At 59.8% G+C, this 456,746-nt stretch carries 407 protein-coding genes, 7 tRNA genes, 3 rRNA genes, 1 other RNA gene and 23 pseudogenes (2 of these 441 cut by a window edge); 241 read left to right on the top strand and 200 right to left on the bottom strand.

Annotated elements, in window-relative coordinates:
• The 6 genes and pseudogenes from PSH87_RS26380 to betI all read right to left on the bottom strand — a co-directional run.
• Positions 1–352: the beginning of a TldD/PmbA family protein gene (locus PSH87_RS26380; protein WP_305431658.1), read on the bottom strand. It extends 965 nt beyond the left edge of the window; 352 of the gene's 1,317 nt are visible here — the first part of the coding sequence; its start codon is at positions 350–352; its stop codon lies off the left edge, out of view.
• Positions 352–1,794 carry a TldD/PmbA family protein gene (locus PSH87_RS26375; protein WP_305431656.1) on the bottom strand — a complete coding sequence of 481 codons (1,443 nt, stop codon included), beginning with the start codon at positions 1,792–1,794 and terminating at the stop codon, positions 352–354. The genes PSH87_RS26380 and PSH87_RS26375 overlap by 1 nt, the downstream gene beginning before the upstream one ends.
• 189 nt (positions 1,795–1,983) lie before the next feature.
• Positions 1,984–3,381, bottom strand: coding sequence for a choline dehydrogenase (locus PSH87_RS26370; RefSeq protein ID WP_370695285.1), 1,398 nt, complete (start codon positions 3,379–3,381; stop codon positions 1,984–1,986).
• A 229-nt stretch (positions 3,382–3,610) separates the two neighbouring features.
• Positions 3,611–3,679 (bottom strand): annotated as a pseudogene (locus PSH87_RS28945) (hypothetical protein); the annotation flags it as partial.
• A 135-nt stretch (positions 3,680–3,814) separates the two neighbouring features.
• On the bottom strand, positions 3,815–5,287 hold the full coding sequence (betB, locus tag PSH87_RS26365; RefSeq protein ID WP_305431654.1) for a betaine-aldehyde dehydrogenase: 1,473 nt from the start codon (positions 5,285–5,287) through the stop codon (positions 3,815–3,817).
• A gap of 92 nt (positions 5,288–5,379) precedes the next feature.
• Positions 5,380–5,973, bottom strand: coding sequence for a transcriptional regulator BetI (gene betI, locus PSH87_RS26360; protein ID WP_017735982.1), 594 nt, complete (start codon positions 5,971–5,973; stop codon positions 5,380–5,382).
• Positions 5,974–6,353: 380 nt separating this feature from the next.
• Between betI and PSH87_RS26355 the strand changes: the two are divergent.
• Positions 6,354–8,289: pseudogene (locus PSH87_RS26355) on the top strand (BCCT family transporter).
• A gap of 164 nt (positions 8,290–8,453) precedes the next feature.
• Here PSH87_RS26355 and choV read toward each other — a convergent pair.
• The 3 genes from choV to PSH87_RS26340 all read right to left on the bottom strand — a co-directional run bounded on the left by choV (position 8,454) and on the right by PSH87_RS26340 (position 11,491).
• The gene (gene choV / locus PSH87_RS26350; RefSeq protein WP_017735984.1) at positions 8,454–9,632 is read right to left on the bottom strand and encodes a choline ABC transporter ATP-binding protein; all 1,179 of its coding nucleotides are present in this window, start codon (positions 9,630–9,632) and stop codon (positions 8,454–8,456) included.
• A complete protein-coding gene (choW, locus tag PSH87_RS26345) occupies positions 9,629–10,474 on the bottom strand; it encodes a choline ABC transporter permease subunit (protein ID WP_305431651.1) in 846 nt (281 codons plus the stop codon). The genes choV and choW overlap by 4 nt, the downstream gene beginning before the upstream one ends.
• 69 nt (positions 10,475–10,543) lie before the next feature.
• Complete coding sequence (locus tag PSH87_RS26340) at positions 10,544–11,491, bottom strand: choline ABC transporter substrate-binding protein (RefSeq protein WP_017735986.1); 948 nt, start codon at positions 11,489–11,491, stop codon at positions 10,544–10,546.
• A gap of 416 nt (positions 11,492–11,907) precedes the next feature.
• Between PSH87_RS26340 and PSH87_RS26335 the strand changes: the two are divergent.
• Both PSH87_RS26335 and PSH87_RS26330 read left to right on the top strand, forming a co-directional pair.
• Positions 11,908–13,285 (top strand): annotated as a pseudogene (locus PSH87_RS26335) (L-serine ammonia-lyase).
• 534 nt (positions 13,286–13,819) lie between these two features.
• Positions 13,820–14,923 carry a GlxA family transcriptional regulator gene (locus tag PSH87_RS26330; protein WP_003216915.1) on the top strand — a complete coding sequence of 368 codons (1,104 nt, stop codon included), beginning with the start codon at positions 13,820–13,822 and terminating at the stop codon, positions 14,921–14,923.
• 105 nt (positions 14,924–15,028) lie between these two features.
• On the opposite strand, the gene PSH87_RS26325 is transcribed toward PSH87_RS26330, so the two are convergent.
• The 5 genes from PSH87_RS26325 to PSH87_RS26305 form a co-directional block, all read right to left on the bottom strand.
• Complete coding sequence (locus PSH87_RS26325) at positions 15,029–15,292, bottom strand: hypothetical protein (RefSeq protein WP_257783927.1); 264 nt, start codon at positions 15,290–15,292, stop codon at positions 15,029–15,031.
• A 225-nt stretch (positions 15,293–15,517) separates the two neighbouring features.
• Positions 15,518–16,003, bottom strand: coding sequence for a thioesterase family protein (locus tag PSH87_RS26320; RefSeq protein ID WP_017735990.1), 486 nt, complete (start codon positions 16,001–16,003; stop codon positions 15,518–15,520).
• 110 nt (positions 16,004–16,113) lie between these two features.
• Positions 16,114–17,079, bottom strand: a complete 966-nt coding sequence (locus PSH87_RS26315) for an L-carnitine dehydrogenase (protein WP_305431644.1) — start codon at positions 17,077–17,079, stop codon at positions 16,114–16,116.
• A gap of 125 nt (positions 17,080–17,204) precedes the next feature.
• A complete protein-coding gene (locus tag PSH87_RS26310) occupies positions 17,205–18,092 on the bottom strand; it encodes a 3-keto-5-aminohexanoate cleavage protein (RefSeq protein WP_124527212.1) in 888 nt (295 codons plus the stop codon).
• 73 nt (positions 18,093–18,165) lie between these two features.
• A complete protein-coding gene (locus PSH87_RS26305; protein WP_017738416.1) occupies positions 18,166–19,098 on the bottom strand; it encodes a choline ABC transporter substrate-binding protein in 933 nt (310 codons plus the stop codon).
• Between the two features lie 193 nt (positions 19,099–19,291).
• Between PSH87_RS26305 and PSH87_RS26300 the strand changes: the two genes are divergently transcribed.
• Both PSH87_RS26300 and PSH87_RS26295 read left to right on the top strand, forming a co-directional pair.
• Entirely contained in the window at positions 19,292–20,236 is a 945-nt protein-coding gene (locus PSH87_RS26300) for a GlxA family transcriptional regulator (RefSeq protein WP_017738417.1), read from the top strand.
• Positions 20,237–20,304: 68 nt separating this feature from the next.
• Entirely contained in the window at positions 20,305–21,483 is a 1,179-nt protein-coding gene (locus PSH87_RS26295; protein WP_305431640.1) for an AAA family ATPase, read from the top strand.
• Positions 21,484–21,607: 124 nt separating this feature from the next.
• Here PSH87_RS26295 and PSH87_RS26290 read toward each other — a convergent pair whose 3' ends face one another.
• Together PSH87_RS26290 and PSH87_RS26285 are read right to left on the bottom strand one after the other, a co-directional pair.
• Entirely contained in the window at positions 21,608–22,024 is a 417-nt protein-coding gene (locus PSH87_RS26290) for a DUF3010 family protein (protein WP_017738419.1), read from the bottom strand.
• A gap of 41 nt (positions 22,025–22,065) precedes the next feature.
• A complete protein-coding gene (locus PSH87_RS26285; protein ID WP_017738420.1) occupies positions 22,066–22,467 on the bottom strand; it encodes a lysozyme inhibitor LprI family protein in 402 nt (133 codons plus the stop codon).
• Positions 22,468–22,686: 219 nt separating this feature from the next.
• Here PSH87_RS26285 and PSH87_RS26280 point away from each other — a divergent pair, with 219 nt between their 5' ends.
• The 6 genes from PSH87_RS26280 to PSH87_RS26255 all read left to right on the top strand — a co-directional run bounded on the left by PSH87_RS26280 (position 22,687) and on the right by PSH87_RS26255 (position 30,434).
• Positions 22,687–23,664 (top strand): dipeptidase, encoded by a 978-nt coding sequence (locus PSH87_RS26280; RefSeq protein ID WP_003176573.1) that lies wholly within the window; start codon positions 22,687–22,689, stop codon positions 23,662–23,664.
• Between the two features lie 55 nt (positions 23,665–23,719).
• Entirely contained in the window at positions 23,720–24,250 is a 531-nt protein-coding gene (locus PSH87_RS26275) for a DUF5943 domain-containing protein (RefSeq protein WP_257783305.1), read from the top strand.
• Between the two features lie 15 nt (positions 24,251–24,265).
• A complete protein-coding gene (gene dgcA / locus PSH87_RS26270) occupies positions 24,266–26,326 on the top strand; it encodes a dimethylglycine demethylation protein DgcA (RefSeq protein ID WP_257783304.1) in 2,061 nt (686 codons plus the stop codon).
• 163 nt (positions 26,327–26,489) lie between these two features.
• Positions 26,490–28,433, top strand: a complete 1,944-nt coding sequence (gene dgcB, locus PSH87_RS26265; RefSeq protein WP_305431638.1) for a dimethylglycine demethylation protein DgcB — start codon at positions 26,490–26,492, stop codon at positions 28,431–28,433.
• Positions 28,433–29,653 (top strand): electron transfer flavoprotein subunit alpha/FixB family protein, encoded by a 1,221-nt coding sequence (locus PSH87_RS26260; protein WP_017738424.1) that lies wholly within the window; start codon positions 28,433–28,435, stop codon positions 29,651–29,653. The genes dgcB and PSH87_RS26260 overlap by 1 nt, the downstream gene beginning before the upstream one ends.
• Positions 29,654–29,663: 10 nt before the next feature.
• Entirely contained in the window at positions 29,664–30,434 is a 771-nt protein-coding gene (locus PSH87_RS26255; RefSeq protein WP_305431637.1) for an electron transfer flavoprotein subunit beta, read from the top strand.
• A 132-nt stretch (positions 30,435–30,566) separates the two neighbouring features.
• Here PSH87_RS26255 and PSH87_RS26250 read toward each other — a convergent pair whose 3' ends face one another.
• The 14 genes from PSH87_RS26250 to gbcA form a co-directional block, all read right to left on the bottom strand.
• Positions 30,567–32,501 (bottom strand): secretin N-terminal domain-containing protein, encoded by a 1,935-nt coding sequence (locus PSH87_RS26250; RefSeq protein ID WP_305431635.1) that lies wholly within the window; start codon positions 32,499–32,501, stop codon positions 30,567–30,569.
• Between the two features lie 18 nt (positions 32,502–32,519).
• Complete coding sequence (locus tag PSH87_RS26245; RefSeq protein ID WP_017738427.1) at positions 32,520–33,005, bottom strand: hypothetical protein; 486 nt, start codon at positions 33,003–33,005, stop codon at positions 32,520–32,522.
• The gene (locus PSH87_RS26240) at positions 33,002–33,538 is read right to left on the bottom strand and encodes a hypothetical protein (protein ID WP_305431633.1); all 537 of its coding nucleotides are present in this window, start codon (positions 33,536–33,538) and stop codon (positions 33,002–33,004) included. The genes PSH87_RS26245 and PSH87_RS26240 overlap by 4 nt, the downstream gene beginning before the upstream one ends.
• Before the next feature lie 7 nt (positions 33,539–33,545).
• Complete coding sequence (locus tag PSH87_RS26235) at positions 33,546–34,100, bottom strand: hypothetical protein (protein ID WP_305431631.1); 555 nt, start codon at positions 34,098–34,100, stop codon at positions 33,546–33,548.
• A complete protein-coding gene (locus PSH87_RS26230) occupies positions 34,097–34,822 on the bottom strand; it encodes a hypothetical protein (protein ID WP_157356550.1) in 726 nt (241 codons plus the stop codon). The genes PSH87_RS26235 and PSH87_RS26230 overlap by 4 nt, the downstream gene beginning before the upstream one ends.
• Positions 34,803–36,440 carry a GspE/PulE family protein gene (locus PSH87_RS26225; protein ID WP_305431628.1) on the bottom strand — a complete coding sequence of 546 codons (1,638 nt, stop codon included), beginning with the start codon at positions 36,438–36,440 and terminating at the stop codon, positions 34,803–34,805. The genes PSH87_RS26230 and PSH87_RS26225 overlap by 20 nt, the downstream gene beginning before the upstream one ends.
• 4 nt (positions 36,441–36,444) lie before the next feature.
• Positions 36,445–37,629, bottom strand: coding sequence for a type II secretion system F family protein (locus tag PSH87_RS26220; protein ID WP_017738432.1), 1,185 nt, complete (start codon positions 37,627–37,629; stop codon positions 36,445–36,447).
• Positions 37,626–38,090: a transglycosylase SLT domain-containing protein gene (locus PSH87_RS26215; protein ID WP_305431625.1), complete on the bottom strand. Its 465-nt coding sequence runs from the start codon at positions 38,088–38,090 to the stop codon at positions 37,626–37,628. The genes PSH87_RS26220 and PSH87_RS26215 overlap by 4 nt, the downstream gene beginning before the upstream one ends.
• Before the next feature lies 1 nt (position 38,091).
• Positions 38,092–38,523: a type II secretion system major pseudopilin GspG gene (gspG, locus tag PSH87_RS26210; protein ID WP_305431623.1), complete on the bottom strand. Its 432-nt coding sequence runs from the start codon at positions 38,521–38,523 to the stop codon at positions 38,092–38,094.
• 239 nt (positions 38,524–38,762) lie between these two features.
• Complete coding sequence (locus tag PSH87_RS26205; RefSeq protein WP_305431622.1) at positions 38,763–40,223, bottom strand: lytic polysaccharide monooxygenase; 1,461 nt, start codon at positions 40,221–40,223, stop codon at positions 38,763–38,765.
• 64 nt (positions 40,224–40,287) lie between these two features.
• Positions 40,288–40,803 carry a hypothetical protein gene (locus tag PSH87_RS26200; protein ID WP_017738436.1) on the bottom strand — a complete coding sequence of 172 codons (516 nt, stop codon included), beginning with the start codon at positions 40,801–40,803 and terminating at the stop codon, positions 40,288–40,290.
• Positions 40,790–41,170, bottom strand: a complete 381-nt coding sequence (locus PSH87_RS26195) for a type II secretion system protein (protein ID WP_017738437.1) — start codon at positions 41,168–41,170, stop codon at positions 40,790–40,792. The genes PSH87_RS26200 and PSH87_RS26195 overlap by 14 nt, the downstream gene beginning before the upstream one ends.
• Positions 41,145–41,639 carry a prepilin-type N-terminal cleavage/methylation domain-containing protein gene (locus PSH87_RS26190; RefSeq protein WP_017738438.1) on the bottom strand — a complete coding sequence of 165 codons (495 nt, stop codon included), beginning with the start codon at positions 41,637–41,639 and terminating at the stop codon, positions 41,145–41,147. Before PSH87_RS26190 ends, PSH87_RS26195 begins: the two co-directional genes overlap by 26 nt.
• An 853-nt stretch (positions 41,640–42,492) precedes the next feature.
• Positions 42,493–43,788 (bottom strand): glycine-betaine demethylase subunit GbcA, encoded by a 1,296-nt coding sequence (gene gbcA / locus PSH87_RS26185; protein WP_017738439.1) that lies wholly within the window; start codon positions 43,786–43,788, stop codon positions 42,493–42,495.
• Positions 43,789–44,072: 284 nt separating this feature from the next.
• Between gbcA and gbcB the strand changes: the two genes are divergently transcribed.
• On the top strand, positions 44,073–45,173 hold the full coding sequence (gene gbcB, locus PSH87_RS26180) for a glycine-betaine demethylase subunit GbcB (RefSeq protein WP_017738440.1): 1,101 nt from the start codon (positions 44,073–44,075) through the stop codon (positions 45,171–45,173).
• Positions 45,174–45,290: 117 nt separating this feature from the next.
• Here the strand turns inward: gbcB and PSH87_RS26175 are convergent, their stop codons facing one another.
• Positions 45,291–45,491, bottom strand: coding sequence for a hypothetical protein (locus PSH87_RS26175; protein WP_017738441.1), 201 nt, complete (start codon positions 45,489–45,491; stop codon positions 45,291–45,293).
• A 173-nt stretch (positions 45,492–45,664) separates the two neighbouring features.
• Complete coding sequence (locus PSH87_RS26170; RefSeq protein ID WP_017738442.1) at positions 45,665–46,705, bottom strand: low specificity L-threonine aldolase; 1,041 nt, start codon at positions 46,703–46,705, stop codon at positions 45,665–45,667.
• A gap of 90 nt (positions 46,706–46,795) precedes the next feature.
• On the opposite strand from PSH87_RS26170, the gene PSH87_RS26165 reads away from it, so the two are divergent.
• From PSH87_RS26165 to fdhA, 8 genes are all read left to right on the top strand, one after another.
• Entirely contained in the window at positions 46,796–47,518 is a 723-nt protein-coding gene (locus PSH87_RS26165; protein WP_305431620.1) for a TraX family protein, read from the top strand.
• A gap of 251 nt (positions 47,519–47,769) precedes the next feature.
• Entirely contained in the window at positions 47,770–49,023 is a 1,254-nt protein-coding gene (gene glyA, locus PSH87_RS26160; protein ID WP_017738444.1) for a serine hydroxymethyltransferase, read from the top strand.
• Positions 49,024–49,045: 22 nt separating this feature from the next.
• Positions 49,046–50,296 (top strand): sarcosine oxidase subunit beta, encoded by a 1,251-nt coding sequence (locus PSH87_RS26155; protein WP_010207084.1) that lies wholly within the window; start codon positions 49,046–49,048, stop codon positions 50,294–50,296.
• Between the two features lie 15 nt (positions 50,297–50,311).
• Positions 50,312–50,614, top strand: coding sequence for a sarcosine oxidase subunit delta (locus PSH87_RS26150; RefSeq protein ID WP_017738445.1), 303 nt, complete (start codon positions 50,312–50,314; stop codon positions 50,612–50,614).
• Positions 50,611–53,628 (top strand): sarcosine oxidase subunit alpha, encoded by a 3,018-nt coding sequence (locus tag PSH87_RS26145; protein ID WP_305431619.1) that lies wholly within the window; start codon positions 50,611–50,613, stop codon positions 53,626–53,628. The genes PSH87_RS26150 and PSH87_RS26145 overlap by 4 nt, the downstream gene beginning before the upstream one ends.
• Positions 53,629–53,752: 124 nt before the next feature.
• Entirely contained in the window at positions 53,753–54,385 is a 633-nt protein-coding gene (locus PSH87_RS26140; RefSeq protein ID WP_017738447.1) for a sarcosine oxidase subunit gamma, read from the top strand.
• 10 nt (positions 54,386–54,395) lie between these two features.
• On the top strand, positions 54,396–55,253 hold the full coding sequence (purU, locus tag PSH87_RS26135; RefSeq protein ID WP_016977808.1) for a formyltetrahydrofolate deformylase: 858 nt from the start codon (positions 54,396–54,398) through the stop codon (positions 55,251–55,253).
• 179 nt (positions 55,254–55,432) lie between these two features.
• Positions 55,433–56,632, top strand: coding sequence for a formaldehyde dehydrogenase, glutathione-independent (gene fdhA / locus PSH87_RS26130; RefSeq protein WP_026137006.1), 1,200 nt, complete (start codon positions 55,433–55,435; stop codon positions 56,630–56,632).
• A gap of 75 nt (positions 56,633–56,707) precedes the next feature.
• Here fdhA and PSH87_RS26125 read toward each other — a convergent pair whose 3' ends face one another.
• Both PSH87_RS26125 and PSH87_RS26120 read right to left on the bottom strand, forming a co-directional pair.
• On the bottom strand, positions 56,708–57,385 hold the full coding sequence (locus PSH87_RS26125) for an anti-sigma factor domain-containing protein (protein ID WP_017738450.1): 678 nt from the start codon (positions 57,383–57,385) through the stop codon (positions 56,708–56,710).
• Positions 57,382–58,008: a sigma-70 family RNA polymerase sigma factor gene (locus PSH87_RS26120; protein ID WP_305431617.1), complete on the bottom strand. Its 627-nt coding sequence runs from the start codon at positions 58,006–58,008 to the stop codon at positions 57,382–57,384. Before PSH87_RS26120 ends, PSH87_RS26125 begins: the two co-directional genes overlap by 4 nt.
• Before the next feature lie 151 nt (positions 58,009–58,159).
• Here PSH87_RS26120 and PSH87_RS26115 point away from each other — a divergent pair, with 151 nt between their 5' ends.
• On the top strand, positions 58,160–58,732 hold the full coding sequence (locus PSH87_RS26115; RefSeq protein WP_305431616.1) for a DUF2780 domain-containing protein: 573 nt from the start codon (positions 58,160–58,162) through the stop codon (positions 58,730–58,732).
• A gap of 186 nt (positions 58,733–58,918) precedes the next feature.
• A complete protein-coding gene (locus PSH87_RS26110) occupies positions 58,919–59,836 on the top strand; it encodes a hypothetical protein (RefSeq protein WP_305431614.1) in 918 nt (305 codons plus the stop codon).
• A gap of 44 nt (positions 59,837–59,880) precedes the next feature.
• Here the strand turns inward: PSH87_RS26110 and PSH87_RS26105 are convergent, their stop codons facing one another.
• Positions 59,881–60,759, bottom strand: a complete 879-nt coding sequence (locus tag PSH87_RS26105) for an acyltransferase (protein ID WP_305431612.1) — start codon at positions 60,757–60,759, stop codon at positions 59,881–59,883.
• 174 nt (positions 60,760–60,933) lie between these two features.
• Between PSH87_RS26105 and PSH87_RS26100 the strand changes: the two genes are divergently transcribed.
• Genes PSH87_RS26100 through creD form a run of 4 tightly spaced genes read left to right on the top strand, consistent with a single transcriptional unit; the run spans position 60,934 to position 64,976 of the window.
• A complete protein-coding gene (locus tag PSH87_RS26100; protein ID WP_017738455.1) occupies positions 60,934–61,434 on the top strand; it encodes an ATP-dependent zinc protease in 501 nt (166 codons plus the stop codon).
• Positions 61,435–61,443: 9 nt separating this feature from the next.
• Positions 61,444–62,112: a two-component system response regulator CreB gene (creB, locus tag PSH87_RS26095; RefSeq protein ID WP_257781218.1), complete on the top strand. Its 669-nt coding sequence runs from the start codon at positions 61,444–61,446 to the stop codon at positions 62,110–62,112.
• Entirely contained in the window at positions 62,112–63,551 is a 1,440-nt protein-coding gene (gene creC / locus PSH87_RS26090) for a two-component system sensor histidine kinase CreC (RefSeq protein WP_305431611.1), read from the top strand. The genes creB and creC overlap by 1 nt, the downstream gene beginning before the upstream one ends.
• 51 nt (positions 63,552–63,602) lie before the next feature.
• Entirely contained in the window at positions 63,603–64,976 is a 1,374-nt protein-coding gene (creD, locus tag PSH87_RS26085) for a cell envelope integrity protein CreD (RefSeq protein ID WP_305431610.1), read from the top strand.
• Positions 64,977–65,150: 174 nt separating this feature from the next.
• On the opposite strand, the gene PSH87_RS26080 is transcribed toward creD, so the two are convergent.
• The 8 genes from PSH87_RS26080 to PSH87_RS26045 all read right to left on the bottom strand — a co-directional run bounded on the left by PSH87_RS26080 (position 65,151) and on the right by PSH87_RS26045 (position 74,093).
• Entirely contained in the window at positions 65,151–65,780 is a 630-nt protein-coding gene (locus tag PSH87_RS26080) for a glutathione S-transferase N-terminal domain-containing protein (RefSeq protein WP_305431609.1), read from the bottom strand.
• Positions 65,781–65,914: 134 nt separating this feature from the next.
• A complete protein-coding gene (locus tag PSH87_RS26075; RefSeq protein ID WP_017738460.1) occupies positions 65,915–66,097 on the bottom strand; it encodes a hypothetical protein in 183 nt (60 codons plus the stop codon).
• Positions 66,094–67,188 (bottom strand): PepSY domain-containing protein, encoded by a 1,095-nt coding sequence (locus PSH87_RS26070; protein ID WP_305431607.1) that lies wholly within the window; start codon positions 67,186–67,188, stop codon positions 66,094–66,096. Before PSH87_RS26070 ends, PSH87_RS26075 begins: the two co-directional genes overlap by 4 nt.
• A 61-nt stretch (positions 67,189–67,249) precedes the next feature.
• Positions 67,250–69,679 (bottom strand): TonB-dependent siderophore receptor, encoded by a 2,430-nt coding sequence (locus PSH87_RS26065; protein WP_305431606.1) that lies wholly within the window; start codon positions 69,677–69,679, stop codon positions 67,250–67,252.
• Positions 69,680–69,882: 203 nt separating this feature from the next.
• Positions 69,883–70,851: a FecR domain-containing protein gene (locus tag PSH87_RS26060; protein WP_017738463.1), complete on the bottom strand. Its 969-nt coding sequence runs from the start codon at positions 70,849–70,851 to the stop codon at positions 69,883–69,885.
• Complete coding sequence (locus PSH87_RS26055) at positions 70,848–71,366, bottom strand: RNA polymerase sigma factor (RefSeq protein WP_305431605.1); 519 nt, start codon at positions 71,364–71,366, stop codon at positions 70,848–70,850. Before PSH87_RS26055 ends, PSH87_RS26060 begins: the two co-directional genes overlap by 4 nt.
• A 100-nt stretch (positions 71,367–71,466) precedes the next feature.
• Positions 71,467–72,174: a PolC-type DNA polymerase III gene (locus PSH87_RS26050; protein WP_305431604.1), complete on the bottom strand. Its 708-nt coding sequence runs from the start codon at positions 72,172–72,174 to the stop codon at positions 71,467–71,469.
• Complete coding sequence (locus PSH87_RS26045) at positions 72,171–74,093, bottom strand: putative nucleotidyltransferase substrate binding domain-containing protein (protein WP_305431603.1); 1,923 nt, start codon at positions 74,091–74,093, stop codon at positions 72,171–72,173. The genes PSH87_RS26050 and PSH87_RS26045 overlap by 4 nt, the downstream gene beginning before the upstream one ends.
• A 246-nt stretch (positions 74,094–74,339) precedes the next feature.
• On the opposite strand from PSH87_RS26045, the gene PSH87_RS26040 reads away from it, so the two are divergent.
• Positions 74,340–74,786: a response regulator gene (locus tag PSH87_RS26040; protein WP_017738467.1), complete on the top strand. Its 447-nt coding sequence runs from the start codon at positions 74,340–74,342 to the stop codon at positions 74,784–74,786.
• A 176-nt stretch (positions 74,787–74,962) separates the two neighbouring features.
• On the opposite strand, the gene PSH87_RS26035 is transcribed toward PSH87_RS26040, so the two are convergent.
• Positions 74,963–77,140, bottom strand: a complete 2,178-nt coding sequence (locus PSH87_RS26035; RefSeq protein ID WP_305431602.1) for a malate synthase G — start codon at positions 77,138–77,140, stop codon at positions 74,963–74,965.
• 266 nt (positions 77,141–77,406) lie between these two features.
• Between PSH87_RS26035 and PSH87_RS26030 the strand changes: the two genes are divergently transcribed.
• Positions 77,407–77,919: a glycine cleavage system protein R gene (locus tag PSH87_RS26030; RefSeq protein WP_305431601.1), complete on the top strand. Its 513-nt coding sequence runs from the start codon at positions 77,407–77,409 to the stop codon at positions 77,917–77,919.
• Positions 77,920–78,142: 223 nt separating this feature from the next.
• On the opposite strand, the gene rarD is transcribed toward PSH87_RS26030, so the two are convergent.
• The 5 genes from rarD to PSH87_RS26005 all read right to left on the bottom strand — a co-directional run bounded on the left by rarD (position 78,143) and on the right by PSH87_RS26005 (position 83,880).
• Positions 78,143–79,027, bottom strand: a complete 885-nt coding sequence (gene rarD / locus PSH87_RS26025) for an EamA family transporter RarD (protein WP_017738471.1) — start codon at positions 79,025–79,027, stop codon at positions 78,143–78,145.
• 178 nt (positions 79,028–79,205) lie between these two features.
• Complete coding sequence (locus tag PSH87_RS26020) at positions 79,206–80,180, bottom strand: serine/threonine protein kinase (protein WP_305431600.1); 975 nt, start codon at positions 80,178–80,180, stop codon at positions 79,206–79,208.
• 161 nt (positions 80,181–80,341) lie between these two features.
• Entirely contained in the window at positions 80,342–82,240 is a 1,899-nt protein-coding gene (locus PSH87_RS26015) for a PhoX family phosphatase (protein WP_305431598.1), read from the bottom strand.
• Positions 82,241–82,319: 79 nt separating this feature from the next.
• Positions 82,320–83,084 (bottom strand): TOBE domain-containing protein, encoded by a 765-nt coding sequence (locus PSH87_RS26010; RefSeq protein WP_017739542.1) that lies wholly within the window; start codon positions 83,082–83,084, stop codon positions 82,320–82,322.
• A 58-nt stretch (positions 83,085–83,142) separates the two neighbouring features.
• Positions 83,143–83,880, bottom strand: coding sequence for a ComF family protein (locus PSH87_RS26005; RefSeq protein WP_305431597.1), 738 nt, complete (start codon positions 83,878–83,880; stop codon positions 83,143–83,145).
• 92 nt (positions 83,881–83,972) lie between these two features.
• On the opposite strand from PSH87_RS26005, the gene bioB reads away from it, so the two are divergent.
• The 10 genes and pseudogenes from bioB (at position 83,973) to PSH87_RS25955 (ending at position 96,357) form a co-directional block, all read left to right on the top strand.
• Positions 83,973–85,028, top strand: a complete 1,056-nt coding sequence (gene bioB, locus PSH87_RS26000) for a biotin synthase BioB (protein ID WP_017739540.1) — start codon at positions 83,973–83,975, stop codon at positions 85,026–85,028.
• Between the two features lie 140 nt (positions 85,029–85,168).
• Positions 85,169–86,350, top strand: coding sequence for an 8-amino-7-oxononanoate synthase (gene bioF, locus PSH87_RS25995; protein ID WP_305431596.1), 1,182 nt, complete (start codon positions 85,169–85,171; stop codon positions 86,348–86,350).
• Positions 86,343–87,074, top strand: a complete 732-nt coding sequence (locus PSH87_RS25990) for an alpha/beta fold hydrolase (RefSeq protein WP_305431595.1) — start codon at positions 86,343–86,345, stop codon at positions 87,072–87,074. The genes bioF and PSH87_RS25990 overlap by 8 nt, the downstream gene beginning before the upstream one ends.
• Entirely contained in the window at positions 87,067–87,879 is an 813-nt protein-coding gene (gene bioC / locus PSH87_RS25985) for a malonyl-ACP O-methyltransferase BioC (RefSeq protein ID WP_017739537.1), read from the top strand. The genes PSH87_RS25990 and bioC overlap by 8 nt, the downstream gene beginning before the upstream one ends.
• Positions 87,876–88,556: a dethiobiotin synthase gene (gene bioD / locus PSH87_RS25980; protein WP_017739536.1), complete on the top strand. Its 681-nt coding sequence runs from the start codon at positions 87,876–87,878 to the stop codon at positions 88,554–88,556. Before bioC ends, bioD begins: the two co-directional genes overlap by 4 nt.
• Before the next feature lie 106 nt (positions 88,557–88,662).
• Positions 88,663–88,944, top strand: a complete 282-nt coding sequence (locus tag PSH87_RS25975; protein ID WP_017739535.1) for a hypothetical protein — start codon at positions 88,663–88,665, stop codon at positions 88,942–88,944.
• A gap of 342 nt (positions 88,945–89,286) precedes the next feature.
• Positions 89,287–91,096 (top strand): annotated as a pseudogene (locus PSH87_RS25970) (phenylacyl-CoA dehydrogenase).
• A 208-nt stretch (positions 91,097–91,304) separates the two neighbouring features.
• Positions 91,305–92,594 (top strand): diguanylate cyclase, encoded by a 1,290-nt coding sequence (locus PSH87_RS25965; RefSeq protein WP_305431594.1) that lies wholly within the window; start codon positions 91,305–91,307, stop codon positions 92,592–92,594.
• 90 nt (positions 92,595–92,684) lie between these two features.
• Positions 92,685–94,454, top strand: a complete 1,770-nt coding sequence (locus PSH87_RS25960; RefSeq protein WP_305431592.1) for an acyl-CoA dehydrogenase C-terminal domain-containing protein — start codon at positions 92,685–92,687, stop codon at positions 94,452–94,454.
• Positions 94,455–94,577: 123 nt separating this feature from the next.
• A pseudogene (locus PSH87_RS25955) lies at positions 94,578–96,357 on the top strand (acyl-CoA dehydrogenase C-terminal domain-containing protein).
• Positions 96,358–96,583: 226 nt separating this feature from the next.
• Here the strand turns inward: PSH87_RS25955 and PSH87_RS25950 are convergent.
• A pseudogene (locus PSH87_RS25950) lies at positions 96,584–97,484 on the bottom strand (LysR family transcriptional regulator).
• A 209-nt stretch (positions 97,485–97,693) separates the two neighbouring features.
• On the opposite strand from PSH87_RS25950, the gene PSH87_RS25945 reads away from it, so the two are divergent.
• The 4 genes from PSH87_RS25945 to PSH87_RS25930 all read left to right on the top strand — a co-directional run bounded on the left by PSH87_RS25945 (position 97,694) and on the right by PSH87_RS25930 (position 100,112).
• A complete protein-coding gene (locus tag PSH87_RS25945; protein ID WP_305431591.1) occupies positions 97,694–98,953 on the top strand; it encodes an aspartate aminotransferase family protein in 1,260 nt (419 codons plus the stop codon).
• 235 nt (positions 98,954–99,188) lie between these two features.
• A complete protein-coding gene (locus tag PSH87_RS25940) occupies positions 99,189–99,554 on the top strand; it encodes a type II toxin-antitoxin system RelE/ParE family toxin (RefSeq protein ID WP_305431590.1) in 366 nt (121 codons plus the stop codon).
• Positions 99,538–99,858, top strand: a complete 321-nt coding sequence (locus tag PSH87_RS25935; protein ID WP_017739527.1) for a DNA-binding transcriptional regulator — start codon at positions 99,538–99,540, stop codon at positions 99,856–99,858. Before PSH87_RS25940 ends, PSH87_RS25935 begins: the two co-directional genes overlap by 17 nt.
• Positions 99,859–99,953: 95 nt before the next feature.
• Entirely contained in the window at positions 99,954–100,112 is a 159-nt protein-coding gene (locus PSH87_RS25930; protein ID WP_010207008.1) for a YqaE/Pmp3 family membrane protein, read from the top strand.
• 5 nt (positions 100,113–100,117) lie between these two features.
• Here PSH87_RS25930 and pqqE read toward each other — a convergent pair whose 3' ends face one another.
• From pqqE to rpsU, 14 genes and pseudogenes are all read right to left on the bottom strand, one after another.
• Positions 100,118–101,248 carry a pyrroloquinoline quinone biosynthesis protein PqqE gene (gene pqqE / locus PSH87_RS25925; RefSeq protein ID WP_017739526.1) on the bottom strand — a complete coding sequence of 377 codons (1,131 nt, stop codon included), beginning with the start codon at positions 101,246–101,248 and terminating at the stop codon, positions 100,118–100,120.
• Complete coding sequence (pqqD, locus tag PSH87_RS25920) at positions 101,241–101,516, bottom strand: pyrroloquinoline quinone biosynthesis peptide chaperone PqqD (protein ID WP_305431589.1); 276 nt, start codon at positions 101,514–101,516, stop codon at positions 101,241–101,243. Before pqqD ends, pqqE begins: the two co-directional genes overlap by 8 nt.
• Positions 101,513–102,265, bottom strand: a complete 753-nt coding sequence (gene pqqC / locus PSH87_RS25915) for a pyrroloquinoline-quinone synthase PqqC (protein ID WP_017739525.1) — start codon at positions 102,263–102,265, stop codon at positions 101,513–101,515. Before pqqC ends, pqqD begins: the two co-directional genes overlap by 4 nt.
• 11 nt (positions 102,266–102,276) lie before the next feature.
• Positions 102,277–103,188: a pyrroloquinoline quinone biosynthesis protein PqqB gene (gene pqqB / locus PSH87_RS25910; protein WP_305431587.1), complete on the bottom strand. Its 912-nt coding sequence runs from the start codon at positions 103,186–103,188 to the stop codon at positions 102,277–102,279.
• Between the two features lie 69 nt (positions 103,189–103,257).
• On the bottom strand, positions 103,258–103,332 hold the full coding sequence (gene pqqA / locus PSH87_RS25905) for a pyrroloquinoline quinone precursor peptide PqqA (protein ID WP_003194766.1): 75 nt from the start codon (positions 103,330–103,332) through the stop codon (positions 103,258–103,260).
• 159 nt (positions 103,333–103,491) lie between these two features.
• Complete coding sequence (gene pqqF, locus PSH87_RS25900) at positions 103,492–105,846, bottom strand: pyrroloquinoline quinone biosynthesis protein PqqF (RefSeq protein ID WP_305431586.1); 2,355 nt, start codon at positions 105,844–105,846, stop codon at positions 103,492–103,494.
• A gap of 48 nt (positions 105,847–105,894) precedes the next feature.
• Positions 105,895–106,691: pseudogene (locus PSH87_RS25895) on the bottom strand (carbon-nitrogen hydrolase family protein).
• Positions 106,692–106,702: 11 nt separating this feature from the next.
• Positions 106,703–108,394: an NAD(P)/FAD-dependent oxidoreductase gene (locus PSH87_RS25890; protein ID WP_017739521.1), complete on the bottom strand. Its 1,692-nt coding sequence runs from the start codon at positions 108,392–108,394 to the stop codon at positions 106,703–106,705.
• A gap of 146 nt (positions 108,395–108,540) precedes the next feature.
• Complete coding sequence (locus tag PSH87_RS25885) at positions 108,541–108,987, bottom strand: Lrp/AsnC family transcriptional regulator (protein WP_017739520.1); 447 nt, start codon at positions 108,985–108,987, stop codon at positions 108,541–108,543.
• A gap of 132 nt (positions 108,988–109,119) precedes the next feature.
• Positions 109,120–109,196: transfer RNA gene (locus PSH87_RS25880), tRNA-Ile, on the bottom strand.
• A gap of 15 nt (positions 109,197–109,211) precedes the next feature.
• Positions 109,212–112,955 (bottom strand): EAL domain-containing protein, encoded by a 3,744-nt coding sequence (locus PSH87_RS25875; protein ID WP_305431585.1) that lies wholly within the window; start codon positions 112,953–112,955, stop codon positions 109,212–109,214.
• 121 nt (positions 112,956–113,076) lie between these two features.
• Positions 113,077–114,927, bottom strand: coding sequence for an RNA polymerase sigma factor RpoD (gene rpoD, locus PSH87_RS25870; protein ID WP_017739518.1), 1,851 nt, complete (start codon positions 114,925–114,927; stop codon positions 113,077–113,079).
• A gap of 67 nt (positions 114,928–114,994) precedes the next feature.
• The gene (gene dnaG / locus PSH87_RS25865; RefSeq protein ID WP_305431583.1) at positions 114,995–116,965 is read right to left on the bottom strand and encodes a DNA primase; all 1,971 of its coding nucleotides are present in this window, start codon (positions 116,963–116,965) and stop codon (positions 114,995–114,997) included.
• 442 nt (positions 116,966–117,407) lie between these two features.
• Positions 117,408–117,623: a 30S ribosomal protein S21 gene (gene rpsU / locus PSH87_RS25860; RefSeq protein WP_002551877.1), complete on the bottom strand. Its 216-nt coding sequence runs from the start codon at positions 117,621–117,623 to the stop codon at positions 117,408–117,410.
• Between the two features lie 202 nt (positions 117,624–117,825).
• Here rpsU and tsaD point away from each other — a divergent pair, with 202 nt between their 5' ends.
• The gene (gene tsaD / locus PSH87_RS25855) at positions 117,826–118,851 is read left to right on the top strand and encodes a tRNA (adenosine(37)-N6)-threonylcarbamoyltransferase complex transferase subunit TsaD (RefSeq protein WP_017739515.1); all 1,026 of its coding nucleotides are present in this window, start codon (positions 117,826–117,828) and stop codon (positions 118,849–118,851) included.
• A gap of 32 nt (positions 118,852–118,883) precedes the next feature.
• Here tsaD and plsY read toward each other — a convergent pair whose 3' ends face one another.
• The gene (gene plsY / locus PSH87_RS25850; RefSeq protein WP_017739514.1) at positions 118,884–119,453 is read right to left on the bottom strand and encodes a glycerol-3-phosphate 1-O-acyltransferase PlsY; all 570 of its coding nucleotides are present in this window, start codon (positions 119,451–119,453) and stop codon (positions 118,884–118,886) included.
• A 74-nt stretch (positions 119,454–119,527) separates the two neighbouring features.
• On the opposite strand from plsY, the gene folB reads away from it, so the two are divergent.
• The gene (folB, locus tag PSH87_RS25845) at positions 119,528–119,881 is read left to right on the top strand and encodes a dihydroneopterin aldolase (protein ID WP_015886183.1); all 354 of its coding nucleotides are present in this window, start codon (positions 119,528–119,530) and stop codon (positions 119,879–119,881) included.
• A complete protein-coding gene (gene folK / locus PSH87_RS25840; RefSeq protein WP_017739512.1) occupies positions 119,872–120,390 on the top strand; it encodes a 2-amino-4-hydroxy-6-hydroxymethyldihydropteridine diphosphokinase in 519 nt (172 codons plus the stop codon). Before folB ends, folK begins: the two co-directional genes overlap by 10 nt.
• A 112-nt stretch (positions 120,391–120,502) precedes the next feature.
• Here folK and PSH87_RS25835 read toward each other — a convergent pair whose 3' ends face one another.
• From PSH87_RS25835 to PSH87_RS25785, 11 genes and pseudogenes are all read right to left on the bottom strand, one after another.
• Positions 120,503–121,732, bottom strand: a complete 1,230-nt coding sequence (locus PSH87_RS25835; protein ID WP_305431582.1) for a multifunctional CCA addition/repair protein — start codon at positions 121,730–121,732, stop codon at positions 120,503–120,505.
• Between the two features lie 63 nt (positions 121,733–121,795).
• A complete protein-coding gene (locus tag PSH87_RS25830) occupies positions 121,796–123,361 on the bottom strand; it encodes a SpoVR family protein (protein ID WP_017739510.1) in 1,566 nt (521 codons plus the stop codon).
• Positions 123,358–124,629 carry a YeaH/YhbH family protein gene (locus PSH87_RS25825; RefSeq protein ID WP_017739509.1) on the bottom strand — a complete coding sequence of 424 codons (1,272 nt, stop codon included), beginning with the start codon at positions 124,627–124,629 and terminating at the stop codon, positions 123,358–123,360. The genes PSH87_RS25830 and PSH87_RS25825 overlap by 4 nt, the downstream gene beginning before the upstream one ends.
• Before the next feature lie 113 nt (positions 124,630–124,742).
• A pseudogene (locus tag PSH87_RS25820) lies at positions 124,743–126,666 on the bottom strand (PrkA family serine protein kinase).
• 285 nt (positions 126,667–126,951) lie between these two features.
• The gene (gene glpE, locus PSH87_RS25815) at positions 126,952–127,281 is read right to left on the bottom strand and encodes a thiosulfate sulfurtransferase GlpE (RefSeq protein ID WP_017739507.1); all 330 of its coding nucleotides are present in this window, start codon (positions 127,279–127,281) and stop codon (positions 126,952–126,954) included.
• 8 nt (positions 127,282–127,289) lie between these two features.
• Positions 127,290–128,138, bottom strand: a complete 849-nt coding sequence (locus PSH87_RS25810; protein ID WP_017739506.1) for a symmetrical bis(5'-nucleosyl)-tetraphosphatase — start codon at positions 128,136–128,138, stop codon at positions 127,290–127,292.
• Positions 128,138–128,518 carry a Co2+/Mg2+ efflux protein ApaG gene (apaG, locus tag PSH87_RS25805; protein WP_017739505.1) on the bottom strand — a complete coding sequence of 127 codons (381 nt, stop codon included), beginning with the start codon at positions 128,516–128,518 and terminating at the stop codon, positions 128,138–128,140. The genes PSH87_RS25810 and apaG overlap by 1 nt, the downstream gene beginning before the upstream one ends.
• Before the next feature lie 107 nt (positions 128,519–128,625).
• The gene (rsmA, locus tag PSH87_RS25800; protein ID WP_017739504.1) at positions 128,626–129,438 is read right to left on the bottom strand and encodes a 16S rRNA (adenine(1518)-N(6)/adenine(1519)-N(6))-dimethyltransferase RsmA; all 813 of its coding nucleotides are present in this window, start codon (positions 129,436–129,438) and stop codon (positions 128,626–128,628) included.
• Positions 129,435–130,424 (bottom strand): 4-hydroxythreonine-4-phosphate dehydrogenase PdxA, encoded by a 990-nt coding sequence (gene pdxA / locus PSH87_RS25795; RefSeq protein WP_017739503.1) that lies wholly within the window; start codon positions 130,422–130,424, stop codon positions 129,435–129,437. The genes rsmA and pdxA overlap by 4 nt, the downstream gene beginning before the upstream one ends.
• The gene (locus tag PSH87_RS25790; protein WP_032865261.1) at positions 130,421–131,755 is read right to left on the bottom strand and encodes a peptidylprolyl isomerase; all 1,335 of its coding nucleotides are present in this window, start codon (positions 131,753–131,755) and stop codon (positions 130,421–130,423) included. The genes pdxA and PSH87_RS25790 overlap by 4 nt, the downstream gene beginning before the upstream one ends.
• Positions 131,736–134,547, bottom strand: a pseudogene (locus PSH87_RS25785) (LPS-assembly protein LptD). Before PSH87_RS25785 ends, PSH87_RS25790 begins: the two are co-directional and overlap by 20 nt.
• 130 nt (positions 134,548–134,677) lie before the next feature.
• On the opposite strand from PSH87_RS25785, the gene PSH87_RS25780 reads away from it, so the two are divergent.
• Genes PSH87_RS25780 through PSH87_RS25770 form a run of 3 tightly spaced genes read left to right on the top strand, consistent with a single transcriptional unit; the run spans position 134,678 to position 137,143 of the window.
• Positions 134,678–135,703 (top strand): aminoglycoside phosphotransferase family protein, encoded by a 1,026-nt coding sequence (locus tag PSH87_RS25780; protein ID WP_017739500.1) that lies wholly within the window; start codon positions 134,678–134,680, stop codon positions 135,701–135,703.
• The gene (gene murU / locus PSH87_RS25775; RefSeq protein WP_305431579.1) at positions 135,700–136,374 is read left to right on the top strand and encodes an N-acetylmuramate alpha-1-phosphate uridylyltransferase MurU; all 675 of its coding nucleotides are present in this window, start codon (positions 135,700–135,702) and stop codon (positions 136,372–136,374) included. Before PSH87_RS25780 ends, murU begins: the two co-directional genes overlap by 4 nt.
• A 1-nt stretch (position 136,375) precedes the next feature.
• Positions 136,376–137,143 carry a TerB family tellurite resistance protein gene (locus tag PSH87_RS25770; protein ID WP_305431577.1) on the top strand — a complete coding sequence of 256 codons (768 nt, stop codon included), beginning with the start codon at positions 136,376–136,378 and terminating at the stop codon, positions 137,141–137,143.
• A gap of 147 nt (positions 137,144–137,290) precedes the next feature.
• Here PSH87_RS25770 and PSH87_RS25765 read toward each other — a convergent pair whose 3' ends face one another.
• Positions 137,291–138,265 (bottom strand): alpha/beta hydrolase family protein, encoded by a 975-nt coding sequence (locus PSH87_RS25765; protein WP_305431576.1) that lies wholly within the window; start codon positions 138,263–138,265, stop codon positions 137,291–137,293.
• A gap of 77 nt (positions 138,266–138,342) precedes the next feature.
• Here PSH87_RS25765 and PSH87_RS25760 point away from each other — a divergent pair, with 77 nt between their 5' ends.
• The 6 genes from PSH87_RS25760 to PSH87_RS25735 all read left to right on the top strand — a co-directional run bounded on the left by PSH87_RS25760 (position 138,343) and on the right by PSH87_RS25735 (position 145,660).
• Positions 138,343–140,337: a sensor histidine kinase gene (locus PSH87_RS25760; protein WP_305431574.1), complete on the top strand. Its 1,995-nt coding sequence runs from the start codon at positions 138,343–138,345 to the stop codon at positions 140,335–140,337.
• 18 nt (positions 140,338–140,355) lie between these two features.
• Positions 140,356–140,985, top strand: a complete 630-nt coding sequence (locus PSH87_RS25755; protein ID WP_017739608.1) for a response regulator transcription factor — start codon at positions 140,356–140,358, stop codon at positions 140,983–140,985.
• 225 nt (positions 140,986–141,210) lie between these two features.
• Positions 141,211–142,323, top strand: coding sequence for an ABC transporter ATP-binding protein (locus tag PSH87_RS25750; protein WP_017739609.1), 1,113 nt, complete (start codon positions 141,211–141,213; stop codon positions 142,321–142,323).
• 44 nt (positions 142,324–142,367) lie between these two features.
• Positions 142,368–143,408, top strand: a complete 1,041-nt coding sequence (locus PSH87_RS25745) for an ABC transporter substrate-binding protein (RefSeq protein ID WP_017739610.1) — start codon at positions 142,368–142,370, stop codon at positions 143,406–143,408.
• Positions 143,409–143,575: 167 nt separating this feature from the next.
• Positions 143,576–144,823 carry an ABC transporter permease gene (locus PSH87_RS25740; protein WP_017739611.1) on the top strand — a complete coding sequence of 416 codons (1,248 nt, stop codon included), beginning with the start codon at positions 143,576–143,578 and terminating at the stop codon, positions 144,821–144,823.
• Positions 144,824–144,835: 12 nt separating this feature from the next.
• A complete protein-coding gene (locus PSH87_RS25735) occupies positions 144,836–145,660 on the top strand; it encodes an ABC transporter permease (protein ID WP_017739612.1) in 825 nt (274 codons plus the stop codon).
• Between the two features lie 127 nt (positions 145,661–145,787).
• Here the strand turns inward: PSH87_RS25735 and PSH87_RS25730 are convergent, their stop codons facing one another.
• Positions 145,788–146,108 (bottom strand): transposase, encoded by a 321-nt coding sequence (locus PSH87_RS25730; protein ID WP_305430859.1) that lies wholly within the window; start codon positions 146,106–146,108, stop codon positions 145,788–145,790.
• Positions 146,109–146,131: 23 nt separating this feature from the next.
• Entirely contained in the window at positions 146,132–146,710 is a 579-nt protein-coding gene (locus tag PSH87_RS25725) for a transposase (protein WP_305431571.1), read from the bottom strand.
• A 386-nt stretch (positions 146,711–147,096) separates the two neighbouring features.
• Here PSH87_RS25725 and PSH87_RS25720 point away from each other — a divergent pair, with 386 nt between their 5' ends.
• The 8 genes and pseudogenes from PSH87_RS25720 to PSH87_RS25685 all read left to right on the top strand — a co-directional run bounded on the left by PSH87_RS25720 (position 147,097) and on the right by PSH87_RS25685 (position 154,727).
• Positions 147,097–148,245, top strand: a complete 1,149-nt coding sequence (locus PSH87_RS25720; protein WP_017739613.1) for an iron-containing alcohol dehydrogenase — start codon at positions 147,097–147,099, stop codon at positions 148,243–148,245.
• Positions 148,246–148,329: 84 nt separating this feature from the next.
• A complete protein-coding gene (rpe, locus tag PSH87_RS25715) occupies positions 148,330–149,004 on the top strand; it encodes a ribulose-phosphate 3-epimerase (RefSeq protein ID WP_017739614.1) in 675 nt (224 codons plus the stop codon).
• On the top strand, positions 149,001–149,819 hold the full coding sequence (locus PSH87_RS25710) for a phosphoglycolate phosphatase (RefSeq protein WP_305431569.1): 819 nt from the start codon (positions 149,001–149,003) through the stop codon (positions 149,817–149,819). The genes rpe and PSH87_RS25710 overlap by 4 nt, the downstream gene beginning before the upstream one ends.
• 69 nt (positions 149,820–149,888) lie before the next feature.
• Positions 149,889–151,375 (top strand): annotated as a pseudogene (gene trpE / locus PSH87_RS25705) (anthranilate synthase component I).
• 10 nt (positions 151,376–151,385) lie between these two features.
• Positions 151,386–151,979: an aminodeoxychorismate/anthranilate synthase component II gene (locus PSH87_RS25700; RefSeq protein ID WP_305431568.1), complete on the top strand. Its 594-nt coding sequence runs from the start codon at positions 151,386–151,388 to the stop codon at positions 151,977–151,979.
• Positions 151,980–151,988: 9 nt separating this feature from the next.
• Positions 151,989–153,038, top strand: a complete 1,050-nt coding sequence (gene trpD, locus PSH87_RS25695) for an anthranilate phosphoribosyltransferase (RefSeq protein WP_017739618.1) — start codon at positions 151,989–151,991, stop codon at positions 153,036–153,038.
• Positions 153,035–153,871, top strand: a complete 837-nt coding sequence (gene trpC, locus PSH87_RS25690) for an indole-3-glycerol phosphate synthase TrpC (RefSeq protein ID WP_017739619.1) — start codon at positions 153,035–153,037, stop codon at positions 153,869–153,871. The genes trpD and trpC overlap by 4 nt, the downstream gene beginning before the upstream one ends.
• A gap of 160 nt (positions 153,872–154,031) precedes the next feature.
• Positions 154,032–154,727, top strand: coding sequence for a lipoate--protein ligase family protein (locus tag PSH87_RS25685; RefSeq protein ID WP_305431567.1), 696 nt, complete (start codon positions 154,032–154,034; stop codon positions 154,725–154,727).
• On the opposite strand, the gene crp is transcribed toward PSH87_RS25685, so the two are convergent.
• Entirely contained in the window at positions 154,724–155,368 is a 645-nt protein-coding gene (gene crp / locus PSH87_RS25680) for a cAMP-activated global transcriptional regulator CRP (RefSeq protein ID WP_026137165.1), read from the bottom strand. The genes PSH87_RS25685 and crp overlap by 4 nt on opposite strands.
• A 236-nt stretch (positions 155,369–155,604) precedes the next feature.
• On the opposite strand from crp, the gene PSH87_RS25675 reads away from it, so the two are divergent.
• The gene (locus PSH87_RS25675; RefSeq protein WP_305431564.1) at positions 155,605–156,027 is read left to right on the top strand and encodes an OsmC family protein; all 423 of its coding nucleotides are present in this window, start codon (positions 155,605–155,607) and stop codon (positions 156,025–156,027) included.
• Between the two features lie 52 nt (positions 156,028–156,079).
• Here the strand turns inward: PSH87_RS25675 and coq7 are convergent, their stop codons facing one another.
• The 6 genes from coq7 to hemJ all read right to left on the bottom strand — a co-directional run bounded on the left by coq7 (position 156,080) and on the right by hemJ (position 160,533).
• The gene (gene coq7 / locus PSH87_RS25670; protein ID WP_017739622.1) at positions 156,080–156,727 is read right to left on the bottom strand and encodes a 2-polyprenyl-3-methyl-6-methoxy-1,4-benzoquinone monooxygenase; all 648 of its coding nucleotides are present in this window, start codon (positions 156,725–156,727) and stop codon (positions 156,080–156,082) included.
• A gap of 137 nt (positions 156,728–156,864) precedes the next feature.
• Entirely contained in the window at positions 156,865–157,203 is a 339-nt protein-coding gene (locus PSH87_RS25665; protein ID WP_017739623.1) for a histidine triad nucleotide-binding protein, read from the bottom strand.
• Positions 157,204–157,249: 46 nt separating this feature from the next.
• Entirely contained in the window at positions 157,250–158,038 is a 789-nt protein-coding gene (locus PSH87_RS25660) for an SDR family oxidoreductase (protein WP_305431562.1), read from the bottom strand.
• Between the two features lie 62 nt (positions 158,039–158,100).
• Positions 158,101–159,048, bottom strand: a complete 948-nt coding sequence (locus tag PSH87_RS25655; protein ID WP_017739625.1) for a DUF805 domain-containing protein — start codon at positions 159,046–159,048, stop codon at positions 158,101–158,103.
• Between the two features lie 69 nt (positions 159,049–159,117).
• Complete coding sequence (locus PSH87_RS25650) at positions 159,118–160,080, bottom strand: nitronate monooxygenase family protein (protein WP_305431559.1); 963 nt, start codon at positions 160,078–160,080, stop codon at positions 159,118–159,120.
• A 24-nt stretch (positions 160,081–160,104) separates the two neighbouring features.
• On the bottom strand, positions 160,105–160,533 hold the full coding sequence (hemJ, locus tag PSH87_RS25645; protein ID WP_017739627.1) for a protoporphyrinogen oxidase HemJ: 429 nt from the start codon (positions 160,531–160,533) through the stop codon (positions 160,105–160,107).
• A gap of 135 nt (positions 160,534–160,668) precedes the next feature.
• On the opposite strand from hemJ, the gene argC reads away from it, so the two are divergent.
• Together argC and erpA are read left to right on the top strand one after the other, a co-directional pair.
• The gene (argC, locus tag PSH87_RS25640; protein WP_017739628.1) at positions 160,669–161,703 is read left to right on the top strand and encodes an N-acetyl-gamma-glutamyl-phosphate reductase; all 1,035 of its coding nucleotides are present in this window, start codon (positions 160,669–160,671) and stop codon (positions 161,701–161,703) included.
• A 165-nt stretch (positions 161,704–161,868) separates the two neighbouring features.
• On the top strand, positions 161,869–162,219 hold the full coding sequence (erpA, locus tag PSH87_RS25635; protein ID WP_003176443.1) for an iron-sulfur cluster insertion protein ErpA: 351 nt from the start codon (positions 161,869–161,871) through the stop codon (positions 162,217–162,219).
• Between the two features lie 65 nt (positions 162,220–162,284).
• Here erpA and PSH87_RS25630 read toward each other — a convergent pair whose 3' ends face one another.
• Both PSH87_RS25630 and PSH87_RS25625 read right to left on the bottom strand, forming a co-directional pair.
• Positions 162,285–163,376 carry an anhydro-N-acetylmuramic acid kinase gene (locus tag PSH87_RS25630; RefSeq protein WP_305431557.1) on the bottom strand — a complete coding sequence of 364 codons (1,092 nt, stop codon included), beginning with the start codon at positions 163,374–163,376 and terminating at the stop codon, positions 162,285–162,287.
• Between the two features lie 3 nt (positions 163,377–163,379).
• On the bottom strand, positions 163,380–164,798 hold the full coding sequence (locus PSH87_RS25625; protein WP_305431555.1) for a peptidoglycan DD-metalloendopeptidase family protein: 1,419 nt from the start codon (positions 164,796–164,798) through the stop codon (positions 163,380–163,382).
• 209 nt (positions 164,799–165,007) lie between these two features.
• Between PSH87_RS25625 and tyrS the strand changes: the two genes are divergently transcribed.
• The 55 genes and pseudogenes from tyrS to bfr all read left to right on the top strand — a co-directional run bounded on the left by tyrS (position 165,008) and on the right by bfr (position 207,508).
• Positions 165,008–166,207, top strand: a complete 1,200-nt coding sequence (gene tyrS / locus PSH87_RS25620) for a tyrosine--tRNA ligase (protein ID WP_305431554.1) — start codon at positions 165,008–165,010, stop codon at positions 166,205–166,207.
• Positions 166,208–166,701: 494 nt separating this feature from the next.
• Positions 166,702–168,238, top strand: a 16S ribosomal RNA gene (locus PSH87_RS25615).
• Positions 168,239–168,321: 83 nt separating this feature from the next.
• Positions 168,322–168,398 (top strand) — tRNA-Ile (locus PSH87_RS25610).
• A gap of 29 nt (positions 168,399–168,427) precedes the next feature.
• Positions 168,428–168,503, top strand: a tRNA-Ala gene (locus PSH87_RS25605).
• A gap of 248 nt (positions 168,504–168,751) precedes the next feature.
• Positions 168,752–171,641 (top strand): 23S ribosomal RNA (locus PSH87_RS25600).
• A 156-nt stretch (positions 171,642–171,797) separates the two neighbouring features.
• A 5S ribosomal RNA gene (rrf, locus tag PSH87_RS25595) occupies positions 171,798–171,913 on the top strand.
• Together the 16S, 23S and 5S rRNA genes with 2 tRNA genes alongside form the textbook arrangement of a ribosomal RNA operon.
• A 170-nt stretch (positions 171,914–172,083) precedes the next feature.
• On the top strand, positions 172,084–173,043 hold the full coding sequence (birA, locus tag PSH87_RS25590) for a bifunctional biotin--[acetyl-CoA-carboxylase] ligase/biotin operon repressor BirA (protein ID WP_305431552.1): 960 nt from the start codon (positions 172,084–172,086) through the stop codon (positions 173,041–173,043).
• A complete protein-coding gene (locus PSH87_RS25585; protein WP_305431551.1) occupies positions 173,033–173,782 on the top strand; it encodes a pantothenate kinase in 750 nt (249 codons plus the stop codon). Before birA ends, PSH87_RS25585 begins: the two co-directional genes overlap by 11 nt.
• Before the next feature lie 7 nt (positions 173,783–173,789).
• A complete protein-coding gene (locus PSH87_RS25580; protein WP_017736674.1) occupies positions 173,790–174,236 on the top strand; it encodes a hypothetical protein in 447 nt (148 codons plus the stop codon).
• 143 nt (positions 174,237–174,379) lie between these two features.
• Positions 174,380–174,464: transfer RNA gene (locus PSH87_RS25575), tRNA-Tyr, on the top strand.
• 24 nt (positions 174,465–174,488) lie between these two features.
• Positions 174,489–174,562 (top strand) — tRNA-Gly (locus PSH87_RS25570).
• Positions 174,563–174,588: 26 nt separating this feature from the next.
• Positions 174,589–174,664 (top strand) — tRNA-Thr (locus tag PSH87_RS25565).
• Between the two features lie 161 nt (positions 174,665–174,825).
• A tRNA-Trp gene (locus PSH87_RS25560) sits at positions 174,826–174,901 on the top strand.
• A 45-nt stretch (positions 174,902–174,946) separates the two neighbouring features.
• Entirely contained in the window at positions 174,947–175,315 is a 369-nt protein-coding gene (gene secE, locus PSH87_RS25555) for a preprotein translocase subunit SecE (RefSeq protein ID WP_003194658.1), read from the top strand.
• A gap of 9 nt (positions 175,316–175,324) precedes the next feature.
• Entirely contained in the window at positions 175,325–175,858 is a 534-nt protein-coding gene (nusG, locus tag PSH87_RS25550; protein ID WP_003176436.1) for a transcription termination/antitermination protein NusG, read from the top strand.
• A 117-nt stretch (positions 175,859–175,975) separates the two neighbouring features.
• Positions 175,976–176,407 carry a 50S ribosomal protein L11 gene (gene rplK, locus PSH87_RS25545; protein ID WP_003210097.1) on the top strand — a complete coding sequence of 144 codons (432 nt, stop codon included), beginning with the start codon at positions 175,976–175,978 and terminating at the stop codon, positions 176,405–176,407.
• Positions 176,407–177,102 (top strand): 50S ribosomal protein L1, encoded by a 696-nt coding sequence (gene rplA, locus PSH87_RS25540; protein WP_003176434.1) that lies wholly within the window; start codon positions 176,407–176,409, stop codon positions 177,100–177,102. Before rplK ends, rplA begins: the two co-directional genes overlap by 1 nt.
• A gap of 199 nt (positions 177,103–177,301) precedes the next feature.
• Positions 177,302–177,802: a 50S ribosomal protein L10 gene (gene rplJ / locus PSH87_RS25535; protein ID WP_003232405.1), complete on the top strand. Its 501-nt coding sequence runs from the start codon at positions 177,302–177,304 to the stop codon at positions 177,800–177,802.
• A 78-nt stretch (positions 177,803–177,880) separates the two neighbouring features.
• Positions 177,881–178,246: a 50S ribosomal protein L7/L12 gene (rplL, locus tag PSH87_RS25530; protein ID WP_017736673.1), complete on the top strand. Its 366-nt coding sequence runs from the start codon at positions 177,881–177,883 to the stop codon at positions 178,244–178,246.
• A gap of 219 nt (positions 178,247–178,465) precedes the next feature.
• Positions 178,466–182,540, top strand: a pseudogene (rpoB, locus tag PSH87_RS25525) (DNA-directed RNA polymerase subunit beta).
• Positions 182,541–182,604: 64 nt separating this feature from the next.
• Positions 182,605–186,804 carry a DNA-directed RNA polymerase subunit beta' gene (gene rpoC / locus PSH87_RS25520; RefSeq protein WP_305431549.1) on the top strand — a complete coding sequence of 1,400 codons (4,200 nt, stop codon included), beginning with the start codon at positions 182,605–182,607 and terminating at the stop codon, positions 186,802–186,804.
• Positions 186,805–187,020: 216 nt separating this feature from the next.
• Positions 187,021–187,392: a 30S ribosomal protein S12 gene (rpsL, locus tag PSH87_RS25515; protein ID WP_002555494.1), complete on the top strand. Its 372-nt coding sequence runs from the start codon at positions 187,021–187,023 to the stop codon at positions 187,390–187,392.
• Between the two features lie 118 nt (positions 187,393–187,510).
• Positions 187,511–187,981: a 30S ribosomal protein S7 gene (rpsG, locus tag PSH87_RS25510; RefSeq protein WP_002555493.1), complete on the top strand. Its 471-nt coding sequence runs from the start codon at positions 187,511–187,513 to the stop codon at positions 187,979–187,981.
• Between the two features lie 30 nt (positions 187,982–188,011).
• Positions 188,012–190,117, top strand: coding sequence for an elongation factor G (gene fusA / locus PSH87_RS25505; RefSeq protein ID WP_017736670.1), 2,106 nt, complete (start codon positions 188,012–188,014; stop codon positions 190,115–190,117).
• A gap of 31 nt (positions 190,118–190,148) precedes the next feature.
• Entirely contained in the window at positions 190,149–191,342 is a 1,194-nt protein-coding gene (gene tuf / locus PSH87_RS25500; RefSeq protein ID WP_017736669.1) for an elongation factor Tu, read from the top strand.
• A gap of 158 nt (positions 191,343–191,500) precedes the next feature.
• Positions 191,501–191,812: a 30S ribosomal protein S10 gene (rpsJ, locus tag PSH87_RS25495; protein ID WP_003186070.1), complete on the top strand. Its 312-nt coding sequence runs from the start codon at positions 191,501–191,503 to the stop codon at positions 191,810–191,812.
• Between the two features lie 81 nt (positions 191,813–191,893).
• The gene (rplC, locus tag PSH87_RS25490; RefSeq protein WP_003194649.1) at positions 191,894–192,529 is read left to right on the top strand and encodes a 50S ribosomal protein L3; all 636 of its coding nucleotides are present in this window, start codon (positions 191,894–191,896) and stop codon (positions 192,527–192,529) included.
• A 12-nt stretch (positions 192,530–192,541) separates the two neighbouring features.
• The gene (gene rplD, locus PSH87_RS25485; RefSeq protein WP_003176424.1) at positions 192,542–193,144 is read left to right on the top strand and encodes a 50S ribosomal protein L4; all 603 of its coding nucleotides are present in this window, start codon (positions 192,542–192,544) and stop codon (positions 193,142–193,144) included.
• Positions 193,141–193,440, top strand: coding sequence for a 50S ribosomal protein L23 (gene rplW / locus PSH87_RS25480; RefSeq protein ID WP_002555488.1), 300 nt, complete (start codon positions 193,141–193,143; stop codon positions 193,438–193,440). Before rplD ends, rplW begins: the two co-directional genes overlap by 4 nt.
• 14 nt (positions 193,441–193,454) lie before the next feature.
• The gene (gene rplB, locus PSH87_RS25475) at positions 193,455–194,279 is read left to right on the top strand and encodes a 50S ribosomal protein L2 (protein ID WP_003176423.1); all 825 of its coding nucleotides are present in this window, start codon (positions 193,455–193,457) and stop codon (positions 194,277–194,279) included.
• 16 nt (positions 194,280–194,295) lie between these two features.
• Positions 194,296–194,571, top strand: coding sequence for a 30S ribosomal protein S19 (gene rpsS, locus PSH87_RS25470; RefSeq protein WP_002555486.1), 276 nt, complete (start codon positions 194,296–194,298; stop codon positions 194,569–194,571).
• Between the two features lie 11 nt (positions 194,572–194,582).
• Positions 194,583–194,915: a 50S ribosomal protein L22 gene (gene rplV / locus PSH87_RS25465; RefSeq protein ID WP_003103908.1), complete on the top strand. Its 333-nt coding sequence runs from the start codon at positions 194,583–194,585 to the stop codon at positions 194,913–194,915.
• Between the two features lie 13 nt (positions 194,916–194,928).
• Positions 194,929–195,615 (top strand): 30S ribosomal protein S3, encoded by a 687-nt coding sequence (gene rpsC, locus PSH87_RS25460; RefSeq protein WP_003176422.1) that lies wholly within the window; start codon positions 194,929–194,931, stop codon positions 195,613–195,615.
• Positions 195,616–195,627: 12 nt separating this feature from the next.
• Positions 195,628–196,041 carry a 50S ribosomal protein L16 gene (gene rplP, locus PSH87_RS25455; RefSeq protein WP_017736665.1) on the top strand — a complete coding sequence of 138 codons (414 nt, stop codon included), beginning with the start codon at positions 195,628–195,630 and terminating at the stop codon, positions 196,039–196,041.
• Positions 196,041–196,232 carry a 50S ribosomal protein L29 gene (gene rpmC / locus PSH87_RS25450; RefSeq protein ID WP_002555481.1) on the top strand — a complete coding sequence of 64 codons (192 nt, stop codon included), beginning with the start codon at positions 196,041–196,043 and terminating at the stop codon, positions 196,230–196,232. The genes rplP and rpmC overlap by 1 nt, the downstream gene beginning before the upstream one ends.
• Before the next feature lie 2 nt (positions 196,233–196,234).
• Positions 196,235–196,501 (top strand): 30S ribosomal protein S17, encoded by a 267-nt coding sequence (gene rpsQ, locus PSH87_RS25445; protein ID WP_003176419.1) that lies wholly within the window; start codon positions 196,235–196,237, stop codon positions 196,499–196,501.
• A 23-nt stretch (positions 196,502–196,524) separates the two neighbouring features.
• Positions 196,525–196,893, top strand: coding sequence for a 50S ribosomal protein L14 (gene rplN, locus PSH87_RS25440; RefSeq protein WP_002555479.1), 369 nt, complete (start codon positions 196,525–196,527; stop codon positions 196,891–196,893).
• Positions 196,894–196,904: 11 nt separating this feature from the next.
• The gene (gene rplX, locus PSH87_RS25435) at positions 196,905–197,219 is read left to right on the top strand and encodes a 50S ribosomal protein L24 (RefSeq protein ID WP_003176416.1); all 315 of its coding nucleotides are present in this window, start codon (positions 196,905–196,907) and stop codon (positions 197,217–197,219) included.
• A gap of 22 nt (positions 197,220–197,241) precedes the next feature.
• Positions 197,242–197,781, top strand: a complete 540-nt coding sequence (rplE, locus tag PSH87_RS25430) for a 50S ribosomal protein L5 (protein ID WP_003194642.1) — start codon at positions 197,242–197,244, stop codon at positions 197,779–197,781.
• Between the two features lie 13 nt (positions 197,782–197,794).
• A complete protein-coding gene (gene rpsN / locus PSH87_RS25425; RefSeq protein WP_003176414.1) occupies positions 197,795–198,100 on the top strand; it encodes a 30S ribosomal protein S14 in 306 nt (101 codons plus the stop codon).
• Positions 198,101–198,306: 206 nt separating this feature from the next.
• Positions 198,307–198,699 carry a 30S ribosomal protein S8 gene (gene rpsH, locus PSH87_RS25420; RefSeq protein ID WP_003176413.1) on the top strand — a complete coding sequence of 131 codons (393 nt, stop codon included), beginning with the start codon at positions 198,307–198,309 and terminating at the stop codon, positions 198,697–198,699.
• A 12-nt stretch (positions 198,700–198,711) separates the two neighbouring features.
• A complete protein-coding gene (gene rplF / locus PSH87_RS25415; RefSeq protein ID WP_003176412.1) occupies positions 198,712–199,245 on the top strand; it encodes a 50S ribosomal protein L6 in 534 nt (177 codons plus the stop codon).
• Positions 199,246–199,255: 10 nt separating this feature from the next.
• Positions 199,256–199,606 carry a 50S ribosomal protein L18 gene (gene rplR / locus PSH87_RS25410; RefSeq protein WP_017736664.1) on the top strand — a complete coding sequence of 117 codons (351 nt, stop codon included), beginning with the start codon at positions 199,256–199,258 and terminating at the stop codon, positions 199,604–199,606.
• A 3-nt stretch (positions 199,607–199,609) separates the two neighbouring features.
• Positions 199,610–200,110 (top strand): 30S ribosomal protein S5, encoded by a 501-nt coding sequence (gene rpsE / locus PSH87_RS25405; RefSeq protein ID WP_003176409.1) that lies wholly within the window; start codon positions 199,610–199,612, stop codon positions 200,108–200,110.
• 2 nt (positions 200,111–200,112) lie between these two features.
• A complete protein-coding gene (gene rpmD, locus PSH87_RS25400; RefSeq protein ID WP_003186033.1) occupies positions 200,113–200,289 on the top strand; it encodes a 50S ribosomal protein L30 in 177 nt (58 codons plus the stop codon).
• A 3-nt stretch (positions 200,290–200,292) separates the two neighbouring features.
• The gene (gene rplO / locus PSH87_RS25395) at positions 200,293–200,730 is read left to right on the top strand and encodes a 50S ribosomal protein L15 (RefSeq protein WP_003176407.1); all 438 of its coding nucleotides are present in this window, start codon (positions 200,293–200,295) and stop codon (positions 200,728–200,730) included.
• Positions 200,731–202,060 (top strand): annotated as a pseudogene (secY, locus tag PSH87_RS25390) (preprotein translocase subunit SecY).
• A gap of 27 nt (positions 202,061–202,087) precedes the next feature.
• On the top strand, positions 202,088–202,204 hold the full coding sequence (rpmJ, locus tag PSH87_RS25385; protein ID WP_002555468.1) for a 50S ribosomal protein L36: 117 nt from the start codon (positions 202,088–202,090) through the stop codon (positions 202,202–202,204).
• A 129-nt stretch (positions 202,205–202,333) separates the two neighbouring features.
• Positions 202,334–202,690, top strand: a complete 357-nt coding sequence (rpsM, locus tag PSH87_RS25380) for a 30S ribosomal protein S13 (protein ID WP_003194635.1) — start codon at positions 202,334–202,336, stop codon at positions 202,688–202,690.
• 30 nt (positions 202,691–202,720) lie between these two features.
• Positions 202,721–203,110, top strand: a complete 390-nt coding sequence (gene rpsK / locus PSH87_RS25375) for a 30S ribosomal protein S11 (RefSeq protein WP_002555466.1) — start codon at positions 202,721–202,723, stop codon at positions 203,108–203,110.
• Between the two features lie 18 nt (positions 203,111–203,128).
• Positions 203,129–203,749, top strand: coding sequence for a 30S ribosomal protein S4 (rpsD, locus tag PSH87_RS25370; protein WP_003210056.1), 621 nt, complete (start codon positions 203,129–203,131; stop codon positions 203,747–203,749).
• A gap of 22 nt (positions 203,750–203,771) precedes the next feature.
• The gene (gene rpoA, locus PSH87_RS25365; RefSeq protein WP_003176403.1) at positions 203,772–204,773 is read left to right on the top strand and encodes a DNA-directed RNA polymerase subunit alpha; all 1,002 of its coding nucleotides are present in this window, start codon (positions 203,772–203,774) and stop codon (positions 204,771–204,773) included.
• 41 nt (positions 204,774–204,814) lie between these two features.
• A complete protein-coding gene (rplQ, locus tag PSH87_RS25360; protein WP_003176402.1) occupies positions 204,815–205,201 on the top strand; it encodes a 50S ribosomal protein L17 in 387 nt (128 codons plus the stop codon).
• 238 nt (positions 205,202–205,439) lie between these two features.
• Complete coding sequence (locus tag PSH87_RS25355; protein ID WP_305431545.1) at positions 205,440–206,888, top strand: catalase; 1,449 nt, start codon at positions 205,440–205,442, stop codon at positions 206,886–206,888.
• Between the two features lie 155 nt (positions 206,889–207,043).
• Positions 207,044–207,508: a bacterioferritin gene (gene bfr, locus PSH87_RS25350; protein WP_305431544.1), complete on the top strand. Its 465-nt coding sequence runs from the start codon at positions 207,044–207,046 to the stop codon at positions 207,506–207,508.
• Positions 207,509–207,574: 66 nt separating this feature from the next.
• On the opposite strand, the gene uvrA is transcribed toward bfr, so the two are convergent.
• Positions 207,575–210,409, bottom strand: coding sequence for an excinuclease ABC subunit UvrA (gene uvrA, locus PSH87_RS25345; protein WP_305431543.1), 2,835 nt, complete (start codon positions 210,407–210,409; stop codon positions 207,575–207,577).
• 178 nt (positions 210,410–210,587) lie between these two features.
• On the opposite strand from uvrA, the gene PSH87_RS25340 reads away from it, so the two are divergent.
• The 3 genes from PSH87_RS25340 to tam all read left to right on the top strand — a co-directional run bounded on the left by PSH87_RS25340 (position 210,588) and on the right by tam (position 213,407).
• Complete coding sequence (locus tag PSH87_RS25340) at positions 210,588–211,982, top strand: MFS transporter (RefSeq protein WP_305431542.1); 1,395 nt, start codon at positions 210,588–210,590, stop codon at positions 211,980–211,982.
• 9 nt (positions 211,983–211,991) lie between these two features.
• Positions 211,992–212,507 (top strand): single-stranded DNA-binding protein, encoded by a 516-nt coding sequence (locus PSH87_RS25335; RefSeq protein ID WP_003232445.1) that lies wholly within the window; start codon positions 211,992–211,994, stop codon positions 212,505–212,507.
• Between the two features lie 138 nt (positions 212,508–212,645).
• Positions 212,646–213,407: a trans-aconitate 2-methyltransferase gene (gene tam / locus PSH87_RS25330; protein ID WP_305431541.1), complete on the top strand. Its 762-nt coding sequence runs from the start codon at positions 212,646–212,648 to the stop codon at positions 213,405–213,407.
• 21 nt (positions 213,408–213,428) lie between these two features.
• Here the strand turns inward: tam and PSH87_RS25325 are convergent, their stop codons facing one another.
• The gene (locus PSH87_RS25325; protein ID WP_305431540.1) at positions 213,429–213,992 is read right to left on the bottom strand and encodes a cysteine hydrolase family protein; all 564 of its coding nucleotides are present in this window, start codon (positions 213,990–213,992) and stop codon (positions 213,429–213,431) included.
• Between the two features lie 96 nt (positions 213,993–214,088).
• Here PSH87_RS25325 and PSH87_RS25320 point away from each other — a divergent pair, with 96 nt between their 5' ends.
• Positions 214,089–215,048: a GlxA family transcriptional regulator gene (locus PSH87_RS25320; protein ID WP_305431539.1), complete on the top strand. Its 960-nt coding sequence runs from the start codon at positions 214,089–214,091 to the stop codon at positions 215,046–215,048.
• 113 nt (positions 215,049–215,161) lie between these two features.
• Here the strand turns inward: PSH87_RS25320 and PSH87_RS25315 are convergent, their stop codons facing one another.
• The 3 genes and pseudogenes from PSH87_RS25315 to PSH87_RS25305 form a co-directional block, all read right to left on the bottom strand.
• On the bottom strand, positions 215,162–216,109 hold the full coding sequence (locus PSH87_RS25315) for a lysylphosphatidylglycerol synthase domain-containing protein (RefSeq protein ID WP_305431538.1): 948 nt from the start codon (positions 216,107–216,109) through the stop codon (positions 215,162–215,164).
• A pseudogene (gene clsB / locus PSH87_RS25310) lies at positions 216,099–217,364 on the bottom strand (cardiolipin synthase ClsB). Before clsB ends, PSH87_RS25315 begins: the two are co-directional and overlap by 11 nt.
• Positions 217,361–218,140, bottom strand: a complete 780-nt coding sequence (locus tag PSH87_RS25305) for an endonuclease/exonuclease/phosphatase family protein (protein WP_305431537.1) — start codon at positions 218,138–218,140, stop codon at positions 217,361–217,363. Before PSH87_RS25305 ends, clsB begins: the two are co-directional and overlap by 4 nt.
• A 168-nt stretch (positions 218,141–218,308) precedes the next feature.
• On the opposite strand from PSH87_RS25305, the gene PSH87_RS25300 reads away from it, so the two are divergent.
• On the top strand, positions 218,309–220,387 hold the full coding sequence (locus PSH87_RS25300) for a mechanosensitive ion channel family protein (RefSeq protein WP_305431535.1): 2,079 nt from the start codon (positions 218,309–218,311) through the stop codon (positions 220,385–220,387).
• Positions 220,388–220,474: 87 nt separating this feature from the next.
• On the top strand, positions 220,475–221,359 hold the full coding sequence (locus tag PSH87_RS25295) for a sugar nucleotide-binding protein (RefSeq protein WP_026136777.1): 885 nt from the start codon (positions 220,475–220,477) through the stop codon (positions 221,357–221,359).
• A gap of 140 nt (positions 221,360–221,499) precedes the next feature.
• On the opposite strand, the gene PSH87_RS25290 is transcribed toward PSH87_RS25295, so the two are convergent.
• From PSH87_RS25290 to PSH87_RS25270, 5 genes are all read right to left on the bottom strand, one after another.
• Positions 221,500–222,198 carry an OmpW family protein gene (locus tag PSH87_RS25290; protein ID WP_017736650.1) on the bottom strand — a complete coding sequence of 233 codons (699 nt, stop codon included), beginning with the start codon at positions 222,196–222,198 and terminating at the stop codon, positions 221,500–221,502.
• A gap of 94 nt (positions 222,199–222,292) precedes the next feature.
• Entirely contained in the window at positions 222,293–222,814 is a 522-nt protein-coding gene (locus tag PSH87_RS25285) for a DUF3299 domain-containing protein (protein WP_305431531.1), read from the bottom strand.
• 11 nt (positions 222,815–222,825) lie between these two features.
• Entirely contained in the window at positions 222,826–224,091 is a 1,266-nt protein-coding gene (locus PSH87_RS25280; protein ID WP_026136776.1) for an ABC transporter permease, read from the bottom strand.
• Position 224,092: 1 nt separating this feature from the next.
• Positions 224,093–224,803 carry an ABC transporter ATP-binding protein gene (locus PSH87_RS25275; RefSeq protein WP_017736647.1) on the bottom strand — a complete coding sequence of 237 codons (711 nt, stop codon included), beginning with the start codon at positions 224,801–224,803 and terminating at the stop codon, positions 224,093–224,095.
• Positions 224,804–224,974: 171 nt separating this feature from the next.
• On the bottom strand, positions 224,975–225,568 hold the full coding sequence (locus PSH87_RS25270; protein ID WP_305431530.1) for a DUF2796 domain-containing protein: 594 nt from the start codon (positions 225,566–225,568) through the stop codon (positions 224,975–224,977).
• 131 nt (positions 225,569–225,699) lie between these two features.
• Between PSH87_RS25270 and PSH87_RS25265 the strand changes: the two genes are divergently transcribed.
• On the top strand, positions 225,700–226,041 hold the full coding sequence (locus PSH87_RS25265; RefSeq protein ID WP_305431528.1) for a hypothetical protein: 342 nt from the start codon (positions 225,700–225,702) through the stop codon (positions 226,039–226,041).
• Here the strand turns inward: PSH87_RS25265 and trxA are convergent.
• The 4 genes and pseudogenes from trxA to PSH87_RS25245 form a co-directional block, all read right to left on the bottom strand.
• Positions 226,038–226,906, bottom strand: a pseudogene (gene trxA / locus PSH87_RS25260) (thioredoxin). The gene PSH87_RS25265 and the pseudogene trxA overlap by 4 nt on opposite strands.
• Before the next feature lie 72 nt (positions 226,907–226,978).
• Positions 226,979–227,980: an Abi family protein gene (locus PSH87_RS25255; RefSeq protein ID WP_305431526.1), complete on the bottom strand. Its 1,002-nt coding sequence runs from the start codon at positions 227,978–227,980 to the stop codon at positions 226,979–226,981.
• Positions 227,981–228,231: 251 nt separating this feature from the next.
• Complete coding sequence (locus PSH87_RS25250; RefSeq protein WP_017736642.1) at positions 228,232–228,885, bottom strand: methyltransferase; 654 nt, start codon at positions 228,883–228,885, stop codon at positions 228,232–228,234.
• Positions 228,882–229,337: a YbaY family lipoprotein gene (locus tag PSH87_RS25245; protein ID WP_026136774.1), complete on the bottom strand. Its 456-nt coding sequence runs from the start codon at positions 229,335–229,337 to the stop codon at positions 228,882–228,884. The genes PSH87_RS25250 and PSH87_RS25245 overlap by 4 nt, the downstream gene beginning before the upstream one ends.
• Positions 229,338–229,476: 139 nt before the next feature.
• Here PSH87_RS25245 and nrdR point away from each other — a divergent pair, with 139 nt between their 5' ends.
• The 11 genes from nrdR (at position 229,477) to PSH87_RS25190 (ending at position 237,660) form a co-directional block, all read left to right on the top strand.
• Complete coding sequence (gene nrdR / locus PSH87_RS25240) at positions 229,477–229,941, top strand: transcriptional regulator NrdR (protein WP_017736640.1); 465 nt, start codon at positions 229,477–229,479, stop codon at positions 229,939–229,941.
• A complete protein-coding gene (gene ribD, locus PSH87_RS25235; protein ID WP_017736639.1) occupies positions 229,938–231,074 on the top strand; it encodes a bifunctional diaminohydroxyphosphoribosylaminopyrimidine deaminase/5-amino-6-(5-phosphoribosylamino)uracil reductase RibD in 1,137 nt (378 codons plus the stop codon). The genes nrdR and ribD overlap by 4 nt, the downstream gene beginning before the upstream one ends.
• Before the next feature lie 48 nt (positions 231,075–231,122).
• Positions 231,123–231,785 (top strand): riboflavin synthase, encoded by a 663-nt coding sequence (locus PSH87_RS25230; RefSeq protein ID WP_017736638.1) that lies wholly within the window; start codon positions 231,123–231,125, stop codon positions 231,783–231,785.
• 15 nt (positions 231,786–231,800) lie between these two features.
• A complete protein-coding gene (gene ribBA / locus PSH87_RS25225) occupies positions 231,801–232,892 on the top strand; it encodes a bifunctional 3,4-dihydroxy-2-butanone-4-phosphate synthase/GTP cyclohydrolase II (protein ID WP_017736637.1) in 1,092 nt (363 codons plus the stop codon).
• Positions 232,893–232,980: 88 nt separating this feature from the next.
• On the top strand, positions 232,981–233,457 hold the full coding sequence (ribE, locus tag PSH87_RS25220) for a 6,7-dimethyl-8-ribityllumazine synthase (RefSeq protein WP_003176356.1): 477 nt from the start codon (positions 232,981–232,983) through the stop codon (positions 233,455–233,457).
• Complete coding sequence (gene nusB / locus PSH87_RS25215; RefSeq protein WP_017736636.1) at positions 233,454–233,954, top strand: transcription antitermination factor NusB; 501 nt, start codon at positions 233,454–233,456, stop codon at positions 233,952–233,954. Before ribE ends, nusB begins: the two co-directional genes overlap by 4 nt.
• A gap of 17 nt (positions 233,955–233,971) precedes the next feature.
• Positions 233,972–234,937, top strand: coding sequence for a thiamine-phosphate kinase (thiL, locus tag PSH87_RS25210; RefSeq protein ID WP_305431523.1), 966 nt, complete (start codon positions 233,972–233,974; stop codon positions 234,935–234,937).
• A 55-nt stretch (positions 234,938–234,992) separates the two neighbouring features.
• Positions 234,993–235,712 carry an ABC transporter substrate-binding protein gene (locus tag PSH87_RS25205; protein ID WP_017736634.1) on the top strand — a complete coding sequence of 240 codons (720 nt, stop codon included), beginning with the start codon at positions 234,993–234,995 and terminating at the stop codon, positions 235,710–235,712.
• A gap of 129 nt (positions 235,713–235,841) precedes the next feature.
• Entirely contained in the window at positions 235,842–236,459 is a 618-nt protein-coding gene (ribA, locus tag PSH87_RS25200) for a GTP cyclohydrolase II (protein WP_016978544.1), read from the top strand.
• Positions 236,456–236,875: a nuclear FMR1 interacting 1 family protein gene (locus PSH87_RS25195; RefSeq protein ID WP_017736633.1), complete on the top strand. Its 420-nt coding sequence runs from the start codon at positions 236,456–236,458 to the stop codon at positions 236,873–236,875. The genes ribA and PSH87_RS25195 overlap by 4 nt, the downstream gene beginning before the upstream one ends.
• Entirely contained in the window at positions 236,872–237,660 is a 789-nt protein-coding gene (locus PSH87_RS25190) for a cobalamin-binding protein (protein WP_305431522.1), read from the top strand. The genes PSH87_RS25195 and PSH87_RS25190 overlap by 4 nt, the downstream gene beginning before the upstream one ends.
• Before the next feature lie 101 nt (positions 237,661–237,761).
• On the opposite strand, the gene PSH87_RS25185 is transcribed toward PSH87_RS25190, so the two are convergent.
• The 8 genes from PSH87_RS25185 to PSH87_RS25150 all read right to left on the bottom strand — a co-directional run bounded on the left by PSH87_RS25185 (position 237,762) and on the right by PSH87_RS25150 (position 248,236).
• Positions 237,762–239,651 (bottom strand): TonB-dependent receptor domain-containing protein, encoded by a 1,890-nt coding sequence (locus tag PSH87_RS25185; RefSeq protein WP_305434366.1) that lies wholly within the window; start codon positions 239,649–239,651, stop codon positions 237,762–237,764.
• Positions 239,652–239,807: 156 nt separating this feature from the next.
• Entirely contained in the window at positions 239,808–241,706 is a 1,899-nt protein-coding gene (gene dxs / locus PSH87_RS25180) for a 1-deoxy-D-xylulose-5-phosphate synthase (protein ID WP_305431521.1), read from the bottom strand.
• Between the two features lie 111 nt (positions 241,707–241,817).
• Entirely contained in the window at positions 241,818–242,705 is an 888-nt protein-coding gene (ispA, locus tag PSH87_RS25175; RefSeq protein WP_305431519.1) for a (2E,6E)-farnesyl diphosphate synthase, read from the bottom strand.
• A complete protein-coding gene (locus PSH87_RS25170) occupies positions 242,702–242,944 on the bottom strand; it encodes an exodeoxyribonuclease VII small subunit (RefSeq protein WP_003176346.1) in 243 nt (80 codons plus the stop codon). The genes ispA and PSH87_RS25170 overlap by 4 nt, the downstream gene beginning before the upstream one ends.
• Positions 242,945–243,032: 88 nt before the next feature.
• Positions 243,033–244,172: a Fic family protein gene (locus PSH87_RS25165; RefSeq protein WP_305431517.1), complete on the bottom strand. Its 1,140-nt coding sequence runs from the start codon at positions 244,170–244,172 to the stop codon at positions 243,033–243,035.
• A gap of 92 nt (positions 244,173–244,264) precedes the next feature.
• On the bottom strand, positions 244,265–246,694 hold the full coding sequence (locus PSH87_RS25160; protein ID WP_305431516.1) for a TonB-dependent siderophore receptor: 2,430 nt from the start codon (positions 246,692–246,694) through the stop codon (positions 244,265–244,267).
• A gap of 103 nt (positions 246,695–246,797) precedes the next feature.
• Positions 246,798–247,730, bottom strand: a complete 933-nt coding sequence (locus tag PSH87_RS25155) for a FecR family protein (protein ID WP_305431515.1) — start codon at positions 247,728–247,730, stop codon at positions 246,798–246,800.
• Positions 247,727–248,236, bottom strand: a complete 510-nt coding sequence (locus PSH87_RS25150) for an RNA polymerase sigma factor (RefSeq protein ID WP_017736625.1) — start codon at positions 248,234–248,236, stop codon at positions 247,727–247,729. Before PSH87_RS25150 ends, PSH87_RS25155 begins: the two co-directional genes overlap by 4 nt.
• A 196-nt stretch (positions 248,237–248,432) precedes the next feature.
• On the opposite strand from PSH87_RS25150, the gene PSH87_RS25145 reads away from it, so the two are divergent.
• From PSH87_RS25145 to PSH87_RS25135, 3 genes are read left to right on the top strand one after another with little or no spacing between them, the layout of a single operon-like run.
• On the top strand, positions 248,433–249,116 hold the full coding sequence (locus PSH87_RS25145; RefSeq protein WP_305431514.1) for a hypothetical protein: 684 nt from the start codon (positions 248,433–248,435) through the stop codon (positions 249,114–249,116).
• Positions 249,106–249,294: a hypothetical protein gene (locus PSH87_RS25140; protein WP_305431513.1), complete on the top strand. Its 189-nt coding sequence runs from the start codon at positions 249,106–249,108 to the stop codon at positions 249,292–249,294. The genes PSH87_RS25145 and PSH87_RS25140 overlap by 11 nt, the downstream gene beginning before the upstream one ends.
• Positions 249,266–250,348 carry a hypothetical protein gene (locus PSH87_RS25135; RefSeq protein WP_305431511.1) on the top strand — a complete coding sequence of 361 codons (1,083 nt, stop codon included), beginning with the start codon at positions 249,266–249,268 and terminating at the stop codon, positions 250,346–250,348. The genes PSH87_RS25140 and PSH87_RS25135 overlap by 29 nt, the downstream gene beginning before the upstream one ends.
• On the opposite strand, the gene PSH87_RS25130 is transcribed toward PSH87_RS25135, so the two are convergent.
• Both PSH87_RS25130 and PSH87_RS25125 read right to left on the bottom strand, forming a co-directional pair.
• Complete coding sequence (locus PSH87_RS25130; protein WP_017736623.1) at positions 250,345–250,743, bottom strand: MerR family transcriptional regulator; 399 nt, start codon at positions 250,741–250,743, stop codon at positions 250,345–250,347. The two genes, PSH87_RS25135 and PSH87_RS25130, sit on opposite strands and share 4 nt — an antisense overlap.
• The gene (locus tag PSH87_RS25125) at positions 250,682–251,326 is read right to left on the bottom strand and encodes an NAD(P)H-dependent oxidoreductase (RefSeq protein WP_305431510.1); all 645 of its coding nucleotides are present in this window, start codon (positions 251,324–251,326) and stop codon (positions 250,682–250,684) included. Before PSH87_RS25125 ends, PSH87_RS25130 begins: the two co-directional genes overlap by 62 nt.
• A 243-nt stretch (positions 251,327–251,569) precedes the next feature.
• On the opposite strand from PSH87_RS25125, the gene PSH87_RS25120 reads away from it, so the two are divergent.
• Both PSH87_RS25120 and PSH87_RS25115 read left to right on the top strand, forming a co-directional pair.
• Positions 251,570–252,334 carry a type IV toxin-antitoxin system AbiEi family antitoxin gene (locus tag PSH87_RS25120; protein WP_017736620.1) on the top strand — a complete coding sequence of 255 codons (765 nt, stop codon included), beginning with the start codon at positions 251,570–251,572 and terminating at the stop codon, positions 252,332–252,334.
• Positions 252,324–253,256 carry a nucleotidyl transferase AbiEii/AbiGii toxin family protein gene (locus tag PSH87_RS25115; RefSeq protein ID WP_305431509.1) on the top strand — a complete coding sequence of 311 codons (933 nt, stop codon included), beginning with the start codon at positions 252,324–252,326 and terminating at the stop codon, positions 253,254–253,256. The genes PSH87_RS25120 and PSH87_RS25115 overlap by 11 nt, the downstream gene beginning before the upstream one ends.
• 109 nt (positions 253,257–253,365) lie before the next feature.
• Here PSH87_RS25115 and ycaC read toward each other — a convergent pair whose 3' ends face one another.
• A complete protein-coding gene (gene ycaC / locus PSH87_RS25110; RefSeq protein ID WP_017736618.1) occupies positions 253,366–253,998 on the bottom strand; it encodes an isochorismate family cysteine hydrolase YcaC in 633 nt (210 codons plus the stop codon).
• A gap of 686 nt (positions 253,999–254,684) precedes the next feature.
• On the opposite strand from ycaC, the gene PSH87_RS25105 reads away from it, so the two are divergent.
• The 6 genes from PSH87_RS25105 (at position 254,685) to PSH87_RS25080 (ending at position 264,617) form a co-directional block, all read left to right on the top strand.
• Positions 254,685–254,984, top strand: a complete 300-nt coding sequence (locus PSH87_RS25105) for a HigA family addiction module antitoxin (protein ID WP_305377903.1) — start codon at positions 254,685–254,687, stop codon at positions 254,982–254,984.
• Between the two features lie 20 nt (positions 254,985–255,004).
• A complete protein-coding gene (locus PSH87_RS25100; RefSeq protein WP_305431507.1) occupies positions 255,005–256,726 on the top strand; it encodes an Eco57I restriction-modification methylase domain-containing protein in 1,722 nt (573 codons plus the stop codon).
• 2 nt (positions 256,727–256,728) lie between these two features.
• A complete protein-coding gene (locus tag PSH87_RS25095) occupies positions 256,729–257,469 on the top strand; it encodes a PaeR7I family type II restriction endonuclease (RefSeq protein ID WP_305377900.1) in 741 nt (246 codons plus the stop codon).
• Between the two features lie 129 nt (positions 257,470–257,598).
• The gene (locus PSH87_RS25090) at positions 257,599–258,612 is read left to right on the top strand and encodes an SIR2 family protein (protein ID WP_305377899.1); all 1,014 of its coding nucleotides are present in this window, start codon (positions 257,599–257,601) and stop codon (positions 258,610–258,612) included.
• Positions 258,613–258,621: 9 nt separating this feature from the next.
• Positions 258,622–260,355: an ATP-binding protein gene (locus PSH87_RS25085; protein ID WP_305377898.1), complete on the top strand. Its 1,734-nt coding sequence runs from the start codon at positions 258,622–258,624 to the stop codon at positions 260,353–260,355.
• 446 nt (positions 260,356–260,801) lie between these two features.
• Positions 260,802–264,617 carry a hypothetical protein gene (locus PSH87_RS25080; RefSeq protein WP_305431505.1) on the top strand — a complete coding sequence of 1,272 codons (3,816 nt, stop codon included), beginning with the start codon at positions 260,802–260,804 and terminating at the stop codon, positions 264,615–264,617.
• A gap of 327 nt (positions 264,618–264,944) precedes the next feature.
• Here PSH87_RS25080 and PSH87_RS25075 read toward each other — a convergent pair whose 3' ends face one another.
• Positions 264,945–265,637 (bottom strand): hypothetical protein, encoded by a 693-nt coding sequence (locus PSH87_RS25075; RefSeq protein WP_305431504.1) that lies wholly within the window; start codon positions 265,635–265,637, stop codon positions 264,945–264,947.
• A 174-nt stretch (positions 265,638–265,811) separates the two neighbouring features.
• Positions 265,812–266,171 (bottom strand): hypothetical protein, encoded by a 360-nt coding sequence (locus PSH87_RS25070; protein WP_065942786.1) that lies wholly within the window; start codon positions 266,169–266,171, stop codon positions 265,812–265,814.
• A 125-nt stretch (positions 266,172–266,296) separates the two neighbouring features.
• On the opposite strand from PSH87_RS25070, the gene PSH87_RS25065 reads away from it, so the two are divergent.
• Positions 266,297–266,542 (top strand): helix-turn-helix domain-containing protein, encoded by a 246-nt coding sequence (locus PSH87_RS25065; protein ID WP_083221202.1) that lies wholly within the window; start codon positions 266,297–266,299, stop codon positions 266,540–266,542.
• Between the two features lie 168 nt (positions 266,543–266,710).
• On the opposite strand, the gene PSH87_RS25060 is transcribed toward PSH87_RS25065, so the two are convergent.
• On the bottom strand, positions 266,711–267,679 hold the full coding sequence (locus PSH87_RS25060; protein ID WP_305431502.1) for a DUF932 domain-containing protein: 969 nt from the start codon (positions 267,677–267,679) through the stop codon (positions 266,711–266,713).
• A gap of 807 nt (positions 267,680–268,486) precedes the next feature.
• Between PSH87_RS25060 and PSH87_RS25055 the strand changes: the two genes are divergently transcribed.
• A complete protein-coding gene (locus PSH87_RS25055) occupies positions 268,487–268,738 on the top strand; it encodes an AlpA family transcriptional regulator (RefSeq protein WP_083204809.1) in 252 nt (83 codons plus the stop codon).
• Positions 268,739–269,039: 301 nt separating this feature from the next.
• Entirely contained in the window at positions 269,040–270,125 is a 1,086-nt protein-coding gene (locus tag PSH87_RS25050; protein ID WP_305431500.1) for an inovirus-type Gp2 protein, read from the top strand.
• Position 270,126: 1 nt separating this feature from the next.
• Here the strand turns inward: PSH87_RS25050 and PSH87_RS25045 are convergent, their stop codons facing one another.
• The 11 genes and pseudogenes from PSH87_RS25045 to PSH87_RS24995 form a co-directional block, all read right to left on the bottom strand.
• The gene (locus tag PSH87_RS25045) at positions 270,127–270,786 is read right to left on the bottom strand and encodes a hypothetical protein (RefSeq protein WP_305431499.1); all 660 of its coding nucleotides are present in this window, start codon (positions 270,784–270,786) and stop codon (positions 270,127–270,129) included.
• Between the two features lie 38 nt (positions 270,787–270,824).
• Positions 270,825–272,042, bottom strand: a complete 1,218-nt coding sequence (locus tag PSH87_RS25040; protein WP_305431498.1) for an integrase arm-type DNA-binding domain-containing protein — start codon at positions 272,040–272,042, stop codon at positions 270,825–270,827.
• A 370-nt stretch (positions 272,043–272,412) separates the two neighbouring features.
• Positions 272,413–273,186 carry a S24 family peptidase gene (locus PSH87_RS25035; RefSeq protein WP_026136772.1) on the bottom strand — a complete coding sequence of 258 codons (774 nt, stop codon included), beginning with the start codon at positions 273,184–273,186 and terminating at the stop codon, positions 272,413–272,415.
• Between the two features lie 213 nt (positions 273,187–273,399).
• Positions 273,400–273,927 (bottom strand): inorganic diphosphatase, encoded by a 528-nt coding sequence (gene ppa, locus PSH87_RS25030; protein ID WP_003176323.1) that lies wholly within the window; start codon positions 273,925–273,927, stop codon positions 273,400–273,402.
• Positions 273,928–274,036: 109 nt separating this feature from the next.
• Positions 274,037–274,852 (bottom strand): zinc-dependent peptidase, encoded by an 816-nt coding sequence (locus PSH87_RS25025; RefSeq protein ID WP_017736570.1) that lies wholly within the window; start codon positions 274,850–274,852, stop codon positions 274,037–274,039.
• 6 nt (positions 274,853–274,858) lie between these two features.
• Positions 274,859–275,515, bottom strand: coding sequence for a DedA family protein (locus PSH87_RS25020; RefSeq protein WP_017736569.1), 657 nt, complete (start codon positions 275,513–275,515; stop codon positions 274,859–274,861).
• A 300-nt stretch (positions 275,516–275,815) separates the two neighbouring features.
• Positions 275,816–276,274 carry an N-acetyltransferase gene (locus tag PSH87_RS25015; RefSeq protein ID WP_017735604.1) on the bottom strand — a complete coding sequence of 153 codons (459 nt, stop codon included), beginning with the start codon at positions 276,272–276,274 and terminating at the stop codon, positions 275,816–275,818.
• Positions 276,275–276,366: 92 nt separating this feature from the next.
• On the bottom strand, positions 276,367–277,200 hold the full coding sequence (gene eutC / locus PSH87_RS25010; RefSeq protein ID WP_305431495.1) for an ethanolamine ammonia-lyase subunit EutC: 834 nt from the start codon (positions 277,198–277,200) through the stop codon (positions 276,367–276,369).
• Positions 277,197–278,593 (bottom strand): annotated as a pseudogene (locus PSH87_RS25005) (ethanolamine ammonia-lyase subunit EutB). Before PSH87_RS25005 ends, eutC begins: the two are co-directional and overlap by 4 nt.
• Before the next feature lie 52 nt (positions 278,594–278,645).
• The gene (gene eat / locus PSH87_RS25000; protein ID WP_017735607.1) at positions 278,646–280,079 is read right to left on the bottom strand and encodes an ethanolamine permease; all 1,434 of its coding nucleotides are present in this window, start codon (positions 280,077–280,079) and stop codon (positions 278,646–278,648) included.
• 210 nt (positions 280,080–280,289) lie between these two features.
• A complete protein-coding gene (locus PSH87_RS24995) occupies positions 280,290–281,810 on the bottom strand; it encodes an aldehyde dehydrogenase family protein (RefSeq protein ID WP_017735608.1) in 1,521 nt (506 codons plus the stop codon).
• A gap of 271 nt (positions 281,811–282,081) precedes the next feature.
• Here PSH87_RS24995 and PSH87_RS24990 point away from each other — a divergent pair, with 271 nt between their 5' ends.
• The 8 genes from PSH87_RS24990 to PSH87_RS24955 all read left to right on the top strand — a co-directional run bounded on the left by PSH87_RS24990 (position 282,082) and on the right by PSH87_RS24955 (position 291,313).
• Positions 282,082–283,989, top strand: coding sequence for a sigma-54-dependent Fis family transcriptional regulator (locus tag PSH87_RS24990; RefSeq protein ID WP_305431493.1), 1,908 nt, complete (start codon positions 282,082–282,084; stop codon positions 283,987–283,989).
• Between the two features lie 527 nt (positions 283,990–284,516).
• Positions 284,517–284,768, top strand: a complete 252-nt coding sequence (locus PSH87_RS24985) for a hypothetical protein (RefSeq protein WP_305431492.1) — start codon at positions 284,517–284,519, stop codon at positions 284,766–284,768.
• Between the two features lie 220 nt (positions 284,769–284,988).
• On the top strand, positions 284,989–286,887 hold the full coding sequence (locus tag PSH87_RS24980; RefSeq protein WP_305431491.1) for a hypothetical protein: 1,899 nt from the start codon (positions 284,989–284,991) through the stop codon (positions 286,885–286,887).
• A gap of 226 nt (positions 286,888–287,113) precedes the next feature.
• Positions 287,114–287,626: a hypothetical protein gene (locus PSH87_RS24975; RefSeq protein WP_305431489.1), complete on the top strand. Its 513-nt coding sequence runs from the start codon at positions 287,114–287,116 to the stop codon at positions 287,624–287,626.
• Between the two features lie 247 nt (positions 287,627–287,873).
• A complete protein-coding gene (locus PSH87_RS24970; RefSeq protein WP_305431487.1) occupies positions 287,874–288,944 on the top strand; it encodes a hypothetical protein in 1,071 nt (356 codons plus the stop codon).
• Positions 288,945–289,060: 116 nt separating this feature from the next.
• Positions 289,061–290,410 (top strand): UDP-N-acetylmuramate:L-alanyl-gamma-D-glutamyl-meso-diaminopimelate ligase, encoded by a 1,350-nt coding sequence (gene mpl, locus PSH87_RS24965; RefSeq protein WP_026136654.1) that lies wholly within the window; start codon positions 289,061–289,063, stop codon positions 290,408–290,410.
• On the top strand, positions 290,407–291,036 hold the full coding sequence (gene ubiX, locus PSH87_RS24960; RefSeq protein WP_017735613.1) for a flavin prenyltransferase UbiX: 630 nt from the start codon (positions 290,407–290,409) through the stop codon (positions 291,034–291,036). The genes mpl and ubiX overlap by 4 nt, the downstream gene beginning before the upstream one ends.
• Positions 291,029–291,313, top strand: a complete 285-nt coding sequence (locus PSH87_RS24955; protein ID WP_017735614.1) for a YceK/YidQ family lipoprotein — start codon at positions 291,029–291,031, stop codon at positions 291,311–291,313. The genes ubiX and PSH87_RS24955 overlap by 8 nt, the downstream gene beginning before the upstream one ends.
• A gap of 139 nt (positions 291,314–291,452) precedes the next feature.
• Here the strand turns inward: PSH87_RS24955 and PSH87_RS24950 are convergent, their stop codons facing one another.
• The 3 genes from PSH87_RS24950 to PSH87_RS24940 all read right to left on the bottom strand — a co-directional run bounded on the left by PSH87_RS24950 (position 291,453) and on the right by PSH87_RS24940 (position 294,403).
• A complete protein-coding gene (locus PSH87_RS24950) occupies positions 291,453–292,094 on the bottom strand; it encodes an oxidoreductase (protein ID WP_305431486.1) in 642 nt (213 codons plus the stop codon).
• Positions 292,095–292,123: 29 nt separating this feature from the next.
• Positions 292,124–293,842, bottom strand: coding sequence for a C13 family peptidase (locus tag PSH87_RS24945; protein WP_305431485.1), 1,719 nt, complete (start codon positions 293,840–293,842; stop codon positions 292,124–292,126).
• A gap of 105 nt (positions 293,843–293,947) precedes the next feature.
• Positions 293,948–294,403, bottom strand: coding sequence for a MaoC family dehydratase (locus PSH87_RS24940; RefSeq protein WP_003194496.1), 456 nt, complete (start codon positions 294,401–294,403; stop codon positions 293,948–293,950).
• Positions 294,404–294,563: 160 nt separating this feature from the next.
• Here PSH87_RS24940 and PSH87_RS24935 point away from each other — a divergent pair, with 160 nt between their 5' ends.
• From PSH87_RS24935 to PSH87_RS24925, 3 genes are read left to right on the top strand one after another with little or no spacing between them, the layout of a single operon-like run.
• Positions 294,564–294,917 carry a CidA/LrgA family protein gene (locus PSH87_RS24935; protein WP_257782163.1) on the top strand — a complete coding sequence of 118 codons (354 nt, stop codon included), beginning with the start codon at positions 294,564–294,566 and terminating at the stop codon, positions 294,915–294,917.
• Positions 294,914–295,630, top strand: coding sequence for an LrgB family protein (locus PSH87_RS24930; protein ID WP_305431484.1), 717 nt, complete (start codon positions 294,914–294,916; stop codon positions 295,628–295,630). Before PSH87_RS24935 ends, PSH87_RS24930 begins: the two co-directional genes overlap by 4 nt.
• 21 nt (positions 295,631–295,651) lie before the next feature.
• Positions 295,652–296,242 (top strand): LON peptidase substrate-binding domain-containing protein, encoded by a 591-nt coding sequence (locus PSH87_RS24925; RefSeq protein WP_017735620.1) that lies wholly within the window; start codon positions 295,652–295,654, stop codon positions 296,240–296,242.
• Here the strand turns inward: PSH87_RS24925 and PSH87_RS24920 are convergent.
• Positions 296,239–297,555 (bottom strand): bifunctional DedA family/phosphatase PAP2 family protein, encoded by a 1,317-nt coding sequence (locus PSH87_RS24920; protein ID WP_305431482.1) that lies wholly within the window; start codon positions 297,553–297,555, stop codon positions 296,239–296,241. The two genes, PSH87_RS24925 and PSH87_RS24920, sit on opposite strands and share 4 nt — an antisense overlap.
• Positions 297,556–297,725: 170 nt before the next feature.
• Positions 297,726–298,409: a DNA-3-methyladenine glycosylase gene (locus PSH87_RS24915; RefSeq protein WP_305431480.1), complete on the bottom strand. Its 684-nt coding sequence runs from the start codon at positions 298,407–298,409 to the stop codon at positions 297,726–297,728.
• A gap of 175 nt (positions 298,410–298,584) precedes the next feature.
• Here PSH87_RS24915 and PSH87_RS24910 point away from each other — a divergent pair, with 175 nt between their 5' ends.
• The 13 genes from PSH87_RS24910 to PSH87_RS24850 all read left to right on the top strand — a co-directional run bounded on the left by PSH87_RS24910 (position 298,585) and on the right by PSH87_RS24850 (position 311,051).
• Positions 298,585–299,850, top strand: coding sequence for a glutamate-5-semialdehyde dehydrogenase (locus PSH87_RS24910; RefSeq protein ID WP_026136655.1), 1,266 nt, complete (start codon positions 298,585–298,587; stop codon positions 299,848–299,850).
• Positions 299,850–300,494, top strand: a complete 645-nt coding sequence (gene nadD / locus PSH87_RS24905) for a nicotinate-nucleotide adenylyltransferase (protein ID WP_017735624.1) — start codon at positions 299,850–299,852, stop codon at positions 300,492–300,494. Before PSH87_RS24910 ends, nadD begins: the two co-directional genes overlap by 1 nt.
• A gap of 69 nt (positions 300,495–300,563) precedes the next feature.
• Entirely contained in the window at positions 300,564–301,058 is a 495-nt protein-coding gene (gene rsfS / locus PSH87_RS24900; protein ID WP_003176298.1) for a ribosome silencing factor, read from the top strand.
• Between the two features lie 9 nt (positions 301,059–301,067).
• The gene (gene rlmH, locus PSH87_RS24895; protein WP_003176297.1) at positions 301,068–301,535 is read left to right on the top strand and encodes a 23S rRNA (pseudouridine(1915)-N(3))-methyltransferase RlmH; all 468 of its coding nucleotides are present in this window, start codon (positions 301,068–301,070) and stop codon (positions 301,533–301,535) included.
• A gap of 15 nt (positions 301,536–301,550) precedes the next feature.
• Positions 301,551–303,449, top strand: a complete 1,899-nt coding sequence (mrdA, locus tag PSH87_RS24890; protein ID WP_017735625.1) for a penicillin-binding protein 2 — start codon at positions 301,551–301,553, stop codon at positions 303,447–303,449.
• Between the two features lie 31 nt (positions 303,450–303,480).
• On the top strand, positions 303,481–304,584 hold the full coding sequence (gene rodA, locus PSH87_RS24885; RefSeq protein WP_017735626.1) for a rod shape-determining protein RodA: 1,104 nt from the start codon (positions 303,481–303,483) through the stop codon (positions 304,582–304,584).
• 17 nt (positions 304,585–304,601) lie between these two features.
• On the top strand, positions 304,602–305,612 hold the full coding sequence (mltB, locus tag PSH87_RS24880; protein ID WP_026136657.1) for a lytic murein transglycosylase B: 1,011 nt from the start codon (positions 304,602–304,604) through the stop codon (positions 305,610–305,612).
• Positions 305,612–306,610, top strand: coding sequence for a septal ring lytic transglycosylase RlpA family protein (locus PSH87_RS24875; protein ID WP_305431478.1), 999 nt, complete (start codon positions 305,612–305,614; stop codon positions 306,608–306,610). The genes mltB and PSH87_RS24875 overlap by 1 nt, the downstream gene beginning before the upstream one ends.
• 179 nt (positions 306,611–306,789) lie before the next feature.
• Positions 306,790–307,947, top strand: a complete 1,158-nt coding sequence (locus PSH87_RS24870; RefSeq protein ID WP_017735629.1) for a D-alanyl-D-alanine carboxypeptidase family protein — start codon at positions 306,790–306,792, stop codon at positions 307,945–307,947.
• 85 nt (positions 307,948–308,032) lie between these two features.
• A complete protein-coding gene (locus PSH87_RS24865; RefSeq protein ID WP_017735630.1) occupies positions 308,033–308,308 on the top strand; it encodes a DUF493 domain-containing protein in 276 nt (91 codons plus the stop codon).
• Positions 308,308–308,955: a lipoyl(octanoyl) transferase LipB gene (gene lipB / locus PSH87_RS24860; protein ID WP_017735631.1), complete on the top strand. Its 648-nt coding sequence runs from the start codon at positions 308,308–308,310 to the stop codon at positions 308,953–308,955. Before PSH87_RS24865 ends, lipB begins: the two co-directional genes overlap by 1 nt.
• 26 nt (positions 308,956–308,981) lie before the next feature.
• Entirely contained in the window at positions 308,982–309,983 is a 1,002-nt protein-coding gene (gene lipA / locus PSH87_RS24855; protein ID WP_017735632.1) for a lipoyl synthase, read from the top strand.
• Positions 309,984–310,133: 150 nt separating this feature from the next.
• Positions 310,134–311,051, top strand: a complete 918-nt coding sequence (locus tag PSH87_RS24850) for an LD-carboxypeptidase (RefSeq protein WP_017735633.1) — start codon at positions 310,134–310,136, stop codon at positions 311,049–311,051.
• Positions 311,052–311,176: 125 nt separating this feature from the next.
• Here PSH87_RS24850 and PSH87_RS24845 read toward each other — a convergent pair whose 3' ends face one another.
• The 5 genes and pseudogenes from PSH87_RS24845 to leuS all read right to left on the bottom strand — a co-directional run bounded on the left by PSH87_RS24845 (position 311,177) and on the right by leuS (position 317,323).
• Positions 311,177–312,502 carry a lytic murein transglycosylase gene (locus PSH87_RS24845; RefSeq protein WP_026136658.1) on the bottom strand — a complete coding sequence of 442 codons (1,326 nt, stop codon included), beginning with the start codon at positions 312,500–312,502 and terminating at the stop codon, positions 311,177–311,179.
• 61 nt (positions 312,503–312,563) lie between these two features.
• Positions 312,564–312,728 (bottom strand): alternative ribosome rescue factor ArfA, encoded by a 165-nt coding sequence (gene arfA / locus PSH87_RS24840; protein ID WP_003176285.1) that lies wholly within the window; start codon positions 312,726–312,728, stop codon positions 312,564–312,566.
• Between the two features lie 215 nt (positions 312,729–312,943).
• On the bottom strand, positions 312,944–313,981 hold the full coding sequence (gene holA, locus PSH87_RS24835; protein WP_033896443.1) for a DNA polymerase III subunit delta: 1,038 nt from the start codon (positions 313,979–313,981) through the stop codon (positions 312,944–312,946).
• A gap of 39 nt (positions 313,982–314,020) precedes the next feature.
• Complete coding sequence (lptE, locus tag PSH87_RS24830) at positions 314,021–314,626, bottom strand: LPS assembly lipoprotein LptE (RefSeq protein WP_305431475.1); 606 nt, start codon at positions 314,624–314,626, stop codon at positions 314,021–314,023.
• 89 nt (positions 314,627–314,715) lie between these two features.
• Positions 314,716–317,323: pseudogene (gene leuS / locus PSH87_RS24825) on the bottom strand (leucine--tRNA ligase).
• A 262-nt stretch (positions 317,324–317,585) separates the two neighbouring features.
• Here leuS and PSH87_RS24820 point away from each other — a divergent pair.
• Both PSH87_RS24820 and PSH87_RS24815 read left to right on the top strand, forming a co-directional pair.
• Positions 317,586–317,903, top strand: a complete 318-nt coding sequence (locus PSH87_RS24820) for a hypothetical protein (RefSeq protein ID WP_017735638.1) — start codon at positions 317,586–317,588, stop codon at positions 317,901–317,903.
• 96 nt (positions 317,904–317,999) lie between these two features.
• Complete coding sequence (locus PSH87_RS24815; protein WP_305431473.1) at positions 318,000–318,761, top strand: YdcF family protein; 762 nt, start codon at positions 318,000–318,002, stop codon at positions 318,759–318,761.
• 140 nt (positions 318,762–318,901) lie between these two features.
• On the opposite strand, the pseudogene lnt reads toward PSH87_RS24815, so the two are convergent.
• The 5 genes and pseudogenes from lnt to miaB form a co-directional block, all read right to left on the bottom strand.
• A pseudogene (gene lnt / locus PSH87_RS24810) lies at positions 318,902–320,426 on the bottom strand (apolipoprotein N-acyltransferase).
• Between the two features lie 8 nt (positions 320,427–320,434).
• Complete coding sequence (locus PSH87_RS24805; protein ID WP_017735641.1) at positions 320,435–321,274, bottom strand: HlyC/CorC family transporter; 840 nt, start codon at positions 321,272–321,274, stop codon at positions 320,435–320,437.
• A 40-nt stretch (positions 321,275–321,314) separates the two neighbouring features.
• On the bottom strand, positions 321,315–321,773 hold the full coding sequence (ybeY, locus tag PSH87_RS24800; RefSeq protein ID WP_017735642.1) for an rRNA maturation RNase YbeY: 459 nt from the start codon (positions 321,771–321,773) through the stop codon (positions 321,315–321,317).
• Positions 321,766–322,770 carry a PhoH family protein gene (locus PSH87_RS24795; RefSeq protein WP_017735643.1) on the bottom strand — a complete coding sequence of 335 codons (1,005 nt, stop codon included), beginning with the start codon at positions 322,768–322,770 and terminating at the stop codon, positions 321,766–321,768. Before PSH87_RS24795 ends, ybeY begins: the two co-directional genes overlap by 8 nt.
• A gap of 237 nt (positions 322,771–323,007) precedes the next feature.
• On the bottom strand, positions 323,008–324,336 hold the full coding sequence (gene miaB, locus PSH87_RS24790) for a tRNA (N6-isopentenyl adenosine(37)-C2)-methylthiotransferase MiaB (RefSeq protein ID WP_305431471.1): 1,329 nt from the start codon (positions 324,334–324,336) through the stop codon (positions 323,008–323,010).
• A 131-nt stretch (positions 324,337–324,467) separates the two neighbouring features.
• Here miaB and PSH87_RS24785 point away from each other — a divergent pair, with 131 nt between their 5' ends.
• On the top strand, positions 324,468–324,794 hold the full coding sequence (locus tag PSH87_RS24785) for a DUF1820 family protein (RefSeq protein ID WP_017735645.1): 327 nt from the start codon (positions 324,468–324,470) through the stop codon (positions 324,792–324,794).
• A gap of 118 nt (positions 324,795–324,912) precedes the next feature.
• Here PSH87_RS24785 and PSH87_RS24780 read toward each other — a convergent pair whose 3' ends face one another.
• The 4 genes from PSH87_RS24780 to PSH87_RS24765 all read right to left on the bottom strand — a co-directional run bounded on the left by PSH87_RS24780 (position 324,913) and on the right by PSH87_RS24765 (position 328,432).
• Complete coding sequence (locus tag PSH87_RS24780; RefSeq protein WP_017735646.1) at positions 324,913–325,467, bottom strand: tetratricopeptide repeat protein; 555 nt, start codon at positions 325,465–325,467, stop codon at positions 324,913–324,915.
• A gap of 224 nt (positions 325,468–325,691) precedes the next feature.
• Positions 325,692–326,975, bottom strand: coding sequence for a glutamate-1-semialdehyde 2,1-aminomutase (gene hemL / locus PSH87_RS24775; RefSeq protein ID WP_207043175.1), 1,284 nt, complete (start codon positions 326,973–326,975; stop codon positions 325,692–325,694).
• A gap of 17 nt (positions 326,976–326,992) precedes the next feature.
• On the bottom strand, positions 326,993–327,616 hold the full coding sequence (thiE, locus tag PSH87_RS24770; RefSeq protein WP_207043178.1) for a thiamine phosphate synthase: 624 nt from the start codon (positions 327,614–327,616) through the stop codon (positions 326,993–326,995).
• A gap of 18 nt (positions 327,617–327,634) precedes the next feature.
• Entirely contained in the window at positions 327,635–328,432 is a 798-nt protein-coding gene (locus PSH87_RS24765; protein WP_017735649.1) for a hydroxymethylpyrimidine/phosphomethylpyrimidine kinase, read from the bottom strand.
• Positions 328,433–328,708: 276 nt separating this feature from the next.
• Here PSH87_RS24765 and PSH87_RS24760 point away from each other — a divergent pair.
• The 4 genes and pseudogenes from PSH87_RS24760 to PSH87_RS24745 all read left to right on the top strand — a co-directional run bounded on the left by PSH87_RS24760 (position 328,709) and on the right by PSH87_RS24745 (position 335,201).
• Positions 328,709–331,083, top strand: a pseudogene (locus PSH87_RS24760) (7TM diverse intracellular signaling domain-containing protein).
• Positions 331,084–331,173: 90 nt separating this feature from the next.
• Positions 331,174–332,823: an acyl-CoA dehydrogenase family protein gene (locus PSH87_RS24755; protein WP_305431469.1), complete on the top strand. Its 1,650-nt coding sequence runs from the start codon at positions 331,174–331,176 to the stop codon at positions 332,821–332,823.
• A 198-nt stretch (positions 332,824–333,021) separates the two neighbouring features.
• Complete coding sequence (amn, locus tag PSH87_RS24750) at positions 333,022–334,494, top strand: AMP nucleosidase (protein ID WP_177325320.1); 1,473 nt, start codon at positions 333,022–333,024, stop codon at positions 334,492–334,494.
• Between the two features lie 71 nt (positions 334,495–334,565).
• Entirely contained in the window at positions 334,566–335,201 is a 636-nt protein-coding gene (locus tag PSH87_RS24745; protein WP_242551609.1) for a pseudouridine synthase, read from the top strand.
• On the opposite strand, the gene PSH87_RS24740 is transcribed toward PSH87_RS24745, so the two are convergent.
• Entirely contained in the window at positions 335,196–335,405 is a 210-nt protein-coding gene (locus PSH87_RS24740) for a DUF2788 domain-containing protein (protein WP_025858220.1), read from the bottom strand. The genes PSH87_RS24745 and PSH87_RS24740 overlap by 6 nt on opposite strands.
• A 213-nt stretch (positions 335,406–335,618) precedes the next feature.
• Positions 335,619–336,098, bottom strand: coding sequence for an Lrp/AsnC family transcriptional regulator (locus tag PSH87_RS24735; protein ID WP_017735654.1), 480 nt, complete (start codon positions 336,096–336,098; stop codon positions 335,619–335,621).
• Positions 336,099–336,514: 416 nt separating this feature from the next.
• Between PSH87_RS24735 and PSH87_RS24730 the strand changes: the two genes are divergently transcribed.
• The gene (locus PSH87_RS24730) at positions 336,515–337,591 is read left to right on the top strand and encodes a DUF6515 family protein (RefSeq protein ID WP_305431465.1); all 1,077 of its coding nucleotides are present in this window, start codon (positions 336,515–336,517) and stop codon (positions 337,589–337,591) included.
• Here PSH87_RS24730 and PSH87_RS24725 read toward each other — a convergent pair.
• Positions 337,588–338,481: a cation diffusion facilitator family transporter gene (locus PSH87_RS24725; protein WP_017735656.1), complete on the bottom strand. Its 894-nt coding sequence runs from the start codon at positions 338,479–338,481 to the stop codon at positions 337,588–337,590. The genes PSH87_RS24730 and PSH87_RS24725 overlap by 4 nt on opposite strands.
• Before the next feature lie 15 nt (positions 338,482–338,496).
• Entirely contained in the window at positions 338,497–338,916 is a 420-nt protein-coding gene (locus PSH87_RS24720) for a polyribonucleotide nucleotidyltransferase (RefSeq protein ID WP_305431462.1), read from the bottom strand.
• Between the two features lie 254 nt (positions 338,917–339,170).
• Here PSH87_RS24720 and hrpB point away from each other — a divergent pair.
• Positions 339,171–341,683, top strand: a pseudogene (hrpB, locus tag PSH87_RS24715) (ATP-dependent helicase HrpB).
• 126 nt (positions 341,684–341,809) lie between these two features.
• On the opposite strand, the gene PSH87_RS24710 reads toward hrpB, so the two are convergent.
• Positions 341,810–342,898 carry an endonuclease/exonuclease/phosphatase family protein gene (locus PSH87_RS24710; RefSeq protein WP_305431460.1) on the bottom strand — a complete coding sequence of 363 codons (1,089 nt, stop codon included), beginning with the start codon at positions 342,896–342,898 and terminating at the stop codon, positions 341,810–341,812.
• Positions 342,899–342,938: 40 nt separating this feature from the next.
• Positions 342,939–343,598 (bottom strand): YciC family protein, encoded by a 660-nt coding sequence (locus PSH87_RS24705; RefSeq protein WP_017737380.1) that lies wholly within the window; start codon positions 343,596–343,598, stop codon positions 342,939–342,941.
• Between the two features lie 180 nt (positions 343,599–343,778).
• Between PSH87_RS24705 and PSH87_RS24700 the strand changes: the two genes are divergently transcribed.
• The 4 genes from PSH87_RS24700 to PSH87_RS24685 all read left to right on the top strand — a co-directional run bounded on the left by PSH87_RS24700 (position 343,779) and on the right by PSH87_RS24685 (position 346,236).
• Positions 343,779–344,516, top strand: a complete 738-nt coding sequence (locus PSH87_RS24700; protein ID WP_305431459.1) for a DUF2076 domain-containing protein — start codon at positions 343,779–343,781, stop codon at positions 344,514–344,516.
• 128 nt (positions 344,517–344,644) lie between these two features.
• On the top strand, positions 344,645–345,121 hold the full coding sequence (locus PSH87_RS24695; RefSeq protein ID WP_026136858.1) for an NYN domain-containing protein: 477 nt from the start codon (positions 344,645–344,647) through the stop codon (positions 345,119–345,121).
• Positions 345,122–345,146: 25 nt separating this feature from the next.
• The gene (locus PSH87_RS24690; protein ID WP_017737383.1) at positions 345,147–345,758 is read left to right on the top strand and encodes a PolC-type DNA polymerase III; all 612 of its coding nucleotides are present in this window, start codon (positions 345,147–345,149) and stop codon (positions 345,756–345,758) included.
• A 229-nt stretch (positions 345,759–345,987) separates the two neighbouring features.
• On the top strand, positions 345,988–346,236 hold the full coding sequence (locus PSH87_RS24685; protein WP_305431458.1) for an acyl carrier protein: 249 nt from the start codon (positions 345,988–345,990) through the stop codon (positions 346,234–346,236).
• A gap of 88 nt (positions 346,237–346,324) precedes the next feature.
• Here PSH87_RS24685 and PSH87_RS24680 read toward each other — a convergent pair whose 3' ends face one another.
• Complete coding sequence (locus PSH87_RS24680) at positions 346,325–346,786, bottom strand: Lrp/AsnC family transcriptional regulator (RefSeq protein ID WP_305431457.1); 462 nt, start codon at positions 346,784–346,786, stop codon at positions 346,325–346,327.
• Positions 346,787–346,946: 160 nt separating this feature from the next.
• Here PSH87_RS24680 and yedA point away from each other — a divergent pair, with 160 nt between their 5' ends.
• Positions 346,947–347,843 carry a drug/metabolite exporter YedA gene (gene yedA, locus PSH87_RS24675; RefSeq protein WP_017737386.1) on the top strand — a complete coding sequence of 299 codons (897 nt, stop codon included), beginning with the start codon at positions 346,947–346,949 and terminating at the stop codon, positions 347,841–347,843.
• A gap of 47 nt (positions 347,844–347,890) precedes the next feature.
• On the top strand, positions 347,891–349,225 hold the full coding sequence (locus PSH87_RS24670; protein WP_017737387.1) for a DEAD/DEAH box helicase: 1,335 nt from the start codon (positions 347,891–347,893) through the stop codon (positions 349,223–349,225).
• A 121-nt stretch (positions 349,226–349,346) separates the two neighbouring features.
• Here PSH87_RS24670 and PSH87_RS24665 read toward each other — a convergent pair whose 3' ends face one another.
• Both PSH87_RS24665 and PSH87_RS24660 read right to left on the bottom strand, forming a co-directional pair.
• Entirely contained in the window at positions 349,347–350,573 is a 1,227-nt protein-coding gene (locus PSH87_RS24665; protein WP_305431456.1) for a TIGR03862 family flavoprotein, read from the bottom strand.
• Between the two features lie 171 nt (positions 350,574–350,744).
• Positions 350,745–351,665, bottom strand: coding sequence for a histone deacetylase (locus PSH87_RS24660; protein WP_017737389.1), 921 nt, complete (start codon positions 351,663–351,665; stop codon positions 350,745–350,747).
• Between the two features lie 75 nt (positions 351,666–351,740).
• Between PSH87_RS24660 and PSH87_RS24655 the strand changes: the two genes are divergently transcribed.
• Genes PSH87_RS24655 through PSH87_RS24645 form a run of 3 tightly spaced genes read left to right on the top strand, consistent with a single transcriptional unit; the run spans position 351,741 to position 353,802 of the window.
• The gene (locus PSH87_RS24655) at positions 351,741–352,310 is read left to right on the top strand and encodes a GNAT family N-acetyltransferase (RefSeq protein WP_017737390.1); all 570 of its coding nucleotides are present in this window, start codon (positions 351,741–351,743) and stop codon (positions 352,308–352,310) included.
• A 38-nt stretch (positions 352,311–352,348) separates the two neighbouring features.
• Positions 352,349–353,218, top strand: a complete 870-nt coding sequence (gene tesB, locus PSH87_RS24650) for an acyl-CoA thioesterase II (protein WP_017737391.1) — start codon at positions 352,349–352,351, stop codon at positions 353,216–353,218.
• On the top strand, positions 353,215–353,802 hold the full coding sequence (locus tag PSH87_RS24645) for an HAD family hydrolase (protein ID WP_305431454.1): 588 nt from the start codon (positions 353,215–353,217) through the stop codon (positions 353,800–353,802). The genes tesB and PSH87_RS24645 overlap by 4 nt, the downstream gene beginning before the upstream one ends.
• A 133-nt stretch (positions 353,803–353,935) precedes the next feature.
• Here the strand turns inward: PSH87_RS24645 and PSH87_RS24640 are convergent, their stop codons facing one another.
• Genes PSH87_RS24640 through PSH87_RS24630 form a run of 3 tightly spaced genes read right to left on the bottom strand, consistent with a single transcriptional unit; the run spans position 353,936 to position 356,269 of the window.
• Positions 353,936–354,910 (bottom strand): alpha/beta hydrolase, encoded by a 975-nt coding sequence (locus tag PSH87_RS24640; protein WP_305431452.1) that lies wholly within the window; start codon positions 354,908–354,910, stop codon positions 353,936–353,938.
• Positions 354,911–355,798, bottom strand: a complete 888-nt coding sequence (locus PSH87_RS24635; protein ID WP_207043215.1) for a neutral zinc metallopeptidase — start codon at positions 355,796–355,798, stop codon at positions 354,911–354,913.
• Between the two features lie 57 nt (positions 355,799–355,855).
• Positions 355,856–356,269 carry a lipoprotein gene (locus PSH87_RS24630; protein WP_017737395.1) on the bottom strand — a complete coding sequence of 138 codons (414 nt, stop codon included), beginning with the start codon at positions 356,267–356,269 and terminating at the stop codon, positions 355,856–355,858.
• A 183-nt stretch (positions 356,270–356,452) separates the two neighbouring features.
• Between PSH87_RS24630 and PSH87_RS24625 the strand changes: the two genes are divergently transcribed.
• Positions 356,453–357,331 carry a DMT family transporter gene (locus PSH87_RS24625; RefSeq protein WP_017737396.1) on the top strand — a complete coding sequence of 293 codons (879 nt, stop codon included), beginning with the start codon at positions 356,453–356,455 and terminating at the stop codon, positions 357,329–357,331.
• A 1-nt stretch (position 357,332) separates the two neighbouring features.
• Here PSH87_RS24625 and PSH87_RS24620 read toward each other — a convergent pair whose 3' ends face one another.
• Positions 357,333–358,667 carry an MFS transporter gene (locus PSH87_RS24620; protein WP_017737397.1) on the bottom strand — a complete coding sequence of 445 codons (1,335 nt, stop codon included), beginning with the start codon at positions 358,665–358,667 and terminating at the stop codon, positions 357,333–357,335.
• Positions 358,668–358,879: 212 nt separating this feature from the next.
• On the opposite strand from PSH87_RS24620, the gene quiC reads away from it, so the two are divergent.
• Both quiC and PSH87_RS24610 read left to right on the top strand, forming a co-directional pair.
• Complete coding sequence (gene quiC, locus PSH87_RS24615) at positions 358,880–360,781, top strand: 3-dehydroshikimate dehydratase QuiC (RefSeq protein WP_305431450.1); 1,902 nt, start codon at positions 358,880–358,882, stop codon at positions 360,779–360,781.
• Between the two features lie 80 nt (positions 360,782–360,861).
• Positions 360,862–361,527 carry a TetR/AcrR family transcriptional regulator gene (locus PSH87_RS24610; protein ID WP_305431449.1) on the top strand — a complete coding sequence of 222 codons (666 nt, stop codon included), beginning with the start codon at positions 360,862–360,864 and terminating at the stop codon, positions 361,525–361,527.
• Positions 361,528–361,660: 133 nt separating this feature from the next.
• On the opposite strand, the gene PSH87_RS24605 is transcribed toward PSH87_RS24610, so the two are convergent.
• Both PSH87_RS24605 and aroQ read right to left on the bottom strand, forming a co-directional pair.
• Positions 361,661–362,509: a shikimate dehydrogenase gene (locus PSH87_RS24605; protein WP_305431448.1), complete on the bottom strand. Its 849-nt coding sequence runs from the start codon at positions 362,507–362,509 to the stop codon at positions 361,661–361,663.
• Positions 362,506–362,946, bottom strand: coding sequence for a type II 3-dehydroquinate dehydratase (gene aroQ / locus PSH87_RS24600; protein WP_017737401.1), 441 nt, complete (start codon positions 362,944–362,946; stop codon positions 362,506–362,508). The genes PSH87_RS24605 and aroQ overlap by 4 nt, the downstream gene beginning before the upstream one ends.
• A gap of 240 nt (positions 362,947–363,186) precedes the next feature.
• On the opposite strand from aroQ, the pseudogene PSH87_RS24595 reads away from it, so the two are divergent.
• Positions 363,187–363,616, top strand: a pseudogene (locus PSH87_RS24595) (DUF4160 domain-containing protein).
• Positions 363,613–364,077 carry a DUF2442 domain-containing protein gene (locus tag PSH87_RS24590; protein ID WP_026136859.1) on the top strand — a complete coding sequence of 155 codons (465 nt, stop codon included), beginning with the start codon at positions 363,613–363,615 and terminating at the stop codon, positions 364,075–364,077. Before PSH87_RS24595 ends, PSH87_RS24590 begins: the two are co-directional and overlap by 4 nt.
• Positions 364,078–364,215: 138 nt before the next feature.
• Here the strand turns inward: PSH87_RS24590 and trmA are convergent, their stop codons facing one another.
• Together trmA and PSH87_RS24580 are read right to left on the bottom strand one after the other, a co-directional pair.
• Positions 364,216–365,295 carry a tRNA (uridine(54)-C5)-methyltransferase TrmA gene (gene trmA / locus PSH87_RS24585; protein WP_305431447.1) on the bottom strand — a complete coding sequence of 360 codons (1,080 nt, stop codon included), beginning with the start codon at positions 365,293–365,295 and terminating at the stop codon, positions 364,216–364,218.
• On the bottom strand, positions 365,292–366,587 hold the full coding sequence (locus PSH87_RS24580) for an NCS2 family permease (RefSeq protein WP_017737405.1): 1,296 nt from the start codon (positions 366,585–366,587) through the stop codon (positions 365,292–365,294). Before PSH87_RS24580 ends, trmA begins: the two co-directional genes overlap by 4 nt.
• A 222-nt stretch (positions 366,588–366,809) precedes the next feature.
• Here PSH87_RS24580 and PSH87_RS24575 point away from each other — a divergent pair, with 222 nt between their 5' ends.
• Positions 366,810–367,256 (top strand): DUF4879 domain-containing protein, encoded by a 447-nt coding sequence (locus PSH87_RS24575; protein ID WP_026136860.1) that lies wholly within the window; start codon positions 366,810–366,812, stop codon positions 367,254–367,256.
• Here PSH87_RS24575 and PSH87_RS24570 read toward each other — a convergent pair whose 3' ends face one another.
• Positions 367,257–368,498, bottom strand: coding sequence for an MFS transporter (locus tag PSH87_RS24570; protein WP_017737407.1), 1,242 nt, complete (start codon positions 368,496–368,498; stop codon positions 367,257–367,259).
• A 317-nt stretch (positions 368,499–368,815) separates the two neighbouring features.
• Here PSH87_RS24570 and PSH87_RS24565 point away from each other — a divergent pair, with 317 nt between their 5' ends.
• From PSH87_RS24565 to PSH87_RS24555, 3 genes are read left to right on the top strand one after another with little or no spacing between them, the layout of a single operon-like run.
• On the top strand, positions 368,816–370,255 hold the full coding sequence (locus tag PSH87_RS24565; RefSeq protein ID WP_305431445.1) for a cytochrome ubiquinol oxidase subunit I: 1,440 nt from the start codon (positions 368,816–368,818) through the stop codon (positions 370,253–370,255).
• Position 370,256: 1 nt separating this feature from the next.
• Entirely contained in the window at positions 370,257–371,264 is a 1,008-nt protein-coding gene (gene cydB, locus PSH87_RS24560) for a cytochrome d ubiquinol oxidase subunit II (RefSeq protein WP_017737409.1), read from the top strand.
• A gap of 12 nt (positions 371,265–371,276) precedes the next feature.
• Entirely contained in the window at positions 371,277–371,444 is a 168-nt protein-coding gene (locus tag PSH87_RS24555; RefSeq protein ID WP_017737410.1) for a DUF2474 domain-containing protein, read from the top strand.
• Between the two features lie 65 nt (positions 371,445–371,509).
• On the opposite strand, the gene PSH87_RS24550 is transcribed toward PSH87_RS24555, so the two are convergent.
• Together PSH87_RS24550 and PSH87_RS24545 are read right to left on the bottom strand one after the other, a co-directional pair.
• On the bottom strand, positions 371,510–372,634 hold the full coding sequence (locus PSH87_RS24550; protein ID WP_305431442.1) for a methyltransferase: 1,125 nt from the start codon (positions 372,632–372,634) through the stop codon (positions 371,510–371,512).
• A 159-nt stretch (positions 372,635–372,793) separates the two neighbouring features.
• Positions 372,794–373,504, bottom strand: a complete 711-nt coding sequence (locus tag PSH87_RS24545; RefSeq protein WP_017737412.1) for a LuxR family transcriptional regulator — start codon at positions 373,502–373,504, stop codon at positions 372,794–372,796.
• Between the two features lie 459 nt (positions 373,505–373,963).
• Here PSH87_RS24545 and PSH87_RS24540 point away from each other — a divergent pair, with 459 nt between their 5' ends.
• A complete protein-coding gene (locus PSH87_RS24540; protein ID WP_305431441.1) occupies positions 373,964–374,740 on the top strand; it encodes a ferredoxin--NADP reductase in 777 nt (258 codons plus the stop codon).
• Between the two features lie 43 nt (positions 374,741–374,783).
• On the opposite strand, the gene mscL is transcribed toward PSH87_RS24540, so the two are convergent.
• Positions 374,784–375,200, bottom strand: a complete 417-nt coding sequence (mscL, locus tag PSH87_RS24535; RefSeq protein ID WP_017737414.1) for a large-conductance mechanosensitive channel protein MscL — start codon at positions 375,198–375,200, stop codon at positions 374,784–374,786.
• 287 nt (positions 375,201–375,487) lie between these two features.
• On the opposite strand from mscL, the pseudogene katB reads away from it, so the two are divergent.
• From katB to radA, 3 genes and pseudogenes are all read left to right on the top strand, one after another.
• Positions 375,488–377,022: pseudogene (katB, locus tag PSH87_RS24530) on the top strand (catalase KatB).
• A 90-nt stretch (positions 377,023–377,112) separates the two neighbouring features.
• Complete coding sequence (locus PSH87_RS24525; protein WP_305431440.1) at positions 377,113–377,622, top strand: ankyrin repeat domain-containing protein; 510 nt, start codon at positions 377,113–377,115, stop codon at positions 377,620–377,622.
• 35 nt (positions 377,623–377,657) lie between these two features.
• Positions 377,658–379,025 (top strand): DNA repair protein RadA, encoded by a 1,368-nt coding sequence (gene radA / locus PSH87_RS24520; protein ID WP_017737417.1) that lies wholly within the window; start codon positions 377,658–377,660, stop codon positions 379,023–379,025.
• A 137-nt stretch (positions 379,026–379,162) separates the two neighbouring features.
• Here the strand turns inward: radA and PSH87_RS24515 are convergent.
• Positions 379,163–379,532 (bottom strand): annotated as a pseudogene (locus PSH87_RS24515) (PilZ domain-containing protein).
• Between the two features lie 174 nt (positions 379,533–379,706).
• On the opposite strand from PSH87_RS24515, the gene PSH87_RS24510 reads away from it, so the two are divergent.
• From PSH87_RS24510 to yjiA, 3 genes are all read left to right on the top strand, one after another.
• Complete coding sequence (locus tag PSH87_RS24510; RefSeq protein WP_026136862.1) at positions 379,707–381,773, top strand: carbon starvation CstA family protein; 2,067 nt, start codon at positions 379,707–379,709, stop codon at positions 381,771–381,773.
• Positions 381,774–381,788: 15 nt separating this feature from the next.
• Complete coding sequence (locus PSH87_RS24505) at positions 381,789–381,986, top strand: YbdD/YjiX family protein (RefSeq protein WP_017737420.1); 198 nt, start codon at positions 381,789–381,791, stop codon at positions 381,984–381,986.
• Positions 381,987–382,154: 168 nt separating this feature from the next.
• The gene (yjiA, locus tag PSH87_RS24500) at positions 382,155–383,114 is read left to right on the top strand and encodes a GTPase (protein ID WP_305431438.1); all 960 of its coding nucleotides are present in this window, start codon (positions 382,155–382,157) and stop codon (positions 383,112–383,114) included.
• Between the two features lie 184 nt (positions 383,115–383,298).
• Here yjiA and glyA (PSH87_RS24495) read toward each other — a convergent pair whose 3' ends face one another.
• Both glyA (PSH87_RS24495) and PSH87_RS24490 read right to left on the bottom strand, forming a co-directional pair.
• Entirely contained in the window at positions 383,299–384,552 is a 1,254-nt protein-coding gene (gene glyA, locus PSH87_RS24495) for a serine hydroxymethyltransferase (protein WP_017737423.1), read from the bottom strand.
• A 231-nt stretch (positions 384,553–384,783) separates the two neighbouring features.
• A complete protein-coding gene (locus tag PSH87_RS24490; RefSeq protein ID WP_305431437.1) occupies positions 384,784–388,635 on the bottom strand; it encodes a bifunctional diguanylate cyclase/phosphodiesterase in 3,852 nt (1,283 codons plus the stop codon).
• Positions 388,636–388,920: 285 nt separating this feature from the next.
• On the opposite strand from PSH87_RS24490, the gene ettA reads away from it, so the two are divergent.
• The 3 genes from ettA (at position 388,921) to gdhA (ending at position 392,883) form a co-directional block, all read left to right on the top strand.
• Positions 388,921–390,585, top strand: a complete 1,665-nt coding sequence (ettA, locus tag PSH87_RS24485; RefSeq protein ID WP_017737425.1) for an energy-dependent translational throttle protein EttA — start codon at positions 388,921–388,923, stop codon at positions 390,583–390,585.
• A 179-nt stretch (positions 390,586–390,764) separates the two neighbouring features.
• On the top strand, positions 390,765–391,322 hold the full coding sequence (locus PSH87_RS24480) for a hypothetical protein (protein ID WP_305431436.1): 558 nt from the start codon (positions 390,765–390,767) through the stop codon (positions 391,320–391,322).
• A gap of 223 nt (positions 391,323–391,545) precedes the next feature.
• Entirely contained in the window at positions 391,546–392,883 is a 1,338-nt protein-coding gene (gdhA, locus tag PSH87_RS24475; protein WP_257783141.1) for an NADP-specific glutamate dehydrogenase, read from the top strand.
• On the opposite strand, the gene PSH87_RS24470 is transcribed toward gdhA, so the two are convergent.
• From PSH87_RS24470 to PSH87_RS24450, 5 genes are all read right to left on the bottom strand, one after another.
• Complete coding sequence (locus PSH87_RS24470; protein ID WP_017737428.1) at positions 392,880–393,368, bottom strand: GreA/GreB family elongation factor; 489 nt, start codon at positions 393,366–393,368, stop codon at positions 392,880–392,882. The genes gdhA and PSH87_RS24470 overlap by 4 nt on opposite strands.
• A gap of 70 nt (positions 393,369–393,438) precedes the next feature.
• On the bottom strand, positions 393,439–393,795 hold the full coding sequence (locus tag PSH87_RS24465; protein ID WP_017737429.1) for a hypothetical protein: 357 nt from the start codon (positions 393,793–393,795) through the stop codon (positions 393,439–393,441).
• Positions 393,796–393,883: 88 nt separating this feature from the next.
• Positions 393,884–394,177: a chorismate mutase gene (locus PSH87_RS24460; RefSeq protein ID WP_207043242.1), complete on the bottom strand. Its 294-nt coding sequence runs from the start codon at positions 394,175–394,177 to the stop codon at positions 393,884–393,886.
• 164 nt (positions 394,178–394,341) lie between these two features.
• Positions 394,342–396,195 (bottom strand): DUF4105 domain-containing protein, encoded by a 1,854-nt coding sequence (locus tag PSH87_RS24455; RefSeq protein WP_305431432.1) that lies wholly within the window; start codon positions 396,193–396,195, stop codon positions 394,342–394,344.
• A 90-nt stretch (positions 396,196–396,285) separates the two neighbouring features.
• Positions 396,286–396,774, bottom strand: a complete 489-nt coding sequence (locus tag PSH87_RS24450) for a DUF3015 domain-containing protein (RefSeq protein ID WP_026137099.1) — start codon at positions 396,772–396,774, stop codon at positions 396,286–396,288.
• 268 nt (positions 396,775–397,042) lie between these two features.
• Here PSH87_RS24450 and PSH87_RS24445 point away from each other — a divergent pair, with 268 nt between their 5' ends.
• Both PSH87_RS24445 and PSH87_RS24440 read left to right on the top strand, forming a co-directional pair.
• Complete coding sequence (locus PSH87_RS24445) at positions 397,043–399,481, top strand: Lon protease family protein (protein ID WP_305431431.1); 2,439 nt, start codon at positions 397,043–397,045, stop codon at positions 399,479–399,481.
• Positions 399,482–399,785: 304 nt separating this feature from the next.
• A complete protein-coding gene (locus PSH87_RS24440; RefSeq protein ID WP_017739156.1) occupies positions 399,786–400,094 on the top strand; it encodes a hypothetical protein in 309 nt (102 codons plus the stop codon).
• 3 nt (positions 400,095–400,097) lie between these two features.
• Here the strand turns inward: PSH87_RS24440 and PSH87_RS24435 are convergent, their stop codons facing one another.
• Positions 400,098–401,921, bottom strand: coding sequence for a hypothetical protein (locus PSH87_RS24435; protein ID WP_305431429.1), 1,824 nt, complete (start codon positions 401,919–401,921; stop codon positions 400,098–400,100).
• 161 nt (positions 401,922–402,082) lie between these two features.
• Between PSH87_RS24435 and PSH87_RS24430 the strand changes: the two genes are divergently transcribed.
• Positions 402,083–402,571 carry a TIGR00645 family protein gene (locus PSH87_RS24430; protein WP_017739158.1) on the top strand — a complete coding sequence of 163 codons (489 nt, stop codon included), beginning with the start codon at positions 402,083–402,085 and terminating at the stop codon, positions 402,569–402,571.
• A gap of 15 nt (positions 402,572–402,586) precedes the next feature.
• Here the strand turns inward: PSH87_RS24430 and PSH87_RS24425 are convergent.
• Together PSH87_RS24425 and PSH87_RS24420 are read right to left on the bottom strand one after the other, a co-directional pair.
• A pseudogene (locus PSH87_RS24425) lies at positions 402,587–404,021 on the bottom strand (ArnT family glycosyltransferase).
• A 144-nt stretch (positions 404,022–404,165) separates the two neighbouring features.
• The gene (locus PSH87_RS24420; RefSeq protein ID WP_305431427.1) at positions 404,166–404,675 is read right to left on the bottom strand and encodes a hypothetical protein; all 510 of its coding nucleotides are present in this window, start codon (positions 404,673–404,675) and stop codon (positions 404,166–404,168) included.
• 162 nt (positions 404,676–404,837) lie between these two features.
• Between PSH87_RS24420 and PSH87_RS24415 the strand changes: the two genes are divergently transcribed.
• The 3 genes from PSH87_RS24415 (at position 404,838) to PSH87_RS24405 (ending at position 408,859) form a co-directional block, all read left to right on the top strand.
• Positions 404,838–405,374 (top strand): sigma-70 family RNA polymerase sigma factor, encoded by a 537-nt coding sequence (locus PSH87_RS24415; RefSeq protein WP_026137100.1) that lies wholly within the window; start codon positions 404,838–404,840, stop codon positions 405,372–405,374.
• Positions 405,371–406,318: a FecR domain-containing protein gene (locus PSH87_RS24410; protein ID WP_305431425.1), complete on the top strand. Its 948-nt coding sequence runs from the start codon at positions 405,371–405,373 to the stop codon at positions 406,316–406,318. The genes PSH87_RS24415 and PSH87_RS24410 overlap by 4 nt, the downstream gene beginning before the upstream one ends.
• Before the next feature lie 96 nt (positions 406,319–406,414).
• Positions 406,415–408,859 (top strand): TonB-dependent siderophore receptor, encoded by a 2,445-nt coding sequence (locus PSH87_RS24405; RefSeq protein ID WP_305431424.1) that lies wholly within the window; start codon positions 406,415–406,417, stop codon positions 408,857–408,859.
• Positions 408,860–409,049: 190 nt separating this feature from the next.
• On the opposite strand, the gene PSH87_RS24400 is transcribed toward PSH87_RS24405, so the two are convergent.
• From PSH87_RS24400 to PSH87_RS24385, 4 genes are all read right to left on the bottom strand, one after another.
• Positions 409,050–409,310: a DUF6124 family protein gene (locus PSH87_RS24400; RefSeq protein ID WP_305431423.1), complete on the bottom strand. Its 261-nt coding sequence runs from the start codon at positions 409,308–409,310 to the stop codon at positions 409,050–409,052.
• A 1,237-nt stretch (positions 409,311–410,547) separates the two neighbouring features.
• Complete coding sequence (locus tag PSH87_RS24395) at positions 410,548–411,453, bottom strand: plasmid partitioning protein RepB C-terminal domain-containing protein (RefSeq protein ID WP_305431421.1); 906 nt, start codon at positions 411,451–411,453, stop codon at positions 410,548–410,550.
• Position 411,454: 1 nt separating this feature from the next.
• A complete protein-coding gene (locus PSH87_RS24390) occupies positions 411,455–412,369 on the bottom strand; it encodes a plasmid partitioning protein RepB C-terminal domain-containing protein (protein WP_305431420.1) in 915 nt (304 codons plus the stop codon).
• Positions 412,366–413,931, bottom strand: a complete 1,566-nt coding sequence (locus PSH87_RS24385) for a recombinase family protein (protein WP_305431419.1) — start codon at positions 413,929–413,931, stop codon at positions 412,366–412,368. The genes PSH87_RS24390 and PSH87_RS24385 overlap by 4 nt, the downstream gene beginning before the upstream one ends.
• A 114-nt stretch (positions 413,932–414,045) precedes the next feature.
• Between PSH87_RS24385 and PSH87_RS24380 the strand changes: the two genes are divergently transcribed.
• The 5 genes from PSH87_RS24380 (at position 414,046) to mobI (ending at position 419,492) form a co-directional block, all read left to right on the top strand.
• Positions 414,046–414,399 carry a hypothetical protein gene (locus PSH87_RS24380; protein WP_236295553.1) on the top strand — a complete coding sequence of 118 codons (354 nt, stop codon included), beginning with the start codon at positions 414,046–414,048 and terminating at the stop codon, positions 414,397–414,399.
• A gap of 362 nt (positions 414,400–414,761) precedes the next feature.
• Entirely contained in the window at positions 414,762–415,895 is a 1,134-nt protein-coding gene (locus tag PSH87_RS24375; RefSeq protein WP_305431417.1) for a nucleoid-associated protein, read from the top strand.
• 2 nt (positions 415,896–415,897) lie between these two features.
• On the top strand, positions 415,898–417,160 hold the full coding sequence (locus PSH87_RS24370; RefSeq protein WP_305431415.1) for a hypothetical protein: 1,263 nt from the start codon (positions 415,898–415,900) through the stop codon (positions 417,158–417,160).
• Positions 417,161–417,482: 322 nt separating this feature from the next.
• On the top strand, positions 417,483–418,376 hold the full coding sequence (locus PSH87_RS24365; protein ID WP_305431414.1) for a hypothetical protein: 894 nt from the start codon (positions 417,483–417,485) through the stop codon (positions 418,374–418,376).
• Positions 418,377–419,030: 654 nt separating this feature from the next.
• Positions 419,031–419,492, top strand: a complete 462-nt coding sequence (mobI, locus tag PSH87_RS24360) for a conjugative transfer protein MobI(A/C) (protein WP_220075012.1) — start codon at positions 419,031–419,033, stop codon at positions 419,490–419,492.
• A 379-nt stretch (positions 419,493–419,871) separates the two neighbouring features.
• Here the strand turns inward: mobI and PSH87_RS24355 are convergent, their stop codons facing one another.
• Positions 419,872–420,237 carry a hypothetical protein gene (locus PSH87_RS24355; protein ID WP_305431411.1) on the bottom strand — a complete coding sequence of 122 codons (366 nt, stop codon included), beginning with the start codon at positions 420,235–420,237 and terminating at the stop codon, positions 419,872–419,874.
• Between the two features lie 540 nt (positions 420,238–420,777).
• A complete protein-coding gene (locus tag PSH87_RS24350; protein WP_236295561.1) occupies positions 420,778–421,746 on the bottom strand; it encodes an integrase in 969 nt (322 codons plus the stop codon).
• Between the two features lie 226 nt (positions 421,747–421,972).
• On the opposite strand from PSH87_RS24350, the gene PSH87_RS24345 reads away from it, so the two are divergent.
• On the top strand, positions 421,973–422,581 hold the full coding sequence (locus PSH87_RS24345) for a recombinase family protein (protein ID WP_305431409.1): 609 nt from the start codon (positions 421,973–421,975) through the stop codon (positions 422,579–422,581).
• A 153-nt stretch (positions 422,582–422,734) separates the two neighbouring features.
• On the opposite strand, the gene PSH87_RS24340 is transcribed toward PSH87_RS24345, so the two are convergent.
• From PSH87_RS24340 to PSH87_RS24285, 12 genes are all read right to left on the bottom strand, one after another.
• A complete protein-coding gene (locus PSH87_RS24340) occupies positions 422,735–423,220 on the bottom strand; it encodes a hypothetical protein (RefSeq protein WP_213632521.1) in 486 nt (161 codons plus the stop codon).
• The gene (locus PSH87_RS24335; protein ID WP_213632520.1) at positions 423,217–423,924 is read right to left on the bottom strand and encodes a DUF3800 domain-containing protein; all 708 of its coding nucleotides are present in this window, start codon (positions 423,922–423,924) and stop codon (positions 423,217–423,219) included. The genes PSH87_RS24340 and PSH87_RS24335 overlap by 4 nt, the downstream gene beginning before the upstream one ends.
• Positions 423,921–425,582, bottom strand: a complete 1,662-nt coding sequence (locus tag PSH87_RS24330; RefSeq protein ID WP_213632519.1) for a hypothetical protein — start codon at positions 425,580–425,582, stop codon at positions 423,921–423,923. The genes PSH87_RS24335 and PSH87_RS24330 overlap by 4 nt, the downstream gene beginning before the upstream one ends.
• A complete protein-coding gene (locus PSH87_RS24325; protein ID WP_213632518.1) occupies positions 425,575–427,782 on the bottom strand; it encodes an RNA-directed DNA polymerase in 2,208 nt (735 codons plus the stop codon). The genes PSH87_RS24330 and PSH87_RS24325 overlap by 8 nt, the downstream gene beginning before the upstream one ends.
• Entirely contained in the window at positions 427,779–427,934 is a 156-nt protein-coding gene (locus PSH87_RS24320) for a hypothetical protein (protein ID WP_213632517.1), read from the bottom strand. Before PSH87_RS24320 ends, PSH87_RS24325 begins: the two co-directional genes overlap by 4 nt.
• Positions 427,935–428,223: 289 nt before the next feature.
• Positions 428,224–428,814 carry a helix-turn-helix domain-containing protein gene (locus PSH87_RS24315; protein ID WP_249746326.1) on the bottom strand — a complete coding sequence of 197 codons (591 nt, stop codon included), beginning with the start codon at positions 428,812–428,814 and terminating at the stop codon, positions 428,224–428,226.
• Positions 428,807–429,046: an AlpA family transcriptional regulator gene (locus PSH87_RS24310; protein ID WP_213632516.1), complete on the bottom strand. Its 240-nt coding sequence runs from the start codon at positions 429,044–429,046 to the stop codon at positions 428,807–428,809. Before PSH87_RS24310 ends, PSH87_RS24315 begins: the two co-directional genes overlap by 8 nt.
• Before the next feature lie 460 nt (positions 429,047–429,506).
• Positions 429,507–430,712: an integrase arm-type DNA-binding domain-containing protein gene (locus PSH87_RS24305; RefSeq protein ID WP_213632515.1), complete on the bottom strand. Its 1,206-nt coding sequence runs from the start codon at positions 430,710–430,712 to the stop codon at positions 429,507–429,509.
• A 173-nt stretch (positions 430,713–430,885) separates the two neighbouring features.
• Positions 430,886–431,282, bottom strand: a transfer-messenger RNA (tmRNA) gene (gene ssrA / locus PSH87_RS24300).
• Positions 431,283–431,386: 104 nt separating this feature from the next.
• The gene (locus PSH87_RS24295) at positions 431,387–431,665 is read right to left on the bottom strand and encodes a hypothetical protein (protein ID WP_017735529.1); all 279 of its coding nucleotides are present in this window, start codon (positions 431,663–431,665) and stop codon (positions 431,387–431,389) included.
• A gap of 136 nt (positions 431,666–431,801) precedes the next feature.
• On the bottom strand, positions 431,802–434,612 hold the full coding sequence (locus PSH87_RS24290; RefSeq protein WP_305431406.1) for an FAD-binding and (Fe-S)-binding domain-containing protein: 2,811 nt from the start codon (positions 434,610–434,612) through the stop codon (positions 431,802–431,804).
• 70 nt (positions 434,613–434,682) lie between these two features.
• Entirely contained in the window at positions 434,683–436,377 is a 1,695-nt protein-coding gene (locus tag PSH87_RS24285) for a lactate permease LctP family transporter (protein ID WP_017735531.1), read from the bottom strand.
• A 261-nt stretch (positions 436,378–436,638) separates the two neighbouring features.
• Between PSH87_RS24285 and PSH87_RS24280 the strand changes: the two genes are divergently transcribed.
• Complete coding sequence (locus tag PSH87_RS24280; RefSeq protein WP_017735532.1) at positions 436,639–437,406, top strand: GntR family transcriptional regulator; 768 nt, start codon at positions 436,639–436,641, stop codon at positions 437,404–437,406.
• Between the two features lie 38 nt (positions 437,407–437,444).
• Here PSH87_RS24280 and smpB read toward each other — a convergent pair whose 3' ends face one another.
• Positions 437,445–437,927, bottom strand: a complete 483-nt coding sequence (gene smpB, locus PSH87_RS24275; protein WP_014719962.1) for an SsrA-binding protein SmpB — start codon at positions 437,925–437,927, stop codon at positions 437,445–437,447.
• 166 nt (positions 437,928–438,093) lie between these two features.
• On the opposite strand from smpB, the gene PSH87_RS24270 reads away from it, so the two are divergent.
• A complete protein-coding gene (locus PSH87_RS24270; RefSeq protein WP_017735533.1) occupies positions 438,094–438,528 on the top strand; it encodes a type II toxin-antitoxin system RatA family toxin in 435 nt (144 codons plus the stop codon).
• Positions 438,521–438,823, top strand: a complete 303-nt coding sequence (locus PSH87_RS24265) for an RnfH family protein (RefSeq protein ID WP_305431405.1) — start codon at positions 438,521–438,523, stop codon at positions 438,821–438,823. Before PSH87_RS24270 ends, PSH87_RS24265 begins: the two co-directional genes overlap by 8 nt.
• Positions 438,824–438,886: 63 nt before the next feature.
• Here PSH87_RS24265 and PSH87_RS24260 read toward each other — a convergent pair whose 3' ends face one another.
• Positions 438,887–439,414, bottom strand: a complete 528-nt coding sequence (locus PSH87_RS24260; RefSeq protein WP_017735535.1) for an outer membrane protein assembly factor BamE — start codon at positions 439,412–439,414, stop codon at positions 438,887–438,889.
• 98 nt (positions 439,415–439,512) lie between these two features.
• Between PSH87_RS24260 and fur the strand changes: the two genes are divergently transcribed.
• Positions 439,513–439,917, top strand: coding sequence for a ferric iron uptake transcriptional regulator (gene fur, locus PSH87_RS24255; protein ID WP_026136635.1), 405 nt, complete (start codon positions 439,513–439,515; stop codon positions 439,915–439,917).
• Positions 439,918–440,002: 85 nt separating this feature from the next.
• Here fur and recN read toward each other — a convergent pair whose 3' ends face one another.
• Positions 440,003–441,676, bottom strand: a complete 1,674-nt coding sequence (gene recN / locus PSH87_RS24250) for a DNA repair protein RecN (RefSeq protein ID WP_017735537.1) — start codon at positions 441,674–441,676, stop codon at positions 440,003–440,005.
• A 254-nt stretch (positions 441,677–441,930) separates the two neighbouring features.
• Here recN and grpE point away from each other — a divergent pair, with 254 nt between their 5' ends.
• The 8 genes from grpE to PSH87_RS24210 all read left to right on the top strand — a co-directional run bounded on the left by grpE (position 441,931) and on the right by PSH87_RS24210 (position 452,396).
• Positions 441,931–442,491, top strand: coding sequence for a nucleotide exchange factor GrpE (gene grpE / locus PSH87_RS24245; RefSeq protein WP_017735538.1), 561 nt, complete (start codon positions 441,931–441,933; stop codon positions 442,489–442,491).
• A 102-nt stretch (positions 442,492–442,593) separates the two neighbouring features.
• A complete protein-coding gene (gene dnaK, locus PSH87_RS24240) occupies positions 442,594–444,510 on the top strand; it encodes a molecular chaperone DnaK (RefSeq protein ID WP_017735539.1) in 1,917 nt (638 codons plus the stop codon).
• A 316-nt stretch (positions 444,511–444,826) separates the two neighbouring features.
• Positions 444,827–445,951 (top strand): molecular chaperone DnaJ, encoded by a 1,125-nt coding sequence (gene dnaJ, locus PSH87_RS24235; protein ID WP_017735540.1) that lies wholly within the window; start codon positions 444,827–444,829, stop codon positions 445,949–445,951.
• A gap of 9 nt (positions 445,952–445,960) precedes the next feature.
• Entirely contained in the window at positions 445,961–446,767 is an 807-nt protein-coding gene (gene dapB, locus PSH87_RS24230) for a 4-hydroxy-tetrahydrodipicolinate reductase (protein ID WP_026136636.1), read from the top strand.
• Between the two features lie 259 nt (positions 446,768–447,026).
• Positions 447,027–448,163, top strand: coding sequence for a glutamine-hydrolyzing carbamoyl-phosphate synthase small subunit (gene carA / locus PSH87_RS24225; protein ID WP_305431400.1), 1,137 nt, complete (start codon positions 447,027–447,029; stop codon positions 448,161–448,163).
• A 105-nt stretch (positions 448,164–448,268) separates the two neighbouring features.
• Entirely contained in the window at positions 448,269–451,490 is a 3,222-nt protein-coding gene (gene carB, locus PSH87_RS24220) for a carbamoyl-phosphate synthase large subunit (RefSeq protein WP_124527761.1), read from the top strand.
• Positions 451,487–451,963 carry a transcription elongation factor GreA gene (gene greA / locus PSH87_RS24215; RefSeq protein ID WP_003235048.1) on the top strand — a complete coding sequence of 159 codons (477 nt, stop codon included), beginning with the start codon at positions 451,487–451,489 and terminating at the stop codon, positions 451,961–451,963. The genes carB and greA overlap by 4 nt, the downstream gene beginning before the upstream one ends.
• A 28-nt stretch (positions 451,964–451,991) precedes the next feature.
• Positions 451,992–452,396, top strand: a complete 405-nt coding sequence (locus PSH87_RS24210; protein WP_305431399.1) for an MFS transporter — start codon at positions 451,992–451,994, stop codon at positions 452,394–452,396.
• 9 nt (positions 452,397–452,405) lie between these two features.
• Here the strand turns inward: PSH87_RS24210 and PSH87_RS24205 are convergent, their stop codons facing one another.
• The gene (locus tag PSH87_RS24205; protein ID WP_017139256.1) at positions 452,406–452,714 is read right to left on the bottom strand and encodes a YhbY family RNA-binding protein; all 309 of its coding nucleotides are present in this window, start codon (positions 452,712–452,714) and stop codon (positions 452,406–452,408) included.
• 105 nt (positions 452,715–452,819) lie between these two features.
• On the opposite strand from PSH87_RS24205, the gene rlmE reads away from it, so the two are divergent.
• The 4 genes from rlmE to glmM all read left to right on the top strand — a co-directional run.
• Positions 452,820–453,470 (top strand): 23S rRNA (uridine(2552)-2'-O)-methyltransferase RlmE, encoded by a 651-nt coding sequence (rlmE, locus tag PSH87_RS24200; RefSeq protein WP_017735545.1) that lies wholly within the window; start codon positions 452,820–452,822, stop codon positions 453,468–453,470.
• Between the two features lie 200 nt (positions 453,471–453,670).
• Entirely contained in the window at positions 453,671–455,581 is a 1,911-nt protein-coding gene (gene ftsH, locus PSH87_RS24195) for an ATP-dependent zinc metalloprotease FtsH (protein WP_017735546.1), read from the top strand.
• 8 nt (positions 455,582–455,589) lie between these two features.
• On the top strand, positions 455,590–456,441 hold the full coding sequence (folP, locus tag PSH87_RS24190; protein WP_305431398.1) for a dihydropteroate synthase: 852 nt from the start codon (positions 455,590–455,592) through the stop codon (positions 456,439–456,441).
• Positions 456,442–456,457: 16 nt separating this feature from the next.
• Positions 456,458–456,746, top strand: partial view of a phosphoglucosamine mutase gene (gene glmM, locus PSH87_RS24185; protein ID WP_017735548.1) — the 5' end (the start) only. It continues 1,049 nt past the right edge of the window; 289 of the gene's 1,338 nt are visible here — the first part of the coding sequence; the start codon lies at positions 456,458–456,460; its stop codon lies beyond the right edge, outside the window.

Raw genomic sequence — 456,746 nt, 5'->3', positions numbered from 1 at the left:
CCGGCAGCGGCTGGGCCTGTTCGTTGCTGCTTTGCCAGGCGTTGTGGTTGAGCAGCAGGTACGGGTCTTGTGGCAACAGCGGCAAGGTCTCGCGCAACTGTTGCAGGCCATCGGCGAGGCGCTGGCGATCCAGTGCCGGTTCGCCGGCCAGGGTGATGCCGAGGTCGGCGTGGCGCCCGTCGTTGATCAGCTTGAGGTGGACGCTGGCTTGTTGCACCTGCCCGGCCTGACGCACCTTGGCGTGGTTGAAGCGCACGAACTCGGACGCTTCATCGGCGTAGCCCAGCTGAAATTGCTCGTTGTCGGTGATGGCCTGCTTGAGCCATTCCACCAGTGCCTTGAAGTTGTCCATCAGGCATCTCCCCCAAATACATCGACATTGCTGAATACACACGCGGGCGACGCATGGCCGACGCGGATCACCTGGTTGGGTTCGCCCTTGCCGCAGTTCGGCGTGCCCAATACCTTGAAGGTGCTGGCATCGCCGACGGCGCTGAGGTTGCGCCAGAACTGCGCGGAAATCGCCCGGTAGTTGGGGTTTTTCACCACGCCTTTCAGTTCGCCGTTTTCGATCAACTGGCCCCACTCGCAGCCGAACTGGAATTTATTGCGCGCGTCATCAATGGACCACGAACGGTTGGTGGACATCAGGATGCCGTTTTCAATCCCGCCCACCAGCTGTTCGAAACTCTGGTCGCCGGCCTCGATATTCAGGTTGGCCATGCGGTCGATGGGCGCGCGGTTCCAGCTGCTGGCGCGGCTGTTGGCGACGCCGCCCATGCCCGCACGGAATTGCGACAACGCGCCGCCCAACGGCTTGAGCAACAGCCCGTCGCGGATCAGGAATTGTTTGCTGGCGGCAGTGCCGTCGTCGTCATGGCCGTAGCTGGCGAGCTGTTCGGGGATCTCCGGGTCGAAGGTCACGTTGAGCAGCGCTGAGCCGTATTGCAGCTGGCCGAAGTCGCTGGCTTTGACAAAGCTGGTGCCGGCGTAATTGCGCTCATCGCCCAAGATGCGGTCCAGCTCCAGCGGATGGCCGATGGATTCGTGGATCTGCAGGATCATCTGGTCGGGCATCAGCAGCAGGTCGCGCGGGCCGTTGGGGGTGTTCGGCGCCAGCAGCAGTTGCAGGGCTTCGTCGGCAATGCGCGGCGCGGCGCCGGCCAGGCCGAAGCGGCTGATCACGCCAAAGCCGCCTTGCTGGCCGAAGTTGCTGCCGCCGAGGGTGCGGGTCTGGCTGTCATGGCCGTCGTAGGCGGTGACGTTGACGCCGGGGAACACAAAACGCTGGGCCTGGCGCAGTTCGGCGCCGGCACTGTTGAGGTAGATCTGTTCGACGTGGGTCAGGCCCAGGCTGACTTCCCAGTTCACCAGGCGCTCGTCCGCTGGCACGGCGGCAGACTCATCGCCCAGCAGCTGGTAGCAGTCGCTCAAGGACGGGAAGGCTTGCTCGAGGTCGGGGGACAGGTAATCAGCCACATCGCTGGACACCGGCTGGTCGCGCAGGTCGAGCAGGGCGTGAGGTTTGATCAATCGGGCTTGTTGCTCGGCGCGCTCAAGGGCGGCTTGCAGGCCAACGAGGGAAATATCGTTGGTGGCGGCATAGGCTTCCACACCGTTGAGACGCACGGTGAGCATGGCGCCTTCGTCGTGGTTCAGGTGCGGCGGTTCGGCGACATTCTTGCGCACGGCCAGGTAGTGGCCGGATTCGCGCACGTAGCGCAGGGAGAAGAATTCGGCGCGGGTGCGCAGGGCAGCGAAGTGTTTTTTGAGTGTGGCGTGGTGATCGAACATGGGGCCTTCCTTGTGGGCGGCTCGTCGCGGGCAGGCGGACAGAGTAGCCGATCAAGGAGGGGTTTTGCATTGGCGGGTCGGGCCTCATCGCGGGCAAGCCCGCTCCCACAGGTTGACCGAGTTGTTCAGGCGAACTCGGTCAGGTGTGGGAGCTGGCTTGCCTGCGATACAGGCAGCGCGGTGTCTCAGTTACTGCGCAATTTCACGCATCGGCTTGCCACGCACCGGCGCATCGCCCGCTACGTAGTAGTCGGCGGTGCTGCGCGGCAGCGGCTGGCGGCCACGGATCTTGTCGGCGATTTTCTCGGCGATCATGATCGTCGGCGCGTTCAGGTTGCCGGTGGTGATGATCGGCATGATCGACGCATCCACAACGCGCAGGCCTTGCATGCCGTGCACGCGGCCTTCACCGTCCACTACCGCCATGTCGTCGGTGCCCATCTTGCACGAGCAGGACGGGTGGAACGCGGTCTCGGCGTGTTCACGGATGAACTTGTCGAGTTGCTCGTCGGTTTGCACGTCGATGCCCGGGCTGATTTCGCGGCCACGGTATTGGTCCAGCGCCGGCTGTTGCATGATTTCCCGGGTCAGGCGGATGCCGTCGCGGAATTCCTGCCAGTCCTGTTCGGTGGCCATGTAGTTGAAGAGGATGCTCGGGTAGTCCCGTGGGTTCTTCGACTTCAATTGGATGCGACCACGGCTTGGCGAACGCATGGAGCCCATGTGCGCCTGGAAACCGTGCTCTTTCACACCGTTGCTGCCGTTGTAGTTAATCGCTACCGGCAGGAAGTGGTACTGGATGTTCGGCCACTCGAATTCTTCACGGGTACGGATAAAACCGCCCGCTTCGAACTGGTTGCTGGCGCCGATGCCGGTGCCGTTGAACAGCCACTCGGCACCGATGGCCGGCTGGTTGTACCAGAGCAGCGACGGGTACAGCGACACCGGTTGGGTGCACGCATATTGCAGGTACAACTCAAGGTGGTCCTGCAGGTTTTCGCCGACGCCGGGCAGGTCGTGGACCACCGGGATGTCGAGGTTGTTCAGCAGTTCGGCCGGGCCGACGCCGGAGCGTTGCAGCAGTTGCGGCGAACCGATGGCGCCACTGCACACGATCACTTCTTTGCGTGCACGGGCTTCCACGCGCTCTTCAGCCGCGCCGATCAGGTAGCGCACGCCAACGGCACGCTTGCCTTCAAACAGCACTTTGTCGCTGAGGGCGTGGGTGACGATGGTCAGTGTGGAACGCTTCTTGGCGGTGTCCAGGTAACCGCGAGCGGTGCTGGCGCGACGGCCTTTCGGCGTGACGGTACGGTCCATCGGGCCGAAGCCTTCTTGCTGGTAACCGTTCAAGTCCACGGTGCGCGGGTAACCGGCCTGTACGCCGGCTTCAACCATGGCGTGGAACAGCGGGTTGTTGCCGGCTTTTGGCGTGGTCACGCTGACCGGGCCATCGCCGCCGTGCCAATCGTTTGGGGCCGATGTCGCGGGTTTCGGCTTTGCGGAAGTACGGCAGGCAGTCGAGGTAGGTCCAGTTTTCCAGGCCTGGCAGTTTCGCCCAGCCGTCGTAGTCCATCGCGTTGCCACGGATGTAGCACATGCCGTTGATCAGCGAGGAACCGCCGAGGCCCTTGCCGCGCCCGCATTCCATACGGCGGCCGTCCATGTGTGGCTCTGGATCGGTCTCGTAGGCCCAGTTGTAGCGACGGCCTTGCAGCGGGAACGCCAGCGCCGCTGGCATTTGCGTGCGGAAGTCGAAGCGGTAGTCGGGGCCGCCGGCTTCCAGCAGCAGGACGGTGACGCCTTCGTCTTCGGTAAGACGGGTCGCCAGGGTGTTACCGGCGGAGCCGGCACCCACGATGATGTAGTCGTATTCTTGGGACATTGGATGCACCCTCTTTTGAGATGGTCAGGTCGGGCCTCATCGCGGGCAAGCCCGCTCCCACAGGGGAATGCATTCCAACTGTGGGAGCTGGCTTGCCTGCGATAGGGCACTCACAGGCAATACAAGGCTCGGGTCTTAGAACACCGAGACGTAATCGCCCAGCTCAACCTGTACCGATTTGATGCGGGTGAAGTTGTTCAGCGAGCTGATGCCGTTCTCACGGCCCACACCGGATTGCTTGTAGCCGCCCACCGGCATCTTCGCGTCGGACTCGCCCCAGGCGTTGATCCAGCAGATACCCGCTTCCAGCTGATGAATCACGCGGTGCGCGCGGTTCAGGTCCTTGGTCACCAGGCCGGCAGCCAGGCCGAAGTCGGTGTCGTTGGCGCGGCGGATCACTTCTTCTTCGGTTTCGTAGGTCAGGATCGCCATGACTGGGCCGAAGATTTCTTCACGCACGATGACCATGTCGTCGGTGCAGTCGGTGAACACGGTCGGGGCCACGAAGGCGCCTTTGGCGAAGTCGCCGTCGGTCAGGCGATCGCCGCCGCACAGCAGGCGTGCGCCTTGCTCTTTGCCCTTGGCGATGTAGCCCAGCACGCTTTCCATGTGTTGGAAGCTGACCAGCGGGCCGAAGTTGGTGTTTTCGTCTTCCGGGTTGCCGACGCGAATGCGTGCAACACGCTCGACGATCTTGGCTTCAAACGCCTCTTGCAGGTGCTTGGGTACGAACACGCGAGTGCCGTTGGTGCAGACCTGGCCGGAGCTGTAGAAGTTGGCCATCATCGCGGTGTCGGCGGCGCGGTCGAGGTCGGCGTCGTCGAAGATGATCAGCGGGGACTTGCCGCCCAGTTCCATGGTCACGTCTTTCAGCGAAGAGCTGGAAGCGCTGGCCATGACCTTCTTGCCGGTGTCGGTGCCGCCGGTGAAGGAGATTTTTTCGATGCGCGGGTGCTCGGTCAGCCAGGTGCCGACTTCACGGCCGCTGCCGGTCAATACGTTGAAGACGCCTGCTGGAACGCCGGCTTCGGTGTAGATCTCGGCCAGTTTCAGGGTGGTCAGCGAGGTGACTTCGCTTGGCTTGAAGATCATTGCGTTACCGGCGGCCAGGGCTGGCGCGGATTTCCACAGGGCGATCTGGATCGGGTAGTTCCACGCGCCGATACCGGCGACCACGCCCAGCGGCTCGCGGCGGGTGTAGACGAAGGCGGTGTCGCGCAACGGGATCTGCTCGCCTTCGATCGCTGGCACCAGGCCTGCGTAGTATTCCAGTACGTCGGCGCCGGTGACGATGTCGACGTACTTGGTTTCGGAGAAGGCTTTACCGGTGTCCAGGGTTTCCAGGGCGGCCAGTTCGTCGTTGCGCTCGCGCAGGATGTCGACGGCACGACGCAGAATGCGCGAACGCTCCATGGCGGTCATGGCTGCCCAGATTTTCTGGCCTTTTTCAGCGCTGACCACGGCACGTTCAACGTCTTCCTTGGTAGCGCGTTGCACTTGGGCGAGAACTTCACCGTTAGCCGGGTTGATGGCTTCGAAGGTGGCATCGCTGCCAGCGTCGCTGTAGCCGCCGTCAATGTAGAGTTTTTGCAGTTCGAAACGGGCCATAAAGTCCTCGCAAGTGCATAAGTGGTTGGCGTTGACCACCGCACCGTAGGCCGGTGCGGCAGCGTTCAGGGGTTGAGCGGTTTATGTGTGCTCTAACTCACCTGCTTGGCCAATTGGAAATCCATGTATTCGTAAGCGATCCGTTGCGCCTGCGCCGTGTCGAAAGCGTCTCCCGACAGGGCGCCGCGCAACCACAAACCGTCGATCAGGGCCGCCAGCCCGCGGGCTGCTTTGCGTGCATGCGGCAACGGCAGCACTCGGCGGAACTGGCAGCACAGGTTGGAGTACAGACGTTGATCGTTGATCCGCTGCAACCGGTGCAATGACGGGTGGTGCATGCTGGTGGCCCAGAAGGCCAGCCAGGTTTTCATTGCCGGGCCGTTGACCTGGCTGGCGTCGAAGTTGCCCTCGATGATCACCTGAAGGTGCGCCCGTGGGCTGTCGTCCGTCAGGGCCTGTCGGCGTTCGTGGACGTTATCGATCAGCGCGTTCATCAAGTAGCGCATCGTCGCTGCAATAAGGCCGTTCTTGTCCTTGAAGTAGTGACTGATGATGCCGTTCGAGACGCCGGCCAAACGGGCGATCAGCGCAATGCTGGCATCTCCCATCCCGACCTGATCGATGGCCGTCAAGGTGGCTTCGATCAATTGCTGGCGGCGTATGGGTTGCATACCGACCTTGGGCATGTAGCACCTCTCCTTAGGCCTGCCGACTGGCGATAAACGTCCTTCGGCTTGATGGCCAGTCTATTTTGTTTTGATTGAACGTTCAATCAACAAAGAATAAGATCTGCGACAAATGGTCGCTGCCTACAGAAGTTTCCTACCTGGGAGCCGCGACAAATGACACCTGCAAAAACCCTTGAAACGCCCTGTCTACCGGTCCGGTAGGGGACCAAGGATTTTCGGGGTGTCTTTATAACACCCGTCCGTCGCCTGCCCATAAAGCGATGTCCCGGGATAACCGCTGCCTTGTGTTTCTCTTTCGCACTGCCCGGAGCATCTGCGCCATGAGTTCTGCCTCTCTTATAAAGACCCCGCCAGAAAAGGTGCGGGTCAACGGTTGGGTGTTCTACACCTCCACCGCGTTGATTCTGTTGTTGACGGCCATCCTGATCATCGCCCCGCAGGAGGCCGGGCGCATGCTCGGCGTCGCGCAAGCGTGGCTGTCGAAAAGCTTTGGCTGGTACTACATGGTGGTCATCGCCGCCTACCTCGTGTTCGTGGTCGGCCTGGCGTTTTCGTCCTACGGCAAATTGAAACTGGGCAGCAAGGACGACACCCCGGACTTCAGCTACGGCGCCTGGGCCGGCATGTTGTTCTCGTCGGGTATCGGCATCTCGCTGCTGTACTTCGGCGGCCTCGGAGCCGTTGGATCACTACTTCAACCCGCCCGAAGGCGCGGCCGCCAGCAACACGGCTGCACGCCAGGCGCTGCAACTGACCTTCCTGCACTGGGGCCTGCACGGCTGGGCGATCTACGCCCTGGTCGGCCTGGCCGTGGCCTACTTTGCCTACCGTCATAACCAGCCGCTGGCCTTGCGTTCGGCGCTGTACCCGCTGGTGGGCGAGCGTTGGGTGAAGGGCGCGGCCGGCCACGCGGTAGACGGTTTCGGCATGTTCGTGACCCTGCTGGGCCTGGTGACCAACCTGGGGATTGGCGCGATGCAAGTGTCGTCCGGGTTGGAAAACCTGTTCGGCATGGAGCACAACAACACCAACCTGCTGATCGTGATCATCGTGATGAGCACCGTGGCGACCATCGCCGCCGTGTCGGGTGTGGAGAACGGCATTCGCCGCCTGTCCAACCTCAACATCGTGCTGTTCAGCGGCCTGCTGATCTTTGTGCTGTTGTTTGGCCCGACCCTGCACCTGCTCAACGGCTTGGTGCAGAACACCGGTGATTACCTCAACGGTATCGTGCTGAAAACCTTCGACCTCTATGTGTACGAAGGCGACGCGGCGAAGACCGAAGGCTGGATGGGCCTGTGGACCCTGTTCTACTGGGCGTGGTGGATTTCCTGGGCGCCATTCGTCGGCATGTTTATCGCGCGGATTTCCCGTGGTCGCTCGGTGCGTGAACTGGTGGCTGGCGTGCTGCTGATCCCGCTGGGCTTCACCCTGGCGTGGCTGTCGATCTTTGGTAACTCGGCGCTGGATCTGGTGCTCAACCATGGTGCGGTGGAGTTGGGCAAGACGGCGCTGGAACAGCCGTCGATGGCCATCTACCAACTGCTGGAGCATTACCCGGCGTCGAAAATCGTCATCGGCGTGTCGATCTTTGTCGGCTTTGTGCTGTTCCTGACCCCGGCGGATTCCGGCGCGGTGATGATGGCCAACCTGTCGTGCAAAGGCGGCAATGTGGACGAAGACGCGCCGCATTGGTTGCGGATCTTCTGGTCGGCGGTGATCACCCTGGTGACCATCGGCTTGCTGTTTGCCGGCAACTTCCAGGCCATGCAGACCATGGTGGTGCTGGCGGGGCTGCCGTTCTCGGTGGTGCTGGTGTTCTTTATGTTCGGTTTGCACAAGGCGATGCGCCAGGACGTGGCCATCGAACAAGAGCAGGCGCAATTGGCCGAGCGTGGCCGTCGTGGTTTCAGCGAGCGCCTGACTGCGCTGGACCTGCAGCCGAGCCAGGGCACGGTGCAGCGTTTCATGGACAAGCACGTAACGCCGGCGTTGGAAGAAGCCGCTGTTGCGCTGCGTGAGCAAGGGTTGGAAGTGCAGACGCTGCTGGGCAAATCCAAGCGCTGCATCGGTGTGCGCATCGAGATGGAAGAGGGCAACCCGTTTGTCTACGAAGTGAGCCTGGATGCTTACTCGTCGGCTTCCACTGACCTGCCTGAAGAAGAGCGCACCCGCTACTACCGTGCCGAGGTGTACCTGCACAACGGGCCTCAGGAATACGACCTGATGGGCTTTGCCCAGGAACAGATCACCCGGGACGTGCTCGATCAGTTTGAAAGCCATCGGCAGCTCCTTGGCCGGGTCTATAGCTGATAGTTGAAGTGAGCGGCGCCGTCACTGGCGCCGCTTTCTCAAGGTTGAAATGAGTTCAACTGTGGGAGCTGGCTTGCCTGCGATAGCTGTAGTGAATTCACCAAAGCTATCGCAGGCAAGCCAGCTCCCACATTGACCCAGTGTCTTCAGGTGGGTTTGGGGTGTTAGCCCAGGTTCTTGCCTAGCAGGGCATGGTACAGCTCGCTATCCCCCAAGATCCCCACCACCTGGTTGTTGTTATGCAGCACCAGCTTGTTCCCGGTGTGATAGCGAATCTGCAACGCATCACGCATGCCGATATTCGAATCCACCAGCGTCGGCAACCGACCCAGCCCTTCCACCGCTTGCCCCGGCGCCCAGTTCTGCAGATTCATCACTGCGCCATTCTGGCGAGCACCCTTGATGGTGTTGCCTTCGGCCAGGTCCAGCCACGAATCGCCACCCGGATCGAGACAGACCGAACCATTGACGCGCTTGCAGTTGTCCAGGGTGCGCATCAGGCTGCGCCCGCACAACACGTTCAGCGGGTTGGTATGGGCGACGAAGGTGCGCACATAGTCGTCCGCCGGGTTCAGCACGATTTCTTCCGGCACGCTGTACTGGATGATCTTGCCGTCTTTCATGATCGCGATGCGGCTGCCCAATTTGAGCGCCTCGTCGAGGTCGTGGCTCACAAACACGATGGTCTTGCTCAGCTTGCGTTGCAGCTCTAGCAGTTCATCCTGCAAGCCTTGGCGGATCAGTGGGTCGAGGGCGGAGAAGGGTTCGTCCATCAGCAAAATGTCGGCGTCCATCGCCAACGCACGGGCCAGGCCGACGCGCTGCTGCATGCCGCCGGACAGCTCATCCGGCTTCTTGTTGCGCCATTGGGTCAGGCCCACCAGTTCGAGCTTTTCATCCACCAGCTTGCGCCGGTCTTTCTCCGGGCGGCCTTGCATCTCCAGGCCGAAGCTGATGTTTTCGCGCACTGTCAGCCAGGGCATCAGGGCGAACTTCTGGAACACCATGGCGATGCGTTTGGTGCGCATCATTTTCAGTTCGGCCGGGGTGCACGAAGCGATGTCGATCTGGCGACCTTCATGCTCGACGAACAACTGGCCACGGCTCACGGTGTTGAGGCCATTGATACAGCGCAGCAGACTGGACTTGCCCGAGCCCGACAGGCCCATCAGCACGCAGATCTCGCCTTTCTCGATATCCAGGCTGGCTTTTTCCACGCCGACAATCTGCCCGGTCTTTTTCAGGATCTCGTTACGGCTCATGCCCTGGTCCAGCAGCTTGAGCGCTTCGCGTGGGTCTTTGGAGAAGATCACGTCGACATTGTCGAATCGGATAATGCTCATGCATCACCCCCTACTTTGGCGTCGGGTTGTTTGCAGATGCGGTCGAGCATGATGGCCAGCAGGACAATTGCCAGGCCGGCTTCAAAGCCCAGGGCGATGTCGGCGGTGTTGAGTGCGTTGACCACTGGCTTGCCGAGGCCGTCGGCGCCCACCAGGGCCGCGATCACCACCATCGACAACGACAGCATGATGCATTGGGTAATGCCGGCAGCGATGCTCGGCATGGCGTGGGGCAGTTCAATGCGTGAGAGCAGTTGACGGCGTGAGCAGCCAAAGGCCTTGCCGGCGTCGAGCAGCTCTTGGGGAACGTCGCGGATACCCAGGTAGGTCAGGCGGATCGGCGCGGCAATCGCGAACACCACCGTGGAAATCAGGCCGGGCACCACACCCAGCCCGAAGAGGGTCAGGGTAGGGATGAGGTAGACGAAGGTCGGTACGGTCTGCATCAGGTCGAGCACCGGCCGCATCATCGTGTAGAACAACGGTTTGTGCGCGGCAACAATGCCCAGCGGCACACCGATGACCACGCAGACCAGGGTGGCGAACAGCACTTGCGCCAGGGTCTCCATGGTTTCCTGCCAGTACCCCAGGTTGAGGATCAGCAGGAAGGAGGCGATGACAAAGACGGTCAGGCCCCATTTGCGTTGAATGAAGTGAGCCAGCAGCGCAATCAGACCGATCAATGCCAGCGAATTGAACCAGGTCAGCGCAAATGTCACGCCGTGGATCATCGTTTCCAGGGTCGATGCGATTGCGTCGAAGTAGTTGGCGCCGTGTTGGGTCAACCATTCAACGAAGGCAGCGATGTACTGGCCTAGTGGGATTTTCTGTTCAGTCAGCATGGTAGTGAATGTCCACATGCGAAGAGGGAAAACATCCCGGGGCAGCGTACCGCCCCGGGGACAACGGTGTTACTTGGCGAGGTAGGCTTTAACGGCGTCCAATCCAGGTTTGCCATCCACAGTGGTAACACCGGCGAGCCAGGTGTCGAGGACTTGCGGGTTAGCTTTGAGCCACGCTTTGGCGGCTGCGTCGGGCTTTTGTTTGTCGTCCAGGACTTTGCCCATCAGGGTGCTTTCCATGTCCAGGGTGAACACCAGGTTTTTCAGGAGCTGGCCAACGTTGCTGCATTCCTCGGAGTAGCCCTTGCGGGTGTTGGTGTAGATGGTCGCCTGGCCGTAGTTGGGGCCGAACGAGTCGTCACCACCGGTCAGGTACTTCATCTTGAAGCGGGTGTTCATCGGGTGCGGTTCCCAGCCGAGGAACACGATGGCCTGGTCACGCTTGGAGGCGCGCTCGACCTGGGAGAGCATGCCGGCTTCGCTGGATTCGACCACCTTGAAACCGGCGGTTTTCAGGCCGAAGGCGTCTTTGTCGATCAGCGTCTGGATGGTGCGGTTGCCGTCGTTACCCGGCTCGATGCCGTAGATCTTGCCGCCCAGCTCGTCCTTGAATTTGGCGATATCGGCGAAGTCCTTCAGGCCTTTGTTGTACAGCGCCTCGGGGACCGCCAGGGTGTACTTGGCGTTCTCCAGGTTGGCGCGCACGGTTTCCACGGTGCCGGCATCACGGTACTGCTTGATGTCGTTTTCCATGGTCGGCATCCAGTTGCCGAGGAAGATGTCCATGTTCTTGCCGTCGGCCAGGGACTTGTAGGTCACCGGTACCGAAATCATCGTGGTGCGCGGCTTGTAGCCCAGGCCCTTGAGGACTTCGCTGGTGGTCGCGGTGGTGACGGTGATGTCGGTCCAGCCGACATCGGAGAAGTTGACGGTCTGACATTGTGCCGGTTCTGCAGCGTGCGCCAGGACTGGCAGACTCAACATGGCGGCCAACAACAACTGGGGTGAACCTTTCATAGGGCTAGACTCCTGTGTTTTTTCTGGCGGCCTTGGCCGCGCTTTATAGGTGTTGCGGTTGGTACGTGCGACAACAGCTCTGGCACGGTGCCTTGCAAACGAGTCGAGACTGATCATGTACCAGTGAAAATCTGACGCCTACAGGGGGCGTCGTATCCAGTACAGGGATGGTCGTATCCAGTGTCGGTGACGTCGCTTACAGATTTTTCCAAAGGTAAAACTGCTGTTTTTACCCATCTGCACCGCAAAAAACGGCCAAAACCAGGGATCGCACGGCAGCGACGCTGGTGAGCATGGTCACGTCGGTGTGAGACGCCGTGATGACGAACAAAAGGCTGATGATGCCGCCATCTGGGCGATCTGAGCGTAGCACCTCGTTCATGCCTGGCCCGTGCTTATCGAGGAGTTCCACGGCAATGGCTATCAGCGTTTTCGACCTGTTCAAGATCGGCATCGGGCCTTCGAGTTCTCACACCGTCGGCCCCATGCGCGCCGCGGCGTTGTTTGTGCAAGGCTTGCGCGAACGCGAGTGGCTGGAGCAAGTACGCCGCGTCGAAGTGCAGCTGTATGGCTCGCTGTCCGCCACCGGCATCGGCCATGGCAGCGACACCGCCACCATCATGGGCCTGATGGGCGAGTGGCCCGACGCTATCGACCCGTCGCAAATCGGCATTCGCATCGCCACACTGCGCGAAACCGACACCCTGCTGCTGGACGGGCGCCTGCCAGTGCCTTTTGTGTGGGCGCGCGACATGCAACTGCTCGACGAAAACCTGCCGTTCCACCCCAATGCCATGACCCTCGTGGTGCACGGCGACAACGGCGAGTTGCACCGCGACACCTACTATTCGGTGGGCGGCGGTTTTGTGGTGGATGAAGCCCAGGCGCAAAGCGGCGTGGCCGACATGGACCGCACCGAGCTGCCCTACGATTTTTCCAGCGCGGCAGAGCTGTTGCAGCTGTGCAAGACCCACAACCTGCGCGTCGCCGAGCTGATGCTGGCGAACGAAAAGGTCTGGCGCAGCGAAGAAGAAATCCGCAGCGGCCTGATGAAGCTCTGGCGCGCCATGCAAGATTGCGTGGAGCAGGGCCTCAAGCACGAAGGCATCCTGCCCGGCGGCCTCAACGTACGTCGCCGCGCCGCCAAGTTGCACCGCAGCTTGCAGGAGCTGGGCAAGCCCAACGTGATCGGCTCGACCTTGAGCGCGATGGAATGGGTCAACCTGTTCGCCCTCGCGGTGAACGAGGAAAACGCCGCCGGCGGGCGCATGGTCACCGCCCCCACCAACGGCGCGGCGGGGATCATCCCGGCGGGTGCTGCACTACTTCATGAAGTTCAGCGAAGAAGTCACCGAAGCCAATGTCGTGGACTACATGCTCGGCGCGGCGGCGGTGGGCATCCTGTGCAAGAAAAACGCGTCGATCTCCGGCGCCGAAGTGGGCTGCCAGGGCGAAGTCGGTTCGGCCTGCGCCATGGCCGCTGCCGGGCTGGCGGAAATCCTCGGCGCCACACCTGAGCAACTGTGCAACGCCGCCGAAATCGGCCTGGAACACAACCTCGGCCTGACCTGTGATCCGGTAGGCGGGCTGGTGCAAGTGCCGTGCATCGAGCGCAATGCGATTGCGGCGGTGAAGGCGATCAACGCGGCGCAGATGGCCCTACGTGGGGATGGCCAGCACTTTATCTCGCTGGACCGGGTGATCCGCACCATGCGCGATACCGGGGCGGATATGCATGACAAGTACAAGGAGACATCGCGGGGTGGGTTGGCGGTGAGTGCTGTGGAGTGTTGAGTCAGTGATGCCGCCATCGCAGCGATGCGGCGACCCGACAAGCCAGCTCCCACAGTCGACCGTGTTCCTTCAGGTTAAACGCGGTCAAGTGTGGGAGCTGGCTTGCCTGCGATAGCGGTAGCCCAGACAACACTGCTCACAAAGTGAACGCCCAGACCAAAAGCGCCACCTTTTAGCGCGTCGCAAACAGATAAGTAGCTCCCAAACGATTTTCCCCCTCACCCCCCATCCCATGTGCTTGGGGTGACAGACTTTCCCCACGCCCGCAAAGCGCCTTCCCACAAGTGCTACCGATCTGCTCACACCCCTTGAGCGGGCCCGTTCCTACGTCCTTTTCCGCTCATACCCCCACTTGCGACACGGGCTTATATAGACGCGTCAAAACGTCGTTTTTAGGAGTTATTGGACGGCCATTCAATTTTAGGCATGGCAATTGCTCTATCAATTCAAAGCCTCTCACCTCGCTGGTTGAAGAGTGCAATAACAAGAGCCTCGCCTGAGGCCATCACCCGCTTTGTGTGAGGAGATACTGTGATGACGTCGTTCAACTCCGGGGCTCAACCCCAGAACCGTGCGCCTCAATCCATCGGCTTTTTGCTGCTGGACAATTTCACGCTGATTTCCCTGGCGTCCGCAGTCGAACCCCTGCGCATGGCCAACCAGCTGTCCGGCCGCGAGCTGTATCGCTGGACAACCCTGAGTGTCGATGGCAACCAGGTGTGGGCCAGCGACGGCCTGCAAATCACCCCCGATGCCTCCATGCACAAAGCCCCGGCGCTGGACACCGTGATCGTCTGCGGCGGCGTGGGCATCCAGCGCACCGTTACCCGTGAACACGTGTCGTGGCTGCAAAGCCAGGCGCGCCAGTCGCGCCGCTTGGGCGCGGTGTGCACCGGCAGCTGGGCCCTGGCCTGCGCCGGTCTGCTCGACGGTTTTGATTGCAGCGTGCACTGGGAATGCCTGGCGTCGATGCAGGAAGCCTTCCCCCGCGTGGCCATGAGCACACGCCTGTTCACCCTCGACCGCAATCGCTTCACCAGCTCGGGCGGCACCGCGCCGCTGGACATGATGCTGCACCTGATCAGCCGCGATCACGGGCGTGAACTGTCCGCCGCGATCTCCGAGATGTTTGTGTACGAGCGCATCCGCAATGAACAGGATCACCAGCGTGTGCCGCTCAAGCACATGCTCGGCACCAACCAGCCGAAGCTGCAGGAAATCGTCGCGCTGATGGAAGCCAACCTGGAAGAGCCAATCGACCTGGACGAGTTGGCGGTGTACGTCGCCGTGTCGCGGCGCCAGCTGGAGCGGCTGTTCCAGAAGTACCTGCACTGCTCGCCGTCGCGCTACTACCTCAAACTGCGCCTGATCCGTGCACGGCAGTTGCTCAAGCAAACGCCGATGTCGATCATCGAAGTGGCGTCGGTGTGCGGGTTTGTCTCCACACCGCACTTCTCCAAGTGCTACCGCGAATACTTCGGCATTCCGCCGCGGGATGAGCGCGTGGGCTCCAACACCACCCAGCAGGTGGCGATGATGCCGATTCCGCAGGCACTGGTGTTGTCACCGTTGTCGGGGCCGTTGTCGGCGTTGAGTCAGGCCAGGAACGAGTCGACTTTCGCCAGCGTTCGGCTCTAGACCGAGTCGGCTGCATCGCAGGCAAGCCAGCTCCCACAGGGGAATGCATTCCAAATATGAATACATTCCAACTGTGGGAGCTGGCTTGCCTGCGATAGCTATCTATCAGGCCCCAGAGTTCTGCCTGAACTGCACCAACGCCGGCAACAACTGCTTATCAATCGCCTGGCGCACAGCCGGCAAAATCGTCGCACTGCCGGTGTACATCTGCTCGACCATGCCTTTCAGCGCCTTGGCCCGCGCTTCGCTCAAACCGCGCACCGCACACTCGCACGCCTGCTCGGCGGTGGAGCCGCTGGAAACCTCAAAACCCAGTGAGCGCAGTTGGCCCAGCAGGTCATCCTGGTCAATCAAATCCGCATGCATCATGACGTTTTATCCTGGTGAAGGGAGCGGGGTTCGACCTGGATTCTGGTAGCCGCTCAACCGGTCGGCAAGGGCAGATTGCACGAATGCCTCAGATGGCTATGGGCATGTCGTTTTCGGGCCATTTGCCGACAGAACTAATAGGCACACTGGGCGCAAGCAAGCAGCTTGACGGTTTGGTCACCCTCGGGATGTACGGCTCACACAACACATTCTGCCTCGATCTTGTCACGGCTTGATCGGGGCTTTTTTTATGCCGATGACCCGGCCGAGCAGGGCAGGGCGCGGCAGGTCGGCCTGCTCCTGGCTGATCGTCGACAGGCGTTGCAATGACGCCTCGGTAAACGGCGCCGCGTGTGGCCCGGCGAGGTCGACGTGCAGCAGCATCTGCTCGTTGCCGGCCAGCTCCTTTTCATCCCCCACCAGATGCAGGCTGTGGTAGAGGTGCAGGCGCTTGGCGTCATGGTCGATCAGTTGGGTATGCACCTCGACCTCGGCCCCGAGTTTCACTTCGTGCAGGTAGTTCAGGTGCAGCTCCAGGGTGAACAGCGAATGGCCGCTGGCTTCGCGGTTTTCGCTGTCGAGGCCGAGCGTGTCCATGAGGGCGTCGGTGGCGTAGCTGAAGATCAGCAGGTAGAACGCGTCGCGCAGGTGGCCGTTGTAGTCGACCCAGTCGGGGTGGATGCTGGTGGTGTAAGTCGTCAGTGCAGGCATGGCATTAATCCTGGATCAGAAACTCGGTCAAAAATGTGGGAGCTGGCTTGCCTGCGATAGCGGTGGTGAATCTTGCACCGCTATCGCAGGCAAGCCAGCTCCCACATTAGTCATTCGGCGAAGCTCATGCCGTGTTTGGCCTTGGTGGTTTTCACCGCCTCCAGCACCGCCAGCAGGCAATCATCACGATAGCGCTCCAGCGCGGAAATGCTGTGTTTGCCTAGCTGATCGCTGGTGCCGTCGACCACATCGTCAATCAACTTGTCGGTCAATTCCGGCGCTGGCAAATACGTCCACGGCAACTGCAACGCCGGGCCGAACTGTGCCATGAAGTGGCGCATGCCGGCATCGCCACCGGCGAGCGTGTAGGTCAGGAATGTACCCATGAACGACCAGCGCAGCCCGGCGCCAAAGCGGATCGCGTCGTCGATTTCGCCGGTGGTCGCCACGCCGTCGTTCACCAGGTGCAGCGCCTCGCGCCAGAGGGCTTCGAGCAGGCGGTCGGCGATAAAGCCAGGGACTTCCTTGCGCACATGCAGCGGGCGCATGCCGAGGGATTCGTACACCTTGATCGCCGCCTGAACGGCTTCTGGCGCGGTGTTTTTACCGCCCACCACTTCCACCAGCGGCAGCAGGTAGACCGGGTTGAACGGGTGACCGACCACGCAGCGTTCCGGATGGGTCGAGCCCTCGTAGAATTCACTCGGCAACAGGCCGGAGGTGCTGGAGCCGATCAGAGCATTTGGCTTGGCCGCCGCGCTGATCTTGCTGTGCAAATCCAGCTTCAACTCCAGGCGTTCCGGGGCGCTTTCCTGGATGAAGTCGGCGTCTTTCACGCACGCCTCGATGGTGGCGACGAAGCGCAAGCGGTCTTGCGATGCACCGGGGGCCAGCCCTTGTTTTTCCAGGGCGCCCCAGGCGTTGGCGACACGTTTGCGCAGCGCGGTCTCGGCGCCGGGCGCGGGGTCCCAGGCGACGACATCCAGGCCGTGAGCGAGGGCGCGGGAGACCCAGCCGCTGCCGATGACACCGCTGCCGAGGGCGGCGAAGGTTTTGATTTCGGTGATAAAGCTCATGACGATGTTCCTAAAGAGTTCGGTGGTCCCTTGTGGGAGCGGGCTTGCCCGCGATAGCGGTGTGTCAGTTGATGCAGCCATCGCGGGCAAGCCCGCTCCCACAGGGTTTTGTGGTGTTTGGGGGGTTAGCGGCGTTGGGTCAGGCCCATCTTGATGCGGCCTTCGGCTGGGGTCAGCACTCGCGCACCCAAGCGGCTGAGGATTTCACTGGCGCGTTCCACCAGTTGCCCATTGGTCGCCAGCACGCCCTTGTCCAACCACAGGTTGTCTTCCAACCCCACCCGCACGTTGCCGCCCAGCAGCACCGCTTGCGCGGCCATCGGCATTTGCATGCGGCCGATGCCAAAGCCGGCCCACACGGCGTCGGCGGGCAGGTTGTCGACCATGGCTTTCATGGTGGTGGTGTCGGCCGGCGCGCCCCACGGGATGCCCAGGCACAGTTGGAACAGCGGGTTGTCGAGCAGGCCTTCCTTGATCAGCTGCTTGGCAAACCACAGGTGGCCGGTGTCGAAAATTTCCAGCTCGGCCTTCACGCCCAGCTCCTGGATGCGTTTGGCGCCGGCCCGCAGTTGGGCCGGGGTGGACACGTAGATGGTGTCGCCATCGCCGAAGTTGAGGGTGCCGCAGTCCAAGGTGCAGATTTCCGGCAGCAGCGCTTCGACGTGGGCCAGGCGCGTCAGCGGGCCGACCAGGTCGGTGTTGGGGCCGAATTCCATGGGGTTTTCACCGGCGCCGATTTCCAGGTCGCCGCCCATGCCGGCGGTGAGGTTGACGATGATGTCGATGTCGGCCTCGCGGATGCGCTCCATCACTTCGCGGTACAGGGCGACGTCGCGGCTGAACTTGCCGGTCTCGGGGTCGCGCACGTGGCAATGCACGACGGTGGCGCCGGCCTTGGCGGCTTCCACCGCCGCAGCGGCAATTTGCTTGGGAGTGACCGGCACGTGGGGGCTGCGGCTGGTCGTGTCGCCAGCACCGGTGAGTGCGCAGGTGATGATGACGTCGTGGTTCATGGGGCGGTTCCTTACAGGCGTGGTGGTGCCGTTCGCAGCCGGATCTGGCTGCGAAGCGGTGATTGAAGGTGAGTTACTTGCTGGTCAGTTGCAGGTTGGCCGCAGCCGGCTTGCCGTCGAAAGTGGTCACGCCTTCAAGCCAGCGCTGCTGGTCTTGCGGGTGGTCCTTGAGCCACTGCCTGGCGGACTCGATGGCGTCCTTGTGGTCCAGCAACGGCTGCATCATCCGGCTCTCGTCGGCGGCGGTGAAGGTCAGGTTGGTCAGCAGCTTGTGCACGTTGGGGCACTGTTCGGCGTAGGTCGGCGACGTCACGCTCCACACGGTGGCCATGCCTTCGTTCGGGCCCAGGGCGTCGTCGCTGCCGCTGAGGTAGGTCATGGCGACGTTGACGTTCATCGGGTGCGGCGCCCAGCCGAAGAACACCACGGCTTCCTTGCGCCGCACCGCGCGGTCCACGGCGGCGAGCATGCCGGCCTCGCTGGACTCCACCAGTTGGAATTTGCCCAGGCCGAACTGGTTCTTGGCGATCATCGCCTTGATCTGGGTGTTGGCGCCCGAGCCGGGCTCGATGCCGTAGATCTTGCCGCCCAGTTCTTTGTCGAACTTGGCGATGTCAGCGAAGGTTTTCAGGCCCTTGTCTGCCAGGTACGTCGGCACGGCGAGGGTGGCGCGGGCGTCTTCCAGGCTCGGTTTGTCCAGGACCTTGACCTGCTTGGCGTCGACGAACGGCGTGATGGTCTGGGTCATCAGCGGGTTCCAGTAGCCGAGGAACAGGTCCAGGCGCTGGTCGCGGATACCGGCGAAGATGATTTGCTGGGAGGCGCTGGTCTGTTTGGTCTTGTAGCCGAGGCCGTCGAGCAACACTTGGGTCATGGCGCTGGTGGCGATCACGTCCGTCCAGTTCACCACGCCCATGCGCACGTTCTGGCACGAAGCCGCGTCGGCTGCCATGACGTTGGTACTGAAAATGGCGCTGGCGCTGAGTGCGAGTAACAGTCGGTTCATGGTGGGTCCCTCGGCAGGTCGTTATTGTGGGGGCCGGTGTCTTTGTGCACCGTGACGCCACGTTACGCAGCTTGCGGGGCGGCAAAACGCACGGCGGCGACCGACTCTTGCACTGCAGCGACCTGTCCCCTTGAAACCCGCCGCGAACGGGAGTATCACAGGGCCACGCTGCCCGCCCGACGAGAGCGCCACCATGTCCCAGGATTTCTACTTTCTGCTGATGCCGGGCTTCTCGGCCATCGGTTTTATCTCCGCCCTTGAGCCGCTGCGGGTGGCCAATCGTTTTCGCGGCGAGCTGTACCGCTGGCACGTGCTGAGCGCCGATGGCGGCGCGGTATTGGCGAGCAATGGCATGTCGGTCAACGCCGATGCGGCGCTGGAACCGCTGAAAAAGGGCGCGACCTTGCTGGTGGTCGCCGGCTTTGAACCGTTGAAGTTCGCCACGCCGGCGCTGGAGCACTGGCTGCGCCGCCTCGACCACGACGGCGTAACCCTTGGCGCCATCGACACCGGCGCCTGCGTCCTCGCCGAAGCGGGCCTGCTCGACGGCTACCGCCTGACCCTGCACTGGGAAGCCATCGACGCCTTCAAGGAATCCTATCCGCACCTCAGCGTGACCCAGGAACTGTTCGAGATCGACCGCCGCCGCATCACCTGCGCCGGCGGCACCGCGTCCATCGACCTGCTGCTCGACCTGATCGCCCAGGCCCACGGCCCGGAGCTGGCGATCCAGGTGTCTGAACAGTTTGTGCTCGGGCGCATCCGCCCGCGCAAAGACCACCAGCGCATGCAGATCGCCACGCGCTACGGCATCAACAACAAGAAACTGGTGCAGGTGATCGGCGAGATGGAACAGCACAGCGAACCGCCGCTGACCACCCTGGCGTTGGCCGACGCGATCAAGGTCACGCGGCGCCAGTTGGAGCGCCTGTTTCGCCTGCACCTGAACGACACACCGAGCAACTTCTACCTCGGCCTGCGCCTGGAAAAAGCCCGGCAGCTGTTGCGCCAGAGCGACATGAGTGTGCTGGAGGTGAGTATTGCGTGCGGGTTTGAATCGCCGTCGTATTTCACCCGCAGTTACCGGGCGCGGTTTGCGAAGTGTCCGCGGGAGGATCGGCGACGGGAGGTGGTTTGACGAGCAATTATAGTCAATTATACTCGCGACTATAATTTATAGTCCTTCCAATAATTGGGTATAAAAGCATGTCCAAGAACAACGGCTTCGTGTTCCGCCGTCCCACCCTGGCCAGCAGCATTGCCGACGGCTTGGTGGGGGCTGGCATTCAGGATTTCACGTCTGGCCTGTTTCTCGCGGCGCCACGTCGTACCGGCAAAAGCACCTTTTTGCGGGAGGACTTGATCCCGGAGTGCCAGCTCAGGGGCTGGCTGACCGTGTACGTCGACCTGTGGGCGGACAAAGAAAAAGACCCCGCAGAGCTGATTGCCAGCGCGATTGCCGCAGCGCTGGTTCCCTATGAAAAGGGCATTCGCAAGCTGGCGAAGAACATGGGAATCGAGAAGCTAAGCTTTCTGCGTACCCTGTCCTGGGACTTTACCAAACCACAATTACCGGTCGGCGCAACGCTGACCCAGGCGTTGGAACTGCTCCACAGCGCGGCAGAAAAAACCGTCGTGCTGGTGATAGATGAAGCGCAGCACGCACTTACCAGCGAGTCTGGTATCAACGCGATGTTTGCGCTGAAGGCTGCCCGGGACCAGCTCAACCAAGGCCGCGACGAGGAAGGCAACGGCTTGTATCTGGTGTTCACCGGCTCCAATCGCGACAAGCTGGCCCATTTGGTCTTAGGCAAAAGCCAGCCATTCTTCGGTTCCAGCATCACACCTTTTCCGCTGCTGGGCAGGGAGTTTACCCAAGCGTATACCCTGCATATCAACGCCCTTTTGGCCGAGACCAACCAGTTCAACGCTGCTGACATTGATGAAGTCTTTGAGCGGGTGGGCCGTCGCCCGGAGATGTTGCGCACCATCCTGGGTGAAGTGGCGCTTGAGTTGGGTGAGGCGAGTAACCTGGGTCAATTACTGCACAGTCGTGCCGAGTCGCTGCGTGCTGGCGTGTGGACCGAATTCGAAAGTGCCTGGAATGCCCTGACCATCCCTCAGCGTGCGGTGCTGGAAGTGATGGTGGAGCGTTCACAGAGCAACGAACCCTTCGCACCGTTTACCGACAGTACTGTCACGGCGGTGAGCAAGGCGCTGGAAGACATGGGCAGTGACGTGGTGCCGGGCACTCAGACTATTCAGGCCTGTATCGATGCCTTGCGCGACAAGGAGCTGGTCTGGAAGTCGAGTCGGGGAGGCTATGCCCTGGAAGACAAGTCGTTCGGCGAGTGGCTGCTGCACAAGCGCCAGACATCCCTCTAAAAGACAACGCAGGACAAATGTGGGAGCTGGCTTGCCTGCGATGGCGGTGGGTCAGCACCACAAATGCCATTTGATACATCGCTATCGCAGGCAAGCCAGCTCCCACAGGGATACTCTGTGTGGCTTATTTCTTCAGCAGCGCCGAGCAGGCAGCTTTGTAGGCTTCATGCTGGTATTTGTTCAGGCTCGCCGGCAGCTCAAAGCTGTGCTTCTTGTTCTGCGCATTGATGGTCTGTGGCGACAACAACGTCACCTCCACACCGTCCAGCAATTGAAATACACCCTCGATCTTGAACGTAGTCGGCCCACCGGCAAACTCACCTTTCTTGCTGCGCTTCTTGATCGCAATCCGCTCGATGCCGTTGGCCTGCACAAACGCCTTCACCTGGGCGGCGAAGGCTTTGACGTTGGCCGCTTCATCATCGTCTTCGAGGGCGATTTTCTTGGTGGCCAGGGCGACATGGGTCAGCGCCTGGTTGTCCAGGGAGGCGACGGCGATGATGGCTTCGCTGCCTTTGATTTCGATGCCGCAGATAGTCATGAGTGGCCTTGGTTCAGAAAGAAAGTGCCGGGGATTGTCGCTTATTCCTGCCCAATCGACTCCAGAAACTCCGACCGCTCATCACTCATGCGCGCCAAACAGTCATTCACCGCAATCGCATACGCCTTGGTGCCATTCACCGCCGGAAAGGTGTCCACCGCACAATCGGCATCCCGCAGTTTTTCCCACTTCTGCTGGGCATCCTTCAGACGAGCGGTAATGTCCGCCAGCTTGGTCTTGTCGCTGCCGTAGGTCGCAGCCATGCGTTCCAGCAGGCCTTGGTAGTTATCCTTGAGCAGTTGTTCGGCGGTGGTTTTGTTGTAGGTGGCGCATTCCAGGGTTTGCTTGTCGTTTTCGATGCCATCGCAGGGCGTGCTGTCGGTGTCTTCGGCCGCGTGGGCGGTGGTTGCGATGAGTGCCAAAGCCAGGAAAATCGATTTCATTGCGCCGTCTCATATCAGGTGATGCGGGAATTCTGGCCCAAGAGTAGGACAAAGAACAGCCGCCAGTCAGAGCTGTCATAGCAGCCTTTGTCGTGGATTGACGCTTTCGGCAATTCCCCTGTCGTTTTTGCACCCGGCTCGGGTTGCCCCTGGGCATATGCTGGCCCCAAAGCGCCGGCAGACGATTCGGCGCATGAATCGCCAATAAGGGGACGCCTGATGAGCCCAGCCGAATTGCACGCCGACAGCATCGTTATCGACGGGCTGATTATTGCCAAGTGGAACCGCGACCTGTTCGAGGACATGCGCAAAGGTGGCCTCACCGCCGCCAACTGCACCGTGTCGGTGTGGGAAGGGTTCCAGGCCACCATCAATAACATCGTGGCCAGCCAGACCCTGATCCGTGAGAACAGCGACCTGGTGATCCCGGTGAAAACCACCGCCGACATCCGCCGAGCCAAGGAACTGGGCAAGACCGGCATCATCTTCGGCTTCCAGAACGCCCATGCCTTCGAAGACCAACTCGGCTACGTCGAGATCTTCAAGCAGCTCGGCGTGGGCGTGGTGCAGATGTGCTACAACACCCAGAACCTGGTGGGCACCGGTTGCTACGAGCGCGACGGCGGCCTGTCGGGTTTTGGCCGTGAGATCGTCGGCGAGATGAACCGTGTCGGCATCATGTGCGACCTGTCCCACGTCGGTTCCAAAACCTCCGAAGAAGTCATCCTCGAATCGAAAAAACCGGTGTGCTACTCCCACTGCCTGCCGTCCGGGCTCAAGGAGCACCCGCGCAACAAGTCCGATGAAGAGCTTAAGTTTATTGCGGACCACGGCGGTTTTGTTGGTGTGACCATGTTCGCGCCGTTCCTGGCCAAGGGCATCGATTCGACCATCGACGACTACGCCGAAGCCATCGAATACACCATGAACATCGTCGGCGAAGACGCCATCGGCATCGGCACCGACTTCACCCAGGGCCATGGCCAGGATTTCTTTGAAATGCTGACCCATGACAAGGGTTACGCCCGCCGCCTGACCAGCTTCGGCAAGATCATCAACCCACTGGGCATCCGCACCGTGGGCGAGTTCCCCAACCTCACCGAAACCCTGCTCAAGCGCGGCCACAGCGAACGCGTGGTGCGCAAGATCATGGGCGAGAACTGGGTCAACGTCCTCAAGGACGTCTGGGGCGAATAAGCCAGCGCATCACTGCGCAACACACCTACAACAAATTTTCTGGAGTTAAGTTTCCATGGCCAAGATCGCCCCGCAATTACCTATCGAAGTCGACAGCGAGACCGGTGTCTGGACCTCCGACGCCCTGCCCATGCTCTACGTACCGCGCCACTTTTTCGTCAATAACCACATCGGTATCGAAGAAGTCCTGGGCGCCGACGCCTACGCCGAGATCCTCTACAAGGCCGGCTACAAATCCGCCTGGCACTGGTGCGAGAAAGAAGCCGAATGCCACGGCCTGGAAGGCGTCGCGGTGTTCGAGCACTACATGAAGCGCCTGTCGCAACGCGGCTGGGGCCTGTTCAAGATCCAGGACATCGACCTCGACAAGGGCACCTGCAGCGTCAAGCTGGAACACTCGGCATTCGTCTACGTGTACGGCAAGGTCGGGCGCAAGGTGGACTACATGTTCACCGGCTGGTTTGCCGGTGCCATGGACCAGATTCTCCAGGCGCGCGGCAGCAACCTCCGCACCGTCGCAGAGCAAGTCTACGGAGGCTCCGAAGAGGGCCACGATGACGGCCTGTTCACCGTCAAGCCGTTGTAAGCCGAGGACCGTGCCATGGCTTTCGAAGCAATGTTTGCGCCGATCCAGATCGGCAAACTGACCATCCGCAACCGCGTGCTCAGTACCGCCCACGCCGAGGTGTATGCCACCGACGGCGGCATGACCACCGAGCGCTACATCCGTTATTACGAAGAGAAAGCCAAGGGCGGCATCGGCCTGGCGATCTGCGGCGGCTCGTCCGTCGTGGCCATCGACAGCCCGCAGGAATGGTGGAGTTCGGTCAACCTGTCCACCGACCGCATCATCCCGCACTTCCAGAACCTGGCCGACGCCATGCACAAGCATGGCGCCAAGATCATGATCCAGATTACCCACATGGGCCGGCGCTCGCGGTGGGACGGCTTCAACTGGCCGACCCTGATGTCGCCGTCCGGCGTGCGTGAGCCGGTGCACCGTGCCACCTGCAAGACCATCGAGCCGGAAGAAATCTGGCGGGTGATCGGCAACTACGCCGCCGCCGCTGGCCGCGCGAAAGCTGGTGGCCTCGACGGCGTGGAACTGTCGGCGGTGCACCAGCACATGATCGACCAGTTCTGGAGCCCACGGGTCAACAAGCGTACCGACGAATGGGGCGGCAGCTTCGAAAACCGCATGCGTTTCGGCCTGGAAGTATTGAAAGCCGTGCGCAAGGAAGTCGGCCCGGATTTCTGCGTGGGCATCCGCCTGTGCGGTGACGAGTTCCACCCGGACGGCTTGTCCCACGAGGACATGAAACAGATCGCCAAGTATTACGACGACACCGGCATGCTCGATTTCATCGGCGTCGTGGGCTCGGGTTGCGACACCCACAACACCCTGGCCAACGTTATCCCCAACATGAGTTATCCACCGGAGCCATTCCTGCACTTGGCCGCCGGGATCAAGGAAGTGGTCAAGGCGCCGGTGCTGCACGCGCAGAACATCAAGGACCCGAACCAGGCCACCCGTATTCTGGAAGGCGGCTACGTGGACATGGTCGGCATGACCCGTGCACACATGGCCGACCCGCACCTGATCGCCAAGATCAAGATGGGCCAGATCGACCAGATCAAACAGTGCGTCGGCGCCAACTACTGCATCGACCGCCAGTACCAGGGCCTGGATGTGTTGTGCATCCAGAACGCCGCGACGTCCCGTGAGTACATGGGCGTGCCGCACATCATCGAGAAAACCACCGGGGTCAAGCGCAAGGTCGTGGTGGTCGGTGCCGGCCCGGCCGGGATGGAAGCTGCACGCGTCGCCGCCGAGCGTGGCCATGACGTGACGCTGTTCGAGAAGAAAGAATTTATCGGTGGGCAAATCACCACCGCGTCCAAGGCGCCGCAGCGCGACCAGATTGCCGGGATCACCCGCTGGTTCCAGTTGGAGCTGGCGCGCTTGAATGTCGACCTGCGCCTGGGCGTGGCCGCCGATGCGGCGACTATCTTGGACCTGCGCCCGGACGTCGTGGTGCTGGCCGTGGGCGGGCATCCGTTCATCGAACAGAACGAACACTGGGGCGCGGCTGAAGGCCTGATCGTCAGCAGCTGGGACGTGCTCGACGGCAAAGTCGCGCCGGGTAAAAACGTGCTGGTGTACGACACCATCTGCGAATTCACCGGCATGTCGGTGGCGGATTTCCTTGCGGACAAAGGCAGCCAGGTGGAGATCGTCACCGACGACATCAAGCCCGGCGTGGCCATCGGCGGTACGTCGTTCCCGACCTACTACCGCAGCATGTACCCCAAGGAAGTGATCATGACCGGCGACATGATGCTGGAAAAGGTCTACCGCGAAGGCGACAAGCTGGTGGCGGTGCTGGAGAACGAATACACCGGCGCCAAAGAGGAACGGGTGGTGGACCAGGTGGTCGTCGAAAACGGCGTGCGCCCGGACGAAGCGATCTACTACGCCCTCAAGGAAGGCTCGCGCAACAAGGGCCAGATGGACGTCGAGGCGCTGTTCGCGATCAAGCCGCAGCCGTGCCTGAGCGAGGCGGGTGACGGCTACTTGCTGTTCCGCATCGGCGACTGCGTGGCGCAGCGCAACACCCACGCTGCGATCTATGACGCCCTGCGCTTGTGCAAGGATTTCTGACGGCTTGTGGAGAACCCTGTGGGAGCGGGCTTGCCCGCGATAGCGGTGGTTCAGTAAACATCTTTGTTGACTGACACACTGCAATCGCGGGCAAGCCCGCTCCCACAGGAATTGAGCAAGGCATCTCGACCTGCAAGACCCCGAGGTCTTTGGGAGCTTCACCATGCTGAACACCCTTCTTCCCATCCTGCTCTTCGCCGCCCTGGGCCTTGCCGTCCTCGGCGCCCTGCGCCGGGTAAACATGTGGCGCCGTGGCCGTGCCTCCAAAGTCGACCTGCTGGGCGGCCTGCTGGCCATGCCCAAGCGCTACATGGTCGACCTGCACCATGTGGTCGCCCGCGACAAATACATCGCCAACACCCACGTCGCCACGGCGCTGGGCTTTGTGCTGTCGGCATTGCTGGCCATCCTGGTGCACGGCTTCGGCCTGCACAACCGCCTCCTCGGGTACGCCTTGCTGCTGGCTTCGGTGCTGATGTTTGTCGGCGCGACCTTCGTCTACCTGCGTCGGCGCAACCCGCCGGCGCGCCTGTCGAAAGGCCCGTGGATGCGCCTGCCGAAAAGCCTGATGGCGTTCTCGGTGAGCTTCTTCCTGGTGACCTTGCCGGTGGCCGGGATCCTGCCGGCGGACTTCGGCGGCTGGCTGCTCGCGGCGCTGCTCGGCGTGGGTGTGTTGTGGGGCGTCAGCGAGATGTTCTTCGGCATGACCTGGGGCGGCCCGATGAAACACGCCTTCGCCGGTGCCCTGCACCTGGCCTGGCACCGTCGCGCCGAGCGCTTTGGCGGTGGCCGCTCCACCGGTTTGAAACCGCTGGACCTGAGCGACAAGACCGCGCCCCTGGGCGTGGAAAAACCCAAGGATTTCACCTGGAACCAACTGCTCGGTTTCGACGCCTGCGTGCAGTGCGGCAAGTGCGAAGCCGCGTGCCCGGCCTTTGCTGCCGGCCAGCCGCTGAACCCGAAAAAGCTGATCCAGGACATGGTCGTCGGCCTGGCCGGTGGCACCGATGCCAAGTTCGCCGGCAGCCCGTATCCGGGCAAAGCCATTGGCGAACACAGCGGCAACCCGCATCAGCCGATCGTCAACGGTCTGGTGGACGCCGAGACCCTGTGGTCCTGCACCACCTGCCGCGCCTGCGTGGAAGAGTGCCCGATGATGATCGAGCACGTGGACGCCATCGTCGACATGCGCCGCCATCTCACCCTGGAAAAAGGCGCCACGCCGAACAAAGGCGCCGAAGTCCTCGAAAACCTTATCGCCACCGACAACCCGGGCGGTTTTGCTCCGGGCGGTCGCTTGAACTGGGCAGCGGATTTGAACCTGCCGTTGCTCAGCGAAAAGGGCAGCGCCGACGTGCTGTTCTGGGTCGGCGACGGTGCCTTCGACATGCGCAACCAACGCACCCTGCGCGCCTTCGTCAAAGTGCTCAAGGCGGCGAATGTCGACTTCGCCGTGCTCGGCCTGGAAGAACGCGACAGCGGCGACGTGGCCCGCCGCCTGGGCGACGAAGCCACCTTCCAGTTGCTGGCGTCGCGCAATATCCAGACCCTGGCCAAGTACAGTTTCAAGCGCATCGTCACCTGCGACCCCCACAGTTTCCATGTGCTGAAAAACGAGTACGGCGCCTTCAACGGCAACTACGTTGTGCACCACCACAGCACCTTCATGGCCGAGCTGATCGGCGAGGGCGCGCTGAACCTGGGCCAGCACAAGGGCAACAGCGTGACCTATCACGACCCGTGCTACCTGGGCCGCTACAACGGCGAATACGAGGCGCCGCGCCAGGTGCTGCGCGCGCTGGGGATCGAGGTCAAGGAGATGCAACGCTCGGGCTTCCGTTCACGCTGCTGCGGCGGCGGTGGCGGGGCGCCGATTACCGACATTCCTGGCAAGCAACGCATTCCCGATATGCGCATGGAAGATATCCGCGAAACCGGTGCCGAAGTGGTAGCGGTGGGTTGCCCGCAGTGCACGGCGATGCTTGAGGGCGTGGTCGAACCGCGTCCATTGATCAAGGACATCGCGGAACTGGTGGCCGATGCGTTGCTAGAAGACGCTGCGCCCGCCAAAGCCCCCCTAAAGCGTGAACCTGCGGAGGTGCACTGATGAGCGACATTATCCGCCGCGACCCACGCGCTGAGTGGATCGCCCGCAACCGCCTGCACCCGCTGCATGCGGCGATGCAACCGGTGCAACACAGCTGGATGGGGCCTAACGGCGTCATCCGCAAGAACGTACATGGCGTCGGTTTTATCGGCCCCAACGGGATCAAGCGCATCGACCGCAGCGGCGCCCAGCAGGGCGGCGCGGCCAAGCGCACGGCGGCGGTGGAAGTGCAGTTGCCGCTGCATCAGGTTGCCGCGCCGGCGTTCTATATCAACGTGGTGCCGGACATGGTCGGTGGCCGCCTGAGCAGCCACGACCGCGACTTGCTCGGCCTCGCCCGCCAACTCGCCGGCAGCGACGGCGCAGTGCTGGCCGTGGTGTTTGGCGAGCACAAGGAAAACGCGTTTGCCACGGCTGGTGTCGATCGCCTGCTGGTGCTCGATGGCCCTGAGTTCGACGGTTATGCACCGGAACAACGAGTACAGGGTTTGCGCGCTGTGGATAACCAGTTCAACCCACGCCACTGGCTGCTGCCGGACAGCCGCAGCGGTGGCGGCGAATTGGGTCGGCGCTTTGCCGCCAGCCTCAAGGAACGCCCGGCGACGCGCGTATGGCAGATCAAGGGTGACGAATGCATCGGCCGTGCTGGCGCCGGCCAGGAAGACTTGGCCCGACCACTGCCGCGCCTGATCCTCGCCGCCGTCGAGTGCGCGGAACCGGTCAGCGAAACCCGTCACGAAGTGTTGCCCGTGGAGTTATCCACAGGCCTGGCGCGCAGCCTGCCGCGTATCGAAGACCTCGGCGCGGTGGCGGTGGATCCGGCGGCCATTCCGATGGCCGAAGCGGAGTTCATTTTCTCCGGCGGCAATGGCGTGAAGGACTGGGCGCTGTTCCACCAGACCGCCGCCGCCCTCGGCGCCACCGAAGGCGCGTCACGGGTGGCCGTGGACGACGGTTTCATGGCCCGCGACCGCCAGGTCGGCGCCAGTGGTATCTGGGTCACTGCAAGGGTGTACGTGGCGGTGGGTATTTCCGGGGCGATCCAGCACCTGCAAGGCATCGGTGCCTGCGACAAGGTGGTGGCGATCAACCTCGACCCGAGTTGCGACATGATCAAGCGTGCCGACCTGTCGGTGATCGGCGACAGCGCCGCAATCCTGCACGCCTTGATCGCGGCGGTAGAAACCTACCGCAACGGCGCCAAGCGCGATGCGGCTTAAGGAGTTGGCCATGACCACGAATGTAATCAGCCTGGTGTCCATCGGCGCACACCCGACGTCCGGGCGCCCGCGCCGTGCCGAGCAAGACGCCCGCGCCGTCGAGTTGGGTTTGCAGATGGCGGGGGATCAGTTGCAGGTGCTGCACGCCGGCAATATCAACGAGCCGACCCTGCGCAGTTACCTGGGCATGGGCCTGCCGCAATTGCATGTGCTGGAACAACCGGCGGGCAGCGATGCGTTGCCGGTGCTCAGCGAGTACCTGCGCGATGCCGGTGCCCACGTGGTGCTCGCCGGCAGCCAGGCGGAAACCGGCGAAGGCTCGGGCATGTTGCCGTTTTTGCTCGCCGAACAATTGGGCTGGCCGCTGATCGTCGGGCTGGCGCAAGTGGAGTCCATCGACGGCGGCGTGGCGCATGTGCTGCAAGCGTTGCCGCGCGGGCAGCGGCGACGGTTGAAGGTGCGCTTGCCGTTTTTGGCCACGGTGGACAACGCCGCGCCCAAGCCACGGCAAAGTGCCTACGGCCCGGCGCAACGGGGTGAGTTGACGGCCCATGAGGTCGAGGTGGAAGAGGACGGGTTGTTCACCGACGCCGTGCTGCAACCGGCCAAGCCTCGGCCCAAGCGCTTGAAGGTGATCAAGGCCAAGAGCGGTGCGGACCGGATGAAGGCCGCGACGGCCAAGGCCAGTGGCGGTGGCGGGCAAGTGCTCAAGGGCGTGAGCGCGGAAGAAGGCGCCCAGGCGATCCTCAAGCTGTTGGTGGAAGAGGGCGTCGTACGCTAACCCGAAAACACGACAAAACCCTGTGGGAGCTGGCGTGTGTGGGAGCTGGCTTGCCTGCGATAGCATCGCCTCGGTCTGGCTGATAGACCGAGGTGCCTGTATCGCAGGCAAGCCAGCTCCCACAGTTGATCTTCATTGTGCCTGGGGTTGCGGCGCTGGTACTGGCACAGGCTTGGGCGCCAAATCCGGCAACGGTGGCGGCAGCGGTGCCCAGTTGGCATCCGGCTGCTGCATGGGGGGCGGCAGCGCAGGCGTCGGATCGCCGCCGGTGGGCTTGAGAATCATCTTCTCGGTGGTATCGCGCAGGATCATGCCCTCCGTCGAACTGCGCGCCTCGGTGCCGCTGTGAAAGGTACTGATCTGCGAGATCGGCAAATCCAGGTTGCGCTCGATCCGTGGCGTCAGCAGCAAGATGATCTCGGTTTTCTGTTGGGTGCTCTGGTTGGTGCCAAACAGCTTCTTGCCGATCCACGGGATCTGGCTCAACCACGGCAACCCCGAGCCTTCGTCAACGTCCGCCGTGCGGATCAGCCCCGAGACGATCTGGGTTTCATTGTTGCGCGCGGTCAGCAGCGTCTTGGTGGCGCGCGAACCCAGTTCAAACGTGGCGGGCACGTTTTCCGAGCCGGGGATGCGCTTGGTGATATGGCTCATCTCCACATTCAACTCCAGGTTTACCTCATCGCTCAGGCTGATGATCGGCTTGACCGTGATCTGCAGCCCCACGTCCTGGTAGGACACCGACGAGGTGGTGATCTGGTTGGCCGTGGTGGTGGTCACCACCGGGATCTTGTCACCGATGTTCACCGCCGCTTCTTCCCGGTTACGCACGCGCACCCGTGGGTTGGCCAGGGTCACCGTGTTGCCGCTGCGTTGCAGCATGTTGATGCGTGCCGAGGTGCTGCCGGCGTCCAGCAGGATGTTGTCGCCATTGATGCCGCGCAATGCACTGAGGGGAATCCCGGCGAGCCCGGCGGGCACATTGGCCAGGTTGCCCACTGACACCCCCACGCTTTCCGGGTACTTGATGCCCAGGTTCAATTCATCGGTGAGGCTGACTTCCAGCACCTGGATATCAATGGTCACTTCGGACTGCGCGATATCAATGGCCTCGACCATTTTTTCCACGGCGCTGAGGGTGTCCAGGCCATCGCGCACAATCACCGCGTTCAATCGCTCGTCCACCAGCACTTCCCTGGGCTTGAGTACCTGCTTGATCTCGGCGGCGACGATCTTGGCGTCGCCATGGCTGAGGTAAAACGTGCGCACCGCCAACTCGCGGTATTCACGTTCCTTGTCGGGGCGTCGGGGGTAGATCAGGATGGTGTTGCGGTTGAGGATTTTCTTCTCCAGGCCCTGGGTGGTCAGCAACAGGTTCAACGCGTCTTCGGCCGTGGTGCGGCTGGCCGTCATACTGGCGGCGGCGCTGGGGTTGACGTCCTTGTCGATGACAAAGTTGACCCCCGACAGGCGCGCGATGGTCTCGAAAATCGTGCTCAGGCTCTGGGCGCTGAACTCCAGGCTCAGGGGTTTGCGCATGGCGTCGGACAGGTCGGCGCTGAGGTAGTCGGCGCTCACCAGTTCGCGGGTCAGGGCGTTGCGAAAGTCCAGGGCCTCTCGGTAGTTGGGCTTTTGCGCGATGATCTGGCGCACCAGGTTGAGCGCCTCCACCGGGTTGGCGCGTTTCATCTCATAGGCCCGCGCCAGTTGCGGACGCAGTTGTTTCATGGCCTGGATGCTCTGGATTTCCTGGCGCGCGCCGAGGTTGCCGGGGTCGTATTTGAGGATGGTTTCCAGGGCGCGGATGGCCGCCGCGTCGTCGCCGCGCACCAGCGCGGTGCTGGCCTCGCGGCTGTATTGGGCAACCAGCAGTTCCAGCGTGCCGAATTGCGCCGTGCGCAATTGCACGTCGTCAGGTGATTGCTTGGCTTCGGCTTGCAGCACTTCGACTGACCTGACGATATCGCCCTGTTGGCGTAACTCGTCGCTGTGCTTGATCGCCCGCTGGGTCTCACAGCCATGGAGCAGCAGCGCCAGGCTCAGGGGAATCCACGTACGTCTCGTCATGATCGTATCCTTGCCCGGTCAGTGGTGGTCCAGGCGCAGGGTGCTGACATGCTTGAGTGGCAGGTAGGTCAGCACCACGGCGGTATCGGTGAGTTTGTCCAGCCGGTAGTGGGCGTCGAGCATCGTGCCCGGCACGATGCGCCCGGGCACCGCGCAGCGGTTGCACAGGGTGTACTGGGTGCCGTTGCCGCGCAGTACGACGATTTTTCCTTGGTGCTCGTAACGCCATTGCGCGCTGACGGTGAAGGGCAGCGGCGGTGGTTTGGGCGGCGCGTTATCCACGGCGGCCGGCGGCGGTGGTGGGATCCAGGACTGGGCTGGGAACAGGTCGATCACTGCTCCCGGTTGGGGCACGGGCGTTGGGGCCGGCGCAGGTTCGGCGGGTTTGACCACGGCCGCGCTGGGCTGGGGGGCGGGGTTTTCCGGGGTGTCCTGCCAGAACAGCCAGCCGCAGCCGACCAGGGTCAGCAGCAACAGCACGCGCAAATACAGCGGCAGTTTCATTGCGCCACCCCCAGTAGGCTGACTTTGAGGTTGATACTCAGCAAGCCGCTGACGATTTCCTTGCGCTCCAGGGTCAGGCTTTCGATGCGCACCGCCGGTTCTTGCGCCGCATCTGCCAAGGCTTCGCGCAACAGGCTGTAGGGGCCGCTGAGGGGGATCTCCACGTCCAGGCGTTGCAGGCCGATATCGCCGGGAACGGAGTAGGCGAGGGTGGTTCGGTCGATGATGAAACCGCGTCGGCCGAGGGTATCCAGCAGTTTTTCCAGGCGAGGGGCGAAGTCGGCGGCGCCGGGCATCTCTTCCACCACCGCAGGTTCGGTGACTTGTACATCCTGGGGTTGTTCGGCGATACCGGCTTCCAGCTCCTGGCGTCGCTGGCTGTCGGCGATGCGCGCCGGGTGCACCACCGTGGCATCGATCACCAGTGCTGTGGCCATCAAGGTCAGCGCCAGCAGGCCCCAGAAGCCCAGGCTCTGCTGCCATTGCAGCAGGTACCAGCGCAAGCGCGGCAGGTGACGGGTCAGCGTGTCCATCGCTGGCTTACTCCGCGCCAACGGCAAGCTTGACCTGCACCGGGTGCTGCGGGTCGTTGGCCTTGCGCGCGCTCTGTTGCACGTTCACATGGACCCCGGGTTGGGCCTTGAGCCGTTCGACAAAGCGGAACGCATCGCCCAGCGCCTTGGCTTCAAGTTCCAACAGCAACATCTGGTTCTGGGTGTTGACCTCCACCCGCGTCAAGGCGATATCTGCGGACCAGGCCCGGGCTACGGCGTCCATCAGCGGGAAGGGCGTGATTGCTTGCCGGGAAAACGCGGCCAGTTGCTGTTTTTGTTGCGGAGACAGGCGAATCGCGGCCTGGATCAACTGCTCTTGGCGGCGCGTCAGCTGGATAAACTGCTGCTCCAATTCATCGGTGTGCAGTTGCTGTTGCTCCATGCGCTGCCAGTGCTGCCAGGTGTTGAACAGGAGCAGGAGCGCCACCAGCCACAACACTCCGATCAGTGGCCGAAGGGGGGCGTTGGCGTGTTGGAAATCAACCGCGGGCGCAGGGGGCGTGCGCAGCAGCTGCCAGGCACTGGCGAGCCAGGATTTCATGCGGGCGCGTCCTCCAGCCAGGGATGCAACGGCCCCAGCCATGGCGTGACAGGGCGGTTGGCGACAATCAGCGTGGCCGGCGCGCTGCGTTGAGCGAGCAGGTCGGCGGTGAACAGGTTGTCGCTCAATTGGCTGTCGGGTGGGGTGGGCAGCACGCACACCTGGGCCGGCGCGCCCCGTTGCCGATAGAGGCAGCTGAGGGCGTCGGATTCGGCGACCGCCAGCACGCAGTCTTCGGGCAGGTATCGCCAGTAGCGCTGGGCCACGGCCGTGAGCAGTGGGGTGCAGGTCAGCAGGGGCAAGCGCGCCAGCTTGAACAGATCGCGCAGGTCTTGCAGCAAATCCCGTTGGATTGCCACCGCGAGGCGGTCATGGCCGAAGGCACTGTTGGCGACCTGCACCTGCCAGCCCTCGGCACTCATCCCGGCCTGCTGGTTGAACGCGGCTGCGGCGAACCCTTGCCAGTCAGCCCTGCGGTGCAGGCCGGTTTGCCATGGGAGCATCAGGTACTGCACATGGGGAAAGCCCAGCAGCACGCTGGCCCGGTCCAGAAACCGCACGCGCCCGCGCGGTGCCTGCTCCAGCAACTGCGCGCAGGCCGCCAACGGCTCGCCGGCCCGCTCCGCGCGCCAGACGGTCGCACCCCGCCAGCGCGGGCGGGCGGCCCACGTGGCGCCGCTGCTGTGTAACCACACCACGTGCTCAGTAAAGGGAAATGACACGGTGGATCTCCTTGAGCGTGGTCTCGCCCCGGGCCGCATGGGCCAGGGCGATATCGCGAATGAACACATGGCCGGCTTCGCGCGCCAGTTCGCGCAAGGTGGATGCGGAGCTGCGGTTGAGCAGGCCTTGTTTGATGCTGTCGGTCATGGCGAGGACTTCCGCCAGGGCGATCCGCCCGCGATAGCCGGTGTGGCGACAGGCTTCGCAGCCTTTGCCGATGCGGTAGTGGCCCTGCTTGAGCTGGGCGCTGGTCAAGTGGGCGAGCCGGGCGATTTCTGCATCCGGTTTGGTACTGGTCCCACAGTCCGGGCAGATGCGTCGCACCAGGCGTTGGGCAACCACGCCGTTGAGAGCTTCCACCACGCTGTGGGCATCGACGTCCATGTAGTTGAAACGCTCCAGGACGCTGAAGGCGCTGTTGGCGTGCAACGAGGTCAGCACGCGGTGCCCGGTCAACGCGGCTTGCACGGCGATGCCAGCGGTGTCGCCATCACGGATTTCCCCCACCAGAATCGTGTCGGGGTCGTGGCGCAGGATCGAGCGCAGGCCACGGGCGAACGTCAGCCCCTTCTTGTCGTTGACCGGGATCTGCGTCACCCCGGCCAGGTGATATTCGACCGGGTCCTCGATGGTAATGATCTTCTGCTCGCCCGTGTTGATCTCCGTGAGTGCGGCATACAGGGTGGTGGATTTGCCACTGCCCGTAGGCCCGGTGATGATCAACATGCCGTAGGGCTCGCGGGCCAACACGCGAATGCGTGCGATGGTGTCAGCGGCCAGGCCGAGGCTTTCCAGGGTCAGGGATTCGCCGCGCTGGGACTTGTCGAGGATGCGCAGCACCGCGTCTTCGCCATGGATGCTGGGCATGATCGACACGCGAAAATCCACCTCGCGGCCCTGGATTTTCATCTTGAACCGCCCGTCCTGGGGCACCCGGCGTTCGCCGATATCCAGTTCCGACAGCACCTTGATCCGTGACAGCGCCTGTTCGGCCATGTCCAGGCCGCTGGCGTTGCCCATCTTTTGCAACACGCCGTCGATGCGGTATTTGATCTCCAGGCCTTCGGGGTTGGTTTCCACATGAATATCGCTGGCGCGGCTTTGCAAGGCGTCGAACAGCATCGAATTGACTAAACGCACCACCGGGTTGTCGTCGCGGGCAATGCTGGTCAGGGAAATTTCCTCGGCGGCCTGGCCGACGCGGGCGTTTTCGTCGCCTGCGCCGAAGGGTTGCATGACGCGCTGGCTGGTTTCGGCGAGTTTCAGTTGGGCCTTGACCGCGTCCGGCAGGCTCATGGCCAGCGGCAGTTGGCGCAGGTCAGGGGTGGCCTGGATCCAGTGCCGGCAGGCCTGGGCAAAGGGCTCGCCCAGCACCAGGCAGGTGCGGCCCTGATAGTCCAGGGGCAGCACGTTGTGGAGCAATGCCTGGGGCAGGGGCAGCACGTCGAAACGCCAATGGTTTCCCAACTGGCCGGGCTCGATGGCGATCAAGCCCAGCGGCGCGGCGATGCTGCCCAATTGGTCGGGGCTGTTGTGCAGCACTTCCAGCAGGTAGTTGGCCAAGGACATTGACCGTTGCTCTGCCAGTGCTTGCCATTGGCGTGTCTGTTCGCTCATGGCACTACCCCTGTATGGACCCGGCCAGTTCGAAAATCGGCATGTACAGCATGAACACGATCAGGCCGATCAGCCCGCCCACCACCAACATCAGCAACGGTTCGAAAACCTTGCTGAACAGCTCGATGGCGCGTTCCAGCGCTTCGTCGTGAAACTGCGCAATGCGCTCGCACATGGCCGCCAATTCACCGCTTTGCTCGCCGACGCGCAGCAGGCGTTCGGCGACAGCAGTGGTCAGTTGATGGCGCGCCAGGGACGTGGACAGCGGCTGGCCGGCCTGGATATCGCTGATGGCGTGGCGCAGGTCAGCCTGGCGCTCGATGGGCAGCAGTGCGCCGGACATTTCCACCGCCGTGACCACGGGCATCCCGCCCATCAGCAACATGCCGGCGGTGCGATAAAAGCGCGCGAGGATAAACAGCGTGCGCTGGGCGCCGAGGCGGGGGATTTTCCATAACAGGTTGGCGACCCGGCGCTTGAACGCAGCGCTGCGAAACAGCACCAGCAGCGCGCCAATCGCCAGCGCCAGGCCGATCAACAACTCGGTGCCGCGCGTCTCCACCAGCGCACCCCACCCCACCATAAAGCGCGCGGTGGCGGGCAGATCGGCCACCGCGTCGAACACGGAGGCGAAGCGCGGAATCACGAAAAACAACAGAAACAGCAAGATTAACGCCCCAACGCCGAGCACCACCAAGGGGTACATCAGCGCGCCGCTCACGCGCTTTTTCACGGTCTCCAGATGCGCTTCGAAATGGTGATAACGACGCAGCGCCACGGCCAGTTGGCCGCTGTGCTCGGATGAGGCCACGGTGGCGATCAACAGCGCAGGGAATACCTGGGGCTTGAGTTGCATTGCCCTGGACAATGAATTGCCTTCGTACATTGACGCGAGCAGATCACTCATGACCTGCCGGTTGATCCCGGGTGGCGCCTTGTCGCGCAGGGTTTCCACGGCTTCCACCAGCACCAGGCCGGCGTCCAGCAGCACCACCAGTTCCTGGATAAACAGGCCCAGGGCGAATTTGGCGCGACGGCTGGGCAAGGTGAGTGGGCGCCGGGCCTTGAGCGAGATGACATGGGCTCCCCCGGCTTGCAGTTGCTGGCGGGCCTGGGTCACGTCGACAGCTTGCAGGCGCAGGGTCTGCAAATGGCCGTCGCGGATGATGCGGGCGTCGATGTCGATCATGGGCCGTGCCTCGCCAATTGCTGGCGTTGTTGCAGCAACTCGCCGTAGTAGCGCCACACCGCCAGGGCATAACGCGTCCGGTGCGCCTCGCGATCCGGCCGGGCGCCCGCGTTATAGGCGCCGACGGCCTGCCAGCCGTAGCCCTTTTCTTGAATGAACGCGGCCAGGATCCACGCGCCGACCATCACGCTGGTACAGGGCTGGCTGATCAATTGCTGTTCGGTGATACCGAAGCGGGCGAGGGCGGGCAAGTGGCGGCTGTTGATCTGCATCAGGCCGATGTCCTGGCTGCCATCGCCGTTGATATTGCGCGCGCGGGGATTGAGGTTGGATTCGACCTTGGCGATGGCGTACAGCAACAGCGGATCGACGTGGTAGCGGCTGGCTGCCAGCTGCCAGCAATTGGCCTGGGCAGTGCCTGCCAGGCACAGCAGGGTCAGGGCAAACGGCAGCCTGCGCATGTCACAGGCCGTACACGATATCGGCGTAGGTGTTCTCCCCGCCGGCCTTGCCGTCTCGGCCGAGCGAAATGATCTCTGCGTCGTTGGGCGGTGAACCGGGGTTCTTGAACAGGTACGGGTTGCCCCACGGGTCGGGGGGCAAGGTTTTCAAATAGGGCCCCTGCCAGTTGTTCGCGTTCGCAGGGCGGGTGGTGAGTGCATTCAGGCCCAGGGTCTCGTCGGGGTAGTTGCCCGTGTCGAGGCGGTATTGGTTCAAGGCATCCGCCAGGGACTTCATCTGGCCTTGGGCGGTCTGGACTTTGGCCAGTTCGAGGCGATCGAACATCTTCGGGCCGACGTAGCCGGCGAGGAGGGCGATGATGAGGAGGACGACCAGCAGCTCCAGCAGGGTGAAGCCGTGTTGGGGGCTGTGGATAAAGGAGCGTTCGCGCATGGTAATACCCGGCGGTTGTGTGGAACTCTCCCGGCCCGCATTAAGGCGGGCACCGCCGGTAGAACTGCGTTTGAACGAGTACATATTCAACTGTAGCGTCGCTCGATATATGGCGACGTTGTGCGCCCTATAACGATTGGCACTTTTCTATAGCGTTTTTGTGAATAACGGTCTTTTGGGAAGAGCGTCGCGTGATGAGTGCGACGCTCAAATTGCCCCGTTGCTGTCTTTGTCGGCCGTTACTTGAGGAACCACGCGTCAGTCCAATTGGACCCCACATCGGGTTCGTATTGGTTCGCATGCTGCGTCCAGATCGTGCACCAACCTGCGACGCTTCCTGGCTTGCATTCGTAGACCTTTCCGTTTTTTGGTTGAAGCACACGGGTTCCCGCCTTGTATTCTTTCAGCCCGTTGGGGAATACAAAATCATATTCCTGCGATCCACCGGAACCGGTGATATTGGCGCTTTGCGAATCCTGGCGTGAAGTCCTGTCATCTTTCGTTGTGCCCGTCATGATCAGTGTGTGCGGCCCTGGCGTACTGGTTACATCCATCTCAAGCCAGTGAGTGCCGCTTTGGACGTCAGCTGCAACGGAGCCGACGGCTTTGTTCTTTTGATCAAGCAAAGTGGCTTCGACGTTCATCGGGTGGGTGAGCAGTATTGGAAAGCGCATACGCCCTTTTCCATCTACCAGAGGGTATTCCGAAGCCAGCGCCGAAATAGCCATACGTACGCTTGGGTCATCTTTAACGTTTACCTCAATTTCATAGTGGGTCACGCCACTCTCCGGCTTCGCGTATATCTCATTGGGGCCTTTCACGGGAGTGATGTTATCGCTTGCGTCGCGAACACCTGCCTTGATCAGGCTTTGGGTGTCGTTAAGCTTTTTGGCAAGTGCGTGGGACCATTCTGCAGGCTGGCCCTCGGTTGCGCTGTTAATCGCAATATCGGCGCTGTAGTTGAAGCTTTCGCCGGTGTTGCTGAACGCGCGTGCCTTGACCGTGTCACCGGGCAGCAGGGAGACAGACGGTCTGATACTGCCCACGCTTTTCCAGCCGCCTGGTAAACCTGGTTGGATATTGATCATCACATCGACGGGGTCATGAAACGCCATTTTCGTGTCGCGAACGCCCCAAATTCCCAGAATCACGTGGTAGCCATCCTTCCCTGGCGGAATCACACAGGCATGCTTTGTGTCGGGTACTGGCATGACACCGGAGCCTGGGAATATACAGAATGGCGTACTTTCAAACGATGCGCGTGTCAGGGGTTTGTTGTGATCCCAGTTGTTCTTCGTGATGAAGTATTTGTGAAAGTCTACCGGGTGCGGCGCCAAGTATTTCCAGACAAAAACAATGTTTTGATCGGTTATTTCTATTTTTTTCCAGCGTGTCTCTGTCTGAGCATCCAGCGCCGAAAAAAGACTGTTCCCACCGCTGGCTATCTGGCCGTCCTTTGGCCCTTGGCCGGCTGACCCTCCAGAGCCTCCAGGAAAGCCTTGGAACGTTTCACCGGTACTTTGCGGCTCATACTGCGCGCCGCCGCAGTTAGTGTTGACGCCGGTTTGGCACAGGCGCGCACGTGAAGATAAATCGCCGTCCAAGTACCCGTGTGCAAGCGCGTGCAGTGTCGGCAATAGAAGTAACGCTGGCAGCACCAGTTTGATTAAGCTCTTCGTAAATCGCTGTGAGTTTCTCATGCTCTAGTCCACCTTCAATTCAGATAAACAAGTTCCGAACTGCTGGAACGATCAGGGTGATTATTCAATTGGTATCATGGGTCAGCTGATCTCCCACGGGAGTGGTGCGGGTTGCAGGATTACTCTGCACAGAGCCATACAGAAACACCCACCCTTGATAACTACCTTGCCCTGTAAAACGTTGATTGATGACTGAGAAGTTGCCTTGTTTGAACGGCGTGCCCTTGGCCTTGCTGAACACACCCATGATGGTTTCACCCGGCCCCTCGACCACACCCCATTCAGAGCTGCCGGTCAGCGGGTCGTCGTAGACCCGGCGCAGGTAGCGTTTGACGGTGGGCTGGCGGCGGTCGAGCACCAGGTCTTCGAGGGTTTTCGGAAAGCTGTTGCCCTCGCGGTAATACAGCCCAATCGCCCGGCGAATCTCATTGCCCCGCGCCAGCAATTCCAGCTCGCGCTCGCGCTGCAACACGCTGGACCACAGCGTGCCGACTTCCATCAGCATCACGGCGACCACGGCCACCGTCACCAACATGCCCATGAACACCGAGCCCTGTTGGCGCTGTTTACCAGTCGGCATAGGCGCTCCCGTCGTTGGCCGTGCCGGGCGCACCGCTGCGCACGTCGCCCAGGCCTTGTTCGTCCGAGGGTTGCAGTTGCCAGGTGTCGCGGCTGCCGGTCACCGGGTCCTTGGGCACCTCGCGCAAGTAGCGTTTTTCCACCAGGGCTTGCAGGGATTCGGGGTTGGCGCCGTGGTCTTCGCGGTATTGGTCCAGGGCCTGGCGGATGGACGACAGGTTGTGGCGCAGCACGGTTTCCTGGGCCTTGGCGTGCTGGCGGAAATACTGGGGCGTCACCAGGGTCATGAGGGTGGCGATTATGGCCATGACCACGAGCAACTCGATCAGGGTAAAGCCCCGTTTACCACTGGCTGTATAACGTTCCATTCAAACTCTCCCGGGTGTTGCGGGATGAAACGTCGAATACATCCTCTCCCTCTTGTGGGTTGTCGGCGGTGCTTTTGTAGCTGCGCAGTCGCCAGGTTTTTTCAGGCGCAAGGTCGGGGCACTCGCACATCGGGTCGCGTGGAATGCGTCGCAGGAAGTAGAGTCTGTTGCCTTGCAGGTTGGTTTTATCCGTGACGCCTTCAACCAGTACGTGCAGGGTCGGTGGATAACCACTGGCGGTCACGCTTTTTTCGATGCGGCCGTCGTCGGTGGCCTCTTTGTAGGAATCGATGGCGCGGCGGATCTCCCGCAACGAACGTTGCAAGTCCAGTTCCCGGTCGCGTTTACCCATCAATGCCGTCAGCGGATAAGCCACTGTCGCGAGCGTGGCCAGCAGGGCCAGCGTCAGTAGCAATTCAATCAGCGTAAAACCTGTGGCGCAGTGATGGCTGGTTTTACCCTGCCGCATCACCGTCGTGTCTCCTGTTATCCCGCCAAGGACTTCCGCGTTAACCCAGGCTTGTGAAATGAACTGCAAGGGAAAGTGTAGATGCCGTGTGTTTTTTGTACAGTTGCCGCGGTTACCCACAATCGCTGTGTGCGTGGCTGTGGATAAGGTGTTCGTGGTTGTCCACAGGCCACGTGAATCAACGGCTACAGGCGCTTGTACGAAAAATAACCAGGCTAAGTAACGGTTTTTAGGGCAGTTTTCGTGTGGATAAGGACACCTGGGGATCTGGACTTGCCCCCAAAGTCTGTTGGCGCTTCTGTGGATAAGATGTTCGCTATTGGCTACAGGCCTTATGGATAAAGGCTTTCGTCGACATGATTAAAAAGTGATCAATTTGCCTGCAAATGCGAATGAAAGCTCTGAAAGCCTCGGTTTATGAAGCTTTGGCGTGGTTTTCCACAGCGCAGCCAAAGTTACACCCAAAGTCTGTTGGCGGATCTGTGGATAAGGTGTTTGCGTACCGCTACAGGCCACGGTTTACGCAGCTTGCAGAGTTATGGTTAAAAATTGATCAGTGGCTGCCTAAAACCGTCTGCTTGAATAAGTCACGGATTTTCTTCAGTTATTTGTGGGTGACAAGCACAGTTGCCCACAATTGCTGTGGGTGTCTTTGTGGATAAGTTGTTGGGTAAAGGCTGGAGGGCAGGGGGTTGGCGGGCTGGAGGCTGTCTGGCTAGATTTTGAACAGTGTGCGGACCCAAATGTGGGAGCGGGCTTGCCCGCGAAGGCGGTGTGTCAGCCGCTGCATGTGCAAGCTGATCCCGCGCATTCGCGGGCAAGCCCGCTCCCACATAAGCCACTACTCACCTGTTTACTCGTGTACGGCAACACCCTTGAGGTACGGCGCTGGCGCCGCGCCCAGGTTGCTGAGCATGCGCTCGCTGTACCAATCCACAAAGTTCACCACGCCGAACTCATAGGTCTTGGAGTACGGGCCAGGCTGGTAGGCCGTGGAGTTGATACCGCGCTGGTTCTCCTCGGCCAGGCGCCGGTCCTGGTCGTTGGTGGCGTCCCACACCTGGCGCATGCGCTCCACGTCGTAGTCCACGCCTTCGACAGCGTCCTTGTGCACGATCCACTTGGTGGTGACCATGGTTTCCTGGGCGCTGATCGGCCACACGGTGAACACGATGATGTGGTCGCCCATGCAGTGGTTCCACGAATGGGGCAGGTGCAGGATGCGCATCGAGCCCAGGTCCGGGTTCTGGATACGGCCCATCAACTTCTTGCAGCCCTGCTTGCCGTCGAGGGTCATCGACACAGTGCCCTTGAGCAGCGGCATGCGCACGATACGGTTACGCAGGCCGAAGCTGGCGTGGGCGTAAGGGATCTTCTCGGCGTCCCAGGCAGCAGCGGAGGCGGCGACGTGGTCCTTGAAGGCCTGGTCGGCACGCGGGTCGGTGACGTCGTCCCATTCCAGCAGGGTTTTCAGCAATTCAGGGTGCGACGCGTTGCAGTGGTAGCACTCGCGGTTGTTTTCCAGCACCAGTTTCCAGTTGGCTTTTTCGAACAAGGTGGTCTGGATCGCCACCTTGGTGTTCTCCATGTCGTACGGTTCCATGTAGTGGTTCAGTGTCGACAGGAAGTCATCGATGGCCGGCGGGTTCTCGGCCAGGCTGATAAAGATGTAGCCGCCAGCGGTCTTCACGTTCACCGGTTTCAAACCGTATTGCTTCATGTCGAAGTCGGCGCCCATCTCGGTGCCGGCGAACAGCAGGCGGCCGTCCAGCTCGTAGGTCCACTGGTGGTAGTGGCAGACCAGTTTGGCGACCTTGCCCTTGTCGCTGGTGCACAAGCGCGAACCGCGGTGGCGGCACACGTTGTGGAACGCATGCACCACGCCTTCGGCGCCACGGATCACGATGATCGGGTTCTTGCCCACTTGCAGGGTCAGGTAGTTGCCCTTGGCGGGGATCTCGCAAGTCATGCCGGCGATCAACCACTCTTTCTGGAAGATCTCCTGCATGTCGATATCGAACAGCCGCTCATCAGAGTAAAACGGCTGGGGCAGCGAGAAGGTGCGCTCGCGCTCTTGCAGCATTTGCGCGGTGGCCTTGCGTGCGGGTTCCAGCGGATCGCCCAAGCTTAAGGTTGCGGTGACGTCCATCGTGTGTGTCCTCATGGCCATTCTGTGTGGCCGGCGAATAGTGGCTACGGTTGGTGCAGTGCAAGGCGTAAAGAAAGCGTCGTTGTTGGGAGCGAGTGTGGGGCCGCGGATGCGTCGAACCTTATCCATGGGCGACATGGCCCAATCTGTTCCCGACGCGCAACCCCCGGTCGTTGGGGGCTGGTCGCGATAAGTATGTGAATGTCGCAGATAGGTAAATGGGCGTTTGCGCCGTTACGCAGAATCGCCACCATAAAGCCGAACATCGGCAGTGGAGAATAAGCATGTCCAACAGCTTCCTGAATCCGGTAACCACCCAGACCTGGGCCAATGGTCGGCACATCGTCCGTTGCGTCAAAGTCATCCAGGAAACCTGGGACGTGCGCACCTTTTGTTTCATGGCCGACCAGCCGATCCTGTTCTTTTTCAAGCCGGGGCAGTTCGTCACCCTGGAGCTGGAAATCGAAGGTCAGCCGATCATGCGGTCCTACACCATTTCCAGTTCGCCGTCGGTGCCGTATAGCTTCTCGGTGACGATCAAGCGTGTGCCGGGTGGCAAGGTCTCCAACTGGTTGCACGACACCTTGCACGAAGGCCAGGAACTGGCAGTGCACGGGCCGGTGGGGTTGTTCAACGCCATCGACTTCCCCAGCCCCAAAGTGCTGTACCTCAGCGGCGGCGTGGGGATCACCCCGGTGATGTCCATGGCGCGCTGGTTCTACGACACCAACGCCAACGTCGACATGACGTTTATCCACAGCGCCCGCTCGCCCAAGGACATCATCTACCACCGTGAGCTGGAACACATGGCGTCGCGGATCGACAACTTCAGCCTGCACCTGATCTGCGAAAAACACGGCCTGGGCGAGCCATGGGCCGGTTATCGCGGGTACCTGAACCACAAGATGCTGGAACTCATGGTGCCGGACTTCCTCGAGCGCGAAGTGTTCTGCTGCGGGCCGACGCCCTACATGAACGCGGTGAAGCGCCTGCTGGAAGTCGCCGGTTTCGACATGGCGCGTTATCACGAAGAATCCTTCGGCGCGACGCCGCCGGAAGCCCGCGCCGATGCGGTGGAGCAAGCCGAACAGGCCGCCGATGCGCCGGAAGTCGATCTGGCGGATCTGCACCAGGTGGAATTCATTGCCTCGGGCAAGAGCATCCGCGTGGCCCCGGGCGAAACTGTGCACGCCGCAGCGGCCAAGCTCGGCCTGTTGATCCCGAAAGCCTGCGGCATGGGGATCTGCGGGACGTGCAAGGTGATGAAGCTGGGCGGCGAAGTCGAGATGGAGCACAACGGCGGGATCACCGAGGAAGACGAAGCCGAGGGTTACATCCTGTCGTGCTGCAGCGTGCCGAAAGGCGATGTGCGCATCGAGTTCTGACAGCGAGCGCAGTTCAATGTGGGAGCTGGCTTGCCTGCGATAGCGGTGTGTCAGCTACCTATAAGGTTCTGATGCTCCGCTATCGCAGGCAAGCCAGCTCCCACATGGGTGGGGTGGTTACTGGGCGTAGATGTGTACGACGAAGTGCTGGCCTGATGCTGTCAGTTCATAGACTTTGTCGTAGATCCGCAATGTCCTGGATGGCTCGCGGATGGTGTCGCCGACTTTGGCGGATGTCCTGAACTCATCCCAGTCAATCACGGTGGTGCTGACGCCGTCGTCGCTTTGCAGGGTAGTGCCGTTGCTTTGATATTCCATGGTTTAGCTCTCTGCTGGATTTCCGTTTCCGGCCGATGATTCGGCAGGCAGTTGGGCCCGGAAGGTGGCCGCTGCAGCGGCCTTTTCCTTGCGGGTTCCAAGAGGCTAGTCAATGAAAATGCAGTGCGCTGCTGTCAGAAATATCAAATAACAGACTCGGCATTGCGCCAGTATCAGGCGCCCATTACTTCGCGAATATCCGCTGCCAATTCTCTTACGCGCTCTTCCTCGGTATCCCACGCACACATGAAGCGCGCGCCGCCTTTGCCGATGAAGGTGTAGAAGCGCCAGCCCTTGGCCGTCAACGCAGCGATAGCCGGTTCCGAGAGTTGCAGGAACACGCCGTTGGCCTGCACCGGGAACATCAGCTCCACGCCCGGAATGTCCGCCACCAGGCTGCTCAGCAATTGCGCGCAATGGTTGGCGTGGCGTGCGTGTTTGAGCCAGGCGTCGTTTTCCAGCAGGCCCACCCACGGGGCAGACAAAAAGCGCATTTTCGACGCCAGTTGGCCGGCCTGTTTGCAGCGGTAGTCGAAGTCTTCGGCCAGCTTGTGGTTGAAGAACAGGATCGCCTCACCCACGGCCATGCCGTTCTTGGTGCCGCCAAAGCACAGCACGTCCACGCCGGCTTTCCAGGTCAGGTCGGCGGGTGAGCAGCCGAGGAATGCGCAGGCGTTGGAGAAGCGCGCGCCGTCCATGTGCAGGTTCAGGCCCAGTTCCTTGCAGGTGGCGCTGATGGCGCGGATTTCTTCCGGGGTGTACACGCTGCCGACTTCGGTGGCCTGGGTCAGGGTGACTACGCGGGGTTTGGGGTAGTGGATGTCCTGACGCTTGAGCGCGATCTCGCGGATCGACTCCGGGGTCAGCTTGCCGTTTTCGGTGCGGGCGGTGAGCAGCTTGGAGCCGTTGGAGAAAAACTCCGGCGCGCCGCATTCGTCGGTTTCGACGTGGGCCGTTTCCGAGCAAATCACGCTATGGTAGCTCTGGCACAGCGAGGACAGCGCCAGGGAGTTGGCCGCGGTGCCGTTGAAGGCGAAGAACACTTCGCAATCGGTTTCGAACAGGTTGCGGAAACCGTCGGCGGCGCGGTGGGTCCATTCATCATCGCCGTAGGCACGTTGATGGCCCTGGTTGGCTTGTTCCATGGCGGCCCAGGCTTCCGGGCAGATGCCGGAATAGTTGTCACTGGCAAATTGTTGGCTCTTGTCGGTCATGGCCCATTCCTGTGGTCGATGTTGGTGCGCACTGTAACCAAGATTGTCGCGGGTGCGCACGCACTGTAAATGCAAAGTCGTTGGGGAATTATGCACGGCACTCACACCTTGCCTGTCGGACCTGTCCGAGATGGCGCTTTGGACTTGCTCAAATGGCTGGCGCTGCTGTGCATGGTGCTCGATCACCTGCGGTACGTCGGCTTGAGCCTGGATGGCTTGTATGTGCCGGGGCGCCTGGCGTTCCCGTGGTTTTGCCTGGCGATTGCGGCGAACCTGCACCGGGTGCAAGGCGCGCCCGTCAGCGGTCGTTATCTGGGCTGGCTGCTGCTGTTCAGTGTGATCAGCGAAGTGCCGTATCGCATGTTCATCGACGATGCCGATACGTTGAACGTATTGCCGACCTTGGCGTTGGGTTTGCTGGTTGCGCGAGGATGGCAGCAGAAGGCGCTTTTTGATCGAGGATTGGCGCTGATTGCCGTCACGATAGCGGGCATTTTTTCTGCGCACCTGATGTTCGGTTTTTTTGGTGTGTTGTTGCCGTTGGCGATGCTGCTGGTGTTCAGCCGTCCTTGGTATTTCAGCGTATTGCCGGGGTTGGTTTGCGTGGCCGCCAATCAATGGCAGGTTTTGCTCGATAGCGACACGCTGGTGGCGAGGTTGGGGTTGGCGGCATGCCTGATTGCGCCATTGGCGGGGCTGTTCTTGTTGCGACGTGCCAAGTACGTCTCGCCACCGGCGATGCGGCGTTGGGCCTATGCCCTGTATCCCTTGCATTTCCTGCTGTTGCTATTCGTCCGTCAGATCATCGCCTAACCCCTGTGGGAGCTGGCTTGCCTGCGATGCAGACACCTCGGTCTATCAGCAAAACAGTGGTGATGCCATCGCAGGCAAGCCAGCTCCCACAAGAGCCCATTCCCACATTTGTTTCGGTGTTGTTCGCGCCATGTCGTAAACGCACCTTTGCGTGGCGTGCGTAGGCATTTGATCTACCAGCGCCAGCCCTACCATCGCATCAAAGGGCCCTGCACCGGGCCTCAACAATACGAAAGGCTGGGAGAGACGCGATGTTCAGCAAACAAGACCAGATCCAGGGATATGACGACGCACTGCTGGCGGCCATGAACGCCGAGGAGCAGCGCCAGGAAGATCATATCGAGCTGATCGCGTCAGAGAACTACACCAGCAAACGTGTGATGGAAGCGCAAGGCAGCGGCCTCACCAACAAATACGCCGAAGGCTACCCGGGCAAGCGCTACTACGGTGGCTGCGAGCATGTGGATAAAGTCGAGGCCCTGGCCATCGAGCGCGCCAAGCAGCTGTTCGGCGCCGATTATGCCAACGTGCAGCCGCACTCCGGTTCGTCCGCCAACAGCGCCGTGTACCTGGCGCTGATCAATGCCGGCGACACTATCCTCGGCATGAGCCTGGCCCACGGCGGTCACCTGACCCACGGCGCCAAGGTGTCGTCCTCGGGCAAGCTGTACAACGCGGTGCAATATGGGATCAACACCGACACCGGCCTGATCGACTACGACGAAGTCGAGCGCCTGGCGGTCGAGCACAAGCCGAAAATGGTCGTGGCCGGTTTCTCTGCCTACTCCAAGACCCTGGATTTCCCACGCTTCCGTCAGATCGCCGATAAGGTGGGTGCGCTGCTGTTCGTCGACATGGCCCACGTCGCCGGCCTGGTTGCCGCTGGCCTGTACCCGAACCCGCTGCCGTACGCCGATGTGGTCACCACTACCACCCACAAGACCCTGCGCGGTCCACGGGGCGGCCTGATCCTGGCCAAGGCCAACGAAGAAATTGAAAAGAAACTCAACGCTGCCGTGTTCCCCGGTGCCCAGGGCGGCCCGCTGATGCATGTCATCGCCGGCAAGGCCGTGTGCTTCAAGGAAGCGCTGGAGCCAGGCTTCAAGGCGTACCAGCAGCAAGTGATCGACAACGCCCAGGCCATGGCCGAGGTGTTCATCAAGCGCGGGTATGACGTGGTGTCCGGCGGTACCGATAACCACCTGTTCCTGGTCAGCCTGATCCGTCAGGGCCTCACCGGCAAAGAGGCCGACGCTGCCCTCGGTCGCGCCCACATCACCGTCAACAAGAACGCCGTGCCGAATGACCCGCAGTCGCCGTTCGTGACCTCGGGCCTGCGTATCGGCACCCCGGCGGTGACCACCCGTGGTTTCAAAGTGCCGCAGTGCATCGAACTGGCTGGCTGGATCTGCGACATCCTCGACAACCTCGGCGACGCCGATGTCGAGGCCAACGTGGCCAAGCACGTGTCTGCCCTGTGCGCTGATTTCCCGGTTTATCGCTGAGCGCGGTTTTGGAGTAATGACTATGCAACGCTACTCGGGCTTCGGCCTCTTCAAGCACTCCCTCAGCCACCACGAAAACTGGCAGAAGATGTGGCGCACGCCGACCCCCAAGAAGGTCTACGACGTGGTCATCGTCGGCGGCGGCGGGCATGGTCTGGCGACCGCCTACTACCTGGCCAAGGAGCACGGCATCACCAACGTGGCCGTGGTCGAGAAAGGCTGGCTGGGCGGCGGTAACACCGCGCGCAACACCACCATCGTGCGTTCCAACTACCTGTGGGACGAGTCGGCGCACCTGTACGAACACGCGATGAAACTGTGGGAAGGCCTGTCCCAGGACCTGAACTACAACGTGATGTTCTCCCAGCGTGGCGTGTACAACCTGTGCCACACCCTGCAAGACATCCGTGATTCCGAGCGCCGCGTGAGTGCCAACCGCCTCAACGGCGTGGACGGTGAGCTGCTCAACGCCAAGCAGGTGGCGGACGAGATCCCGTACCTGGATTGCTCGAAAAACACCCGCTACCCAGTGCTCGGCGCCACCGTGCAACGCCGCGGCGGCGTGGCCCGTCACGATGCCGTGGCGTGGGGCTTTGCCCGTGCTGCCGACGCCCTCGGCGTGGACTTGATCCAGCAGACCGAAGTGATCGGCTTCCGCAAGGAAAACGGTGTGTGCATCGGCGTGGAAACCAACAAGGGCTTTATCGGCGCCAAGCGCGTCGGTGTGGTCACCGCCGGTAACTCCGGGCACATGGCCTCGCTGGCGGGCTTCCGCCTGCCGATCGAATCCCACCCGCTGCAAGCGTTGGTGTCGGAGCCGATCAAGCCGATTATCGACAGCGTAATCATGTCCAACGCCGTACACGGTTACATCAGCCAGTCCGACAAGGGCGACCTGGTGATCGGCGCCGGTATCGACGGCTACAACGGCTACGGCCAGCGTGGTTCGTACCCGGTGATCGAACACACCATCCAGGCCATCGTCGAGATGTTCCCGGTGCTGTCCCGCGTGCGCATGAACCGGCAGTGGGGCGGCATCGTCGACACCACGCCGGACGCGTGCCCGATCATCTCCAAGACCCCGGTACCGAACATGTTCTTCAACTGCGGTTGGGGTACCGGTGGCTTCAAGGCCACCCCGGGCTCAGGCAACGTGTTTGCCGCCAGCCTGGCCAAGGGTGAAATGCACCCGTTGGCCGCACCTTTCTCCATCGACCGTTTCCACAACGGTGCGTTGATCGACGAACACGGCGCTGCGGCCGTCGCCCACTAACAGGAGAAATTTCCTATGTTGCATATCTTCTGTCCTCACTGTGGCGAACTGCGCTCCGAAGAGGAATTCCACGCGTCCGGCCAAGCGCACATCCCGCGCCCGCTGGACCCGAATACCTGCACCGATGAACAGTGGGGCGACTACATGTTCTTCCGCGACAACCCGCGCGGCCTGCACCACGAACTGTGGATTCACGCCGCCGGTTGCCGCCAGTACTTCAACGCGACCCGCGACACCCTGACCTACGAAATTCTTGAAACCTACAAGATCGGTGAGAAGCCACAATTCACCGCCAAGGCCTCTGGAGAGAAGGTATGAGCCAGACCAATCGCCTGTCCAACGGTGGCCGGATCGACCGTAACAAAGTCCTGACGTTTACCTTCAACGGCCAGACCTACAAGGGCTTTGAAGGCGACACCCTCGCCGCAGCCCTGCTGGCCAACGGCGTCGATATCATCGGCCGCAGCTTCAAGTATTCGCGCCCGCGCGGCATCTTTGCCGCCGGCGCCGAAGAGCCGAACGCGGTGCTGCAGATCGGCGCCACCGAAGCCACCCAGATCCCCAACGTGCGCGCCACGCAACAGGCGCTGTACCAGGGCCTGGTCGCCACCAGCACCAACGGCTGGCCGAACGTCAACACCGACGTGATGGGCATTCTTGGCAAGGTCGGCGGCAAGCTGATGCCGCCGGGTTTCTACTACAAAACCTTCATGTACCCGCAATCGTTCTGGATGACGTACGAGAAGTACATCCGCAAGGCTGCCGGCCTTGGCCGCTCGCCGACCGAGAACGACCCGGACACCTACGACAACTTCAACCGTCACTGCGACGTGCTGGTGGTCGGCGCAGGCCCTGCAGGTTTGGCGGCTGCCCTGGCGGCTGCACGTAGCGGTGCCCGCGTGATCATCGCCGACGAGCAGGAAGAGTTCGGCGGCTCGCTGCTGGATTCCCGTGAAAGCCTCGACGGCAAGCCGGCCACTGAGTGGGTCGCCAGCGTCATTGCTGAATTGAAAGCCCTGCCCGACGTGGTGCTGCTGCCCCGCGCCACCGTCAACGGCTACCACGACCATAACTTCCTGACCATCCACGAACGCCTCACCGACCACCTCGGTGACCGTGCGCCGATTGGTGTGGTGCGCCAGCGTATCCACCGTGTTCGCGCCAAGCGTGTGGTGCTGGCGACGGGTGCGTGCGAACGTCCACTGGTGTACGGCAACAACGACGTGCCGGGCAACATGCTGGCCGGCGCGGTTTCGACCTACGTGCGTCGCTACGGCGTGGCACCGGGCAAGAAGCTGGTGCTGTCGACCAACAACGACCATGCCTACCGTGTTGCGCTGGATTGGCTCGACGCCGGCCTGCAAGTGGTCGCCGTGGCCGATGTGCGTCACAACCCACGCGGCGCATTGGTTGAAGAAGCCCGCGCCAAAGGTATTCGCATCCTCACCGGCAGCGCCGTGGTCGAAGCCCGTGGCACCAAGCGCGTGACCGCTGCTCGCGTCGCTGCGATTGACGTCAAGGCCCACAAAGTCACCAGCCCCGGCGAGTGGCTGGACTGCGACCTGGTAGCCAGCTCCGGCGGCTACAGCCCGGTGGTCCACTTGGCTTCGCACCTGGGCGGCAAGCCGACCTGGCGTGAAGACATCCTCGGTTTTGTACCGGGCGAGGCACCGCAGAAACGCGTGTGTGTCGGTGGTATCAACGGCGTCTACGGTCTCGGTGATTCCCTGGCCGATGGTTTTGAAGGCGGCGTGCGCGCAGCCAGCGAAGCTGGTTTTGCGCCGGTCGAAGGCACCTTGCCAAAAGCCCTGAGCCGCTTGGAAGAGCCGACCCTGGCGATCTACCAAGTGCCCCACGACAAACCAACCGCACGGGCACCGAAGCAATTCGTCGACCTGCAAAACGACGTGACCGCCGCCGCCATCGAACTGGCGACCCGCGAAGGTTTCGAGTCGGTGGAGCACGTCAAGCGCTACACCGCGCTGGGCTTTGGTACCGACCAGGGCAAGCTGGGCAACGTCAACGGCCTGGCGATTGCTGCGCGTTCGTTGAACGTGGCCATCCCGCAGATGGGCACCACCATGTTCCGCCCGAACTACACGCCGGTGACGTTTGGCGCGGTAGCCGGTCGTCACTGTGGGCACATCTTCGAACCCGTCCGTTACACCGCCCTGCAAGCCTGGCACGTGAAGAACGGCGCCGAGTTTGAAGACGTCGGCCAGTGGAAACGCCCGTGGTACTTCCCGCGCAACGGTGAAGACCTGCACGCTGCGGTGAAACGCGAATGCCTGGCCGTGCGCGACAGCGTTGGTCTGCTGGATGCGTCCACCCTCGGCAAGATCGACATCCAGGGCCCGGATGCCCGCGAGTTCCTCAACCGCATCTACACCAACGCCTGGACCAAGCTCGACGTGGGCAAGGCGCGCTACGGCCTGATGTGCAAGGAAGACGGCATGGTCTTCGATGACGGCGTCACCGCCTGCCTCGCCGACAACCACTTCCTGATGACCACCACCACCGGCGGCGCGGCCCGCGTACTGCAGTGGCTGGAAATCTATCAACAGACCGAGTGGCCAGACCTCAAGGTGTACTTCACCTCGGTCACCGACCACTGGGCCACCATGACCCTGTCCGGCCCCAATAGCCGCAAGCTGCTGGCCGAAGTCACCGACATCGACCTGGACAAGGACGGCTTCCCGTTCATGACCTGGAAAGAAGGCCTGGTGGGTGGCGTGCCGGCGCGGGTGTTCCGGATCTCGTTTACCGGTGAGCTGTCGTACGAAGTCAACGTGCAGGCCGACTACGCCATGGGCGTGCTGGAAAAAATCGTCGACGCCGGCAAGAAGTACAACCTGACCCCGTACGGCACCGAAACCATGCACGTATTGCGGGCCGAGAAGGGCTTCATCATCGTCGGCCAGGACACCGACGGCTCGATGACTCCGGACGACCTGAACATGGGGTGGTGCGTGGGGCGTACCAAGCCGTTCTCGTGGATCGGCTGGCGCGGCATGAACCGTGAAGACTGCGTGCGTGAAGAGCGCAAGCAACTGGTGGGCTTGAAGCCGGTGGATCCGAAAGTGTGGCTGCCGGAAGGCGCGCAGTTGGTGTTCGATCCGAAGCAGTCGATCCCGATGAAGATGGTCGGTCACGTGACCTCAAGTTATGCCCACAACTCCCTCGGCTATTCGTTCGCGATGGGCGTGGTGAAGGGCGGCTTGAAGCGCATTGGCGAGCGGGTGTTCTCACCGCAGGCGGATGGCAGCGTGATCGAGGCGGAGATTGTGTCTTCGGTGTTCTTTGACCCGAAAGGCGATCGCCAGAACATCTGATGGACCGAGTCGCCTGCATCGCAGGCAAGCCAGCTCCCACACTTGGAATGCATTCCCTTGTGGGAGCCGGGCTTGCCCGCGATGAGGCCAGAACAGACACCACAGCATTCAGAACAGGTGCTTTATGACAGCAGCCAATGTTTACCAACAACGCCCAACCACCGGGGCCAAGGCCGAGTCGTCGCTGCACCATGCCGACCTCGCCAGCCTGGTCGGCAAGGGCCGCAAGAACGCCGGCGTGACCGTGCGCGAAAAGAAACTCCTGGGCCACCTGACCATTCGTGGTGATGGCCATGACGCGGCCTTTGCCGCCGGTGTGCACAAGGCACTGGGCATCGAACTGCCAAGCGCGTTGACCGTGATCGTCAAGGGCGACACCAGCCTGCAATGGCTCGGCCCGGATGAGTGGTTGCTCATCGTGCCCAGCGGTGAAGAATTCGCCGCCGAACAAAAGCTGCGTGACGCCCTGGGTGAGTTGCATATCCAGATCGTCAACGTCAGCGGCGGCCAGCAGATCCTTGAACTGAGCGGCCCGAACGTACGCGATGTGCTGATGAAGTCCACCAGCTACGACGTGCACCCCGACAACTTTCCGGTGGGCAAGGCCGTGGGCACGGTGTTCGCCAAGTCGCAACTGGTGATCCGCCACACGGCCGAAGACACCTGGGAACTGTTGATTCGCCGTAGCTTCTCGGACTACTGGTGGTTGTGGTTGCAGGACGCGTCCGCCGAGTTCGGCCTGAGTGTCCAAGCCTGAGGAATACCTTATGAGCCGCGCCCCTGATACATGGATTTTGACCGCCGACTGCCCCAGCGTGCTCGGCACGGTGGACGCGGTCACCCGCTACCTGTTCGAGCAGGGTTGCTACGTCACTGAGCACCATTCGTTCGATGACCGGCTTTCGGGCCGGTTCTTCATCCGCGTGGAGTTCCGCCAGCCGGACGGTTTTGACGAACAAGGTTTCCGCGACGGCCTGGCCACGCGCGGTGAAGCCTTCGGCATGATCTTCGAGCTAACGGCGCCGAACTACCGGCCAAAAGTGGTGATCATGGTCTCCAAGGCCGATCACTGCCTCAACGACCTGTTGTACCGCCAGCGCATCGGCCAACTGTCGATGGACGTGGTCGCAGTGGTGTCCAACCACCCCGATCTGAAGCCGTTGGCCGACTGGCACCAGATTCCCTACTACCATTTCCCCCTCGACCCCAACGACAAGCCATCGCAGGAACGTCAGGTGTGGCAGGTGGTGGAAGACACCGGTGCGGAACTGGTGATTCTTGCGCGCTACATGCAAGTGCTGTCGCCGGAGCTGTGCCGCAAGCTGGATGGCAAGGCGATCAATATCCACCACTCGTTGTTGCCAGGGTTCAAGGGCGCCAAGCCCTATCATCAGGCGTACAACAAGGGTGTGAAACTGGTCGGCGCGACGGCGCACTACATCAACAACGATCTGGACGAAGGCCCGATCATCGCCCAGGGCGTGGAGGTGGTGGACCACAGTCACTATCCCGAGGATTTGATTGCCAAGGGGCGCGATATTGAAGGGCTGACGTTGGCCCGGGCCGTTGGGTATCACATTGAGCGGCGGGTTTTCTTGAACGCCAATCGGACGGTGGTGCTCTGACTGACGCTATCGCGGGCAAGCCCGCTCCCACATTTGGAATGCGTACGCCTGTGGGAGCTGGCTTGCCTGCGATGAGGCCCCAACAAACAACCCAAGAAACAGCATCTGTACCCGAGCATTTAACGCGCTGCCCACCCAAGGGCAACGCAGTTCCATAAAAACAACAGCGAGGTGAAAGCATGTCTGGTAATCGTGGTGTCGTGTATCTCGGCAACGGCCAAGTCGAAGTACAGAAAATCGACTATCCCAAAATGCAGGACCCCCGTGGCAGGAAGATTGAGCACGGCGTCATCCTGCGCGTGGTCTCCACCAATATCTGCGGCTCCGACCAACACATGGTGCGCGGCCGCACCACTGCGCAGGTCGGCCTGGTGCTCGGTCACGAGATCACGGGCGAAGTGATCGAGATGGGCAGCGGCGTCGAAAACCTGAAAATCGGCGATCTGGTCTCGGTACCGTTCAACGTTGCCTGCGGTCTGTGCCGCTCCTGCAAAGAACAACACACCGGCGTGTGCCTGAGCGTCAACCCGGCCCGCCCGGGCGGTGCCTACGGCTACGTGGACATGGGCGACTGGACCGGTGGCCAAGCCGAATACGTGCTGGTGCCGTACGCCGATTTCAACTTGCTGAAACTGCCGGACCGCGACAAGGCCATGGAAAAAATCCGTGACCTGACGTGCCTCTCCGACATTCTCCCAACGGGCTACCACGGCGCCGTAACTGCCGGCGTTGGCCCGGGCAGTACCGTCTACATTGCCGGTGCGGGACCGGTCGGCCTGGCCGCTGCCGCCTCTGCGCGCCTGTTGGGTGCGGCCGTGGTGATTATCGGCGACGTCAACCCGATCCGCCTGGCCCACGCCAAGGCCCAGGGTTTCGAGATTGCCGACCTGTCCACCGACACCCCGCTGCACGAACAGATCGCCGCGCTGCTGGGCGAGCCGGAAGTGGACTGCGCGGTGGATTGCGTGGGCTTCGAAGCGCGTGGCCACGGGCATGACGGCGTCAAGGCCGAAGCGCCGGCCACCGTGCTCAACTCGCTGATGGGCGTGGTGCGCGTGGCGGGCAAGATTGGTATCCCGGGCCTGTACGTCACCGAAGACCCGGGTGCCGTGGATGCCGCCGCGAAGATGGGCAGCCTGAGCATTCGCTTCGGTCTGGGCTGGGCCAAGTCCCACAGCTTCCACACCGGGCAGACGCCGGTGATGAAGTACAACCGCCAACTGATGCAGGCGATCATGTGGGACCGGCTCAACATCGCCGACATCGTTGGCGTGGAGGTGATCAGCCTGGATCAAGCGCCACGTGGCTACGGTGAGTTTGACGCGGGCGTGCCGAAGAAGTTTGTGATTGATCCGCACAAGCTGTTCAGTGCGGCGTAACCCCTAGAGCCTGGAAAAAGCGACCGATAGGTCGCTTTTTTTTGCCGGGCTGGATGTGTAAACGCCAGTCGTTTATCAGCGAGTTGCCAGTGCGCCCTGGTACAGCACGGGACCCGTAGGCTGGCCGGTCGGTGAGCCGCCGCGTGGCTCCAGGCTGACCGCCAGGGTCAGCGGTTGGGTGAGCAAGGCTTGCTGCGCCCGATTGAGCGGGATCCGACCTTTGCCGCTGCCAGGCACCAGGCCTAGGGAGATCGGCTTGCCGCCGCCTGGAATCGCCCACAGCTCCAGGTCTCGCGCCGGTTCCACGGCGGCCAGGGTCAGCGCCTCGACTTGCAGATGATCGCCCACCGCCTGGACCCGCAACGCCGGTTCCTGGCTGGCGTTGACCAGCGTGGCGTTGTACGTCACGCCCGGATCGCGCGGGTACAGCACGCCTACCAGCAACGCCACGCCCACTGCGCATGCGGCCGCCAGCAAGCGTACATTCCTCCACATCGGCTTCCTCACCGGCAGATGCAGCACCTGCGGTTCGATGCGCGCCTGGATGCCTGCCCATACGTGGTCAGGTAGCGGATGTTCAGGCAGCGTGCCGGTCAGGCTGGCCAGGGCATCCTGCCAGTGGCCGAGTTCGACTCGCAGTGCTGGATCTTCCAGCAACAAGCGGTCGAATCGACGACGAGCGGTAGCCGGCATCAGCCCGATGGCGTAGTCGGCGGCGAGCGCCCGGCGCAGTGGTGTGGTTTGGTAGTTCATGATTCAAGGCACCTGCGCAGGCGCTCCATGCCGCGACGGATCCAGGATTTGACCGAGCCCAGGGGCGCGGCCATATGCTCGGCCAGCTCCGCGCACGACAGGCCCTTGAAGTAAGCCACGCTGATGGACTGGCGTTGCAGGCCGTCGAGGCTATCGAGGCAGCGGTTCAGGGCATGGGCATCGCGTTCGCGGTCGAGTTGTTCGTGGGCGCTGGGGCTGTCGTCGAGCATCGCATCCTGCTGACCGTCGGCCAGGGGCTGTTCGCGGCGTTTGCGCAGTTGGTCGATGGCCAGGTTGCGGGTGATGTTGACCATCCAGGTCATCGGCGCCGCCAGGTGGGCCTCGTAGCGCGAGGCGTTGTACCAGATGCGCACGAAAGCCTCTTGCAGCACTTCTTCAGCCAGGTCCGAGCGCCCCATGAACCGCAAGGCAACACCGTGCAGACGCGGTGAAACACTGCGGTACAGGGTTTCGAACGCCTGGCGGTTGCCCAGGGCGCATTGGGCCAGTAAAGGCCGCAATGGGTCAGCATCGTTGATGGAAATAGGGCTTCTCCAAGCACTCGGACGAGAGCGACGGAACTGCGCACGGTAGGCAGAGGGTAGTTCAGCTCTTGCATTCATTCCATCCGACTCCGGGCGGTGCATACCCGATATACGCAGGGGCAGGCCATTCGGATGCAGCTTTTTCTGAACTAATCTTGAAGTGGGAACATTCCTTCGGGAGTGTCAGTCAAACGCCTGCTTTTAGCTCCTACATCCAGAGGTTGTTTCAATGAAGATTTCACGCGGTTTTGCCCTTTCCTGCCTGATGACCGTGGCCGCCAGCCCGGTATTTGCCGCAGGTTTCAGCCTCGGCGATGTGGCCAACGCCGTTTCCGGTGCCCAGGGCGGCAACAATAAGGCGGCTGCCGCAGCGCCAAGCTCCCAGACCGCTGGCCTGCTGAGCGCACTGACCTCGCAGCTGAATGTCACCCCTGAGCAAGCCGTCGGCGGCACCGGCGCCATGTTGGGCCTGGCCAAGAACCAACTGAGCAGCAGCGATTACTCGCAACTGGGCAAAAGCGTACCGGGCCTGGATCAACTCTCGGGGAGCAATTCCCTGGGCAGCCTTGGTGCCTTGAGCGGCATGCTCGGGCAGAGCGGCGGCAGCAAGACCAGCGGCCTGGACGGCCTGCTGGGTAACGTGAAGAGCACCAACGACCTGAACACCGCATTCAGCGCCTTGGGCATGGACAGCGGCATGATCGGCCAGTTTGCGCCGGTGATCCTGCAATACCTGGGTGGCCAGGGTGCCAGCAGTTCTGTCTTGGGCAAATTGGCCCAGGCATGGGGTACGGGCGGTTGATCTTGAGGAATGTGCTTTCTAGCGCTGATGTGATTGTTCATTGTGAACAGTGATTGTCACCGCAATCAGTTGTAGCAAAGCACGAGGAACGGTAGGAGAACTGCCGGCCACCAAGCAGTACCTTTCGCAGGCCACGTTTTACGTCGCTTGCGTGAGGGATAACTCAACTGACTTAGTGGTGATCTGATGACTTCTATTAACAACTCGCTGCAAACAGCACTTCAGAGTCTATATGCTCAGCTCGGCAGTAATATGCAGAGCAACACCCAGTCTATGAAGGCTGACCCCAATGTGTTGCATAACCTGGGATTGAGCGCGGATCTCGTAGCAAACCTACGACAGGATCTGAATGCTGTGACGCATGGGTCGAATCCTGATCGGGCACTCAATAACCTGCTGACTGGGCTGCAACACCTCTCTCGTTCTACCGGCGCATCCGCCAAAGAGTGGCCCGCTGACAAAGAACTCCCAGCCGGTACCAAGGGTATGAGTTTCGTGAAGGGTGAAGAGGGCAAGCCTTTTGTCGTGGGTGAAGACGGCAAGCCTGTTTACGTGGGTAAGGACGGCAAGCCGGTTACCGACGCCAAAGAGTGGCCCGCTGACAAAGAACTCCCAGCCGGTACCAAGGGTATGAGTTTCGTGAAGGGTGAAGAGGGCAGGCCTTTTGTCGTGGGTGAAGACGGCGAGCCTGTTTACGTGGGTAAGGACGGCAAGCCGGTTACCGACGCCCAAGAGTGGCCCGCTGACAAAGCACTCCCAGCCGGTACCAAGGGTATGAGTTTCGTGAAGGGTGAAGAGGGCAGGCCTTTTGTCGTGGGTGAAGACGGCGAGCCTGTTTACGAGAGTGAAGACGGCAATTCATCCGAAGTGCCTTTCGGAGTGAACAAGGGATCGAACCTGCCTTTGGGTACTGCCGCTGGCCATGTGATTTCGGATCTCAAGACACTACTGGACGCTGAGGCTGCTGGAAACGATATCTCGTCGTCATTGGCAAACTTGCGCTCGTCCTTAAAGCAGCTTCTTGATAATCCCACTCTGACTAACGACCCTGAGCAGGTGCGCAATGCTTTGCGCAAAAGCATTGAGGCGCACGCTAATCAATAGTTTCGAGGCGATAGGGGTCAATAGCCCTGCCGGCTTTGGCGCTTTCATTTGAGAAGTTCTTGAATGCGTCGATCCTTCTCCCTCCAGAGCTGGTTTACCCAGCTCTGGACGGTCTGGCGAAACGCCGGATCATTTTCGTAATCCCCTTGCCACAACGCCGGGTCCAGTTCACGGGTCTGGATATCAATGATCACTTTCGGCACCGCGCCGCTGATCAAGTCCCAGAACCCCGGAATCTTCGCCTCTGGATAAACCACGGTGACGTCAAGGATCGCATCCAGCTGTTCACCCATCGCCGCCAGGACAAACGCCACGCCGCCCGCCTTGGGCTTGAGCAAACGCGTGAACGGCGAGTTCTGCTGCGCCCGCTTGGCATCTGTGAATCGCGTCCCCTCCAGATAATTGACCACCGTCACCGGCTGGCGCTTGAACAGCTCGCACGCCTGCTTGGTGATCTGCAAATCCTGCCCCGCCAGCTCCGGGTGCTTGGCCAGGAATGCCTTGCTGTAGCGCTTCATGAACGGGTAATCCAGCGCCCACCACGCCAGGCCGAGGAAGGGCACCCAGATCAGTTCTTTTTTCAGGAAGAATTTGAAGAACGGCGTGCGCCGGTTCAGGGCCTGGATCAGCGCCGGGATATCCACCCAGGATTGGTGATTGCTGATGACCAGGTAGGACGTGTCGGTGCGCAAGTCGCCGCCGCCGCGAATGTCCCATTGGGTGGGGATGCAGCGGGCGAAGATCAGCTTGTCGATCTCGGCCCAGGTCTCGGCGATCCACATCACCGCCCACGACATGGCGTCGCGCGAGCGGCCGGGGGCGACCAGTTTGAGCAGGGCAAACACCATCAACGGACCGATCAGGACCAGGGTGTTGAGCAACAGCAGCAGGGTGACCAAACAGCCGGTGAGCAGGCGGCGCATAAGCAACTCTTGGATTCTTGTGGGCGGGCCATGATAAGCAAGGTGAGTCTAGAGGCCAAATCGCAAAGCACCGGACGAATGTTTCACAATGCGGCCGGTATGGTTGAAGCGAGCTAACTAACCCGCGCTTTTGCGGTCTAGAATCCGCCTACTTCTTTCCGAGGATATCCCTTCGTGAAATTGTTACTTGCTGCGTTCGCCCTGGTTGCCGTGCCCGTCATGGCCGCCGAACCGACCCTCTACGGTCGTTACGAATACATCCAACTGCCGGAGATCGGCCAGACCTTCAAGGCCAAGATGGACACCGGCGCCCTGACCGCCTCGCTCTCTGCGCGCAACATCGAAACCTTCCAGCGTGACGGCGACGATTGGGTACGCTTCCGCCTCGGTGGCAAGGACGCGTCCGATAAGGTCTTCGAACACAAAGTCTCGCGCATCAGCAAGATCAAGAGCCGCGCCGACGAAGACGACGACAAGGACGAGGCCACAGTGGCCAAGCGCCCGGTGATCGACCTGGAAATGTGCCTGGGCAACGTCAAGCGCACCGTCGAGGTCAACCTCACCGATCGCAGCAGCTTCAACTACCCGCTGCTGATCGGCGCCAAGGCCCTGCGTGAATTTGGCGCAGCGGTAAACCCGGCCCGTCGTTACACTGCGGACAAACCGGACTGCTGACAGACCCCCATGCCCCACATCCTGATTGTCGAAGACGAAGCGGCCATAGCCGATACGCTGATATTCGCCCTGCAAGGCGAGGGCTTCACCACCACCTGGCTGAGTCTCGGCCAGGAGGCGCTGGCCCATCAGCGCCAGACCCCGGCCGACCTGATTATCCTCGACATCGGCCTGCCCGATATCAGCGGCTTTGAAACCTGCAAGCAACTGCGCCGTTTCAGCGAAGTGCCGGTGATGTTCCTCAGTGCCCGCGACGGTGAAATCGACCGCGTGGTGGGCCTGGAAATCGGCGCCGACGACTATGTGGTCAAGCCGTTCAGCCCACGGGAAGTGGCGGCACGGGTCAAGGCGATCCTCAAGCGCGTCGGCCCCGGTGTGGCACCGGCGCTGTTCCAGGTCGACCTGGAACGCATGCAGATTACCTATCGCGGCCAGCCGCTGAGCCTGACCCGCCACGAATTCCGCCTGCTGCAAAGCCTGCTGGAGCAGCCTGAGCGCGTGTTCAGCCGCGAGCAATTGCTGGACGCGGTCGGCGTGGCGGCGGATGCCGGCTATGAGCGCAATATCGACAGCCATATCAAAAGCCTGCGCAGCAAGCTACGCAGCGTGGCGGCCGACGCCGAGCCGATCCAGACCCATCGCGGCCTCGGCTACAGCTACAGCCCGAGCCACAGCTGATGCGCCTGGGGCTGCGGATCTTCCTGGTGTATGCGCTGTTTATCGGCTTCACCGGCTACTTTGTGCTGAGCACGGTGATGAAGGAAATCCGCCCCGGCGTGCGCCAGTCCACCGAAGAAACCCTGGTGGACACCGCCAACCTGCTCGCCGAGATCCTGCGCGATGACGTGAAGAACGGCACCCTCGGCCAAAGCCACTGGCCCGAATGGCTCAAGGCCTACGGCAATCGCCAGCCGGGGGCGACCATCTGGGGGTTGCCGAAAAACCAGGTCAACCACCGCATCTACGTGACCGACGCCAAGGGCATCGTGCTGCTCGACTCCACGGGCGAGGCGGTGGGCCAGGACTATTCCAAGTGGAACGACGTGTACCTGACCCTGCGCGGCGAATACGGTGCGCGTTCCACCCGCAGTGCGGAGGACGACGCCACGTCGTCGGTGATGCACGTCGGCGCGCCGATCCGCGACAACGGCGAGATCATCGGCGTGGTCACCGTGGCCAAGCCCAACAGTTCGTTGCAGCCCTATGTGGACCGCACCGAGCGGCGCCTGCTGTGGTACGGCGCCGGGCTGGTGGTGCTGGGCCTGTTGCTCGGGGCGTTGTTGTCGTGGTGGCTGACGGTCGCGTTGCGTCGCCTCACGGCGTATGCCGAAGCCGTCAGCGAAGGCCGCCGTGCCGAGTTGCCGCATTACCGTGGCGGTGAGTTGAAGCAGTTGTCCACCGCCGTGGAGCACATGCGCACGCAGCTGGAAGGCAAGGCCTACGTCGAACATTACGTGCACACCCTGACCCATGAATTGAAAAGCCCGCTGGCGGCGATTCGCGGCGCGGCGGAGCTGTTGCAGGGTGATATGAGCCGTGAGCAGCAGCAGCGGTTTGTCGGCAATATCGACAGCGAAAGCGCGCGCTTGCAGCAGTTGATCGAACGCCTGTTGAACCTGGCGCAGGTGGAGCAGCGCCAGGGCCTGGAAGAACAGTCGAGCATCCCGCTGGCGGCGATGGTCGAGGACATGCTCGCGGCGCAATGTGCGCGGATCGAGCGAGCAGGTTTGCAGGTGGAACAGTTGATTGCTGCCGATGTGAAGGTCTACGGCGAGCCGTTCCTGTTGCGCCAGGCCCTGGGCAATCTGCTGGACAATGCGTTGGATTTCACGCCTGCGGGCGGCACCTTGACGTTCAGCGCGCACGCGCAGCACAACGACGTGCACATCCGCGTGTTCAACCAGGCGGCGCCGATTCCCGACTACGCCCTGCCACGCCTGAGCGAGCGCTTCTACTCGCTGCCACGCCCGGCCAGCGGGCGCAAAAGCACGGGCCTGGGCCTCAACTTTGTCGAAGAAGTGGTGAAGCTGCACGGCGGCACCTTGCAGATCGGCAACGTACCCGGCGGCGTGCAAGTGGTGCTGCATCTCCACACAGTCTCCACATTGCCCACATAAACCCCCCACACAGGCTGCCCAGACTCGCCCCATCAAAACAGGGAGAGTCCCATGAACCGCAGTCTGCTTTTCAAACTCGGCGCGATTGCGCTGCTGATGCTGGTATTGCTGATTCCATTGCTGATGATCAACGGCATCATCGGCGATCGCCAATACACTCGCGACACCGTGCTGGAGGATATTGCCCGCAGTTCCAGCTACAGCCAGCGCCTCACCGGCCCGGTGATGGTGGTGCCTTACCGCAAGACCGTGCGCGAGTGGAAGCTCAATGAAAAGCTCAACAAACGCTACGAAGTCACCCGTGAAGAGCGGGGTCGTCTGTATTTCCTGCCGGACCGTTTTGAGCTCGACGGCAAGGTGCAGACCGAACTGCGCGCGCGGGGCATCTACCAGGCGCGGCTGTTCCATGCCGACAACCGCATCAGTGGGCGCTTCGAGTTGCCTGCGCAGTTGGGCATCACTGAAGACTTCGCCGATTACCGCTTTGAGCCGGCGTTTCTGGCGGTGGGTATCAGCGATATTCGCGGCATTGAAAACGCGCTGAAACTGGAGCTGGGCAGCCAGCAGCTGGACTTCGAACCCGGCTCTCAAGTGGACTGGCTGGGGGAAGGCGTACATGTGGCGTTGCCGCAACAGGACAGCAAAAAGCCCTACGTCGTGGACTTCGCCTTTGACCTGCGCCTGCAAGGCACCGAGCAGTTGCAAGTGGTGCCGGTGGGCAAGATCAGCCAGGTGGCGCTGGCCTCCAACTGGCCGCACCCGAGCTTTATCGGCAATTTCCTGCCAGCCCAGCGGGACGTTACCGACACAGGCTTTACCGCCAACTGGCAGACCACCTTCTTTTCCACCAACCTCGAACAGGCGCTGCAAAGTTGCCTGGACGGCCAGGGCTGCAAGGACTTCACCAACCGCAGCTTCGGCGTGAACTTCATCGACCCGGTGGACCAGTACCTCAAGAGTGACCGTGCGATCAAATACGCGCTGCTGTTTATCGCCCTGACCTTTGCCGGCTTCTTCCTGTTCGAAGTGCTGAAGAACCTGGCAGTGCACCCGATCCAATACGCGTTGGTGGGCTTTGCGCTGGCGTTTTTTTACCTGCTGCTGTTGTCGTTGTCCGAGCACATCGGCTTCGCCCTGGCTTACCTCATCTCCGCCAGTGCCTGTGTGTTGTTGATCGGCTTCTACGTCTGCCATGTGCTGCGCAGCATCAGCCATGGGCTGGGCTTTTCGGCGGGGTTGGCGGCGTTGTATGGCTTGCTCTACGGGCTGTTGAGTGCCGAGGATTACGCGCTGCTGATGGGCTCGCTGCTGTTGTTTGGTTTGTTGGGCACGGTGATGGTGCTGACGCGCAAGCTGGATTGGTATGGGGTGGGCAAGCGCAAGGCGGTGGAGCCGTTGCAGTTTGATCTGGAGGGGGGGCAATGATTGGGTTAAGGGAAGATCAGCAGATGAAGGCGCGGATGATCGACTACCTCAACCACGCCACGGGACTATGTGGGAGCTGGCTTGCCTGCGATGGCGGGCTGTCAGTTTGCACCTGCTTGGCTGACCCACCGCTATCGCAGGCAAGCCAGCTCCCACAGTGGGCAGCGGTGAGCTTCAGGCAGGCGGCTGGGTCTGCTGCATCGAAGGGCGCTGGCTGACCTCGGCGTACCACGCGGCAAGCTTCGGGTTATCGAGGCGCCATTGCAGGTCCGGATGGCGGAAATCCAGGTAACCCAAGGCACACGCCACACTGATCGCAGCAATATCGAAATGGCTGGCCAACTCCGCAATCGCGTCCGCTTCCAACTCGGCGACACTGCGACGGATCTTGTTGCGTTGCTCATCCAGCCACTGGTCCCAATGTTTCTCCACCGGGCGCATGGCGGTCTCGTAGCGCACCAGCACGGCGGCATCCATGATGCCGTCGGCCATCGACGCCAGGGTCAGGCGGCGCCAGCGCGCCGAGCCGTCGCGGGGGATCAGCGGGTTGCCGACGTGCTGGTGATCAAGGTAATCGAGGATCACCCGGCTGTCGTGCAACACCGAACCGTCGGCCAGGCGCAGGGCCGGGATCTTGCCCACCGGGTTGCCTTGCAGCACGTGCTGGTCGGGCTGGATCGGCGTCGGCAGTGTCGCTTGCAGGGCCACGCGGTCCTGCTGGCCGGTTTCGAGCAGCAGCACGCGGACTTTGCGCACGAAGGGGGAGGCGGGGTTGTGGAACAGGGTCATGGTGGGCATGGGCATTCCTCAAGATGGCAGCGGCTAGCCTAGAGGCATTGGTGGTGTTTTTGAAGGCCTCATCGCGGGCAAGCCCGCTCCCACAGTTGACCGTGTTCACACATCAACCTGTGGGAGCTGGCTTGCCTGCGATAACGCCCTCAGCCCCGCCGCTTAAACAACCCCCAAACACCAATCACCGCCGGCACCCCCAACCCCACCCAACTCAACGAATCCCACCACCCGTCCCCCAGCAACGCCGCAAACAAACCGGCGGCACTGAGCAAACCAATCCCCAGCGGAATCGCAAACACCTTCCAGAAACTCGATTGCCTTGGCTTCATGTCTTACGCCTGACGATCCACAGATAAACCCCACTGCCCAACACGATGATGGTCAGCACATCCAACACCGCCCACAAGATCTTCATCGGCATGCCGCCATAGTCGCCAAAGTGCAGGGGCTGGGACATGCCCATGGCGTCCATGTACCACGGCCGTTCGGCGATGGCGGTGACGGCCAGGGTGCTGGCGTCGATCAGCACCGGCGTGAGCAGGTGCGAGGTCAGGTGGGTGCTGCCTTTCATGAACACCGCATAGTGATGCTCGCTGGAAAACCGCGTGCCGGGGAAGGCGATAAAGTCCGGCCGCATGCCGGGCGCAGCCTTGGCGGCGATGGTCAGCAGTTCGCTGGCCGGCGCGCGTTGGGTCAGCGGCGGCGCGTGTTCGTACGGTTCGATCATGGCGCTGAGGCTGTCCTGGCGCCAGGCGGCGATGATCAGGTCGGCGCAGGCGCTGATCACACCCGTGACGCCCACCACCAGCGCCCAGGTCAGGGTGACCACGCCGAGCAGGTTGTGCAGGTCGAGCCAGCGCAGGCGCGTGGATTTGTCCTGGCGCACGGTGGCGAACTTCAAGCGCCGCATGAACGGCAGGTACAACACCGTGCCCGAAATGATCGCCAGCACAAACAAGATGCCCATGAACGCCAGCAGCAACTTGCCCGGCAACCCGGCGAACATATCCACATGCAGGCGCAGCAGGAACAGGGTGAAACCGCCATTCGCCGACGGCATCTCCACCGCATCCCCGGTACGCGCATCCAGCATGAAGGTGTGGGACGCGTTGGGCTCGGTGCCGGCGGTAGCCGCCATGATTGCAATCACGCCGTTTGCGTCGTCTTCGTCCCAGGCCAGGTATTGCATGGCTTCGCCGGGGCGATGGGCCTGGGCCTTGGCCACCAGTTGCTCGAGGTTGAGCTGCGGCGTGTCGGCAGGCATGTGCGCCAGCTGCGGCTCGTTGCCCAGCAGGTGGTCGATCTCGTGGTGAAACACCAGCGGCAGGCCGGTGAGGGCGAGCAGCAGCAGGAACACCGTGCAGATCAGGCTGGTCCAGGTGTGGACGAAGGACCAGCGGCGGATGGTTTTGCTTTTCATTTTCCAGCCTTCAGACATGCCAAGGCCGCCCATTGGGCGGCCCGGTTGTTAACTCAGCCGATTACCACTGGTAGGTGGCACTGGCGACGACGCTGCGTTGGTCGCCGAAGTAGCAGTAGTTGGCGTCACAGGTCGACAAGTAGTCCTTGTTGAACAGGTTGGTGGCGTTGAGCTTCACCGATGCGCCCTTGAGGCTGGTGTCCAGGCGGCCGAGGTCGTAATGCACCGAGCCGTCGAACACGGTATAGGCGTTGGCCTTGCCCAGCCAGGTGTTGGCCTGGTCGCCGTAGGTGTTGCCGGTGTAGCGCGCGCCGAAGCCGATGCCGAAACCATCGAGCGGGCCGGTGTGCCAGGTGTAGTCAGTCCACAGCGAGGCTTGCTGGTTGGGCATCAAGGTCAGGCGGTTGCCTTTGTAGATGCCTTTTTGCACTTCGGACTTGGCCAGGGTGTAGGCGGCGATGACCTTGAGGTTCTCGGTCACGTCAGACACGGCTTCCAGCTCCAGGCCCTTGACCTTCACTTCGCCGGTCTGGCTGTTGATTTGCTGGTTGCCGGCGCCGAGGGTAGTGACTTGCACATTCTTCTGGGTCAGGTCGTAGACCGCTGCCGTCAACAACGTGTTGGAGCCGGGCGGCTGATACTTGACGCCCATTTCCCACTGTTTGCCTTCGGTCGGTTTAAACGTCTTGGACGCACTGGTATCGGCGTTGCTCGCTGGCTGGAACGATTCGGCGTAGGACAAGTACGGTACGAAGCCCGAATCAAACACATAGCTCAGCGCCGCGTTGCCGCTGAAGTGTTTGACGCGGTCGGTGTTGGTTGCATCGCTGTCGTTGAAGTAAGTGGTGGCCTGATGCACCCAGTCTTCACGCCCGCCCAGGGTCAGGCGCCATTTGTCCAGGGCCATCTGGTCTTGTACGTAGAGGCCGGTCTGCACGGTTTTCTGGTTGTAGTCGTAGAACGGCCGGACGTCGGTCGGGCGTACTGTCGGCGTAGTATTGATCGGGTTGAAGATGTTGGTCCCCGAGGCGGTGCCGTAGATCGCACGGTAGGACGTATCGGTACGCTGGTGATCCAGGCCCAGCAGCAGGGTGTGGATCACGTCGCCGGTGACGAAGTCGGCCTGGAAGTTGTTGTCCACGGCGAACTGGCCGATGTTTTCGTCCACGTTGGTGGTGGAACGGCTGACGTTGCCCGCCGCATCGGCTGGCGAGTAAGCGTAGGAACCCACGGTCAGTTGCTGGAACGACAGCTCCGACTTGGTGTAGCGCAGGTTCTGCTTGAACTGCCACGTGTCGTTGAAACGGTGCTCGAACGCGTAGCCCAGCGCGTAGTAGGTACGGTCGTAGAACTCGTAGTCCGGGTCGCCGAGGTTCTTGTGATGGGACACTTCGCCCAGCGGCGATTTGATCTTGGTGCCCTGGATCGGCATGAACTGGCTGGTGGTGCCGGTATCGTCGCGGGTGAACTGCGAGAGGAAGGTCAGCTTGGTGTCGGGATCCATGTTCCAGGTCAGGCTGGGGGCGATGTTGTAGCGCTTGTTGTCGATATGATCGACCTGGGTGCCGGCATCGCGTACCACGCCGCTGAGGCCGTAGAGGAACTGGCCTTCATCATCGATCTTGCCGGTGCTGGCGAAGTTGATCTGGCGGTAGTTGTCGCTGCCGTATTGCACTTGGACGGCATGGCTCGACTCTTCGCTGGGACGGCGGCTGACCATGTCCAGGAGGCCGCCCGGTGGCGTTTGGCCGTACACCGACGACGCCGGGCCGCGCAGCAGGGCGAGGCGGTCGAGGTTCCAGGTCTCGGCCTTCGGGTTGGCGTACACGCCGCGTGGCAGTGGCAGGCCGTCGAGGAACTGGGTCGGTTCGAAACCGCGCACCCGCATCCAGTCGTAGCGGGTGTCGCTGCCGTAGCTGGCGGAGACGATGCCGGGCATGTATTTGACCGCGTCATCCAGGTTCTGCACGTTGCGGTCTTGCATCTGCTGGCGGGTGGCGACGGAAATCGAGCGCGGCGCCTCGACCAGGGCGGTGTCGGTCTTGGTGCCGGCGGCGGTGCGCGTTGCGACATAACCGTCCACCGGGCCCCAGGCGCTTTCAGTGCTGCCTTGGCCAATGATATTGGTCTCCGGCAACGCCACCACACCTTCCGGGATCGCCACCAGCGTGTACGTCCCGGCGCTGCTCTGCTCCAGCTGCAAGCCCGTGCCACGCAACGCCTCGCGCAGTGCGCCTTGTGCATCGAACTGGCCTTTGACCGGAGCCGAGGTTTTACCCGCAGCGAGCGCCGGGTTGAGGGTCAGCGCCAGGCCCGCCTGGCTGGCGATCTGGTTCAAGGTACTTGCCAGGGGAGCCGCCGGCAGGTTGTAGGCGCGCACGCTGGAGGCCTGTTCGGCGGCGATCAGCAACGGGCTGGCCAGCGGGGCGCTGAGGGCGATGGCCACGGCTAACAGGCTGGGGCGCAACAGGGTGTCTAGCGTGCGGGACATGGGGCGGCTCCTGAATGGAAATATTTCTCAATTGCCTAGGTGCCGAACGAGAATCGAAAAGTGATAGGGCTGGGTGAAAATATTTTTTGGGTGTTCTTGAGGGCCTCATCGCAGGCAAGCCAGCTCCCACATTTGATTTGTGAACACAGTCGAGTGTGGGAGCTGGCTTGCCTGCGATAGCAATCGCCCAGGCACCCCAGAACCTAAGGCTTGGCGCCGACAGTCACCCACCACGGCGTATGCTGCTCGATCTGCACCGGCAATGTCGGCAGCAGCGCATTCAGCGCCAGGGTCGTGTCATGCAGCGGGAAGCTGCCGGTAATGCGCAGGTCCGCCACATTCTTATCCACACCCAGGTGCCCGGTGCGGTAGCGCGCCAGTTCCGCCACCACATCCCCCAGGCGCGCGTTGTCCACCACCAGCATGCCGCGCGTCCACGCGTCGGTGGCGGGCGTCACGGCCAGCGTCGGGCCCAGGCCATCGCTGCGCATCAGCACCTGCTGGCCTTCCTTGAAGATCTGTTCCTGCGGCAACGCCTCGGGCTGGGCGCCGACCGCCGATTGCAGCACGCTCAAGCGCGTGGCGTCGTCTTCGCGCCTGACGATAAACCGCGTGCCCAGCGCCCGCAGGCTGCCGTCGCGGGTCTGCACATAGAACGGCCGCGCGTCGTTGTGGCCGGTCTCGACGAGGATTTCGCCCTCCTGCAACACGATCAGCCGGCGTTTTTCATCGAAGCGCACGTCGATGGCGCTGTGGGTGTTGAGGTTGATCAGGGTGCCGTCCGCCAGTTTCAGCGTGCGCTGCTCGCCGGTGGCGGTGCGTTGGTCGGCCAGCCAGTAGTGGATCGGCACATAGCGTTCCCCGGCAAACAACGCGAGGCCAATCACCACGGCGATGCTCGCCAAGCCACTACCAAGCTTGCGCACCCGCTGGCGAATGCCCTCGCGGGACTGCAACAACGCCGCCCGTGCCGGGCCCGAAGCCGCGCTGAAACGCTGGTCGAGCATGCCCAGTTGGCGCCAGGCGCGGGCGTGTTCTTCGTCGCTGGCCAGCCATTTGTCGAACTCTTCGCGCTCCACCGGGCTGCCATCCCCGGAATCGAGGGACAGTTGCCAGGCAATCGCCGCATCCAGCACCCGGGCCGACACCGGTTTGGAGCTGATCACGCTCACAGCGGCTCGCCATACAGGGCGATGTAGCACTGGCGAATGCCCTGGGCCAGATACTGGCGCACACGCGGCACCGACACACCGAGGCGCTGGGCGATTTCGGCGTGGCCCAGGCCGTCGAGGCGGTTATAGAGGAAGGCGGCGCGGGCCTTGCTCGACAGCTTGCCCAGCAGGCGGTCGATGGCCTTGAGGTCTTCGAGGATCAGTTGCTGGTCTTCCGGTGATGGGTGTTCGCTTTCCGGGATCAGCATCAGTTCGGTGAGATAGGCCTGTTCCAGGGCGGCGCGGCGGAAATAGTCGAACAGCAGGCCCTTGGCGATGGCCACCAGGAACGCCCGGGGTTCGCGGGGTTCGCGCAGCTCGTCACGGCCCAGCAGGCGCATGAAGGTGTCCTGGCTCAGGTCTTCGGCGCGGCTCGGGCACGCCACGTTGCGTCGTAGCCAGGCCAACAGCCAGCCACGATGGTCGCGGTACAACGCGCCAACAAGCTCACTGTGTGGGTTCTGGATCGACGACAAGGCATCACCTGGCAAACAAAACGTTTAAACTAACGAGAATTATTCGCGATTGTGTCAGAGGCGTCGGGTGGGCGCAATTGGCGTCTGTCGGGTGATGCTATTAAAACGATGGCGTCTGTTTACGCCGTTTCCATTGGCTCAAACGCTCGTGCAGCGCTTGCGGCGTGTCGATGTGCTGCTGGCGCGCGCGGCTGAACAGGATCAGCATCAGCTCGGCCGTGGCCAGGGCGTCGGCGCTGGCGTGATGGCGTTCGCCCACGTGCAGGTTGAAATGGTTGATCCAGTCATCCAGCCCGGCTTCGCGGATATGCGCCTCGGGGCACAGCAGCGGGGCGATATCGGCCACATCCAGGAACGGGTGGGCCAGGCGATAACCGAGGCTATCCTTGAGCGCCCGGCTCAGCATGTGTTGATCGAACGGCGCATGAAACGCCAGCAGCGGGCTGTCGCCGACAAACGCCATGAAGTCCAGCAGCGCTTCCACCGGATCGCTGCCGGCCGCAATCGCGCTGGGGCCGAGGCCGTGGATCAATACGCTGGGGCCAGGCTTGGTTTCGGCCCGTTGCAAGGTGCGCTCGAACATCTGCGAGAAATCCACCGCGCCGTCTTCGATCACCACCGCGCCGATAGACAGCACCTGGTCGCGGTTGAGGTTCAGGCCGCTGGTTTCCAGGTCCAGGACCACCCAGCGCTGGCTGCGCAAGGTGCCAGTTCCTAGTGCGGCAGGCGTGGGCAACTGCGCCAGACGTTGCTGTTGCGGGGTGTCGAGCCGTGGTTTTTTCGCACGCAACCAGCTGAATAGGCTCACAGCTGATACCGCAACGTCAGGCTGCTTTGCAGGCGCTGGGCCTGGCGCAGGGATTCGCGCAGGATGCGCCGGTCGAGGTGGTTGAGGCTGTCGGGATCGACGCGGTTGGAGTAGGGCTGGTTTTCCCGGGTCTGCAACTGATGCTGTTGCATGCGGGTTTGCTGGATAAAGTGATACGCCTCTTCATAGGCGGCGCCGTCCAGCGGCTCGATGACTTCCTTGACCACCAACTGGCGCAGGCGCTCCAGGGTGTTGTTGGTGTGGATGCCATTGGCCAGCGCCAGCAGGCGTGCACCGTCGACGAAAGGCGTGAGGCCCTGCACCTTGAGGTCCAGCGTGGCCTTTTCGCTGCCTTTACGCGACAGCACAAACTCGCGGAAACGTCCTACGGGCGGGCGCTGGCGCAAGGCGTTCTCTGCGAGCATGCGCTGGAACAGCCGGTTATCCGCGACCTGATCAAGAATGCCCTGGCGCAGCTGCTCACAGCCGCGTTCATCGCCCCACACCACGCGCAGGTCGAAATAGATGCTCGAACCCAGCAGATTCTCCGGCGTGGCCTCGCGGATAAACGCTGCAAAACGCCGCGCCCATTCGGCCCGCGACAGGCACAGCTCGGGGTTGCCGGCCATGATATTGCCCTTGCACAGGCTGAACCCGCACAGCGCCAGGCTTTGGTTGATCTGCTGCGCCAAGGGCAACAGCAGGGCGCGGATAGACGCGGCTTCGGCGGCGTCCTTGGCGTCGAACAGGATGCCGTTGTCCTGGTCGGTGTACAGCGTCTGTTCGCGGCGGCCTTCGCTGCCGAAACACAGCCAGCTGAACGGCACGCCGGGGTCGCCTTTTTCCGCGAGGGTCAGCTCGATGACCCGGCACACGGTGTGATCGTTGAGCAGGGTAATGATGTGGGTGATCTGGGTGGACGACGCGCCATGGGCGAGCATGCGCTCGACCAACTGGCCGATTTCGCCGCGGATCGCCACCAGGTTGTCCACCCGGGGCGCGTTGCGGATGGTGCGGGCCAGGTGCACCAGGTCCACCCGTTGCAGGGAAAACAGGTCGCGCTCGGACACCACGCCACACAATCGCTGATCCTTGACCAGGCAGACGTGGGCGATATGCCGCTCGGTCATGGCGATGGCTGCGTCGAAGGCGCTGTGGTCCGGGGTCAGGTAGAACGGTGCCTGGGTCATGTGGCCGGCGATGGCCTGGCTGAAATCGCTGACACCGTCCGCGACCACGTGCCGTAGGTCGCGCAGGGTGAAAATCCCCAGGGGCGCCTTGTGCTCGTCAACGATCACAATGCTGCCGACCTGTTGCTCATGCATCAGCGTCACCGCCTCGCGCAGCGGTGTGGCTGGGCTGCACGTCACCGGGTGGCGCATGGCCAACTCGCCGAGGCGGGTGTTCAGGGAGTATTGGGTGCCGAGGGTCTCCACGGCTTTTTGCTGGACCTGCTGGTTGACCTGGTCCAGCAGGCTGCTCACGCCGCGTAGGGCAAAGTCTCGGAACGGGCTGGAAAGGGCAAACAGTTTGATAAACGCCGGCTTGTTCAGCTGCAGGCAGAAAGTGTCCTCAGCGGCTTTATGTTCGGTGCGGGTGGCGCGCTCGCCCAACAGCGCGGCGAGGGGGAAACATTCGCCGGTGGCGATTTCGAAGGTGGTCTCGGCCGAGTCCGGCCGTTCGCCGACCACACGGCCCTGCTTGACGATATAAAAGTGTTCGACGGGCCCGCCCGACGGCTTGAGGATGCTCTCGCCGGGGCCAAAGAAGCGCAATTGGCACTGTTCCACCAGAAACGCCACATGCGCGTTTTCCATCTGGTTGAACGGCGGGAAGCGCTGCAGGAACTGCAAGGTGCCGTGAATGTTCTGCAACACAGCAGTTTTCCCCGCCTGGGCGAAGGCATCAGCTTTACTCATAACAGTGACCGCAATTTTATTGTCGTTATCGTCCTGCATGGTCGGCTCCTGCGGGGCGGGTGCCCATTGGACGTAAGTCTAGGTCCCGGGAGCCGGCGTAAACCTAGGGAAAAACCTTACATGAAGATTGTGCAAAACCCGTAGAACGCCCACTAGGCAAACTTTCCGACGAAGTGCACATTGTTCGCCCTTCCGCAGATGTCTGACGAGTGTGCTGGGAGATTGATGAGAACTGCTGAGAACCGTATGTCCGACCACGATATTTTGAGTGATGCCGAGCGCGAGGCGCTGAGCGCCGTGATGCTGGAGCCTGATTTACCGCCGCAACGGGTGTTGATCGTCGATGACGACAAGGACGCCCGTGAACTGCTGGCGGAAATCCTCGGGCTGGACGGTATTCGCTGCATGACCGCCGAGAGTGGCGAGGCGGCGTGGGCATTGTTGCAGTCCAGCGGTTCCATTGGTCTGCTCATCACCGACCTGCGCATGGCGCCCAGCAACGGTTTGGAGCTGATCCGCAAGGTGCGCGAGTCCACACGGGCGGCGTTGCCGATCATCATCATGTCGGGGGACGCCGAAGCATTGGATGTGATCGATGCGATGCATCTGAGCGTGGTGGACTTTTTGCTCAAGCCGATTGATAGCGTGAAGTTGGCGAAGATGGTCAAGCGGGAGTTGGGGATGGCGGCCTGATTTTTGGGGTGACTGGGCGGGCCCCATCGCAGGCAAGCCAGCTCCCACAGTTGACCGCGTACATCCTGTAGGAACTCGGTCAACTGTGGGAGCTGGCTTGCCTGCGATGGGGCCGCCACATTCACCACAACTCCCCAAAGAAAAAGCCCCGGTCTCTCAACCAGGGCTTTTTTCATTTACAGGCCGTTTTTAGCCTTGAACTCCCGACGCCGACGGTGCAACACCGGCTCGGTATAGCCATTCGGCTGCTTGGTGCCTTCAATCACCAACTCCACCGCCGCCTGGAACGCGATGTTGCTGTCGAAATCCGGTGCCAGTGGGCGGTACAACTTATCCCCAGCGTTCTGACGGTCCACCACCGGCGCCATGCGCTTGAGGCTTTCCAGCACCTGGGCTTCGTTGACGATGCCGTGGCGCAGCCAGTTGGCGATGTGCTGGCTGGAGATGCGCAGGGTGGCGCGGTCTTCCATCAGGCCGACATCGTTGATGTCCGGCACTTTCGAGCAGCCGACGCCCTGGTCGATCCAGCGCACCACATAACCGAGGATGCCCTGGGCGTTGTTGTCCAGCTCATTGCGGATTTCTTCGTCGGACCAATCGGTGTTGGTCGCCAGAGGAATGGTCAGGATGTCGTCCACCGAGGCGCGTTCGCGCGTGGCCAGTTCGGCCTGGCGGGCGAAGACGTCGACCTTGTGGTAATGCAGCGCGTGCAGCGCAGCGGCGGTCGGCGACGGTACCCAGGCGGTGTTGGCACCGGCCAGTGGGTGGGCGATTTTCTGTTCGAGCATCGCCGCCATCAGGTCGGGCATCGCCCACATGCCTTTACCGATCTGCGCACGGCCTTGCAGGCCGGTGCTCAGGCCGATGTCGACGTTCCAGTTTTCGTAGGCGCCGATCCATTTTTCCGCTTTCATTGCCGCCTTGCGCACCATCGCGCCGGCTTCCATGGATGTGTGGATTTCGTCGCCGGTGCGGTCGAGGAAGCCGGTGTTGATAAACACCACGCGCTCGCTGGCCGCCTTGATACAGGCCTTGAGGTTGACCGTGGTGCGGCGTTCCTCGTCCATGATCCCGACTTTGAGGGTGTTGCGCGGCAGCTTCAGCACGTCTTCGATGCGACCGAACAGCTCGTTGGTGAACGCGGCTTCTTCCGGGCCGTGCATCTTCGGTTTGACGATGTACACGGAGCCGGTGCGGCTGTTCTTGCGGCTGCTGTTGCCGTTGAGGCTGTGGGTCGCCGCCAGGCTGGTGACCAGGCCGTCGAGGATGCCTTCCGGCACTTCGTTGCCGTCTTTGTCGAGGATCGCATCGATGGTCATCAGGTGACCGACGTTGCGCACGAACAGCAGCGAACGGCCGTGCAAGGTCACGTCCTGGCCATTTACGCCGGTATACACGCGGTCGGCGTTCATGGTGCGGGTGAAGGTCTTGCCGCCCTTGGCCACTTCTTCGGCCAGGTCGCCCTTCATCAGGCCGAGCCAGTTGCGGTAGATCACCACTTTGTCATCGGCATCGACGGCGGCGACGGAGTCTTCGCAGTCCATGATGGTGGTCAGCGCGGCTTCCATCAGCACATCTTTGACGCCGGCGGCGTCGGTCTGGCCGACCGGGGTGCTGGCGTCGATCTGGATTTCGAAGTGCAGGCCATTGTGTTTCAGCAGCACGGCGGTGGGTTGTGCCGCGTCGCCGTGGAAGCCGATCAGTTGCGCGTCGTCGCGCAGGCCGCTGTTGCTGCCGCCCTTGAGGCTGACGATCAGCTTGCCGTCGACGATCTTGTAACCGGTGGAGTCGACGTGGCTGCCGGCGCTGAGCGGCGCGGCTTCGTCAAGGAAGGCGCGGGCGAAGGCAATCACTTTGTCGCCACGCACTTTGTTGTAGCCCTGGCCCTTTTCGGCGCCGTCGGCTTCGCTGATGGCATCGGTGCCATACAGCGCGTCATACAGCGAGCCCCAACGGGCATTGGAGGCGTTGAGGGCGAAGCGCGCATTCATCACCGGCACCACCAGCTGCGGGCCGGCCATGCGGGCGATCTCGTCGTCGACGTTTTGGGTCGTGGCCTGGAAGTCTGCGGCTTCTGGCAGCAGGTATCCGATGTCTTGCAGGAAGGCTTTGTAGGCCACCGCATCGTAGGCCTGGCCGGCGTGGGTCTGGTGCCAGGTGTCGATGCGCGCCTGGAAATCGTCGCGTTTGGCGAGTAGGGCTTTGTTCTTCGGTGCCAGGTCATGGATGACCTTGTCGGCACCGGCCCAGAACTGGTCGGCAGTAATGCCGGTGCCGGGAATGGCTTCGTTGTTCACGAAGTCGAACAGGACTTTGGCGACCTGCAGGCCACCGACTTGAACGTGTTCAGTCATTGCTTGCCTCACTCTGCACAGCTTAAGCGCTTTTTAGATTTTCATTATGTAGTGCCAGGTTGCGCATACTACATGATGACTTGCGGTTGTGAAAATTAGACTAAATACGTCGTTTAGCGACCCACTTTGGTCGTACGGTCACAGCGGAGAACGGGATGTTCTCAAAAAACTATTGGATTGTTCCAGATAAATCTAAAAATGGTACACGATTTGTTTTCGGTGGCCGTCGAGTCCACCTTGTAGATTGAATTCCAGAGGGCATCGCCATGGACCATCTTGTACTCACAATTATCGCCGCCGACAAACCCGGCCTGGTTGAACGTATTGCGCAGAACATCGCCGCCCACGGCGGCAACTGGCTGGAAAGCCGCATGGCCCACATGGCGGGGCAATTTGCCGGGATCTTGCGGGTCAGTGTTCCTACAGAAAACCGTCAGGCATTGGTGGGCGCGCTGGACGACTTATCCACACACGGCATTCGCGTGCTGGTGGGCGAGGGCAGCAGTGGGCAGGCTAGCGCGTCCAGATCCATCATGATGACGCTGGTGGGCAATGACCGTTCAGGCATCGTGCGCGAGATCACCGCGCTGCTGAGCAAGCAGGGGGTGAACCTGGAGAGCCTGAGCACCGATGTACGCCCGGCGCCGATGAGCGGCGACCCGCTGTTCACCGCCGAGGCGCTGTTGCAGGTGCCCGCGGCGCTGTCCCTGGATACCTTGCAGCTATCCCTGGAAACCCTGGCCGACGACCTGATGGTGGAACTGCATCACGAGGAATAATCTGCCCACAAGGTTATGCATGAAAATCTTGCATGGGCCTGTGGATAACCTGTAGAGACCCGGCGCCAGGCCACGCCGGCCGGGCGTCTTCACTGTTTGAGCAAAAAACGAGCAATTTCAAAAGCTTGTGCACAAATGGCGGGGATCAGGCTGTGGATAACCTTGGGGTGGATGTCTGCAAGCCACGCCGGCTGTGGCTTGCAGAGGTTTGTACGTTATTTGATCAGCGTTTGCGCACGCTCAGCCACGCATCCACGCTGTAGACCACCAGGCCGGCCCAGATAAACGCGAAGGCAATCAACGTGCTCGGTGCCAGGTGTTCACCGAAGAGCAGCACGGCTTCCAGCAGCACCAGGGTCGGCGCGACGTACTGCAAAAAGCCCAATGCGGTGTAGGGCAAATGCCGTGCGGCGGCGTTGAAACACACCAGCGGGATCAGCGTCACCGGGCCTGCGGCCACCAGCCACCAGGCTTCGGACGTGCTCCAGAACGCCAGTTGTGCACTGTGGGCGGTGGGGTTGAACAACAACCACGCCACGGCAATCGGCACCAGCATCCACGTTTCCACGACCAGCCCCGGCAGTGCCTTGACCGGCGCCTGTTTGCGGATCAAACCGTAGAAACCAAAGGTCAGCGCCAGCACCAGCGACACCCACGGCAAACTGCCCACCTGCCACACCTGCTGCGCCACACCCACCGCTGCCAGCGCGACCGCGGCCCACTGCAAGCGCCGCAGGCGTTCGCCGAGGAGCAGCATGCCCAGCAGCACATTCACCAACGGGTTGATGTAGTAACCCAGACTCGCTTCGAGCATGCGCCCGCTGTTCACCGACCACACGTAGGTCAGCCAGTTACCCGCAATCAACGACCCGCTGAGGGCCAGGATCGCCAGGCGCTTGGGGTTGTCGCGCAGTTCACGGAACCAGCCGGGGTGCTTCCACACCATCAGCAACAAACCGCCGAACAGCGCGGACCACAACACGCGGTGCACGATGATTTCGGCGGCCGGGACGCTGGCGATGGCTTTGAAGTAGAGCGGGAACAGGCCCCAGATGACATAGGCGCTCAGGCCCAGGATGTAACCCTTGCGGGGGTTGGCGGCGTGCATTGCAGAATCCTTGCTTAGGCAGCTAACAAAGCGCGATTGTAAGGATATTTATCGGGTCATGGGTGGCGCTTTTCTGTGGGAGCTGGCTTGCCTGCGATAGCGGTCGTTCAGACACATTCATGCTGAATGTGCAGCCGTCATCGCAGGCAAGCCAGCTCCCACAGGGGAGAGGGTTGGGTCAGAAGAGTTTCAGGGGTTCTTCGTTGAGGGCCGACAGCTGTTCGCGCAACGCCAACACCTGGTCGCCCCAATAACGTTCGCTGCCAAACCACGGGAAGCTATGGGGAAACGCCGGGTCATCCCAGCGCCGCGCGAGCCAGGCGCTGTAATGCATCAGACGCAAGGCGCGCAGCGGTTCGATCAGGGCCAGTTCGCGCGGGTCGAAGTCGTGGAATTCCTGGTAGCCGTCCATCAATTCCGACAACTGTCCCAGACATTCCTGACGATCACCGGCGAGCATCATCCACAGGTCCTGCACCGCCGGGCCCATGCGACAGTCATCCAGATCGACGATGTGGAACATCTCGTCGCGGCACATCATGTTGCCGGGGTGGCAATCGCCGTGCATGCGGATGTTCTTGTGGGGCGTGGCCTTGTACACCTCTTCCACGCGCGTGAGCAGGTCGCGGGCCACGGACTCGTAGGCCGGCAGCAGGCTCTTGGGGATAAAGTTGCCTTCGAGCAGGGTGTTGAGGGAATCGTGACCGAAGTTTTTCACACCCAGGGCTTCACGGTGTTCGAACGGGCGGGTGGCACCCACCGCATGCAAACGGCCCAGCAGTTGCCCGAGGCGATAGAGCTGGTCGAGATTGCCCGGCTCCGGCGCACGGCCGCCGCGGCGGGGGAACAGGGCGAAACGGAAACCGGCGTGTTCGAACAGGCTTTCACCGTTGTGGATCAGCGGCGCGACCACCGGCACTTCGCATTCCGCCAGCTCAAAGGTGAAGCGGTGTTCTTCGAGGATCGCTTCGTTGGTCCAGCGCTGCGGGCGGTAGAACTTGGCGATCAGCGGCTCGGCGTCGTCGATGCCCACCTGATAGACGCGGTTTTCGTAGCTGTTGAGCGCCAGGACGCGCGCATCGCTGAGGAAACCGATGCTTTCGACCGCGTCGAGGACCAGATCGGGGGTGAGTGTTTCAAACGGGTGGGCCATGCGAACTCCTGCGCGCAGCAGGGCGCCGCGTCCGGCCGGGTATGGTAACAGCATAGATAGGCGGTGGCTGTGGGGACGCCTTCGCGGGCAAGCCAGCTCCCACAGTTGGAGTTGTGAATACCTTCAACTGTGGGAGCTGGCTTGCCTGCGATAAGGCCCTGTCAGGCGCCGACTATCCCACCATCATCCCGCCGAATCGCCATCACCGACGAGCGCGGCTTGCCGTTCGGCAGATGCTCCGGCCAGGTCGAGCCGCCGGTTTCCCCCGGGTGCTGGATCCCCACAAACAGCGTCTTCTGATCCGGCGAGAAGCTGATGCCCGTCACCTCACATGCCACCGGTCCGACCATGAACCGGCGGATTTCCCCAGTGGCCGGGTCGGCACACAGCATCTGGTTATTGCCCATCCCGGCGAAGTCGCCTGCGTTGCTGTAGTCGCCGTCGGTAAGAATCCACAGGCGCCCGGCCTTGTCGAAACCCAGGCCATCGGGGCTGTTGAACATGTTTTGCGGGTTGATATTCGATGAGCCACCTTTCGGCGTTCCGGCATGCACGCCCGGATTGCCGGCCACCACAAACAGGTCCCAGGTGAACGTGTGGCCGCCGTGGTTATCGGCGTCGGCCTTCCAGCGCAGGATCTGGCCGTAGACGTTTTTCTCCCTAGGGTTGGGGCCGCCCACCGGCTGGCCGTCTTCGCCGCGCTTGGCGTTGTTGGTCAGGGTGCAATAGACCTGGCCGTCGGTGGGGCTGACCACGATCCATTCCGGGCGGTCCATGCGCGTGGCTTTCACCACACTGGCGGCGAGGCGCGCGTGGATCAGCACCTCGGCCTGGCTGGCGAAACCGCTGCTGGCGTCGATGCCGTTCTTGCCGTGGGTCAGCTCGACCCATTGACCGGTGCCCTTGGGATGGTCGGCGTTGCCGTCGCCCGCGTCGAAGATCGCCACATACAAGGTGCCGTGGTCCAGCAGGTCTTTGTTGGCCTTGGGGTTCTTGTGGTTGATCTTGTCGCGGCTGACGAACTTGTAGATGAATTCACCGCGTTCATCGTCGCCCATGTACACCACGGCGCGGCCGTCGCGGGTTTCGGCCAGCGCTGCGTTTTCGTGCTTGAAGCGGCCGAGGGCGGTGCGCTTGACCGGGGTGGATTTGGGATCGAACGGATCGATTTCCACCACCCAGCCGTGGCGATTGAGCTCGTTGGGATTTTTAGCAAGGTCAAAGCGCGGGTCGTGCTGGTGCCAGTTGATCTCTTTGCTGGCGGCCACGGCGCCGTAGCGCTTTTGCCCGGCATTGAAGGTTTGTTGTGGGTTGCTGCTGCCGAAGCAGTCGGTGAAGTTCTCTTCACAGGTCAGATAAGTGCCCCATGGCGTCTTGCCGTTGGCGCAGTTCTGGAAGGTGCCGAGGGCTTTGGTGCCGGTTTTGTCGGCGCCGGTTTTCAGCCAGGCGTGGCCGGCAGCGGGGCCGCCCAGGCGGATCGGCGAGTTGCCGTGGATGCGCCGGTTGTAGCGCGAGTCCTGGACGAATTGCCAAGTGTCGCCCTTGCGCCGTACTTCAATCACCGAGACACCCTCGCTGGCCAGGGCCTTGCGCACTTCTTCGGCCGATTGTGGCGCGCCGCCGTGGGCGAAGAGGTAGCGGTAGTTGGTGTATTCGTTGTTGATCGCCATGAGCGCGCGGTTGTCTTCGCCGGGGAAGGCGAACAGGCTCATGCCGTCGTTGTGGTCGCCGAATTGCTGTTCCTGGGCCTCGGCGGTGCCGTTGCCGGACGGGTCGAAGGCCGGTGCAGTCTTGCTCAGCGGTTGGCCCCAGCTGATCAGCACCGAAGCGCTGTAGCCCGGTGGCAAGGTAATGGCGTCGCTGGTGGCGGCGGCGATGCTGGTGAAACCCAGCAACGGGCTGGCGGAGGCGGCGTTGACGGCCATGGCGCTGCGGCTCAGCAGGTTGCCGCCGAGGAACATGGCCGCGCCGCACAGGGCACCGGCGCCGATAAAGCGGCGGCGGGTGAGGCCGACCATCTGTTCAAGGTCGGTGGCTTGGTTTTCTTCTAATAGGCTCATCTCAGGCTCCCTGCGGTTTTTGCAGACACCTTAAGGAGCGCGCGTGACGAAATTGTTGCAGTTTGACGGCGAGCGTTGCCTACACCGGTGTGCCGAGCAACACATTGCTCGGCGCGAATTGCACCTGGATCGCCTCGCCCTCGGCGGCGCCCAGGGCCTTGAGTGCGTCGGGCTGGGCTAGGGCACACAGAACCTGGCCGTTCGGCAGGGCGATGCGCACTTCGCTGGGGCCGTCGTCGGCGGCGAGAACCATCTCGATCATGCCGCCCATGCAATTGTGTCCAGGTGTTGCAGCAGCACCGGGAGCCAACAATTCCAGCCAGCCAGCCTTGATCAACGCGACCACTTCCACGCCGGTCTCCAGTTCCAGGCGCTGGGTGCTGTCGTGGGTGATCTGCGCTTGCAACGTCAGGCCGCCCGCCAGTTGCAGGCGGATCAGGTCGTTGCGGCCATGGCTTTCAATCGCCATGACTTGGCCGTGCAACTGGTTGCGCGCGCTGGTGCGCAGCATCAGGCGGCCGAGCAGGTTGAAGTCGCTGGCGGCCTCATCCGAACCCAGCAGTTCGGCCTGCAACACTTGCAGGCGCTGGTAGAGACGCAACACCCGCTCACCCTCGGCGGTCAGCTTGGCGCCGCCACCGCCCTTGCCGCCGACGCTGCGTTCCACCAGGGGCTTTTGCGCGAGGTTGTTCAGCTCGTCGATGGCGTCCCAGGCGGCCTTGTAGCTCAAGCCGGCGCTTTTTGCCGCGCGGGTGATCGAGCCCTGTTCGGCGATATGCCCCAGCAAGGCAATGCGCTGGGGGCGGCGGATGATGTGTTGGCTGAGGGAGGCTGGCAGAGACATGGCGACACGCTTGGATGAGATAAACCGAACGTTGCGGGCAAGGCGCGGCGGCGTCAAGTCATGCGCCCGGTTTGGGGGTGCGGGCCAGGCAATACACGTCGACGCGGCGTGCGCCGGCATTGATCAACAGGCGGGCGAGGCTGTGGGCGGTGGCGCCGGTGGTGAGCACATCGTCCACCAGGGCGAAGTGGCGGCCCGTCACGTCGGCGCTGGTAGCCAGGGCGAAGGCCGTGAGCAGGTTGCGCTGGCGGCTTTTGGCGTCGAGGGCCTGTTGCGCGACGGTGTCTTGCGGACGTAACAGCAGGTGTTCATCCACGGCGATGTCGAGGTCTTGGCTGAGCCAGCGCGCGATCATGAGTGCCTGGTTAAAGCCGCGCTCACGCAGGCGTTTGCGCGCCATGGGCACCGGCAGCAGGCAGTCGGGGCGGGTCAGTCCGCTGTTGTCGAAGCGATGTTGCAGGTGCTGGCCCAACAGTCGCGCAAGCATGTGCCCGAGGGGCCAGCGTGCCTGGTGCTTGAAGCGGCTGATCAGGCTGTCGATGGGGAAGCTGTAGGTCCAGGGGGCGATCACCTGTTTAAAGGCGGACGGTTTTTTCAGGCACGGGCCGCATATCAGGCCCTCCATCGGCAAGGGCAGGGCACATATGGCGCACTGTTCCATTAACCACGGCAGCTCGGTTTCGCAGACGTTGCATACACAATGGCTGGCGTGTGTCGCTTCATCGCAGATTAAACAGGTGTGTGCGTTTTTTAACCAGATGTAAACCTGGTGTTTGTGCTCAGGTTGACAGTGCATGAATCTTCCTTAAATATGCCGAGCATCCGTGTCGTGTCTGTGGGTATTGCCCGTCCCGCAGCGCTTGCCCAAGCATAATCAAGGAATCGCCCATGAGCGCCAGCACCACCGCCACCTTGCGTCACGATTGGTCCCTCGCCGAAGTCAAAGCGCTGTTTGTGCAGCCGTTCAATGACTTGCTGTTCCAGGCGCAGACCGTGCACCGCGCGCATTTCGACGCCAACCGTGTGCAAGTGTCGACCCTGCTGTCGATCAAGACGGGCGCCTGCCCGGAAGATTGCAAATATTGTCCGCAGTCGGGCCACTACAACACCGGCCTGGAAAAAGAAAAGCTGATGGAAGTGCAGAAGGTCCTCGAAGAGGCTGCGCGCGCCAAGGCCATCGGTTCGACGCGCTTCTGCATGGGCGCCGCGTGGAAGCACCCGTCGGCCAAGGACATGCCCTACGTGTTGCAGATGGTCCAGGGCGTGAAGGCCATGGGCCTGGAAACCTGCATGACCCTCGGTCGCCTCGACCAGGAGCAGACCGAAGCCCTGGCCCAGGCCGGTCTCGATTACTACAACCACAACCTTGATACGTCGCCGGAGTTCTACGGTTCGATCATCACCACTCGCACTTACAGCGAGCGCCTGCAAACCCTGGCGTATGTGCGTGATTCGGGGATGAAGATCTGCTCCGGCGGCATCCTCGGCATGGGCGAGTCCCTCGACGACCGCGCCAACCTGCTGATCCAACTGGCCAACCTGCCGGAGCATCCGGAGTCGGTGCCGATCAACATGCTGGTGAAGGTGGCCGGTACGCCGCTGGAGAACGCCGAGGACATCGACCCGTTCGACTTTATCCGCATGCTCGCTGTAGCGCGCATCCTCATGCCGCAGTCCCATGTACGCCTGTCGGCCGGCCGTGAAGCGATGAACGAGCAGATGCAGGCCCTGGCGTTTTTTGCCGGTGCCAACTCGATCTTCTACGGCGACAAGTTGCTGACCACCGCCAACCCGCAGGCGGATAAGGACATGCAGCTGTTCTCGCGTTTGGGGATCTTGCCGGAGGCGCGTGAAGAGCACGCCGATGAGGTGCATCAGGCGGCGATCGAGCAGGCGTTGGTGGAGCAGAAGAGCAGCGAGCAGTTCTACAACGCCGCTGTTTGATTGAAATGCAATCCAACTGTGGGAGCTGGCTTGCCTGCGATGACGGCGGCACATTCAACATAAATGTGTCAGACAGACCGCTATCGCAGGCAAGCCAGCTCCCACATTGGATCGAGTTCACCTGATCTACCGAGGCCAGCATGTCTTTCGATCTCTCCGCGCGCCTCGCTGCCCGCCGTGCCGAACACCTTTATCGCCAACGTCCGCTGCTGCAAAGCCCTCAAGGCCCGCAAGTGGTGGTGGACGGCCAGCCGTTGCTGGCGTTCTGCAACAACGATTACCTGGGCCTGGCCAATCACCCACATGTGATCGAAGCCTGGCGCGCCGGTGCGTCCCGCTGGGGGGTGGGCGGTGGGGCTTCGCACTTGGTGGTGGGGCATGCCACGCCACACCATGAACTGGAAGAAGCCCTGGCCGACCTCACCGGTCGCGCGCGCGCGCTGCTGTTCACCACCGGCTACATGGCCAACCTCGGCGCGGTCACGGCGCTGGTGGGGCAGGGCGATACGGTGCTGGAGGACCGGCTTAACCACGCCTCGCTGCTGGATGCCGGTTTGCTGTCCGGTGCGCGCTTCAATCGCTACCTGCACAACGACGCCGCCAGCCTGGCCAAGCGTTTGGAAAAGGCCACCGGCAACACCTTGGTGGTCACCGACGGCGTGTTCAGCATGGACGGCGACCTGGCCGACCTGCCTGCACTGGCCCGTGAAACGCGGGCAAAAGGCGCGTGGCTGATGGTGGATGACGCCCACGGGTTTGGTCCGCTGGGCGCCACCGGCGCTGGGATCGTCGAGCACTTCGGCTTGAGCCAGGAGGACGTGCCGGTGTTGGTCGGCACCCTCGGCAAGGCGTTTGGCACGGCGGGCGCTTTTGTGGCCGGCAGTGAAGAGCTGATCGAAAGCCTGATCCAGTTCGCCCGGCCGTATATCTACACCACCAGCCAACCGCCGGCGCTGGCCTGCGCCACGTTGAAAAGCCTGGAGCTTTTGCGCACCGAGCATTGGCGGCGCGCGCACCTCAACGGCCTGATCCGCCAGTTCCGCCAGGGCGCCGAGCAGTTGGGCCTGGATCTGATGGCGAGCTTTACGCCGATCCAGCCGATCCTGATCGGCGACAGCGCCAAGGCCGTGCGCCTGTCGCAGATGCTGCGCGAGCGTGGCCTGATGGTTACCGCGATCCGCCCGCCCACCGTGCCGGCCGGCAGCGCGCGTTTGCGCGTGACCTTGACGGCGGCCCACACCGAGGCGCAGGTGCAGCTATTGTTAAACGCATTGGAAGAGTGTTTCCGCTTGTTAGGCGCCACGGAGCCCGACCATGCGTGATCGACTGATCTTGTTGCCCGGCTGGGGCCTCGGCGTATCGCCGCTGGAACCCTTGGCCGCCGCCTTGCAGGGCCTCGACGAACACCTGCGGGTGCAGATCGAGCCGTTGCCGGCGCTGGCGTCCAGCGACCTCGACGAATGGCTGGATGAACTCGACGCCACCTTGCCGGACAACGCCTGGCTGGGCGGCTGGTCCCTCGGCGGCATGCTCGCCACGGAACTGGCGGCGCGGCGCGGCGAACGCTGCTGCGGCCTGCTGACCCTGGCGAGCAACCCGTGTTTCGTCGCCCATGACGGTTGGCCGAGTGCGATGCCCGCCGAGACCTTCGACGCCTTCCTCGCCGGTTGCCATGCAGATTCCCAAGTCACCCTCAAACGCTTCGGCCTGTTGTGCGCCAAGGGCGCCGCGGACCCGCGTGGGTTGGCGCGTTTGCTGGTCAGCGGAGCACCGAATACGCAGTCCCGCGTGTTGATGGGCGGTCTTGAACTGCTCGCCCAACTCGACACCCGCGACGCCTTGCTGGCGTATCGCGGCCCGCAGATGCACCTGTTCGCCGGGCTGGATGAACTGGTGCCCGCCGAGGCGGCCAGCGCCCTGCTGAGCGTGCTGCCCGATGTTGAAATCGGCCTGATTGAACAGGCCGGTCACGCTTTTCTTCTGGAAGACCCCCACGGTGTCGCGGGGGCCATCCAGGCTTTTTTGCATGAGTGCGTCGATGACTGATCTATCCCACCCCCAACTGCCGGGCGCCTTGCCGGACAAGCGCCAGGTCGCGGCGTCGTTTTCCCGTGCGGCGGCCAGCTATGACAGCGTGGCTGCGTTGCAACGGGCCGTCGGCAGCGAGTTGCTGGCACGTTTGCCGTCCGGTTTTGCGCCACCGCGCTGGCTGGACATGGGCTGTGGCACGGGATACTTCAGCCGTGTGCTGGGCGAACGTTTGCCCGCCAGCCAAGGCGTGGCGCTGGACATTGCCGAGGGCATGCTCAACCACGCCCGGCCTCTGGGCGGCGCACACCACTTCATCGCAGGCGACGCCGAACGCTTGCCGCTTAAAGCTCAAAGCTTGCAGCTGATCTTCTCCTCCCTCGCCGTGCAATGGTGTGCGAATTTCGAGGCGGTGCTCAGCGAGGCCTATCGCGTGCTGCAACCCGGTGGTGTGCTGGCGTTCGCCAGCCTGTGCGTGGGCACGCTGGATGAGTTGCGTGAAAGCTGGCGGGCGGCGGACGGCCTGGTGCACGTCAACCGCTTCCGTACCTTCGAGGCGTATCAGCAGTTGTGCGCGGCCAGCGGTTTGCGTGTGGTCAGCCTGGCGCGCCAGCCCCATGTGCTGCATTACCCGGACGTGCGCAGCCTGACCCATGAATTGAAGGCGTTGGGCGCGCATAACCTCAACCCGGGCCGGCCGGGAGGGTTGACGGGGCGCGCGCGGATTGTTGCACTGGTGGACGCTTACGAGCAGTTCCGTCAGGCCCAGGGCCTGCCGGCGACTTATCAGGTGGTCTACGCAGTACTGGAGAAACCGTTATGAGCGCCGCTTATTTCATTACGGGCACCGACACCGACGTCGGCAAGACCACCGTCGCCGCCGGGCTGTTGCACGCGGCGCGACAAGCCGGCAAAAGTACCGCCGCAGGCAAGCCGGTGGCATCCGGTTGTCAGGTCACGCCCAAGGGCCTGCGCAATGCCGATGCACTGGCGTTGTTGGCCGAGTGTTCATTGCCGCTGAGTTACGCCGAGGTGAATCCGGTGGCATTCGAGCCGGCCATCGCGCCCCATCTGGCGGCACGGGAAGCCGGCGTTGCGCTCACGGTGCAATCGCTGCTCAAGCCCATGCAGCAGGTGTTGGCGCGGGACGCGGATTTCACCCTGATCGAAGGCGCGGGCGGCTGGCGCGTACCCTTGGCCGACCAGGCCAACCTGTCGGACCTGGCCATCGCGTTGAAGCTGCCGGTGATCCTGGTGGTGGGCGTGCGCCTGGGTTGCATCAGCCATGCATTGCTCACCGCCGAAGCCATTGCGCGGGATGGTTTGCCGCTGGCGGGCTGGGTGGCGAATATCATCGACCCCAAGACCTCTCGTCTGGAAGAAAACCTCGCCACCCTGGCCGAACGCCTGCCGGCGCCCTGCCTGGGCCGTGTGCCGAAACTCAAGCACGCCGGGGCCGAGGCGGTGGCGGAATACTTGCAACTGGACCTGCTTGACTGATTTTGGCTATCACTAAGGCATTGTGCCATTAGTGTTTTTGACGGGTGTTTTGCCGGTTTCTCTGCTTCAATCAGCGTTCACGATTCTCTAAAGGCAGGCTTACGCCATGGACATCTCTGGAAGCAGCGCGTTTTATTCGGGCCTGAGCACCATTCAGACCGGGCAGAACCGTGTCGACCAGGCCGCCGGCAAAATTGCCAGCGCCGCGACGACCCAGCCCTCGGATGCGCAGGTAGATCGTTTGCGCGCCAATGACCGTGCCCAGCCTTCCAACTCGGCGAGCAATATGGTCGAGATGGCGCAAGGCAAGTTTCAAGTGGAGCTGGGCGCGAAGGTTGCCAAGGCTTCGGATGAAATGCTCGGCACCTTGATCGACACTTACGCTTAATCCCCTCTCTTCAGGCTTGCTGGCTCTTTCTGTGGGAGCTGGCTTGCCTGCGATGGCCTCAACTCGGTCTTCCTGATGCACCGCGGCGCCTGCATCGCAGGCAAGCCAGCTCCCACACAAGCCAGCTCCCACATTTGACCTCTGCTGTTCTGATGAACTTCTACACTCGATCTGCTGTGGTAACCCGCCGCAAGCATCGCCGTGCGCGTCATTGATTCGCGTCATGACAAACGGCGTCTTGACATCCCCAGGTCGTAAACGTATGTTTCAAACACCTGTTTGACCGCCACAACAAATCCACGCGGTTGTTCATTCCAGATACATCAGCAGAGGTTTATCGCTATGCCTGACTACAAGGCCCCCCTTGCGTGATATTCGCTTCGTTCGTGACGAACTGCTTGGCTATGAAGCGCACTATCAAAGCCTGCCGGCTTGCCAGGACGCTACCCCGGACATGGTGGTTGACGCCATTCTCGAAGAAGGCGCCAAGTTCTGTGAGCAAGTACTGGCACCGTTGAACCGCGTGGGCGACATCGAAGGGTGTACCTGGAGTGAGTCAGGCGTTAAAACCCCTACGGGTTTCAAAGAAGCCTACAAACAATTCGTCGAAGGCGGCTGGCCAAGCCTGGCCCACGACGTGGAGCACGGCGGCCAAGGCCTGCCGGAATCCCTGGGCCTGGCGGTGAGCGAGATGGTCGGTGCGGCCAACTGGTCGTGGGGCATGTACCCGGGCCTGTCCCACGGTGCGATGAACACCATTTCCGAGCACGGCACCCCTGAGCAACAAGACGCTTACCTGACCAAGCTGGTGTCGGGCGAATGGACCGGCACCATGTGCCTGACCGAGCCACACTGCGGCACCGACCTGGGCATGCTGCGCACCAAGGCCGAGCCTCAGGCTGACGGTTCCTACAAAGTCTCCGGCACCAAGATCTTCATCTCGGCCGGTGAACACGACATGGCCGACAACATCGTCCACATCGTCCTGGCCCGCCTGCCGGACGCACCGGCTGGCACCAAAGGCATCTCGCTGTTTATCGTGCCGAAGTTCCTGCCGAATGCAGACGGTTCGATTGGCGCGCGCAACGCGGTGACCTGTGGTTCCCTGGAACACAAGATGGGCATCCACGGCAACGCCACCTGCGTGATGAACTTCGACGCGGCCACCGGTTTCCTGATCGGCCCGGCGAACAAAGGCCTGAACTGCATGTTCACCTTTATGAACACCGCGCGCCTGGGCACTGCGCTGCAAGGCCTGTCCCACGCCGAGATCGGCTTCCAGGGCGGCCTGAAATATGCCCGCGACCGCCTGCAAATGCGTTCCCTGACTGGCCCGAAAGCGCCGGACAAAGCCGCTGACCCGATCATCGTGCACCCCGACGTGCGCCGCATGCTGCTGACCATGAAAGCCTTCGCCGAAGGCAATCGTGCGATGGTGTACTTCACCGCCAAGCAAGTGGACATCGTCAAGTACGGCACCGACGACGAAGCCAAGAAGCAAGCCGACGGCCTGCTGGCGTTCATGACCCCGATCGCCAAGGCGTTCATGACCGAAGTCGGTTTTGAATCCGCCAACCACGGCGTACAGATCTACGGCGGCCACGGCTTCATCGCCGAGTGGGGCATGGAGCAGAACGTGCGCGACAGCCGCATTTCGATGCTGTACGAAGGCACCACCGGCATCCAGGCACTCGACCTGCTGGGCCGCAAAGTGCTGATGACCCAGGGCGAAGCGCTCAAGGGCTTCACCAAGATCGTGCACAAGTTCTGCCAGGCCAACGAAGGTAACGAAGCCGTCAAGGAATTCGTTGCACCGCTGGTGGCACTGAACAAAGAGTGGGGCGAGTTGACCATGAAGGTCGGCATGGCCGCGATGAAAGACCGCGAAGAAGTCGGTGCCGCCTCGGTGGATTACCTGATGTACTCCGGTTACGCGTGCCTGGCTTACTTCTGGGCCGACATGGCGCGCCTGGCCGCCGAGAAACTGGCTGCCGGCACCACAGAAGAGGCGTTCTACACCGCCAAGCTGCAGACCGCGCGCTTCTACTTCCAGCGCATCCTGCCGCGGACCCTGGCCCATAAAGCCACCATGCTGTCGGGTGCCAACAACCTGATGGACATGAAAGAAGAAGACTTCGGCCTGGCTTACTAAGCCTTACCGGGTTCACTTCCAGAGCCGCCGTTCCTTCACGGGAGCGGCGGCTTTTTTGTGGGCGATAAAAAACCCCAGTGCAGCACTCAGGGATTGCGACCGGCTGCCGTTACAGTGATGGCAATGTGATACATGCGTGCCAGGTTGTGCTTAACTGTCTGCATACAGGCACAGTGCCATCATTCATTTGCGGGTCGGAGTTTTACCCTTGTCACGCGTGTCCGCTGTACGGTTCAGTCATTTCCTCCCTTCGTTGCTGCTGTTGCTGGCCGGGCTCTCGGCTGCGTACGTCAAGGACCTCAACGTCTTCTTCACCTCGCTGTTCAACGTGCTGCCGACCCTGGTGCTGTTGCTCGGCGGTGCGTATTGCGCGGTGTATCGTCGCCAGCGCGAACTGTTCCTGATGATCACGGTGTATATCGCCTACTTCCTGCTGGATACCCAGACCGATTACTACCGCGACAACGGCCGCGTGCGCGAAGACGCCGCCGTGGTGTTCCACCTGTGTTGCCTGCTGTTGCCGCTGTTGTTCAGCATCTACGCACTGTGGCAGGAAAAGACCCACCTGTTTCGTGACTTCGTCGCACGCTGTGCGGTGCTGTTTGCCGTCGGCAGCGTGGCGTTGGCGCTGGAGCAAAGTTATCCCCAGGCGCTGCTGAACTGGCTGGCCGAGATTCGCTGGCCGGCGCTGCACGGCAGTTGGATGAGCCTGATCCAGCTGTCGTACCCGATGTTCCTGATCGGCTTCCTGACCCTCGCGGCGCAGTACTGGTATCAGCCACGCCCGCTGCACGCGGCGCAACTGGTGGGGTTTGTCGGGTTGTTCTGGATGTTGCCGCAAACCTTCATCCTGCCGTTCACCCTCAACATCATGTGCAGCCAGGTGATGCTGATGATCGCCGCCGGTGTGGCCCACGAGGCCTATCAAATGGCCTTCCGCGACGAGCTGACCGGCTTGCCGGGGCGACGTGCGCTGAACGAACGCATGCAGCGCCTGGGGCGCAACTACGTACTGGCCATGACCGACGTCGATCACTTCAAGCGCTTCAACGACACCCATGGCCACGACGTGGGCGACCAGGTGCTGCGCCTGGTGGCGAGCAAGTTGGCCAAGGTCAACGGTGGCGGGCGCGCGTATCGGTATGGCGGGGAAGAGTTCGCCGTGGTGTTCGCCGGCAAGACCCTGGACGAATGCATGCCGCACCTGGAAGAGATCCGCGAGATCATCGCCAACTACGACATCAAGCTGCGCAACCCGGACCGCCCGCAGGACGATCAGCAAGGTCGCCAGCGGCGCGTGGGCAGCGGTGCAACCAGTGTGTCGGTGACCGTGAGTATCGGCGTGGCCGAGCGCCAGGCTGAGCAGCGCACCAGCGAAGAAGTGCTCAAGTCCGCCGACCAGGCGCTGTACGCCGCCAAGGGGGCGGGGCGCAATTGCGTGATCGCGGCCGGGCAAACCCGGCGTGGCGCGGTGCGCATGGAAAGCGCTGCCGGTTGAGTAATGGCGCTGTATTCAGCAGCGCTACAGTGATTGTCCGGGCGTGTTGCCAGCAGTAGGTTGAAGCCATCTGCTGCCGGAGACATTGCCATGCCTGACTACAAAGCTCCCCTGCGCGACATGCGCTTTCTGATCGACAACGTGTTTGATTTCCACGGCCACTACGCTGCGCTGGGGGCGACCGACGCCAGCCCGGACATGGTCAGCGCGATCCTCGAAGAAGGCGCGAAATTCTGCGAAAACGTGCTCGCCCCGCTGAACCGCAGTGGCGATGAAGAAGGCTGCCATTTCGATAATGGCGTGGTCACCACGCCCAAGGGCTTCAAGGAAGCCTTCGCCCAATATGTGGAAGGCGGCTGGCACGGCGTGGCGGCAGATCCGGCCTACGGCGGCCAAGGCTTGCCGCAATCCCTGGGCCTGGTGCTCAGCGAGATGATCGGCTCCAGCAATACCTCTTGGGGCATGTATCCAGGGCTGACCCACGGCGCCATGTCGGCGATCCACGCCCACGGCAGCGCTGAGCAGAAAGACACGTTCCTGAGCAAACTCACTGCCGGCGAGTGGACTGGCACCATGTGCCTCACCGAAGCCCACTGCGGCACCGACCTGGGCCTGATCAAGACCCGCGCCGTGCCCCAGGCGGACGGCAGTTATGCGCTCACCGGCAGCAAGATCTTCATCTCGGCCGGCGAGCACGACATGAGCGCGAACATCATCCACCTGGTGCTGGCCAAGCTGCCGGACGCGCCGGCGGGCACCAAGGGCATCTCGTTGTTTATCGTGCCCAAGTTCCATGCCGACTCCGGCGCGCGCAACGCGGTGCACTGTGGCTCCATCGAACACAAGATGGGCATCAAGGCGTCGGCCACCTGCGTGCTGAACTTCGACGGAGCCAAGGGCTTCCTGATCGGCGAGGCGAACAAAGGCCTCAATTGCATGTTCACCATGATGAACCACGCGCGCCTGGGCACCGGCATGCAGGGCTTGTGCAACGGCGAGGCGAGCTTCCAGGGCGCGATCAAGTACGCCAACGACCGCCTGCAAATGCGCGCGCTGACCGGCGCCAAGGCCCCGGACAAAGCCGCCGACCCGATCATCGTGCACCCCGACGTGCGGCGCATGTTGCTGACCATGAAAGCCTTCAACGAAGGCAACCGCGCCCTGACCTATTTCACCGCGCAGTTGCTCGACACCGCGCACCTGAGCAGCGACGCGGCGCAGCGCCAGGAGGCCGAAGACCTGTTGGCGTTCCTCACCCCGATCTGCAAGGCCTTTATGACTGACACGGGCCTTGAGGTGACTAACCACGGCATGCAGATATTCGGCGGCCACGGCTACATTCGCGAATGGGGCATGGAGCAACTGGCGCGTGATGCGCGGATTGCGCCGATCTATGAGGGCACCAACGGCATCCAGGCCCTCGACTTGCTCGGGCGCAAGGTGCTCGGCAGCCAAGGCAAGTTGCTGCGCGGGTTTACCAAAATTGTGCATAAGTTCTGCGGGGCAAACGCCGAGCATCCTCAGCTCAAGGCTTATGTGGCGCAACTCAATCAACTGAATGGGGAATGGGGCGAGCTGACCACCAAGGTCGGTATGGCCGCCATGAAGAACCCCGATGAGGTCGGCGCGGCGGCGGTGGATTACTTGATGTACAGCGGCTACGTGGTACTCGCCTACCTGTGGTTGCGCATGGCGATCGCTGCCCTTGAGCAGGATGATGCCGACTTCGCCAAGGCCAAGCTGGCCACTTGCGAGTTCTACTTCAAACGCTTGTTGCCACGTACCGCTACGCACCGCGCCGCGGTAGAGGCGGGCAGCGAATGCCTGATGAGTCTGCCGGCGGAGGCATTTGCGCTCTGATGACTTAAAAATACCAATCAGTCACAAGTGGACCCTATGTGTCTGAAAAGTTGTTCGGGTACACTCGGAGCCTGTAAAACCGACACTTACCGAATTACTTTTCACGTTCTCACGAGGTTTGCCATGGCTGATTACAAAGCGCCGCTGCGTGATATGCGCTTCGTCCTCAATGAAGTCTTCGAGGTCGCCACCACTTGGGCCCAATTGCCGGCATTGGCAGACACCGTTGACGCCGAAACCGTAGAGGCCATCCTCGAAGAAGCCGGCAAAGTCACCGCCAAATCCATCGCCCCCCTCAGCCGTGGCGGCGATGAGCAGGGTTGCCGTTGGGAAGACACGGCGGTGTTTACCCCGGATGGCTATCCACAGGCCTACAAAACCTACGCTGAAGGCGGTTGGGTCGGTGTAGGCGGTGATCCGGTGTTCGGCGGCATGGGCATGCCCAAGGCGGTCTCGGCTCAGGTCGAGGAGATGATCAACTCGTCGAGCCTGGCGTTCGGCCTGTACCCGATGCTGACCTCCGGCGCCTGTGTGTCGATCAACACCCATGCCAGTGAAGAGCTTAAGGCCATCTACCTGCCGAAGATGTACTCCGGTGAGTGGGCTGGCTCCATGTGCCTGACCGAAGCCCATGCCGGTACGGACCTGGGGATTATTCGCACCAAGGCCGAGCCGCAGGCGGACGGTTCCTACACCATCAGCGGCACCAAGATCTTTATCACCGGTGGCGAGCACGACCTGACCGACAACATCATCCATCTGGTGCTGGCCAAGCTGCCGGATGCGCCGGCCGGTCCCAAGGGCATTTCGTTGTTTCTCGTGCCGAAGTTCATGGTCAATGCCGATGGCAGCCTGGGCGCGCGTAACCTGGTGAGCTGTGGTTCGATCGAGCACAAGATGGGCATCCAGGCGTCCGCGACCTGTGTGATGAACTTCGATGGCGCCGTGGGTTACCTGGTGGGCGAGCCGAACCGCGGTTTGGCGGCGATGTTCACCATGATGAACTATGAGCGTCTGGGCGTTGGCATCCAGGGCCTGGCGTCGGGTGAGCGCTCGTACCAGAACGCGATTGAATACGCGCGTGACCGTCTGCAAAGCCGTGCGCCGACCGGTGCCCAGGCCAAGGACAAAGTGGCCGACCCGATCATCGTCCATCCGGACGTGCGGCGCATGCTACTGACCATGAAGGCGGCGAACGAAGGCGGCCGCGCATTCTCCACCTACGTCGCGACGCAGCTGGACATCGCCAAGTTCAGCGAAGACCCGGCGGCTCGCGAGCGTGCGGATAACCTGGTGGCGCTGCTGACACCCGTCGCCAAGGCATTCTTGAGCGACCTCGGCCTGGAAACCACCGTGCTCGGCCAGCAAGTGTTTGGCGGCCACGGCTACATTCGTGAATGGGGCCAGGAGCAACTGGTGCGTGACGTGCGCATCACCCAGATCTACGAAGGCACCAACGGCATCCAGGCGCTGGACTTGATGGGCCGCAAGATCGTCGGCAGCGGCGGGGCGTTCTACACCTTGTTCGCCGACGAGATCCGCCAATTCATCGCGTCGACAGGCGCCGAGTTGGCCGAATTCACCAAGCCGCTGAGTGCGGCGGTGGATAACCTCGATGAATTGACCGCCTGGGTGCTGGACCGCGCGAAGACCAAACCCGAATGAAATCGGCGCGGCCTCCGTGGAGTATTTGCATGCATTTGGATACATGGCCTACGCCTACATGTGGGCACGCATGGCCAAGGCGGCGCTGGGCAAAGAGGCCGAGGAAGACTTCTACGCCAGCAAACTGGGCACGGCGCGCTTCTACTTTGCGCGTCTGCTGCCGCGTATCCAGTCGCTGAGCGCGTCGGTAAAAGCTGGTAGCGAATCGCTGTTTTTGCTGGATGAGGCACTGTTCTAAGGGCTTGGAGGGCGTGTAAGCATTCTCTTACATGACGTGCTGCTATTCGTCCTCTATCGCCAAATTGGATCCACAGATAATCTACTTCACATGGACGTCGCGCAGGAAGCGCAAAGCAACAACACGGACACGTAGGATTCTGCCAGGACGGCGGAGTGAAATGGATGTCAGGGAAACAGTCTGCAAAGCCCCGCTTCGGCGGGGTTTTCTTTTGCCCGCGAAAAAGTCAGGCGCCTGCCTGCGGGGCATTCATCACGTCTTCGAGCAAGGTGCGCAACAGCGCTACTGTCGCCTGCTGGCGCTGCGCATCGCGGCACACCAAGCCCACTTTCAACGGCACCCTGGGTTCGCTCAAGGGTTTCCACAGCAGTGACTGGCTGTTGTGTTCGTCCTGGGAACGCCCCGGCAAAACCGTCGCCAGTTGGGTGTGGGGCAGGCTGTCGAGAATCCCCACCATGGTGTTCAACTCGGCCTGCACCTGCGGGCGCCGCCCAAGGTTGGCCAACTGGCCTTGCCAGATCTGCCGCACCTGAAACTCTTCCCCCAGTAGCAACATTGGCAATTCGGCCGCCTGTTTCAGCGAGACTTTCTTGAATTCCCGCAGCGGGTGATCTTCGGGGATGACGACCTTCAACTCATCTTCGTACAGCAGTGCACCGTGCAGTCCGGGCTGGCGTGGCGGCAGGTAGCTGATGCCGATGTCCAGCGAGCCGTTCAGCAGTCGCCGTTCAATCTCCAAACCGGTCAATTCGTAGATCTGCACCACCAGATGGGGCTGGGCCTTGCGCACTCGTTCAAGCATTTGCGGGACCAGGCTGGTGTGCACGGTTTGCAGCACGCCGATGGCCAAGGTGCCGCATGGCCTGGCCCTTGAAGTTGCGCAAGGCTTCGACGGCTTGCTGCATGCCATCGATCAGCGGCAACGCGTGGTTGTACAGCGTGTGGGCCGCCAGGGTCGGCAACAGGCGTTTGCTGCTGCGTTCGAACAGGCTCACATCGAGGTTCTGCTCCAGCTGGCGAATCTGCTGGGACAGCGCCGGTTGGGAGATCGACAGACGCTCGGCGGCACGGCCGACGTGGCCTTCCTCATACACCGCGACGAAATAACGCAGTTGCTTGAAATCCATAAGGCTTACTTATCGAAAAAGCTGGAAAATCGAAATGGCCGTTGGCCCCCGAGGCGCCTAGTCTAGCGCCTATTCGCAGGGCTTACAGGGCCAGATCGGGCAATGAACAGCGTTTCTTCAGACAGCGTTTACATAGGCAAGGCAAAAAACCTCATGGCCGTAGTGGCCGGGTGGACCGACCAAGGTCCGGTTGCTATCGGGGGTGATCTGTGAACCTGTTCAACATGCGTCGCCCTGCGCCGAGCCTGGATGACCTGATTCTGGAGGAAGCGCCGTCGGGAGATGCCCTGATGCCCAGCGTGGCGCGGCCGCCGCAAGTTTTCGTACGCGGCCAGGGCTCCTGGCTGTGGGACAGTGAGGACCGTGCCTACCTGGATTTCAGCCAGGGCAACGCCGCCAACAGCCTCGGCCATAGCCCGCAAGTGTTGATCAAAGCCCTGGCCGACCAGACCCAGGCACTGATCAACCCGGGGAACGGCCTGTTTAACCGCGCCCAACTCAACCTGGCCGAGCGCCTGTGCCACCGCACCGGCAGCGACCAGGCTTACCTGCTCAACAGCGGCGCGGAAGCCTGCGAAGCGGCGATCAAGCTGGCGCGTAAATGGGGTCAGCTGCATCGCGGCGGCGCCTATCGGATCATCAGCGCCAGCGCCGGTTGCCATGGGCGCAGCTTCGCGGCGATGGCCGCTTCGGCGGGCGCCGCTGGCAACCGCTTCGAACCGCAATTGCCGGGCTTCAGCCACGTGCCCTTCAACGATTTGCCGGCGCTGCATGCCGCTGTGGATGCGCAAACCGTCGCGATCATGCTTGAACCGATCCAGGGCGAAGCCGGCGTGATTCCCGCGACCGAGCACTATCTCAAAGGTGTCGAGCGCCTGTGCCGCGAGCTGGGCATCCTGCTGATCCTCGACGAAGTGCAAACCGGCCTCGGCCGCTGCGGCACCTTGCTCGCCGAACAGCAATACGGTGTGCGCGCCGACATCATTACCCTCGGCAAAGGCCTCGGCGGCGGCGTGCCCCTGGCGGCGCTGCTGGCGCGGGGCAACGCCTGTTGCTTCGAAGTGGGCGAGCTGGAAGGCACCCACCACGGCAATGCGCTGATGGCGTCGGCCGGCGTGGCGGTTCTCGATACCGTGCTGGAACACGGCTTTCTAGAGCATGTGCGCGAAGCCGGCCTGCACCTGGGCGAAGGCCTCGCCCGCCTGGCTTACCGCTACGACCACGGCCAACTGCGCGGCCACGGCCTGATGTGGGGCCTGACCTTGTCGGATGATTCTGCGGATGCGGTGGTAAAAGCGGCGCTGCACGAAGGCCTGATCCTCAACGCCCCGCAATCCAACTGCCTGCGCCTTACCCCGGCGCTGACGGTGAGCAAAAGCAACATCGACGAAATGCTCCTGCGCCTGGCACGCGCCTTCTCCCGCGTGCGCACCGCGCAACTGCAATGCCGCAGGGGCATCGCGGTTTAACCCCTATTTCCTGAACCGTCTCGCGGTATACGCGGCGCCTCCGGCCTGATTCTTTTGGCTGGGGGCGTTTTTTTGTCTGTGAAATTTTTGGATTGAAAATGTTGATTGAGCGCTTGTGAAAACAATGACTTTTTAGCGGACGTCGGCAAGGACTGCCGATGGGGTGTGGAGCTTTGTGGTGTGCTCCATTTCTAATCTGTACCACTGGGTGGTATGTTTGCTGGAAGGGATATCCATGAAGCTCAGGTTATTCAAGACCCGGAAATTTGCTGATGCAGCCAGCAAGGCCTGGATCTGTGATTCGCAATTGAGGGAGGCGTTTGGCCAATTGTTGAAGGGGCAGGCAGATAATCTGGGAGGTGGTGTTTGGAAAAAGCGCCTCAACCAGAACAGACATCGTTCCATCGTATTGGCCAAGGGGCGGCACTACTCGGTATATCAATTGCTGTTCGCCAAGCAAGACCAAAGCAATATCAGTCAGAGCGAACTGGTTTGGCTTAGGTCAGTGGCTACGACGTATGAACGTTTCAATGAAGAACAGATTCAGCGGATGCTGGAACTCAAGGAGTTTGTGGAGATACATCATGACCAAGAAGTATAAAAGCGAGGTGTTTGAGTCCATTCACCATTCTGCTGAAGCGCTTTACGCTATCGGCGCCATCACTAAGACCACCCTTCGTGAATATGACGAAGCATGCTTGTCTGCTGTGCCGGAACAAATCCCGGCAGAAAAAATTAAAGAGCTACGCGAAAACAGCCACGTCAGCCAACCTGTTTTCGCACGCTACCTCAACACCAGCGCCTCCACGGTGAAACAGTGGGAATCCGGCGAGAAACGCCCTAGCGGCATGGCACTCAAGCTACTGAGCATCGTGCAGAAGCACGGCCTGGAAATTCTGGCCTGACGGTGGCGCTATGCCAGATCCCACTGAACCCTCACGAACCCCCAAGGTCGATTAGCTACACGGCTCACACGAGCCGATTTTCTGGAGCTGAACCCATGGACATCATTCGTATCATCATCGCCATTCTGCTGCCGCCACTGGGTGTGTTCCTGCAAGTGGGTTTCGCCGGTGCGTTCTGGCTGAATATTCTGCTGACCTTGTGCGGTTATTTCCCGGGCATCATTCACGCGGTGTACATCATCGCCAAGCGCTGAGGCCGTCAGCCTTTGGCGATGAGCCGTGAGTTGCGCTCATTGCGAAAGGCCAGTTGCTCGATGGTCTGAGTGGCGTGTTCGGCCTCTTCCCGCGCCTTGAGGATGATGCCGTGCTGCTCGGACTTGCTGCACACCGGGTCGGCATTGCTCGCGTCCCCCGTGAGCATGAAGGCCTGGCAGCGGCAGCCGCCGAAGTCTTTTTCCTTTTCATCGCATGAACGGCACGGCTCGGGCATCCAGTCGTAGCCGCGAAAGCGGTTGAAGCCGAACGAGTCGTACCAGATGTGTTGCATGCTGTGCTCGCGCACATTGGGAAATTGCACCGGCATCTGTCGGGCGCCGTGACAGGGCAGGGCAGTGCCGTCCGGCGTGACGGTCAGAAAGATACTGCCCCAACCATTCATGCAGGCTTTCGGGCGTTCCTCGTAGTAGTCCGGGGTCACGAAGATCAGCTTGCACGGGTGGCCTTCGGCTTCCAGTTTGGCGCGGTATTCGTTGGTGATGCGTTCGGCGCGCACCAGCTGTTCCTGGGTTGGCAATAACCCGACACGGTTGAGCTGCGCCCAGCCGTAGAACTGGCAGGTGGCGAGTTCGACAAAGTCCGCTTCCAGCGCGATGCACAGCTCGATGATGCGGTCGATCTTGTCGATATTGTGCCGATGGGTGACGAAGTTCAGCACCATCGGATAGCCGTGGGCTTTTACCGCGCGGGCCATTTCGAGTTTTTGCGCGAAGGCTTTTTTCGAGCCGGCCAGCAGGTTGTTCACTTGCTCGTCGCTGGCCTGGAAGCTGATCTGGATATGGTCCAGGCCGGCCTTCTTGAAGTCGCTGATCTTCTGCTCGGTGAGGCCGATGCCGGAGGTGATCAGGTTGGTGTAGAACCCCAGTTTGCGCGCCTCGGCGATCAGTTCGGCGAGGTCCTGGCGCACCAGCGGTTCACCGCCGGAAAAACCCAGCTGCGCGGCGCCCATTTCCCGCGCTTCGCGAAACACCTTGAACCACTGCTCGGTGCTCAGTTCCTTGCCCTGTTCGGCAAAATCCAGCGGATTGGAGCAATACGGGCACTGCAACGGGCAGCGGTAGGTCAGCTCGGCGAGCAGCCACAACGGCAGGCCAATCGGCGGTTTTTCAGGCAAGGGTGATCCAGTGCTCAGCACGGGCGACCTCCATGAAATCCTCGATATCTTTACCGAGCTCAGCCACGCCGGGAAACTGCTTATCCAGCTCGGCGATGATCGCCGCCACGTCGCGCTCGCCGTCGATCAAGCCGCCGATCAGCGCGGCGCTGTCGTTGAGCTTGATCATGCCTTCGGGGTAGAGCAGCACATGGCCCTTTTGCGCGGGTTCGTACTGGTAGCGATAGCCTTGGCGCCAGGTCGGTTTCTTGCTGCGATCAAAGCTCATAGGGCGATCCCCTTATGCCATACCCGTTGGTCGGTCACGCTGTGATACGGCGGGCGTTTCAGTTCGTAGGCCATGCTCATGGCGTCCAGCATGCTCCACAAGATATCCAGTTTGAACTGGAGAATTTCCAGCATGCGTTCCTGGCCTTCGCGGGTGGTGTAGTGCTGCAGGGTGATCGCCAAACCGTGCTCCACGTCGCGCCGTGCCTGGCCCAGGCGGGTGCGGAAATATTCGTAGCCGGTGGGGTCGATCCACGGGTAATGCTGCGGCCAGCTGTCGAGGCGCGACTGGTGGATTTGCGGCGCGAACAGTTCGGTCAGCGAGCTGCTGGCGGCTTCCTGCCAGCTGGCGCGACGGGCGAAGTTGACGTAGGCATCTACCGCAAATCGTACGCCGGGCAGGACCAATTCCTGCGAACGCAGTTGATCCGGGTCGAGGCCGACGGCCTGGCCCAGGCGCAGCCAGGCTTCGATGCCGCCGTCTTCACCCGGTGCGCCGTCGTGGTCGAGCAGGCGCTGGATCCACTCGCGGCGGATCTCGCGGTCCGGGCAATTGGCCAGGATCGCCGCGTCTTTGAGCGGGATGTTCACCTGGTAGTAGAAACGGTTGGCGACCCAGCCCTGGATCTGCTCGCGGCTGGCGCGGCCTTCATACATCGCCACGTGGTACGGGTGATGGATGTGGTAGAAGGCGCCTTTGGCCCGCAGGGCGGCTTCGAATTCAGCGGTGGTCAACGGCGTGTCAGTCATATCGTCTGCTCCTACAATTCAATGCTCATGCCGTCGTAAGCCACTTCGACATTGCGCCGTACCAGTTCCGCTCGCTCGGGGGAGTCTTCATCGAGGATCGGGTTGGTGTTGTTGATGTGGATAAGTACTTTGCGCTGCTCGGGCAACTGTTCCAGCACTTCGAGCATGCCGCCGGGGCCGTTTTGCGCCAGGTGGCCCATCTCGCGCCCGGTGCGGGTGCCGACGCCACGGCGCTGCATTTCGTCGTCATCCCACATCGTGCCGTCCACCAGCAGGCAGTCGCTGCTGGCCATGATCTCCAGCAGCGGCGCGTCGACTTTGCCCAGGCCTGGAGCGTAGAACAGCTTGCCGCCGGTGCGCAGGTCTTCGACGATCAAGCCGATGTTGTCGCCCGGGTGCGGGTCGAAGCGGTGCGGCGAGTAGGGCGGTGCGGCGCTGCGCAGTGGCAGCGGGGTGAAACGCAGGTTGGGGCAGGCCGGGACAGTGAAGCTGGCGTCCAGCTCGATGCGGTTCCAGGCCAGGCCGCCGTTCCAGTGGGTGAGCATGGTGAACAGCGGGAAGCCGGTGCTGAGGTCTTCATGGACCATGTCAGTGCACCACACCTGGTGCGGGCAACCTTCGCGCAGGCTCAGCAGGCCGGTGGTGTGGTCGATCTGGCTGTCCATCAGGATGATCGCGCTGATGCCGGTGTCGCGCAGGGCGCGGCCCGGTTGCATCGGCGCAAAGCTTTGCAGTTGTGCACGAATATCCGGCGAGGCGTTGCACAGCACCCAGTTCACGCCATCGTCGGAGAGGGCGATGGACGACTGCGTACGCGCCTGGGCCCGCAGGCTGCCATCCCGAAAACCTGCGCAGTTCACGCAGTTGCAGTTCCACTGGGGGAAACCACCGCCGGCGGCGGAACCTAGAATCTGGACAAACATGGTAGCTCCCAAGCAAAGCTCAAAACAAAAACGCCCCGGGCGGGCCGAGGCGTTGTATTACCCAGCAGATTAACGGCTGGCGAAGTACATGGTGACTTCGAAACCGATACGCAGATCAGTGTAAGCAGGTTTGGACCAGGTCATATTCTTACTCCTACCAAGGGATGGGACTTTCACTACCAAGTAATACATATAGTCCACCTCCAATCGGAGATGTTCAGCTGTGTGCGTAGGAATAATACTCAGATCTGTTCAAGTTAGCGCTGTCTCGGAGGAAAAAGCCTGTTGCAGGGTTGGCAATGATCAGCCTGGAGACTGCCATTGACCCTGGATGATTGGGCCGTTGGCGATACAGCGCCAGCCGCCTGTGGCGTCGATCAATTGTTCGGCGGCGTGCTGCATCTGTTCAGGTGTGAGGCCCTGGATTGATTGTTGAAGGCGCTCCAGATAGTCCGCCGGGTGCCGCGCCAAACGCGCGTGCCAGAGCAGCTCGGCGGCCTGGGCAAGCGGTAGCGTCTCGGCTGAGAACTGTCGGGCCAGCGTCAGGTTGCCGAGGTCCTCGCTGCTGCTGATACGTGCCGGTAACTGCGTGAGGAAGGTGTGCAGGTGTTCGACGATCCCCTCGAGGGGCACGCTGGGGGATTGCACACCAAACAGCAGACCGGTTTGCCCGTTGATCTGTCGGACGCCGCTGAACACGGCGTAGCCGATTTGCAGTTCTACCCGCAGGCGTTGGTAAAACGGGCCCTGGAGCACATGCCCGAGCAGGCGCCAGGCAGCCTCATCCGCCAGGGATTGGCTGGGCGTCGGGCAAAACAGCAGCAGGGCGGCTTCGTTGGAGTCAGTTTGCACCTCATGCCAGACACGCTGGCCGCCGAGGGTTGGCAGGACCTGATCGAGATTGGCCGGGTGCCCGGGCAGGCGGGCCGCTGCGGCTTTGATCGCTGCCTCAGACACGGTGGAAAACCCCAGCCCCAGGCCTTGCCACTGTGCGCTGGCCCAGGTTGTCTCGGCGTTTTCGGGCGTGATGGCGGTGCAGAAAGCAGGCAACGCCTTGAGTAATTCGCGGATGGCGAACATCGGCGTGGGGGCGCAGGGTGCCTGTTGCGTCTGATTCAGGCTGTGCGCCAATGCGTCCAGCACTGCTGGCATGGGTTCGGTTAGCCCGACCAGTTTCACCAGCCAGTCATTGCCGACGGTTTCAAACGACACTTCGACGCCCGCCTGGCGAGCATTCTCACGCAATGGCTGCAAGGCGCTTTCCAGACCCGAGGGAGCAAAGCGCCAGCGCAGGTACAGCGCGGCTTCATCGGTATCGTCCGCCAGCGCTTGGCTGAACGTCAGTGCCGATACTTCTCGGCGCCCCCGTGAACGGTCCTGGGCGAACGTGCGTAAACCACGATGGGCGCTGGTCTGTCCGCGAATCAGGCCGGCGCGTTCTTCCTTGAGCGGCGGGCGCAGGAAGGGATTGTTGGGTGGCAGTTGCCATGTGTGTCGGGAGGCTGGCAGGTGCAGGGCGTCGAGCATGGCTTTGAGGGCGGCGATGGCCTGCTCCGACAAGTCTTCGTTGGCGTATTGAACCAGGGCCAGGGCGCCTCGGGTCTGTTGCTGGCGAGTGGCGAGCAGGGCGAACTCTTCTTGCAGTGCAGTCCAATCGCTATGTGCGAAAAAGCTCAGCCAGTCGTACAGCAAGGATTCAATCAGTGTCGCCTGTTCACCTTGTGCGCCGAGCGTAAAGTCCATATCGAGCAGCGCTTGTCCGGCGAAGTGATACAGCACCGTCGCCTGTAAGTCAGTGGCCAGTTGCCGGGTTTGCAGTTCAGCCAACAGCCCGCCCGGTGCCGAGGCGTTGAGCCAGGTGCAAAGGAACTCCAGCGCCGCGCGGGGCGCATGGCATGTGATGACCTGATGCAGGTGATTTCCGGCTATGTGCTGATAGCCCTGGGCATGGCCGGGCATCAATGCGAGTGGCGCGACTTGAGGGTGCAGCGGACCTGTAGCCAGCTGCTGGCCGAACCGCTGGGCCAGGGCCTCCAGTTCGTCCAAAGGCTGCGGCCCGGCAAGGCGCAGGCTCATCTGTCCGCTCTGGTAAAACTGCTGATGAAATTCCCGCAAGGCCTGCTGAAAAGCCTCACGCTCCACCGGCAGACTGTCGCGGTTGCCCGCATGAAAGCCGCGCAGTGGATGATCTGCCGCCAGGCCTTCGAGCAACGCCACCTGCTGCTGTGCCTTGGCATCCTGGGACCAGGCGACACACTCCGCGTGCAGCACTTCGCGCTCGCGCAGTTGGTCGTTCAGCGCCAGACGCGGGTGGGCCAGCATGTCCGCCAAGCGTTTCAGTCCATCGGCAAAGGTGGCAACCGGCAGTTCAAAGAAGAACTCGGTGGTGCGCTCACGGGTGCTGGCATTGACCTGGCCACCGTAGCGTTGCACGTAAGCCATCAACCCTTCGCTGGTAGGAAAGCGCTCGGTGCCGAGAAACAACAGGTGTTCAAGAAAATGCGCCAGTCCCGGCCAAGCCAGCGGCACGTCATGGCTGCCGGCAGCCACCTGTAAGGCCGCGGCGCAGCGCTTCAAGCGTGGCGCATGGAGCAGGGTAACCCGCAGGCCATTGGCGAGGGTCAGTTGGCGATCAAGGGGGTGGGCCGGCGCAGGCATGGGCACTTCCGAAACGTAGGAAGTGCCTATGCTAGCAAACCCAATGGTTCAGGGCTTGTGCAGCGCGCCGTACAGTTCAGGGCGGCGGTCGTGCAGGTAGTGGTTGGCGGCGCGGGCATCGAGGATCGACTGGCGCTCCAGGGTGCCGATGATCAAGGCTTCATCCAGCCCCGCCTGGGCAATGCGCTGGCCATCCGGCGCGGCGATGCTGCTTTGCCCGCAGTAGTGGATCTCGCCTTCATGCCCGCAGTAGTTGGCGTAGGCCACGTAGCACTGGTTCTCGAAGGCCCGCGCCCGCACGGTGACATCGGCGACGAAGTCGAACGGCACCATGTTCGCCGTGGGCACCAGGATCAGTTCGGCGCCGGCCAGGGCCAGGCGCCGGGTGTTTTTCCGGGAACTCCAGGTCGTAGCAGATCAGCATGCCCAGCTTCCAGCCGTTGAGCTCCACCAGCGGGAAGTCGTCGCCTCCGGCGCTGAACATCGAGTGATCAAGGTCACCAAACAGATGGGTCTTGCGGTAGTTGCACAGGCGCTGGCCGTGGGCGTCGATCAACTGCACGGCGTTGTAGATCTGCCCGTCTTCAGCGCGCTCCGGGTAGCCATACACAATCGCCAGGCCCGCGCTTTGCGCCAGAGCGGCAATCGTCTGTGCGGACGGGCCATCTGCCGCCTCGGCCAAGGCGCCAACGGCTTCGGCGCCGATGTTGTAGCCGCCTGAGGAACATCTCCGGCAGCACCAGCACATCGGCGCCGGACGCCTCATGCGCCAACTGGTGCAGGCGCTTGAGGTTGCCGGCCACGTCCAGCGGTAACGGCGGGCATTGGTACAGGGCGACACGCATGGTTCGGCTCCTTATTCAGCCAGGGCGATCGGGCCGATTTCATCGAACACATCGCCCGGCCCCGGGTTCTCGGGGTGAGTGCTGCCGCCGAAGTGGGTCATGATGCCCCATACCGCGTTCAGCGACGTTTGCACGGCGCCTTCCACCCAGGCCGGGGTCCAGGAAACGTCGTCACCGGCGATAAAAATCCCACGCTGTTCGGCGGGCATGTCCTTCTGCATGAAGTGCGCATACATACGCTGGTTGTAGCGATAGTGACCGGGCAGCGCACCTTTGAAGGCCCCGAGGAAGTGCGGGTCGGCTTCCCAGGACACGGTAATCGGGTCGCCGATGATGCGCGCCTTGATATCGACTTTCGGGTAGATCTTCTTCAGGGCGTCGAGGGCCAGCTTCACGCGCTTGTCGATGGGCTGCGGGAGCATTTTCAGCGCGTCGCTCATCCATGAGTAAGACAGGCAGATCACGCCTGGCTTGTCGTCGCCGTTGTCGAACAGGTAGGTGCCACGGGTCAGGCGGTCGGTGAGGGTCATGCTCATCAGGTCGCGGCCGGTTTCCGGGTCTTTGTCTTTCCAGAACGGGCGATCGACCATCACGAAGGTCTTCGACGATTGCATGTAGCGGGTGCGGTCCAGGGCCATCCACATTTTTTGCGAGAACAGGCTTTCGTCGCATTCGATCTGGGTGGTCAGCAGCCAGCTCTGGCAGGTGGTCAGCACGGCGGCGTATTCGCGGGTGTCGCCATAGTTGTCGGTGACGGCGAAACGGCCACCGTCAGCGTGGGCAATGCGCTTCACCCCGGCCCGTGGCGCGCCACGGTGCAACGAGCTGAGGCTGGTGCCGGCCGGCCAGTGGGCGCAACGCTCCGGCACATGACGCCAGATGCCCATGGGCACTTGCGCCACGCCGCCGACGACGAGGTGCTGGTGGTCGTCGCAGTTGGTCATGACCACGCGGAAAATTTCCAACATGGAGTTGGGGAAGTCCGAGTCCCAGCCGCCGGTGCCGAAGCCGACCTGGCCGAAGACTTCGCGGTGCAGGAACGACAGCTTGGCAAACGCCTTGGAGGTGGCGACGAAGTCGTAGAAGGTGCGGTCGTCCCACAGCGGCACGAGCTTGTTCCACAGTTCCTTGAGGCGCGGTACGTCACGGTCGCGGATAGCTTGCTGGATGTCACCGAACTGCGAGCCGGCTTCCAGGGCGTCGGCCCAGGCGTCGGCTACTTCCTGGAACAGCACCGGCAAATCCGCCAGCTTTTGTGCGTAATGGGTCTGGCCTTCCAGGTCGATCACGGTACTGCCGGAGGCTGGGGTCAACGGGTTGGGGAATGGTTTGGTTTCCAGGCCGAGCTTGTCCACGTAGTGGTAGAACGCGGTGGACGACACAGGGAAGCGCATTCCACCCAGCTCGGCGATGATGCCTTCGGCGCCTTCAAATGCCTGGGAGCGCAAGCGGCCACCCATTTTCGAGGCTTCGTACACCACGGGCTTGAGGCCCAGCTTCATCAGCTCGTAGGCGGCCACCAGGCCGGCGATGCCCGCGCCGACAATCGCCACTTCGGCGCCATGGTGGGCGGCGGGGATACTGCCCAGGCCGGCGGGGTGCTCGATCCAGTCATCAAAGGCAAACGGAAAGTCCGGGCCAAAGATGGTGATGGGTTTTTTACCGTCTGCAGGGTGGCGATTGTTTTTGTTGAATGGGTTCATGGCTGACCTGGCTGGCGACTCGGCGGGGCACGTCCCGCTGAGTATAGGAAAAGATGGCAGCCAGTTTAGGGAGCGTAGCGTGCGTTAATAAGACGCAATGTGTCGTCGTATTGAACTGTTTTTAGTCATAGTGACGAAGTTGGTGGTCAGACTGGCTGTCCGCGATCCAATTTGTTGCTGAGGATGATCGAGGTGGTGGTTTTCTCCACGCCATCGACGCTGCCGATCTGGTCCAGCAACTGGTCAAGCTGTTCCGGCGAATCGGTGCGCAGCCAAGCCACGTAATCGAACTCGCCACTCACGGCGCACAACTGCTGGACCTGGGCCATCGCACTCAGGCGGCGCAGGACTTCCTTGCCTGAGCGCGGTTGCACCGTGATCCCCACATACGCTTGCAAACCGCCATCGGCCACCCGCTGGCCCAAACGCACACCGTAGCCGGTGATGACCTGGGTCTTTTCCAGGCGTGCCAGGCGCGAGGTCACCGTGGTGCGTGCGATGCCCAACTGCCGGGCCAGCATGGCCACGCTTTCGCGCGCGTTGATCTGCAGGGCGGCGATCAGTTGGCGGTCGATTTCATCTAGGGCGGACAAGGGAGGGCTCCAGTGGGTTGGCGCTGAGAGTGTGGACGTTTTTTGGACACTTTCGTCGTTTTATTCGCCTGGGCAGGCTGAGAAACTATTCCGCCAGAAACGCGAAAGCCGCGCAATGCGCGGCTTTGGAGTTGGTGGGCCCACACGGACTTGAACCGTGGACCAAAGGATTATGAGTCCTCTGCTCTGACCAACTGAGCTATAGGCCCTTAACAGGTCGCGGATTATAGCGATGGTTTCTCTGCTGTGCTATCCGAAAAATCCTCAAGGCGCATACGAAGAAAGCTCGCGGCAAAAAGCTCCGGCGGCAGGGGCAGGCTTACGATGTAGCCTTGCATCTGTTCGCAGCCTTCTGCGGCAAGAAACGCCTGCTGCGCGGGGTTTTCCACGCCTTCGGCAATGATGGTGAATTGCATGCTGTGGCCCAGGGCGATGATGGCACGGACGATGGCGGCGTCGTGGGGGTCGTCGGGCAGGCCGCGGACGAAGGATTGGTCGATTTTCAGGAAGTCCAGCGGCAGGCGCTTGAGGTAGCTGAGGGAGGAATAGCCGGTGCCAAAGTCGTCAATCGCCAGTTGTACGCCCAGGCGCTTGAGTTGGTGCAGGACTGCCAGCGCTTCTTCGGCCTGGCTCATGATGAAGTTTTCGGTGATCTCCAATTGCAGGCAGCCGGGTTCGAGGTGGTAGTCGCGCAGCAGTTGTTCGATGCGTGACAGCAGGTTGGGGTGGCGCAGTTGCGCGCCGGCGAGGTTGACCGAGAGGGTGCCGAAATCGTCGAAGGTGCCTTGCCAGGCGTGCAGTTGTCGGCAGGCCTGTTCGAGTACCCAGTCGCCAATCTGCAGGATCATGCCGTTTTCTTCGGCCAGGGCAATGAAGTGCTCGGGGGGCACGTCGCCGAAGGTTGGGTGGTGCCAGCGGATGAGGGCTTCTGCGCCGATCAGTTCTTGTGTCACCAGGCTGAGTTTCGGCTGGTAGTACAGGCTCAGTTCGTCGCGTTCGATGGCGCGGCGCAGTTCGTGCTCCAGGGCCACGCGTTCGTTAGCTTGGGCGGTGAGGTCTCGGGTGTAGCTCTCGACCCGGTTGCGGCCCTTGGCCTTGGAGCGGTACATCGCGGCGTCGGCGTTCTTCACCAGGGTGGCCACGTCGGTGCCGTCCTGGGGGTAGAGGCTGGTGCCGATACTGGCGCTGATAAAAAACTCGTGTTCGCCGGCCTGGAACGGTGGGGTGAAGCACGCCAGCAGTTTGTTCGCGAGGTAGTCGGCGTCGGTGGCGTGTTGCAGGCCTGGCAGCAGGATGATGAATTCATCGCCGCCGAGGCGGGCGACGGTGTCGATATCGCGCAGTTGTTCCTTGAGGCGCACGGCGATGTCTTTGAGCAAGAGGTCGCCAATGGGGTGGCCGAGGCTGTCGTTGATGTGTTTGAAGCGGTCGAGGTCGAGAAACAGCACGGCGCCTTGCTTGCCGGTTTCCTGATGGCCGTTGAGGGCGGCCTGCAACCGGTTTTCGAACAGGGTGCGGTTGGGCAGGCCGGTCAGGGGGTCGTGGTGAGCCTGGTAGTCGAGGCGCGCCTGGGCCAGTTTGAGGCTGGAGATGTCGGCGAACACGGCGACGAAGTGCGTGATCAACTGCTCGCGGTTGCGTACGGCGCTGATCGTCAGCCAGCTGGGATAAACCTCGCCATTCTTGCGGCGGTTGGAAATCTCGCCCTGCCAATGCCCTTGGGCCGTCAGTTGGTGCCACATCGCCGCATAGAAGGCGCTGTCGTGCAGCCCGGAGGCGAGCAGGCGCGGGGTGTGGCCCAAGGCCTCGGCCTCGCTGTAGCCGGTGATCTCGCTGAAGGCGCGGTTGACTGCGCTGATGTTCTGCCGGGTGTCGGTGATCAGCACGCCTTCGGCGGTGCTTTCGAAGACCGTGGCGGCTTGTTGCAGCTTCTCCTGCATCAGTTGGCGCTCGGTGATGTCGCGGGCGATGGTGAGCATGCAGTCGTCATCGCCAATGGGCAGTGGCCGGCTGGACAACTCGCAGAGCCGGATCTGCCCGTCGCTGCGACGGATATGGCAGATGAAGTCGCGGACAAAACCGTCGCGTTGCATCAGTTCCAGCATGTGCTTGCGTTCGTTGAGGTCGACCCAGATGCCCAGGTCCAGGGCTGACTGGTCGAGGGATGCCGCGCTGTTGAAACCGGTGATACGGCTGAAGCCATCGTTTACTTCGATCAACAGGCCGTCACTCTGGCGGCTCAACAGCAAGCCGTCGGGGGAGGCGTGGAACGCCTTGGCGAATTTTTCTTCGGAGGTTTGCAGTTGCTGCTGGGTTTCCTTGAGCTGGGAGATATCGCGCACCACCACCACAATGGCTTCGATGGTATCGAGCTGGAACGGTTCGGCGGAAATCAGGCCGGTAAAGGCTTGGCCGTTGCTGCGCCGAAAGGGCATCTCCAGGTTGCGGATACTGGCGGTCTGCACTCGTTGCAGCAGATCCGGGCCGGTACCCTCGGTCCCCCAGATATTCAACTGTGTGCCGGTTTTACCCACCACCTCTTCAGCGTTCAGGCCAACCTGGTCCTCGAACGCCTTGTTCACCTCCAGCAGGCAGCCGTCGGACAGGCGGGCGATGATCAAGATGTCCGGACATTGCTGAAACACCGAGGCAAACTTTTGCTCCGATAGCTGCAAGGCTTCTTCGGTGCGTTTGGCCTCGCTGATGTCGATCATCAAACCGCGCAGCACCGGCTCATGGCCGTGTTCTATCAGGCTGACAATGTCCCGCACCCACAGACAGCAGCCATCGGCGGTGATGACGCGGTAATCAATGCTGTGGTCGCGGTTGGCGCGGGTTTCGCGGTGGCAGTAGGTTTCGGCGCGTGTCAGGTCGGCCGGGTGAATGATGTTGCGCCAGAAGCCCGGGATCAGCCAGTGGGCGCGGGGGTAACCGAGCAAGTCTTCGGCGTGAGGTGATACGTAGCTGTAGGTGAAATCGACAACGCTGGCTTCCCAGGCGATGGCGGACAGGCTCTCCACCAGGCCGCGGTAGTGGTATTCGCTGCTGCGCAGTTCCTGCTCTAGCGCGACGCGGCGGGATATTTCCGAGCTGAGCCGGCGATTTATCCGAATGACGACGGCCAATACGGTGCTCAGGAGTAATACCGTCGGCAAGCCGTAGGTCAGCAGGTCGGTCCAAAAAGCGCGATGATCGGTGATGCTGCCGACCCAATGTTGCTGGATGGCGTCGGTTTCTTGCGGGCTAAGGTCGGCGAGGACTTTATCGAGGATGCCGACCAGCATTTTGTTGTCCCGGGGCACGCCCATCGCCAGTTGATAGCGATAGGGCGTTTCGCCGCTCACGTACAAGCCATCGAGCTTCAGTTGGCGCAGGCTCCAGACGCTGGAGGCGAGGTCACCGACCACGGCATCCACTTCGTCGGTGGCCAGTGCTTGCAGGGTTGAACTGACATTTGGCATGGCCACCAGGTTGAGATCGGGGTGGTGGGTGCGCAGCAGTTCATGGGGCGCGTAGTTTTCCACCACCGCAATTTTCAGTCCGTAGAGGTCCTTGAGGGTGTGTGGCTTGGCGCCGCCTTCATGGGCCAGGATTACGATGGGAAAGTCCAGGTAGGGGCGCGTGAACGCCATGTAGCTCTGGCGTTCCGGGGTGGACATGATGCCGGGCAGCAAATCGAGCTGGTTGTTCCGGGCTTGTTCGAGCACAGCGCTCCAGCTCGCCGGTTCGATCAGCTTGACCCTCACGCCCAGGCGGTCCTGGATCAGGCGCACGTAATCTGCGGCCAGGCCTTGGTAGTGGCCATTTTCATCGCGGTATTCGAAGGGTGGCCATGACGCATCCACCCCCAGCCGCAGCTCCTGATGGTCCGCCAGCCAGCCACGCTCATCGTCGGTAAGAGTCAACGCGCCAGCCGTTGCGGTCCAGGTCAGCAGCGACAGCAGTAACACGGTCGGCAATCTGGGCATAACGGTCTCGTTATGGCACGGGGAATGGTTCGAGTGTAGACGGGCATTGCGGGGGAGGGGTGTTGCGCGGGATTTTTTGCTGTAGAAAACAAAACCCCCGGCCTGGGCCGGGGGTTTGGTATCACTCGTCGAGGAAGGAGCGCAGATGCTCGCTTCGCGTCGGGTGGCGCAACTTGCGCAGCGCCTTGGCTTCGATCTGACGGATCCGCTCGCGGGTCACGTCAAACTGCTTACCGACTTCCTCAAGGGTGTGGTCGGTATTCATGTCGATGCCGAAACGCATGCGCAGTACCTTGGCTTCACGGGCAGTGAGGCCGGAGAGTACGTCGCGAGTCGCTTCTTTGAGGCTCTCAACGGTGGCGACATCGATTGGCGACTGCATGGTCGAGTCTTCGATGAAGTCACCCAGATGGGAGTCTTCGTCATCACCAATCGGGGTTTCCATGGAGATCGGCTCTTTAGCGATCTTCAATACCTTGCGGATTTTATCCTCAGGCATTTCCATGCGTTCGCCCAGCTCTTCCGGGGTCGGTTCGCGACCCATTTCCTGCAGCATCTGCCGGGAAATACGGTTGAGCTTGTTGATCGTCTCGATCATGTGCACCGGAATACGGATGGTGCGGGCCTGGTCGGCGATCGAGCGAGTGATCGCCTGACGGATCCACCAGGTGGCATAAGTCGAGAACTTGTAGCCGCGACGGTATTCGAACTTGTCCACAGCCTTCATCAAGCCGATGTTGCCTTCCTGGATCAGATCGAGGAATTGCAGGCCACGGTTGGTGTACTTCTTGGCGATGGAGATCACCAGACGCAAGTTCGCTTCAACCATCTCTTTCTTCGCGCGGCGGGCCTTGGCCTCACCGATCGACATGCGACGGTTGATGTCCTTGATCTCGGCAATTGTCAGGCCGGTCTCGGTTTCAAGCGCAGTCAGCTTTTGCTGGCAACGGATGATGTCCGGTTGCAGGCGACCGATGGCTTCAGCGTATTTCGCCTTGCCTTTGGCCAGTGCGTCGGACCAGCTTTCGTCAACTTCGTTGCCCGGGAACTGGCGCAGGAAGTCGGTACGCGGCATGCGCGCATCGCGGACACAGAGCTGCATGATCGCACGCTCTTGTGCACGCAGACGCTCAAGGGCGCTACGAACGCGCTCAACCAGGCCTTCGAATTGCTTCGGGACCAGCTTGATCGGCATGAACAGCTCAGCCAGGGCCAGCAGCTCGGCGATTGCCTGCTTGTTGGCGCGACCGTGCTTCTTCAAGGCCTTGCGGGTGATTTCCATTTGATCGGAAACCGCACCGAAACGCTGGGCAGCGATGATCGGGTCTGGACCGCTTTCGACTTCTTCTTCGTCGTCGGTGCTGGCTTCAGCCTCGTCGTCGTCGGTGTCATCGTCCGCTTTCGCGGCTTTGGCATCGACGGGCGGCGGTACTTCGGCAGCAGGCGGCGCGATGCCGTCGTCCGGGTCGATATAACCGCTCAGGACGTCGGACAGGCGGCCACCTTCGGTGGTGACGCGAGTGTACTCGGAGAGAATGTGGTCAACCGTGCCAGGGAAGTGCGCGATTGCGCCCATCACTTCACGGATGCCCTCTTCAATACGCTTGGCGATTTCGATTTCGCCTTCGCGTGTCAGCAACTCGACGGTACCCATTTCACGCATATACATGCGCACAGGGTCAGTCGTGCGACCGATGTCGGTCTCCACCGCGGCCAACGCAGCAGCGGCTTCTTCAGCGGCTGCCTCGTCGGTATCGGCGTCGGCCAACATAAGGGCGTCCGCATCCGGAGCACTCTCGTGTACGGGGATCCCCATGTCATTAATCATGCGGATGATGTCTTCCACCTGCTCTGGATCTGAAATATCCTCAGGCAGGTGATCGTTGACCTCTGCGTAAGTCAGATACTTCTGCTCACGACCAAGGGTGATCAACTCTTTGATACGAGACTGCTGTTGCGCTTTTCCGGACATAACACCCTATCCACTGAAGGTCTTGGCGGGCAAAAAACAAGCCGAGGATTATACCCGAGCTATGACCTCACACGCCAGCTGAGGTCGGGTTTGATGCGGAAACATTCTGTTTTAAGAGGTCGCGCATCTGTTTTGCTATCTGAATTTGCTCTTCAGCCGATAATCCTGGCTGCCTTGCTCTCTTGATGAGTTCGTCGAGGGTCTGCGTGTGCTGGCCCTCGGATAACCTAGTAATGGTGTCTAAAAACTGTTGTTCAAGGTTATCGCCGTCAATTAGCCACTCCTTTTCCGCGAGTGCCTTCAACAAGCGACCTTGTTCGGTGCCGTGCCAGCGAGCCATCAGCTGAATTGAGTTTAGCTTAGGATTTTTCTGTACCGCTTCAATCAGTGCGATTAACACCTGAGCGTAGGTGTTGCTGGCGTTGGCAAAATGATCGGCGCTTTCAACCTTGCCCGCCAATTGCGGGTGATGGATGAGGGTGCGCAGGGCAATCAAGGTTGGCGCTTCTACGGCGACCGGGGTGCGTGGGGTGTAGGCTTCGTCACGATCGCCGCGCTTGCCGTTCTTGCTCCAGGGTTTCTTCTCCCACTGCTTGCCGCCAGCGCCGGGTTTTTTCGGTGTCCACTCCTGCTGGGGCGCGTAGGCCTCGTGGGGTTGGTGGAAGTCGGCATAGTCCGGCATGGCGTCGTAATCCATGCCTGGGTCGTAGGCTGGCGGCGCCTCTTGTGGTGCGCTGTGGGCCAGCTGGCTGACCGCTTCGCCGCTTAAACCGGTGATTTCTTGCAGGCGCTGACGCATCAGGGTGCGCAGGTTGGCGCCCGGCACCTTGTCGATCAGCGGCGCGGCGAGGGTGGCCATGTGGGCCTTGCCTTCGAGGGAGCGCGGATCGGCTTCTTCGGTCAGTTGCTGGAAGAAGTAGTCCGCCAGCGGCTGCGCATGTTGATTGATGCGGGCGCGGAATGCGTCGGTGCCTTCGGAGCGGACCAGGGTGTCCGGGTCTTCACCCTCGGGCAGGAACAAAAAGCGTGCGCGGCGCCCGTCTTGCAGGCTCGACAGCGTGGCTTCGAGGGCGCGCCAGGCGGCGTTGCGGCCGGCCTGGTCGCCGTCGAAGCAAAACAGGACGCTGGGCACGACGCGAAACAGGCGCTTCAAGTGTTCTTCGCTGGTGGCGGTACCCAGCGTTGCCACCGCGTTGCGCAGGCCCTGCTGGGCGAGTGCGATCACATCCATATAGCCTTCAACCACGATGATTTCATCGAGGTTGCGGTTGTTCTTGCGCGCTTCGAACAGCCCGTAGAGTTCCTGGCCCTTGTGGAATACCGGGGTTTCCGGGGAGTTCAGGTACTTGGGCTTGTCGTCCCCGAGCACGCGGCCGCCGAAGGCGATGATGCGGCCACGGCTGTCGCGGATCGGGAACATCACGCGGTCGCGGAAGCGGTCATAGCGCTTGCCGGTCTCGGCGTTCTCCACCAAGAGGCCGGCGTCGATCATGGCCTTTTGCTGCAGGGTGTCGCTGCTCAGGTGCTTGTACAGGTTGTCCCAGCCGGGTGGGGCAAAACCCAGGCCGAAATCGCGGGCGATTTCACCGGTGAGGCCGCGACCCTTGAGGTAGTCGACGGCGGCCTTGCGCTGCGGATGGCTTTTAAGCGCCTGGCGATAAAAGTCGGCAGCGGCCGTCAGCAGTGGGTAAAGCGGCGAATCGGTGGGTTGGCGCGGTTTGTGCGGGCGGCCACTTTCTTCGCGCGGGACTTCCATGCCGGCGGCTTTCGCCAGGTCCTCGATGGCCTGGGGGAAATCCAGGTTGTCGTGGTCCATGAGAAAGCCGAGGGCGTTGCCGCCCGCGCCGCAGCCGAAGCAGTAGTAGAACTGCTTGTCGGGGCTGACGCTGAACGACGGGGTTTTCTCTTTGTGAAACGGGCAACAGGCAGTGTAGTTCTTGCCGGCTTTTTTCAGTTGCACGCGCGAGCTGACAACATCGACGATGTCGGTGCGGTTCAGAAGGTCGTCAATAAAGCTCTGGGGAATCAGCCCGGCCATGGCGTTCTCGTCATCACTGCGTGTAAATGAGGGCCCGTGATGTGCTCGGGCGCACGTATCGTGGCTCGATCATCAACTGTCTGCTTGGGCTTTCAGGAAGTGTATCTGCCGTTCATTCACTGACGTTAATTTCAATCAGCTTTTCGGCATGGAAATGTTGCCCCGGCATCCGGTGTTGGCCAGTGGTGGGCCTCGGAAGCTCGTGCAGGCACAGCCGACACAGTTGATCGCCTGTTTGTAGGATAAGTGTGCTCGTCAGTAGCCTTGTTAGACTCGTCAGAAGAGACGTGCACCGCTGGCAGAAGAGCCAGTCCTGACGTGTGAAGCAGTTGTTTCGGTCGCGTGTGCGGCGTCAACAGTGAAGCATCAAGCGATATCCGCAAATGCCAGCAGCCCGGCTGAGGGCCGGGCTTGGCAGAAGCTTGCTACGAACGTCTGTGTATTAGTACAGACGAACGGCGCGGCGCTGTTCGCGCTGAACTTTCTTAGCGTGACGCTTAACAGCGGCTGCTGCTTTGCGCTTACGCTCAGAAGTTGGCTTCTCGTAAAATTCGCGGCTACGAACTTCAGCCAGTACACCGGCTTTTTCGCAGGAGCGCTTGAAACGACGCAGAGCTACGTCGAAGGGTTCGTTCTCTTTAACTTTGACGGCTGGCATCCAGAGCTACCTTCTTTCATTACCGGGATCAACGTTCTCGTCGCAAGAAATTCGCGGCTGAGGTCGTCGGTTTTTAAGGGTTGCGGATGTTAACCCCTCATTGCCCGGAATGCAAAGCCTCTGATCGAAAACCGCTAGTCGGGAGGGGGAGTGGCGACTATTATGCGCGCCTTCGAATTCAGCCTCTACAAGGCGCAAACCCATGCTAGTACTGGGACTTGAAACCTCCTGCGACGAAACCGGTGTCGCACTTTACGACAGTGAACGCGGGCTTTTGGCCGATGCACTGTTCAGTCAGATCGACCTGCACCGTGCCTATGGCGGCGTGGTGCCGGAGCTTGCCAGCCGCGATCACGTCAAGCGCATGCTGCCGTTGATTCGCCAGGTGCTGGACGAGGCCGGCTGCGTGCCGACCGAGATCGACGCGATTGCCTACACCGCAGGCCCCGGATTGGTCGGAGCCCTGCTGGTTGGGGCTTCTTGCGCCCAGGCGCTGGCGTTTGCCTGGGGCATTCCGGCCCTCGGCGTGCACCACATGGAAGGCCATTTACTGGCACCGATGCTGGAAAAAACACCGCCCGAGTTCCCGTTCGTCGCTTTGTTGGTTTCCGGCGGCCACACGCAGCTGGTTCAGGTGGACGGCATCGGCCAATACACCCTGCTGGGCGAATCCCTGGATGACGCTGCCGGCGAAGCCTTCGACAAGACCGCGAAGATGATGGGCCTCAATTATCCAGGTGGCCCGGAAATCGCCCGTCTCGCCGAAAAAGGCGTGGCCGGCCGCTACACCTTCCCGCGACCGATGTGTGATCGCCCGGGCCTGATGTTCAGCTTCAGCGGCCTGAAAACCTCTGCGCTGAATACCTGGCAGCACAGCGTCAGCGCCGGGGACGACAGTGAGCAAGCCCGTTGCGACATCGCGCTGGCGTTCCAGCAGGCCGTGGTGGAGACTTTGACCATCAAGTGCAAGCGCGCCCTCAAGCAGGCCGGCATGAAGCGCCTGGTGATCGCTGGCGGCGTGAGCGCCAACAAGGCCTTGCGCACGTCGTTGGAAAAAATGCTCGGCGACATGAAAGGGGACGTGTTCTACGCACGCCCCGAGTTCTGCACCGATAACGGCGCGATGATCGCCTATGCCGGCTGCCAGCGCTTGCAGGCCGGCCAGCATGAGAGCCTGGCGATCAGCGTGCAGGCGCGCTGGCCGATGGAGCAGTTGTCACCGCTGTAGCGCGTAACGTGAGCCGGGCTCATCGCGGGTATTTAAAAATGCCGTTCGCGCCCGGCAAACAGGTCGCGTAGATTGCCGCGGTGGCGCCAGACGATCAGCAGTGTCAGTACGCTCATCGGCAACAGCGCCGCCGGTTCCTGCCAGGCCAGCAACGGCAGGGTCAGCGGGGTGGCGATCAGCGCGGCGAGCGAGCTGGTGCGGGTCAGGTAGAACGTCAGCAGCCAGGCGATAACGGCCAGCAAGGCCGCCGGTGGGTAGATCCCCAGCAGCATGCCGGCCGCCGTGGCCACACCCTTGCCGCCGCGAAAGCGGAAGTACAGGGGAAACAGATGGCCGAGGACGGCACACACGCCGATCCACGCCTGCTGTTGCAGGGTAAGGCCGGCGAGGCTGGCGATCAGCACGGGCAACAGGCCCTTGCACAGGTCGCCCAGCAACGTCAGCACGGCGAGCTTCTTGCCGGCCAGGCGCAACATATTGGTGGCGCCGGCATTGCCTGAGCCACTCATTCGCGGGTCGGGATTTCCCGTCAGGCGGCTGAGCAAAATGGCGAAGGACAGCGAGCCGAGCAGGTAGGCGAGAATCGCCAGTGACCAAAACATGCTAACTATTCCGGGCGAGGACGCCCTGATTCTAACGGGGCATCGCGCCCTTGTCGTGCTGCGGAGAAGAGTGCTTGGACAGAGTGTTTATCGAAGGCCTGGAAGTTGACACCGTGATCGGGGCCTACGACTGGGAGCGCGGAATCCGCCAATGCCTGCGCCTGGACCTGAGCTTCGCCTGGGACAACCGCCCGGCTGCGGCCGGTGACGACCTGACCCTGGCCTTGGACTACGCCAGCGTGTCCGCACGTATCCAGGCGTTTGCCGAGCAATCTCAATATCAGCTGGTGGAAACCTTCGCCGAGCGCTTGGCCGAAGTGTTGATGAGTGAGTTCCAGATTCCCTGGCTGCACCTCAAGTTGACCAAGCCCGGGGCTGTGCCGGCCGCGAAGGGCGTGGGCGTGGAGATCGAGCGCGGATGTCGCTAACTCAGGTTTACCTTGGCCTTGGCAGCAATATCGAGCGCGAGACCCATCTGCGCGCAGGCCTTGACGCGCTGGCGAGTTTTTTGACGGATATCCGCTGCTCGGCGGTGTTCGAAAGCCAGCCGGTGGGGATCAAGAGTGGTCCGTTCTTCAATCTGGTGGTGTCGGCCTATACCGACCTGCCGCTGATGGAACTGGATCGCCGGTTGAAATTCATCGAGGCCGACAATGGCCGTTACGCGCCGGATCGCAAGGGCCTGCCGCTGGACATCGACGTGCTGTTGTACGGTGATCTGGTGGGCAATTTCGATGGCTTGATCCTGCCGCGCGCAGAAATCCTCAAGAACGCTTTCGTGCTGTGGCCGCTGTCGTTGATGGCGCCGCAGCGTGTGCACCCCGAGGTGGGCAAGACACTGGCCGAGCTGTGGCGCGATGCGCAGATCGACCAGGTGCTGGCGCCTGTGGGGTTTGAATGGCAGGGCCAGCAGCTCACACCTGATGAGCTTCTGTAGGAGCTGGGCTTTCTGTGGCGAGGGAGCTTGCTCCCGCTGGGCTGCGTAGCGGCCCCAAAATCTTGGGAGCGCTGCGCACTCCAGCGGGAGCAAGCTCCCTCGCCACAATGGTCTACAGGGTGTGTTGCTCTTTGTAGGCTTTCAGCGCCTTGAGCCGTTCACGCTTGAGCGCTTCGCCCAGTTCCGGGCCCTTGAAGCCTTGTTCCAGCAGTGGCGCCACCGCCACTTCGCGCGCAGCCTTGGCTGCGCCGCGCAAATACTCCGCCTGTGGATAACTGCGCTGTTCGAAACCCTTGCGGCCACGGGCGTCCATTTCACAGGCGACCACAAACTCTTCAAAGCGCTGCGGGCGACGGTACACGTCAAAACTCTGCAACAACTCCAGCAATGTCGAGGGCTTCAGCTCCAGGGCGCGGTGGCCGTGGGTGTGGTATTGGCAAACCAGCAGCGCCAGTTCCTGGCAATCCCTCGGTACCTTGAAGCGTTCGTTGACTGCCTTGACCAGCTTAAGGCCGGTGTGTTCGTGGGCAATATGCTGCGGCAACTTATCCACAGGTGTCAGGCCTTTGCCCAGGTCATGCAGCAAGCAGGCCCAGCGCACGGTCAGCGGCTGTTTGTGCAAGGCGGCCTGTTCCAGCACGCTCAAGGTATGCACGCCGGTGTCGATCTCGGGGTGGTGGGCCGCAGGTTGGGGCACACCGAAGAGCGCATCCACTTCCGGCATCAGGGTTTTCAGTGCATCGCAATCCCGTAGGACCTGGATGAATACCTGGGGCTGATCTTCCATCAGTGCGCGGGAAATTTCTTTCCAGCTGCGCTCCGGGGTCAGGGCTTCCAGTTCGCCTGACTCGCTGAGTTGGCGCATCAGTTCCAGGGTTGGCGGTGCTACGGTGAAACCCAGATGGGCGTAGCGTGCAGCGAAGCGGGCAACACGCAGGACTCGCAGTGGATCTTCGGCGAAAGCGGGGGAAACGTGACGCAGAATACGCGCTTCGAGATCACGCTGGCCGCCGTACGGATCCGTCACATTGCCATCGTCGTCTTCTGCCATGGCATTGATAGTCAGGTCGCGGCGGATCAGGTCTTCTTCCAGTGTGACGTCGGGGCTGGCGTGGAACACAAAGCCGCCGTAACCCCGGCCGCTCTTGCGTTCGGTGCGGGCGAGGGCGTACTCGTCGCCGTTTTTGGGGTCGAGGAACACCGGGAAGTCCGCGCCTACCGGCTTATAGCCCAAGGCAAGCATCTCTTCGGCCGTTGCACCGACGACGACACGGTCGATGTCGGTGACCGGGATGCCCAGCAGGCGATCGCGTACCGCGCCGCCGACTTTGTAGATTTTCATGAAAACGCCTCCATTAGCCCCACAGGATAACGCCTGTGCCTGGCCAATGGAGGCTTTGCTGTTTCAGAGATGCACGACGGCCAGGTCCAGGCGGCCGTAGTCGTTGTCGTTGTGATCGCTGCGCGGTGGCACATGGTGGGTTTTCATCACCTGATCGCCCTGCAGGGTTTCCAGGTGGATGTCGAAGCCCCAAAGCCGATGCAGGTGCTTGAGCACTTCCTCGGTGGATTCGCCCAGGGGTTTGCGGTCGTGTTGCTGGTGACGCAGGGTCAGCGAGCGGTCGCCGCGCACGTCGATGCTGTAGATCTGCACGTTGGGCTCGCGGTTGCCCAGGTTGTATTGCGCCGCCAGGGTTTCACGGATGGTGCGGTAGCCGGGCTCGTCATGGATGGCAGGCACCACCAGGTCGTCCTTGAGGTCGTCATCGAGGATGCTGAACAGCTTGAGGTCGCGAATCACCTGGGGTGACAAATATTGCAGGATGAAGCTCTCATCCTTGAAGCTGCTCATGGCGAACTTGATCGTGGACAGCCAGTCGGTACCGGCGATTTCCGGAAACCAGCGGCGGTCTTCTTCGGTGGGGTGCTCACACATGCGCCGGATATCACGGTACATGGCAAAACCCAGGGCGTAGGGGTTGATGCCGCTGTAATACGGGCTGTCGAAGCCAGGCTGGAATACCACGCTGGTGTGGGAAGTGAGGAACTCCATCATGAAGCCGTCGGTGACCAGGCCTTCGTCGTACAGGTCGTTCATCAGCGTGTAGTGCCAGAACGTCGCCCAGCCTTCGTTCATCACCTGGGTCTGGCGCTGTGGATAAAAGTACTGGGCGATCTTGCGCACGATACGCACGATTTCCCGTTGCCACGGCTCCAGCAACGGCGCGTGTTTTTCCAGGAAATACAGGATGTTTTCCTGAGGTTCGGCGGGGAAGCGTGCATTGTCCTTGTCGCTGTTCTTGCCGGTTTTTTTCGGAATGGTGCGCCACAGGTCGTTGATCTGTTTCTGCAGGTGCTCCTCGCGTTCCTTCTGGCGCAGGCGTTCTTCCTCGGCAGAAATCGGGTACGGGCGTTTGTAGCGGTCCACGCCGTAGTTCATCAGCGCATGGCAGGAGTCGAGCAGGTCCTCCACGGCGTCGATGCCGTGGCGTTCCTCGCATTGCATGATGTACTGCTTGGCGAACACCAGGTAGTCGATGATCGAACTGGCGTCGGTCCAGGTGCGGAACAGGTAGTTGCCCTTGAAGAAGCTGTTGTGCCCGTAGCAGGCATGGGCCACCACCAGCGCCTGCATGCAGATGGTGTTTTCTTCCATGAGGTAGGCGATGCACGGATCCGAGTTGATCACAATCTCGTAGGCCAGGCCCATCTGCCCGCGACTGTAGGACTTTTCGGTACTAAGGAAGTGTTTGCCGTAGGACCAATGGTGATAGCCCAAGGGCATGCCGACTGAGGCGTAGGCATCCATCATCTGCTCGGCGGTGATCACTTCGATCTGGTTGGGGTAGGTGTCCAGGGCATAACCCGCCGCGATGCGGCTGATTTCCCGGTCGTAGGCCTGGATCAGTTCAAAGGTCCACTCGGAACCCGTGGAAATCGGTTGGCGTCTTTGCTCTTTTTTGGCGGTCATGTCACTAACCTGCGCTGGAAGAGTTCACGGAAGACCGGGTAGATATCGCCGGCCGAGACCAGTTGCTGCTGGGCGAACGTGTCGGCAAAGGCTTCGCCGATGCGCTCGTATTCGAACCACAGGGCCTGGTGCTCACGGGGGGTGATTTCAACGTAAGTGTAGTACTGCACAAACGGCATGATCTGGTTGATCAGGATGTCGCGGCAGATCGGCGAGTCGTCATTCCAGTTGTCACCGTCCGAGGCCTGGGCGGCGTAGATGTTCCACTCGTTGGCCGGGTAGCGTTCGGCCATGATCTCCTGCATCAGTTTCAGCGCGCTGGAGACAATGGTGCCGCCGGTTTCCCGTGAGTAGAAGAACTCCTCTTCGTCCACTTCCCGGGCGCTGGTGTGATGGCGGATGAATACCACGTCGATCTTGTCGTAGTTCCGCTTCAGGAACAGGTACAGCAGGATAAAGAAACGCTTGGCAATGTCCTTGGTGGCCTGGGTCATGGAACCGGACACGTCCATCAGGCAGAACATCACCGCCTTGGAGCTAGGGTTGGGCTGCTTGACCAGCAGGTTGTACTTCAGGTCGAAGGTGTCGAGGAACGGCACGCGGTGGATGCGCGCGCTGAGTTTCTCGATTTCCGCCTCGATGTCCTGGATATCGCCGAAGTTGTCTGGCTCCTCACGTTTCAGGCGGGCCAGTTCTTCCTTGGCTTCCTTCAGTTTCGCGCGGCTGCTGCCAGACAGGGCGATACGCCGCGCATGGGCCGAGCGCAGGGTGCGGATGATGTTGATGCGCGACGGGTTGCCCTCGTTGCTGATCCCCGCGCGCACGGTCTTGAAGGTGTCGGTGCCGGTGAGGTTGCGCTTGACCAGGTTGGGCAGCTCCAGGTCCTCGAACATGAATTCGAGGAATTCCTCCTGGGTGATCTGGAACACGAACTCATCCATGCCCTCGCCGGAATTGCCGGCCTTGCCCGGGCCTTTGCCGCCGCCACCGCCTTGGGGGCGCTGGATATGCTCGCCGGTGGTGAATTCCTTGTTGCCCGGGTGCACCACCGTCTGTTTGCCGCCCCGACCGTGGTGCAGCACCGGTTCGTCGATGTCTCGTCCGGGAATACTGATCTGTTCGCCATGCTCCATGTCGGTAATGGAGCGGCGGCTGACGGCCTCTTCCACGGCCTTTTTGATGTGGTCACGGTAACGCCGAAGGAAGCGCTGGCGGTTTACCGTGCTCTTGTTCTTGCCATTGAGGCGTCGGTCGATCACATAGCTCATGGGGAGCCCTCCGGGCAGCTTCACGTTACAAGCTTCAAACTGCGAGCTGGAAGCTTAAAGACAGGCGGTCAGTTGCCAGGCCCAAGGCCTGGCACTGCACGCGCGTCGCTGCCTTACTGCGATTTGCGAACCCGCAGGTACCACTCGGAGAGCAGCCGTACCTGTTTGTCGGTGTAGCCACGTTCGACCATGCGTGTGACGAAGTCGTTGTGTTTTTGCTGGTCCTCCTTGCTGGCCTTGGCGTTGAAGCTGATGACCGGCAGCAGATCCTCGGTGTTGGAGAACATTTTCTTCTCGATGACCACCCGCAGCTTCTCGTAGCTGAGCCAGGTCGGGTTCTTGCCGTTGTTGTTGGCGCGGGCGCGCAGCACGAAGTTGACGATTTCGTTGCGGAAATCTTTCGGGTTGCTGATGCCGGCCGGTTTCTCGATCTTCTCCAGTTCCTCGTTGAGGGCTACGCGGTTGAGAATCTCGCCGGTTTCCGGGTCGCGGTATTCCTGGTCCTGGATCCAGAAGTCGGCGTACAGCACGTAGCGGTCGAAGATGTTCTGGCCGTACTCGCTGTAGGACTCCAGGTACGCGGTCTGGATTTCCTTGCCGATGAACTCGATGTAGCGCGGCGCCAGGTATTCCTTGAGGAAGCGCAGATAGCGCTCGCGGGTCTCGGCCTGGAATTGTTCCTGTTCGATCTGCTGTTCCAGCACATAGAGCAGGTGCACCGGGTTGGCAGCGATCTCGTGGGGGTCGAAGTTGAAGACCTTGGACAGGATCTTGAACGCAAACCGTGTCGACAGGCCGTTCATGCCCTCGTCCACACCGGCGGTGTCGCGGTACTCCTGGATCGACTTGGCCTTGGGGTCGGTGTCCTTGAGGTTTTCGCCGTCGTACACACGCATCTTCGAGTAGATGTTCGAGTTTTCCGGCTCCTTGAGGCGCGACAGCACCGTGAACTGGGCGAGCATCTTCAGGGTGTCGGGTGCGCAGTGCGCCTTGGCCAGGGAGCTGTTGAACAGCAGCTTGTCGTAGATCTTGATTTCATCGCTGACCCGCAGGCAGTACGGCACCTTGACGATATAGATCCGGTCGATGAACGCTTCGTTGTTCTGTGTTGTTGCGGAAGGTGTGCCACTCCGATTCGTTGGAGTGGGCCAGCAGGATCCCGGTGAACGGAATCGCCCCCAGGCCTTCGGTGCTGTTGTAGTTGCCTTCCTGGGTGGCGGTCAGCAGTGGGTGCAGCACCTTGATCGGTGCCTTGAACATCTCCACGAACTCCATCAGGCCCTGGTTGGCCCGGCACAGCGCGCCCGAGTAGCTGTAGGCGTCGGCGTCGTTCTGCGGGAATTCTTCGAGCTTGCGGATATCGACCTTGCCCACCAGTGCCGAGATGTCCTGGTTGTTCTCGTCGCCCGGTTCGGTCTTGGCCACGCCGATCTGGTTGAGGATCGAGGGGTAGAGCTTGACCACGCGGAACTGGCTGATGTCACCGCCGAACTCGGCCAGGCGCTTGGTGGCCCAAGGCGACATGATGGTGTTGAGGTAGCGACGTGGGATGCCGAAGTCTTCTTCGAGGATCGCGCCATCTTCGGTGGCGTTGAACAGGCCCAGGGGCGACTCGAAGACCGGCGAGCCCTTGATCGCGTAGAAGGGCACCTTCTCGATCAGTTGTTTGAGCTTTTCGGCCAGGGACGATTTACCGCCGCCGACGGGGCCGAGCAGGTAGAGGATCTGTTTCTTCTCTTCCAGGCCTTGGGCGGCATGGCGGAAGTAGGAGACGATCTGGTCGATGCATTCTTCCATGCCATGGAAGTCTTCAAAGGCCGGATAGCGACGGATCACCTTGTTGGAAAAAATCCGCGACAGGCGCGAGTTGTTGGAGGTGTCTACCAGCTCCGGCTCGCCAATCGCCAGCAGCAGGCGTTCGGCGGCAGACGCATAGGTGCTGCGGTCCTTTTTGCACAGCTCAAGATACTCCTGCAGCGTGAGTTCTTCTTGCTGTGTGGACTCGAAGCGTTGTTGGAAGTGGCTAAAAATACTCATGACGTCGTCACCTCGCTCGATACGTGGAGCCGACGCCGGATCAATCAGTCGATGCTGGCAGTCATTGACGATCGCCAATGGCCGTTTTCCCCCCAGAACACCCTGAAACGCTACCGATGACCCGCACGCCGGTGTACCGGCTCTCCCCTGATTCGGATGGCCTGCGCTTAAGGATAGTTCGGAATCGGGGAGGTCAAGGCGCGATGCGTAATTAGTTTGGCTGCGCCGTTCGTCAGAAACGGCGCGAGGCCAAGCGTCACGCGGGGTAGCGGGGTTTGAAAAAAATTATTGCGAATCGCCCGAGGCAATTTCCGCAGGAAAGGTCGTACGCCACAGCTCAAAGCCACCGTCGAGGCTGTAGACGTCGGAGAAGCCCTGACTGATGAGGTAGGCGGCTGCGCTCTGGCTGGAATTGCCGTGGTAGCAGGCCACGATCACCGGCGCATCGAGGTCGGCTGCGCGGATGAAGTCGGCGATGTTGACGTTGTCCAGGTGTTGGGCGCCGCTGATGTGAGCCGCCACGTAGGTAGGCTGATCACGGATGTCGACGACCACTGCGCCTTTCTCGCGCAGGGCCTGGGCTTGTTCGGGGGAGATGCGTTTGAATTCGCTCATGGGGGCTCCTAGGGCTTGGCGGCCGGCAGGGTAACGGAAAGGGGGGCTTCGCACTGGCAACTGTGGCGCTCGCCAGTGTCGATGTTCATCAGGGTCATGGCGCCGCCCCACACGCAACCGGTGTCGAGGGCGAACACGCCGGGTTCGTTGCACTTGCCTTCAAGGGCGGCCCAGTGGCCAAAGATGATCTGCGTGTCACGGGTCTTGCGGTCTTTGTGGGCGAACCAGGGTTTGTAGCCGGGCAGTGCGGTATCGGCGCCTTCCTTGCTCTTGAGGTCCAGCTTGCCTTCGGCGGTGCAGAAACGCATGCGGGTGAAGTAGTTGGTGATGACCCGCAGGCGCGTGACGCCCTTGAGGTCGTTGTCCCACTTCACTGGCTCGTTGCCGTACATGCCGTCGAGGTAGGTGGTGTACAGGTTGTCATCAGTCAATACGCTTTCGACTTCGGCGGCGCACTTGAGGGCTTTCTTCAGCGTCCACTGCGGCGGGATGCCCGCATGCACCAGGGCCATGTTGCGGGCCTCGTCGTAGTGCATGATCTTCTGGCGGCGCAGCCAGTCGAGCAAGTCGGCGCTGTCCGGCGCTTCGAGGATTTCCCGCAGGGTGTCGCCCTTTTTCAGGCGCTCGATGTTCTTGCCGGCGGCCAGCAGGTGCAGGTCGTGATTGCCCAGGACGCATACGAGGGAATCGCGCAGGCTATATAAGTAGCGCAAGGTTTCGAGGGATTGCGGGCCGCGGTTGACCAGATCACCGACCAGCCACAGGCGGTCGCGGGTTGGATCGAAGGACACACGTTCAAGCAGGCACTTGAGGGGTTCCAGGCAGCCTTGCAGGTCGCCGACCGCGTACGTCGCCATCAGTGCAGGGCTCCCGGCACGGCGAGGCGGAAGGGCGCGATAACGGCATCGAACAACTGGCCATCGGTGGCTTTCATCTGATACGAGCCTTGCATGGTGCCGACCTTGGAGGTCATCACCGTGCCGCTGCTATAGGTGTGGCTGGCTCCGCAATCAATCAACGGCTGCTGGCCAACCACGCCTGCGCCGCGCACTTCCTCGACCTGGCCGTCGCCGTCGGTGATCACCCAGTGGCGCGACAGCAGCTTGGCCGGCACCAGCCCGTTGTTTTTCACCGTGATGGTGTAGGCAAAGGCGAAGCGGTTGTGTTCGGGTTGCGATTGGTCCGCGAGGAAGCGGGTGACGACGCTGACGTCGATCTGGTAGCGAGGATCGGACATGCAAGAGGCCTTAAAAGCAAAAGCGGAGGACAGCAGATGCGGATCAGTCTAGGCCAAGAGGTGGGCACTAGGCCAGACATGCTGTCTGGCCCAGGCTCGGCAGGCTTTTAGTCCGCGGCAGGGGCAGGCTGGATGGCCAGCTGGTCGGCCAGGCGCACGAACGCCGCCAGGTCCAGTTGCTCTGGGCGCAAGCTGCCATCGACGCCGGCGGCTTCGATTTCAGCGTTGCTCAGCAAAGCCTTGAGCGTGTTGCGCAGGGTCTTGCGACGCTGGTTGAAGGCTTCGCGTACGACGCGCTCCAGCAGCTTGTGATCCTTGGCCGGATGCGGCAGCACGGCGTGCGGCACCAGGCGCACGATGGCCGAATCAACCTTTGGCGGCGGGTTGAATGCGCCCGGGCCGACGTTGAACAGGTGTTCGACGCGGCAGTGGTACTGAACCATGATCGACAGGCGACCCCAATCACCACCGCCAGGGCCTGCCGCCAAACGCTCAACCACTTCTTTTTGCAGCATGAAGTGCATGTCGCGAATGATCCCGGCGTTGTTCAGCAGGTGGAAGATCAGCGGCGTGGAGATGTTGTACGGCAGGTTGCCCACGACCCGCAGGCTGTTGGGCGCGGCATTGAGGCTGTTGAAGTCGAACTTCAGCGCATCGCCCTGGTGCAGGTTGAAGTTGGGCTTGTCGGCGAACTGCTGGTTGAGGATCGGGATCAGGTCCTTGTCCAGTTCCACCACGTCCAGTTGCCCACCGCTGGCCAGCAGGCCTTGGGTCAGCGCGCCCTGGCCGGGGCCGATTTCCAGCAGGCGGTCTTCGGGCTTGGCATGGATGGAGCGCAGGATGCGGTCGATCACGCCCGCGTCGTGCAGGAAGTTTTGCCCGAAGCGCTTGCGCGCCCGGTGTTGGTAATGCTCGGTCATATACGGGTCTCGGCCATCTGATAGGCGGTTTCCAGGGCCACGTGCAGGCTGCCGGTATCGATCTTGCCGCTGCCGGCCAGGTCCAGGGCAGTGCCATGGTCGACGGAGGTGCGGATGATCGGCAGGCCCAGTGTCACGTTGACTGCGGCGCCAAAGCCTTTGTATTTCAGCACAGGCAGCCCCTGGTCATGGTACATCGCCAGCACTGCGTCGCAGTGCTCCAGATATTTGGGGGTAAACAGAGTGTCCGCAGGCAATGGGCCGCGCAGGTCCATGCCTTCTTGGCGCAGACGCTCCAGGGTGGGTTCGATGATGTCGATTTCTTCATGGCCCAGGTGGCCGCCTTCACCGGCGTGGGGGTTGAGCCCACAGACCAGGATGCGCGGTTGGGCGATGCCGAATTTTTGTTGCAGGTCGGCGTGCAGGATGCGCGTAACGCGTTCCACACGCTCGACGGTAATGGCGTCGGCTATCTCACGCAGCGGCAGGTGCGTGGTCACCAGGGCGACGCGCAGGCCACGGGTGGCCAGCATCATGACGACTTGTTCGGTGTGGGTCAGTTCGGCGAGGAATTCGGTATGGCCGGAAAAGGCGATGCCAGATTCATTGATCACGCCTTTGTGCACCGGGGCGGTGATCATGCCGGCGAAGTCGCCGTCGATGCAGCCTTGCCCGGCGCGGGTCAGTGTTTGCAGGACGAATGCGGCATTGGCGGTGTCCAGCTGTCCGGCCACCACCTTGGCTTGCAGTGGGGTGTCCCACACATACAGGCTGCCGGCGGGGGCGGGCAGGTCGGGCCAGTTGCCGGGCGACACCTCCAGCAAACTGACCGCCACGCCCAGTTGCGCGGCCCGCTCAAGGAGCAGGTCGCGGCTGGTAATGGCAATCAGGGGGTGTGGCTGGGGGTGCGAGGCGAGCAGCAGGCACAGGTCTGGACCAATGCCGGCCGGCTCGCCGGGTGTTACCGCGAAACGCTGGGGTTTCACTGGGCTGCCTGGTCGGTGCCTGTTTGCTCGGCGCCTGGCAGCTTGTTTTCTACGTAGGCTTCGTCACGGATCTGACGCAACCAGGTTTGCAGCTCTTCGTCGTATTTGCGGTTGCGCAGTACGGACAATGCTTGTTGCTCGCGGGCCTGGCTGGTGTTGTCGGTGGCGCGACGGCCAAGGACTTCCAGCACGTGCCAGCCATATTGGGTCTTGAACGGCTTGGACAATACGCCTTGCGGGGTCTTGGCCATGACGTCCTGGAACTCCGGCACCAGGGCTTTCGGGTCGATCCAGTTCAGGTCGCCGCCATTGAGGGCAGAACCTGGGTCTTCCGAGAAGCTCTTGGCCAGGGTGGCGAAGTCTTCACCGCTTTCGATGCGGTCATAGATCTTCTGGGCCAGTTCCTTGGTTTGCGCTTCAGTGCGGATTTCGCTTGGTTTGACCAGGATGTGACGAACATGCACTTCGTCTTTCAGCGAGGTCTCGCCGCCGCGTTTTTCCAGCAACTTCAGGATGATGAAACCGCCTGGCGTACGTGCAGGCTGGGTGATTTCACCCGGCTGCATGGCGCTCAGCTCACGATCGAACGGAGGTGGCAGTTGAGCGGCTTTACGCCAGCCCATGTCACCGCCGTCCAGGGCGTTGTCGCTGTTGGAGACGGCAATTGCAGTCTGGGCAAAGTCGGCGCCGGCTTTCAGGCGTTCGTAAACAGCCTGGGTCTTGGCGGCGGCTGCATTGAGCTGCTCGGAGTTGGCGCTGTCCGGTGTACCGATCAGGATGTTGGCCAGGTGCAGTTCTTCGGAAAGCTGCATCTTGCCAAGGTCCGAAGCCAGGAAGTTCTTCACTTCCTGCTCGGAGACCTGCACCCGCTCGGCCACACGGCGCTGACGTACACGGCTGATGATCATTTCACGGCGGATCTGGTCACGGGCGTCCTCATAGGACAGGCCATCGCGAGCCAGGGCGGCGCGGAACTGATCGATACTCATGTTGTTGCGCTGAGCGATGGTGCCAACGGCCTGGTTCAGTTCTTCATCCGAAATACGGATGCCCGAACGCTCGCCGATCTGCAGTTGCAGGTTCTCGACGATCAGGCGCTCCAGCACCTGCTGGTCCAGCACGCTGGTCGGTGGCACACCACCGCCACGCTTGGCGATGGTTTGCTGAACTTCCTTGACGCGTTGGTCCAGCTGGCTTTGCATGATCACGTCGTTATCGACGATGGCCACCACTTTATCCAGCTGTTGAACCGCAGCGTGCGCCGATGCGGTACCCAGGAACAGCGCGCCCAGTACGAGCGGGCGCAGACAATCAGAAAGCTTGGTCTTCACGTTCACGATAACCTTCAATGCCTTTGTCGAGGAAGCTCTCTACCTTGGCGCCGGTCAGGCCGCCGAGTCCTTTGAGGACGATCTGCAGGAAGAGCCCGTGGTCACCCTTTTCGTTAAGCGGGGCGATCTGGCTGTATTCGTCGTTGGAAACCCAGTAACGGTTGATGACGCGCAGTTTCCAGCAGCAGTTGTCGTACTCGAAACCACCGAAGGCTTCCAGGGTACGGTTGCGGGCATAGTCATACTGCCAGCGGGTGATCAGGTTCCACTGCGGAACGATCGGCCACATCATCGAGAAATCGTGTTGCTGGATTTTGTAGTAATCCTTCACGAAGTTAGGATCGCCTGGCGTGCCGTAATCACCACCGAACTGCCATTTGCCGCTGATCTGGTTGTAGACCACCTGGTCGTTGCGATAGCGATAACCGAGGTTGACGACCTTGTTCGGGTTGTCTTCCGGCTGGTAGTGGAACATCGCGCTGCCAGAACGAGGGCTGTGGCTCTCGGTGTCCCAGTTGTAGTCGGCCGTGGCACGCCAGTCGCGGTTGAAGCGGAACTCGTAGTCCAGGGCGATTGGCGACACGTCCGACTGCGCGTCGGCACGGTCAGAGGCCAGTACACCCGGCAGTTGCACTTCACGATCCTTGAAGTACACCGCCTGGCCCACGGAGACGCGCTGCCGTTCGAAGCCATTCTCTTCGATCCAGCGGCTGGTCACGCCCAGGGACAGCTTGTTCTCGTCGCCGATCCGGTCGGAACCGCTGAAGCGGTTGTCGCGGAACAGCGAGGCATAGTTGAACGAGTACTCGCTGGTGTCGAATACCGGGATATCGCTCTGGTCCTTGTTCGGGACGTAGAGGTAGAAAGCGCGCGGCTCGAGGGTCTGGCGATAGTCTTTGCCGAACCAGTTGGTGTTGCGGTCGAAGAACAGGCCGCTGTCGACACTGGCGATTGGAACGGCGCGGTCTTGGGAGCTTTTGAATGTGCCGCCAGCGTACGGGTTGGTCGCCGTTGCATTTGCCTGCGCGGTAATGATGTCGTTCTTGCCCTGGCTATCCAGATCCAGATCGTACTTGGTGTAAACGTACTTGAGCTTCGGCGTAATGAAGCCGTAGGTCCAGTTCATCGGATATTCAACCGCTGGCGCTACGTTCAGGCGAGTGCCGTTTGCACGGGTCAGGCCTTTGACGTAGGTATCCAGGCGATTTTCGATGCCGCCGTTTTCATTGATAAAGGTGCCGTTTTCCAGGCTGCGCTCAAACCGGACTGCTTCGGTCTCGTAGCTGAAATTCAGCCCGCCCGGATGGTATGGCAGTGCCCCATTGAAGGTGATCTGCGGCAAACGGTCGTACGGCGTGATCTGGGAGATCGTCGCAAGCTGATAAGCCTGCACGTTCAAGCGCGCCTGGTAGGAGTCGCCCCGGTACGCCACGGAACCTTGTTGGTTCAGGAAGTCGCGGCTCTCCACACCTTCCTGATAGGACTTGAGGTCCTGGAAGTAATACGGATCGCTGATGCGGGTGTAGTCAACCTGGGTCGATACGCGCGAATCCAAGCCGCCCTTATGCTGCCAATTGAGCATGTAGCGGGTTTTTTCGTATTCGGACTGCAGCTTGCGCTCGTCACTGTCGTCGTTCAGGTACGCGCCGCCGAACTGGCCTTCGCTGGACTTGGTGAGGTAGCGGAATTCGCCTTCCATCAACAGGCCGCGTTTGGTCATGTACTGCGGATACAACGTGGCATCGTAGTTCGGTGCCAGGTTGAAGTAGTACGGCGTAACCAGGGTGAAGCCGGTTTCGCTGCCGGTGCTGAAGCTCGGCGGCAGGAAGCCGGATTGACGACGGTCGTCGATCGGGAAGTAGATGTACGGGGTGTACAGGATCGGGATGTTCTTGATCCGCAGCGTCGCGTTGGTGGCCGTACCGAAACCGGTGGCCGGGTTCAACGTGATGTTGTTGCCCCGAAGCTGCCAGGCGTTGCTGTCTGGCTCGCAGGTGGTGTACGTACCGTCCTTCAGACGGATGATCGCGTTTTCGGCACGCTTGGCGTACAGCGCGTTACCGCGGATACGCGACTTGTGCAGGATGTACTCGGCGTTGTCGATCTGGGCGGCACCGGTGTCCAGTTGGACTTCGGCGCGGTCACCCACGATCAGGGCACCGTTGTCGCGCAGGCGAACGTTGCCGTTCAGCTCGCCGCGGTTTTCAGCCTGGTACAGGCTGGCCTCTTCGGATTCCAGCTGCATGCTGCCCTGGCGCATGACGACGTCACCGGCCAGGGTTGCGACTTGGGATTCCTGCTCGTAACGAGAGGCCTTGGCACCGATGAAGGTCGGCGCATCGCTCTTGTTCGTCTTGTCATTCATGCCAGGACGGGTCGGCTCGATGTACGCACCACCGCAGTACGGGCCGGTTTCGGCCAGTTGGGCGGCGGTCAGCTTCTCGCGGGGGACCCAGTCCAGGTGGCTGTAGTCGGCGCTGCGCGAGCGCAGGCCACGGCCCTTGGAGTCGGTGACCAGCGCGGTCTTCGGCACGGCCTCGGCGTTGTCACCGGCAACGGCTTGCGCCGTGTCGTTGGCCGAGCTGGCGGCAGCACCGTCATGCACCGGGGCGCGGTGGCAATGGGGCAGCGGCGGTCTTTGGCGCGCAAGCCCAGGCACCCGAAGCGGAGACGGAACAGTCATACTGCTCCGCAGCGACCACGAATGAGGTGGCGAAAGGTTGCATGGCCAGCAGACTGCCGGTTACCAGCAACGGAAATTTTCTACGAAACGCGGGGGATTTCAATGCCATCTTATTAGTCCGGGCTTCCTGCGTGCCATCTGCCCGCGGTGTGGGCCGCACGACTCTCGATGGTCTGAAAAAGATGCGTGATAATAAAGCATGACCCGCTTGACGGCTAGGGCCGTCGGAGACCCTTGTAATGCCCGACCAAGATCTACGTTTACAACAGCTGGAAGTCTGGCTGGATGAGCAACTGCCGATCCTTTTCAACGCTCAAGACTGGGGTGCCGTACCCCCGGCCACATTGACCGCGGCCAGCAGCGACGCGAGTTTCAGGCGTTATTTCCGCTGGGAAGGCGGCGCCCGCACGTTCGTCGTGATGGACGCGCCACCCCCCCAGGAAAACTGCAAACCCTTCGTCGATATCGCTCATTTGCTGGCGAAGTCGGGAATAAATGTGCCAAAAATTTATGCAGAAGATTTGCCGCGCGGCTTTCTTTTGCTCAATGACCTGGGCACAAAAACCTATCTGGACGTGATTGACCCGCAAAACGCCGATCAATTGTTCGCCGACGCCATCGACGCATTGCTGGCGTTCCAGCAGTTGCCGATGGACGCGCCACTGCCCAGCTATGACGTCGCCTTGCTGCGCCGCGAGCTGGAATTGTTTCCCGAGTGGTACGTGCGCCGTCACCTGGGCGTCGAATTGGATGCCCGGCAGCAAGCCCTCTGGCAGCGTGCCAGCGACCTGTTGATCGACAGCGCCCTGGCCCAGCCGAAAGTGCTGGTGCACCGCGACTACATGCCGCGCAACCTGATGATCAGCGCGCCGAACCCCGGCGTGCTGGATTTCCAGGATGCGGTCTATGGCCCGGTGACCTACGACATCACCTGCCTGTTCAAGGACGCCTTCCTCAGTTGGCCCCAGGCCCGTGTGCGCGAATGGCAGCGCGGCTACTGGGAGCGTGCGCTGCAAACCGGCATTCCGGTGCATGCCGAGTTCGACGACTTCCTGCGTGCCAGCGACCTGATGGGCGTGCAGCGCCACCTCAAGGTCATCGGCATCTTCGCGCGTATCTGCCATCGCGACGGCAAGCCACGTTACCTGGCCGATGTGCCACGTTTCTTTGCTTATATAGAAGCCGTGCTGGCCGAGCGCCCTGAGCTGGGTGAACTGGCTGAACTGTTGGCCAGCCTGCGCCAACCCGTCGGGGCCACCGTATGAAGGCCATGATCCTGGCCGCAGGCAAAGGTGAGCGGATGCGTCCGCTCACCCTGCACACGCCCAAACCCTTGGTGCAGGCCGGCGGCAAACGGTTGATCGAATATCACCTGGAGGCGCTGGCCAAGGCTGGCTTCACCGAGATCGTGATCAACCATGCCTGGCTCGGCCAGCAGATCGAAAGCTACCTGGGCGACGGTTCGCAGTTCGGCGTGCGCATCCAGTACTCGCCGGAAGGCGAACCGCTGGAGACCGGTGGCGGGATTTTCCAGGCGTTGCCGCTGTTGGGGGATGAACCGTTCCTGGTGGTCAATGGCGATATCTGGACCGACTACGACTTCACCCAGCTCAAGCAACCGCTCCAGGGCCTGGCCCATCTGGTGATGGTCGACAACCCGGCGCATCACCCCTCGGGCGGCGATTTCTACCTGGATCAGGGTTTGCTTCATGATGCCGCGCCCGGTGCCGATAACCTGACCTTCAGTGGCATTTCAGTGCTCGATCCGCAGCTGTTCACGGGTTGCACTGCCGGTGCCTTCAAGCTGGCGCCGCTATTGCGGGCGGCGATGGCCAAAGGTTTGGTAACGGGGGAACACATGGCGGGACGCTGGATTGATGTCGGCACGCTGGAGCGCCTGGCGCAGGTTGAAACCCTGCTGACAGCGGAGCAGTAAGATGCTGTGGCCAGGGACGCTGATCGGCGCCGGGGCTGGCTTTGCCATTGCCAGCATTCCGGGGGCCTTGTTGGGTGCGCTGTTGGGGCAGGCGCTGGATCGCCGCCTGCAACTGCACAGTTGGGCGCAGCTGCGCGAGCGCCTTGGCGGGCGCCCGGCGTTGCGCAATGACGAACTGTTGTTTGTGCTGCTCGGCCGCCTGGCGAAAAGCAATGGCCGCATCGTCGACGGGCATATCCAGCAGGCGCGCCAAGAAATGCGTGCGCTGGACATGAGCGAGCCGGCCCAGCGCCGCGCAATCGCGGCGTTCAACCGTGGCAAGTCCGGATCAGACCGCGTGCGCAGTTACTTGCGCGTGCTCAAGCGCCAGCCCCATGCGGCGGAAGGGGTGCTGCGTGCGTGCTGGCGCATGGTGTGGGCCGACGGCAAGGCGGATGACGCCGAGCGCGACCTGATCGAGCTGTGGGGCAAGTGGCTGGGCTGGACGCCGCAACAGCTCCAGGCGTTGGCCGCTGACTACAAACCGGAGCGCAAGCCGCTGGTGAGTCGGGGCATGTCTTATCAGGAGGCGTTGCGCTTGCTTGCCGTGACGGCCACCACTGAGCCAGCGGTGATCAAGCGCGCCTACCGCCGCCTGCTTAGCCGCCACCACCCGGACAAGATTGCCGGCAGCGGTGCCAGCTCCGCGCAAGTAAGTGAGGCTACCGAGCGTACCCGTGAATTGCACAATGCCTACACGCTGATTCGCGAGCGCCGGGATTTTCGCTGACAGCGACGACGCCTGACTGACAATCCAATCTCCTGTGGGAGCTGGCTTGCCTGCGATAGCGGTGGGCCAGCTTGCTCATAGGGTGCTGACACACCGCCATCGCAGGCAAGCCAGCTCCCACATTTTGATCGGGTTTCCAGGTCAGGATCAGTCGGCGCTTGCCTGCGGGCTCAACCACCCGCGAATCCGCCGATACAGCTGCTCCTGCTCCGCCGAACTGTTCCCCGGCACGGTCTTCAGCGAAACCTGCTTGTAGCCGTCATTCTTCGAACGCTTGGCCGCCTGCACACGCTCCAGTGCCGCTTTGCGCTCCTGGGCCGTGTCTTGATAGAACGCATCTGCCGTCGGCACTTTCAGTGTCGGCGCCAGTTGCTGCAAGCCCGGCTGGCGACCCACTGGCGACTTGCCCGCAACCATCACCAGTTTCTGCACCTGCGCCGGTTGTTTTTCTTCCAGGTAACGCGCAGCCCACCACGCGCCGGTGCCATGGCCGAGCAGCACCACGCTGCGCGCGCCTTGGGTCTGGGCGAAGGCGACGGCGGCATCGATGCGGTCGAAGATGCGTTTGGCATCGGTCTTGTCTTGCTCGTCCGCACCCGCGACCACGGCGGGGTCGGTGCCTTCGGCTTCGGCGCTGGCGGCTTGTTCGATGGGCTTGGCGGCGGTGCTGCCGTCTTTGCTGCTGGTATCCACCGCCGCCTTGGGTGCTTCGATCAGGCGCGGCGGCAGGGTGTCGAGGTTCACGTCCGGCAACGACAGGCTGAGGGTGCCCCAGTTGGCGTCGGGCAGTTTGCGCCGCAGCGGTGCGATTGCTTGCGGCCAGTCAGCACTTTCCCCGGCGCCCGGTACGATAATCACCACGCCTTCGGGCTCGGCGCTGTTGGCCGGCTTCCACAGGGCCAGGAAGGTGTCGCTGCCGCCCTGCAATTGTTGCTGTTCTTCGCGTGGTACCTGGCGCTCCAGGGCCGCGGCGTCTTCCTGGCCGCGTTCGGTCAGGGGCTGGCGGATGGCGGCTGTTTCGGCGGGTGGCGCGGGCGTGTCGGCGGCCTGCACAGAAAAGCCGCTGGTAAAGAGTAACGACAGGCACAATGCTGGCACTGCTGAACGGTTTCGAGATGGCATCGTTGATTTCCGGCCAGAAGAGATTCCAGCAGCCTAATGGGTTGGTCTGTATTTGTCAGTGATGTGAGACGTGGATCATGGGTTTTCGCTGTCTGCTGGTTATCGGCTGTTTGTGGTTTCCCTTGATCGCGGGGGCCACCTCTGCGCCTGCGGTGCCGCCAGCGCAACTGGACGCAGGGCAACGGGAATGGCTGGCCGCGCACCCGGAGCTGCGGGTGGGCCTGGTGTTGCAGGCGCCCTACGCGCAATACGATCGGCGCTTGCAGCGCTTGTCGGGGGCCAATGTCGAGCTGATGCAGTGGCTGGCCAAGGCGCTGAACATCGAGCTGAGCTGGCGCAACTTTCCCACCCAGGAACAGTTGGAAGAAGCCGTGCGTGACGGTGAGGTCGACATCGCCCCCGGCCTGCAACAAACCCCGGCCGGTTTGCGCCTGTGGTTGTTCAGCGACCCGTACATGCGCGTGCCCCAGCATATCGTCGGCATCCGTGACGGTGGCGGTGCCGTCGAGCTGGAAAAGCTCGACGAACTCTCGCGCATCGCCGTGCGCATGCCCAGTGCCGTTGCCGATTACCTGCGCAGCACGTATCCCAAGCTGAACCTGCAAGGCGTGCCCATGGAACGCCAGGCGTTGCAGTTGCTGGTCAGCCAGCAGGCGCGCTACGCCGTGGTGGATGAGGCGCAATTGAGCCGCTTGTCGGGCGAAGCCGAATTTTCCGGGCTGGCCGTGGTGGGCGACATCGGCCTGCCGCAATTGCTGCGCGTAGCCACACGCCGGGAATGGCCGGAACTGGCCGGTATCATGCAAAGCGCGTTGCGCGCGATCCCCGCCCGTGACCTCGACCAACTGCACAACCGCTGGCTGCAACCCAAATACCCGCGTTTGTCGGAGTCGCCGGGGCTGTGGCAAAACCTCAGCTTGTTACTCGGCCTAATGCTGCTGGCCAGCCTGGCGGCGGTGTTCTGGCAGCGTCGCCAGTTGCACGGCCTGGAGCACAGTTTGCTCGGCGCACGGGAAGAAAGCGCCGCGCGCGCAGCGGGCGCCGAAGCGTTGCGGCTGACGCAGTTTTCCATCGACCAAAGCACCGTCGGCATCCTCTGGGTCAACTGGGACAGCCACGTGCGCTACGCCAACCGCGCGGCCGAAAGCATGCTCGGCTACGGCCCCGGCGCGTTGATCGAGCGGCCGCTGGCGGAGCTTGATCCGACGCTGGACATGGACCGCTGGCTCAACCTGTGGAAGCGCGCCCGCGCCAGCGAAGACGGCCCGCAGAACTTCGCCACCGATTGCCGGCGTGCCGATGGCAGCCTCTTGCCCGCCGATGTGTCGCTGAGCTTTTTGCGCTTTGCCGACGGCGAATACCTGGTGGTCTACCTCAATGACGTGACCGAGCGCCGCCGCTACGTTGCCGCCTTGCTGCAAAGCGAGGCGCAATTGCGCGAACTGTCCGCCCACCTGGAAACCGTGCGCGAAGAAGAAAAGGCGCGCATTGCCCGCGAAGTCCACGACGAACTGGGGCAGATGCTCACCGTGCTCAAGCTGGAGACGTCCATGTGCGAACTGGCCTACGCGCAGTTGGACCCTGGCCTGCACGAGCGCTTGAACAGCATGAAGCGCCTGATCGCCCAACTGTTCCAGCTGGTGCGCGACGTAGCGACGGCCTTGCGCCCGCCGATTCTCGACGCGGGCATTGCCTCGGCTATCGAATGGCAGGCGCGGCGTTTCGAAGCCCGCACACAAATCCCCTGCCTGGTGCAGGTCCCGGATAACCTGCCGGCCTTGAGCGATGCCAAGGCCATCGGCCTGTTCCGTATCCTGCAAGAGGCGCTGACCAATGTGATGCGCCATGCCCAGGCGCATACTGTCGAACTGACCCTGGCGGTGGAAGGCGCGCACCTGCGGCTGACCATCAGCGACGATGGCGTCGGCTTCATCCCGGCCCAGGGCCGCCCGGTGTCGTTTGGCCTGGTGGGCATGCGCGAGCGGGTGCTGATCATGGGCGGGCAGTTGCGCCTGGACAGCGAGTTGGGGGAGGGCACCACCCTGAGTGTCACGGTGCCGTTGGATGCATAACGCTAAGAGGAAGTCCCTGTGATTCGCGTACTGGTAGCCGAAGACCACACCATCGTTCGAGAAGGCATCAAGCAATTGATCGGCCTGGCCAAAGACCTGCTGGTGGTGGGGGAGGCAAGCAATGGTGAACAGTTGCTGGAGACCTTGCGCCATGTGCCGTGCGAGGTGGTGTTGCTGGATATCTCGATGCCTGGCGTCAACGGCCTGGAAGCGATTGCGCGGATCCGCGCGCTGAGCAATCCGCCGGCGATTCTGGTGTTGTCGATGCATGACGAAGCGCAAATGGCCGCGCGTGCGTTGAAGGTCGGCGCCGCAGGTTATGCGACCAAGGACAGCGATCCGGCGCTGCTGCTCACGGCGATTCGCAAGGTGGCGGCGGGCGGGCGTTATATCGACCCGGATTTGGCGGACCGTATGGTCTTTGAAGTCGGCCTCACCGATACGCGGCCCTTGCACTCATTGCTCTCGGAGCGTGAGTTCTCGGTGTTCGAGCGCCTGGCCCAGGGCGCCAACGTCAATGACATCGCCCAGCAGCTGGCGCTGAGCAGCAAGACCATCAGCACCCACAAGGCGCGCCTGATGCAAAAGCTCAACATCACCTCCCTCGCGGAACTGGTGAAGTACGCCATGGAGCACAAGCTTCTCTAACCACATACCCAAAAACGACACCGCCAAAACCCCGCCGAACCCATTCTTGCCGCTTGCAGCTAACCCCTTGCGGCCACACTGTCCCATCCCCGCCATCCCTGTAGGGCGATCCCTACCCCCAGCCTTCCATCCGGCTGATGCAATTCTCTCCCGGCCCCCGATTTCCGGGGCCTCGCGCCTGGACTACGCTTGTGCCACAGCAGTCCAAAACACAAAGGTGCGGGTATGAGCGAGGTGGATTCAAATGAGGTCCTGGTCAGCTTTCGTGGCGTGCAGAAGAGCTACGACGGCGAGAACCTGATCGTCAAAGACCTCAACCTGGAGATTCGCAAGGGCGAGTTCCTCACCTTGCTCGGGCCTTCCGGTTCGGGCAAGACCACCAGCCTGATGATGCTCGCCGGCTTTGAAACGCCGACCGCCGGCGAAATCCAGCTGGCTGGGCGTTCCATCAACAACGTGCCGCCGCACAAGCGCGACATCGGCATGGTGTTCCAGAACTATGCGCTGTTCCCGCACATGACCGTCGCCGAGAACCTGGCGTTCCCGCTGTCGGTGCGCGGCTTGAGCAAGACCGATATCAGCGAGCGGGTCAAACGCGTGCTGAGCATGGTCCAGCTCGATGCCTTCGCCCAGCGTTATCCGGCGCAATTGTCCGGTGGCCAGCAACAGCGCGTGGCCCTGGCCCGGGCGCTGGTGTTCGAACCGCAGCTGGTGCTGATGGACGAACCCCTCGGCGCCCTCGACAAGCAACTGCGCGAACACATGCAGATGGAGATCAAGCACCTGCACCAGCGCCTCGGCGTCACCGTGGTGTACGTGACCCACGACCAGGGCGAAGCGCTGACCATGTCTGACCGCGTGGCCGTGTTCCACCAAGGCGAGATCCAGCAGATCGCCGCGCCGCGCACCCTCTACGAAGAGCCAAAGAACACCTTCGTCGCCAACTTCATCGGCGAGAACAACCGCCTCAATGGTCGCCTGCACAGCCACACCGGCGAGCGTTGCGTGGTGGAACTGGCGCGCGGCGAGAAAGTCGAGGCGCTGGCGGTCAACGTCGGCCAGATCGGCGGCCCGGTGACCCTGTCGGTACGCCCGGAGCGCGTCAGCTTGAATGGCTCCAGCGAAAGCTGCGTCAACCGCTTCTCCGGCCGTGTGGCCGAATTCATCTACCTGGGCGACCACGTACGTGTGCGCCTGGAAGTCTGCGGCAAGAGCGATTTTTTTGTGAAACAACCGATTGCCGAGCTGGACCCAGCGTTGGCGGTCGGCGACGTGGTTCCGATTGGCTGGCAAGTCGAGCACGTTCGCGCACTCGACCCACTTCTAGAGGCGAATTGATCGCCCCCATGGCTTCACCAACCCTGCACGTGGAGAGAACAACAATGTTGAAATCCTTGAAGTATTCGGCGCTGGCGATCGGTTTGCTGGGCGCCACACACGCCATGGCCGGCCCGGACCTGACCGTTGTGTCCTTTGGCGGCGCGAACAAGGCGGCACAGGTCAAGGCGTTCTATGCGCCGTGGGAAAGCGCGGGCAACGGCAAGATCGTCGCTGGCGAGTACAACGGTGAAATGGCCAAGGTCAAGGCCATGGTCGACACCAAGAGCGTGTCCTGGGACCTGGTGGAAGTGGAATCGCCAGAACTGTCCCGTGGCTGTGACGAAGACATGTTCGAGCCTCTGGACCCGAAACTGTTCGGCAACACCGCCGATTACGTGAAGGGGGCGATTCAGCCGTGCGGCGTGGGTTTCTTCGTGTGGTCCACGGTGTTGGCCTACAACGCCGACAAACTGGCGAGCGCACCCACCAGTTGGGCTGATTTCTGGGACGTGAAGAAATTCCCGGGCAAGCGCGGCCTGCGTAAAGGCGCCAAGTACACCCTGGAATTCGCCCTGATGGCCGACGGCGTTGCGCCGAAGGACGTCTACAAAGTGCTGGCCGGCAAAGATGGCCAGGACCGTGCGTTCAAGAAACTCGACGAACTCAAACCATCGATCCAGTGGTGGGAAGCCGGCGCACAGCCGCCGCAGTACCTCGCCTCGGGTGACGTGGTGATGAGCTCGGCGTACAACGGCCGCATCGCCGCCGTGCAGAAAGAAAGCAACCTGAAGGTGGTGTGGAACGGCGGTATCTACGACTTCGACGCGTGGGCCATCCCTAAAGGCTTGGCGAAAGACCGTGCAGAAGCGGCGAAGAAATTCATCGCCTTCTCCGTACAGCCACAGCAGCAGAAGACCTACTCGGAAAACATCGCCTACGGCCCGGCCAACACCCAAGCCGTACCGTTGCTGGCCAAGGACATCCTCAAGGATATGCCGACCACCCCGGAAAACATCGCCAACCAGGTGCAGATCGACGTGAGCTTCTGGGCGGACAACGGCGAGCAGCTGGAGCAGCGCTTCAACTCCTGGGCTGCCAAGTAACACCGACTAAATCCCTGTGAAAGCAGGCCTGTGTGGGAGCTGGCTTGCCTGCGATGCAGACACCTCGGTGCATCTGATGTACCGAGTCGATGCCATCGCGGGCAAGCCCGGCTCCCACAGAAAGCCCGGTTCACAGGGCATCTACTATAGATTTCCCGGAGTTAGCCATGGCCATCGCCGTTCCCTCGAACGAGGTCAACAGCCCCACCCTCAAGCAGCGCCTGGCGCGTGCCGAGCGGGTCAACCGCTGGAAGGCCCAGGCCTTGATTGCGCCGCTGGTGCTGTTTTTGCTGCTGGTGTTCCTGGTGCCGATCGTTGCGCTGCTGTTCAAGAGCGTCGGCAACCCGGAAGTGGTGGGCGGCTTGCCGCGTACCGTGGTGGCGGTCACGGCCTGGGACGGTCGCGGCCTGCCGGGCGAGCCGGTGTATCAGGCCCTCAGTGAGGACCTGGGCGAGGCGCGCAAAAACCAGACGTTGGGCGACTTGTCCAAACGCTTGAACATGGAACTGGCCGGCTATCGCAGCCTGCTGACCAAAACCGCGCGGGCGCTGCCGTTTACCGAAGCGCCGGCCTCTTATAAAGAAGCGTTGGAAAGCCTCGACGAACGCTGGGGCGACCCGGCGTACTGGCAGGCGATCCGGCGCAATACCAGCAGCCTGACGCCGTTCTATCTGCTGGCGGCCGTCGATCACCGCATCGACGACCTCGGCGAAGTGGCCCCGGCCACGCCGGACCAGGCGATCTACCTGGACATCTTCGCCCGCACTTTCTGGATGGGCCTGGTCATCACCGCGATCTGCCTGCTGCTGGCCTATCCGCTGGCGTACCTGCTGGCCAACTTGCCGGCGCGTAAGAGCAACCTGCTGATGATCCTTGTGCTGCTGCCGTTCTGGACCTCGATCCTGGTGCGGGTGGCGGCGTGGATCGTGTTGCTGCAATCGGGCGGGCTGATCAACAGTGCGCTGCTGGGTATGGGCCTGATCGATAAACCGCTGGAGTTGGTGTTCAACCGCACCGGCGTGTACATCTCCATGGTGCACATCCTGCTGCCGTTCATGATCCTGCCGATCTACAGCGTGATGAAAGGCATCTCGCCGACCTACATGCGCGCCGCGATTTCCCTGGGTTGCCATCCGTTCGCCAGCTTCTGGCGCGTGTACTTCCCGCAGACCTACGCTGGCGTCGGCGCCGGTTGCCTGTTGGTGTTCATCCTGGCAATTGGTTACTACATCACCCCGGCCTTGCTGGGCAGCCCGAACGACCAGATGGTCAGCTACTTCGTGGCCTTCTACACCAACACCAGTATCAACTGGGGCATGGCCACGGCGTTGGGCGGCTTGCTGCTGCTGGCCACCGTGGTGCTGTACCTGATCTACAACCGGCTGGTGGGCGCCAGCCGCCTGCGCCTGAGCTGAGGAGACCTTGCGATGCTGAGCCCTTATATGTCGCCCGTTGAGCGGGTGTGGTTCTACAGCTTGCGGATTCTCTGCGGCTTGATTCTGCTGTTCCTGATATTGCCGGTGCTGGTGATCATCCCGCTGTCGTTCAACAGCGGCAGTTTCCTCGTGTACCCGCTGCAAGGCTTCTCGCTGCATTGGTACCAGGACTTCTTCGCCTCGGCCGAATGGATGCGGGCGCTGAAGAACAGCATCATCGTCGCCCCGGCGGCCACGGTGCTGGCCATGGTGTTTGGCACGCTGGCGGCGATTGGCCTGACGCGCGGCAACTTCCCCGGCAAGGCGCTGGTGATGGCCCTGGTGATTTCGCCGATGGTGGTGCCGGTGGTGATTATCGGCGTGGCCAGTTACCTGTTCTTTGCGCCGCTGGGGTTGGGTAACAGTTTCTTCTCGCTGATCGTGGTGCATGCGGTGCTGGGCGTGCCGTTTGTGATCATCACCGTGTCGGCGACGTTGCAGGGGTTCAACCATAACCTGGTGCGGGCGGCGGCCAGCCTGGGGGCATCGCCGTTGACCGCGTTTCGCCGGGTGACCTTGCCGCTGATTGCGCCGGGGGTGATTTCCGGGGCGTTGTTTGCCTTTGCCACCTCGTTTGACGAAGTGGTGGTGACGCTGTTTCTGGCCGGGCCTGAGCAGGCGACGTTGCCGCGGCAGATGTTCAGCGGGATTCGCGAGAACCTCAGTCCGACCATTGCCGCCGCCGCGACCTTGCTGATTGCCTTCTCGGTGCTGCTGTTGCTGACCCTGGAATGGCTGCGTGGCCGTAGCGAAAAACTGCGTACCGCCCAAGTCTAACTGGCCGAAACCGGTTCAAATGTGGGAGCAACTGTCTTGGCAGTTTATTAAAAAACATCATTACGGCAGCCACACAGCCGCCCACAGCCTATGCCGTGTACTACTCCACTAGTGATCGCGTAGTTGATTACGCTACGCAATCGCTCCACTCCGAGCCGTCTCGGATCATTGCATTCAGGCGTATCAACAACACTCGCATGCAGGCGATAAGCGCTACTTTTGCGCATTTTCCTTTATCACGCAGAGCTTTATATCGCGCGTTGAATTCAGGCTGAAAGCGAATGACGGACCAGCACGCCATGTAGAGCGAGCGTCGGACCGAGAACCTCCCACCGCAGATATAGCGCTTACCTTTGTGCTTGCCACTGTCGTTGTTATACGGAGCAAGGCCCGAGAGTGCGGCGATCTCACGACGCCCAACGCTGCCCAACTCAGGCAGGTAGGCCATCAAGCTAGCAGCGGTAATAAGCCCTATTCCTTTGACCGAGCACAATTGTGAAACCCTTTTTTATTAAGGTTTTCAACGCTTTGGCGAATCTGTATATCAACTGACGCTATGACTTTGGCCAGGTAATCGATATGGCTTTTCAGCAGGTTTTTAACAGCATCAGAAGAGGCCGTTTTGACACGACGCTCATCGTCGCTTCGCTGCTGAACAAAGTTCTCGCGCTGGTGCACCAAGGCTCGTAAGTCGTCTTGTTCAGGGCTAGTAGGCTGGCTTTTTGGGGGCTTGATAGTGGCCGCGAAATGGGCAAGAAGCTTTGCGTCTATTGGGTCGGTTTTAGCTTGCAACCCCAACGCTCGGGCAAAGCTCCTGGCCCGGCTGGGGTTAATCCTCACAACTTCCAAATCTGCCGCCTGAAGTGCTTTCATGACCTGGCGCTCGTAACCGCCCGTCGCCTCCAGCACCACACGACTAACGTGGTGACTCTTCAGCCAACGAATCAGCCGTGAAAAACCGGCCGCTGTGTTGGAGCAGCTCATCTCCTCAGCTTGGGAATCGAGCTGCGCTTCAAGATCGTCTTTTGAAACATCGATGCCTGCAAACATGGCCAAACCCTCTTACACTCAAAAGTGAGAGCGCTCTGGCGGGGCCCACGCTTGTAACTGTTCGAGGTCGGCTCGTTCAACTGTTCGGGCTCAATAACCAGAGTGGAGAGGTGGATGGCAGCTTAGGCTCCCACACGTGCTTCAAGCACCGCTGTCAGTCAGCTTGCCATCCACCGCTCTCATCCACAGTCTAATCCCGGCGAAAGACACAAGCTGGCTTGCCTGCGATAGCGGTGGGCCAGCTTGCTCAGCTGTTGCTGACACACCGCTATCGCAGGCAAGCCAGCTCCCACATGGATCGTGACCATTCAGATCCTGAATGCTGGGCAACCTGAAATCCCCAGCTACTCTTGTGCCAGCCCATTTCCGAATAAGAGGCCGCGCACATGAGTACTTCCTCATTCAAGATCGCCCACAAACTGCTCACAGGTGCAGGTGCCATCGAACAACTGGCCGCTGAGCTCACTCGCCTGGATGTGGACAACCCGCTGATTGTCACCGACGCGGCGCTGGTCAAGTCCGGCACCGTGGCGCTGGCGCTCGAACACCTGGGCGATCGCAGCTATGAAATCTTTGATCGGGTACTGCCCGACCCGGAAATCGCCATCGTCGAAGACTGCATGCGTGTGTACCGCGAGGGCGGGCATGACGGCCTGATCGGTGTGGGCGGTGGCAGTGCCATCGACATTGCCAAGAGCGTGGCTGCGTACGCCGGGTACCACGGCGCGCTGGCGGATTTGTTCGGCGTTGACCAGGTGCCGCGCAAAGGCCCGCCGTTGATCGCGATTCCGACCACGGCCGGCACCGGCTCGGAAGTGACCAACGTGGCGATTCTTTCCGACAAGGCCGCGCAGCTGAAAAAAGGCATCGTCAGCGATTACCTGCTGCCGGACGTCGCGCTGATCAGCCCGCAAATGACCCTCACCTGCCCGCGCAGCGTGACTGCCGCCAGCGGTGTGGATGCGTTGGTGCATGCCATCGAGTCGTACCTGTCGCTGAACGCCTCGCCGATCACCGACGCGCTGGCGATTGGCGCGATCAAGCTGATCGCCAAGGCGCTGCCGAAAGCCTACGCCAACCCGTCCAACCTGCAGGCCCGCGACGACATGGCCACCGCGAGCCTGATGGCCGGTATGGCCTTCGGCAATGCCGGAGTGGGTGCGGTGCATGCGCTGGCGTATCCGCTGGGCGGGCGTTTCAATATCGCCCATGGAGTGAGCAATGCCTTGCTGCTGCCCTACGTGATGCACTGGAACAAGTTGGCCTGCGTGGAGCGCATGCAGGAGATTGCCCAGGCCATGGGCGTGAATGTCAGCGGCCTGAGTGTCAACGATGCGGCCGACCAGGCTGTCGAGGCGATGACGCGACTGTGTGCCGCAGTGGAGATCCCGGCGGGGCTGCGCAGCTTTGGCGTGCCCGAGGAGGCGATCCCGGCCATGGCCAGCGAAGCGGCGGGCATTGAGCGGCTGATGCGCAATAATCCGCGCCAGCTCAGCGCGGCCGATATCGAGAAAATCTACCGGGCTGCCTACTAGCCATTGAGCCAGGTCACGGTGCGCGCGGCAAAGCATGCGGTATACAATGCGCGCCATCGTGATTTAGCTCAGAAAAGGTGCGTCATGCAGCCCTTCGTAATTGCTCCATCGATTCTCTCCGCCGACTTCGCCCGCCTGGGTGAGGAAGTGGACAACGTGTTGGCCGCTGGCGCCGACTTCGTGCACTTCGATGTCATGGACAACCACTACGTGCCCAACCTGACCATCGGCCCGATGGTCTGCGCGGCGCTGCGCAAGTACGGCGTCACCGCGCCGATCGACGCGCACCTGATGGTCAGCCCGGTGGACCGCATCATCGGTGACTTCATCGAAGCCGGCGCGACCTACATCACCTTCCACCCGGAAGCCACGCTGCACGTGGACCGCACCTTGCAACTGATCCGCGAAGGCGGCTGCAAGGCGGGCCTGGTGTTCAACCCGGCGACGCCGCTGGACGTGCTCAAGTACGTGATGGACAAGGTCGACATGGTCTTGCTGATGAGCGTCAACCCAGGTTTCGGCGGGCAGAAGTTCATCCCCGGCACCCTCGACAAGCTGCGCGAAGCCCGCGCGCTGATCGACGCGTCCGGCCGTGACATCCGCCTGGAAATCGACGGTGGGGTCAACGTCAACAACATCCGCGAAATCGCCGCCGCTGGCGCCGACACCTTTGTCGCCGGCTCGGCAATCTTCAACGCCCCGAACTACCAGGACGTCATCGACAAGATGCGCGCCGAGCTAGCGCTGGCACGTCCATGAGCGGCTTCGAGCAGCTGTTCCCCGGCAAGCTGCCACGGCTGGTGATGTTCGATCTGGATGGTACGTTGATCGACTCGGTGCCAGACCTTGCCGCAGCGGTGAACGAGATGCTGCTCAAGCTGGGGCGCAAGCCGGTGGCGATCGAGGCCGTGCGCACGTGGGTCGGCAACGGCGTGCAGATGCTGGTGCGCCGGGCCCTGGCCAATGATATCGAGGCCGACGGTGTCGATGAGGTCGAGGCCGAGCATGCCCTGGAACTGTTCAACGCCGCCTATGAAGACGGCCACGAACTGACCGTGGTTTACCCTGGCGTGCGTGACACCCTCAAATGGCTGAGCAAGCAGGGCGTGGAAATGGCCCTGATCACCAACAAGCCGGAGCGCTTTGTCGCGCCGCTGTTGGACCAGATGAAAATCGGCCGGTATTTCCGCTGGATCATCGGTGGCGATACCTTGCCGCAGAAGAAGCCCGACCCGGCGGCGCTGTTTTTCGTGATGAAAATGGCCAATATCCCGGCATCGCAGTCGCTGTTTGTCGGCGATTCACGCAGCGATGTGCTGGCGGCAAAGGCGGCTGGCGTGCAGTGCGTCGCCTTGAGCTACGGCTATAACCACGGCCGACCGATTGCCGAAGAGTCGCCGTCGCTGGTGATTGACGACCTGCGATTGCTAATCCCCGGTTGCTTGGGAGCGGGCGCTGAGATAACGTTGCCCGACATCGATCCGTCCCCTTCTGGAAATCCCATCGTGGTGGTCACTCGCAAACTCTGGATGAAAGTCATCAAGGCCCTGGCCCGCTGGCGTTGGCGCGCCTGACTGATCCCGGCCGCGCGATGCGGCACGTTTGCATACCTGACTGTTAGACCCTCACGCCACGAGGCACACATGATCCGCGAAGAATTCCTGCGTTTGGCCGCTGCCGGCTATATAACCGTATCCCCCTGGCCTGCGAAACCCTGGCCGACTTCGACACGCCGCTGTCGATCTACCTGAAACTGGCCGACGAGCCCAATTCCTATCTGCTGGAATCGGTACAGGGCGGCGAGAAGTGGGGCCGTTATTCGATCATCGGCCTGCCGTGCCGCACCGTCATGCGCGTTCACGACCACCATGTGAGCATCACCCATGATGGCGTCGAGATCGAAAGCCACGACGTAGAAGACCCGCTGGCCTTTGTCGAAACCTTCAAGGCGCGCTACAACGTGCCGACCATTCCAGGCCTGCCGCGTTTCAACGGTGGCCTGGTGGTGGGTTATTTCGGTTACGACTGTGTGCGCTACGTGGAAAAGCGCCTGGGCAAATGCCCGAACCCGGACCCGCTGGGCGTGCCGGACATTCTGCTGATGGTCTCCGACGCGGTCGTCGTGTTCGACAACCTCGCCGGCAAGATGCACGCGATTGTGCTGGCCGATCCGTCCCAGGCGGACGCGTTCGAGCAAGGCCAGGCCAGCCTCGAAGCCCTGCTGGAAAAACTGCGTCAACCGATCACCCCGCGTCGCGGCCTGGACCTCAGCCGTCCGCCGGCGGCCGACCCGGTGTTCCGTTCCAGCTTTACCCAGGATGACTACGAGCGCGCCGTCGATACCATCAAGGAATACATCCTCGCCGGTGACTGCATGCAGGTCGTTCCGTCGCAGCGCATGTCCATCGACTTCAAGGCCGCGCCGATTGATCTGTACCGCGCGCTGCGTTGCTTCAATCCGACGCCGTACATGTACTTCTTCAACTTTGGCGACTTCCACGTGGTGGGCAGTTCTCCGGAAGTGCTGGTGCGCGTCGAAGACAACCTGATCACCGTGCGCCCGATTGCCGGCACGCGCCCACGTGGCGCGACCGAAGAAGAGGATGTGGCGCTGGAAAAAGACCTGCTCAGCGACGACAAGGAAATCGCCGAGCACCTGATGCTGATCGACCTGGGCCGTAACGACACCGGGCGCGTCTCGGAAATCGGTTCGGTGAAGCTCACCGAGAAGATGGTCATCGAGCGTTATTCCAACGTGATGCACATTGTGTCCAACGTCACCGGCGAGCTGAAAGCCGGCCTGACCGCGATGGACGCACTGCGCGCGATTCTGCCGGCGGGCACCTTGTCGGGTGCGCCGAAGATCCGCGCGATGGAAATCATCGACGAGCTGGAGCCGGTCAAGCGCGGTGTCTACGGCGGCGCCGTGGGCTATTTCGCCTGGAACGGCAACATGGACACGGCGATTGCGATCCGCACCGCCGTGATCAAGGACGGGGAGCTGCACGTGCAGGCCGGTGGCGGGATTGTCGCCGACTCGGTGCCGGCCCTCGAATGGGAAGAAACCCTGAACAAGCGCCGCGCGATGTTCCGCGCCGTTGCGCTGGCTGAACAGACCCCCAATTCCTGAGGCTTGCCCCATGTTGCTGATGATTGATAACTACGACTCCTTTACCTACAACGTTGTGCAGTACCTGGGCGAGCTCGGTGCCGAGGTCAAGGTGGTGCGCAACGACGAACTGACCGTGGCCGAAATCGCCGCCCTGAACCCGGAGCGCATCGTGGTTTCGCCGGGGCCGTGCACGCCGACCGAGGCGGGCATCTCCCTTGAAGCGATCAAATATTTCGCCGGTAAGCTGCCAATCCTTGGCGTGTGCCTGGGCCACCAGTCCATCGGCCAGGCCTTTGGCGGTGACGTGGTGCGTGCGCGCCAGGTGATGCACGGCAAGACCAGCCCGGTATTCCATCATGATCTGGGCGTATTTCATGGGCTTAACTTGCCGGTGACCGTGACCCGCTACCATTCGTTGGTGGTCAAGCGCGAAACCTTGCCGGAGTGCCTGGAATTGACCGCCTGGACCCAACTGGAAGACGGCTCGGTCGATGAAATCATGGGCCTGCGCCACAAGACACTGAATGTCGAAGGGGTGCAATTCCACCCTGAATCGATCCTGACCGAGCAGGGCTACGAGCTGTTCGCCAACTTTCTCAAGCAGAGCGGCGGCACGCGCTAAGGACTTTCCATGGATATCAAGACTGCCCTGAGCCGTATCGTCGGCCACCTGGACCTGAGCACCGCTGAAATGAGCGATGTGATGCGCGAGATCATGACCGGTCAATGCACCGACGCGCAGATCGGCGCGTTCATGATGGCCATGCGCATGAAAAGCGAGAGCATCGACGAGATCGTCGGCGCCGTGTCGGTGATGCGCGAGCTGGCGGACAAGGTTGAGCTCAAGACCCTCGACGGTGTGGTCGATGTGGTCGGCACCGGCGGTGACGGTGCGAATATCTTCAACGTGTCGACGGCGTCTTCTTTTGTCGTCGCGGCGGCGGGTTGCACCGTGGCCAAGCACGGTAACCGTGCGGTGTCCGGCAAGAGCGGCAGCGCCGACCTGCTGGAGGCTGCCGGCATCTACCTGAACCTCACGCCAGTACAAGTGGCGCGGTGCATCGACAACGTCGGCATCGGCTTCATGTTTGCCCAGACCCACCACAGCGCGATGAAATATGCCGCTGGCCCGCGTAAAGACCTCGGCCTGCGCACCCTGTTCAACATGCTCGGCCCGCTTACGAATCCGGCCGGTGTGAAGCACCAGGTCGTCGGTGTGTTCAGCCAGGCGCTGTGTCGGCCATTGGCTGAAGTGTTGCAGCGTCTGGGCAGCAAGCATGTGCTGGTGGTGCACTCCAAGGATGGTCTGGACGAGTTCAGCCTGGCGGCGCCGACCTTTGTGGCGGAGCTGAAGAATGATCAGGTCACCGAATACTGGGTCGAGCCCGAAGACCTGGGCATGAAGAGCCAGAGCCTGCACGGCCTGGCGGTGGAAAGCCCGGCGGCTTCGCTTGAACTGATCCGTGATGCCCTGGGGCGTCGCAAGACCGAGAACGGTCAAAAAGCGGCAGAGATGATTGTTCTGAATGCGGGCGCGGCACTTTACGCGGCCGACCACGCCTATAGTCTTAAGGAAGGTGTGGCCTTGGCCCACGATGCGCTGCACACCGGCCTCGCTCGCGAGAAGCTCGAAGAGCTGGGAGCCTTCACCGCAGTATTCAAGATGGAGAATGAAGGATGAGTGTGCCAACCGTTCTGGAAAAGATCCTCGCCCGCAAAGCCGAAGAAGTGGCCGAACGCCGCGCCCGCGTCAGCCTCGCCGAGCTGGAAGCCCAGGCGAAGCTTGCCGATGCACCGCGTGGTTTCGCCAATGCCTTGATCGCCCAGGCCAAGCTCAAGCAGCCCGCGGTGATCGCCGAGATCAAGAAGGCTTCGCCGAGCAAAGGTGTGATCCGCGAAAACTTCGTCCCATCTGAGATTGCCGTCAGTTATGAGAAGGGCGGCGCGACGTGCCTGTCCGTGTTGACCGATATCGACTACTTCCAGGGTTCCGACCTGTTCCTGCAACAGGCCCGCGCGGCGTGCAAGTTGCCGGTGATCCGCAAGGACTTCATGGTTGACCCGTACCAGATCGTCGAAGCCCGTGCCCTGGGCGCCGATTGTGTGTTGCTGATCGTCTCCGCACTGGATGACGTGAAGATGGCCGAGTTGGCGGCCGTGGCCAAAGGCGTCGGCCTGGATGTGCTGGTGGAAGTGCACGACGGCGATGAGCTGGAGCGTGCACTGAAAACCCTCGACACGCCGCTGGTGGGAGTCAACAACCGCAACCTGCACACCTTTGAAGTCAGCCTGGAAAACACCCTCGACCTGCTGCCGCGCATTCCGCGCGACCGCCTGGTGATTACCGAGAGTGGCATCGTCAACCGTGCCGATGTGGAGCTGATGGAAATCAGTGGGGTGTATTCGTTCCTGGTGGGCGAGACCTTCATGCGCGCCGAGAACCCGGGGGCGGAGTTGCAGCGCCTGTTCTTCCCGGAGCGGGGCGTGGCGGTCAGTGGTTCGACATTGGATTGATTGAACCGCGGCCAACATGTGGAATGTGGTTTAAGTGTGGGAGCGGGCTTGCCCGCGATGAGGGTGTATCAGTCGATGGATTCGTTGGCTGACCCACCGCTATCGCGGGCAAGCCCGCTCCCACATTGGTTTTGTGTTTATGTCAGAGAGGTAGGTGGTGATGGTTAAGCCAGTAAGGATGACTGTTGAAGCGGGGCTTGCTGCCGAGCAAGACCTGTTGGCCGCCGTCTGCGCCGGCGAACAGGACTACGGCCTGCTGTTCTGGCAACCCAACGATCAAGCCTTGGTGATGCCACGCCGGTTGAGCCGCCTGCCGGCATTCGACGCCGCCAGCCAGGTGTCGGCAGAGGCCGGTTGGCCGGTGTTGTTGCGGGAAACCGGCGGCGAGCCCGTGCCGCAATCGTCGGCCACGGTCAACATCGCCCTGGTCTACGCACCGCCACGCAGTGAAGGCGACCAGAATCGTATCGAAACCGGTTACTTGCGTCTGTGCCAGCCGATCTGCGACCTGCTGATCGAGCTGGGGGGCGATGCCTCAGTCGGTGAAATCGACGGTGCGTTCTGCGACGGTCGCTACAACGTCAATCTCAATGGCCGGAAAATGGTCGGCACTGCGCAGCGCTGGCGGCAAAGTGGTGGTCGCCCTGTGGGGTTGGTGCACGGTGCGCTGTTGCTGGACGGTGACCGTGAAGAACTGATCGCGGCGGTCAATCGCTTCAACGGAGCCTGCGGCCTCGACCAGCGGGTGCGTGCCGACAGCCACATCGCCCTGCACGAAGCCTTCCCCGCGCCGGATGCGATCAGCCGGCTGGACACCTTGTACCGCCAGATGCTGGCCAGCTTCCTGGCGGTTTAGCGGGTACCGAACACCACCATCGTCTTGCCTTTGACGTTGACCAGGTTGCGCTCCTCCAGATCCTTGAGCACGCGGCCGACCATCTCCCGCGAACACCCGACAATACGCCCGATTTCCTGGCGCGTGACTTTGATCTGCATGCCATCGGGGTGGGTCATGGCGTCCGGTTGCTTGCACAGGTCCAGCAGGCAGCGAGCCACGCGTCCGGTGACGTCAAAGAACGCCAGGTCGCCAACCTTGCGCGTGGTGTCCCGCAGGCGCTGGGCAATCTGGCCGCTGAGGGCGTAGAGAATGTCCGGGTCTTGCTGGGCCAGTTCGCGGAATTTGCTGTAGCTGATCTCGGCCACTTCGCACTCGACCTTGGCCCGCACCCAGGCGCTGCGCTCCTGCTCTTTGCCCGCTTGTTCAAACAGCCCCAGTTCACCAAAGAAATCGCCGGTGTTGAGGTAGGCGATGATCATCTCGCGGCCGTCTTCGTCCTCGATCAGGATGGTGACCGAGCCCTTGATGATGAAGAACAGCGTTTCGGAGCGTTCGCCGGCACAAATGATGTTGTGCTTGGCCGGGTAACGTCGGCGCTGGCAGTGCATCAACAGCTTGTCGAGATTCTTTATCTTGGGTATGGGCGTAAGAGCAACCATGGTTGTATCCCGGAAGACAGCGCGAAGTTGTTGTATTTGTGGGTATCGGCATTGATACACGTTGTATAAATGCTAGCAATACGCCATCGATTTGGCGCCAGCTTAACAGACACATTCTGACTCGATTAGCCAATTTACTCGGCAAACCCTGCTATTGATCGCTTTGCTGGGAAACGCAGCCGGCAGCGGGCCCTGTGCTAAGCTGGCGACCCTTTTTTAGCAGTGGAGTCTGGGCGATGAAGGCACGCATCCAATGGGCGGGCGAAGCCATGTTCCTCGGTGAGTCGGGCAGTGGCCATGTAGTGGTCATGGATGGCCCGCCGGAAGCCGGTGGCCGTAACCTGGGCGTACGCCCGATGGAAATTCTCCTGCTTGGTGTAGGCGGTTGCAGCAATTTCGACGTGGTCAGCATCCTGAAGAAGTCCCGCCAGGCCGTGGAAAGCTGCGAAGCCTTCCTGGAAGCCGAGCGCGCGACCGAAGATCCCAAGGTGTTTACCAAGATCCACATGCATTTTGTGGTGAAGGGCCGGGCCCTGAAGGAAGCCCAGGTCAAGCGTGCCATCGAGCTGTCGGCCGAGAAGTACTGCTCGGCGTCGATCATGCTCGGCGCGGCCGGTGTGGCCATCACCCATGACTACGAGATCATTGAACTGGGTTGATTGCCGATGGGCAAAAGAAAAGGGCGCTGTGATAGCGCCCTTTTTTTGTGGGTCAGATTCGGTACGTGCTTTTGGTCATGACCTTGGCCAACAGGCTCATGCCGAACCGCACCGGCGCCGGGAAGCGGAAGCCGCCGGCATCCAGCGCGCTTTCTGCGTGGTGTTCTTCATCGATGCGCATTTGCTCGAGGATGGCGCGGGACTTTTCGTCTTCGGCCGGCAATTGCTCAAGGTGTTCGTCCAAGTGTTTGCACACCTGATGTTCGGTCGCGGCGACAAACCCCAGGCTGACCTTGTCGCTGATCAGGCCGGCTGCGGCGCCGATACCAAACGACAAGCCGTAGAACAGCGGGTTGAGCACGCTGGGATGGCTGCCGAGCTGGCGAATGCGTTGCTCGCACCAGGCCAGGTGGTCGATTTCTTCTTCGGCGGCATGCTCCATGGCTGCGCGTACTTGCGGCAGCTTGGCCGTCAGCGCCTGGCCCTGGTACAGCGCCTGGGCACAGACTTCGCCGGTATGGTTGATACGCATCAGGCCGGCGACGTGGCGGGTGTCGGTCTCGCTCATCTGCGCGTCGGGCTGCACGATGGCGGGCGAAGGGCGATACGGCTGGCCGCTGAACGGCAGCAGTGTGCGCATGGCCATGTCGGCTTGCAGCAACAGACGGTCAATCGGCGAGTAGTGACGTTGGGTAGTCATGCTGACCTCCGGGAAGAATCTCGGCGGCCAGTTTACCGCAAGAGAAGGTGAAGCGTTTGCGCTGAGTCAATTTGCCCTTGTGGCGAGGGAGCTTGCTTCCGCTGGACTGCGCAGCAGTCGCAGGCTCCCCGCAAGAATCAACCCGGCGGCCAGTTCATCTGGCGCTGACCCAGCACATGCATGTGAATGTGATAAACGGTCTGCCCGCCTTTCGGGTTGCAGTTCATCACCACGCGGAAACCTTCTTCGCAGCCCTGTTCCAGTGCCAGGCGCTGGGCGGTGAACAAGATATGGCCAGCCAGGGCTTTGTCTTCTTCGGTCAGGTCATTGAGGGTGGGGATGTGTTTCTTCGGGATGACCAGGAAATGCACAGGTGCTGCCGGGTGGATGTCCTTGAAGGCCAGGACCTGATCATCTTCGTAGATGATGTCCGCCGGTATTTCCCGGTTGATGATCTTGGTGAACAGAGTATCCACAGCTGTATCTCCATTATGAATGTGCAGGGTGAGTGTACTCAGGCAATCAACGCGGGCAATAGGCCTTGTTGATCGCGCCGGCAATCTTGCGGGTCAGCCAGCGTGGGCTGAAACGCGGGCTGAAGGCGAGCCAGCGGTTGCGGCGGCCGGGAATGATGATGGCTTTGTTCTTTTCCAGGGCGCGCACGGTGAACAGGGCCACTTCTTCCGGGCTCATCAGTTTTTCACTGCGGTCGAGCTTGGCGGTGTCCATTTGCGCGGTGCCGAAGAACGCGGTGCGTGTCGGGCCGGGGCAGAGTACGGAGACCTTGATGCCGCAGGTCTTCAGTTCTTCGCGCAAGCCTTCGGAGAAGTGCAGCACGTAGGCCTTGCTGGCGTAGTAGCTGCTCATCCACGGGCCGGGCTGAAAGGCGGCCACCGAGGCGACGTTGAGGATCTGCCCGCCACCGTGCAGCGCCATGGAGTTGCCGAGGGCGTGGCACATGCGGGTCAGGGCGAGGATGTTGACTTCGATCAGGTCTTGCTCGGTCATCCAGTCCTGGGCCAGGAACGGACCGCTGGTGCCGATGCCGGCACAGTTGACCAGCAGGTCGATCTGCCGTTCGCCTTCTTCAAGCTCCAGCAGGAACCCGGACAAACGCAGCGGCTCACCCAGGTCGCAGGCACGAAACAGCACCTCGACGCCGAAACGTTGAGTCAATTCGAGTGCAATGCTTTGCAACTGATCACGCTGGCGGGCCACCAGAATCAAGCTGCGGCCGCGGCGGGCCAGGGCTTCGGCCAAAGCCAGGCCGATGCCGCTGGAGGCACCGGTGATCAGAGCGTAACGGGTCATGCCTTTCTCCATCGCAACGCCGCCGAGCCTGTGACAGAGGCATCACAGGCGGCGGGCGTTTCTTACTGTTCTGGAGAGTCTACAGGTTCGGCTGCTTCGTCAGCACTTTGCGCGTCGTCTTCCTCAACGATCACGCTCTGGTCGGTGTCGGCATCGGAGGTGATGGAGCTGCTTTCGTAGCTGCTGTCGATGTTGGCGCCGAGTTGGTCGAGGTAGCCGTACATGCTCAACGTGACCATGATGGCAAGCATCACGGGAATAAACGCCAGCCACAGCGTGGCCAGGACTTTTACCGCGGTCGAGTTGCGCGGTGGCGGTGCGCCGTACTGGTTGGCACCGGCGTTGCCTGGAAGCACCAGCAGCAGAATGGCGAAGACGGTGTTGACGACCGGCACCAGGTTCAGCGCGTACAACCATCCGGACCAGCCCAGGTCATGCAAGCGCTGCACGCTGATGAGTATGCTGATCCAGAACATCGCGACGATCAGCGCGAGCCACAGCAGCGGGCCGACAATCATGGCGACCAACGGCGAGGCGACCGATATGGCGGCACCCACGGTAATGATAATGCCGGCCGCAAAGAGCATCGCGACACTCATCACCAACATCCACGCCAGGTAGCGCAGGCGGCCAATACGGCCGTTGAGGGTGAATACGTTGAGGGTGGCGTACTCCGGCAAGTCATCACCTACGGCAGCACGCGGCGGTGCGTAGGGGGATGCGCCAGGCGCAGTCGAATCGGTCTCATGGGTTTCGGCAAGGCTGAATGCGACGGGCTGCTCGGCTTCGATGCGGGCATCGACCCCGGCGTTTTTCAGCGCATTGAGATAGGTTTCGGCATCCGGGCGGGACAGGTCGCGTTTCAGCGCGACCGTGCGGCCGGTAAAGAGCTTCTCGATCGCCTCGACTTCGCTTTTGAACAGCTCGGCCAGGTTCAGTTTGGCAGTGGTGCTTTCGACCCCCGGGAGCAAGGCTCCATCAAACACAATCTTGAAACGGTTGTCGCTCATGCGGGCTTCCTTGTCACTTAATCGGGGAGGTAATGCAGGCCTGCTCAAGCGGCAGGCCTTGCGGTGGGTTCAGCGTGGCCAGCGCAATTGTACCGCCTGTTCGCGTGCCTTGCGGTATTCGGCATCCAGGCGGGCAACGAGTTCATCGACGCCTGGCAGGTCGTCGATCTCGCCGACGCCTTGGCCGGCCGACCAGACGGTCTTCCAGGCCTTGGCTTCGTCGCTTAATGGCTTGAGCTTGGAACCGAAGTTGACCTCACCTTTGCCTTGCAGCGCAGCGAGGTCGAAACCGGCGTTCTCCAGGCTCTGGCGCATAAAGCTGGCGGGCACGCCGGAGACTGCGGGAGTGTGCACGATGTCGGCGGCGCGCGCTGTGAGCAGCATCTCTTTATAGGCATCCGGGGCGTGGCTTTCGGTGGTGCCGATAAACCGCGTGCCGAAATACGCCAGGTCCGCTCCCAGCAATTGGGCCGCGAGAACCTCGTGCCCATGGTTGAGGCAACCGGCCAGCAGCAGGGTTTTGTCGAAGAACTGCCGGATCTCGGCGATCAGCGCGAACGGGCTCCAGGTGCCCGCATGGCCACCGGCGCCGGCGGCCACGGCGATCAGCCCATCCACGCCGGCTTCAGCGGCTTTCTCGGCATGGCGCCGGGTGGTCACGTCGTGGAAGACCAGGCCGCCATAGCTGTGCACGGCATCGACCAGTTCCTTCACCGCGCCGAGGCTGGTGATGACAATCGGCACCTTGTGCTCGACGCAGATCGCCAGGTCGGCCTCCAGCCGCGGGTTGCTGTGGTGCACGATCAGGTTCACGGCGTAGGGCGCGGGGTTGTCCAATTGCGCCAGGCCCGCTTCGATTTCTTCCAGCCAGGCTTTGAAACCACTGCTTTCGCGCTGGTTGAGCGCCGGGAAGCTCCCGACGACGCCATTGCGGCAGCAGGCCAGTACCAGTTGCGGATTGGAAATCAGAAACATCGGCGCGACCACTACCGGCAGGCGCAGACGTTGTTCAAGCAAAGCGGGCAGCGACATTGGAGTTACCCCGTGTGATTGAAGTTAGAACGGTTTGACCACGACCAAAATTACGATAGCCAGCAATATCAGAACCGGGACTTCATTGAACCAGCGATAAAAGACATGGCTGCGGGTGTTTTCGCCACGGGCAAAGCGTTTTACCTGCGCGCCGCACATGTGGTGGTAGCCGATCAGCAGCACGACCAGGGTGAGCTTGGCGTGGATCCAGCCGCCCGAGTGAAAGATGCTCGGGTTCAGGTAGATCAGCCAGCCGCCAAACAGCAGCGTGGCCACACTCGCCGGGCCCATGATGCCGCGATACAGCTTGCGCTCCATCAGGCTGAAGCGTTCCTTGCTGACGGTATCCTCGCTTTGCGCGTGGTAGACGAACAGGCGCGGCAGGTAGAACAGCCCGGCAAACCAGCAGACGATGCTGATGATGTGGAAGGCTTTGACCCATAGATAAAGCATTTTTAGTTATTCCCAGGTTCACGGTAGGGGCGATAGTAGTGGCTCATGCGCCCGTACGTCACGTTGACGGTTGTCGCAGGACGATACCGCCCCTATTATCGTCGGCTTTCCAGTGGGTTCGTTGAGGGCAGGTTTATGGTCAAGGTCGGTATCGTCGGCGGCACGGGTTACACCGGTGTCGAATTGCTGCGTCTGTTGGCTCAGCATCCGCAGGCTGAGGTGGTGGTCATCACTTCCCGATCCGAGGCTGGGCTGGCCGTGGCCGATATGTACCCGAACCTGCGAGGCCACTATGACGGCCTGGCGTTCAGCGTGCCGGACATCAAGACGCTGGGCGCCTGCGATGTGGTGTTCTTCGCCACGCCGCACGGGGTTGCCCATGCACTGGCCGGTGAGTTGCTGGCAGCGGGTACCAAGGTCATCGACCTGTCGGCGGATTTCCGTTTGCAAGACGCCGATGAGTGGGCCAAGTGGTACGGCCAGCCTCACGGCGCCCCGGAGCTGCTTGAAGAAGCGGTATACGGCCTGCCGGAAGTCAATCGTGAGCAGATCAAGCAGGCGCGCCTGATTGCGGTGCCGGGTTGCTATCCGACCGCTACGCAGTTGGGTTTCCTGCCGTTGCTGGAAGCCGGGCTGGCGGATGCATCGCGTTTGATCGCTGACTGCAAGTCGGGCGTCAGCGGCGCCGGTCGTGGTGCTGCGGTAGGTTCGCTGTATTCCGAGACGTCGGAAAGCATGAAGGCCTATGCAGTAAAAGGGCATCGTCACTTGCCGGAAATCCGCCAAGGGCTGCGTCGCGCGGCTGGCACGGATGTGGGGCTGACGTTTGTGCCGCACCTGACCCCGATGATCCGTGGCATTCACTCCACGTTGTACGCGACCGTGGTCGATCGCTCGGTGGACCTGCAGGCGCTGTTTGAAAAGCGTTATGCCAACGAACCGTTCGTCGATGTGATGCCGGCGGGCAGCCATCCGGAAACCCGTAGCGTGCGCGGTGCCAACGTGTGCCGTATCGCCGTGCACCGTCCACAGGACGGCGACCTGGTGGTGGTGTTATCGGTGATCGATAACCTGGTCAAGGGCGCGTCGGGCCAGGCGGTGCAGAACATGAACATCTTGTTCGGCCTGGATGAGAAGCTGGGCTTGTCCCACGCGGGCATGTTGCCTTAAGGCATTTAGGTGGTTGCGCAAAAGGCCCGTTGATCGGGCCTTTTGTGTTTTTAATGGCCGCCACGCAGATTGATATACCGTAACAATAGTTGACCGCTTTTCTAGGAGAAGCGGATAATGCCCGCCATTACGCATATGGCGGCGGTACGCCGGGAGATTATCAGCATGAGCGTTGAGTCCTTCACCCCCACGGCTTTGCAATTCACCCACGGTGCTGCGCACAAGGTGAAGAGCCTGGTCGATGAAGAGGGTAATGATCGCTTGAAGCTGCGCGTATTTGTTACGGGCGGCGGTTGTTCAGGGTTTCAGTACGGTTTTACCTTCGATGAAGATGTGGCCGATGACGACACCATCGTCGAGCGCGAAGGCGTGAGCCTGGTCGTGGACCCGATGAGCTTCCAGTACTTGGCAGGTGCCGAGGTGGATTACCAGGAAGGTCTGGAAGGTTCGCGTTTCGTGATTAAGAACCCTAATGCCACCACCACCTGTGGTTGCGGGTCGTCGTTCTCGATCTGATCGACAGCGGATACAAAAACGCCGCTTGGCTTTCATAGGCCAAGCGGCGTTTTGCTGTCTGGGGCTCAGGCGGGGTAGATCGCGCCTAGCACTCGAAGCCCGCGCGCGCCGGTAACGCTGGGGCGGTTGGCGGCGATACCCTCAAGGCAGCAGTGGGCGAGCCAGGCGAAGGCCATCGCTTCGACCCAGTCAGGGTCTACGCCATGGGTTGCGGTGCTGCTGACTTGAGTCGAGGGGAGTAGCGCCGCCAGGCGATTCATCAATGTCGAGTTGTGCGCGCCACCACCGCAGACCAGCAGGGTTTCGGTCTGGGGTTGGGCGGTTTGCAGGGACTCGACGATGGTCAGGGCGGTCAGCTCCAGCAAAGTGGCCTGGACGTCCTGGTGCGCGAATACGGGCAAGCGGCCAAGGTGTTGTTGCAGCCATCCCAGGTTGAAGACTTCGCGGCCGGTGCTTTTAGGGCCCTTGGTCAGGAAGAAGGGATCGCTGAGCAGGGCGTTGAGTAGCTGGGGTGCGATAGTGCCGCTGGCCGCCCATTGGCCATCACGGTCGAAGTGTTCGCCGCGTTGTTCATGAATCCAGGCATCCAGCAGCACATTGCCTGGACCGCAGTCGAAGCCGGCTACGGGCTTGCCAGTCTCGATCAGGCTGAGGTTGCTGAAGCCTCCTACGTTCAATACCGCGCGATTGCCGGTGCGTTCACCAAACAGCGCTTCGTGAAAGGCCGGAACCAACGGGGCGCCTTGGCCACCGGCGGCGACGTCGCGGCTGCGGAAATCGCTGACCACGGTGATGCCTGTCAGCTCGGTGAGCAGGGCAGGGTTGCCGATCTGCACGGTAAAGCCGCGAGCGGGCTCATGGCGGATGGTCTGGCCGTGGCTGCCGATCGCGCGAATATCCTCGGGCTTGAGGTTTTGCTGGTCGAGCAGGGCGTGGATGCCTTGGGCGGCAAGCGTCACCCAGTGTTGTTGGGCGATGGCCGAACGGGCGATCTCATCCGGGCCGCTGGCGCACAGGCCGAGTAGCTCGGTGCGCAGGGCGGCGGGCATGGGAATGTAGTGAGTGGCGATCAGCTCGATCGCCAGGTCCTGTTTGATCAGGGCGATATCCAGGCCATCGAGGCTGGTCCCGGACATCACACCGATATAGAGCGACATACCTTAACGCTTCGCCGAGGCCAGCAGGGTGGAGCGCTCCTGGTCCATGCGTGCCATCAGTGGCTGGCTCTGTTGCATGAAGCGCGCGCGTTCGGCCTTGGCGATCGGGTCAGCCATCGGCAGCTTCTGGCCCAGTGGGTCGACGTGTACGCCGTTGACCTGGAACTCGTAGTGCAAGTGCGGGCCGGTGGACAGGCCAGTGGTGCCGATGTAGCCGATCACCTGGCCTTGCTTCACGGTGCCGCCAGTCTGCACGCCCTTGGCGAAGCCTTGCATGTGGCCATAAAGCGTACGGTAGGTGTTGCCGTGCTGGATGATCACGGTGTTGCCATAACCGCCGCGACGACCGGCCAGCAGGACTTTACCGTCACCCGCAGCCTTGATCGGCGTACCGCGCGGGGCGGCGTAGTCGACGCCTTTGTGGGCGCGGATTTTGTTCAGAATTGGGTGCTTGCGGCCCATGGAGAAACGCGAGCTAATGCGAGCGAAGTCCACGGGGGTGCGGATGAAGGCTTTGCGCATGCTGTTGCCATCAGCGGTGTAGTAACTGCTGTTGCCTTGTTTGTTGGTGTAGCGCACGGCGGTGTAGGTCTTGCCGCGGTTGGTGAAGCGCGCAGAGAGGATGTTGCCGGTGCCGACCACTTTGCCGTTGGCGACCTTCTGCTCGTAGATCACGTCGAATTCGTCGCCTTGGCGGATGTCCTGGGCGAAGTCGATGTCGTAGCCAAACACGCTGGCCATGTCCATGGTCATGCTGTGGGACAGGCCGGCGCGGGCGGCCGATTGCGACAGGGAACTGTTGATCACGCCGTGGGAATAGGCGGAACGCATAACGGGCTTGGTGGTGATGCGGTTGAAGGCGAAACCTTTGGCGCCCTTGGTCAGGGTGATGCTTTCCAGGTCGCTGACGTTGCTGTGCAGGTTGTGCAGTTGGCCGTCAGGTGTCAGTTCGAACTCCAGTTTCTGGCCGTGCTTGAGCTGGGTGAACTGCTTGGCTTGTTTATCGCTGGCCAGGACTTCGTTAACTGTGGCTGACGGCAGGCCGACCTTCTCGAACAGGGTCGAGAGCGTGTCGCCCTTGGCCACGATTACTTCGCGGTGTTGCGGGTTCTTGGCCGCATTGGCTGCAGGCGCAGGTTGCTCCTGGGCTGCTTGCTGGGTCTCTTCAGGACTGCCGTCTATCTGGGCGAAGGGTGATTCGGTAGGTGCGTTTGTGGCTTGTTGCGCGTCGGAAGCGTCTTGATCTTGTGTCAGTTGTTCAACTGGACTTTCCAGCTCAAGGCTCAGGGATGTTCGTTTGGCTTCTACGTCACTGGAAGGGAATACCAGGAGTGCCAGGCTGAGAAGAGCGGCGATACCACTTGCGGCGAGCAGGTGGGTCTTCGGGTAAAGCGGCGGCGCTTTAGACGGTTCAGTGGTCATAAGTAATTTTGACTTTGAAGATGAAATGGAAAAGATGAATGACATGATGAAGATGAAATAACTGTATAAAATATAACCAAATCATCTGTGGCGCAAGCTCGCGAACGCTGGGCTTGCTGAACGGTGTCCGTGCGCAGGGCAAAACTTGTAATTAGTCCCTGATCTTGTATGGTTGGTTCCCTTTTGAATCTGAGCCTTGCGGGTCTGTTATGAAGTCGGTTGAAGAGCAGCTAGCGCTGATAAAACGTGGTGCGGAAGAACTGTTGGTCGAAGCGGAGCTGATCGAAAAGCTCAAGCGTGGCCAGCCCCTGCGTATTAAAGCCGGCTTTGACCCGACTGCGCCGGACCTTCACCTGGGTCATACCGTGCTTATTAATAAGCTGCGTCAGTTCCAGGAGCTGGGGCACCAGGTCATCTTCCTTATAGGTGACTTCACCGGGATGATCGGTGATCCAAGCGGCAAGAGCGCGACGCGTCCGCCGCTGACTCGCGAGCAAGTGCTCGACAATGCCGAGACCTATAAGACTCAGGTGTTCAAGATCCTTGATCCGGCCAAGACGGAAGTGGCGTTCAACTCCACTTGGATGGATCAGATGGGGCCGGCGGACTTCATTCGCCTGACCTCTCAATACACCGTCGCGCGCATGCTTGAGCGTGATGACTTCGACAAGCGTTACTCCACCAATCAGCCGATCGCTATTCATGAGTTCCTGTATCCGCTGGTCCAGGGGTATGACTCCGTGGCGCTGCGTGCGGACGTTGAGTTGGGTTGTACCGATCAGAAGTTCAACCTGCTGATGGGGCGTGAGCTGCAGCGTGCGTATGGGCAGGAAGCTCAGTGCATCCTGACCATGCCTTTGCTGGAAGGGTTGGATGGCGTCAAGAAGATGTCCAAGTCGCTGGGTAACTATGTGGGTATCCAGGAAGCGCCGGGCGTTATGTACGGCAAGCTGGTTTCGATTCCAGATGCGCTGATGTGGCGTTACTTCGAACTGTTGAGCTTCCGCTCGATGGATGAGATCAATGCGTTGCGCGCTGATGTCGAGGCGGGTGCCAACCCGCGTGACGTGAAGATCAAGCTGGCGGAAGAGATTGTTGCGCGCTTCCATGGTGAAGAGGCTGCGGCCAGTGCTCACCGTGCAGCAGGCAATCGCATGAAGGATGGCGAGCTGCCGGATGATCTGCCGGAGGTTGAGTTGACTGCTGCTGAGGCAATGCCGATTGCTGCCGTCCTTAATAAGGCAGGGTTGGTGAAGAATTCGGCGGTTGCACGTGACCTGCTGGGTTCGGGTGGTGTGCGTATAGATGGTGAGGTTGTCGATCGCACCTTTATATATGAGCTGGGCGCTACCCATGTCTGCCAGGCCGGAAAGAAGGCATTTGCGCGTATCACGCTCAAATCCGAATAAGTTGGTAAATAAGGGTTGACGGCGAATTGTAACTGTCTATAATTCGCCCCACTTCCGGCGCAGTCGAAACGGAAAACTCCTTGATAAACAATGAGTTATGTAAGTTTCGGCAGCAGGTGCTTCAGTTCATCGAAGCCAGAAAGAAGTTGAAAAGAGGTGTTGACAGCAGCGTGTAACGCTGTAGAATTCGCCTCCCGCTGATGAGGGATCTGAAGCGCAAGTGGTTGAAGTTGTTGAAGAATTCTTCGAAAGCTTCTGAAAATAATCACTTGACAGCAAATGAGGCTGCTGTAGAATGCGCGCCTCGGTTGAGACGAAAGATCTTAACCAACCGCTCTTTAACAACTGAATCAAGCAATTCGTGTGGGTGCTTGTGGAGTCAGACTGATAGTCAACAAGATTATCAGCATCACAAGTTACTCCGCGAGAAATCAAAGATGTAACCAACGATTGCTGAGCCAAGTTTAGGGTTTCTTAAAAACCCAAAGATGTTTGAACTGAAGAGTTTGATCATGGCTCAGATTGAACGCTGGCGGCAGGCCTAACACATGCAAGTCGAGCGGTAGAGAGAAGCTTGCTTCTCTTGAGAGCGGCGGACGGGTGAGTAATGCCTAGGAATCTGCCTGGTAGTGGGGGATAACGTTCGGAAACGGACGCTAATACCGCATACGTCCTACGGGAGAAAGCAGGGGACCTTCGGGCCTTGCGCTATCAGATGAGCCTAGGTCGGATTAGCTAGTTGGTGAGGTAATGGCTCACCAAGGCGACGATCCGTAACTGGTCTGAGAGGATGATCAGTCACACTGGAACTGAGACACGGTCCAGACTCCTACGGGAGGCAGCAGTGGGGAATATTGGACAATGGGCGAAAGCCTGATCCAGCCATGCCGCGTGTGTGAAGAAGGTCTTCGGATTGTAAAGCACTTTAAGTTGGGAGGAAGGGCAGTTACCTAATACGTGATTGTTTTGACGTTACCGACAGAATAAGCACCGGCTAACTCTGTGCCAGCAGCCGCGGTAATACAGAGGGTGCAAGCGTTAATCGGAATTACTGGGCGTAAAGCGCGCGTAGGTGGTTTGTTAAGTTGGATGTGAAATCCCCGGGCTCAACCTGGGAACTGCATTCAAAACTGACTGACTAGAGTATGGTAGAGGGTGGTGGAATTTCCTGTGTAGCGGTGAAATGCGTAGATATAGGAAGGAACACCAGTGGCGAAGGCGACCACCTGGACTAATACTGACACTGAGGTGCGAAAGCGTGGGGAGCAAACAGGATTAGATACCCTGGTAGTCCACGCCGTAAACGATGTCAACTAGCCGTTGGAAGCCTTGAGCTTTTAGTGGCGCAGCTAACGCATTAAGTTGACCGCCTGGGGAGTACGGCCGCAAGGTTAAAACTCAAATGAATTGACGGGGGCCCGCACAAGCGGTGGAGCATGTGGTTTAATTCGAAGCAACGCGAAGAACCTTACCAGGCCTTGACATCCAATGAACTTTCTAGAGATAGATTGGTGCCTTCGGGAACATTGAGACAGGTGCTGCATGGCTGTCGTCAGCTCGTGTCGTGAGATGTTGGGTTAAGTCCCGTAACGAGCGCAACCCTTGTCCTTAGTTACCAGCACGTTATGGTGGGCACTCTAAGGAGACTGCCGGTGACAAACCGGAGGAAGGTGGGGATGACGTCAAGTCATCATGGCCCTTACGGCCTGGGCTACACACGTGCTACAATGGTCGGTACAGAGGGTTGCCAAGCCGCGAGGTGGAGCTAATCCCATAAAACCGATCGTAGTCCGGATCGCAGTCTGCAACTCGACTGCGTGAAGTCGGAATCGCTAGTAATCGCGAATCAGAATGTCGCGGTGAATACGTTCCCGGGCCTTGTACACACCGCCCGTCACACCATGGGAGTGGGTTGCACCAGAAGTAGCTAGTCTAACCTTCGGGAGGACGGTTACCACGGTGTGATTCATGACTGGGGTGAAGTCGTAACAAGGTAGCCGTAGGGGAACCTGCGGCTGGATCACCTCCTTAATCGACGACATCAGCTGCTCCATAAGTTCCCACACGAATTGCTTGATTCATTGAAGAAGACGATAAAGAAGCAGCCCGAAATTGGGTCTGTAGCTCAGTTGGTTAGAGCGCACCCCTGATAAGGGTGAGGTCGGCAGTTCGAATCTGCCCAGACCCACCAATTTGTGTGGGAAACGCCTGTAGAAATACGGGGCCATAGCTCAGCTGGGAGAGCGCCTGCCTTGCACGCAGGAGGTCAACGGTTCGATCCCGTTTGGCTCCACCACTACTGCTTCTGTTTGTTGAAAGCTTAGAAATGAGCATTCCATCGTGATGATGGTGAATGTTGATTTCTAGTCTTTGATTAGATCGTTCTTTAAAAATTGGGTATGTGATAGAAAGATAGACTGAACGTTACTTTCACTGGTAACGGATCAGGCTAAGGTAAAATTTGTGAGTTACTCAGTTTTGAGTATTATCGAATTTTCGGCGAATGTTGTCTTCACAGTATAACCAGATTGCTTGGGGTTATATGGTCAAGTGAAGAAGCGCATACGGTGGATGCCTTGGCAGTCAGAGGCGATGAAAGACGTGGTAGCCTGCGAAAAGCTTCGGGGAGTCGGCAAACAGACTTTGATCCGGAGATGTCTGAATGGGGGAACCCAGCCATCATAAGATGGTTATCTTACGCTGAATACATAGGCGTAAGAGGCGAACCAGGGGAACTGAAACATCTAAGTACCCTGAGGAAAAGAAATCAACCGAGATTCCCTTAGTAGTGGCGAGCGAACGGGGACTAGCCCTTAAGTGGCTTTGAGATTAGCGGAACGTTCTGGAAAGTACGGCCATAGTGGGTGATAGCCCTGTACGCGAAAATCTCTTAGTCATGAAATCGAGTAGGACGGAGCACGAGAAACTTTGTCTGAATATGGGGGGACCATCCTCCAAGGCTAAATACTACTGACTGACCGATAGTGAACTAGTACCGTGAGGGAAAGGCGAAAAGAACCCCGGAGAGGGGAGTGAAATAGATCCTGAAAACCGTATCGTACAAGCCGTGGGAGCCCACTTTGTTGGGTGACTGCGTACCTTTTGTATAATGGGTCAGCGACTTATTTTCAGTGGCGAGCTTAACCGAATAGGGGAGGCGTAGCGAAAGCGAGTCTTAATAGGGCGTCTAGTCGCTGGGAATAGACCCGAAACCGGGCGATCTATCCATGGGCAGGTTGAAGGTTGGGTAACACTAACTGGAGGACCGAACCGACTACCGTTGAAAAGTTAGCGGATGACCTGTGGATCGGAGTGAAAGGCTAATCAAGCTCGGAGATAGCTGGTTCTCCTCGAAAGCTATTTAGGTAGCGCCTCATGTATCACTGTAGGGGTAGAGCACTGTTTCGGCTAGGGGGTCATCCCGACTTACCAAACCGATGCAAACTCCGAATACCTACAAGTGCCGAGCATGGGAGACACACGGCGGGTGCTAACGTCCGTCGTGAAAAGGGAAACAACCCAGACCGTCAGCTAAGGTCCCAAAGTTATGGTTAAGTGGGAAACGATGTGGGAAGGCTTAGACAGCTAGGAGGTTGGCTTAGAAGCAGCCACCCTTTAAAGAAAGCGTAATAGCTCACTAGTCGAGTCGGCCTGCGCGGAAGATGTAACGGGGCTCAAACCATACACCGAAGCTACGGGTATCACGTAAGTGATGCGGTTAGAGGAGCGTTCTGTAAGGCCTGTGAAGGTGAGTTGAGAAGCTTGCTGGAGGTATCAGAAGTGCGAATGCTGACATGAGTAACGACAATGGGTGTGAAAAACACCCACGCCGAAAGACCAAGGTTTCCTGCGCAACGTTAATCGACGCAGGGTTAGTCGGTCCCTAAGGCGAGGCTGAAAAGCGTAGTCGATGGAAAACAGGTTAATATTCCTGTACTTCTGGTTATTGCGATGGAGGGACGGAGAAGGCTAGGCCAGCTTGGCGTTGGTTGTCCAAGTTTAAGGTGGTAGGCTGGAATCTTAGGTAAATCCGGGATTCTAAGGCCGAGAGCTGATGACGAGTTAACTTTTAGTTAACGAAGTGGTTGATGCCATGCTTCCAAGAAAAGCTTCTAAGCTTCAGGTAACCAGGAACCGTACCCCAAACCGACACAGGTGGTTGAGAGAATACCAAGGCGCTTGAGAGAACTCGGGTGAAGGAACTAGGCAAAATGGCACCGTAACTTCGGGAGAAGGTGCGCCGGTGAGGGTGAAGGACTTGCTCCGTAAGCTCATGCCGGTCGAAGATACCAGGCCGCTGCGACTGTTTATTAAAAACACAGCACTCTGCAAACACGAAAGTGGACGTATAGGGTGTGACGCCTGCCCGGTGCCGGAAGGTTAATTGATGGGGTTAGCTAACGCGAAGCTCTTGATCGAAGCCCCGGTAAACGGCGGCCGTAACTATAACGGTCCTAAGGTAGCGAAATTCCTTGTCGGGTAAGTTCCGACCTGCACGAATGGCGTAACGATGGCGGCGCTGTCTCCACCCGAGACTCAGTGAAATTGAAATCGCTGTGAAGATGCAGTGTATCCGCGGCTAGACGGAAAGACCCCGTGAACCTTTACTATAGCTTTGCACTGGACTTTGAATTTGCTTGTGTAGGATAGGTGGGAGGCTTTGAAGCGTGGACGCCAGTCTGCGTGGAGCCAACCTTGAAATACCACCCTGGCAACTTTGAGGTTCTAACTCAGGTCCGTTATCCGGATCGAGGACAGTGTATGGTGGGTAGTTTGACTGGGGCGGTCTCCTCCTAAAGAGTAACGGAGGAGTACGAAGGTGCGCTCAGACCGGTCGGAAATCGGTCGTAGAGTATAAAGGCAAAAGCGCGCTTGACTGCGAGACAGACACGTCGAGCAGGTACGAAAGTAGGTCTTAGTGATCCGGTGGTTCTGTATGGAAGGGCCATCGCTCAACGGATAAAAGGTACTCCGGGGATAACAGGCTGATACCGCCCAAGAGTTCATATCGACGGCGGTGTTTGGCACCTCGATGTCGGCTCATCACATCCTGGGGCTGAAGCCGGTCCCAAGGGTATGGCTGTTCGCCATTTAAAGTGGTACGCGAGCTGGGTTTAGAACGTCGTGAGACAGTTCGGTCCCTATCTGCCGTGGACGTTTGAGATTTGAGAGGGGCTGCTCCTAGTACGAGAGGACCGGAGTGGACGAACCTCTGGTGTTCCGGTTGTCACGCCAGTGGCATTGCCGGGTAGCTATGTTCGGAATAGATAACCGCTGAAAGCATCTAAGCGGGAAACTAGCCTCAAGATGAGATCTCACTGGAACCTTGAGTTCCCTGAAGGGCCGTCGAAGACTACGACGTTGATAGGTTGGGTGTGTAAGCGCTGTGAGGCGTTGAGCTAACCAATACTAATTGCCCGTGAGGCTTGACCATATAACACCCAAGCAATTTGACTACTCGAAAGAGCATCAGATTGCGGTGTGTGAAGACGATAGAACCGAAAGTTCGATTCTCACAAAACACCGAAAGCTGTCACATACCCAATTTGCTGAAGCGAGGCCACTTGGTCACGACTCAGTACCCGAATTTCTTGACGACCATAGAGCATTGGAACCACCTGATCCCATCCCGAACTCAGCAGTGAAACGATGCATCGCCGATGGTAGTGTGGGGTTTCCCCATGTGAGAGTAGGTCATCGTCAAGATTAAATTCCGAAACCCCATTTGCGAAAGCAGATGGGGTTTTGTTTTGGGCGCGGGAAAAGCACGCCAGGTGGTGCTAAACAGTGCTCACTCGGGTGCTAAATCTTTGGCTTTCTATGCAATGACCCAGCGCATGGCTATCATGCCTGCCTTATTGTGAGGCGATATGTGCATGCTGACGTTGTTAAAGCTTCTGAAAGATGGCCGATTCCACTCTGGAGAGGCACTAGGCGCTGCCCTGGGTGTTAGCCGCAGTGCTGTCTGGAAGCAACTCCAGCACCTTGAAGCGGAATTAGGTTTGCCTATTCATAAGGTGCGTGGGAAGGGGTACCAGCTAGCAGCGCCGCTGGTGTTCTTGAGTGCTGAAGAAATTGCGCTGAGGGCGCCTGCCTTAGGCTGGCCCGTCTATATCTCCGACTCTGTTGATTCCACCAATGCTGAAGCGTTGCGGCTGGTTGCTGCTGAGTGTCCAGCGCCGTTCCTGGTACTTTCGGAGCAGCAAACAGCGGGAAGAGGCAGGCGAGGCCGAACATGGGTCAGCCCGTATGCGCAGAATGTGTATTACAGCCTTGTACTACGCATTGAGGATGGTCTGCGACAGTTGGAAGGATTGAGCCTGGTTGTCGGCTTGGCGGTCATGCAGGCCCTGCGTGAGTCGGGTGTGCAGGGGGCTGCCTTGAAGTGGCCGAACGATGTCTTGGTCGGGCAGCAGAAAATTGCCGGAATCTTGTTGGAGTTAGTGGGCGATCCTGCGGATATTTGCCACGTTGTCCTTGGCATAGGCATTAATGTGAATATGCAGAAATCCGATGCTATAGACCAGCAGTGGACGTCAGTACAGCTTGAGACAGGCGCTCCAGTTGATCGCAATTCGCTGGTTGCGAGACTGGGGCAGCAGTTGCTGAGCCATCTGGAGCGGCACAAAACCGGTGGGTTTGCTGTGCTTCAGGGGGAGTGGGAGTGTAATCATGCGTGGCAAGGGCGGACGGTTTCCCTCATCGCCGGCGTCAATCAGGTTGATGGCGTGGTGCTGGGTGTGGATCGCCAGGGCGCCTTGCGTTTGAGTGTTGATGGCGTTGAAAAAATTTACAGCGGTGGTGAGTTAAGCCTGAGGTTGCGTGATGATTCTTGAGCTCGACTGTGGCAATAGCTTTATCAAGTGGCGGGTGCTTGGTTCGAATTGGTCGGCGGCTTCCGCCGAAGGTGTCGTTGGCTCGGATATAGCTTTGATTGAAAGCCTGGTGGCCGTTCCTGGCTTGCAGCTCACGCGCTGCCGACTGGTGAGTGTCCGGGCGCTGGAGGAGACTAGTAAGCTGGTACAGGCTCTGGAGGGGGCTTTCGGTATTGTTGTCTCTTGCGCCGCGCCCGCACGAGAAATGGCCGGCGTGCGCAACGGCTATGAAGATTTCGAGCGCCTGGGCCTTGATCGTTGGCTGGCAATGCTTGGGGGATACAAATTAGCGTCAGGTGCTTGCCTGGTACTTGATTTTGGTACGGCGGCGACAGCAGATTTTATTGGTGCGGACGGCGAGCACTTGGGAGGGTTCATTTGCCCTGGTATGCCTCTCATGCGTAGTCAATTGCGCACGCACACCCGCAAGATACGTTATGACGATGCTGCCGCTGAGCAAGCGCTGGAGCGTCTCTCGCCAGGTCGTACGACAGTCGAGGCCGTCGAGCGCGGCTGTACGCTGATGCTCAGGGGATTTGTGCTGACTCAGCTCGAGTTGGCCCGAAGCTACTGGGGCGACAGTTTCACGGTGTTCCTTACTGGGGGGGATGCTGATTTGGTTCTGGATGCCGTGCCGCAGGCGCGCCTCGTTCCTGATCTGGTTTTCGTCGGTTTGGCGATGGCATGCCCTTTGTCTTGAGGTGTTTATGCGTTGGCTGTTTCTACTTTTACTCGTCCTCAACGCTTTCTATTACGTATGGCATCAGCAGGAGGCGCCGCTGCGTGCCAAGGATGTAACGCCCTTGAGTCTTTATCGGGGTTCTCAGCAGGATATTCGCTTGCTGAGCGAATCTTCGGATGCGATTGCCAGGAGGGAGCGGGCAAAGGCGTCCGATCCGCAAAATACGTGTTTGTACATAGGTGGTTTTGTCGACCCGCGTCAGGCGCAGTCCGTCGAACAGCGGCTGATCAGCCTGGATATAAAGGTCAAAGTGCAATTGCTGAACACTCCTGAAGCCTCCGGCTACTGGCTTCGCGTAGCGCCTGAAAGTCGACGTCTGGCTGATGATCTGCCCTTTGAAAACCTTGCTAAGGAATTCAATGAGTTAAAACATAAAATAATGTTGTGCGAAGGCGTTGCAACTCTCGAATAGTTTGCATAGAATGGCGCCCGCTTCGCAGTGAAGACCTTTACGGTCTACAGCGTGAAGCGAACGTCAACGCAGCTAACCTCATATTTTTAAATGAGAAAATGCTTGACAGAAGGTCGGCGTGATGTAAAATGCCGGCTCGCTTAGGAGGGGTTCCCGAGCGGCCAAAGGGATCAGACTGTAAATCTGACGTCTACGACTTCGAAGGTTCGAATCCTTCCCCCTCCACCATTTTTAGCGTGAGCTGCAAGCTCCGCGGGTATAGTTTAGTGGTAGAACCTCAGCCTTCCAAGCTGATGATGCGGGTTCGATTCCCGCTACCCGCTCCAAGTTTGCAGGTTGTGCAGTGTGTTTCGCTCTTGTAGCTCAGTTGGTAGAGCACACCCTTGGTAAGGGTGAGGTCAGCGGTTCAAATCCGCTCAAGAGCTCCATATAACAAGGCAGATATGAAAATATCTGCCTTTGTTTTAACAGCTGCCTCGGCTTGATTCTGGTTTTACTGGCGCTTGTGTCAGGTGGTTTCAAGTCTGTTGGGGTTGGTTGTTGTAAAGTCTTTTTCAGGCCTGCATAATGGTCGGCCTGATTTTGTTTTAGGTCAGTAGCTCAATTGGCAGAGCGACGGTCTCCAAAACCGTAGGTTGGGGGTTCGATTCCCTCCTGACCTGCCAGATTCACGTGGTGTGTCTGGCTTTCTTTTCACAGGATCTTCATAGATGACTCCTAAGGCTGAAGCTCAAAGCTCTCGTTTCGATCTGGTCAAGTGGCTCGCTGTAGTCGCATTGGTGGTCGTAGGCGTTGTTGGCAATCAGTACTACTCTGCTTCGCCGATCCTGTACCGTGTGCTCGCCTTGCTTGCCCTTGCTGCTGTAGCTGCCTTTGTAGGCCTGCAGACTGCTAAAGGCAAGTCTTTCGCGGTCCTGGTAAAGGAAGCTCGCACCGAAATTCGTAAAGTCGTTTGGCCGACTCGCCAAGAAACCACGCAGACCACATTGATTGTCGTGGCTGTTGTTCTGGTTATGGCGTTGCTGTTGTGGGGGCTCGACTCCCTGCTCGGCTGGCTTGTTTCCTTGATTGTTGGCTAAGGGTGTCCCGTGGCTAAGCGTTGGTACGTTGTGCATGCTTACTCGGGTTACGAGAAGCATGTTATGCGCTCTTTGCTAGAGCGCGTAAAGCTGGCAGGCATGGAAGATGGCTTCGGCGAAATTCTGGTTCCCACTGAAGAAGTGGTTGAAATGCGGAATGGGCAGAAGCGTAAAAGCGAACGCAAGTTCTTCCCTGGCTACGTGCTGGTTCAAATGGACATGAACGAAGGTACTTGGCACTTAGTCAAAGATACCCCTCGTGTCATGGGTTTCATCGGCGGAACCGCTGATAAGCCTGCTCCAATCACCGACAAAGAGGCGGAAGCAATTCTGCGTCGTGTTGCTGATGGCAGCGACAAGCCTAAGCCGAAGACGTTGTTCGAGCCGGGTGAGGTTGTTCGTGTCACAGATGGTCCGTTTGCTGATTTCAACGGCACTGTCGAAGAAGTTAACTACGAAAAGAGCCGGATCCAAGTGGCGGTGCTCATTTTCGGTCGCTCTACTCCGGTAGAGCTGGAATTCAGCCAGGTCGAGAAGGTCTAGCTGAACAAGCATCCCAACCCCACAGCCTTAGGCTGTGGGGTTTTGTCGTCACTGGGATAAACGCGCAAGTAACCGGGGAGCCTTTCGAGGCGCTTGAACCCGTAATTGGAGTGCCTCATGGCCAAGAAGATTACCGCTTACATCAAGCTGCAAGTGAAGGCCGCTCAGGCCAACCCAAGCCCACCCGTCGGTCCAGCTCTGGGTCAGCACGGCGTGAACATCATGGAATTCTGCAAGGCCTTCAACGCCCGTACTCAGGGTATTGAGCCAGGTCTGCCGACTCCAGTGATCATCACTGTATACAGCGACCGTAGCTTCACCTTCGAAACCAAGTCGACCCCGGCTTCGGTTCTGTTGAAGAAAGCTGCTGGTCTGACTAGCGGTTCCGCTCGTCCTAACACCGTTAAAGTCGGCACTGTAACTCGTGCTCAGCTGGAAGAAATCGCGAAAACCAAAAACGCGGATCTGACTGCAGCTGATATGGATGCAGCCGTGCGTACCATCGCCGGTTCTGCTCGTAGCATGGGCCTTAACGTGGAGGGTGTGTAATGGCTAAGCTGACCAAGCGCCAAAAGGCTATCGCCGGCAAAATCGAAGCAGGCAAGTCCTACAACTTTGTAGACGCTGCTGCCCTGCTGACCGAGCTGTCGACTGTCAAGTTCAGCGAGTCTGTTGACGTTGCTGTAAACCTGGGTGTTGACCCACGTAAATCCGACCAGGTCGTTCGTAGCGCTACTGTGCTGCCACACGGTACTGGCAAGACTGTACGTGTAGCTGTCTTCACCCAAGGCCCGGCAGCTGAAGCTGCTCTGGCCGCCGGCGCTGATCGCGTTGGCATGGACGACCTGGCTGCCGAAATGAAAGGCGGCGACCTGAACTATGACGTCGTTATTGCTTCCCCGGATGCAATGCGCGTTGTAGGTCAGTTGGGTCAGATCCTCGGTCCACGCGGCCTGATGCCTAACCCTAAAGTCGGCACCGTAACTCCAGACGTAGCTACCGCGGTTAAAAACGCCAAGGCTGGTCAGGTTCGTTATCGCACCGACAAAAACGGCATCATTCACACCTCCGTTGGCAAGGTCGGCTTCGACGCCGTCAAGCTGAAGGAAAACGTTGAAGCCCTGATCGCTGATCTGAAGCGTATCAAGCCGGCTTCCTCGAAAGGTATCTACGTCAAGCGCGTTACCCTGAGCACCACTATGGGCCCAGGTCTGGTCATCGACCAAGGCTCGCTGGACGTATAAGACACAGATTGGCGCGAGAGATCGCGCCAATTGAAAAAATTGGGGTCCCTGCCTGGCGGGGGCTATCCAAGACCGTAGGCGGCGCAAGCCTTAAACCTCAAGCCTACGCAGATGGTGCTCCCGGTTCCTTACCGAATCAGACACCAAAACGACATCCGGCTCCGGCCAGATGAAACGGTAACAAGCAGGAGTTAAACCCGTGGCAATTAATCTCGAAGACAAGAAGGCCATCGTCGCTGAAGTCAACGAGGCTGCCAAAGCTGCTCTGTCCGCTGTCGTGGCTGATGCCCGTGGTGTGACAGTAGGCGCTATGACCGGACTCCGTAAAGAGGCTCGTGAAGCTGGCGTTTACGTACGTGTTGTACGTAACACTCTGCTCAAGCGCGCTGTTGCTGACACTGAATACAGTGTTCTCAACGACGTGTTCACTGGCCCGACTCTGATCGCGTTCTCCAAAGATCATCCAGGCGCTGCTGCCCGTTTGTTCAAGGAATTCGCCAAGAGTCAGGATAAGTTCGAGATCAAGGCAGCTGCGTTCGAGGGCAAGTTCCTCGCAGCTAACCAAATCGACGTACTGGCAACACTGCCGACCCGCGACGAAGCCATTTCGCAGCTGATGAGCGTGATTCAAGGCGCTACCAGCAAGCTGGCTCGTACTCTGGCCGCAGTTCGCGAGCAAAAAGAAGCCGCCGCAGCCTAAGGCTGAACGACTTCTCTCGCGTATTTTTGTTTATTTCGATGGCCGTGTAGGCCGTCCCCCAATTCAGGAAATACAGCAATGTCTATCTCCCAAGACGATATCCTCAACGCCGTAGCTGAAATGTCGGTTCTGCAGGTTGTTGAGCTGATCAAAGCTTTCGAAGAAAAATTCGGCGTTTCCGCTGCCGCTGCTTCCGCTGGCCCAGCTGCTGCTGCTGCCGTTGTTGAAGAGCAAACCGAATTCAACGTCATGCTGACCGAAGCTGGCGAGAAGAAAGTAAACGTGATCAAGGCAGTACGTGAACTGACCGGTCTGGGCCTGAAAGAAGCCAAGGCTGTAGTTGACGGCGCTCCTGCCGTGGTTCTGGAAGCTGTGTCGAAAGACGCTGCTGACAAAGCCAAAGCTACTCTGGAAGAAGCAGGCGCTAAAGTCGAGCTGAAGTAAGCATCGACCTTGCGTCTCCAGCCCAAGCGTTAAGCTGAAGGCTGATGGCTGGTGGCTCTTGCCACCGGCCTTTTTCCGTTCTTGGCTGCCGACTAGGTCGCCGCCATTAACGCGCTGTAGCCACCCGAAGCGGTGGTGCAAACCAAGGGGTTTGCAAGATTTTCTGGCTGCTCCCGTCGGAGGGGCCAAACAAGCAGGTGACCAAGCTGGGGAACGCTGATGGCTTACTCATATACTGAGAAAAAACGTATCCGCAAGGACTTTAGCAAGTTGCCGGACGTCATGGATGTCCCGTACCTTCTGGCTATCCAGCTGGATTCGTATCGTGAATTCTTGCAGGCGGGAGCGACCAAAGATCAGTTCCGCGACGTGGGCCTGCATGCGGCCTTCAAATCCGTTTTCCCGATCATCAGCTACTCCGGCAATGCTGCGCTGGAGTACGTGGGTTATCGCCTGGGCGAACCGGCATTTGATGTCAAAGAATGCGTGTTGCGCGGTGTTACGTACGCCGTACCTTTGCGGGTAAAAGTCCGTCTGATCATTTTCGACAAAGAATCGTCGAACAAAGCGATCAAGGACATCAAAGAGCAAGAAGTCTACATGGGCGAAATCCCACTGATGACTGAAAACGGTACCTTCGTAATCAACGGTACCGAGCGTGTAATCGTTTCCCAGCTGCACCGTTCCCCGGGCGTGTTCTTCGACCACGACCGCGGCAAGACGCACAGCTCCGGTAAACTCCTGTACTCCGCGCGGATCATTCCGTACCGCGGTTCGTGGTTGGACTTCGAGTTCGACCCGAAAGACTGCGTGTTCGTGCGTATCGACCGTCGTCGCAAGCTGCCGGCCTCGGTACTGCTGCGCGCGCTCGGTTATACCACTGAGCAAGTGCTGGACGCTTTCTACACCACCAACGTATTCAGCCTGAAGGATGAAACCCTCAAGCTGGAGCTGATCGCTTCGCGTCTGCGTGGTGAAATTGCCGTCCTGGACATCCAGGATGAAAACGGCAAGGTGATTGTTGAGGCTGGCCGTCGTATTACTGCGCGCCACATCAACCAGATCGAAAAAGCCGGTATCAAAGAGCTGGAAGTGCCTCTGGACTACGTCCTGGGTCGCACCACCGCCAAGGTTATCGTTCACCCGGCAACAGGCGAAATCCTGGCTGAGTGCAACACCGAGCTGAACACCGAGATCCTGGCGAAAATCGCCAAGGCCCAGGTTGTTCGCATCGAGACCCTGTACACCAACGATATCGACTGCGGTCCGTTCGTCTCCGACACTCTGAAGATCGACTCCACCAGCAACCAATTGGAAGCGCTGGTCGAGATCTATCGCATGATGCGTCCTGGCGAGCCGCCAACCAAAGACGCTGCCGAGACCCTGTTCAACAACCTGTTCTTCAGCCCTGAGCGCTATGACCTGTCTGCGGTCGGCCGGATGAAGTTCAACCGTCGTATCGGTCGTACCGAGATCGAAGGTTCGGGCGTGCTGTGCAAGGAAGATATCGTCGCGGTACTGAAGACTCTGGTCGACATCCGTAACGGTAAAGGCATCGTCGATGACATCGACCACCTGGGTAACCGTCGTGTTCGCTGCGTAGGCGAAATGGCCGAGAACCAGTTCCGCGTTGGCCTGGTACGTGTTGAGCGTGCGGTCAAAGAGCGTCTGTCGATGGCTGAAAGCGAAGGCCTGATGCCGCAAGACCTGATCAACGCCAAGCCAGTGGCTGCGGCGGTGAAAGAGTTCTTCGGTTCCAGCCAGCTCTCGCAGTTCATGGACCAGAACAACCCGCTCTCCGAGATCACCCACAAGCGCCGTGTTTCTGCACTGGGCCCGGGCGGTCTGACCCGTGAGCGTGCTGGCTTTGAAGTGCGTGACGTACACCCGACGCACTACGGTCGTGTTTGCCCGATCGAAACGCCGGAAGGTCCGAACATCGGCCTGATCAACTCCCTGGCTGCCTATGCGCGCACCAACCAGTACGGCTTCCTCGAGAGCCCGTACCGTGTGGTGAAAGACGCCCTGGTTACCGACGAGATCGTGTTCCTGTCCGCCATCGAAGAAGCTGATCACGTGATCGCTCAGGCTTCGGCCACGATGAACGACAAGAAAGTGCTGGTCGACGAGCTGGTTGCTGTTCGTCACTTGAACGAGTTCACCGTCAAGGCGCCGGAAGACGTCACCTTGATGGACGTATCGCCGAAGCAGGTAGTTTCGGTTGCTGCGTCGCTGATCCCGTTCCTGGAGCACGATGACGCCAACCGTGCGTTGATGGGTTCCAACATGCAGCGTCAAGCTGTACCGACCCTGCGCGCTGACAAGCCGCTGGTAGGTACCGGCATGGAGCGTAACGTAGCTCGTGACTCCGGCGTTTGCGTCGTGGCTCGTCGTGGCGGCGTGATCGACTCCGTTGATGCCAGCCGTATCGTGGTTCGTGTTGCCGATGACGAAGTTGAAACTGGCGAAGCCGGTGTCGACATCTACAACCTGACCAAATACACCCGCTCGAACCAGAACACCTGCATCAACCAGCGTCCGCTGGTGAGCAAGGGTGATCGTGTTCAGCGTAGCGACATCATGGCCGACGGCCCGTCCACCGACATGGGTGAGCTGGCTCTGGGTCAGAACATGCGTATCGCGTTCATGGCATGGAACGGCTTCAACTTCGAAGACTCCATCTGCCTGTCCGAGCGTGTGGTTCAAGAAGACCGCTTCACCACGATCCACATCCAGGAACTGACCTGTGTGGCACGTGACACCAAGCTTGGGCCTGAGGAAATCACTGCAGACATCCCGAACGTGGGTGAAGCTGCACTGAACAAGCTGGACGAAGCCGGTATCGTTTACGTAGGTGCTGAAGTCGGCGCAGGCGACATCCTGGTTGGTAAGGTCACTCCGAAAGGCGAGACCCAACTGACTCCGGAAGAAAAACTGCTGCGTGCCATCTTCGGTGAAAAAGCCAGCGACGTTAAAGACACCTCCCTGCGCGTGCCGACTGGCACCAAAGGTACTGTCATCGACGTACAGGTCTTCACCCGTGACGGCGTTGAGCGTGATGCTCGTGCACTGTCCATCGAGAAGACTCAGCTCGACGAGATCCGCAAGGACCTGAACGAAGAGTTCCGTATCGTTGAAGGCGCGACCTTCGAACGTCTGCGTTCCGCTCTGGTAGGCCACAAGGCTGAAGGCGGCGCAGGTCTGAAGAAAGGTCAGGACATCACCGACGAAATCCTCGACGGTCTTGAGCACGGCCAGTGGTTCAAACTGCGCATGGCTGAAGATGCTCTGAACGAGCAGCTCGAGAAGGCCCAGGCCTACATCGTTGATCGCCGCCGTCTGCTGGACGACAAGTTCGAAGACAAGAAGCGCAAACTGCAGCAGGGGCGATGACCTGGCTCCAGGCGTGCTGAAAATCGTCAAGGTTTACCTGGCAATCCGTCGCCGCATCCAGCCGGGCGACAAGATGGCCGGTCGTCACGGTAACAAAGGTGTGGTCTCCGTGATCATGCCGGTTGAAGACATGCCGCACGATGCCAATGGCACCCCGGTCGACGTCGTCCTCAACCCACTGGGCGTACCTTCGCGTATGAACGTTGGTCAGATCCTTGAAACCCACCTGGGCCTCGCGGCCAAAGGTCTGGGCGAGAAGATCAACCGTATGATCGAAGAGCAGCGCAAGGTCGCAGACCTGCGTAAGTTCCTGCACGAGATCTACAACGAGATCGGCGGTCGCAACGAAGAGCTGGACACCTTCTCCGACCAGGAAATCCTGGATCTGGCGAAGAACCTGCGCGGCGGTGTTCCAATGGCTACCCCGGTATTCGACGGTGCCAAGGAAAGCGAAATCAAGGCCATGCTGAAACTAGCAGACCTGCCAGAAAGCGGCCAGATGCAGCTGTTCGACGGCCGTACCGGCAACAAGTTCGAGCGCCCGGTTACTGTTGGCTACATGTACATGCTGAAGCTGAACCACTTGGTAGACGACAAGATGCACGCTCGTTCTACCGGTTCGTACAGCCTGGTTACCCAGCAGCCGCTGGGTGGTAAGGCTCAGTTCGGTGGTCAGCGTTTCGGGGAGATGGAGGTCTGGGCACTGGAAGCATACGGTGCTGCTTACACTCTGCAAGAAATGCTCACAGTGAAGTCGGACGATGTGAACGGTCGGACCAAGATGTACAAAAACATCGTGGACGGCGATCACCGTATGGAGCCGGGCATGCCCGAGTCCTTCAACGTGTTGATCAAAGAAATTCGTTCCCTCGGCATCGATATCGATCTGGAAACCGAATAACACGTGACGCGAATCGAGAGCGGGGCTGTTTAGCCCGCTCTCTGCTCCGCCAGGAGGAAAGGCCTTGAAAGACCTACTGAATTTGCTGAAAAACCAGGGTCAAGTCGAAGAGTTCGACGCCATCCGTATTGGATTGGCATCGCCTGAGATGATCCGTTCGTGGTCGTTCGGTGAAGTTAAAAAACCGGAAACCATCAACTACCGTACGTTCAAACCTGAGCGTGACGGCCTGTTCTGCGCCAAGATCTTTGGCCCGGTAAAGGATTACGAGTGCCTGTGCGGTAAGTACAAGCGCTTGAAGCACCGTGGTGTGATCTGCGAGAAGTGCGGCGTTGAAGTTGCGCTGGCCAAAGTTCGTCGTGAGCGCATGGCGCACATCGAACTGGCTTCGCCGGTTGCCCACATCTGGTTCCTGAAATCGCTGCCGTCCCGTATCGGCTTGCTGATGGACATGACCCTGCGTGATATCGAACGCGTTCTCTACTTCGAGAGCTATGTCGTTATCGATCCAGGCATGACCACCCTTGAAAAAGGTCAGCTGCTGAACGACGAGCAGTACTTCGAAGCGCTGGAAGAGTTTGGCGACGATTTCGATGCCCGCATGGGTGCCGAAGCTGTCCGCGAGCTGCTGCACGCTATCGACCTGGAACACGAGATTGGCCGTCTGCGCGAAGAAATTCCGCAAACCAACTCTGAAACCAAGATCAAGAAACTGTCCAAGCGTCTGAAGTTGATGGAAGCCTTCCAGGGTTCCGGCAACTTGCCAGAGTGGATGGTGCTGACCGTTCTGCCGGTTCTGCCGCCAGACCTGCGTCCGCTGGTACCGTTGGACGGTGGTCGTTTCGCGACGTCCGACCTCAACGACCTGTACCGCCGCGTGATCAACCGTAACAACCGCTTGAAGCGCCTGCTTGATCTGTCCGCTCCGGACATCATCGTGCGCAACGAAAAGCGTATGTTGCAAGAAGCCGTCGACGCCTTGCTCGACAACGGTCGTCGTGGCCGCGCTATCACCGGTTCCAACAAGCGTCCTCTGAAATCCCTGGCTGACATGATCAAGGGTAAGCAAGGTCGTTTCCGTCAGAACTTGCTCGGTAAGCGTGTTGACTACTCCGGTCGTTCGGTAATTACCGTAGGCCCGACCCTGCGTCTGCACCAGTGCGGTCTGCCTAAGAAGATGGCTCTCGAGCTGTTCAAGCCATTCATCTTCGGCAAGCTGGAAATGCGCGGTCTCGCGACCACCATCAAAGCGGCCAAGAAAATGGTCGAGCGCGAACTGCCAGAGGTTTGGGACGTTCTCGCTGAAGTGATCCGCGAACACCCGGTTCTCCTCAACCGTGCACCGACCCTTCACCGTCTGGGTATCCAGGCGTTTGAACCGGTACTGATCGAAGGTAAGGCTATCCAGCTGCACCCTCTGGTCTGTGCTGCGTACAACGCCGACTTCGACGGCGACCAAATGGCCGTGCACGTACCGCTGACACTGGAAGCCCAGTTGGAAGCGCGTGCGTTGATGATGTCGACCAACAACATTCTGTCGCCAGCCAACGGTGAGCCAATCATCGTTCCGTCGCAGGACGTTGTATTGGGTCTGTACTACATGACCCGTGAAGCGATCAACGCCAAGGGCGAAGGTCGTGTGTTCGCTGACCTGCAAGAAGTTGACCGTGTGTTCCGTGCCGGCGAAGCCGCACTGCACGCCAAGGTCAAAGTGCGGATCAACGAAACCGTCAACGACCGTGATGGCGGCAGCGTGAGCGGCACCCGTATTGTCGACACTACTGTCGGCCGTGCGCTGCTGTATCAAGTTGTGCCAAAAGGTCTGTCGTACGACGTCGTCAACCTGCCGATGAAGAAAAAGGCGATCTCCAAGCTGATCAACCAGTGCTACCGCGTGGTTGGTTTGAAAGAGACCGTGATCTTCGCTGACCAGTTGATGTACACCGGTTTTGCTTACTCGACCATTTCCGGCGTTTCCATCGGTGTTAACGACTTCGTTATCCCGGATGAAAAAGCCCAGATCATCGGTGCTGCTACCGATGAAGTGAAAGAGATCGAAAGCCAGTACGCCTCCGGCCTGGTAACCCAGGGCGAGAAGTACAACAAAGTGATCGACCTTTGGTCGAAGGCGAACGACGAAGTTTCCAAGGCGATGATGGCCAACCTCTCGAAAGAGAAGGTTATCGACCGTCACGGCGTGGAAGTCGATCAAGAGTCCTTCAACTCGATGTACATGATGGCCGACTCGGGCGCACGGGGTTCTGCTGCGCAGATCCGTCAGCTCGCCGGTATGCGTGGCCTGATGGCCAAGCCGGACGGTTCCATCATCGAAACGCCGATTACTGCGAACTTCCGTGAAGGTTTGAGCGTACTTCAGTACTTCATCTCCACTCACGGTGCTCGTAAGGGTCTTGCGGATACCGCGTTGAAAACCGCTAACTCGGGTTACCTGACTCGTCGTCTGGTAGACGTTGCACAAGATCTGGTTGTGACCGAGATCGACTGCGGCACCGAGCACGGCCTGCTGATGACTCCGCACATTGAAGGCGGTGACGTTGTAGAGCCGCTGGGTGAGCGCGTACTGGGTCGAGTGATCGCCCGTGACGTATTCAAGCCAGGCACCGAAGAAATCATCGTTCCTGCCGGTACTCTGGTAGACGAGAAGTGGGTCGAGTTCATCGAACTCAACAGCATCGACGAAGTGATTGTTCGCTCGCCGATCAGCTGCGAAACCCGCTACGGCATTTGCGCCAAGTGCTACGGCCGTGACTTGGCACGTGGTCACCAGGTGAACATCGGTGAAGCGGTCGGCGTTATTGCTGCCCAGTCCATCGGTGAGCCGGGTACCCAGCTGACCATGCGTACGTTCCACATCGGTGGTGCGGCAAGCCGGACCTCCGCAGCCGACAGCGTTCAGGTGAAGAATGGCGGTACCGTCCGTCTGCACAACCTGAAGCACGTTGAGCGAGTGGATGGCCACCTGGTTGCTGTGTCCCGTTCCGGTGAGCTGGCCATCGCTGATGACTACGGTCGTGAGCGTGAGCGTTACAAGCTGCCGTACGGTGCTGTGATTTCGGTTAAAGAAGGTGACAAGGTCGACGCTGGCGCAATCGTGGCCAAGTGGGATCCGCACACTCACCCAATCGTTACCGAAATGAAAGGTACCGTGACCTACGTGGGCATGGAAGAAGGCATCACGATCAAGCGTCAGACTGACGAATTGACCGGTATGACCAACATTGAAGTACTCGACGCGAAAGATCGTCCAGCTGCCGGTAAAGACATCCGTCCTGCCGTGAAGATGGTCGACGACAACGGCAAGGACTTGTTGCTGCCAGGTACTGACGTAATCGCTCAGTACTTCCTGCCAGCCAACGCCCTGGTCGGTGTAGCGGATGGTGCGAAGATCGCGATCGGTGATGTTATCGCGCGTATCCCGCAAGAAACTTCGAAAACTCGTGACATCACCGGTGGTCTGCCGCGTGTTGCCGACTTGTTCGAAGCTCGTCGTCCGAAAGAAGCGTCGATTCTGGCTGAAGTCAGCGGCACCATCGCGTTCGGTAAAGAGACCAAGGGCAAGCGCCGTCTGGTCATTACCCCGAACCACGGTAGCGATCCGTACGAAGAGCTGATTCCGAAGTGGCGTCACCTGAACGTGTTCGAAGGCGAACAGGTAAACCGCGGCGAAGTTATCTCCGACGGCCCAAGCGATCCACACGACATCCTGCGTCTGCTGGGTGTGAGTGCGCTGGCCAAGTACATCGTGAACGAGATCCAGGACGTTTACCGTCTGCAAGGCGTGAAGATCAACGACAAGCACATCGAGACCATCCTGCGTCAGATGCTGCGTAAAGTTGAAATCGCAGAATCCGGCGATTCCAGTTTCATCAAGGGCGACCAGATGGAACTGACTCACGTACTGGTAGAAAACGAGCGCCTGGCGAACGACGAGAAATTCGTTTCCAAGTTCACTCGCGTGTTGCTGGGTATCACCAAGGCGTCGTTGTCCACTGAGTCGTTCATCTCGGCGGCCTCCTTCCAGGAGACCACTCGCGTACTGACCGAAGCAGCGGTAACCGGCAAACGCGACTATCTGCGCGGCCTGAAAGAAAACGTTGTCGTGGGTCGTTTGATCCCGGCAGGTACCGGTTTGGCTTACCACAGCGAGCGCAAGCGCCGCCGTGATGCTGACAAGCCGCTGCGCGTAAGCGCCAGTGAAGTGGAAGCTGCACTGACCGAAGCGCTGAACTCAAGCGGTAACTGAGTTCTGCGATAAATAAGTCTGGGCCCTGGCAGTCCCATTCGTCGGATCGAGGCAATTTTGCCCCGGTTCGACAGGTGGGAAGGTCGGGGCCTTGCCTTGACTGGGGACAAGATCCTCTTTAGACTCTTGTACCCCTAAATTTGGCGGGAATTCGTTCCTGCCATTTTGCTTTTCTTGCAAGACAATAGCGTCGCAAGACAACAGTGGAGCTAGTAGATGGCAACTATCAACCAGCTGGTACGTCAGCCGCGTAAGCGTATCGTCGAGAAATCCGACGTACCTGCGCTGCAGAACTGCCCGCAACGTCGTGGCGTATGCACCCGTGTGTATACCACCACGCCGAAAAAACCTAACTCGGCACTGCGTAAAGTATGCCGTGTGCGCCTGACCAACGGTTTCGAGGTTTCCTCGTACATCGGCGGTGAAGGCCACAACCTGCAAGAGCACAGCGTGGTACTGATCCGCGGCGGTCGTGTAAAAGACTTGCCAGGTGTTCGTTACCACACCGTACGCGGCTCCTTGGATACTTCCGGCGTTAAAGGTCGTAACCAGGGTCGTTCGAAGTACGGTACCAAGAAGCCTAAGTAGTAGCGGCTTTTTGTAAAACTGAATCATCTTATTTTCTGAGTCGATAAGAGTAAGGTCGGAGGCGTCCCGAAAGGGCACCGATTCCGAGCGAACCTGAAGACCGTTTGAGGGCTTATCCATGCCAAGAAGACGCGTAGCAGCCAAGCGCGAAGTGCTTGACGATCCAAAATACGGAAGCCAAATTCTGGCCAAGTTCATGAACCACGTGATGGAAAGCGGCAAGAAAGCCGTTGCCGAGCGTATCGTTTATGGCGCGCTGGAAAAGGTTAAAGAACGCAAGAACAGCGACCCCCTGGAAATCTTCGAGAAAGCTCTCGACGCCATCGCTCCGCTGGTCGAAGTGAAGTCGCGCCGTGTAGGCGGTGCTACTTACCAGGTTCCGGTTGAAGTTCGTCCGTCCCGTCGTAACGCTCTGGCAATGCGCTGGTTGGTAGACTTCGCCCGTAAGCGTGGCGAGAAGTCTATGGCTCTGCGTTTGGCCGGCGAACTGTTGGACGCTGCCGAAGGTAAAGGTGCTGCTGTTAAGAAGCGTGAAGACGTGCACCGTATGGCTGAAGCTAACAAAGCTTTCTCGCACTACCGCTTCTAATCTTAGCTTCACTAATTTTGCGAGGGCTTTATGGCTCGTACTACTCCGATTAGCCGCTACCGTAACATCGGTATCGTTGCTCACGTGGATGCTGGTAAAACCACCACCACCGAGCGCGTACTGTTTTACACCGGCAAAAGTCACAAAATGGGCGAGGTGCATGACGGCGCCGCGACCACAGACTGGATGGTTCAGGAGCAGGAGCGTGGTATTACCATTACTTCTGCTGCTATTACCGCTTTCTGGTCTGGTTCTGCCAAGCAGTACAAGAACGAGCACCGCTTCAACGTAATCGATACCCCGGGCCACGTAGACTTCACCATTGAAGTTGAACGTTCCCTGCGCGTACTCGACGGCGCTGTCGTTGTGTTCTGCGGTACCTCGGGTGTTGAGCCTCAGTCGGAAACCGTATGGCGTCAAGCCAACAAGTACGGCGTTCCACGTCTTGTTTACGTAAACAAGATGGACCGTGCTGGTGCCAACTTCCTGCGCGTGATCGGTCAGATCAAGCAGCGCCTGGGTCACACTCCGGTGCCAATCCAGCTGGCCATCGGTTCCGAAGATAACTTCCAGGGGCAGATCGATCTGCTCACCATGGAAGCGGTCTACTGGAACGACGCTGACAAAGGTATGGTCCCGGTTCGCAAGCCTATCCCTGAAGAGCTTCAGGAACTGGCTGACGAGTGGCGCGGTAACATGGTTGAGGCTGCTGCCGAAGCCAGCGAAGAGCTGATGAACAAGTACCTTGAAGGTGAAGAACTCACCAACGAGGAAATCAAGGCCGCTCTGCGTCAGCGTACTATCGCTGGCGAAATCGTCTTGGCTGTTTGCGGTTCTTCCTTCAAGAACAAGGGTGTTCCCCTGGTTCTCGACGCCGTTATCGACTACCTGCCGGCTCCAACCGACATTCCTGCTATCAAGGGTACCAACCCTGATAACGAGGAAGAAGAGATGGAGCGTCATGCTGACGACAGCGAGCCGTTCTCGGCGCTGGCGTTCAAGATCGCTACCGACCCATTCGTGGGTACTTTGACCTTCGTCCGCGTTTACTCGGGCGTGTTGGCATCCGGCGACGGCGTGATCAACTCGGTTAAAGGCAAGAAAGAGCGCGTGGGCCGTATGGTGCAAATGCACGCAAACGCCCGTGAAGAGATCAAGGAAGTGCGCGCTGGTGACATCGCGGCCCTGATCGGCATGAAGGACGTCACCACTGGTGAGACTTTGTGCGACGCTGCCAAGCCAATCATCCTGGTTCGCATGGACTTCCCGGAGCCGGTTATTTCGGTTGCCGTAGAGCCTAAGACCAAGGATGACCAGGAAAAAATGGGTATCGCTCTGGGCAAGCTTGCTCAGGAAGATCCATCTTTCCGCGTTAAGACTGATGAAGAGACTGGTCAAACGATCATCTCCGGCATGGGCGAGTTGCACCTGGACATCCTGGTTGACCGGATGCGCCGTGAGTTCAACGTCGAAGCCAACATCGGTAAGCCTCAGGTTTCCTATCGTGAGCGCATCACGAAGAACTGTGAAATCGAAGGCAAGTTCGTTCGTCAGTCCGGCGGTCGTGGTCAGTTCGGTCACTGCTGGATCCGTTTTGCTCCTGCTGACGAAGGTCAGGAAGGTCTGCAATTCGTGAACGAAGTAGTTGGTGGTGTGGTTCCTAAGGAATACATCCCGGCTATCCAGAAGGGCATCGAAGAGCAGATGAAGAACGGCGTTGTTGCCGGCTATCCGCTGATCGGCCTGAAAGCAACCGTTTTTGACGGTTCTTACCACGACGTCGACTCCAACGAGATGGCGTTTAAGGTGGCTGCCTCCATGGCGACCAAGCAACTGGCCCAGAAGGGCGGTGGTGAGTTGCTTGAGCCGATCATGGCGGTAGAAGTTGTTACACCTGAAGACTATATGGGTGATGTCATGGGCGACCTTAACCGTCGTCGTGGCATGATCTTGGGTATGGAAGACACGGTTTCCGGCAAAGTGATTCGCGCCGAGGTTCCGTTGGGTGAGATGTTCGGTTATGCGACCGACGTTCGCTCCATGTCCCAGGGTCGCGCAAGCTACTCTATGGAATTCAAGAAATACAATACGGCTCCGTCGCACATCGTCGAAACCGTTACCAAAAAACAAGGCTGATTCAGCCCGTTTAGGCTAGGAGTTAATTGTCGTGGCTAAAGAAAAATTTGATCGTTCCCTACCGCACGTAAACGTTGGCACCATCGGCCACGTTGACCACGGTAAAACCACTCTGACCGCAGCTCTGACTCGCGTTTGCTCCGAAGTATTCGGTTCTGCAATCGTTGATTTCGACAAGATCGACAGCGCTCCAGAAGAAAAAGCTCGTGGTATCACCATCAACACCGCGCACGTCGAGTACAACTCGAAGATTCGTCACTACGCTCACGTTGACTGCCCAGGTCACGCTGACTATGTGAAGAACATGATCACCGGTGCTGCCCAAATGGACGGCGCGATCCTGGTTTGCTCGGCCGCTGATGGTCCGATGCCACAAACCCGTGAGCACATCCTGCTGTCCCGTCAGGTAGGCGTTCCGTACATCGTGGTTTTCCTGAACAAGGCTGACCTGGTAGACGACGCTGAGCTGCTGGAACTGGTTGAGATGGAAGTGCGCGATCTGCTGAGCACTTACGACTTCCCAGGTGACGACACTCCGATCATCATCGGTTCTGCTCGTATGGCTCTGGAAGGCAAAGACGACAACGAAATGGGCACCACTGCCGTTCGTAAACTGGTTGAAACTCTGGATACCTACATCCCAGAACCAGTTCGTCTGACCGACAAGCCGTTCCTGATGCCAATCGAAGACGTATTCTCGATCTCCGGTCGCGGTACTGTTGTGACTGGTCGTATCGAGCGCGGTATCGTTCGCGTTCAAGATCCACTGGAAATCGTTGGTCTGCGTGACACCACCGTCACCACCTGCACCGGTGTTGAAATGTTCCGCAAACTGCTCGACGAAGGTCGTGCTGGCGAGAACTGCGGCGTTCTGCTGCGTGGTACCAAGCGTGACGACGTTGAGCGTGGCCAGGTTCTGGTTAAGCCAGGCACCGTTAAGCCGCACACCAAGTTCACCGCAGAAGTCTACGTTCTGAGCAAAGAAGAAGGCGGTCGTCACACTCCGTTCTTCAAAGGCTACCGTCCTCAGTTCTACTTCCGTACTACTGACGTGACTGGTAACTGCCAGCTGCCAGAAGGCGTTGAAATGGTAATGCCAGGTGATAACATCCAAATGGAAGTTACCCTGATCAAAACCATCGCAATGGAAGACGGTCTGCGCTTCGCTATCCGTGAAGGCGGCCGTACCGTTGGTGCTGGTGTTGTAGCTAAAATCATCGAGTAAGCTCTTTTTTGAGTTAGCTTGATGCTTTGAAAAAGGCCCCCGCTCAGCGGGGGCTTTTTTTATTGGGTTGACACCTATCTGGGGCGTCTATAGAATTGCGCCTCCTTTTAACGGGCGTATTGCGCTCGCTGGGAATAGCAGCCGGAGTCTGAAATCCAATGCAAAATCAGCAAATCCGTATCAGGTTGAAGGCTTTTGACCATCGCCTGATCGACCAATCCACCCAGGAAATCGTGGAAACCGCGAAACGTACTGGTGCACAAGTGCGTGGTCCAATTCCACTGCCTACCCGTAAAGAGCGGTTCACCGTTCTGGTCTCCCCGCACGTCAACAAAGACGCGCGTGACCAGTACGAGATCCGTACTCATAAGCGCGTTCTGGACATCGTCCAGCCAACGGATAAAACCGTTGATGCACTTATGAAGCTTGATCTGGCGGCCGGTGTGGAAGTACAGATCAGCCTCGGCTAAGACTTGGGTCTTAGTCGTGTAACGCTCTGAAATGGGCGGCCATAGCGGGTGAAAGCCCCGTACACTCATGAGGTTTACAACATGACTATTGGTGTAGTCGGTCGTAAATGCGGTATGACCCGTATTTTCACCGAAGAAGGTGTCTCCATTCCGGTCACGGTCATTGAGATCGAACCGAATCGCGTCACCCAGTTCAAAACTGAAGAAACCGATGGCTATCGTGCAGTGCAAGTCACTGTCGGCGAGCGTCGTGCTTCGCGCGTGACTGCTGCTCAAGCAGGTCACTTCGCAAAAGCAAACGTTGCAGCTGGTCGTACTGTTATGGAGTTCCGTCTTGAAGATGGCGACTACCAGGCTGGCGATCTGATCAACGCTGAAATCTTCGCCGCTGGTCAACTGGTTGATGTAACCGGTCAGTCCAAGGGTAAAGGCTTCCAGGGTACGATCAAGCGTTGGAATTTCCGTGGCCAAGACAACACTCACGGTAACTCCGTTTCCCACCGCGTCCCGGGCTCTATTGGCCAGTGCCAGACTCCTGGTCGTGTATTCAAGGGCAAAAAAATGTCCGGTCATATGGGCGCTGAGCGCGTGACCGTGCAGTCCCTCGAAGTAGTGCGCGTCGACGCTGAACGCAATCTGTTGTTGGTCAAGGGTGCTGTTCCTGGCGCTACTGGCGGCAACCTGGTTGTACGTCCAGCGGCCAAGGCTCGCGGTTAAGGGGAAGCTGACATGCAATTAAATGTAAATGACGCTCAAGCGATCGAAGTTTCCGAACTGACATTTGGCGGCGAATTCAACGAGACGCTCGTTCACCAAGCAGTCGTGGCCTACATGGCCGGCGGCCGTCAAGGTAGCAAGCAGCAAAAGACCCGTTCCGACGTACGTGGTGGCGGTAAGCGCCCTTGGCGTCAGAAAGGCACTGGCCGTGCTCGTGCCGGTACTATCCGTAGCCCAATCTGGCGTGGCGGCGGTACCACTTTCGCAGCTCGTCCACAGGATCACTCTCAGAAGCTCAACAAGAAGATGTACCGCGCAGCACTGCGCTCCATCCTTGCTGAACTCGTGCGTACTGATCGTCTGGTCGTGGTTCAGGACTTCGCTGTTGAAAGTCCAAAAACCAAAGATCTGCTGGGCAAGCTGAACAACATGAGCCTGACCGACGTTTTGATCGTGTCTGAAGCTGTTGATCAGAACCTGTACCTGGCTGCTCGCAACCTGCCACACGTTGATGTACGTGACGTGCAAGGTTCCGATCCAGTTAGTCTGATCGCATACGACAAGGTGTTGATCACCGTGTCGGCCGTGAAGAAATTCGAGGAGCTGCTGGGATGAACCAGGAACGCGTATTTAAAGTTCTGCTTGGCCCGCACGTTTCCGAAAAGGCTACGGTTCTGGCTGACAAGAAAGGCCAGTTCGTTTTCAAGGTTGCAACTGACGCAACCAAGCTGGAAATCAAGAAGGCCGTCGAAAGCCTGTTCAGCGTGAAAGTAGAGCGTGTTACTACCCTGAATGTTCTGGGTAAGAGCAAGCGCACTGCTCGCGGTCTGGGCAAGCGTAATGACTGGAAGAAGGCAGTTATCTCCCTTCAGCCAGGCCAAGATCTCGATTTCAGCAGCAGTGCTGAGTAAGGAAGGGGTGCATCATGGCAATCGTTAAATGCAAACCGACTTCCCCTGGCCGCCGTTTTGTGGTCAAGGTGGTCAACCAGGAGCTGCATAAAGGCGCTCCTCACGCACCGCTGCTCGAGAAAAAATCGAAGACTGGTGGTCGTAACAACAATGGTCGTATTACCACTCGTCACATCGGTGGTGGCCATAAGCAGCATTATCGTCTGGTCGATTTCCGTCGCAACGACAAAGATGGCATCTCTGCCACTGTCGAGCGTATCGAATACGATCCAAACCGTACTGCTCACATCGCTCTGCTGCTGTACGCAGATGGCGAGCGTCGCTACATCATCGCCCCTAAAGGCGTGAGCGCTGGCGACCAGCTGATCGCAGGTGCCCTGGCACCGATCAAGCCGGGCAACGCTCTGCAACTGCGTAACATTCCAGTTGGTAGCACCGTACACGGCATCGAATTGAAGCCAGGTAAAGGCGCACAGATCGCTCGTTCCGCTGGTGCTTCGGCTCAGTTGATCGCTCGTGAAGGTGTCTACGTGACCCTGCGTCTGCGTTCTGGTGAGATGCGTAAAGTGCTGGCTGAATGCCGCGCGACCCTGGGCGAAGTCTCGAACTCCGAGCACAGCCTGCGTTCGCTGGGTAAAGCTGGTGCCAAACGCTGGCGTGGCGTTCGCCCAACCGTTCGTGGTGTTGCCATGAACCCGGTTGACCACCCACACGGTGGTGGTGAAGGTCGTACCTCTGGTGGTCGTCATCCGGTATCGCCATGGGGCTTCCCGACTAAGGGCGCGAAGACTCGTGGTAATAAGCGTACCGACAAAATGATCGTCCGTCGTCGCAAGTAAATAGAGGGATACGACAGTGCCACGTTCTCTGAAAAAAGGTCCTTTTATTGATCTTCACCTACTGAAGAAGATCGAAGTGGCGGCGGAAAAGAATGATCGCAAACCGGTGAAAACCTGGTCGCGTCGTTCGATGATCCTGCCACAAATGGTCGGTCTGACCATCGCAGTACACAACGGTCGTCAACACGTCCCAGTTCTCGTTAACGAAGACATGGTCGGCCACAAACTGGGCGAGTTTGCCGGTACCCGCACTTATCGTGGGCACGTGGCAGACAAGAAAGCCAAGCGTTAAGGGGTTAGGAAATGGAAGTAGCCGCTAAGTTGTCGGGCGCTCGAATCTCCGCCCAGAAAGCCCGCTTGGTCGCCGACCAGATCCGCGGGAAGAAGGTGGGCGAAGCGCTCAACCTGTTGGCTTTCAGCAGTAAGAAAGCCGCCGAGATCATGAAGAAAGTGCTGGAGTCGGCCGTAGCCAACGCCGAGCATAACGAAGGCGCAGACGTTGATGACCTGAAGGTCAGCACCGTTTTCGTCAACGAAGGGCGTTCGCTGAAGCGCATCATGCCACGTGCCAAAGGCCGTGCTGATCGCATCGTCAAGCGGTCTTGCCATATCACTGTCAAGGTTGCTGACAAGTAACGGAGTCGAAGAGATGGGTCAGAAAGTACATCCCATTGGCATTCGCCTGGGAATCGTCAAGGAGCACACCTCCGTCTGGTACGCAGACGGTCGGACTTATGCGGACTACTTGTTCGCTGATCTGAAGGTGCGTGAGTATCTCCAAGACAAACTAAAAAGCGCGTCCGTAAGCCGTATCGATATCCATCGTCCGGCACAAACTGCACGTATCACCATCCACACCGCTCGTCCAGGTATCGTTATCGGGAAGAAAGGTGAAGATGTTGAGAAACTGCGTCAGGACCTGACCAAGCAAATGGGTGTGCCTGTGCACATCAATATCGAAGAGATCCGTAAGCCGGAGCTCGACGGTATGCTGGTTGCGCAGAGCGTAGCTCAGCAGCTGGAGCGTCGCGTAATGTTCCGTCGCGCTATGAAGCGCGCCGTACAGAACGCCATGCGCATTGGTGCCAAAGGCATCAAAATCCAAGTGAGCGGTCGTCTCGGCGGTGCTGAAATCGCACGTACTGAATGGTATCGCGAAGGTCGTGTGCCACTGCACACCCTGCGTGCCGACATCGACTATGCCAACTACGAAGCTCACACCACTTACGGTGTGATCGGTGTAAAGGTTTGGATCTTCAAAGGCGAAGTAATTGGTGGTCGCCAAGAAGAACTGAAACCACAAGCACCAGCGCCTCGTAAAAAAGCTGCTAAGTAAGGGGTACGCCAAATGTTGCAACCTAAGCGTACGAAGTTCCGCAAGCAGATGACAGGCCACAACCGTGGTCTGGCTCAGCGCGGTAGCAAAGTCAGCTTCGGCGAGTTCGCGCTGAAGTCTGTAGCTCGTGGTCGTCTCACCGCTCGTCAGATCGAGTCAGCGCGTCGTGCTCTGACCCGTCACGTTAAACGTGGCGGCAAGATCTGGATCCGTGTATTCCCGGACAAGCCGATCTCCAAGAAGCCTCTCGAAGTGCGGATGGGTAAAGGTAAGGGTAACGTGGAATATTGGGTTGCCCAGATTCAGCCAGGCAAAGTCCTGTATGAAATCGAGGGTGTTACTGAAGAGCTGGCGCGTGAGGCTTTCGCCCTGGCTGCTGCAAAGCTGCCGCTCGCCACCTCCTTTGTTAAACGGACGGTGATGTGATGAAAGCGAATGAACTTCGTGAAAAATCCGCACAGCAGCTGAACGAGCAACTGCTCGGCTTGCTGCGCGACCAGTTCAATCTGCGTATGCAGAAAGCAACTGGCCAGTTGGGGCAGTCTCATCTGCTCTCGCAAGTTAAGCGTGACATCGCTCGCGTGAAGACTGTGCTCAACCAGCAGGCAGGTAAGTGATCATGGCTGAAGCCGAAAAGACTGTCCGTACGCTGACTGGCCGTGTTGTCAGCGACAAGATGGACAAAACCATCACCGTTTTGATCGAGCGTCGCGTTAAGCACCCGATCTACGGTAAATATGTTAAGCGTTCGACTAAGCTGCACGCGCACGACGAAACCAATCAGTGCCACATCGGCGACAAAGTCACTATTCGTGAAACTCGTCCGCTGGCCAAGACCAAGTCTTGGGCACTGGTTGATGTTCTCGAACGCGCTGTGGAAGTCTAAGGACTAGGGGTCGGAGAAATTATATGATTCAGACTCAATCCATGCTCGATGTGGCCGATAACAGCGGCGCTCGCCGTGTTATGTGCATCAAGGTGCTGGGTGGCTCCCATCGTCGTTACGCTGGTATCGGTGACATCATCAAAGTTACCGTGAAGGAAGCAATTCCTCGCGGTAAAGTGAAAAAAGGCCAAGTGATGACTGCTGTTGTAGTCCGCACTCGTCACGGCGTACGTCGTGCTGATGGCTCCATTATCCGCTTTGATGGCAACGCTGCTGTTCTTCTGAACAACAAGCAAGAGCCGATCGGCACCCGTATCTTTGGGCCAGTGACCCGTGAACTTCGTACTGAGAAGTTCATGAAGATCGTCTCGCTCGCCCCAGAAGTGCTGTAAGGAGATCCGACATGCAAAAGATTCGTCGTGACGACGAGATCATCGTGATCGCCGGCAAAGACAAAGGTAAGCGCGGTAAGGTGCTTAAGGTTCTCGCTAATAACCGTCTGGTTATCGGTGGTCTGAACCTGGTTAAGCGTCATACCAAGCCTAACCCGATGTCGGGCGTGCAGGGCGGTATCGTCGAGAAAGAAGCTCCGCTGGATGCTTCTAACGTCGCCATCTTCAACGGCGAAACCAACAAGGCTGACCGCGTTGGTTTCAAAGTAGAAGACGGTAAGAAAATTCGTGTCTTCAAGTCGACCCAAAAAGCGGTTGATGCTTGAACACTGCTAGGTAGATTAGACCATGGCACGACTACAAGAGATTTACCGGAAGGAAATCGCCCCTAAGCTTAAGGAAGAACTTAAGCTTGGGAACGTGATGGAAGTTCCGCGCGTTACCAAAATTACCCTGAACATGGGTCTGGGCGAAGCGATCGGCGACAAAAAAGTCATCGAGCACGCTGTTGCTGACCTGGAAAAGATCACCGGCCAGAAAGTCGTTGTGACCTACGCTCGGAAATCCATCGCTGGCTTTAAAGTCCGTGAAGGTTGGCCGATCGGCGTCAAAGTGACCCTGCGCCGTGAGCGTATGTACGAGTTCCTGGATCGTCTGCTGTCGATCTCCCTGCCTCGGGTTCGCGACTTCCGCGGCCTGAATGCCAAGTCCTTCGATGGTCGTGGTAACTACAGCATGGGCGTGAAAGAGCAGATCATCTTCCCGGAAATCGACTACGACAAGATCGATGCTCTCCGCGGTCTGGACATCACCCTGACCACCACTGCCAAGAACGATGATGAAGGTCGCGCCCTGTTGCGTGCTTTCAAATTCCCGTTCCGCAACTGATTGGAGTAGGACCATGGCCAAGATGAGCATGAAAAACCGCGAGCTGAAGCGTCAGCTCACGGTTGCCAAGTACGCCAAGAAGCGTGCAGCACTGAAAGCAATCATCGTTGATCTGAACGCAAGTCCAGAAGCGCGTTGGGAAGCTACAGTAGCTCTGCAGAAGCAGCCACGTGACGCAAGCGCTTCGCGCATGCGTAACCGCTGCCGCCTGACCGGTCGTCCACACGGCGTTTACCGCAAGTTCGGCCTCGGCCGTAACAAACTGCGTGAAGCGGCAATGCGTGGTGACGTACCAGGTCTGGTTAAAGCCAGCTGGTAAGTACTTTCAACGTCCTGGTGGTCGGAATCGCAAGATACTGACCACCGGTGGCCTTGAATCTGGAACAAGCCCCTTTTGGGGCTTGTTTCATTTCCGGAGTGTGTCTAAAATACGCGGCTCGCCTGAGCCCGTGTTTTTTACCCGGAGATTCTCGGCGACATATGTAGCCGCAAGGCTAATTTTTTTGTATTAGGAGCGTCTAGCCCATGAGTATGCAGGACCCGTTAGCGGACATGCTAACTCGTATCCGTAATGCCCAGATGGCTGAAAAGTCCGTCGTAAGCATGCCATCTTCCAAGTTGAAGGTAGCTGTTGCCAAAGTCCTGAAAGACGAAGGCTACATTGCGGGTTATCAGATCAGCAGCGAAATCAAACCACTGCTGTCCATCGAGCTGAAGTACTTCGAAGGCCGTTCGGTCATCGAGGAAGTGAAGCGCGTTAGCCGTCCAGGCCTGCGTCAGTACAAGTCCGCTGAAGATCTGCCGAAAGTTCGTGGCGGTCTGGGCGTGTCTATCGTCTCCACCAACAAAGGTGTGATGACGGATCGTGCTGCGCGCGCTGCCGGTGTCGGCGGCGAAGTTCTTTGCACTGTGTTCTAAGGGGGGATAAGCATGTCTCGCGTCGCTAAGAACCCCGTTAAGCTGCCAGCCGGTGTCGAAGTAAAATTCGCAGGCCAACAGCTTTCGGTGAAGGGTGCCAAGGGTACTCTTGAACTGAACATCCATTCGTCCGTTGAGATCGTTGAAGAAGCTGGTGAGCTGCGTTTCGCTGCTCGCAATGGCGATCAACAAACTCGCGCAATGGCCGGTACCACGCGTGCGTTGGTAAACAACATGGTCCAAGGCGTAAGCCAAGGCTTCGAGCGTAAGCTCCAGCTGGTCGGTGTTGGTTACAAAGCGCAAGCAAAAGGCACGGTTTTGAACCTGGCCCTTGGCTTCTCGCACCCAGTGGATTACGAACTGCCGGAAGGCATCACCGCTGAGACTCCTAGCCAGACCGATATCCTGATCAAGGGCATCGACAAGCAACTGGTAGGTCAAGTGGCTGCTGAGATCCGCGACTTCCGTCCACCAGAGCCGTACAAAGGCAAAGGTGTGCGCTACGCGGACGAAGTCGTCCGTCGTAAAGAAGCCAAGAAGAAGTAGGGCATAGCAAATGACCGACAAAAAAGTTACTCGACTGCGTCGCGCTCGCAAAGCACGCCTGAAAATGCACGAACTCGAAGTCGTGCGTCTCTGCGTGTTCCGCTCGTCGCAGCACATCTACGCCCAGGTCATCTCGGCCGACGGCAACAAAGTCCTGGCAAGCGCCTCGACTTTGGATAAAGAACTGCGTGATGGTGCCACTGGCAACATCGACGCGGCCACTAAGGTTGGCCAGCTGGTCGCTACGCGTGCTAAGGCCGCTGGCGTCTCGCAAGTGGCTTTCGACCGCTCTGGCTTCAAGTACCACGGTCGCGTGAAAGCGCTGGCTGATGGCGCTCGTGAAGCTGGGCTGGAGTTCTAAGTTATGTCAAATAACGACCAAAAGCGCGACGAAGGCTACATTGAGAAGCTGGTTCAAGTTAACCGCGTAGCCAAAACCGTTAAAGGCGGCCGTATCTTCACTTTCACCGCGTTGACCGTGGTTGGTGATGGTAAAGGGCGTGTTGGCTTCGGCCGTGGCAAGTCGCGTGAAGTGCCTGCTGCGATCCAGAAGGCAATGGAAGCTGCTCGCCGCAACATGATCCAAGTTGACCTGAACGGCACCACTCTGCAGTACGCAATGAAGTCCGCCCATGGCGCTTCGAAGGTGTACATGCAGCCTGCTTCTGAAGGTACCGGTATCATCGCTGGCGGCGCTATGCGTGCTGTCCTCGAAGTTGCTGGCGTCCAGAACGTTCTGGCCAAGTGCTACGGCTCGACTAACCCGGTAAACGTGGTTCACGCCACTTTCAAAGGTTTGAAAGCTATGCAATCTCCTGAGTCCATCGCTGCGAAGCGTGGTCTGACTGTCAAGGAGATCTTCTGATCATGGCTACCGTTAAAGTAACGCTGATCAAGAGCATGACCGGCCGCATCCCTAACCACAAACTGTGCGTTAAGGGTCTGGGTCTGCGTCGCATCGGTCACACTGTAGAAGTACTTGATACTCCCGAGAATCGCGGGATGATCAACAAGGCTTACTACATGCTGCGTGTAGAGGGTTAATCGATGAAACTCAATGATCTGAGTCCAGCGCCGGGTTCCCGTCGCGAAAAGCATCGTCCGGGCCGTGGTATCGGTAGCGGTTTGGGTAAGACTGGTGGCCGTGGCCACAAAGGTCAAACCTCCCGTTCCGGTGGCACCATCGCTCCAGGCTTTGAAGGCGGTCAACAGCCGCTGCATCGTCGCCTGCCTAAGTTCGGTTTCGTATCCCTGAAAGCCATGGACCGCGCAGAAGTGCGTCTGTCCGAGCTGGCCAAAGTGGAAGGCGACATCGTTACTGTGCAGACCCTGAAAGATGCCAACGTGATCAACGTCAACGTACAGCGTGTGAAAATCATGCTGTCCGGTGAAGTGACTCGCGCTGTCACTATCGGCAAGGGAATCGGCGCCACCAAAGGTGCGCGTTCGGCTATCGAAGCAGCTGGCGGCAAGTTCGAGGAATAAATGGCTAAGCAAGGTGCTCTCTCAGCGCTCGGCAAAGGCGGTATGTCTGAACTTTGGGCTCGTCTGCGTTTTCTGTTCCTGGCGATTATCGTCTACCGAATAGGCGCACACATCCCGGTTCCAGGTATCAACCCGGACCGACTCGCAGACCTGTTTCGACAGAATGAGGGGACCATTCTTAGCTTGTTCAACATGTTTTTCCGGCGGCGCGCTGGAACGGATGAGCATCTTTGCACTGGGGATCATGCCGTACATTTCGGCATCGATCATCATGCAACTGATGACCGCCGTCAGCCCGCAGCTGGAGCAGTTGAAGAAGGAAGGTGAAGCTGGCCGTCGCAAGATTAGCCAGTACACCCGCTACGGCACTGTAGCCCTCGCCCTGGTCCAGGCTATCGGCATGTCCGTTGGTCTGGCTGGGCAGGGTGTTGCGTTCACTGGTGACTTTGGCTTCCATTTCGTCGCGGTATCCACGTTTGTGGCTGGTGCGATGTTCATGATGTGGCTGGGTGAGCAGATTACTGAGCGTGGTGTTGGTAACGGTATCTCGATGTTGATTTTCGCAGGTATCGTCGCCGGTCTTCCGAGAGCAATTGGGCAGTCTTTCGAGTCTGCACGTCAGGGTGATATCAATATCTTCGCCCTGGTTGCCATCGGTTTGCTGGCAGTAGCGATTATCGGTTTTGTGGTGTTCATTGAGCGTGGCCAGCGTCGTATTGCTGTTCACTACGCCAAGCGTCAGCAGGGCCGTAAGGTCTTCGCTGCGCAGACCAGCCACTTGCCGCTGAAAGTGAATATGGCCGGTGTTATTCCGGCAATTTTCGCGAGCAGCATTTTGCTGTTTCCGGCTTCGTTGGGTACCTGGTTTGGTCAGTCTGAAAATATGGGCTGGCTGCAGGACCTCTCTCAGTCGATCGCTCCTGGTCAGCCGTTGAATATTCTGCTGTTTAGTGCAGGGATTATTTTCTTCTGCTTCTTCTATACGGCGTTGATGTTCAATCCGAAAGACGTAGCGGAAAACCTGAAGAAGTCCGGTGCCTTTATTCCGGGCATCCGTCCAGGTGAGCAGTCGGCACGCTACATTGATGGCGTTCTGACTCGTTTGACCCTGTTCGGTGCTCTATATATGACGGCCGTGTGCTTGTTGCCCCAGTTCCTGGTGGTTGCAGCAAACGTTCCGTTCTACCTTGGCGGGACCTCGTTGCTGATCGTCGTCGTGGTTGTGATGGACTTCATGTCCCAAGTACAATCGCACCTCGTTTCGCACCAGTACGAATCCCTGATGAAGAAAGCCAACCTGAAGGGCTACGGCAGCGGCATGTTGCGCTGAGTACCCATAAGGTTCGAGGAGTTGGTGATGAAAGTTCGTGCATCGGTGAAAAAGCTGTGCCGTAACTGCAAGATTATTCGCCGCGAAGGTGTTGTTCGAGTAATTTGCAGCGCGGAACCGCGTCACAAACAGCGCCAAGGCTGAGTGTGATCCGCTTGAAGCCCGGCAGCTAGTGCGCTGCCGGGTTGATTATTTGTTATTACAGCGATATTATCTCGCGCCCTATTTCTTGGCTTCCGGGGCGTAGGTAGCTGTCAATTGGAGTCCCACTGAATGGCCCGTATTGCAGGCGTTAACATTCCAGATAACAAGCACACTGTTATCTCGCTGACCTACATCTATGGTGTTGGTCGCACAACTGCGCAGAAGATTTGCGCGGTCGCTGGGGTAAACCCAGCCGCTAAGATCAAGGATCTGAGCGACGAGCAGATTGAACAGCTGCGTGGCGAAGTGGCGAAGTTCACCACTGAAGGTGACCTGCGTCGCGAAATCAACATGAAAATCAAGCGTTTGATGGACCTCGGTTGCTATCGCGGTCTGCGTCATCGTCGTGGTCTTCCAGTACGCGGTCAGCGTACCAAGACTAACGCGCGTACCCGTAAAGGTCCGCGTAAGCCGATCCGCAAGTAATCGCCCCAGCGAATCGACAGGAAAATTATCATGGCAAAACCTGCTGCTCGTCCTCGTAAAAAAGTTAAAAAGACAGTGGTTGATGGCATCGCCCACATCCATGCTTCTTTTAACAACACAATCGTGACCATCACCGACCGTCAAGGTAACGCGCTGTCTTGGGCTACCTCTGGTGGTTCGGGTTTCCGCGGTTCCCGCAAGTCCACCCCGTTTGCTGCTCAAGTAGCTGCTGAACGTGCTGGTCAAGCTGCGCTGGAATACGGCCTGAAAAACCTCGACGTTAACGTCAAAGGTCCAGGTCCAGGTCGTGAGTCTGCTGTCCGTGCGTTGAACGGCTGTGGCTATAAGATCGCCAGCATCACCGACGTGACGCCAATCCCGCACAACGGGTGCCGTCCGCCGAAGAAGCGCCGCGTGTAATCCAGGAGATTGTAAAGAATGGCTCGTTACATTGGTCCAAAATGCAAACTCGCTCGTCGCGAAGGCACCGATCTCTTCCTGAAGAGCGGCGTGCGCGCGATCGAATCGAAGTGCAACATTGAAGCAGCACCTGGTATCCACGGCCAACGCCGCGGTCGCCAGTCCGACTACGGCACCCAACTGCGTGAAAAGCAGAAGGTCCGTCGTATCTACGGCGTTCTCGAGCGTCAGTTCAGCGGCTACTACAAAGAAGCTGCTGGCAAGAAAGGTGCAACCGGTGAAAACCTGCTGCAACTGCTCGAATGCCGTCTGGACAACGTTGTATACCGTATGGGCTTTGGTTCGACTCGTGCCGAATCCCGTCAGCTGGTATCGCACAAATCCGTCAGCGTAAACGGCCAAACCGTTAACGTCCCGTCCTACCAGGTTCGTGCTGGTGACGTGGTCGCGATTCGCGAGAAAGCAAAAAACCAACTTCGCATTGTCCAAGCTCTCGATCTGTGTGCCCAACGTGGCCGCGTAGAATGGGTAGAAGTAGACACTGAGAAGAAGTCGGGCGTTTTCAAGAACGTTCCTGCTCGCAGTGATCTGTCCGCCGACATCAACGAAAGCCTGATTGTCGAGCTCTACTCCAAGTAAGGGCTAGAAAATAGGTGCATCCATGCAGATTTCGGTAAATGAGTTCCTGACACCCCGCCACATTGATGTGCAGGTTGTCAGTCCAACCCGCGCCAAGATCACTCTCGAGCCTCTCGAGCGTGGTTTTGGCCACACCCTGGGCAACGCGCTGCGCCGCATCCTGTTGTCCTCAATGCCCGGCTGTGCAGTAGTCGAGGCCGAGATTGACGGTGTGCTCCACGAGTACAGCGCCATCGAAGGTGTACAGGAAGACGTAATTGAAATCCTGTTGAACCTTAAAGGTCTGGCTATCAAGCTGCACGGCCGTGACGAAGTTACGCTGACCTTGTCGAAGAAGGGTTCGGGGGTGGTTACCGCTGCCGATATTCAGCTGGATCATGATGTCGAGATCGTTAATCCCGATCACGTAATCGCTAACCTGGCGTCTAACGGCGCCCTGAACATGAAGCTCACCGTAGCTCGTGGTCGTGGTTATGAACCGGCCGACTCGCGTCAGAGCGATGAAGACGAAAGCCGCAGCATTGGTCGCTTGCAGCTTGACTCTTCGTTCAGCCCGGTTCGCCGTATCGCATACGTGGTGGAAAACGCCCGTGTCGAACAGCGTACTAACCTGGACAAGCTGGTTATTGATCTGGAAACCAACGGTACTCTGGATCCTGAAGAGGCTATCCGCCGCGCTGCAACCATTCTGCAACAGCAGTTGGCTGCGTTCGTCGACCTCAAGGGTGACAGCGAACCAGTGGTAATCGAGCAGGAAGACGAGATCGATCCGATCCTGCTTCGCCCGGTTGACGATCTGGAACTGACTGTACGTTCGGCTAACTGCCTTAAGGCGGAAAACATTTACTACATCGGCGACCTGATTCAGCGTACCGAAGTAGAACTGTTGAAGACTCCGAACCTGGGCAAGAAATCCTTGACTGAAATCAAGGACGTTCTGGCCTCCCGCGGTCTGTCCCTCGGCATGCGCCTCGACAACTGGCCGCCTGCAAGTCTTAAGAAGGACGACAAGGCGACTGCCTGATCGTCGTAATCACCGAACGTGAGTTTGGTAAGGAATGAACCATGCGTCATCGTAAAAGTGGTCGTCACCTGAGCCGTACCAGCTCGCACCGCAAGGCCATGTTTCAAAACATGGCGGTGTCGCTGTTCGAGCACGAGCTGATCAAAACTACACTGCCGAAAGCTAAAGAACTGCGTCGCGTTGCTGAGCCGCTGATCACTTTGGCCAAGACAGACAGCCTGGCTAACCGCCGTCTGGCTTTCGACCGTACTCGTTCGAAAGCTATCGTTGGTAAGCTCTTCAACGACCTGGGCAAGCGTTACGCTACCCGTGAGGGTGGCTACCTGCGCATCCTCAAGTGCGGTTTCCGCGCTGGCGACAACGCGCCTATGGCGTACGTCGAGTTGGTTGATCGTGCTACTGCTGGCGAAGCTGTAAGCGCCGAGTAAGACGTCAAGCTGTAACGAAGAACCGGGCCTAGTGCCCGGTTTTTTGTGCGCGTAATAAAAGCGCGATTTGTACAAGCTTCCCCAGGTAGGGCTCGGCACTATGGCTGTTGGCGTTGTTGGTAGTAATTTTCTATTGATGTCCGCAATTTAATGAATTTGTGGGTGTCATGTTGATGATCAATACTCTCCACCAAGCCGATTAGCCGGCAGTTCCAAGTCCGACCTGAGGAATACGCACATGAGCCAGAATAAAATCCTTACGACCGCCAGCGGTGCTCCCGTTGCGGACAACCAGAATTCCCGTTCCGCTGGCCCGCGCGGCCCGTTGCTACTCGACGATTTTCACCTGATCGAGAAGCTCGCTCACTTCAACCGTGAAAACATTCCTGAGCGCCGTGTACACGCCAAGGGGTCGGGTGCTTACGGTACGTTCACTGTTACTAAAGACATCACGCAGTACACAAGCGCCAAGTTGTTCGAGTCTGTTGGTAAACAAACGCCAACTTTCCTGCGCTTCTCCACTGTAGGCGGCGAGCGCGGTTCGGCGGATACCGAGCGTGATCCACGTGGCTTTGCTCTGAAGTTCTACACCGAAGAAGGCAACTGGGACATCGTGGGTAACAATACCCCTGTGTTCTTCATTCGCGACCCGCTCAAGTTTCCAGACTTCATCCACACTCAAAAGCGCCTGCCGCAAAGCAACCTCAAAAGCGCGCAAATGATGTGGGACTTCTGGTCGCACTCTCCAGAAGCGTTGCACCAGGTCACCATCCTGTTTTCGGACCGTGGCATCCCAGACGGCTACCGTCACATGCACGGCTTCGGCAGCCATACTTACAGCCTGATCAACGCCCAAGGCGAGCGTCACTGGGTTAAGTGGCACTACAAAACCAAGCAGGGCATCAAGAATCTGGCGCCGGCTGAAGCGGCGCGCTTGGCGGGTACTGATCCCGATTACGCCCAGCGCGATCTGTTCGGTGCAATCGAGCGCGGTGATTTCCCGAAATGGCGCGTCTGCATCCAGATCATGACTGAAGCCCAGGCGAATGCTCACTACGAGAACCCCTTTGATGTGACCAAAACCTGGTCGCAGAAGGAATTCCCGTTGATCGAAGTGGGTGAGTTGGAACTCAACCGCAACCCACAGAACTACTTTGCAGAAGTCGAGCAAGCGGCGTTCGGTCCAAGCAATATGGTTCCAGGCGTAGGCCTGTCGCCAGACCCCATGCTTCAAGGTCGCGTTTTCGCCTATGCCGATGCCCACCGCTACCGTGTTGGCACCAACCACCAGCAACTGCCGGTGAATGCCCCTCTAAGCCCGGTGAACAGCTACCAGCGTGACGGTTCGATGGCATTCGGCCCTAACGGTGGTGCCGCTCCTAACTACGAGCCCAACAGCTACGCCGATGCGCCTAAGCAAGCGCCTCAGTACGCCGAGCCTGCGCTGGCGCTGAGCGGTGCTGCCGATCGTTACGATCACCGCGAGGACACTGACTACTACAGCCACGCAGGGGCGCTGTTCCGCCTGATGAGCGATGAGCAAAAAGCGTTGCTCACCAGCAACATCGCCGGTGCGATGGCGGGTGTGTCGAGTGATGTGGTTCAGCGTCAACTGGCGCATTTTTACAAGGCCGATCCGGCGTACGGAGAAGCAATCGCAAAGGCACTGGGTGTATCGCTTAACTGACTCTAAACGATAAGCAGAACCGCCCTCATTTGGGCGGTTTTTGCGTTAATTCAGCTACTTTTCTCGGAAATTCTTCACTTTTCTGCCGTTGATCCCGTGACCTCCGAGTCAGCATGGTTCAAACTACAGACTTTCAAGCAGGGAGATGTAGGGCGATGCAAGGTCACCCCGACGTAATCGATTACCTCAACACGTTGCTGACGGGCGAACTGGCAGCTCGTGACCAATATTTCATCCACTCGCGTATGTACGAAGACTGGGGCTTTACCGAGCTCTACGAACGTATCAACCATGAAATGGAAGAAGAGGCACAGCACGCCGACGCACTGATGCGCCGCATCCTGATGCTCGAAGGCACGCCGCGCATGCGTCCCGACGATCTGGACACCGGTACCACGGTGCCTGAGATGCTCGCCAGTGACTTGCGCCTGGAGTACAAGGTACGTGCCGCACTCTGCAAGGGCATTGAGCTCTGCGAGAAGCACAACGACTATGTCACCCGTGAAATCCTGCGTGTGCAGTTGAACGACACCGAAGGAGATCACACCTACTGGCTGGAAAAGCAGTTGGGCCTGATCAAGCTGGTCGGCCTGGAGAATTACCTGCAATCGCAGTTCTGATCCCCGGCTACAAAAAAGCTCCTGTCGCCTTAACGGTGACAGGGGCTTTTTGTTGGGCCCGATAAATCAGGCCCGGTCGCGCGCCAACCACGGTTTGAGGTAGTAACCAGTGTGCGACTGCGGCATCTCGGAGACTTCCTCCGGTGTGCCCACCGCGATGATCTGGCCACCTTTGGAGCCACCTTCCGGCCCGAGGTCCACCAGCCAGTCAGCAGTCTTGATGACATCCAGATTGTGTTCGATCACCACCACGGTGTTGCCGTGGTCGCGCAAGCGATGCAGCACGTCGAGCAATTGCTGGATATCCGCGAAGTGCAAACCGGTGGTCGGCTCATCCAGGATATACAAGGTCTTGCCGGTATCACGCTTGGACAGCTCGCGCGACAGCTTCACCCGCTGCGCCTCGCCGCCGGACAGCGTGGTCGCCGATTGGCCCAATTTGATATACGACAGGCCCACATCCATCAACGTCTGCAGCTTGCGCGCCAACGCCGGAACCGCGTCGAAGAACACCCGAGCTTCCTCGATGGTCATCTCCAGGGTTTCGTGGATGCTTTTGCCCTTGTACTTGATCTCTAGGGTTTCGCGGTTGTAGCGCTTGCTCTTGCACACATCGCAAGGCACGTAGATGTCCGGCAGGAAGTGCATCTCCACCTTGATCAGGCCATCGCCCTGGCACGCTTCGCAGCGCCCGCCCTTGACGTTGAACGAAAACCGGCCAGGCCCGTAGCCCCGCGAGCGGGATTCCGGGACACCTGCAAACAACTCGCGAATCGGTGTGAACAACCCGGTGTAGGTCGCAGGGTTCGAACGAGGCGTGCGGCCAATGGGGCTCTGGTCGATATCGACCACTTTGTCCAGGAGCTCCAGGCCCTTGATGCTGTCATGCGCTGCCGCTTCCAGAGTGGTCGCGCCGTTCAAGGCGGTGGCACTCAACGGGAACAGGGTGTTGTTGATCAGCGTCGATTTACCTGAGCCGGAAACACCCGTCACGCAGGTTAAGAGTCCCAGGGGAATCTCCAGGTCCACATTACGCAAGTTGTTGCCACGCGCGCCCTTGAGGTGCAGTGCCTGCTTCTTGTTGCGCGGTGTGCGTTTGGCCGGCACTTCAATTTTCACGCGGCCAGACAGGTACTTACCGGTCAGCGAGTCAGGGTGCGCCATGACTTCGGCCGGCGTGCCCTCGGCGACAATGTGCCCACCATGAACACCCGCGCCCGGGCCGATATCGACGACATAATCCGCCAGGCGAATTGCATCTTCGTCGTGCTCGACCACGATCACGGTGTTGCCGATATCCCGCAGGTGTTTCAGCGTGCCCAGCAGGCGATCGTTGTCCCGTTGGTGCAAACCGATCGACGGTTCGTCGAGGATGTACAGCACCCCCACAAGACCCGCGCCAATCTGGCTGGCCAGGCGAATCCGCTGGGCTTCACCGCCGGACAGTGTATCGGCGCTGCGATCCAGCGACAGGTAGTCCAGGCCCACGTTGACCAGGAACTGCAAGCGCTCGCGAATTTCCTTGAGGATCTTGTCGGCAATCTCGCCGCGACGGCCGGTCAGCTTGAGTACACCAAAGTACTCACAGGCGTCGCCGATAGGCAGGTTGGTCACCGCCGGCAACGTCTTCTCACCCACCCACACGTGCCGCGCTTCACGACGCAGGCGCGTGCCGCGGCAATCCGGGCAGGGTTGGGTACTGAGGAATTTCGCCAGCTCTTCACGCACGCTGGCCGATTCGGTCTCGCGGTAGCGGCGCTCCAGGTTTGGCACGATGCCTTCGAACGGGTGCGAGCGTTTAACGATGTCGCCGCGGTCGTTCAGGTATTTGAAGTCGACATTCTGCGAGCCGCTGCCATGGAGGATGACTTTCTGCTGGTCCGCCGGCAGTTGGTTGAACGGCACTTCCAGGCTGAATTTGTAGTGGGATGCCAACGACCCCAGCATCTGGAAGTAATAGACGTTACGCCTGTCCCAACCACGTATCGCACCTTCGGCCAAGGTCAGCTCGCCATTGACCAGGCGCTTGATGTCGAAGAACTGCTTCACGCCGAGGCCATCGCACGTCGGGCAGGCGCCGGCGGGGTTGTTGAAGGAGAACAGCTTGGGTTCCAGCTCGCTGATGGCATGGCCGCAGATTGGGCAGGCAAAGCGCGCGGAAAAGATGATTTCCTCACCCGGCTCGTCGTCCATCGGCGCCACCAGGGCAATGCCATCTGCCAGCTTCAAGGCCGTCTCGAACGATTCCGCCAGGCGCTGCTGCAGGTCAGCCCGCACCTTGAAGCGATCCACCACCACATCGATGGAGTGCTTCTTCTGCTTGTCGAGCTTCGGCGCTTCGTCCAGCTCATAGAGCTTGCCGTTGATCCGTGCACGTACAAAACCTTGTGCACGAAGCTCTTCGAAGACGGAAAGGTGTTCGCCCTTGCGCTCGCGAATCACCGGTGCCAGCAGCATCAGCTTGGCGCCTTCCGGCTGGGCCAGCACCAGGTCAACCATCTGGCTGACGGTCTGGGCTTCCAGGGGAATGTCGTGGTCGGGGCAACGCGGAATACCTACGCGCGCGTATAGAAGACGCAGGTAGTCGTAGATTTCGGTGATGGTGCCCACGGTGGAGCGCGGGTTGTGGGAGGTCGATTTCTGCTCGATGGAGATCGCCGGCGACAGGCCTTCAATGGTGTCGACGTCGGGCTTTTCCATCATCGACAGGAACTGCCGGGCATAGGCCGACAGCGATTCCACATAGCGCCGCTGGCCTTCGGCGTACAGCGTATCGAACGCCAGGGACGATTTGCCGGACCCCGACAAACCGGTGATGACGATCAGTTTGTCCCGGGGCAGGGTCAGGTCGATGTTCTTCAGGTTGTGGGTTCTAGCCCCACGAATCAGGATCTTGTCCAAGATGGCCTCGCACGGCGGGCGTAAATAATGCCGGAGTATACGGCTAAAGACTGGATGAATATACACTGTCAAAGTGCCGTGTGCAGCCTTACATGAAAGCTGCGCGGCAAACCGCCGCATATACCCTCTCAATCGATGGGACTGGTAGAATCGCCGCCGGTTCACACGAGGTTTTTCCATGCACGATCCCCACAGCGAACGCATGAGTAGCGGCGAGACCCGAGCGGCAAGCGGTCTGGCCCTGGTGTTCGCGTTCCGTATGCTTGGCATGTTCATGGTGTTGCCGGTACTGGCGACCTACGGGATGGACCTCGCAGGCGCGACCCCCGCCCTGATCGGTCTGGCGATTGGCGCCTATGGCCTGACCCAGGCGATATTCCAGATTCCATTCGGGATCATTTCCGACCGCATTGGCCGCCGCCCGGTGATTTACCTGGGGCTGATCGTGTTCGCCCTCGGCAGTGTGCTCGCGGCCCGGTCGGATTCGATCTGGGGCGTGATTGCCGGCCGTGTCCTACAGGGCGCCGGGGCGATTTCTGCCGCCGTCATGGCACTGCTGTCGGACTTGACCCGCGAACAACACCGCACCAAGGCCATGGCCATGATCGGCATGACCATCGGCCTGTCGTTTGCCGTGGCCATGGTGGTCGGTCCCTTGCTCACAAGTGCGTTCGGCCTGCACGGCCTGTTCCTCGCCACCGGCGGCATGGCGCTGTTCGGTATCGTGATCGTGGCCTTCATGGTGCCGCGCTCCACCGGCACGCTGCAGCACCGCGAATCGGGCGTTGCGCGCAAGGCGTTGCTGCCGACGCTCAAGCACCCCGACCTGCTGCGCCTGGATTTAGGTATCTTCGTATTACACGCCATGCTGATGTGCAGCTTCGTCGCCTTGCCCCTGGCGCTGGTGGAAAAAGCCGGCCTGCCCAAGGAGCAGCACTGGTGGGTCTACCTCACGGCACTGCTGATTTCGTTCTTCGCCATGATCCCGTTCATCATCTATGGCGAGAAGAAACGCAAAATGAAACAAGTGCTCCTCGGCGCCGTCGCGACGCTGATGCTCACTGAGCTATTCTTCTGGCAGTTCGGCGACAGTCTGCGCGCACTGGTAGTCGGCACGGTGGTATTTTTCACCGCGTTCAACCTGCTGGAAGCTTCGTTGCCTTCGCTGATCAGTAAAGTTTCACCGGCCGGAGGCAAGGGCACGGCGATGGGGGTGTATTCCACCAGCCAGTTCCTCGGCTCTGCACTGGGCGGCATCATGGGCGGCTGGATGTTCCAGCATGGCGGTTTGTCGGTTGTGTTCCTCGGATGCGCCGGGCTGGCTGCACTTTGGCTAGCCTTTGCTGTTACCATGCGCGAACCTCCATACGTCACAAGCCTGCGCCTGCCGTTGTCGCCCGAAGCAATTCGTGAAGCCGGCCTGGTAGAGCGCCTAAAGGCCGTTGTTGGGGTAACAGATGCGGTAGTGATCGCCGAAGAAGCCGCCATCTACATCAAATTGGACACCGAATTATTGGATCGCGCGACGCTTGAGCAACTGGTCAACCCAATGCCGACAGCGCGCCCAGCCTAGGAGAACGTTATGGCCCGTGGGGTTAACAAAGTCATATTGGTCGGTACATGCGGCCAGGATCCCGAAGTTCGCTACTTGCCTAACGGTAACGCCGTGACCAACCTGAGTCTGGCGACCAGCGAACAGTGGACCGACAAGCAAACCGGCCAGAAGGTCGAGAAAACCGAATGGCACCGTGTGTCGATGTTCGGCAAGGTGGCAGAGATCGCCGGTGAATACCTGCGCAAAGGTTCGCAGGTCTACATCGAAGGCAAGCTGCAAACCCGCGAGTGGGAAAAAGACGGTATCAAGCGTTACACCACCGAAATCGTGGTCGACATGCAAGGCACCATGCAACTGCTGGGCGGCCGTCCACAGGGCGACCAACAGGGCCAGGGCGGCATGTCCAACTCGGCTCCGCGTCCACAGCAGTCGCGTCCGCAGCCAAGCCAGCAGCCTCAGCGTGAGTCGCGTCCAGCGCCACAGCAGGCCGCTCCGCAACCGGCCCCGGATTTCGACAGCTTTGATGACGATATCCCGTTCTAAGGTCCAAGACCCAGAACACACAAAACCCCCGATAGCCCAGGCTTCGGGGGTTTTTTATTGCCCGATCATCCGGGCATTTGTTCTCAGAGCCCACAGGATTTAGGCTGTGGCCAACCTTTAACATGAAGGAATGCTGCGATGACCTGGTCAGCCAAGCAATACACGATGTTCGAACTGCAGCGCACCCGTCCGGTCCGTGACCTGGTGGCGGCGATTCCCAATACCGACGTGCGCACCGCCGTCGACCTGGGTTGCGGCCCCGGCAACTCCACCGAAGTACTGGCCGAGCGCTTCCCGCACGCCCACGTCACCGGCATGGACAGCTCCGACGACATGCTCGCCGACGCCCGCAAACGCCTGCCGGCACTGAGTTTCGAGCTGGCGGATATTGGCGACTGGAACCCAGCGCAAGCCTTTGACGTGATCCTGGCCAACGCATCCCTGCAATGGTTACCGAATCACGCCACGCTGTACCCGCACCTGGTCAACCAACTGACACCCGGCGGCACGCTGGCGGTGCAAACCCCGGACAACCTCGACGAGCCTGCCCACCGGCTCGCCCGTGAAGTCGCTGCCGAGGGCCCATGGGCCGCCAAGATCGGCGCGGTCAAACACAATGAGCGCCACGCCGCGAGCTACTACTACGAACTGTTGAGCAAACACTGCAGCACCGTCGATGTGTGGCGTACCACTTACCTGCACCCGCTGGCAGATCACGCCGCGGTGGTGGAGTGGTTCAAGGCGTCGGCCCTGAGACCCTTCCTCGCGCCGTTGACCGATAGCGAAAAGACCGCCTTCCTACAGGAATACCAGGCGCGGATTACCCAGGCTTACCCAGCCCTGGCCGATGGCACCGTATTGCTGCCATTTCCGCGCCTGTTCATCATCGCGACTCGCTAACGTCGGCCAGGCAAGTGGCGGTCAGGCCGCCGCCGCTTGCGCCTGCAAGTATTCATCCGCCGATACCACGCCCGCATAGCCAAATGCCAATGAGGCCATGTACGCGCCATGCACCTGCGCGGCCGGAATCACCTGGCCATTGAATTCCAGCTCCCGGGTGGCGCAGGCGTCGTGAATGACCGTGACCTTGTAGCCCAAATCCGCCGCTGCCCGTACCACGGCATCGATGCACATGTGGCTCATGCTGCCGACCACCACCAGTTCGGTGATGCTGCGTTGCTCCAGCAGTGCACGCAGATGGGTTTCGCGAAACGCATTGACGAAATGCTTCAATACCACCGGCTCGTTGCCCTCGTTCAGCACCTTGGAATGCAAATGCGCGCCCTCGGAGCCCGGCGTGAAGAACGGCGCGTCCTCGGAGGTGAACTCATGGCGCACATGAATCACCGCGTCACCGGCCTGGCGAAACGCTTGCAGCACCTGCGCAGCCTTGTCCGCCGCGGCGTCCACGCCGTCGAGTGGCCACTTGCCCTGAGGGAAGTAGTCGTTCTGGATATCGATTAGGATGAGTGCTTGCTTGGCCATGGGGATTGCCTCGTGATGGGTTGATGGGCCCAGTATCTTCGCTGGCGCCTGCACCTGGGATTGGCTGCGCCGACAATAACAGGGGGAAAACTGACAATGGTCGTTGTTGAGTTGGGTGTGTTGATCTACCAGGGGGCGCAACTGGCCGCCGTGCATGGTTTGACTGACTTGTTCGGCGTGGCCAACCGGATCGCCGCCGAGCATCAATCTGCGCAATTGCCATTGCTGCGGGTCAGCCACTGGCAAGTCGACGCACAGGGCAAGCCGCTGCGCGTTTTTGACAGCCACCCTGGTCCCGATCAACCGATGATGGCCGTGCTGGTGCCGCCGTCCATCGGCGAGTTTACCGAAGAACAAACGCCGCCGGCGCTGTTGGCGTGGTTGCGCGAGCAACATGCGGCGGGCACGGTGCTGGGCGGCGTGTGTATCGGCTCGATCATGCTGGCGCGCAGCGGCCTGTTGGATGGGCGCAGCGCCACCACCCATTGGTCTTCCGCCCAATCTTTTGCCGCGCGCTATCCGGCGGTGCGCCTGGAGGCGGACAAGCCCATCGTCGATGACGGCGACCTGATCACCACGGCCGGGCTGATGGCCTGGTCCGAACTGGGCCTGCGCCTGGTGGATCGGCTGATGGGCCCGAGCATCGCCGCCGACACCGCACGTTTCCTGGTGATCGAACACAGCGACAGCGCCAGCCAGTGCGGCAGCAATTTTGCGCCAATCCTAGGGCATGGTGATGGCGCCATCCTCAAGGTTCAGCACTGGCTGCAAGCCAGCGGCGCAGTGGATGTATCTGTCGCCGCCATGGCGCAGGAGGCGGGCCTGGAAGAGCGTACCTTCCTACGGCGATTTCGCAGCGCTACCGGCTTGAAGCCCACCGAATACTGCCAGCACCTGCGTGTGGGCAAGGCGCGGCAAATGCTTGAATTCACCAACGGCACCATTGATCACATCGCCTGGACTGTGGGCTACCAAGACCCCAGCGCCTTTCGCGCCACCTTCAAGAAGATCACCGGGCTGGCGCCCAGTGATTACCGCAGTCGATTTGGTGTCTAAGAACCTGGTGTTCTCTAAGCCGTCTTCGCGAGCAAGCCCGCTCCCACATTGGAATACATTTCAACTGTGGGAGCGGGCTTGCCCGCGATTGCGGTAGACCGATCAACACAAGCTCAAGCCGGCGCCTTCTTCACCCGCAACGCCTTCGCCTTGGCCTCCACCCCGAGGTACATCACCAGCGCGATCAGCAGTGGCAAAATAAAGTAGATCGCCCGATAAGCAATCAGCCCCGCCAGCAAGCTGCCCCGCGACGCCTCATGTTGCAGCAATCCAATAAACACGGCCTCCAACACCCCAAGCCCCGCCGGGATATGGGTGATCACGCCGGCGATGGCGCTGATGAGCAACACCCCGAGTACCAACGGGTAGTCCAGCTTGGCCGGCAGCAGGGTAAAAATCACCGCCGCCATCAGCGACCAATTCAATGCGCCCAAGGCCAACTGCAAGCACGCCATGCGCACTGACGGCAGGTTGATCTCCATACCGCGAACCGACCACGCGCGCTTTTTCGAGAATTGGCAGGCGGCCAGGTAACCCAGGCTGAGCAGCACCAACACAACCCCAATGCCCTGCAACGCGCCTGTGCTGACTTTCCACCCTGGCGGCATCGTCACCAGGCCACTGCTGAAAATCACCCCGGCCAGCGCCATATAGCCAAACCAATTGGTCGCCAGGCTCAACCCCAGAATCTTGGCGATATTGGCAGTGCTCACCCCCAGCCGCGAATACAACCGATAGCGCATGGCAATGCCGCCTACCCACGCGCTGAGGTTGAGGTTGAACGCGTAGCTGATGATGCCCACCGGCAGGATCTGCTTCCAGGTCAGGTCTTGGCGAATGTAGGTGCGACCGATCAGATCAAAGCTGGCGTACACCAAAAAACTGCACAGCGTCACCGCGCCCGCGATGAGCAAGGTGCGCAGCTTGAAGTCCCCCAGGGTCTGTAGCACTTCGCTCCAGTCGATGCGCCGGGCGAGCAGGGTGAACAACACGAGCAACGCCAGGAAGAACAGCACGGTCAGCGGTTTCTTCCAACGTTTGAAGCGCGATTCAGTGGTCATGGGCCTGGCCCTCGAACGGCTTCAAGCGCGGTTTATGGGCGGGCAGCCAACCGGTCATCGCGGGGAAGTGACGCATCACATGAAACACCAGGAAACCTACGGTCAATCGCCACAACCACAAACGCGGCTTGCGGTTTTCCGGCATGGTCTGGCAGTGATCGCGGGCGCGAGTATTTCCAGGCGCGCGTAGAGCTGTTGGTTGAAGGCGCGATCGCGTATCAGCACGTTGGCTTCCAGGTTCAGCGCCAGGCTCAGCGGGTCCAGGTTACTCGAACCCACGGTGCTCCATTCGTCATCCATCCACCAACGCCACTTTGCCGTGCAGCGGGCGCTGGCAATACTCGTGGATCACCACGCCATCCTTGAGCAGGTAGTCGTAGAGCATGCGCGCGGCCAGCTTGGCCAGCAGCACATCCGGTTGGCCTTGCATGATCAACTGCACCTGTACGCCCCGGCGCGCCGCATTGCGGATTTCCCGCAGCAGGCGGTAGCCCGGGAAGAAGTAGGCGTTGGCGATCACCACACGCTTTTGTGCCTGGCCCAAGGCGTGGATATAGGCCTCTTCGATGTCATCGCGGTGTTGTACGTTGTCGCGATAAATCAAGCGCACCAAGCCCTCGCCAGCGGCAGGTCCTGCGCAAGGCCGCTGCTGGCGCCGCCGCCAACCGCGCCGGGCGCGCAGCTGACGGCCACTTTGTGCGAGGGCGAAATGATGCAGGTCGGCCACCGCCGGGCCCGTCACCTGCACCGCATAATCCTGCTTGGCTTCGGGGCCGAAATCCGCCAGATGGTCGGCGGAAAAATTGATCCCGCCGATAAACGCCACGGCGGCGTCCACCACAACGATCTTGCGATGCAGGCGACGAAACCAGTTGGTGCGAAAGCCCAGGGTTTTCGACGCCGGGTCGAACATCTGCACCGTCACCCCGGCGTCCGCCAGCTCACCGAGAAACGCCGGGCTCAGCTCGCCACAGCCAAAGCCGTCGAGGCTGACCACCACCTTCACGCCACGCTGCGCCGCGTCGATCAGGATGTGTTGCAGCTCATGCCCCACCTTGTCTTCGAACAGGATAAAGGTCTCCAGCAGGATTTCCCGCTGCGCCTCGCGCAGAGCCTCGAAGACCTTCGGGAAGTACGCCTCGCCGTTTTCCAGCAACTGCACCTGGTTATCGCTGTGCCAGCCGTAGTCCAGGTCGCGGGCCTTGGCGGCGTCCGGCGGCTGGTCGGTGGCGATGTGTTCGACGGCGACGCTCATAGCTCGATCTCCACCGACAGTGGCACGTGGTCTGACAGATGGGACCAGGGGCGGGTCGTCAACACCCGGGGGTTATGCACCTTGAGGTTACGCACGTAGATGCGGTCCAGCGGCAACAGCGGCAGGCGCGCCGGGAAGGTGCGTGCCGGTTTGCCGTGGGCCTGCATGAACACTTCGGTGAGGCCGCTCTGGCTCAAGTCGGCCTTCTGCCGCCAGTCGTTGAAATCTCCGGCCACCACCAGTGGCGCATCGGCCGGAATCTCGCGGATGCGTTGCTCCAGCAAGCGCAGTTGCTGCTGGCGATGCCCCTCGCGCAGGCCCAGGTGGATGCAGATCGCATGCACCTCCTGCCCGGTGCCCGGCAGTCGCAGTACGCAATGCAGCAGGCCCCGGTTTTCATGGCCATTCTGGGAAATATCCAGGTTGTCATAGCGCACAATCTGGAATTTCGACAGCAGCGCATTACCGTGGTCCCCGTGGGGGTAGACCGCGTTGCGCCCGTAAGCGAACTGCGGCCAGATGCTGTCGGCGAGGAATTCGTACTGCGGCATGTTCGGCCAGTCGCTGTAGCGCTGCGGGTGGCGTTCGTGGGTGCCGTGGATTTCCTGCAGGAACACCATGTCCGCGCCCACACTGCGCACGGCTTCGCGCAGCTCGGGCAGGATGAAACGCCGGTTCAGGGCGGTAAACCCCTTATGGATATTTACCGTCAGCACCGTGAAGCGGGTGATGGCAACGCTGGGGGTGACGGGCATCCAGTCGGGACTCGCAGCCATGGTCGCTCCTGAAAAAGAGTGGGGCTTTGCCCCCGTTTAAGGCTGACTCTAGGGGGCGACGGAAAGTTTCCAGCGTCCTACGGACGGCATAAACATGGCCGGGCGGGGGAACGATCAAGGCCCAAACCCGTCAGTTCCTTACAGACCCTGCTGAAGGAGCCCGGTGTTTTGCTGAACTCAAAGACTGCACTACTGCTCGGTGCGCTGCTGTTGTGCGGCAGCGGCGCACTGCAAGCCGCCGACCCGCAAGCCGAAGCACCGGCCAAGCCGGAACTGCTGGTGGAGGGCGGCCTGCTCGGGGCCATCAGTTCCAGCATCGACAATGTGCAGGACAAACTCGACCTCAATCAGAGCCTGGTCGATGCCTGGCGCCTGCGTGCGGACCGGGCGGCAGACGAAGTAGGGCGGTTGGTGGACCAGACGTCAGAACGTTCGCCATGGAGCGTCGCCGGGGACTTCCTGCTGTTATCCGGGGTGTGGATCGGCGCGTTTGCGTTGCTCACGTTGTTGGGCCGCTGGTTCGTGCGGCGCCTGAGCCGGCGCGCCTTTGTCGAACAACGCGAGCGCCTGCAAGCCGTGCTCGGCTACGTGGTGCCCTATACGCTGCCGGCACTGGTCTGCCTGCCCTTGACGCTTTACGTCAGCCATTTTTTACCCACATCAGTAGGAAGAGCGCTGGCGCTGTGTTTTGCCTACGCCACCAGCAGCGGGATCTTTTCCACGTCGATGCTGCTGTGTGTGATCGTCATGTTCAACCTCGGCCACAAGCGGCCGGCCGTGCAGATCATTCGCGATTATTGCCCCAAGCCGCTGTTCCTCATCGGCTTTCTCGCCGCCCTCAGCGACGCCCTGACCAGCCCGCAAATCGCCCGCCAGCTCGGCGGCAATATCACCAGCAGTATCGCGGTGTTTACCGGCCTGTTTGCTGCGGTGATCTTCGGCGTGCTGGTGGTGCGCCTGCGCCGGCCGGTGGCTCACCTGATCCGCAACCGACCGTTGGCCCAGCGGCTTAAACACCCGGCGTTGCAGCAATCCCTGCGGGTGTTTTCCGGGCTGTGGTACTGGCCGATCCTGTTGATGGTGCTGGTCTCGGCGATCAACCTGATTGGCGCCGGTGACGACAATCAAAAGGCCCTGCGCTGCGCGTTGTTCACGACGATCCTGCTGATCGGCACGGTGTTCCTCAGCACGGTGCTGCAACACCTGTTCAAGTCCCGCAGCCAGGTGGCGATCCAGCGCAGCAGTGCCTATAAGGAACGTTTCCTCAGCCTGTTGCACGCGATTTTGCGTATCGCCATGGCCATCGGGTTTATCGAGATCCTCGGGCGGATCTGGGGCGTCTCGTTGTTTGAGTTTGCCGAGCGCAATTCCATCGGCCGGGCGATCAGTGATTCCCTCAGCAGCATCGGCTTGATCCTGCTGATGACCTGGCTGTTCTGGGTGGTGCTCGACACGGCGATCCAGGAAGCCTTGAAGCCACCCGTCAACAAGCGCTCCAGCCGCCAGCCGAGTACGCGGGTGAAAACCATCCTGCCGCTGGTGCGCAACGCGGTGAAAATCATCCTGGTGGTGATCTGCGCGATCACCACCATGGCCAACCTGGGGATCAACGTCGCGCCGCTGCTGGCGGGTGCCGGGGTGGTGGGCCTGGCGATTGGTTTTGGCTCGCAGCAACTGGTGCAGGATGTGATCACCGGGCTGTTCATCATCATCGAAGACACCCTGTCCATCGGCGACTGGGTGGTGCTCGACTCCGGCCACGCCGGCACCGTCGAAGGCCTGACCATCCGCACCCTGCGCCTGCGCGACGGCAAGGGGTTTGTGCATTCGGTGCCGTTCGGGCAGATCAAGGCGGTCACCAACCAGTCGCGGCAATTTGCCTACGCGTTCTTCTCGGTGCAGTTCACCTACGACACCGATGTGGACAAGGCCGTGGAGTTGATCCGCGAGGCGGGCCAGTCGATCCGTGACGATGGGTTCCTCAAGTACAACCTGCAAGGGCCGCTGGAGGTGTTTGGCGTGGATAGGATGGACCTCAATGGCGTGGTGCTCACGGCGCAGTTCCGTACCGTGTCGGGTGGGCAATATGCGGTGAGCCGTGCCTTCAACCAGCGCTTGAAGAAGCTTGTGGATAACTGCGCCGAGGTGCAGTTTGCGCAGACTTATCCACAGCAGGTGATGGTGCCCGTCAAGGCGGCCCTTGAGCATGAGCCGCCGGAGGCCGGCGCGAAGACAGTTAATCCGTGACGGTTGCGCTACAAACCCGCAAAATGCAACGATTCTGACCAATACTTAATTAGCCATCGTTCCACACTGACCGGGCCTGCACACTCTATGCGAATGCGCCTTATGTTATTGGGCGGCGGGAATGCCCTCGGGCAGGCGCTGATTCGCCTCGGTGCAGAGGAAGACATCGGTTTCCTCGCCCCCAAACCGCCCCAAGACGGCTGGGATGCCGCGAGCCTTACCCAATTGCTCGACGACACCCGTCCCGATGCGTTGATCAACCTCGCCTACTACTTCGACTGGTTCCAGGCCGAAGCCGTCAGCGAAACCCGTCTGGCCGCCCAGGAGTTCGCCATCGAACGCCTGGCCGAACTGTGCCAGCACCACACCATTACCTTGCTGCAACCGTCCAGCTACCGCGTGTTCGATGGCTCCCGTGCCACCGCCTACAGCGAAAAGGACGAGCCGGTGCCCCTGGGCCTGCGCGGCCAGGCGTTGTGGCGTATCGAACAGAGCGTGCGCGCGACGTGCCCGCAACATGTGTTGCTACGTTTTGGCTGGCTGCTGGATGACAGCGTCGACGGTACTCTCGGGCGCTTTTTGGCCCGGGCCGAGAAGCCGGATGAATTGCTGATGGCGGATGACCGTCGTGGCAACCCGACGCCGGTGGATGATGCGGCGCGGGTCATCATCTCGGTGCTCAAGCAACTCGATTGCGCGGCGCCGTTGTGGGGCACCTATCACTACGCCGGCCAGGAGGCGACCACGCCGTTGGCGCTGGGCCAGGCGATCCTCACGGAAGCGCGTACGTTTCATCCGCTGGCGATTGAATCACCCACCGCCCAGGCCCATGCGGCTCGGCCGGACGCGAGTGATGAACCGCAACATGCGGTGCTGGCCTGCAAGAAGATCCTGCACACCTTTGGCATCAAGCCACGGGCGTGGCGGGCAGGGTTGCCGGCGTTGCTGGATCGGTTCTACCGCCATACCTGACACCGCCCCAAACGCAAATGTGGGAGCTGGCTTGCCTTCGATGCAGACACCTCGGAGTTTCAGTCATACCGAGGTGATGCTATCGCAGGCAAGCCAGCTCCCACAGAAGCCAACTCCCACATTTTTTTATGCGGTGTTGCTTAGAACTTGTAGCCGATACCCACCATGTAAACCATCGGGTCCACGTCCACATTGACCTTGGCGCGCGTGCCTTGGCCCAGGGCGTTGTTGTCCACGGTGGCCTTGGTGCTGATGTCGATGTAGCGCGCCTGGGCGTTGATCATCCACTTGTCGTTGATCATGTAGTCCGCACCGATCTGTGCGGCCCAGCCCCAGGAGTTTTCTGCCTTGAAGTTGCTGAAGCCTGCACCCTGGGCGCGGCTGCCGACGTGCTCGTCGTAGATCCAGGTGTAGTTGATACCGGCGCCTACGTAGGGTTGGAAGGCGGACTTGTTGTCCAGCGGGTAGTACACGACGCTCAAGGTCGGCGGCAGGTGTTTCAGGGTGCCGAGCTTACCGTTGGCGGCGCCGAGGGCGGTGCCCTTGATCTTCACGTCGTGCTCGAACGGCGTGGCGGCCAGCAGTTCGATACCGACGTGGTTGGTCAGCATGTAAGCGAAGTTGAGGCCCAGTTGGGTGTCGCTGCTCATGGTCGCCTTGCCGCCCAGGTTGGCGCCGGCCAATGGGCCCTGGTCAACTTTGACGGTGCCGCTGTCGGCCTTCGGGTTCACGGTGATTGCACCGGCGCGAACCAGAATGTCGCCCGCTTCGTGAGCGTGGGCAACCGGGGCGACGAGGGCGAGCGCGAAGAGGGACGCGCCGAGCAGGGACTTGTTCATGGGAGCTCCAAAGGACGTTTAAAAGTTGTAGGTCCAATGGTAAAGATCGTTCCGTGCGGTCTTTTGATTCAGCTCAATGAAAGGGCGATCAGCGTTATTCCTGCAGTTCGTACATGTAAATCTTCTCGGCCTCCATCTGGTAACCGGCATCGGCCAGCTCGCTGGTGGACGGCTTGACCTGCATCGCGCCTTCGATCCAGTACGGCTGGTACAGCTCATCGAGCTTCACGCCGACTTCGCTTTTCACATGCACGATCTGGTTCGACGGCGGCGGCGGCACATGGATGCACGCGCCGAAATACGGCACCAGCAAGAACTCGGTGGTGCGACCTTCTTCGCTGACTTCCAGCGGCACGATGTAACCCGGCAAACGAATATGCTGACCGTCAAGCGCCTGCACCACCGGCGCGTTGGGCAGATCCTGCTTGGCCGCTGGCGCCGCTTCGGCCGACAAGGCATCGGCCATGCCTGACAGATCGTGCAACGGTTTCATGTTTGGCACTTCCGGCGGCGCGTCAGGTGGGATCATCTCCTGCCACGACAAATCCTTGGGCTGGTCGGCGGCCCACACGGGCGCGGATACCAGCAGCAACAACGCAAACAGCGCACGACGCATCGAAGCCTTCCTCATAAACGTATGGACAGGCCGTCGGCCAGGGATTGTCGATAAGCGCGCCACGCGGGCACGCCTCCCATCAACAGCGCGGCGGCCAGGATACCGGCGAGCAGCGTCCATTCATATTCGCTCGGCCACGCCATTGGCAAGTCCAGGCCGTAGTTGGCCTGCAAATAGCCGCGTGAGGCGGCGATGCACACGTACAACAAGCCAACCCCGGCGACCACGCCAGACAGCGCCAGGGCGAAGGCTTCAAAGATCAGCAACGTCGCGATATGCCACGGGCGGGCGCCCACCGAACGCAGGATCGCCATTTCGCGGCGGCGCTCGTTGAGGCTGGTGAGGATCGCCGTGAGCATGCCGATCAAACCGGTCAGCACCACGAACAGCGAGATCACGAACAGCGCTTTTTCGGCGGTGCCCATCATGCTCCACAACTCTTGCAGCGCCACGCCCGGCAGGATCGCCAGCATCGGTTCGCCACGGAATTCATTGATCTCCCGTTGCAGGGCAAAGGTGGAAATCTTGTTGTTCAAACCCAGCATGAACGCGGTGATGGCCTGCGGGGTGAGGTCCATGTTGCGCGCCTGATCGGCGCTGATGCGGCCTTTGCCCTGGGCGGGCACGCCGTTGTGCCAGTCGATATGGATCGCTTCCATGCCGCCGAGGCTGATGTGCAGCGTGCGGTCCACCGGCGTGCCGGTGCGTTTGAGAATGCCGACCACGGTGAAGGGTTTGTCGTCGTGTTTGACCAGGCTCACCACCGCCACGCCGTGGGCCAGCACCAGTTTGTCGCCGAGCTTGTAGTGCAACGCCTCGGCGACTTCGGCGCCGAGCACCACTTCAAACGGGTCAGTGGCGAAGGCACGGCCGCTGGCCAATTCGAGGTTTTGCTTGCGCCCGTATTGATAGTGCTCGAAGTAGGAGTCGTTGGTGCCCATCACGCGGTAGCCGCGATGGGAGTCGCCGAGGGAGATCGGGATCGCCCACTTCACCTGGGGGTTGGCGGCGAAGTGCTCGTAGCTGTCCCAACGGATGTTGTTGGTGGCGTTGCCGATGCGGAACACCGAGTACAGCAACAGGTTGACCGAACCGGAACGGGCGCCGACGATCAGGTCGGTGCCGCTGAGGGTGCTGGCAAAACTGTTGCGCGCCTCGACGCGCACGCGTTCCACCGCCAGTAACAAACAGACGGAAAGCGCGATGGCGAACGCGGTGAGGATCGCGGTAAAGCGGCGGTTAGCCAGGCTGGCCATGGCTAGACGGAACAGATACATCTCAAACCTCTGCGGGCGTGGCGGCGCGATTGAGTTCGGCCAGCGACAGGTGGCGGTCGAACAGCGCAGCCAGGCTTTGGTCATGGCTCACAAACAACAGGCTGGCGCCGGCGTCGCGGCATTCGGCAAACAGTAGCTGAAGGAAAGCTTCGCGGGCGTCGTAGTCCAGGGCCGAGGTGGGTTCGTCGGCGATCACCAGTTCCGGTTGGCCGATCAACGCCCGGGCAGCGGCGACCCGTTGTTGCTGGCCGATGGACAGTGAGTCGGCGCGGCGCTCCAGCAAGTCCTTGTCCTTCAAGCCCAGGTGCGCGAGCAGGGTGGCAGCGGCTTGATCGACACTGCCGTGGCGCTGCTTGGCCCGTTGTGCGCGCAGCTTGGAAAAGTGGCACGGCAACTCGACGTTCTCGCGCACCGAGAGGAACGGCAGCAGGTTGAACTGCTGGAAGATATAGCCGGTGTGGTCCACGCGGAAACGGTCGCGGGCGCCGGCCGACAGTTCGGTGAGTTCCTGGCCGAGCAGGCGGATGCTGCCCTGGCTGGGCTTCTGCACACCGCCGAGCAGGCCCAGCAGCGTGGTCTTGCCACTGCCGCTCGGGCCTTTGAGGAACAGGGTTTCACCCGCTTCCAGGCGGAACGCGGGGATATCCAGCAACTGCGGGTGACCGGGCCAGTTGAAGCCCAGGTCGGACAGTTCGATCAATGCTTGGGTCATGGGAAATCAGTGTCGCCTACTGGCTGGGTTGCAAATGTGGTGCTGGACCCCTGTGGGAGCTGGCTTGCCTGCGATGGCATCACCTCGGTATGACTGAAACTCCAAGGTGTCTGCATCGCAGGCAAGCCAGCTCCCACACAAGCCAGCTCCCACATTGACCGTATGTTCACATCAGAATTTAACGGTGGCTGCCGACGCAGTCGCCTCAACACCTTGCTGACCGCTCGGCCCGATCAGTTGTACCTGAATTTTCTGGGTGGCGGGGAAGGTCTTGAACACTTGGCTCAGGTCGAGATTGCTCAGGGCCGTCGGCGTGGCGCAGGTGAACTGGTAGTGGGCGTGGATTTCGCTGTGGTCGTGATGATGCTCGCCACCCTTGGCGTCGTGATCGTGGTCGTCATCATCGTCGTGATCGGCTTCGGGTTTGTCGCCGAACAGCGGGCTGTTGAGTTCCTGGCTGCTGACCACGCATCCGGCGCCTTTGGGCAGGTTGAACAGGGCCAGCGGGTTTTCCAGCTGTTTGCGCACGGCGGCGACCTTGGCTTTGTCGGCGGGCGTGCTGGCCACGTGTTCAAAACCCACCAGGTTCATCGCCGGGCTGTCCAGTTCAAGCTCCAGGGCCTGGCCGTCCAGCACCGCGTTGAGGCGACCCACGCCATGTTCGTGGGCACCTAGACTGCCGTGTTCGTGGTCGTGCTCTTCATGAGCATGGGCAACCGCCAGTGGCAGCAGGGCAAACGGCAAAGCAAGCAACAGACGGCGCATGGGGCGGCTCCAGGACATGAAAGTTTTGTTATGTGATCTTATAACAATAGTCGCGAGAGTTTGACCGCCTGCTTGGCGTTGCGCAAGCCGCATGGGAGCATGCCAGTCAGAAAAGTGCAGGAGTACGGACGATGTTGCGAATTCGAGGAACCGTTGGCGACCTGCCGGTGGATTTGACCCTGGAGCTGGACGACGGCGATTGGGCACGCCTGGGCGCGCAATTGCAGGCAGCCCCGCTGCCAAGCGTACCGGTAGCGGCGCCGGTCAAACAGGATGAGGATCAGTGGCAGAACGCCCAGGATCTATTGCGCAATGCCGGGCAGCTCAGCGGCCTGGAATTGCTCGATCAATTGGAAGGCTTGGCCGGCGATGCCTCGGCGGGCAAGCGCCTGTTGGTGCGCCTGCGCCACAGCGCCAAGGTCAAGGTCGCCAGCGGCGGGGATACGCCGCTGTACAGCTGGATCGGTGATTAGTACAGCGCCGCGAACAACTTGCGGCGGTACACCGTGACCAGCGGGTGATCGTTGCCCAACAGCTCGAACACCTGCAGCAAGGTCTTGTGCGGCAAGCCTTCGCTGTAGCTGCGGTTGCGGATAAACAACTTGAGCAAGCCTTCCAGCGCCGCGTCGTACTGCTGGCGCGCCAGTTGCTGGATGCTCAGTTGATAGGCCGCTTCATCGTCCTGCGGGTTTTGTGCCAGGCGGCTTTTCAGGTCGGCGGCGTCCGGCAGGTCGGCGGCCTGGCGCAGGAAGGTGATCTGCGCCTTGGCGCCGGCGAGGGCGGCTTTGTGCTCGTCGCTTTCGACCGCATCCAGCACTGTTTGCGCTTCACCCAGTTCGCCACGTTCGGCCAGGCAGCGTGCATACAGGATCAGCGCGGCGGCGTTGGTGTTGTCCTCGCCCAGCAGCGTCACCAGCACGGCCTCGGCATCGCTGATACGGCCTTCGGCAAACATCGCCTGGGCCTGCTCCAACGGATCTGCGGCGGCCGGTGGTGGCATCTGCACATGGGGCTCCAGCATTGCCCGCCGACTCCGGCTGCGCCCCGGCAAACCCGTCCACCGGCTGGCCATCCTTGAACAGCACCACCGTCGGCAGGCTGCGAATGCCAAAGCGCGCGACGATGTCCTGCTCGGCCTCGCAATCAACCTTGGCCCAGCAGCAACTCGCCCTGATAACTCTCGGCAATCTGCGCCAGCAGCGGCATCAACGCCTTGCACGGCGCGCACCACTCGGCCCAGAAATCCACCAGCACGGGCTTGTGGAACGAATTCTCGATGACGGCTTGGTCGAACGTGGCGGTGGTGGCATCGAAGATGTACGGCGTGGGCTCACTCATGGGGCGTCTCGAAGAAAGCGGGAATGGGGCAACTATAAGGGCTGGCGCTGGCTACCGGAAGCTGCATGGCGTTCAGGTGCGAGGTGCGTGCCAAAAAGCGTCTTGATGCCAGTCGAGGGGAAACCCCATCGCCTTGAGGTTGACTTCGGGAAACTCATGGACGAGCTGACACAGGCGCTGACCCCAGCGAGCATTCGGGCTTACCTGATGCATCAGGTGATTCAATATGCAGAGGACCGCGAAAATGCGCGTATGTGGTCCTGGCAGGAAGAGGTGCGCCGGCCACGGGAAATTGGCTTTCTTCGGCAACTCGGGACGAATACCCAATTCCCGGTTCCACATCCGCGAATGATGGGCGCACATGTTTCGGACAGTGGTCAGGGTATGCAGCCAGGACTGCATCAAGGGCGCTGCTAGCCATAGACGCTTGGCAATGGCCTTTTTGTCCGAGTCCCTGGCCAGGCCTTTGTAAAGGTGGGACAAGTCGCCCAGCGTCAGCTCTTCCAACATAGCCCAGCCAGGCATCAAAGGCGGATGGGAGTAAGTTGCCGGGTAATGGCGGGCATAGCTTTCTTTCGCTCTATGGCGTTTAAGTGTGGCTTTTCTGTTGTCGTCCGCATGCAGCTGGTCGATGCGCTCGCATTCTCGCTGGTAGTCACGCGTTGCGTTGGATTGCTTGATCGACAGGGTTGTCAGCAGGCGCTGATGATCGAACGCAGGGTGGAATATCTGCGGGTTGATATACCAGTGACTGCCGTAAACAGGTCCCATGTGGTTACTGATAACGGCGCGCGATGCAACTTCAACGCTTTCGATTGCATCCATGCTCAGTAAACGAAGTCGCCGGTCAAAATCGTAGAGGCGGGTTAGTTGACGAAACTGGCTACCGTTACGAAATCGATGGTCCCTATCTTCTGGTTGTTGGAAGGGTCGCATGTAGGGGCTTAATCGAAAGAAGCTGACTGCCTGCAAAAAGGACTCGGCCCGAGCCTCATTTTGAATATGTAAGCCTCGGCGCTTGAGCAGTTCCAGTTGCGAAGGAACGTCGATGGCAGGCTTGCTGAAGGACCTCATGCCCAAAAAGTACCGGGCATAAAAAACCCGCACAATTTGTGCTTGGCTACTGACGCAACCAGAGGCATGGCGGGTGTATTGCCGCAGAGGTTAGGCAGCGGCCTTACTCTTTGCAAGGCTTTAATAAGCGAAATTGTAAGTGTAGGCATGCTGGTCGATTGTCCAGGCCGCGTGCGAAAGGAGCGTATTGTCCTCGCCGTTCCTATCCCTGTCTCAACCAACCTATTGCCAGAAATTTGTAACGCACGGGCTTATCGCCGCGAGTGGTACAGACTCACCTTGCGAAACTCCCAAGGCTCCGCCAGGTCCGGCAGCGTCAGCGCATCAAGGATCTCCAGCCGCCGATAATCCGCATGCTGAAAGTCGCGCACCCGCGAATCCGCCACCAACGCCTCTCGGCCACGGGTGAGGAATTGATCCAATAACGGCAGGTTGGCGCGGTCGTAAAGCACATCGGCCACCAGGATCAGGTCGAAGCGGTCGGCTTCGGCGAAGAAATCCGCCGAATAACCCAGCGTCACACCGTTGAGTTCGGCATTCGCCCGGCACGCCGCCAGCGCCAGCGGATCAAGGTCGCACGCCACGACTTCCAGCGCGCCGGCTTTGACGGCCGCAATCCCGGCCACGCCGGAACCGGCGCCAAAATCCAGCACGCGCTTGCCGGCCACCCACTCGGGGTTTGCCGCGAGGTAGCGCGCCAGCGCCAGGCCGCTGGCCCAGCAGAAGCTCCAGTAGGGCGGTTCATGCAGGATACGCCGGGTTTCTTCGGGGCTGAAGGCGCGGTCCATGTTGTCCGCATCCAGCAGCCATAACGACAACGCGGTGCCCGGCAGCGGGCAGGGCAGCAGTTGTGCGTCGCCGATGAGTTCGCTCAGTGCCGCTTGCAGGGGCAGCGGTGGTGTCATGGTGCCTTGACGAGTTGCAGGGGGCCGGTGGTCTGGGTGATCGCCTGGGTGATGCGTACGGCGGGCAGGTGCAGGATCAACTGGCCGGACTGGCTGGCGCGGCCGCGCACTTCAACGCGGGCACCGGCGGGGAAGGCCTCGGGGTTGAAGCGCAGGCGGAAGGCCAGGGGCTTGCCGTTGCCGGTCAGCACGCTGCTGGCGAGCAGTTGTTGTGGGCGCGAGCGTTCGTCGATCACCAGCAGGGCCATCTCGACTTCGGCGCCGGCGGGCACGTTGGTCAGGCTGCCGTTGATTTCACGCTGATAGGCCGGCAGTGGGCCGAGGTCTTCAATGCCCGGGACCTTTTTCTCTTGCGCCGGCACCGGTTGCGGCGTGGACGGTTTAGGGGCTTCGCTGCTGCAGGCGACCAGGAAACCGAACAGGGTGAGCAAGACAAGTGGTCGTAACTGCATGTACGGCTCCAGAAAGGGCAAAATCCGTGGCTTTAAAATCAAGAAACATAATAGCCAGTCTATATACCGTAAAGGCTATGGCTTGTCTTGCCACGGGGATGCGCTACCATGGCCCTCCCTTTTTTTGTTGCCTGCCACCATGCACTGTCCCTTCTGCGGTGCCAACGACACCAAGGTCATTGACTCACGTCTGGTCGCCGAGGGCGATCAAGTGCGTCGCCGGCGCGAATGCCTGGCCTGCGGTGAGCGTTTCACCACCTTCGAAACCGCCGAACTGGTATTGCCGCGCCTGATCAAGTCCGACGGCAGCCGCCAGCCTTTCGACGAAGACAAACTGCGCGCCGGTATGCAGCGCGCCCTGGAAAAACGCCCGGTGAGTGTCGAGCGCCTGGAAGCCGCGCTGGTGCATATCAAGCACAAGCTGCGGGCGACCGGCGAGCGCGAGGTCAAGAGCCTGGTGGTTGGAGAGCTGGTGATGGGCGAGCTGCAAAAGCTCGACGAAGTTGCCTATATCCGTTTCGCCTCGGTGTATCGACGCTTCCAGGACCTCAACGAGTTCCGCGAAGAAATCGACCGCCTGGCCCGTGAGCCTGCCAAACAATGACCCCACCGTCTGCCGAACAAGCTGTCCTCGACGCCCACTACATGGCCCGCGCCCTCGAATTGGCGCGCAAGGGCCTGTACACCACCCATCCCAACCCTCGGGTCGGCTGCGTGATCGTGCGCGATGGGCAGATTGTCGGCGAAGGGTGGCATGAACGCACCGGCGAGCCCCACGCCGAGCCCAACGCCCTGCGCGCCGCCGGTGACAAGGCCCGTGGCGCCACGGTGTACGTGACCCTCGAACCCTGCAGCCACCACGGCCGCACGCCGCCCTGCGCCGATGCGCTGGTGAGTGCCGGCGTGGCGCGGGTGGTGGCGGGTATGCAGGACCCGAACCCGGAAGTGGCGGGGCGCGGTATGCAGCGTCTGGCCCAGGCCGGGATCGAAATCTGCAGCGGCGTGCTGGAAAGTGAAGCGCGTGCGTTGAACCCCGGTTTCCTTAAACGCATGGAACACGGCCTGCCGTTTGTGCGGGTCAAGCTGGCGATGAGCCTGGACGGCCGCACCGCGATGGCCAGCGGCGAGAGCCAATGGATCACCGGTCCCGCCGCCCGTGCCGCCGTGCAACGCCTGCGGGCCGAGGCCAGCGTGGTGCTGACCGGCGCCGACACCGTGCTGGCCGACGGTGCGCGCCTGACCGTGCGCGCCGCCGAGTTGGGCCTGGATGCAGAGACCACCGCACTGGCCATGTCGCGTCCGCCCTTGCGCGTGTTGATCGATGGCCGCTTGCGCGTGCCGCTCAACGCGCCGTTCTTCAAGGCCGGCCCGGCGCTGGTCATTACCTGTGTGACGCCGGAAAACCAGTTCCCCCGTGGCCCCGAGTGCCTGGTGGTGCCGGGCGTCGAGGGTCAGGTCGACCTGCGTTCGGCGCTGGTGGCCCTGGCGGCCCGTGGCGTCAACGAAGTGTTGGTGGAAGCCGGCCCAAGCCTGGCGGGCGCCTTTGCCCAGCAAGGCCTGGTGGATGAGTACGTGATTTTCATCGCCGGCAAGTTCCTCGGCTCCGCCGCGCGGCCTTTGCTGGACTGGCCGCTTGAGAAATTGGCGGACGCCCCCCAACTCAAGATCACTGAAATGCGCGCTGTAGGCGATGACTGGCGAGTCACTGCCATCCCTGTGCCAGCAGCGAGCGTATAATTCTGACCGGGCGCTCAAGAGCCCCGCACCGTTTTCCAGGAGAAGGCCATGTTCACCGGCATCATCGAATCCATCGGCAGCATCCGTGCCATGACCCCAAAAGGCGGCGACGTACGCCTGTCGGTTGAAACCGGCAAGCTGGACCTCGGCGACGTCAAACTGGGCGACAGCATCGCCATCAACGGCGTGTGCCTGACGGTCATCGAGTTGCCAGGCAACGGCTTTGCCGCCGACGTCAGCCGGGAAACCCTGGACTGCACCGCGATGAACGACCTCAAGGCCGGCAGCCCGGTCAATCTGGAAAAAGCCCTGACCCCGACCACCCGCCTGGGCGGCCACCTGGTCAGCGGTCACGTCGACGGCGTCGGCGAAGTCGTGGCCCGCAGTGAGAACGCCCGTGCAGTCGAATTCCGCATTCGTGCGCCGAAGGAACTGGCCAAGTACATCGCCCACAAAGGCTCGATCACCGTCGATGGCACCAGCCTGACCGTGAACGCCGTGAACGGCGCCGAATTCGAACTGACCATCATTCCCCACACCCTCAGCGAAACCATCATGGCGTCTTACCAGCCAGGCCGCCGGGTGAACCTGGAAGTGGACTTGCTTGCCCGTTACCTGGAGCGCCTGTTGTTGGGCGATAAGGCCGCAGAGCCAACCGGAAGTAACATCACCGAAAGTTTTCTGGCCGCTAACGGCTACCTGAAATCCTGACCAAGGGGGTGCCGCGTGGCGCTCAATAGCATCGAAGAACTGGTTGAAGACATCCGCCAAGGCAAGATGGTCATCCTGATGGATGACGAAGACCGCGAGAACGAAGGCGACATCATCATGGCCGCCGAGGCGTGCCAGGCCGAGCACATCAACTTCATGGCCAAGCACGCCCGCGGGCTGATCTGCATGCCCATGAGCCGCGAGCGCTGCGAACTGCTCAAGCTGCCGTTGATGGCGCCGCGCAATGGTTCGGGTTTTGGCACCAAGTTCACCGTGTCCATCGAAGCCACGACGGGTGTTACCACCGGTATCTCCGCCGCTGACCGCGCGCGCACCGTGCAAGCCGCTTCCGCCAAGGACGCCAAGGCCGAAGACATCGTCAGCCCCGGCCACATCTTCCCGCTGATGGCCCAGCCCGGTGGCACCCTGGCCCGTGCCGGCCACACCGAAGCCGCCTGCGACCTGGCGCGCATGGCCGGTTTCGAGCCAAGCGGGGTGATCTGCGAAGTGATGAACGACGACGGCACCATGGCCCGTCGCCCGGAACTGGAAACCTTTGCCGCCGAACACAACCTCAAGATCGGCACCATTGCCGACCTGATCCACTACCGGATGATCCACGAACGTACCGTTCAGCGGATTGCCGAGCAGCCACTGGACAGCGAACTGGGCCAATTCAATTTGGTGACCTACCGTGATTCAGTGGAAGGCGACGTGCACATGGCCCTGACCCTGGGCACCATTTGCGCCGAAGAGCCGACCCTGGTGCGTGTGCACAACATGGACCCGCTGCGCGACCTGCTGATGGTCAAGCAACCGGGCCGCTGGAGCCTGCGCGCCGCCATGGCTGCGGTTTCCGAGGCCGGCAGTGGCGTGGTGCTATTGCTCGGCCACCCGCTGGATGGCGATGTGTTGCTGGCGCATATCCGCGAAACCGCCGACCACGCGCCGGTAAAAAAACCGACCACCTACAGCATTGTCGGTGCCGGTTCGCAGATCCTGCGTGACCTCGGTGTGCGCAAAATGCGCCTGATGAGCGCACCCATGAAATTTAATGCCATATCCGGTTTCGACCTGGAAGTAGTAGAATACGTGCCCTCCGAATAAAGGCCGGCGATCCTTGCCCCTTGTTCGCGGTTAAATCATCACTAAGGGACGCCGTTTGCGCGTCCCGGCTCTTTAAGAGATTTGTCGAATGACCCTGAAGACCATCGAAGGTACCTTCATCGCCCCCAAAGGCCGCTACGCCCTGGTAGTGGGCCGCTTCAACAGCTTCGTGGTTGAAAGCCTGGTAAGCGGTGCCGTGGACGCCCTGGTTCGCCACGGTGTGAGCGAGAGCGACATCACTATCATCCGTGCGCCTGGCGCCTTCGAAATTCCACTGGTTGCGCAAAAAGTTGCGCAGCAGGGTGAATACGCGGCGATCATCGCCCTGGGCGCGGTCATTCGTGGCGGTACTCCGCACTTCGAATACGTGGCTGGCGAATGCACCAAGGGCTTGGCCCAGGTGTCCATGGAGTTCGGCGTACCGGTTGCGTTCGGCGTGCTGACCGTGGATTCCATCGAGCAAGCCATCGAGCGTTCCGGCACCAAGGCCGGCAACAAAGGCGCTGAAGCTGCCCTGTCCGCCCTGGAAATGGTCAGCCTGCTGTCGCAGTTGGAGGCCAAGTGATTTCCGACGAGAGCGACAACTTCAACCCGCGCGAGCCACGTCCAGCCGATGCCGGCAAGCCGTCCAAGAACGAGAAGCGTCGCGCTGCTCGTCAGTTGGCGACCCAGGCCCTGTATCAGCGCCACCTGGCCGGTACTTCGCTGAACGAAATCGAAGCGCAGTTTCGCGTCGACAACGATTTTACCTTCGCCGACCTGCCGTACTTCCACGACATCCTGCACGGTGTGCATGCGCACCTGACCGAGATCGACACGGCCCTGGCCCCTTGCCTGGACCTGACCATCGAAGAGCTGGACCCGGTTGAACTGTGCGTGATGCGCCTGTCTGCCTGGGAACTGCTGTACCGCGTCGACGTGCCGTACCGCGTAGTGATCAACGAAGGCATCGAGCTGGCGAAAGTCTACGGTTCGACTGACGGTCACAAGTTCGTCAACGGCGTGCTCGACAAGCTGGCCCCGCGCCTGCGTGAAGCCGAAGTGAAGGCGTACAAGCGCTAACCTGCGCTTGATTCGCAATGGGCGAGTTTGAGCTGATCCGCAAATACTTCGCCGCCGCGCCTTGTGCGCAGGGCGGCGAAGGCATTGCCCTGGGGATCGGCGACGACTGCGCCTTGCTGGCGCTCCCCGCCGGGGAGCAGCTGGCAATCTCCACCGATACCTTGGTGGCTGGGGTGCACTTTTCCGACCCCTGCGACCCGTTCCTGCTCGGCCAGCGCTCGTTGGCCGTGGCCGTGAGCGACCTGGCCGCCATGGGCGCCAACCCCCTTGCATTCACCCTTGCCCTCACCACCCCGACCGTCGATGCCGATTGGCTGCAACGCTATGCCCAGGGTTTGAACGCCATGGCGCAAAGCTGCGGCGTTGGCCTTGTGGGCGGTGACACCACGCGTGGCCCGCTGAGCCTGACCCTGACCGTGTTTGGCCGGGTGCCCGCCGGGCAGGCGTTGACGCGCAGCGGCGCGCAGCCGGGCGACTTGCTGTGTGTGGGCGGCGAGTTGGGAGATGCCGCTGGCGCCTTGCCACTGGTGCTGGGCCAGCGCAGCGCCGAGGCGGCGATTGCCGAGCCGTTGCTGGCGCACTATTGGTCGCCGCAACCGCAGTTGGCGTTGGGGCTGGCGTTGCGGGGCAAGGCGACCTCGGCCATGGATATCTCCGACGGGTTGCTGGCCGATTGCGGGCATATCGCCAAGGCCTCGGCTGTCAGCCTGTTGATCGAACGCCAGCGGTTGCCGTTGTCCCAGGCGCTGCTGGCGTTTGTCGGTGACGACGACGCGCGTGTGGCGGCCTTGAGCGGGGGCGACGACTACGTGCTGGCGTTCACCCTACCGCCCGGCGAACTGGCGTCGCTGCTGGCAAACGGTTGGCCGATCCACGTGATCGGCCGGGTCGAGGCGGGGCAGGGCGTGACGCTGCTGGACGCCAACGGCCAGGACATCACCCCGGCCGTGCGTGGCTATCAGCACTTTCGCGAAGCGCCGTAAGTCGGCGACCTGCGCTAATCTCTACAGGGTCTTTACGGAGTAGGAGCTTGTCACCATGGATGTGCGCCACTGGCTGCTGATCCTGCTGTGCGCCTTCATGCCTCTGGCCTACGCCGATGAGGCTCCCGGCAAAGTCATGCTCGCCAGCGAAGCCTGGGACGACTACACCAACGCTGATGGCAGCGGCCTGGCCTGGGACGTGTTGCGTGAAGTGTTCGAGCCGGCCGGGATACAGCTGCAAACCCGCACTGTGCCGTATACCCGCTCGGTTGGCCTGGCCCAGCGCGGCGAGGTGGATGGCTGGGTCGGTTCCTACCGGGACGAAGCCACCGGCGTGCTCTACCCCCATTGGAACTTTGACTCCGACCACATCTACGCCCTCGGGCTGGCCAGCACGCCGACGCCAACCCTGGCGACACTGGGCGACTACCGCTTGGCCTGGGTGCGTGGCTACAAGTACGAGGAATATTTGCCCAATGTCCACCGGTTCAACCAAATCGAACGCCGCGATGGCATTTTGCCGATGCTGCAACACGGTCGGGCAGACTTCTATATCGATGCGCTGAGCGAAGCGAAGTACGTCCTCAGTCAATCCGAGGAGCCGTCGAAGTTCCAGCTCACCCACATTGCCGAGCTGCCGTTGTATATCGGCTTTGCCGATACTGAGCGGGGACGGGCGTTGATGGCGGTGTATGACCAGCGCGTCGAGGCATTGGTGAAAAGCGGCGAATTGAAGGCGATCTTCGAGCGCTGGAAGCAACCCTACCCGTTCTGATCTGCATAGAACCGAGTGGAAGGCCAATCGAACCTATTGATCTTTATCAACGATAATTCAGCTTAAGCGTCTGTAGGAACGTGCTGTTACAATGGCCGCCTTTGTAAAAACTGAAATCAGGAGCACACGGTGCCCGTCGTTTTCGTCGCCGCTTCCAAGCTGCCTACCCCTTTTGCCACGTTCACCATGAACGGCTTTCTTGAAGAAGCCACCGGGCGCGAGCACGTTGTGCTCAGCCTTGGCGATATCGCTGACGGCGCACCGGTGCTGGGCCGCGTGCACTCCGAGTGCCTGACCGGTGACGCCCTGTTCAGCCAGCGTTGCGACTGCGGTTCGCAACTCGAAGCAGCGATGCGCGCCATCGCCCGTGAAGGCCGTGGTGTGCTGTTGTACTTGCGTCAGGAAGGCCGTGGCATTGGCCTGATGAACAAGATCCGCGCCTACGAGCTGCAAGATGGCGGCGCCGATACCGTCGAGGCCAATGAGCGCCTGGGCTTTGCCGCCGACCAGCGCGACTACGCGATCTGCCTGCCGATGCTCGAACACCTGGGGGTCAAATCCCTGCGCCTGATGACCAATAACCCGCGCAAGGTCAAAGCCTTGACCGAGATGGGCATCACCGTCGCCGAGCGCGTGCCGCTGCACACCGGGCACAACCCGCACAACAAACTCTACCTGGCCACCAAGGCCAGCAAGCTCGACCACATGATGGGCAACGAGCACCAGGGCGAGGTTGACCGCGCGTGACCCGTGGCCAGGTGAAACGGCGACTGTCCTTCAACTGGTGGCAGTACCTGGCCCTGGCGCTGCTGCCCTTGTTTGTGATCAACCTGGTGTTCGGCCAAGCCGAATCCCTGCTGCCCGTGCTGGCCATGCCGTTCTTTATTGCCGGCGTGGCCTCGATGTTTCTCAGCCTGCGCTATTTCCACGGCTATAAACACGCGCTGATCGCCACCTCGAAAGCCCTCGACACCCCCGAAGAACCCGCCGCCTGGATCACCCTCGCAGCCCGTCGGCGTACCGCCTTGCTGATTGCCGCCGTGCCCGCCTGGATCGGCGCGCTGGCCGTGTTTGTCGGCCTGGAAGCGGTGCCGTTGTTTCTATTGGCGCTCTCGACCCTGGTGCTGTTCTACCTCTATCGCATCCCCCGTCAACTGGGATGAAGCGCCCCTGGCTGGCGCTCCTGCTGCTGGCATGCAGCGTCCAGGCGCAGGCGGCCGAACGCGTGGTCAGCCTGGCGCCATCCCTCTCTGAAATCGTGGTTGAACTGGGCGCCGCCGACCTGCTGGTGGGCGTGCTCGACGGCGGCGAACGGCCCGCCGCCCTGGCGACGCTGCCGTCGGTCGGGCACTACGGCCAGTTGAACATCGAGCGCCTGCTCAGTCTCAAGCCCGACCTGATCCTGCTCTGGCCCGGCAGCGTCGGTCCGGCGCAGCGTGAGCAGTTGCAGCGCTTGAACATCCCCGTCTACGTGGCCGAACCCCATAGCCTTGAACAGCTCGCCAGCCAGGTCCAGGCCATCGCGGACCCGTTGGGCCGTGCGGATGCCGGGCGCCAGCTGGCCGCACAGTTGCGCCAGCGCCTGGGCGAACTGCGCCAGCGCTACCATCGGGATCAGCCGTTGCGGGTGTTCTACCAAGTGTGGAACCAACCGCTCTACACCGTGGGCGGCGGGCAGATCATCAGCGATGCGCTAAGCGTTTGCGGCGCACGTAATGTGTTCGATGGCCTCACATTGCCCGCCCCGCAGGTGAGTATCGAATCGGTGTTACAGCGTGATCCCGAGGTGATTCTTGTGGGGGATCAAGCCCAGAAAGATGCCTGGAGTGTCTGGCCAAACATGGCTGCACGCGTGCGGTTGGTGCCGGATAAAGGGCTGGAGCGGCCCAGTGGGCAGATGGTGGAGGCGGTGGCGCGGTTGTGTCAGGTGATATCGCCTGACCTGTGAGACCGCTATCGCAGGCAAGCCAGCTCCCACAGTTTAGATCTGTGAATACATTCAAAATGTGGGAGCGGGCTTGCCCGCGAAGAGGCCAGTGCAGGCGCCGATCAAATCTCAGGTGTCCAGGTCACACCAACCATCCACACCCGGCCTTCTTCCCGATAAGCCTGATTGTTCTTGAAGTCCGCATCGTCATAGCTATACATCGCCCGCGCAAACGACTTGTCCAACAGGTTATCGACCTTCAGCGACAACGCCACTTCCCGATTCAACGCCCAACTGCTGCGCAAGCCGAGCAGCGCATAGCCGCCCAGGCGTTGTGTGTTGTCCTGCGCGTCATAGCTGCTGCTGATCGCCTGCCAGCTGGCGCCCACCCCCAGCCGATCGAACTGCCGGTCCAGGTCCAGGCTCAACGTACGACGCGCCCGGCGGGCCAGGGTGTGGCCACTTTCGCGGTCACGCGGGTCGATAAGCGATAGCCCCAGGTTGCCTTGCCAGCCAAACAGCTCTTGCTTGAGCGCGGCCTCAAAGCCATTGATACGTGCCGACGCGACGTTTTGCGGCTTGCTGGCGCTGTCGAGGATGATCGCATCGCGCAGGTCGGTACGGTACAGCGAGGCTTCCAGGCGCGTGCTGTCGCTCAATTGGCTACGCCATTGCAGCTCGTAGCTCTTTGAGGTCTCGGGCTGCAGGTTCGGGTTGCTGTACTTGGTGTCGGGGTAATACAGGTCGTTGAAGGTCGGCGCGCGGAAGCCTTCGCTGTAGCTCAGCAGCAGGTCGTTATCGGGGTTGAGCGGCAAGGTGACGCTGGCGCTCCAGCTGTTTTGCCCGCCGAACTGCTGGTTCTGGTCGCGGCGCAGGCCCAACTCGGTCGAGAACCACGCGCCGTGAAAGCGATGCTGCACAAACGCGGCGCGATTCCAGCGGCTGTTTTCGGTAAAGGTGGTGGAACCGTGGAAACGGTCTTCGTACCAATCCGCGCCGAGTATCAGGTTGTTCTGCTCGTTCAGGGTGAGGTCGTTCTGCCAGTTGACCGAGTCGCGGTAGGTGTTGAACACGCTGAATTCATCGCTGAGGGTGTCGCGCTTGGTGTCGCGATTCTCGCTGTGGCCCAGTTCCACGCGCGACTGCCAGCGCTCACCGAGGCTCGCGTCGACATAGGCGCTGGCGCTGCTCACGGTGTAGTTGGTGTAGGGTTTTTGCCCCACGCTTTGCCCGCTGGCGAAGTCATAACGGCCGAAGCTGTTGTCGTATTCGGACTTGCCTCGGCTATCCAGCAGGTTGAAGCCCACCGACAGTTCATCGCTGAAAGCATGACTGAGGTTCACGCTGATGGACTGGTTGCGATAGGCATCATGGTCGCCATCGCTGGGGAATGACGCATGTGTCGAGTTGATGCCCGCCGTTTCATCCAGACTCGCGCCCAGGTTGAAGCGCGTGCGTTCATCACCCCCGGACAGCCCGAGGCTGCGCTCCCAGGTCTGGTGGCTGCCAAAGCCCAGCTTCAAGCGCGGTTGTAGGCCTTGCCCGGCATTACGCCGGGTGAAAACCTGGATCACCCCGCCAATCGCGTCGCTGCCGTAAATCACCGAGCGCGAGCCGCGCAACACTTCCACCCGTTCGATCTGGTCGACATTCAGGTATTGCAGGCCGCTGTCGCCGGAGGTGGTGTTGGCGATGCGCTGACCGTCCACCAGCACCAGGCTCTGGGCGGATTTTGTGCCGCGAATATAAACCCCTGGCAAACTGCCACGCCCACCCGTTGGGGCGATTTGCACGCCGGGCACGCGGCTGAGCAGATCGGTCACGCTTGTGGGTTGCAGGCGGTCTATATCGTCGCGGGTGAATACCGTGTTGGCGGCGCTGCTGTCGTTGCGCGCCTGCACCTGGCGGTTGGCGCTGATGACCATGTCGGGGAGGGTGAGCGCTTGGTCGCGGGTGTCGGCGAGCAGTTCGGGGGCAGGTAGAAGCAGCAGGGCGAGGTGCAGGCGTTTTATGGTCTGTCCTTAGAGTTTGAAGTCGACACAAAACAAATGTGGGAGCGGGCTTGCCCGCGAATGCGGTGGGTCAGCTACCAATAAGCTGGCTGATCCACCGTATTCGCGGGCAAGCCCGCTCCCACATTTTGATCCGGTTTCGATCGGGGGATTGGGTTACAGGCCCAGCAGCGCCATGCGCTCGCGCACCGACGCTTCAATCCCTGCCTCATCCAACCCACACTCCGCCAGCATCTGCGCCGGCTTGGCGTGTTCGACGTACACATCCGGCAAGCCCAGGTGCAGCACCGACTTGAGGATGTTCTCCCGCGCCAGGAACTCGCTGACCGCCGCGCCCGCACCGCCCATGATGGCGTTTTCTTCGACCGTCACCAGCAGCTCGTGGCCGGCGGCGATGTCGCGTACGAGGGCTTCGTCCAACGGTTTGACGAAGCGCATATCGACCACGGTGGCGTCGAGCTTCTCGGCGACCTTCAAGGCTTCGGCCAATTGCACGCCAAACACCAGGAAGGCGGTCTTGCTGCCTTGGCGGCGCACGATGCCCTTGCCGATCTCGATCGGTTCCAGGTCCTTCTCGATCACCGCATTCGGGCCGTTGCCGCGCGGGTAGCGCACGGCGGCCGGGCCGTTGTACAGGTGGCCGGTGCTGAGCATCTTGCGCAGTTCGTTTTCGTCGCTCGGCGTCATCACCAGCATGCCGGGGATGCAGCGCAGGTAGGACAAGTCGAAGCTGCCGGCGTGGGTCGGGCCGTCTTCGCCCACCAGGCCTGCGCGGTCGATGGCGAACAGCACGTCGAGGTTCTGCACCGCGACGTCATGCACCAACTGGTCGTAGCCACGTTGCAGGAAGGTGGAGTAGATCGCCACCACCGGTTTGGCGCCTTCACAGGCCATGCCGGCGGCGAACGTGACGGCGTGCTGCTCGGCAATCGCCACGTCGAAGTAACGCAGCGGGAAACGCTCGCTGAACGCCACCAGGTCGGAGCCTTCCTTCATCGCCGGGGTAATCCCCACCAGGCGCGGGTCGGCGGCGGCCATGTCGCACAGCCATTCGCCGAACACACCGGAATACTTCGGCCCGCTGGCCTTTTTCGGCGCGGCGGCGGGAGCGTCCAACGGTTCCAGCTTGGTGATGGCGTGGTAGCCAATCGGGTCGACTTCCGCCGGGGCGAAGCCTTTGCCTTTCTTGGTGACGATGTGCAGGAACTGCGGGCCCTTGAGGTCACGCATGTTGCGCAGCGTGGCGATCAGGGTGGGCAGGTCGTGGCCGTCGATCGGGCCGATGTAGTTCCAGCCCAGCTCTTCGAACAGGGTGCCGGGTACCAGCATGCCCTTGGCATATTCTTCGGTGCGCCGGGCAATTTCCCACGCGCCGGGCAGACGCGAGAGCACCTTCTTGCTGCCTTCACGCATGCTGGCGTAGGTGCGGCTGGAGAGGATCTTGGCCAGGTAATTGGACAGGCCACCGACGTTGCGCGAGATCGACATGTCGTTGTCGTTGAGGATCACCAACATGTTGGCGTCCACTTCCGGCGCATGGTTCAGCGCTTCGAAGGCCATGCCCGCGGTCAGCGCGCCATCACCGATCACCGCAATCGCCTTGCGATCGCTGCCTTGCAGGCGGGCGGCGATGGCCATGCCCAGCGCGGCACTGATGGAGGTGCTGGAGTGGCCGACGCCAAAGGTGTCGTACTCGCTCTCGGCGCGGCGCGGGAAGGCGGCAATGCCGTCCTTCTGGCGCAGGCTGCCCATTTGTTCGCGGCGGCCGGTGAGGATTTTATGCGGATACGCCTGATGGCCCACGTCCCACACCAGCCGGTCGTCCGGGGTGTCGAACACGTAATGCAGGGCGATAGTCAGCTCGATGACGCCCAGGCCGGCACCGAAATGCCCACCGGTCTGGCCGACCGTGTAGAGCAATTCCAGGCGCAACTCATCGGCCAGGGTTTCCAGCTCGGCTTCACCCAGACGACGCAGGCCGGCCGGCGTGGCAGCACGGTCGAGCAGGGGCGTGGACGGGCGCTTGCGGGGAATCTCTTGAAACGTCGTGGGCATCAGGCGAATCGTTATAGGTATAAGAAGAGGCGGCAGTTTACCTCAAGCATCGCAAACTGCCCACGCAGAGCGCCGAACTTGGCCGATATGCGGCCGCAAAGGCCGCCCTGATCAGTGCCGGCGTTCGACGATATACCGCGCCAGGTCACGCAGGGGCTCGGCCGCCGCGTCGAAAGGTCGCAGGGCGGCCAGGGCCAGGTCGCGCAGTTCCAGGGCATAGGCCTTCGCGGCTGCAAGCCCGAGCAGTGCCGGATACGTCGGCTTGTCCCGTGCGATGTCGGCGCCCTGGCGTTTGCCGAGGGTGGCGGTGTCACTCTCGACGTCGAGGATGTCGTCCTGCACCTGGAACGCCAGGCCGATGGCGCGGGAATAGGTGTTCAGCGCCGCGAGTTGTTCGGCGTCGGCGCGGCCACTGGCCAGGGCGCCGAGGTGCACGGCGGCTTCGATCAGTGCACCGGTCTTGTGCCGGTGCATGTATTCCAGGGCCTGTTGATCGAGCTTCTGGCCGACCGAACCAAGGTCGATGGCTTGACCACCGACCATCCCGGCAGGGCCCGCGGCGACGGCCAGGGCGGTGACCATGCGCAAGCGGATCTCGGCGTTGACGCTGCTCAGCGCAGGGTCCAGCAGGGCGCTGAACGCCAGGCTTTGCAGGCCGTCACCGGCGAGAATCGCACAGGCTTCGTCAAAGGCCTTGTGGGTGGTCGGCTGGCCGCGACGCAGGTCGTCGTCGTCCATGGCCGGCAAATCGTCGTGTACCAGGGAGTAGGCGTGGATCAACTCCACCGCACAGGCCGCGCCATTGGCCTGCTCGGCCGGTGCGCCGAGGGCTTCGCACGCGGCATACGCCAGCAACGGGCGCACACGCTTGCCGCCATTCATCACGCTGTAGCGCATGGCTTCATACAGCCGCTTGAGTTCGGGACTTGGCGCAACAAACAAGGGCTCCAGCGCCGCATTGACCCGGGCTTGGCTACTGGCCTGATACGCGTCGATCATTCCGGCTGTTCCGCATCGAAAGGTTCTTCGGCCAACTCCCCGTCACGTTCCAGCAGCACCTGGACCTTCTGCTCCGCCTGCGCCAAGGCGCTCTGGCAGTCGCGGGTCAGGCCGATGCCTTGCTCAAACGCTGTCAACGAGTCTTCCAGCGACAACTCGCCGTTCTCCAGACGCTCGACCAGGGTTTGCAGGTCGGCGAGGGATTGTTCGAAATCGAGTGCAACTTTTTTGCGGGCCATGGCGGCTATTCCGGTAGACGGTAAACCGGCGCGACACTAGCAGACATGGGGATGCTGGGCAAATAAGCGGGCAAATGAGCGGGGCGGCTCAATCGCCCAAGGCATTGATTTGATAACGCGTACTACGGCCTCCGCCGGGCAATCGCACCAGGCAGTTTTTCTCCAGCAGATCAGCCAGGTGACGCGTGGCGGTCGCCTTCGACACCTTGGCCACGGCCTGGTACTGGGCGGCGCTGATACCCTGTTCAAAGCCCTTTTCCCCGCCGTCCAGCAAGCGGTTGAGCACCTTGATCTGTTCGGCAGACAGCACGAGGTCACGGTGCTGCTGCCAGAACCGGCTGTTGTCGAGCACCCGGTCAATCTGCGCCATGGCCTGTTGCACGCTGCGCAGCAAGGTCTTGAAGAACCATTCGAGCCAGTCGGTGATATCCAGCGTGGCTTTTTGGCTCGACTCCAGCGCCTGGTAATAACCCGCGCGGTCCTCAAGGATGCTGGCCGACATGGCATAAAAACGAATGGCCTGGTGCTCGCCCTGGGCCAATGCCAGGTCAGTGATGGCGCGGGTCAGGCGACCATTGCCGTCGTCGAACGGGTGCAGCGTGACAAACCAGAAATGCGCGACGCCGGCGCGGACGAGTGGATCAAGCTCCGGTTGGTCGCGGCTGGTTTCGAACCATTGCAGGAACTCATCCAGCGCGTGTTCCAGGCCTTTGCGCGGCGGCGCCTCGAAATGCACCGTCGGTCGATCAAGCCGGCCCGACACCACCTGCATCGGCTCATCCCCGCGCAATGCGCCGATATTCAGCGCACGCGCAGCAAAACCGGCTTCAGGCGTCGGGAACAACAAATGATGCCAATTCAAAAGGCGGGCGAGGGTAAAGGGTTGGGCGAATTGTTGTGTGGCATCCAGCATCAGCTCCGCCAGGCCTTCGCTGCGGCGGCTGACGCGGGCGTCCTTCACCGGCTCCAAACCCAGACGTCGCGCCAGGGACGAGCGTACCGAGCCCACATTCAACTGTTCCCCCTCGATTGCCGAAGAGGTCAGGATATTTTGCAGCAACGCATCCAGTTCATTCTGCGCGTTGACCGCCTGGCTGACGCTGCCGAGCATGCCCAGCAGCTTGCCTTGGGCTTGCCCGCACTCGCGCAACAAGACCGCCAGGCGACCCGGTTGCCAGTGGAAGTGCGGCCAGTCGGCGTGTTGCCAGACCCAGAAGGGGTGGTCCATGGAGCAGTACCTGAGTGGGTGAGCCGAATAAAGAGGCTATTCGGCTCATTTGGTGAGCCGATTGTGCAATGTATTCGGCTCACCGTCCACCGTCAGAAATCGTACTTGAACCCCGTCATCACATTCCGCGGCGCCCCATAAACCCCGGCGCTGGTGGTGGTGAAGTACTCCTTGTCGAACACATTGTTGAGGTTCACCGACGCCGACAGGTTTGGCGTGATTTCGTAGCGCGCCATCAGGTTGGCCACGGCGTAGCTTTCCTGCGTGTAGTAGCTCAGGTCGAAGCCGGTTTTGCTCTGCCAGTTGAAGCCGCCGCCGACGGTCAGTTTGTCCAGCGGGCCGGACAGGCGGTAGGTGGTGAACAGCTTCACGCTGTGGCGGGGGATTTGCGTGGCGATGCGTTGGTCATCGGCGTCGGTGCTGACGCTGTAGGTGTAGCCGCCGGCGGCGTTCCAGCCCGGGGCCAGTTCGCCGTTGAGTTCCAGCTCCACGCCCTGGGTGGTGGTGCCTTGCACGGCTTTGTAGGCCTGGAACAGTGTGGGCGTCAGCTTGTTGCCGTCGGGCTGTGAGAGGTTGTCCTGCTCCAGGCGGAACAACGCCAGGCTGGTGTTCAGCGTGTCGTCATTGAAGCTGCCCTTGATGCCCAACTCATAGCCGGTGCCTTCCAGCGGCGCCAGGTAGGAGCCGCTGACGGTCTGGTCGCTTTGCGGGCTGAAGATCTTGGTGTAGCTGCCGTACACCGACCAGCGTTCGCTGAGGTCGTAGACCAGGCCGCCATAGGGGATGAACACGCCGTTCTCTTCGCGGTCGAGGTGGATGTCGTCGTAGCCTGCGGCGGTGTAGGAAACGTCGTCAGTCTGCTTCCAGTTGATCAGGCGCCCGCCGAGGATCAGGCTGGTGGCGTCATTGAGGTGCCAGCGCGAGGTGAGGTAGGCCGAGTACTGGTTTTCCTTGAAGTCCTCTTTGCCCTTTTTCTCGAAGTCGGGCTTGGGCGCGCTGCCGTCCCAGTCGTAGATCGGCCCGATGGTGCCGTCGTAGCCGGTCCAGGCGCGCATCCAGCCGCCGTAGTCCGGCGCGTTGGTATTGCGGATTTGCGACAGCTGCATCCCGGCGATCAATTCATGCTCACGCCCGAGGAATTCGAACGGGCCGGTGACATAGGCGTCTATCGCGTTCTGCTTGGGGTTGCCCTGAAACTTGTTGGGGATCACCAGGCCGCCCAGGCCGGTGGCCGGGTCGGGGTTGCCGGAGAGAAAGTCGATGGCCGAATCGTATTTGTTTTCGGTGCGGGTGAAGTCGAGCTTGGCGCTCCAACCGTTATCGAACTGCTGCTCCAGGGACGCGAAGTAGCTGGTCTGCTGGTGATCGTAGAACGACCAATCGGTGGCGGTGTTGTAGGACCGTTTGAAATCCGTACGCCCGCCAGCGCTGTCGAACAGGGGGAAACCGCTACGCGGCGGCGCGTTGGTGTGCACGGTCTGGTAGCTGAAACCCAGGGTCAGCAGGGTGCTGTCGCTGAGGTCGAATTCGCTGATGCCGTAGACGAGGTTGGTGTCCTGTTTATAACGATCGACCCAAGAGTGTTGGTTCTTGTAGTCCAGCACCATGCGCCCACGGATATTGCCGGCGTCGGTGAGCGGCCCGGAGACGTCCACCGAGGTGCCGTAGCGGTCCCAACTGCCGGCTTCGCCGCTGATGCTGGCCTGGGGCGTGGCGGTGGGTCGCTTGCGGATCAAGTTGATGGTGGCCGACGGTTGGCCCATGCCGCTGATCAGGCCGGTGGCGCCGCGCACCACTTCGACGCGGTCGTACATGGCGGTGTTCTGGGTGTAGTTGTCCATGCGCGACGAGGTCGGCACGCCGTCGATCTCGAAGTTGCTGATGGCGAAACCGCGCGAGTAATAGGCGTCGGAGTCCGCGCCCTGGCCTTCGCGTACCACGGTGATGCCGGAGGTGGCCTCCATGGCGTCCGTCAGGTTCGAGAGTTTCTGGTCGGCGATGCGCTGCTGGGTGATCACCGTGACGGACTGCGGGGTTTCCTTGAGCGCGATGTTCAAACGGTTGGAGCTGCTGGACGACTGCGTGGTGTAGGAACCGGTACCTTCGGTGGTGGAACCGGGCGCCTTGCCGGAGATGCTCACTGGCGCCAATTGCAGGGTGTCGCTCGCACTGGCCGGGATATCGATTACAAAACTGCTGGCGTTCGGCTGGCTGTAGCGGGCGTGGGTGCCGCCGGTGAGGATGGCCAGCGCTTGCTGTGGGGTATGTTCGCCGTGCAGTTCAGCGGAACGCAGGCCATTGGCTTGTGCCGCGTCGTACAGCACTTGGTAGCCGCTTTGCTGCGCGAACTGGTCCAGCGCGTCGGTGAGCGATTGCGCGGCGATATTGAAACTTAAACGTTGGCTGCTCGCCGCGTTTGTCGTCGGCGTGGCCGCCTGGACGTAGGACAGTGGCAAGCTGGCCGCCATCAAAGCGACCGCCAGCGGTAAGTAGTTGAACCCCGTGACCTGTGAATACGGCATACATCCTCCCCGGACTACAAATGATAATGCTTCCTAAGTGCGGGGTAAGACGCAGCAGGCAGCCGAATTACCGTGGGAGGCGAAAATAATTTTTGCGTGGCGATCAACCGCGCACGATCAGCACGCGACGGGTGAGTGCGGTGGTACGCAATTTTTGGGTGCTGATCAACGCGTCGAGGGCGCTGTCGATCTGTTTCAAGTTGAAGCTGGCGCTGATGGGGCGCTGACCGACCTGCTCGTCGAGCCATATCACCCGGCCGCCCTGATAGCGCATCAACTCCTCCAGCACCTCGCGCAACGGTGTATTGCGCACGCGCAGTTGGCCGTCGCGCCAGGCCAGCAGGCGCTCGGCATCGACGGTTTGCGGCGCTTGTACCTGGCCCTCGATGACCTTGAGTTGTTCGCCCGGTTGCAGCACCTGATGTTGCCCGCCGCCCATCACTTCGACGCGGCCGCGCAGCAGCGTGACTTCGTCTTCGGCCGTGCCATGGCTGACGGCAAACGCCGTGCCCAGCACGCGCACTCGCGCATTGCCGGTTTGCACCACGAACGGCCGGCCATCGTGGCTCACGTCGAAGAACGCCCGCCCGCGCAACAGGTGCACGCGGCGTTCATCATTGTTGAGGCTGATATCGACGGCGCTGTCACTGTCCAGGTGCACCTGCGAGCCGTCGGCCAGGGCGATGTCCTGCTGCTGCCCGGTGGCCGTGGCGTAATCACTGCCCCAGGTATTCAGCGGCGGGGTCATCAGCATCAGCGTGGCGAAGGCCAGCAACACGCAGGCAGCGGCGGCATACAGCGTGCGTCGTGGCAGCGGCCGGCGTCGTTCGCTGCGTCGTACTGCGTGGGCCGGTTGCTCCAGCAGGCGCCAGAGCATTTCCACATTCTGGTAGGCATTGGCATTCAGCGGGTCCGCACGCCACAGCGCGTACGCATTGCGCTGCTCGGCGCTGACGTTTTCGCTGCGCAGGCACGTCCACCAATCCAGCGCTTGCTGATCACGTTCGGACGGCGAGGGTGCAGGGTGATTATTCATCGGGACTCGTTGCCTTGCAGGACCGCCGCGCAATGGGCCATGGCCTTGTTCAAATGCCGCTCGACCGCACGGGCATCCAGGCCCAGGCGAATGGCGATTTCCTTGTAGCTCAGTTGCTCGACCCGGGCCAGCAGAAACACTTCACGGGTGGGCGAGGGTAGCCCATCGATCAGGCGCTGCAAATGCTCCAGGGTATTTCCGGCGATCGCACTGCCTTGTGGGTCGGCGTCACCGGCCAGGTCTTGCAGTTCCTGCTCGTCGCGAATGCCGCGTACGCGGTTGCGGCGGGCGTGGTCGATGCTCAGGTTGTTGGCGATGCGGTAGAGGAAGGCGCGCACGTTGCCGATCTTGGCGACTTCGCTGTTCATCAGGCGGATAAACGCGTCTTGCAGCAGGTCGTTGGCGGTTTCGCGGCAGTTCACCCGGCGCGTGAGGTAGGCCAGCAGTTCATTGCGGTGACGGCGATAGAGCGGGCCGAGGTTGCGGTTGCCGGGGTCGTCGGACATGGCACGAAGCGCCGCTCAGGGGGTGGGGGAAGGGATGGTAGTGCTAATGAGAAATTGTCGCAAGAACACTGGTTCGCGACGCCAGCGTGTGGCAGAGGCGGTTATCACAGTAATGGCCTAGTGCTATTCTGCGCCACGACCTGCAGCCACCCGTGGACAGTGCAGGCACAAAAAGCGCGTTTGAGGAGATAGGGATATGTCGTTGTTGGCGTTCTTGCAGGCCAAAAAGTACTCAAGCTCGGGGCGTGTGCATGTCGCGCCGAATATTCCCAAGAAGCTGCTGAGCAATGCCCTGGCGGCTTACGATCTGACGCTGGACCCCAGCGACGTGGTGGTGTTGATCGACGACACCATGTTCGGCAGCGGCAAGGACGGTTGCCTGATCGGGCATGACTGCCTGGCCATCCGCGAAACCTTCAGCGACGCTGTCAGCTATGCCTACAGCGAAGTGCAGTCCCTGGAGATTCAGGGCAGCAAACTCTTCCTCAACAAGCGTCAGGCGATTGCCTTCAACATGCCGGACAAGGCCGATCTCAACCAATGTTTCTCGTTGGTGCTGGAGTGGATGCGCAGCCAGTCCGGCGATCAGCCCAGCGCCAAGCGTGCCGAAGTGAAAGCGGCGGCCGGCAGCCAGGAATTGAGCGCTGCGCAAGTCGACGCCGTGGTGCAAATGACTGTCAACCTGGCCGAGCGCCTGGGCCTGGAGCGCGTGTACGTGCGCCCGCACATCCCGCAGAAAAAACTGCAGGCGGCACTGGAGTCCTACGGCGCCAATATGCGCGAAGACGAAGTGCTGGTGCTGATCGACGACACCCTGTTCGGCGGCGCCAAGGAGGGCGTGCTGATGGGCGAGCAAGCTGGCGCTGAAAATGGTATTTGAAGCGCCGCGCCTGTTTTTCTGGCGCCATCTGGAAGGGTTGTCGGTGGAGAAGCGCGACCTTTACATCAATGCGCGCAAAGTCGGTTCCTTCACCCAGGTCGGCGAAAAGGAACTGGGCGAGTTTTTCTTCACTGATCGACCAAGCGTTGGTGGATGCGCGCCAAGCCTCGGCCGATGACATTCCGCTGCCCGAGAGTGCGGCGCCTGAGCCTGTGCAAACCGAAGAAATCTTCGCCCTGGCGGTCATTGACGACAGCGAAGCCAGCAGCCCCGCCGAGCAACAGAAAAAAGCCGGCGCCAAGGACAAACTGCTGGGTTACGTCGCTGTAGCCATCGAGCAAAACAAACCGAAGATCCTGCCCTTCCTCAAGGAGAAAACCGGCGAGGCGTCCCTCGCTGCTTTGCGTGATGACGCTAACGTCGAGAAGCTTGGTGGGTTCATTTATGCCTTCCTGCCGGGCGTGGTGCGCCTGGCGCTCAAGGAAGAAACCTTCGTGCGCTTCGTCCTGGAAAACCGCAACAAGCTCCTCGACAAACTGCTGGTCGGCGAAGCTGAACGTGTCGCCGCGCTGCCGGACATCACGCCGGTGAACCGTGGCTACCATGCCGACCTCGACGACCTGCTGATGGATGACGAGCCAGGGGTGCGTCCGGGGCAGCAACCGATCGAGACCCTGGGCGTCATCTTGCAGGAGCTCAAGCAAGAGCTGCACGACAATCCAGAGGCCGAATTCATCTGGCAGTTGCCCATTGGCTTCCTTGAAGCGCTGCTGCCCAAAGCCGAAAAACTGATCGGCTTCCCCGACAAGAAAGTCGAGGACCAGGTCTTTTTTGCCTTGGCCCTCATGTATGGTTTTTCCTTCCACAAGGTGCCCGAGGCGGTGCGCAGCCAAGAGAAGATTCTGGAAAGTTTCCTCAACGGTTTCGGCGTCATCTTGAGTGGCTACGAAGAGCACAACGCCTTCAGCACCTTCAACGTCGATGATGACGTGATGCCCATGTTGCTGATCATGACCAAGGTGGCGAGCAAACAGCAGCTCAATGAACTGGTCAGGAAAATGCTCGACGAACACGCTCTCGTCGCCGAACCGGGCGACTTCGAGATGGACGACATCATGTCGTTGCTGCGTGAAGCCAACAACGGCGCAGTGGCCTGGGTGGACGCACTGACCCGCATCAGCGTTGATCGCGAACGCGAAGTGCAACGCAAATGGGGCGACGTGCTCAACTAAGACCGTGACGGGCGGCCAGTTTCAACCAGGCGTTCAAACTGGCACTGCCCTTGCGCACCGTCCAGGCTGGCCTCAAAGGCCAGCAAGCCGGCAAGCACCTTTTGCTGGGCTTCAATCTGCGTGATCAGCTCGTGTTTTTTCTGCGCAATCGCCTGCGCTGCGCGCTGCTGCGCCAACGCATTGCCGGGGTCGCCGTGGAGGATTTCCTGCAACTCCTTGAGCTTGAATCCCAGCTGTTGCGCGCACTTGATAAACATCAGCAGCTCGACACTCTGCTCGGAATAGACCCGGTACTGGCCCTCCCGTCGGGGCGGCGGCAACAGGCCAATCGCCTCATAGTGACGAATCGCCTTGATGGTCGTGCCTGACAGTTGCGCGGCTTTGCCGATGTACATGAAAACTCCCTTTTCCTGCGAGTGCGCTGGCTTGTTTCAGCCATTTTTCCCGTCGTGCTGTTGTCGATCCCAACACCGGCCCGAACAGCAACGTCTGGGTCGGCTTGATGCCGCAAAACGCCAGGGTGGCCGTGCGCATCTGATGGACGCCCGGCATGCGATAGATCCAGCGGTAATACCATGGCGGCGTGTCCAGGGCCACCAACAAATGTGCGGTCCTGCCCGCTAACAGCTTGTCGGGGAAGGCCTTGCCCGAGCGGTATTTGAACGCAAAACCGGGTAGGAAAATGCGGTCGATAAAACCTTTCAACAACGCCGGGGTGCCGCCCCACCAGATCGGGAACACGAAGGTCAGGTGAGTGGCCCAGAGGATGTCGGCCTGGGCGCTGAGCAGGTCGGGTTCCAGGGCTTGGATCTGGCTGTAGCCGTTGTGCAGGATCGGGTCGAAATCCAGCTCGCCCAGGCGTAGGACGCGCACCTCATGGCCGGCGCTTTTTGCGCTGCGGGTGTAGGTATCGGCGAGGGCGGCGCAGAAGCTGGTGGTGGCGGGGTGGCCGAGGATGACCAGGATGCGGTGGGGCATGGTGGGGTGTCCTGAATGGGGGATTCAGGGTAGGGGGTGCTGTATAGGGGAGAGTCAAGGGGAGCATTTGTGCAAGCGCCCCTTGCACAATTTCATCGTGCTGTGACGTTCACAGGCTACCGAGAGCAGAGTCTGTCAGCGAGCTGCCGGCTGGGTATCTATCTTGGGTTGATGAAAAGCATGTTCAGTGTCAAATTGGTTTATTATTTTCTTAAATAATCACCTTTTAGGTGTGTATGGAATATGAAAATAAACCAGTTGCTTGCTGACTGGCCGTCTGGTTCCGTCGCAACTCAGGCATGGCTTCATGAGCACGGCGTGGGGCCTGGCCTTGTGCGCAAATACCAACTCAGCGGGTGGGTGGAGCGTGTCGGTCATGGTGCGTGGAAACGAAAGGGCGACGAGATAGATTGGCAGGGCGGTGTATTCGCATTACAGCAAGGCACTTCGGTTGAGGTTTGGCCAGGAGGCGCGACTGCGTTGAGTTTGGTCGGATACAGCCATTACCTGACATTTGGAAAACCGACTGTCGATCTGTTCGGCACACCGGCTGCCGTCCTTCCAGGCTGGTTCCGTAAGTACCCTTGGAATGTCAACGTCAGCTTCAACCCGGGTGGGCTATTTGCCGCGATGGAAGACTTGGCGTTACAAGTTTTCCAGGTGCCTCGCAGCCGATTTGAGTTAAAAATCTCCACCCCGGAACGCGCAATACTTGAACTCATCCATCAAAGCGCCAATGAAGTGCTTTTCAGCAGTGTGGTCGATGTATTCGCTGGGTTGGGAGCCTTAAGCCCGAGACGCCTGCAACGCCTGCTTGAGTCGTGCAACTCCGTTCGAGTCAAACGTGTTTTTCTTCTGCTGGCACGAAACTCAAGTCACGCGTGGTATAGGCGTATAGATCTTTCCAGCATCGATCTAGGGAAGGGCAAGCGCCAAATCATCCGGGGTGGTCGACTCGATAAAGAGTTCCTTATCACCGTGCCGGAGAGCTTTATCAGTGGCGCTTGATGCTCGTTATATCGCTCAGGTTCGTTTGTTAGTGCAGGTCATCCCTTACATTGCGGCGGAGCGATGTTTTGCGCTTAAAGGTGGAACGGCCATCAATCTGTTTGTACGTGACCTGCCTCGTCTATCCGTGGATATCGATTTGGCGTATTTGCCCAGTTCGAATCGCCAGCAGGCGTTGACCGACGTTCGCCAGGCGCTTCGACGCATTGCTGACGCAGTTGGGCGAGGCTTGCCTCAGGTAGTTACCTCTGTTCAAGCGAACCGAGACAATGAGTTACGGGTTCTAATCAGAAGCCCGCAGGCACAAATCAAGGTTGAAGTTTCGCCAGTGATTCGCGGCACTGTTCATGCCCCTCAAGAGCGTGATGTGGTGGCATTGGTTGAAGACGATTTTGGGTTTGCCTCCATCGCGGTAGTCGCCTTGCCCGATCTATATGGTGGGAAAATCTGCGCTGCGCTGGACCGGCAGCATCCCAGAGACCTCTTTGACGTGATGTTGATGCTGCGTGAGGAAGGTTTGACGCGTGAGATCTTTGAGGGCTTTCTGGTGTACTTGATCAGTCATCGACGCCCCATAAGTGAACTGCTTATTCCACGATGGAAGCCTTTCACGGAGTTGTTCCAGGCTGAGTTCGCAGGCATGACTCGCGAACCTGTCACGCTTGAGCAAGTGGCGGCAACCAGGCAGGCGTTGCTGGCAGCAATGCGACAACAGTTCTGTGAACAAGACGCTGCCTTTTTGCTCTCGCTCAAACGCGCCGAACCGGATTGGACGTTGCTAGGCCTGACGGGGGTTGACCAACTGCCGGCTGTGCAATGGAAGCTGCGTAATATCGCAGAGATGTCAGTTGCCAAGAGGGATGAGGCATTCGCGAAACTGGATCGTGTGGTTGGCCAGATACTGGGTGCGCAGGCTTTTTGATGATTGAACCAGACCTATAGTTGTCCGGTTCGTATTTGTGCAGCAGCCTGCTGCACAAACAACAAAAGCCTGCTTTTTCAAGGCAGGCATTTTGTTTGACGCGCTGTGTTTAGTCCTTGCGCGCCGTCAGCGCCGAGTAACCATTCATCAAGTTGCGGTAGTTCGGGATGCGCTGGGACAGCAGGTTCCCCAAACCTTCGATATCGTTGCGCCAGTCGCGGTGCAGCTCACAGGCCACCGAGAACCAGTTCATCAGCTGCGCGCCGGCCTGGGTCATGCGGCTCCATGCGGCCTGCTGCACGGTGGTGTTGAACGTGCCCGACGCATCGGTGACCACAAATACCTCAAAACCCTCCGCCAGTGCCGACAGGGTCGGGAACGCGACGCACACATCGGTGACCACACCGGCAATGATGATCTGCTTGCGGCCGGTGGCCTTGATCGCCTTGACGAAGTCTTCGTTGTCCCAGGCGTTGATCTGGCCAGGGCGGGCGATGTACGGCGCGTCCGGGAACATCTCTTTCAGCTCCGGCACCAGCGGGCCGTTGGGGCCCTGTTCGAAGCTGGTGGTGAGGATGGTCGGCAGGTCGAAGAACTTGGCCAGGTCTGCCAGGGCGAGCACGTTGTTCTTGAACTCGTTGGGCGAGAAGTCTTGCACCAGGGAAATCAGGCCGGTCTGGTGATCGACCAGCAGTACGATGGCGTCGTCTTTGTTCAAGCGGTTGTAGGTTGGCGTGCTCATGGTTGAATCCTTTTTTGTTTAGGTTGGTTGGGCGTTGCGTTCAACATGGGCACAGATTAATGGGTGGGCTTCGGGTGATAAATCGGCTGTGGTGTGTCTTACCGTCAACTCAAAAGGGACAATGTGAGGCGGGAGGTGGTTTTGGTTCGCTCGGCGTTGCTGTGAAGGCCGCGGGGGTATTTTTTGAATGAGGGCGAGTTACCGATGATTGACGCTCAGGTCGCTCTGACTTTCTTGCGGGCATTAAAAAGCCGGCTTGTGGGCGGCGTTATTGTTTCATTTATGCCTTGTTTTGCTGGGGTTTGTGGTTGTTTAAATTTATATCCCCCCATTTATCCCCCCATTTGGGGCGTGAGTAGATTTTAGGAATTGAAATCCCTCAACCGACACTATCCAATATCATCACGTGTAGTGGCTTGGACCGAGGATGCCAGTGGCATTTGAGCTTGAATGCGTGAACCATTGATTTAAACGGACTAAGGTTTGAGTTGCAAGAGATGTAGTTGGGGCTCTCAACAGAGGATGCATCACTGATGTATTTCCTATTCGCCGGTTGGGGCACGTTGCATGAGGAGGGGCTCAGACAGGCCCGGACCTGTCTGTTTCTGAGCTCCATAGCGCATTGACAAGTGTCGCTTGACGCTTGACTATTCCGCTCGTGACGATTGGGGCAGGGAGGATGCACGATGTCCGTGAATGAGCAACATCCCGGCGTACTGGTGCGGCAAGAGTGCCTTGAGCGTAGCGGCCTATCTGTGACTGCTGGAGCTGAAATCTTAGGGGTCAGCCGACAGGCGCTCTCCAATTTGTTAACTGGTAAATCCGGGATATCTCCAGAGATGGCCATCAGGCTTGACCTGGTGTTTGGTGGAAGTGCAGAAAAGTGGCTCCAGCGGCAATTGAAATTCGACCTAGCCGAAGCAAGGAAGCGCACCGGTGTCATTAAAGTTCGGTCCCGTAACTTACAACCGAACGCTCATATTTAGTTCAGATCCTTATAGGCCCCATGACGACATCTCTTAGCCTTCACCAGCTTTCACTTCCTGACCTCTGCCCAGTTACGGCAGCCGTCCATGAACTGGCGACCACGGGCGGTGTGGAAGCAAGGGGGGCTGTATTTACCCGCACAGAGGTTGTCGATTTTATCCTGGACCTTAGCGGGTACAGCAGCGACCAGCCCTTGCATCGCCTTCGCCTTCTTGAACCCTCCTTTGGCGGCGGCGATTTTCTACTTCTGGCTATCAAGCGTTTGCTGCAAGTCTGGCAATCCAGCGATTGCAAGGACGATGCACCGAGCTCCTTAGGCGCGTGCATTCGCGCAGTGGAACTGCACCACGAAACCTTCATCCAGACTAAGGCGCTGGTCATCCAAACGCTGCAAGACTTCGGTATCTCCCGTCCGGACGCTTTAGTCCTCGCTGATTGCTGGCTCATCCAAGGTGATTTCCTGTTGGCCGACATTCTGGGGCAGTTTGACTTTGTCGTGGGCAATCCTCCCTATGTCCGGCAGGAGCTGATCCCTGACGTACTGATGACCGAATACAGGTCCCGGTACAAAACGATCTATGACCGGGCTGACCTCTACATTCCCTTTATAGAGCGGTCACTTAACCACCTCACGAAAGGCGGCAATCTGGGCTTCATCTGCGCAGACCGTTGGATGAAAAACCGTTATGGTGGACCACTTCGCCATATGGTTGCCGCTGGCTTTCACTTGAAAGCCTATATCGATATGACCGCCACACAGGCGTTCCATACCGATGTCATCGCCTACCCAGCGATTACCATCATCTCCCGGCAAAAATCCGGACCAACACGGATCGTGCGCAGCCCCTCACTGGAACGTAGGCATCTAAAAAAGCTTGCAGCTCTTATCGCTGAGAAGGCGCTATCGCAAGACGAGGACTCCATACGCGAGATCGCCTGCGTCACGTCGGACGATGAGCCCTGGATTCTGGAATCTTCGGATCAGCTGAATCTGGTCCGTCGGCTTGAGGCTGTGTTCCCGACTATCGAAGAGGTGGGGTGCAAAGTTGGCATCGGTGTGGCCACAGGCGCGGATAAGGTTTACATCGCGCCGTTCGATTCGCTTGATGTCGAGCCGGACCGCAAGCTGCCGCTCGCGATGACCCGCGACATCGTTAGCGGGCACATCGAGTGGCGCGGCTACGGGGTCATTAACCCTTTCCAGGATGAAGGAGGGCTGGTCGATCTCGAAAAATACCCGCGTTTGCGGCGCTATCTGGAGAGCCACAAAGAAGTCATCTCCAATCGCCATTGTGCCAAAAGCCAGCCGTCCAACTGGTATCGCACCATTGACCGTATTACGCCTTCGCTTGCGAAAAAGCCGAAGCTGTTGATTCCGGATATCAAGGGCGATGCCCATATCGTCTATGACGACGGCACGCTGTACCCCCACCACAATCTGTACTTTATCCTCTCGAACGACTGGGATCTCAAGTCTCTTCAGGCAGTGTTGCTTTCCGGCATAGCGCGACTTTTTGTATCTGTCTACTCGACCAAAATGCGTGGCGGATATTTGCGCTTCCAGGCGCAGTATCTCCGTCGTATAAGGGTTCCGCTCTGGAAGGACGTTCCTGAAACATTGAGGAGAGAACTTTCCGAAGCCGCCGGGAAGCACGATATCCAGGCCTGTAACCATGCTGTTTTTAGACTTTATGGACTTACTCCCGAGGAGTGCGCTGCCCTTGGTGGAAATGGAGAATAACTGTGCCGCTAGACCTTGTTGATTATGAGAGTAAAACTCCTGACGCTATAAAAGCTTTCTGGCAAAGCAGGGTAGATGCGAAGACAAAGCAAATGGAATCCGGCAAAGCGGATCAAGGAGAGCGTGCCGGTGTAACCGGCGGCAAGAATATGGATGGCTTTATCGATCTCATCACAGAGATCGTAAAGAAAAACGGCTTGGCCCACGCGCAGATTCATCAGCAAAAGGTTGCCCTGACGCTTCCGGGTTACTTCAGGCCCACTAAACTCTGGGACATTATCGTCATGCACAAGGGCCAGCTGATTGCCGCCATTGAGCTCAAGAGCCAGGTGGGGCCGTCTTTCGGGAACAACTTCAACAACAGGACAGAAGAGGCCATCGGTACTGCACACTGCCTGTGGACTGCCTACCGCGAAGGCGCGTTTGGTAAGCAACCACGGCCTTTCATTGGCTGGCTGATGGTGGTCGAAGATGCCCCTGGTTCGCGTAAACCCGTTCGTGACAGGTCGCCTCATTTTCCGACATTCAAGGAGTTTAACGGGGCATCCTATTTAAGCAGATACGACATTTTGTGCCAGCGGCTCATGCAGGAGCAGCTCTATTCTGCCGCCTCTCTGATCGCCTCGCCGCGTGACGCTGTGGGCTCAGGAGTGCACGGGTCTCTTTCGGATCTGACCAGCTTAAAAACCTTTGTGACCAGTCTGGCGGGGCATGTCGCCACCGTGGCGGCGCAGATGGAGTAATGTTGAGTACCGACCGTAATCCTAATTGACTTCAGGATTCTGTATGGTGATTCCAAGGGTATTGAGCCTGGGCTGATAGGCCGCCAAGCGTATTTGTTTCGGATCGACACAAACGGCAAGGATAGAATTTTGTCAGACCTGAATTTTGAAAAACAAGCGCAGGACTATTACAACAAGGCTCCCCTTATCATCCTGGGCAGCGGTGCATCTGCTGCCCATGGCATGTCTGGCATGTGGGCGCTTGCGAAGTACCTGGTCGCAAATACCGACATTTCAGGATTATCCGCTGGCGAGACATATGCCTGGGGGAAATTCTGCCAAGTCTTAGATGCTGGCGTTGATCTGGAGTCGGCGCTGCACCAGGTGGCTGTTACAGACGAGTTAACTTCCAGAATTATCAAAGCAACCTGGGCGCTCATCAACGCTGAAGACATTCACATTTTTAATGAAAGCCTTCAAAACCAGGCGATGTTCCCGCTGAGCCGACTGCTGCGCCACATGTTCAAAAGCAGCCTCACCAAATTAAACATTGTTACTACGAATTATGACCGGCTTGCCGAATATGCCTGCGATCAGGAGCGGATTCATCATTACACGGGGTTTACGCACGGGTTTTTCCGGCAACTGGCCGCGCCGAATGAGATAAATTCTGCCCGCAGAGTCAATATCTGGAAGGTTCACGGCTCGTTGGATTGGTTTAAATCGCCGCTTGAAGACATTGTGGCCGTTTCGAATATTCAAGAGATACCTGTCAATTACAAGCCGGAAATCGTGACTCCGGGCACTCAGAAATATCAAACGACGCATTTAGAGCCATACCGCTCAATCATCAATAATGCTGACCAAGCGATCACTGCGGCGAACTCTTACCTGTGCATTGGTTACGGCTTCAATGACGAGCATATTCAGCCGAAACTCATGGCGAGATGTCAGCGTCAGACTACCCCGATCACGATTATTACCTATGCGCTTTCAGATGCGGCCAGGAAGCTAATTACTGACGGCAAGGCGCAGAACTACCTAGCAATTGAGCGGGGAGGAACAGATGACCAGTCCGTCGTCTACTCCTCTTTGGATAAGACCCCAGTGACCGTTGAAAAAAACATATGGAGTCTTGAGGGTTACCTGTCACTCATCATGTAGGAAGAAGAGATGCCGATATTTATTTTTAGGGATGAAGACGCGCTTGGAAAGGTGGCCTCCGTTGATACGACAAACGTTATCGTGGACGTGGAAAATATCGAGCAACTCAAGAGGTTGCAAGTCAACCACTTGGCCGTGCTCCAAAGTAGCAGGCCTGGGCAGCATCTCATCGGCCTCATCACCCAGGTGACCCGCAAGCGTGGCATCGATGGCATTGCCAATGATGGCATCAGCGAGCAGACCTCAGAACTAAACCTGTGCAAAATCGCTCTGATTGGCACTATGCTGGATCGTGATGGAGAAAGAGAAAACGTCTTTCGCCGCACTCTGGAAAGCGTTCCAGAAATTGACGCGAATTGCTTTTCGCTAGAGGGCGAAAACCTTACCGGCTTTATGCGGACTCTCTCAAGCGTCTCAGCAGATGGCAATGCCCTGACACTGGGCAAATACACTCTGGACGAACACGCCGTTGCCTATCTCAACGGTAACAAGTTTTTCCAGCGCCACGCCTTCATCGGCGGTAGTACCGGATCAGGTAAATCCTGGACAACAGCCAAGATCATTGAGCAGATGGCGGGGCTCTCCACGGCTAACGCAATTGTTTTTGATCTTCATGGTGAATACTCGCCATTGGTAGGCCAAGGCATTCAGCACTTTAAGGTGGCCGGTCCCGCAGATGTTGAGGCAAAACGCACCATTGATGATGGTGTGCTTTACCTGCCTTACTGGCTGCTCTCGTATGAAGCACTCGTGGCAATGTTTGTTGATCGGAGCGACCAAAACGCGCCGAACCAGGCCATGATCATGTCCCGCGAAATCAACCAGGCAAAAAGAAAATACCTGGAGGATGGCGACCAGAAGGAAATTTTGAAGCACTTCACCGTAGACAGCCCGGTTCCGTTCGATCTGGATGTTTTGATGGGCAGGCTGAACGAGATCAACGTGGAGATGGTTCCGGGGGCATCAGTAGGTAAAGAAAAGCAGGGTGATTTTTTTGGAAAGCTCGCCCGGATGATTTCACGTCTTGAGAATAAAATTTCCGATAGACGCCTTGGCTTTATGTTCAATGGTGGTGGAGACGTTCTGGATTTTACGTGGCTTGAAAAGTTTACTACTGCCGTGCTGGGAAGCTCTGGAGAAAATGGTAAAGCCGGTATCAAGATCATCAACTTCTCTGAAGTCCCATCAGATGTTCTCCCGCTAATAGTTTCCCTTGTTGCTCGGGTTACTTTTTCCGTCCAGCAATGGACACCATCCGAGCTGCGTCACCCGATTGCGCTTCTATGTGACGAAGCGCATCTCTACATGCCTCAGCGAAACATGGCGGAGTCCGCCGACGATATCTCCCTGGATATTTTCGAGCGCATCGCCAAGGAAGGTCGTAAGTACGGTGTCAGCCTTGTCGTGATAAGCCAGCGTCCGTCCGAGGTGAATAAGACGATGCTCAGCCAATGCAGCAACTTTGTATCTATGCGGCTGACCAACGCCGAGGATCAGGGCGTTATTAAGAGACTTCTTCCCGATAGCCTCGGTGGGTTCAGCGATATACTGCCGACTCTCGATACAGGCGAGGCCTTGGTTGTTGGCGATGCGAGCTTGCTGCCAAGCAGAATTAGGATCGATGAACCTATAAACAAACCGAATAGCGGCACGGTCAATTTCTGGGATGAGTGGCAAAAACCGGTCAAAGACAGGCGACTGTCGATTGCGGTAGATAACTGGCGGAAGCAAAACATCCAGTAATTGCTTTGCAGGCTTCCATGGCTGATGGGCAATATTGAGCGGCTTATGGCCGCTTCGTATGAAGGCTCATGGGACTAGAGTTCATCACGCGCCGGATGTTAGCCAACGATGCCAGGGCGCTGCTGGCTTTTAAGGTCAGCGCAGGTGGCCTTATTGAAGTGTGCGGGCAGACGGCAACTCTTAGGTTACTCTTCGTCCTCCGACGTTTCCTCATGTTTGAGTCGCACGCCGCTTTGGGCTCCAATCCCATCAGCAAGGAGATTGGATATGCGTCTCAGTGAAGAACAAATTATTGGCTTTCTGCGCAGGCGGAGGCCGTCCTCCTCTCCGGACGAAAGTACTTATCTAACAAATACAACCTTGTACAATTTTTCGGCCATTCAACATCATAATGTTCCGTATTTCACTCTCCATCATCAACTCTCTGCGACGGATCGGCGAACCTCATGCGCAATTACTCGGAAAACTGGCGGCACTTAAAATCATTACTTGCTGCATATGTGACGAGAGATCGGGGCCTAGAGGAGGTTCATTCCTATGAGGATCAAACTCACGCTAAGGCACTGTCAGTTTTCCTCGTGAACGCGAAACTCGCGACCCCGAAACTGGATAGGGAGACGGTAGAAGCTGTTCTATCTGGTAAGCAATTATGGCCCCGATCATCTGGAATCCCTGTCGTATGTACGGAGTTTCCCCTCTCAGTACTCGAAGAATATGGGCTGGTAGCATTTTATGCTGGATGGTGCACCACTTACTACGACAGGGTGAGAGAGCCGGAAAAGGTTGATCCAAGTTTGTTTCCGCTGGTTCAAGCTATTGAGTACCTAAGAGACATCTGCTTCGGTCGAAATGGATGTATCCAGCCGCATTACGTCTGTCCAGAGGTCGAGTTGAGACCGTTGCTAGCAGCGGAGTTTGGTGAGCATCTGAGGGCAGAACAGCTGCTGCCAGAATTGCACCTTGAAGGAGGGGTATTCAGTTTGCCTCCAGGCAATCAACATTTCAGCTCGTTGATCAGTACCCATTTATGGGAAACACTGCGTAGAAAGTTAGGCCCCGAGGAAACGTTTTCCGAATGGATCATGTGCGCTCGCGTTAACTGTGAATGGGCCATGCCAGTGCTGTTCGATAATATGGAACACTCAACGCGCGCAGAATTCAATGAGCAGCTAGTAAACTTCTTGGCTACTGACGTAACACTTGCATCAAATTTTGTAACTTTCAAAAGGCAATCAATCAACCAGGATGGTTTTTCAGGCATTATCCGGCCGATGAGTTATCACGAGGATATCGTCATTGATGCTGACGGAAACAGAACCTCCTCTCATCGAAGTGAAGAGCTTCCGAAGCCTACGCTGGCTTCCCTACATACCGAATACCCTCATCTCAGCGAGGACGCCTCAACCAATCTTGAATTCGTTTTAGATCGAAATGGATTCGGCATGCGGAGACAAGCAGATCTTTTCTATACTTGGCTAATTTCGAGTGCTGTAGAAGCCAGTATTCGCATAGATGGTCAGCAGCTCACTTCTTCTGGACTAGCTGAGTCGGTGATGGAGTTGGCGGAAAGTCGGCCGATCCTCAAGTACATTTTGTTCATCTTGTTGCCTGAGTATGAACGATCGAATTACCTGATACTGCTTTTGGCTAATTCTGCAACATGCGATGTGGCTTTCTACTATCTCACAAGGCAGATTTTCGGGTTCTCAAGAGATGGTAATGCAACGTATATCAAGAATTTGGAGGGCGGGTATCAGCAGCTTGTATGCCATCAGTATGTTCAAACAATCGAAAGTGCACCGGATCTCACTGGGCGCATATTATCCGTTCTTGGCTTCTTGGGTGAACAGTGCAATTGGCAATCCTCTGATTTTTCCAAATCCTTTGAATATCGCTTTTTGATCAACCTACTAGATGCCTTGAGCCATCAACAAATAATTCAACTGGCGCAGGCCTTCGCGGAACGCCCCGTGGAAATAGAACCTACTCACCGCCAAACTACGCATCATTATTGGTATCTACTGGGCTTCCGGTTGATAGATCGCTTGGAGAGTACTGGTATAGATCCCTCTGGCACAGTATCTCGTGCGTTACGCTCATCAATGCTGGAGTACTACGAGGCAGAGTTCTCGGCGAACCTCAGAGGGCTAGGAAGCCTTGCGCCTAGCTCGTTTTTTGCCACCCTACCGTGGTTCAAGCTCATTTCAGAAACCGGACCCAGCCCACTTCTGAGGCTTTCTAATACTTGTGCCCGTTGGCAGCAGAACCTTGCTTACACGAGTAAGCATTCTTTTGCAGTCGCTTCAGCTATCCGACACTATCTGCAAGTCCTTATGGGCCTCGGACGACCGACAGCATCCTCAGTAAGCATGAATACCGTAGCAGCACGAGTTGAGGAAATTGTACGCTTGTATGGGTTTGGCCCTCGGGAGACGTTCTTATTTATTTTTGTAGATACAGCTAGCTCTGAAAAATACGATCTTTGGAGTCAGTTTTGCACCTATTCAAATATTTTTGGGGATGAGCTATACGCAGAATTCGTCGCCTGTTGTGTGCCTTCTATTCCATTGGACCATCTCTTTGTTCTGCTTGAAAAATGCCCTGTAATTGCTCGTGCCCAGCAATTGCGGGAACGTATCGAAATTTGCCGGTCTCGTGCGGACGAGAACCTAGGATTGACGGGATTAGAGCAAGCCTTCACATCAGCATGCGATTCTGGCCTTACTGATATCGCTTCCCGGCTGCTTGATTCAGCCAAAGCCTTCCTTGCGCAGGATCGTTTTGCGAAAACAAATCATCCGCACATTCTCCGGACTCGTAAGGTTTGGCAAAGTTATGAGTACAAGTGGCAGCTTCTAGAACTTTGCCAAGCTCATCCGTCCGATCCTGACGGCTTCCAGAAGGCTGTGCATGAAGTGCCGATCCCCCATGAGTCGCGAGGCACTCACTCTGACGATAGACCGCACTATAAGGAATGCGAGCGTTTCAGGCGGCAAATCGTTGCCAGCGCTTACAGCGAAGTTGATCCTCAGAAATGCATTAGGATCATGAAAGCGCTGCATGACGAAACTAAGCACGTTCATCACGGCTACCTGCTTTTTTATGGGCATTATAAACTTTATGCAACGGACAAAGACTCGACCCGTCTTCAGAGCGCGCTGACATATTTCTTGAGTACTCTGGTGGATACCGCGCCTGAGCAGATGCGCGAATATTGGATCGTAACGATCCTTGATACTTATCGCGTTATTCAAGTCCCGGAAATTGATGCTTTCTGGGCAAGGCTTACCCAGGAGCAGCAGTCAAGGCAGGAAATCTTGCGACCATACTGCGAGGCTCTGATCGCCAGGGGTGAGACTTCAACAGCTCGGAGGATAATAGGTCGTTATCGTGACCTCAACTCTCTGACGCCAGACGAGCTTGGGATCGAAAACTTGCTGAATGAGCTTGTCAGAGCTGAACCAGATTGCCCTTCAATGAGCGAACTTATCCAGCTTATGAATGAAGGCTCCCAGCGAACTATTGTGCAATTGAGGAAACACTATGGTCAGATTGTTTCCAAAAGTTTTGAAAGTTACGTAGATATTGTTAGCCCTGATACACCACCCCATGTATACCTCAAGGAAGTCGTTTTAGAGGTAGCGGGGGAAATCGTTTTGCGTAAAAGTAACCTTCAGGTCCCGTCAATTTCGAAAAGCGGTAAGACGAGTTATCGCATTATTAAAGAAGATCCGATTAACGATTGGTTCACCTCACTATTTGACAAGCGGATGGCGGAAGCACGAGTCGGTTTCCGGGATCAGAAACGCGGTGGTGAGTCGGCGTCGGGTGCGGGCCCCGGCGAAATCGACGCATTCGTGACTGCCAGCGATAACACTCGGGTCGCGATTTTTGAAGCATTTCGGTTGTTTTCGCTTGATACAACTGTGATTTTCGAGCACTTGGACAAAATCGCAGGCTATGACAATGAGTCATTAAGCCCTGTGTTTGTTGTTGCGTACTCTGACGTCAGCAATTTCTCTGAACTGGTGCGAAAGTATAAAGAGCTCATCACAAAGCAGGATTACGTTAAATATACCGTCGCTGTGGATGCACCTAATGAGGTCGAATCACTGCACGACACTGATCACATATGGTTAGGGACAGAGATTCGACGCCGGGATCGTAAGGACGTCGTTTTTTATCATATGCTGTTGAATCTGCATATGCCGCCGAGAACAGTTGAATCGACATCTAGCGATGTAGGCACCTCAAAACCTTAGCTGACCAAGTCGTTTGATGATTCGTGACACGTTCCTAAGGCCAAATTGAAGTTTTTCAGACTGTGTAGGCAGTGTGCTATTCACGCTGACTATCAGGCAATGGGGATGATGGATTTGACGCGGGAGGCGGTTGAGCGTGATTGGGGCAGTCAACGGCTGAGGCAGATGAAGGTCTGATCAGCAAGAGTGGGAGGGCATGCGCTTTTACTCGGTATGCCCTTAGGCTCAAATCTTCTGATGCTTTTTATAGGTCATATAGGTTGAAGATGCGCACTGTATTTACCCGTGAAACAAAAAACAAGGCACGGAAAATACCGTGCCTTGATATTAGTTTATTCCGATTGGATTATCATTTTTATCATAACAAATCGGATATTCGCAGTGCCCACCGGCATTGAGTACTTCCAGTTCATAGACCGTTGGTAGGTACTGCTTGAGCTCCGCCTTGGAAACTTTCTTACCATTAATGGTGCAGTCATCGTCCGCCCGTGGGTTGCACCAGGCTTCCTTTACTTCGATCGTTTTGGTGGGTTTTGTCATGGGGGTCTTTTCGACCTGTGGTTCGCTATCGACGGAGCCACTCGTTTCATTCGCATCCAGAGAGTAGACAGCAATAGAGTCTTTTACGCTCGCATTGCTAATGCCGTGGTCAAGCAAAAAATCTTGAAGTGTTGCACGAGCTTGAGAGTAAGTAACCTCTTTCCCCTTTTTATTTGGTCCGCCGTCCATGCGGTAGGCTATCGGATAACCATCCTCGCTTTCATAGATGTAATAGTAAATTGAAAGGCTAAAGCTTAGGTCCTGACCGTACATGCCATAGATGCCTGAGCCATTGGATGCACGGCAAGTGCCTCGCACACATTTACCGCTAATGTGGTTGCTGAAGGTAACGTTACGCTGTTGTTGTACATTCCACTGAGTGATGTTTCTTGGAATGCTATACCAAGTGCAACGGTAAAATTTCGCCCCATACTGATTTTTGGCCTCCGCACAGGGAATGGCGTAAGGCAGGTCGTTCATAGTTTGTTCATTTGGCAGCATGGGCGGATACATGTAACCGTAGTCAACTTCGGCTTGAGCGTTTATGGCGAATGTGAGCGCAAGGCAAATGGTTGCTTTTAGTATGGTTGACTTTGTTTTCAATTTATTAAGCTCTCTAGTGTGCGCTGTCGCGCTAATTAATACTGTCGTATGTTATTTTTTATAGATAATTTTTAGTTTTTTATTGACGTAGTCTTTTATGATTTCGTAGTCGGGGTTGTAGGTGGCTAGAGTATGCCCAGTACTGACAACGGTAGCAGCGGCGGCTAAAGCGACTCCGATGGGGAGAGAAGCCGCTCCAATAACAGTGCCCAATATACCGCCTTGAGCTAAAGCACCTTTCAGATCGACTTTTACTCGGCACTTTAGGTCTAGGCTTTCTATCTTTTTTTCGATAATCACTACGCTCTTAGTGAATTGACCTCTTAAACCTATAACCTCAAAAGACTTTTTGGCTTTTAGAAAAGTTTCTATTTGAGATTCGTTTAATCCATTTACTGTTGAAAGAGACATATTTTCGGATTCTCTGTATTGGTGGTAGGAAGGCCCACTGCTAGCTCTGCTCTACGTCACAGAAATGTCAAAAAAGGTCGTAAATACCGTGGTCGTGAAAGCATCATAGCGCGACGATTTTCGCCATGGCAAGAATCTCTGCGACTCACGATAAAGACGGCGACCTAGTACAGCTTGGTGCGGCGGTACGCGCACGAAGACTAGGGCATACGCTGTCGCAAGAAGCCTTGGCGGATGCTGCCGGGATCGACCGTTCTCACATGGGGAAAATAGAGCGAGGGGAGAGGAACGTTACCTTTTTGAATATCCTTCGGATCGCGACTGCTTTGCACTGCAAACCGTCAGATTTGCTCATCGACGCAGGACTATGACCGTTCATTAATCAGCGGTTTGTTTGCGTAAGCCGTTCTTAATTCCTGGATCTGCCCATTCTTTGCGTAGTTCAGTTGGGTAGGAAGGCCGGATCTAAACGGTTCCCATAAGGCATAAAGCGCCCAGCCATGAGGCACTTGCTGGGCGGTTTTGGTGTGCGAAACGGTTCAGGCCGCGAGGCGTAGAGCCGCATCCAGTGCCCTCTGCTTAATGACTGCACCTTGTCCAAACCATGCCGAGTCCATCCGGTACTCAGAGCTCCTTGCCCGCCGCTCGTGATCGACATATTCGGTCACGGCGTTGAGCAGTCCCCATGCGGTGCCTTTAGCAGACTGCAAGGTTGAGCCTCGGCCTTGTCCTTCATACAGGCTTTGTACTTTTCGTAGTGCTCTTTCGTTCGGTAGTACTTCAGGAATGGGGCTGTTAGCAGGGGTGTCGCACAGCACGCTGAGGAAGAAACTCATCGCTTCCGGCCACTGCACCCTGCGCTCTGCAAGCATGTGCATTCGATGCATGAATTCGTCCCACTGTGATACCGCGATACCCAGCTGCTTCTTTACCGCCTGTGGATCAAACCGAGTACTGTGCGGAACCTTGATAGCGCGGCTTGCCCCATCCAGGGCAATAGTCAGTGTGTTGTTGCAGACGACTCGAACGGTGGTGGGTGTGGCGGTGGTAGCTAACGTTCCGTCGCACGAGGTTGCCAGTAGCAAATAACCATTCACTTCATCATTACCCGCCAACGCTGCGGTCTGCCCTGTCCGCGCCAACGCCCAGAACTTACGACCTCCTTTCAACACTCCCGCAGTTTCCAGCTCATACCCGGAGACCTCAGTGAGGTCGCGGTAAAATTCGAGCACATCGCGAGGCTGCACTATTTGGTAGCGCTGTGAGACTACTGAAAGCGCTGCTTTGGTGTCAGAGCGGTAAAGAACCTTCTGTTCTGGGAATGTATAAATTGATCCCAGGTTACCTACCGTGTTGGCCTTGAAATGGACGGGACTGTCTTCTATGCGCCAGTTCATACCGGCTTCTTTCTGCCAGACCTCAATAGGTTGCTTGGGTGAAAGTGCGGAGCCGAGTTCATGCCATGGCGTTTCACCGACATAAGCCATGTGTTCGATTAGATGTGCCATTAGGTTTTTCCTTGTTTGACAGGCGAGCGCCAACGCTGCTGGGATATCAGCGGTGCGTAATATGTAAGCGAGATGAATATCAGTTGTCTTGAATTGCTTCGACTGTGTGTGACGCCTTCACGGATGTTGCAGGTAAATGCATCTTGAAAGAGCAGTTACAGTGACTGCATCGGTAGAAGTCGAATACGTTGCGATCAATTAATGCTCCGATCCTCGCTCCCGCGATACATCCGGCTGCGCCGCTTGCGAATGCCGCCATAATGGATGAGGCCAATCGGCCTACTGCTGTGGTTAGCCCGCCTGTTGGGCTGCCAGTGATCAAAATAATATTGGCACCGATTGTGGTAGCGGATAATCCTTTGAGCACACCGCTCACTCCACCGATGGCGGCACCTGCTTTCTTGGCTGTAGCTTGTTGTGCGACGGCTGATGACCCGCAGCTTGGGCATTCAATCATTTTTTCAGACCTCTAAATAATTATCGGTGTCAAGGATATTGTCGTTGCTCAAGTGTTATGTATGATTAAAATTGTTTCGAATTGATTCTTGGTGTCCACGAAGAGGGCCGAAGTTAGTTCTCTCTGACAAAAGAACTAACATTTCAAACGAGGGAACTAACATTTCATAGCTGGGAACCAACTTTCTGTACTGGAAGGTAGGCTAGTGCATGCCTCAGTCCGGTAGTGGATCGGTCGTCAATTGAAATCTGGTTTAGCACCTGGGAATTTTTTACTGGGTGCTAAGTCGAGTGAACGCGGGAAGAAGATCTTTTACCGTTGGGGCTCATTGAAACCCGAGGGTACCTACCATGCAGCGAGATTCGGCAGTACATCCTAGTGTTATCAGACTCAAGCAGCTTTCAGTTAGGGTGGGGCTGTCACGATCAACTATTTATGATCGGATCAACCCAAGATCTTCGCGATATGACGCAACGTTCCCTAAGCCTTTTAAATTGGGCAGCTTTGCTGTGGGGTGGCTGGAGGAAGATGTAAGCGCTTGGCTACAGCGATGCGTCAGCGTTTCTTATAATGGTTCTAATTCGAGCAACCACAAGCACTAACTTTCATTTTTCTATTGGGTCATATCTCCAGCGTGCGGTGCTGTTGTTTATCTAATTCGTTGGGTTGGCCGGGGCAAGCAGAGAGTTTGAATATTGGTATCTATGTTATATCTAGAATAGTATCTAGTAACTCTAGTGTCTATATTTAATATCTATACCTGATATCCATCTCCCATGCACACCGTGATAGAGCATAGGTGTGCATAGGCAGTATGCGTCGATGGGTGCGGTAGTGACTTAACGTTAGTTGAGTGCTCTATGTGAGGAATGATTAGAGTGCCTGTCAATATAAGGTGAGTGCATGAGGTTTGAAGAAGAGATAGAGTTCTATTTTGAACATGAGTCGTACATGTATGCGGACATCAACGGTGAGACGGTTGAGCAGTATACCGATCAAGCGTTATTGGCGAGTGATATCCGTTCAATTGTGAACGTAATGTTGCGTCTGAAGGCCTGTGAGAAGGGGTTGTTTCTGCCTCGCACGACGGCGATGTCTAAGCAGAAGAGGGTCAGAGTGTTGGAGCAGGACTGTCTAAGCTTACTAAAGGTGGATTTTGGGATGATCAAAGAGGTTTATCCCTGTCATGAGTTTAATCCGCTGTTGAGAGTCTTTATGATGTACTTTGTTGGAGTGGAGCTGAAAACAGATGTATATAAGGTTGAGCTGCTTCAATCTGATGAATTATCCCTGCTCCATGACTTGATAGAAAAGGTTAAGCAGGAAATTCGTGGGGTGGAGTTTCAAACTAATCTGAAAGGGTTTAGCCGGTCTGCCAATAAGAATTATAAAAGCCTAGTTGGATATATTGAGTCGCTGTTTGTGCGTTACGCTAGGATGCTAGTGATTCGTATCGATTTCACCTATCGCAGCCAGTACTGCTTTCCTCGAGGAGAAACCGCTATCACCCATGCCGAAGCCAGGAGGCATCGCGAAGCCTTAATGAAGTATCTCAGGAGCCCTAAGTCACCGGGTGTTGTAGGGTATGCTTGGAAACTGGAATATGGTCTTGATAAGTCCTACCATTATCACTGTTTGTTGTTTTTGAATGGAACTGATCATCGAGAGGATATCGTCATTGCCAAGCTTCTGGGGGAATACTGGGTAGAGATGGTGACTGAAGGGAAAGGAATTTATTATAACTGCAACAAGAACAAAGCGGCGCTTGAAAAGAAAGGGATCTTAGGGGTTGGCATGATTAGCCACCATCAGGCCGGTCTAAGGGCTGGGCTAAACCTTGTGGCGGCGTATCTGACCAAGCCGGATTACTTCATCCGGATGATCGCACCTGACGGCGGTAGGTGCTTCGGGAAAGGAGGGCGGGTATCTCCCAAGGAAACAAAACGAGGTAGGCCCAGAAAGCAGCCTGAGGCGTTACCAAGTGAATAACCTATTCACTAGTGCCCAGAAAGGCCGCTCGGCATACGGAGCCTTCTTCCTTCATCCATTTCGTCATCAGGTTAGTAAGTTGGGAGGGGGTGAGATTCATGCTTGAATTTTTATTTAGTTTTACAGCTTCCTCATAAATACAGTTTGCAGCGTCTCGCTCTTTTCTCCAGCCTTCCGTCGGCCGAAGCGAGCTAATTAAAACTGCTATCTTGTTCTGGTTTTTTTGGCTGTTCTTTGAACGTCCTCGGGCCCCTCCATTAATTCGAGGAAGTGTCACTCCACTGGCATATCCCTCGAAGTGGCTAGCATGACAGATAAGTTTCGAAGCGCTAGCGATGGATCCATTTTTACATTCAAAGTCAAATAGGAGGAGGTAGGTGAGTGCGATTAGGGTGTATTCTCGCGCGGGGTGGGTTTGCGAGTCGAACTCACTCATCACCCATTGAGACGTCTTCTGATCTTTGCACGTCTCTCCCGTTTTTACTTGGGCTTCTATGCTATTTTTGATGTGGTTATAATCTTCGCCAACAGAGTGTGTTATAAGGTAGCACAATGACTCTTCTATCCTGAGCCTTTCGCTATTCCAGTTAGCCTGTAGCTCTTCTTTTAGTTGCTCAAGCTCATGCAAGGCTTGAGCTTGATGTTGCGATGAATTGGTCATGTCGACTCCTTGAAGGTGCGGCTTGATATACTAGGTATTCAGACTTCGAGATTACTGTTGAACGTTGGATTGAGGAAGGCTGCCCAGTCCTTCATCAGCAATCGGCGTTTATCAAGGAAGTCCGAGCGCGAATAGGCCCCTTCAGTCTGATCGCGTTCATCATGCGCCAATGCCATCTCGCAAACCTCGCGTGGGTAGTGAGTGCACTCACCGGCCCAGTCACGAAACGAGGATCGAAAGCCGTGACGTGTTACGTGTTCATACTCCATGCTGTGTAGGAGCGTACGTATTGCGTTTGCGTGCATGACCCCTGTCTTGCCCTGGCCTGGAAACAGAAAGGCGCTTCCCTCATCTCGTGGAATACTCTTCACCAGCTTTACGACGTCCTCAGCAAGTGGAATTACGAAGGCTACCCGCATCTTCATTCGCTCGTCTGGCAGCGACCAAGTCCCAGCTTCTACATCAAACTCATCCCAACGAGCGAACCTAACCATGTGGGCGCGTGCGCTGGTCATGATCAACAGTTGAGCGGCCCAAGACGGGGGCGTGGAGTTTGCCCTGAGCTTTATCATCAGATCCGGCACATCCTGCCAGCGCAAAGCTTCAAAGTGCTCGCGCTTCCGAGCCTTCTTCTTTTCAGCACGGCTCAACAGATTGTCTAAGTGCCCGCGCCAGCGAGCGGGGTTCTCACCCTTTCGCAGGTTGCGTGCCTTAGCGGCGTCCAAAACTTGCTCAATTTGCCCACGTACCTCATCGGCGGTTCGTGTTTTGGTGGCCCAGATAGGTTGCAGCACCTTGAGTACTTCGGGAGTACCGATGTCTTCGGCTGACAGCTTGCCTATGTGATCAAACGCATACAGCTCCAGCTTACGCAGCCACCCTTTACGCCACTTCTCCGACCACGCCGCGCCGTGAGCATCACGGTATTCCGTTGCGAGGGTCTCGAACTTCAGTTGCTTCGCTTCACTTGCTCGCTGGGCTTCCCGTTGAGCTGCGCGCTCTATGTCGCGAGCGGCTAATGGGTCTACGCCATCACTCAATTGGGTGCGTTTAGCACTGGCATCTTGTCTGGCCTTCTTGAGACTCACCTCAGGGAATGAGCCCAGCCCCATCTCTCTACGACGGCCCGCCAGCTGGAAGCGAAGTAGCCAGGATTTACGCCCGGTAGGTTTGACGACCAAGCGAAGCCCATCACCATCTTCATAGGTGCCAGGTTCGGTCAGGTTTTCGACTTGTTTCGGATTCAGCTTACCCATTTGATTTCCCCTGTCGTCCCTTTTGTCCCCCCACCTGTCCCCCCACTTCATCGTCGGATGAGGTCAAATGGCGTTGAACGCCATTGGACAGGGGAATGCCTGAAACCCCCGGAATAGCTAAGCTATCAGGTGGATTCTCGGATGGGGTAGGATTATTTTGGACAATTAAAAAGCCGGCTTGTGGCCGGCTTCTCGCTGACTGCCTCAGCTTGTTTTTGACAAACCTCAACAGCCTTCAAATCGCTCAGCCAACATTGCGTCTGGCTGAATAGTAGGGGCATCCGCGGGAACTCCTCCGCATCGCCGAGCAGGGTGAATAGCCTTGAGCCAACCCCTGCCAAATGTGCGGCGCATGATACCCACATTCACCTCAAATGCCCACCTCCGGTTCCGATTTAGAGCCTTCCCAGCCCAACAGGTGTTCATCCAGTGGCACGGGCGGGCGGCGGTTGTTTAGCGTGGACCACCAGAACACCCAACCGACGATCTTCACACTCTGTTCGAAACGTTGCTCGTAGGTGAGGTATTCGTCGGGATGTTCGCCGGCGTTGTGGCTGCGCATGCGCAGGCCGCCGCCGGGGCGGTTGTAGAGGTATTTGATGCGCAGCATGCCGTCGTGTTCGACGGCGTAGATTTCGCCGTCGACGATTTGCGTGCGGCCGCTGTCGATGGCGAGGGTGGCGCCTTGCTGGATGATGTCGATCATGCTGTTGTCGGCCATGTAGGCGCCGATTGCGCGGTCGGGGTTTACGCTGAGTGCTTCGAGGGTGTGCAGGGAGACGCGGATGCGCTCGGTGGAGGTGAAGGTGGGGTGGAGGGGGATCTCCACGTCGATTTTTTCCGGGGCGCAGGCTGGGCCTGTGAGGTATTTGCCGCTGTCTTCGCGGGTGGGCAGTGCATTCCTTGCAGTGGGCCCGTCCAACAGAAAGTTGGCCGGTGGGTGTTTGGGGCCAAGGCCGGTGTTCAGCCAGCGACTGGAGACGCACAGCAGTTCTGCGATCTCGTTGAGTCGGCCCATGGGGACGCCGCGCTTGAACCAGTTGTTCACGTGTTGAGGCGTGACGCCGCGGTTCTTGGCGAAGTCGGACGCGGAAAGATGAACTTCCCGTAACAGCGCTTTTAAACGATCACCTGATGTATTCATAAACGCAGAGTTTACTGGCGGGGGAAACAAATCAAATAAACCATGCGTTGATTTGCGCGTGTAGGCTTTTGCTTAGTTGTAGTTTGTTTTTTCAATTTTCTTTTATTGTTAAACGTTAGTTGCTTTTCGTTGAACTCTGCGTTTAATGCCGAGCACAAAAAAGCCCCGAATAGTCGGGGCTTTTTTTATTGCAGTCGCCATGAGGCGCGGTGATCAGCCTTTGTAGGCGGCAACCGACTTCATGATCTCGGCGCGGGCGGCATCTGCGTTGCCCCAACCGTCGATCTTCACCCATTTGCCTTTTTCGAGGTCTTTGTAGTTCTCGAAGAAGTGCTTGATCTGTTCCAGCAGCAGTGGCGGCAGGTCGGTGTATTCCTTCACGTCCACGTACAGTTGGGACAGCTTGTCGTGGGGTACTGCGATGACTTTGGCATCGCCGCCGCCGTCGTCGGTCATGTTCAGGATGCCAACTGGACGCGCGCGGATAACCGAGCCTGGGGTAACCGGGTAAGGGGTTACGACCAGCACGTCGAGGGGGTCACCGTCGTCAGCCAGGGTGTTGGGGATGAAACCGTAGTTGGCCGGGTAGAACATCGGGGTGGCCATGAAACGGTCAACGAACAGGCAGTCGCTGTCTTTGTCGATTTCGTATTTGATCGGCGCGTGGTTGGCCGGAATCTCGATGGCGACGTAGATGTCGTTCGGCAGGTCTTTGCCAGCCGGAATCTTGCTGTAGCTCATTGGGCGTTGCCCCCGTTAATTGGCCAAGAAACTTGGCCGGATTGGCCTAAAAGTGGCGGCGATTATAGGCACATTCTGGCGCCGATGCCATGCGCCAGACGTCGTACGGTCATTCGTCTTGCGGCTGATAACGCGGGTCGCTGGCTTGCAGTTGGTGCAGGCGGGCCAGGGTGTCCTGGCGATAAAAGCGGCTGAGTTGGGCGTACACCTGTGGATAACGATTGACCAGTAAATCCGGGGCGCTGAAAAAGTATTCGCTGGTGACGGCAAAGAACTCCGCCGGGTTTTCGGCGGCGTAGGGGTCGATTTCGGTATCGGCATCCGGGTTGGCGTCCAGCTGGCGATTGAGGTCGTCGTAGGCGCCTTGCATCACGCTGGCCCACTCCTGCACGCGCATGTCATGGTGCAGCGGCGGCAGGCCGTTCGCGTCGCCGTTGAGCATGTCGAGTTTGTGCGCCAGTTCGTGGATGACCAGGTTGTAGCCTTCCCAGTTGCCGCTGGCCAGCACGCCGGGCCAGGCGAGGATCACCGGGCCCTGTTGCCAGGCTTCGCCGCTGTGTTCGCCGTCCCACTCATGCTCGATGCCGCTGCTGTCGCGATGGCGCTGGGGGCTGAGGAAATCGTCGGGGTACAGCACGATTTCGTGGAAGCCCTGGTACCAGTCGAGGTCGCCGAGGTTCATCAACGGCAATTGCGCCTGGGCGGCGAGCAGCAGGCGTTGTTCCTGATGCAGTTCGACGCCGGGGAGGGCGGTGAGGTGTTTTTCGGCGAGAAACACCACGCAGGCTTCGCGCAGCCATTGGTCCTGTTCGGCGCTGATGCCGTCGAGAAAGGTCAGGTGCTCGCGCACCCGTTGCCAGGTGTCATCGGCAATCGGGTGCTTGGCCAGCAGGCGCCGGCGACGCCAGGCGCTGAGGGACCACATCGCCAGTTACTGCGGCTTGGCTTCGGAGGACGTGCGACCAAAGCGGCTGCGGAACACGCCAATGATCATCGGCACCAGCGACAGCAGGATGATAAACACCACCAGCAGCGAGAGGTTCTTCTTGATAAAGGGCACGTTGCCGAAGAAGTAGCCCAGGGTCACCAGGCCGCCGACCCAGAGGATGGTGCCCAGTACGCTGAAGCCGAAGAACCGCGGGTAGGGCATGCGGGCGATGCCGGCGACGAACGGCGCAAAGGTGCGCAGGATCGGCAGGAAGCGCGCCAGGGTCACGGTTTTGCCGCCGTGCTTGTCGTAGAAGTCGTGGGTTTTTTGCAGGTAGTCGCGACGGAATATTTTCGAGTTCGGGTTGCTGAACAAGCGTTCTCCGGCCGTTCGTCCGATGACATAGTTGGTGCTGTCGCCGAGTATCGCCGCCAGCATCAACAGGCCGCCGAGCAAGACCGGGTCCATGCCACCGCCAGCCGCCACGGCGCCAGCAATAAACAGCAACGAATCACCCGGCAGGAACGGCATGACCACCAGGCCGGTTTCGCAAAAGATGACCAGGAACAGAATGGCGTAGATCCACGGACCGTAATTGGTTACCAGCATGTCGAGGTAGACGTCGAGATGCAGGATAAGGTCGAGCGGGTTGAAATCCATGGATGGCACCTGTGTGAATGGCTCGGCTCAGCAGGCCAGTGCGGAAGCTGGGGTAAGTAAGACTACAAATGTATGTCGCGATTCTTACAACCTTGAGAGGTCCGCATTATACGGATCGAGAGGTGAAAAGCCTGTTGGTTTTGTAGCGGGGGATGTCGCGATTTGTAAGGATATACACCGCTCCAAATGTGGGAGCTGGCTTGCCTGCGATGGCGGTGGGTCTGTGAAAGGTACGCTGGCTGGCCCACCGCTATCGCAGGCAAGCCAGCTCCCACAGGGGATTTGTGGTGTTTGGGGGCTTCAGTCCTCGCTGATCGGCAGCACGTAGTTCTTGAACTCCGTGTCCTCACGAAAGCCAATCGACTCATAGGTCTTCTGCGCCACTTCGTTGTCACTGCTGGTGGACACCCGCAGCCGCACGGCATGGGTTTCCTTGGCCATTTTTTTCGCCGTGCGCATCAGGTTGTCCGCCACCAATTGCCGACGGGCGTCTTCGGCCACGTAGATGTCGTTGAGAATCCACACGCGCTTGAGCGACAACGACGAAAAGCTCGGATACAGCTGGCAAAACCCGAGCAGCTTTTTGTCATCATCATCGGCCAGGGCCAGGTAAATCACCGACTCCTTGCGCCGCAGGCGTTTTTCGAGGAAGGCCCGCGACGAGTCCGGGAAGGGCAACGCCCCGTAGAATTCGCGGTATTTGACGAATAACGGGGTCAACAGGTCCAGGTGTTCCAGGGTCGCTTGAGTAATCCGCATGCCAGGCCTCAACTTCCAAATGGGGTATGACCACACAAGCGGCCGTGACTCGATGCTGCCTAATGGCGTGAAAAAGCGCAATCATGCAGCGATCAGTCATCCGGTGAACTGAGCAGGAAATTGCCTTTCATCAGGTCCGGATCATCCGATTCGATGGTCTGCACCTGCGCCTCATCCTTGAGGTTGACCCCCGACAGCTGCCGGCGACACGCCTCTCGCATCAAGTAAAGCAGGCGGTGGGCGGCCATGCCGTAGCTCAGGCCTTCGAGGCGGACGTTGGAGATGCAATTGCGATAGGCATCAGTGAGGCCGACCTTGGGGTTGTAGGTGAAATACAGGCCCAGGCTGTCCGGCGAACTGAGCCCTGGCCGTTCGCCGATCAGGATCACCACCATCTTCGCGCCGAGCAGTTGGCCAATCTCATCGGCCACGGCCACGCGGCCTTGTTCCACCAGGATCACGGGTGACAAGGACCAGCCTTCGGCGGGGGTCTGTTCTTCCATGCGTGTCAGAAACGGCAACGTGTGTTTATGCACGGCCAGCGCGGACAGGCCATCGGCTACCACCACCGCCAGATCCACCCCACCGGGATTGGCCGCCGCATGCTCACGCAGCGCCTGTGCCGATTCATCGCTCAAGCGCCGCCCCAGGTCCGGGCGTTGCAGGTAGCTGTGCCGGTCCGTCGCGGCGCTGTGCAGCAGCAGGCTGTCACGGCCGCGCTCGGCCAACTGGCCGCTGAGGCCGGCGTGGTCGAAGGGCAGGTGCACGGCATCGCGCGCCTGGGCGTGGGCGAACTGGAAGTCCAGTTGGGCATTCGTGGGAATACTGGTGCCGGTACGGCCCAGGGCAATGCGCGCCGGGGTCAGGCGGCGCAGCTCCAGCCACGGGTTCTCGGGTAGGTCGAGTTGCACGGGCGGCTCCTTCATCCCAATTGCGCCAAGGCTTGGCGAAACGCCGGTGGCAGGCTGTTGCCGAAGCGCACCTTGCCGTCGGCTTGCGTGAAGATGCCCATTTTCGCCAGCCACTGTTCAAATTCCGGCGCCGGCTTTAAACCCAATGTTTGCCGGGCATACAAGGCGTCGTGGAACGAGGTGGTCTGGTAGTTGAGCATGATGTCGTCGGAGCCGGGGATGCCCATGATGAAGTTGATCCCGGCCAAGCCGAGCAGGGTCAGCAGGGTGTCCATGTCGTCCTGGTCGGCTTCGGCATGGTTGGTGTAGCAGATGTCGCAACCCATCGGCACGCCCAGCAACTTGCCGCAGAAATGGTCTTCGAGGCCGGCGCGGATGATCTGTTTGCCGTTGTACAGGTACTCGGGGCCGATAAAACCGACCACGGTATTGACCAGGAACGGCTTGAAGTGCCGTGCCACCGCATACGCGCGGGTTTCGCAGGTTTGCTGGTCGACGCCAAAGTGCGCATTGGCCGACAGGGCGCTGCCCTGGCCGGTTTCGAAATACATCAGGTTCTGGCCGAGGGTGCCGCGATTCAGGCTCAAGCCCGCGTCATAGCCTTCTTGCAGCACATTCAGGTTGATGCCGAAACTGGCGTTGGCCGCCTCGGTGCCGGCAATCGACTGAAACACCAGGTCCAGTGGCACGCCACGGTTGATCGCTTCGATGGAGGTGGTGACGTGGGTCAGCACGCAGGCCTGGGTCGGGATCTCGTAGCGCTGGATGATCGCGTCGAGCATCTCCAGCATCGCGCAGATCGAGGCGATGCTGTCGGTGGCCGGGTTGATGCCGATCATGGCGTCGCCGTTGCCGTAGAGCAGGCCGTCGAGAATGCTCGCGGCGATGCCCGCCGGTTCGTCTGTAGGATGGTTCGGTTGCAGGCGTGTGGATAAACGCCCGCGCAGGCCCATGGTGCCGCGGAACTGGGTGACCACACGGATCTTCTGCGCCACCAGCACCAGGTCTTGCACCCGCATGATCTTGGACACGGCAGCGGCCATTTCCGGTGTCAGCCCCGGCGCCAATGCCCGTAGGCTGTGTTCGTCGGCTGCGTCACTGAGCAGCCAGTCGCGCAGGCCGCCGACGGTCAGGTGGCTGACCACGGCAAATGCCTGTTTGTCGTGGGTGTCGATGATCAGGCGGGTGACTTCATCGTTCTCATACGGAATCAGCGCTTCTTCGAGGAAGTGTTTCAACGGGATATTGGCCAGCGCCATTTGCGCCGCCACCCGCTCGCCGTCGTTCTGCGCGGCCACGCCGGCGAGGAAATCCCCGGAACGTGCGGGACTGGCCTTGGCCATCACGTCTTTCAGGCTGTCGAAGCGGTAGGTTTGTGTACCCACACCGCGTGGGAAAAGCTTGCCATACAGTGTCTCCTTGACGACGCGGGCAGCCGCCCGCGTCGAGGTTTACGGCAGTTAGTGCAAGGCGGCTTCTGCGGCCTGGATCGCCGCGAATTCCTCTTCGGGCGTGCCTGCTACCAAGTGATGCCGGCTGTAGAAAGCAAAGTAAGCAATTAATACTCCATAGATGATCGCGGCGCCAATCACCACGCGTGGATCCACCAGGAAGCCCGCCACCACGGCCACGCAGGCCAGGACCAAGGCGACGCCGGAGGTGAAGATGCCACCGGGGGTGCGGTACGGACGGTCCATTTTGGGGCGACGGATGCGCAGGGTGATGTGCGCGGCCATCATCAGTACGTAGGAAATGGTTGCGCCAAACACCGCCACCAGGATCAGCAGATCGCCCTGGCCGGTCAGCGACAGGCCAAAACCGATGATGCCGGGGATCACCAGCGCCAGTACAGGCGCTTTGCTTTTATTGGTCTGGGACAGTTTGCGCGGCAGGTAGCCAGCACGGGACAGCGCGAAGATCTGCCGTGAATAGGCGTAGATAATCGAGAAAAAGCTGGCGATCAAGCCGGCCAGTCCGACCAAGTTGACGAAACTGCCCATCCATGTCGAACCGCCGTAGGACAGCGCCAGCGCTTCAACCAGCGGGTTGCCGGATTTGACCAGCGCGTAGGTGCCTGCGCCGCCCGGTGCGATCACCAGGATCAGCAGGGCGAAACTGGTCAGCACCACAATGGCGCCAATCAAGCCGCGCGGCAGGTCGCGTTTGGGGTTCTTGGTTTCTTCCGCCGCCAACGGCACGCCTTCGACGGCGAGGAAAAACCAGATGGCATAAGGAATCGCCGCCCACACACCCACGTAGCCAAAGGGCAGGAAGGTGCTGGCGCCCTTGGCTTCGGTCACCGGTATATCCAACAGGTTGGCGACATTGAAGTGCGGCACCATCGCCACCAGGAACACGCCGAGGGCAATCGCGGCGACGGCGGTAATCACAAACATCAGCTTCAAGGCTTCGCCGACGCCGAAGATGTGGATGCCGATAAAGATGATGTAGAACGCCAGGTAAATCATCCAGCCGCCAATGCCGAACAGCGACTCGCAATAGGCGCCGATAAACACCGCAATGGCGGCGGGGGCGATGGCGTATTCGATCAGGATCGCGGTACCGGTAAGGAACCCGCCCCACGGCCCGAATGCACTGCGGGCAAAGCCGTAGCCGCCACCCGCAGTAGGAATCATGGAGGACAATTCGGCCAGGGAAAAACACATGCACAGGTACATGGTGGCCATCAGCAATGTGGCGAGGAACATGCCGCCCCAGCCGCCTTGGGCCAGGCCGAAGTTCCAGCCGGCGTAGTCGCCGGAGATGACGTAGGCAACACCAAGGCCCACCAACAGCACCCAGCCGGCGGCGCCTTTTTTCAGTTCGCGTTGTTGGAAGTATTGGGAGTCGACTTTCTCGAAGTCGACGGAAGATCCAGTCGGTTCGCTAGGCATGGGGAAGTACCTTTCATTGTTATTGTTTTTAACTCGGCATCTGTGTGCCGAATGCATGTAAGCAAGTACTTATGAAGATCTAAATGTGGGAGCTGGCTTGCCTGCGATGAGGCCACTACAGCCAATATTTATGTTGAATGACACACCGCTATCGCAGGCAAGCCAGCTCCCACACTTGATTGCATTTCAAGTATGGGAGCGGGTTGTCAGTTAGAAGAACCCCAACGGATTAATGTCGTAGCTCACCAGCAAGTTCTTGGTCTGCTGGTAATGGTCCAACATCATCTTGTGCGTCTCACGGCCCACACCGGACTTCTTGTAACCGCCAAACGCGGCATGCGCCGGGTACAGGTGGTAGCAGTTGGTCCAGACGCGGCCCGCCTTGATCGCCCGGCCGACGCGGTAGGCGCGGTTGATGTCGCGGGTCCACACGCCGGCGCCGAGGCCGAACTCGGTGTCGTTGGCAATCGCCAGGGCTTCGGCTTCGTCCTTGAAGGTGGTGATGCTGACCACCGGGCCGAAGATTTCTTCCTGGAACACGCGCATTTCGTTGGTGCCCTTGAGCAGGGTCGGCTGGATGTAATAGCCGCCGGCCATGTCGCCGCTGAGCTTCTCGACCTTGCCGCCGGTCAGCAATTGCGCGCCTTCACCCTTGGCGATTTCCAGGTAGGACAGGATCTTGTCGAACTGCTGCTCGGACGCCTGGGCGCCGACCATGGTGTCGGTGTCCAGCGGGTCGCCGCGTTTGATCGCTTCGATCTTCTTCATCACCACTTTCATGAAGTCGTCGTAGATCGACTCTTCCACCAGCGCACGGGACGGGCAGGTGCACACTTCACCCTGGTTGAAGAACGCCAGCACCAAACCTTCGGCCGCTTTCTCGATAAAGGATGGCTCGGCTTTCATGATGTCGGCGAAGAAGATGTTCGGCGACTTGCCGCCCAGTTCAACGGTGGACGGAATGATGTTCTCGGCTGCCGCTTTCATGATGTGCGAACCCACCGGCGTGGAACCGGTGAACGCAATCTTGGCGATGCGCTTGCTGGTGGCCAGCGCCTCACCGGCTTCTTTGCCAAAACCGTGCACCACGTTGAGTACGCCCGGTGGCAGCAGGTCGCCGATCACTTCCAGCAGCACGTTGATGCCCAGCGGGGTTTGCTCGGCCGGCTTGAGCACCACGCAGTTGCCGGCGGCCAGGGCCGGGGCGAGTTTCCAGGCGGCCATCAGCAGCGGGAAGTTCCACGGGATGATCTGGCCAACCACGCCCAGCGGCTCGTGGAAGTGGTAGGCGGCGGTATGTTCGTTGATTTCGGCGCTGCTGCCTTCCTGGGCGCGGATGCAGCCGGCGTAGTAGCGGAAGTGGTCGGCGGCCAGCGGGATGTCGGCGTTGAGGGTTTCCCGTACGGCCTTGCCGTTGTCCCAGGTTTCGGTGATGGCCAGCAGTTCGAGGTTCTGTTCGATGCGGTCGGCGATTTTCAGCAGCACCAGCGAGCGGTCCTGCACCGAGGTCTTGCCCCAGGCGTCCGCAGCGGCGTGGGCGGCGTCGAGCGCCTTGTCGATGTCTTTGGCAGTGGAGCGGGGGAATTCGGCGATAGCCTTGCCGTTGACCGGCGAGGTGTTGGTGAAATAGTTGCCATCGACCGGCGCAACGAATTCGCCACCGATGTAATTGCCGTATTTGGCCTTGAACGAAACGATGGCGCCTTCAGTACCGGGGTGTGCGTAACGCATGGTGGGTATCTCCTGGCTTTTATGTTTATTGGAGTGCAGCGCAGCAGCGCTTGATAAAGCGTAGAGCAAAGGTTGGGCCACTGCCGTGGGGGCCAGGTAAATCAAGGGCTTGGACTTTGTTGCAAGGCACTACTGTGGCATTGCTGGTACAGGCGAAGTGACAGTTTGTGCCATAAACGGTACAGCCTGTGACTGACGGGTCTGCCTGGGATTGCATTGGTCGGGAGGCTGGGGGATGCTGGGCGTTCTCACGCAGGGAGAATAATAAGAAATGCACAACGATCATTTCAGCCGCCATGCCCAGCAAGTGTTAACGGTCACCCGTGGCCAAGAGCGTTCCCAAGGCCCCGCCAGCGACCCGTCCATCGCCCGCTCCTGGCTGCGTTGCCTGGAGGACTATCACCTCGACCCTGCGCAGACCCTCGCGCCCACGGTGCTTGAGCACGGCCGCTTGCTGGAAAGCCGCGAGCGCCTGCAACAAGTGCTGCACATCGCCGGCAGCGAGATGAACAGCCTGCACCAACAGCTCTCGGGCGCCGGCCATGCCGTGCTGCTCACGGATGCGCGCGGGGTGATCCTCAACTGTGTCACCGCGTCGTCCGAGCGCAAGATCTTCGAGCGCGCCGGGTTGTGGCTCGGTGCCGATTGGAGTGAGGCGTGCGAAGGCACCAACGGCATCGGCACCTGCCTGGTGGAGCGCCAATCCCTGACCATTCATCGCGATGAGCACTTTCGTGGCCGGCATACCGGGCTGACGTGTTCGGCGAGCCCGGTATTCGACCCTCATGGCGAACTGCTGGCGGTGCTCGATGTGTCTTCGGCGCGCGAAGCGGTATCGCGCCAGAGCCAGTTCCACACCATGGCGCTGGTGAATCTGTCAGCGAAGATGATCGAGAGTTGTTACTTTCTGCGTCATTTTGAAAACCATTGGTTATTGCGTTTTCACTTGCAGGCGGAGTCGGTGGGCCTGTTCAGCGAGGGCCTGCTGGCGTTTGACGGCGAAGGGCGCATTTGTGCGGTCAACCAGAGCGCGCTCAACCTGCTGGGACAGAGGCGTGGCGGTTTGCTGGGGCAACCGGTGGAAGCTTTTTTCGAGTGTTCGCTGGATCAATTGCTTGGCCGCGCCAGCGCCAATGCCACCGCCAGTTGGCCGTTACGTACCCGCGATGGCAGGCATCTGTTCGCCGCGTTGCGCGGCCAGGTGCCCAGCCTGCCGGCACCCGTGGCGAAGCCCGCAGCCCCGCGTTTGCCGGGGATTTGCCTGGGCGACCCGGCACTGCAAAGTGATTTTCGCAAGGCATTGCGCGTGTTCGAGCGTGATGTGCCGCTGTTGATCAAGGGTGAAACTGGCTCCGGCAAAGAAGCATTCGCCAAGGCGGTGCACCAGGCCAGTCAGCGAGCCCACAAAACTTTTGTTGCACTCAATTGCGCCGCCATTCCAGAAAGCCTGATCGAGAGTGAGTTGTTCGGCTATCGCGGTGGCAGTTTCACTGGCGCACGTAAGGAAGGCATGCCCGGCAAGTTGCAACAGGCCGATGGCGGCACATTGTTCCTCGACGAAATTGGTGACATGCCGCTGGTATTGCAGACTCGCCTGTTGAGAGTCCTGGAAGACCGCATGGTGGTGCCCATCGGCGGCGAACCCCAGGCGGTGGATGTCAGAATCATCAGCGCTACTCACCGCAATTTGCTGGAGCGCGTTCAGGCTGGCAGCTTTCGCGAGGATTTGTATTACCGGTTGAACGGCTTGGAAGTCGCCTTGCCGCCCCTGCGTGAGCGCAAGGACAAATCGCAGCTGTTGGACTTTCTACTGGGTCAAGAGGCCGGCGAGCAGACTGTCGTGTTGGCGGGCGCGGCACGTGAGGCGCTGCTTGCGTATGCCTGGCCGGGCAATGTGCGGCAATTGCGCATGGTCTTGCGTACATTGGTGGCGTTGGCTGAATGCGGACGCGTAACGTTGGATGATGTGCCCGCGTCTATCCGTGAGAGGGCTACGGCCATGGCATGCGTCGAGGCTTCGCCCCTGCATGCGGCTGAGCGACAAACATTATTGAGCGCTCTTGAGCAGCAGCGCTGGCATATGACTCACACCGCCGAGCAACTGGGCGTCAGTCGTAATACGTTGTACCGGAAACTGCGAAAATATGGCGTTGGATTGCCTGGAACTATAAGACGTTAGTTTTCTTGTTTCGGATTCGCCTTATTGTGAGAAGGTTATTAAGATGTGTGCCGAGTAACGTGTTGCTGGCTCAGTTGGAGTGTTGGAACTTCTGTATGGGGCGTGACCACATAATGGCTTGGAAGCCGAAAGATTTATTGTTGAAGTTCGGGTGCTAACTGGGTCGTCTGTTTGTTTTATGGAGTAGGGCTGTTTTATAGGGGGGCGATACGACTCGGCAGTTTGCAGTGTTCGAATGAACGGTCGTTAGTTTCAGCGCTCATGATGATTGCATGCGCGTTGAACTTTATTGGCTTTTGACATGATCTGTCTGTCGCACGCGCTTTTCATTTGGCGCGAGGACGAGCCGCTCATTAAAGCTGTGAGGTGTTGCATGACTGTGATTAATCGTGGTTTAGCCTATGTCGGGTCTAATAATAACTATCCCAATCAGTTGAAATACGAAGCGAAAAGCGCATTGCCTCCTGTCACTCAGCATTTTCCATCGGCTGACTCCGAGGTTTTCTCGAGTAGCCGCCGATGCTGATTTGGCGAAACAGTATGGGGAGGCTCTGTTAACCGGCAAGCCGATTGAGGTGCCAGCCAAGTCCTCATTGGGACGTTGGATTGAGGTGCTGCGAGTATTGGTCGAGTCGCCGGTGTTCAAACAGTTGCTAGCGCTTGTCGGGGAAGCCAACGGCGCCTTCACCATCGACCGTACCAAGGGGGAAATTCTATTTGCCAGCGGCAAAAAATTGACCAGCAGCTCTCCAGAACTCGCCAACGTAGTGGGGGGGTAAAGAAATATTTGATAATTTCATTTCTACGGCAAAAATAGTTTTTCCTTACGATATTGTTTACAGCCATAAAGCGTTTGAGACGGGCGCGTCTGGCGGTACTCAGGTCGATCAAAGTACGATCCAGCACTTTTATGGTGAGCCTTCGCTCAGGTCGAGTGAGCATAAGAAAGAGCGCGCAAAAGAGCTCGCCAATCGCCCGATATTCAACGGTCAGGGCGCGTTGCCGGATGACAGAAAACGCGCAGAGATTTTACGCACGGCAGGCGACGCCAATACGATGGTGAATCTGCTCAATGCTTTGAAACAGCAGAGCAAGACGCCCAATGCGAAATCGAATTTGGAGGCTATTTTCGTAACGGTTGCACCCCACTCCGAACTGTGGAGCGAAGAGCAAAAGCAGCCAGTCAGGATGAGTGTCCAACAGTTGCTCACGCACTATGGCTTGCAAGCACCCACTACGCCGGAGGAGGTTGAAAACCTGGAGCGCGCGTTGTCTGCGCCGCCATTGGTTGCCCCCCCTGAGGGGAACTTTGGTGGGTTGCTCGGCAAAACCGTGCCATTGAGCAAAGAGACTCAGGAACAAATCAATGCCACCGTCGGCGACTGGAAATCGCAGCAAACACCGCCGCCGGGTGGCGCGCCGGAGCAAGGGACCACACTGGTCAGTTATCTGGCGCGCTGGGTGCCTAACGCGGTGACGATACAGACCAGTCAGGACCCCCAGGCGTATATCCAAGCCTTGATCAGCACTCCTCAAGCCCGTGCGCTGGGTAAGCAACTACAGGTGGCGATTGGCGCACTCGATACCCCGAGTAGCGTCCAAGAAGTATTGCTGGCCGCGTTAGGGCTTGAGGCAGACCCGAATGGCGGTCAGCAACGAGATAATTTGGCCGGCTATAACCTGCGTCAACCCGATAATTGGAAACGACCACCGGCTGAAATCGTCAGGCGTTTCGAAGCGCACCTAGCCAGTCGCTTTGGCCCGGCGGCGGCGAGAGTGAAGGCCTTCCAATTACTGGCGATGTCATCCCCAGAGTTCCTGGTCAAGGGGATTCCGTCATCTATGGTCTACGGCTCTGTGCAATGGGCCGCGTTCAGCGCGGCTGTAACGCGCCGCGAGTTGGACACCCCCGGATCGTCGGCTGGGCAGAGCTATGACGAGATCATGGCTCGTGACGCCCACGAGCCTATTACAGAGGGCGATCAGCATCATTCACAGATTGCTGCTGCGCAATCATTGATTGATTGGGGGATCGCCAATGGCGTCATTGAGGAAGACAGTGAGGGCAATTACAGCCCCGAGACTATCCAGCGTGCAGCCGCAGCCCAGCAAAAGCAGGTTAACGCCATCATTGACTTCACCGAAGTATTCGCTACCCCAATGCCGACGCGTCGTGAGTTGGCGATAGCTGAATTGACGCGAGTATACGGTGCAGAAAAGGCGCATCTATTTGACAAGCCGGCTTTTAGGCGCATTGGTGTGACTTTTAGAGATACTCAAAAATACTCGTTGTTGGATATTTATATGTCGGGCGAGCTGCACAGTTTCCGCTGGGTGTCTGAGGGGCGCAACGGACTGTCGTTCAGGCAATTCCAAAAACTCTTTGGCGCGCTGAGCAATATAGAGAAAAAACTTGACGAGGCGTTTGACAAGTACACTCAGAATATGAGTAAGGCGGCGGGTGCCAACTACCAGTATCAGGTGTCGCAATTACCGCTTGAAGATCGACATCGGTTTGAACGTGGCCGTGTTGGAATGGAATACCTAGAACCTACTGAAAGTTCTAACTTCCCCACAGGTAGCGAGGAGCATCCGATATTCAAGCTCTTTGGGCAGGGCGCGTACCTTATTCATACTCAGCTCAATGGGGATAGAGTCGACTATGTCTACTCGCCAGCGTTAGGCAAGATCATCAAGGTGGGCGAGCGGCTTCCTGGTGTCCCCGAGGGATGGGACATAAACGTCAGTGAACGTAAAAAGAATGGTTGGACGAGGACTCGTCACCACTTGATCGTGGGAGGTGAGCACTACGAATTAAATATGAGAGCGAACTCGGGTAAAACGTTTGAAGCGTTGCCCCCGCCGCACAAAACTACGTACGGATGCAGCGTCGGCTAGGACCGGCGAGATATCCGAGGCCATCACTTCCATTTATGCTGATGCAGTCAATCAGTTCAAGGAGGCGGCCCGTGGAATGACTGAAAGGGAGAAATCAAAGGCCCGGAGTGCATTTTTGGAAAACTTCCTTCTGGGCTTTATTCCTGGTTACAAATTTATTAAAGCCATCATTGATGGCGAAATATGAAGCGGTGATTGCCGGGCTGTTTGATCTCATCGGCTATTATTGGCGCCTCCACTGAAAGGCGGTTTTCAAGCCCTTAGAGCAGGTGCCAAAGGGGTCAGTGCCATCGCGGGTTTCCTTAAAGGCTTTGCCAGGGGCGGGGTAAAAGGGCTGAACACGTTCGGCAGTTTTTATGATGCAGGCAAGGGTGTTTTCAAGTTAGGCAAGACGGTATTGAAAACAATGCCCAACTTAAAATCTTCGGTGATTTACTTTGGTAGCGCTCGTCACCTAACCGGGCAAAGCGGTAGTCGGCACGTCCCTCTCGGTGAATACAAGCAGATTATCGCCGAAGGAACTTACCGCTCCCCGAGTACGGGGGGCAAAGATGTACCCGTCGTGGCGGTGCAACGCGATGGCAAGTGGTATGCCTTCGACACACATACCAAGGCACCCTATGGTCCTGAGTTGAAAGATTTCAAACCCAGCATCGCACAGGGAGTACGTAACCCGACTTCTAATGTCGAACCGTCGGTAAACACCTACGCCGAACATCAGGCCATTCAAACCAGCTAGGGACCGTCCAGCCTCTCCTCGCCAGGCGTGGAGAGGCACTCCCAGGACCCAATGGAAAGAGTGGGGCCAAGTGTAAGAACGGAAATGTGTTGTTGTCAGCTGAACCGTGTTTTCCGGATCGTGGTGAACCTGTCGTACACGTTGTAGTGGCGTGTTCTGTTGGAACGGCTGGGGAGTTTTTTGCGCACTTAATAGCGGCAACAACTTCCAGTGTTTCCAAACAACAAAAACCATGGCGGTGAACACGATGAACATTACAACACCTGCACTTAGTTTTACTCCTCAACCCCTCTCGCCCACGGAGGCGCCGGCTCAGCAATCGGAGTCACCCGGTGCTGCGCCCGATGATCAACCTTTGTCGCGCAGCAAGCGGGCCCTCAAGGGCAACGGCAAGGGTTTCTTTTCATGGTTTGGAAGCAAGCCGCCTGCCTCCACGGTTCCTGTACCCAAGCCCAAACCAGACCTCAAGCCAAAACCACAACCGGATCCCAAGCCCAAGCCGGAGATCAAGCCTGGCCCATCCCCCAAGCCCGAAGGCGGGTTCAAGAATGTTGCGCAGTCAGTCATTGATAAACTCAAGGCCAATGATAAGTCGCTGCTTGAGAACCTGGGCAAGCGCTCCACGATGAGCGTCGCCGAGGTCACCAAGCGGGTCATAGACGCCGAGAGCCTGGTCAAGGCCGGCGTGATCTCCACCACACCCAAGGCCAGCCAGGTGGCGCGTGACGCCTTTATCAGCGCAGGTATTACCGGGTTGGTCAGTGCGCCGATGAATGTGGCGGCTTATGCGGGGTCTGTTGCCAGTGGGGAGGCGATCAAGGCGAACTATGCGCCGGGCGTGTTGCCGCCGCCGTTTTTACCGGGGGCGACAAGCCAGGGCAAGGCGGCGGATGCCACGGCCAGCCAATCCACGCCCGTGGCCGACTCAAGCGCAGTGGTGCAGGACTCTATCGGCGAACGTTTGGACGATTTCGAGATGAAGCTACTGGGCATGGCCACCACGGTCATGTTTGTGCTGGGCGATACCAGCAAGGTCTTTACCAAGGATGAAAGTTGGCCGAAAGATGAAAACGGGCGTTTAGGTAATTTGGAAAAGTTGTTGCGCGAGTCCGAACAGCAATTAAAGAAAGCCACCCGGCAGAATGGGATTATTTTTAAACCGTATAAACCCGGTGCACCAATACCTGAGGGCGCAAGAGCGCGCTTGGAACTCATTGGGCAAAAATATGAACGTATGCTCGAATCGTATGACAAGTTACGTTATCTCGCCGCGATGAAAAACCTCGACAACCAATCTGATACATCAATGACCGCTTGAGTATCAGAACTGCCGAGCGAGTTGCGCCGCACGCACCTTGCTCGGCATGGCCCGCATAAAGAGTGCGATTTCCCCCTTCCTGCGCTAACCTGCCTCGATGTTTTACGAGGTCGATCATGCACATTCATATTCTTGGTATCTGCGGCACTTTCATGGGCTCGATGGCGGTTCTTGCCAAGGAACTGGGTCATCACGTCACCGGCTCCGACGCCAACGTCTACCCACCCATGAGCACGCAGCTGCAGGCTCAGGGCATTGAACTGACCCAAGGCTACGACCCGGCGCAATTCGACCCGGTCCCGGACCTGGTGGTGATCGGCAATGCCATGGTGCGTGGCAATCCGGCGGTCGAATACGTACTCAATAAAGGCTTGCCGTATGTCTCCGGCCCCCAGTGGCTGGCGGACCATGTGCTGCAAGGCCGCTGGGTACTGGCCGTCGCCGGCACCCATGGCAAGACCACCACCAGCAGCATGCTCGCCTGGGTGCTGGAACATGCCGGCATGAGCCCGGGCTTCCTGATTGGCGGTGTGCCGCAGAACTTCTCGGTGTCGGCGCGCCTGGGCGATACACCGTTCTTCGTGATTGAAGCCGATGAATACGACAGCGCGTTCTTCGACAAGCGCTCCAAGTTCGTTCACTACCGTCCGCGCACGGCGATCCTGAACAATCTTGAGTACGATCACGCCGATATCTTCCCCGATCTGCCGGCCATCGAGCGTCAGTTCCACCATTTGGTGCGTACCATTCCGAGCGAAGGGCTGGTCATCCATCCGACCACCGAGCCAGCCTTGCAGCGTGTGATCGACATGGGCTGCTGGACCCCGGTGCAAACCACCGGCGAAGGTGGGCAATGGCAAGTCCGGCTGCTCAGCGAAGACGGCTCGCGGTTTGAAGTGCTGTTTGACGGCGAGGCCCAAGGCATCGTCGACTGGGATATGACTGGCCAACACAACGTTGCCAATGCCCTGGTGACCCTGGCGGCCGCACGGCATGTTGGCGTGGTGCCATCCATGGGTATCGCGGCATTGAGCGCGTTCAAGAGCGTGAAGCGGCGTATGGAGAAGGTCGCCGACGTGAATGGGATTACCATCTACGACGACTTTGCCCACCACCCGACGGCGATTGCGACCACGTTGGATGGCCTGCGCAAACGCGTAGGCGATGCGCCGATCATTGCGATTGTCGAGCCGCGTTCCAATTCCATGAAGCTCGGCGCCCACCGCGATGGCTTGCCGGAAAGCGTCAACGACGCCGACCAGGTGGTCTGGTATGCACCGGCCAACCTGGGCTGGGATCTGCCGGCGATTGCCGCGCTGTGCACCGTGCCGTCAACGGTCTGTGACTCCATCGAAGGCATCATTGAACACGTCAAGCAGCTCGCCAAGCCTGGCACCCATGTGGTGGTGATGAGCAACGGCGGCTTCGGCGGCCTGCACGGTAAATTGGCCGAGGCGCTGAAATGAGCGGCCCGGAACGCGTGACCCTGGCGATGACCGGCGCGTCCGGCGCGCCTTATGGCCTGCGCCTGCTGGATTGCCTGGTGCGCGAAGACCGTGAAGTGCACTTCCTGATCTCCAAGGCCGCGCAGTTGGTGATGGCTACCGAGACCGACGTCGCCCTGCCGCCCAAGGTGCAGATGATGCAGGCGTTCCTCACCGAGTACACCGGTGCGGCGGCGGGGCAGATCAAGGTGTACGGCAAGGAAGATTGGATGTCGCCGGTGGCTTCCGGCTCCGGCGCGCCGGCAGCGATGGTGGTGGTGCCGTGCTCCACCGGCACCTTGTCGGCGATTGCCACGGGCGCGTGCAACAACCTGATCGAGCGCGCGGCGGATGTGACCTTGAAGGAGCGTCGCCAGTTGATCCTGGTGCCACGCGAAGCGCCGTATTCGAGCATCCACCTGGAGCACATGCTCAAGCTGTCGAACATGGGCGTGACTATCTTGCCGGCGTCGCCCGGCTTCTATCACCAGCCGCAGACCATCGATGATCTGGTGGACTTTGTGGTGGCGCGCATCCTGAACCTGCTGAATATTCCCCAGGACATGCTGCCGCGTTGGGGTGAGCACCATTTGAGCAGCGATGAATAAGGCGCTGCTGTTGGTGCTTGTGCTGCAACTGACCGGCTGCGCCACCGCGCGCACGCTGGATGCGGCGCAACCCGGCGCGCCGGTGGTGTATGCCGGCACGCGCCTGGATCTGTATGCAATGAATGGCGGCTGCTGCGCCAAGGATCGGTTTGGGGCTGAGGCGCCGAGTTATCCGGGGGTGGATCTGCCGGCGAGTGCGTTGCTCGATACCTTGTTGTTGCCGTTGTCGGTGTTGACGGTGTTGGGGGTTGGCTTCAACGCCACGGGCGGCCTGTAGCGGTGTATTGCCTGGGCTGGCTTCATCGCAGGCAGGCCAGCTCCCACATTTGACAGTGTTCACAAATAAAGACTGTGTTCACCCATCAAAATGTGGGAGCGGGCTTGCCCGCGAAGAGGCCGGCCCAGCCACCGCAAAATCACTTGCCGAGCTTGCGCAACTCATCCGACTCCACCACCCGCACTCCATCCTGCTCTTCCAGCGCCAGGCGCCACATGGCCCGGGCCAGTTCGCACACCTCGATGCCGCGGTACTTGCCAGGAATCAGCTTTGACAGCGGCCCGGCCAGTTGCTCGGCCAGGCGTGGTTCCAGGCGCTCACCCAGCAACAGCGACGGCCGCACGATGGTCAATTGTGGCCAGTCCTGGGCTTTGAGCGCCTGTTCCATTTCGCCTTTGACGCGGTTGTAGAAAATCGACGATTTCGGGTCGGCGCCAATCGCGCTGATCACGATCAGGTGCCGCGCGCCCATCTCCCGCGCACGCTTGGCGAAGGCCACCACCATGTCCAGGTCGACCGCGCGGAACGCAGCTTCCGAGCCGGCCTGCTTGATGGTGGTGCCCAGGCAGCAGAAGGCGATATCCACACGGCCGCTCAGTTGTGGCAAGAACAGGGCCGGGTCGCCCACCGGGTTTTCCAGGTGCGGGTGTTCGGCCAGTGGTTTGCGGCTGGGTGCCAGGACGCGGGTCACGGTGGGTTCGTTGAGCAGGCGATCCAGCAGGTGCTCGCCGGTAAGGCCGGTGGCACCGGCCAGCAGGATATGTTGAGGCGTCAGGTACATGGTGTTTCCCCCCTGTTACACGTTACAGCTTAGTTGCCTTTGGCTTCCTTGCTATTCATTGAGACGCTTTCGAGCGCCTTTCGTGCCTGCTGTTTGCGTAATAATTGCCAGTGGGCGATCACCCCTTTGGGGGCCCAGATCTGCGGTTCAGAGGCTTCGAAGCTGTCGGCCTGTTCGCGTTCGGCCACGTGCAGTTGCGCCAGTTTGAAGGCTTGCTGCAAGTCGTCGGTCTGGTTGAAGGCTTGGGCGAAGAGGGCGTCGCCGAAGTAGGTGAAGTCGGCCTCTTCGGAGCAGCCGAAGGACACGCGGTCGGCGCGCGAGGCGGTCATGATCAGGGTGCGTTCGTCTTTCAGCGCCGGGATAAAACCACCGGAGTAACAGGCGGAAATCACGATGATCTTGTCGCGGTTTTTCAGCGGTGCGAGCACGGCGGCCAGCTCATCGGCCGGCAGGTCGGCCAGCTCCATGCGCGGTTGGTCCAGCACCAGCTCGTGTTCGTGGGTGCCGTGGCTGGTCATGTAGATGAATACCAGGTCTTCCGGCCCGGTGCGTTCGGCCAGGGTCAACACGGCGCGGCGCAGGCTTTCGCGGGTGGCCAGGGGGCGGTCGGCGATGTGGTCGCGGTGGTTGACCAGGCGGATCTGCCCGCGCGCGCCGAAACGGGTGGCAAGCATGTTGCTGACGTAATCGGCTTCGCGCAGGAATACGCTTTGTTTGCCATCACCGGCCAGCACCAGGCTGTACAGCTCGACGGCGGGGGTCGAGGCGGGCACGGCCGCGAGCGCGGCATCGAGCAAGTGGCCCTGGGCCAATACGCCGGTCTCCAGCGGGTCGGGCAGCAGCTTGCCGTCGGCGTCACGCACACGCATGCCATTGACCCAGGTGCCGGCCTGCACGGTGCCGTCGGTGAGGACGAGGGTGCCGCGGCCCTGGTAGCTGTCGCTGTCGAAACCGCCGATATAGAAGCTGCCGTCGGTGAGGTTCAGGCGACCTTCACCGGTGAAGCGCCAATCGCTGAACTGGCCGACGTAGTGGCTGCCATCGACGCCGATCAATTCGCCTTTGCCGCTCAGCGCACCTTCCTTGAACTGGCCGATCCACACGTCGCCGTCGGCATTTTCATAGCGGCCCTTGCCGTTGAGCTGGTTCTGTTTGAACTGGCCGACATAGATGTCACCGTCGGCGCTGTTGAAGGTGCCGTTGCCTTCAAGCTGGCCATCGACGAAGTGGCCGCTGAACTGGTTGCCGCTGTCGTCGTTGCGCTGGCCTTCGCCATTCGGCTTGCCGTGGGCGAACTGGCCCTGGTATTGGCTGCCGTCCGCCAGTTCCAGGCGGCCGAGGCCGGAATACTGGTCGGCGTTGAATTCACCGCGATAGGTCATCTGCCCCTCTTTGAGGGTGCCTTCGCCGTTGCGCCGGCCGCGCTTGAAGCCGCCGACATAGCTGCTGCCCGGTGTGGTCAGGCTGCCCTGGCCATCGAACAGGCCTTGCTGGAACTCGCCTTTATAGACCTCGCCGTTGCTGCCATGCCATTCGCCCTGGCCGTGCCACTGGCCCTTGTCGAACTGCCCGGCGTACCAGCTGCCGTTGGGGTAGTCCACACGACCCTGGCCTTGCAGCAAGCCGTTGACCACATCACCCCGGTAGCGGCCGCCATCGGGCAGGCGCGCATCGGGCGGCAACAGCGATTCGCCGTCTCCGCAAGCGGTGAGCAACAGGGCAAGGGCAAGGGGAGCGAGTGGGCGCATAGCGGGATCCGGGTAATTGAGCGCCGAGTATGCCGCAGCCGCGAGGTTCATACATAAATTTACATACCCTGTGGTGAGTTTCAGTGCCTCACCACAGGGCTGGGCTTACACGAAGCAGAGTGACAGCGACTCGGCGATGTAGGCGGGTTTTTCCTGGCCTTCGATTTCCAGGGTGGCGGTGGCCTTGAACAGCCATTGCCCGGGTTTCTTCTCGGTGACGTCGGTCAGTGTCACGTTCAGGCGCACCTTGGAGTTGACCTTCACCGGCTGGATAAACCGCACGCTGTCCAGGCCGTAGTTGACCGCCATCTTCAGGCCCTCAGGCATGATCAGGATGTCTTCCATCAGCTTGGGCATCAGCGACAACGACAGGAAACCGTGGGCAATCGTGCTGCCAAACGGGGTTTGCGCGGCCTTGACCGGGTCAACGTGGATGAACTGATGATCGCCAGTGGCCTCGGCGAACAGGTTGATCCGCGCCTGGTCGATGGTGAGCCATTCGGAACGTCCCAGTTCCTTGCCGACATAATCTTTGAGCTGCGCTACAGGTACATAGGGCATTGCGTCTCTCCTTGGTTCATCGGTTTTTATAGGTGTGCGAAATCCATCTTAGATCATCATGGGCAACAGGCCCGGTCAACCCACCATGCTTTTGGCGAATGCCGAAGCATAGGGCTGGCGTGCTTATAATACGGGCGAGTTTTGACGGGGGGGAGAACGCATGCTGTTACGTGGGCTGACATGGCTGGTGCTGTTCCAATTGATCGGTACGGCGCTCAACCATTTGCTGCTGCCGATATTGCCGGGGCCGATTATCGGCTTGCTGTTGATGCTCGGTTTTCTGATCTGGAACGGCGAGGTCGGCGAGCCCCTGAGCCTGGCGGCCAGCAGCTTGTTGCGCTACCTGCCATTGCTGCTGGTGCCACCCGCCGTCGGGGTGATGGTGTACGCCAAGGACATTGCGGCGGACTTCTGGGCCATCGTCGGCGCGCTGGTGCTGTCGCTGGTGATTGCCATGGGCTTTGTCGGCGTGTTGATGCAGCACATGGTCAAGCGCAAGGAGAAGGACCAATGATCGTCGACTGGCACGGCGCGTGGACCGCGGTGATTCATCACCCCTTGTTCGGCATCGGCATCACCCTGGGCGCCTATCAATTGGTGCTGGCCGGTTTCGAGAAAACCCGCTGGATCTTCCTGCAGCCGGTGCTGGTGTCCATGCTGCTGGTGATCGGCGTCTTGCTCACCTGTGGCCTGAGCTACGCGGAGTACCGCAAGAGCACGGAGATCATGGGTATCCTCCTCGGCCCCGCGACCGTCGCGCTGGCGGTGCCGCTTTATCTGAACCTGCGGCGCATTCGCCAATTGTTCTGGCCGATTTTTACTACGCTGGTGATAGGCGGGGTGTTGGCCACCGGCCTGTGTGTGTTGCTGGGCTGGTGGTTTGGCGCCGAACACATGATGCTGATGACCATGGCGCCCAAGTCGGTGACATCGCCAATTGCCATGCTGGTGGCCGAACAGATCGGCGGGGTGGCGGCGTTGGCGGCGGTGTTTGTGCTGATCACCGGGGTGGTGGGCGCAATGGTCGGCCCGGCGCTGTTGTCCCGCCTTGGCGTGCACAGCCCCGAAGCGCGTGGCATGGCGCTGGGCATGACGGCCCATGCCGTCGGCACCTCGGTGGCCTTGCAGGAAAGCGAAGAGTGCGGCGCCTTTGCGGCGCTGGCCATGAGTCTGATGGGCGTGGCCACGGCAGTGTTCCTGCCGCTGGCTGTGTCGGTGATCGTTTAAACCGGGTTTAAGGAAACCTTTATGAGTCTGGCGCTGTTTCCGCTCAATACCGTGCTGTTCCCTGGCTGCACCCTCGACCTGCAACTGTTCGAGGCGCGCTACCTGGACATGATCAGCCGCTGCATGAAAAAGGGCGAAAGCTTCGGCGTGGTGTGCATCCTCGACGGCAGCGAGGTGGGCATGGCCCCGGATGGCTACGCGTTGATCGGTTGTGAAGCGCTGATCCGTGACTTCAAGCAGCAGGACAACGGCCTCTTGGGGATTCGCGTCGAAGGCGGGCGCCGTTTTCGTGTGCGTGACGCCGGGGTGCAGAAGGACAATTTGCTCGTAGCCGACGTGCAATGGCTTGAAGAACTGCCGGACCAGGCGCTGGAAGAAGAAGATGCCGACCTGCTGGCGTTGCTCCAGGCCCTGGCCGAGCACCCGATGGTGGCCTCGCTGGACATGGGCACCCAGGCCGAGGGCCAGCAATCCTTGGGCAACCAACTGGCCTACTTGCTGCCCTTTACCGAGGCCGACAAGATCGACCTGCTGCAACTCGACGATCCGCAGCAGCGGCTGGATGCGATCCAGATGTTGCTCGACGAGTTGCAGGGTGAGCTTTTCACTTAATAGGCGTAACGCAGCAGGGCGTGGGACGTGCCGGTGAGGGCGATAAAACTCAGCACAGCGACGAGCGCCGGCAGCAGCAGCCACCAGGTTTTTTGCGGGAGGGCCGGCATCGGGCTGCGGTATTGGCTGAGGGTCAGGCTGAACGCGCAAACCGCCATCGCCAGCAGGGTGCCGGCCAGGATGTCAGTCGGCCAGTGCGCCCCCAGGTAGACCCGCGACAAGGCAATGAACGCCGCCGGGATACAGCCCAATAGAAGCCAGGTCATGCGCAGGCGTGTCGGTTGCCCCAGGCCGGCCAGCACGGCCAGCGCCAGAAAAAACGCGAAAGAGCCGGACGCATGCCCGCTGGGCATGCTGAAGCTGGTCAGAGGGTCTGTAAGAATCTCCGGGCGGCCACGGGCGAAAAACAGCTTGGTCCCGGTGTTGATCACCGCGGCGCCGCCCAGCGTAGCGCCGACAAATACAGCCTGGCGCCATTGCCGCGCCAGCAACAGCAGGCCGGTGAACACGGCGCTGGCGACGAACATCTTCTTGAACTCGCCCAGTTGGGTGATGCGCACCATCACTTCGTCCAGCCACGGGCTGCGATGTTCTTGCACCAGGGCGATCAGGCCATGGTCGAAGTTATCCAGATGGTGATAGCCGATAAACAGGGCGATCAACAAGGTCAGGCTGGCGCAGCCGATCCACAGGGTAGCGCGACGATGGCCGCGCAGGCTGCTGTTCAAACTCAAGCCCAGCAACACAGCGATAGCAGCCGTGACCACCCCGGCCTCCGGCCAGAAGCCTTCCGGCAACGGCAGGCGGAACGCCGCGCCGGTCGCCCAGCCTGGCAGCAGGTAGGCCACCGACCAACCCGCGCCCGCCAGCAGGCTCACCGCGGCGAAACGCGGGAAAGGCATGTCGCACATACCCGCGACCATTGGCAGCATGGGGCGCAAAGGTCCGATGAATCGTCCCACCAATAGACTGGCAATGCCGTACTTATGGAAGTAAGTCTCCGCGCCGTTCATCCATTCTGGATGGTGGCGCAGGCCGGGCAGGCGGCGGATGTTCTGGTGGAAGTGGCGGCCGAGGAAGTAGGAAATACCATCGCCCAACAAGCCGCCGAGAAAGCCCAGCAGCAGGGTTTCGCTCAATGACAGCGCGCCGCTGCCGGCCAGTGCGGCAATCGCAAACAGCATCACCGTGCCCGGTACGATCAGTCCCGCGATGGCCAGGCACTCTACGCACGCGACGATAAACACCGCCACCGCGAGCCATTCGGGGTTGAGGGTCAGCCAGCCGGTGATGCTATCGAGCCATTGGCCCATACAAATCCACTCCCTCTATGCAATACAGAACCTGAAACAGTGAAGATCAGTTGTGGGAGCTGGCTTGCCTGCGATGACGGTCTATCAGCCAACCTCTCATGGACTGAACCACCGCTATCGCAGGCAAGCCAGCTCCCACATGGGATCGGCTGTGTTGCAGGTCTCAATGTTCAAATCAAAAAATAGTCGCGGCCTTCGACCTGGCTCCGGCGCAGCGGGTTCCGTGTGCAATAGGGCGCATAACCAGCATCGACGAAGCGGTACATCAGGTGTTCGTCGCGACCGCTGGGAATGCCCAGGCGAGTGGTCTGGATAATGTGCGTCGGCACCTGCCCCACGTCTTCAACAAAGAGCCACTCCGGGTCAAAGCGCTTGGCATCCCACATCGGCACCTTCAACCCCAGCGCCTTGCACAACAACGTCTGGCCAGCGCAAAGCTTTTGCGAAGGGCGAGGGTGACCATTGGCATCTGGATTGTTCAACAGCATCTGCGCCAGGCTGGCCGGGCCGGACAGTTCATCGACCCACGGATACGCCGATTTGATCAGCACGGCATTGCCCGGCCCCTGGGCGCTGAAGTTCAGCGAATCACCGCCACGGGCGTAGTACATGTAGATGTGGCCACCGTCCAGAAACAAAGCCTTACGCTTTTCTGTGTAGCCGAGTGAGGCGTGGCTGCCTTTTTCCGCCACGTAATAGGCTTCGGTTTCAATAATTCGCGCCGAAAGCCAGAGTTCGCCGACGCGATGGCGTATGACTTTTCCGAGCAATTCTCGCGCAACAATCTGTGCGTCACGGTCGAAGAAGCCGTCGGGCAGGGCGCTGGCGGGGTGTCGGGGCGAAACGCTGGGCATGGTGGCCTGGGGTTATTACGGCTAAATGTGACCGAATAATAACAACTCCCACCTTAATTACCGCTGAACCCCAGGTTTTTACAGTTCATTTCGACCATCCGCCCCTCACCGCTGTCAGTCAGGCGGCGTCACAGCTATAATCTGCCGCTTTCCTCCCTGCCAAGACTCCCTGACCATGACTGAGTCCGTTCTTGACTACATGACCCGCCTGGGTCGCGCTGCCCGTCAGGCCTCGCGGTTGATCGCCCGTGCGAGCACTGCGCAGAAGAATCGCGCCCTGCTGGCGGCCGCCGACGCTCTGGATGCCTCGCGCTCCGAGCTGACCGCCGCCAACGAACTGGACCTGGCCAACGGCCGCGCCAATGGCCTGGAGCCGGCGCTGCTGGACCGCCTTGCGCTGACCCCGGCACGTATCGACGACATGATCGAAGGCCTGCGTCAGGTGGCCAAGCTGCCTGACCCCATCGGTGAGATCCGCGATATGCGTTACCTGCCGTCCGGCATCCAGGTCGGCAAGATGCGCGTGCCCCTGGGCGTGATCGGCATCATCTATGAGTCGCGCCCGAACGTGACCATCGACGCCGCGAGCCTGTGCCTCAAGTCTGGCAACGCCACCATCCTGCGGGGCGGTTCCGAGGCGATCAATTCCAACCGCGCCATTGCGACGTGCATTCAGCAAGGCCTGGCCGTGGCCGAATTGCCTGCCGAAGTGGTGCAAGTGGTGGAAACCACCGACCGTGCCGCCGTTGGCGCGCTGATCACCATGCCGGAATTCGTCGACGTGATCGTGCCGCGCGGTGGCAAGAGCCTGATCGAACGCGTCAGCCGCGATGCCAAGGTGCCAGTGATCAAGCACCTGGACGGCGTGTGCCACGTTTATATCGACATCGCTGCCGACATCGACAAGGCGATCCGCATCGCCGACAACGCCAAGACCCACCGCTACGCGCCGTGCAACACCATGGAAACCCTGCTGGTGCACGTCGGCATTGCCGAGCGCGTGCTGCCGCCGCTGGCTGCCATCTATCGCGACAAAGGTGTGGAATTGCGTGGTTGCGAGCGCACTCGTGCGCTGCTGGGCGCGGACGTGATCGAAGCGACCGAGCTGGACTGGTACACCGAATACACCGCGCCGATCCTGTCGATCAAGCTCGTCGATGACCTGGATGAGGCCATCGAACACATCAACACCTACGGCTCCAAGCACACCGACGCCATTGTCTCCGAACATTTCAGCGATGCGCGGCGTTTCCTCAACGAAGTGGATTCCGCTTCGGTGATGATCAACGCCTCGACGCGGTTTGCCGACGGCTTTGAGTACGGCCTGGGCGCAGAGATCGGTATTTCCACCGACAAGCTGCACGCCCGCGGCCCGGTTGGCCTGGAAGGCCTGACCAGCGAGAAGTACGTGGTGTTCGGCGACGGTCATGTGCGCACTTGATGGGTAAACGCATCGGGCTGCTCGGCGGTACCTTCGACCCCGTGCACATCGGCCATTTGCGCAGTGCCCTGGAAGTCGCGGATGCCCTCGCGCTGGATGAATTGCGCGTGATGCCCAACGCCCGGCCGCCCCATCGCGATACGCCGCAAGTGTCGCCCCGGCAGCGCCTGGAAATGGTGCGCCTGGCGGTGGAAGGCATCGCACCCCTGGTGGTGGACGACCGCGAGCTCAAGCGCGATAAACCGTCCTACACTGTTGACACCCTGGAGCTGATGCGCGCCGAGCTGGCCGCGGATGACCAGTTGTTTCTGCTTTTGGGCTGGGACGCATTTTGCGGCCTGCCCTCTTGGCATCGCTGGGAGGAACTCCTCCAGCACTGCCACATCCTGGTTTTGCAACGCCCGGATGCCGACAGCGAACCGCCGGATGCCTTGCGCAACCTGCTGGCCGCGCGGTCGGTAAGTGACCCCTTGGCCCTGACCGGGCCGAACGGGAATATTGCATTCGTCTGGCAGACCCCGCTTGCGGTGTCCGCCACCCAGATCCGTCAACTGCTGGCCAGCGGTAAGTCGGTACGTTTCCTGGTGCCTGACGCGGTCCTGGCCTACATCGATGCGCACGGGCTTTACCGTGCGTCGAACTGAAAAGGCGCGCTTGAACGTACGAACATTCGTGCAGCAAGCGCCCGAACATACGAGCAAAACGAGTTTTATATGACGAACAAAGACGTAAGCAAAGTTAAGCGCAAAGGCACCTTCAAAAGCGCGCCGCTGCCGGTTGAAGCCCACGTTGGCCCGGAACTGGCTGGCGAAGAGCTGGTAAAAGTCGCCGTGGCGGCCCTGGAAGATGTTAAAGCCCAGGACATCCAGGTGCTGGACGTACGTGACAAGCAAAGCATCACCGACTTCATGATCATCGCTACCGGTACCTCGAACCGCCAGATCGGCGCGATGCTCGATAAAGTCCGTGAAGCCGTCAAAGCCCAAGGCGTGAAGCCGCTGGGTGAAGAAGGCAAGGGCGACAGCGACTGGGTGCTGCTGGACATGGACGACGTGATCGTGCACATGATGACCTCCAACGCCCGCCAGTTCTACGACCTGGAACGCCTGTGGAAAGGCGCCGAGCAGAGCCGTGCCGCCGATGGCAAGCACCACAGCCCGGAAGTGGGCCACGCGCACTTCGACAAGCTCAACAAAGACCAGGAATAAGGAACGGCTGTGCGCCTGCGTCTGATTGCTGTCGGTTCACGCATGCCCAAGTGGGTGGAAGAAGGCTGGCACGAGTATGCCAAGCGTCTGCCCGCCGAGCTGTCGCTGGAACTGGTAGAGATACCGCTCAATACCCGGGGCAAGAATGCCGACGTGGCGCGCTTTATCCGTCAGGAAGGCGAAGCCATGTTGGCCAAGGTCGGCCCCAACGAGCGCATCGTCACCCTGGAAGTGCACGGCAAACCCTGGAGCACCGAGCAGTTGGCGGTGGAACTGGATCGCTGGCGCCTGGATTCACGCACGGTCAACTTCATGGTCGGCGGCCCCGAAGGGCTGGCGCCGGAAGTCTGTGCGCGGGCCGACCAGCGCTGGTCGCTGTCGGCGCTCACGTTGCCGCACCCGTTGGTAAGGATTCTGATCGGTGAACAGCTGTATCGCGCCTGGACAGTCCTGTCCGGGCACCCTTACCACAAATAGTCTGCGCTCCTCCCGATGACCCAGCCGATCCGCATCAAGGACCACGAGAAAGACGCACGTCTGGTACGCGCGCGCGTAGTCTTTGGCGCGTTTTTGGTGGTGGGATTGATCGGAGTGTTGATTGCGCGCCTGTATTTCCTACAGGTGATCCAGTACGACTATCACTCCACATTGTCGGAAAACAACCGGGTGCATGTGCAGCCGATTCCACCGACCCGTGGCCTGATTTTCGACCGCAATGGCGTGGTGGTGGCGGACAACCGGCCCAGCTTCAGCCTGAGCATGACCCGCGAACGCTCCGGCGACTGGCAGCAGGTCCTCGATGTGATCGTCGAGGTATTGCAGCTGACCCCGGAAGATCGGGTGATCTTTGAAAAGCGCATGAAGCAGGGGCGCCGGCCATTCGAGCCAGTGCCGATCCTGTTTGAGCTGACTGAAGAGCAGATCGCGCGGATTGCGGTGAACCAGTTCCGTTTGCCAGGTGTGGAAGTGGTGGCGCAGTTGGTGCGGCATTACCCGCAAGGGCCGCACTTTGCCCACTCCGTTGGCTACATGGGGCGGATCAACGAGAAAGAGCTGAAGACCCTTGATCCGGTGAACTACAGCGGCACCCACCATATCGGCAAGACGGGCGTGGAGCGTTTCTACGAGCCCGAGTTGCACGGCCAGGTGGGTTACGAAGAAGTCGAGACCAACGCCCGTGGCCGTGTGCTGCGGGTGCTCAAGCGCACCGATCCGGTGCCGGGCAAGGACATCGTGCTGAGCCTGGACATCAAGTTGCAGGAAGCGGCCGAGATGGCCCTGGGCGGGCGGCGTGGTGCCGTCGTGGCACTGGACCCGACCACGGGCGAAGTGTTGGCGATGGTCAGCCAGCCGAGTTTCGACCCCAACCTGTTCGTCACCGGCATCAGCTTCAAGGCCTACGCCGAGTTGCGCGATTCCATCGACCGGCCGCTGTTCAACCGCGTGCTGCGCGGCCTGTATCCGCCGGGCTCGACGATCAAGCCAGCGGTGGCGATTGCCGGCCTGGACGCGGGCGTGGTCACGGCCTCCAGTCGAGTCTATGACCCCGGCTACTACATGCTGCCCAACTACGATCACAAATACCGTAACTGGAACCGCACCGGTGACGGCTATGTCGATTTGGACACCGCGATCATGCGCTCCAACGACACCTATTTTTACGACCTGGCCCACAAGCTGGGGATCGACCGACTGTCTGCCTACATGGGCAAGTTCGGCCTCGGTCAGAAAGTCTCCCTGGACATGTTCGAAGAATCCCCGGGCCTGATGCCGTCGCGGGAGTGGAAGCGCGCGACCCGTCGCCAGGCGTGGTTCCCGGGTGAAACCCTGATCCTCGGGATCGGCCAGGGCTACATGCAGGCCACGCCGCTGCAACTGGCCCAGGCCACGGCGCTGGTGGCCAACAAGGGCATCTGGAACCGTCCGCACCTGGCCAAGACCATCGAAGGCGAAAAGCCGGTGGATGAGAACCCGATCCCCGACATTGTGCTGCGCGACCCGTCGGACTGGACCAAGGTCAACCACGGCATGCAGCAAGTGATGCACGGCGCCCGTGGTACCGCGCGCAAGGCGGCGATTGGCGCGCAGTACCGCATTGCCGGCAAGAGCGGTACCGCCCAGGTGGTGGCGATCAAGCAGGGCGAGAAATACGACCGCACCAAGGTCCAGGAACGCCACCGCGACCACGCCTTGTTTGTCGGCTTCGCGCCGGCCGACGACCCGAAAATCGTGGTGGCGGTGATGGTCGAGAACGGCGAGTCCGGTTCCGGCGTCGCGGCCCCGGTGGTGCGCCAGATCATGGACGCCTGGCTGTTGGCCGACGATGGCCGACTCAAGTCCGAATATGGCGGCCCCCCTTCAAGCACCGAGGTTACGGCCAGTGAAGAGTAATTTTGACCGCATCCTCTCCAGCGAGGATGTGATGCGTCGCCGTGCGACGTTGCTGCAACGCATGCACATCGATGGTCCATTGCTGATCCTGCTGCTGACCCTGGCGGCCGGCAGCCTGTTCGTTCTTTATTCGGCCAGCGGCAAGAACTGGGACCTGCTGATCAAGCAGGCCTCGTCGTTTGGCCTGGGCCTGTTGTCGATGGTGGTGATCGCCCAGCTGGAGCCGCGTTTCATGGCGCGCTGGGTGCCCCTCGGCTACGTCGCCGGCGTGTTGTTGCTGGTGGTGGTGGACGTGATGGGCCACAACGCCATGGGCGCGACCCGCTGGATCAACATTCCGGGGGTGATCCGCTTCCAGCCGTCGGAATTCATGAAGATCCTGATGCCGGCGACCATCGCCTGGTACCTGTCCAAGCGCACCTTGCCGCCACAGCTCAAGCACGTGGGCGTGAGCCTGATCCTGATCGGCATACCGTTCATCCTGATCGTGCGCCAGCCGGACCTCGGCACCTCGTTGCTGATCCTCGCGGGCGGCGCGTTCGTGCTGTTCATGGGCGGCTTGCGCTGGCGCTGGATCCTCAGCGTGCTCGCCGCCGCCGTGCCGGTGGCCGTGGCCATGTGGTTCTTCTTTATGCATGACTACCAGAAGCAGCGGATTCTGACCTTCCTTGATCCTGAGAGCGATCCGCTGGGCACCGGCTGGAACATCATCCAGTCGAAAGCCGCCATCGGTTCCGGCGGCGTGTTTGGCAAGGGCTGGCTGCTGGGCACCCAGTCGCACCTGGACTTCCTGCCGGAGAGCCACACCGACTTCATTATTGCGGTGATGGGCGAAGAGTTCGGCCTGGTGGGCATTTGCGCGCTGTTGCTGATCTATCTGTTGTTGATTGGTCGCGGGCTGGTGATCACCGCCCAGGCGCAGACGCTGTTCGGCAAATTGCTTGCCGGCGCCCTGACCATGACTTTTTTTGTTTACGTTTTCGTCAACATCGGTATGGTCAGTGGCCTGCTGCCGGTGGTTGGGGTGCCGTTGCCATTCATTAGCTACGGCGGAACTTCGCTGGTGACATTGCTGTCAGCGTTTGGGGTTTTGATGTCGATTCATACGCATCGCAAATGGATCGCACAGGTTTGAATAAGGTGAAGATGTCAATGCAAGTAATGCGCGGCTGGGCGACTCGGCACGCGTCCTGGATGGGCCTGATTGGCCTGCTGGGCGCAACGCAAGAGGCGCAGGCCGGTGACTACGATGGTTCACCCCAGGTCGCCGAATTTGTCGGTGAAATGACCCGCGACTACGGTTTCGCCGGTGAACAGCTGATGGGTGTGTTCCGCGAGGCGCAGAAAAAGCAGGCGATCCTCGACGCCATCTCCCGCCCGGCGGAACGGGTGAAGCAATGGAAGGAATATCGCCCGATGTTCCTCACCGACGCCCGCGTGGCGCGGGGTGTGGATTTCTGGCGCCAGCACGAGGCCGTACTGGCCCGCGCCGAGCAGGAATACGGGGTGCCGGCCCAGGTCATCGTCGCGATCATTGGCATCGAAACCTTTTACGGGCGCAATACCGGCAGTTACCGGGTGATCGACGCCTTGTCGACCCTGGGTTTCGATTACCCGCCGCGCGCCGAGTTCTTCCGCAAGGAGCTGCGTGAATTCCTCCTGCTGGCCCGCGAAGAGCAGGTCGATCCACTGACGCTCAAGGGGTCCTACGCCGGTGCGATGGGCTTGCCGCAGTTCATGCCGAGCAGCTTCCGCGCCTACGCGGTGGACTTTGACGGCGACGGCCATATCAATATCTGGAGCAATCCCGACGACGCCATCGGCAGTGTCGCCAGCTACTTCAAGCGCCACGGCTGGGTTGCTGGCGAACCGGTGGTGATCCGCGCCGATGTGGCCGGGGAGCGCGCCGATGAAGGCCTCACCCAGGGCATCGAGCCGGTCAAGACGGTCGGGGAGTTGCGGGCGCTGGGGTGGTCGAGTCAGAATGCGCCACGCGATGACATGCCGGTCACGGCGTTCCGTCTCGAAGGCGAAAACGGCCCGGAATACTGGATGGGCCTGAAGAACTTCTACGCAATCACGCGTTATAACCGCAGTGTGATGTACGCCATGGCCGTACATCAGCTGTCAGACATGCTGGTCCAAGCACGGGGCAACAAGTAATGCGGGTATCGCCGATCCAAAAACCGCTCAAGCTGGTGGCGTTTGCCGCGTTGTCCTTGTTGGTAGTCAGTTGCTCCACCAGCCGTGGTCCGGCGCAGAAGTCCGGGGGGGCGGTGGTCCGTTCCCAGCCGGGGCTGGACATCAACCGTGCGCACAAAGATGGCGCGCCGTGGTGGGATGTCGATGTGTCGAAGATCCCGGATGCCACGCCAACCCTGCACACCGGGCCGTACAAGGCCAACCCGTATACGGTGCTGGGCAAGAATTACTTCCCGCTGCAGGAATCCAAGACCTACGTGCAGTCCGGCACGGCGTCCTGGTACGGCACCAAGTTCCACGGCCAGAACACCGCCAACGGCGAAGTGTATGACCTGTACGGCATGAGCGCGGCGCACAAGACCCTGCCGCTGCCCAGCTATGTACGGGTGACCAACCTGGACAACAACCGCACGGTGATCCTGCGGGTCAATGACCGTGGGCCGTTCTATTCCGATCGCATCATCGACTTGTCCTACGCTGCCGCCAAGAAACTCGGCTATGCCGAAACCGGTACGGCGCGGGTCAAGGTCGAAGGTATCGACCCGGCGCAATACTGGGCCCAGCGCGGTAAGCCGGCACCGTTGATGCTCAACGAGCCGACCAGCCAGCAGCCGCAGGTGAACGCATCGGCCGGCAAGATCGAACAGTGGACACCGCCGCCGCAACAGCATGCACCGGATACCGTGGTAGTGCCGCGCGCCGTGCCGGGGGCTTCGATGGCGGGCGGGCAATACCTGCAGGTCGGCGCTTTCGCCAACCCGGATGCGGCAGAGCTGCTAAGGTCGAAACTCAGCGGCATGGTCAGCGCGCCAGTCTTTATCAGCTCCATCGTGCGTAACCAGCAGACCCTGCACCGTGTACGCATGGGGCCGATTGGCACGCCGGGTGAAGTCGCGCAAGTGCAGAACAGCGTGCGCATGGCCAACCTGGGGCAACCCAGCGTGGTCACCGCCGAATAACAAAAGATTGAAGGTCCGGGCCCGAATGTGGGCCTGAACCCTGGTTGTTGGCTCGTTGAACAATAAAACCCAGGGGCAAGGGGTGAGCGGGCAACCGAACACGCGACAGTCTGGCAACGGCCTGTCTGAATAAGTTTTGCCCGCGAGGGCAAGTTTCCATAAGCAATTTCGAGAGACGGATGAACATCACCTCCTTAGCCAAACGCACGTGCCTGCTCCTTTCGCTGATCATCACCCCGGCCGCCTGGGCGGTTGAAATGGTGCCGGCTTCCCCGCAACTGGCCGCCAAGGCCTGGGTCCTCATGGATGCCGCCAGCGGCAACGTGCTGGTCGAGAGCAATGGTGACCAGCGTCTGCCCCCAGCCAGCTTGACCAAGCTGATGACCGCCTACATCGCGACCCTGGAAATCCGTCGCGGCCAGATCGGCGAAAACGACCCGGTGACCGTCAGCGAAAACGCCTGGCGCACCGGCGGTTCGCGGATGTTCATCAAGGTCGGTTCGCAAGTGACCGTGAGCGACCTGCTGCACGGCATCATCATCCAGTCCGGCAACGACGCCAGCGTAGCCTTGGCCGAGCACATCGCCGGCAGCGAAGACGCCTTCGCCGACATGATGAACAAAACCGTGGCTGACCTGGGCATGACCAACAGCCACTTCATGAACCCGACCGGCCTGCCAAACCCTGAGCACTATTCGTCGGCTCACGACATGGCGATCCTGGCGCGCGCGATCATTCGTGTCGACCCGGTGCACTACGCGATCTACTCCCAGAAGGAATTCTTCTGGAACAACATCAAGCAGCCTAACCGCAACCTGCTGCTGTGGCGTGACAAGACCGTCGATGGCCTGAAAACCGGCCACACCGACGAGGCCGGCTACTGCATGGTGTCGTCCGCCGTACGTGATGGCCAACGCCTGATCGCCGTGGTCTTCGGCACCAACAGCGAGCAGGCCCGTGCGGCCGAGACGCAAAAACTGCTGACCTACGGTTTCCGCTTCTTCGAAACCCAGACCTTCTATCAGAAGGGTGCTGAGCTGGCGACCGCGCCGGTGTGGAAAGGCGCGACCTCCCAAGTCAAGGCCGGCCTGGCTGAAGACCTGACCCTGACCATGCCTAAAGGCCAGCTGAAAAAGCTCGCTGCCAGCATGACCATGAACCCGCAATTGGTTGCACCAATCGCCAAGGGTGACGTGATCGGCAAGGTCGAAGTGAAACTGGACGACAAGGTGGTGCACAGCGCCGACCTGATCGCGCTGGACGCCGTCGACGAAGGTGGTATCTTCCGCCGCGTGTGGGATAGCATCCGTCTATTCTTCTACAGCTTGTTCAACTGATAAGTGTGCACCTGCACAGCCCCGCGTTGATCTGACGCGGGGCTTTGCCCGTCGCCACGGCTTACGCTTACGAGGCCGTTACGCCATGACCGATACCGAAGTAAAGGCGCCAAAGATCGAATTCCCAGTGACGGATTATCCCGTCAAAGTGATCAGCGATACCGGCGTGGGCAACAAAGACAAGATCATCGATATCGTGCGCAAACACGCGACGATCAACGACAACCGGGTGGACGAGCGTTCGAGCACCAACGGTAAATACACCACGATCCAGTTGCACATCGTTGCGACCGGTCAAGACCAGCTCTACGACATCAACAGCGAACTGCGGGCCACCGGCTTCGTGCACATGGTGCTGTGATGTCAGGCGTCCTGGGCTTTCGCGAGCTCGGCCAGATGGCCTACGAGCCGGTCTGGCATGCGATGCAGCGGTTCACCAACGAGCGCGGTACTTCGGCCCCGGACGAGATCTGGCTGGTGGAGCACCCGCCGGTGTTCACCCAGGGCCAGGCCGGCAAGGCTGAGCATCTGCTGCTGCCGGGGGATATTCCGGTGGTGCAGGTCGACCGAGGTGGCCAAGTGACTTACCATGGCCCGGGACAACTTGTCGCATACCTGTTGCTGGATGTGCGCAAGCTGGGTTTTGGTGTCCGCGACCTGGTCAGCCGCATGGAAACATGCCTGATCGAGCTGCTGGCCAGCTACGGCGTGACCGCCGCGGCCAAGCCCGATGCACCTGGCGTGTACGTGGATGGCGCGAAAATCGCCTCCCTGGGCCTGCGCATTCGCCACGGTTGTTCCTTTCACGGCCTGGCCCTGAACGTGGACATGGACCTGGCGCCGTTTCGTCGGATCAACCCGTGCGGTTATGCCGGGCTGGCGATGACCCAGCTGAGCGACCATGCCACACCGATTAAATTTGCCGAGGTTAGTGCCCGGCTGCGTGCGCAGCTCGTCAAACACCTCGACTATGCTGAGCAGACGACCCTTACGGGCGGAATCGACTGATTATGACTACTGATGCAGTGCAAACCATGATCCCGACGGTGGACGTTACCGATCGTCCGGCCCCGGCCCCGCGTGCCAAGGTGGAAGCCGGCGTCAAGCTGCGCGGCGCCGAGAAGGTTGCACGCATCCCGGTGAAGATCATTCCGACCACCGAACTGCCGAAGAAACCCGACTGGATCCGCGTGCGCATCCCGGTTTCGCCGGAAGTCGACCGTATCAAGGCCCTGCTGCGCAAGCACAAGCTGCACAGCGTGTGCGAAGAAGCCTCGTGCCCGAACCTGGGTGAGTGCTTCTCCGGCGGCACCGCCACCTTCATGATCATGGGTGACATCTGCACCCGTCGTTGCCCGTTCTGCGACGTGGGCCACGGCCGACCGAAGCCACTGGACGTCAACGAGCCGGAAAGCCTGGCCATCGCCATCGCCGACCTGCGCCTCAAGTACGTGGTGATCACCTCGGTAGACCGCGATGACCTGCGTGACGGCGGTGCCCAGCACTTTGCCGACTGCATCCGCGAGATCCGCAAGCTGTCGCCGAACGTGATGCTCGAAACCCTGGTGCCGGACTACCGTGGCCGCATGGACGTCGCCCTGGAAATCACCGCCGCCGAGCCGCCAGATGTGTTCAACCACAACCTGGAAACCGTGCCACGCCTGTACAAGGCCGCGCGCCCGGGTTCGGACTACCAGTGGTCGCTGACCCTGCTGCAGAAATTCAAGCAGATGATGCCGCACATCCCGACCAAATCCGGCCTGATGCTGGGCCTGGGCGAGACCGACGAAGAAGTCATCGAAGTCATGAAGCGCATGCGCGAACACGACATCGACATGCTGACCCTGGGCCAGTACCTGCAACCGTCCCGCAGCCACTTGCCGGTGCAGCGCTTTGTGCACCCGGACACCTTTGCCTGGTTTGCCGAGGAAGGCTACAAGATGGGCTTCAAGAATGTCGCGTCGGGCCCGTTGGTGCGTTCGTCGTACCACGCTGACGAGCAGGCCAAGCTGGTCAAGGCGAGCCTGGTTTCGTAAATACCGCTGCTCAGATCTGGGAGCGGACTTGTGTGGGAGCTGGCTTGCCTGCGATAGCATCACCTCGGTGCGACTGATACACCGAGGTGATGCTATCGCAGGCAAGCCAGCTCCCACATTTCGTTTTGCGTTAGTTAGGGAGAGATGTGCATGAGCATTGCCGTACCTGCATTGCGCCCCGAAGGCACCATCGGCCTGATTGCCCCTGCTGGCCCGGCCACCCTGGATGTGGAAAAAGCCGGCCAATGGATGCGCGCTCGCGGCTACGACCTGCGAATCTTCCCCGGTGTCTACGAGCGCGACGGCTATCTCGCCGGCAGCGATCAAAGCCGTCTAGACGACCTCCACCGTGCGTTCGCCGACCCCCACATCGACGCCATCTTCTGCCTGCGTGGCGGCTACGGCACACCGCGCCTGCTTGATCGCCTGGATTTCGACCTGCTACGGCACAACCCCAAGCCGTTCGTCGGCTATAGCGACATCACTGCCCTGCATCTGGCCATCAGCCGCTATGCGGGTTTTGTGACCTTCCACGGGCCGATGCTCAATGCCGACCTGTTGGGCGACAAGCAGCCTCCGACCGAGTCTTCTCTGCTCGGCATGCTGCGCGGCGATCTCGGCGCGGGCAGCGTGCTGGCGCACCCGCTGGCCTACCCGTTGACCACAATTGCCCCAGGCATCGCCTGTGGGCGCTTGCTGGGGGGCAACTTGTCGATGATCGCGGCGGTGATGGGCACGCCTTTTGAGATCGACGCCGAAGGCATCATCCTGCTGATCGAGGACGTCAACGAGCCGATCTACCGTATCGACCGCCTGCTCACGCACCTGCGCCTGGCGGGCAAGCTGGCGCAGGTTGCCGGTGTGCTGGTGGGGGATGTGGCAGGTGTGGACCCGACGGCGTTGGAGCGCTTGCTCAAGCAGACCTTCGAGCCGCTGTGCATTCCGGTGCTGGCTGGGTGGCGCAGTGGGCATTGTGATCCGAACCTGACGCTGCCGATGGGCGCGTTGGTGCGGCTGGATGCGGGGGAGCAGCGGTTGGTGTTGGAGCAGGATGTGGTCTTTAGATAGTTGGTGCTTGTGATGGCGTCATCGCAGGCAAGCCAGCTCCCACATTCAACCGTGTACATCCTTTGGAATGCGGTCGAATGTGGGAGCTGGCTTGCCTGCGATAGCGGTAGTAGCCATAAGCAGACTTATCGGTTTTGCAAAGACTCCAACAGCTTCACAGTAGGATACCCATCCGCCGGCCACCCCAACGACTGCTGCGCCGCCCGAATCGCCTTGCGCGTATTGGCGCCGATAATCCCGTCCGGGTTGCCGGCCTCATAGCCCTTGGCGTTCAGCACGGTCTGCAAGTCGATGCGCTGGGAACGACTCAGCGGCAGTTCATCCTTCGGCCAATCGCCACGAATCACACCACCGCCACCAAACCGTTCCGACAGCAGGCCGACCGCCAGCGCGTAGGACGACGAGTTGTTGTACTTGAGGATCGCGCGGAAGTTATCCAGCACCAGGAACGCTGGCCCACGGTAACCCGCCGGCAGTAGCAGGGCGGCGGACAACTGGTCGACGTTCGGCGGCATGCTCGCGCCAGGTGGCAACTGGATGCCCAGTTTCAGCCAGTCGGCGACGGTCTTGCGCACACCCCCATCGGCCAGGGCGTAATCGAAGTCTGCTGGCAGTCGATTGACCTCAAACCCCCACGGCTGGCCTTTCTGCCAGCCGGAGCTTTGCAGGTAGTGCGCGGTGGAGGCGAGGGCGTCGGCCGGGCTGTTCCAGATATCGCGGCGACCGTCGCCATCGAAATCCACGGCATGGGTGTTGTAGGTGGTCGGGATGAACTGGGTCTGGCCCATGGCGCCGGCCCAGGAGCCTTTCATCTGATCGGCCTGGATATCACCGTGCTGGATGATTTGCAGCGCCGCCAGCAGTTGCGCCTGGGCAAACGCCGGGCGACGGCCTTCATAGGCCAGGGTCGCCAGGGAACGGATCACCGAGTTGTTACCCTGGAACTGGCCGAAGTTGCTTTCCATGCCCCATACCGAGACCAGGGCCTGGCGATCCACGCCATAGCGCTCTTCGATGCGTTGCAGGATGTCGGCGTACTTGATCAGCAGTGCCTGGCCATTGCGCACACGCAGCGGCGACAGGGCGCCGTTGAGGTATTCCCACACCGGCCGGGAAAATTCCGGCTGGCTGCGGTCGGCGCGGATGACGGCCATGTCTGGCGTGACGTTGGCAAAGGCATTGTCAAAGACGGCAGGCGTGATCCCGGCTTTCAGGGCTTGCTCGCGAAACCCGGCCTGCCATTCGGCGAAGGTCTGGGTCGGCTGGATATCCAGGTTGTCCACGGCCAGGGGCGCCACGACAGCGGGGGCCACGACTGGAGCGGTCTGGAGTTTCGGCAGGGGTTGAGCGTCGGCGGCGGTCGGTTTCTCCGCACAGGCGACGAGCAGAATGAGGCTGGAGGCAGCGATCAATTGGCGAAGGTGCCAACGACGGGAGAGACAAGAGGGCATGCACAGGTCCAGGGATTACAAATCAGGTGCAGACCTTATCATGCCAAAGGGGCGCTTGCCTTCAGGCAGCCAGAAAGTAAGAAGCCTCCCAGCTATTAGACTGGAAGGCTTCGCGGCGGTAGCTGCCTTTGCCCTTGCCGGCGCGTTCCTGACGGCTGCGGAACAGTGGCTGGGCGATGATGGACTTGGCCTTGTTGGGGCCATGCTTGGATGGCTTTTTGCTCATGGTGGGTACTCTCTGGGTGGGTTGGAACGGGGCAAATCATCTGCCGAAGTTTGGCCGCTGTAAAGGCTGGCACCTCTTAGAAATTGTAAATGCGATCAAAAATGTGGGAGCTGGCTTGCCTGCGATAGCGGTGGGTCAGCTGGCATCTCTGCCACTGATACACCGCTATCGCAGGCAAGCCAGCTCCCACAGGGAAGTGCAGTGTCTGGAGGGGTTTATTCGGCAGGCAGTGTCAGGCGCTGGCCGGCCATCAACAGCGACAGGCGGCTCAAACTCATCCACGGCGAGCCCGCGGCCTGGCCCTTGATCTGCGCATCGATGCGCTGAGCTTCCAGCAACAGCTGCGCCCAGCGTTGCGCCGAGTGCCGTTGCAGGGCTTTGCTCATCAGGGGTTTGCGCTTGTCCCACACCGGTGGCCGGGCCTGGCTGAAGCATTTGTCCAATGGCGTGCCCTGGCTGTATTGCAGGGCAATATTGGCCAGCACCCGCAGCTCACGGGCCAGGGCCCAGAGAATCACCGGTGGCTCCACGCCTTCGCCGCGCAGGCCTTCGAGCATGCGCAAGGCGTGGGCGGGTTCGCCGTTGAGAATGGCATCCACCAGCCCGAACACGTCAAACCGCGCACTGTCAGCCACCGCACCTTGCACGGTTTCGACGGTGATCTGCCCGTCCTCGGCCATCAGCTTGAGCTTTTCGATCTCTTGGGCGGCGGCCAGCAAGTTGCCTTCTACCCGCGCGGCGATCAGTTCCACAGCATCTTGCGTCGCCGACAGCCCCGACTGGGACAGGCGCTGACGAATCCATTGCGGCAACTGATTGCTGTCCACCGGCCAGATCTGGATGAACTGGGTCTGCGCACCCTCCACCAACGCCTTGCCCCACTTGGTTTTCTGCGCACTGCCGTCGAGCTTGGGCAGGCTGATCAACAGCACCGTGTCTTCGGCCGGGCGTGAGCAGTATTCCATCAGGGCTGCAGCGCCCTTGTCACCGGGCTTGCCGGACGGCAGGCGCAGTTCCAGCAGGCGTTTTTCGGCGAACAGCGACATGCTCGCCCCCGCTTGCAGCAACGTGCCCCAGTCGAAACTGGCGTCGGCGCTGAACACTTGGCGTTCATCGAAACCTTGCTGGCGTGCGGCGGTGCGGATGGCGTCGGCGGCTTCCTGGCACAGCAGCGGGTCATCACCGCTGACGATATAGACAGGTGCAAGGCCACCTTGCAGGTGTTTGGCGAGTTGGGCGGGGGCGAGTTTCATAGGCGGGGCGAACGGGGCGCCTGGGGCGCCCCGTCTGGCTTACTCGACAGGGACTTCAACAGGCGATTGTTTCGGCGTGTTGTCTTCGTACTCTTGCGCGGCTTTCAGGGCGTCGGCGTCAGCCTTGGCCTTGTTGTCGGCGGCTTGCTGCAAGGTTGCGAGTTTTTCCGGTGTGAGCATCTGCAGGCGCAACATCACGCGCTGTACCAGTTCGCGACGGATTTCCTTGCGTACCTGGATGGTCTCGGAGTCTGAGCCGACCAGGTTGTTGCCATCGTGGCTGACGATTTTCTGCACGACGATCTTGTCACCCATCAGCGGCAACTGATCACGGCCACGGACTTCGAAGATCAGCTCGGTGGCCAGTTCAATGTCCGATGCGCGGCCAGCACTGGCGTAGCTCAGGTTGCGCTGGGTATCTTTCTCGTTGGCCAGGAACAGCTTGTAGGTCGCGCCGGTGTAGACGTGCACGCCGCTGCTTTCCAGAACCTGGCGCAGCTGGGTCACGGTATCGCCGTAGGCGTCGCGTGCGCTGACATCCAGTTCCTTGATCGTCAGGTCATTGGTGCCGGTACCGCGCAGCTGGAAGCCGCAAGCGCTCAGCAGTACGGCAAGGCCCATCACCAGCAGATTGCGTTTGATCATTGTGTTGCTCCCCTTGAAACCAGGTGGGCCTTATCGAGGCCCTGAAGGTTTTGTTCGGCGCGGGGTTCGAACCCCGCGCCCGATCCGATTTAGCTGGCGACGATATTGACCAGTTTGCCAGGCACGACGATCACTTTGCGGATCGTGAGGCCTTCGGTGAAGCGCAGCACGTTCTCGTTGACGCGCGCGGCGGCTTCGACGTCTTCACGGCTGGCGCTGGCCGGCATGTCGATCTGGCCACGCAGCTTGCCGTTGACCTGGATCACCAGTTGCAGCGTGTCCTGGACCAGTGCGCTGTCATCCTGCTTTGGCCAGGCCGCATCAATGACCGCGCCGTCGTGGCCCAGTCGGTTCCACAGGTCGTGGCTGATGTGCGGTGTGATCGGCGCCAGCAGCAGGGTGACCGTTTCCAGGCCTTCCTGAATCAGCGCGCGGTCCTGTTCGGTCGCCTGCGGGGCTTTTTCCAGCACGTTCATCAGCGTCATCACCTGGGCGATGGCGGTGTTGAACTTGTGGTTCTGGCCCACGTCCTGGCTCGCTTGGCGGATGGCCAGGTGCGTGCTGCGACGAATGACTTTCTGCTCATCGCTCAGGCCGGCCACGTCCAGTTTGCCCGGCAGGCCCTGGCTGATATGGGCGTGCGCCAGGCGCCAGACGCGCTTGAGGAAGCGGTGCGAACCTTCGACGCCGGAGTCGGACCATTCGGCGCTCATGTCCGGCGGCGAGGCAAACATCATGAACAGGCGGCAGGTGTCGGCGCCGAACTGGTCGATCATCGACTGTGGGTCGACGCCGTTGTTCTTCGACTTGGCCATCTTCTCGGTACCACCGATTTCCACCGGCAGGCCGTCCGAGATCAGCTTGGCGCTGATGACCTTGGCTTTGCTGTCACGCACCAGCTCGACGTCCGCCGGGTTGAACCAGGTGTAGGCACCATTGGCTTCACGACGGTAGTAGGTCTCGGCGATCACCATGCCTTGGGTCAGCAGGTTCTTGAACGGCTCGTCGGAGCTCACCAGGCCTTCGTCGCGCATCAGCTTGTGGAAGAAGCGTGCGTACAGCAGGTGAAGAATGGCGTGTTCGATACCACCGATGTACTGGTCCACCGGCAGCCAATGGTCGGCTGCGGATTTCTCCACCAGGCCACCCTCGTAGTGCGGCGAGGCGTAGCGGGCGTAGTACCACGAGGACTCGACGAAGGTGTCCATGGTGTCGGTTTCACGCTTGGCCGGCTGGCCGCATTTCGGGCAGCTGCATTCGTAGAACTCAGGCATGCGCGCCAACGGCGAACCGGCGCCGTCCGGCACCACGTCTTCCGGCAGGACGACCGGCAGTTGGTCTTCCGGTACGGGCACGTCACCGCAGGTTTCGCAGTGGATGATCGGGATCGGGCAGCCCCAGTAGCGTTGGCGGCTGATGCCCCAGTCGCGCAGGCGGAATTGGGTGCGCGAGGCGCCCAGGTTTTTCTTGATCAGTGCCACTTCCATGGCGTCGAACGCGCCCTGGAAGTCCAGGCCGTCGAACTCGCCGGAATTGATCAGCGTGCCGTGCTCGCCGTAGGCGTCTTGCCACGGGGCCGGGTTGGTCTCGCCGGAGCTGGTGCGCACCACGGACTTGATCGGCAGGGCGTACTTGGTGGCGAACTCGAAATCACGCTCGTCGTGGGCCGGCACTGCCATTACAGCGCCATCGCCGTAGTGCATCAGCACGTAGTTGGCGACCCACACCGGCAACTTCTCGCCAGTCAATGGATGTTCAACAAACAGCCCAGTCGGCAGGCCTTTTTTCTCCTGGGTGGCGACGTCGGCTTCGGCCACGCTGCCGCCTTTGCATTCGGCGATGAACGCCTGCAGCTCAGGGTTGTTCTGTGCGGCTTGAGTGGCCAGCGGGTGCTCGGCGGCCACGGCAACGTAGGTCGCGCCCATCAAGGTGTCTGGACGGGTGGTGAAGACTTTCAGTGCGCCAGCAACGCCGATGGAATCGACGTTGTACGGGAACTGCACTTCCATGCCCTTGGACTTGCCCGATCCAGTTGCGCTGCATGGTCTTGACCTGTTCAGGCCAGCCCGGCAGGTCGTCGAGGCTCGACAGCAGTTCATCCGCGTAGGCGGTGATCTTGAAGTAGTACATCGGGATTTCGCGCTTTTCGATCAGCGCGCCGGAACGCCAGCCGCGACCGTCGATCACCTGTTCGTTGGCGAGTACGGTCTGGTCGATCGGGTCCCAGTTGACGGTGCCGCTCTTTTTGTAGATCACGCCTTTTTCGAACAGGCGCGTGAACAGCCATTGTTCCCAGCGGTAGTAATCCGGCTTGCAGGTGGTCACTTCGCGGGACCAATCCACCGCCAGGCCCAGGCTGCGCAGCTGGGTCTTCATGTAGGCGATGTTTTCGTAGGTCCACTTGGCGGGGGCCACGTTGTTTTTCATCGCGGCGTTTTCCGCCGGCATGCCGAAGGCGTCCCAACCCATGGGTTGCAGGACGTTCTTGCCGAGCATGCGCTGGTAGCGCGAGATGACGTCGCCGATGGTGTAGTTGCGCACGTGCCCCATGTGTAGCTTGCCGCTGGGGTAAGGGAACATCGATAGGCAGTAGTAAGTCTCCTTGCCTGGCTGTTCACTGACTTCAAAGGACTTTTGCTCGTCCCAGAAGGTTTGGGCGGCATTTTCGATTTCACGGGGCTGATATTGTTCGTGCATGGCTACTTTTGAACTGAATAGGGGTGGCCTAATCCTCTTCGGTGCAACGTTCAGGTTGATCGACACCAAAAAGCGGCGCGTCCGTGCCCAAACCCTGCGGGAAGTGGAGTTACAGGAAGCGCCGTAGCATACATGACCCCACTCTATCGAGGGAAACCCTGATTGCGCAGCAGGGGCCGTCTGTCGCGGCACCAGGCAGGTGCAGCCACGGGGGCTACGCTGTTTATTGGGGAGCAAGACTTTTCTTCAATGAGGTGAGGGGATGGCTGAATCGCAGCGAACTTTAACGAAACCGCAGTTGTACGAAGGACTGATCGACCGTTTGGGTCGTGCATTGGATGCAGCAAAAACAGCGGGCCGATTGTGTGATGAGCGGCCTGAGGAGCTGGAGTTGCGTGGCTTGAGCCAGGCAGAGCTTGAACTGATCAAGGTTTTCCTGGAGTCCAATCACCACCGCGCATCGTTTGGGCAGGCCTCCCCGCTCGCCCAAGAGTCTTTGCGCTCGGCCAAGGTGGTTTGGCTGAAAGACTTGCCTGCCGCTCGCGGCCCGGAAAAGCTTCGGGCCGTACGGTGCAAGTGATGCACAGCGTTATCTGTAAACCTTCTTAATTGTGCTGGTAAAGATTGTCGCTAAATCCCGTTGCATCTAGGCTTCGGGCATCTTTGGAGATGCCCGATGCCTTTTCGTTATTTCATCAAGCAACTGTTATTGCCCCCCGGCCTTTTCTTGCTGCTGCTGGCGCTTGCCTGGTGGTTGCGTCGCAGCCGCCCGCGGCTGGCCGGGTGCTGCTTTGCGCTGGGGCTGGGCGGCATGTGGTTGATGAGTTTGCCGGTGATGGTGGAGTGGGGCGCTCACACCCTTGAGACTGAGCCGCCGTTGGTGCGGGAAGAGTGGGCAACCCTGGCGCAACGCGCCGACGCCATTGTGGTGCTGGGTTCGGGGCGTGAGCGCGGCGATCCGGCGTGGGGCGCCGATCAGCCCACCGGCATCGGGCTTGAACGTGAGCGTTATGCGGCACGCCTCGCCAAGGCATCGGGGTTGCCGGTGTTGACCAGCGGAGGGTTGCACTATGGCACGCCACCCAGCGAGGGCGAGTTGATGGCGGTGTCGATGAAGGATGACTTCGGCGTTACGGTGCGCTGGAGGGAAGAGCGCAGCCGGACCACTTGGGAAAATGCGCAGATGAGTGCTGAGATTTTGCTGCCCGAAGGTATCAAGCGCGTGGTGGTGGTTACCCAGGCCTGGCACATGCCGCGTTCGGTGTGGAGCTTTGAGCAGGCCGGCTTCACGGTGGTGCCAGGGCCGGTCGGTTTCCTTGGTGTGGACAATGCCCGGCCGTTGGGCGGCTGGATGCCGGAATTCAAGTCGATCTGGCAGAGCGGGCAGTTGATCAATGAGGCGGTGGGGCAGATAGGTTACCGATTGTTCTACCGATAACCCGCAGCACAGCAGATCAAATGTGGGAGCTGGCTTGCCTGCGATGGCATCACCTCAGTACAACTGGTACCGAGGTGTCTGCATCGCAGGCAAGCCAGCTCCCACGCAAGCGAGTTCCCACATGGGTTTTGTGGTGTCCCTTAGACCGTCTTGGCCATTCGACCGGCCAGCAGCGCCCAGCCAAACAGCAGCACACACACAATAATCAACGGCCATGACCGCCATTGCAGGTACGGGGTGAGGTTGTGCATAGGCACCACTTCGCCATACAGAATCCCGCGCTCGAACTGCGGGATCTGCGCCGTGATCTGCCCGTACGGGTTTGATCAGGCCAGTCACGCCGTTGTTGGTGGCGCGGATCATCCAGCGGCCGGCTTCCAGGGCACGCATCTGCGCCATTTGCAGGTGCTGCAAGGGGCCGATGGAGGTGCCGAACCAGGTGTCGTTGCTGATGGTCAGCAACAAGTCGCTGCGGGCGGAAAGGCCAGCGGCGAACTCCGGGTACACCACTTCGTAGCAAATGAACGGCGCAATCTGATAGCCCTTGGCCTGCAACATCGGCTGGTCTTCCGGGCCGCGGGCGAAGTCCGACATCGGCAGGTCGAAGAAGGCAATCAGCCCGCGCAGCATGTCCTGCAACGGCACGTACTCGCCAAACGGCACCAGTTTCTGCTTGAGGTAAGTGCCTTCGCCTTCGCCGACCACGGTGATGCCGTTGAAGTAACGCTTCTGGTGATGCACTTCCTGGCGGATCGGCACGCCGGTGATCAGCGCGCTGTGCCGGTCGGCGGCGAACTTGCCCATCATCCCCAGGTAGCCTTCAACCGACTCCTTGAGTACTGGCACGGCGGTTTCCGGCCAGATCAGCAGGTCCACCGGCTTGGAGGCGAAGCTCATGTCGCGGTACAGCGCCAGCTGCGCATTGAGCTGCTCGGGGTCCCACTTCATGCTTTGTTCGACGTTGCCCTGGATCGCGGCGACGGTCAGCGGTGCGCCGGACGGCGAGGTCCAGGCGTGATGCTTGAGTGCCAGGCCGATGGCCCATGGCGCCACCAACAACACCAGGCCCGCGCCGATAAAGGCGTTGCGCTTGCTCGCCAACAGGCGCGGCAGGTTGCACAGCACGGCGGCGGTCAGCGCCAGGGCGAAGGAAATCAGCCACATCCCACCCAACGGCGCGAGGCCAGTCAATGGGCCGTCGAGCTGGCTGTAGCCGGAATAAAGCCACGGGAAACCGGTGAGGAACCAGCCGCGGAATGCTTCCTGGCCGACCCACAAGGCTGCAAAGGTCAGCGCATCGGCCAGCGGCGCTTCATTGCGGCGCAGCCAGCGTGCCCACAACCAGGCGGGCAGGGCGAAGAACAGGGCGATGGCAGCGGTAAACGCCAGCATCAGCAAGCCCGCCAGCAGCACCGAAGCGCCGCCGAAGTGGTGGATGCTGTAGTAGATCCAGCTGGTACCGGCGCCAAACAGGCCGAAACCAAAGCACCAGCCACGCCCCAGGGCTTGGCGTGGGCTCAGTTCCCGCAGGCCGATATAGAACAATCCGACGGCGATCAGCGCAAACGGCCATAGATCGAACGGCGCCAGCGCCAGGGTGGTGATGGCGCCGGCCACCGCGGCCAGCAAATTACCGGGCCAGCCGGGGCGGGTTAGGCGCTGCATGTCATTCCTTAGCGGGCAATAGGTGTCAGGCGGATCAGATGGATACGACGGCTGTCCGCGTTGAGGATACGGAAGCGATACGCGCCGATCTCGGTGGTTTCATTGCGTTTTGGCAGATGGCCAAACGCATTCATCACCAGGCCGCCCACAGTGTCGAATTCATCGTCGGAGAATTCGCTGTCGAAGAACTCGTTGAAGTTCTCGATCGGCGTCAGCGCCTTGATCAGGAAGTCACCGCTGGGCAGCGGCTTGATGTAGCTGTCTTCCTCGACGTCGTGCTCGTCTTCGATGTCGCCGACGATCTGTTCCAGCACGTCTTCAATGGTCACCAGGCCCGCCACGCCGCCGTATTCGTCGATCACGATGGCCATGTGGTTGTGGTTGGCGCGGAACTCGCGCAGCAGCACATTCAGGCGCTTGGACTCGGGCACGAAGGTGGCCGGGCGCAGCAAGTCCTTGATGTTGAAGTTGTCGCCGTTCTCCTTGAGGATCAGCGGCAGCAAGTCCTTGGCCAGCAGGACGCCCATGACGTCGTCGTGGCTTTCACCGATCACCGGGTAGCGCGAGTGCGCCGAGTCGATCACGGCCGGGAGGAATTCCCGTGGAGTCTGGGTCGCCTTGATGCTGATCATCTGCGAGCGCGGGACCATGATGTCACGTACTTGCAGGTCAGCGACCTGGATGGCGCCCTCGACGATGGCCAGCGCTTCGCTGTCCAGCAATTTGTTCTGGTGGGCCTCGCGCAGCAGCTCCAGCAGCTCCTGGCGGTTTTTCGGCTCGTGGGCAAAAGCCTGGGTCAGTTTACCCAGCCATGACTTCTGCCCGTTGCTCGATCGGTCTTCGCTCATAGCGATTACTCTAAATCCTTTGTTGTTTCAGTTGAGTGTCTTAGTTTTCGTCATCTGCGTAAGGGTCTGGATGACCCAATTCGGCAAGCAACGTTTGTTCCAGTGTTTCCATTTCCTCGGCTTCGTCATCGTCTATATGGTCGTAACCCAAGAGATGCAAGCAGCCGTGGATGACCAGGTGTGCCCAATGGGCTTCCAGTGCCTTGCCTTGTTCCTTGGCCTCGCGCTCGACGACTTCGACGCAGATCACCAGGTCACCCAGCAGTGGGATGTCCAGTAACTCATCGGGCACGTCGGCGGGGAAGGACAGCACGTTGGTCGCGTAATCCTTCTGGCGCCAGGTGTGGTTCAGTTCGCGGCCTTCGGGCTCGTCCACCAGGCGGATGGTCAGTTCCGAGTCGGCGGTGCGCTGGCGCAGGGCCAGGGCGCACCACTGGCGGAACTGCTCTTCACTGGGGGCGGGCGCTTCGGTGGCCAGTTGCAGGTCTAGCTCAAGCATCGCGGCGAGCGTCCTTGGACAAACCATCGTCACGGTGTTCGAAGCGCTCATAGGCTTCGACGATGCGCTGCACCAGCGGGTGGCGCACCACATCCTTGGGCGAGAAGTGCGTGAAGCTGATGCCCGGCACGTCCTTGAGCACTTCAATCACATGGCTCAAGCCCGACTTGGTGCCTTTGGGCAGGTCAACCTGGGTGATGTCGCCGGTGATGATGGCCGTGGAGCCGAACCCGATACGGGTGAGGAACATCTTCATCTGCTCGACCGTGGTGTTCTGGCTTTCGTCGAGGATGATGAAACTGTTGCTCAAGGTGCGGCCGCGCATGTAGGCCAGCGGGGCGATCTCGATTACCTGGCGTTCGATCAGCTTGGCCACGTATTCGAAGCCAAGCATCTCGTACAACGCGTCGTAAAGCGGGCGCAGGTACGGGTCGATCTTCTGGGCGAGGTCGCCGGGCAGGAAACCGAGCTTTTCGCCCGCTTCGACCGCCGGGCGCACCAGCAGGATGCGGCGCACTTGCTCGCGCTCAAGGGCATCCACCGCACAGGCCACAGCCAGGTAGGTCTTGCCGGTACCGGCGGGGCCGATGCCGAAATTGATATCGTTACCCAGGATCGCCTTGACGTACTTCTGCTGATTCAAGCCTTTTGGGCGAATCATGCCTTTCTTGGTACGCAGGGCCACGCTGGCTTCAGCCACCGGGTTGTTGGCCAGGTCTTCCACAGCCGATTCCTGCAAATACAGGTGCACGGTTTCTGGCGACAACTCGCTACCCTTGGTTTCGCGGTAGAGACGGCGCAGCAGGTTTTCTGCAGATTTAGTGGACTGGGTTTCACCAATGAGCTCGAACTGATTGCCGCGGTTGCGGATCTCGATGCCCAGGCGTTGTTCGATCAGGCGCAGGTGCTCGTCGAACTGTCCGCACAGGTTGGCGAAACGGCGAGCCTCAAACGGCTCGAGGAGAAAATGATGGGGTTCTACGATGGGTGCGTTCAAGGTCGCTTTTAGCCGCCCTTTGGCTGTTGAGGTGAAATAGAGAATAACGCCAGTGGCCGGTGTGCGAAAGCACTTAAATGGGCTGGCTTCACTCTCCAGACCAATGAAGAACCCCTGTGGGAGCTGGCTCGCCTGCGATGAGGCCGGCACATCCAAAATAGAGACTGCCTGTTACACCGCTATCGCAGGCGAGCCAGCTCCCACATTTGCTCTTCATTTGTCTTCGGGTTTTTGCGCTCAGTTGATCAACGAGCCCCGCAACGAGTGCGGTTGCGCCGCGTCGATGTGCACGTCGGCAAACTGGCCGATCAGCGTGGGATTGTCGTAACGGAAGTTGACGATCCGGTTGTTCTCGGTGCGGCCTTGCAGCTCGCCCGGGTCCTTTTTCGAATAGTCGGTGACCAGGATGCGTTGGGTGGAACCGACCATTTGTCGGCTGATCTCGAACCCCTGCTGGTTCAGCCGGTGCTGCAACGCGTTCAGGCGCTCTTTTTTCAGTTCTTCCGGGGTTTCGTCCAGCAGGTCGGCGGCCGGTGTGCCGGGGCGCTGGCTGTAGACGAACGAGTAGGAAAAGTCGAAACCGACGTCTTCGATCAGCTTCATGGTCTGCTGGAAGTCTTTCTCGGTCTCGCCCGGGAAGCCGACGATAAAGTCCGAACTGATGCAGATGCCCGGCACGGCCGCGCGCAACTTGCGCAGCTTGGATTTGTATTCCAGGGCGGTGTGGTTGCGCTTCATCGCCGACAGGATACGGTCCGAGCCCGATTGCACCGGCAAGTGCAGGTGTTTGACCAGCTCCGGCACTTCGGCGTGGGCCTGGATCAGGCTGTCGGAGAATTCCAGCGGGTGCGAGGTGGTGTAGCGGATGCGCTCGATGCCATCGACGGCGGCGACCACGCGGATCAGTTCCGCCAGGTCGGCCAGGCGACCGTCATGGGTCAGGCCGCGATAGCCGTTGACGTTCTGGCCCAGCAGGGTCACTTCACGCACGCCGTTTTCGGCGAGGTGGATGATTTCCGACATGACATCGTCAAACGGCCGGCTGACTTCTTCGCCGCGGGTGTAGGGCACCACGCAGAAGGTGCAGTATTTGCTGCAGCCTTCCATCACCGACACGTAGGCGCTCGGCCCGTCGATGCGCGGTTCGGGCAAGTGGTCGAATTTTTCGATTTCGGGAAACGACACATCGACCTGCGGCAGCTTGGTGATGCGTGCGGCGTCGATCATTTCCGGCAAGCGGTGCAGGGTCTGCGGGCCGAAGACCACATCGACATAGGGCGCGCGGTCGCGGATCGCGGCGCCTTCCTGGCTGGCCACGCAACCGCCGACGGCGATCACCATCTCCGGGTTGGCCAGTTTCAGTTCGCGCCAGCGGCCCAGCTGCGAATACACACGGTCCTGGGCCCGCTCGCGGATCGAGCAGGTATTGAGCAGGATCACGTCGGCATCTTCGGCGCGGGCGGTGACTTCCAGGGCCTGATGTTCGCCCAGCAGATCGACCATGCGCGAGCTGTCGTACTCGTTCATCTGGCAACCGTGGGTTTCGATGTAAAGCTTCTTGGCCATGGGGATCGTCAACTGGTGGTAAAGAACCGCGCATTATAGGGGGCATGCCCATTGGTTCCTAGCGTTGTGCATCGGGTGCCATGCTATAGTTCGCGCCCTCTTTTATATCCCCGATGTGTTGCTCGCCCACCATGACCAAACGTGAAGCTCCAATCTACAAGGTGATTTTCCTCAACCAGGGCCAGGTGTTCGAAATGTACGCCAAGCAGATCTATCAGAGCGATCTGTGGGGTTTCCTGGAGGTGGAGGAGTTCGTCTTTGGCGAGCGCACCCAGTTGGTCGTCGACCCGGGCGAAGAGAAGCTCAAGGCGCAGTTCGAGGGCGTGGTGCGCAGTTTTGTGCCGATGCATTCGATTGTGCGCATCGATGAAGTCGAGCGTTTGGGCACGCCGAAGATCAGCGAGGCGCGGGGCATGGGCAATGTGATGCCGTTTCCGATGCCGATGCCTGAGAAGTAGGGCTTAAGACCGCGTCGCGGCCATCGCAGGCAAGCCAGCTCCCACATTTTGATTTGTGAACACGTTCAAGTGTGGGAGCTGGCTTGCCTGCGATAGCGATAGAAGGGTTTAGATGAATTCAGGGCAGGGGTGAGAAGGGCGAACGCCCATCCGCACTCTGCAATTCCTGCAAATAATTGCGAAAGATCTGCCCCAGCACCTGGGTCGCCACTTCCAACTCATCGCGCTGCATGTGCTCGGCCACTTCGTCAGCCGTATCCAGCGCATCCTCTGCACCGTTGACCGCCGCCATCTTCAGCACGATATACGCCTGGACGTTGTTGGCCGGCACGCCTTCGCCATGAAAGAACATGGTGCCCAGCTTGAATTGGGCTTCAGCATGGCCCTGCAACGAAGCTTTCTCGAAGTAGCTCAAGGCTTTGTTGAGGTCGCGGGCGGGGTTCTTGCTGTCGTGGAAGTACTCACCCAACTCGTATTGCGCTTGCGCATCCCCGCCGTCGGCCTGTTTCTGGCACGCGCTCAGGGCTTCGGCCTGGCTGTCTGGCTGGGTATTGAGGGTGCAACGACCCATCGCTGGGATTAACAACGAGTTGCCGCCTGCTTGTGCATGTGCCAGCAGCGGCTGAAGGAGCAACAGGCAGCCCAGAACCAGGGTGCGGCCGGTGCGTTTCATGGGAATCGACTTACCTCTGACGGGGCGCGCGGACCCTCAGGGGATCCAATAAGCGCGCATTATGAAATAAGCAGGCCTCTGCTTACAAAGTCTTTACTCGTTTTTCTGCTGGTTGGGCAAGTTATCTGCCGGATTGCAGGTGATTTCTCGAAAAAAGCAGGAAAAGTCTGTAAGCAAAGTGGCAAATCTGACGCTGCCGGGGCAACGTCAGAATCTGCATGGGCTTATTTCAAGGCAGCGAAGGCGCGCTCGGCGGCATCCAGGGTCAGTTTCAGCTCGGCCTCGCCATGGGCGATCGAGGTGAAGCCGGCTTCGAATGCGCTTGGCGCCAGGTACACGCCGCCTTCCAGCATCAGGTGGAAGAAGCGTTTGAACAGGTCGGCATCGCTGCCCATCACGTCATCAAAGGTGACGATATCGTCGGCACCGCTGAAGTACAGGCCGAACATGCCGCCCGCTTGCGTGGTGACAAACGGGATACCGGCGGCGTCGGCACGTTGTTGCAGGCCGTCGAGCAGGCGCGTGGTGTAGTCGGTCAGTTCGGCGTGGAAACCCGGGCGGCTGATCAGGCGCAGGGTGGTCAGGCCGGCGGCCATGGCCAGTGGGTTGCCGGACAAGGTGCCCGCCTGGTACACCGGGCCGAGCGGCGCGATGTGGTGCATGATCTCACGCTTGCCGCCGAAGCAGCCTACAGGCATGCCGCCACCGATGATCTTGCCGAAGGTGCTCAGGTCCGGCGTCACGCCGTAGTGCGCCTGCGCGCCGCCGAGGGCCACACGGAAACCGGTCATCACTTCGTCGAAAATCAGCACCACGCCATGCTTGTCGCACTGTTCGCGCAGGCCTTCGAGGAAACCCGGCGCCGGCGGTACGCAGTTCATGTTGCCGGCCACCGGCTCGACGATGATGCACGCCACGTCCTGGCCCACTTCATTGAGCATCTGTTCGACGGCGGCGATGTCGTTGAACGGCAGGGTCAAGGTGTGTTTGGCGAATGCGGCCGGTACGCCGGCCGAGCTTGGTACGCCTTGGGTCAGCAGGCCGGAACCGGCTTTCACCAGCAGGCTGTCGGAGTGGCCGTGGTAGCAGCCTTCGAACTTGATGATGCTGTCGCGGCCAGTGAAACCACGGGCCAGGCGGATCGCGCTCATGGTGGCTTCGGTGCCGGAGCTGACCATGCGCACCATTTCCATCGACGGCACGATCGAGCAGACCAGGTCGGCCATCTCCGTTTCCATGGCTGTCGGCGCGCCGTAGGACAAACCGTGTTGCAGCTGCTGGCGCACGGCGTCGAGCACGTCCGGGTGGCTGTGGCCGAGGATCATCGGGCCCCACGAGCCAACGTAATCCACATAACGCTTGTCATCTTCGTCGGTGACGTAGGCGCCTTCGGCATGCTTGAAGAACAGCGGCGTACCGCCCACGCTCTTGAACGCACGCACGGGGGAGTTCACACCGCCGGGGATGTGTTTCTGGGCATTGGCAAACAGCGTTTCGGAACGGGACATAAGGGGGCTCTCTGCAATCAGATCTTAAGAAGGGCGTTGAAGGCGCGGGCGCGGCGCGTGACTTCCTGGGTGCTGTCGGCACCGAACAGGCCGTGGACCACTGCCAGCAGGTCGGCGCCGTGGGCCACCAGCGGTGCGGCGTTCTCCAGGGTGATGCCGCCGATCACGCAGATCGGTACCTGCAGGCGCGCGCGGGCCTGGGCCAGCATCTCGACGGTGGCCGCCGGGGCGCCGGGCTTGGTGCTGGAATTGAAGAAGCGACCGAAGGCGACGTAACTCGCACCCTCGTTCGCGGCCTGCTCGGCCAGTTCGATCTGGCTGTGGCAGGTGCTGCCGATGATCGCCTTGGGGCCGAGCAATGCGCGGGCGGGCGTCAGCGGGCCGTCGGTCTGGCCCAGGTGCACGCCGACGCCCAGGCGCGCGGCCAGTTCGGCGTCGTCGTTGATAATCAGCTGGGTCTTGTAGCGCGAGCACAGCTCCCGCAGCTTTTCCGCTTCGCGCAGGCGCCGGGCTTCGTCGCTGCTTTTGTCGCGGTACTGCAACAGGGTCACGCCACCGTCCAGCGCCGCTTCGACGTAGGCGAGGAATTTGCCGGCCAACAGTTGGCTGTCGGTAATGGCGTAAAGGCCACGTAGTTTCATCGGGCAAGCCCCTTGGTCTTACGAGCAGAAATCCAGCGGCAGGCGGCGCGGTACGAACTGGCCCTGGCCGAGTTGTTCGGCGTCACGCAGGGTGCGCCAAGTGTAGTTGAGGGCCGATTGCACGGCGCTGACCAGGCCTTCGCCCTGGGCGATTCGCCCCGCCAGCGCACTGGCCAGCGTACAGCCCGAACCGTGATAACTGCCCGGCAGACGCTGGCAGGTAAAGGTCTGCTGCGTGCCGTCGCGGCTATATAGACGGTTGTGCACTTCATGCTCATCGCCATGCCCGCCGGTGATCAGCAGGTGCTTGATATACGGCAGCAGCTTCGCGGCGCATTCGTCTGCGGTGCCGTCAGGCAGCTCGGCGAGGATGCGCGCTTCGGGCAGGTTCGGCGTGGCAATCAGCGACAGCGGCAACAACCGCTCGCGCATGGCATAGCCAACTTCATCCTTGCCCAGGCTGCCACCGCCACCGGCGCGCAGCACCGGGTCGCACACCACCGGCAGGTGCGGATGCGCCTGCAGCAGCTCGACCACGGTGTCGACCATGGCGGTGGAGCCGAGCATGCCCAGCTTGACTGCCGCGACGTCGGAGTCGCCCAGCACGGCATTGGCCTGGGCCAGTACCCACTCGCGGTCGAGCACGCGGAAATCGCTGACATTGACGGTGTTCTGCACGGTCAGCGCGGTGACGGCCGGAGCCGCATGGCAACCCTGGGCAAGCAGGGCTTCGATATCTGCCTGCAGGCCGGCGCCACCACTGGGGTCATGGCCGGAGAGACAGAGGACAACGGGGCGAGAGCTGTAGATATTCATGGTGCGCGAGCTTACCACCAAACGCTTTTTGCGTGGCTGTCTGGCGATGGTTGAATTTTGCCCCGCGTGTGGCACTTTTCTGGCGCTTGCCGACTGCATGGAATCGCTCTGAAAGTGCCGTTCTAGAGCCTTCGTAAAATTTATTTACATGGCTTCTAGTGGCCTTTAGCAGCTATGCTAGAGTGGATCCAAATTACTAACAGTATTGCCGGTATACGTCTTCTCAAAAGGAATGGGGACTTTTTGACATAACCGGACAGGCCACGCTGGGGCTCTATGCGCTATTTTTTGATCTTACTGTTGTGCGGGCTGCCGCTGCTCGCCAACGCCATCGGGTTCAACCAGGACACGCGAAGCCTGCCCCTGGGCCGCGTGATGCAAGTGCTCGAAGACCCCACCGACGCCCTCACTATCGCCGAAGTCAGTTCCCCCGCGTACGCCGCCCAGTTCAAGCCCCACGACAAAGCCACCCTCAATGCCGGTTATTCGCGTTCGGTGTTCTGGCTCAAGATCGACCTGCATTACCAGGCCAAGGACCCTCGCGCGCCACGCACCTGGTTTCTGGAGTTGGCCTACCCGCCGCTCAATCACCTGGACCTCTACCAGAGCGACAGCACTGGCGCCTATCGCCTGAGCACCCGTACCGGCAGCGCGCTGCCGTTTTCCAGCCGGGAAGTGCGCCAGAGCAACTACCTGTTCAAGCTCAATTTCGTCCCCGACCAGCAGGAGACGATCTACCTGCGCCTGCAAAGTGAAGGTTCGATCCAGGCACCACTGACCCTGTGGGCCGGCACCGCCTACCTGGAGCAGCAACCGCTGCGCCTCTATGTATTGGGCGCGATCTACGGCGTCTTGCTGGGGGATGTTGATCTACAACCTCTTCATCTACCTGAGTGTGCGCGACACCAGCTACCTCTATTACATCCTCTATATCGCCTCGTTCGGTTTGTACCAACTGGCGGTCAACGGCGTGGCCGTGGAGTACTTCTGGCCGAACAGTCCATGGTGGACGAATGCCGCGGTGCCGTTCCTGATCGGCTCGGCGGCGCTGTTCGGCAGCCTGTTCGCGCGCAGCTTCCTGCATACCGCGCAGCACAGCCGTTGGATCGACCGCATCTTGCTCGGGCTGGCCGCCTGCGGTGCGCTGGTGATGGCGCTGGCGCTGCTGACCAGCTACGCCGTGGCCCTGCGCCTGGCGACCGGCCTGGCGCTGGTGTTCACCGTGACCATCTTTATTGCCGCGATCAAAGCCTGGCTGTGCGGCCAGCGCATGGCGCGGTATTTCATCATTGCCTGGTCGGCCTTCCTGCTCGGTGGGGTGGTGAAACACCATGATGGTATTGGGCTACCTGCCCAACGTCTTCCTCACCATGTACGCCAGCCAGATCGGCTCGGCCATCGAGGTGGCGCTGCTGTCCCTGGCCCTTGCGGATCGCATCAACGGCATGCGCGAGCAGCAGGCGCAGATCCTGTTCGACGCCAGCCAGAAACTCGAAGTGCTCAACCAGCAACTGGCCCGCAGCAACCGGCTCAAGGACGAATTTCTCGCCACCCTGACCCACGAACTGCGCACCCCGATGAACGGCGTGATCGGCTCCCTTGAACTGATGCAAACCGTTCACCTGGACGACGACCTCGCGCAATACCAGCAGACCGCCGCCGGTTCGGCACGGGACATGATGCGCATGGTCAACGGCATCCTCACCCTCACCGAGCTGCAAGCCGGGCGCCTCACCGCGCAGCCGCAGGTGTTCAGCCTGCGCGGTGTGCTCGACACCTTGCGCCAGCAATTCAGCGCCAGTGCGCAAAGCAAGGGCCTGGAATTTTCGATTGATGTGGCGGATGAACTGCCGGACCGGATGATCGGCGACGCAGACAAGCTGACCCAATGCCTGGATTGCCTGCTGGACAACGCCTTCAAGTTCACCCACCAAGGCGCGGTGCGCGTGCGCGTGGTCGGTGTGCCCGATGGCGCAGGTGTGCTGCGCCTGAGCTTTATCGTCACCGACAGCGGCATCGGCTTCGCCTTTCTCGACGAAGCCACGCTGTACCAGCGTTTCTTCCAGCTCGACGGTTCAACCACCCGTGAATACGGCGGCCTGGGCATTGGCCTGGCGATCTGCCGGCAGTTGATCGAGTTGTTGGGCGGGCGTCTGACCCATCATTCGGAACCGCGCAAGGGCAGTCGCTTTCAGTTGGAAGTGGAGGTCAAGCCGGTGCCGTCCGAACCGAAAGCCGCGGGGCCGAGCCGGCAGCGCGCGCCGCAGGACTGCGCGGTGCTGCTGGTGGATGACAACAGCGTCGGCCAGTTGGCGGTGCGCGGCATGTTGCTCAAGCTCGGTTACCGGGTCAGAACCGTGGACAGCGGCCCCGCGGCACTGGCGGCCTTGCAGGGGGAAACTTTCGAGGCGGTCTTGCTGGATGTGCCGGAGGGCGGTTTCTCGTTGTGTTGTCAGATCCGTGCCTTGCCGGGCTGCGGTGAGCTGCCGGTCATCGCGTTGAGTTCATCGCTGAACACGTCAGACCGTGAGCGCTGCCATGGCATCGGCATCACCGAGCGGCTGGCCAAGCCCGTGCGTTTCGAGGCGTTGCAGGCGGTGCTGGAGCGTTGTGTGCTGTGCCAGGTCGAGGGCGAAAGCGCCGGACATTAGGCGCCTATGCCACTTTTTTAAGCGCAGTGCCGGTGCTTAACTGAAATTCAGGCCGCCAATGACCGTGGCCTTTTTTCCAGGAGGCCCGTCATGAACCTGCATCAGTTCGCCGAAACCCACGACGTCACTAACCAGCCGCCGTCCCTGGACGGCACCAACCTGTATCGCATCGACGTGCCCTTGCAAGAGTGGTCGCGGCGCTTCGGCGCTGGCTGGGCCGAGGCGCGCCTGCATGCTTATGGAGCGCTGGCCGGTGGCCCGCTGATGGCGGCCGGGTTCCTGGCGAATCAAAACAAGCCGGTGTTTAGCAGCCACGACCGTTATGGCCATCGCATCGACCTGGTGGAATTCCACCCGGCCTACCACGAGCTGATGCGCACGGCGGTGGAACACGGCCTGCCGTCGCTGCCCTGGGCGCATCCGCAGGCGGGCGCCCACGTGGCCCGCGCCGGCTTGACCTACCTGCACAGCCAGGCCGAAGCCGGCACCGGTTGCCCGCTGACCATGACCTTCGCCTGTGTACCGGCCCTGCGCCTGCAACCGGATCTGGCTGACATCTGGCTGCCGAAAATCCTCAACACCGAATACGACCCGCGCAACGTCGGCATCGCCCATAAAGCCGGGGCCACCATCGGCATGGCCATGACCGAGAAGCAGGGCGGCACCGACGTGCGCGCCAACACCACCCGCGCCTATCCGGTGGGCGCCGGTGGCCCCGGCCAGGCGTATGAGCTGGTGGGGCACAAATGGTTCTGCTCGGCGCCGATGTGCGATGCGTTCCTGACCCTGGCCCAGACCGACAAGGGCCTCACCTGTTTCCTACTGCCCCGGCACCGCCCGGACGACACGCGCAACGAGTTCTATATCCAGCGCCTGAAAAACAAGCTCGGCAACTGCTCGAACGCCTCCAGCGAAGTGGAGTTCCGTGGCGCCCTGGCCTGGATGATCGGCGAAGAAGGCCGGGGCGTACCGACCATCATCGAAATGGTCGCCATGACCCGCTTCGATTGCATGGTCGGCTCCAGCGCCCTGATGCGCCAGGCACTGACCCAGGCCAGCCATCATTGCGCCCATCGTTTGGTGGGCGGCCGCGTACTCAGCGAGCAACCGTTGATGCAAAACGTCCTCGCCGACCTGGCGCTGGAAAGCGAAGCCGCGCTGGCGTTGAGCATGCGCATGGGCCGCGCGCTGGATCACCTGGGGGATGAACAGGAGGCCAAGTTCGCCCGGCTGGTGACGGCGGTGGGCAAGTACTGGATCTGCAAACGCGCGCCGGCAATGATCAACGAAGCCGCCGAGTGCATGGGCGGTGCGGGCTATGTCGAAGACAGCATCCTGCCGCGCCTGTACCGTGAGGCGCCGGTGAATTCGACGTGGGAAGGTTCCGGCAACGTGCAGTGTCTGGATGTGCTGCGTGCGTTGTCGAAAGAGCCGGGGGTGTTGGAGGCGTTGTTCGTCGAATTGGGGGATGGGCACGGCGACAGGTCGCTGGCGCGGCATATCGAACAGTTGAAATCCGTGTTTATGGACACCCAGGACATCCAGTACCGGGCGCGGCAACTCACCGAGGACATCGCCGTGGCGTTGCAGGCCAAGTTGTTGCTGGAAGCGGGGAATGGGGCGGTCAGTGATGGGTTTATTGCCAGTCGCCTCGGCGAATCGTCCGGCCGGGTGTATGGCACATTGCCCCGTGGCGTCGATGTGGAAGCTATCGTCGCCCGCTCAACACCAACCCTCTGACTACACTCGATCAAAATGTGGGAGCTGGCTTGCCTGCGATAGCGGTCCATCACTCACATTATTGCTGATTGACCCACCGCTATCGCAGGCAAGCCAGCTCCCACAGGGATTGCACCCATCTTGAGAGGGCACTCCAATTCAAAGTTTGCGTCTGACAGGGATACAGGCAAGATAAAGGCCTGCACGTCAGAACACAGGATGCTTACCGTGACCGAAGCTTTTGTTGTCGTTCAATCCGCCGAAGAAGCCGTGGACCGGCTGGCGGCTCTGCATGAGCGTGCTACCGGCGCACTCAACCAAGCCCTCAAGCAATACCTCAAAGACCGCGTCGAACCCGACGCCGAACAACGCGCGCTGTTTCGCTACCCGGAACTGCGCCTGACCTACCACTGCCACGGCGAAGTCCCACAGACCACCCGGGCATACGCCAAGGTCCAGTTGCCGGGGACCTACAGCGTCACCGTCACCCATCCCGCCGCGTTCCGTAAGTACCTGCTGGAGCAACTGGTGCCGCTGATGCACGACTTCACCGTGACGGTGGAAGTGGGCGTCAGCCAGCAGAACATCCCGTACCCCTACGTGGTGGAGCAGGGCGACGAACTGGCTGGCTCCGGCGTGACCGCCGCGACCCTCGCCCGTGTGTTCCCGAGCACCGACCTGTCGGCCGCCACCGATGGCATCGCCGACGGCCTCTACGACTGGGAAAACACCGACCCGCTGCCCCTGGCGCTGTTCGATGCAGCCCGCGTGGATTTTTCCCTGCGCCGCCTGGTGCACTACACCGGCAGCGACTGGCGCCATGTGCAGCCGTGGATCCTGCTGACCAACTACCACCGCTACGTGGACCAGTTCATCCTGCATGGCCTGGAGCAACTGCGCAGCGACCCGCGTTTTATCCGCATGGTGCTGCCGGGCAACGTGGTGATCGACAAGAGCATGGACCACGGCGAAGCGTCGGCGATTGCGGCGGGCGTGGTCTGGCACCGCTACCAGATGCCGGCCTATCACTTGCAGGCCAGCGACGGCCACGGCGTGACCCTGGTGAACATCGGTGTGGGCCCGTCCAACGCGAAGAACATCACCGATCACTTGGCGGTGCTGCGTCCGCATTGCTGGCTGATGATCGGCCACTGCGGCGGCCTGCGCCAATCCCAGACCATCGGTGACTACGTATTGGCACACGCCTATATGCGCCGCGACGGGATTCTCGACCGTGTAGTGCCGCCGAACATCCCGATCCCGGCCCTGGCCGAAGTGCAGATGGCCTTGCAGCAAGCGGCCGCCAACGTCACCGGCGAAAAAGGCGAAGAGCTGAAAAAACGCCTGCGCACCGGCACCGTGCTGACCTACGACGACCGGAACTGGGAACTGCGCTGGGCCCAGGAACGGCCGTTGATCAACCTGTCCCGCGCCGTGGCGGTGGACATGGAAAGTGGCACCATCGCTGCCCAGGGTTATCGCTTGCGGGTGCCGTATGGCACGTTGTTGTGTGTCTCGGACAAACCGCTGCACAGCGAGATCAAGCTGCCGGGTTCGGCCAACGCGTTCTATGAACGTGCGGTGAGCCAGCACTTGAAGATCGGCATCGAGGCGGTGGATCTGCTGCGCACCGAACTCAACTCGCTGCACTCGCGCAAACTGCGCAGCTTCGACGAGCCGCCGTTCCGCTAAGCGGTTGGGATGGTCATTTAACGGTCAGGCCACTAGCATTGTCGGTCCTGACCGTTAGATGTACCGAAGCCATGTCCCGTCCCACCCGTCCCGATTCGCGCCGCCCTGGCGTGAAGCCCCCGTATTCCGCCGCACGTCGCGTTGCCAAGGCGCCGCCGGCCGAGCCGAAGCTGATCCTGTTCAACAAGCCCTTCGACGTGCTGACCCAGTTCAGCGACGAAGGCGGGCGCGCGACCCTCAAGGATTTTATCGACATCCCCGGCATCTATCCGGCAGGCCGCCTGGACCGTGACAGCGAAGGTTTGCTGCTGCTGACCAACGATGGCCAGTTGCAGGCGCGGATTGCCGACCCCAAGCACAAGCTGGCGAAAACCTACTGGGTTCAGGTGGAAGGCGAACCAAGCGAAGAACAACTGCAACGCCTGCGTGCCGGTGTGGAACTCAACGACGGCATGACCCTGCCGGCCGAGGCCCGGCAGTTGGCCGAGCCCGAACTGTGGCCACGTAATCCGCCGGTGCGCTTTCGCAAAAGCGTGCCCACGTCGTGGCTGGAATTGGTGATTCGCGAAGGGCGCAACCGCCAGGTTCGGCGTATGACGGCGGCAGTAGGCTTGCCCACGTTGCGCCTGGTGCGTGTGCGCATTGGCGACTGGACGATCGACGGCCTGGATCAAGGCCAGTGGAAGGAAGTGCCGGCGCGCCTATAGGGCACCGGACTCGATCAGGCCGATCACCACGCTCTTGATGATGAACGCGGCCACACCCAGGCCCAGTACGAAGAACAGGATGAACGAGCCAAAGCGCCCGGCCTTGGACTTCTTCGCCAGGTCCCAGACGATAAAGCCCATGAAAATGATCAGGAGGGTGACCAGGCCGGTCATCATCCATTCTTCGAAAAGGGCGGGGTCGATGTTGTTCATGGGGGGCTTCCGACAGGGCAGGCGGGCAAGTATACGGCAGCGTTACAGACGCAACATTGACTTGAGTCGAAGCACTATCCAAATGTGGGAGCTGGCTTGCCTGCGATAGCATCACCTCGGTATCACTGATACACCGAGGTGCCTGCATCGCGGGCAAGCCCGGCTCCCACACTAGCCAGCTCCCACAGTTGATCGCTATTGATCTTAAGTGCGCAGGTGGGTCAGGGGGAGTTCGGTGCTGTTGAGTACTTGGTTGAGTACAAAGCTCGACCGCACGCTGGTCACGCCATCAATGCGCGTGAGATGCCCCAGCAGCAGCTTCTGATAGTGATCCATATCCGGCACCACCACCTTCAACTGATAGTCGGCATCCATCCCGGTGACCAAACTGCATTCCAGCACCTGGGGCAGCGTGCGGATCGCTGCTTCGAAGTTCTCGAAACGCTCCGGTGTGTGCCGGTCCATGCCGATCAGCACATAGGCGGTGAGGCTCAGGCCCAGCATCTTGCGGTCGAGCAGGGCGACCTGGCGGGCGATGTAGCCGTCGTCTTCCAACTGCTTGACCCGGCGCGAGCACGGCGATGGCGACAAGCCGATGCGTTCGGCCAACTCCTGGTTGGAGATCCGCGCGTCACGCTGCAATTCCGCCAAAATACTCAGGTCGTATCGGTCAAGCTTGCTCATTGGGTTGGCCTTTGTCGTAACTATTGCGGTGAATTATCTATGAAGGGTTAAAAATTGCGCAAGCACTGTTTATTGACGCAATCTTCGCAATCATCTGCCGGGCGCTGGCGGGTATCTTTATCAACAGAATCACCGCCTGGACAAACAGTCCACAGCAGCCCGCCCAATCAGGTGCGCTGCGGCCGCCGCCCCAGCAGGGTTGAGCCGGCCTCCAGGCTGCACACTGTCCACAAGACGGCGTGAGGTGAGCCAACGTCAAAAGCGTTGAGCACGGACGAAGTTCTCAAGGGGTGGCCGACGGGTCACCCCTTTTCTTTTGCCTGCGAAAATGTTTCTCGTGACTGATAACCTGTCCGAGAACCGGGCCGTGCTTTTCCAGTCTCATGGACAGGCCCTAATCCGCAGTGAGGAATAGCATGAAGCGCATCTGGCGTTTGACAGGTGTAGGTTTGCTGATGGTCACCGTTGGCGCGCAAGCGCTGGCCGACGAGCGTGATAACACACCACGCCCTGAAGGCGGGGGTCAGCATGAGCGCGGCCAGGGCGGCGGCCGCCAGCAGGGCAATGAACAGCCACGCCCGCAGAACAACACGCCACGGCCGGAAAATAATCAGCCACGGCCAGAGAACAATCAGCCTCGCCCGCAAAATCAGCATGTCGAACAGCGCAGTGGCCAGAACGACCATTGGCAAGGGCGTCAGCCGGGCAATGAGCCGAGTCGGCCCGTGCAACCGCAGCCGTCGAACAACCTGCCGATCCAGAGCCGCCCCGACACCGTGCGCCAGACCCAGGAACCGCGCCAGGGCTACTACCGCGACATCCCCCGCCGCAACGACGGCAACCAACATTGGGAAGCCGGCGGCCCCGGCTCGCGTCCAGGCAACAACGGCGGCGGCTACAACAATAACCGCCCTGGCGACAACCGCTGGCCAGGCCGTCCCGACGGCCACGGCAATGGCTGGGGGCCCGGCCCGCAGCATCGCCCTGGGTACGTGATCGACCGCTTCCCCGACCGCAACTACCGCGTGCCTTACCGTGGCCAGGATTACTTCTTCTCCGGAGGCTACTGGTATCGCCCGCAGGGCCCGCGTTATGTGGTGGTGACGCCACCGTACGGCATCCGCGTGCAATACCTGCCGGACTACGCGCGGGAAGTGTGGGTGGGCAGCGCGCTGTTCTTCCTCGCGGCCGGTGCCTATTACACCTACGAAAGCAGCTCCCAACAGTACGTGGTGGTGCAACCGCCCACGCAAGTGCCCGCGCCACAACCGGCGCCGCAGGGGAATGGCTACGACGTGGTGGCCTATCCCGCCAACGGCCAGTCACCAGCCCAGGTGCAGCAGGACGGTTATGACTGTTATCGCTGGGCCGTGCAGCAAAGTGGCTTCGACCCGCAACAAGTCACCTATGCCCCCGACCCGGCGGTGGTGCAAACCTACCGCCAGGCCCAGGGCAACTGCCTGAGCAGTCGCGGGTATCAGGTGCAGTACTAGGCTTTATTGCCTGTGACCACTTCCCGCGGGTCGGCGTGCACCAGCACTTCGGCACGCGGGTAGGCGTTATGGATCGCGTCGGCGGCCTGGTCGCTGATGGCGTGGGCCACCGACAGCGTCAACTCCCCCGGCAGCTCCAGGTGCAACTGCACAAACCAGTGGTTGCCCGAGATGCGCGTGCGCAAGTCATGGGCGCCGAGCACGCCCGGTACGCTGCGGGCCAGTTCCAGCATGTGCTGACTCACGTCCGCCGGCAGCTCTTCATCCATCAACACCGCAAAGCTTTCCCGGGCGATCTGGATCGCACTCCACAAAATGTAGGCGGCGATGCCCAGGCCGAACCACGCATCCACCTGATGAAAGCCCAGGCCGGCAATCACCAGCGCCACCAGGATGCTGCCGTTGAGCAGCAAGTCCGAGCGATAGTGCAGCGAGTCAGCCCGCACCGCATTCGAGCCGGTTTCGCGGACCACCCGGTGCTGCAGCATCAGCAAGGCCACGGTCAGCACCAGCGAAAAAATGATCACGCCAATGCTCAGCCACGGCGCGCCAACCGGTTCCGGGTGTTGCAAGCGCTCATAAGCTTGCAGCGCGATCAACACCGCACTGCCGCCGATAAACAGCGCCTGGGCCATGCCCGCCAGGGATTCCGCCTTGCCGTGGCCGTAACGGTGATCATCATCGGCCGGGCGCAGGGCGTAATGCACGGCGATCAGATTCAGCAGCGAGGTGACGCCGTCCAGCAGCGAGTCGGTCAACCCGGCGAGCATGCTCACCGAGCCGCTGAGCCACCAGGCGATGGCCTTGGTGATAATCAGCGCACAGGCCACGCCGACCGACGCGCGGGTGGCCAGGCGCAGGAGCCTGGCGTGTTCGGGGCTGCTGGTCATAGGCGGGTCGAATCCTTAGGCGGCGGGTTGCAGGCCGAGGGAGGCGAGTTGTTGCACGCTGCCCTTGAACTGGATCATGCGCGGGTCGTCCAGCGGCAAGGTGTGGCCGGTTTCTTTCTGGATGATGGTTTGCAGCTTGGCGGTATCGACCTTGCCGTCGGCGCCGATGGCTTCGTGGAGTTTCTCTGGAGACACTTGCGCGGTCTTGCCCGGTTCGAAGTAGATCGCACCGGTGGCGAAGTCCACGCCAAAGGCGATCAGGCCAGGGATCACGTAGAACAACAGGCCCACGGCGTCGAGCACGGCAATCGTCGGGTCGATCTTGCCATCAATCTGGCCACGGCGGTCCGGGTAGAAGATCGAACCGCAGGCCGTCAATTGGCTCAGCAGGGTGACGGCGAGGACACCGCCGATGACACGGGAAGCGATACGCATGGGGGAATCTCCTGAACATATATTGAAAGTGACTATAAGCCAGATCTGCTGAACGACGCCGATCCAATGTGGGAGCTGGCTTGCCTGCGATAGCGGTGTATCTGTGCCAGATTGGCTGGCTGACCCACCGCCATCGCAGGCAAGCCAGCTCCCACCTTTGATTGCATTCACAATTGAAGTGGGCGGCGTTTCTGAGACCGTCACCGGCACTCGGCCGTTCGCCGTTATACTCGCCGCTCTGCTTTGGAGCCAGTATGAATTCGTTGCCGATCGATGATGTTTTACCCGCCCTGCGTGACGCCTTGGCGAATCGCCATGAAGCCGTGCTGGAAGCACCGCCCGGTGCCGGTAAAACCACCCGCGTGCCGTTGGCCTTATTGAATGAGCCGTGGCTGGCCGGGCAAACCATCCTGATGCTCGAACCCCGTCGCCTCGCCGCCCGCGCCGCTGCCGAACGGCTGGCCAGCGAACTGGGGGAAAAGGTTGGCGAAACCGTCGGCTATCGCATCCGTCTCGACAGCAAGGTCGGCCCCAACACCCGCATCGAAGTGGTCACCGAAGGCATCCTCACCCGCCGCTTGCAGGACGACCCGGCGCTGGACGGCGTGGGCCTGCTGATCTTCGACGAGTTCCACGAACGCAGCCTCGACGCCGACCTCGCACTGGCCCTGAGCCTCAACGGCCGCGACCTGTTTCGCGACGAGCAGCCGCTGAAAATCCTGCTGATGTCCGCCACCCTTGAAGGCGAGCGCCTGTCCGGCTTGCTCGACGACGCGCCGATCCTGCGCAGCGAAGGGCGCATGTTCCCGGTGCAGATGCGCTGGGGGCGGCCGTACCAGGCCGGAGAATTTATCGAACCGCGCCTGGTGCAGACCATCCTTGAAGCACTGCATGACGAGACCGGCAGCGTGCTGGTTTTCCTACCGGGTCAGGCGGAGATTCGTCGGGTCAACCAACAACTGGCTGACGCCCTCGGTGAACGCACCGACGTGCTGTTATGCCCGCTGCACGGCGAGCTCGACCTCAACGCCCAGCGCGCCGCCATCGACCCGGCACCTGCCGGCAAACGCAAAGTGGTACTGGCTACCAACATCGCCGAGACCAGCCTGCCTGACCATCAACGGCGTGCGCGTGGTGATCGACGCCGGGTTGGCGCGGGTGCCGCGTTTCGACCCCGGCAGCGGCATGACCCGCCTCGACACCCAGCGCATCTCCCGCGCCAGTGCGACCCAGCGTGCCGGTCGGGCCGGGCGCCTGGAGCCCGGGGGTGTGTTACCGGTTGTGGTCCGAAGACCAGCATGAAGGCCTCGCTGCTTACGGCAGCGCGGAAATCCTCGCCGCCGACCTGGCCGGCCTGGCCTTGCAACTGGCGCGCTGGGGCGTCACGCCCACGCAACTGGTGTGGCTGGATGTGCCGCCCACCGCCGCGTACGCCCAGGCCCAGGATCTGCTGGTGCGCCTTGGCGCCTTGAATGATGACAAACTCACCGCCCACGGGCAGAAAATGGCCGAGCTGCCGGCCCATCCGCGCATCGCCCATCTGCTGCTACGCGGGCAGGATCTGGGGCTGGCGACCACAGCATGTGACGTCGCGGCGCTGCTGGGCGAGCGCGATATCTTGCGCGGCGGCGGCGCGGATTTGCACAGTCGTCTGGCGTTGCTGTCCGGCGAAGAGCGCGCCCGTGGCAGCCAAGGCGGCGTGCAGCGGGCCAAGCAATTGGCGCGGCAATACCGTGGCTATTTAAGGGGCAAGGCCACGCAACCGGTGGCCGACCCCGATCACCCGCGCTGGCTCGGCGCCTTGCTGGCGCTGGCCTACCCGGATCGCGTCGCTCAGCAGCGTCGTCCCGGTGGCGCCGAATACCGTCTGGCCAACGGCCGCGCGGCGCTGTTCGCCGAAGCCGACAGCCTGATGAAACAAGCGTGGCTGGTGATTGCCGACCTTGGCAGCCGACAGGGCCAGCGCGAAGAACGCATCTACCTCGCGGCGGACTTTGATCCGGCGCTGTTCGACACGGTGCTCGCCGAGCAGGTGCGCAACGTCGACCAGCTCGACTGGGACGAGCGCGAAGGCGTGCTGCGTGCCGAACGCCAGCGCAAAGTCGGCGAGCTGGTACTCAGCCGTGAACCCCTCACCGGCCTCGACGAAGCCGCCCGCAGCCAGGCGCTGGTCAACCTGGTGCGGCGCAAAGGCCTGGAATTGCTGCCATGGACGCCCGAGCTGCGCCAGTGGCAAGCCCGCGTCATGCTGCTGCGCCACCTCGATGCCGGCAAAACCAGCGAATGGCCTGACATCAGCGACAGCGCCTTGCTCGCCGGCCTCGAACACTGGTTGATGCCTTACCTGGGCAAAGTTTCGCGCCTGAGCCATTTCGCCAACCTGGATATTTCCAGCTTCCTGCACAACCTGTTGCCCTGGCCGCTGCCCCAGCGTCTCGACGAACTGGCGCCGCAGCATGTGAAAGTGCCGTCGGGCTCGTCGGTGCGCCTGGACTACAGCGAACAGCCGCCGATCCTGGCGGTGCGCCTGCAGGAATTGTTCGGCCTGGCGGACACACCGCGCATTGCCGGCGGGCGCCAGGTGGTCAAGTTGCACCTGCTGTCCCCGGCGCGCAGGCCGGTGCAGGTGACCCAGGATCTGGCGAACTTCTGGCGCAGTACCTACGCCGAGGTGAAGAAGGATCTGAAGGGGCGGTATCCGAAGCATTATTGGCCGGATGATCCGTTGGTGGCCGAAGCGACGGCGCGGATCAAACCCCGTAAGTAGCAACGACGGAGATCAACTGTGGGAGCTGGCTTGCCTGCGATAGCGGTGTATCAGTGACATGGTTTCAGCTGACCCACCGCTATCGCAGGCAAGCCAGCTCCCACACAAGCCAGCCCCCAATGGGCGCTATTGCGCGGCGGGCAACAGGAACCGCGCAATCACCGGCAAATGGTTGGAAATACGCAACGTATCGTCCTGCCGCACCCTGGCTTCCACCCGCTTGATGCGCGGGCTATAGAACAGATAATCAAGGGTACGATCCGGGCCATCGATGCTCGGATCATTCGGAAAATTCGTCAGCCATTTCTCCCGATCAATACCACTGGATTGGCTGTTGCTCGGGATCATCGGGTATTTGTCCCACAGCAGATGCAGCTCGCTGTCCGGCGAATACTGCCCGCGTTTAGCCGCGTCCAGGCGTAGGAATTGCCCCAGCGGCAGCAGGTTGAAATCCCCGCCGATCAACCAGGGTGTGCCCCGGCCTTCGAATTTATCCAGCAGCTTGAGGGTGGCTTGCACTTGCGCCTGCACCGCACTGCGCCCGGGTGCGTTGCCGTCCAGGCGGGTGTTGAGGACGGCCAGTTGGCCACCGTCGCTCAGCGGCAGGTAAGTCAACAGCAGCCCCGGCTTGGGTTGGAACTGGCGGCTGAGGATATTGGCCTCGGGCGCAGGCAATTGCAGGCGTTCGGCGTGTTCGATCTGGTAGCGGCTGAGGGTCGCCAGCTTGCGGCCGACGCTGCCGAAGATGTGCCGGTCGGGGACGAAGTCGGCTTTCCAGTCGAAGGCCTGGGCGCTGCAGGGGTAGAGGTCGACCAGGCGCTCCTGCAACAAGGCAAGCTGGTCCTGGTAGTGGGAGGGCTTGGCGTTTTCGTCGAGTTCCTGCAACAACAGGAGGTCGGGTTGTTCGTCGCGGATCACCCGAGCCACTTCGTCGAGGCTGAAGGCCATATCTTCGACGGTGGGGCGTTCGTCGGGGCCGCTGCCGTCGGCGGTGTCGTACCAGAAGACGTAGTTCTTGCCGGCCAGGTACTGCACGTTCCAGGTCATCACCTTGAGCGCCTGCCCCGGCAGCAGGGTCGGCGCACGCGGTGCCACGCAGCTGACGGGCAGGGTTTCCTTGGGTTCGGGGCGCCAGGTCAGGCTGTAGATCAGGGCGGTGAGCAGGCCTGCGCTGATCAGCAGGCCCAGCAGGGTGATGCGCAATAAACGGGTCATCGGCTCGGCTTATGGCGTTTCAGAGATGGCACGGAGCATATCACCGCGCGTCGGCGTCGCCACCGATCAGCATGAATAAACGGAACAGCACCACGCTGGTGAACAGCTGCAGGAAGCTGTGGGCGCTGTCCATCACCAACCCCAGCAGCGGAGCGGGCGTTGGGTAGGCCGCGACACTGGCGCCCTTGAGCAGCCACAGCGGCGCCATCACGCACAGCAGGCACACGAGGATGCGCCAGAAATGCCCACGGGTCAGGCGCAAGCTTTCCTTCATCGCCTCCAGCGCCGACATGCCGCGCAGCACCAGTAGGTACTCGGCAAACGCCAGCACCACCATCAGCCACAGCCCCGGCAGGAAATACAGCGATAACCCCAGCAGGATCAACAGCGTGCTCATGGCTGTCAGCAGGGCAAAGCGCGGCCACAGGGTCAGGGCCATGGCCCATACATCCTTGGTGCGCGGCGACTCGCCACGGGTGCGGGCGTCGAGAAACAGGATCAGGGCGCCGGTGTACAGCGGGTACACCAGCAACCCCACCACCACGCTGTAGCCGGGGAACGCATCCGCGCCCAGCGTGTGGTCGAGTACCTGTTGCAGCAGGGCTTCGAGGATCACCAGCGGCAGGCACAACTGGACGATGGCGCCGAGGTTGCCGAGGGTGAAACGAAAGGAGTCGCGCAGCACATCTAACGGATTCATCAAGTTCTTCGCAGGCCTGAAAGCAAGGGCAACACTTTAACCGATCGTGACCTTTGGCACGCAAACGTAAACCTTGCGTAAAGACCATTGAAACAACTCGTAACACCCCCATAACTAGATCGCACTCAGCCTGACGTCAGGCGAGGCCACGATTTTTACCGGCAATCTAACGAGGTCGCCATGAACAGCGAAGAGCAAACCCTGATCGATGGACTGTTTTCACGGTTGCAACAAGCCGAAACGGACTCAGCCCCCCGCGACGCCCTGGCCGAAGCGCGGATCAAGGAGCACATGACGCGCCAACCGGCGGCCGGGTACTACATGACCCAGTCGATCCTGGTGCAGGAACATGCGCTCAAGAGCCTCGACGCGCAGAACAAGCAGCAGGCGCAGCAGATCCAGCAATTGCAGGAAGAGTTGCAGCGCGCCAACGCCCAAACGGCACCCGCCGCAGCGCCGAGCAGCGGTGGCTTCCTGTCGAGCATCTTTGGCGGCGGCGGTTCCCGTGAACCGCAGCCGGCCCAGAGCGCGGCGCCAGCTTCGGGTGGCTGGCGCGAGCCGACGCGACCGTCGTTCAGCCCGCCGCCGGCGCCGCAACAAAGTTATCAACAGCCTCCTGCCGCCGCGCCGGTGGGCAGTGGTTTCCTCGGTGGCGCGATGAAAACCGCGGCCGGTGTGGCCGGTGGTGTGTTGCTGGCCGAAGGCATCAGCAGCCTGTTCCATCACAACCAGCAGCCGCAGGTGGTGGAAGAGATCATCGAACAGCCGGCACCGGCCAGCGATCAAGGCGGCTGGGGTAATGACGACCAGAAGTTTGCCGGCAACGACAACTGGGGCAGCAACAATTCGGACAGCTTTGCCGACAGCGATTATTCCGACGATTCCTCCTCCTTTGGCGACGACGATTCCTTCGTCTGACCCTGCCAAGCCCGGCGCGCTTCGTCGCGCCGGGCTGATTTTTCTCGGAAACGCCCCCATGGCTGGCATACTGGCGCCTTTGCGGGCGTGCGCGTCCGGCATCCAAGTGGCTGTCATGGGGAAGTGCGGTGAAGAAAATTGCAGTGTTCGCCGATGTACAAAACCTCTACTACACCGTGCGCCAAGCGTATGGCTGCCACTTCAACTACGCCGCCCTGTGGGCTGACATCAGTTCACGCGGGCAGATCGTCGAGGCGTATGCCTATGCCATCGACCGGGGCGACAGCAAGCAGCAGCAATTCCAGCAGATCCTGCGCAACCTGGGCTTCACGGTAAAACTCAAGCCGTATATCCAGCGCAGCGATGGCTCGGCCAAGGGCGATTGGGACGTAGGCATCACCCTCGACATCATGGACGCCGCCGACCACGTCGACGAAATCGTCCTGGCCTCCGGCGACGGTGATTTCGACATGCTGCTCGAGCGCATCATCCACAAGCATGGCGTTGAAGCCGTGGCCTACGGCGTACCGGGGCTGACGGCCAATTCGCTGATACGCGCTGCCAGCCGCTACGTGCCGATCGAAGGCGCGTTGCTGCTCAAATAAATGGTTAGACGGAGTTGGAACAGGTTTGGAACGTATAGCGGTCATCGACTTTGAAACCACCGGCATCAGCCCCAGCAGCCAGTGCCGCGCCACGGAAATCGCCGTGGTCATCCTCGAGCGCGGCCAGATCGTGGACCGCTACCAGAGCCTGATGAAGACCGGCGTGCACGTGCCCGCGTTCATCGAACAACTCACTGGCATCAGCAACGCCATGCTGCGCAGCGCGCCACCGGCGGAGCGGGTGATGAACGAGGTCAACGAGTTCGTCGGCACCACGCCGTTGCTGGCGCACAACGCCGCGTTCGACCAGAAGTTCTGGGATTTTGAACTGGGCTTGATCCGCCGCACCCGTTTGCAAAAGTTTGCCTGCTCGTTGCTGCTGGCGCGACGGTTGATGCCTGCGGCGCCGAACCATAAGCTCGGCACGTTGAACACCTTTGCCCAATTGCCCCATACCGGCAAGGCTCACCGGGCGATGGCGGATGCGGAGATGGCGGCGAACCTGACGGCGCATCTGGCGCAAGAGTTGCGGGGGACGCATGGCTTGCGCGAACTGTCCCATGACTTGCTGTGCAGCTTGCAGAAAGTCCCTGCGGCAAAAATCACCGAACACCTGAAGAAACATCGCGGGTTTTAACCCCACCACATTCCCCTGTGGGAGCGGGCTTGCCCGCGATGACGGTGTGTCAGGCAGTGCAAATGCTGGCTGACCCACCGCCATCGCAGGCAAGCCAGCTCCCACATGGGGTTATGTGTCGTTCATCGAGACTGTGTGCAGTCCAGCGCCTGATCCACGACCACTTTCGCCATCTCCACCAAATCTGGTATCTGTTTCGATATTGGAAGAGGGCAAGGAGATTGGCGAAATGAGGGCTCAGATCAGCGAAAGGGTCATTCAATTGTTCGTTGAAATAATTGGCTTCATCGACCATAGCCAAGTATCAGAGCAAACGAACTTCATCCATGACTTCAAGATCATCGATGACGACCTGACCTGTTTTATGATGCAGATCAAGTGGCAATTCAACCTGCGTGCGACTCAGGAAGATTGGGATCACATCACCACGATCAAGCAGGTTGTCGATCTGATTAAACAGCGCTCAAGTCCGCTGTGAGGCAACTGACGCCATCGCGGGCAAGCCCGGCTCCCACAGTGGAATGCATTCCAACTGTGGGAGCTGGCTTGCCTGCGATAGCGATCGTTCAGCCACCACTTTTCCCATTGCTCTCCAACTGCGCCAACGGCACCCGCCGCTCTATCGCACTCGACAAAATAATCGACGTCTTGCTGAAGCCAAACTTGGCGACCCGGTTGATCAAATTTTCAAGCTCCGGCATCGAGCCCACAGCCGCCTGCATGATCACGCACGGATCACCCGTCACCCGATGGCATTCGGTCAGCTCGGGGATTTCCGCCAGGGCGTCGTACACCTTCTGGCTGCCGTGGTTGGTCAAGCGCAGCTCAATGACACACTGGATCGGCAAACCGACCTTGGACATATCCACCTTGGCCTGATACCCCGTGATCACCCCGCTGGCCTCCAACTTGGCCACCCGTTCCGCCACGGCCGGTGCCGAGAGGTTCACTGTGCGCGCCAGTTGGGCGTAGGACGCACGGCCGTCTTCGAGCAGGGCGCTGAGGAGCATGCGGTCGTATTTGTCCATGATAAGGCTCCAGTTGCGTGTGGCTTTCGAAAGCATGGGTTATAGCCTTCATAACCATGCTTTGAAAAGTGTATGGGCGGTTTAAACAGGTTTTGTAACTTATGTTTAAGGGCCTGCCTTTTTAGAATAAGCATCCCATCTCCTGCCATAGAGCCACCCAATGCCTGGCCCAAGTCGCTTTCCCTTACCGTTGATCGCCGCCTTTTTTGCGTTGTATGTGATTTGGGGTTCCACCTACCTGGTGATCCGCATCGGCGTGGAGTACTGGCCGCCGTTGATGCTCGGCGGGATTCGCTTTTTGGCGGCGGGGGCGGTGATGTATGGCTATCTGCGCTGGCGCGGGGTGCCGGCGCCGACGTGGGAGCAGTGGAAGGCGTGCGCGAAGATCGGCATTTTGCTGCTGACCTTCGGCAACGGCGCGGTGACGTTGGCCGAGCATTCCGGGGTGTCGTCCGGGGTGGCCGCGCTGGCGGTGGCGACGGTGCCGTTGTTTACCTTGCTCTGTGGTTATTTCTGGGGCGCGCGTAATACCCGTCTGGAGTGGGCCGGGGTAATTCTGGGGATTGCCGGTATCGCCATGCTCAATATGGGCAGCACCTTGCAATCGAGCCCGATGGGCGCTGCTTTGTTGCTGTTTGCCGCCGCTTCGTGGGCGTTCGGCTCGGTGTGGAGCCGGCGTCTGCCGTTGCCCCAAGGCGCAATGGCCAGTGCGGCGGAGATGTTGGTGGCGGGCGTTACGCTGTTGATCGGCAGCGCGCTGACCGGTGAACGCCTGCAAGCCATGCCGCCGTTGGAGGGCTGGCTGGCCCTGGCGTACCTGGCCGTGTTCGGTTCGATCATCGCCTTCAACGCCTATATGTACCTGCTCAAACACGTGCGTCCGGCAGCGGCGACCAGTTACGCCTATGTGAACCCAGCGGTGGCGGTGTTGCTCGGGATCGTATTCGTCGGCGAAACCATCGGCATGGAAGAAGCCCTGGCGATGCTGGTGATCATCAGCGCGGTCCTGCTGATCAGCCTGCCCCAGTGGCGCAAGCCCAAGCCCGAAATAAGGTAAACTGCGGCGCATTGCGTGCTTGCGCTGAATTTTCCTACGGTAACTACATGACTTTCGCCTCCCTTGGCCTGATCGAACCCTTGCTGCGCGCCCTTGAGACGCTTGGCTACCAGACCCCGACGCCGGTGCAGGCGCAAGCCATTCCGGCGGTGTTGGCCGGTCGCGACCTGATGGCTGCGGCCCAGACCGGTACCGGCAAGACCGCCGGTTTCGCCTTGCCGTTGCTGCAACTGCTGACCATGGAAGGGCCGAAAGTCGCCGCCAACTCGGCGCGTGCACTGATCCTGTGCCCGACCCGCGAGCTGGCCGAGCAGGTCCACGCCAGCGTCGCCGAGTACGCGCAAAACCTGCCGCTGACCACTTACGCGGTATACGGCGGCGTGAGCATCAACCCGCAGATGATGAAGCTGCGCAAGGGCGTCGACATTCTGGTCGCCACCCCTGGCCGCCTGATCGACCTGTTCCGCCAGAACGCGCTGAAGCTCAACCAGCTGCAAACCCTGGTGCTGGACGAAGCCGACCGCATGCTTGACCTGGGCTTCTCCGAAGAGCTGGCGAACATCTACCGCATGCTGCCGAAAAAGCGTCAGACCCTGCTGTTCTCCGCGACGTTCTCCGATGACATCCGCCTGCTCGCCGGGCAGATGCTCAACGACCCGCTGAGCATCGAAGTCAGCCCGCGCAACGTTGCTGCCAACACCGTGAAACAGTGGGTGGTGCCGGTGGACAAGAAGCGCAAGCCTGAGCTGTTTGTGCACCTGATGCGCAAGGGCCGCTGGAAGCAGGTGCTGGTGTTCGCCAAGACCCGCAACGGCGTGGATGCGCTGGTGGACAAGTTGCAGGGCCTGGGCATCAACGCCGATGGCATCCATGGCGACAAACCCCAAGCCACGCGCCAACGCGCGCTGGACCGCTTCAAGTCGAGCGACGTGCAGATCCTGGTGGCCACCGACGTGGCGGCCCGTGGCCTGGATATCGAAGACCTGCCGCTGGTGGTCAACTTCGACCTGCCGATCGTGGCTGAGGACTACATCCACCGCATCGGCCGGACCGGTCGTGCGGGCAACACCGGTGAGGCGATTTCCCTGGTGTGTGCCGATGAAGTGAACATGCTGTCGGCCATCGAGATGCTCACGCGTCAGACGTTGACCCGCAAGATGGAGCCGGACTTCGAACCGGAGCACCGCGTGCCGGACACCGATGCCAGCGGGCAGGTGGTGAAGAAACCGAAAAAGCCGAAGAAGCCGAAAACTTCCGGTGGTGGCGGTAAGCGCAACCTGGGCAAGTGGGTGGACAGCGGGGAAGTGGCGCCGTCGGAGCCTTCGATCAAGCCGGTGCGCAAGGTGCCGGTGTTTAATACCGGGCCGCGTAAGAAGAAGTGATTTTGCGCTGTAGCTGATGGCCTCATCGCAGGCAAGCCAGCTCCCACATTTTGATGTGTGAACACCGTCAAATGTGGGAGCTGGCTTGCCAGCGATAGCGGCATCGAATCCACCACTAATCTCAGCGCTTAAGCCACTCCACCATCCCCCGCCCAGCCGCTCGCCCGCTGGCAAAACACCCCGTCAGCAAATACCCGCCCGTCGGCGCTTCCCAGTCCAGCATCTCCCCCGCACAAAACACCCCGGGCAATTGCTTGAGCATCAAGCGCTCATCCAGCGCTTCGAACGGCACGCCGCCAGCGGTGCTGATCGCTTCGTCCATTGGCCGGGTTTTCACCAGGGGCAGCGGCAGGGCCTTGATTGCGGCGGCTAGCAGCATTGGATCGTTGAAGTGTTCGGCAGGCGCCAGCTCGCGCAACAGCGCTGCCTTGACGCCATCCAGCCCCAACTGGCTGTGCAAATGCTTGCTCATCGAACGCGAACCACGGGGTTTGGCCAGCGCGGCTTGAATCTTGTCCACAGGCTTGCTCGGCAACAGGTCGATATGCACCGTGGCCGAGCCGGTTTGGTTGATCGCTTCACGAATCGGTGCCGACAGGGCGTAGATCAGGCTGCCCTCGATACCGGTGGCGGTGACCACGCACTCGCCGAGCCGGAGTTTGTCGTCACTCAGGCCGATCGCGACATTCTTCAACGGTGCGCCAGCGAATTTGCTGACCATCAATTCACTCCAGGCCGACACCTCGAACCCGCAGTTGCTGGGTTGCAGCGGCACATTGCATACACCTCGGTCTTCCAGCAACTTGAGCCAGGCGCCGTCAGAGCCCAGGCGCGACCAACTGCCGCCGCCGAGGGCCAGCAGCACCGCATCGCTGTGGACAGTTTTCTCGCCGTCGGGACTGTGGATAAGTAAATCACCGCTGGCATTCCAGCCCGTCCAGCGATGGCGGGTGTGGATAACCACGCCCTGGTCCCGCAGGCGCTTGAGCCAGGCGCGCAACAGCGGCGCGGCTTTCATGTCGGTAGGAAACACCCGGCCGGAGGTGCCGACAAAGGTTTCGATACCCAGGCCGTGTATCCATTCGCACAACGCCTCGGCGCCAAACCCACGCAGCAGCGGGGCCATGTGCGGTGCACGTTCGGCATAGCGCGACAGGAAAGCCGGGTAAGCCTCGGAATGGGTAATGTTCATGCCGCCCACGCCGGCCAGCAGGAATTTTCGCCCCACGGAAGGCATGCCGTCGTACACATCCACGCGTAGCCCCGCCTGGCTCAAGACTTCGGCGGCCATCAGCCCGGCAGGGCCGCCGCCGATGATGGCGACGTGTTGAGGTGGGGTCTGGGGCATGGCAAGGGCTACGGTCGACTAAACAGGGCGAGCATTCTACCCGACGAGAACACAAACGACTGATCAAAAAATGTACAGCTTCCTACAAGCTATACAGTTACTGGCTCACAGAGGCTTACGCTCAAGTTATCCACAGGCCGTTCCACAGGCATTGTGGGTAACGCCCACAACTTAATGACAGCCTGATGACGCCCACACCCGCTGTGCGCTGTGGTGCAGGATGCCGTGGCGACGGGCCAGGGCAGGGCGGTCCTTGCTGTAGCCGCCGCCGATCACGCCCATCACCGGGATATCGCGGCCCAGGCAGTGGCGCATCACGCTTTCATCGCGGGCGGCGACGCCTTGGTCTGTCAGTTTGAGGTAACCGAGGGCGTCGTCCTTGTGCACATCGACGCCGGCGTCGTACAGCACCAGGTCTGGCTGGTAGAGCGGCAGCAGGTAGTTGAGCGCGTCGTCCACCACCTTGAGGTAATCTCCGTCGCCCATGCCCATGGGCAGCGGGATATCCCAATCACTCTGGGCCTTGCGCGCGGGGAAGTTTTTTTCGCAGTGCAGCGACACGGTGATGGCGTCCGGCGTGTCGTGGAGGATGCGTGCGGTGCCATCACCCTGGTGCACGTCGCAGTCGAAGATCAGCACGCGGTTGACCCGGCCGCTGGCCAGCAGGTAATGGCTGATCACCGCGAGGTCATTGAAGATGCAGAAGCCGGCCGGGTAATCGTAGTGGGCGTGGTGGGTGCCACCGGCCAGGTGGCAGGCGAGGCCGTGCTCCAGCGCCTGTTCGGCGGCGAGGATGGAGCCGCCGACCGCACGCACGGTGCGCCGGGCGAGGGCTTCGTTCCACGGCAGGCCGAGGCGGCGCTGGTCTTCGCGGGACAATTCGCCGCCCATGTAGCGTGCGATGTAGCCAGGATCGTGGGCCAGGGCCAGGATCTCGGGTGGGCACAACTGCGGGCGCAGCAGTTGGCTGTCCTCGGTCAACCCGCTGGACACGAGGTGGTCACGCAACAGGCGGAACTTGTCCATGGGGAAGCGGTGGTCCGCCGGGAACTCGGGGCTGTAGTCGTCGTGGTAGATCAGTGGCAAAGGCATGGGATTTTCTGATGGGAACCTGCGACGGATCTTACCCGCGTTGTACACTCACGCACATCGCAAGGGAGGGGACCCATGGAGCCGATACTCGAACTGGAAAGCGCACGGCTGGTGCTGCGCCAATGGCGCGACAGCGACCTGCCGGAGTTTGCGCGCATGTGCGCCGACGACCAGGTGATGCGCTACTTCCCGGCCAAGTTGAGCCACCTGGAAAGCGCCGCGCTGATCGGGCGGATCCGTGGCCACTTCGCCGAATACGGCTTTGGCCTGTGGGCCTTGCAGCGCAAGGATACAGGCGAGTTCATCGGCCTCACCGGGCTGCTGAATGTCGGCTTTGACGCGGCGTTCACCCCGGCGGTCGAGATCGGCTGGCGCCTGGCCCGCGAGCACTGGGGCCTGGGTTACGCGAGCGAGGCGGCCTGGACTGCATTACGCGCGGGATTCGATCGCTTGCAACTGGATGAAATCGTCGCTTTCACCACCGAAGCCAACATGCCCTCACAAAAAGTCATGCAGGCCATCGGTATGCATTACGATCCCCAGGCAGATTTTGCACACCCCAAGGTCGCAGCCGATGACCCGCTGCGCCATCATGTGTTGTACCGCATCACCCGCGCCCAATGGTTGGACACGCTGCACGGATAAGCAGCCCGGAATGCCCCATAGATTGTAGGAGTTGCTCTATGAGCCAAGTATTGGAAGATCTGGTGGACCTGCTGACCCTGGAGCCGATCGAGGAAAACCTCTTTCGCGGCCGCAGCCAGGACCTGGGTTTTCGCCAACTGTTCGGCGGCCAGGTGCTCGGCCAGTCGCTGTCGGCTGCCAGCCAGACCGTAGAAGAAGCGCGGCACGTGCACTCCCTGCATGGTTATTTCCTGCGCCCCGGCGATGCAAAATTGCCGGTGGTGTATTCGGTGGACCGCGTACGTGATGGCGGCAGCTTCAGCACGCGCCGCGTCACCGCGATCCAGAAGGGCCACCCGATCTTCACCTGCAGCGCCTCGTTCCAGTACGACGAAGAGGGCTTTTCGCACCAGAGCACCATGCCCGTGGTGGTCGGCCCGGAAAACCTGCCGTCAGAGCTGGAGCTGACCCAGCAACGCGCGCACCTGATCCCCGAGCACATGCGCGACAAGCTGCTGTGCCCCAAGCCCATCGAAGTGCGCCCGGTCACCGAAAAAGACCCGTTCAACCCGCAGCCGTCCGACCCGGTCAAGTACGTATGGTTTCGTGCCGATGGCGCCCTGGCCGACACGCCTGCGCTGCATAAATACCTGCTGGCCTACGCCTCGGATTTCGGCTTGCTGACCACCTCGCTGCTGCCCCATGGCAAGACCGTGTGGCAGAAAGACATGCAGGTCGCCAGCCTCGACCACGCGCTGTGGTTCCACGCCGACCTGCGCGCGGACGACTGGTTGCTCTACGCCATGGACAGCCCGTGGGCCGGCAATTCCCGTGGCTTCTCCCGAGGCAGCGTGTACAACCGCGCCGGGCAACTGGTGGCGTCGGTGACCCAGGAAGGCTTGATCCGCCATCGCAAGGATTGGGCATGAGCCTGTCAGACGTTAAACATTGGGTGTTCGACATGGACGGCACCCTGACGGTGGCCGTGCATGATTTTGCGGCGATTCGCGAGGCGCTGGAGATTCCGCCTGAGGACGACATCCTCACCCACCTGGCGGCTTTGCCCCAGGAGGTTGCGGCGGCCAAGCATGCGTGGTTGCTGGAACATGAGCGCGAGCTGGCGCTGGGTTCGGTGGCTGCAGAGGGCGCCGTGGAACTGGTGCGTGAGCTGGCCGGGCGTGGTTATCGCTTGGGCATCCTGACGCGTAATGCGCGGGAACTGGCACACATCACTCTGGAGGCGATTGGCTTGGCGGACTGCTTTGCCATCGAAGATGTACTGGGGCGTGATGATGCCAAGCCGAAGCCGGATCCTGATGGATTGTTGAAACTGGCGGCGGCGTGGGATGTGGCGCCCGGCGAGATGGTGATGGTGGGGGATTACCGCTTTGACCTGGATTGCGGCCGGGCGGCGGGGACGCGCACGGTGTTGGTGAATTTGCCGGAGAACCCGTGGCCGGCGCTTGTCGACTGGCATGCTGAGGATTGCGCGGCCTTGCGCCGGATGATCTAGATAGGCCTCTGCAGATCAAATGTGGGAGCTGGCTTGCCTGCGATAGCTAACGGTCAGTTGAAATATGTTCAGCTGACCCACCGCAATCGCAGGCAAGCCAGCTCCCACATTTTTGATTGGGTTTCTTCAGTTGTTATTGGGCAAACAACACCTTCTGCCCCTGCGGCGACGTAAACATCCCATCCCCGTTATGCCCCACCCCCGGCACCTCAACCAACCGATGCCCCAACTGCGGATGCCGCTGCTTGAGGTAGTCAAAATAGTTGTGCCCACGAATCAACCGATACGCACCCTGGGTTTCGGCCTCGCAGCCTTTATCCAGCGCGTGATGATTCGGGTCGGTGTCCTGCTGGCCCAGCAGGTAAGTGACGTCGCGTGACACGTAAGCCTGCTCAAGCTGCGCCGGGCTCTGGCCCTTGGCATAGGTCGGCAAGTTCCGCATGCCGTATTTCCAGTCGTTGAAACCCGGGCAACTGGCCGCATCGAATTTCATTGGCCGCTGCGGGCTGAAGTAGGCGTAGGACGAAGGATTCGCCACCACATACCGCAGGCCGATGCCTTCGGTTTGCAGCTTCGGATGGTCGTGGCTGGTGAGGGCAAAGCGCTGCACCACCTGGCCGCCACCGGAATGTCCGGCCACCACGATTTCCTTCAGCGCCGGGAACAGCTTGCGGTTGCCCAAGTGCTTGATGATTTGGTCGAGTGCGCCGTAGGAACTGATGTGGCCCGGGCCGGTGGACGGCTCGCCGGCCATCCAGCCATTGTCGGTCCAGCGCAGGATCTGCTTGTCCAGATGCTCATGCTGCGCATCCGACTCGATCAGAAAACGCGGGGCGATGACCAGGGTGCTGGCGCCTTGTCCGGCATTTTCGGCGGCCTTTTCGCCACTTTCCAGGTAGGTCTGCGCATCGCGCAGGCGACCGTGCACGATGATCAGCGCACGGGTCACGTCGGGTAGCGGCTGGCGCCAATCCTGGCTCAGGCCGACGCTGAGGTCGCCGGCCTCCAGGGGGAATCGATCAAGACTGGCTTCCTTGGCGCCGTGTCCGGCCGCCCAGGTTGAACAACTGACTAACAGGCCCAGCAGCAATCCCAATCGTTTATTCATTTAAAGACTCTTGGCGGAAAAGGTATCGCATTGAGTGATCTGGCCCTGGGCGAAGCCGGTCTTGAACCAGCGTACGCGCTGCGCCGAGGTGCCGTGGGTAAACGAGTCCGGCACCACGCGGCCCTGACCCTGTTGCTGCAAACGGTCATCGCCGATGGCGTTGGCCGCGTTCAGGGCTTCTTCGATGTCGCCGGGTTCCAGCCAGTTCAGGCGTTTTTGCGCGCGGTTGGCCCACACCCCGGCGAAGCAGTCGGCTTGCAGTTCCTGGCGTACCAGCAGGCCGCCGTCGCCCTGCATCTGCCGGCCCTGCTGGCGTGCGGCCTGGATTTTCGACGAGATACCCAGCAACGTCTGCACATGGTGCCCGACTTCGTGGGCGATCACGTAGGCCTGGGCGAAGTCGCCCGCAGCCTGGAAGCGTTGGGACATTTCGCGGAAGAAATCCAGGTCCAGGTACACCTGCTGGTCTGCCGGGCAATAGAACGGGCCGCTGGCCGATGTGGCCCCACCGCAAGCGGAATTCACCCGGCCGCGGAACAGGATCAGTTTCGGGTTCTTGTAGGCCAGGCCGTTTTCCTGGAACACCTGGGCCCAGGTGTCTTCGGTATCGCCGAGCACCGCGCGGACAAAATCCGCCTGCTCATCGTTGGCCGGCGGCGCCTGGCGCGTCTGGGTGCTGACCGACGGCGCCTGCTCCATCTGGCCGGTGAGCTGGCCGAGGATCTGCAACGGGTCCTGGCCGGTCAGCCAGCCAATGCCGACGATCAGCACGATGGCGGTCAGGCTCAGGCCCTTGCCACCGCCAAAGCGCATGCCGCCACCGCCGCCGCCACTGTCATCGCGGGCATCCACCACGTTGTCGCTGCGTCGGCCTTTTTTCCATAGCATGGGGGCAATCCTCTCGGTGAACGGTCCTACAAGTAAGTGGGATGAGTATGGACGTTATTAGCGGCAGTAGCCTTCGCCGGTTGCCACGATCAGGCAGTCCTTTTTATCCGCCAGCCACTTCAGGCCGGTGGCTTCGCCGTCACCGGCGCGCAGCAGTTGCGGGCCGTCCGGGCGGGTGAAGGCGATGCCGTCTTCGGCGGCTTCACCTTTGAAGGTGCCCGAGTCGTCGGCGTCGAGGCCGTATTGCATGGTGAGGAGGTAGTGACCCCGGCCGATGCTGTCGTCCTTGGCGATGGTCAGGTGCAGGCCCTCGACGCCCACCCACTTGCCGACCCATTGGTCGGTGGGCGGGGTTGCTGGCACCAGCGTCGCTTGCACGGAGGCGGGCGCGGGTTTTGGTGCTTCCTTGGCTTCCTGGTTGCAAGCGGCAAGCAGGGCGACGGCAGACAGAACGAACAGGGTTTTTTTCATAGCGGCAGGCCTTGGTTAAAAAGTGCGCAACGTACGGGCGAACGTGGGACGTTGGACTCGAATCCGGTGATTTAGTGCGCTGTTCGCACAGTGTTTGGTTATGCTCTTGGGGCAGACGCAGGCCCGGCTGCTAGATTACCGGGTTGAGCAGCCCGCGTTCAGCCCGTCATGCAAGAGAACTCAATGACCGTCAGCACTCCTCTCTCCGGCGTCAACCACCCCTTCAAAGGCATTTTGCTGATTGTGGTGGCCACTTTCCTGTTCTCCAGCCACGACGCCTTGTCCAAATACCTCGCCGGGTTCTACCCGATCGTGATGGTGGTGTGGGCGCGCTACCTGGTGCACACCTTGCTGATGGCCGGGATTTTCCTGCCGCAATCGGGCCTTCGCGTGCTGCGCAGCAAACGGCCGGGCATGCAGGTGGTGCGGGCGTTGTGCCTGTTGGGCACCAGCCTGTTCTTTACGGCGGCGTTGCATTACATCCCCCTGGCAGAAGCCACGGCGGTGAACTTCCTCGCGCCGATCCTGGTGACAGCCCTCTCGGTGCCGCTGCTCGGCGAGCACGTCACGCGCGGCCAGTGGCTGGCGGTGATCTGCGGGTTTGTCGGCGTGTTGATCATCATCCACCCCGGCGGCGAGCTGTTCACCCCGGCGGTGCTGCTGCCGCTGTGTTCGGCGCTGTTCTTCTGCTTCTACCAGTTGCTCACGCGCATCCTCAGCCAATACGACACACCAACCACCAGCAACTTCTTCGCCGGCCTGTGCAATACCTTGGTGATGAGTGCGCTGGTGCCGTTCTTCTGGCAGATCCCGACGCTGTGGCACGGTGTGTTGATGCTGGCGCTGGGCACCTGCGGGATGACCGCGCATTTGCTGTTGACCCAGGCGTTCCGCTTCGCGGCGCCGGCCTTGCTGGCGCCGTTCGGCTATTGCCAGATCGTGTTTGCGGGGTTGTTGGGCTGGCTGGTGTTCAACCATACCCCCGATGTGACCACGGTGGTCGGCATCGGGGTGATCTGCATGAGCGGGCTGGCCGCTGCCTGGCAGCAGCGGCGTAGGTAGATTAAACGTCTACGGTAGGAATCTTGCGCGGGGCCATGAAGTACATCCAGGTCAGCGCAATGAAGTACATCGCCGGGATCAGGGTGAACAACACGGTGTAGTTGTTGTTGGTCACGGTGAGGATGTGGCCGACGATCTGGGTCATGAACATGCCGCCGATGGCCGCGCACATGCCGCCGAAGCCGAACACCGTGCTCATCATGTGCTTGGGCGTGTAGTCCATCACCAGGCTCCAGATGTTGGCGGTCCAGGCCTGGTGCGCACCGATGGCCAGGGAGATGGCAAACACCGCGACCCACAGTTGGCTGGAACCAGCGGCCATGATCACGCCGACGATGCAGCAGGCGAACAGCAGCATCGACAGCAAGCGCGCCTTGATCGAGTTCATGCCACGGCCGATCAGGAACGACGACAGAATCCCCCCACCCACACTGCCGAAGTCGGCTGTCAGATAGATGATGATCAGCGGGATGCCCATCTGGGTCACGTTGATGCCCAGGTTGTATTGCTGGTTCAGGAACGGCGGCAACCAATACAGGTAGAACCAGAACACCGGCGCGGTCAGCGCGTAGGCAATGGCGAAGGCCCAAGTGCCGCGCATGCGCAGGATACGGCTGAACGGCACGCCCGGTTGTTCCGGTTCGACTTCCCGTTGCACGTAGTCCAGTTCCGATTGCTTAACGCTCGGATGGTCTTCCGGGTTGTAGTACTTCAAACCCCAGAACACCAGCCAGATCGCGCCCAGCGAAGCCATGCACAGGAACGCGGCTTGCCAGCCCCACACGTGCAGGATCAGCGGCAGCAGCATCGGCGTCATCATCGCGCCGACGTTGGTGCCGGCGTTGAAGATACCAGTGGCCACCGCACGCTCGCCGGCGGGGAACCACAGGCGCGTGGTCTTGACGCAGGCCGGGTAGTTGGCGGCCTCGGTCAGCCCGAGGATAAAGCGGCAGACCATAAAGCCCACTGCCGACGTCGCCAGGCCGTGGGCGCCGGTGGCCAGGCTCCACAACAGCACGGCGCAGAAGAACACGCGTTTGACGCCGACCCGGTCGATCAAGCGGCCTTGCAGCACAAAGCCGATGGCGTAGCCGACCTGGAACCAGAAGTTGATATTGGCGTAGTCCATCGCCGTCCAGCTCATTTCCTTGGCGAGGATCGGTTGCATCACGCCCAGGGCGGCACGGTCGATGTAGTTGAGGGTGGTGGCGAAGAACACCAGGGCCAACATGCCCCAGCGAGTCTTGCCCACGGCCATGGCGCCGCGGATCTTGTCGCCGATGCCGGCGTGCGGGGTGCCGGGGCGCGCGGCCAGGGCGGAATTTTGCAGAGGCATGAGGTCGTACCCGTTTTTTGAAATTTTTATGGTGTGTTCTGGGTCAGGTTGCGGAGTCGATGGTGCGCAGCGGCTAAAAAATCGTCAATTCGCCAAAGCGGCTTAGTGTTCGATAATCGCACCAAAAACTAACCGGTTCGTACATTTTAATTGCTGTGGGTAGACTGGGGGCGAATAATTTGGCGCAAACAATAATTGCCGGGAGTCGCCCCATGCAACGTTCCATTGCCACCGTTTCCTTGAGCGGCACCCTGCCGGAAAAACTCGAAGCCATTGCCGCCGCCGGATTTGATGGCGTGGAGATCTTCGAGAACGACCTGTTGTATTACGACGGCAGCCCCCGCGAAGTTAGGCAAATGTGTGCCGACCTGGGGATTGCCATCACGTTGTTCCAGCCGTTTCGCGACTTTGAAGGCTGCCGCCGCGACCGCCTCGCACGCAACCTGGAGCGCGCCGAACGCAAGTTCGACCTGATGCAGGAGCTGGGCACCGACCTGGTGCTGGTGTGCAGCAACGCGTCCGCCGATTGCGTGGGCGATGAGCGCATTTTGCTCGACGATCTCAGCCTGTTGGCCGAACATGCCGGCCGCCGGGGCTTGCGCATCGGTTACGAGGCGCTGGCCTGGGGCAAGCATGTGAGCACCTGGCAGCAGGTGTGGAACCTGGTGCGCCAGGTCGATCACCCCGCCCTCGGCGTGCTGCTCGACAGCTTCCACACCTTGTCGCTCAAGGGCGACCCGAGTGGCATCGCGCAGATCCCCGGTGACAAGATTTTCTTTGTGCAGATGGCCGACGCGCCGATCCTGGCCATGGATGTGCTGGAGTGGAGCCGGCATTTCCGCTGCTTCCCGGGGCAGGGCGAATTCGACCTGGCGGGCTTTCTTGCACCGATCATCCAGAGTGGCTACACCGGGCCCTTGTCCCTGGAGATTTTCAACGACGGTTTCCGCGCCGCGCCAACGCGGGCGAATGCGGCGGACGGCCTGCGCTCCTTGCTGTACCTGGAAGAGAAGACCCGCGAGCGCCTGCAACAGCAAGCCCCGGCGCAACCCGTGGAAATTCTGTTCGACACGCCGGCCGCCAGTGAGTACGACGGCATCGAGTTCCTTGAATTCGCCGTAGACGAAAGCCTCGGCGCCAAGCTGACCCACTGGCTGGAACGCCTCGGTTTCGTCAAGGCTGGTCAGCATCGCTCAAAGAGCGTGAGCCTGTTGCGCCAGGGCGATATCAACCTGATCCTCAATTGCGAACCCTATTCCTTCGCCCACAACTTTTTCGAGGCGCACGGCCCGTCGTTGTGTGCCACGGCGCTGCGGGTCAAGGACAGCGCCAAGGCCCTGGAGCGGGCGGTGGCTTACAAGGGCCAGCCCTATCGCGGGTTGGTCGGCCCCAATGAGCTGGAACTGGCCGCCGTGCGTGCGCCGGATGGCAGCCTGATTTACCTGGTGGACCCGAGCGAAGGCACGTTGTACGACACCGACTTCAACCTGCAAACCGCGCCGGCGGCCGGTGGCGGCTTGCTGCGCATCGACCATATGGCCATGGCCCTGCCGGCCGACAGCCTCGACAGTTGGGTGCTGTTCTACAAGAGCCTGCTGGATTTCGAGGCCGACGACGAAGTGGTGTTGCCCGACCCGTACGGTTTGGTGAAAAGCCGCGCGCTGCGCAGCCGTTGCAGTTCGATCCGTCTGCCGCTGAATATTTCCGAGAACCGCAACACGGCGATTTCCCACGCGCTATCGAGCTATCGCGGTTCGGGTGTGCACCACATTGCCTTCGACTGCGCGGATATTTTCGCCGAGGTGCGCCGGGCCAAAGACGCGGGCGTGCCGCTGCTGGACATCCCGCTCAACTACTACGATGACCTCGCGGCGCGCTTTGATTTTGACGAGGAGTTCCTCAGCGAGCTGGCGTACTACAACGTGCTGTACGACCGTGATGCCAACGGCGGTGAGCTGTTTCACGTGTACACCGAGCCGTTCGAAGGGCGGTTCTTCTTCGAGATCATCCAGCGCAAGAACGGTTATGCCGGTTACGGCGCGGCCAACGTAGCGGTGCGCTTGGCGGCCATGGCCAAATCCCGCAGCGGTGCGGTGCGCCAAGCGCGGTTGTGAGCAATGGCGCGGTGCTTCCTTCGGGGAGCGCCGCAGCCCATAATCGGCGCCTGCACAATAAAAACGGCCGTGAGCGCACCATGACCCTGACTCCCGACCTCTCCGCTGCGTCCGAAACGCCGCGCAAGAGTCGTAAGAACAACCCGGAAAAGACCCGCGAAAATATCCTGCAGGAAGCGATCGTCGAGTTTGTCCAGCAAGGCCTGTCCGGCGCGCGCGTGGACGCCATCGCCGAGCGCATCCACACCTCCAAACGCATGATCTATTACTACTTCGGCAGCAAGGAGCAGCTGTACGTCGAGGTGCTGGAGAAGCTCTACGGCGACATCCGCAACACGGAAACCCGGATGAATCTCACCGCCCTGGAGCCGCGCGAAGCGATCCGTCGGCTGGTGGAATTCACCTTTGATCACCACGACCAGAACGTGGATTTTGTGCGCATCGTCAGCATCGAAAATATCCACAACGCCGAGTACGTGAAGCGTTCGGAGTCGATCAAGGCGATGAACAGCAACATCCTTGAAGCGCTCGGCACGACGTTACGGCGTGGGGCTGAGATGGGCGTATTTCGTGCGGGGCTGGAGCCGTTGGATGTGCACCTGCTGATCAACTCGTTCAGCTTTTACCGGGTGTCCAACCGCCATACCTTCAGTGAGATTTTCCAGATCGAGCTGTCGGATGATGCCATCAAGCAACGGCATCGGGACATGATTTGTGAGTCGGTGATGCGGTACCTGCAGGCCTGAAACTTCAGATTGGAACACAACCCCTGTGGGAGCGGGCTTGCCCGCGATAGCGGTCTGTCAGATATACATTTTTGGCTGACTCACCGCTATCGCAGGCAAGCCAGCTCCCACAGGTTGGATTGGGTTTGCATCCTTAGTTATTCATGCTCTGAAAGTGCGCCAGCATCCGTTGCGCATCTGGCGCTTCGCCACTGAACAGCTCAAACGCCTTCACCGCCTGAAACACCGCCATATTGCCGCCATCCAGCGTACGGCAACCCAGGGCCCGGGCATCCCGCAGCAGTGCTGTTTCCAGCGGGAAATACACAATTTCGGCCACCCACAGTTCTGCCCTCAGCAAGGCAGCTGGAACCGGTGTGCCCGGCAGCTTGGCCATGCCCATCGGCGTGGTGTTGACCACACCATCGGCCTCGGCCATGGCATTTTCCAAGTGGCCGCCGACCTGGGCGCGGCCCGGGCCGAAACGCTGGCTGAGGTTGTCTACCAGGTCCTGGGTGCGGCTGTTGTCCAGGTCGAAAATGCTCAAGTGCTCGACACCTTCGGCCAGTAGCGCGTGGGCCACCGCCGCACCGGCGCCGCCAGCGCCCATTTGCACCACACGCCGCCGCACGACATCACTCAGGTTACGCCGAAAACCCTCCGCGAATCCCAGGCAGTCGGTGTTGTGGCCGATGCGCTTGCCGTCCTTGAACACCACCGTATTCACCGCGCCGATGCCGCGGGCCTCGTCGGACAATTCATCGAGCAACGGCAGGATTGCCTGCTTGCATGGGTAGGTAATGTTCAGGCCGGTGAACTGCATCAACTCGGCGGCGTCCAGCAGGTCGGGCAGGGCATCCACGTTCAGGTGCAGCGGGTCCAGGTCGATCAGGCGATACAGGTAGCGCAAACCTTGGGCGTCACCTTCCTGTTCATGCAGGGCGGGGGTGCGCGAAGCCTGGATGCCGGCGCCGATCAGGCCGGCGAGAATGCGCGGCTTCATGGGTTCAACACCTGGCTGAAGTGTTCAAGGGCCAAGTGGTAGCCATGGCTGCCAAACCCGGCCAGCACGGCCTTGGCGATGGGCGACACAAAGGAGTGATGACGGAATGCTTCACGGGCATGCACGTTGGATAAATGCACTTCGATCACCGGCACTTCACTGGCCACCAGCGCGTCGCGGATGGCGACAGAGGTGTGCGTCCACGCGGCGGGGTTGATCACGATGCCGGCGCATCGGGTGCGGGCACCGTGGATCCAGTCGAGCAGTTCGCCTTCGTGGTTGGTCTGGCGAAATTCGATTTTCAGCCCGAGCTTCTCGGCGCTGCGCCCGCACAGCGCGGCGATGTCGGCCAGGGTTTCATGGCCATAGGTTGCAGGCTCACGGGTGCCGAGCAGGTTGAGGTTGGGGCCGTTGAGCACCAGCACGATAGGCGGCATGGGAGGGTCTCCACAGTTATTGTTAGTTGTGGAAGTAAAATGTACTGAATGGTTAATTTGGTCAATCGACGGCGGAGGATATGTTCGATTACCGAACCGTTATGCGCGGTAACAACACGGCGTTCGACGCTTGGTTCCCGGTTACTAGTCTGTGAAAAGCACCAGGATTTTGGAGCCGGTTGTCGGGTGACAAAGGCGAAATTGTTACCGGGCGGAAAATAACCTAACGGATGGGTTACGATGCGAATAGGCACTTACAAGGGATTTGTGATTTCAGTGTTGCTCAGGGATGAACATTGCCCGCCGCATGTTCATGTCAGGGGCGCGGGTTGGGATGCGCGCTTTCGTTTCAGCTTTTTTGGATGGCGAAGTGGAGCTATGGGATGTAGATCCTGAACGGCGGCGGCCGCCCGGTGCAGTTCTGCTGGGCATTCGTCAGGCGTTGATGCAGCGGCACTATCTGGCGCGAGCGCGAAGGATTTGGTGGGAGAAAATTCAGACGGTTTGCCTGGAGAACCATTCCTGGGATTGGGATGCTGCTGAGCTGGTGCCGGGGTTGGTCATCCGGCCAGGTGTCTATGTCATCGCAAGCGCGTGGCACGATGTTGTGGGGCCACGGACAATTTTGAATCTGGTGAGGGCACCAGATTCCGTGAGGATTGATTTATGAAAATTATAAAAGCCAAAGTTTCGCCCTACGTGCCGCTCACCGAGGCCGATATCGATAAAGCGATAGCAAGGGGACGCAAGACACGGCATTTGTACGCCCGCGCCAGCTCGGTGAGCTATGAGGACAAGAGCATTTCCATCGGCTTCAGCGACGGTAGCCGGGTCTCGCTGCCCGTGGCGGGCCTTCCCGAGTTCGAGGGGTTTTCCTTGGAGGACTTCCAGCAATTGGAGGTCGGTTTCGGCGGTAAAGCGCTGTGCTGTGAACCCCAGGACCTGGACGTGTCCATCACCGGCCTGATCGCTACGAGCCAGCCCCTGATGGACCTGGCCGTGAGCCTGGTGGCCGCGCGCAACGGCCGCAAGCGCAGCGCCGCCAAGGCTGCCGCTGCCCGTGCCAATGGCAAGAAGGGCGGGCGGCCGCGCAAGGATACGGTGAAACCCGAGGATTCGACTGATGTTTGAAGATCCAATGTGGGAGCTGGCTTGCCTGCGATAGCGGGCTGTCAGTTAGCCCAGCAGTGCCTGATACACCGCTATCGCAGGCAAGCCAGCTCCCACACAAGCCAGTTCCCACAGGGGGATCGTGGGTGGCTGTGAGATTTAGCGACGCGTCAGCAGCACACCTGATTCCATATGGTGCGTCCACGGGAACTGGTCAAACATCGCACACTGGGTAATACGGTGGGTGTCATGCAGTTGCGCGATGTTCGCCGCCAATGTCTCTGGGTTGCAGGAAATGTACAGGATGTTGTCGAAACGCCGGGTCAGCTCGCAGGTGTCCGGGTCCATGCCGGCGCGCGGCGGGTCGACGAATACGCTGCCGAATTCGTAGCGCTTGAGGTCGATGCCGTGCAAGCGACGGAACGGGCGCACTTCATTCAGGGCTTCGGTGAGTTCTTCGGCGGAAAGGCGCACCAGGGTGACGTTATCCACCGCGTTTTCATCGAGGTTGCTCAGGGCGGCATTGACCGAGGTCTTGCTGATCTCGGTGGCCAGCACTTTGCGCACGCGGGTTGCCAGCGGCAGGGTGAAGTTGCCGTTGCCGCAGTACAGCTCCAGCAGGTCATCCGGCCGGTCGCCCAGCGCTTCGTAAGCCCAGTTGAGCATCTTCTGGTTCACGGTGCCGTTGGGCTGGGTGAACGCGCCTTCGGGTTGGCGATAGCTGAAGGTACGACCGCCGACGTCGAGTTTCTCCACCACGTAGTCCTGGCCGATCACAGCGCGTTTGCCCTTGGAGCGGCCGATGATGCTCACGTTCAAGTCCGCCGCCAGCTGGTTCGCGGCGGTGTGCCAATGCTCGTCCAGCGGGCGGTGATAGCACAGGGTGATCATCGCGTCGCCGGCCAGGGTGGTGAGGAACTCCACCTGGAACAGCTTGTGGCTCAGGGCGGCGCTGGCTTGCCAGGCGGCCTTGAGTTGCGGCATCAACTGGTTGATACGCAGGCTGGCGATGGGGAACTCTTCGATCAGGATCGGCGTGCGTTTGTCGTCCTGGGCGAACATCGCGTAGTGGCGATCACCCCCTTCGCGCCACAGGCGGAACTCCGCCCGCAGGCGGAAGTTCTGCAGCGGCGAGTCGAATACCTGTGGCTCAGGCGCATCGAACGGGGCCAACAGGTCACGCAGGCGCGTGACCTTGTCTTGCAGTTGAGCGGTGTAGCTTGCGGCGTCAAAAGTCATGCGTTGAACCAGCCCAGCTTGATCACAAACAGAATCGACAGAATCACCAGCGCCGGGTTCAGCTCACGGTAGCGGCCCGAAAGCAGCTTGATAGCGGTCCAGGCGATGAAACCGAAGGCGATGCCGTTGGCGATGGAGTAAGTGAAGGGCATCGCCAGGGCGGTGATCACCACCGGCGCTGCAACAGTGATGTCATCCCAGTCGATTTCGGCCAGGCCCTGGGTCATCAGTACGGCGACGAACAGCAGCGCTGGCGCGGTGGCGAATGCCGGGACGCTGCCCGCCAGTGGCGAGAAGAACAACGCCAGCAGGAACAGGATCGCTACCACGATGGCGGTCAAGCCGGTGCGGCCGCCGGCGCTCACGCCCGCGGCGGATTCGATGTAGCTGGTGGTGGTCGACGTACCCAGCAACGAACCGGCCATGGCGGCGGTGCTGTCGGCGATCAGCGCACGGCCCATCTTTGGCATGTGGCCGTCCTTGCCCATCAGGCCGGCGCGCTTGGCGACGCCGATCAGGGTGCCGGAGTTGTCGAACAGGTCCACGAACAGGAAGGCGAAGATCACGCTGACCAGGCCGATGTCCAGCGCGCCCTTGATGTCCAGTTGCAGGAAGGTCGGGCCCAGGGACGGTGGCATCGACACGACGCCGCCGAACGGGGTCACGCCCAAGGCGATGGATGCAATGGTCACCGCGAGGATCCCGATCAGCACTGCGCCGCGTACGGCCAGGGCTTCCAGCGCGACGATCAGTACGAAGCCGAGGGTGGCCAGGATAGGCGCGGCTTTGGTCAGGTCACCGAGGCCAACCATGGTGGCCGGGTTGCTGACGACGATGTCGGCGTTGTGCAGGGCGATCAACGCCAGGAACAGGCCGATACCCGCGGCAATCGCCGAGCGCAGGGGCAGGGGGATGGCGTTGATGATCCACTCACGGATGCGGAAGATCGACAGCAGGAAGAACAACACCGCCGAAATAAATACCGCGCCCAGTGCCACCTGCCAGGTATGACCCATGTGCAGGACCACGGTGTAGGTAAAGAAGGCGTTGAGGCCCATGCCCGGCGCGAGCGCAATCGGGTAGTTGGCGATCAGGCCCATCACGGTCGAACCGATGGCCGCTGCCAGGCAGGTCGCGACAAACACCGCGCCCTTGTCCATGCCGGTCTGGCTGAGGATGCTCGGGTTGACGAACAGGATGTAGGCCATCGCCAGGAACGTGGTGATACCCGCGAGAATCTCGGTGCGCACATTGGTGTTGTGGGCTTTGAGTTGAAACAGCTTTTCCAGCATGCCGGCTCCCTGTGACGCTATTTTGCGTCGTGATTTGTTGACCTCTAAGTCAAAGCACAAACTGCGCCAAGCGCCTGTGGTTTCAGAGAGGATCGGAAAAAGCGGCGCATCATACCAGCAGCCGAGGCCCTGTGGTGGTTGGCCTCGCCCTTGTGAACAATCCCTCAGGATCATGGCCTTGAGGCATACTGCGCCGACGTTTAAATCAGGGTCATCGACAGCATGAAAAAAGCCAACGCGTGGAGTCTAGCTCTGATCCCTTGTCTCGGCCTGTGGCTCGGCGCAGCACCGGTGTGGGGCGCGACCGCACCGCCGTTGAGCGAGGTGCGGGTGTTCAAGGTCGAGTCGGCGCGCTGCACCGAAACCATCCCGGAACGTGCACAAGGCACGCAGATGTGCACCCACCGTGGGCCCACCAAGGTCTCGGTGATGGAAGTCGGTCTGGGCAACAACCCCGTAGGCCGATTCGACGGTGCCGTGCTCAACGGCCAGCGCACGCCGGTGTGCCAGGTTGGCAGCGTTAGCGAGGTGTGCAACGGCGCGGGCACGTTGATGGGCTACATCTATGTGTTCGACCTGAATGTCGAAGCCCAGGGCTGGTTCGAATACAGCAACTCGTCGATCAACGGCCCGCAGAACACCCTGAAAACCCTGCTCAATATCCGCTGATCAGACCTTCGCCGCTTCCTCGACCGGCACATGCATGCGGTCGCGATTGGCCAGGGTCGGGAACAGTTTGATCCACGTCCCGGTCACGATCAGCGTACCGACGCCGCCCATGACCACTGCTGGCACGGTGCCGAACCAGTGGGCGGTAATCCCCGATTCGAACTCACCCAACTGGTTGGACGCGCCAATAAACAGGCCGTTGACCGCGCTGACCCGTCCGCGCATTTCATCCGGCGTCTCCAACTGCACGAACGACGCACGGATGACCATGCTGATCATGTCCGCCGCGCCGAGCACCACCAGCACCGCCAACGAAAACCAGAACGAGGTGGACAGGCCGAATGCGATGGTTGCCACGCCGAACACGCCGACGGCGGTGAACATCACGCGGCCGACATGGCGGTCCACCGAGAAGCGCGCCAGCCACAACGACATCAACAACGCGCCCACCGCGGGCGCCGAACGCAACAGGCCCAGGCCCCAGGCGCCGGTCAGCAGGATGTCCTTGGCGAACACCGGCAGCAACGCGGTGGCGCCGCCCAGCAGCACGGCGAACAGGTCCAGGGAGATGGCGCCCAGGATGTCCGGGCGGCTGCGGATAAAGCGGATGCCGGCCAGCAGCGAATCCAGGGTGGCCTTGCCTTTGTTGAGCGGGGTCTGGCGGGCGGGCAGGTTGAGGGTCAACCCGCAGGCAATCAGGTACAGCACCACGGTGGGGCCGTACACCCACACACTGCCAAATGCGTAGAGCAAACCGCCCAGGGCTGGCGCGACGATGGTTGCCAGTTGCTGGGCCGACTGCGACGACGCCACCGCGCGCGGGAACAAGGCGCTGGGCACGATGCTTGGCAGCAGCGCCTGGGTAGTGGGCATTTCAAACGAGCGGGCGGCGCCGAGCAGGAAGGCGAGGATAAAGATCATCTCGCGGGTGACATTGCCGGTCAGGCCACCGATGGCCAGCGACAGCGCAATCAGCGCCTGCACGGTCTGGCAGATGGCCGCGACCTTGCGCCGTTCATAGCGGTCGGCCACATGCCCGGTGTGCAGCATGAACAGCACGCGCGGGACGAACTCCACCAAACCGACCAATCCCAGGTCGAGCACGTTGCCGGTTAGTTGGTAGAGGTTCCAGCCGATGGCCACGGTGAGCATCTGGAAACCGCTGGCGGTGAAGATGCGCGCCAACCAGAACGCGATGAAAGGGCGGTGGTGGCGCAACAGCAACACGGGTTCACTGGGCATCGGGAATTCAGGTCAGGGCCGGAGGAGAGGCCGAGATTAGCATTAAGTTGTAACAGATAGTTGCTGAAACTGAGCTGAGGCAGTCTGTCACGCGGCAAAAGACCACGCCGTCCTACATTGAAAATGGGACTACTCTTTCAGCAATGCTTGATCCAGATCAAAACCTGCCCAGGGATTGCTCTGGCGGCCTTAGGGCCAGATTCCCTACGTGGTTGGTTAAAAAAAGAACGAATTGAAATTCGCCAGACTCCATATCCGTGGGGGCAGTGGGTGCAGGCTCCCGCCAGCAGCCGGTATTACCTGACAGAGGAAGACTTATGTTCGGTTTGGAGGCGCTAGATCTCGCCCGAATTCAATTCGCGTTCACCATCTCATTCCACATCCTGTTCCCGGCGATCACCATCGGCCTGGCCAGTTACCTTGCGGTGCTGGAAGGCCTGTGGCTCAAGACCCACAACGACACCTACCGCGACCTCTACCATTTCTGGTCGAAAATCTTTGCCGTCAACTTCGGCATGGGCGTGGTGTCTGGCTTGGTCATGGCCTACCAGTTCGGCACCAATTGGAGCCGCTTCTCGGACTTCGCTGGCGCCGTTACCGGGCCGCTTCTGACGTACGAAGTGCTCACGGCCTTCTTCCTTGAGGCCGGTTTCCTTGGGGTAATGCTGTTCGGCTGGAACAAGGTGGGGCGCAAGCTGCACTTTTTCGCCACGGTGATGGTGGCCGTCGGTACGTTGATCTCCACCTTCTGGATCCTTGCGTCCAACAGCTGGATGCAGACGCCCCAGGGCTTCGAAATCATCGACGGCCGGGTCATTCCCACCGATTGGCTGGCGGTGATCTTCAACCCGTTCTTCCCGTACCGCCTGGCGCACATGGCCACGGCCGCGTTTGTGGCCACCGCGTTTTTCGTCGGCTCCTCGGCCGCCTGGCACCTGCTGCGCGGCAAGGACAACCCGGCAATCCGCAAGATGCTCTCGATGGCGATGTGGATGGCCCTGATCGTCGCGCCTATCCAGGCGGTGATCGGTGACTTCCACGGCCTCAATACCCTGAAGCACCAACCGGCGAAAATCGCCGCGATTGAGGGCCACTGGGAAAACAAAGGCAACGAGCCGACTCCGCTGATCCTGTTCGGCTGGCCGGACATGAAGGCGGAAAAGACCAAGTACGCCGTCGAAATCCCCTACCTGGGCAGCCTGATCCTGACCCACTCCCTGGATAAACAGGTGCCGGCCCTCAAGGAGTTCCCGCCTGAAGACCGTCCCAATTCGACCGTCGTGTTCTGGTCGTTCCGGGTCATGGTCGGCCTGGGCTTCCTGATGATCTTCACCGGTCTGTTCAGCCTGTGGCTGCGCCGGGGCGACAAGATGTACACGTCCAAGCCGTTCCTGTACCTGGCGTTGTGGATGGGCCCGTCCGGGTTGATCGCGATTCTCGCCGGCTGGTTCACCACGGAAATCGGCCGTCAGCCGTGGGTGGTCTACGGCCTGATGCGCACGGCGGATGCGTCCTCCGGGCATAGCCTGGTGCAGATGACGATTACGCTGGTGTTGTTCGTGGTGGTGTACTTCGCGCTGTTCGGTGCCGGTCTGGGCTACATGATGCGCCTGGTGCGCAAAGGTCCGCAGACCCACGAAGGCGATGAGCCGACCCACGGTGGTCCTGGCCAGAAACGCACGCCAGCCCGTCCGTTGTCTGCCGCCGATGATGGCAGCGATGACGACCACACCCACATCCAGCACAAGGGGCATTGAGATGGGTATTGATCTTCCGCTGATCTGGGCCGTGATCATCATCTTCGGCATCATGATGTACGTGGTCATGGACGGCTTCGACCTGGGTATCGGCATCCTCTTTCCGTTTATCCCGGGCAAGGTCGACCGTGACGTGATGATGAACACCGTCGCCCCGGTGTGGGACGGCAACGAAACCTGGCTGGTCCTCGGTGGTGCGGCGTTGTTCGGCGCGTTCCCGCTGGCGTATTCGGTGGTGTTGTCGGCGCTGTACCTGCCGCTGATCCTGATGCTGATCGGCCTGATCTTCCGTGGCGTGGCCTTCGAGTTCCGCTTCAAGGCCAAGGATGATAAACGTCACCTGTGGGACAAGGCGTTTATCGGCGGCTCGCTGGCGGCGACGTTCTTCCAGGGCGTGGCGCTGGGGGCGTTCATCGATGGCATCCCGGTGGTGGACCGCCAGTTCGCCGGCGGCTCGCTGGACTGGGCCACGCCCTTCACGATGTTCTGCGGTGTGGCGCTGATCGTGGCCTACGCGCTGCTGGGCTGTACCTGGCTGATCATGAAGACCGAAGGTTCGTTGCAGGAAAAGATGCACAACCTGGGGCGGCCGTTGGCCTTCGCACTGTTGGCGGTGATTGGCATTGTCAGTATCTGGACGCCGCTGGCGCACCCGGAAATCGCCGCACGCTGGTTCACCCTGCCGAATCTGTTCTGGTTCCTGCCGGTGCCGATCCTGGTGCTGGTGACCCTGTACGGCTTGATCCGCGCGGTGGCACGCAATGCGCACTACACGCCGTTCCTGCTGACGCTGGTGCTGATCTTCCTTGGCTACAGCGGCCTGGGGATCAGCCTGTGGCCAAACATCATCCCGCCGTCCGTGTCGATCTGGGATGCCGCCGCGCCGCCGCAAAGCCAGGGTTTCATGCTGGTGGGCACGTTGTTCATCATCCCGTTCATCCTGGGCTACACCTTCTGGAGCTACTACGTGTTCCGCGGCAAGGTCACCCACGAAGACGGTTATCACTAGGAGGGTCGTTCCATGTCCGGCAAACCTTCGTTGCATGAGATTGAACAGGCCGAGAAACAGCCACTGTGGCGGCGCCTGGGGTGGTTGGCGATGATCTGGACCGGCAGCGTGCTGGCCCTGTTTGTCGTGGCCAGCCTGATGCGCATGTTCATGAATGCGGCGGGTCTGAGCACACACTGACATCCCAACCGGGCTTGATGGCCCGGCCTTTCAACCCTGCCCCTCGCAAGAGCGGCAGGGTTTTTTTATTTGCGCGCTTTGAGGATCACGAATTTTGGCGTGGTGGCGACTTGTTCTACGCCGCGAAACAGGCGGGCCAGCTTGGTGTGATAACCCAAGTGACGGTTGCCGACGATATAAAGGGCGCCGCCCACCACCAACGTTTCCCGTGCCTGCTGGAACATGCGCCAGGCGAGGAAGTCGCCGACCACCTGCTGCTGGTGGAACGGTGGGTTGCACAGTACTACGTCCAGCGAGTCGGGTTCCTGGCCGGCCAGGCCATCGGCGGCACGTACGATCACGTCACGTTGGCCGAGGGCGGCTTGCCAGTTTTCCTGCGCCGATTGCACGGCCATATAGGACTCGTCCACCAAGGTGTACTGCGCGTCGGGGTTCTGCAATGCACTGGCAATCGCCAGCACGCCGTTGCCGCAGCCGAGGTCCGCTACGCGGGCAGTGCCGAGGTTTTTCGGCAGATGCGGCAGGAAGGCGCGGGTGCCGATGTCCAGGCCTTCGCGGCAAAACACGTTGGCATGGTTGAGCAGTTCAATGACGGGCGCGTCCAGCGTGTAGCGGGTCGGGTAGGGCGAAACTGCCAGGGGGCGATCTTCAACGGTGGCGATCAACAGCCGCGCTTTTTTTACGGCGAGCGAGGCGTGCATCGGCCCGATATAACGCTCCAGCAACTCCCCGGCGGCCCGTGGCAAGTGCTTGATCATCGCCCCGGCGATGACTTCCGCGCCCGGGGCCAGTTGGCCTTGCAGGCGAATCAGTTGCTCTTCCAGCAACGCCAGGGTCTTGGGGACGCGGATCAGTACGCGGTCAAAAGGCCCGCTCGGCACCTGGCTGGCGGGGATGAATGGCACCGCATCGAATGCCTTGCCGTTGCGCGTGAGGTTTTTCTCCAGCCCCTGGGCCGCGAGAAAGGAGTCGCCGCTGGAGGTCACCTGCACCCGGCCTGCAAGGCTGGCCGCCAGGGCGCCAAAGCTGTCGTTGAGCACCAACACGCGTGTCGCGGCACTCGGCTGCTGCTGCGCCAGATGGTTGAGCAGGTACTCGTCGGCGGCATCGAAGGCTTGCAGCGGATCGTTGTGTTGTTCTGGCTGGCGGATCAGATCGAGCTGGGCGAAGGGGCTTTCGAGCAGGGGCATGGCGGGGAGGCTCTGGGTAATCGATGGGTGTTCGGCAGTCTTCGGCCAAACCGTCTGAGTGAACTGCGAGGCGACACCCGGGGGCTGCTTCAACACTCAGAATTGGCCGTAAATGTTACGTTTTTTCCGGCGGGATTACATGGGGTGTTTCTGTACGTGCTAGAGAAGCCCCGCTCTGGAAGCACAGAGAACGGCAGCGATCTTGTTTGTCACGCCCAGTTTCTTGGTTGCGCAGCCGATATGAAAGCCGACTGTCCGCGGCGAAATCGAGATAATGCTGGCGATTTCTTCCGCTGTCTTGCCCATGCCCGACCATCTGAGAATTTCCGTTTCTCGTGCTGTCAGCGTGTGCTGCGCCTTGGTGCTGGGTTTGTGTGCGTATTGCTGCGCGACGACAGCGTGCATTGCGTGACACAACCACAACACGTTGCCGGCCTTTTCATACAGCTCCTGTGGGCTGACCTCACCGCAGCCGCGCCCCAGGGTCAGCATGCTGTAGACGCCCTGGAAGTCGTGCACAGGTTGCGTCCAGGCCTGGTGTACACCAAATGATTGGGCCAGCGACCACAAGCCAGGCGCCGTGCCGAAGGTTTTTTCCTCCCAGACGATGGGCAGTACGCAGCGTTTGCAGTGAGCGACAACAGGGTCTACTTCGAAGAAGTGCGCTTGTTGATAAAGATTGTTCCATCCATTCGGATAGTTGTTGATTTGGATCGGTTTGGTTTCGTTGTTGGGTACTTGAGAACTCATCGTAAAGGAACAATATTGGAAGTCGAGCTCACGGATATGGTGGGTGACCATGTCAAAGACAGTTTGAATCTCGTTTTTAGCTTCCAGTTTAGGGGGCTGAGTATTTCGCCAGTTCACCATTGGTAACTCTCCATGGGTTTCTACGTGGCGCGGGTACGTCCTCATTCCAGCGCTTCACGGAAATTAGTGTAGGACATGCCTTACATGGCAAAGTGAAAAAATCGTCAGTACGCTTAGCTGACACGGCGCTGATTTTTTGTACGAGAGATGGTTGTTTTGTATAGGAAGCGTAGAGGGAAGTTATTTTTTTATTGGATTTAAGGGGTTGTGAGCGGCATCAAAATGATGGCGTTTATATGAAGTGGTTAATCTGACTTTGGATTGGATGTGTGTTAATAGCCAAATATTTAGTCTGAGTAAAAGCTCCCGCTTTTCAGAAAACCGTCTTGACGGGTTGACACGTTTCAGCTGATTGCAAGCTGCCGCCGCTCTGCCCCGCAGCAATGCCAGTACAAATCAATGGTGTTTGCGCACGCGGCTTTGAGAGAAACTAGGCGCCTGTGTAAAACGGAGTTCCCCATGACGGCCAGTGCTGAGAAATTTACCCGGCAGACCCTGCTCGACGTGCAATCGTTGACACCTAGCCTCTTCACCCTGCGCACTACCCGCGACCCGGGCTTTCGTTTCACCGCTGGCCAGTTCGTGCGCCTGGGGGTGACCAAGGCGGATGGCAGCACCGTGTGGCGCGCTTATTCCATCGTGTCGTCGCCCTTTGACGAGCACCTCGACTTTTTTTCCATCGTTGTGCCCGGTGGCGAGTTCACCAGTGAGCTGAGTCGCCTGCAGGTGGGCGATACCTTGATGGTGGAGCGCCAAGCCACGGGCTTCCTGACCCTGAACCGTTTTGTCGACGGGCGTGACCTCTGGCTGCTGGGCACGGGTACCGGGGTGGCGCCGTTCCTGTCGATCCTGCAGGACTTCGAGGTCTGGGAGAAATTCGAGCGCATTGTCCTGGTGTATAGCGCCCGGGAAGCCAAGGAGCTGGCTTATCAATCGCTGATCAGGGAGTTGGGCGAGCGCGAATACCTGGCCGAGTACGCGCACAAGCTCATCTACATTCCCATCGTCACCCGCGAGCAGCACCCCGGCGCGTTGAATGGACGCATCACCACGCTGATCGAGAATGGCGAACTGGAGCAGGCGGCCGGCGTCGAGCTGACCCCGGAACACTCCCGCGTGCTGATTTGCGGCAATCCGCAGATGGTCGATGACACACGCCAGTTGCTCAAGCGACGCGATATGCAACTGAGCCTGAGCCGGCGTCCTGGCCAGGTGGCGGTGGAAAACTACTGGTAAAAAAAAGGCGCCTCGAAAGGCGCCTTTTTCATACCGGCTTCAGTTAAAGCGGTTTGTCGTTCTGTGCCTTGAGCAGATCGCGGATCTCACCCAGCAACACTTCTTCCTTGGTCGGCGTCGGCGGCAGGCTTGGCGCCACGGCCTCTTCACGCTTCAGGCGGTTGATGGCCTTCACGCCCATGAAGATCGCAAACGCGACGATCACAAAGTCGATCACGCTTTGGATGAACTTGCCGTACGCCAGCACCACCGCAGGCACGTCGCCTTGCGCGGCCTTGAGCGTTATCGCCAGGTCACCAAAGTCCACGCCACCGATCAACAGGCCGATGGGGGGCATCACCACGTCGCCTACAAACGAGGAAACAATTTTGCCGAAGGCTGCGCCGATGATGATACCGACGGCCATATCGACCACATTACCTTTGACCGCGAAGGCCTTGAACTCACTGATCACGCCCATAGGTTATTCCTTGTTACAGATGAGAAGGGTGGAGGTCAGTGTAAGTCAGTCGTAGAGGGCTTGCGCGATACAACTGTTAACACTGTTAGGTTTTATCGACACATTAAAACGCAAATAGTTTGCAAAGTGCCATCAATCGCGCGCGAATTACTCGTCATTTCAACGGCTTACCACATTATTTTCTCAATCGACCTGGTGGTGTTTTTCTATTTATCTTCCGGCTCCCGGGTCACTAGCCTCTGGCAAGCACAACTGAATGTGCACTAAAAAAACCAGAGGAAACCTCGATGAAGAACCCAATCAACCGCGGGCCTGTTTCAGCGCGATCCGTGCTGGTACTGGCAGCCGCCAGCCTGCTATCCCTGTCGGTGCAGGCCGCCAACCTGACCCGCGACAACGGCGCTGCCGTTGGCGACAACCAGAACTCGCAAACCGCTGGCGCCAATGGCCCGGTACTTCTCCAGGACGTGCAGCTTATTCAAAAGTTGCAACGCTTCGATCGTGAACGCATCCCCGAGCGCGTGGTGCATGCCCGTGGCACCGGCGCCCACGGCACGTTCACCGTCACCGATAACCTCAGCGACCTGACCAAGGCCAAGGTGTTCGCGGCAGGCGAGGCGACTCCGGTATTCGTGCGCTTCTCGGCCGTGGTCCACGGCAATCACTCTCCGGAAACCCTGCGTGACCCACGTGGTTTCGCCACCAAGTTCTACACCGCTGAAGGCAACTGGGACCTGGTGGGCAATAACTTCCCGACGTTCTTTATCCGTGACGCCATCAAGTTCCCGGATATGGTCCATGCCTTCAAGCCGGACCCGCGCACTAACCTCGACGACGATTCCCGCCGTTTCGACTTCTTCTCCCATGTACCCGAGGCCACCCGTACATTGACCGAGTTGTACTCCGACTCCGGTACTCCGGCGAGTTATCGGGAAATGGACGGCAATGGCGTACATGCCTACAAGTTGATCAATGCCAAGGGCGAAGTGCACTACGTCAAGTTCCACTGGAAGAGCCTGCAAGGCATCAAGAACCTTGATCCCAAGCAAGTTACCGAAGTGCAGGGGCGTGATTACAGCCACATGACCAACGACTTGGTCACCCATATCAACAAAGGCGACTTCCCCAAGTGGGACTTGTACGTGCAAGTGCTCAAGCCTGAGGACCTGGCCAAGTTTGACTTCGACCCGCTGGACGCCACCAAGATCTGGCCGAATGTTGCCGAGCGTAAAGTCGGGCAGATGGTGTTGAACCGCAACCCGGCGAACGTCTTCCAGGAAACCGAACAAGTTGCCATGGCCCCGGCCAACCTGGTGCCGGGCATCGAGCCTTCGGAAGACCGCCTGCTGCAAGGCCGGGTGTTTTCCTACGCCGACACCCAGATGTACCGCTTGGGCGCCAATGCCCTGCAACTGCCGATCAACGCACCTCGGGTGACCGTCAACAACGGCAACCAGGATGGCGCGATGAACTTCGGCAAGACCACCAGCGGCGTGAACTACCAGCCAAGCCGCCTGCTGCCACGGGAAGAACCGCAAGCCGCACGTTACAGCCAGTCGCCACTGGCGGGCAGCACCCAGCAAGCGAAGATCCAGCGTGAGCAGAACTTCAAGCAGGCTGGCGATTTGTACCGCTCCTTCAGTAAGAAAGAGCGTCAGGACTTGATCGAAAACTTCGGCGGCTCCCTGGCAACCACCGATGACAGCACATCATCCTGTCGTTCCTCTACAAGGCAGACCCTGAGTACGGCACCGGCGTGGCCAAGGTCGCCAAGGGTGACCTGGCGCGCGTGAAGGCGTTGGCAGACAAACTGACGGACTGATCCGTCGGTCACGGCCGGCGCCCTTGATCGGGCGCTGGCCTTTTGGCAGGAGAACACCCATGCGTATTTCCAATCGGACTGCTGCTGGCCATGCTGGCCTTTGTTGCCCAGGCCGGGCCCCCCGAACCGGCGGCGCTCAAGGCGCAGTTGCAGGACTACTATTTCGACGCGGCGCGCCGTGGCGATCTCGACATGCTCAACACCTTCATCGACGCCGGCTACAGCCTCAATACCCAGGACGATAAAGGCTACACCGCGCTGATCCTGGCGGCTTACCACGGCCAAGGCCCGTTCGTGGAGCGCTTGCTCACTGCCGGCGCCGATGCGTGTGTGCAAGACAACCGTGGCAACACGGCGCTGATGGGCGCGATCTTCAAGGGCGAGCTGAACATCGCCCAGCGCCTGCTGGGCACCGACTGCAATCCCGACCAACGCAATGGCGCCGGGCAGACGGCGGCGATGTACGCCGGGTTGTTCAACCGTCTTGAACTGCTGGACGAGCTCAAAGCCAAGGGCGCTGATCTCAACGCCGAAGACCCGGTCGGCAACAGTGCGTCACGCTTGGCCAGCGGTGAAATTCGGACCCCGGCAGCGCGCTGAGCTATCATCGCGGTTTTTCGGTTGGAGGTTCTCGAATGGCAAAGGCCAAGCGCATGTACGGCTGCACAGAGTGCGGCGCGACCTTTCCCAAGTGGGCCGGCCAATGCGGCGAGTGTGGTGCGTGGAACACCCTCACTGAGACCATGATCGAAAGCGGCGGTGCGGCAGCGCCTACCGGGCGTGCGGGCTGGACCGGGCAGCAGGCGCAGATCAAGACGCTGGCCGAAGTCAGCGTCGAAGAGATCCCGCGCTTTTCCACCGCTTCAGGCGAGTTGGACCGCGTCCTCGGCGGCGGCCTGGTGGACGGCTCGGTGGTGCTGATCGGCGGCGACCCCGGCATCGGCAAATCCACCATCCTCCTGCAAACCCTGTGCAGCATCGCCAGCCGCATGCCGGCGTTGTACGTCACGGGGGAAGAATCCCAGCAACAAGTGGCCATGCGCGCCCGTCGCCTGGGCTTGCCCCAGGACCAACTGCGGGTGATGACCGAAACCTGCATCGAAAGCATCATCGCCACGGCACGGATCGAAAAGCCCAAGGTCATGGTGATCGACTCGATCCAGACCATTTTCACCGAACAACTGCAATCGGCGCCGGGTGGCGTGTCCCAGGTGCGTGAGAGTGCGGCGCTGCTGGTGCGCTATGCCAAGCAGAGTGGCACGGCGATCTTCCTGGTCGGGCATGTGACCAAGGAGGGCGCGCTGGCCGGGCCTCGGGTGCTGGAACACATGGTGGATACCGTGTTGTATTTCGAGGGCGAGTCCGACGGCCGCCTGCGGTTGCTGCGGGCGGTGAAGAATCGCTTTGGGGCGGTCAACGAACTGGGGGTGTTCGCCATGACGGACCGGGGGCTGAAAGAAGTCTCCAACCCATCGGCGATTTTCCTCACGCGCGCCCAGGAAGAAGTCCCCGGCAGCGTGGTGATGGCAACGTGGGAAGGCACCCGGCCCATGCTGGTGGAAGTGCAGGCGCTGGTGGATGACAGTCATCTGGCCAATCCGCGCCGCGTCACCCTGGGCCTGGACCAGAACCGCCTGGCGATGCTGCTGGCGGTGTTGCATCGCCATGGTGGCATTCCGACCCATGACCAGGACGTGTTCCTCAACGTGGTGGGCGGGGTCAAGGTGCTGGAGACCGCGTCCGACCTGGCGTTGATGGCCGCGGTGATGTCCAGCTTGCGCAACCGGCCGTTGCCGCACGACCTGCTGGTGTTTGGTGAGGTTGGCCTGTCGGGCGAGGTGCGCCCGGTGCCGAGTGGCCAGGAGCGGTTGAAAGAGGCGGCCAAGCATGGCTTCAAGCGGGCCATCGTGCCCAAGGGCAACGCGCCGAAGGAGTCGCCGCCGGGGATTCAGATTATTGGCGTGACGCGGTTGGAGCAGGCGTTGGATGCGCTATTCGAGTGATCCCCAATCCTTCAGGCAATGCTGTTCCCTGTGGGGAGCTGGCTTGCCTGCGATTGCGGTGGGTCAGCTAAGCATGTGCAAGCTGGTGCGCCGCCATCGCAGGCAAGCCAGCTCCCACAGTTGATTTATGTTGCTTGTCAGGTCTCCAGCAGTGCCGCCAACTCCCGGTGCAGTTCTTCCTCATCGCCAAGGTTCAACTCGATCAACCTTCGCAAGTGACTGATCGAATCCAGGTCAATGTGCTGGCACACAAACCCCAATTGCCCATGATCCTCATGGGTCAGCCGTACCTGCATCTTGATAGGGGTCTTGGGGTCCAGGCGTATATCGACATCGAACGGTAATGCCTTATTGCCCTTCCAGTCCTCGGGTCGTTGCACCAACAACCCCCTTTAACGACAAATCCACCAATTGCACTGGCCATTCCCGGCCGTTTTGCCGAAGTTCGGTCTTGGCATCAAAGGCAATCCGCCGGAAACGACGGCGATCAGACGCTTGCTCGGTCATGGTGAAACCCTCTGGAGATAGGGGGATTGTAGCCCTGCGCCATCACTGGCCCGATATTTCTGCTTTTTTTGCCCGCAGAAGGCTCTAGACCAACGTAGGGGGGTGGTCTTTAAAGCCAACAGCGCTAAACTCGGAACGGCTGTCCTTTCTGTCCACCCTGGCTGGAATATAAAAATGAAAAATAATAATAGCCTGCTACGCCACCTACCCTGGCTGGTGCTGGCAATCGTAGGAGCGTGCGCCCTTGGCGTAGTGGCCTTGCGCCGCGGCGAGGCGATCAACGCCTTGTGGATTGTGGTCGCTGCTGTGGCCATCTACCTGGTTGCATACCGCTACTACAGCCTGTTCATCGCGAATAACGTGATGCAACTCGATCCACGGCGGGCGACCCCCGCAGTGATCAACAACGACGGTCTGGACTATGTGCCGACCAACAAACACATCCTTTTCGGTCACCACTTTGCGGCGATTGCCGGTGCAGGCCCCCTGGTCGGCCCGGTGCTGGCGGCGCAAATGGGCTACCTGCCCGGCACGCTCTGGCTGATTGCCGGCGTGGTGCTGGCCGGTGCGGTGCAGGACTTCATGGTCCTGTTCCTGTCCACCCGTCGCAACGGCCGTTCCCTGGGGGATATGGTGCGCGAAGAGATGGGCCGCATTCCGGGGACCATCGCGCTGTTCGGTTGCTTCCTGATCATGATCATCATCCTCGCGGTGCTGGCGCTGATCGTGGTCAAGGCCCTGGCCGAGAGCCCGTGGGGCATCTTCACGGTGATGGCGACCATCCCGATCGCGATGTTCATGGGCATCTACATGCGCTACATCCGCCCGGGCCGCATTGGCGAGATTTCGATCATCGGCGTGCTGTTGCTGCTGGGTTCGATCTGGCTGGGCGGGCAGATTGCGGCTGACCCGGTGTGGGCCAAGGCCTTCACCTTCACCGGCATTCAAATCACCTGGATGCTGATCGGCTACGGTTTCGTCGCCGCGGTATTGCCGGTGTGGCTGATCCTGGCGCCGCGTGACTACCTGTCTACCTTCCTGAAAATCGGCACGATCATCGCCCTGGCCATTGGCATCCTGGTCACCATGCCCGACCTGAAAATGCCGGCGCTGACCCAGTTCATCGACGGCACCGGCCCGGTGTGGAAGGGCGGCCTGTTCCCGTTCCTGTTCATCACCATCGCCTGTGGCGCGGTCTCGGGTTTCCATGCGCTGATCTCCTCGGGCACCACGCCCAAGTTGCTGGCCAATGAAAGCCATGCCCGCTACATCGGTTACGGCGGCATGTTGATGGAGTCGTTCGTGGCCATCATGGCGATGGTTGCCGCTTCGGTGATCGAGCCGGGCGTGTACTTCGCCATGAACAGCCCGGCCGCCGTGGTCGGTGCGGACGTGGTCACCGTGGCGCAAACCGTCAGCAGCTGGGGCTTTGCGATCACGCCAGAAGCGCTGCAAGCGGTGGCCCATGACATCGGCGAAACCACCATCCTGGCCCGTGCCGGCGGTGCGCCGACGTTGGCGGTGGGGATCGCGCAGATCCTGCACAGTGTGCTGCCGGGTGAAAACACCATGGCGTTCTGGTACCACTTCGCGATCCTGTTCGAAGCGCTGTTCATCCTTACCGCAGTTGACGCCGGTACCCGTGCCGGTCGCTTCATGCTGCAAGACCTGCTGGGTTCCTTCGTGCCGGCGCTGAAACGCACCGAATCGTGGACCGCCAACCTGATCGCGACCGCCGGTTGCGTGGCAATGTGGGGTTACCTGCTGTACCAAGGTGTGATCGACCCACTGGGCGGCATCAACACCTTGTGGCCGCTGTTCGGTATCTCCAACCAGATGCTGGCAGGCATCGCGCTGATGCTGGCGACGGTTGTGCTGATCAAAATGAAACGCCAACGCTACATCTGGGTGACCATGCTGCCAGCCGTCTGGCTGCTGATCTGCACCACCACCGCAGGCTTCATCAAGCTGTTCGACGCCAACCCGGCGATCGGCTTCCTGTCGCTGGCGAAGAAGTACAGTGATGCCCTGGCCAACGGCCAGATCCTCGCTCCGGCGAAGAGCATCGACCAGATGCAGCACGTGATCTACAACGCGTACACCAACGCAACGCTGACGGCGATGTTCCTGTTCGTGGTGTTCAGCATCCTGTTCTATGCGCTCAAGGTCGGCGTCGCCGCCTGGGGCAATAAAGAACGTACGGATAAAGAAGCCCCGTTCCAGGCCCAGCCGGACGCGTGATAGAGGATTGCAGCCATGTTCAATGACATCAGTCGCCTCGGTAAATACCTCGGTCAGGCCGCGCGCCTGATGGTCGGCATGCCCGACTACGACACGTACGTCGAGCATATGCAAACCAAGCACCCGGACAAGCCGATGATGGACTACAAGACGTTCTTCCGGGAACGTCAGGAAGCCCGTTACGGCGGCAAGGGTGGGCCCAAGTGCTGTTGAGTTAACGCAATATCCCCTGTGTGAGCAGGGCTTTATGTGGGAGCTGGCTTGCCTGCGATAGCATCACCTCGGTCTGACTGAAAAACCGAGTTGTCTGCATCGCAGGCAAGCCAGCTCCCACATTTGTTTTGTGTGCCTTCATTATTCCTTCATCAAAAGGAGCATTTTTTGTCCTCTCCCATCCCCGTCACCATCCTCAGCGGCTTCCTCGGCGCCGGCAAGACCACCTTGCTGCGCCACCTGCTCAAGGCCGAGCACGGCCTGAAAATCGCCGTGATCGAAAACGAATTCAGTGACGCCGGTATCGACACCCAGCTGTTGGGCGCAGAGCCGGTACAAGTCATGACCCTGTCCAACGGCTGCGTGTGCTGCACCATCCACACCGACCTGACCAAAGCCCTGTACCTGCTGCTCGAACGCCTGGACAGCGGCGAGATCGCCTTCGACCGCCTGGTGATCGAGACCACCGGCCTGGCCGACCCGGCACCGGTGGCGCAGACCTTTTTCATCGACGAGGAACTGCGTGAGCGCTACATCCTCGACGGCATCATCACCCTGGTGGACGCGGCCCACGCCGAGCATCACCTGACCCAGACCATCGCCCAGGCCCAGATCGGCTTTGCCGACCGCCTGCTGGTGAGCAAGCGCGACCTGGTGGATGACGCCACCTTCGACGCCCTCAGCGAGCGCCTGACGCGCATCAACCGGCGTGCGCCGATTCGTGTGGTGGACCACGGCAACATCGACCTTGCCGAATTGCTCGACGTGCGTGGCTTCAACCTCAACGCCGGCATGAGCCTGCGTCCGGTCAGCAAGGCGCCGTCTATCGACCGCATCTCCAGCCTGGTGCTGCGCACCGATCAGCCGCTGGATATTGATCGCCTCAGCGAGTTCATGAACGAGTTGCTGGAAGATCATGGCAAGCAACTGCTGCGCTACAAGGGCGTGCTGAACATTGCCGGGGAAGACCGCAGGATGGTGTTCCAGGGTGTGCTCAAGCTGTACGGGTTCGATTGGGATAGCGAATGGGCCGAGGGCGAGGCGCGGGAGAGTGTGATTGTGTTTATTGCCGATGAGTTGCCGGAAGACAAGATTCGCGAGGGTTTTTCCCGCGTCTACCAATCCTGACTTGAAATCCGATTCACTGTGGGAGCTGGCTTGCCTGCGATAGCGGACTGTCAGTTAGCCCATCAGCGGCTGATACACCGCTATCGCAGGCAAGCCAGCTCCCACAGGTGACCGTGTTTCACTTTTCGATTGGGTATAAAAAAGCCCGGCTCAAGAGCCGGGCTTTTCATTCAAGCAACTGCAATCAAGCGCCGTACACCGGCAGCTTCTTGCAGATGGCCTTGACCTTCTCACGGACCGCATCGATCACGGCTTCGTTGTTCAGGTCAGCCAGGATGTCGCAGATCCAGCCAGCCAGTTCCTTGCACTCTGCTTCCTTGAAGCCACGAGTGGTCACAGCCGGAGTGCCGAAGCGCAGGCCGGAGGTGACGAACGGCGAACGTGGGTCGTTCGGCACGGAGTTTTTGTTCACGGTGATGAAGGCTTTGCCCAGGGCAGCGTCAGCATCTTTACCGGAGATGTCCTGCTTGATCAGCGACAGCAGGAACAGGTGGTTTTCAGTACCGCCGGACACCACGTCAAAACCGCGCTCGATGAACACGCTGGCCATGGTCTGGGCGTTCTTCACTACTTGTTGCTGGTAGGTCTTGAACTCAGGCTGCAGCGCTTCCTTGAAGCAGATCGCCTTGGCGGCGATCACGTGCTCCAGCGGGCCACCCTGGGCGCCCGGGAATACGGCGGAGTTCAGCTTCTTCTCGATGTCGGCGTTGGCGCGCGCCAGGATCAGGCCGCCACGTGGACCGCGCAGGGTCTTGTGGGTAGTGGTGGTCACTACGTCAGCGTAAGGCACCGGGTTCGGGTAGACGCCAGCGGCGACCAGACCGGCCACGTGGGCCATGTCGACGAACAGGTAAGCGCCAACCTTGTCGGCGATAGCGCGGAAACGTGGGAAATCCAGGATCTGCGAGTAGGCAGAGAAACCGGCCACGATCATTTTCGGCTTGTGTTCAACCGCCAGGCGCTCGACTTCGTCGTAGTCGATCAGGCCGTTGGCATCGATACCGTATTGAACGGCGTTGTACAGCTTGCCGGAGGAGGAAACGCTGGCACCGTGGGTCAGGTGACCGCCGTGGGCCAGGCTCATGCCCAGGATGGTGTCGCCGCCTTGCAGCAGGGCCAGGTACACGGCGCTGTTGGCTTGGGAGCCGGCGTGTGGCTGGACGTTGGCGTAATCGGCGCCGAACAGTTCCTTGGCACGGTCGATGGCCAACTGCTCAACCACGTCGACGTACTCGCAACCGCCGTAGTAGCGTTTGCCTGGGTAGCCTTCGGCGTACTTGTTGGTCAGAACCGAACCCTGAGCCTCCATGACCGCTGGGCTGGTGTAGTTTTCCGAAGCGATCAGCTCAATGTGCTCTTCCTGGCGCACGGCTTCTTGCTCCATGGCGGCAAAGAGATCGGCGTCGTACTTGGCAATAGTCAAATCACGGCTGAACATGGCGGTCCTCAAGGATCGGGGGCAGAAAAGGAGGGCATTCTAACCCAATGGGTTTTAGATGGCATATGAAAGGACATCATGTCGCGGACAAGTGGGGCTCATCTGGGGATAAGTGGTGCTTGTGCCGGCCTCATCGCAGGCAAGCCAGCTCCCACACTTGATCGGGTTCACACAGTCCAAATGTGGGAGCGGGCTTGCCCGCGATGAGGCCAGCAGCCTCACCACAAAGTCTCAGTCGAACATGAACAGCGCATCATTACTGAACTGCGCCTCAAACCGACTCGCCGGCATCGGCCGCCCGAACAGATACCCCTGCACCTCATCGCAACCATGCTCACGCAGGAAGTCCAGCTGCTCATGGGTCTCCACGCCTTCGGCGATCACCGCCAGGTTCAGGCTGTGGGCCATGGCGATAATGGCGCGGGCGATCTGTGCGTCCTGTTCGCCAGACGGCAGGCCATCGACAAAGGTGCGGTCGATCTTCAACACGTCGATGGGGAATTGCTTGAGGTAGTTGAGCGACGAATAGCCGGTGCCGAAGTCATCCACGGCAATGCTCAAGCCCAGGTTTTTCAGGCTGTCGAGGATATGCATGGCTTCGTTGACTTCGCGCATCAGGATACTTTCGGTCAGCTCCAGCTCCAGGCACGCCGGCGGCAGGCCGGTGTCTTCCAGGATGCTGGCGATGCGCTCGCCCAGTTGACCGTCGGAGAACTGCCGCGCCGAGATGTTCACCGAGACTTTCGGCACGCGCACCTTGTTCTGGTGCCAGGTCTTGAGCTGGCGGCAGGCTTCGCTGATGACCCAGTCGCCGACGTCCACCACCAGGCCCAACTCTTCCAGCACCGGGATAAAGTCCCCCGGCGGCACCAGCCCGCGACGCGGGTGACGCCAGCGCAGCAGGGCTTCGGCGCCGGTCAAACGTTTGCCATCGCCGCTGAACTGCGGCTGGTAATAGAGCACGAATTCGTTCTGGTCCAGGGCGTGGCGCAGGTCGCTTTCCAGCTCCAGGCGTTCCAGGGCGCTGGCGTTCATGTCGGCCTGGTAGAACTGGAAGTTGTTCTTGCCGCGTTCCTTGGCGTGGTACATCGCGGTGTCGGCGTTTTTCATCAGCTGGCTCAGCTCATTGCCGTCCTGCGGGCTGAGGGCGATACCGATACTGGCCGTGACAAAGAACTCGCGACCTTCCAGCACAAACGGCTTCACCAGGCTGGCGAGGATCTGCTCGGCCACGTGGATCGCACGGTTCAGCGCCATCTCGCGGCTGATGCGCGGTTGCAGCAGCAAGGTGAACTCGTCGCCGCCCATGCGCGCCACGGTGTCGTCCTCGGCGACGCAACCGAGCAGGCGCGTGGCCATTTCCTTGAGCATGCGGTCGCCGGCGGCGTGGCCCAGGGAGTCGTTGATCGGTTTGAAGCGGTCGAGGTCGAGGAACATCAGCACCACCCACGACTTCTGCCGCTCGGCCGACTGCAACGCGGTGTGCAGGCGGTCCTGGAACAGCGTGCGGTTGGGCAGGTGGGTCAGGGCGTCGTAGTACGCCAGGCGGTGGATGCGCTGCTCGCTGGCCTTGCGCTCGCTGATGTCGCTGAAGAAGCACACGTAGCTGGCCAGGTCGCCTTCGTCGTCGAACACCGCGGTAATGCCGACCCACGCCGGGTAATGCTCGCCGTTGCGGCGCTTGAGCCACACTTCGCCTTCCCAGGTGCTGTGCTGGTGCAACTGTTTTAGCACGTAGCGCAGATGGGCTTCCTGTTGCTCGTCGACGGTGAGCATGTTTGGCAACTGGTCGAGCACATCCGCCACGCTGTAGCCACTGACGCGGCTGAACGCGTCGTTGGCCTGCACGATGTAGCCGGCGGGGTCGGTGATCAGGATCGCCGAAGTGGAGTGTTCGAATACCGTGGCCGCCATGCGCAGGTCTTTCTCGGCGCGGCGTTGCTGGCTGATATCGCGGCCGACGCCGAGGATGCCTTCGAACGTACCGTGTTCATCCCACACCAGCACCAGGCGCAGTTCGATCGGCACTTTGCGCCCGTCGGCGCGCAGGCAGTCAAACAGGAACAGCTGGGTTTGCGCTTCGTCGCGCAGCTTGGCCAGCGCCTCGCTGTCGCCGAGGGCGCGGCTGACCTGTTCCACCAGGCTATAGATGCCGCTCAGTTGCTGCGGGTTGGCGATGATCGACTGCCAGCCGTTCTTGAACACCCAATCCACGTCATAACCCAGCACGGCGTTGACCGAGGGGCTGATGTAGTTGAGGGCCAGTTGGCTGTCGGTGGAGCAGATCACGTCGCTGATGCTTTCGGCGAGCATGCGGTAGCGTTGTTCGCTGTCGCGCAGGGATTCGCTGGCTTCGATCTGGTCGGTGATGTCCTTGGCCACGCCGATGATGCGCGTGACTTGCGCCGCCTTGTCGCGGGCCAGGGCTTGCTCGCGGATATCGAAGCGGCGCCACTGGTTGTTGCGGTGACGGAAGCGCAGCTGGCATTGCAACTGCGTCGAATAGCCGGCCTGGCGCTGCTGCTGGCGCAGGTCGTGGTAATGCTCGGCGTCTTCGGGATGCAGCAGGATTTCCCAGAAGTACTCGCCCATTTGCTGCAATTCGGCCTTGTTGTAGCCGAGGGTGTGGCCCAGGTGGTGGTTGCTGAAAATCATGCGCTGGCTGATCACGTCCTGCACATACAGGTGGTCGGGCACGGTGCGCACCACGTCCGACCAGAAGCTTTCGCGTTCCACCAGCGACAGCTCGATCAGCTTGCGGCTGGTGATGTCGCTGATGCTCAGGATCACCGCCTTGAAGTCGTCCTGCTGCTCTGGCAGGCGCATCACCAGCCACAGGTATTGTTCGTTGCCGGCGACGTCGTTGAGCTGGATTTCCAGCTCCAGTTGCTTCTGTTCGGTCAGGACCGCTTCGAGCACCTGGTAGCCGATGGCCGTGGCGTTGCGCGGGCAATCATCGATCAGGCGTTCCCAGGCCTCTTCGCACGAGCCGACGTTGAGCAGGCGCACCGCGACCTGGTTGACCTCGGTGATGCGCAGTTCCCGCAGCAGTTGCTGGCGCTGCTCGCGGTTGCTTTGCAGCCAGTCGTGCAACTGCTCGCGGGTTTGCAGGCGGGCCTTGTCGAAGAACGCGTTGAGCCCCGACAGGTCGAGCACGCACAGGGCCACGCCGGTGCCTTCGAAAATATCCTGGTAACGCCGCCGGCCCTCGTGCACCTGGCGCTGGCGGCGGCGCATGTTGACCAGTACGAGCACCGGGATCAGCGAGAACGCCAGGCCCAGCAGGCATTTGCCGATAAAGGCCGGCAGCAGTTCTTCCAGCACGGCGGTGCGGTCGAACAGCCCGCGTAATTGCCAGTCGCTTTTGCTCAGGGGGGTGACGAGTACGCTTTTGTTCAGTTCGTCCGGGGTCAACGCAGAGGACCATTGCGCCGGCATGCCGCTGTCACGGCTGACCACGCGGTGGTTCAGGCGGTTTTCGATGGCCCACATCGGCCGCTGGCCCTGGCCGTCCTGGCGGGTCAGGTTGACCAGGTAGTTCGGCGCCAGGCGCAGCGCCCAGTAGACCCGCGAGCCGCCGCTGGGTTGGTGCAACAGCAGGTAGATGATCGTGCCGTCGCTGCTGTTGCTCAGGTAATAAGGCTGGGAATGGCTGCGCTGCACCAGCTCTTCGAGCCAGGCAGCGTCCTGGCTGTCGCTGGCGCTGTCACTGATCATGGCGCCGCTGGGGGCGAGCAGGGCGATGCTGCGCAGCTCCGGCAGGGAGCGCTGCAAGGTGTGCATCAAGGCTTGCTGCTGTTCGTTGTTGCGCGGCGGCTCGACCATCGGCAGCAGGTTCAGGGCGATTTTTGCGCTCAGGGCCATGTTCAGGCTGATCTGCTCAGCCAGGTCGGCGCTGTAGTCGATGGTGTATTGCTGCTGGTTTTTCTGGTTTTGCTGCAACTGGTCCAGCAACTGCCAGAACAATAAGGCGAGCAACATGAGGACAAGCGTCGCCAATGCGCCTTTCAAGGTGCCGTGCAGGGGTGCTCCCGGCGCTATGTGAGCGGCGCGCAGAGGAGTGGGCGGCGTGACTTTGGACAAGCTGTGATCCTGCGGGTTGGCTGGACTGGCGTGCGACACGCACTATAAGCCGGACGCCGAAGGGCGGCTAGCATGCCTTGAGTTGTGGCAAAGTGCCAGCCCCGCTTGGCTGGACTGACCAAGCGCATTCAGGTAGCTTTGCCGGTTACGCGAGGGCGTTCCAGCCCCAGACATTCAGGCTTTTTTCCGCACGCAGGCATTGATCATCGTCAACGGCCCGCGCGGCGCATGGCCTGACACGGGCTTCGCCCGCTTAATTCATCAGTCACTGACGCTAGGTTCACCATGGCTCAATACGTCTTCACCATGCATCGGCTGGGAAAAGTTGTTCCGCCGAAGCGGGAAATCCTGAAAAACATTTCGCTGTCCTTCTTCCCTGGCGCCAAGATCGGCGTGCTCGGCCTCAACGGTTCGGGTAAGTCCACGCTGCTGAAAATCATGGCCGGCGTCGATACCGAGTTCGAAGGCGAAGCCCGCCCGATGCCCGAGCTGAACATCGGTTACCTGCCGCAAGAGCCGATCCTGGACCCGACCAAGACCGTGCGCGAAGTGGTGGAAGAAGCCGTCGCCGTGATCAAGAACGCCCAGGCGCGCCTGGACGAGGTCTACGCGGCTTACGCTGACGAAGACGCCGACTTCGACAAGCTGGCCGCTGAACAGGCCAAGCTCGAAGCGATCCTGCAGGCGGGCGATGGCCACAACCTGGAGCGCCAGCTCGAAGTGGCCGCCGACGCCCTGCGCCTGCCGGCGTGGGACGCCAAGGTCGAATTCCTGTCCGGTGGCGAGAAGCGTCGTGTGGCCCTGTGCCGCCTGCTGCTGTCGGCCCCCGACATGCTGCTGCTCGACGAACCGACCAACCACTTGGACGCCGATTCCGTCGCCTGGCTGGAACATTTCCTCCACGACTTCCCGGGCACCGTGGTAGCGATCACGCACGACCGGTACTTCCTGGACAACGTTGCCGGCTGGATCCTCGAGCTCGACCGTGGCGCCGGTATCCCTTACGAGGGCAACTACTCCGGTTGGCTGGAAGCCAAGTCCGACCGTCTGGCCGCCGAATCCAAGCAGCAATCGGCCCACGAAAAAGCCATGAAGGAAGAACTGGAGTGGGTGCGCAAAGGCGCCAAGGCCCGCCAGTCGAAATCCAAGGCACGTCTGCAACGCTTCGAAGAAATGCAATCGCAGGAATTCCAGAAGCGTTCGGAAACCAACGAGATCTACATCCCGGCCGGTCCGCGCCTGGGTGACAAGGTCATCGAGTTCAAGAACGTGTCCAAAGGCTATGGCGACCGCGTGCTGATCGACAACCTGTCGTTCTCCATGCCAAAAGGCGCGATCGTCGGCGTTATTGGTGGTAACGGTGCGGGTAAATCCACACTGTTCCGCATGCTGATGGGCAAGGAAACCCCGGACTCCGGCAGCATCGAGATCGGCGAAACCGTGCAACTGGCCTGTGTGGACCAGAGCCGCGAAGACCTCGACGGCAGCAAGACCGTGTTCCAGCAGATTTCCGACGGTTCCGACCAGATCCGCATCGGCAACTATGAAATCCCGTCGCGTACCTATGTTGGTCGTTTCAACTTCAAGGGGGGCGACCAGCAGAAGTTCGTCAAGGACCTGTCCGGTGGTGAGCGCGGTCGCTTGCACCTGGCCCTGACCTTGAAAGAGGGCGGCAACGTCCTGCTGCTCGACGAACCGTCCAACGACCTCGACGTTGAAACCCTGCGTTCCCTGGAAGAGGCCCTGCTGGACTTCCCGGGCGCCGCCATTGTGATCTCTCACGATCGGTGGTTCCTTGACCGTGTCGCGACCCACATCCTGGCGTACGAAGACGACTCGCAAGCGGTGTTCTTCGAAGGTAACTACACCGAGTATGAAGCGGACCGTAAGAAGCGCTTGGGCGATGCTGCTGCCCAGCCGCACCGCGTGCGTCACAAAAAACTGGCCTGATTCGGGTTGGTGGTTTGAAAAAGCGGAGCCTTCGGGCTCCGTTTTTTTTGCGTGCGGTTTGGCGTTTCGAGGGGCGAGCCGTGTCGGCTTTTCCGACGGGCTCCAGCGAGCTCGATACCTGTGACACGCCAGTCCCAATCTCTAGCATGAGCAGCTATTACTTATGGAGGAGCAGGGGTATGCGTTACTTGACAGTGGTCGGCCAGGATCGAAGCGGAAACGACAAAATCGACACGGTGAACCTGTATTTTTACCAGAAGCAGGGTTCGGCCCCCGACCAGTTGATCCATCATGCCCTGGCGGTCGATCTGACCGGTGATGCAAAAGTCGATGTCCAGTGTGCCGGCGACATCGACTTCGATGGCAACCCGAGCGTGCAGGATAGGTTCATGCTCAAGCAGTTCGCTGACGACTTCCTCAAGCTCAAATGGCTTAATCAGCACGCCCTGATGCGGCGGATCCTGACCCTTTCGGTCGAGCAATTCGGTAGCGACGGCAAACCGAGTAGTGTGCGGCTGGAGTTCACCGAGCAACTGGGGCTCAACGGACGAACCGTCACCACCTATAAAGCCGCGGCCTATGACAGCGACGGCGACCATGTGCTGGACACATTCTCTGATATCGACGTGGATAAAAATGGCATTGCCGACGAAGTCGACAGATCCCTCATCGACGAGTTGAGTCGTGGCTTTCTCAAGTTCAATTGGTATCAGGCGCCTGCCGCGTGTGGCCATTGAGGCGGTGAGTCCGGCGTGGCTTGAGGTGGCGTCTATACGGGTGCAAAGACGGGGTCTTCGATCCCCGTTTGGGTGCATGAAAGCCCTGGATTTCCGGTTTATTTATATCAAATGCACCATTTAAATTCACAAAGGCGACATTTTGCCCTGTCGCAGTGCGACATGAATTGATAAAGTCCGGCCCAATCTCATTTAAAAACAATCAATTTGCCGAGACTTTTCCATGATCGAATCCGTCGAATCCTTCCTTGCCCGCCTGAAGAAACGCGACCCGGACCAGCCAGAATTCCACCAGGCCGTAGAAGAAGTCCTACGCAGCCTGTGGCCGTTTCTGGAGTCCAATCCGCATTACCTGACCTCGGGTATCCTGGAGCGCATCTGCGAGCCGGAACGTGCGATTACCTTCCGGGTGTCGTGGGTGGATGATCATGGCAAGGTCCAGGTCAATCGCGGTTTCCGTATCCAGATGAACAGCGCCATCGGCCCCTACAAAGGCGGCCTGCGCTTCCACCCGTCGGTGAACCTGGGCGTGCTGAAATTCCTCGCCTTCGAGCAGACTTTCAAGAACTCCCTGACCTCGCTGCCCATGGGCGGCGGCAAAGGCGGCTCGGACTTCGACCCCAAGGGCAAGAGCGACGCCGAAGTCATGCGCTTCTGCCAGTCCTTCATGAGCGAACTGTACCGCCACATTGGCGCCGACGTGGACGTACCGGCCGGCGATATCGGCGTGGGTGCCCGCGAGATCGGCTTCCTGTTCGGCCAGTACAAGCGCCTGAGCAACCAGTTCACCTCCGTGCTGACCGGCAAGGGCATGACCTACGGCGGCAGCCTGATCCGCCCGGAGGCCACCGGTTTCGGTTGCGTGTACTTCGCCGAAGAAATGCTCAAGCGCGACGGCCTGCGGGTTGAAGGCAAGCGCGTGGCGGTGTCCGGTTCCGGCAACGTGGCGCAATACGCGGCGCGCAAGGTCATGGACCTGGGCGGCAAAGTGATTTCCCTGTCCGACTCCGAAGGCACCCTGTACGCCGAAAGTGGTTTGACCGAAGAGCAGTGGTCGGCGCTGCTGGAGTTGAAGAACGTCCAGCGTGGTCGCATCAGCGAACTGGCCGAGCGTTTCGGCCTGGAGTTCCGCAAGGGCCAGACCCCGTGGGAGCTGGCCTGCGACATCGCGCTGCCTTGCGCGACCCAGAACGAACTCGACGCCGACGCCGCCCGCACCTTGCTGCGCAACGGCTGCCTCTGCGTGGCCGAAGGCGCCAACATGCCGACCACGCTGGCGGCTGTGGATATCTTTATCGAGGCCGGCATCCTGTTTGCCCCGGGCAAGGCATCCAACGCCGGCGGCGTGGCCGTGAGCGGCCTGGAAATGTCGCAGAACGCCATGCGCCTGCTGTGGACCGCCGGTGAAGTGGACAGCAAGCTGCACAACATCATGCAGTCGATCCACCACGCGTGCGTGCACTACGGCGAAGAAAACGGCCGGATCAACTACGTGAAGGGCGCGAACATCGCCGGCTTTGTGAAAGTGGCCGATGCGATGTTGGCGCAAGGCATCGTCTAAACCTCAGGGTCGATGCGCAACACTTCGATCAGCTGATCGCCAACGGGGCGTTTCCACAGCACCTCGTCACCCACCTGGGCCCCGAGCAATGCGCGGCCCAGGGGCGAACCCCAGTTGATCAGGCCCGCCGCAGCGTCAGCCTGGTCCTCACCGACCAACTGAATACGCTGCTGCGCGTCCTGCTCGTTGGCGAAAGTCACCCAGCTGCCGATCTGCACCTTCTCGCTGGAGGTGGCCGGCGGTACGACCAGGGCGCTCAGCACCCGCAGGTTGAAGTAGCGCAAGTCCCGCTCCAGGTCGGCCTGGCGTTGTTTATCGCCTTTGGCTGATTCGAGGCTGTAGGCGTGCTGCAACTGTGCAACCTTGGCTTGCAACTGCGCCAACCCTTGCGCAGTGACACGGTTGGGCTGACCACTGACCTGACGCTCCACCGGCTGATCAGCCTGGGCGGCGGCGTTGTCCTCATTCACAAAAGCTCGGCTCATGACAGTCTCCCTCAATGGAGTTTCGGCCATATTCGCTGCGCTTTAGTTTCAGTGGATGTCTGAAAGCGACCTATTGCGAACGATAGGCCCTGGCGGCATCGCGGTCTTTCTCATGCTGCCAGGCGCGCTCACGGTCGTCCCAGTGATTGTCCTTGTAGTCGCGCAGCTCTTCGTTCTCGCGCATGGCCTTGCACTGGCGAAAGCCGTCTTCCCAACCTTCGGCGTACTCGCGGTCTTTCAGATAACGCGGGACGTTCTTGCGAAACTCCCCGGTAATCACGCCAGCCGCCTGGCGACCGCTGCTGCAACCGTCGTCAAAGCCATCGGCGAATGCCGGTGGATAACCTTTGGCCAATAAGTCCTGATGGGTTGATTGGCAACCCGCCAGCCACATCACCGAACACAGCAATACCGCATACCGCCACATGACAGACTCCCTGGCCGGCTACCGGCTGATGGGGAGAAGTCTAGATAGAGGATTGTCGGGGCGTTGTGAAAGGGAGGTGAGAAAGATGTTATGTCGTCAAAGCCGCATGCTCAGCCAGCTCCTGCTGGATAAATGCCGCAATCATGGCGCGATAGACCTGTTCGGTGACGTCCGGGTTGGCGCCCACGGTATTGGACAGGTTGCGCACTTTGGCGATGACCTGTTCAACCCGCTGCGGGGCCTTGACGCTGTCGGTGTCTTTTTTGAAGCGAGCGGCTTGGGAGACGTATTGGCCGCGTTCGGCGAGCAGGGTGACGATTTGCTGGTCGAGGCGGTCGATGTTGCTGCGGACTTCGTCGAGGGTGGTGCAGGTAACGGCCATGTTGTTGGAACTCCCTGATAGCTATCTGAATAACCGTAGACCCATGTGGGAGCGGGCTTGCCCGCGATTGCAGTGTGTCAGTCACTGGAGACTTGGCTGATACACCGCCATCGCGGGCAAGCCCGCTCCCACATTTTGGATCTGTATTTAGGTTTGGGGCTTGGTTAGTAGTGATACCACTTCACTTCCAGCATCACTTCATTCACCGGCGTCGACAGGTGGCTGTACTCACGCTGCGCACTCAAGCGCACACCCAGGTTGCGCGACAGTTCCCACTGTTGGTTCAGGCTGAGGCTGCGGCGCACTTCACCATTGGTGAAAAAATCCCCTTTGGCCTCCAGGCTCAAGTTGCCCAGCGGATTCCTCCACAGCACACCGGTGTTAAACCCGGCCGCGGGTGAGATGGCTTCGTTGAAGTCATTGTTGTGTTCCACGCGCACGGTGCCGAGGGCGAAGCCGAGCATGTCGTCGCGCAGTTGCCAGGTGCCGCCGGCGCCGCCGTTGACGTGGGCGACCAGGGTTTCGTCGTCGTGTTTGCCGGGGACGCGCTCCAGGCCGCCAGTGACTTGCCATGACAGCGGTTGCAACAGGGCGTTGCGCGGGGTCAGGGAGCGGATGGTGGCCAGGTCCAGTTGCTGCAATTGCCAGTGGTTGCTTTCGTACTGGCGCAGTTTCATTTGCAGGATTTCGATCTGTGCGCCGAGGGGGAAGCCTTCGGCGTTGTCGTTGAGGTCGTGGTAGGCCATGCGCAGGCCGTATTCACCAAAGGCCTTGTCGCCCCGGGTGCCGATGCCGGCTTGCCAGGTGCGCGATTCATGGCCGTTTTCCGGCAGGCCGGGCGGGGTGATCTTGAGGTCGGGCGCGGGGTTCTGGTTGATCGCGCGCAGCAGTTCGAAGCTGCGTTGGGAGCGGGCAGGGTCGCGTTCCAGGCCGTTGGCGCGATAACGGCCGAGGCGGTAGGCGGCGTCGATGATCAGGGCCTGGCGGTCTTTGGCGAGGGCCTTGAACGCCGGCTCTTGCAATTGCTTCTGGTCATCGCTGACTTTCAGTACCCATTGCTGTTCATCGCTGTCCAGCGGCTTGGCACGCTCCAGCAACTCGCGTTCGCGGGAAGGCCGATAGTCGATCTTTTCAACCAGGCCGGCATCCTTGACGGCTTTTACGGTGTCGGTGGGGATCGCGGTCAGCGGGAACTGTTCGGTCAGGCGCAGGCCGGGGCGCGCCACTTGCAGCAGTTCCAGCAGGCGATAGGAGCAGTTTTCGTCGAAGAAGAAATAGTCGAACTTGATCTGCTTGAGCTCCCACACGTGCTCGACCATGCGCTCGGTCTCGACCTGCGTGAGGTTGAGGCGGTATTCCCACAGGTCGCGGTTCTCCAGGCTGCGGTATTCGGAGAGTTTTTCCTGGTACGGCACCAGCGCGAACAGGCCGGGGTAGCCGCCCATCAGGCCTTTCCAGGCGTAGAGGATGCTGTTGTCCGAGCCTTCGATATAGGCACCGAAGTTGATCGCGTAGCTGAGCAGGGCGGTCTTGTCTCTCTGCACATCGGCCTGGTCGATGCGCAGCAAGGTATGGCCAAACATCGACGACGGGCTGTTGAGGTAGGCCGCCGGGAAGATCATCACCGCGCTATGGGGGGCGACGTCCTTGAACCATTGCTTGAATTCTTTGCAGTCCACGGCGGGCAGGTCGGTCAGGTGCAACTGATCCTTGAGCCAGCGGGTACGTGCGGGGTAGACGCATTGGGCGTGTTTTTCGCCGAGGCTGGCCGGCGCGTACAACGCGTCAACGGTGGCCTTGAGTTCGGCGTCGGGGTGGTGCGCGCCATCGGTGGCGAGAAAGAACTTCTGCTCGCTGACGTAACTGCGCCAGCCACTGATTTTGCCGGCTTCGTAATGGCCCAAAGATAGCCAGAACGGATCGTTGGCCAGTTGCTGCAAACGTTGATCATCAAGATGCGGGGCCGCGTACAGCGGGGCGCAGGCGAAGAGTGCCATCCAGGCAAAGCGTTTGAGCATAGGGGCAACTTAAAGTCGGAAAAGTGAGACCCAAAAGGGGGCGGGTCCAAAAATACAGCCCGCGCCTGGAGAGGCGCGGGCTGGTCGAGCTTAAGCTTGGGTCGCGTATTTCGCCAAGCGGGCATCGCTTTTCAGTACAGACAGGGTGTTGTTGTGCACGTCGTCAGCGGTCACGTCAGCCTTGCTGAAGATCTGCTGGAAGTGCTCGTGGGTCACGGCCGCGAAGTGCTCGCGATCTTCCGGCGCCACGCCCAGTACCACCGCGTAGGTGGTCAGCGCTTCGCCATTGCCCTTGGCCATGTCTTCGGACAGCTCGTTCATCATGCCATTCATGGCAATCCAGGACTTGCCGCCATAGGTCAGGGCGCTGTTGGTGCTGCAACCGTTGGTGCCCGAGGTCATGCCGAAGGTGGCGTTGCCGGACGTGCCGTTGGTGGTGGAAGCCAGGAAGTGGGCTGGCGTGCCGCGCTGGCCTTCGAACAGCATGTTGCCCCAACCGCAGTTCGGGCCGCCTGGCGATTCTGCCATTGCATTGAGGGAGACAACGGTGAAGAGAGTACCGAGAAGGATCCGTTTCATAGCTTTGTTCTCTTTGTGTGCAAACCAATGGACAAGGGTTCAGGCGCGTTGCAGCGCCCTAGGGGCCAGTTATTAGTCCAACCCGCGCAGTTTGGAGTTTAGGCAGGTTCAAGGGGTTCCGTGGTTTTTTATAAAACAATCAGAGATGTCGTGCTTTTTTTTGTAGGACCTGTTCCGTGTCCACGCTTTCCCAACGACGCGCCTTGCCAGAGCGCGCAAGCGAGAGCCAGAATGCCGACATCTGCCCCGCCTGATGTAAGGAAGCCCGATGCCTGATCCTGTTGCTGCCAGCTTGCGTCTAGCGCCCGAAGCGCTGACTCGCCCTTTCTCCGCTGAACAGTTCAGCTTCTCGACCACCAATGATTTGGAGCCCTTTCGCGGTGTGCTTGGCCAGGAACGTGCGGTTGAAGCGTTGCAGTTCGGTGTGGCCATGCCACGCCCCGGTTACAACGTGTTTGTCATGGGCGAGCCGGGCACTGGCCGCTTCTCGTTCGTCAAACGCTACCTGAAGGCTGAAGGCAAACGCCTGCAGACCCCGTCGGACTGGGTCTACGTGAACAATTTCGATGAGCCGCGCGAACCCCGCGCCCTGGAATTGCCCGGCGGCGCTGCGGCGGCGTTCATCAACGACATCAACGGGTTGGTCGACAACCTGACGGCCACCTTTCCGGCGGTCTTCGAACACCCCACTTACCAGCAACGCAAAAGTGCCATCGACCGCGCCTTCAACCAGCGTTACGACAAGGCCCTGGACGTGATCGAGCGCCTGGCCCTGGAAAAGGACGTGGCGCTCTACCGCGACAGCTCCAACATCGCGTTCACGCCGATGCTCGACGGCAAGGCCCTGGACGAGGCGGAGTTCTCCCAGCTGCCGGAAGCCGACCGCGAGCGTTTCCACACGGATATTTCCGAGCTGGAAGAGCGTCTCAACGAGGAGCTGGCCAGCCTGCCGCAGTGGAAGCGTGAGTCCAACAACCAACTGCGCCAGTTCAACGAAGAAACCATCACCCTGGCCCTACAGCCTTTGCTCGCGCCGCTGTCGGAAAAATACGCGGAAAACGCCGCCGTCTGCGGTTACCTGCAAGCCATGCAGGTGTACCTGCTCAAGACCGTGGTCGAGCAATTGGTGGACGACGCCAAGACCGACGCCCAGGCGCGCAAGTTGCTCGAAGAGCAATACTGCCCAAGCCTGGTGGTGGGCCATCCGGTCAACGGCGGCGCGCCCGTGGTGTTCGAACCGCACCCGACCTACGACAACCTGTTCGGCCGTATCGAATACAGCACCGACCAGGGCGCGCTCTACACCACCTATCGCCAGTTGCGCCCGGGCGCTTTGCACCGCGCCAACGGTGGTTTCCTGATCCTTGAAGCCGAGAAAATGCTCAGCGAGCCGTTTGTGTGGGACGCCCTCAAGCGCTCCCTGCAATCGCGCAAGCTGAAGATGGAATCGCCGCTGGGCGAGCTGGGCCGCCTGGCCACCGTGACCCTCAACCCGCAGATGATCCCGTTGCAGGTCAAGGTGATCATCATTGGCTCGCGCCAGTTGTACTACGCGTTGCAGGACGCCGACCCGGACTTCCAGGAGATGTTCCGCGTGCTGGTGGACTTCGACGAAGACATCCCGATGGTGGACGAAAGCCTGGAGCAGTTCGCGCAGTTGCTCAAGACCCGCACCTCGGAAGAAGGCATGGCGCCGCTGACCTCGGATGCGGTGGCGCGGTTGGCCACCTACAGCGCACGGTTGGCGGAGCATCAGGGCCGTTTGTCGGCGCGTATCGGTGATTTGTTCCAGCTGGTGAGCGAGGCGGATTTCATTCGCCACCTGGCCGGCGACGAGATGACCGATGCCGGGCACATCGAGCGTGCGCTCAAGGCCAAGGCCACCCGTACCGGGCGTGTGTCGGCGCGGATTCTCGACGACATGCTCGCCGGGGTGATCCTGATCGACACCGACGGTGCCGCGGTGGGCAAGTGCAACGGGCTGACGGTGCTGGAAGTCGGTGACTCGGCCTTTGGCGTGCCGGCGCGGATTTCCGCCACGGTGTACCCGGGCGGCAGCGGTATTGTCGACATCGAGCGTGAGGTCAACCTCGGCCAGCCGATTCACTCCAAGGGCGTGATGATCCTCACCGGTTACCTCGGTAGCCGTTATGCCCAGGAATTCCCGCTGGCGATCTCGGCGAGCATCGCGCTGGAACAGTCCTACGGTTACGTGGACGGTGACAGTGCGTCGCTGGGCGAGGCGTGCACCTTGATCTCGGCCCTGTCGAAAACGCCGCTAAAGCAGTGCTTTGCCATCACCGGTTCGATCAACCAGTTTGGTGAAGTGCAGGCGGTGGGCGGGGTCAACGAGAAGATCGAAGGTTTCTTCCGCCTGTGCGAAGCGCGCGGTTTGACCGGCGAGCAGGGGGCGATCATTCCCCAGGCCAACGTGGCCACGCTGATGCTTGATGAGAAGGTGTTGCAGGCGGTACGCGCCGGGCAATTCCATATCTATGCGGTGCGCCAGGCGGATGAAGCCTTGAGCCTGCTGGTGGGCGAGCCGGCCGGTGCGCCGGATGCGGAAGGGCAGTTCCCGGAAGGCTCGGTCAATGCGCGGGTGGTTGAGCGTTTGCGGGTGATTGCGGAGATGATCAGTGAGGAAGACCTGAAGGAAGCGGAGAAGGAGCTGGCGCAGCAGGCGCTGGCCGAAGCCAAGCCCACCTGAGGCTCGGTCCCCTGTGGGAGCTGGCTTCTGTGGGAGCTGGCTTGCCTGCGATAGCGGTGTATCAGTCAACAGAGAGGGTGGCTATGAGTCAGTCATCGCAGGCAAGCCAGCTCCCACATTGGGCCTGCGGTGATATGTCATGAAATTGACTCGGGTTTGGGACCAACGCCCGTTGGTCCCTACAACCTTGGTTTCTCGCGGTTTTCTTCTATTCTCTGCTCAAGGGATCTCCACAGGAGTCGCAGGATAGAAACAGCCTCGCCAAGCGTTGAGGCTGAACACCGATCTACCGAGGGTCGCCGCCATGCCGCGCAGCCTTTGCCTTACCCGCCAGTGCCTGGGCCTGGTTACCCGTATCGAATGTTCCATTCGCCCTCTTGCCGGGGATAACGGGCTGTGGACCTTGTTGTTTGCCGCCGGAATGACCGGTGAACAGCCGTCCACCATCAAGTCACAAGGCCCGTTTCATGGGCCGGTCGTGGCAGAAACCATGCTTGAATCAATCGTCGACAGCCTCACCCTGCATGGCTATGAGCAGGCCGGCGATCCGCAGATCTGGAGCCTGCACATGCAGGCCCATTTGCGACAGCTCAATGGCGACACCCATCACTGAGCGCTATTTGCTCTCGGGCTTGTCCAACTTGACCTCGAAACCGTATTGCACGGTGCTCAGGTCGGTGCGCTGGTAGCTTTCCAGGGTGGTTGGCTGGCCGTAGAAATAATGCACGTCAAACATCGCCGTGCCGTATTCCTCGGCGCGGTGGCTGACGCCGAGGATTTCCTTGAGGTAATGGCCGCTGGCGTCCTTGGCATAGAAGCGCCAGCTGTCGGCGGGGAATTCTTTCTGATCAACAATCAGCGCGTTGTCCTTGAGCGACAGGCCTTTGGGCAGCTTGCTGGTATCAATCGTGGCTTTCTCGATGGTGGCCAGAAACAGCGGGATCGAACCCACCACATACGCCGGGTTTTCCGGGAACAGGTTGAGGTCGTAGGTGAGGGTGCCGCGCACCGGATTGAGCTCGAAGGCTTCGCTCGGCAGCTCGATAGGCTCGCCGCGTTCGCCCTTGTCGTCGGCGGTGAAAAAGGTGATCGGTGATTCACTGCTGTTGCGTTCGGCACCGACCAGGTCGTCATTGAAGGTGAACGGGTGGTCGAACACGATATGCGCGGCGCTGGCGTCTTCGGTGGACTGGCTGATGGTGACGCTGTTTTTCAGCTGGTCTTCGGTCAGGGTCGCGTCTTTCAGCCAGCTCGCGGCACCGTCGTCATACACCGTGACGGGCATCGGCAAGGCTTGCACGGTTTTTTGCAGGCTGTTCTTGTCGAAGCGCAGTACCGGCAGGTCGAGGTCTTTGCGGGTGAGCGTGGCCTTGGAAAAATCCAGCACGCTGATCTGCAGGTTGTCGATCACGCCATTGAAGTAGACCTTGGCGTAATGGCTGCTCTGCTTGTGTTCGAAGTCTTTCTGTTGGTCGACGAGTTTTTTCTCGAAGGCCTCGGACCAGGCCGTCTGTTTTTGCATCTCGGCCAATTGTTTCTCGTAGAACGCCACCTGCGCGGCGCTTTCGTTGATCGAGCCCGAGCGTGTGAGAAATTGCCCGGTGCTGTCCCGCGCCTCGACCAGCAGCGGGTTGGGCGACTCGTCACCGACCTCCGGGGCCAGCGGTGCGCTGTTGCTCATCTCGATCTCGGCGTAGTTCTTTTCCAGCAACAGCAGCTTGAGGGTGACCGTGCCTTCGGTACGTGTGCGCCCGACGTCCTGTTTGCCCAGGTCAAAGCTCAGGACTTTGCCCGGCGCGATCACTTCCACCGTGCCTTTGAGGCTGACGGGCTGCGGCTGGCTCTTGTTTTCGGTCTCGATACCGTCGATGAACGGGTAGGTGACGGTCAAGTCATCGGGGTTGGTCAGGTTGGAACTGCTGGGGCTCAACTGGATGCCGGGGTCGGTTTCTGACCATTCCGGCTGGAAGGGAATGACTTTGTTGTTGCTCAACGTTACCGACTGCCACTCCAGCCCATGGGGGAACGGGAACTGGTCCGGGCTGTTGAAGCTGAAGGGGAAGACCGGCTGCAAGTCCGTCAGGTAGTCGGAATGGGAGGCTTTGCGCAGGACGAAAAGGCCGTTGATATAGGTGTCCACCAGCGCCTGGGGCGTAGGGTAATGCGTCAGCAGGGCGAGGGAGTTTTCACCGTATTCGGCTTCGATGGGTTTATCGGCGAGTTTGACCCGCGCCCGTTCCAGCAACAGCAGCGAACCGCCAAGGTCGGCGATGGCGTCGCGCAGCTTGGGGTCCTGGATGCTGTCCAGGGAGTGTTCGAACTTAGCGGTTTTCTCTTCGAGGGTGGCTTGCTTCTGCTCATCTTTGGGGGAGCAGCCGCTGGCCATCAGCAACACTGCACACAGGCCGAAGCTGGCCAAAGGCGTTCGCACATCCATCATCTGAGTTTTCCTGTCCGACGTCATCGAGCCGATTTAATGGCCTCGACACTAGCAGAAAAATTCTCTTACAGATGCGCCCAGGTCAGTTTTCTCGCGGTTACAGGTGTCTGGTAGCGGCTGGTATACTCGCCGCCATTTCTAGCCCCGCTGTGTGAGATCCCATGGAACGCTTTATCGAAAACACTATGTACGCCTCACGCTGGCTGCTGGCGCCGATCTACCTGGGGCTGTCCCTGGGCTTGCTGATCCTGGCGTTGAAGTTCTTTCAGGAAATCATCCACGTCCTGCCCAACGTGTTCACCATGTTGGAAGCCGACGTCATCCTGCTGCTGCTGTCGTTGATCGACATGGCGCTGGTGGGTGGTTTGCTGGTGATGGTGATGATTTCCGGCTACGAGAACTTTGTCTCGCAGCTGGATATCGATGACAACAAGGAAAAGCTCAACTGGCTGGGCACCATGGACTCTTCCTCGCTGAAGATGAAAGTGGCGGCGTCCATCGTGGCGATTTCCTCGATCCACCTGTTGCGCATCTTCATGGACGCCAAGAACGTCGATCCACAGCACCTGATGTGGTACGTGATCATTCACATGACCTTCGTCGTCTCGGCGTTTGCCATGGGTTACCTGGACAAACTGACCAAGCACTGATGCACCGCGCCGGCCTTATTGCTCGATGAAGTAGTAAGGCTGGCGGCCGATCGCCATCTCCTTGATCACCTTCACCGGCTCTTCCAGCCCTTTGGTGTGATCCGTCAACGCAACGTTGCCGGGTTTGGCCGTCAGGAAGGCGCGCAACTCGGCCTCGGTTTGCAGGAGCGGCACGTAGCCCTGCATATAGAACACCCCGGCCCCGGCAATCCGCTCGTTTGGCTGAAATATCGCCACTTCTCGACCTTCTGCTTGCAGCGCCTGGAGCTGGCTGATCACCGGCACGAAGGACTCGCGCTTGTCGGCTTTGGGCGCAAACCAGAAGGCCGTGGTCAGGTAACTGGCAAACAGTGCGGCAAATACGCCGCCAATGATCTGCCGGTGGTAGCGGTACACGCCGGGCTTGCGCTCCTTCAAGCGTTCCAGCAGTACGCGAGCATATTCCGCCGCCAGCACAGCGGCGGCCGGCGTGAGCGACATCAGGTACACAGTGCGCTTGCTGGACGCCAGCGTCAGCAAGGTGAACTGCGCCACCAGCCAGATGCAGAAAAACAGCTGATAGCGATTGCGCATCAGGCTCTTACGGAAATGCCACAGGCCCAGGTACACCAGGATATTCCACGGCAGGAACGCCTCGGGCAGCTTGGCGATGTAGTAGTAGTACGGTTCGTAATGCCCGGCTTCGACAAACGAACCGCTGAAGCGGCCGACGCTGTTGGTCCACAACACTTCACCGACGGCCTGCATGCCGCCGCGCTGGAACAGGAACGCCAGCCAGATCATCAGCGGCACCAAGGCCAGCAGGGTAAACAGCCCAGGCTTGAGCCAGTCGCCGATGCGCAGGCGCTTGTCCATCACACTGGTTACGGCCAGGTACACAAAAATCACAATGCCCGGCATCGCCAGGCCCAGCACGCCTTTACTCAAGGTAGCGATCACCATACCCGCGGTGAACAGCGCCCATGCGCCCACCTTGGAACCCGCGTTTTCGGGGCGCATCGCTTGGTAGAACGCCAGCAATGCGGTGGTCACGCCGAGGCTGAGCAGCGAGTCTTCACCCACGCCGCGCACGTTGCTCCAATAACTGGCCATGGTCGCCAGGATCAGCGCCGCGCTAAACGCCAAGGTCTGCGGCCGGCCGAACTTGCGCAACATCCCGTAGAACAGCATCACGCTGAACAACCCGGCGAACGCCGAAGCCAGGCGCACCGCCCAAGTGGTGCCGCCAAACAGGCGAATCGCCCCGGCGTCGAGCCACAGGCTCAGGGGCGGTTTTTCCAGGAACGGCTCGCGAAACAACTGCGGCACCAACCCAGTTGTTGTCCAGGTGCATGGCCATCGCAATCCCGGCGACGCGGGCTTCGGTGGAACCTTGCAGCTCATGGCTGCCAAGGGCGAAGAAAAACAACAGGGCAACAAGCAGGAGCAGCAGAGGAACAGGACGCGTCATGGATTCTGGCTACCAGGGCGGGGGAGCGCTCGGGGGGAGCGGTCATTGCAATGGGCTAGTATCGGTTGGCGATTCTGAATATTTCGTGAACGGATGGATAAATAGTGAAGGGGCGGCCCCTGCGCCGATCTGGCCGCAGGAGGGTCATATGGGCACAGCGCCTATCACCACAAACCCCAGAGGCCCGCTACGTTTCTCCACCCGCACCCAACCCTGATAAGCACCGCTGCCGGCGTCGCAGATTTTGATCTGTTTGTTCACTTCCGTATCGAACACGTGGATGCCTGTGCAACTACGGTGACCTCTACCCGCGTATTCGTACGCGGTGTCGTAGCTGCTGAACGTTCTGCTTGTAAGAAAAATGACTGCTGCTAGCAGTGAGACCATGACTACGGCACTCGCGACGAAGGCGCCGAGAAAAACTTTCAACCGCTCCAGCGCTTTTTTGCGCAGCCATTCGCCCTTCCTGGTGTGCCACAGGTGCAATAGCCATGCGATTGCCAGCACTGGCGATGAGATCAGACAGATTTTTTCGGCCATCGGTTTGAAGTGTACAGAGGGCCAGACTATGAGTACCCAGCCCAGCAGCAGCGCCGTGACCAGCACGAAGCCAATGACGACCGGTATCAGGTAGGTGTAGGAATTTCTATTCAATGCAACGTTCGTCCTTGTAGGCAAAGCTTGCTGCCGTTGTCTTTTGGCGGCTGGGGCAGTGGGTCCATTGCGGCGGCCTATTCTGCGGCTTGATCGCGGACAATTGCCATCCCCGGGCCTTTAAGCTAGATTGCGATTCATTCTCAAATGCGCGCAATTACCATGTCGGCCACCCTCCCTCCCCACGAAGCGCCCCAGTCGATTGCCCGTCTGTACAGTGACCACCACGGTTGGCTGGTGCGTTGGCTGCGGGCACGGCTGGGGTGTTCTCATCAGGCGGCAGACATGGCCCAGGACACCTTCGTACGCCTGCTGCTCAGCGAGCGCAAAGGGCCACCTGCAACGCGCCTGCAACAACCGCGTCCCTATCTGGCTACCGTTGCGCGACGGGTGATGATCGACAGTTTTCGTCGCCATGGGTTGGAGCAGGCTTACCTGCAAGCGCTGGCCCAGCAACCTGAAAGCTACGCGTTGTCGCCGGAAGACAAGCTGTTGATGCTCGAAGCGCTGCACGCGGTGGATGCGATGCTCGATGGCCTGGGGCGCAAGGTGAAGCAGGCGTTCCTGCTCTCGCAACTGCAAGGTCAGGGTTACAAGGAGATCGCCGCGACCCTGGGGGTTTCGGTCAGCTCCGTGACGCAATACGTGGCCAAGGCTTCGGAGCATTGCCTGCTGTTTGTGCTGGAGTCGGAGTTGTGACCCTCGACGACAAACGCCAGGCCCTGCGCGCCGCTGCACAATGGTTGGCCCGGCGAGCAGGGGCGCCGGACGACGTGGCGCTGGAGCAGGCGTTTCGCCAATGGCACCTGGACAGCCCGACCCATCGCTGGGCCTGGCAGCGTGTGGAAAACCTGCAAACCCAACTGGGCCAACTGCCCGGCGCCGTGGCGTATCAAACGCTCGATCACGGGCCAAGCGCCGGCCCGACGCTTAACCGCCGTACGCTGCTCAAAGGCCTGATAATGGTTGGCGGGGTTGGTGGCCTTGGCTGGTCCGGCTACCGGCAGGCCCCGTTGTGGTTGGCCGACCTGCGCACGAACGTGGGCGAGCGGCGCAGCGTGCAATTGGCCGACGGTACTCGCCTGGTCCTCAACACCGCGACGGCCGTGGATATCGAATTCACCGGCCAATTGCGCCTGATCACCCTGCGCATCGGCGAGATCCAGGTGCAAACCGGCCAAGATCCGCGACCCTTTGTGGTGCGCAGCGCCCAAGGCGATATGCAAGCACTGGGCACACGGTTCGATGTACGGCAGAACGACGGCAGCACCACCTTGAGCGTGTCGGAGCATGCGGTGCAGATCCGCCTGGGCGATGGCCGCACACAGTTGGTCAACAGTGGGCAGGCCATCACCTTCCATCATGGCGATTTTGGCCCGTTGCGCGCGGCGTCGCCGGGAAGCGAGGAGTGGGTGCAGGGCCGCCTGCTGGTCGACGCCTGGCCGTTGCGGCAGGTGTTGGCTGAACTGAGTCGGTATCGCGTCGGCTATCTGGGCTGTGCCGATGACGTGAGCCACCTGCTGCTGTCCGGTGCGTTCCCCCTGGACGATCTGGATGCCGCGCTGGCTGCCGTCTCGCGCGCGCTGCCGGTGGCCGTGGTACGCCGCACCCGCTACTGGACGCGAGTGGTCAAAAAAGCCTGAGCGCAAAAATAAATGCGCGACCTCTGTAGAAAACCGAATCCCCGCTCGACCTACTCCTGAACTTATAAAACTCTGCCCATTACGTCAGGAGCCCCCATGTACCTCCAGCAAACAGAGGACGTTTGTCTTCGCACCCATCGGCCACGCAAATCCACACTGGCCACGACGATTCTGTCGGCCGGCCTGGCCTTGCAGTGCATCGCCCTGGCGCCCCTGGCGAATGCTGCCGAGCAGGCTCAAGCCAGCGCCGAGCAGAAGGCTTTTCGCATCGCGGCCGGTCCTTTGGGCACAGCGCTGACGCGGTTTTCGGGGGATGCTGGCGTCGTGGTGTCGTTTGACGCGAACCTTACCGCCGGGCGCAATACGGCGGGGTTGAATGGGGTATACAGCGTCGAGCAGGGTTTCGCGCTGTTGCTGCAGGGCAGTGGTCTGCTGGCGCAGAAAGTCGATGAGCGCACCTACCTGGTGTCTGCGGCGCAACAGGGCGACGCCATCAGCCTCGGCCCGGTCAGCATTCGCGGCCAGGAGCTGGCGCAAACCACCGAGGGCAGCGGTTCCTATACGACCGGCTCGACGAATTCCGCGACCAAGATGAACCTGAGCCTGAAAGAGACGCCGCAGTCGGTGTCGGTGATTACCCGCCAGACCATGGATGACTTCAACCTGGCGTCCATCGACGACGTCATGCGCCACACGCCCGGCGTCACGGTCGCGACCTTCGACAGCGAGCGCACCAACTACTACGCCCGCGGTTTTGCCATCCAGAGCTTTCAATACGATGGCATTCCCACCACCCGCAACGACGGTTACTCCGCCGGGCAAACCCTGAGCGACATGGCGATTTACGACCGCGTCGAAGTCCTCAAGGGCGCCCCGGGCCTGATGACCGGCGCCGGAGGCCCAGGCGGCACGATCAACCTGATCCGCAAGAAACCCACTGCGCAATTCCAGGGGCATGTCGATCTGGGCGCGGGCTCGTGGGACAACTACCGCTCGGAACTCGACCTCAGCGGCCCGCTGACCGACAGCGGCAACGTGCGCGGACGGGCGGTGATGGTGTATCAGGACAAGCATTCGTTCATGGACCATTACGAACGTAAGACCAACGTTTACTACGGCACGCTGGAATTCGACCTGTCACCGGACACCTTGCTGACGGTCGGCGCCGACTACCAGAACAACGACCCCAAAGGCTCCAGCTGGACCGGCAGCCGCTCGTTGTTTGACACGGCGGGCAATGAAATCAGCTTCCCGCGCTCCTATAACAACGGCCCTAAATGGAGCGGCTGGCAACAATACAGTCGCTCCGTGTTCGCCACGCTGGAACACAACCTCGACAACGGCTGGGTCGCCAAGGCCAACTACACCAATCAGCTCAACGGCTACAACGCACCACTGGGTTACGCATCGCCCAACAGCACCACCACCGCATCGGTGTACGCCGCCAAATACACCGGCCGGACCATCAGCAACAACCTCGACATGTATCTCTCCGGACCCTTCAGCCTGGCGGGCCGCGAGCATCAGTTGGTGGTTGGCACCTCGACTTCTCGCTCGCACTGGAAAGACAAGGACTACTACAACGGTAGCCACGGCAACTACGACCTGTACGGCTGGGACGGCGACGATAACGAGCCGGACTGGGGTTCGCCGAGCATGACCAAGGATGACGTCACCCGGCAAAACGCCGTGTATTTCTCCACCCGCCTGAGCCTCACCGACGACCTGTCCCTGCTGCTCGGCTCGCGCCTGACCGACTACCGCCTCACCGGCACCAACGACTCAACGGAGACCGGCAAAGTCATCCCTTATGTTGGGGTGGTCTACGACATCAACGACAACGTTTCGGCCTACGCCAGCTACACCGAAATCTTCATGCCGCAAATGCTACGCCCCGACCGCAACAACAAAATGGTCGAGCCCGACGAAGGCAAAAACTACGAAGTGGGCCTCAAGGGCGAATTCTTCGGCGGCCGCCTGAACACCAGCCTTGCCTACTTTGAAGTGCACGAAGAAAACCGTGCCGAAGAAGACACCGAATACAACAACAACCCCACCAACCTGCCACTGGATTGGGCCTACGTCGGTATCAAGGCCAAGACCAAGGGCTACGAAGCCGAAATCTCCGGCGAGCTCGCCCCCGGCTGGCAACTGCAAGCGGGCTACACCCATAAGATCAGCCGTGACGACAGCGGCAAAAAGATCTCCACCTGGGAGCCTGAAGACCAACTCAACTTCTACACCAGCTACAAACTCACCGGCAGCCTCGACAAACTCACCCTCGGCGGCGGCGCCCGCTGGCAAGGTAAGGGCTGGCAGGATGCCTACAACTACGGGAAGGGGGTTAATCAAGTGTTCTCTCAGGATCCTTACTGGCTGGTTGACCTGATGGCGAGGTATCAGATCAGTAAAAGTCTTTCGGCGTCGGTGAATGTGAATAATGTGTTGGATAAGAAGTACTTCACCAATATTGGGTTTTATCGGTCGTCGTATTATGGGGATCCGCGGAATGTGATGGTGTCGGCGCGGTGGAGTTTTTGAGGGTGGGGGAGAGTAAGAGGGCGATACGCTGGGTCCAAGCCTCAAATGTGTAAACGATGTCCCCGGTTTCAGATGTAAACGATGTCTACGGTTCTACAACCACGTGTGTTTCGCGTGATGCGAGGCAGGTTGAGCGCTGAAGACTCTTAAGGCCGAGTTGCTGTATGGCGACTCGGCCTTTTGATTTTTGCTACCGCGGAGACGGTGACGTATCGGTTGTAGGGTGCAGTACGACCAACACCCGCTCGATCAGCAACTCACCCAGCACGATTAGTTGTTGGCTACCCAAAAGCTTCTGACGGTTTTCGCCTTCGAGTTCGAAGGCCAGATCGGTGGTGATAGCGTTAAGCGAGGCCAGAGTTTCGCTGGCTTGAATCAGTAGGATTTCGGGGTCAATGTTTTGAGCGACCTCGAAAAGACTTGTCGGGGGATTGGGGGTGATTTTTTTCATGATGAAGCTCCCACACTGTTTAAGGAACTGCCGCCCCCTGCTGTCAAACAGGGTTGGGTGGCAGCTGTACGCAGGTTGACAGACCGGAAGTGTAGGAACCCGGCGCACCCGAAGATGCCCCACGCACAGCCGCCATGAACGAGACGGAATGCGTGAAGCATGCCGTTAAATCATGGGGTGTGAAAGGTTACACTTTTCGGCCTGTCAAAGCCGGTCGCTGATGAGCAACGACGGGGAACGTTAGCGCTGTGGTTGGGGTTGCGCCAGTTCATCGGCGGCGTGACATCTTGAAGGAAAAATCCGAAGGTCCGTCGGCTGGGCTTTCCAGCCCTCAGAAACAACAAAACCCGCACTTGGCGGGTTTTGTCGATGCTTCGAATTGGTGGAGCCGGGGGGATCAGATTTTTATCGGTAACGTTATGTTTTTAAAAGGTATTTTTAAATTATTTCTGCGTGTGCCCCCATAAATGCCCCCTGTGACCAATTTCCGATGAGCGGTATTAAGGGAGTTGAACTGGCGTCCTGAATTAGCGTTCTGCGGCAGCGCAATGCGAGTCAATTTTGGCATTAGATGAAGCTTGTCGCGTGTAGCAAAGTAATCGGTTCTCTGGTGATCTGAGCGAAGGGTAGCTTTCTGATCTCGTTCTTGGGTTTCTTTCGCGGTGATGCACCTTGGGTTCATCTACGTTGATTTGATCTGAGGTGCGGCATGAGACACTCAATGGTTACCTGTTATAACTGTGGCAAAGCAATGGTTCCGAGATCCACATATAGCCGTGGTTTCTGGAGCTATTCACCCTCGTCGAATCATTGTCCTTTTTGCCTGAGTGAGAACTGGCACGGTGGAAAACCAAGGTTAGAGGCACGGACGTTTGCGCTGGCTGGCCTGGCTTTGGGGATTCTAGCCTGTGTTTTTGTGGGGGCGCTTTTGTTCAAGGTGCAGTGGTGGCTAGGTGTTGAGGGACAGTGGCCTCTATTGGCCCTTGGAACCTGTGCCGTGTCGGTGGCTGCGGGATATCGGTTTTACAATTGGTTTGTAGACTGCTGACAAGAGATTTCTGTCTAGGAATGCCAGTAGGCAACCAGCCCAGTGCAGTCATTGAGACAGTAGGTATGGAATTGCTGACATATGCTCTAGGTTTATCCCGAGCTATCAGAAAATGTCCTGAATATTGCCAAGTAATTGGCAAGTTCCTGTGGTTGGTCCAGCTTTCTATCTTCTCGCCAGGTCGGTTCGTCACTCTCGCTCAGGCTTCCTTGCGTCGGAGCTAACTGCCTCCATGATTGCGGTTAGTTCATCTAGAAGTTCGCTGTGGCAACGCTTTAAGTAGCCCGATATGGGTTCATTGCGCAGCAGACGAGCGAGATAACCCTTGGCAACGACTAAAAACAGCATGGTCTCCCCCAGCGTGTCCTCCACGACCTTGTAATCGTGAAAGAGCTTTTCCATCTCGCGTTCCATCCTCGCCAGCTCCTCGACGCTGACCTCTGCGGACAGCTTGGATTTTTTTTCGATCAACATATCCGGCCGTGAAGCTGCAAGTACCATTTCGGCGTAAGTTTGGGTAAAGCAATTGGCGGATACCATGAGCTCCACGGTTTCGATTTGGCGCATGGGTTTCATTTTTCTCAGTGTGCGAAATACTCCTTGGCTGACCATTTTGACTTTAAGCATTTCTACTACTTCGGGCGCGATGCCATCGAGCATGCGCTGTCGATCATGGATTCTCTCGACATTGATACCCAGAACCTTTGCTATCATGGCGGGGGAAATGCCTTTACGCACAGCGGTGAGAATCATCTTGTGCTCTTGCACAGGCGTTAGGCGGTTGATCTGCCGGTTGTATGTGAAACCTTCGTCATCGATTGAGAGTAAGCACAGTGCCTCAGTGGCGCCCAGCGCTTTAAGTGCTTGCAGGCGTAGATGGCCGTCTAGCAACACGAAAGCTGCGGTCCCCTCCACATTGGTCTGCTGTCGATGCACTGCCAGCGGCTCAATAACGCCTAACTCCCTAATCGAAGTTAGGATAGTTAAGTATTTTTTTGTCTGTTCTATATCTTTGTCCAAAGATCGGGTCGGAAGGATTCGGTCAACGGGGATTGGGATGATCTGCCGTTCAAAGCCTTGTTTCACTTGGCCCATATCACACCTCTCCTTGAATACGGTCAGCCAGCGACTTAGGCATGTCTGCGATATTTTCGCTGCGTAGTAAGGTGCAGAAATAGTCGTCGGCCAGCAGTCGGCGCATAGCAGTAACGATGATCAATACTCGCTGCTCATTGATATCGGCCTTTTTGAGCATGACTTGTTGGCGTCTGACTTCGCTCTGATAAGTACTCAAAAGTTTTTGAGGCGTCGTCGATTGCTCGGCGGCTGATCGCTTTTGACCGTAGTTTTTTCCTGAAAATCGACGCCTATCTATCAGGCGTCTCACCTTAATCAGCTGTTCTCCCTTCAAGAGGCCCGTTTCATAAGCTTCCACCATCGCGACCTGTACTTCCGTATCACTCGACCTAGCCACCATTGTCGCAAGTGTGATGGGTAACCAGCCTTTTTCGACTGCTGAAATGAGCCGCTCTTCTCCTTGACGTAAAAGTAGAAGGATTGCGTTGATGTAAGTGGGATCCAGACTGGTCTTCATGCTGATCTGTTTGGTGGTGTATCCGCGATCAGACAGAATTTGAATAGAGTAGAGCAGGTCCTTGTTCGTGTGCTTACGGCGGGCCAAGTTTTCGACCAGGCTGATTAGAAACCGGTCAGCTTCACTGGCACTGACGACGACACAGGGAATTTCGCGCTCGCCCAAGGCGCAAAAGGCTTCGTATCGACCTTGCCCGCACACTAGTTCGAAAACATCAGAGTTGTCTTGGTCGCTGCTTGGGGTAACCGTAATCGGTCGTTTCAGGCCTAGGTTCGAAATGTTTTCGACAAGTTTGGCAAACACTTGTTTATTACGCGCGCGAGGATTGAGGACGCGGATACGATCCAGGCTGACCATTAGGATAGTCGTTGCTTCCCCAACATGTAGTGGGCTACGAGGATGGTGCGGCATATTCATGCGGCTCTCCCCACGACCGTTCGACGAGAAAGTTGCGCGAGTGCTTCGAGGCTGTCGTAACGATAGATTTCCAGATTGGAGGCGTTTGACTCGCTCAGACGAATATTGGGTTGTTGAATATCAAGGGTAGGCAGGATGTAGTAATCGCGGGCGATTTCTTCCCCTGGCTCCATTCGAACGGCAACGGTGATATCAGGTGAAAGACCAAGATCGAAGCGTATTTTCCAGCGATTCGTGCCCGAGTCAGCGCGCCGGCAGCGACACAGGACGAGAGAAATCAAAAGCTCTTCGTTGACTAGAAGCAGGTCGCTGGTTGGGTCGATTGCAACTCTTCCTCCGACTTGCTGAATATGCTCTACGGTTCGAGCCAGCAGGAGAGGATGCATCAACCGAAGCTGATGATTGGCGGCGACATAGCCGTAGTCCCGCGAAGGGGTATAGCCTATGCGCGAGTAGGTACGCAGAAGACTGCCAAACCGGGATGTATAGGCTGTGGTGGAAGGGCAGTCGTCAGACTCGTTGATGATCATGCCGGATAAATAACCCGCTTTCTCGTATAACTTTTTAAGCCTCTCCAACATTTCGGCGTCGGACATGCGGTAGCTGCGCGACTGGATGATTTCTTGGGCTGCGGCGAATAGTATGTTGTCAACTAAAGGGGGAAATACACCGTTAGCGCGTATCCATTGTTCGGGATCATTCCTCACATGTTCTTGTTTAAGTTTGAAGGAGGACCGGTTCCAGACATTGTTGCCGATGTATTTCTCGTTGGTCAGGATTTGATGAACTCCCCCTTTGGTCCAAGGCCTGGCTAGGTCATTTTGAAGTCCTCGACTATTCAGTTGTTGGGCTATCTCGGCCTCTGAGTAACCCGCTTCAACAAAACGCTGATAGATCCAATGAACAGTTGCAACTTCCTCCAGTGGTCCGGGAATAAGTTTCACACGGTCGGTTTGGATGCTTTTGTGTTCGCCAAGCGCTAGTTCTGCTTTAGGGTTGCCAGCAGCGTCCACCAATTGACGCCTAAGCCCGTAGCCCGCTATTCCCCCTTGCCGAAAGCCTAACTGTATGAGGCGGGATTGGCCCGCAAAGACTTTGACAGACAATTCCCGGCTGTACTCGCCCGCCATCATGCGCTTCAGACTTTTGACGATATTAGATACGGGCGAGCCATCATTGGAAAATTGCTCCGCGCAGTAGTGAACCGACACACCTGCCTGTCTGCAACGGACCTCGAAGCTGGCGGCCAAGTCCGGATCTTGAAAGCGCCCCCAGCGGCTGACGTCGTAGACGAGAATGGTCGAAAAACCGAGAACATCGCTTTCAACATCGCTGAACAGTTGAATTAACGCGTCCCGCCCTTCGAGGCGAAGGCCGCTTTTTCCTGCGTCGGTATAAATTTTGACGATTTCGAGAGAGTGCGCTGCTGCGTAAACCTTGATGGTGTCAAGCTGGTTTTCAGTTGAGTACTGTTGATGCTCTGTGGACATCCGGACATACGCCGCTGCCAAACCTGGTTCTCGGCGTGAGTGTTCTGATTTAGCGCTTTTACCACTACGCATACGCAATAGCCCCTGCGTGCATCCACACTGGGAGTGCGCCATCGGGACGCATTCAATCTACTTGCTACTTAAGCAAGCGGTTTCTTTCAACCATAGAGGATTTGAGGGGGAAAAATGATTCCTAAAAAAGGCAAAATTTTTCCGGACAAACAAGACTATGCGTCGGGACTTGCGGCAGCATTACAAAGTGAGTTGGGCTCCACGCACCAGGCCGTGAAGACATTGATGAAGTGGACGAATGCAAACGAACGTACTGCTAAAAACTGGCTGAAAGGGACTTGTGGCCCTCGTGGTGAGCATCTAGCCCGTCTGGTTCAGCACTCCGACGCCGCATTGGCAACTTTCCTAAATATGTCCAAGCGAAACAGCTCAGTAATAAGCGCTACGCTTCCATCATTGAGGAATGATCTAATGCGGGCGGTGATTGCAATTGACTGTTGTTTGTCGGTGGCGGATGAGCTGCCCTAGCTCAATGATTTGCCCCGGGTTTCGTCGACACCCGACGGCCGCTTGCTGCCCCTCACGACAGGCAGCAATCGGCCAAAAGCAGTCATTCCGATGCGTCTACGAAATTAGTGGCGATTCATCAGGTTTCGCAACGATGCTGAAGTCCTGACGTGAGCTTGCTAGTTTTCCCTAACTCGGCAAGACGAACGGCCTGGATCATTTTTCTGTATGGATGTACAGTTGTATGGCGGTGTCGGGTGCGCGCGTGAATAGGCAAGGATTCCATTTGACGCTTCACGCGCAGCGATAAGCCCTGAAGTTTGTTGGGTAAGATGTTATTTTCAGTGATTCCATATTGATGTTATCGGAACGGAATTCGACCTATGATCACACTGAAAACCGCCATCATCCACAGCTTCAAAAAGCTGGCGAAGACGAGCTTTATCTCCGAAGTTGTGAAAAAGGATGTGGTGCTCAATACCGAAAACCCGGCGTTACAATTTCTTGTGAATGGGATCCACGGTCTCATTGGTAAGGAAGGCAATAGTGTGGTCTATGGTCAGTTCGCCAATGATGAGCGCCAAGGTCCATTTCCGAGACGTTTCACTGAGTTTGTAGCCGTCCAGGATGATGAGGCCCAATTCATCGATCTGACTCACTTGGCGATGGATCAATTGGTAGAACAGGCGGGCAATCAGGTGCTGTCGACCGGCGGACATATTCTGTGTGCGCAATACTCCTCAGGGGCTTCCAATTTTTTCCTCGTAGCCAGCATGAAGGAGCGTGATGGCATTCAGCTGGACGAAAATTATGTGCCTAAAGAGATTCAGGAAGTAGATCTGAGCAAAGTACAGCAAGCCGCTCGGATCAATCTGGGTAGTTTTGTCGCCATTCAGGCTATGGCAGCTGCTGCCGCCTCAGCGCCCGAAACGACCGAAGATGAAACGGCAGAAGAGGCCGACTCAACTTACCTGTGCTTCATTAGTCGTGGTCGCGATAGCCAGGCGTCCGACTACTTCATCTCTGCACTGGGGTGTGCAAAAGGAGTGGCTTCGGGGCGTGCTACGAAGAATGCTATCGATAACGTAGCAAAGTTTTTTCGCGATAAAAAATCGTTAAAAAGTTTCGGCTACAGGGCTAAAGAGGCAGTTATCAAATATTTAGAAGCACAATTGGCTGCAGGCAAGTCTGCACGATTGGACTCCATTGTTCACGCCGCAGTCGCTCATGTCCCTGCTGACCTGGTGGATGAAATTGCGGGCCTTAAAGATTATTTGAATAGTGAAAAAAACAAGGTGCCTGACGATTTCACGGTCAACGCGAAAACGCTCAGGGAGAAGACTCGAATCAAAGGTGATGCTTCCAATTGGTCGCTGCAGTTCGAACGTGGAGCGCTTGGGAAGGATCCGGCAGCAGACGTCTATTACGATGAGGGGCGCAAGAAATTGATCCTGTCCAACATGACGACCGAACTGATCGATGTGATCGAGAAGGAATTACAGGCAAGGATCAGCTGACAATGTTCTCTCATGTGGTAGCCCTCTACCGCGCCCTTGGGGCACCCGTCATTGAAGATGGAATCGTCAGTTATGAGGGGGCGCCAACGGACGACATCATTAGCACATTACGACAATGTGATGGGTTGCCCGCGGCCTACGGAAAGTTCGAGCATCTTTCTGTGGAGACCGACGCTGTTGAGATAGAGTTTCGCCTGCCTTCGAATGAGTCGGGACGCTTTTACAGCAGCCTAGGCGAGTTTGTCGCGCGAAACGGCTCTTTGGGAAAGGGCCATTTTCCAAGCAATGTTTACATCATTGAGCTCTGCTGGTCGGACAGCGATGAGATTGACCCCCCGGAGATCAAGTCTCTCAGACGGGTTTGCCGGCTAATCGAATTGCTTGCGTTACTAGCAATCGGCGTTGACAAAGACAGTAGCCCAGATGGTTATAACCTATTTTTTGCCTTACCTCCTGATGGAGCCAAGCCCCCGAGAACATTCCTGCTGCCCACTCAGGTTGATATCAAAATTCTTGATTATGAACTCAACCATTTGAGTTTGCTGGAAGAAATCCTAAATCGAAAAAACGAAAACAAGGCACATCTCTCCGAGCGTAAGTTAATGATTCGGATGGCTGTTGCCAGTGTTATTGAAAAGTTCGAGAGCGAGTCTAATTTGCTCCTTGTGATCGTGCGGGAGTGGCGTGAAGTTCTGGCTACTTATCGTGCCAATCTCCAAACCTACGTCTACAGCTTTTCGTTTGAGCGGGTTAGACGCGAGGTAGCCCAAGCCGAAATTGACTATGGCACCAAGCTAAGCGGAGTACTTGGTGACATTGCAGGTAAGATGCTGGCCTTGCCGATATCTTTTGCCGGTTTGGTAGTCCTGGAGAATACCACCTCAAAATTCGAAGCTTTCATCCTTGTCGTTGGTCTGGCGGTAGTCTCGATAGTCTTGCTTGCAATCTTACGCAACCAAATGCTACAAGCTGAGCGCCTGTTGCACAGTTTTAACGTTATTTTCGATGAGTTTAAAGACAAGATAAAAACGTATCCCCCAAAACTTCAGGGTCTACTCAGAATTACCATCGATCAAGTCGATAAGCAGGGCAAAACCCTTAGTAAGACGTTTCAGTTACTGAAGGGACTATCCATGTTGCCAATCGCTGGGGCTTTGCTGTTGGCCTTAGTCAAATACTGGGATGGTTTTTTGTGGCTATCGATGTCTGTTTTATCAATCATATTTTCTGCCCCGACGGCTGATCCGATTTTTCTTAGCCCATAAAACAGGATTTGGATTAGGAGTACTGACCGGCTCTAGATTCGTAGATACTTTAGAGTAACCGCTTCTGGCCGATTGCAGACTGTCGCACAGGGCTGCTTCCGGCCAGGAGCGGTCAGTCTGAACGGCTGCCGTCTGCCCATAGCGGCCTTGGACAATGGACAGATAACGTTCATAACCAGTTACCTAGAAATGGCTCCTTAGACACACATCGCATACCAAAACGGCCAGAAATAGCGTACTCTGACTGCTTATTTATGGCAGGGTGGTAGATTAACTTACCCGTCGGCCTACTCAAGGAATAGTAACAAGTGGACGGATTCACATGAATGATCTTTTGGCTGTTCTCCAGTTCCAGAATCTTTGTTTGATCAAGGACGCAATAAGCAGAACGATTGATGCCCAAGAGGAGGTATCCCCTGAGCAACTATCTAATTATCTATTTAGAAGAGATGTTGGGGACAGAGACAAAGCTGTTATATCTGCACATCTCACTACGATAGAAGGCCAGCTTGAAAAAATTCTGAACCCTGAAAATAAGTACTATAAACAACAAGGCTTGTTTTTAGAGTATTCAAAAGGGATCACGCGATTCAACGAGCTTACCAATAGCATCCCAGTTGAAGGCGGCACCCTAGCGGACAATATGATCATTGGTCAGCATTTTTATCAATCTGCTCGCTCGGCCTACATTAAAGCCCCCGTACTTTGTCAGGGGAATTTAGATATTTCCATAATCCCAATAAAGCTAAGGCTCGCAATTGAGGTTTACTTCAAAAACCTGATAGGTTTTTCAAGCGCAAAGTCCACTTACTTAAGTGGAAAAAGAAAAGGCAGAGAATTTAACTTTCCGCTTCAAATATCTGATCTGCTGTCATTTTTCTCTCATGCTGAATATAAAAAATATGCAGACCTTCCGGTTTCAATATCAATTCTAAAAGATATTAATTTCTGGTCTAATAAGTTGATTCATACTGGGCTCATAAGCTATCCGTGGCAGAGCATCGCAGCTGTCGAACTGCTTAAGCCACTTTTTAAGACTGAGCTTGATGATGGGCGATGGAATATTGAAGGGTTCAATTATCTTAACTTGAACTATACCCAGGAAGCACTAGCCGAAGACCTCGGTAAGTATTTATCAAATCAAAAGGCCGGCGTGGTAGTTAATCTTTTCAAAAGAGGCGGCAGACCGGTAGAAGGTTCTTATTATAAATCTTGAGATGAATTCATTGAGCTTAAGCACCTTGAAAACTGGTAGTGAAAAATTGGCGAGCACAGTCCGATACTTAGGGCCAAGGTCGATGACAATTTAGCGGTGGCGGCAAAAACCGAGGTCTTAAAACCAGTTCATCGCGGCTCTCGATGCTCATCTTGACTAAAACACGACCGCCAAGGCGATTTAGCAGTACATGTGGCCAGACGTGATGCCTGCATCAACCTCAATGCCATAGATGCTTCCCAGTGATTGCTAGTGGTCATTTCGGGATGTCACCACCGGCAGCTTTGGGTCGACGGCACCGGTCATGATTGACCGCTTCTGGCCGATTTCTGCCCGTAGTAACTGGTATAAATCGGCCAGTTGCAGCTAGGCAGGGATATACGTCCGCACACTATCATCTACTTCGAACATGTAGATATTGTCCCGCTCAGGTCAAGGCTGCCGTCGTCATCTATTGTGCATCCTTTGTACGTTATATTTTTCTGCGACTGATATGTCGTCATCCGTCGATCATCTGGCGCTAGGTAGGATGACAGCCTGAGCCAGACTACCCACTTTCGGTAGATTTCCGACGGTAGAACGGTCTGAAATCGAATTCCGCGTGCTCATCGATCGGTCACCATTTTGGCTCTTACAGCGAGGAGAGCCTTGGCCATGAGTAAAGAAGCACAAACGATAGTCACCCTGCTGGATCAGCAGTACGAGCAGCTGCTTGCGGACGCGAGATGCTTGGTAGCAAGCTATGTGGATGCGTCCATGAAGCTGTACAAAAAGACCGGGGTCAAATCTGTTGTGGCCGGCGTATCAATCAAGCAGGTGAGCCCGAATGCGTATTCGATCTACTGGTGCAAACTGGTGCCGCTGCAAGGACAAAAAAACAAATTCGCGCCCCTGACTATTGCCAAGGGGAATGGCAAGCATAAATACCCGGCTTCCTCGTTTGAGTTTGTTGAATACCCATACCGTCACCTCGTTCTGCAAGTTGAGGGGCGGCTTGCTGAGATTCGCAGAGTTGCGAGCGACAATCGTCAGCTACGTCGGACGTTGGTCGCTTATGAGAAGAAGCTGTCTAGATACCAAGCGCTTAATCATGGCGACCTCTATTCGGGAGGGTAGCGGCTGAGTACCTATAAGCAGTGCCGAACAGATTTGACCCGATTGTAAATCCCGAAAGCCCCGTGCAGCTTGGTCTGGCGGGGCTTTCTCTTACCAGCAGTGAACTACGGCGAGATATATTGCTGCGCTTGATCAGGGAAGGCGACGGGTTCGGGCTATAAGCAGTGAAGGGCGCTAAATCTACTCGCTGTCGGCCATCAGGCCCATGCAGGCGGGGGCTGAGGCTGTGTTTGCTATTAGCAGTGACGCTTACGGCCAAGTCAGCCGGTCAGCTTTGATCTGTATTAGTAGTGAAAGGCTTCACTTTCATAAAATAAACATTGGTACGTGCCGGTCCAACTGGTACCTGTGTCGCGCAGCGGGTGGTGACGGTAACGCGCTACCCCTTACTGCCTCGCTGCTGTTCGAATGCAATGCGGTTCATTACGCAGATGGGGATTGGGTAGCCCTGGATGTGGGTCGTAAGAGCCTCGTTGCCTGCGATCACCATGATGCAGGATAGGCCTCTGCGGAAGCGCATTCCTCGTCCCGAGTAATTGCGCGGGATGATCTCCCATGATTCGTCGTCGTAGTAAAAACCAACTATTTCTGACCAGTGCGATAGGATGCCCGCGCCCATGATGCCTAATGGGGTCAGGCAGAAAATTTCTACCTGGGTTTCCTGCCCAAGAGGTACAGCGTAAACACGACCGTTTGGTGCAATAGGTGGGAAGTACAGCCCGTTACCGAGGCGACGAAATTCCATGCGTGTGTTCCGGATAGATGAGGTCGCTAGACACTCTCCGGTAGCTTTCGAAAAACCCAAGACCAGATGTTGCCTGCGAGTCGGTGCACGGGTTTTAGCGTACTGGGCAAGCTAGCTCGCCACATGGAGGGCGTGCATGTTGCTAATCTATACGCTTCGGCGCTCCGGCAACTTCGTTAGGCTGCAGAAATTGACAGCCGTTCTGAAGTCATCCCATGACCTCATAGGCTTGGTAAAGTACTGCGTATCGTAGCGGTAGGGTGCCTTGCCGATGGATTTGGGAAGCGCCCGCTGCCAATGGCAGCGGACAGTTTGTTGCAGGTATCTGGTCGCTCCGCTGAAGGCTCAATCGTCGCCGTGCTTCTTGTCCAGATACGCTGCGATCATATAGCCGAATGCACCTGCGATAGTCAGCACACTGATGACGGCAAGCACGGCATATACAAGCAACTCAAAGCGATCCATACCCTGACTCCTTTGATTCGAGGTCTGCCAAGGTTAAGGGCGTCTGATCTAATCCCAAATCTGCTGTACGATGGCTTAGTGACTGATAGCAGCGGCTTCCTTCCGCAGGTCGGCTCGGGCACCGACGTACGCATCAGTTTCCCAGATACGCATATTTCCGAGCTCGTAGGCGACGTGATTCCGAGCCTCCAGATCCTCATCGTAGGGAGCTTTTCCCCCAAGAATCGGGGCGTGGTGACCAGACAATCGCCGGTAGAGCTCGCAGGCATATGCCGCGCGACAATCATCAATGTTTAGTCCGTGAGAAAGTAAAAGCTCTTGAGCTGCAGGTAGGTTCTTTAATTTCCATGTACGCCAAGCTGCTGGCGTCGCCTGACTGCTGCCCTGAAGCTTTTGAAATGCCGCGGCCTTCTCCAAAATTACAATTTGCTCAGGGGCAGAGATATTAATGATCCGATGCTCATGTTTATCTTTGCTGAACACATAAAAGATGTTTTCTTCTTCGGCGTCCTTGTGAGCATCTTCTGCGTCGAAGAAAAAAGCCTCAAGCAATGACATGCCGAGGTATCGAACTGACCTGATTAATGTTGCTAGCTGCTCTGAGTAGAGAGTCTGAATATCCACCATTGCGGCTTCAAAGTTAGTACGGTCAAGACTGCGCGGTACGGTAATCCGTGCATGGCTTGGAAAGCCAAGACGGCTACCGACGTTAGCCGCTGCGCCTTTCCAGCGCCCATTAGTTGCGAAGCCCATCACTGAATATACAGTCTCAAGCAGGCCAGACACGCTTTGCAGCGGGAGATTTCCTTGGTATGCCTGGATATAGAGCTCTTCCCCGTACTCCCTCACCAATTTTTTATTGATGAATTCCAGGATGTCTACCTCATGAGACTCGTTGGCATAAACACTAAACTGCGCCCATTGCTGGTCGTGGATCATGGCCTCGTGCTGACTGAGAAGCCCGCTTCGGACTGCCTCCCTGAGAATTGCCGAGCCGGCTCTGGTCAAGTCCCGATCAAAATGTGAGTGGAAACTCTGCTTCATGGTCATTTCTCCATTCAGCTCAGGTGCTGAGCTGCGAAAGGAAATGTTGAGCGAGAAAAAATATCCTGGGCTTCGTTTTCGGTCGCTTTCAGTGCCTGAAATTGACGAGCCCGTCCGTCCCTTAAACGGTCGTTTATGGCACACCTATTCCAAATGATCTTTTGGACTTGGGATTTACCGCTTTCCTGTCACTTTTCCTGTACCGAAATCAGTGTGAGAAAAACGTATGGGAAAGCGGATTGGGTATGCCCGAGTGTCGACTGATGATCAGAACCTCGACCTGCAGCGAGATGCACTTGCTCTGGCTGGGTGCTCCGTGGTTTACGAAGAGTCCATAAGCGGCAAGTCAGCGGATAGGCCGGAGCTGGGGCATTGTCTCAAGGCTTTGCGCAGCGGGGATACTTTGGTCGTGTGGCGACTGGATCGTCTCGGGCGCTCGCTGCCTGACTTGGTTGGGATCGTTAGTCGCCTGGAGCAGGAAGGGGTGGGGTTCGAGTCGATCAATGAGCGAATCGAAACAACCAGCGCTGCCGGCAAGCTGATATTTCATGTATTCGCTTCGCTTGCAGAGTTTGAGCGCAACCTTATTCAAGAGCGAACCCGGGCTGGATTGGCGGCCGCTCGTGCCCGCGGAAGGAAAGGTGGGCGAAAGCCATCGCTTGATGATCGTCAGGTACGTGAGATAAAAGCTCTTCTCAGAGATCCTGAGATACAGGCTGGTGACGTGGCCCGCCGCTATGGCATTTCGCGGACTACCTTGTATCGTTATATCCGCTCATTCAACGCGCTGGAGGCGGGTTGCGGCCCTCTGCTTGAGCATCGGAAGAGGCAATAGTGGCAGCTTATGTGGCAGTCGTCTGAATTAATGTAACGTTACTTGAAATTGAGGCCGGGAAGACCTACTGTTCGCACCAGCTCATCTACCAGCCCTCGGGTGTAAGCGTAGAAGGAGTAACGGCCCCGTCCTCCTGCGGAGGGCGCGGCCAGCCTAATTCCCCTCGCGATATCTCTCCCAGCGCCCTTCCAGTTTCCTCTGCTGATGCTCCCGTTCAACCGGGTAGGCCGTCCACGGTAGGATATAGTCCTTGCGCTCGTCCAATACCACCAAGTATTCGGCCTCTGTAAACCAAATCAGCACGCGATGGCCTGAGCCGTTTGGCTCGCGCCAGACCTTGAGTGCGGTGTCGGCCGCATTTTCGATAATGGGCCTGGGCCAGCGAATACGCTCACAACGCCGCAAGTCGGGCAGGCGTTCCGCTTCGTCGTTGCCTTCGGAAATCATGTGCCAGAAGGTGGCCTCTTTGCCCTGTATAATCGGGTGACGCTTCAAGCCCAGACGCTTGCCAGCGAACACAGGTTTTGACTCAACGAAGTCGGCACAGAAGATCTGGTAGATGGCTTCCAAGTAACGAGAGAAATCGCCCCCGTAAGCTTTCAGTTCCTCCTGTAGCGGCAGCCATCCCGGCAGGCTCATACCCCGTTGCTCCCATTCCAGAGGAACAGGTTGAACTTGGACTCACGCAGCAACGTGTTCTGCTTCAGGTTGTAGCGGCTGCGCTCGCGTATACGTTCGATCAGGCGATGTTTGGCTTCGCTTCCGGCAAGCTCGCGATGCAGGTAGGACAGCGCGCCGATCAACAAGTCAGCCAGCTGCAGTTGCTCGGCTTCATGGGAGTGGATGCGTTGAACCCGGCGAATCACCCTGCGCGAGAAGTCATAGGCGTTGTGGGCCAGCACCTCATGGAGCTTGGCGACCTTCTCATGGCCCAGGGTGTCTTTGATGTCGATGTAAACGTGATAACCGGCATCCGGCTCGAAGATGGTCTTAAGCATCGAAAAGTACATTTTGTAGTACCAGTCATCATGGCTCTGCCGATACTGCTGATGATTGAGGCGGGCCTTGTCGGCCACGATCAACGCGCGGAAATGCAGGTCGTCGTCATCGAAAAAATAGTCGATGCAGTCTAAGTAGAACTGCAGCTTTGTCGCGCCTACCTTGGTCCACTTGATCTCGAAATCTGGCGGCAGCCGATGTCTGCCCTTGATTTCACGCAGGCGCTGAGCGATCTCCAGCCGCTTGGCCTCAGGGCACCAGACCGCACCCAGTACCATGGCCTTCTGGCCATCGTTCTCCAGATGGCAGGACTCGTCGCAGTAGATATTGAAGGTTTCGCTCATGAAGCAGCCCCTAGATTGCGCCCCTTAAATCCGGCCGGCGCTGCCTTCTTGTCTTTTTGGGGTTCAATTTTACGAGTGTTCTGGAATGCCAGTAGATCCACCTCAAAGATGCTGATAACTGCCTGGTTGTTGCCATGGACATGAGCGATCTGTCGCTCATAGTGGGCTTTCCAGGGGGCATGGGCACTGGAGCCTCCATATTGCCCTGTATTGGCCAGCATTACGGGCTGATACATATGGAACTGTAGGGCTGCAATCATGTTGTCAAAGGTGTTGATATCTGGATTCAAGGCAGCGATAACAAATCCATCACTGATGTCGCGCATATCTGCGCCGAGTTTGAGGTCTGTTGCGTCATAGCAGACGGCCCCAGTCAGCTTCGCTTCGGCACCTGACTGATCCTTGAGCTGAACAATCACTTGATAGGGGCGGTGCCCCTCAACACCAGAGGATAGTTCCCACGGGATGCCATGCTGTTTGCCCTGATACGCTCGGATGATCTGTCTACCAGCGGGGCTTTCCTGTCGTAACAGCCACACCGCGCGGTTGATAGGCTTTTTCAGGTAGGGGTGCTCAACAAATGTTTGCCCCGCGAAGATTAAGGCCCCCGTGCTGTCTGAAAGCCGATGAAGCAGCCACATGTCGTCTGGATGAATAGCAAGTTCTGGAAAGACGATGAGATCAAGCTGGTTCTTCTGTTGCGCTGAGGTCTTACGATTTGCGAAGCGGCTTGCTGCCAGTTGCTGTCCGAGCAAGCGGCACATGGCGGCTAGATGTGCTCTATGCCTAGCCCGGTGGGATGCAGTCCACATCAGCGGATCGCTGCTGGAGAAGTCGCTGTCTCGAGGCATTAACGTCTGCACCAACGCAACCTTGAATTCACGCAGTTTGGATTTTGGGGAGCACTCAACAGGCAGCAGATAGGCGGGAAGATTAGACTGTCTTCCGTATATACGGCCTTGCTCAGCCAGGCGAGCCTTGACTAGTTTGAGCAAGTCTGACGGCTGGCGAACCGCAGCAAAGCCCTGAATATCCGTCCTATTGATCTCTAGTCCAGGCCATTGCAAAAGACGCATGACCAGTTCATTGAGCCACGGCGAAATGGGAGTTGGCTCCTCACCTAAGCCGCGGCTCAGCGGCATCAGCCCCAAGCGGCGTTTGTACCAGCTGCTTTGCAGGCCACGATAACGATCAAACTGCTCTTCTCGTACAGGTAAGAAGCGAGTGGTGAAGTCACTTTCACCGATGATAGCTGAGCGTAATAGACGTCCTAAACGGTAGGCCCAGGCCATTTCTACGGAGCACCATGATGGTTTCTCGTTCCATGGATGCAGGATTGTATTAGGAGCCTTAACGGTCAAGGTCAGAGTCGTATCTGGGTGTTGAATCTTGCTCCAGTCCCCACAGTCGACTGATACCGAGTCCAAACCCAGTCCATCACAATTCAGCCAACCAGAGTGCTTATCCCCTAGAAGCTCGGCAGCCAGTTTGAGTAATGCGTTTTCTTGAACAAATGGGTTTTCTGGGTGAGACACGATAGTCAGTAACGAGCGCATACCCTTGGGCCAATCTTTTAATCGTGTAGATATGTCCTGCGCATGGCCTTTAGGCAAGTAACGTTCGAGGTACTTGATCAAACCTACCTTACCCTTACTCACACCATGCACCATGTAACTCTCCAAGAATTCGGGTATCTATCATTGCAATATCATCAATCAGCTTTTGGGCCTCCTTGGTCTTCAGCTTTTGCAGCCAATTACTCAACCAAATGATGAACTTATCCCGCTGACCGGTAATTCGCATCACAAGCAGCCCGGCGGTGAGTGCGTTGGAAGCTTCTGCGGTCGTTGGCGGCGTAAGGCGTAAAGCGTCATGCAGTGTTCTATAGGAAGCCAATTCTCTAGTGGGCGGCAAAGTAACTGGGTACTGCATGACAGCCAGAAAGAGTGCAGCCTGCTGATGCAGATACCACGGGAGTGTAGCGTTCTCAGTTGCCTCTAGTGCTGCCTGCAGCAACTCCTTGCGATAGCCAGTTATGTCCGCCGACTCTGGGTAGCTTTCGGGACGGTGCAGCCCTGTTTCTACTGCGCCGGCCCTGAGCAGATCAGCAAGCACAAACAACGCGACTTCCCGCTCGGATTGAGGTGCGGCGGGCTCTAGCTTCAGCATCAATGCCTGAAGAACCGGTCGCAGGAGCTTGGCAGAGGGAAATATGTCCAAGCCGCAGCGCAGAACGCTGGCCAGGGCAGGGTTGCGTGACCAGCAAGCGATCAGCTTACGGGCAATCGTTTCCATTTCATGATCAAGTGCCTGGCGCTCACTGACTTCAATATTGGTCAGCGCATCCTCGGCGGGTAGCTCTGGATCGGCCATGCTGCGGCGCATGCGTAGCACTTGGCGTAATCGATTGGCCGCAAAGCGTTTGACGGTATCGTCACGCACGTCCGCTCTCGGCAGGGATATACGGGCCAGCGATAAGGGGTTCTCATCGACATCGTTGGCATCATCCAGTGCGTCGGCAAGCCAAAGTAAGTGATCCAGGCTGCCGGTAGCTTGCAGCAAAGTCGCGGGATCGGGGGCTGTGCTGATTTGCCCATTCACGCCTCGCATAAAGCGGGAGGTACTGCCCTGAACGGCGAAGTCTTCCCAAGCGACTGCTTCAGACTTTTCTTGTTTGATTTCCAAACAATTGGCCGCGTCCGCGAAACACTCTTTGATACGCTTGTTAGCCCACTTGCTTATACTTTTCGCAAGTGTTTCAAGCGCTAAATCTTGTGCTGATTCATTCGAAATGGCCACGACTAAGCGCATGTCATCGACATAGCGACAGTAGTCAAGCAGCCTAATCCTAATACCTGTGGAACTCATACGAATGCGAGTCTTTCTGCGTATTCGCGCAACGACCATCTGGTCGAAATCATGCATATAAGCGTTGGCAAAGAAGCCGCTCGCCACCAAACCCTGAGGCAAGCCTAATTTGAGATCGCTGCGATTATCTGAGTCGCTGTGTTGCCATTGCCAGCTAAGAATCTTCTCAGCCGCTTGCCAGAACGGTGTAGCCTCATCCTCGGAATAAGGGATAGCAAAATCTTTGGTATAACGCTGATACAGCATCCTTAAGCGGTCGACCACCGAAGACTGATCAACACAATCATAAAACTGGGCCAGATCAAGCTTGACCACAAACAGACGCTCGTCATGCAGGCTGGGCAGTGCTTCGCGACAAACCTCTGCGGGGCGCTCTAAGAAGCGCTCATAGTCCACGAAAAACTGCGAATAAGTTGTGGCATTGCCCCACCGAAAGCGTGCGTGCTGTTTGCCATCAGACTCTTCAAGCCAGTCGCAGAACAGCCGATTGCCGTAGCTGCAAACGCGCTGCCTGGCTTGGGCCTTGCTGCCGTAGCTCGCGGGATCAGTATTACCTTGTAGTGTTTCTACTGCGTCCGCGAGACATAGCATGACGGCAGAAGCCAAAACCTGCTCACGAATGCTGATATGGGCTAACGGACGTAAATCTGGTTCATTTTGTACTGTGTCATCATCTTTAAGTACGGGTTTGAATTTCCAGTCGCCGCCTTCAGCCTTCGATGGAAAATACCACTTGCCATTCTTTGGGGCTGGCACCAGACGCAATGGGCTTGCTGTACTGTGGTCGCCAGTGGAAACCTGCCGCTGCCACTCTTTAAGTGTTTGCGGTAGCAGCAGAGAAACCTGCTCCAGTTCCAGAATGTCGGCATACCAGTTATGTCTGCGAATGTAGGTGTCGGTTTTTTTCCAGGCTTGAGCCAGAACTACTTCATCTGCCAGCAGGTCAAATGATGGCATTAACCGCTCGTAGCGGGCGTCAACAATGCTCATGCCACGGCCTGCTGGGCCTGGGCGTCGGTCAGTTGTTCATTCACCTGAGCGGGCTGGATTACCTGCTTGTGTATGCTCCAGACGGCTTGCTGAATAACGGGGGCGATGTACCTGCTGCAGATACCCCGTTCGGAAAGCGATTTTTTGTTCATAACCCCAATTCCCTTTCAAACCGGCCTGGTCGCTCCATTCCGGCACTGTCGGTCGTGCTCGATTGGTGTAAATGTACCGCGTTTGGTGTCGGCTCGGTGGTTGATCTAGTTTCAGTTGCTGAAGGCGGAGGCGAGTAACGGCATCGCAGTGTTCTCGCGCCGACTCGTCTAGCTGTTCTTTTATTTTTTAATTCTTTCTTTTTAGGGGCTCAGCCTGAACCCAATTTTGATTTGGATAGAGCTCTAGGAGAGCTCTATCCGGATCCATCACAGCTCAGAGTGATACGTATCACTCTGAGCTGTGTATAAGATCGGTACGGCGATTAAGATTTCTACGCAGCGTTTCTCGAATGCCGGCTGGCAGTCGATCTAGGTCAGTTTGCAATGAGCCTAAATTGATTTGTGAATTTCCGCCTGCCAGGTTGATTTGTATATTCAGATGCTCGATGCTCAGTATTCGCGTACTTGCGATATCGCCAGCGTTCATAGCTTTTTTGAGGTCCGTAACGGTCTGATGTGCGAGATTTGGCACGTAATCCCAGGTTACTACCTTATGTGGTAAGCCGGCCTGAGTGACTTGCACCTTTTCGCGTAAGGTGTAGTGATTGGATCGGCCGAACTTTTTCTTCGTGATGAAGCCGGCTTTTTCGAGAACAACTAGTGCCCGTTTGACCTGTGCCTGACTGACTCCAGACTGTTCGGAAATCCGTTGAATGCCCGGTTTCGATAAGCCATGGTCGAAGTTGGCGTGTGCCTTGATGACGGCATAAACCGTAAACGCATGGGGCCCAATTCGGGCGACGTCGCCCTGATCAATCATTGCCCTGAAAACATGGAACCACTGGGTCTGCGCGCGCAGTGGGGCTGATACGTTAGTCATTGTTATGCCCTCCGCGGAGCTGCACGCGCGGCCGACTCAGGATCCAGGCAGATATCTCCGTGCTGAGCCAGCCAACCGATCTGCTGCTGCCTAGGTCATATGGGGCAGGGAATTTACCTGCTGCTATGTCGCGATAAATCGTGGATCGCTTTTTACCGACCGCGAGCTCAACCTCGGGCAGGCGAAGGAAACGCGTTTCCTCTGGGCCTGGTGCAATAGTTCGTGCTGACATTTGATTGGTGCTCAGATGGTGGCGCTGCAGCAGTCCTCAAGTGCTGCAATACGCATATGTGTTGGGAGTGGCGCTCGGATTTTCCTACTGCAAAGCAGGGGCGTTTGTCGGGCCTCGTGTTATGGGCCTCCGAGATTTAGTGCCGGCGGCAGCTGTGCGTATGACAGCTGAAGCTATGTCTTTGGCGTGGGGGAGAGGAAAGATCCTGCTGGTACGGTATAGGTGCCCGTACGTTTCTTTAGCAGCCTTGCTGCTGACGAGCAGGCACAAAAGGCCTTGCGAGATGCTGGCAAAACCCCGATGAGGTAGCCAGAAAGTCCATTTGCTAACAACAGATGGACTTCGGATTTTTAACGCCGTAACCGGGGCAGCGTGACGATCCCACGGAGTCCTATGAACGTCCGAAGGATGCCATATTTTTACCAAGTGGGGATCGGTATTGCAAGCCCACGCTATGAGCTCAGGCCTTAATAGCATCTAGGTAATCTGACCAGCGCTGCATCATGTCGCGTCGCTCAGGCAAAAATGAGGTTCGGTCGTACGCACGTCCCAGCGGATTTTTTACCGTGTGAGCAAGCTGATGCTCCAGAAGATCGGGGCGAAACCCCAGCACCTCAGCGCCTATGGTTCTCGCTGTCGCACGAAAGCCGTGGCCTGTCATTTCGTCGCCGCTGATGTCCATGCGGCGTAACGCGCTGAGGACGGCGTTGTTGGACATCGGTCGGTCGCCTCCTCGGGCTGAGGGGAAGGCGTATCGATGTCTACCGGTGAGTGGTTTCAGCTCGCGCAGGACCGCGACCGCTTGTTGGCTGAGAGGAACCAAATGATCCGGGCGATCCTCTTTGGTAACAGTGAGCCCTTTCATCTTGTGGCCGGGAATCAACCACTCGCCAGCATCCAGGTTGACCTCCAACCACTCCATGTGTCGCAGGTCTCCGGGCCGGCAGAACAGCAACGGGGCCAGTTTGAGCGCACAACAAACAGGCAGTGTACCCGTGTAGCTATCCAGTGCTTTAAGCAGAGCGCCGAGCTTTTCAGGGTCGGTCACGGCAGCAAAGTGTTTCACCCGCTTGGCTGGGAGAGTTCGCGCGAGATTCCCGATCTGGTTGGGTGGGGTGATGCCGGCAGCTTCGGCGAACTCGAAAATCTGTTTGTAGATCTGGGCAACACGACGCGCCGTCTCGCGAGCGCCGCGCTTGATGATGCGCTGCAGGTTTTCGACCAGCATGGGCGTGCTGATGCTGCTGATCGGGAGTTTTCCCAGCCAGGGGTAGGCATTGAGCTCAAGACGCTGCCGCACCGTGCGGGTGTACTCGGGATCCCAGGATGACTCGCGAATACTCAGCCACTGCGTGGCAACCGACTCAAAGGTGTGCTGGTGATCAAGCTGGCTGACCACCTTGGCCATACGCCGTTGCAGCGAAGGGTCTTGGCCGCCGGCAAGCTGAACACGAGCGTCATCACGCTTGCGCCGGGCCTCCTGCAGGCCGACCTCAGGATAAACACCAAGCGCCAGGCGCTTTTCCTTTCCCAGAAAGCGGTACTTCAAGCGCCAGTAACGGCCTCCGTTGGGCTGCACTTCAAGGTACAAACCTTGTTCGTCGTACAGGCGGTATGGCTTGTCCTGGGGCTTGGCGTTACGGCAGTTGGTGTCTTTCAGGGGCATTGGGGGCACATCCTCTCCGAGCGAGCTGATGAGCGTTTTATGCCCCCATATGTGCCCCCGTCAACAGTGGGATGCCCTGGGATTAGGTGGGAAAACGCGGGCAAGAAAAAAGCCGTAAAGCTTTGATTTATCTAGGCTTTACGGCTTTTTTGGGTCTTCCCGGGAAGACAAATTGGTGGAGCCGGGGGGATTTGAACCCCCGTCCGCCAGTACTCCGCTGTCGGTACTACATGCGTAGCCGTTTCTATTAAGTTAACCCTCAGCGACCCGAAGGGCAGGGTGCTTTGGGCGAGTTGTGTAAGTTTTAGCCGCTTCGTCCACAACGTACTGCACGGCGATTCTGTTCTATATGACAATCACTTTGGGTTTACAGACATCCCCTGGTGATTGCTGGACCCGAAGGTACCAGAAGCTCAGGGCTAAGGCTGCTTACGCAGCGAGAGCGAATTCCTGGCCGTAGTTTTCGTCATTGGCAACTATAAGAAGTTGCAACAGTGGATTTACGAGTTCTGTTACCAACTCGGCATGCACCTAAAGTTTCGCAACCGGCGTCGAATCCTAAACGGCCCCGTGCTTGTAACTCGTTGTTTCATAGTGAGTGACAAGCCTGTGCAGTGTACGCCAAACCGTCACGGAAGGCCAACCCGAAGGTTGGCCTCGAGCGGGTGAGGCGCCTATTGGCCGCCTTTCTCGCTGTTCTGCAGATCCTGCAGGGCCTTGGAGGTGATCTCGATGCACTTTTTGTCATCACCTGCGGCATGGGCGGCCTTGGCCGACGCGACGGCTGTGTCGATCTCGCCACTTTTACCAGTGCTGTCGGTGGCGAGCGTCGCTTTACCGTCGTTGATTTTGTTGAGGTTGATCTCGCACAGGTCTTTGTCACCGGCAGCGAAAACGGGGGAGGCCAGCATCGCAGCGGTGATGAACAAGCCAGCAAGAGCGGAACGCTTCATAGGGTATCTCCTTGCGCAAAAGGGCTCGACGCTGCTGGCGTTCACGGGTTGCCAGCGACATCACTGAGGGGCCTCGTTCGCCGAGGCCTATGCAGATGACTGCGCTGGGGCGCAGGGGTTCGGTTTTTTTGCTGGGTCAGTGGGCGCGGGCCTGGGTGACGCGGTCCACGAGGTAGACCAGCCCGTGGTAATCAATGCCGCCATGCTGGCTCAGGCCGATTTCGCAGGTGCGGCTGGTGGAGATGCCTTCGCTGCAATATTGCACGGCGTCCTTGAGGGAGCGCAGTGAGTGGGCGTTGAGTTGCGGCGTGGTAAAGCCTTTGTCGCCGGCAAAGCCGCAGCAATGGATGCCTTCCGGGATGACCACGGTTTTTGCGCAGCGTCGGGCCAGGTCGATCAAGGCCTGGCTTTCGCCCAGGTGTTGGGTGCTGCAGGTCACGTGGACGGCGATGGGGGCTTCCTGCGGTGTGAAGTCGAGGCGGTCCATCAGGTGGGTGCGGATAAAACGGACGGGGTCGTACAGGTCCAGGCGTGTGTTGCCCAGGTCTTGCACCAGGCGCAGGGTGCAGGGGCTGGTGTCGCAATAGATCGGATCGAGGCCGCCACGGCTGGCGTGGAGCAGGGCGCCGATCAGTTCCTGGCGTTTGTGTTCGGCTTGTTCGGCATAGCCTTTGGAGGCGAAGGGCTGGCCGCAGCAGAGGTTGTCCTGGTTGTCGGGGGAGACGACTTGATAGCCGGCCTTTTCCAGCAGGCCACGAGTTTTATCGTACAGCGACATCTGCTCTTTATCCCCGGCTGCCGGCCCCATGGCGCGTGAGACGCAGGCAGCCAGGTAGACCACACGTGGCCGCTCGTCGGTCACGGGGGGGCTGAAACGGATGGTTTTTTCCGGTTGCGGCATGGCGTTGGACCACTGCGGGATCTGCCCCTTGGACAGTTTGGTGACCGTGGCTGACAGCTTCGCCAGGCGAGGCGCGCCCAACAGCATCCGTGCGCCATTGGCTACGTGCAATGTGAAGCGTGCGCCTTGCAGTGCGGTGGAGAAATGGGTGGCCAACCATTCGGCGGTTTTCGTACGGTTGGCGTCGCGGCTACGCAGTTTTTTCACAAGGTCGCCGGTGTTGATCCCTACAGGGCAGCGTTGGGCGCACAGGCCGGTGGCGGCGCACGTCTCGATGCCTTGGTAGTGGTAGGCCGCTTCAAGTTCGGTGGTGTCGATGCCGGCGCGTTGTTTTGCCTGGATGTCGCGCCAGATCACAATGCGCTGGCGCGGGCTCAGTGTCAGCCCTTTGGACGGGCACACCGGTTCGCAAAAGCCGCATTCGATGCACTTATCCACAAGCTCGTCGGCGGCGGGCAGCGGCTTGAGATGTTTGAGGTGGATTTGCGGGTCTTCGCTGAGGACCACGTCCGGGTTGAGGATGCCGTTGGGGTCCAGCAGACGCTTGAGTTGCCACATCAGCTGATAGGCATCGCTGCCCCATTCCAGCTCGACAAACGGCGCCATATTGCGGCCCGTACCGTGTTCGGCCTTCAGCGAGCCGCCAAACTCCACGGCCACCAACTGTGCCACGTCGTCCATGAACGCCTGGTAGCGTGTGACTTCTTGCGCGCTATTGAAGCCTTGGGTGAACACAAAGTGCAGATTGCCTTCCAGGGCGTGTCCGAAAAGGATGGCTTCGTCGTAGTGATGTTTGTCGAAGAGTTCGATCAAGCGGTTGACGCCGATGGCCAACTGTTCGACCGGAAAGGTCACGTCTTCGATAATCACCGTGGTGCCGGTTTTACGCACGGCGCCGACGGCCGGGAAGGTGTCTTTGCGGATGGCCCACAGGCGCGCGTTTTCCAGCGGGTCTTCAGTGAAGTCGACCTGTTTTTCAACTGGAAACCCCGCCAGTGACGCCATGATCAGTGCCAGTTGTTCCTGCAGTAGCGATGACGACGCGGCGCGGGATTCGATCAGCAGTGCGCAGGCGTTTTCCGACAGGTGCTGTACGAATGCGGGCATGCCGGGTTTGTTCTGCACCGAACGCATACTGCGCCGATCCAGCAGCTCGACGGCGGAGACTGGTTGGGTTTTCAGCACTGTCACTGCGTTGCAGCACGTCTCGACGTCCGGGAACACAATCAGTGCGGAGGCTTTGTTCGGGTGGTCGATCACCGTGTCGTAGGTCACGGCGCTGATAAATCCCAGGGTGCCCTCGGAGCCCACCAGCAGGTGGCTGAGAATGTCTAGCGGGTCATCGAAATCCACCAGGGCGTTGAGAGACAGGCCGGTGGTATTTTTCAGACGGTATTTGTGGCGGATCTTGGCCGCCAATTCAGCATTTGCCCGCGTCTCGCGACCGAGTGTCGCCAGGCGCTCCAGCAGCGGGCCTTGTTGTTCACGAAAGGCCGCAACGCTGGCCGCATCTTCGGTATCCAGGCGGCTGCCGTCAGCCAATACCAGGCGGATACCCGCGAGGGTGTGGTAGGTGTTTTGCGCCGTGCCGCAGCACATGCCGCTGGCGTTGTTGGCGACGATGCCGCCGATTTTGCAGGCATTGATCGACGCCGGGTCTGGCCCGATCTTGCGCCCGAATGGCGCCAGCCATGCGTTGGCCTGGGCGCCGATGACGCCGGGTTGCAGGCGGATCTGCGTGCCTTGCCCGCGAATTTCGCGGCCGTTCCAGTTATCACCCAGGACGATCAGCACGGAGTCGCTGATCGCTTGCCCTGACAGGCTGGTACCGGCTGCGCGGAAGGTCACGGGAACGCGGTCGCGCTGGGCCAGTTGCAGCAGGGCGACGACTTCGTCTTCTGACTCCACGCGGATTACCAACTGTGGGATCAATCGGTAAAAGCTGGCGTCGGTGCCGAATGCGAGGGTGGAAAGCGGGTCGTCGAAGCGCCGATCGTTCGGGATCAGCTGTGCGACGTCGTGCAGGAAAGCAGCAGGCAGGCTCATCGGTCCTCCAGAAATAGCTGACGCCGGAATGGTGGTCCGGCGTCGATTCTTACTCTATTGCGTGCAGGCCTTAGTGCACCAGCATACCGGTGAACCAGTAGGCCTGGGCCAGGGTGATCAGGCCGACGATGGTGGCAAAGAACAGGCTGTGCTTGAGCGTGAAGCGGAACAGGTCCGATTCCTTGCCGACCAGGCCAGTGGCTGCGCACGCCACGGCGATCGATTGCGGCGAGATCATCTTGCCGGTCACGCCGCCGCTGGTGTTTGCCGCGACCAGCAGGGTGTCATTGACGCCGATCTGGTGCGCAGTGGTGGCTTGCAGCGAGCTGAACAGGGCGTTGGACGAGGTGTCCGAGCCTGTCAGGAAAACCCCCAGCCAGCCGAGGAAAGGCGAGAAGAACGGGAAGGCTGCGCCCGTGCCGGCCAAGACCAGCGCCATGGTGGACGACATGCCGGAGTAGTTGGTGACGAAGGCAAAGGCCAGCACCATGCCGATGGACAGGATCGGCCAGCGCAGCTCGTAGAAGGTTTCTTTTAAAGTGGTAAGACCAGTTTTGATGTCGATTTTCAGCACCAGCATCGAGATCAGCGCGGAGAAGAAAATCGCCGTACCGGTCGCGGAGATCGGGTCCAGTTTGAATACCGCCGGAATCGCGGTCGGGTTGGTCACGATCGGGGCCACCTTGACCACCAGTTGGTCCAGGTGCGGGATGGCGAAGTTGAACACCCAGCTGTACATCGAGCCGCCAGCAGCGAACATGGCCTTGAACGGTTTGAGGGTCCAGATGGTGACCAGCACGGTCAGGATCAGGAACGGCGACCAGGCCTTGAAAATTTCCCCCAGGCTGTAAGGCGATGCCACGGTGCTGCGCGGCAGGCCGAAGCCGCCGGCACTGGCGGTCACGGCGGCGCTGGTGGTCGCGCCGGCAATCTGCGCGCCTGCGGTGCGCTTGGGTTGCCAGACTTTCAGGAACAGGGTCAGGGAGATCAGGCTGGCCAGGGCCGAGGTGATGTCCGGCAGTTCCGGGCCGATGAAGTTGGACGTGAAGTACTGCGTGATGGCGAAGCTCAGGCCTGCGACCAGTGCGGCCGGCCAGGTTTCACGAACGCCGCGCAGGCCGTCCATCATGAACACCAGCCAGAACGGTACGAACAGCGACAGCAGCGGCAGTTGGCGGCCGGTCATGGCGCCAATCTTGAACGCGTCGATGCCGGTCACTTGGCCAGCAACGATGATCGGGATGCCCAGGGCGCCGAATGCCACCGGTGCGGTGTTGGCGATCAGGCACAGGCCGGCGGCGTACAACGGGTTGAAACCCAGGCCCACCAGCAGCGCGGCGGTGATGGCCACGGGGGCGCCAAAGCCGGCAGCACCTTCGAGGAAGGCGCCGAAGCAGAAGCCAATCAACAATACTTGCAGGCGTTGGTCGTCAGTGATCGACAGGACCGAGCTGCGGATGACTTCGAACTGGCCGCTCTTGACGGTCAATTTGTAGAGGAATACGGCGGCGACGATGATCCACGCGATGGGCCACAGGCCGTAGGCAAAACCGTAGCCGGCGGCGGCGAGCGCCATGTCCACGGGCATCTGGAAGGCAAAGATCGCCACCAGGATCGAAAGGGCCAGGGTGATGCTGCCGGCCACGTGGCCTTTGAGGCGGAACACGGCCAGGGCCAGAAAGAAGAATACGATGGGAATGACGGCGGCCAGTGCGGACAGGCCAAGGCTGCCGAGAGGGCTATAGAGCTGTTGCCAGGTTTGCATATGGGGTGGCCCCTAATTGTTGTTGGTCATGCATTTTTTGTTAGCTTGGTTAATTGGTAATACCAATTTACAATCGCTGTTGGCTAGGTTAAGAGTCTTCGGGGTGGTGTGTCAATTTGCCGCCCGCGAAACTTTGGTCGTAGGTCGGTGCGCGAGGGGATCTGAGCGGGTAAATCCTGGGTGCTCTGATAGGTGCTGCAAGCGCTGCGATAGGCGAGAATAGAGGGCCCGGCGAGTGGTCGGGATGGTGGAGAGTGAGTTATGGGGTTTGATCAGGTGCGTCAGCGCCGTTTGTCCGACGATATTGTCGAGCAGCTTGAGGGCATGATCCTCGAGGGCACGCTGAAGTCGGGTGAGCGCTTGCCGGCCGAGCGCGCACTGGCGGAGCAGTTTGGTGTGTCGCGCCCGTCGTTGCGTGAGGCGATCCAGAAGCTGGCGGCCAAGGGCTTGCTGGTCAGTCGCCAGGGCGGGGGGAACTACGTTGTTGATTCGTTGGGGTCTACGTTCAGCGATCCGTTGCTGCACCTGTTGGAAAACAATCCCGAGGCGCAACGTGATCTGTTGGAGTTTCGCCAGACCCTTGAAGCGTCATGCGCCTATTACGCGGCGTTGCGTGCCACCGAGGTTGATCGTGAACGGCTGACTGCGGCGTTTGAGGCGCTGCAGGATTGCTATACGCGTGTCGATGAGGTCAGTCGCGCGGAAGAAGGCGCGGCAGATGCGAGCTTTCACCTGGCGATTGCCGAGGCCAGTCATAACGCCGTGTTGCTGCATACCATTCGTGGGCTGTTCGATTTGCTCAAGCGCAATGTGGTGACCAATATCGGTGGCATGTATCAACAGCGTACGGAAACCCGCGACATGCTGATCAATCAGCACCGGGATTTGTACCTGGCGATTATCGAAGGGCGGGCGGAGGAGGCGCGCGAAGTCTCCACACGTCATTTGCAGTATGTGCAGGAAGTCTTGGAGGAAGTGCGTCAGGAGGTTCAGCGTGTGGCGCGGGCAGAGCGGCGCAAAGGCATGTAGCCAAGGGTGACTCACCCAAGGCTACAGCGCGGCAAGGACTATTCTTCCTTGCCTTTGTTGCGCACGGCGCGGTGCAGCTCGCGATTGGAGTCGCGTTCGCGCTCGGTATCGCGTTTGTCGTATTCCTTCTTGCCCTTGCCCAGTGCGATTTCGCACTTGACCAGGTGCTTGCTCCAGTACCAGGACAGGCAGACGCAGGCATAGCCTTTCTGCTGTACGGCAGCGGCGAGCTTTTCCAGTTCGCGCGCATTGAGCAATAGCTTGCGTGTGCGCACCGGGTCGGCAATCACGTGGGTGCTCGCGGTGGTCAGCGGGGTGATATGACTGCCCAGCAGCCACGCCTCGCCATCCTTGAGCAGCACGTAGCTGTCAACCAGTTGCAGCTTGCTGGCACGCAGACTCTTTACTTCCCAGCCGGCCAGGACCAAGCCAGCCTCGAACCGATGTTCGATGAAGTAATCGTGTCGCGCCTTTTTGTTTTGCGCGATGGTCCCTGTGGGGTGTTTCTTTTGTTTAGCCATAGGGGCGGCATTATAGGGAGTTGCGAGCGTGTCGGCTACGGTCAACCTGCGTGCTTGAGCGTGTTGGATGAATCCCGGACAATACGGGCAGTTCTTTGGTTTTTTTCTCTCGCGGATCGGCCTGTTGTTTCGCGATGTTTGCCTCAGCAGTGGAAATAACGCTCACATGACGACGCACATTCAACGTTCGGCCCTGCTGCCCTATCCGGCGCAGGCGCTCTATGACCTGGTCAACGACGTGGCGCGTTACCCGGAATTCTTGCCGTGGTGTTCGGCCGCCGAGGTGCTGGAGAGCAGTGATGAACACATGGTGGCCAGTGTCGGCGTGGCGAAGGGCGGGATTGGCCAGCACTTTGTTACGCGCAATGTCCTGGTGCCTGGGAAGTCCATCGAAATGAATCTGCAGGAAGGGCCGTTTACCCAGCTTCACGGTGTGTGGGTATTCAAGGCGTTAACTGACAAGGCGTGCAAGATCAGCCTGGATCTTTCCTTTGATTACGCGGGGCCGCTTGTGCGCGCGACGTTGGGTCCTTTGTTCAATCAGGCGGCCAATACCCTGGTGGACGCGTTCTGCCAGCGTGCCAAGCAACTGCATGGTTGAGATTGAAGTGGTGTACGCCGCCGAGAATCGCCAAGTCTTGCGAGTACTGGTGGTACCGTCGGGCACCAGCCTGCGGGCGGCGGTGCAGGCATCGGGGATCGCGGCGCAGTTTCCTGAAGTGGTGCTGGCGGAATGCCCGTTGGGGATATTTGGCAAGGTGGTTGCGGACCCTGAGATTCGGGCTGTGCAAGCGGGAGATCGGATTGAGATCTATCGGCCCTTGCTGGCGGACCCAAAGGAGGTGCGTCGGTTGCGTGCTGCCAAGGCAGCGTTGGCCAGGCAGCAGAATTCCTAGGCTTGCCAAATGGCAGGCAACAAAAAGCCCGGCATGCCGGGCTTTTTGTTGAGCGCCGCAAACTTACTGCGGGCTGGTGTCCAGAGGCTGCGGCGTCGGAACTGGAACAGTTTCCACGCCGTCGACGTCTTTCTGGATCTTGTCGAGCAGTGAGCCCGGCTTGGCCGGTACTTCGGACTTCGGCTTCTCGCCTTCCTGCGCTGGCGCAGTCGGGGTGGTGCCGTTGTCCTTGCCGAGCAAGGCCTCATCGCGGCTTACACCGGGCATGAAGTCGCCGGACAGGCTCACAAGCTGGTCATTGCCATTAAAAATGACGCTGACGCGTTCCTGTTGGCGTTCACCGCCACCAGGCTGGATGCTGTAGAGATAATCCCAGCGATCAGCATGGAAAGTGTCGGTCAGCAGGGGGTTGCCCATGATAAACCGTACTTGCCGTCGGGTCATTCCCGGGCGTAACTGGTCTATCATGTCCTGCGTGACGACATTGCCCTGCTGGATGTCGATTTTGTAAACCCCGGGGAATGAACAACCGGCGAGTGCGAGCAGTCCCACAAAGGTGAAACTGGTTAGCAAGAGCTTGGTGTTTTGCATCGGTGGGCGACTTCCACTATCTTGGCTGGGACAACGTAAACGCCGATCATACCCGTATTAAGAGAAGCTGCGAAGCAGCATCCGCGAGAAAGCTAACCATGGTTGAAAATAGCGAACTACGCAAAGCCGGTCTTAAAGTGACTCTGCCACGAGTCAAGATTCTACAAATGCTCGATTCTGCTGAGCAGCGCCACATGAGTGCCGAAGATGTCTACAAGGCGCTGATGGACTCAAACGAAGACGTTGGCCTGGCCACGGTTTACCGTGTACTGACCCAGTTTGAGGCCGCAGGGCTGGTGGTTCGTCACAATTTCGACGGTGGCCATGCGGTGTTTGAATTGGCTGACGGTGGTCATCACGACCATATGGTTGACCTGGATACCAATGAGGTTATCGAGTTCACCAGCCCGGAAATCGAAAGGCTCCAGCACAAAATTGCTGAGGAGCATGGCTTCGATCTGGTTGACCACAATCTCGTGTTGTACATCCGTAAGAAAAAGTAAAAACAGCGCAGATTTGCCCTGTGAAACGATCGAAGGCGACCCTAGGGTCGCCTTCGTGCTTTCTATAAAAGGTGAAAATCGCAGATCAGGCTTTTGACGCCACCACCATTTTCTTCGCATGCGCCAAAGACTCTTTGGTCAGGTCGATGCCGCCGAGCATCCGCGCCACTTCTTCCACGCGTTCCGATTTATTCAGCTTGGACACGGCCGTGTGCGTCGCATCGCTGCCGCGCACTTTATGTACAAACAGGTGTTGATGCCCCTGGGCCGCTACTTGTGGCAAGTGAGTGACCGTCAGTACCTGGCCGCGATCCCCCAGGCGACGTAGCAGTTGGCCGACAATTTCCGCTGTCGGCCCGCCAATGCCCACGTCCACTTCGTCGAATACCAGCGTTGGTACGCGAGACGTTTGCGCCGTAATGACCTGGATCGCCAAGCTGATCCGCGACAACTCGCCGCCGGACGCCACTTTTGCCAGTGCCTTGAGCGGTTGCCCAGGGTTGGCGCTGACCAGCAGCTCTACCTGTTCGAGGCCGTGAGGTTGCAGTTCATTGTTGGTATTGGCCCGCAGCTCAATGGTGAAGCGTCCGCCAGGCATGCCCAGTCGCTGGATTTCCTGTTCCACGGCGCTGGCGAGGCTGCTGGCGGCCTGTTGTCGCAGATCGCTCAGCTCTCGTGCCTTCTCTTGGTAGTGTCGGGCAAAAGCAGCAAGCTCATCGGCAAGGCGTTCAATGGATTCGTCGTTGGCGTTCAGGGTTTCGATTTCATCCAGCAGCTTTTGCTGCATCGTCGCCACTTCGGTGGGTTGGATTCGATGTTTGCGCGCCAGGGTATAGATAGTGTCCAGGCGCTCTTCGATTTCCTGTAGTCGCGCTGGGTCGGCATCGAAGTGGTCCAGAAAGCGATTCAGTTCGCCAACGGCTTCCTCGACCTGGATCTGCGCGCTGGTCAGCAGGGTGGTCGCTTCGTTCAGCGAGCCGGACGCATTGTTCACGCTGGACAGGCGATTGAGGCTGGCGGTCAGCGCGTTGAGTACATTGCCCGAATCGCTCTCGCTGCATTGCTCGACCACCTGGCGGCAAATGCCCAGCAGGGTTTCGGCGTTGGTGAGGTTCTTGTGCTCCTGCTCAAGTTGCTCCAGTTCGGTTTCGCCCAGGCCCAGGCTTTCGAGTTCTTCGAGTTGATAGCTGAGCAATTGGTGGCGAGCGCGCTGCTCGTCACCGGAATTGGACAAGCGTTCCAGTTCCTGACGCGTCTGGCGCCAGCGCTGGGCTGCCAACTGCACTTGCCGTGCAAGGTCGGTGGCGCCGGCGTACTCGTCGAGCAGGCGGCGGTGAGTGTCGGTTTTCAGCAGGGACTGGTGTTCGTGCTGGCTGTGGATGTCGATCAGCAGCTCGCCCAGGGCTTTCAGGTCGCCAAGGGGGCAGGGCGTGCCGTTGATGTAGCCGCGTGAGCGGCCTTCGGCGGTGATGACCCGGCGCAGGATGCACGGGCCGTCGTTGTTCAGGTCGCGTTCGGCGAGCCAGGCTTCGGCTTCTGGGATATCCGCCAGGTCGAAGGTCGCCAGGATGTCGGCCTTGTCTGCGCCTGGGCGCACAACGCCGCTGTCGGCGCGGTCGCCGAGGGTAAGGCCCAGGGCGTCGAGCATGATCGACTTGCCGGCGCCGGTTTCGCCTGTGATTACGCTCATCCCGCGATCCAGTTCGAGATCCAGGTGTTCAACGATGGCGTAGTTATGTACAGACAGGTGCACGAGCATGACGGCCGCTCCCAGGCGTTAGGTCTGGTTATTTATACAGTGTTTTGTTCTGGGCTGACAATCCTGACGCTTAGCTCGATTTGCTTGAATGGCTTATTTTTTTAGCGCAATCAGGAATGACCGTGGCGGAATTGATCCGGGACACACGAAAGACTTTTGGTAATGCTCGCGCCCTTGAACCTGGAAATTGTGGCCCCATATACCGGAACAGAAGCGCGAGTTGAGTTCGCGCATGATTTTGAAAGGAGAAAACTATGGCTGACGAACAGACGCAGGATACGCAAACTCCAGACGCTAATGCGGCTGCCGGCGATGACATGGCAACTCGTGTGCAAGTGCTCGAAGAGCAATTGGCCGCTGCGAATGATCAGGCTTTGCGTGTTGCCGCCGATCTGCAGAACGTCCGCCGCCGTGCCGAGCAGGATGTAGAAAAGGCCCACAAGTTCGCACTGGAAAAATTCGCCGGTGACTTGCTGCCGATCATCGACAGCCTGGAACGTGGCCTGGAGTTGTCCAACGCGGACGACGAAAACATCCGCCCAATGCGCGAAGGGATCGAGCTGACCCTGAAAATGTTCCAGGACACCCTGAAGCGTTATCAGCTGGAAGCCATTGATCCACAAGGCGGCGAGCCGTTCAACGCTGAGCATCACCAGGCCATGGCCATGCAGGAAAGCCATGATCTTGAGCCGAACAGCGTGCTGAAAGTGTTCCAGAAGGGTTATCTGCTCAACGGTCGCTTGTTGCGCCCGGCAATGGTGGTGGTGAGCAAGGCTCCTGCACCTGTTGCACCTTCTATTGATGAGCAGGCTTGAAATCCGCCGCAAGGCCCCCATTTATAAGTCAAGCGTTTAAGTGCTACCGCAGTTAGCCACCACTGCTGCGGCAACCAAATTCAAGTTTCGGGAGAGTAAATCATGGGCAAAATTATCGGTATCGACCTGGGGACCACCAACTCGTGTGTCTCCGTTATGGAAAACGGTAAAGCTAAAGTTATCGAAAACGCCGAAGGCGCGCGTACTACGCCGTCGATCATTGCTTACGCCAATGACGGTGAGATCCTGGTGGGTCAGTCGGCCAAGCGCCAGGCTGTCACCAACCCGCACAACACCCTGTACGCAGTAAAGCGTCTGATCGGTCGTAAGTTCGACGAAGAAGTCGTACAGAAAGACATCAAGATGGTTCCGTACAAAATCGCCAAGGCTGACAACGGTGACGCCTGGGTTGAAGTGAACGGCAATAAAATGTCGGCTCCACAGATCTCGGCTGAAGTCTTGAAAAAGATGAAGAAGACTGCCGAAGACTACCTGGGTGAGCCAGTGACCGAGGCGGTGATCACCGTTCCGGCCTACTTCAACGACAGCCAGCGCCAGGCGACCAAAGACGCCGGCCGCATCGCGGGCCTGGAAGTAAAACGTATCATCAACGAACCAACCGCAGCTGCTCTGGCTTACGGTATGGACAAGGCCAAAGGCGACCACACCGTGATCGTTTATGACCTGGGTGGTGGTACTTTCGACGTCTCCGTAATCGAGATCGCTGAAGTTGACGGCGAGCACCAGTTCGAAGTGTTGGCCACCAACGGCGACACCTTCCTGGGTGGTGAAGACTTTGACATTCGTCTGATCGACTACCTCGTCGACGAATTCAAGAAAGAAAGCGGCATGAACCTCAAGGGTGACCCGCTGGCGATGCAGCGCCTGAAAGAAGCTGCTGAAAAGGCCAAGATCGAACTGTCGTCCAGCAATGCGACCGACGTGAACCTGCCGTACATCACTGCAGACGCCACCGGTCCTAAGCACTTGAACGTGAAGATTTCTCGCGCCAAGTTGGAATCGCTGGTTGAAGACCTGGTTCAGCGCACCATCGAGCCTTGCCGCATTGCTCTGAAAGACGCCGGTATCGACGTTGGCGCGATCAACGACGTGATCCTGGTGGGCGGTCAGACCCGTATGCCACTGGTTCAGCAGAAGGTCACCGAGTTCTTCGGCAAGGAAGCACGTAAAGACGTGAACCCGGACGAAGCGGTTGCCATGGGTGCTGCTATCCAGGGCGCGGTATTGGCCGGCGACGTGAAAGACGTGCTGCTGCTGGACGTCAGCCCGCTGACCCTGGGTATCGAAACCATGGGCGGCGTGATGACCGCGCTGATCGAGAAAAACACCACGATTCCTACCAAGAAATCGCAAGTGTTCTCGACTGCCGATGACAACCAGGGCGCTGTGACCATTCACGTGCTGCAAGGTGAGCGCAAACAGGCTGCCCAGAACAAGTCCCTGGGCAAGTTCGACCTGGCCGAGATTCCACCAGCACCACGTGGCGTGCCACAGATCGAAGTGACCTTCGACATCGATGCCAACGGCATCCTGCATGTCGGCGCGAAAGACAAGGCGACTGGCAAAGAGCAGAAGATCACGATCAAGGCCAGCTCCGGTCTGACTGATGAAGAAATTCAACAGATGGTTCGTGATGGTGAAGCCAACGCTGCCAAGGATGAGGAGTTTGTAGCGTTGGCCGCTGCTCGCAACCAAGGCGATGCCCTGGTTCACTCGACGCGCAAGATGGTTGCTGATGCAGGCGACAAAGTGACTGCCGAAGAGAAGACCGCAATCGAAGCTGCCGTGGTTGCCCTGGAAGCCGCTGTCAAAGGCGACGACAAGGCTGCCATCGATGCCAAGGTTGAGGAGCTGTCGAAAGTCTCCGCGCCGGTTGCTCAGAAAATGTACGCCGAACAACAGGCTCAGCCTGAGGGCGGCGCGCAACAGGCAGAGCCTGAAGCCAAGCACGACGACGTTGTCGATGCCGAGTTCGAAGAAGTCAAAGACCAGAAGTAAGTTGGTCGCCCGGTTGACCGCTATCAAGCGGTGACTGGTAGGATGTCGCCGCGCGGGAGCTTGCTCCCGCGTTGGCGTGTCTGGGGTATACGAATTTTTACAGCATGCGACAGCGTTCGGGTGCTGGCGGTGTGATCGGGAATGCTCCTGCTTTCCGAGCAGTAAATACCGCATTTTGGCCGGGTACCTGGCTAAAAGTAGTAATGACCAGGATCGTTGAATTGACGTGAGTTGGGTCCGGGCCTGTATTGGGGCTCAACGAGTTTGGCAGGGCTCAGGAGGGTCTGGCCGAACGTCCTTAAGAGTGCAAAGACTTATGGCAAAGCGTGACTATTACATTGTGTTGGGTGTGGAGCGCAGCTCCAGCGAGGCGGACCTGAAGAAGGCTTACCGTCGCCTGGCGATGAAGCATCACCCGGACCGTAACCCGGATAGCAAAGAATCCGAAGAGCTGTTCAAAGAGGCCAACGAGGCCTACGAATGCCTGTCTGATCCCAACAAGCGTGCGGCCTACGACCAGTACGGCCATGCCGGTGTCGACCCAAGTATGGGTGGCGGCGGCGCCGGTTTTGGTGGTCAGAACTTCTCCGATATCTTCGGCGATGTCTTCAGTGACTTCTTCGGCGGTGGCCGTGGTGGCCAGCGTGGTGGCGCCCAGCGTGGCAGCGACTTGCGCTACACCCTGGAGCTGAACCTGGAAGAAGCTGTGCGCGGCACCAGCGTCAATATTCGCGTGCCAACGCTGGTCAACTGCACGCCATGCGATGGCTCGGGCGCGAAGAAAGGCTCCTCGCCGATCACCTGCCCGACGTGTGGTGGTATTGGTCAGGTCCGTATGCAGCAAGGCTTCTTCTCGGTGCAGCAGACCTGCCCGCGTTGCCATGGCCAGGGCAAGATCATTTCCGATCCATGCGACGCTTGCCACGGCGAAGGCCGCGTCGAAGAGTACAAGACCCTTTCGGTGAAAGTGCCGGCGGGCGTCGATACTGGTGATCGCATCCGCCTGTCGGGCGAGGGCGAGGCGGGTACCCAGGGCGGACCAACGGGCGACCTGTACGTGGTGATCAATGTGCGTGAGCACTCGATCTTCCAGCGTGACGGCAAGCACCTGTTCTGCGAAGTGCCGATCAGCTTTGTCGATGCAGCCTTGGGCGGCGAGTTGGAGATTCCGACCCTTGACGGGCGGGTGAAGCTCAAGATTCCTGAGGGGACGCAGACCGGCAAGCAGTTCCGTATCCGTGGCAAAGGCGTTGCGCCGGTGCGCGGTGGCGGTGCTGGCGACCTGATGTGCCGTGTGGCGATCGAGACGCCGGTCAACCTGAATCGTCGTCAGCGCGAGCTGCTTGAAGAGTTCCGCGGTTCGCTGGCGGGTGATGACTCCCACTCGCCGAAGACCACGGGCTTTTTCGATGGTGTGAAGCGCTTCTTCGGCGACCTGTAAGGAATGAATATGCGACGTATAGCCGTGATGGGCGCTGCCGGGCGCATGGGCAAGACGCTGATCGAGGCGGTGCAGCAGCGCTCGCCAGTCTCCGGGCTGACGGCGGCGATCGTTCGCCCCGGCAGTACGTTGATCGGTGCGGACGCCGGTGAGTTGGCCTCGTTGGGGCGTATCGGTGTGCCGTTGTCGGGCGACCTGGCGCAGGTGGCCGATGAGTTTGACGTGCTGATCGACTTCACGCTGCCGGACGTGATGCTGAAAAACCTGGCGTTCTGCCGCAAGGCGGGCAAGGCCATGGTTATCGGTACTACAGGTTTGAGCGCTGAGCAGAAGCAGTTGCTGGTGGAGGCGGGCAAGGAGATTCCGGTCGTATTTGCCGCCAACTTCAGTGTCGGCGTGAATCTGTCGCTCAAGTTGCTGGACCTGGCCGCTCGTGTGCTGGGCGATGAAGCGGATATCGAGATTATCGAAACCCATCACCGTCACAAGATCGACGCGCCGTCGGGTACTGCGCTGCGCATGGGTGAGGCAATTGCCGACGCGCTGGGTCGTGATCTGTCGAAGGTGGCGGTGTACGGCCGTGAAGGCCATACCGGTGAGCGTGCGCGTGACACCATTGGTTTTGCGACCGTGCGCGGGGGTGATGTGGTCGGTGATCACACGGTGCTGTTCGCCACTGAGGGCGAGCGCCTGGAAATCACGCACAAGGCATCCAGTCGCATGACCTTTGCCAAGGGTGCGGTACGTGCTGCGCTGTGGTTGGAAGGTCGCGAACCGGGTCTGTATGACATGCGCGACGTGCTGGATCTGCACTAATCAGTAGCTAAAACGGGGCCTCAGGATTATCCTGAGGCCCCGTTTTTACCCGCTAAGCGACGTCCTGTCGCATTCCCCTGCCTTTTAGGCTCATTAGCGGTGGACCAAAAAAGCCTTTTTCTGTAAGCTACAGCTTTAGTGTGTCCACTAAAAGCGCGCAGAATAATTCAGTGAAGAAGCGGGGTGACGTGTCCATACGTCACTCCGCTTTTTTACAACCTGCGATCGCCCTTTCAGGCTTTATTTACGGGAGGTCTTCTTGACTAAGCCAGCCATACTCGCCCTTGCTGATGGCAGCATTTTTCGCGGCGAAGCCATTGGAGCCGACGGTCAGACCGTTGGAGAGGTGGTGTTTAACACCGCCATGACCGGCTATCAGGAAATCCTTACCGATCCTTCCTACGCCCAACAGATCGTTACCCTGACCTATCCGCACATCGGCAACACCGGTACTACACCGGAAGACGTCGAGTCTGATCGTGTCTGGTCGGCCGGCCTGGTGATTCGTGACCTGCCACTGGTTGCGAGCAACTGGCGTAACACGATGTCGCTGTCCGATTACCTGAAAGCCAACAACGTTGTGGCGATCGCCGGTATCGATACGCGCCGCCTGACACGCATCCTGCGTGAAAAAGGCTCGCAGAACGGCTGCATCATGGTCGGTGACAACATTTCCGAAGCCGCGGCGATTGCTGCAGCACAGGGTTTCCCTGGCCTGAAAGGCATGGACCTGGCGAAAGTCGTCAGCACCAAGGAATCCTATGAGTGGCGCTCCACTGTCTGGGACTTGAAGACCGACAGCCACGCGACCCTCGAAGCCGCTGACCTGTCATACCACGTTGTGGCCTACGACTACGGCGTCAAGTACAACATCCTGCGCATGCTGGTCGAGCGCGGCTGCCGCGTGACCGTGGTGCCGGCGCAAACCCCGGCCAGCGATGTCCTGGCCCTGCAGCCGGACGGCGTGTTCCTGTCCAACGGCCCGGGCGATCCTGAGCCGTGCGACTACGCCATCCAGGCGATCAAGGAAGTGCTGGAAACCGAGATTCCGGTATTCGGTATCTGCCTCGGTCACCAGCTGCTGGCCCTGGCCTCCGGCGCCAAGACCCTGAAAATGGGTCACGGCCATCACGGTGCCAACCACCCTGTGCAGGATCTGGACACTGGCGTTGTGATGATCACCAGCCAGAACCACGGTTTTGCGGTGGATGAAGCGACTTTGCCGGGCAACGTCCGCGCCATTCACAAGTCGCTGTTCGACGGTTCCCTGCAAGGCATCGAGCGCACTGACAAGAGCGCGTTCAGCTTCCAGGGCCACCCTGAAGCCAGTCCGGGCCCGAACGACGTAGCGCCGCTGTTCGACCGTTTCATCAATGAGATGGCCAAGCGACGCTGACTGAGCGACCTGCGGGCGGCCCCGAATTTCGGTGGCCCCCGCGGGCACTTCAAGGATTGTTCAAGACGGCTTGCCGACTGACCTGCGGATTTGAGTGACAAACCCATGCCAAAACGTACAGACATAAAAAGCATCCTGATTCTCGGCGCTGGCCCGATCGTGATCGGCCAGGCCTGCGAATTCGACTACTCCGGCGCCCAGGCCTGCAAGGCCCTGCGCGAAGAGGGTTACCGCGTCATCCTGGTGAACTCCAACCCGGCCACCATCATGACCGACCCGGACATGGCCGACGCCACCTACATCGAACCGATCAAATGGCAGACCGTTGCCAAGATCATCGAGAAGGAGCGCCCGGACGCGCTGCTGCCAACCATGGGCGGCCAGACCGCCCTGAACTGCGCCCTGGACCTGGAGCGCGAAGGCGTCCTGGAGAAGTTCGGCGTAGAGATGATCGGTGCCAATGCCGACACCATCGACAAGGCTGAAGACCGTTCGCGTTTCGACAAGGCGATGAAGTCCATCGGCCTGGCGTGCCCGCGTTCCGGTATCGCCCACAGCATGGAAGAGGCCAATGCGGTCCTCGAGACCCTGGGCTTCCCGTGCATCATCCGTCCGTCCTTCACCATGGGCGGCACCGGTGGTGGCATCGCGTACAACCGTGAAGAATTCGAAGAAATCTGCGCCCGTGGCCTGGACCTGTCGCCGACCAAAGAGCTGCTGATCGACGAATCGCTGATCGGCTGGAAAGAATATGAGATGGAGGTTGTCCGCGATAAGAAGGACAACTGCATCATCGTCTGCTCCATCGAAAACTTCGACCCGATGGGCGTGCACACCGGTGACTCGATCACTGTGGCTCCGGCACAGACCCTGACCGACAAGGAATACCAGATCCTGCGTAACGCCTCCCTGGCGGTATTGCGCGAGATCGGCGTGGAGACCGGTGGTTCCAACGTTCAGTTCGGCATCTGCCCGGACACCGGCCGCATGGTCGTGATCGAGATGAACCCGCGTGTATCCCGCTCGTCGGCCCTGGCTTCGAAAGCCACCGGCTTCCCGATCGCCAAGGTCGCGGCCAAGCTGGCGGTGGGTTACACCCTGGACGAGCTGTCGAACGACATCACCGGCGGCAAGACCCCGGCGTCCTTCGAGCCGTCCATCGACTACGTTGTGACCAAGCTGCCACGTTTCGCCTTCGAGAAGTTCGCCAAGGCTGACGCACGCCTGACCACGCAGATGAAGTCCGTGGGTGAAGTCATGGCCATCGGCCGGACTTTCCAGGAATCCCTGCAGAAAGCCCTGCGCGGCCTGGAAGTGGGCGTTTGCGGCCTGGACGAGAAGCTCGACCTGAGCAACCCGGAAAGCATGAGCGTGCTCAAGCGAGAGCTGACCGTGCCGGGCGCCGAGCGTATCTGGTACGTGGCTGACGCCTTCCGTGCCGGCATGACCGTCGAAGATATCTTCGGCATGAACATGATTGACCCGTGGTTCCTGGTACAGATCGAAGATCTGATCAAGGAAGAAGAGAAGGTCAAGACCCTGGGTCTGGCCAGCATCGACCGCGACATGATGTTCCGCCTCAAGCGCAAGGGTTTCTCCGACCAGCGTCTGGCCAAGCTGCTGGGTGTGACCGAGAAGAACCTGCGCACCCATCGCCACAAGCTGGAGATCTTCCCGGTCTACAAGCGCGTTGACACCTGCGCCGCCGAGTTCTCCACCGACACCGCATACCTGTACTCCACCTACGAGGAAGAGTGCGAAGCTGCGCCGTCGGGTCGCGACAAGATCATGATCCTGGGTGGCGGTCCGAACCGTATCGGCCAAGGCATCGAGTTCGACTACTGCTGTGTGCACGCCGCTCTGGCCCTGCGCGCAGACGGGTACGAGACCATCATGGTCAACTGCAACCCGGAAACTGTTTCCACCGACTACGACACCTCCGATCGCCTGTACTTCGAGCCAGTGACCCTGGAAGACGTGCTGGAAATCGTGCGCGTCGAGAAGCCGAAAGGCGTGATCGTCCAGTACGGCGGCCAGACCCCGTTGAAACTGGCCCGCGCCCTTGAGGCCGCTGGCGTACCGATCATCGGTACCAGCCCTGACGCCATCGACCGTGCCGAAGACCGTGAGCGCTTCCAGCAAATGGTTGAGCGCCTGAACCTGCGTCAGCCGCCAAACGCCACCGTGCGCAGCGAAGACGAGGCCATTCGTGCCGCCAGCAAGATCGGCTACCCGTTGGTGGTGCGTCCGTCCTACGTACTGGGCGGTCGTGCGATGGAAATCGTCTACGAAGAAGAAGAGCTCAAGCGTTACCTGCGTGATGCGGTGAAAGTGTCCAACGACAGCCCGGTGCTGCTGGACCACTTCCTCAACTGCGCCATTGAAATGGACGTGGATGCTGTCTGCGACGGTACTGATGTGGTGATCGGCGCGATCATGCAGCACATCGAACAAGCGGGCGTTCACTCCGGTGACTCCGCGTGCTCGCTGCCGCCGTACTCGCTGCCTCTGCACATCCAGGACGAGATGCGTGAACAGGTCAAGAAAATGGCCCTGGAGCTGGGCGTGGTCGGCCTGATGAACGTACAGTTGGCGCTGCAAGGCGAAGACATCTACGTCATCGAAGTCAACCCGCGTGCTTCGCGTACCGTGCCGTTTGTTTCCAAGTGCATCGGTGTGTCCCTGGCCATGATCGCTGCCCGCGTGATGGCCGGTAAGACCCTGAAGGAAATCGGCTTCACCAAGGAAATCATTCCGAACTTCTACAGTGTGAAAGAGGCGGTGTTCCCATTCGCCAAATTCCCTGGTGTGGACCCGATCCTGGGCCCAGAGATGAAGTCCACCGGTGAAGTGATGGGTGTGGGCGATACCTTCGGTGAAGCCTTCGCCAAGGCCCAGATGGGCGCCAGCGAAGTGCTGCCGACCGGCGGTACTGCGTTTATCAGCGTGCGTGATGACGACAAGCCACTGGTTGCAGGCGTGGCCCGTGATCTGATCAACTTGGGCTTCGAAGTCGTGGCCACTGCCGGGACCGCCAAGCTGATCGAAGCTGCCGGCCTGAAAGTGCGTCGCGTGAACAAGGTGACGGAAGGCCGTCCGCACGTGGTCGACATGATCAAGAATGACGAAGTCACCCTGATCATCAACACCACCGAAGGTCGCCAGTCGATCGCGGATTCCTACTCCATTCGCCGTAACGCCTTGCAGCACAAGATCTACTGCACCACCACCATTGCTGCTGGCGAAGCCATCTGCGAAGCGCTCAAGTTCGGTCCTGAAAAAACCGTGCGCCGCTTGCAGGATCTACACGCAGGATTGAAGGCATGACCAAATACCCAATGACCGTCCAGGGCTTCAAGGCCCTGGAAGAGGAGCACGCCCACCTGACCAAGGTCGTACGTCCAAAGCTGAGCCAGGACATCGGTACGGCCCGCGAGCTGGGTGACTTGAAGGAAAACGCCGAATACCACGCTGCCCGTGAGCAGCAGGGTATGGTCGAGGCGCGGATCCGTGACATCGAAGGTCGCCTGCAGAATTCGGTGGTCATCGATGTGACGACCATTCCGAAGACGGGCAAGGTGATTTTCGGCACCACCGTGGAAATCGCCAACGTCGAGACTGACGAGAGCGTGGTTTACCACATCGTTGGTGAAGATGAAGCTGACTTCAAACTCGGCAAAATCTCCGTCGGCTCGCCGCTCGCTCGCGCCTTGATTGCCAAGGAAGAGGGTGATGTGGTGGCCGTCAAGACGCCGGGTGGCGTGATCGAGTACGAGATTGTTGAAGTTCGTCACGTCTGAACGGCGGCGCCCGCTTCGTGCGGGCGCCATGCTTTGGCAGCTCTCCCAGATGCTCTGGGTGGGCGGCCTGTGGTTGTTGCACATTGGTGTTTTGCCGGCGCTGGGCCTGATTGGCCTGGCACCGTTGCTGATCGATGAGATCGGCGGATTACTGAGTGCACTGCTGGTGGGTTTTGCGGCGGCGTGCGTGATACTCCAGGCGCTGGTGCTGGTCAAGGCCGAAGGCTGGGGGAGTTTGTGGCGGGATATTCGCGGCCAACTGCTGTTGATGGCGCTGTATGCGTGTGCAATGTTCTGCATCGTGCATGTGTGGCTGCCGGAAGCGTTGCGCTGGCAGTTGTTCAGCTATCTTGTATTGGGGTTCTCTGGCTTGGTGCTGGTAGTACAGCCGGCGCCGGGATGGAGTGGCAGGGCGCGCGAAGCACGCCCGTGACCCTTTGAATCATTTGAAGCGATGAACGTTCGACAGTTGCTTGTTGACGCTGAAATTCTTGCGATACAGCAGCGCCATCTTGCCGATGACCTGAACCAGGTCCGCTTTGCCCACCTTGCACAGTTCTGCAATGGCGGCCAGGCGCGCTTCGCGGTCAAGGATGTTGACCTTGATCTTGATCAGTTCGTGATCGCCCAATGCGCGTTCAAGTTCGGCTAACACACCTTCAGTCAAACCGTTGTCTGCCACAATCAGAACTGGTTTCAGATGGTGGCCAATGGATTTGTACTGTTTCTTCTGCTCTTGAGTGAGCGGCATAATCTGACCCCTGCGTCTGATCTTGTAAAAAGCGGCGGCCAGTTTACCCGAGCGAGTCCGGGACCGCCCAGTTAATCACGACCCGTTTTATTTTCGAGGTGGCCCGTGGCCCGTTCCAAAACTAGCCTTAAGTGGCTGCAAGAGCATTTCAACGACCCTTACGTCAAAAAGGCGCAGAAGGACGGCTACCGTTCCCGCGCCAGCTACAAGCTGCTGGAGATCCAGGACAAGGACAAGTTGATTCGTCCAGGCATGAGCGTTATCGACCTTGGTGCCGCCCCTGGTGGCTGGTCCCAGGTGACCAGTCGTCTGATTGGTGGGCAGGGTCGCCTTATCGCTTCCGACATCCTTGAGATGGACAGCATCCCGGACGTGACCTTTGTCCATGGAGACTTCACCCAGGACACGGTGCTCGCCGAAATCCTCGAGGCGGTGGGAAATTCGCAGGTAGACCTTGTGATTTCCGACATGGCCCCCAATATGAGTGGATTACCGGCCGTCGATATGCCGCGTGCAATGTTCCTTTGCGAGCTGGCGCTGGATTTGGCGGGTCGGGTATTGCGCCCTGGTGGCGATTTCCTGGTGAAAGTCTTCCAGGGTGAAGGTTTCGACGAGTACCACAAGAACATACGCAAGTTGTTCGATAAGGTGCAGACGCGTAAGCCAGACTCTTCCCGAGACCGCTCCAGGGAACAATACCTGCTGTGCCGCGGCTTCCGTGGCGTCGAAGGTGCGACGAGCGAAGAGCGTTTTTAAGAAAGCCGAGGAAGGCGATAGGTTTTTTTATGTCGCTTTCGTCACGAAGCTTTACGAATATTGTGTAGTCAAAGTTTCACAAAGGGTTACAGACGGCGCCTGCCAGTGTTGTAGGTAATGTAGTAAGTTAGGCCGGTGAATATCATGCGAAGCGCGCGCCAGTAGCGGAGCTTGCTTCAGAGGGTAGTTAATTGAACGATATGGCAAAGAATCTGATCCTGTGGTTGATCATCGCAGCTGTCCTGGTGACGGTGATGAACAACTTCTCCAGCCCTAACGAGCCGCAGACCCTCAACTATTCCGACTTCATCCAGCAGGTCAAGGATGGCAAGGTCGAGCGTGTAGCGATTGATGGCTTTGTGATCAACGGCAAGCGCAGCGATGGCGATAGCTTCAAGACCATTCGCCCGAATATCCCGGACAACGGCCTGATTGGCGATCTGGTGGACAACCACGTGGTTGTCGAAGGCAAGCAGCCAGAGCAGCAGAGCATCTGGACGCAGCTCCTGGTAGCCAGCTTCCCGATCCTGGTGATTATCGCCGTGTTCATGTTCTTCATGCGCCAGATGCAAGGTGGTGCGGGAGGCAAGGGCGGGCCGATGAGCTTTGGCAAGAGCAAGGCGCGCCTGCTTTCCGAAGACCAGGTGAAGACCACCCTGGCTGACGTCGCAGGTTGCGATGAAGCCAAGGAAGAAGTGGGTGAGCTGGTCGAGTTCCTGCGCGATCCGGGCAAGTTCCAGCGCCTGGGTGGCCGTATTCCTCGCGGCGTGCTGATGGTGGGCCCGCCGGGTACCGGTAAAACCTTGCTGGCCAAGGCGATTGCCGGCGAAGCCAAGGTGCCTTTCTTTACCATTTCCGGTTCTGACTTCGTCGAGATGTTCGTCGGTGTGGGTGCCAGCCGTGTTCGCGACATGTTCGAACAGGCCAAGAAGCACGCGCCTTGCATCATCTTCATCGATGAGATCGACGCCGTTGGTCGCCATCGTGGCGCGGGCATGGGTGGCGGTCACGATGAACGTGAACAGACCCTCAACCAGTTGCTGGTCGAGATGGACGGTTTCGAGATGAATGACGGCATCATCGTCATCGCTGCGACCAACCGTCCAGACGTATTGGACCCTGCATTGCTGCGTCCAGGCCGTTTCGACCGCCAGGTGGTGGTTGGTTTGCCGGACATCCGTGGTCGCGAGCAGATCCTCAAAGTGCATATGCGCAAAGTGCCAATGGGCGACGACGTGGCTCCGGCCGTGATTGCCCGAGGTACTCCAGGCTTCTCCGGTGCCGACCTGGCCAACCTGGTGAACGAGGCCTCGCTGTTTGCCGCCCGTACTGGCAAGCGCATCGTGGAAATGAAGGAATTCGAACTGGCGAAAGACAAGATCATGATGGGCGCTGAGCGCAAATCCATGGTCATGTCCGAGAAAGAGAAGCAGAACACCGCTTACCACGAAGCCGGTCACGCCATTGTGGGGCGCGTTGTGCCTGAGCATGATCCGGTCTACAAGGTGTCGATCATTCCTCGCGGCCGGGCATTGGGTGTCACCATGTTCCTGCCGGAAGAGGATCGCTACAGCCTCTCCAAGCGTGCACTGATCAGTCAGATCTGTTCGCTGTACGGTGGCCGTATCGCTGAAGAAATGACCTTGGGCTTCGACGGTGTGACCACCGGTGCTTCCAACGACATCATGCGTGCCAGCCAGATTGCACGAAACATGGTGACCAAGTGGGGTCTGTCGGAAAAACTCGGTCCGTTGATGTATGCCGAGGAAGAAGGCGAAGTGTTCCTGGGTCGTGGCGGCGGTGGTCAAAGCGCAAGCTTCTCCGGCGAGACAGCCAAGCTGATCGACTCCGAGGTGCGCAGCATCATTGACCAATGCTACGGCACGGCCAAGCAGATCCTGACCGACAATCGCGACAAGCTGGATGCGATGGCTGACGCGCTGATGAAGTATGAAACCATCGATGCCGACCAGATCGACGACATCATGGCGGGTCGCGCCCCGCGTGAACCACGCGATTGGGAAGGTGGCTCGGGTACTTCGGGTACCCCGCCAGTGGCTCAGAATGAACGCCCGGAAACCCCGATCGGCGGCCCTGCGGCTGACCTTTAAGGTTTGAAATGACTTCTGTGTTGTCCTCCACCCGGTTGCCTTGCGGCAATCGGGTTCTTGATTTGGCCCATACGCACGTGATGGGTATTCTTAATGTAACCCCCGACTCCTTTTCCGACGGTGGCCGCTTCAGTCAGCTTGATGCTGCCTTGCGCCATGCCGAGGCGATGGTGGCGGCTGGGGCTACGTTGATTGATGTGGGTGGTGAGTCCACTCGTCCCGGTGCGCGTGTGGTTTCTCCTTTGGAGGAGCTGGAGCGGGTTGCGCCGATTGTTGAGCGCATCGCCCGTGAACTGGATGTGATTATCTCGGTTGATACGTCCACCCCGGCGGTGATGCGTGAAACTGCGCGCCTTGGGGCTGGGCTGATCAACGATGTACGCTCATTGCGGCGTGATGGTGCCCTGGATGCGGCGGCAGCCACCGGTTTGCCGGTGTGCCTGATGCATATGCTGGGGGAGCCTGGGGATATGCAGGACAACCCGCATTACGACGACCTGGTTGGCGAGGTGAGTGGTTTCCTGGCTGAAAGGATCGCCCAGTGCGCCAGTGCAGGGATCGCCGCCGAGAAGATCATCCTTGACCCCGGGTTTGGTTTTGCCAAGACCCTGCAACATAATCTGAGTCTGTTTAAGCACATCGAATCCCTCCATGCCCTTGGTCGCCCGCTGTTGGTAGGGGTTTCGCGCAAGAGCATGATAGGGCTGGCCTTGAATCGTCCAGTGGGTGAGCGGTTGTATGGTGGCCTGGCGCTTGCGGCGCTTGCCGTGACCAAGGGCGCGCGCATCTTGCGCGTACATGACGTCGCCGAGACGGTCGATGTGGTGCGCATGCTGGCCGCTGTAGAATCCGCCGAATAAGAATGATGGAGCACTTATGACTAAAAAATACTTTGGTACCGACGGTATCCGTGGTCGGGTCGGCGAGTTCCCGATTACCCCTGATTTCATGCTCAAACTGGGTTGGGCGGCAGGCATGGCGTTCCGCAGTATGGGCGCGTGCCGCATCCTGGTGGGCAAGGACACCCGGATTTCGGGTTATATGTTTGAGTCTGCGCTGGAGGCGGGTTTATCTGCCGCCGGTGCTGATGTGATGTTGCTGGGGCCGATGCCGACGCCTGCGATCGCCTACCTGACGCGTACCTTTCACGCTGAAGCCGGTATCG

Source organism: Pseudomonas sp. FP453 (assembly GCF_030687495.1).
In the GTDB taxonomy this organism is placed as follows: domain Bacteria; phylum Pseudomonadota; class Gammaproteobacteria; order Pseudomonadales; family Pseudomonadaceae; genus Aquipseudomonas.
Note: the sequence above shows the minus strand (reverse complement) of the source record. Positions and strands in the feature narration are given on the sequence as shown.

Excerpts from the sequence above, each read along its gene's own strand:
- PSH87_RS26375 (WP_305431656.1), bottom strand. The coding sequence starts at position 1,794 with ATGTTCGATCACCACGCCACACTCAAAAAACACTTCGCTGCCCTGCGC.
- betB (WP_305431654.1), bottom strand. The coding sequence starts at position 5,287 with ATGGCCCGTTTCGAACTGCAAAAACTCTACATTGACGGCGGCTACAGC.
- betI (WP_017735982.1), bottom strand. The coding sequence starts at position 5,973 with ATGCCCAAGGTCGGTATGCAACCCATACGCCGCCAGCAATTGATCGAA.
- choV (WP_017735984.1), bottom strand. The coding sequence starts at position 9,632 with ATGAGCATTATCCGATTCGACAATGTCGACGTGATCTTCTCCAAAGAC.
- choW (WP_305431651.1), bottom strand. The coding sequence starts at position 10,474 with ATGCTGACTGAACAGAAAATCCCACTAGGCCAGTACATCGCTGCCTTC.
- PSH87_RS26340 (WP_017735986.1), bottom strand. The coding sequence starts at position 11,491 with ATGAAAGGTTCACCCCAGTTGTTGTTGGCCGCCATGTTGAGTCTGCCA.
- PSH87_RS26330 (WP_003216915.1), top strand. The coding sequence starts at position 13,820 with ATGACGTCGTTCAACTCCGGGGCTCAACCCCAGAACCGTGCGCCTCAA.
- PSH87_RS26325 (WP_257783927.1), bottom strand. The coding sequence starts at position 15,292 with ATGATGCATGCGGATTTGATTGACCAGGATGACCTGCTGGGCCAACTG.
- PSH87_RS26320 (WP_017735990.1), bottom strand. The coding sequence starts at position 16,003 with ATGCCTGCACTGACGACTTACACCACCAGCATCCACCCCGACTGGGTC.
- PSH87_RS26315 (WP_305431644.1), bottom strand. The coding sequence starts at position 17,079 with ATGAGCTTTATCACCGAAATCAAAACCTTCGCCGCCCTCGGCAGCGGT.
- PSH87_RS26310 (WP_124527212.1), bottom strand. The coding sequence starts at position 18,092 with ATGAACCACGACGTCATCATCACCTGCGCACTCACCGGTGCTGGCGAC.
- PSH87_RS26305 (WP_017738416.1), bottom strand. The coding sequence starts at position 19,098 with ATGAACCGACTGTTACTCGCACTCAGCGCCAGCGCCATTTTCAGTACC.
- PSH87_RS26300 (WP_017738417.1), top strand. The coding sequence starts at position 19,292 with ATGTCCCAGGATTTCTACTTTCTGCTGATGCCGGGCTTCTCGGCCATC.
- PSH87_RS26295 (WP_305431640.1), top strand. The coding sequence starts at position 20,305 with ATGTCCAAGAACAACGGCTTCGTGTTCCGCCGTCCCACCCTGGCCAGC.
- PSH87_RS26290 (WP_017738419.1), bottom strand. The coding sequence starts at position 22,024 with ATGACTATCTGCGGCATCGAAATCAAAGGCAGCGAAGCCATCATCGCC.
- PSH87_RS26285 (WP_017738420.1), bottom strand. The coding sequence starts at position 22,467 with ATGAAATCGATTTTCCTGGCTTTGGCACTCATCGCAACCACCGCCCAC.
- PSH87_RS26280 (WP_003176573.1), top strand. The coding sequence starts at position 22,687 with ATGAGCCCAGCCGAATTGCACGCCGACAGCATCGTTATCGACGGGCTG.
- PSH87_RS26275 (WP_257783305.1), top strand. The coding sequence starts at position 23,720 with ATGGCCAAGATCGCCCCGCAATTACCTATCGAAGTCGACAGCGAGACC.
- dgcA (WP_257783304.1), top strand. The coding sequence starts at position 24,266 with ATGGCTTTCGAAGCAATGTTTGCGCCGATCCAGATCGGCAAACTGACC.
- dgcB (WP_305431638.1), top strand. The coding sequence starts at position 26,490 with ATGCTGAACACCCTTCTTCCCATCCTGCTCTTCGCCGCCCTGGGCCTT.
- PSH87_RS26260 (WP_017738424.1), top strand. The coding sequence starts at position 28,433 with ATGAGCGACATTATCCGCCGCGACCCACGCGCTGAGTGGATCGCCCGC.
- PSH87_RS26255 (WP_305431637.1), top strand. The coding sequence starts at position 29,664 with ATGACCACGAATGTAATCAGCCTGGTGTCCATCGGCGCACACCCGACG.
- PSH87_RS26250 (WP_305431635.1), bottom strand. The coding sequence starts at position 32,501 with ATGACGAGACGTACGTGGATTCCCCTGAGCCTGGCGCTGCTGCTCCAT.
- PSH87_RS26245 (WP_017738427.1), bottom strand. The coding sequence starts at position 33,005 with ATGAAACTGCCGCTGTATTTGCGCGTGCTGTTGCTGCTGACCCTGGTC.
- PSH87_RS26240 (WP_305431633.1), bottom strand. The coding sequence starts at position 33,538 with ATGGACACGCTGACCCGTCACCTGCCGCGCTTGCGCTGGTACCTGCTG.
- PSH87_RS26235 (WP_305431631.1), bottom strand. The coding sequence starts at position 34,100 with ATGAAATCCTGGCTCGCCAGTGCCTGGCAGCTGCTGCGCACGCCCCCT.
- PSH87_RS26225 (WP_305431628.1), bottom strand. The coding sequence starts at position 36,440 with ATGAGCGAACAGACACGCCAATGGCAAGCACTGGCAGAGCAACGGTCA.
- PSH87_RS26220 (WP_017738432.1), bottom strand. The coding sequence starts at position 37,629 with ATGATCGACATCGACGCCCGCATCATCCGCGACGGCCATTTGCAGACC.
- PSH87_RS26215 (WP_305431625.1), bottom strand. The coding sequence starts at position 38,090 with ATGCGCAGGCTGCCGTTTGCCCTGACCCTGCTGTGCCTGGCAGGCACT.
- gspG (WP_305431623.1), bottom strand. The coding sequence starts at position 38,523 with ATGCGCGAACGCTCCTTTATCCACAGCCCCCAACACGGCTTCACCCTG.
- PSH87_RS26205 (WP_305431622.1), bottom strand. The coding sequence starts at position 40,223 with ATGAGAAACTCACAGCGATTTACGAAGAGCTTAATCAAACTGGTGCTG.
- PSH87_RS26200 (WP_017738436.1), bottom strand. The coding sequence starts at position 40,803 with ATGCCGACTGGTAAACAGCGCCAACAGGGCTCGGTGTTCATGGGCATG.
- PSH87_RS26195 (WP_017738437.1), bottom strand. The coding sequence starts at position 41,170 with ATGGAACGTTATACAGCCAGTGGTAAACGGGGCTTTACCCTGATCGAG.
- PSH87_RS26190 (WP_017738438.1), bottom strand. The coding sequence starts at position 41,639 with ATGCGGCAGGGTAAAACCAGCCATCACTGCGCCACAGGTTTTACGCTG.
- gbcA (WP_017738439.1), bottom strand. The coding sequence starts at position 43,788 with ATGGACGTCACCGCAACCTTAAGCTTGGGCGATCCGCTGGAACCCGCA.
- gbcB (WP_017738440.1), top strand. The coding sequence starts at position 44,073 with ATGTCCAACAGCTTCCTGAATCCGGTAACCACCCAGACCTGGGCCAAT.
- PSH87_RS26175 (WP_017738441.1), bottom strand. The coding sequence starts at position 45,491 with ATGGAATATCAAAGCAACGGCACTACCCTGCAAAGCGACGACGGCGTC.
- PSH87_RS26170 (WP_017738442.1), bottom strand. The coding sequence starts at position 46,705 with ATGACCGACAAGAGCCAACAATTTGCCAGTGACAACTATTCCGGCATC.
- PSH87_RS26165 (WP_305431620.1), top strand. The coding sequence starts at position 46,796 with ATGCACGGCACTCACACCTTGCCTGTCGGACCTGTCCGAGATGGCGCT.
- glyA (WP_017738444.1), top strand. The coding sequence starts at position 47,770 with ATGTTCAGCAAACAAGACCAGATCCAGGGATATGACGACGCACTGCTG.
- PSH87_RS26155 (WP_010207084.1), top strand. The coding sequence starts at position 49,046 with ATGCAACGCTACTCGGGCTTCGGCCTCTTCAAGCACTCCCTCAGCCAC.
- PSH87_RS26150 (WP_017738445.1), top strand. The coding sequence starts at position 50,312 with ATGTTGCATATCTTCTGTCCTCACTGTGGCGAACTGCGCTCCGAAGAG.
- PSH87_RS26145 (WP_305431619.1), top strand. The coding sequence starts at position 50,611 with ATGAGCCAGACCAATCGCCTGTCCAACGGTGGCCGGATCGACCGTAAC.
- PSH87_RS26140 (WP_017738447.1), top strand. The coding sequence starts at position 53,753 with ATGACAGCAGCCAATGTTTACCAACAACGCCCAACCACCGGGGCCAAG.
- purU (WP_016977808.1), top strand. The coding sequence starts at position 54,396 with ATGAGCCGCGCCCCTGATACATGGATTTTGACCGCCGACTGCCCCAGC.
- fdhA (WP_026137006.1), top strand. The coding sequence starts at position 55,433 with ATGTCTGGTAATCGTGGTGTCGTGTATCTCGGCAACGGCCAAGTCGAA.
- PSH87_RS26125 (WP_017738450.1), bottom strand. The coding sequence starts at position 57,385 with ATGAACTACCAAACCACACCACTGCGCCGGGCGCTCGCCGCCGACTAC.
- PSH87_RS26120 (WP_305431617.1), bottom strand. The coding sequence starts at position 58,008 with ATGAATGCAAGAGCTGAACTACCCTCTGCCTACCGTGCGCAGTTCCGT.
- PSH87_RS26115 (WP_305431616.1), top strand. The coding sequence starts at position 58,160 with ATGAAGATTTCACGCGGTTTTGCCCTTTCCTGCCTGATGACCGTGGCC.
- PSH87_RS26110 (WP_305431614.1), top strand. The coding sequence starts at position 58,919 with ATGACTTCTATTAACAACTCGCTGCAAACAGCACTTCAGAGTCTATAT.
- PSH87_RS26105 (WP_305431612.1), bottom strand. The coding sequence starts at position 60,759 with ATGCGCCGCCTGCTCACCGGCTGTTTGGTCACCCTGCTGCTGTTGCTC.
- creB (WP_257781218.1), top strand. The coding sequence starts at position 61,444 with ATGCCCCACATCCTGATTGTCGAAGACGAAGCGGCCATAGCCGATACG.
- creC (WP_305431611.1), top strand. The coding sequence starts at position 62,112 with ATGCGCCTGGGGCTGCGGATCTTCCTGGTGTATGCGCTGTTTATCGGC.
- creD (WP_305431610.1), top strand. The coding sequence starts at position 63,603 with ATGAACCGCAGTCTGCTTTTCAAACTCGGCGCGATTGCGCTGCTGATG.
- PSH87_RS26080 (WP_305431609.1), bottom strand. The coding sequence starts at position 65,780 with ATGCCCATGCCCACCATGACCCTGTTCCACAACCCCGCCTCCCCCTTC.
- PSH87_RS26075 (WP_017738460.1), bottom strand. The coding sequence starts at position 66,097 with ATGAAGCCAAGGCAATCGAGTTTCTGGAAGGTGTTTGCGATTCCGCTG.
- PSH87_RS26070 (WP_305431607.1), bottom strand. The coding sequence starts at position 67,188 with ATGAAAAGCAAAACCATCCGCCGCTGGTCCTTCGTCCACACCTGGACC.
- PSH87_RS26065 (WP_305431606.1), bottom strand. The coding sequence starts at position 69,679 with ATGTCCCGCACGCTAGACACCCTGTTGCGCCCCAGCCTGTTAGCCGTG.
- PSH87_RS26045 (WP_305431603.1), bottom strand. The coding sequence starts at position 74,093 with ATGAGTAAAGCTGATGCCTTCGCCCAGGCGGGGAAAACTGCTGTGTTG.
- PSH87_RS26040 (WP_017738467.1), top strand. The coding sequence starts at position 74,340 with ATGTCCGACCACGATATTTTGAGTGATGCCGAGCGCGAGGCGCTGAGC.
- PSH87_RS26035 (WP_305431602.1), bottom strand. The coding sequence starts at position 77,140 with ATGACTGAACACGTTCAAGTCGGTGGCCTGCAGGTCGCCAAAGTCCTG.
- PSH87_RS26030 (WP_305431601.1), top strand. The coding sequence starts at position 77,407 with ATGGACCATCTTGTACTCACAATTATCGCCGCCGACAAACCCGGCCTG.
- rarD (WP_017738471.1), bottom strand. The coding sequence starts at position 79,027 with ATGCACGCCGCCAACCCCCGCAAGGGTTACATCCTGGGCCTGAGCGCC.
- PSH87_RS26020 (WP_305431600.1), bottom strand. The coding sequence starts at position 80,180 with ATGGCCCACCCGTTTGAAACACTCACCCCCGATCTGGTCCTCGACGCG.
- PSH87_RS26015 (WP_305431598.1), bottom strand. The coding sequence starts at position 82,240 with ATGAGCCTATTAGAAGAAAACCAAGCCACCGACCTTGAACAGATGGTC.
- PSH87_RS26010 (WP_017739542.1), bottom strand. The coding sequence starts at position 83,084 with ATGTCTCTGCCAGCCTCCCTCAGCCAACACATCATCCGCCGCCCCCAG.
- PSH87_RS26005 (WP_305431597.1), bottom strand. The coding sequence starts at position 83,880 with ATGCACTGTCAACCTGAGCACAAACACCAGGTTTACATCTGGTTAAAA.
- bioB (WP_017739540.1), top strand. The coding sequence starts at position 83,973 with ATGAGCGCCAGCACCACCGCCACCTTGCGTCACGATTGGTCCCTCGCC.
- bioF (WP_305431596.1), top strand. The coding sequence starts at position 85,169 with ATGTCTTTCGATCTCTCCGCGCGCCTCGCTGCCCGCCGTGCCGAACAC.
- PSH87_RS25990 (WP_305431595.1), top strand. The coding sequence starts at position 86,343 with ATGCGTGATCGACTGATCTTGTTGCCCGGCTGGGGCCTCGGCGTATCG.
- bioC (WP_017739537.1), top strand. The coding sequence starts at position 87,067 with ATGACTGATCTATCCCACCCCCAACTGCCGGGCGCCTTGCCGGACAAG.
- bioD (WP_017739536.1), top strand. The coding sequence starts at position 87,876 with ATGAGCGCCGCTTATTTCATTACGGGCACCGACACCGACGTCGGCAAG.
- PSH87_RS25975 (WP_017739535.1), top strand. The coding sequence starts at position 88,663 with ATGGACATCTCTGGAAGCAGCGCGTTTTATTCGGGCCTGAGCACCATT.
- PSH87_RS25960 (WP_305431592.1), top strand. The coding sequence starts at position 92,685 with ATGCCTGACTACAAAGCTCCCCTGCGCGACATGCGCTTTCTGATCGAC.
- PSH87_RS25940 (WP_305431590.1), top strand. The coding sequence starts at position 99,189 with ATGAAGCTCAGGTTATTCAAGACCCGGAAATTTGCTGATGCAGCCAGC.
- PSH87_RS25935 (WP_017739527.1), top strand. The coding sequence starts at position 99,538 with ATGACCAAGAAGTATAAAAGCGAGGTGTTTGAGTCCATTCACCATTCT.
- PSH87_RS25930 (WP_010207008.1), top strand. The coding sequence starts at position 99,954 with ATGGACATCATTCGTATCATCATCGCCATTCTGCTGCCGCCACTGGGT.
- pqqD (WP_305431589.1), bottom strand. The coding sequence starts at position 101,516 with ATGAGCTTTGATCGCAGCAAGAAACCGACCTGGCGCCAAGGCTATCGC.
- pqqC (WP_017739525.1), bottom strand. The coding sequence starts at position 102,265 with ATGACTGACACGCCGTTGACCACCGCTGAATTCGAAGCCGCCCTGCGG.
- pqqB (WP_305431587.1), bottom strand. The coding sequence starts at position 103,188 with ATGTTTGTCCAGATTCTAGGTTCCGCCGCCGGCGGTGGTTTCCCCCAG.
- pqqF (WP_305431586.1), bottom strand. The coding sequence starts at position 105,846 with ATGCCTGCGCCGGCCCACCCCCTTGATCGCCAACTGACCCTCGCCAAT.
- PSH87_RS25890 (WP_017739521.1), bottom strand. The coding sequence starts at position 108,394 with ATGAACCCATTCAACAAAAACAATCGCCACCCTGCAGACGGTAAAAAA.
- PSH87_RS25875 (WP_305431585.1), bottom strand. The coding sequence starts at position 112,955 with ATGCCCAGATTGCCGACCGTGTTACTGCTGTCGCTGCTGACCTGGACC.
- rpoD (WP_017739518.1), bottom strand. The coding sequence starts at position 114,927 with ATGTCCGGAAAAGCGCAACAGCAGTCTCGTATCAAAGAGTTGATCACC.
- dnaG (WP_305431583.1), bottom strand. The coding sequence starts at position 116,965 with ATGGCCGGGCTGATTCCCCAGAGCTTTATTGACGACCTTCTGAACCGC.
- rpsU (WP_002551877.1), bottom strand. The coding sequence starts at position 117,623 with ATGCCAGCCGTCAAAGTTAAAGAGAACGAACCCTTCGACGTAGCTCTG.
- tsaD (WP_017739515.1), top strand. The coding sequence starts at position 117,826 with ATGCTAGTACTGGGACTTGAAACCTCCTGCGACGAAACCGGTGTCGCA.
- plsY (WP_017739514.1), bottom strand. The coding sequence starts at position 119,453 with ATGTTTTGGTCACTGGCGATTCTCGCCTACCTGCTCGGCTCGCTGTCC.
- folK (WP_017739512.1), top strand. The coding sequence starts at position 119,872 with ATGTCGCTAACTCAGGTTTACCTTGGCCTTGGCAGCAATATCGAGCGC.
- PSH87_RS25835 (WP_305431582.1), bottom strand. The coding sequence starts at position 121,732 with ATGAAAATCTACAAAGTCGGCGGCGCGGTACGCGATCGCCTGCTGGGC.
- PSH87_RS25830 (WP_017739510.1), bottom strand. The coding sequence starts at position 123,361 with ATGACCGCCAAAAAAGAGCAAAGACGCCAACCGATTTCCACGGGTTCC.
- PSH87_RS25825 (WP_017739509.1), bottom strand. The coding sequence starts at position 124,629 with ATGAGCTATGTGATCGACCGACGCCTCAATGGCAAGAACAAGAGCACG.
- glpE (WP_017739507.1), bottom strand. The coding sequence starts at position 127,281 with ATGAGCGAATTCAAACGCATCTCCCCCGAACAAGCCCAGGCCCTGCGC.
- PSH87_RS25810 (WP_017739506.1), bottom strand. The coding sequence starts at position 128,138 with ATGGCGACGTACGCGGTCGGCGACCTGCAAGGCTGCCTGGAACCCCTC.
- apaG (WP_017739505.1), bottom strand. The coding sequence starts at position 128,518 with ATGTCCGATCCTCGCTACCAGATCGACGTCAGCGTCGTCACCCGCTTC.
- rsmA (WP_017739504.1), bottom strand. The coding sequence starts at position 129,438 with ATGACCGAGCATTACCAACACCGGGCGCGCAAGCGCTTCGGGCAAAAC.
- PSH87_RS25780 (WP_017739500.1), top strand. The coding sequence starts at position 134,678 with ATGCCCGACCAAGATCTACGTTTACAACAGCTGGAAGTCTGGCTGGAT.
- murU (WP_305431579.1), top strand. The coding sequence starts at position 135,700 with ATGAAGGCCATGATCCTGGCCGCAGGCAAAGGTGAGCGGATGCGTCCG.
- PSH87_RS25770 (WP_305431577.1), top strand. The coding sequence starts at position 136,376 with ATGCTGTGGCCAGGGACGCTGATCGGCGCCGGGGCTGGCTTTGCCATT.
- PSH87_RS25765 (WP_305431576.1), bottom strand. The coding sequence starts at position 138,265 with ATGCCATCTCGAAACCGTTCAGCAGTGCCAGCATTGTGCCTGTCGTTA.
- PSH87_RS25760 (WP_305431574.1), top strand. The coding sequence starts at position 138,343 with ATGGGTTTTCGCTGTCTGCTGGTTATCGGCTGTTTGTGGTTTCCCTTG.
- PSH87_RS25750 (WP_017739609.1), top strand. The coding sequence starts at position 141,211 with ATGAGCGAGGTGGATTCAAATGAGGTCCTGGTCAGCTTTCGTGGCGTG.
- PSH87_RS25745 (WP_017739610.1), top strand. The coding sequence starts at position 142,368 with ATGTTGAAATCCTTGAAGTATTCGGCGCTGGCGATCGGTTTGCTGGGC.
- PSH87_RS25740 (WP_017739611.1), top strand. The coding sequence starts at position 143,576 with ATGGCCATCGCCGTTCCCTCGAACGAGGTCAACAGCCCCACCCTCAAG.
- PSH87_RS25735 (WP_017739612.1), top strand. The coding sequence starts at position 144,836 with ATGCTGAGCCCTTATATGTCGCCCGTTGAGCGGGTGTGGTTCTACAGC.
- PSH87_RS25730 (WP_305430859.1), bottom strand. The coding sequence starts at position 146,108 with ATGGCCTACCTGCCTGAGTTGGGCAGCGTTGGGCGTCGTGAGATCGCC.
- PSH87_RS25725 (WP_305431571.1), bottom strand. The coding sequence starts at position 146,710 with ATGTTTGCAGGCATCGATGTTTCAAAAGACGATCTTGAAGCGCAGCTC.
- PSH87_RS25720 (WP_017739613.1), top strand. The coding sequence starts at position 147,097 with ATGAGTACTTCCTCATTCAAGATCGCCCACAAACTGCTCACAGGTGCA.
- rpe (WP_017739614.1), top strand. The coding sequence starts at position 148,330 with ATGCAGCCCTTCGTAATTGCTCCATCGATTCTCTCCGCCGACTTCGCC.
- PSH87_RS25710 (WP_305431569.1), top strand. The coding sequence starts at position 149,001 with ATGAGCGGCTTCGAGCAGCTGTTCCCCGGCAAGCTGCCACGGCTGGTG.
- PSH87_RS25700 (WP_305431568.1), top strand. The coding sequence starts at position 151,386 with ATGTTGCTGATGATTGATAACTACGACTCCTTTACCTACAACGTTGTG.
- trpD (WP_017739618.1), top strand. The coding sequence starts at position 151,989 with ATGGATATCAAGACTGCCCTGAGCCGTATCGTCGGCCACCTGGACCTG.
- trpC (WP_017739619.1), top strand. The coding sequence starts at position 153,035 with ATGAGTGTGCCAACCGTTCTGGAAAAGATCCTCGCCCGCAAAGCCGAA.
- PSH87_RS25685 (WP_305431567.1), top strand. The coding sequence starts at position 154,032 with ATGGTTAAGCCAGTAAGGATGACTGTTGAAGCGGGGCTTGCTGCCGAG.
- crp (WP_026137165.1), bottom strand. The coding sequence starts at position 155,368 with ATGGTTGCTCTTACGCCCATACCCAAGATAAAGAATCTCGACAAGCTG.
- PSH87_RS25675 (WP_305431564.1), top strand. The coding sequence starts at position 155,605 with ATGAAGGCACGCATCCAATGGGCGGGCGAAGCCATGTTCCTCGGTGAG.
- coq7 (WP_017739622.1), bottom strand. The coding sequence starts at position 156,727 with ATGACTACCCAACGTCACTACTCGCCGATTGACCGTCTGTTGCTGCAA.
- PSH87_RS25660 (WP_305431562.1), bottom strand. The coding sequence starts at position 158,038 with ATGACCCGTTACGCTCTGATCACCGGTGCCTCCAGCGGCATCGGCCTG.
- PSH87_RS25655 (WP_017739625.1), bottom strand. The coding sequence starts at position 159,048 with ATGAGCGACAACCGTTTCAAGATTGTGTTTGATGGAGCCTTGCTCCCG.
- PSH87_RS25650 (WP_305431559.1), bottom strand. The coding sequence starts at position 160,080 with ATGTCGCTGCCCGCTTTGCTTGAACAACGTCTGCGCCTGCCGGTAGTG.
- hemJ (WP_017739627.1), bottom strand. The coding sequence starts at position 160,533 with ATGCTTTATCTATGGGTCAAAGCCTTCCACATCATCAGCATCGTCTGC.
- argC (WP_017739628.1), top strand. The coding sequence starts at position 160,669 with ATGGTCAAGGTCGGTATCGTCGGCGGCACGGGTTACACCGGTGTCGAA.
- erpA (WP_003176443.1), top strand. The coding sequence starts at position 161,869 with ATGAGCGTTGAGTCCTTCACCCCCACGGCTTTGCAATTCACCCACGGT.
- PSH87_RS25630 (WP_305431557.1), bottom strand. The coding sequence starts at position 163,376 with ATGTCGCTCTATATCGGTGTGATGTCCGGGACCAGCCTCGATGGCCTG.
- PSH87_RS25625 (WP_305431555.1), bottom strand. The coding sequence starts at position 164,798 with ATGACCACTGAACCGTCTAAAGCGCCGCCGCTTTACCCGAAGACCCAC.
- tyrS (WP_305431554.1), top strand. The coding sequence starts at position 165,008 with ATGAAGTCGGTTGAAGAGCAGCTAGCGCTGATAAAACGTGGTGCGGAA.
- birA (WP_305431552.1), top strand. The coding sequence starts at position 172,084 with ATGCTGACGTTGTTAAAGCTTCTGAAAGATGGCCGATTCCACTCTGGA.
- PSH87_RS25585 (WP_305431551.1), top strand. The coding sequence starts at position 173,033 with ATGATTCTTGAGCTCGACTGTGGCAATAGCTTTATCAAGTGGCGGGTG.
- PSH87_RS25580 (WP_017736674.1), top strand. The coding sequence starts at position 173,790 with ATGCGTTGGCTGTTTCTACTTTTACTCGTCCTCAACGCTTTCTATTAC.
- secE (WP_003194658.1), top strand. The coding sequence starts at position 174,947 with ATGACTCCTAAGGCTGAAGCTCAAAGCTCTCGTTTCGATCTGGTCAAG.
- rplK (WP_003210097.1), top strand. The coding sequence starts at position 175,976 with ATGGCCAAGAAGATTACCGCTTACATCAAGCTGCAAGTGAAGGCCGCT.
- rplA (WP_003176434.1), top strand. The coding sequence starts at position 176,407 with ATGGCTAAGCTGACCAAGCGCCAAAAGGCTATCGCCGGCAAAATCGAA.
- rplL (WP_017736673.1), top strand. The coding sequence starts at position 177,881 with ATGTCTATCTCCCAAGACGATATCCTCAACGCCGTAGCTGAAATGTCG.
- rpsL (WP_002555494.1), top strand. The coding sequence starts at position 187,021 with ATGGCAACTATCAACCAGCTGGTACGTCAGCCGCGTAAGCGTATCGTC.
- rpsG (WP_002555493.1), top strand. The coding sequence starts at position 187,511 with ATGCCAAGAAGACGCGTAGCAGCCAAGCGCGAAGTGCTTGACGATCCA.
- fusA (WP_017736670.1), top strand. The coding sequence starts at position 188,012 with ATGGCTCGTACTACTCCGATTAGCCGCTACCGTAACATCGGTATCGTT.
- rpsJ (WP_003186070.1), top strand. The coding sequence starts at position 191,501 with ATGCAAAATCAGCAAATCCGTATCAGGTTGAAGGCTTTTGACCATCGC.
- rplC (WP_003194649.1), top strand. The coding sequence starts at position 191,894 with ATGACTATTGGTGTAGTCGGTCGTAAATGCGGTATGACCCGTATTTTC.
- rplD (WP_003176424.1), top strand. The coding sequence starts at position 192,542 with ATGCAATTAAATGTAAATGACGCTCAAGCGATCGAAGTTTCCGAACTG.
- rplW (WP_002555488.1), top strand. The coding sequence starts at position 193,141 with ATGAACCAGGAACGCGTATTTAAAGTTCTGCTTGGCCCGCACGTTTCC.
- rplB (WP_003176423.1), top strand. The coding sequence starts at position 193,455 with ATGGCAATCGTTAAATGCAAACCGACTTCCCCTGGCCGCCGTTTTGTG.
- rplV (WP_003103908.1), top strand. The coding sequence starts at position 194,583 with ATGGAAGTAGCCGCTAAGTTGTCGGGCGCTCGAATCTCCGCCCAGAAA.
- rpsC (WP_003176422.1), top strand. The coding sequence starts at position 194,929 with ATGGGTCAGAAAGTACATCCCATTGGCATTCGCCTGGGAATCGTCAAG.
- rplP (WP_017736665.1), top strand. The coding sequence starts at position 195,628 with ATGTTGCAACCTAAGCGTACGAAGTTCCGCAAGCAGATGACAGGCCAC.
- rpmC (WP_002555481.1), top strand. The coding sequence starts at position 196,041 with ATGAAAGCGAATGAACTTCGTGAAAAATCCGCACAGCAGCTGAACGAG.
- rpsQ (WP_003176419.1), top strand. The coding sequence starts at position 196,235 with ATGGCTGAAGCCGAAAAGACTGTCCGTACGCTGACTGGCCGTGTTGTC.
- rplN (WP_002555479.1), top strand. The coding sequence starts at position 196,525 with ATGATTCAGACTCAATCCATGCTCGATGTGGCCGATAACAGCGGCGCT.
- rplX (WP_003176416.1), top strand. The coding sequence starts at position 196,905 with ATGCAAAAGATTCGTCGTGACGACGAGATCATCGTGATCGCCGGCAAA.
- rplE (WP_003194642.1), top strand. The coding sequence starts at position 197,242 with ATGGCACGACTACAAGAGATTTACCGGAAGGAAATCGCCCCTAAGCTT.
- rpsN (WP_003176414.1), top strand. The coding sequence starts at position 197,795 with ATGGCCAAGATGAGCATGAAAAACCGCGAGCTGAAGCGTCAGCTCACG.
- rpsH (WP_003176413.1), top strand. The coding sequence starts at position 198,307 with ATGAGTATGCAGGACCCGTTAGCGGACATGCTAACTCGTATCCGTAAT.
- rplF (WP_003176412.1), top strand. The coding sequence starts at position 198,712 with ATGTCTCGCGTCGCTAAGAACCCCGTTAAGCTGCCAGCCGGTGTCGAA.
- rplR (WP_017736664.1), top strand. The coding sequence starts at position 199,256 with ATGACCGACAAAAAAGTTACTCGACTGCGTCGCGCTCGCAAAGCACGC.
- rpsE (WP_003176409.1), top strand. The coding sequence starts at position 199,610 with ATGTCAAATAACGACCAAAAGCGCGACGAAGGCTACATTGAGAAGCTG.
- rpmD (WP_003186033.1), top strand. The coding sequence starts at position 200,113 with ATGGCTACCGTTAAAGTAACGCTGATCAAGAGCATGACCGGCCGCATC.
- rplO (WP_003176407.1), top strand. The coding sequence starts at position 200,293 with ATGAAACTCAATGATCTGAGTCCAGCGCCGGGTTCCCGTCGCGAAAAG.
- rpmJ (WP_002555468.1), top strand. The coding sequence starts at position 202,088 with ATGAAAGTTCGTGCATCGGTGAAAAAGCTGTGCCGTAACTGCAAGATT.
- rpsM (WP_003194635.1), top strand. The coding sequence starts at position 202,334 with ATGGCCCGTATTGCAGGCGTTAACATTCCAGATAACAAGCACACTGTT.
- rpsK (WP_002555466.1), top strand. The coding sequence starts at position 202,721 with ATGGCAAAACCTGCTGCTCGTCCTCGTAAAAAAGTTAAAAAGACAGTG.
- rpsD (WP_003210056.1), top strand. The coding sequence starts at position 203,129 with ATGGCTCGTTACATTGGTCCAAAATGCAAACTCGCTCGTCGCGAAGGC.
- rpoA (WP_003176403.1), top strand. The coding sequence starts at position 203,772 with ATGCAGATTTCGGTAAATGAGTTCCTGACACCCCGCCACATTGATGTG.
- rplQ (WP_003176402.1), top strand. The coding sequence starts at position 204,815 with ATGCGTCATCGTAAAAGTGGTCGTCACCTGAGCCGTACCAGCTCGCAC.
- PSH87_RS25355 (WP_305431545.1), top strand. The coding sequence starts at position 205,440 with ATGAGCCAGAATAAAATCCTTACGACCGCCAGCGGTGCTCCCGTTGCG.
- bfr (WP_305431544.1), top strand. The coding sequence starts at position 207,044 with ATGCAAGGTCACCCCGACGTAATCGATTACCTCAACACGTTGCTGACG.
- PSH87_RS25340 (WP_305431542.1), top strand. The coding sequence starts at position 210,588 with ATGCACGATCCCCACAGCGAACGCATGAGTAGCGGCGAGACCCGAGCG.
- PSH87_RS25335 (WP_003232445.1), top strand. The coding sequence starts at position 211,992 with ATGGCCCGTGGGGTTAACAAAGTCATATTGGTCGGTACATGCGGCCAG.
- tam (WP_305431541.1), top strand. The coding sequence starts at position 212,646 with ATGACCTGGTCAGCCAAGCAATACACGATGTTCGAACTGCAGCGCACC.
- PSH87_RS25325 (WP_305431540.1), bottom strand. The coding sequence starts at position 213,992 with ATGGCCAAGCAAGCACTCATCCTAATCGATATCCAGAACGACTACTTC.
- PSH87_RS25320 (WP_305431539.1), top strand. The coding sequence starts at position 214,089 with ATGGTCGTTGTTGAGTTGGGTGTGTTGATCTACCAGGGGGCGCAACTG.
- PSH87_RS25315 (WP_305431538.1), bottom strand. The coding sequence starts at position 216,109 with ATGACCACTGAATCGCGCTTCAAACGTTGGAAGAAACCGCTGACCGTG.
- PSH87_RS25305 (WP_305431537.1), bottom strand. The coding sequence starts at position 218,140 with ATGGCTGCGAGTCCCGACTGGATGCCCGTCACCCCCAGCGTTGCCATC.
- PSH87_RS25295 (WP_026136777.1), top strand. The coding sequence starts at position 220,475 with ATGCGAATGCGCCTTATGTTATTGGGCGGCGGGAATGCCCTCGGGCAG.
- PSH87_RS25290 (WP_017736650.1), bottom strand. The coding sequence starts at position 222,198 with ATGAACAAGTCCCTGCTCGGCGCGTCCCTCTTCGCGCTCGCCCTCGTC.
- PSH87_RS25285 (WP_305431531.1), bottom strand. The coding sequence starts at position 222,814 with ATGCGTCGTGCGCTGTTTGCGTTGTTGCTGCTGGTATCCGCGCCCGTG.
- PSH87_RS25280 (WP_026136776.1), bottom strand. The coding sequence starts at position 224,091 with ATGTATCTGTTCCGTCTAGCCATGGCCAGCCTGGCTAACCGCCGCTTT.
- PSH87_RS25275 (WP_017736647.1), bottom strand. The coding sequence starts at position 224,803 with ATGACCCAAGCATTGATCGAACTGTCCGACCTGGGCTTCAACTGGCCC.
- PSH87_RS25270 (WP_305431530.1), bottom strand. The coding sequence starts at position 225,568 with ATGCGCCGTCTGTTGCTTGCTTTGCCGTTTGCCCTGCTGCCACTGGCG.
- PSH87_RS25265 (WP_305431528.1), top strand. The coding sequence starts at position 225,700 with ATGTTGCGAATTCGAGGAACCGTTGGCGACCTGCCGGTGGATTTGACC.
- PSH87_RS25255 (WP_305431526.1), bottom strand. The coding sequence starts at position 227,980 with ATGAGGTCCTTCAGCAAGCCTGCCATCGACGTTCCTTCGCAACTGGAA.
- PSH87_RS25250 (WP_017736642.1), bottom strand. The coding sequence starts at position 228,885 with ATGACACCACCGCTGCCCCTGCAAGCGGCACTGAGCGAACTCATCGGC.
- PSH87_RS25245 (WP_026136774.1), bottom strand. The coding sequence starts at position 229,337 with ATGCAGTTACGACCACTTGTCTTGCTCACCCTGTTCGGTTTCCTGGTC.
- nrdR (WP_017736640.1), top strand. The coding sequence starts at position 229,477 with ATGCACTGTCCCTTCTGCGGTGCCAACGACACCAAGGTCATTGACTCA.
- ribD (WP_017736639.1), top strand. The coding sequence starts at position 229,938 with ATGACCCCACCGTCTGCCGAACAAGCTGTCCTCGACGCCCACTACATG.
- PSH87_RS25230 (WP_017736638.1), top strand. The coding sequence starts at position 231,123 with ATGTTCACCGGCATCATCGAATCCATCGGCAGCATCCGTGCCATGACC.
- ribE (WP_003176356.1), top strand. The coding sequence starts at position 232,981 with ATGACCCTGAAGACCATCGAAGGTACCTTCATCGCCCCCAAAGGCCGC.
- thiL (WP_305431523.1), top strand. The coding sequence starts at position 233,972 with ATGGGCGAGTTTGAGCTGATCCGCAAATACTTCGCCGCCGCGCCTTGT.
- PSH87_RS25205 (WP_017736634.1), top strand. The coding sequence starts at position 234,993 with ATGGATGTGCGCCACTGGCTGCTGATCCTGCTGTGCGCCTTCATGCCT.
- PSH87_RS25190 (WP_305431522.1), top strand. The coding sequence starts at position 236,872 with ATGAAGCGCCCCTGGCTGGCGCTCCTGCTGCTGGCATGCAGCGTCCAG.
- dxs (WP_305431521.1), bottom strand. The coding sequence starts at position 241,706 with ATGCCCACGACGTTTCAAGAGATTCCCCGCAAGCGCCCGTCCACGCCC.
- ispA (WP_305431519.1), bottom strand. The coding sequence starts at position 242,705 with ATGATCGACGCGTATCAGGCCAGTAGCCAAGCCCGGGTCAATGCGGCG.
- PSH87_RS25170 (WP_003176346.1), bottom strand. The coding sequence starts at position 242,944 with ATGGCCCGCAAAAAAGTTGCACTCGATTTCGAACAATCCCTCGCCGAC.
- PSH87_RS25165 (WP_305431517.1), bottom strand. The coding sequence starts at position 244,172 with ATGGACCACCCCTTCTGGGTCTGGCAACACGCCGACTGGCCGCACTTC.
- PSH87_RS25160 (WP_305431516.1), bottom strand. The coding sequence starts at position 246,694 with ATGCCGTATTCACAGGTCACGGGGTTCAACTACTTACCGCTGGCGGTC.
- PSH87_RS25155 (WP_305431515.1), bottom strand. The coding sequence starts at position 247,730 with ATGAATAATCACCCTGCACCCTCGCCGTCCGAACGTGATCAGCAAGCG.
- PSH87_RS25150 (WP_017736625.1), bottom strand. The coding sequence starts at position 248,236 with ATGTCCGACGACCCCGGCAACCGCAACCTCGGCCCGCTCTATCGCCGT.
- PSH87_RS25145 (WP_305431514.1), top strand. The coding sequence starts at position 248,433 with ATGTCGTTGTTGGCGTTCTTGCAGGCCAAAAAGTACTCAAGCTCGGGG.
- PSH87_RS25140 (WP_305431513.1), top strand. The coding sequence starts at position 249,106 with ATGGTATTTGAAGCGCCGCGCCTGTTTTTCTGGCGCCATCTGGAAGGG.
- PSH87_RS25130 (WP_017736623.1), bottom strand. The coding sequence starts at position 250,743 with ATGTACATCGGCAAAGCCGCGCAACTGTCAGGCACGACCATCAAGGCG.
- PSH87_RS25125 (WP_305431510.1), bottom strand. The coding sequence starts at position 251,326 with ATGCCCCACCGCATCCTGGTCATCCTCGGCCACCCCGCCACCACCAGC.
- PSH87_RS25120 (WP_017736620.1), top strand. The coding sequence starts at position 251,570 with ATGAAAATAAACCAGTTGCTTGCTGACTGGCCGTCTGGTTCCGTCGCA.
- ycaC (WP_017736618.1), bottom strand. The coding sequence starts at position 253,998 with ATGAGCACGCCAACCTACAACCGCTTGAACAAAGACGACGCCATCGTA.
- PSH87_RS25105 (WP_305377903.1), top strand. The coding sequence starts at position 254,685 with ATGTCCGTGAATGAGCAACATCCCGGCGTACTGGTGCGGCAAGAGTGC.
- PSH87_RS25100 (WP_305431507.1), top strand. The coding sequence starts at position 255,005 with ATGACGACATCTCTTAGCCTTCACCAGCTTTCACTTCCTGACCTCTGC.
- PSH87_RS25085 (WP_305377898.1), top strand. The coding sequence starts at position 258,622 with ATGCCGATATTTATTTTTAGGGATGAAGACGCGCTTGGAAAGGTGGCC.
- PSH87_RS25080 (WP_305431505.1), top strand. The coding sequence starts at position 260,802 with ATGCGCAATTACTCGGAAAACTGGCGGCACTTAAAATCATTACTTGCT.
- PSH87_RS25075 (WP_305431504.1), bottom strand. The coding sequence starts at position 265,637 with ATGAACGACCTGCCTTACGCCATTCCCTGTGCGGAGGCCAAAAATCAG.
- PSH87_RS25070 (WP_065942786.1), bottom strand. The coding sequence starts at position 266,171 with ATGTCTCTTTCAACAGTAAATGGATTAAACGAATCTCAAATAGAAACT.
- PSH87_RS25065 (WP_083221202.1), top strand. The coding sequence starts at position 266,297 with ATGGCAAGAATCTCTGCGACTCACGATAAAGACGGCGACCTAGTACAG.
- PSH87_RS25060 (WP_305431502.1), bottom strand. The coding sequence starts at position 267,679 with ATGGCACATCTAATCGAACACATGGCTTATGTCGGTGAAACGCCATGG.
- PSH87_RS25055 (WP_083204809.1), top strand. The coding sequence starts at position 268,487 with ATGCAGCGAGATTCGGCAGTACATCCTAGTGTTATCAGACTCAAGCAG.
- PSH87_RS25050 (WP_305431500.1), top strand. The coding sequence starts at position 269,040 with ATGAGGTTTGAAGAAGAGATAGAGTTCTATTTTGAACATGAGTCGTAC.
- PSH87_RS25045 (WP_305431499.1), bottom strand. The coding sequence starts at position 270,786 with ATGACCAATTCATCGCAACATCAAGCTCAAGCCTTGCATGAGCTTGAG.
- PSH87_RS25040 (WP_305431498.1), bottom strand. The coding sequence starts at position 272,042 with ATGGGTAAGCTGAATCCGAAACAAGTCGAAAACCTGACCGAACCTGGC.
- PSH87_RS25035 (WP_026136772.1), bottom strand. The coding sequence starts at position 273,186 with ATGAATACATCAGGTGATCGTTTAAAAGCGCTGTTACGGGAAGTTCAT.
- ppa (WP_003176323.1), bottom strand. The coding sequence starts at position 273,927 with ATGAGCTACAGCAAGATTCCGGCTGGCAAAGACCTGCCGAACGACATC.
- PSH87_RS25025 (WP_017736570.1), bottom strand. The coding sequence starts at position 274,852 with ATGTGGTCCCTCAGCGCCTGGCGTCGCCGGCGCCTGCTGGCCAAGCAC.
- PSH87_RS25020 (WP_017736569.1), bottom strand. The coding sequence starts at position 275,515 with ATGGATTTCAACCCGCTCGACCTTATCCTGCATCTCGACGTCTACCTC.
- PSH87_RS25015 (WP_017735604.1), bottom strand. The coding sequence starts at position 276,274 with ATGCGGATTACTCAAGCGACCCTGGAACACCTGGACCTGTTGACCCCG.
- eutC (WP_305431495.1), bottom strand. The coding sequence starts at position 277,200 with ATGAAGGAGCCGCCCGTGCAACTCGACCTACCCGAGAACCCGTGGCTG.
- eat (WP_017735607.1), bottom strand. The coding sequence starts at position 280,079 with ATGCCTAGCGAACCGACTGGATCTTCCGTCGACTTCGAGAAAGTCGAC.
- PSH87_RS24995 (WP_017735608.1), bottom strand. The coding sequence starts at position 281,810 with ATGCGTTACGCACACCCCGGTACTGAAGGCGCCATCGTTTCGTTCAAG.
- PSH87_RS24990 (WP_305431493.1), top strand. The coding sequence starts at position 282,082 with ATGCACAACGATCATTTCAGCCGCCATGCCCAGCAAGTGTTAACGGTC.
- PSH87_RS24970 (WP_305431487.1), top strand. The coding sequence starts at position 287,874 with ATGAACATTACAACACCTGCACTTAGTTTTACTCCTCAACCCCTCTCG.
- mpl (WP_026136654.1), top strand. The coding sequence starts at position 289,061 with ATGCACATTCATATTCTTGGTATCTGCGGCACTTTCATGGGCTCGATG.
- ubiX (WP_017735613.1), top strand. The coding sequence starts at position 290,407 with ATGAGCGGCCCGGAACGCGTGACCCTGGCGATGACCGGCGCGTCCGGC.
- PSH87_RS24955 (WP_017735614.1), top strand. The coding sequence starts at position 291,029 with ATGAATAAGGCGCTGCTGTTGGTGCTTGTGCTGCAACTGACCGGCTGC.
- PSH87_RS24950 (WP_305431486.1), bottom strand. The coding sequence starts at position 292,094 with ATGTACCTGACGCCTCAACATATCCTGCTGGCCGGTGCCACCGGCCTT.
- PSH87_RS24945 (WP_305431485.1), bottom strand. The coding sequence starts at position 293,842 with ATGCGCCCACTCGCTCCCCTTGCCCTTGCCCTGTTGCTCACCGCTTGC.
- PSH87_RS24940 (WP_003194496.1), bottom strand. The coding sequence starts at position 294,403 with ATGCCCTATGTACCTGTAGCGCAGCTCAAAGATTATGTCGGCAAGGAA.
- PSH87_RS24935 (WP_257782163.1), top strand. The coding sequence starts at position 294,564 with ATGCTGTTACGTGGGCTGACATGGCTGGTGCTGTTCCAATTGATCGGT.
- PSH87_RS24930 (WP_305431484.1), top strand. The coding sequence starts at position 294,914 with ATGATCGTCGACTGGCACGGCGCGTGGACCGCGGTGATTCATCACCCC.
- PSH87_RS24925 (WP_017735620.1), top strand. The coding sequence starts at position 295,652 with ATGAGTCTGGCGCTGTTTCCGCTCAATACCGTGCTGTTCCCTGGCTGC.
- PSH87_RS24920 (WP_305431482.1), bottom strand. The coding sequence starts at position 297,555 with ATGGGCCAATGGCTCGATAGCATCACCGGCTGGCTGACCCTCAACCCC.
- PSH87_RS24915 (WP_305431480.1), bottom strand. The coding sequence starts at position 298,409 with ATGCCCAGCGTTTCGCCCCGACACCCCGCCAGCGCCCTGCCCGACGGC.
- PSH87_RS24910 (WP_026136655.1), top strand. The coding sequence starts at position 298,585 with ATGACTGAGTCCGTTCTTGACTACATGACCCGCCTGGGTCGCGCTGCC.
- nadD (WP_017735624.1), top strand. The coding sequence starts at position 299,850 with ATGGGTAAACGCATCGGGCTGCTCGGCGGTACCTTCGACCCCGTGCAC.
- rsfS (WP_003176298.1), top strand. The coding sequence starts at position 300,564 with ATGACGAACAAAGACGTAAGCAAAGTTAAGCGCAAAGGCACCTTCAAA.
- mrdA (WP_017735625.1), top strand. The coding sequence starts at position 301,551 with ATGACCCAGCCGATCCGCATCAAGGACCACGAGAAAGACGCACGTCTG.
- rodA (WP_017735626.1), top strand. The coding sequence starts at position 303,481 with ATGCGTCGCCGTGCGACGTTGCTGCAACGCATGCACATCGATGGTCCA.
- mltB (WP_026136657.1), top strand. The coding sequence starts at position 304,602 with ATGCAAGTAATGCGCGGCTGGGCGACTCGGCACGCGTCCTGGATGGGC.
- PSH87_RS24875 (WP_305431478.1), top strand. The coding sequence starts at position 305,612 with ATGCGGGTATCGCCGATCCAAAAACCGCTCAAGCTGGTGGCGTTTGCC.
- PSH87_RS24870 (WP_017735629.1), top strand. The coding sequence starts at position 306,790 with ATGAACATCACCTCCTTAGCCAAACGCACGTGCCTGCTCCTTTCGCTG.
- PSH87_RS24865 (WP_017735630.1), top strand. The coding sequence starts at position 308,033 with ATGACCGATACCGAAGTAAAGGCGCCAAAGATCGAATTCCCAGTGACG.
- lipB (WP_017735631.1), top strand. The coding sequence starts at position 308,308 with ATGTCAGGCGTCCTGGGCTTTCGCGAGCTCGGCCAGATGGCCTACGAG.
- lipA (WP_017735632.1), top strand. The coding sequence starts at position 308,982 with ATGATCCCGACGGTGGACGTTACCGATCGTCCGGCCCCGGCCCCGCGT.
- PSH87_RS24850 (WP_017735633.1), top strand. The coding sequence starts at position 310,134 with ATGAGCATTGCCGTACCTGCATTGCGCCCCGAAGGCACCATCGGCCTG.
- PSH87_RS24845 (WP_026136658.1), bottom strand. The coding sequence starts at position 312,502 with ATGCCCTCTTGTCTCTCCCGTCGTTGGCACCTTCGCCAATTGATCGCT.
- arfA (WP_003176285.1), bottom strand. The coding sequence starts at position 312,728 with ATGAGCAAAAAGCCATCCAAGCATGGCCCCAACAAGGCCAAGTCCATC.
- holA (WP_033896443.1), bottom strand. The coding sequence starts at position 313,981 with ATGAAACTCGCCCCCGCCCAACTCGCCAAACACCTGCAAGGTGGCCTT.
- lptE (WP_305431475.1), bottom strand. The coding sequence starts at position 314,626 with ATGATCAAACGCAATCTGCTGGTGATGGGCCTTGCCGTACTGCTGAGC.
- PSH87_RS24820 (WP_017735638.1), top strand. The coding sequence starts at position 317,586 with ATGGCTGAATCGCAGCGAACTTTAACGAAACCGCAGTTGTACGAAGGA.
- PSH87_RS24815 (WP_305431473.1), top strand. The coding sequence starts at position 318,000 with ATGCCTTTTCGTTATTTCATCAAGCAACTGTTATTGCCCCCCGGCCTT.
- PSH87_RS24805 (WP_017735641.1), bottom strand. The coding sequence starts at position 321,274 with ATGAGCGAAGACCGATCGAGCAACGGGCAGAAGTCATGGCTGGGTAAA.
- ybeY (WP_017735642.1), bottom strand. The coding sequence starts at position 321,773 with ATGCTTGAGCTAGACCTGCAACTGGCCACCGAAGCGCCCGCCCCCAGT.
- miaB (WP_305431471.1), bottom strand. The coding sequence starts at position 324,336 with ATGGCCAAGAAGCTTTACATCGAAACCCACGGTTGCCAGATGAACGAG.
- PSH87_RS24785 (WP_017735645.1), top strand. The coding sequence starts at position 324,468 with ATGACCAAACGTGAAGCTCCAATCTACAAGGTGATTTTCCTCAACCAG.
- PSH87_RS24780 (WP_017735646.1), bottom strand. The coding sequence starts at position 325,467 with ATGAAACGCACCGGCCGCACCCTGGTTCTGGGCTGCCTGTTGCTCCTT.
- hemL (WP_207043175.1), bottom strand. The coding sequence starts at position 326,975 with ATGTCCCGTTCCGAAACGCTGTTTGCCAATGCCCAGAAACACATCCCC.
- thiE (WP_207043178.1), bottom strand. The coding sequence starts at position 327,616 with ATGAAACTACGTGGCCTTTACGCCATTACCGACAGCCAACTGTTGGCC.
- PSH87_RS24765 (WP_017735649.1), bottom strand. The coding sequence starts at position 328,432 with ATGAATATCTACAGCTCTCGCCCCGTTGTCCTCTGTCTCTCCGGCCAT.
- PSH87_RS24755 (WP_305431469.1), top strand. The coding sequence starts at position 331,174 with ATGAACCTGCATCAGTTCGCCGAAACCCACGACGTCACTAACCAGCCG.
- amn (WP_177325320.1), top strand. The coding sequence starts at position 333,022 with ATGCTTACCGTGACCGAAGCTTTTGTTGTCGTTCAATCCGCCGAAGAA.
- PSH87_RS24745 (WP_242551609.1), top strand. The coding sequence starts at position 334,566 with ATGTCCCGTCCCACCCGTCCCGATTCGCGCCGCCCTGGCGTGAAGCCC.
- PSH87_RS24735 (WP_017735654.1), bottom strand. The coding sequence starts at position 336,098 with ATGAGCAAGCTTGACCGATACGACCTGAGTATTTTGGCGGAATTGCAG.
- PSH87_RS24730 (WP_305431465.1), top strand. The coding sequence starts at position 336,515 with ATGAAGCGCATCTGGCGTTTGACAGGTGTAGGTTTGCTGATGGTCACC.
- PSH87_RS24725 (WP_017735656.1), bottom strand. The coding sequence starts at position 338,481 with ATGACCAGCAGCCCCGAACACGCCAGGCTCCTGCGCCTGGCCACCCGC.
- PSH87_RS24720 (WP_305431462.1), bottom strand. The coding sequence starts at position 338,916 with ATGCGTATCGCTTCCCGTGTCATCGGCGGTGTCCTCGCCGTCACCCTG.
- PSH87_RS24710 (WP_305431460.1), bottom strand. The coding sequence starts at position 342,898 with ATGACCCGTTTATTGCGCATCACCCTGCTGGGCCTGCTGATCAGCGCA.
- PSH87_RS24705 (WP_017737380.1), bottom strand. The coding sequence starts at position 343,598 with ATGAATCCGTTAGATGTGCTGCGCGACTCCTTTCGTTTCACCCTCGGC.
- PSH87_RS24700 (WP_305431459.1), top strand. The coding sequence starts at position 343,779 with ATGAACAGCGAAGAGCAAACCCTGATCGATGGACTGTTTTCACGGTTG.
- PSH87_RS24685 (WP_305431458.1), top strand. The coding sequence starts at position 345,988 with ATGAGGGCTCAGATCAGCGAAAGGGTCATTCAATTGTTCGTTGAAATA.
- PSH87_RS24680 (WP_305431457.1), bottom strand. The coding sequence starts at position 346,786 with ATGGACAAATACGACCGCATGCTCCTCAGCGCCCTGCTCGAAGACGGC.
- yedA (WP_017737386.1), top strand. The coding sequence starts at position 346,947 with ATGCCTGGCCCAAGTCGCTTTCCCTTACCGTTGATCGCCGCCTTTTTT.
- PSH87_RS24670 (WP_017737387.1), top strand. The coding sequence starts at position 347,891 with ATGACTTTCGCCTCCCTTGGCCTGATCGAACCCTTGCTGCGCGCCCTT.
- PSH87_RS24665 (WP_305431456.1), bottom strand. The coding sequence starts at position 350,573 with ATGCCCCAGACCCCACCTCAACACGTCGCCATCATCGGCGGCGGCCCT.
- PSH87_RS24660 (WP_017737389.1), bottom strand. The coding sequence starts at position 351,665 with ATGCCTTTGCCACTGATCTACCACGACGACTACAGCCCCGAGTTCCCG.
- PSH87_RS24655 (WP_017737390.1), top strand. The coding sequence starts at position 351,741 with ATGGAGCCGATACTCGAACTGGAAAGCGCACGGCTGGTGCTGCGCCAA.
- tesB (WP_017737391.1), top strand. The coding sequence starts at position 352,349 with ATGAGCCAAGTATTGGAAGATCTGGTGGACCTGCTGACCCTGGAGCCG.
- PSH87_RS24645 (WP_305431454.1), top strand. The coding sequence starts at position 353,215 with ATGAGCCTGTCAGACGTTAAACATTGGGTGTTCGACATGGACGGCACC.
- PSH87_RS24640 (WP_305431452.1), bottom strand. The coding sequence starts at position 354,910 with ATGAATAAACGATTGGGATTGCTGCTGGGCCTGTTAGTCAGTTGTTCA.
- PSH87_RS24635 (WP_207043215.1), bottom strand. The coding sequence starts at position 355,798 with ATGCTATGGAAAAAAGGCCGACGCAGCGACAACGTGGTGGATGCCCGC.
- PSH87_RS24630 (WP_017737395.1), bottom strand. The coding sequence starts at position 356,269 with ATGAAAAAAACCCTGTTCGTTCTGTCTGCCGTCGCCCTGCTTGCCGCT.
- PSH87_RS24625 (WP_017737396.1), top strand. The coding sequence starts at position 356,453 with ATGACCGTCAGCACTCCTCTCTCCGGCGTCAACCACCCCTTCAAAGGC.
- PSH87_RS24620 (WP_017737397.1), bottom strand. The coding sequence starts at position 358,667 with ATGCCTCTGCAAAATTCCGCCCTGGCCGCGCGCCCCGGCACCCCGCAC.
- quiC (WP_305431450.1), top strand. The coding sequence starts at position 358,880 with ATGCAACGTTCCATTGCCACCGTTTCCTTGAGCGGCACCCTGCCGGAA.
- PSH87_RS24610 (WP_305431449.1), top strand. The coding sequence starts at position 360,862 with ATGACCCTGACTCCCGACCTCTCCGCTGCGTCCGAAACGCCGCGCAAG.
- PSH87_RS24605 (WP_305431448.1), bottom strand. The coding sequence starts at position 362,509 with ATGAAGCCGCGCATTCTCGCCGGCCTGATCGGCGCCGGCATCCAGGCT.
- aroQ (WP_017737401.1), bottom strand. The coding sequence starts at position 362,946 with ATGCCGCCTATCGTGCTGGTGCTCAACGGCCCCAACCTCAACCTGCTC.
- PSH87_RS24590 (WP_026136859.1), top strand. The coding sequence starts at position 363,613 with ATGAAAATTATAAAAGCCAAAGTTTCGCCCTACGTGCCGCTCACCGAG.
- trmA (WP_305431447.1), bottom strand. The coding sequence starts at position 365,295 with ATGACTTTTGACGCCGCAAGCTACACCGCTCAACTGCAAGACAAGGTC.
- PSH87_RS24580 (WP_017737405.1), bottom strand. The coding sequence starts at position 366,587 with ATGCTGGAAAAGCTGTTTCAACTCAAAGCCCACAACACCAATGTGCGC.
- PSH87_RS24575 (WP_026136860.1), top strand. The coding sequence starts at position 366,810 with ATGAAAAAAGCCAACGCGTGGAGTCTAGCTCTGATCCCTTGTCTCGGC.
- PSH87_RS24570 (WP_017737407.1), bottom strand. The coding sequence starts at position 368,498 with ATGCCCAGTGAACCCGTGTTGCTGTTGCGCCACCACCGCCCTTTCATC.
- PSH87_RS24565 (WP_305431445.1), top strand. The coding sequence starts at position 368,816 with ATGTTCGGTTTGGAGGCGCTAGATCTCGCCCGAATTCAATTCGCGTTC.
- cydB (WP_017737409.1), top strand. The coding sequence starts at position 370,257 with ATGGGTATTGATCTTCCGCTGATCTGGGCCGTGATCATCATCTTCGGC.
- PSH87_RS24555 (WP_017737410.1), top strand. The coding sequence starts at position 371,277 with ATGTCCGGCAAACCTTCGTTGCATGAGATTGAACAGGCCGAGAAACAG.
- PSH87_RS24550 (WP_305431442.1), bottom strand. The coding sequence starts at position 372,634 with ATGCCCCTGCTCGAAAGCCCCTTCGCCCAGCTCGATCTGATCCGCCAG.
- PSH87_RS24545 (WP_017737412.1), bottom strand. The coding sequence starts at position 373,504 with ATGGTGAACTGGCGAAATACTCAGCCCCCTAAACTGGAAGCTAAAAAC.
- PSH87_RS24540 (WP_305431441.1), top strand. The coding sequence starts at position 373,964 with ATGACGGCCAGTGCTGAGAAATTTACCCGGCAGACCCTGCTCGACGTG.
- mscL (WP_017737414.1), bottom strand. The coding sequence starts at position 375,200 with ATGGGCGTGATCAGTGAGTTCAAGGCCTTCGCGGTCAAAGGTAATGTG.
- PSH87_RS24525 (WP_305431440.1), top strand. The coding sequence starts at position 377,113 with ATGCTGGCCTTTGTTGCCCAGGCCGGGCCCCCCGAACCGGCGGCGCTC.
- radA (WP_017737417.1), top strand. The coding sequence starts at position 377,658 with ATGGCAAAGGCCAAGCGCATGTACGGCTGCACAGAGTGCGGCGCGACC.
- PSH87_RS24510 (WP_026136862.1), top strand. The coding sequence starts at position 379,707 with ATGAAAAATAATAATAGCCTGCTACGCCACCTACCCTGGCTGGTGCTG.
- PSH87_RS24505 (WP_017737420.1), top strand. The coding sequence starts at position 381,789 with ATGTTCAATGACATCAGTCGCCTCGGTAAATACCTCGGTCAGGCCGCG.
- glyA (WP_017737423.1), bottom strand. The coding sequence starts at position 384,552 with ATGTTCAGCCGTGATTTGACTATTGCCAAGTACGACGCCGATCTCTTT.
- ettA (WP_017737425.1), top strand. The coding sequence starts at position 388,921 with ATGGCTCAATACGTCTTCACCATGCATCGGCTGGGAAAAGTTGTTCCG.
- PSH87_RS24480 (WP_305431436.1), top strand. The coding sequence starts at position 390,765 with ATGCGTTACTTGACAGTGGTCGGCCAGGATCGAAGCGGAAACGACAAA.
- gdhA (WP_257783141.1), top strand. The coding sequence starts at position 391,546 with ATGATCGAATCCGTCGAATCCTTCCTTGCCCGCCTGAAGAAACGCGAC.
- PSH87_RS24470 (WP_017737428.1), bottom strand. The coding sequence starts at position 393,368 with ATGAGCCGAGCTTTTGTGAATGAGGACAACGCCGCCGCCCAGGCTGAT.
- PSH87_RS24465 (WP_017737429.1), bottom strand. The coding sequence starts at position 393,795 with ATGTGGCGGTATGCGGTATTGCTGTGTTCGGTGATGTGGCTGGCGGGT.
- PSH87_RS24460 (WP_207043242.1), bottom strand. The coding sequence starts at position 394,177 with ATGGCCGTTACCTGCACCACCCTCGACGAAGTCCGCAGCAACATCGAC.
- PSH87_RS24455 (WP_305431432.1), bottom strand. The coding sequence starts at position 396,195 with ATGCTCAAACGCTTTGCCTGGATGGCACTCTTCGCCTGCGCCCCGCTG.
- PSH87_RS24450 (WP_026137099.1), bottom strand. The coding sequence starts at position 396,774 with ATGAAACGGATCCTTCTCGGTACTCTCTTCACCGTTGTCTCCCTCAAT.
- PSH87_RS24445 (WP_305431431.1), top strand. The coding sequence starts at position 397,043 with ATGCCTGATCCTGTTGCTGCCAGCTTGCGTCTAGCGCCCGAAGCGCTG.
- PSH87_RS24440 (WP_017739156.1), top strand. The coding sequence starts at position 399,786 with ATGCCGCGCAGCCTTTGCCTTACCCGCCAGTGCCTGGGCCTGGTTACC.
- PSH87_RS24435 (WP_305431429.1), bottom strand. The coding sequence starts at position 401,921 with ATGATGGATGTGCGAACGCCTTTGGCCAGCTTCGGCCTGTGTGCAGTG.
- PSH87_RS24430 (WP_017739158.1), top strand. The coding sequence starts at position 402,083 with ATGGAACGCTTTATCGAAAACACTATGTACGCCTCACGCTGGCTGCTG.
- PSH87_RS24415 (WP_026137100.1), top strand. The coding sequence starts at position 404,838 with ATGTCGGCCACCCTCCCTCCCCACGAAGCGCCCCAGTCGATTGCCCGT.
- PSH87_RS24405 (WP_305431424.1), top strand. The coding sequence starts at position 406,415 with ATGTACCTCCAGCAAACAGAGGACGTTTGTCTTCGCACCCATCGGCCA.
- PSH87_RS24400 (WP_305431423.1), bottom strand. The coding sequence starts at position 409,310 with ATGAAAAAAATCACCCCCAATCCCCCGACAAGTCTTTTCGAGGTCGCT.
- PSH87_RS24395 (WP_305431421.1), bottom strand. The coding sequence starts at position 411,453 with ATGGGCCAAGTGAAACAAGGCTTTGAACGGCAGATCATCCCAATCCCC.
- PSH87_RS24390 (WP_305431420.1), bottom strand. The coding sequence starts at position 412,369 with ATGAATATGCCGCACCATCCTCGTAGCCCACTACATGTTGGGGAAGCA.
- PSH87_RS24385 (WP_305431419.1), bottom strand. The coding sequence starts at position 413,931 with ATGCGTAGTGGTAAAAGCGCTAAATCAGAACACTCACGCCGAGAACCA.
- PSH87_RS24380 (WP_236295553.1), top strand. The coding sequence starts at position 414,046 with ATGATTCCTAAAAAAGGCAAAATTTTTCCGGACAAACAAGACTATGCG.
- PSH87_RS24375 (WP_305431417.1), top strand. The coding sequence starts at position 414,762 with ATGATCACACTGAAAACCGCCATCATCCACAGCTTCAAAAAGCTGGCG.
- PSH87_RS24370 (WP_305431415.1), top strand. The coding sequence starts at position 415,898 with ATGTTCTCTCATGTGGTAGCCCTCTACCGCGCCCTTGGGGCACCCGTC.
- PSH87_RS24365 (WP_305431414.1), top strand. The coding sequence starts at position 417,483 with ATGAATGATCTTTTGGCTGTTCTCCAGTTCCAGAATCTTTGTTTGATC.
- mobI (WP_220075012.1), top strand. The coding sequence starts at position 419,031 with ATGAGTAAAGAAGCACAAACGATAGTCACCCTGCTGGATCAGCAGTAC.
- PSH87_RS24355 (WP_305431411.1), bottom strand. The coding sequence starts at position 420,237 with ATGGAATTTCGTCGCCTCGGTAACGGGCTGTACTTCCCACCTATTGCA.
- PSH87_RS24350 (WP_236295561.1), bottom strand. The coding sequence starts at position 421,746 with ATGAAGCAGAGTTTCCACTCACATTTTGATCGGGACTTGACCAGAGCC.
- PSH87_RS24345 (WP_305431409.1), top strand. The coding sequence starts at position 421,973 with ATGGGAAAGCGGATTGGGTATGCCCGAGTGTCGACTGATGATCAGAAC.
- PSH87_RS24340 (WP_213632521.1), bottom strand. The coding sequence starts at position 423,220 with ATGAGCCTGCCGGGATGGCTGCCGCTACAGGAGGAACTGAAAGCTTAC.
- PSH87_RS24335 (WP_213632520.1), bottom strand. The coding sequence starts at position 423,924 with ATGAGCGAAACCTTCAATATCTACTGCGACGAGTCCTGCCATCTGGAG.
- PSH87_RS24325 (WP_213632518.1), bottom strand. The coding sequence starts at position 427,782 with ATGAGCATTGTTGACGCCCGCTACGAGCGGTTAATGCCATCATTTGAC.
- PSH87_RS24320 (WP_213632517.1), bottom strand. The coding sequence starts at position 427,934 with ATGAACAAAAAATCGCTTTCCGAACGGGGTATCTGCAGCAGGTACATC.
- PSH87_RS24315 (WP_249746326.1), bottom strand. The coding sequence starts at position 428,814 with ATGACTAACGTATCAGCCCCACTGCGCGCGCAGACCCAGTGGTTCCAT.
- PSH87_RS24310 (WP_213632516.1), bottom strand. The coding sequence starts at position 429,046 with ATGTCAGCACGAACTATTGCACCAGGCCCAGAGGAAACGCGTTTCCTT.
- PSH87_RS24305 (WP_213632515.1), bottom strand. The coding sequence starts at position 430,712 with ATGCCCCTGAAAGACACCAACTGCCGTAACGCCAAGCCCCAGGACAAG.
- PSH87_RS24295 (WP_017735529.1), bottom strand. The coding sequence starts at position 431,665 with ATGAAGCGTTCCGCTCTTGCTGGCTTGTTCATCACCGCTGCGATGCTG.
- PSH87_RS24290 (WP_305431406.1), bottom strand. The coding sequence starts at position 434,612 with ATGAGCCTGCCTGCTGCTTTCCTGCACGACGTCGCACAGCTGATCCCG.
- PSH87_RS24285 (WP_017735531.1), bottom strand. The coding sequence starts at position 436,377 with ATGCAAACCTGGCAACAGCTCTATAGCCCTCTCGGCAGCCTTGGCCTG.
- PSH87_RS24280 (WP_017735532.1), top strand. The coding sequence starts at position 436,639 with ATGGGGTTTGATCAGGTGCGTCAGCGCCGTTTGTCCGACGATATTGTC.
- smpB (WP_014719962.1), bottom strand. The coding sequence starts at position 437,927 with ATGGCTAAACAAAAGAAACACCCCACAGGGACCATCGCGCAAAACAAA.
- PSH87_RS24270 (WP_017735533.1), top strand. The coding sequence starts at position 438,094 with ATGACGACGCACATTCAACGTTCGGCCCTGCTGCCCTATCCGGCGCAG.
- PSH87_RS24265 (WP_305431405.1), top strand. The coding sequence starts at position 438,521 with ATGGTTGAGATTGAAGTGGTGTACGCCGCCGAGAATCGCCAAGTCTTG.
- PSH87_RS24260 (WP_017735535.1), bottom strand. The coding sequence starts at position 439,414 with ATGCAAAACACCAAGCTCTTGCTAACCAGTTTCACCTTTGTGGGACTG.
- fur (WP_026136635.1), top strand. The coding sequence starts at position 439,513 with ATGGTTGAAAATAGCGAACTACGCAAAGCCGGTCTTAAAGTGACTCTG.
- recN (WP_017735537.1), bottom strand. The coding sequence starts at position 441,676 with ATGCTCGTGCACCTGTCTGTACATAACTACGCCATCGTTGAACACCTG.
- grpE (WP_017735538.1), top strand. The coding sequence starts at position 441,931 with ATGGCTGACGAACAGACGCAGGATACGCAAACTCCAGACGCTAATGCG.
- dnaK (WP_017735539.1), top strand. The coding sequence starts at position 442,594 with ATGGGCAAAATTATCGGTATCGACCTGGGGACCACCAACTCGTGTGTC.
- dnaJ (WP_017735540.1), top strand. The coding sequence starts at position 444,827 with ATGGCAAAGCGTGACTATTACATTGTGTTGGGTGTGGAGCGCAGCTCC.
- dapB (WP_026136636.1), top strand. The coding sequence starts at position 445,961 with ATGCGACGTATAGCCGTGATGGGCGCTGCCGGGCGCATGGGCAAGACG.
- carB (WP_124527761.1), top strand. The coding sequence starts at position 448,269 with ATGCCAAAACGTACAGACATAAAAAGCATCCTGATTCTCGGCGCTGGC.
- greA (WP_003235048.1), top strand. The coding sequence starts at position 451,487 with ATGACCAAATACCCAATGACCGTCCAGGGCTTCAAGGCCCTGGAAGAG.
- PSH87_RS24210 (WP_305431399.1), top strand. The coding sequence starts at position 451,992 with ATGCTTTGGCAGCTCTCCCAGATGCTCTGGGTGGGCGGCCTGTGGTTG.
- PSH87_RS24205 (WP_017139256.1), bottom strand. The coding sequence starts at position 452,714 with ATGCCGCTCACTCAAGAGCAGAAGAAACAGTACAAATCCATTGGCCAC.
- ftsH (WP_017735546.1), top strand. The coding sequence starts at position 453,671 with ATGGCAAAGAATCTGATCCTGTGGTTGATCATCGCAGCTGTCCTGGTG.
- folP (WP_305431398.1), top strand. The coding sequence starts at position 455,590 with ATGACTTCTGTGTTGTCCTCCACCCGGTTGCCTTGCGGCAATCGGGTT.